Below are 360,369 nucleotides of genomic sequence, written 5' to 3'. Positions count from 1 at the left end.
CGGACCGGCGCCCAGGTGCAGTGAACCCGCAGGGGCCGGGCCGACTCCCCGGCTCGGGGAACCCGCAGGGGCCGGGCCGACGCCCCGGTGCGGTGGACCCGCGCGGGTCGGGCCGGTGCCCCGGTTTCGTGTACCGGGGCCGGTGTCACGCGTAGCGGTAGATCCGTCCGTGGTCCTCCAGTTGCTCCGGTGTCACGTCCCACGGCGGCAGCTTCTGGTTCCGCGCCACGACCCGCCGGTACTGCGCGCTGCTCGGCCCGGGCGGCTTCGCCGGCAGGTAGCGGTGCTCGCGGTGGCGGCGCTGCCAGCGGGACCACACCAGGTCGATGAAGGCGTGGTGCATCCAGAACACCGGGTCGTTGACGGAGGCGCCGCCGACCATGGCGCCGCCGACCCAGCGGTGCACCCGGTTGTGGTTGTGCCAGGAGGCGCTGCCCCGCCCGGTGCCCCAGCCCTCCAGCTTGTTGCGGAAGCCCTTGCGGACCGTCGAGTCCCAGGGCGAGGCGTCGTAGAGCGGGTCCTTCAGGGCCCACTCCAGTTCGCTGCGGGTCGGCAGCTCGATGGGGTCGCGGGCGCGGCCGAGGTCGCGGGTGAGGAACTCCTCGTCGGTGACGCCCTCCTTGAGGGTCCAGTTGCCCTCCGCGTAGGCGAACGGCCCGGTCGTCACCTGGCGGTCGGAGCGCCGTCCGTTTCCGCCGAGGAGGTCCGCGGTCCAGGGCGTGGCCGTGGGCGAACGGTCGCGCGTCCAGTCCCAGTACGGCACCGACACCGAGGAGTCGACCTTGCGCAGGGCCCGTTCCAGGTCCAGCAGGAACCGCCGGTGCCAGGGCAGGAAGGAGGGCGCCATGTGGGCGGTGCGCAGCCCGTCCTCGCCGTCGGCGGTGTAGTACTCGATGTGCGTGCGGACGAACTCGTCGTACTCGCCGCGCCGTTTCACCTCCAGCATCGCCTTCACGAACCGGCGCTTCTCGGTGCGCGTCAGCGTGCTGACGTCCTTACGCGTGTACACCATGAGGGTCCCCCTCCTGGTGCCGGCCGGGGCCGTGGCCGGGCAGGTCGCGCAGGTGCCGCCCGGGGCCGAGTTCGTCGACGGCCGCTCGGGTCGCGGCCAGGGGGGTGGGGTAGGAGCGGTAGTGGTCGACCATGCTGAGCCAGCTGCCGTCGGCGCGGCGCATCAGGTGCAGCGGCCGTCCGTCCACGGTGACGTGCCACTCCATGTCCCCGACGGCCTGCTCCGGCGCGGGCACCGGCACGCCCCGGATGCGGCGGCCCCGGTAGATCTCCTCGAACATGCCGTCCCCGGCGAGCACGTCCGTGTTCTTGCCCCCGAAGTCCCCGGGCTCCCCCAGTGCTCCGGACTCCTCGGAGCGGGAGAGCGCGACGACCGGGACGGCCGCGGCGCCGAGTGCCGCGACCACGAGCCCGCGCATCAGGCCCCGCCGTGTGGGCCGCTTGTCACCCTCGGGCGCCGGCCCCGCCTGCGCGCCCACCGGTACTCCGCCGACTCCTACGACCATGCTGTGCTCCTCGATCCGCTCGGGCTGTCGTAGCGGTAACCGCCCGAAGGCCCCCGCGGTCACCGCCGCGGGGGCCACACGAGAACTCCCGCCGGGACCCGGCGCCCTACAGGCCGGGGCCGACACCCAGGTCCGCGGTCGGGACGGTCTGCACCAGCGGCGTCAGCACGCCCGCCTGCGGCAGCTTCGCCTGGGGCAGGCCGAAGCCGTCCGCGTTGGGCGAGGTGAGCGGGGCGTCGACGGACAGGCCCGGCGCCAGCGTGCGCAGGTCGGAGGCGGGGGCGTCGACGCCGATGTGGTCGAAGCCGGCACCGAGGACGTGCGGCAGGGGCGCCCGCAGGTCGGCGCCGGGCAGTCCGCCGTGCACCGGCAGCTGCGGGATCGCCCGCTCCGGGATGAGCCGGCCCTCGACATAGCGCGGCCCGTCGGGCGAGCCGGGCACGGGGACGGGCAGTTCCCCGGTGGCTTCGGGCAGTTCCACGTTGAGGGCCTTCTCGGCGCCGCCGAGCGGCACGGGGACGGGGACCGTGCCGACCGCGGCGGCGGGGGTCGCGGTGGCGGCGCCGGCCGCGGCCGCCACACACGTGATCACTGCGGCGAGGGTTCCTCGGGTGGTCGACTTCATCAGGGGTACGGTCCCTTTCGCGTGTCGGGGCTCAGCGTGCGTACCGAGTAACGAGCCGGGGAACCGCACCAGCGCACAATTCCCCCGACTGCCGCAGTAATACGACGGACCGGCCCGGCGCGGTGCCCGTCAGCCCCTCAGCCCGTCAGCCCGTCCAGAAGTCCCACCAGCGTGTGAGGACCAGCATGCCGACGACACCGACGTGCAGCACCGGCGGCACCCAGGTGAACTCGTCGAGGAAGCGCCGCAGCGGGGCGGGCGCGGGCAGGAAGGTGTGCCGCACGGCGAACGACGTCACGTACCAGAACAGGGGGATCGTCGCGAGCCACGCCAGGGCGCACCACAGGCACAGCGCGTTGATCCGGTACAGCGACTCGAACTGCAGCCAGGTCACGAACCCGACGCCGAACAGGCATCCGGCATCGAAGGCCAGCCAGTACCAGCGGGGGAAGCGGGCCCCGGCCAGCAGGCTCACGCCGACGCAGACGACGACGCCGTAGGCGACCAGTCCCAGCATCGGGTTGGGGAACCCGAAGGCCTCGGCCTGGTCGCTCTCCATGACGCTGCCGCAGGACACCACCGGGTTCAGGCTGCATCCGGGGGTGAAGTCCGGGTCCTGCAGCAGCTTGACCTTGTCGAGGGTGATGATCCAGGACGCCAGCAGTCCGGCCGCCCCGGTGACGACGAGCAGCAGGGCGAACGCCCGGCCGGCGCCCGCCGTGTGCGCCGCCGCGTGGGCGGGTGGGGTCACGTCCGGGTCACTTCGGCAGGGGGAGTCCGCCCAGCAGGCCGCCGCTGCGGTTCAGCTCGGTCGTCGCCTGCTTGACGGTGCTGAGCACGGAGTCCTCGTTCTCGGTGTCGAGCGCGTTCGACTGGTGCTTGAGCGGCATCGGGTCGATGGGCTCACGGGTGAGGGCGTTGACGGCGCCGTTGAGGCTGGTGGGGGTGACGTGCGCGGGGTCGTAGTCGGCGTGCGCGGGTGCGGCACCTGCGACGACGGCGAGGGAACCGGCAACGACGGCGGCGGCCTTCAGGGACTTCATCGTGGTCCTTTCCTGGGCGACTCGGGTCACCGTGTAGGGGGAATTTCCGACGCCGTGCCTAACGAGGCCCGTACGGAGCGGAAACCCCGTCGCCAGAACCTCATATGAGTCGCTGAAACAGAAAGTCGTGCCGGTCCGGGGGGGACCGGCACGACCTCGGGCGGGCCAGACGTCAGGGGGACTTCGGCAGGGAGGGCAGGCCGGCCAGGTCGGGGGCGGGCAGCTCGCTGCCGACCAGGGTCGCGGCGACGGTGTTGACCAGGCCCGTGACGACCGCGCTGACGGCCGGGGTGACCTGGGCGCTCTCGCCGGAGGTGACGGCCTTGTGCAGGGTGCCGGTGGCCTTCTCCAGGGCGTCCAGCGCCTCGCTCACGAGCCCTTCGGGCACCTCGGCGCGGTCCTCGACCGGCGCGGGCAGGGTGCCGGCCTGCGGCAGGGAGCTGCCGGGGGCGGTGGTGCCGGGCGCGGTCGCGGCCGGGGTGGCGGTCGCCTGGTCGATGGCGTCCTGCACCGAGGTGCTCAGCCTGGCGGCCTCGGAGGGCGGCAGTTGCCCGCCGTCCGCCTTGAGCACGGCGGTCAGCAGGTCGGCGACCGGGGTGAGCACGCCGCCGAGGTCGCCCAGGCCCTCGACCTGGCCGAGCAGTGCGTCCGCGTCGGGGACGGGAGCCCGGGACGCCGCGTGGGCGCGCTCCGGGACGGAGGCGCTGTCGGCGGCCGCGGCCGCGGGCCCGGTGACCCCGAGCAGCAGCGTGGCGCAGAGCGCGGGAGTCGCGAATCGCCGTGCGGGCAGACGCATGGGGGTTCCTTTCGGTGTGCGTCGGATCTTGTGCCCACCGTGCGAGCGGCGGCAACGCTCCGCAACCGAGCGAACGCACCAGGTCAGCCCCGCGTCCGCGGGCCCGCAGCGTCCCCGCTGGTGAGGCGGCGTACGGCGACCGGCCCGCCGGACCGCGCGCCCGCCCCCGTTCGGGGCAACCCGCCGGGTGACGCGAACCGGCCGCCCTCCCGCATGGGTCCCGCGGGAGGGCGGCCGGTCAGGGTTCCGGAACGACGTCAGTCGTTCTCGCACTCGTTGCCGAACGCCGGGTTCAGCAGGCCGATGATGTCGACCGTGTTGCCGCAGACGTTGACCGGGATGTGCAGCGGAACCTGGACGACGTTGCCGGACAGCACGCCCGGGGAGTGGGCGGCCGCGGCCTGCGCGCCGGCGTCGGCGGCGGCGATGCCGGTGCTGCCCGCGACAGCGGCAGCGGCAGCGGAGGTCAGGACCAGGCCCTTCGCGATACGCGACATGGAGAGGTGCTCCTTGGGGTTGACACAAACATCCGGGCGGATGCCCGGCGCTGTGTCAACGCGTGGCGTGCGCGCGAGTTGTGCCGCCAAAGGAGTGATCTCGCCCTGGTGGCCCTCTTCACGATTCCGACACACATGCCCGGTTTCTCCGCAATGGTACGGGTGCCGACTACAGTTGCGGACCACCCAACGCACCCCGACAGCAAGCACATCGCACGGATGACGGCCCTCTGACACGTCTCACGAAAGGCCCCGCCGGCCCCCGCCGGTCCCCCGCGGACCGCAGACATCTCGCTTGTCCTTTCGACCGGCCCCCCGGGGAGACCACGTTCCGCCAACCCCTGCGGTGCGGTGGTGACCAGGTGGCCGTCCGGCTCGTTGCCCAGCGGGACGCGGCGTGCGCCGGCGCGGCTTTCGCCGCTGCCGGCACCCGGCAGCGAGGCGCGTTCCCGCCGTCCCGAGCGCCGTCCGTGAGCGAGGAAAACCGCGCATGCACCTGCCCCCGACCCACCCCGAGCCACGGGTCCTCCACGTCACCCAGCCCGTGGACGGCGGTGTCGCCCGCGTCGTGACGGACCTGGCCCGGGCCCAGCTCGCCGCCGGCCTGCGCGTGACCGTCGCCTGCCCCGACAGCCCCCTCGCGGCCCGGCTCGCGGCGCTCGGCGCGGACGTGCGGCTCTGGGCCGCCACCCGCGCCCCGGGGCCGTCGCTGAGGGGCGAGGCACGGCGGCTCGCCGGGATCGTCGCGGACGTCCGGCCCGACCTGGTGCACGCGCACAGCGCGAAGGCCGGGCTGGCCGGGCGGCTCGCCGTACGGGGGCGGATCCCGACGGTGTTCCAGCCGCACGCCTGGTCGTTCGAGGCGGTCGGCGGGACCACCGCGGCCCTCGCGCGCGGCTGGGAGCGGTGGGCGGCGCGCTGGGCCGAGCGGGTGGTGTGCGTGAGCGAGGCCGAGCGCCGTCTGGGTGAGGCGGCCGGGGTGCGCGGGCGGTGGAGCGTCGTGCCCAACGGCATCGACGTGGAGCGCTTCCGCCCGGCCGACGCCGGCGCCGTCCGGGCGAGGCTGCTGCCGGACGTCGACGCGCGGGTGCCGCTGGTGGTCTGCGTGGGGCGGCTGTGCCGGCAGAAGGGGCAGGACGTCCTGCTGACGGCGTGGGAGCCGGTGCTGCGGCGGGTGCCCGGGGCGCGGCTGGTGCTGATCGGCGACGGCCCGGACCAGGGGAGGCTGCGGGCGCTGGCGCCCCGGTCGGTGCGGTTCGCCGGGGACGTCACCGACGTCGTGCCCTGGTACCAGGCGGCGGACCTGGTCGTGCTGCCCTCGCGCTGGGAGGGCATGGCCCTGGCTCCGCTGGAGGCCATGGCGTGCGGGCGGCCGGTGGTGGTGACGGACGTGGGCGGGGCCCGGGAGAGCCTGCCGCCCGGCCTCGCGCCGCACTGTCTGGTGCCCGCCGTCGCCCCGGCGGCCCTGGCCGCGGCCGTCGCGGCGCTGCTGCCGGACGCGCCGCTGCGCGCGTCACTGGGCGACCGGGCACGCCGGCACGTCCTGACCACGCACGACGTACGCCGCACGGCCCAGGCGGTCGCGGACGTCTACCGGGCGCTGCTGGACGGGCGCGCCGTGTCCACCGAGCACAGGGAGTCAGTCCACTCGTGACCGCGGAAAGCACCGTCCCCCCTCCCGCCGGACAGCCCCGGGACCTCGGACTCACGCCCCTGACGCTGCTGCCGCCGCGCGGCACCGCGGCGGGTTTCCGCCCGGCCGCCGGCCGGCCCGCGGCCCGGCCCGTGTCACCGCTGCCGCTGCTCGCCGCGGACGGCACCGCCGCGGTGCTGGGCGCGCTGGCGCTCACCGGCGCCCAGCGCCACCCGCTGCTGCTGGCCGTGCTGGTGGCCTTCTCGCTGCTGCTGCGTCCCCGCCGGCCCGCGCGCGTGCCGGCGCTGCTCGACGAACTGCCCGCCGTCAGCGCCCGGATCGCCGTGGCCTGGCTGGCGCTCGGGGCGTTCACGGCGGCCTGGTCCCCGCAGCACGTGCTCTCCGCGCGGACGCTGCTCGCCGGTTTCCTGCTGCAGACCGCGGTGAGCTGCGCCGGCCGTGGCGCGGTGCACGCCCACCGGCGCGCGGAGCTGCTGCGCCGGCCGCGGGCCGCGCTCGTCGTCGGGCCCGCCGCGACCGCGCAGCGGGTCGCGGCGGCCGTGCTGCGCCATCCGCGCTACGGCGTACGGCCGGTGGGGGTCGTCGCCGACGCGCCGGACGGCGCCGAGGGGCTGCCCGTGCTGACCACGGGCGAGGAGGTCCAGCGCGCGCTGATCCAGAACGGGGTGCGCGAGGTGCTGGCCGTGCACCCCTCGGTGCGGGTCGGGCAGGGGCCGCTGCTGCGGGCGCTGGCCGCGTCGGGCTGCACGGTGTGGGAGATCGACCCGGACGTGCCGTCGTACCGCTCGGGCGACCGGCTCGCCGGGTTCTCCTGCCGTCGCCTCGACCTCGGGGCGGGGCCGCGCGGCGGCGCCGGCAAGCGGGTGCTGGACGTCGTGGTGTCGGGGGCGCTGCTGCTGCTGGTCAGCCCGCTGCTGCTGGTGTGCGCGGTGGCGCTGCGGGTGAGCGGCGGGCCGGGCGTGGTGTTCCGGCAGGAACGGATCGGCAAGGGCGGGCGGCCCTTCACGCTGCTGAAGTTCCGCACCCACCGCCCGGCCGACGAGCACGAGTCGGCGACCCGCTGGAGCGTCGCGGACGAACGCCGGATGCCGTGGTTCTGCCGCTTTCTGCGCCGCACCTCGCTGGACGAGCTGCTGCAGCTGTGGAACGTGCTGCGCGGCGACATGAGCCTGGTCGGGCCGCGGCCCGAACGCCCCTACTTCGTCGCCCAGTTCGGCCAGACCTACCCGGGCTACGCGGCGCGGCACCGGATGCGCACCGGCATCACGGGCCTGTCGCAGGTGCACGGGCTGCGCGGCGACACCTCGATCGAGGACCGGGCACGGTACGACAACGCGTACATCGACGACTGGTCGCTGTGGCAGGACGTCTGCCTGCTGCTGCGGACGGCGGCCGCGCTCGTGCGTCCGACGGGGAGCTGAGCGGGATGACCCGGGTCGGGGCGCACGCGCCCGTTCTTCCCCTGCTGGCCGTCGTCGTCCTGCTCGCGCTGCCGCTGGGGCCGGGCGGCGACGGCGGTGCGGGGCCGGCCGACCTGGTGTCGGCGCTGGTGGTGCTGTACTGCGCGGTCCGGCTGGTCCGCGACCGGCGGCGGCCGCTGTCCCGGACGGCGGCGGTGGTGCTGGGACTTCCGGTGCTCGGGGTCGCCGTCGCGGCGATGGGGGCGGTGTCGCCGGGCGAGGGGCTCACCGGCCTCGGCCGGTACGTCCAGGTCTTCGTGCTGGTCCCGGCGGCGGTGCTGCTCCTGGTGCGGGACCGGGCCGACTTCCGGCTGCTGGCCTGGTCGTTCGTGGGGCTGGCGGTGTGGCAGGGGGCGGTCGGGGTGCACCAGTACGCGACCGGGACCGGGGCCTCGTACCAGGGGCGGCCGGTGCGGGCGGTCGGCACGTTCGGGGCGCAGGACGTGATGGGGATGGCGACGGTCGTCTCGCTCGGGCTGGTGTGCGCGGTGGGGCTCGCGCTCGGGGCCGGGCCGGTGCGGCAGCGGATCATCGGTCTCGCCTGCGCGCTGGTGCTGCTGCCGCCGCTCGCGCTGTCCTTCAGCCGCGGGGCGTGGATCGCGACGGCGGTGACGGTCACGGCGCAGCTGCTGCTGTCCGGGCTGCGGCGGGCGTTGGCGGCCGGGGCGGTGGTGGCCGCGGTGAGCGTGATCGTGGTGGGCGGTCTCGGGTTCGGCACGGCGATGCTGCAGGAGCGGATCAGCAGCATCACGCAGGTCGCGGACGCGCCCGACCAGTCGGTGACCGACCGGTACACCATGTGGGCGGCGGCGACCGGGATGTGGGGCGAGCATCCGGTGACCGGGGTGGGGCTGAAGGGCTTCCCCGAACACCGGGACTCGCACGCCTCCCTGGCGCTGTCGGCGGGCAGTGACACGGAGGGCGCGGGCGCGGCCTTCCGCAAGCAGCCGCTGCTGTCCCCGCACAACATGTACCTGCTCATCCTGTCCGAGCAGGGCCTGCTGGGGCTGCTGGCCCTGGCGGGCAGCTGGCTGGCGCTGCTGCTGTGCGTGGTGCGTGCCCTGTGGCGCACCCGGCGGTCCGGCGCCCCGGGCCTCGACTGCGGCCTGGTCGCCTGCGGCCTGCTGGTCTGGCAGCTGACGGACTTCGCCTACGCCGACATCGGCGGCCCCTCCACGGTCCTGACGGCGATGTGCTTCGGCCTGGCGGCGTGGTGGGGCCTGACCACCGCGCACACCCGGCCGCGACCCGACGAGGGCGGCGCCGGCTCCGACGCCCGGGCCCTGGCGAAAGGGGCACCGGCACGATGACGCTGACGCCTGAACAGACCGGCCCGGGCGGGGGAACGACGGTTCCCGGAGCCCCGGGCACACGCCGCCCGGTGCCGCCCGGCGACCACGCCGCCCCCGGCGAGACCTCGCCGGTCCGCCGGACGCCCCCGGCACCCCAGCCCCCGGAAACGACCGACGGCCGGACCTCAGCCGCGCCGCAAGCCACGGTTCCCAAGGCGCCCCCGGCACCCCAGCCCCCGGAAACGACCGACGGCCGGACCTCAGCCGTGCCGCAGGCCACAGTTCCCAAGGCGGCCTCGGCACCCCTGCCCCCGGAGACGACCGACGGCCGGACCTCAGCCGTGCCGCAAGCCACAGTTCCCAAGGCGGCCCCGGCACCCCAGCCCCCGGAAACGACCGACGGCCGGACCTCAGCCGTGCCGCAAGCCACAGTTCCCAAGGCGCCCTCCCCACCCCAGCCCCCGGAGACGAGCACGACCCCCACCACCCAACCGCCCCCGGCCGGTGGCCGGACCGCGGCCGGGGCTCGGGGTGTGGCGCCCGCGCGTGCGTCGGCCGGTCCCGTCACCCCCGGCCCCCCTGTCTCCCCGCGTCCCTCCCCCGCCGACGCGCCCGTCACCCGTGGGTTTCTCGCCCGGGCCGCGCTCGTCACCGCGGTGTGCTCCGCCGCCGGGGCCCTGCTGGGGCTGGTGCGGGATCTGTCGCTGGCGCGGATGTTCGGGGCCGGGAGTGAGACGGACGCCTTCCTCGTGGCGTGGACCGTGCCGGAGTTCGCCGCCACGCTGCTGATCGAGGACGGCCTGGCGATCGCGCTGATCCCGGCGTTCAGCATGGCCCTGGCCCGGCGGGCACAGGGCGCCGGCGGGGACCCGGTCCGTTCGCTGGTCGCCGGTACGCTGCCCCGGCTGTCCCTGGCCTTCGCCGCGGTCGCCGCGCTCCTGGCCGTCTGCGCCCCGCAGCTCGTGCGCGTCCTGGCCCCCGGCCTGCCCGACCCGGCGCTCGCCGTGGACTGCACCCGGCTCACCGCGACCTGCGTGCTGACCTTCGGTCTCGCCGGGTACTGCAGCGCGGCCCTGCGCGCGCACCGCCGGTTCCTCGCCCCGGCGGCCATCTACGTCGCCTACAACACCGGCATCATCACGGCCGTGCTCGTGCTGGGCGGGCGGTGGGGCGTGCGCGCGGCGGCGGCCGGGGTGGCCGCGGGCGGCTGTCTGATGGTCCTCGCCCAACTGCCCGTGATGTGGCGCGAGCTGCGGCGCGGCCCGGGGTCCGGGCCGGGGTCCGGGCCGGAGTCGGGACCGCCCGGCGGTGCGGACGGCGGCGGCCGGCCCATGGGGCTCGCCCTGCTCGCCGCGGTCCTGCTGTTCGCGCTGTGCCGCCAGTCCCAGGTGCTGATCGAGCGGTTCCTCGGCTCCGCCCTGCCCGCCGGCGCCATCTCGCACCTCAACTACGCGCAGAAGGTCGCCCAGATCCCCATGACCCTGTCGCTGATGCTGTGCACGGTGACCTTCCCGGTCATCGCCCGCGCCCTGGCCGACGGCGACACCGAGCGGGCCCGCGCCCGCGTGGAGCGGGACCTGGCGCTGGCCGCCTGCCTGGTGCTGGCGGGCGGTGCGATGGTCGTGGCCTGCGCGCCGCAGCTGGTCGAACTGCTCTTCCAGCGCGGTGCCTTCACCGCCGAGGACACGACCGCGACGGTCCGGGTGATGCGCGTGTACGCCCTCGGACTGCTCGCGCAGACCCTGGTCGGCGCCCTGATCCGCTCGTACTTCTCGGCCGGCCGGGTCACCTGGTACCCGCTCGGCGCGATGGCCGCGGGCCTGGTCGTCACCGCCGCCGCCGGCGCCTGGGCGGTGGGCCCCTGGGGCGTCATCGGCATCGCCGCGGCGAACGCCGCCGGCATCACCGTCACGGCCGCGCTGCTGCTCGCCGGGATGGGCCCGCGCGGCATTCCGATCCGCACCCGCCGCGTCCTGGCCGGGCTGGGCCGCCCGCTGGCCGCGGCGGCCGCGGCGACCGCCGCCGGCGCCTGGGTGGCGAGCCGCCTCGCCTCCCCCGCCTCTCCCGATCCCACGGACCTCGCGGGCTCCTCCGGCTCGCCCCTCCTCGCCCTCACCGCCGGCGCCCTCACCGTCGCCGTCGTCTTCCTCACGCTCGGCCGGGCCCTGGGCGACCAGGGCTGCCGCACCGCGCTGACCTCCCTCCGTTCCGTCTCACGAAGGCTCCCTCATGGCCGCTCCCGTTGACTCCCCGGACACCGGCACCCGCACCAGATCCGGCCCGGTCCTGTTCGTCGCGATGTACCACTCCGTCGGTGACCCCACGGACGACCCGTACCGCATCACGGTCTCGCCCGAGCGGCTGGACCAGCAGCTCGGGCGGCTGCGGCGGCGCGGACTGCGCGGGGTGTCCATGGCCGACCTGCTCACCGCCCGGGCCCGCGGCGAGGGGAAGGACCTGTACGGGCTCACCTTCGACGACGGCTACGCCGACTTCGTCACCGAGGCCCTGCCCGTGCTGCGCCGCCACGGCTGCGGCGCCACCCTGTTCGTCCTCCCGGGCCGGCTCGGCGGCGAGAACGCCTGGGACCCGCTGGGCCCGCGCAAGCCGCTGCTGACCGCCGACGGCGTGCGGCAGGCGGCGGCCGAGGGCGTCGAGATCGGCTCGCACGGCCTCACCCACGTCGACCTGACCAAGGCGGACGACGTCACCCTCAGGTCGGAGGTCGAGGGCAGCAGGACCGTGCTCGCGGAACTCACCGGAACGCCCCCGGCCGGCTTCTGCTACCCCTACGGCACCGTCGACGCGCGGGCCGTCGACGCCGTGCGGGACGCGGGCTACACCTACGGCTGCGCGATCGACCCGGGCCCGCTCGGCGGCCCGCACGCGCTGCCCCGGGTGCACATCGGGCAGAACGACACCCCCGTACGGCTGTTCCTGAAGTACCGGCTGCACCGGTTGCGCCGCCGACCCGTCGAGGAGCCGCGGTGAGGGCCCTGCACATCATCACCGGCCTCGGCGTGGGCGGTGCCGAGCAGCAACTGCGGCTGCTGCTGCGGCACCTGCCCGTCGACTGCGACGTGGTGACGCTGACCAACCCGGGCGCGGTGGCCGCCGGCCTGCGCGCCGACGGGGTGCGCGTCCACCACCTCGGCATGGCCGGCAACCGCGACCTGGGCGCACTGCCCCGCCTGGTCCGGCTGATCCGCTCGGGCGGCTACCAGCTGGTGCACACCCACCTCTACCGCGCCTGCCTGTACGGCCGGATCGCCGCGCGGCTGGCCGGGGTCCGGGCGGTGGTCGCCACCGAGCACTCCCTCGGCGACTCGCAGATGGAGGGCCGCCCGCTGAACGCGGGGGTCCGCGCGCTGTACCTGGCGGGCGAGCGCCTGGGCCGCACCACGGTCGCCGTCTCCCCCACCGTCGCCGCGCGGCTGCAGAGCTGGGGCGTGCCCGGGCCGCGCATCGAGGTCGTGCCCAACGGGATCGACCTGGCCCGCTTCCGGTTCGACGCGGCCCGCCGCCGGGAGACCCGCCGCCGGCTCGGCCTGCCGGACGACGCGTATGTGATCGGCGCCGTCGGCCGGCTCGCGCCAGGCAAGCGCTTCGGCGTGCTGATCCGGGCCCTGGCCCAACTGCCGCCGGACCACCGCCTGCTGCTGGTCGGGGGTGGCCCGGAGGAGGATGTGCTGCGCCGCACGGCCCGGGCCGCCGGGGTCACCGACCGTGTGCTGTTCACCGGGGAGCGCCCCTGTGTGCCCGACGGCTCACCCGGCCCCGACCTGCCGTCGCTGGCCTCGGCGATGGACGTCCTCGCCTCGCCGTCCCCGGAGGAGGCCTTCGGCCTGGCGATCGTGGAGGCCCTCGCCTCCGGCCTGCCGGTCCTGTACGCCTCCTGCCCGGCCCTCCAGGACCTGCCCGCGTCGGCGGCGCCCACCGCCCGGCGTGTCACCGGCGGCCCGGAGGCGTTCGCCCGCGCTCTGGCGGACGTACGGCGGCAGGGCCCCGGGCAGCGCACGGTGCCCGAGGCCGCCCGTCACTACTGCATCACCCGCAGCGCCGCCCGGCTGATGGACGTGTACGCCGCCGCGGTCGCCCGTCCCCTGTCCCCCTCGCTCCAGGAAGCCCGCACCTCATGACCGACACTTCCGCACGGCAGCACCGCCCGGTCACCGCCCTCACCAGGTCCCTGCCCCCCTGGTCGCTGCTCGCGGCCGGGGCCGTGGCAGGCGGTCTGCTCGGCGGCACGTACGGCCTGGTCAGGACCCCGCAGTACACGGCGACCAGTTACGTCGTCGCCGTGCCGACCCAGAAGTCCGACACCGCCACCGCGCTCGGTTTCGCCCAGGCCTACGGGCGGGTCGCCCCGCAGCTGGCGGTGCTCGGGGACGCGCAGGTGTGGGCGGGGGTGCCCGTGTCGACGCTGCGCGAGAGCGTGCGCACGGCGACCTCGCCGGACGCGCCGATGGTGTCGGTCACGGCGACCTCCTCGCGTCCGGACCTCGCCGCCGACATGGCCGACGCGGTGGCCCGGGCGCTGACCCGGCACGCCGCGGACACCGAGGATGCCACCCGCGTCGAGCTCCAGCAGTTCGCCCGCGCGGTCGAGCCGGCCGAGCCGTCCTCGGCCTCCGCCCGGGTGACGGGGCTGGTCGGGGCGAGCGCGGGCGGGCTGCTGGGCGGGCTCGCTGTGCTGGTCCGGCCGCGGCGGGCCGCCGAGACCGGCGGGCGGCACGCCTCGGTGCCCGGCCCGGCCGTCGCCGCCGACGCGCACGGACAGCTGTGACGTACACCGCGGAACTGGTCACCGCGGAGCGGGACTTCGCCGCCCTCGCCGCCGACTGGGACCGGCTGCACCGGCGGTACGCCCACGCCACGCCGTTCCAGAGCCACGCCTGGCTGCACTCGTGGTGGCGGTCGTACGGCGGGCGCGGCCGGCTGCGGCTGGTGCTGGTGCGCGACGACCGCACCGGCGACCTGGCCGCCGCGGCCCCGCTGACCCTGGTCCGGCGTCCCCTCCCGGCGCTGGTGCCGCTCGGCGGGGCGATCTCCGACTACGGGGACGTCCTGCTGGACGACGGGCACGGCGAGGGGGCGGTGGACGCGCTCACCGGCGCGCTGTCGGCCGCCGCCCGCACCGCGCTGATCGACCTGCGCGAGGTCCGGCCCGGCGCGGCGGCCGAACGGGTCTACGAGCGCTGGCCCGGGCCGCGCGGCCGGGTGGACGACTCGGTGTGCCTGGAACTGCCGGCCGTCCCCATGGGAGAGCTGATCGCCCGGCTGCCGTCGAAGACCCAGCAGCGGCTGCGCGCCAAGCTGCGCCGGCTGGACGCGCTCGGTGTCCAGCGGCGGGTCGTCACCCCGGGCGAGGTGGAGCCGGCGCTGCTGCGGCTGCTGGAGCTGCACCGGCTGCAGTGGCAGGGGCGGAAGGTGACCTCGGAGCATCTGCGGCCGCGGTTCCGTGAGCACCTGGTGCGCTCGGTCGGGCCGATGGTGCGCGGCGGGGACGCGGTGGTCACCGAGTTCCGGCTGGACGAGGAGGTGGTGGCCGTCGACCTGACGCTGCTCTCGCCGCGGCTCGCGGGCGGCTATCTGTACGGTGCCCACCCGCGGTTGCGCGAGCACAAGGCGGACGTGGCGGCGATGCTGCTGGACTCGACCGCCACCCACACCAAGGACGGCACCCTCGGCACGCTGAGCCTGCTGCGCGGCAACGAGCCCTACAAGCACCACTGGCGCCCGCTGACGGTGGTGAACCAGCGGCTGCTGCTGGCCCGGCGGCGCACGGCACCGCTGCTGGCGGCGGCGCTGTGCGACGCGGGGGCGCGCCGCCGGGGCAAGGAACTGCTGCACCGCGTGCGGGAGCGCGACCGTGGCGGCCGGCCCTGACCGGGTCCGCCGCCGGCCGCGCTCCCGGCCCCGGGCTAGCGGGTACGCGACCACCAGTCCAGGCGCAGGCAGAGCTTGCCGCCCATCCAGTACTCGACCCAGTCGCCGAGGTTCAGCGGCGAGCAGTTCGCCGGGCGCTCGGGCTCGGGCACACTCGGCCGCGGGGTGGGGGTCGGGGCCGGTGGCCGGGCCGGGGTGCTGGGGGCCGGAGTGGTGTCCTCGTCGCGGCCGAAGAGGAAGGTCCGGTAGACCTCGGAGGCCCGGGGATTGTCGTCGCACTGCCACACGCCGTGCGGGCAGTAGTCGGTGAGGGTCTGGTACAGCGGCTTGTGCTCGTCCATCCACGCGAGCATGCGCTTCATGTAGTCGGCGTTGTCACCGTTGCGGAAGAGTCCCCATTCCGGGAAGGAAATGGCCTTGCCGTGGGCCTTCGCGAATTCCACGTGCTGCTGCAGCCCGTAGGGTTCCTTCACCTGTTCGTCGAACGACATTCCGCGCGGCTGGTCGTAGGCGTCCATGCCGATGATGTCGACGGTGTCGTCGCCCGGGTAGCACTGCGTCCAGGGCACGGCGTCCCGGCCGCGGCTCGGGGTGAAGTCGAACCGGAACTTCTGGCCCGGCACCGCGCGCATGGTCGTCACGATCCTGTTCCAGTACTGCTTCCAGGCCTCCGGGTCCGGCCCGCAGCGGTGCGTGTAGGTGATGCCGTTCATCTCCCAGCCGAGCACCAGCACGGTGTCCGGCACGCCGAGTTCCACCAGCCGTTCGGCGAGCGCGCGGAAGTGGTGGTCGTACCGGCCGGCGGCGCCCTCGCGCAGCAGCCGCCGGACCTCGTGGTCGGGCACGCCCTCCTCGTTGCGCTCCAGCATGGGCACGTTGAGGACGAGGAGCCGGTCGGCCTGCTCGCGGCGCCAGTTGGCCCACACGTCGAGGAAGCCGGGGCGGCCCTCGATGTTGCTCCAGCGGTCGCCGGGCAGGTAGGTGTGCCCGACGCGCAGCTTCGCCCCGCCGAGCCAGGCGCTGAGCTGGGCCATGCGGGCCACGCCGCGCGGGCCGTAGTCGAGGTAGGCGCCGAAGGCGGGGGCGGGTGCGGTGGGCGTGGTGCCGGGTGTCGTGCTCGGTGCCGTGCCGGGTGCCGTGGCGCCCGGCGTGGGCGTGGTGCCGGGTGCCGTGCTCGGTGCCGTGCCGGGTGCCGTGGCGCCCGGCGTGGGCGACCCGTCCGGGACGGCGGGCGCCGCGGGCGCCGCCGGGGTGGCCGCCGGTGTGGCCGCTGGTGCGGGTGGTTCGGCCGGGCGGGCCGCTCCCGTTCCCGCGACGACCGTGTGGCCGGACGCCAGTGCCGCCGTCGCTGCGACCGCCGCCGCGACGAATGCCAGCCTCCGGGACCGTGCGCGTCGCTGCCGTGTGGCCATGGCCGCCCCTTTCGTTCATCTCCGCTTACTGACACTCAGTCATATGAAACGGATTCACGCCACGCCGCTGAGGCTTTCGAGTGGCCCCCTCGCCCGCACCGGTGACTCAAGTTCGAAGGAAATGCCCGTGTCGCTGCTCGACATTCGTGTCCCCGCGGTTCTGCTGCGGATCGACCGGAACCCGTTTCACCACGGAACGCTGGGCGCCGTGCGCTCACTCGGCCGGGCGGGCGTGGACGTGCACGTGGTCGCCGACTGCGCGGGAAGTCCCGTACGCCATTCCTGTTTCGTGCGCGGGCTGCACGCACCGCCGCCGCCCGGCGCGTCCCCTGCCGAGATCGCGCGGGTGCTGCGCGGGGTGGCCGCGCGCCTCGCGCGTCCGGCGGTGCTGATCCCGATGGACGACGCGGGCGCCGTCGCGGTGGGCCGGATGCGCGAGGAGCTGGCGCCGGCGTATCTGCTGCCCGAGACGGACGGGGCGCTGCCCGAACGCGTCGCGGACAAGGCGGAACTGGCCGAGGTGTGCACCGCGCTGGACGTCGCGCACCCCGAGACGCTCGTGCCGGACAGCGCGGACCGGGCGGCCTCGGCCGTGGCGCGGCTGGGGCTGCCGGTGGTGGCGAAGTGGAGCAGGCCCTGGCTGGTGCCGGCGGGCAGCGGGCTGCGCAGCACCGTGCTGGTGCGCTCCGCCCGGCAGGCGCGGGAGCTGTTCGCGCGCGCCGCGGAGGCGGGCAGCCGGCTGCTCCTCCAGGCGTTCCTGCCACCGGGCCCGGACCGCGACTGGTTCTTCCACGGATACGCCGACCGTTCCGGGCTGGTGCGGGCCGGCGGCACGGGCCGCAAGCAGCGCGCCCGGCCGCGCGGGGCGGGTCTGACGTCGGTCGGCCGCTGGACGGCCAATCCGGAGGTGCGGATGCTCGCCGAGCGCATCACCGGGGAACTGGGCTACCGCGGCATCCTCGACCTGGACTTCCGCCGCTGCGGCACGACCGGCCGCTACCACCTGCTGGACTTCAACCCGCGCCCCGGAGCCCAGTTCCGCCTCTTCACCGACACGGCCGGGGTGGACGTCGTGCGGGCGCTGCACCTGGACCTGACGCACCGCGCGCTGCCGGAGGGCGCACCGCGGCCGGGGCGGGCGTTCGTGGTGGAGAACTACGCGCCGCTGAGCGCGTTGCGGCCCGCGCCGGCCGGGCGGGAGCTGGCCTGGCACGCCCCGGACGACCGGGCGCCCGGCCGGGCGATGTGGCACCTGTGGGGCCGGCACGCGGCCGGGCGGGTGCTGGAGCGGCTGCGCCCGGAGCCAATGGGGTGGTTCACCCGCCTGGCGCGATAGAAGTACGCGCTTTCCATATAGAAATGTCTAATTTGTTCCTATGACTCACATGAAGCGCACCGCCACGGTGCTTTCCAGCCTCGCTCTGAGTGCCGCGCTCCTCGGCGGCACCGCGACGGCCTCGGAGGCGGACATCCTCCCCCAGGTCGCCCACTCGAAGGACCAGGAGTGCAGGGAGCACGACAGCCTGGGCCTGTTCCTGCTGGGCATCCCGCTGCTCGGGTTCTTCTACCCGGGCGACTGCTGACCGCACGGCTTTTCACGGGTGCCGGGCGCTTGCGTCCGGCACCCGTCGTGTCAGCGGTGGGACGCGGCCCGGCCCCGCCGGTAGAGCACGACGCCGCCCGTGATCAGCGCGGCACTGCCGGCCGCCGCGCCGAACAGGGCCTCGGCACCGGTCTCGGGGAGACTGGGCGGCTGCTCCGGGCCACCGGGGGGCGTGTGGTGGCCTCCGGGGGGCGTGCCGGGAGGCGTCTGCGGGGGTGTGTGCGGAGGCTTGGCCGGCGGGGTGTGCGGAGGCTTCGTCGGGGGTGTGTGCGGGGGCTTGGTGGGCGGGGTGTCGCCGTATCCGTAACCACCGTCGTCGTCACGCCCGTAGCCACCGTCGTCGCCACGCCCGTAACCGGCGCCGTCGTCGTGTCCGTACCCGCCGCCGTCGCCGTCGTGTCCGTAGCCGCCGTCATCGCCGTCGTGTCCGTAGCCGCCGCGGGGCGTGTCGCCGCCGCCGTGCGACCGGTCGCCGCCGTCGCCGGGGGGCAGGTCGCCGTCGTCGCCGGGCCAGTCCCCGCCGTCGTCACCGTCGTCGCCGGGCCAGTCGTCACCGTCGTCGTACGCCGAGCCGCCGGCGGAGTCGTGGTGGCCGCCGTCGCCGTAACCGCCGTGCCGGTGCGAGTCGTTCGCGCAGGAGTTGCCGAACGCCGGGTTGAGCGCGGCGACCACGTCGACGGTGTTGCCGCACACGTTGACCGGTACCTCGACCGGGGCCTGGATGTTGTTGCCCGACGCGGCGCCCGGCGAGCCCTTGGCGGCTCCCTCGGCGGTCGAGTCGGCGAGGGCGGCGCCGCCGCACAGGGACAGGATGCCCGTCGCGGCCGCCGCCGCGACCATTCCCCTGCTCAGGGTCTGTCGCAATCTCGTTGCCTCCTGCTCGTGGAGTGCTCGTAGAAGTGGGAAAGGCCGGCCCCGGAGCGAACGGTGTCCTCCCGGGGCCGGCCAGGTCGCAGCCGGTGCTGCGTGTGTTACCGCGTCAGTCGTTCTCGCACTCGTTGCCGAACGCCGGGTTCAGCAGGGCGATGATGTTCACGGTGTTGCCGCACACGTTGATCGGGATGTGCACGGGAACCTGGATCACGTTGCCGGAGAGGACACCCGGAGAACCGACCGCGGCACCCTGGGCGCCGGCGTCCGCGATGGCTGGGGTGGCCATCCCCAGGGCCATGATCGCGCCCGCGACGACAGCAGCGCTCTTCTTCATGAACTTTCCCTTCTCTGCAGTCATGCCCCTTTGTCGGCCGAAGCCGAGCGAGCACAGCCGGAACGGCTCGCACCATGACCTGCAGCCTGCAAACGAGGAATTGACATCCGAAGAAACTAAGGAACGTACGGGGCGAGGGAATTCACTCGAATGCCCCCGCTGAAATCCCGGGTACGGCCGGGCGGCCCGCCGTGGATCCGGCGAGCCGCCCGGGCTGCGTACGAAACGGGTCAGTCGCCGTTCGCCGAGAGGACCGACAGGTCCTCCAGGATGTGGTTGAGCGCGCCGTCGCGCTTGCTGTTCGTGGAGTTGTCCGCGCACTGCTGCTGGACGTGGTCCGACAGGATCGGGATGTCCTGGACCACCACGCCGATGAGGGCGGCGACGCCGACGTCGAGGTCCTGAACGGCGAGACAGGGCTTGTTGAGCGTGCCGTCCACCAGCGAGAGCTGAGGGCTCATGTCGCCCTTGGTCGCCGAGTTGCCGAACGACGACGAGGCGCCGTTGCCGTTGGCGACGGACGGTCCGGAGTCGTCCCCGACGGCAAGAGCCTGGGGAGCTGCCGCCACCGACATTCCGATGACACTGGCGGCGGCCGCCGCGGCGACCATTGCCTTCTTGAGCACTTCGCGTTCCTTTCCTCGTAGCGACGCATGTCCTACGGCCTCATCAACCCGGCTCCGGATGATTGGTTGCGGGTGTTCACCCGGTTGGCCCGCAGTGCTCCAAATCCCTGATAATCAACGGGGAAGAAGAACACACAAACTGTCCTCGCATGGGCTGACAGAGTGATGAGGAGAAACCATGCACCGCCCAGGCAGTTGACCAGAACGCTCCGGAGGACGGGGTTTCCTCAGAAAGGACTGGTCAGTGATCAAGAAGGTTATTGCCACCGCGGCGATCGCCGCTTCCGTCATGGGAGCCTCCGCTGCCGCGGCACCGCAGGCGCTCGCCGTCGGCGACGACAGCGGACCGTCCGCCGTGAACGGCAACGGGGCGATGCAGAGCTTCGGCAACTCGTCCACGTACGGCAACATGAGCCCGCAGATGGCCCTGATCCAGGGCTCGTTCAACAAGCCGTGCATCGCCGTGAACGACCTGCCGATCGGTGTCGGCGCGCTCATCGGTATCCCGATCCAGGACATCCCGATCCTGTCGGACCACCAGCAGCAGCAGTGTGCGGAGAACTCCACCAACGCCAAGCGCGACGGTGCGCTGGCGCACCTGCTGGAGGACGTGTCGATCCTGTCGGCGAACGGCGACTGACGCGACGCGCGCCACAGGGGCGGGCCGCCGGGCGACTGCTCGGCGGCCCGCCCCCTTTTGCTGTGCCGGCGGCGTCAGGCCCGGCCCGCGTACAGGGCCTCGATCCGCTCCGCGTACGCGGCCGTCGCCGCCTGCCGTTTGACCTTCAGGGACGGGGTGAGCAGTCCGTTCTCCTCGGTGAAGTCCCCTTCGACCAGGGCGAAGGCGCGGATCGACTCGGCGCGTGAGACGGCCTCGTTGGCGTGGTCCACGGCCTTCTGGACGTCGGCGCGCAGGTCTTCGTCGTGGACGAGTTCGGACAACGGGGTGTCGGCGGGCCGTTTGCGCACCGCGAGCCAGTGGGCGAGGGCGTCGGGGTCGAGGGTGATCAGAGCGGCGACGTAGGGGCGGTTGTCGCCGACGACGAGGCACTGGCCGACGGGCGGGCGGCTGCGCAGGCGGTCCTCCAGGACGGCCGGGGAGACGTTCTTGCCGCCGGTGGTGACGAGGATGTCCTTCTTGCGGCCGGTGATGGTGAGGTAGCCGTCCTCGTCGAGGGAGCCGAGGTCGCCGGTGGCGAACCAGCCGTCGTCCAGGACCTCCCCGGTCGCGGCCGGGTTGTTCCAGTACGCGGTGAAGACGATGCCGCCCTTGACGAGGACCTCGCCGTCGTCGGCGATGCGCACGGCGGTGCCGGGGACGGGCAGGCCGACCGTGCCGGGACGGGGGGCCAGGGGCGGGACGATGGTGGCCGCCGCGGTCGTCTCGGTGAGGCCGTAGCCCTCGTAGACGAGGATGCCGGCCGCGTAGAAGAAGAGGTTGAGCTCGCGGTCCAGGGGGCTGCCGCCGCTGATGGCGTAGCGCAGGCGGCCGCCGAGCTCCTTGCGGATGCGGCGGTAGACCAGCAGGTCGTACAGGGCGTGGGCGGCGCGCAGGCCCGGGCCGGGTCCCTTGCCGCGGCCCAGGAACTCGTTCATGTGGGCCTGGCCAAAGCGGACGGCGATGCGGTGGGCGCGGTCGAAGGAGGAGCCGCGGCCGAGCTTCTCGGCGGTGGCGCGGCCGGTGTCGTGGATCTTCTCGAAGAGGTAGGGGACGCCGACCAGGAACGTCGGGCGGAAGGCGCGCAGGGCCGGGCGCAGTTCGTCGGGTTTGATGCTGGGGCAGTGGCCGACCTCGATGCGGCCCATCAGGCAGGCGATCTGCAGGGTGCGGCCCAGGATGTGTGCGAGCGGCAGGAAGAGGAGCGTGGAGGCGGTCTCGCCGGTGACCTCCTTGAACATGGGGTGCAGCAACTCGACGGTGTTGGCGGCCTCGGCGTGCAGGTTGGCGTGGGTCAGGACGCAGCCCTTGGGGCGGCCGGTGGTGCCGGAGGTGTAGCAGAGGGTCGCGGTCGTGCCGGGGGTCAGGGCGGTGCGGCGCTTGGTGACCTCCTCGTCGGCCACGTCCCGGCCGAGGGCGGTGAGGTCGTCGAGCGCGCCGTCGTCGAGTTGCCAGACGCGCGGGGGCTCGGAGTGGGCGGCCGTGCCGGTCAGGACCGTGCCGGCGTTCGCGGCGGTCTCGGTGACGACGTGGCGGGCGCCCGAGTCGCGGACGATCCACTCCACCTGCTCGGCCGAGGAGGTGGCGTAGACGGGCACGGTCTGGCCGCCGGCGGACCAGATCGCGAAGTCCAGGACCGTCCACTCGTAGCGGGTGCGGGACATCACCGCGACGCGCCCGCCCGGTTCGAGGCCGGCCGCGATCAGGCCCTTGGCCACGGCGGTGACCTCCCGGGCGAAGTCCGCCGCCGTGACGGGCTGCCAGCTGCCGTGCCGCTCGCGGCGCAGGACCACGGCGTCGGGGGCCTCGGCCGCGTTGGTGTACGGGATGTCGGCGATGCTGCCGGTCGTCGGGCGCTGCGCGAGGGGTGCCACACGGGCCTCGCGGACAACGCCCCGCTCGTCCCTGACGGTCTCGGCCCTCGTGCGGAGCGCCAGGTCGGTGCGCTGCTTCGCCCGTTTCAGATCCTTGCGTACGCCCATGACGGCTCCCGGTCGCGGATGAGGCTGACGTGCTGCCGTACTTACTTACTCAGGAGTCAACTTACTCATGCGTAAGGATAGGTCAATGGCCGGGGTCAGGTCAGGCGGCGGTCAGGTCAGGCGGCGTGCGGTGTCGATCGCCTCGGCGAGCCGGCGCAGCTCCTCGTCCGCCGTGTCCTCCGCCAGGTCGTCGGCGTGCCCGGCGAGTTCGCCGAGCCGCGGGGCGCCCGGCACCGAGGGCCCGTCGGGGCCGAGGGCGTCGGCGAAGTAGGCCGCCGTGGCGGTCGTCCGCAGGCCCCGGCCCGCGCTCCAGACCGACGCGTCGAGGGCGTCGGCCTCCAGGTCGCCGGTCTCCTCGTGCGGGGCGCGGGTGGCGGGGTCGAGCCAGCGGACGGTGGCGGTGGCGAGGTGGCCCTCGGCGCCGGGCGCGGTGCGTACGGCGTACAGGGCGGTGACGGTGTGGCCGGGGCCGACCTCGCCGCCGTCGACGCGGTCGTCGCGGAAGTCCTCGTCGGCGACCCGGCGGTTGTCGTAGCCGATCAGCCGGAACTCCTCGACCGTCTCCGGGTCGAAGGCGACCTGGGCCTTGGCGTCGCGGGCGGTGAGGTCGACGTGGCGCGGGAGTTGCTCGCAGAAGACCTTGCGGGCCTCGTCCTCGCCGGACACGTAGACGGTGTGGCCGTCGCCCCGGTCGGCGAGGCGTTCCATGAGGGCGTCGCCGTAGTCGCTGCCGACGCCCACGCCGAAGAGGGTGATGCCGTGCTCGCGGCGTTCGCCGGCGATCTTCTCCAGGATCGTGCCGGCGTCGGTGTCGCCGGTGTTGGCGAGGGCGTCGGAGACCAGCACGACCCGGTTGGTGGCTCCCTCGCGCAGGCCCTCGACGGCCGTCTCGTAGCCGGTCTCGACGCCGGCGCCGAGGTTGGTGGAGTCCTGCACCTCCAGGTCGTCGACGGTGTCCTGGATCTCGTCGCGGTTGCCGTCCAGGCGGGTCATGGGCAGGACGGTCTCGGCCTCGTCGCTGAAGGTGACCAGCGCGACCGAGTCGCCGTCGCGCAGCCGGTCCGTCATCACCGACAGGGACTTCTTGGCGAGGTCCAGGCGGCCGGGTTCGGCCATGGAGCCGGAGACGTCGAGGACGAACGTGAGGGCGGCGGGCGGGCGTTCGCCAGAGCGCTCGGCGGTGCGGGTGGCGAGCCCGACGCGGACCAGGGACCAGTCCTCGTCGTCGGTGCGGGCGCCGTCGACGGTGACCGAGAAGCCGTCGCCGTCGGGGCGTGGGTAGTCCTGGCGGAAGCTGTTGACGAACTCCTCGGGGCGGACCGTCGAGGGGTCGGGCAGCCGGCCGTCGGCGAGGGTGCGGCGGGCGTAGTCGTAGGAGGCGGTGTCGACGTCGAGGGCGAAGGTGGAGAGGTGGCCGGGGTCCTCTCGGTGGTCATGGCGTTCGTCGGTGTCCTGGCCCTCGGCGGGGGCGGGCTGGCCGGCGCTGTAGTCGGGACGGTCGGCCGCCTTGCTGCCGTCGCCGGTGTCGGCGCCCCCGCTGCACGCCGTGAGCAGCAGGCCGCTCGCCGCCGTGAGCGCGAGCAGCGCTGTTCGTGTGCGGAACCGCTCCATCGTCCGTACCCCCTGCTATCCGTCGGCGTCGGCTTCTTGTGACTGTGACGGGGCAGAGGGCCGGAACGTGCGGCACGGGGCGTTGCGGAAGCGTCTCGAAGCGGCCACGGAGGCGTCCTGTCGAGACCGGTGGGTGATCCTCCGTTGACCTAGGAGACGACGTCCTTGCGGGCGAAACCGCGGAAGGCCAGGGCGAACAGCACCAGCGCGTACGTCACGGAGATGGAGGCGCCCTGGATCATGTCCGACCACTCCAGCTGGGGCCGGACGGCGTCGAGCCAGGCGTACTGCCAGTGCGCGGGCAGGAAGTCGCGCCAGTCGCCGAGGGCCGTCACCTCGTCCAGGACGCTGCCGATGATGGTGAGGAACACCGCGCCGCCGACCGCGCCGAGCGGGGCGTCCGTGCGGGTGGACAGCCAGAACGCGAGGGCAGCGGTGACCAGTTGGGACACCATGATGTACGCGACGACGATCAGGATGCGCTGGGCCGCCGTGCCGGTGGACAGGCTGCCGCCGGTGGGCATTTCGAGCGGGCCCCAGCCGTAGGCGGCCGTGCCGACGGCGAGGGCGACGACCGGGAGCAGGACCATCGCCGCGAAGCTCAGGGTGAGTCCGACGGCGAGCTTGGACCACAGCAGCCGGGCCCGTGGCACGGGGGCCGCGAGCAGATAGCGCAGGGAGGACCAGCTAGCCTCCGAGGCGACCGTGTCGCCGCAGAACAGGGCGACGGGGATGACGAGCAGGAAGCCGGCGGCGGAGAAGAGGTTGACCGCGGCGAAGTTCGCCCCGGACGCGGTCGCCGTGTCCATGAGGTTGACGCGGTTGTTGCCGCCGCCCGGGTCGCCGCCGACCTGGAAGGCGATGAGCAGGATGACCGGCAGGGCGAACAGGACGCCGCCCATGACCATCGTGCGGCGCCGCTTCAGCTGCCGGACCAGCTCGACGCGGAAGGGCAGGGTGCGGCCCGCGCGGTAGCCGTCGGCGACCTCGGCGGGCGGCTCGGCGAGCGTGCTCATGCTTCGGCTCCGATCAGGGTGAGGAAGGCGTCCTCCAGGCGGCGGTGCGGGCCGACCGACGTGACCGCGACGTCCAGCCGTACGAGGTCGGCGACCAGGCGCTGCGGGGTGCCGTCGGCGTCGAGCCGGACCAGCAGGCCCTCGTCGACGCTCACGGCCGAGGCGACGCCGGGCAGGGCGGCGACCTTCTCCAGGACGGGCTCGTCCACGGGCGTGGCCGTGCCCACCAGGAGCGTGTCGCCCGAGCCGACGATCTCCGCGACCGGGCCCGCCTGGACGAGCTGTCCGTGGTCCATCACGACCAGGTGGGTGCAGGTCTGCTCCACCTCGGCGAGGAGATGGCTGGAGACGATGACCGTGCGGCCGGCGGCGGCGTAGCGGATCATCACCTCGCGCATCTCGCGGATCTGGGGCGGGTCGAGGCCGTTGGTCGGCTCGTCCAGGATGAGCAGGTCGGGCAGGCCGAGCATGGCCTGGGCGATGGCGAGGCGCTGGCGCATGCCCTGCGAGTAGGTGCGCACGGCCCGGGCGAGGGCGTCGCCCAGGCCCGCGATCTCCAGGGCCTCCTCCAGGTGCGCGTCCTCGGCGGGGCGGCCGGTGGCGCGCCAGTACAGCTCCAGGTTCTCGCGGCCGGACAGGTGCGGCAGGAAGCCCGCGCCCTCGACGAAGGCGCCGACCCGGGAGAGCACCGGGGCGCCCGGCGCGATGGCGTGGCCGAAGACGCGGATCTCGCCGCCGTCGGGCCTGATGAGGCCCATGAGCATGCGCAGGGTGGTCGTCTTGCCGGCGCCGTTGGGGCCGAGCAGGCCGAGCACCTGGCCCTTCTCGACGCGGAAGGAGAGGTCCTTGACCGCGTACCGGTCCGACGCCTTGGCGTAGCGCTTGGTCAGGCCGGTGATCTGGAGGGGGACCTCGGCCAGTGCCTGCTCCGGCGGGGCGGGGGCGGCCGTGCGGCGGCGTCCCGTGACGATCAGGGCCAGGGCGATCACGGCACCGGCCAGGGGCAGCCACCACACCCACGCCGGCAGTGCGTCCTGGCTCTCGCGCTGCCCGAGGGCGGAGGGCACCTTCAGGTCGCCCTTGAGAGAGACGGTGTAGGTCGCCGGGGCGGCCGGGGAGGCGTAGCCGAGGTCCGTGGAGGCGAGGACCAGGCGCAGACGGTGGCCGTCGTCGATCTCGTGGTCGATGGCCGGGAGGGTGATGCGGACGTCCTGGCCGGCCTCGGCGTCCTCGACCCGGACGGGCGTGACGAGCTGGGAGGGCAGCACCTGCTGGGCGGCGCCGCCGGGTCCGACGTCGTAGAGCTTGGCGAAGAGCACGGCGTCGTCGCTGGTGGACTTCACGTGGACGGTCGCGGTGGGCGAGCCGGTGATCTGGAGGTCCTCGCGCTGCGGCGCCGACTCGAACGCGGCGAACTGGCCGGGGAAGTCGAGGGAGACGCCGATGCCGAGCGAGGAGAGCTGACTGAGGCCGCCGGCACCGCCGAGGCCGGGCAGGGCGGAGACGCCGGGCGGGCTGGCGCCGGGCGGGTTGGCGAAGCTCTGCTCGCGGCCGGTCAGGGCGACGGAGGTCGGCTTGCTCTCCAGGCCCGGGTAGCGGTCCGCGGTGACGCCGGCCAGGCGGGGTTCGCCGTCGCCGGAGCCCGTGCCGAGGGTGCGGGTGACGCGGAAGGCGGGGCCGGTGTCGACGCCCTTGTCGTCCTTCAGGTAGCGGTCGAACCAGGTCTTCACGCGGTCCTGGACGCGGCCGGTCTCCATGTCGCCGCCGTCATGGCCGCCGGCGATCCAGTCGACGTCGACGGGGGCGCCGTTGGCGCGGATCGCCTTCGCGGCCAGGTCGGCCTGGCCGAGCGGGAAGAGCGAGTCGGACTGGCCCTGCAGCAGCAGCGTCGGCACCTTGATGTCCTTGCCGACGACGGACGGCGAGCGCTGCTGAAGCGTCTCGCGCGCCTCGGCGTCGGGCGTGCCGGACTCGGCGACCCGCTCGTACATCCGGCACAGCGCCGGTTCGAACTTCTCGCAGCCGCCGCCGGAGTTGACGAAGATGCCCGCCCACAGCTTCTTGAACACGCCGTTCGGGAAGAGGGCGTCGGCGAGGTTCCAGTACGTGATGGCCGGGGCTGTCGCGTCCACGCGCTGGTCGTGGCCGGCGGCGAGCAGGGCGATGGCACCGCCGTAGGAGGCGCCGGCCATGCCGACGCGCGGGTCGCCCTTCTTGTCGAGCTCGACCTGGGGCTGTGTCGCGAGCCAGTCGAGGAGCTTCGAGACGTCGGCGACCTCGCCCTCGGGGTCGTTCAGGCCGATCTTCCCGGTCGACCCGCCGAAGCCGCGGGCGGACCAGGTCAGGACCGCGTAGCCGTCCCGGGCGAGGTCCTCGGCCTGCTGCCGGACGTCCTTCTTGCTGCCGCCGAAGCCGTGCCCGAGCAGGACGGCGGGGCGCCGTCCGTCGCCGCCGGAGGTGAAGAAGGAGGTGTCGACGCGCACGCCGTCCACGGTGTCCAGGAGCCGGTCCGTGCGGTGCACCGGGGGCGCTTCGTCGCCGGCGACGGCCGTCCATGTCCCCGCGCCCGCGAGCACGACGACGGCGGCCCCGGCGGCGAGGAGCCGCCGGGGCCTCCGAAGCAGCCCGTTCAGTCCGGGCAGTCGAAGATCCATGCGTCAACGGTACGGGGTGAACCTGTCGATGAGTTGTCGACCGGAGACCGAAGTACGGGGCCTTCCAGGGGTGTACACGGAGTCTTCGGCGTACTGCGGGTGGTGTACGGCTTCGAGCTCGGCGGGGGCTGTGCGTTGCCGGGTGCGGGTGCTCGGGGGCTGTTCGCGCAGTTCCCCGCGCCCCTTGCGGGCGTCCCCTCACTCCTCCGGTACCGACACCAGCCAGCGGGTCTCCGGGTGCGGGCGGAGGTACAGGGCCCAGTACAGGGTGGCCGCCGCCGTGATGCCGCCGGCCCAGAGCAGGTACGCCGGCTCTTGCTGGATGAGGATGTAGACCAGGACCACGATCAGCAGGAGCGGGGCCGCGGGCCACAGGGGCATGCGCCAGGCCGGGGTGTGGCGGTGGGTGCCGCGGCGGGAGAGCAGGGCGGCGACGGCGACCAGCAGGTACATGCCCGTCACGGAGACGCCCGTGACGCCGTACAGGGTGTCCAGGTTCACGAAGCACAGGGCCGCGCCGGGGACGCCGACGGCGAGGGTCGAGACCCAGGGGGAGCCGAAGCGGCCGAGGCGGGAGAAGAGGGAGTTGACCGGGGCGGGCCAGGCCTTGTCGCGGGCCGAGGCGAACAGCACGCGGGAGTTCTGGATGACCATGACGATCCCGGCGTTGATGATCGCCAGGGCCACGCAGAGGCTGACGAACGTGCCGACGGCCGAGTCGGACCAGGCGGTGACCATGGTGGAGATGTCGCCACCGGTCAGGGCGGCCAGGTCGGGGGCGCCGACGGTGATGGCCGCGACCGGGACCAGGATGATCACGGCGGAGATGGCGAGGGTGGCCAGGACGGTACGGGCCACCGAGCGCCGGGGGTTCTCCAGTTCCTCGGAGAGGTAGACCGCCGTGGAGAAGCCCTGCGTGACGAACAGGGCGATCGCGAGGCCGGAGACCACCAGCAGGGCCGTCACCGTGTCGGGGGCGCCGTCCGGGCCCGCCACCTGCATCGAGACCAGGCTGCCGGCGCCGCGCTCGGCGTGCGTGAAGCCCAGGACCGCCACGACCGCGGCCGCGATGACCTCCAGGACCAGGAAGACGCCGGTGATCCAGGCGTTGGCCCGCAGGTCGAGCAGGCCGGCGAGGGTGGCGAGGAGCATCACCGAGGCGCCCGTCCAGGACGGGTCGAGGTGGACCAGCGGGGCCAGGTAGTCGGCCGTGCCCATCGCGATGACCGGCGGGACGATCATCACGACCAGCAGGGACAGCACGAAGACCAGCCAGCCGGCGAGGCGCCCGGCCAGCGTCGAGACCATGGCGTACTCGCCGCCGGCGCTGGGGACGAGGGTGCCCAGCTCCGAGTAGCAGAACGCCACGGCGATACAGAGCAGGGAGCCGACGGCGATCGTCAGGGCCGTGGCGGTGCCGAGCGAGCCGAACAGGTCCGGGACGACCACGAACAGCGTGGAGGCCGGGGTGACGCAGGAGAGGGTCAGGAGGGTGCCGCCGACGACTCCGATGGAGCGCTTCAGCTTCTTGGGGCCGCCCGACGCCTGCGCGACGGCGGCCTCGACAGGGGTGAGGGTGTCGGTCACGTGAGGGATGCAACATCGACGGAAACCATCACGTCAATGGCTGTTTGCCTACGAAATCCGTTGTGAACTGGCGATCTTGCGCGCGTTAACGTTGCGTCAACGCTTCCACGGCACGGATTCGGCGGGTGCGGGAATCGCAGGCCCGGCGCGCAAAAAAGTGGGGCCGTCCGCGATGCGGACGGCCCCTGGCACCCGGTGTCAGTGGTTGCGCGGGAAGCCCAGGTCCACGCCCGCCGGGGCGTCGGCCGGGTCCGGCCAGCGGGTGGTGACGACCTTGCCGCGGGTGTAGAAGTGCGTGCCGTCGTTGCCGTAGATGTGGTGGTCGCCGAAGAGCGAGTCCTTCCAGCCGCCGAAGCTGTGGTAGCCGACGGGGACCGGGATCGGGACGTTCACGCCGACCATGCCGGCCTCGACCTCCAGCTGGAAGCGGCGGGCCGCGCCGCCGTCCCGCGTGAAGATCGCGGTGCCGTTGCCGAACGGCGAGGCGTTGATCAGGTCCAGGGCCTCCTCGTAGGTCTCCGTGCGCAGCACGCACAGGACCGGGCCGAAGATCTCGTCCTGGTAGGCCTTGGCGGACGTGGGGACCTTGTCGAGCAGGGAGATGCCGATCCAGTGGCCGTCCTCGTGGCCGTCGACGGTGTAGCCGGTGCCGTCCAGGACGACCTCGCAGCCCTCGGCCGCCGCGCCCTCGACGTAGGACGCCACCTTGTCGCGGTGGACCTTGGTGATCAGCGGGCCCATCTCCGACGCCGGGTCGTCGCCCGGGCCGATCTTGATCTTCTCGGCGCGCTCGCGGATCTTCTCCACCAGTTCGTCGCCGATGGCGCCGACCGCGACGACCGCGGAGATGGCCATGCAGCGCTCGCCGGCGGAGCCGTAGGCGGCCGAGACGGCAGCGTCGGCCGCCGCGTCCAGGTCGGCGTCCGGCAGGACGAGCATGTGGTTCTTGGCGCCGCCGAGCGCCTGGACGCGCTTGCCGTTGGCCGAGGCGGTGGTGTGGATGTAGCGGGCGATCGGGGTCGAGCCGACGAAGGAGACGGCCTTGACGTCCGGGTGCTCCAGCAGGCGGTCCACGGCCACCTTGTCGCCGTGGACGACGTTGAACACGCCGTCGGGCAGACCGGCCTCCGCCAGCAGCTCGGCGAGGCGGACCGAGGCCGACGGGTCCTTCTCCGACGGCTTCAGCACGAACGTGTTGCCGCAGGCGATGGCGATGGGGAACATCCACATCGGCACCATCGCCGGGAAGTTGAACGGCGTGATGCCCGCGACCACACCGAGCGGCTGGCGGATCGAGGAGACGTCGACGCGGCTGGCGACCTGTGTGGACAGCTCGCCCTTCAGCTGCACGCTGATGCCGCAGGCCAGGTCGACGATCTCCAGGCCGCGGGCGACCTCGCCGAGGGCGTCGGAGTGCACCTTGCCGTGCTCGGCGGTGATCAGCTCCGCGATCTCGTCGCGGTGGGCGTCCAGCAGCGCCCGGAACCTGAAGAGGATGGAGGTCCGCTGGGCCAGCGATGACTGGCCCCAGGTGGCGAAGGCCTCCTTGGCGGCCGCGACCGCCGCGTCCACCTCGTCGACCGAGGCGAACGCGACCTTCGTGGTGACCTCGCCGGTCGCCGGGTTGGTGACCGGCCCGTGCGTGCCCGAGGCGCCTTCGACGGTCTTGCCGCCGATCCAGTGGTTGACGATCTTCGTCATGGCCGGGAACTCCTTCACAGATGGCGGCGTCGGGTGGAGACGTGCCGTTCGTACAGCTCACGTGCCTTGACCGCGGACGGCCGTGTCGCGGTCTCGGCCACGGGTACATCCCACCAGGCCTGCGCGGGGGGCGCGCCCGACACTGTGTCTGCCGTTTGGGTCTCCACGTAGACACATGTGGGAGTGTCGGCGGCCCGGGCCTCGGCGAGGGCCTCGCGCAGGTCCCGCACGGTCTTGGCGCGCAGGACGCGCATGCCCAGGCTGGCGGCGTTGGCGGCGAGGTCCACGGGCAGCGGCGGGCCGGTGTACGAGCCGTCCTGCGACGGGTAGCGGTAGGCCGTGCCGAAGCGCTCGCCGCCGACCGACTCGGACAGGCCGCCGATGGAGGCGTAGCCGTGGTTCTGGATGATCAGCACCTTGATCGCGACGCCCTCCTGCACGGCCGTGACGATCTCCGTCGGCATCATCAGGTACGTGCCGTCGCCGACCAGGGCCCACACCGGCCGGTCCGGGGCGGCCAGCTTCACGCCGATCGCGGCCGGGATCTCGTAGCCCATGCAGGAGTAGCCGTACTCCAGGTGGTACTGGTCGCGGGACCGGGTCCGCCAGAGCTTGTGCAGGTCGCCGGGGAGGGAGCCGGCCGCGTTGATCAGGATGTCCGACGCGTCGACGAGGGCGTCCAGGGCGCCGAGGACCTGGGGCTGGGTGGGGCGGGTGTCCGGTTCGTCCACCTCGTAGCAGGCGTCGACGCGCTGCTCCCAGCGCTCCTTGTCCTCGGTGTACTCGGTGGCGTAGGTGCCCGCGACCCGGTACGCGTGCAGGCGCAGGGCCCCGGTGAGCTCCTGCAGGCCGCTGCGGGCGTCCGCGACGAGGGGCTGCCCGGCGAGCTTGTGGCCGTCGAAGGGCGCGATGTTGAGGTTCAGGAACCGCACGTCCGGGTGGGCGAAGAGGGTGCCGGAGGCCGTGGTGAAGTCGGTGTAGCGGGTGCCGACGCCGATCACCAGGTCGGCGGTGCGGGCCAGTTCGTCCGCCGTGGCCGTGCCGGTGTGGCCGATGCCGCCGACGTCCTGGGGGTGGTCGTGGCGCAGGGAGCCCTTGCCGGCCTGGGTCGAGGCGACCGGGATGCCGGTGGCCTCGGCGAACTCGGCGAGCGCCTCCTCGGCGCGGCTGTGGTGGACGCCGCCGCCCGCGACGACCAACGGGCGCTTCGCCGCGCGGATCGTGTGCACCGCGTCCATCAGCTCCGTCGGGTCGGGGCCGGGCCGCCGGACGGTCCAGGTGCGCTCGGCGAAGAACTCCTCGGGCCAGTCGTACGCCTCGGCCTGGACGTCCTGCGGCAGGGCGAGGGTGACGGCGCCGGTCTCGACGGGGTCGGTGAGCACGCGCATCGCGTTCAGCGCCGAGGGGATCAGGGCCTCGGGGCGGGTGATCCGGTCGAAGTACCTGGAGACCGGGCGCAGACAGTCGTTGACCGACACGTCACCCGCGTACGGCACCTCCAGTTGCTGCAGGACCGGGTCGGCGGGGCGGGTGGCGAAGACGTCGCCGGGCAGGAGCAGCACCGGCAGGTGGTTGATGGTCGCGAGGGCCGCGCCGGTGACCAGGTTGGTGGCGCCCGGGCCGATGGAGGTCGTCACCGCGTGCGTGGACAGGCGGTTGGACTGGCGGGCGTAGCCGACCGCCGCGTGCACCATGGCCTGTTCGTTGCGGCCCTGGTGGAACGGCATCCGCCCGGCGTGCTCCAGCAGCGCCTGGCCGAGGCCGGCGACGTTGCCGTGGCCGAAGATGCCCCAGGTGGCGCCGATGAGCCGCCGGCGGGCGCCGTCGCGCTCGGTGTACTGGGCGGCGAGGAAACGGACCAGCGCTTGTGCGACGGTCAGACGGGTGGTCATCGGTACCCCTCCGTGTGGTCCGGGTGGAAGCAGATCCGCCATTCCCGCGTCTCCCCCGGCCCGGCCATCACGTTCAGGTAGTACATGTCGTGGCCGGGCTGGGCGATCGACGGGCCGTGCCAGCCGTCGGGGACGAGGACGGCGTCGCCGGAACGGACCTCCGTGAGGACGTCGGATCCGCCCTCACGCGAGGGGAATACGCACTGATAGCCGAAACCGTTCGGGCCGTCGATCTCGAAGTAGTAGATCTCCTCCAGTTCCGACTCCTCGCCGGGCCGGTGCTCGTCGTGCTTGTGCGGCGGGTAGGAGGACCAGTTGCCGCCGGGCGTGATCACCTCGACCGCGATGAGTCGGTCGCAGTCGAAGGCGTCCGCGGAGGCGAAGTTGCGGACACGGCGCAGGCAGGTGCCGCTGCCGCGTTCCTCGACGGGGACCTCCGGCGCGGGGCCGTAGCGGGCGGGGAGTTGTCGCTCGCACTTCGCTCCTGCCAAAGCAAAGCGGCCTCCCGCGCCGGAGGCGATCTGGACCCGGGCGTCCCGGGGCGCGTACGCGAAGTCGGTGACCGACGCGAACACGTCCTGGCGGCCCGAGAGGGGGAACTCCTCGTCTTCCACGCGCACCGTGCAACCGCCCTGCAGCGGCAGCACGATCCACTCGCTGTCGCCGGTGGTGAAGGTGTGCGTGCCGTCCGGCGGGAGCTCCACGATCCGCAGGCTGCTGTGCGTCCAGCCGGCCCGCTTGGGGTCGATGTCCAGGACGTAGTTCACACCGGTGGTGGTGCCCTTGGGGACGTACAGCTCACTGGTCATGAAAAGGCCCTCACAGCAGTCCTACGGCGGTGTCCACGGCGGCGGCCACGTCGCCGTCCGCCGGGTACAGCAGCGAGCGGCCCACCACCAGCCCGCACACGGTGGGCAGTTGGAGAGCACCGCGCCATTTCTCGTACGCCCCGTCCTGGTCGTCCCCGACCTCCCCGCCGAGCAGCACGGCGGGCAGCGTGGAGGTCGCCATGACCTCGGCCATGTCGTCGGGGTTGTCGGTGACCGGCACCTTCAGCCAGGTGTAGGCGGAGCTGCCGCCCAGGCCCGAGGCGATGGCGATCGACCGGGTGACGGCCTCGGCGGACAGGTCGTTGCGCAGCCTGCCCGTCTCGTCGCGGCGGCTGATGAACGGCTCGACGAAGACGGGCAGCCGGCGGGCCGCCATGGCGTTAACGGCCCGGGCGGTGGACTCCAGCGTGGTCAGCGAGCCCGGGTCGTCGTAGTCGATGCGCAGCAGCAGCTTGCCCGCGTCGAAGCCGAGGCGCTCGATGTCCTCGGGGCGGTGGCCGGTGAAGCGGTCGTCGAGTTCGAAGCGGGCGCCCTGGAGACCGCCGCGGTTCATCGAGCCCATGACGACCTTGCCGTCGAGCGCGCCGAGCAGGAGCAGGTCGTCGAGGATGTCGGCGGTGGCCAGGACGCCGTCCACGCCCGGGCGGGAGAGGGCCAGGCAGAGGCGTTCGAGGAGGTCGGCGCGGTTGGCCATGGCGAGGCCGCGGCCGCCGACGCCGAGGGCGCCGCGGGCCGGGTGGTCGGCGGCGACGATCATCAGCCGGCCGGTGTCGTCGAGCAGCGGCCGGCGGGTGCGCCGGGCGGCGGCCTCGGCGATCGCCTCCGGGTGGCGGCTGCGCAGGCGGACGAGTGCGGAGACGTCGACGCTCACTGCACGGCCCCCGCGCCGACGGCCGCCTCGATCTCGTCCGGGGTGGGCATCGCGGAGGAGCACTCCAGGCGGGAGGCGACGATGGCGCCCGCGGCGTTGGCGTGCCGCATGGTCTTCTCCAGGTCCCAGCCGGCCAGCAGGCCGTGGACGAGGGAACCGCCGAAGGCGTCTCCGGCGCCGAGGCCGTTGAGCACGTTCACCGGCAGCGGCGGGACCTCGGCGCTCTCCCCGGCCCTGTTCACCGCCAGGACGCCCTTGGGTCCCTGCTTGACGACGGCCAGCTCGACGCCGGCGTCCAGCAGCGCGCGGGCGGCGGCGTGGGGTTCGCGCACGCCGGTGGCGACCTCCACCTCGTCGAGGTTGCCGACCGCGACGGTGGTGTGGCGCAGGGCCTCCTCGTAGAAGGGGCGGGCCTGTGCCGGGTCCGTCCAGAACATGGGGCGCCAGTCGAGGTCGAAGACGGTCGGGCCGGACTTGGCGCGGTGGGCGAGGGCCGCGAGGGTCGCCGTCCGGCTGGGCTCCTCGCTCAGGCCCGTGCCGGTGATCCAGAAGACGCGGGCCTCGCGGAGGGCGTCGAGGTCCAGTTCGTGGGCGTCGATCTCCAGGTCGGGGGCCTTGGGCTGCCGGTAGAAGTACAGCGGGAAGTCGTCCGGCGGGAAGATCTCGCAGAAGGTGACCGGGGTGGGCAGGCCGGGGACGGGGGTGACCCAGCGGTCGTCCACGCCGAAGCCCCGCAGCGCCTCGTGCAGGTAGGCGCCGAAGGGGTCGTCGCCGGTCCGGGTGATCACCGCGGTGCGGCGTCCCAGGCGGGCCGCGGCGACCGCGACGTTGCTCGCCGAACCGCCGAGGAACTTGCCGAAGGACGTGACCTGCGGCAGCGGGACGCCCGTCTGCAGCGGATACAGATCCACTCCGATCCGCCCCATGGTGATCAGGTCGTACGCCATCGGTGTCCCCTCGGTGTTCGGCTCTCCCCGGCTTTGTAGCCCCCTTCCCGAAGCCCTGTCAATGTTTTGTCCGGACATTCGGACCAGATCATGACAGCGCTTTCGGCATTCCCTGGTCCTTCTCCTGCGTAGTCTTCGGCCCCGGACCCCGATCCGCCTCTCCGGGCCGCGTCAAGATGCCCCGCCGACGCTCCGGCGTACGCCTTTGCCCCGGCTGTGTCACAAACACCCTCTTCCTGTCACACATGTCGCGCGTACGCGGGTCTTCCGTCACACCCGCGCACAGACCCTGCCCTGTGTCCGGGAGGGGTCGTTGACCGGACACAGGCTTGTTGATCACCAGCGCAGCGCCCGGCTCCCCCGGACGGCCGCCCCCGGCCGCCGCCGTGGCGCACGCGGGGAGGTACACGTCATGACCGACCGAAGGCTCTGGTCGTACAAGGAGATCGCGGCACACATCCGGGTGCAGCCCGACACCGTGCGGTCCTACCGCAAACACGGTCTGCTGCCCCCGCCCGACCATGTCGAGAGCGGCAAACCGTACTGGTACGCCGACACCGTCCGGGCCTGGGTCGCCTCCCGGCCGGGCAACCGCAACCGGAGAGCCGACTGAGCCGGCCGGCCTACCGAGCCGGCTGAGCGGATTGAATCGGCTGAGCCGTCCCGTGCCCGACCTCGTGCCCCACCGCTGCGTGGGGCACGGTCGTTTGCGGGGGCGTGGGGGCGCGCGGGGCCGCCAGGCCGCAGGGCCGGTGGGGTGCCGGGCCGGCGGGGTGCTCAACCTTCGGGCTGTCGGCGGGGACTCAGTTCCAGGGCTCGATGACCGTTACCCCCGCTCCCCGCGCCGTCCCCATGGCCGCCAGCGCCGACGGGGCCTCGGCGAGGGGGATGGTGGACGTCACCAGCAGGTCCGGGCGCAGCACCGCGCTGCGGACCAGTTCCAGCATCGGCGGGTACGTGTGCGCGGCCATGCCGTGGCTGCCGAGGAGTTCGAGCTCCAGGGCGATCGCCCGGGCCATCGGCACCGGTGTCGTGCCGTCCGGCGAGGGCAGCAGCCCGACCTGGACGTGGCGGCCGCGGCGGCGCAGGCCGTTCACGGAGGCGGCACACGTGGCCGGTGCGCCGAGGGCGTCGAGCGAGAGGTGCGCACCGCCGCCGGTGAGGTCGCGGACCGCCGCGGCGCCGTCCGGCACGGCGCCCGCGTCGACGCAGTGGGCCGCGCCGAACCCCCGCGCCAGTTCCAGGGCTCCGGGTGAGACGTCCACCGCCACGACCCGGGCGCCCGCGGCGGCCGCGATCATCACGGCCGACAGTCCCACCCCGCCGCAGCCGTGCACCGCGACCCACTCCCCCGCGGCGACCCTGCCCTGCTGCACCACCGCCCGGTACGCCGTGGCGAACCGGCAGCCGAGCGAGGCCGCCGTGGCGAAGGACATCTCCTCGGGCAGCGCCACGAGGTTCACGTCGGCGTGGTCCAGCGCCACGTACTGGGCGAAGGAGCCCCAGTGCGTGAAGCCGGGCTGGGTCTGGCGCTCGCACACCTGGTGATCGCCGCCCGCGCAGGACGGGCAGGTGCCGCAGGCGCAGATGAACGGCACGGTGACCCGGTCGCCGGGCCGCCACCGGCCCACCCGGGCGCCCACGGCCTCGACGACGCCGGCCAGTTCGTGCCCGGGGACATGCGGGAGGGTGATGTCCGGGTCGTGGCCCTGCCAGCCGTGCCAGTCGCTGCGGCACAGCCCGGTGGCCTCGACCCGGACGACCACCCCGTGGTCCGCGGGCTCCGGGTCGGCGACCTCCCGGACCTCGGCCTCCTCCCCGTACCGCTCGAACACCACGGCCCGCATGACCCACCCGCCTTCCGTTCGCGTCGTGTCCCGGGGGCGGGGCGTCCGCCTGCTCCCGGGAGTCAGACGCTAACGGCCCGGACTCGACGCGGCGTGAAACCGATACCCCCTAGGGGTACAGTGGGACGAGGTGGGAGCCCCCAGGGCCCCCCACGGCCCCACACGCCTCGACGAGGAGTAACGACATGACCGCCCAGACCGACACCACGGGCCCCGTCACCACCGTCTACAAGGTGAGCGGCATGAGCTGCGGACACTGCGAGGGCGCCGTCTCCGGCGAGCTCTCCCAGCTGTCCGGCGTCAGTTCGGTGACGGCCGTCGCCTCCACCGGCGAGGTCACCGTCGTCTCCGCGGCCCCGCTCGACGAGGAGGCCGTCCGCGCCGCCGTCGACGAGGAGGCCGTCCGCGCCGCCGTCGACGAGGCCGGTTTCGAACTGGCCGGCCGGGCCTGACGGCAAGGACCGGGCGGGCCCGGCTCCGCCCGGTCGCCCCGTCCCGGTGACGGATCAGGTCTGAGACGTGCCGATCCCGGCACTCGTACCCGTGTACGGGCCGTACGGCCGCCGCCCCGGCCCGTGCGGCCCGTTCCGTCTGCCGGGCGCCCCGCATCTCCTGGAGTGAGGACATGACCAGCACCACCGCAACGGCGCCGGCCGGCCGCGAGCCCGCGGTCGCCGAGGTCGAGCTGCTCATCGGCGGGATGACCTGCGCCTCCTGCGCGGCCCGCGTCGAGAAGAAGCTCAACCGCATGGACGGCGTCACCGCCACGGTGAACTACGCGACGGAGAAGGCCCGGGTCACCTACCCCGAGGGCGTCGAGGTCGCCGATCTGATCGCCACCGTGGTGAAGACCGGGTACACCGCCGAGGAGCCCGCGCCCCCGCCCGAGGAGGAGCCCGCGCGGGACGCGGCGGAGCGGGACCCCGAGCTGTCCGCGCTGCGCCGGCGGCTGCTCGGCTCCGTCGCCCTCGCCGTCCCGGTCGTCCTCCTGGCCATGGTCCCGGCCCTGCAGTTCGACAACTGGCAGTGGCTCTCGCTCACCCTCGCCGCGCCGGTCGTCGTCTGGGGCGGGGCGCCGTTCCACCGTGCGGCCTGGACGAACGCCCGGCACGGCGCCGCGACCATGGACACGCTGGTCTCCCTGGGCACGCTGGCCGCGTTCGGCTGGTCCCTGTGGGCGCTGTTCCTCGGCGACGCGGGCATGCCCGGCATGCGGCACCCCTTCGAGCTCACGGTCTCGCGCGGCGACGGCGCCTCCTCGATCTACCTGGAGGTGGCCTCCGGCGTCACGGCGTTCATCCTGCTGGGCCGCTATCTGGAGGCGCGCTCCAAGCGCCGCGCCGGAGCGGCCCTGCGCGCCCTGATGGAGCTGGGCGCCAAGGACGTCGCCGTCCTGCGGGGCGGGCGCGAGGTGCGGATCCCGGCGCAGCGGCTGGCCGTCGGCGACCGGTTCGTCGTACGGCCCGGCGAGAAGATCGCCACCGACGGCACGGTCGTCGAGGGCGCCTCCGCCGTGGACGCCTCCATGCTGACCGGCGAGTCCGTGCCGGTGGACGTGAGCGCCGGGGACACGGTCACCGGCGCGACGGTCAACGCGGGCGGCCGGCTCGTCGTTCAGGCCACCCGGGTCGGCGCCGACACGCAGCTGGCGCGGATGGCGAAGCTGGTGGAGGACGCGCAGAACGGCAAGGCCGAGGTGCAGCGGCTCGCCGACCGGATCTCCGGGATCTTCGTGCCGGTCGTGCTGCTGATCGCCGCCGCCACGGCCGGGACGTGGCTGGGGCTCACCGGTGACGGAGTCGCCGCGTTCACGGCGGCCGTCGCGGTGCTGATCATCGCCTGCCCGTGCGCACTGGGCCTGGCCACGCCCACCGCGCTCATGGTCGGCACCGGCCGGGGCGCCCAGCTCGGCATCCTCATCAAGGGCCCGGAGGTGCTGGAGTCCACGCGCCGGATCGACACGGTCGTCCTGGACAAGACGGGCACGGTCACCACGGGCCGGATGACGCTCCAGGAGGTCCACCTCGCCGAGGGGGCCGACGAGAAGGAGGTGCTGCGGCTCGCGGGAGCCGTCGAGCACGCCTCCGAGCACCCCGTGGCCCGGGCGATCGCCCTGGGCGCCGAGGAGAGGGCCGGACGGCTCCCGGAGGTCGCGGACTTCGAGAACGTCCCGGGGCGGGGCGTACGCGGGCGTGTGGAGGACCGTGCGGTCGCCGTGGGGCGGCTGTTCGACGCCGTGCCGCCGGAGCTGGCCCGCGCGCGCGAGGAGGCCGAGCGGTCCGGGCACACGGCCGTACTGGCCGGCTGGGACGGCACGGCACGGGCCGTGCTGGCCGTGGCGGACGCGGTCAAGGAGACCAGCGCCGAGGCGGTGCGGGACCTGCGCGCGCTGGGGCTCACGCCGGTGCTGCTGACCGGGGACAACCGGACGGTGGCCGAGGCCGTCGCCGAGCGCGTGGGCATCGACCGGGTGGTCGCGGAGGTGCTGCCCGAGGACAAGGTCGCGGCCGTGCGGCGGCTGCAGGCCGAGGGGCGGGTCGTGGCCATGGTCGGCGACGGCGTCAACGACGCCGCGGCACTGGCCACCGCCGATCTGGGCCTGGCCCTGGGCACCGGCGCGGACGCGGCGATCGAGGCGGGCGATCTGACGCTGGTCCGCGGCGACCTGCGGGTGGCCGCGGACGCGATCCGGCTGTCCCGGCGGACGCTCGCCACGATCAAGGGCAACCTCGTCTGGGCCTTCGGCTACAACGTGGCCGCGCTGCCGCTGGCCGCCGCCGGGCTGCTGAACCCCATGATCGCGGGGGCCGCGATGGCCTTCTCGTCCGTCTTCGTCGTGACGAACAGCCTCCGACTGCGGACATTCCGGTGAAGTCGCCCCAAATCTCCCTAAGTTCGCGGCGAACGCGATATGAGCTCCTCTGGAGTCCCGGGCCCGGCTCACATAAGCTCTTCACAAGGCTCGCGCATCATCCTTACGCTTGAGCCCCGAACGGCATAACCGGGCTCTTGCGCATCTAACGGACATACGCAAGAGACGCAGATCACAGTGATGTGAACGTAACCATCGAAGGGGTTCGAAGGTCTAAGTTGACGATGTCAGGGAGCGTCTTGGGGGGCGCCACCTGACATCTGGAGATGTCTTGGGGGACTTCTCCAGAGATGCGTTGCCGGGGCACGTACACCGGGAAGCTTTGAGCGGCCCTCCCGGGCGTGCGCTGTCCCGGCAGATCGCACTCACCAGCAGTACGGCGAGTTCTGCTCGTTTCGCTCAACAGCGGTTCAGGCGCTGTCCTCACAGACGCCCGGCCGGATCCCGTGGGGGGAATCCGAACCGGGACTGGGAAGGCGCCCTGGTCGTCGGCCCGTGGGGGGACCGGCGCTCCGGGGCGCCTTCTTTTTTGCGCTGAGCACAGGGAGCACGCGAGAGCCCCCGCATCCGACAAGCGGATACAGGGGCCCGAGGCACTGCTGCGTGCGGCGGCTCAGCGCTCCTCGACGGGGACGAAGTCGCGCTCGACGACGCCCGTGTAGATCTGGCGCGGACGGCCGATGCGGGAGCCCGGCTCCTTGATCATCTCGTGCCACTGGGCGATCCAGCCCGGCAGCCGGCCGAGGGCGAACAGGACCGTGAACATCTCGGTCGGGAAGCCCATGGCCCGGTAGATCAGGCCGGTGTAGAAGTCGACGTTCGGGTAGAGGCTGCGCGAGACGAAGTAGTCGTCGGAGAGCGCGTGCTCCTCCAGCTTCAGCGCGATGTCCAGCAGCTCGTCGGACTTGCCGAGGGCGGACAGCACGTCGTGCGCGGCGGCCTTGATGATCTTGGCGCGCGGGTCGAAGTTCTTGTAGACCCGGTGGCCGAAGCCCATCAGGCGGACGCCGTCCTCCTTGTTCTTCACCTTGCGGATGAAGGAGTCGACGTCACCGCCGGAGTCGCGGATGCCCTCCAGCATCTCCAGCACGGACTGGTTGGCGCCGCCGTGCAGCGGGCCCCACAGCGCGTTGATGCCGGCGGAGATGGAGGCGAACATGTTCGCCTGCGAGGAGCCGACCAGGCGGACCGTGGAGGTCGAGCAGTTCTGCTCGTGGTCCGCGTGCAGGATCAGCAGCTTGTCGAGCGCGGCGACCACGGTCGGGTCGAGCTCGTACTCCTGCGCGGGGACCGAGAAGGTCATGCGCAGGAAGTTCTCGACGTAGCCGAGGTCGTTGCGCGGGTAGACGAACGGGTGGCCGATCGACTTCTTGTACGCGTACGCCGCGATCGTCGGGAGCTTGGCGAGCAGGCGGATGGTGGAGAGGTTGCGCTGGCGCTCGTCGAACGGGTTGTGGCTGTCCTGGTAGAACGTGGACAGCGCCGAGACGACCGAGGACAGCATGGCCATCGGGTGGGCGTCGCGCGGGAAGCCCTTGTAGAAGTTCTTGACGTCCTCGTGCAGCAGGGTGTGCTGCGTGATGTCGTTCTTGAACGCCGAGAGCTGGTCGACCGTCGGCAGCTCGCCGTTGATCAGCAGGTAGGCGACCTCCAGGAAGGTGGAGCGCTCGGCCAGCTGCTCGATCGGGTAGCCGCGATACCGCAGGATGCCCGCTTCGCCGTCCAGATAGGTGATGGCGGATTTGTACGCGGCGGTGTTGCCGTAACCGCTGTCCAGCGTCACCAGCCCGGTCTGGGCGCGGAGCTTTCCGATGTCGAAGCCCTTGTCACCGACGGTGCTGTCGATCACCGGGTAGGTGTACTCGCCGTCGCCGTACCGCAGTACTACAGAGTTGTCGCTCACGTCTTCCCTCACCGACGTTGTGCCTCATCTTCGAGGTGCCCTGACTGTCTCTACCATCCCCCACTTGGCTCAGGAGAGTGCACTCGGGGTCGACCATCGGGCCTATTGACGGCACTGAGTGCCGTCAACTTGCTCATCCTGCCCCCTGTGATCCCCTTCCGGAAGTGCTCTGTGACCTTCACGACTCGTTTGATCGATCATTTTTCTGCGCGCCGAGCCGGAAGTCGAGTGCCGTGCACCGCCGGCCCGCCGAGACCGTGCGCACCGCCTGGCCGATCGCCTTGCGCGAGCCGACGAGGACGACCAGCCGCTTGGCCCGCGTGACGGCCGTGTAGAGCAGGTTCCGCTGGAGCATCATCCAGGCGCCCGTGGTGACCGGGATGACGACCGCCGGGTACTCGCTGCCCTGCGAGCGGTGGATCGTCACGGCGTAGGCGTGCGCCAGCTCGTCGAGCTCGTCGAAGTCGTAGGGGACCTCCTCGTCCTCGTCCGTCAGCACCGTCAGGCGCTGGTCGACCGGGTCGAGCGCGGTGACCACGCCGACGGTGCCGTTGAAGACACCGTTCTTGCCCTTCTCGTAATTGTTGCGAATCTGGGTGACCTTGTCGCCGACGCGGAAGACCCGGCCGCCGAGCCTCTTCTCGGGCACGTCGGGGCGGCCCGGGGTGATGGCCTGCTGGAGCAGGCCGTTCAGCGTGCCCGCGCCGGCCGGGCCGCGGTGCATGGGGGCGAGCACCTGGACGTCCCGGCGCGGGTCGAGCCCGAACTTGGCCGGAATACGCCGGGCGGCCACGTCCACCGTGAGCCGGCCGGCGGCCTCTGTGTCGTCCTCGACGAAGAGGAAGAAGTCCTTCATGCCGTCCGTGACGGGGTGCTGCCCGGCGTTGATGCGGTGGGCGTTGGTCACCACGCCGGACTGCTGGGCCTGGCGGAAGACCCGGGTGAGGCGGACGGCGGGGATCGGGCTGCCGTCGGCCAGGAGGTCGCGCAGGACCTCGCCCGCGCCGACGCTGGGCAGCTGGTCCACGTCTCCGACGAACAGCAGGTGCGCCCCGGGCGGGACGGCCTTGACCAGCTTGTTGGCGAGGAGCAGGTCGAGCATGGAGGCCTCGTCGACGACCACCAGATCGGCGTCGAGCGGGCGGTCCCGGTCGTAGGCCGCGTCGCCGCCGGGCTTGAGCTCCAGCAGCCGGTGGACCGTGGAGGCCTCGGCGCCGGTGAGTTCGGACAGGCGCTTGGCGGCCCGGCCGGTGGGGGCGGCGAGCACGACCCTGGCCTTCTTGGCGCGGGCCAGCTCGACGATCGAGCGGACGGTGAAGGACTTGCCGCAGCCGGGGCCGCCGGTGAGGACGGCGACCTTCTCGCTGAGCGCCAGCTTGACGGCGGCTTCCTGCTCGGGGGCGAGCTCGGTGCCCGTGCGGCCCTTCAGCCAGTGCAGCGCCTTGTCCCAGGCGACGGTCCGGAAGCCCGGCATCCGGTCCTCGTCGGTGCGCAGCAGACGCAGCAGCTGGGCGGCGAGGGAGAGTTCGGCGCGGTGGAAGGGGACGAGGTAGACGGCGGTGACCGGCTCCGGGCCGCCGTCGGGGCCGGGGACCTGCTCGCGGACGACCCCGGGGTCGCCGCCCTCCTCGGGGACCTCGGCCAGCTCCGCGAGGCACTCGATGACGAGGCCGGTGTCGACCTGGAGCAGCTTCACCGCGTCGGCGATCAGCCGCTCCTCGGGGAGGTAGCAGTTGCCCTGGTCGGTGGCCTGCGACAGGGCGTACTGCAGGCCCGCCTTGACCCGCTCGGGGCTGTCGTGCGGGATGCCGACGGACTGGGCGATCTTGTCGGCGGTGAGGAAGCCGATGCCCCAGACGTCGGCGGCCAGCCGGTAGGGCTGGTTCTTCACCACCGAGATCGAGGCGTCGCCGTACTTCTTGTAGATGCGCACGGCGATGGACGTGGAGACCTCGACCGTCTGGAGGAAGAGCATGACCTCCTTGATGGCCTTCTGCTCCTCCCAGGCGTCGGCGATCTTCTTGGTGCGCTTGGGGCCCAGCCCGGGGACCTCGACGAGCCGCTTCGGCTCCTCCTCGATGATCTTCAGGGTGTCCACGCCGAAGTGCTGGGTGATGCGGTCGGCGAAGACCGGGCCGATGCCCTTGACCAGGCCGGAGCCGAGGTAGCGGCGGATGCCCTGGACCGTGGCCGGCAGGACCGTCGTGTAGTTCTCCACGTGGAACTGCTTGCCGTACTGCGGGTGGGAGCCCCAGCGGCCCTCCATGCGCAGGGACTCGCCGACCTGGGCGCCGAGCAGCGCGCCGACGACCGTGAGCAGATCGCCGCCGCCTCTGCCGGTGTCGACCCGGGCCACCGTGTAGCCGTTCTCCTCGTTGGCGTACGTGATCCGCTCCAGCACGCCTTCGAGCACGGCGAGCCGCCTCGGCTCCTCTGCGGCGATGGAGTTCCCCGTCCGGTTGGGCATGATCCGACCGTACCCGTGGGCTGTGACAGCGGCGTCAGCCCTTGATGCAGCCTTCCTTTATGGCGGTCACGAAGGCACTCCAGCCTCCGGCGGAGAAGTGCAGGGCCGGGCCGTCGGTGCTCTTGCTGTCGCGGACGGGGACGGTGGTGCGGCCGGGGGCGACTTCGAGGCACTCGGCTTGGCTGCCGCCGCTGTAGCTCGACTTGAACCAACCGGTGTGCTCACTGCTGATCATGGGTGTGATCCTCTGCTGCCGACCTGACGAGGGCCAGTGACTCCTGCTGCGACAACGCGTCGCTCAGGGCCAGAGCGTAGGCCGTCTGGCAGGCCCTCACCAGCGCCGGATCGTCCATCAGACGTCCGGTTTGGAACGCGTCGACATAGGCCACCGGGGCGGAGTCCTCGAAGCTCATCAGGGTGAGCAGGCTCTCCATCAGCGGATGCGCACCGACGCGGTGCGGAAGGACGTGCAGCCGGATTCGCCGTGCGTCGGCCAAGTCCGCGATCTTCCGCAGTTGTTCTGCCATGACCTGCGGTCCACCGACGGCACGTCGCAGCACCGCCTCGTCGAGAAGCGTCCAGACGACCGGAGGCGCCGGCCCGTCGAGGATGCGGGCACGCTCTGTTCGAATGACAACTTGCCTGTCAAGTTCCTGGTGTGTCGTGTCGGGGCGGTAGGCCGCGAACACAGCCCGGGCATAGTCAGGTGTCTGCAGCAGTCCGGGAACCAACGCCAGCGCGAACTGCTGGATCAACACCGCCTGTTGTTCGAGTTCGGCGGCGGCAGCGAAGCGGGGGTCGTACTTGTTCTCCAGGTCCTCCAGCCACCGCGCGAAGAACCCGTCCGTCCCCAGCGCCCGATCGATCCGCCGGGCGTCATCGGGTTTCGGCAGCCGCCTCCCGGCCTCGAAGTGGCTGATCAGCGTGGAGGAACACACGACCTGCTCCCCCAGTTCCTCCTGGGTGAGCCGCGCAGCGTTCCGCCTCAGTCGCAGTTCCTCCCCGTACTTCTCCCGCAGTGTTCGAGGCGTACGGCGTGCGTCCATGCGGCAACTCCCCTTCTTGACAAGCGCGATGTCAAGCTCCACCCCCTGGCAGCGTAGCCAGCACCGGCCCCACTCTGTGAGTGATTCGGCACAGAACGCAGTCACCCCAGGTCGGAAGGCAGACAGACACATGACGGACCTCATCGCCCGAGCCCTGGAGCCGCTCCTCGGCCGTCTGCTCCCTCCCCGCGGACGACGGCGGCGCACCCAGGCGCCGCCCCCGTGCCCGTACTGCCGCGACGCCGCCGACGAACCGGCGGTCAGCAGGCCCGAGGTACGGCCGCTGCGCGGCGAGGACAACCGGCTGGTCCGGCCCTACCTGTCGACGGGGGCGACGGCGTGAGCGAGGCGGGGCGGCTTCTGCCGTGGACCAGCCCGGAGGGCAAGCCCTGCTATGTGGTGGGGGACGGGTCGGGGTACGTGTCGCGGCTCGCCGACGAGGTCGAGGACGTACACCTCGGCATGGCGGACGCCCTCCTCGGCCACGCCGGCGAACTTCTCGCGGAACGCCGCACGACGAGCACGGAACTGCGCTATCTGGCCCTGCGGCTCACCGAGTCCCTGCGCGACGTCAAACGGGTCGCGGACAGCAGAGGGGCCCGTCTCCCCCCGGCGGGGCCGTGACGTCACTTCCGCCAGAACAGGTGGTGGACCACCCCGCTCGGGCTCGGTACCACATCGCAGTGGAAGCGGTCGAACAGCTCCTCGGGGGACTCCCAGAGCCGTGAGCCGGAGCCGATGACCACGCCGGGCGAGACCGCCACGTGCAGCGTGTCCACCAGGTCGGCGTCGAGGAACTCCCGGATGGTGGCCGCCCCGCCGCCGAGCCGGACGTCCTTGCCGCCGGCCGCCTCGCGCGCCTGCCGCAGGACCTCGGCCGGGTCGCCGCCGACGAAGTGGAACGTGGTGTCGGAGAGCGTGAACGAGGGGCGCTCGTGGTGGGTCATGACGAACACCGGCGTGTGGAAGGGGGGCTTGTCACCCCACCAGCCCTGCCACGCGTGGTCCTGCCACGGACCGCGGTGGGGGCTGAACTTGTTGCGGCCCATGATCTCGGCGCCGATGTTGTTGTGGAAGTCGCGCGTCAGGTAGTCGTCGAGGCCGCGGCTGCCGCCGGGGTCGGTGCGGTTGGGCCAGCTGGCCGTGGCACCGGCCCAGGCGAACATCGCGCCGGGATCGGCATGACCGAAGGGCCGCTCCAGGCTCTGGTTCTCCCCGGCACCGTAGCCGTCACTCGAGACGTTGAAGTTCTGCACGCGCAGCAGCTGGGACACAGCGTTCCTCCTGTGGTCGACGAGAGGGAGACTCCCCGGGCCGCCGGAACTCATCGGTGCGCGGGGCGGTTTTCCGGCGGACCCGCGGCCACCCGGCCCGGCCGGCCCCCGTCGCCCGGCCCGGCGGGGACACAGGTGCCCGGCTCGGGCCTGCCCGCGGCTCCCGGCTCAGCCGGCCTGCGCCACCACGTGGTCGATCACCCGCTGGAAGTCCTCACTCGGCGAGAACTCGACCAGCTCGCTGTCCTCCAGCGCCACCGGGACGTGCCCGGGCGGCCAGTAGTAGGCCTGCCCCGCCTCGTACTCCTCCTCGCCCGCCGCCGTGTGCATCCGGATCCGGCCCTTGAGCAGATAGCCCCAGTGCGGACACGGGCAGGCGTCGTCCGGCATGCCCTTCAGGGCCGGGCCCATGTCGGTGCCCCGGGGCAGGGTGATGTAGCCGACCGACAGGCCGCCGCCGATCGGCTTGATCCGCAGTTCCACTCCGTCGCCTTCGAGTGCGACGGGCACGTCGTTCCTGGTCGCCGCCGTCATGACTCCTCCGCTCCGGCCCCGCGGGCCCGGAAAAAACGACCTCCCCCTCCCTCCAGCCTGGACCTCCGGGGGCACCCCCGCGACATCACGATCCGGTCAAGAGGTGCCGCCGGGGTCTTGATTTACCCGCGTGTAATCGATTCCATCCACCCGTCGATGTAATCGATTCCACGAACCCGTGACGTGGCGGGTTCCGGTTCCACAAGGAGGTGGAGCGGCGATGGCGAGCATCAAGGACGTCGCTGCCGAGGCGGGCGTCTCCGTCGCCACGGTCTCGCGCGTCCTGAACGACCACCCGTCGGTCAGCGCCGCGGCACGCACCCGCGTGCTGGCCGCCGTCGAGACCCTGGGCTACCGCCCGAACGCCGTCGCCCGCTCCCTGCGCACCGACCAGACCCACACCCTCGGCCTGGTCATCAGCGACGTCCTCAACCCGTACTTCACCGAACTGGCCCGCTCCGTCGAGGAGGAGGCCCGCGCGCTCGGCTACAGCGTGATCATCGGCAACGCCGACGAGCGGCCCGACCTCCAGGACCACCATGTGCGCAACCTGCTGGACCGGCGCATCGACGGTCTGCTGGTCTCCCCCACCGACGGCGGCTCGCCGCTGATGCTGGACGCCGCCCGGGCCGGGACGCCGATGGTCTTCGTCGACCGGTGGATCCCGGGCGTGGACGTGCCGGTCGTCCGGTCCGACGGACGGGCGGCGGTGCGGGACCTGGTGGCGCACCTGTACCGGCTCGGGCACCGGCGGCTCGCGATCATCGCGGGCCCGGCGGCGACCACGACCGGCCGGGAACGCGTGGAGGCCTTCCGGGAGGCGCTCGGCGCGTACGGGCTTCCCCTGCCCGACGCCTACATAGGGCAGGGCGACTTCCAGGCCGAGAGCGGGCGCCGCGTCACCGAGGGCTTCCTGGACCTGGCCGAGCCGCCCGAGGTCGTGTTCGCGGCCGACAACCTGATGGCGCTCGGCGCGCTGGACGCCGTACGGGCGCGTGGTCTGCGCGTGCCGGACGACCTCGCGCTGGCCGCGTTCGACGACATCCGGTGGTTCGTGCACACCGATCCGCCGGTCACCGCGATCGCCCAGCCCACGGGCGAGCTGGGCCGGGCCGCCGTACGGGCCCTGGTCGACCGCATCGAGGGACGGCCCGGCGAGTCCGTGACCCTCCCCGCCCGACTCGTCGTACGCCGCTCCTGCGGCGAGAACCCCGTAACGAACAGGAGCCAGTCGTGAGCAACGCGGACGAGTTGCTGCGCATCGAGGGCCTGCGGAAGACCTTCCCGGGCGTGGTCGCGCTGGACGGCGTCGACTTCGACCTGCGCCGGGGCGAGGTGCACGTGCTGCTCGGTGAGAACGGCGCCGGCAAGAGCACCCTCATCAAGATGCTCTCCGGCGCCTACACACCCGACGCCGGCCGGATCCTGGTCGGCGGCGCGGAGACCCGCATCCAGAGCGCGCAGGACTCCGAACGGCTCGGGATCGCCACCATCTACCAGGAGTTCAACCTGGTTCCCGACCTGACGGTCGCCGAGAACATCTTCCTCGGGCGGCAGCCCCGCCGCTTCGGGATGATCGACCGCAAGCGGATGGAGGCGGACGCCGAGGTCCTGCTCAAGCGGGTCGGGGTGAGCGTGTCGCCGCGGGCGCGGGTGCGCGAACTGGGCATCGCCCGGCTGCAGATGGTCGAGATCGCCAAGGCGCTGAGCCTGGACGCCCGGGTGCTGATCATGGACGAGCCGACGGCCGTGCTCACCTCGGAGGAGGTCGACAAGCTCTTCGCGATCGTGCGCACGCTGCGCGAGGACGGCGTCGGGATCGTCTTCATCACGCACCACCTGGAGGAGATCGCCGCGCTCGGCGACCGCGTGACGGTCATCCGGGACGGCAGGAGCGTGGGCCAGGTGCCGGCCTCCACGCCCGAGGACGAGCTGGTCCGGCTCATGGTCGGGCGCTCGATCGAGCAGCAGTACCCGCGCGAACGGCCCGACCGGGGCGCCCCGTTGCTCACCGTCGAGGGGCTCACCCGGGACGGTGTCTTCCACGACGTCGGCTTCGAGGTGCACGCCGGCGAGGTCGTCGGCATCGCGGGGCTGGTCGGGGCCGGGCGGACCGAGGTCGTCCGGGCGGTCTTCGGGGCCGACCCGTACGACAGGGGCAGTGTGAAGGTCTCCGGCAGCCCGGTCGCCAAGCACGACGTCAACGCGGCGATGACCGCGGGCATCGGGCTCATCCCCGAGGACCGCAAGGGCCAGGGGCTGGTGCTGGACGCGTCGGTGGAGGAGAACCTCGGGCTGGTGACCCTGCGGTCGGCCACGCGCGCGGGGCTCGTCGACCTCCGGGCCCAGCGCGAGGCGGCCGCGCGGATCGCCGGGCAGCTGGGGGTGCGCATGGCGGGCCTCGGGCAGCACGTGCGCACGCTCTCCGGCGGCAACCAGCAGAAGGTCGTCATCGGCAAGTGGCTGCTCGCCGACACCAAGGTGCTGATCCTCGACGAGCCGACGCGCGGCATCGACGTCGGCGCCAAGGTCGAGATCTACCAGCTCGTCAACGAACTCACCGCCGCCGGCGCGGCCGTCCTGATGATCTCCAGCGACCTGCCCGAGGTGCTCGGCATGAGCGACCGGGTGCTGGTGATGGCCCAGGGGCGGATCGCCGGTGAACTCTCCGCCGACGAGGCGACCCAGGACGCCGTGATGGCACTCGCCGTCAGCACTCCCACGACCCCGAACACGACCACAACCACGACCACGACCACGACCGGAACGGAGGCCTCCCGTGGCCACTGACACGCTCAAGAGCACGACGGGCGCGCGGGGCGCCTCCGGGGGCCTGCGCCGTCTCCTGCTCGACAACGGCGCGCTCACCGCGCTCATCGTCCTCGTCGTCGCGATGTCGGCGCTGTCCGGCGACTTCCTGACGACGGACAACCTCCTCAACGTCGGCGTGCAGGCGGCCGTGACCGCCATCCTCGCCTTCGGTGTGACGTTCGTGATCGTCTCGGCGGGCATCGACCTGTCGGTCGGCTCGGTCGCCGCGCTGTCGGCCACGGTGCTCGCCTGGAGCGCCACGTCGGCGGGCGTCCCGGTCTTCCTCGCCGTGCTCCTCGCCATAGCGACGGGCATCGTCTGCGGCCTGGTCAACGGCGTCCTGATCTCCTACGGCAAGCTGCCGCCGTTCATCGCCACGCTCGCCATGCTGTCCGTGGCCCGCGGTCTGTCCCTGGTCGTCTCCGAGGGGTCCCCGATCGCCTTTCCCGACTCGGTCTCCCACCTCGGCGACACCCTCGGCGGCTGGCTGCCCGTGCCGGTGCTGGTCATGGTCGTGATGGGCCTGATCGCCGCGTTCGTGCTCGGCCGGACGTACATCGGCCGCTCCATGTACGCGATCGGCGGCAACGAGGAGGCCGCGCGTCTTTCCGGGCTGCGCGTGAAGAAGCAGAAGCTCGCCATCTACGCCTTCTCCGGTGTGTTCGCCGCCGTTGCGGGTGTCGTGCTGGCCGCCCGTCTCTCCTCCGCGCAGCCGCAGGCCGCCGACGGGTACGAGCTGGACGCGATCGCCGCGGTCGTCATCGGCGGTGCCTCCCTCGCGGGCGGCACCGGCAAGGCGTCCGGCACGCTGATCGGCGCGCTCATCCTGGCGGTGCTGCGCAACGGACTGAACCTGCTGAACGTCTCGGCGTTCTGGCAGCAGGTCGTCATCGGCGTCGTGATCGCGCTGGCGGTGCTGCTGGACACGGCCCGCCGCAAGGCCGGGGTCACCCCGGTCGCGGGCGGCGCGGGCGGCGGCAAGGGCAGGCAGGCGACGACCTACGCGCTGGCGGCCGTGGTCACCGTCGCCATCGTCGGCGCCACGTCGTTCCTGCACAACGGCTCCTCCTCCGCGGCCGCCCCGAAGATGGGCCTGTCGCTGTCCACCCTCAACAACCCCTTCTTCGTGCAGATCCGGGCGGGCGCCGAGGCCGAGGCGAAGAAGCTGGGCGTCGACCTGACCGTCACGGACGCCCAGAACGACGCCTCCCAGCAGGCCAACCAGCTGCAGAACTTCACCAGTTCGAACCTCGGCGCGATCATCGTCAACCCGGTGGACTCGGACGCGGCGAGCAACTCCGTGAAGGCCGCTGACAAGGCGGACATCCCGGTCATCGCCGTGGACCGCACGGTGAACAACGCCCACACCGACACCCTGGTCGCCTCCGACAACGTCGCCGGCGGTGAACTGGCCGCGCAGACCATCGCCGACAAGCTGGGCGGCAAGGGCAAGATCGTGATCCTGCAGGGCCAGGCGGGCACGTCCGCGGCCCGGGAACGCGCCGCGGGCTTCGCCAAGGGCCTCAAGGCCTTCCCGGGCATCCGGGTCGTCGCCCAGCAGCCCGCCGACTTCGACCGCACCAAGGGCCTCGACGTGATGTCGAACCTGCTCCAGGCCCACCCGGACGTCCAGGGCGTCATCGCCGCGAACGACGAGATGGCCCTCGGCGCGATCAAGGCGCTGGGTTCCAAGGCCGGCACGTCGGTCTCGGTCGTGGGCTTCGACGGCACGCCTGACGGACTGAAGGCGGTCGAGGGCGGCACGCTGTACGCGTCGGTGGCGCAGCAGCCGTCGCAGCTCGGGCGGATCGCCGTGGACAACGCCCTCAAGGCGCTGCGGGGCGAGAAGGTCGAGGAGACGGTGAAGGTGCCGGTGAAGGTGGTCACGAAGGAGAACGTGGCCGGCTTCAGCGGCTGACATCGGGGAACGGCGGGCGGTCGCACGGCGCGTGGGACCGCCCGCCCATGTCACTCACGTGGGGAGACGACTCATGTACGACTACGACCTCCTGGTCGTGGGGTCGGCCAACGCCGACCTGGTGATCTCGGTGGAGCGCCGGCCCGGCGCCGGCGAGACCGTGCTCGGCTCCGACCTGGCCGTCCACCCGGGCGGCAAGGGCGCGAACCAGGCGGTCGCCGCCGCCCGGCTCGGCGCCCGTACGGCGCTGCTGGCCCGGGTCGGCGACGACGACCACGGCCGGCTGCTGCTGGACTCGCAGCGGCAGGCCGGCGTCGACACGGTGGGGGTCCTGGTGGGCGGCGCGCCGACCGGGGTCGCGCTGATCACGGTCGACCCGTCCGGGGACAACAGCATCGTGGTCTCGCCGGGCGCGAACGGCCGGCTGACCCCGCAGGACGTGAGCGCCGCCGCGTGCCTCTTCCAGGGCTCCCAGGTGGTGTCGGCGCAGCTGGAGATCCCGCTGGAGACGGTGGTCGAGGTCGTACGGAACCTGGCGCCGGGCAGCCGTTTCGTGCTGAACCCCTCGCCGCCGCGGCCGTTGCCGTCCGAGGTGCTCGCGGCCTGCGACCCGCTGATCGTGAACGAGCACGAGGCGAAGGTGATCCTGGGCGGCTCGGCGGTCGGGGACGCTCCCGAGGACTGGGCGCGGATCCTGCTCGCGAAGGGCCCGCGGTCGGTGGTCGTGACGCTGGGCGCCGAGGGCGCGCTGGTGGCGTCGCCGCAGGGGGTCGAGCGGGTCCCGTCCGTGAAGGTGGAGGCCGTGGACACGACCGGCGCCGGGGACGCGTTCACGGCCGCGCTGGCCTGGCGGCTCGGGGCGGGTGAGTCCCTGGCCGAGGCGGCCGCCTACGCGGCGCGGGTGGGGGCGGTGACGGTGACGAAGGAGGGCGCGCAGGCGTCCTTCCCGACGGCGGCGGAGGTCGCTGAGCTGTGAAGAAGGCCGGGATACTGAACCGCCACCTCGCCGGTGCGCTGGCCGCGCTCGGGCACGGGGACGGGGTGCTGGTGTGCGACGCGGGCATGCCCATCCCGGACGGGCCGCGGGTGGTGGACCTGGCGTTCCGTGCCGGGGTGCCGGCGTTCGCCGAGGTGGTGGACGGGCTGCTGGACGAGCTGGTGATCGAGGGGGCGACGGCGGCCGACGAGGTCCGGCGGGCCAACCCGCAGGCGGCGGAGCTGCTGCAGGGCCGCTTCCCCGCGCTGGAGCTCGTGCCGCACGAGCGGCTCAAGGAGCTGTCGGCGGGAGCCCGGCTGATCGTCCGCACGGGCGAGGCACGGCCGTACGCGAACGTGCTGCTGCGCTGCGGCGTCTTCTTCTGACACCCGGCTCGGCACTCGTGACGCGCGGCCCGGCTCCGGTTCTTCCGGCGCCCGGCTCGGGTCCGTGGTGCCCCGGAGAGGTTTCGAGGGGCCCGATCCGTCGACCGGGCCCCTCGGCTTTTCCCCTCCCGTCAGGTCCCCCGCGATCCCCCCGGATCCCCCTCCAGAAGTCCTGACACCAGATACGACCGGCGAAGGACGGGAAGGGTTGCACGCCGAGGTGAGAAATTTCGCGGGATTCCCGGAGAGCGCTCCGGACGGCGTCCTCAGGGCCTGATCACGCCGACTCGTTCAGCAGTCTGCTCAGGTGCTCGCGGCCGGGGCCGAGCAGGTCGGGCAGTGGGGGCGCCTGTTCGTACCAGCGCTTTTCGTACTCCCAGCACAGCCAGCCGTCCCAGCCGTGGCGGGAGAGGATCTCGACGCATTCGGCCAGCGGGAGGACGCCCTCGCCCAGGGGCAGCGGGGTGGTGTCGTCGGCCGAGGCGATGTCCTTGACCTGGACGTAGCCGAGGTGCGGGGAGAGGGCCGCGTAGGACTCGGAGGGCTGTTCGCCGCCGAGCCAGGTGTGCATGACGTCCCAGAGCGCGCCGACCTGGCGGTGGCCGACGAGGCCGAGGACCCGCATGGCGTCGGCCGCGGTGCGGTGCGAGTCGTGGGTCTCCAGGAGGATGCGCACGCCGAGGTCGTTGGCGTACTCGGCGGCCGTGCCCAGGCGGCGGGCGGCCGTCGCGTCGACCTCGTCGGGGCTCTGGGCGTCGGGATCGCCGCCGGGGAAGACACGGACGTACGGGGCGCCCAGGTCGCGGGCCAGGTCGAGGAGGGCGCGGAGCTCGGCCAGGACGGGCTCATCGTCGCCGGGCGCGGCGACCCGTGTGTAGCCCGCGAGGCCGAGGAGTTCTACGCCCGAACCCTTGAACTCGGCCGCCACCTCGGCCCGCCGGGCCGCGTCGAGGCCGGGGTGGACCGGTTCCTCGGGGTGGGTGCGCAGCTCGACACCGTGGTAGCCGTGGGTGGTCGCGAGCCGCAGCACGTCGGGCAGGGGCAGGCCGGGGACACCGAGGGTGGAGAACGCCAGCTTCATGTGGAGGGACCCTACCCGGCACCCCCGCCGGCGACTCCCCTCCGCCCGCCGGGTGTTGCGTGAAGATCCAGTCGCCAGTCCTGGCCGGTCAGGTCCGCCCCGAAGGACCGGTGCGGTTTCTCGGCGACCAGGGCGAAGCCGTGGCGCAGGTAGAGGCGGCGGGCCGCGCCGAGGACGTCGTTGGTCCACAGCACCACCTCGCGGTAGCCGGCCTCGCGGGCGAAGTCGACGACGGCGCCCACCAGGCGGTCGCCGATGCGCAGACCGCGCGCGTGCGGCTCGACCAGCAGCAGGCGCAGGCGGGCCGCCCCGGGCGTGCCGTCCGCCACGCACATCACGCAGCCGACCGGCCGGCCGTCCAGCTCGGCGATCCAGGTGCGTTCCCGGCGTGGGTCGTGGTGTTCGGCGTAGTCGGCGACGATCCGGGCGACCAGGGCCTCGTACTCGGCGTTCCAGCCGTACTCGGCGGCGTACAGCGCGGCGTTGCGCTGCACGATCCAGCCGAGGTCGCCGGGGGCGGGCTCGCGCAGGACGACGTCCTCGGGGCGCGGGGCCGGGCCGTCGCCGAGGATCCTCCGCACGGTCCGCATGGCCTCGGCCAGGCGCGGCCGGTCCTCCGCCCGCACGGTGTCCAGCAGGGCCCCGACCGACTCCCGGGCCCGTGCGTCGAGCAGCGCGGCGGCCTCCCGGCCGCGTCCGGTGAGGGCGACGCGGCGGCGGCGTCCGTCGGTGTCGGACGGGCTGCGCTCGATCAGCCCGTTCTCCTCGAAGCCGTTGAGGATGCGGGTCAGATACCCCGCGTCCAGGTGCAGCCGGGCCCGCAGGTCGGCGGCGTCCGCGGGCGCGTGGGAGAGCTCGTAGAGGACGCGGGACTCGGTGAGGGTGTAGGGGGCGTAGAGGTGGCGGCCGTAGTCGAGCGCGCCGATGACGTTCGTGTAGAAGCGGTTGAAGGAGCGGACGTCCTGGACGGTCATGACCGCGACCCCGATCTTTGACTCAGTCAGAGGTTCTCTGAGGACGAGCCTAGACCGCCCGGGACACCCGGACCAGCCCTCAAGGTGAGTACCGGGCCGGGCCGTTCCCCTCGGAAGGTGAGTCGACGTCGATCGCCGCGGTAGCCGATCATGAGTGCATGCCCATGACGGAGACACTCGCCAGGGTCGACGCGAACCTGGCCGCCGGCCGATACCCGTGGCGCGTCAGCGCCTGCGCGGCCTCTTCTCGTCCTTCCCGCAGGACCTGGCCCTCCGCCGGCGTCTGGCCGGGGTGTACCGGCTCTACGGCGACGCCGCCGAGGCCGGGCGCTGGATGTATCTGGAAGAGGACCGCGACGCGGACGAGACGGCCGCCTTCGAGGCACGGTACGCCGCACCGGGGTGGCGGATGAAGGCCCTCGCCTGGCGCGGCCCCGAGTCGACGGCCGGCACCTCGTTCGCGCGGAAGCAGCTGGTCGCCGTGCGCACCGCCTGCGCCGAGGACGTGGGGCACGCCGTCGACTGGGACGATCCCGCTTCCTACGAGGAGAGCCTGGAGAAGGACCGTGCTCAGGCACCGCCCGAGCCGTGGACCGTCGGCGGTGCGCTGGCGGGCGCCGGTTGCCTGCTCGCGGCCCTCGCGTTCGTGGCGATCTGGGTGAACGGCCTCGTCGACCTCTTCGACTGAGGGACGTCGCGCAGGGTTCCGTACCGGCCGCCGGCCCCGGGCCTAGGCGCGCAGCACGTACCACTGCCGGGGTGAGGAGCCGTGCAGGTAGAGGTGGCGGCCTCGTCCCACGGGAGGTGCGTACCCCTTGAGCGGTGCGCCGTTGGGGAGGGTCAGGCAGGCTTCCTCGACCGGCAGGGCCTCGGTGTCCGTCAGGCGGCAGAGGTGCAGTCGGTCCGGTTGCCGGTCGCCGCCCAGCATCGTGACGTGGTCACCGTGCACGGCCATGCCCCGGGGGGCGGCCACGGGGGTGCTGCGCAGTCGGACGGTACCGTCGGTGCGGACCTCGATCAGCGGGAAGGTGGGGTAGTAGTTCGCCCACGCGACGCCGTCGTCGACGTTGAGGGCGTAGACCGTGTCGATGTACTCGACGCCCTGCTCGGGCGTGTACCCCCACAGGCGGTTGCCGCCGCTGTCCCAGCGCACCAGGCCGGGGGCGCTGATCGGGTCCGCGTAGACGCCTTCGTCGAAGTAGGCGCTCCACACGTGGTGCCGCCGGTCCGCCATCAGGAACTCGACCGCGCGCCCCATCGCGAAGCTGCCGCGGCGGCGCCCGTCCATCCCGTAGATCCGGGCGTTCCGGTCGTCGGCACCGCCGTAACCCTGCACGACGAGACGGCCGTTGGGCAGCGCGTCGAGGTGAACCACCCGCAGGTCCAGACCCCGCAGCGTCCGTTCGCGGATCGTGCCGCCGTCGTCGGTGACGAGGAGGGCGTCGTACGGAAGGGTCCGGGGGTGGGGGTCGGGTCTGCCGACCGAACGGGGACGGAGTTCGGCGTCGGGGCAGATCAGCCACAGGGCCCGGCCCCAGGCGTCCACGGTCGTCGCGAGAACCCTCCGGTGGTCGTACCGACGAGGCAACAGTGCGTGGGGACGCAGTGCCACCTCCCTCAAGACATCACCTCACGGGCGAAGGAACACGGCTCCCCATGATCACATCCGGCGAAGCAGGCAGTGCCGGCCGGCCGCACACGGAGTCTGCTACGCGTTCCTCAGGGCGAACAGGTGGGCCGCGTTGTCGTGGCACACCGCGCGCAGCCACTCCTCGCCCAGGTCCAGCCGTTCCAGGGCCCGGAGCTGGTGCAGGTAGGGGTAAGGGATGTTGGGGAAGTCCGAGCCGAGCAGGATGCGGTCGCCGAGTGCGGCGCAGCGGGGCAGGGCGTGGCGCGGGAACGGCATGAACCCCTCGGTGAAGTCGGTGAACGCCATGGTCGTGTCCAGCCGCACCTGGCCGTACCGCTCGGCGAGGTCCAGGAACTCCTCGTACTCGGGCATGCCCAGGTGCGCGACGATCAGCCGGAGGCGGGGGTGCCGCGCCAGGACCCGGGCGACGGGCTCCGGGCCGGTGTGCTTGCCGGGGGCGGGTCCCGAGCCGCAGTGGATCACCACCGGGATGCCGGCCTCGGCCAGCAAGCCCCAGGTTGGCTGGAGGAGTTCGTCGGCGGGGTCGTAGTCCCCGACCTGCACATGCGCCTTGAACACCCGCGCGCCCGCTTCGACGGCCTCGCGGACGTACGTCTCGACGCCCGGCTCGGGGAAGAGGGTGGCGGTGTGCAGGCAGTCGGGGGTGCGGCGGGCGAAGTCGGCCGCCCAGCCGTTCAGCCACGCCGCCATGCCGGGTTTGTGCGGGTAGAGCATCGAGGTGAAGGCCCGCACGCCGAACTCCCGCAGCAGGGCCGCCCGTTCCGACTCGGCCTTCCGGTACGTGATCGGCCACTCCAGTCCGCCGGTCAGCGGGCCGTTGGTGTCGAAGTACTCCCAGACCTTGCGCAGCACCCGCTCGGGCATGAAGTGCGTGTGCACGTCGACGAGCCCGGGGATCTTGAGCCGCTCCCAGAAGCGCCGGACCTCGGCGGCTTCGCCGGAGCCGCCGGTTTCCGTACGGCGTCCGTCCTGCCCGCCGTCCGCTGTCCCGGCCATGTCGTATCCCCCCACACACACGAGCCGCAGTACCTCAGGAAGTGCGCGGCACCCCGGAGGAGCCGCGGACCATCAACTCCCCGCGCACCGAGGCGATCCCGCCGGGCGGCGCCTCCTCGCGCCCCATCGCGATCCGCCCGGCCCGGGCCCCGGCCTCCGCGAGCGGCAACCGCACCGTCGTCAGCGAGGGCACCGCGTCGATGCTGAACGGCAGGTCGTCGAAGCCAGCCACCGACACGTCCTCCGGGATCCGCAGCCCCGAGTCGCGCAGGGCCGCGCACGCCCCGAGGGCGACGGAGTCGTTCGCCGCGACGACCGCGGTCAGCGACGGGTCCCGCCGCAGCAGCTCCAGCGTCGCCTCGTAGCCGGAGCGGCGGTCGTAGCGGCCGTGCACCGTCCAGCCCGGGTCCTCCTCGATGCCGTGCGCCGCCAGCGCGGCCCGGTGTCCTTCCAGCCGGTGCCGGGTGGTGGTCCGCTCCTCGGGGCCCGCGATGTAGCCGAGCCGCCGGTGCCCGAGCCCGATGAGGTGCTCGGTGAGTTCCTGCCCGCCGCCGCGGTTGTCGAAGGTCAGCGCGATCGCCCCGGTGTCGGGGGCCGGCGGGCGCCCGCACAGCACGACCCGGGTCCCGGCCTCGGTCAGCTTGCGCACCTTGGCGTCCATGGCCGCCTGGTGCGCCGCGTCCTCGATGGCCCCGCCGGTCAGCACCACGGCCGCGGCCCGCTGCCGCTGCAGCAGCGTGAGGTAGGTCAGCTCCCGCTCCGGGGAGCCGCCCGTGTTGCAGACCACCGCGAGCCGCTCCCCGCCCGCGCGCCCGCCCGGGCCGCCGATCTCGGCCTGGATGGCGCTCGCCATGATCCCGAAGAAGGGGTCGGCGATGTCGTTCACCAGGATCCCGACCAGGTCGGAGGTGGCGGCGGCCAGGGCGCTCGCGGGCCCGTTGAGCACGTAGTCCAGCTCGTCGACGGCCTTCAGCACCCGCTCGCGGGTGGAGGCCGCCACGGGGTAGTTCCCGTTCAGCACGCGCGACACCGTCGCGGGCGAGACCTGCGCGCGGGCCGCCACGTCCGCCAGGGTCACCGTCATCTCGTCGTCCTCCGGTCGCGCATCTCGTCGTCCGCCCTCGTACACAGCCAGACCTGTGGCCATGGTTCCGAGCAGACCTTAAGCCCCCGGCCCCCGGTTGTTCGCCCCCTCGAACAACTCGTCCTGGTCACGGTCTTGTCCGGACCGCCGTCAGAGGCTAGCTTCTTCCTGTATAGAAAGCGCTTGCTGTCACGTTCACCAGTCCACGGGCGGTTCACCGGCTCTCCGGTGACGGGTGGGGCGTACGCGGCGCGACGACCGCGTACGAAGGGAACGACGTGACACGCAAGACGGTGCGTATCGCCATGAACGGCGTGACCGGGCGCATGGGCTACCGCCAGCACCTGGTCCGCTCCATCCTCGCCCTCCGTGAGCAGGGCGGACTCGACCTCGGCGACGGCACCGTGCTGTGGCCCGAGCCGATCCTGGTCGGCCGCCGGGAACACGCGCTGCGGGCCCTGGCCGAGCGGCACGGTCTTGAGCACGTCTCCACCGACCTGGACGCGGTCCTCGCCGACGAGACGGTGGACCTCTACTTCGACGCCCAGGTCACCTCGGCCCGCGAGGAGGCCATCAAGAAGGCCGTCGCGGCCGGCAAGCACATCTACACCGAGAAGCCCACGGCCACCGGCCTGCAGGGCGCCCTCGAACTGGCCCGGCTCGCGAACGAGGCCGGCGTCAAGCACGGCGTCGTCCAGGACAAGCTCTTCCTGCCCGGCCTGCTCAAGCTGAAGCGCCTGATCGACGGCGGCTTCTTCGGCCGGATCCTGTCCGTGCGCGGCGAGTTCGGTTACTGGGTCTTCGAGGGCGACTGGCAGGCGGCGCAGCGCCCGTCATGGAACTACCGCGCGGAGGACGGCGGCGGCATCGTCGTCGACATGTTCCCGCACTGGGAGTACGTGCTGCACGAGCTGTTCGGCCGCGTGACGTCGGTCCAGGCCGTCGCCACCACCCACATCCCGCAGCGCTGGGACGAGAACGGCAAGCCGTACGACGCCACGGCCGACGACGCCGCCTACGGCATCTTCGAGCTGGAGGGCGGCGCGATCGCCCAGATCAACTCCTCCTGGGCCGTGCGCGTCAACCGCGACGAGCTGGTGGAGTTCCAGGTCGACGGCACCGAGGGCTCGGCGGTGGCTGGCCTGCGCAACTGCCGCGTCCAGCACCGCTCGGCGACCCCCAAGCCGGTGTGGAACCCGGACATCCCCGCCACGGAGGTCTTCCGGGACCAGTGGCAGGAGGTGCCGGACAACGCCGAGTTCGACAACGGCTTCAAGGCCCAGTGGGAGCTGTTCCTCAAGCACGTCTACGCCGACGCCCCCTACCACTGGGACCTGCTGGCCGGTGCCCGCGGTGTGCAGCTGGCCGAGCTGGGCCTGAGGTCCTCGGCCGAGGGCCGCCGCCTCGACGTTCCGGAGATCTCGCTGTGACCGTCCGACTCCCGGGCCCGGACGGGACGCTGCGCCCGTACGAGCCGCGCACCGAGCCCCTGGCCGTGACCGCCGGCACGCCCTTCACCTCGCGTACGGTCTTCTCGGCGGCGCACGTCGTGGCCGATCCGTACGCGGACGTCTCCCCCGACTCCCCCGCCGCCGTCGACTGGGACGCCACCCTCGCCTTCCGCCGCCATCTGTGGTCGCACGGGCTGGGCGTCGCCGAGGCCATGGACACCGCCCAGCGCGGGATGGGCCTGGACTGGGCGGGCGCGGCGGAGCTGATCCGCCGCTCGGCGGCCGAGGCGAAGCCGGCCGGCGGCCTGATCGCCTGCGGCGTGGGCACCGACCAGCTGCCGGTCACCGAGTTCGGCCACCCTTGCGGCCTGGCGGAGATCCGGGCCGCCTACGAGGAACAGCTCGCCCTCGTGGAGGAGTCGGGCGCGCAGGCGATCCTGATGGCCTCGCGGGCGCTGGCCGCGGTCGCCAAGGGACCGGAGGACTACCTGGAGGTCTACGGGCACCTGCTCCGCCAGGCGTCCGAGCCGGTGATCCTGCACTGGCTCGGCCCGATGTTCGACCCGGCGCTGGAGGGCTACTGGGGTGCCACGGACCTGGACGCCGCCACCTCCACCTTCCTGGACGTGATCGCCGCCCACCCCGACAAGGTCGACGGCATCAAGGTCTCCCTGCTGGACGCGCAGCGGGAGATCGACATCCGCCGCCGCCTCCCGAAGGGCGTGCGCTGCTACACCGGTGACGACTTCAACTACCCGGAGCTGATCGCGGGCGACGACCGGGGCTACAGCCACGCCCTGCTCGGCATCTTCGACCCGCTGGGCCCGCTCGCCGCCGAGGCGGTCCGGGTCCTGGACACGGGTGACGTACGGGGCTTCCGGGCGCTGCTCGACCCCACGGTCGGGCTCTCCCGCCACCTCTTCCGGGCCCCGACCCGCTTCTACAAGACGGGCGTGGTGTTCCTGGCCTGGCTGGCCGGGCACCAGAGGCACTTCACCATGGTCGGCGGCCTGCAGTCGGCGCGTTCGCTGCCGCACCTCGCCACGGCCTACGAACTGGCCGACGGGCTGGGGCTGTTCCCGGACCCGAAGCTGGCGGAGGAGCGGATGAGGACGTTGCTGAGCGTGTACGGAGTGGACCAGTGAGCGCATCCGGGTCGGACCGTTTCTCCATCAACCAGATGACGGTGAAGCAGCTGTCGCTGCCGGACCTGGTCGCGGCCTGCGGCGACCTGGGCGTCCGCAACGTCGGCCTGTGGCGGGAGCCGGTGCGGGCGCACGGGCTGGAGGCCACGGCGAAGCTGGTCCGGGACGCGGGCCTGACGGTGACGACGTTGTGCCGGGGCGGCTTCCTCACCGCGATCGACCCGCGGGAGCGAACCGAGGCCCTGGCCGACAACCGGCGCGCGATCGACGAGGCGGCCACGCTCGGCACGGACACGCTGGTCCTGGTCTCGGGCGGCCTCCCGGCGGGTTCCAAGGACCTGCACGGGGCGCGTGAGCGCATCGCGGACGCCCTGGGCGAACTGGGCCCGTACGCGGAGCGGCACGGGGTCCGCCTGGCGATCGAGCCGCTGCACCCGATGTTCGCCTCGGACCGCTGCGTGGTGTCCACGCTGGCCCAGGCCCTGGACCTCGCGGAGCGCTTCCCGGCGCACCAGGTGGGCGTCGCGGTCGACACGTACCACATCTGGTGGGACGACACGGCCCCCGCGCAGATCGCCCGCGCGGGCCGGAGCGGCCGCATCCACACCTTCCAGCTCGCCGACTGGACGACCCCCCTCCCGGAGGGCGTCCTCACCGGCCGCGGCCAGATCGGCGACGGCGCGATCGACATGCGCGTGTGGCAGGGGTACGTGGAGGACGCGGGCTACTCCGGGCCGATCGAAGTCGAGCTGTTCAACGACGGGTTGTGGGCCCGGGACGGGCGCGAGGTCCTGGCCGAGACGGCGGCGCGGTTCACCGAGCACACCCGCTGACCCGCCGTCGCACGAGGTCCGCCGCCCCGCCCCGCACCGGTGGGGCGGCGGCCGTCGCTCCGGATGCAGGCGCCCCCGGGGCGTGACACGCTGGTCACAAGGGCTCGGCCGGCCGTACCGCTCTCTCTTCCCCTCACTTCCCGATTCGGAGAGCAGCCATGGCCGATTTCCTCGTGAACACCACGAAAGCCGGCGACCAGTTCCAGCCCGCCGTGGACGGGCTGTTCGGCACGCAGTACCTGGAACTGTGGTCGGACGAGAGCGACTTCGTCATCAAGGGCCAGTTCCTGGACGCCGACGGGGACAAGCTCGGGGACGAGATCGCGGTCACCACGCAGCCGGCCCAGGGCCCGGGCGTGCGCCCGCTGTGGCCGTCGGTGCTGTCCGCCGGGTTCAACGGTCAGTTCGCCGTCTGGCTGGAGACCCCCTTCGGTACGCCGCCTCCCACCCCGTCGGTGAAGCTCCAGCGGTTCGCGGAGGGCCGGCCGGCCGGTCCGCAGACGCTGGTCACCACGGACGCGGATCCGCAGGTGCGGCCGTCCCTGACGTTCATGGTCGACGGCGGGGTGCTGGTCACCTGGGCGAGCCGGCGGGCCGACCAGCGCGTGCGCGCGCGGCGGTACCGCCCGGACGGCAGCCCGGCGACGCCGGAGTTCACGGTCAGCACCACCGAGGGCTTCCACGAGAAGCCGGCCGCCTCGGTCCTCGTGGGCGGCGACGTGGTCGTCGCCTGGTCGACGGATCCCTCGTCGATCGGCGGTGGCCGGCTCACCCTGCGGTTCCTCGACTTCGAGGGCAACGCGCTGACGGACGAGATCCAGCCGAACGTCGGCGGGTTCACCGGTGTCAACGCCCTCACGCTGCTCGACACCGGGCGCTTCGTCGCCGCGCACATCGAACGCGTGCAGGACAGTGACCTGGGCCGGCCGCAGAGCACGGTCGCGGTGAGCGTCTTCGACGCCGACGGCACGGAACTCTTCGACGTCACGGCGGGCACCCCGGTGGGCTTCACCCGGATGTCGCCGGCCGTCTCCCCGCTGCCCGGCGGGCGGTTCCTCATGACGTGGATCGAGCAGAGCGCCGACACGTTCGACTCGGTGCCGAGGGTGATGGCCAAGGTCTGCTCGGACTCGCAAGGGTCGCTCGGCGACAAGGTGCAGGTCAGCATGGCGGCCGCCGGGCGGCGGTTCCACACCTGCGCGGCCACGGCCTTCGGCGACGGCCAGGAGAGCGCGCTGGTCACCTGGGCCGACGACAGCGGCCTCGACGGCGACACGGGCCTCGGCGTACGGGCGCGCACGTATCACGTCAACGGGCCCGGTGTGCTGGTCGACGCGTCGTAGCGGCCGGCGCCGGACGCGGTGCCGGGTCGGGCACGGTGGACGGGGTTGGCGGGGTGAGCGGGGCCGGCGGGGTCGGCCGGGTGAGCGCGGCCGGCGGGATGGGCGCGGTGGGCGCGGGCGTGCGGGGCTGGGCCGGTGGGGTGGGCGGGACGCGGCGCGGCGTGAGGGTCGTCAGCGCCACCCCGCCCACCAGCAGGGCCGCCGCGCACCAGCGCAGCGGGGTGACCGGCTCGCCAAGGAACAGTGCCGCGGACGACATGCCGAAGACCGGGACGAGGAGGGAGAACGGCGCCACCGTGGAGGCGGGGTGGTGGCGCAGCAGGAAGCCCCAGGCGCCGAAGCCGAAGACCGTCGTGATCCAGGCGACGTAGACGACCGTGCCCGCGCCCTGCCAGTCCAGGGAGCGCAGGGCCGCCAGGTCGCGGGAGGGGCCTTCGACGAGGAGGGAGAGGGCCAGCAGGGGCAGGACCGGGACCGTGCTGACCCAGACCATGAAGTTCAGGGAGTCGGCGGGGGCCGCCTTGCGGGTGAGGACGTTCGAGGCGCCCCAGCAGGCCGCGGCCGCCACGACCAGCGCGAAGGCGCCGAGCGGGCCCGAGGCGCCCTCGTCGACGGCCGCCACCGCGATGCCGGCCAGGGCGACCAGCATGCCCAGCAGACGGACGCGGGTGGGGCGTTCGCCGAGGGCCAGGGCGGCGATGACGGCCGTGAAGACCGCCTGGATCTGCAGGACCAGGGAGGACAGGCCCGCCGGCATGCCGGCGTCCATGCCCACGAACAGCAGGCCGAACTTCGCCACGCCCAGGACGAGTCCCACGGCCACGATCCACTTCCAGGCCACCTTGGGCCGGCCCACGAGGAACACGGCCGGGAGCGCCGCCGCGAGGAAGCGCAGTGCGGAGAAGAGGAGCGGCGGGAAGTGGTCCAGGCCGATCTCGATGACCGTGAAGTTGACGCCCCAGACGGCGGCGACCAGGACGGCGAGAGCGAGGTGTGAGGGGCGCATGCCGCGAGCATCGCCGCCCGGACCGTGAAGCACCAGCGATGATTCCTGCATGGTTGGATGAAGCATCGCTAATCGAAGGAGGGCTCATGCTCGATCTCCAGCGGCTGCGGGCGCTGCACGCCGTCTCCGTGCACGGCACGGTCGGCGCCGCCGCCCTCGCGCTCGGGTACACGCCCTCCGCCGTGTCCCAGCAGATCGCCAAGCTGGAGCGGGAGACCCGGACCGTGCTGCTGGAGCGCGAGGGCCGGGGCGTCCGGCTCACCGACGAGGCCCGGCAACTGGCCGCGACGGCACAGGAGTTGCTGGCCATCGTGGAGCGGGCGGAGACCGCGCTGGAGGAGCGGCGGGGGCTGCCGGCCGGGCGGCTGACCGTCGCCGCGTTCGCGTCGGCGGCGCGCGGGCTGATGCCGGCCGTCCTCGCCGAGCTGGGCCGCAGGCATCCCGCGCTGGACGCGCGGCTCACCGAGCTCGACCCGCATCTGTCGGTCGACCTGGTGGCGAAGGGCGCCGTCGACCTCGCCGTCGCGCACGACTGGGACATCGCGCCCCTGCCCGTCCCGCCCGGTGTGGAGCAGGCGTTCATCGGGGACGACCTGTGCGATCTGCTCGTGCCCGAGGGGCATCCCTTCGCCGGGCGGGCCGCCGTGCGGCGGGAGGAGCTGGGCGGCGAGCGGTGGATCTGCCAGCCGCCGGGCCGGGTCTGCCACGACTGGCTGCTGCGCACGCTGCGCGCGGCCGGGCACGAGCCGGACCTCGTGCACCAGGCCGACGAGAACCCCACCCTCGTGGCCCTCGTCGCGGCCGGGCTCGGCGTCGCCCTCATCCCCCGGCTGGGACGCGGGCCGCTGCCCGCGGGGGTGGTGGAGGTGCCCCTCGACCCCATGCCGGTACGACGCCTGTACGCCCTGTGGCGCACGGGAGCGGCCCGCCGCCCGGCCATCGCCGAAACAGTACGCACCATCACCACACACTGGCCGAAGGCCTCGGCCCCGGCGCCCTCCTGACGCCCCGTCCGGACCGGCCCACCCGACGCCCAGGACCCTGGCCCCGACCCGACCGCCGCCCGGGCGCTCCGTAGAGCCCTGCCGGGCCGGGGCCGGCGGCCAGACGGCGGGCTCCGCCCGGGGCCTTCCACCGGGCCGCGCCCGGCCGAGGTCAACAGCCAGGGCGGGGGACCTGGGTTGGCGCCCGGGAGCGCGTGACCGGCCCCCGCCAGTGACAGCGAGCCCGGTCCGGGACAGGGGCCCGGGCGGCCGGGTCCTCCTGGTTCGGGCCCTCCCGCACGGTCGGCGGCCTGGGGGTGGCAGGAGTGGTCGGTCTTGTTCGCGCGGTGGGTTGATCCAGCCCGCGCGTGCCGTTCGGGTGTGGCTCTCGTGTCCCGGGAGTCCCTCGGTTCTCCGCCGTCCCGACTTGGGGGAATCCGGGGCTCGGCGGGAACCCGGAGCGGATGCGGGTCGTCCAATCGCAGGCCGCCGGAGAGTCACCACGGTGCGGTGTCGGCCCTCGCTGCTGGTGCGATCGCTGACCACCCTCTCCGCCGTACCGCGGCCGGCGGCACCGCCGCCATCGGCGCGCCCCCCTCCAACCGCGCCGGTGGCGGCCCCTCGTTGGTTACTGTGCATTCCCTTGACTGGCAGAAACTTCCCGGTTATTGGTGATCTCCTGGAAGTTTCCTTCAGCGGATCCCAGCGGATCACCTCCGGAAGGAGCGCACGTGCACGACACCGGCACGGCAAGCACGGGAAGCACCGCACAGCCCTCCAGACGCACCCTCCTCGCCGCCGGCGCCGGCGTCACCGCCGCCCTCGCGACCGCCGCCCCCGCCTCCGCGGCCGGCGCCCCGGACGACGCCGGGCTCCGCGCCCTCGTCTCCCGGATGACGCTGGAGGAGAAGGTCGGACAGCTCTTCGTGATGCGGGTCTACGGCCACTCCGCCACCGCACCCGACCAGGCCGACATCGACGCGAACCTCAAGGAGATCGGCGTCCGCACGGCCGCCGAGCTGGTCGAGCGGTACCGGGTCGGCGGCATCATCTACTTCGCCTGGGCCCACAACACCCGCGAGCCGCACCAGATCGCCGACCTGTCCAACGGCATCCAGAGGGCCTCCCTCGCCCTGCCGCGCGGCCTGCCCGTGCTCATCTCCACCGACCAGGAGCACGGCATCGTGGCCCGGGTGGGCAAGCCCGCCACGCTGTTCCCGGGCGCCATGGCCCTGGGCGCGGGCGGCTCGCGCGCGGACGCCCGGACGCTGGGCCGGCTCGCCGGTGCCGAGCTGCGGGCCATGGGCATCCGGCAGAACTACTCCCCCGTCGCCGACGTGAACGTCAACCCGGCCAACCCGGTCATCGGCGTACGGTCCTTCGGCGCCGACCCGCGGGCCGTGTCCGCGCTGGTGGCTGCCGAGGTGACCGGGTACCAGCGGGCCGGGGTCGCCGCGACCGCCAAGCACTTCCCCGGGCACGGGGACACCAACGTCGACAGCCACACCGGCTTCCCCACCATCACGCACAGCCGGGAGCTGTGGGAGAAGCTGGACGCCCCGCCGTTCCGGGCCGCCATCGCCGCCGGCATCGACTCGATCATGACCGCGCACCTGATGGTCCCGGCCCTGGACGGCTCCGGCGACCCGGCCACCCTCTCCCGGCCGATCCTCACCGGCATCCTCCGCGAACACCTCGGCTACGACGGTGTCGTGGTCACCGACTCCCTCGGCATGGAAGGCGTGCGCACCAAGTACGGCGACGACCGCGTGCCGGTGCTCGCGCTCAAGGCGGGCGTGGACCAGCTGCTCAACCCGCCGGACCTGGACCTCGCCTGGAACGCCGTGCTGAGCGCCGTACGCGAGGGCGAACTCACCGAGGCCCGCCTCGACGAATCGGTTCTGCGGATCCTGCGGCTGAAGGCGAAGCTGGGGCTGTTCCGCGCGCCGTACGTCAGTCGGGACGCGGTCGACCGGACCGTCGGGACCCGGGGACACCTCGCGGCGGCCGACCGGATCGCCGAGCGGACCACCACGCTGCTCGTCAACGAGGGGCGGCTGCTGCCGCTGTCCCGGCGCCGGCACCCCAGGGTGCTGGTGGTGGGCGCCGATCCGGCCTCGCCCTCGGGGACGACCGGTCCGCCCACGGGTGTGCTCGCGGGCGCGCTGGCGGAGCTGGGCTTCACCGTCACCGCCCTGCCGACCGGCACCGCCCCCTCCGCCACGACGATCGCGAAGGCGGTCGCGGCGGCGCGGGACGTGGACGCGGTGGTGGCCGCCACGTACAACGTCGCCGCGGGCAGCGGCCAGCAGACACTGGTCGAGCAGCTCGTGGCGACGGGCCGGCCGGTCGTGGCGGTCGCGATCCGCAACCCCTACGACGTGGCCCGGCTGCCGTCCGTGCCGGCCTTCCTGGCCGCCTACTCCTGGACCGACGTCGAACTGCGGGCCGCCGCCCGGGTGATCGCGGGACGGGTGAAGCCGAGCGGGCGGCTGCCGGTCCCGGTGCAGCGGACGGACGACCCGGAGCAGGTGCTGTACCCGATCGGGTACGGGCTGACGTACTAGACGTACGTCATGGAACGGGCGCACCACCCCCAAGGTGCGCAAACCGCCCCGTCTGCCTGGCGTGCGCCCGCCCGTGCGGGTCACGCTGGGCGGGGGAACTCGGGGGGTCGGCGATGCGTGTGAGAAGTGCGGCGGGGGTGGTGTGGGGGCTGCTGGTGCTGCTCGGGGCGCTGCTGACCGGGTGCCAGAGCCCGTCGGGAGGTGTGGCGGAGGACGGCCGGCTGGGCGAGCCGGCCTCCGGGACGGGCCGGACCTCCACGGTGTCGCCGGCGCCGACGCGGCCGTCCGGGTACGGGGCGGTGTTCCTCGCGGTCGGCGAGTGCAGCTCGTTCGGGACGACCAGCTTCTCCGAGGTGCCGTGCACGGGGGAACGGGCGGCGGCCCGGGTCGTGACACGGCACGACGGCACGGTGCGCGACGGGCCGCGCTGCCCGGCGACCACGGACTTCGTGCTGCACATCAGCGAGCAGCGGCCCTCCTCCGACGAGGACGGCGACGGGGCGGTGCCTCAGGGCTACGCCTGCATGCGCAACCTCCAGCCGCCGCACCCGGGCGACCCGGGCGGCGGGGGCGGGCCGCGCACCATCGTCGGCGACTGCGTCTACAGCTCCGGCGACGGGCAGGTCCGCGAGACGGCCTGCGACGGCGAGGGCGAGCGGGAACCGGAGTACAAGGTGACGCGGGCGGTGCCGAAGCGATCCGGCTGCCCCGACTCGACCGCCCTGTACGTACGGCTCGGCGGGGACCGGCCCGTGGGATGCGCCCGGTCGCTGTGAACGGCCTGCGTCCTCGCGCGCCTCAGCGCATCAGCCCTCTGCGGGACAGCCGCCGCCGGGCCTCGGCCATCTGGTCACGGACGTGCTCGGGGGGCAGCTCCGCCGCGAGCCGGGCCAGTTCCTCGAAGGTCGACAGATAGGTTCCGCTGCCGCCCTCGCCCCGCAGCTCCCTCTCCCGCTGCACGAACGGCCGGACGGCCGTCCAGACCGAGACGATCCGGGTGCGCAAAACCGTGACCAGCAGGGTCTGGTCGAGCAGCCCGAAGACGGCGAGGTTGGCGAACGACTGGTAGTAGTACACGACGCTGCAGAAGGCCGTCTTGGCCTCGGCCGGCAGCCCGCGCACCCCGTTCGCCGGGTCGTGCTCGGCCGCCAGGCGGGTGCACACGTAGTCGTGCTGCTCGTGGAACTCCGCGGACCGGAACTCCCTGAGCAGGTCGACCAGCACCGATATGTGGTTGGCGTGCTTCGCGGTGCGGGCCTGCCGTGCGCTGAACACGATGGAGGTCACCACGGCGACGACGGCGATGGCCGTGGTCACGACGTTGAAGACGACAGAGCTGTCCATCCCGTCACCGTACGGAGCATTCACCGCTCGCGCAGGGACATGCGAACCGCCCCCCGGCCCGGAGGCCGAGGGGCGGTCGAGACGGGTGGCTTCCGGTCACGGACGCAGCGTCATCTCCCGCTGCACGTCCCGCTTGTCGAGCTTGGCGTCGAACTTCGCCAGCGGCTTCGCCGCCTGCGGGTCGGCCTGCACCGCGCTCGGGGCGACACCGGCCCAGTCGAGGATGCGGGCGGTGGCGAGCGCCTTCTGCTCGGGCACGAGACCCGCGACGTTGGCGCCGTGGTTCATGCCCGGGGCGGTCATCACGTAGGAGTCCTTCGCGCCCTTGCCGAGGCGGAACGGCTCCGCGCCCCACGGGTCGTTCTCGCCGTAGACGAAGAGCATCCGGCGGGCGTTGTGCCGGACCCAGCTGTCGACGTCCCGCATGGCCTGCGGCTCGAAGCGCATCGGGATGTCACGCGGGACGAAGTTGCGCGGCGGCTGGTAGCCGTAGCGGATGTACTGCTTCTCGACGTGCGGGAAGCGGATCGTCGGCGCGCCGAGCTGCGTGCCGGCCTGGTAGTAGTACGGGGTGTACTGGGCGAGCCCCTGGTCCGTGTAGGAGGAGAAGCCGCCGATGGTGTCGACGGACGTCCAGATCTCGTCGTCCGTCGCCTTGGCCGCGTCCGCCGGGATCAGCTCGTCGTTGCCGCAGTTCGCCAGCGAGTTGTACTGCCAGAAGCCCCACACGTAGTCGAGCACGACCGCCTCGTACGCCTTGTCCAGGCTGCCGATCGTGTCGAAGGTGTAGCCCTCGGCGGCCGCGTACGCCGCGTACTTCTTCTCCAGCGGCTCGCGGCGCACCAGCGCCTCGCGCTGCACGGCGTTCAGCCGGTCGCGGCACTCCTCGGTGCCGACGGTGGCGAAGAAGCGGTCGTAGGCCGAGTCCTCCTTGTTCACCACGTCGTTGGGGGCGACGTAGGCGACGACGCCGTCCATGTCCCGCGGGTAGAAGCGCTCGTAGTAGGTGGCGGTCATGCCGCCCTTCGAGCCGCCCGTGGAGAGCCACTTCTTGCCGTAGATGCCCTTCAGGGCCGTGAAGACGCGGTGCTGGTCGCTGGCGGCCTGCCAGATGTCCAGCTTCGACCAGTCGGCCGGCTGGGGCCGGGACGGGGTGAAGAAGCGGTACTCCAGGGAGACCTGGTTGCCGTCCACGATCTGCGTGGGCTCGCTGCGGCGGGGCGTCGTGGAGACGTTGTAGCCGCTGGTGAAGAACACCGTCGGGCGCGCGACGTCCTTGTGCAGCACGGTGATGCGCTGCTGGAACGTGCCCTTGGACGGCTTGCGGTGGTCGATCGGCTGCGTGTAGTTCAGGACGAAGAAGCGGTAACCCACGTACGGCTTCTCCTCGACCAGGCTCATGCCCGGTACGGAGAGCAGTCTCTCCTTGATGTCAGTGGTGCCGGCCTCCGGCTCGGCGGCGGTGGCCGCCCCGGCCGTGCTCAACGTGCCTATGAGCACCGTGAGCGCCAGCAGCCATCTGAGCGCCTTGCGCATGCGCACTCCCCTGTGAGACAGATGTGCGCCGGAAGCTAGCGGACCAACTCGCCCGAGCACCAGGGGACATAGGGAAAACCCTGTGTCAGCACAGGATCCAGCCGGAGCTGTAACGCCCCGCTCCCACCCGGCCCTTGAGCCAGACGCAGCGGCGCCCGGCGTGCACGGTCACCGGGCCCGCGTGGTAGGCGTACCGGCCCTCGTCGACGACCGGGCGGTTGCCGCGCGCCTGCACGCTCACCTTCATCGTGCGCTTCACACCGGGCCGCTTGGCGAGGGTCACGGCGCAGACGTAGCCGCCGCGCTTGTAGACGAGCACGGTGCCGGTGGAGAACGGCAGCGTGCGGACCTTGCGGCCGGGGCAGTGCGCGGAGGAGGCGGCCTGTGCCTCGCCCGGGGCCACGACCGCGAGCAGGCCGGAGGCGGTCAGCACGGCCAGGCCGAGCGCGAGCCGCCGGCGTGTCGCTCCACTGTCCACTGTCGTCCTCCCGTACCGCGTCGTCCGCGACCATCGGCGTACGGCTGTACGGACGCATGACGTATGTCGGATGGTTGCACGGGCGTTACGGAAACGCGGCCGGGCCCCTCAGCGGGACGCGCCGACGGGCTCCTCCGGCTCGGCGCCGATGAAGGTCCGCCACAGCTGCGCGTACCGGCCGCCGCGCGCGAGCAGCTCCTCGTGCGTGCCGTCCTCGGCGACCCGGCCGTGGTCCATGACGACGACCCGGTCGGCGCGGGCGGCGGTGGTGAGGCGGTGGGCGACGACGAGGGTGGTGCGGCGGCCGGCGAGCCGGTCGGTGGCCTGGTTGACCTGGGCCTCGGTGGCCAGGTCCAGGGCGGCCGTGGCCTCGTCGAGCAGCAGCACGTCCGGGTCGACCAGCTCGGCACGGGCCAGGGCGATCAGCTGGCGCTGCCCGGCGGAGAGGTTGCGGCCGCGCTCGGCGACCTCGTGGAGGTAGCCGCCCTCCAGAGTGGCGATCATGTCGTGGGCGCCGACCGCGCGGGCCGCCGCCTCCACCTCGGCGTCGGTGGCGTCGGGCCGGCCGTAGGCGATGGCGTCGCGGACGGTGCCCTGGAAGAGGTACGCCTCCTGCGGGACGACCCCCAGACGGTGCCGGTACGAGGTGAGGTCCAAGGTGCGCAGATCGGCGCCGTCGACGGTGACCCGGCCGGCGGTCGGGTCGTAGAAGCGGGCCACGAGCTTGACGAGGGTGGACTTGCCCGCGCCGGTCTCGCCGACGAACGCGACGGTCTGCCCGGCCGGGATGCGCAGGTCGACGCCGTCGAGCGCCGCGTCACCCTCATCGGCGGCCCCGTATGCGAAGTGCACCTCCTCGAAGGCGATCTCGCCCCGCAGGGACAGCACCTCACGGGGTTCGTCGGCGGACTTCGTCGACGTGGGCTCCCGCAGCAGCTCCTGGATGCGGCCCAGCGAGACGGACGCCTGCTGGTAGCCGTCGAAGACCTGGGAGAGCTGCTGCACGGGTGCGAAGAACAGGTCGATGTAGAGCAGGTACGCCACCAGGGAGCCGATCGCCAGCGTGCCGTCGTCGACCCGGGCCCCGCCCACGATCAGCACGGCCGCCGCCGCCACCGACGACAGGAACTGCACGAACGGGAAGTACACGGAGATCAGCCACTGGCCGCGGATACGGGCCCGGCGGTAGCTGTCGCTGCGCTCGGCGAACCGCCGCCCGCCGTCGCGCTCGCGCCGGAAGGCCTGCACGATCCGCAGCCCGGAGACCGACTCCTGCAGGTCGGCGTTGACCGCCGACACCCGCTCACGGGCCAGCTCGTAGGCCTTCACGCTGGCCCGGCGGAAGAAGAACGTGGCGATGATCAGCGGCGGCAGCGTCGCGAAGACGACCAGGGCGAGCTGCACGTCGATGACCAGCAGGGCGACCATGATGCCGAAGAACGTGACGACCGAGACGAACGCCGTGACCAGGCCCGTCTGCAGGAACGTCGACAGCGCGTCGACGTCGGTGGTCATGCGGGTCATGATCCGGCCGGTCAGCTCGCGCTCGTAGTAGTCGAGACCGAGCCGCTGGAGCTGGGCGAAGATCTTCAGCCGGAGCGAGTACAGCACCCGCTCGCCGGTGCGTCCGGTCATCCGGATCTCGCCGACCTGGGCCGCCCACTGCACGACCACGGTGAGCAGCGCGAGCAGGGACGCCGCCCACACGGCGCCGAGGGCGGCCTGGGTGACGCCCGAGTCGATGCCGTGCCGGATCAGCACCGGCAGCAGCAGGCCCATGCCCGCGTCGGTGGCGACCAGGGCGAGGCTGACCAGCAGCGGCAGCCCGAAGCCGCGCAGCAGCCGGCGCAGGCCGTAGGACTCCTCCGGCTGGACGGCCCGCGCCTCGTCGACGTCCGGCACGTCGGTGGCCGGGGGCAGCGCCTCGACCTGGGCGAGGAGCTCGGGGGTGGCGGGGCTCTCGGCGAGGGCGGTGTCCTTGCGCTCGCGGTCGCCGCTCCACAGCCGCGGCGTGACCCCGCGCTCGGCGTCGAACTCGGCGTCCAGCTCGTCCCGGACGGAGGTGTCCTCCTCGGGACAGGCGGGCGGGGTGTGGCCCGGGGAGACCGCGCCCAGTTCGTCGGGGTCGGTGAGCAGGCGGCGGTAGAGCGCCGAGCGCTGCTGGAGTTCCTCGTGGGTGCCGATGTCGGCGAGCCGGCCGCCGTCCAGGACGGCGATGCGGTCGGCGAGGTTGAGCGTGGAGCGGCGGTGGGCGATCAGCAGGGTCGTCCGGCCCCGCATGACGCCCTTGAGCGCCTCGTGGATCTCGTGCTCGACCCGGGCGTCCACGGCGGAGGTGGCGTCGTCCAGGACGAGCAGGCGCGGGTCGCTGAGGATGGCGCGGGCGAGGGCGACGCGCTGGCGCTGGCCGCCGGAGAGGGTGAGGCCGTGCTCGCCGACGGTGGTGTCGTAGCCGTCGGGCAGTTCGGCGATGAACCGGTCGGCCTGGGCGGCGCGCGCGGCCTTCTCGATCTCCTCCTGGGTCGCGTCCGGACGGCCGTAGGCGATGTTGTTGCGGACGGTGTCGGAGAAGAGGAACGAGTCCTCCGGGACCAGGCCGATCGCGGACCGCAGCGACTCCAGGGACAGCTCGCGCACATCGTGGCCGCCGACCAGGACGGCACCGCGGGTGACGTCGTAGAAGCGCGGCAGGAGCAGGGAGACGGTGGACTTGCCGGAGCCGGAGGAGCCGACGACGGCGAGGGTCTCGCCGGGGCGGATCTCGAAGGAGAGCCCGTCGAGGACGGGACGGCCGTCCTCGTAGCCGAAGGAGACGTCGTCGAACTCGACGGTCGCCGGGGCGTCGGCGGGCAGTTCCCTGGTGCCGTCGGCCAGGGACGGCTCGGTGTCGATCAGCTCCAGGACGCGCTCGGTGCCGGCGCGGGCCTGCTGGCCGACCGTGAGCACCACGGCGAGCATGCGGACCGGGCCGACCAGCTGGGCGAGGTAGGTGGAGAAGGCGACGAACGTGCCGAGGGTGATGTGCCCGCGCACCGCCAGCCAGCCGCCGAGCGCCAGCATCGCGACCTGGCCGAGGGCGGGGACGGCCTGCAGGGCCGGGGTGTAGACGGAGTTCAGGCGGATGGTGCGCAGCCGGCCCGCGAAGAGCCTGCGGCTGACGTCCCGGAGCTTGCCGGTCTCCTGCTCCTCCTGCCCGAAGCCCTTCACCACGCGCACCCCGCTGACGGCGCCGTCGACCACGCCCGCGACGGCGGCGGCCTGGGCCTGGGCGTACCAGGTGGAGGGGTGCAGCCGGGTGCGGCTGCGCTTGGCGATCCACCACAGGGCGGGCGCCACGGCCAGGGCGACCAGGGTGAGCGGCACGGACAGCCAGGCCATGATCACCAGGGAGATCAGGAACAGCATGAAGTTCCCGATGGTCATCGGGAGCATGAAGAGCAGGCCCTGGATCAGCTGGAGGTCGCTGGTGGCGCGGCCGACGACCTGGCCGGTGGACAGCTCGTCCTGGCGGCGGCCGTCGAGCCGGGTGATCGTGCCGAACATCTCCGTGCGCAGGTCGTGCTGCACGTCGAGGGCGAGGCGGCCGCCGTAGTAGCGGCGGACGTAGGTGAGGACGTAGACGACCAGGGCGGCGCCGACGAGCAGGCCGGCCCAGGTGGTCATGTCCCTGGTGTGGTCGGTGACGACGTCGTCGATGATCACCTTGGTGATCAGCGGGACGAGGGCCATCACGGCCATGCCGGCGAGCGAGGAGCCGAGAGCGAGGACGACGTCCTTCGGGTGACGCCATGCGTACGCCCACAGTCGTCGTGCCCATCCCCGTTTCGGTGTCACGCCGGTGCCTTCCACTCGTCCTGCTCTGCCGGAAGGCACCAACGTCAACGGGGGCGGATTTCATCCCGCCGTAACAGTGCGCGTCCGGTCACGGACACGGCGGTGACGTGGCCGGGCTCAGCTCGCGGCCAGGTCGCGGTGGATGACCTTGGCCACCGCCTGGATGGTGGCGATGCCGTAGTCCATCGTGCTGTTGCCGTGCGTGAGGACGGTCATCGTGTAGTCGTGGCCGCCGCCCTTGAAGGCGCCGATGCTGTGCACCCGCCAGCCGTTCGTGGAGCGCTGCAGCCAGCCGTTCTTGACGGCGACGGTGACGCCCGCGGGCACGCCGTACGGGGTGCCCCAGCGCTGGGACGAGACGACCTGGCTCATCAGCTTGAGGATGTAGGCGCGGGAGTTGTCGCTCAGCACCGTGTTCTTGCCGGTGATGAGCTTCAGCAGCTTCTGCTCGTCGGTGACGGTGATCTGGGTCAGGCCCCAGTAGCCGTCCGCGCCGGGCTTGGTCTGGGTCATGCCGGCCGCGGCGAGGAAGCCCTTGATCTTCGTCATCCCGAGCTGCTTCCACAGGGTGGAGGTCGCGGCGTTGTCGGACTTGGTGATCATGGCCTTGGCGAGGGTGTTCTCGCGGTCGGTGAGGTACCGGTTCGTCTTCTTGGCGTCCCACAGCAGCGTGGCGAGGACGGTGACCTTGACGACACTGGCCGAGTCGTAGGCCGAACTCGCGCGCAGGGTGCAGGTGGTGTTGGTGCTGCGGTCGTGGAGGCCGACGGCGACGGTGCCCTTGCGGGTGGCGAGCGCGGCGGTGATGTCCTTCTTCAGCTTCTCGGCCAGGCCGGCCTTGGCCGAGGTACAGGTCACGGCCGGGGTGGCGGCGGCAGCGGGCGCGGCGGCGGCGACGAGCGGCACGAGCACACCCGTACCCACGGCCGCCGCCAGCACTCTGGCGCGGCGGGATATCCCAGGAGTCATGCACGTCTTGACTCACGGACCCGCCGCAAGGGTTGTAGGCGTTGCCCAAGGCTTGTGCGATTCGTTACCGGGCGCACGGCACGGCGGTCGAGGGCCGCGACTACAGCAACAGCGTGGACTCCGGGTGGAGTTCCGGGACGGAGCGGGACTTTCCGGCACAGTCGGACCGGTCGGCCGGGCGTCCCCGATCATGGACACCGGTGTCCGGCGACCGGGTGAAGGGAAGCACAGGGTGGGCTACTGCCTCGAGATGAGCACCGGCGACATGAGAACGGTGGTGCGGCTGCTCACCGCGGTGGAGCGGACCGAGCAGCAGGAGCGCACGCTCGCCCGGATCCGCACGGAGTGCGAGCGCACCGACGCCCGGTTCGAGGAGCAGGGCATCACCCTCGACGTGTCCATCGGCCGGGCCCTGGACGAGCTGGTCGAGGGCGCTCCGAGCACCGACCTGTGCCCCGCGTACAGCTACGCCTTCTACCAGGTGGTCGCGGCCCACTTCTCCGACCCGGCCGACCTCGGTGCCTGGCGGCGCCCGGCGTGGTTCTCCACCCTGGACGACGAGCTGGCCCGGCACGGCGTCCCGTCCGGCCTGCTCCCCGGCACCTTCCTGTTCAGCGGTCCGCCGCTGCGCCTGCCCCACCCCGGTGACGCCGTACCGGCCATCGGCACCCTGCCGGCCCGGCGGGCCGCCGCGCTCGCCCGGACCTACACCTCCGTGCTGGACCGGCTCGCCCCCGAATTCCGGGACGGGGCAGCACGATTGGCCGACGCCATGCGGTTCGAGGCGCGGCAGTGGGAGAAGGCGCGCGGGCCCGGCAGGAACCCGGACACGCTGCTGTTCTGGTTCCACTGACCCCATGTCTGGTGGTGCGGCCGCCGGGTACCCGGACGGGGCAGGGCTCGGACCGAGGGAGATGAGGTCGTGCGGTGGCGGTGAAGGCGATGGGTTGGGCTCATTCGTTCCCCATGTCCGAGGGGGTGCGCGCCGGGCGGGACTGGACACGCGAGCGCCTCGCGACCCTGCCCTGGGCGGCCGCGGAGCCGGACACGGTGGACGCCGTCGTGCTGGCCGTCTCCGAGCTGATCACCAACGCGCACGTCCACGCCCACAGCGACGCCCATCTGGTCCTCACCTGGGACGGCGACTGCCTCCATGTGAGCGTCCACGACGAGGACCCGAACCTGCCCCGCCCGCGCCGGTCCGCGCCGGAGGACGTCGGCGGCCGTGGCGTGGCCATCGTGCAGCAGCTCGCCGACGAGTGGGGGATGCGCTGCCAGCGGCACGGCAAGTCGGTGACCGCGTGCTTCCGCCCCGCGGACGCCACCGCCGAGTGACACCCCCGGCCCCGGCATCGCAGAGTCACGCCCCCTGGAAATGCCAGGGGGCGTGACCGGGCCTGGAGTGGAGACGGACTGAGTCGGTCCGCCTCAGTCGGTCTCCGGGTGCCGGCCGGGCCCCTCGGCACCGGAGGACAGCGGGGTGGGTGACAGGGTCGTGTCCTCCTCACCGGGCTCCAGCAGGGTGTCGGCGGCGCCGACGATGAGCGGGTCGGGCGTGCCGACCGCCTCGGGGTCCTTGCTGGCGTAGTCGATGCGCGACAGCAGGCTGCGCATGGTCTCCAGACGGGCACGCCGCTTGTCGTTGCTCTTGACCACGGTCCAGGGGGCGTGCGCGGTGTCCGTGGCGCGGAACATGTCGACCTTCGCCTCGGTGTAGTCGTCCCACAGCTCCAGTGAGGCCAGGTCGGTCGGGGAGAGCTTCCACTGGCGCACCGGGTCGACCTGCCGTATCGCGAAGCGGGTGCGCTGCTCCGCGCGGGAGACGGAGAACCAGAACTTCACCAGCAGGACGCCGTCGTCGACCAGCATCCGCTCGAACGCCGGACACTGGTCGAGGAACAGCTGGTACTCGTCCTTGGAGCAGAAGCCCATCACCCGCTCCACGCCGGCCCGGTTGTACCAGGAGCGGTCGAAGAAGACGATCTCCCCGGCCGTGGGCAGGTGCGCGATGTACCGCTGGAAGTACCACTGGCCCATCTCGCGCTCGGTGGGCTTGTCCAGGGCGACCACGCGGGCGCCGCGCGGGTTGAGCCGCTCGGTGAGCCGCTGGATCGTGCCGCCCTTGCCCGCCGCGTCACGCCCCTCGCACACGACGACCACGCGGGCGCCGGTGTCCTTGACCCACCGCTGGAGCTTGAGCAGCTCGATCTGCAGGATGCGCTTGGCCCGCTCGTACTCCTTGCGGCCCACCTTGCGGTCGTACGGGTAGTTCTCCTGCCAGGTGCGGATGGGACGTCCCTCGGCGTCCAGGACGATCGGCTGCTCGCGTCTGCTGTCGTCGACGGTGAGCCCGTCGAGCAGCTTGTCGGCGTCTTCGGCGTTCATGTCCCCGCTCCCGCTGTGCCCGCGCGCCGGTCAGAAGGGCAGTCGGCCGCGGGTGCGGCGGCCGGCCGAACCACTGCGGCTCACCGCGCGCGAGCTGGTGTGGAAGGGCTTGCTGAACAGCCGGCCCAGCGGGCCGGGCGCCTTGCCGCCGGCCCGGGCGCCGGCACCGAGCGTGCGCTGGGTGCCGCGTTCGGGATGGCGGGACAGGCGCGGGACGAGAAAGGCCAGGACGGCCAGGACGACACAGACGGCTATGACGGCGGCGATGACCATGATGTGCTCCCCTTCGCTGGTCGGCGGATACACAGGTGCCCCGTCCCGGCCCTCCCATGTGAGGAGCGGGGAACTCCGCCCGGCCGGTCGGGCCGCGGCTCAGTCCAGGTGCGTCGGCGCGAACATCCGCAGCACGGCGGGGAGCAGCACCACCGACGGCCCAGGGGTGCGCAGCGCCTTCGCGAGGTCCTGTTCCAGGTTCTCCGGGGTGGTGCGGATCCCGGGTACGCCGAAGGACTCGGCCAGGGCCACGTAGTCGGGCCGGGTCAGTTCGGTCGCGGTGGCCTCGCCGAACGCGTCGGTCATGTACTCGCGCAGGATGCCGTAGCCGCCGTCGTCGACGATCAGCCAGGTGACGTCGAGGTCGTACTGGCGGGCCGTCGCCAGCTCGGCGATCGAGTACAGGGCGCCGCCGTCGCCGGAGACGGCGAGGACCGGCCGGGTCGGATCGGCCGCGGCGGCGCCGAGCGCGGCCGGGAAGGCGTAGCCGAGGCCGCCGGCGCCCTGGGCGGAGTGCAGGTGGTTGGGCCCCTTGGCGTCGAAGGCCGACCAGGCCCAGTAGGCCAGGATGGTCATGTCCCAGAAGGACGGGGAGTCGGCCGGCAGCGCCCTGCGCACCGAGGCCAGCACGTCCTGCTCCAGGGTCAGGTCCTGGGCGGCGATGCGGTCGGCGACCTTGGCGAGCACGTCCCGGACGCGGTCCGCCGCGGTCGCGTCCTCGCGGGGTGACACCGTCTCCAGCAGCGCCTGCAGGGCCAGCCGGGCGTCCGCGTGGATGCCGAGGGCGGGGTGGTTGGACTCCAGCTTGCCGAGGTCGGCCTCGATCTGGATCATCCGGCCGCGCGGGTGGAACGTGTGGTAGTTCGAGGAGAGTTCGCCGAGCCCCGAGCCGACGACCAGGAGGACGTCGGCGTCCTCCAGGAAGTCGGTGGTGTGCCGGTCCTCGATCCAGGACTGCAGGGACAGCGGGTGGTTCCAGGGGAAGGCGCCCTTGCCGCCGGGGGTCGTGACGACCGGCGCCCGCAGCGTCTCCGCCAGCTGCCTCAGCTTGCCGGACGCGTCCGCGCGGACCACTCCCCCGCCCGCGATGATCGCCGGGCGGGCCGCCTTCGACAGCAGGTCGGCGGCGACGGCGGTGAGCTCGGGGCGGGGCGGCAGCTCCTCGGGGAAGGCGTCGCCGCCCGTGACCACCGGGATCGCCGTCTGCGCGAGCAGCACGTCCTGGGGGATCTCCACCCACACCGGCCCGTGCGGGGCGGTCAGCGCGGACTTCCAGGCCGCCTCGATCGCGGAGGGGATCTGCGACTGGGTGCGGACCGTGTGCACGGACTTCACCACGCCCCGGAACGACGCCGCCTGGTCGGGCAGTTCGTGCAGGTAGCCGTGGCGGCCGCCGCCCAGGCCCGCCGTCGGGACCTGGCTGCTGATCGCCAGCACGGGCGCGGAGGCGGCCGCCGCCTCCTGGAGCGCGGCCAGCGAGGTCAGCGCGCCCGGCCCGGTCGACAGCAGCAGCGGCGCGGCCTCGCCGGTGATGCGGCCGTAGGCGTCGGCCGCGAACCCGGCGTTGTTCTCCACCCGCAGGCCGATGTAGCGCAGGTCGGAGCGGCGCAGCGCGTCGAACATGCCGAGCGCGTGCTGGCCGGGCAGACCGAAGACGGTCGTCGCGCCCAGGGCGGCCAGGGTCTCCACGACCAGGTCTCCGCCGTTGCGGCCGTCGGGAGGGTTGAGGGCGGCCTCCGTCTGGGCGGGCGTCGGGCGGAGCACCAGGTCGTGGTCGTGGGTCACTTGGCTTCCGAGTCCTTCCGGGCCGCGGCGATCTGGCGGGACATGATCGTGGTCAGTTCGTACGCCGTGTGGGAGGCGGCCACCGACGTGATCTCCGCGTGATCGTACGCGGGGGCCACCTCGACGACGTCCGCCGAGACCAGGTTGCAGGACGCCAGCCCGCGCAGGATCTCCAGCAGTTCGCGCGAGGTCATGCCGCCGGCCTCGGGCGTGCCGGTGCCGGGGGCGTGGGCCGGGTCGAGGCAGTCGATGTCGATGGAGATGTACAGCGGCCGGTCGCCGATGCGCTGGCGGAGCTGGTCGGCGACCTCGTCGGCGCCGCGCCGGTAGACGTCGGCCGAGGTGACGATGCCGAAGCCCATCTTCTCGTCGTCGGTGAGGTCCTGCTTGCCGTACAGCGGGCCGCGGGTGCCGACGTGGGAGAGCGCCTCGGTGTCGAGGATGCCCTCCTCGACCGCCCGGCGGAACGGGGTGCCGTGCGTGTACTCGGCGCCGAAGTAGGTGTCCCAGGTGTCCAGGTGGGCGTCGAAGTGCAGCAGGGCGACGGGGCCGTGCTTCTTCGCGACCGAGCGCAGCAGGGGCAGCGCGATGGTGTGGTCGCCGCCGAGGGTCATCAGCCGGGCGCCCGTGCCGAGCAGGTCGTCCGCTGCGGCCTCGACGGTCTCCACGGCCTCGTTGATGTTGAACGGGTTCACGGCGATGTCGCCGCCGTCCGCGACCTGCGCGAGGGCGAACGGGGAGGCGTCCTGCGCCGGGTTGTAGGGGCGCAGGAGCCGGGACGCCTCGCGGATCGCGTTGCCGCCGAAGCGGGCGCCCGGCCGGTACGAGACACCCGAGTCGAACGGCACGCCCACGACGGCGACGTCGGCGCGGCCGACCTCGTCCAGCCGGGGCAGCCGGGCGAAGGTGGCGGGGCCGGCGTACCGCGGGACGCGGGAGGAGTCGACGGGCCCGCGGGGAGTCTCGTTGCTGCTCATGGAGAAATGCCTTCTTTCCTACGCTTCATCGCGTATGTACTGCTTGCCCTATGACTCTACTGGGAAGCCGGGACCGGTTCGGACGCGAGTTCGGCCGGGCGTCCGGCGAGCCGCTCGCGCCAGGCGGCCAGCACGGCGGCGTCGGTGGCCGGGGTGGCCAGGGAGACGACCACGTACGCGGCGAGCGAGGCCAGCAGTCCGTAGTAGACGGGCTCGTTGGCGAGGATGCCGTGGGTCGCCATCAGCACGACGACCGCGACTCCGCCGACCACCACCGAGGCCAGGGCGCCGTACACCGTGCCGCGCTTCCACACCAGGCCGCCGAGGATCGGCACGAGCAGTCCGCCGACGAGGAGGTTGTAGGCGACGGTCAGGGCCTCCACGACGTTGTCGATCGCGATGGCCGTGCCGATCACCGCCAGACCCATGAGCAGGATGAAGGCCCGGTTGCCCTTCACCTCGTCACGGTCGCCGGCGGGCGTGTTCCCGCCGGTCCCGCGCAGCCGGGACCAGATGTCGTTGTTGGCGACGGTGGCGCAGGCGATCAGCGCGCCGGACGAGGTCGACATCACGGCGGCCAGCGCGGCGGCGAGCACCAACCCGCGTACACCCATGGGCAGTTCGTCCTTCACGATGGTCGCGAAGGCGTCGTCCGCGCTGCCGAGCTTCGGGTACAGCACCTTGGCGGCCGTGCCGATGACCGCGCCGGCGAGGGCGTAGGCGAGGCAGTAGGTGCCGGCGATGGTGCCGCCCCACTTGGCGGTGCGGTCGCTGCGGGCGGTGAAGACGCGCTGCCAGATGTCCTGCCCGATGAGCATGCCGAACGTGTAGATCAGCACGTACGTGAAGATCGTCTCGCCGCCGATGCCGAGCGGGTCGAAGTACTCGGTGGGCAGCTGCGCCTTCATCTCGGCGAACCCGCCGGCCTTGACGACGGCGATGGGCAGCAGGAGCAGCAGCACGCCGATGGTCTTGACGACGAACTGCACCATGTCGGTCAGCGTGATCGACCACATGCCGCCGAGGGTGGAGTACGCGACGACGATCGAGCCGCCGAGGACGATCGCCAGGGTGCGGTTGATGTCGAACAGGACGTCGAAGATGGTGGCGTAGGCGATGGTCGAGGTCACCGCGAGCATCAGGGTGTAGGCCCACATGACGAGCCCGGAGATGATCCCGGCCCGGCCGCCGCCGTAGCGCAGGTCGAGCATCTCGGAGACGGTGTAGACCTTCAGCCGGGCGATGCGGGCGGAGAAGAAGACGGACAGGGCGAGCAGGCCCAGGCCGATGGTGAAGACCATCCAGGCGCCGGAAAGGCCGTACTGGTAGCCGAGTCCGACACCGCCGATGGTGGAGGCGCCGCCGAGGACGATCGCCGCCATGGTGCCGGAGTACATGGCCGGGCCGAGGCGGCGGCCGGCCACGAGGAACTCGCTCTTGGACCGGGCGCGGCGCATGCCCCACCAGCCCATGGCCAGCATTCCGGCCAGGTAGACGACGATCACGAGGTAGTCGACGGCCATGGGGCCTCCTTCGCACGCGCTCGCTCGCCCGGGGACGAGGTGGACGAGGTGGACGAGCACTGACCCTAGGTGGCCGGAAAGCGACTGCGAAGTGTACGTTTCATCCATTCGAGGCGACCCCGGATGGAGGGAACGCACACCATGCCGGAGCCCGCCGTCCCACCCACCCCGCCGGTGGAGCTGCCCGCCCTGCTGGCCCGCGAGGAGCTGGCGCTGCGGCAGATCGCGGGACCGCCCGCCGCCGGCACCGTCGTCCACTGGGTGCACACCTCGGAGATGGCCGACCCGTACCCGTATCTGCTGGGCGGGGAGCTGCTGCTCACCGCCGGTGTGCACATCCCGGAGGCGGCGGGGTCCGGGACGTACTTCGACGACTACGTGTCCCGGATCGTCGCGGCGGGCGGCGCGGCCCTGGGCTTCGGGGTGGCGCCGGTGCACGACACGGTGCCGAGGGCGCTGGTCGAGGCCTGCGAGGCGCACGGCCTGCCGCTGCTGGAGGTGCCGCCGCAGACCACCTTCTCGGGTGTGGCCCGCGCGGTGTGGCAGCTGATGTCCCGGGCCCGGCTGTCCGAACTGCGCCGGGTGACCGAGGCCCAGCAGAGCCTCGCCTCGGCCGCGTCCCGCCCCGACCCGGTGCCGTCCGTGCTCCGGCAGCTCGCCCGGCGGCTGGGCGGGTGGGCGGTGCTCCACGGGCCGGAGGGAGCGGTGGTCGCGGACGGCGGACGGGAGCCGGGCGACGCGGCGCGCGAGGCCCTCGCCCGCCTGGCGGAGGTGGTCCGGCCGGCCGGGGACGAGGCCGGACGCCCCGTGCCCACCTCCGCCACGGACACCGTCGCCGGCACGCACCTGGCCTCCTACGCGCTCGGCGCCGGGCCCGGCTTCGTGCTCGGGGTCGCCGCCCCGCGGCGGGCGGCCGGGGACCACACCATCGCCTCCGTCGCCGCCGTGCTGCTGTCCCTCCTCACCGGGGAGCAGCAGAGCGGCACGGGCGCGGCCCGTTCCGCGGCGTTGGTACGGCTGCTGCTGGGCGCCGCCCCCGAGGACGTCGCCGGGCTGCTCGGCGGCGGGCGGTGGCTGGTCGTGCACGCCCGGCCGGAGCCGGACGACGCCCCCGACCCGGTCGCCGCCTCCGCCCTGGGGGCCGCGCTCGGCTCCGCCCTGGTCGACCCGGCGGGCGACGTCGTCCGCGTCCTGGTCCCGGCCGCCCGGGCACCCGCCCCGCTGCCCGGCTGGACCCTCGGCGTCAGCGCCGCCGTGGCCCCGTCCGACTGGCCCCTCGCGGACACCCAGGCCGCGCGCGCCCTGGCCCGGGCCCGCGCGACCCGGGCTCCGCTGGTGCGGCACGGTGCCCGCCCCGCCCTGGCCGACCTGGTGCCCGGCGAGGAGGCGGCTGCCCACGCCCGGGCCCTGCTCGCCCCCGTCGCGGCGCACCCGGCGCTCACCGAGACCCTGCGCGCCTGGCTCTCCCTGCACGGCAGCTGGGACCGCACGGCCGTCGCCCTGTCCGTGCACCGCAACACCGTCCGCCAGCGCATCGCCCGCTGCGCGCGGCTGCTGGAGTCGGACCTCGACGACCCGGACGTCCGCATGGAACTGTGGTTCGCGCTGCGGCACGTCTGAGTACGCGGTCCGAGGACATGATCCGAGTACGTGGTCCGAGGACATGATCTGAGTACGTGAGCGGGGTCCCGCTGAGTACGTGACGCACGTCCCAGCGCTCGATACGCCAGGGACGCCCCCGGACGGCTGCCTCACAATGGATGCCATGCCGATATCCGGGACACCCAGCCGCGCCGAACTCGTCGAGCACCTCGTCAGGACGCGCATCGCGGGCGACGTCGCCACCCCGCGCGAGAACAACCTCTCCCACTACCGCAAGCTGGCCAACGGCGACCGCCACTACTGGCTCGGCCTGGAACTCGGCGACCGCTGGACCGACGAGCAGGACGTCCTCGCGGTGATGGCGGAACGGGTGGGGGTGAACGACGACCCGGAGCACCGGTACGGCCAGGACACCATCGACCCGGAGCTGACCGTGGCCGGTCTGGAGCGGATGGCCGGGCGGCTGCGCAAGGCGGCGGACGGGCAGCAGCGCGTCCTGTTCGCCACCGGCCACCCCGGCGGCCTGCTCGACGTGCACCGCGCGACGGCGGCGGCCCTGCGCGCGGCCGGCTGCGAGATCGTCGTCATCCCGGACGGCCTGACGACGGAGGAGGGCTACGTCATGCAGTTCGCGGACGTGGCGGTCCTGGAGCACGGCGCCACCCTGTGGCACACCCACTCGGGCGAACCGATGAAGGCGATCCTGACGGCCCTGGAGCGCGAAGGCCGCCCCCTGCCCGACCTGGTCGTCGCCGACCACGGCTGGGCCGGCTACGCGGGGCAGCACGGCGTGGACTCGGTGGGCTACGCCGACTGCAACGACCCGGCCCTGTTCCTCGCCGAGGCGGAGGGCACCGTCCAGGTCACGGTGCCCCTGGACGACCACGTGGTCAGCCCCCGCCACTACGACCCGATGACGGCGTACCTGCTCGCGGAGGCGGGGCTCGGCTAGGGCCGGGCCCGGTGGGGACGAAGGCCGGGGCGGCGGGCCCGCCCGGTCGGTCCGGGTCGGTCCGGGTCAGTCCCGGGCGCGCGGGACGCGGACCACGCCCTCCTGGATCACCGTGATGGCCAGCCGCCCGTCCTGCGTGTAGATGCGCGCCTGCCCCAGTCCCCGGCCGCCGTACGCGGACGGGGACTCCTGGTCGTACAGCAGCCACTCGTCGGCGCGGAACGGCCGGTGGAACCACATCGCGTGGTCGAGGGAGGCCCCGACGACGTCCCCGACGGCCCAGCCGCCGCGCCCGTGCGCGAGCAGCACGGAGTCGAGCAGCGTCATGTCGGAGACGTAGGTGGCGAGGACGACGTGCCGCAGCGGGTCGTCGACCTCGCTGTCGAGCTTGCCGTTGGTGCGGAACCACACCTGCGAGTGCGGCTCGCGGGGCTCGCCGAACTTCCCGTAGGGCGGCTCGTCGACGTACCGCAGGTCGACGGCGGCCCGGGCCTCCAGGAAGCGTTCGACCACCTCGGGGTCGAGATGCCCGTAGCCGCGCAGCCGCTCCTCACCGGTGGGGAGCGTCGCGGGATCGGGCGCGGCGGGCATCGGCTCCTGGTGGTCCAGCCCGTCCTCGTGCACCTGGAACGACGCCGACAGGTGGAAGATCGGTTTGCCGTGCTGGACGGCGACGACCCGGCGCGTGGTGAAGGAACGGCCGTCGCGGATCCGGTCCACCGTGTAGACGATGGGCGCGCCGGGGTCCCCGGGGCGCAGGAAGTACGCGTGCAGGGAGTGCGCGGGCCGGTCCGCGGGGACGGTCCGCCCGGCGGCGACGAGCGCCTGGGCCGCGACCTGCCCGCCGAAGACCCGGGGGACGACGGCGGACCGGGACCGGCCGCGGAAGATGTCCTCCTCGATCTGCTCCAGGTCGAGCAGATCGAGGAGGTCCTGTAGTGCCTGGCTCATGAGGTAGTTGTACCGGCCAGTGATCGCGTGCCGGTGTCGGGGGCCTTACAGACCCATGTCCTTGGCGATGATCGTCTTCATGATCTCGCTGGTGCCGCCGTAGATGCGGTTGACGCGGTTGTCCGCGTACAGGCGGGCGATCGGGTACTCGTTCATGTAGCCGTAGCCGCCGTGCAGCTGCAGGCAGCGGTCGATGACGCGGTGGGCGACCTCGGTGCAGAACAGCTTCGCGGAGGCGGCCTCGGCGGGGGTCAGCTCACCGGCGTCCAGGGCCTCGGTGGCGCGGTCGGCGACGGCCTCGGCGGCGTCCACCTCGGCCTGGCAGGCGGCCAGTTCGAACTTGGTGTTCTGGAAGTGCGCGACCGGCTTGCCGAAGACGGTGCGCTCCTGCACGTACTGCTTGGCGAACCGGACGGCGGCCTTGGCCTGCGCGTAGGCGCCGAAGGCGATGCCCCAGCGCTCGGAGGCCAGGTTGTGGCCGAGGTAGTAGAAGCCCTTGTTCTCCTCGCCGAGGAGGTCCTCGACGGGCACCTTGACGTCGACGAACGCGAGCTCGGCGGTGTCGGAGGTCTTCAGGCCGAGCTTGTCGAGCTTGCGGCCGACGGAGTAGCCCTCGGACTTGGTGTCGACGGCGAACAGGGAGATGCCGTGGCGGCGGTCCTCGGCGGTGGGCGCGGAGGTGCGGGCGCAGACGATCACGCGGTCGGCGTGCACGCCGCCGGTGATGAAGGTCTTGGCGCCGTTGAGGACGTAGTGGGTGCCGTCCTCGCTCAGCTTGGCGGTGGACTTCATGCCCGCGAGGTCGGAACCGGTGCCCGGCTCCGTCATCGCGATGGCCCACATCTCCTCGCCGGAGACGAACTTCGGCAGGAACCGCTTCTTCTGCTCGTCCGTCGCCAGCATCTTGATGTAGGGCAGGGCGAGCAGCACGTGCACGCCGGAGCCGCCGAACTGGACACCGGCGCGAGCGGTCTCCTCGTACAGCACGGCCTCGAACTTGTGCGTCTCCAGGCCGGCGCCGCCGAACTCCTCCGGCACGTTGATGCCGAAGATGCCCAGCTCACCGAGCTTGTAGTAGAAGTCGCGGGGCGCCTGGCCCGCCGCGAACCACTCGTCGTACACGGGTACGACCTCGGCCTCGATGAAGGCGCGGATGGTCTCCCGGAACGCCTCGTGATCCTCGTTGAACACCGTACGGCGCACGCCGCCACCTCCACGACATCATGTCTAAGCGCTTGCTCAGCCAAAGATACCGGCGAGTATCAACCACCGTCCAGGGTGGGGGCGGGGTAACGCTCGTCACGGTGGGGGGTGAGGGGTGGGTGCTGCCGGTGGGGGCGCGCAGGAAAAGCGCCTTGGGGTGCAGGGCGAAGCCGGTGAGGGCGCGCAGGAAAAGCGCCTTGGGGTGCAGGGGCGAAGCCCCGCCGGGGTCCGGGGCAGAGCCCCGAGGCGAGGGCGGCTCTCATCCAACCGTGTCGGGTGGGCGGGTGGGCAAACTCCGGGGGTGCAGGGGCGAAGCCCCGCCGGGGTCCGGGGCGGAGCCCCGATGGCGAGACCGGCCTCGATCCCGACCGTGTCGGGCGGGTGGGTGGGCAAAGGCCCCCTCAGACCCCCACCGCCGCGAACGCCCCCCGGGCCATCCGGTGCAGCAACTCCGCCGTCGCCCCCCGCCCCGGCAACGCCCCACCCCTCCCCAGGTGCGGCGTCGAGTTCAGCAGCCCGAACACCGAGTGCACGGCGGACCGCGCCGCCGGCTCCCCCAACCCCGGGTACACCTCCCGCACCACCCCCACCCACAGCTCCACGTACTGCCGCTGCAGCTGCCGCACCATCTTCCGGTCACTGTCCCGGAGGCGGTCCAGCTCCCGGTCGTGCAGGGTGATCAGAGGCCGGTCATCGAGCGCGAAGTCGATATGCCCCTCGATCAGCGAGTCGAGCACCTGCTCCGCCCCACCCCCGTCAGCCTCCGCCAGCCTCCGCTTCGCCCCCGTCAGCAACTGCCCGCTGATCCCCACCAGCAGCTCCGCGAGCATCGCGTCCTTGCCCGCGAAGTGCCGGTACAGCCCGGGCCCGCTGATCCCGACCGCGGCGCCTATCTCGTCGACTCCGACCCCGTGGAAGCCCCGCTCGGCGAACAGCCGCGCGGCCTCCTTGAGGATCTGCTCACGGCGGGTGGGGGCGTCGGTTCTGGTGGCCATGAAATCAATTCTAGACAGGGAGGTTAGCGCTCGTTAACCTGGAGGAAATGCGTTAACGCTCATTAACAAGTGAGGGGACCCGCAGGATGCACGAGGCACCGGAGCTCACGAGCGCGGCGGACCCCGCGTCGGAGGCCTTTCGGGCCAACGACGAGGCGCACCGCACCCTCGTGGAGGAGCTGCGCGCCAAGCTGGCCGCAGCCGCCCGGGGCGGCGGCGAGAAGGCCCGCGCCCGCCACACCGCGCGCGGCAAGCTGCTCCCCCGCGACCGCGTCGACACCCTCCTCGACCCGGGCTCGCCCTTCCTGGAGCTCGCCCCGCTCGCGGCCGACGGGCTGTACGAGGGCCAGGCACCGGCCGCGGGAGTCATCGCCGGCATCGGCCGGGTCAGCGGCCGCGAGACCGTGATCGTCGCCAACGACGCCACGGTCAAGGGCGGCACGTACTACCCGATGACGGTCAAGAAGCACCTCCGCGCCCAGGAGGTCGCCCTCGACAACCGCCTGCCCTGTGTCTACCTGGTGGACTCGGGCGGCGCCTTCCTGCCCATGCAGGACGAGGTCTTCCCGGACCGGGACCACTTCGGCCGGATCTTCTACAACCAGGCCCGCATGTCCGGCGCCGGCATCCCCCAGATCGCCGCCGTCCTCGGCTCGTGCACGGCCGGCGGGGCGTACGTCCCGGCGATGAGCGACGAGGCGGTGATCGTCCGCAACCAGGGCACGATCTTCCTCGGCGGCCCGCCCCTGGTGAAGGCGGCCACGGGCGAGGTCGTCACGGCCGAGGAGCTCGGCGGCGGCGAGGTCCACTCCCGCGTCTCGGGCGTCACGGACCACCTCGCGGAGAACGACGCGCACGCCCTGCGCATCGTCCGCACGATCGTCTCCACGCTCCCCGCCCGTGGCCCCCTCCCCTGGGAGGTCACCGAGCCCGTCGAGCCCAAGGTCGACCCGCACGGCCTGTACGGCGCGGTCCCGGTCGACTCCCGCACCCCCTACGACGTGCGCGAGATCATCGCCCGGGTCGTCGACGGCTCCCGCTTCGCCGAGTTCAAGTCCGAGTTCGGCCAGACCCTGGTCACGGGCTTCGCCCGGATCCACGGCCACCCGGTGGGCATCGTCGCCAACAACGGCATCCTGTTCGCCGAGTCCGCCCAGAAGGGCGCCCACTTCATCGAGCTGTGCGACCAGCGCGGCATCCCGCTGGTCTTCCTGCAGAACATCTCGGGCTTCATGGTCGGCAAGGACTACGAGGCGGGCGGCATCGCCAAGCACGGCGCCAAGATGGTCACGGCCGTGGCCTGCACGCGCGTACCGAAGCTCACGGTCGTGGTCGGCGGCTCGTACGGCGCGGGCAACTACTCGATGTGCGGCCGGGCCTACTCCCCCCGCTTCCTGTGGATGTGGCCGAACGCCAAGATCTCGGTCATGGGCGGCGAGCAGGCCGCCTCGGTGCTCGCGACGGTCAAGCGCGACCAGCTGGAGGCCCGCGGCGAATCCTGGCCGGCGGAGGACGAGGACGCCTTCAAGGCCCCGATCCGCGCCCAGTACGAGCGCCAGGGCAGCGCCTACTACGCGACGGCCCGCCTCTGGGACGACGGTGTGATCGACCCGCTGGACACCCGTCAGGTCCTGGGCCTGGCCCTGACCGCCTGCGCCAACGCGCCCCTGGGTGACCCCCAGTTCGGCGTCTTCCGGATGTGAGGGGACGGACGACGATGTTCGAGACAGTGCTGGTGGCCAACCGGGGCGAGATCGCCGTACGCGTCATCCGGACGCTGCGGTCGATGGGCGTGCGCTCGGTGGCCGTCTTCTCCGACGCGGACGCCGACGCCCGGCACGTCCGCGAGGCGGACACGGCGGTGCGGATCGGCCCGGCCCCGGCGTCCGAGAGCTACCTGTCGGTGGAGCGCCTGCTGGAGGCCGCGGCCCGCACGGGCGCGCAGGCGGTCCACCCGGGCTACGGCTTCCTCGCCGAGAACGCCGGTTTCGCACGGGCCTGCGCCGAGGCCGGCCTGGTCTTCATCGGCCCCCCGGCGGACGCGATCGCGCTGATGGGCGACAAGATCCGCGCCAAGGAGACGGTCCGCGAGGCCGGGGTGCCGGTCGTGCCCGGCGGCCGGGACCCGGAGCTGGCCGAGGCGGCCCGCGAGCTGGGCGCGCCCGTGCTGCTCAAGCCCAGCGCGGGCGGCGGCGGCAAGGGCATGCGCCTGGTGCGGGACCTGACCCGCCTGGAGGAGGAGATCGCCTCGGCCCGCCGCGAGGCCCGGGCCTCCTTCGGCGACGACACGCTCCTCGTCGAGCGCTGGATCGACCGGCCCCGCCACATCGAGATCCAGGTCCTCGCCGACGGCCATGGCAACGTGGTCCATCTGGGCGAGCGCGAGTGCTCCCTGCAGCGCCGTCACCAGAAGATCATCGAGGAGGCACCCAGCGTGCTCCTCGACGAGGAGACGCGCGCGGCCATGGGCGAGGCGGCGGTCCAGGCGGCCCGCTCCTGCGGCTACCGGGGCGCGGGCACGGTGGAGTTCATCGTCCCGGGCACCGACCCGTCGTCGTACTACTTCATGGAGATGAACACCCGCCTCCAGGTCGAGCACCCGGTCACGGAGCTGATCACGGGCCTGGACCTGGTCGAGTGGCAGCTGCGGGTCGCGGCCGGGGAGCCCCTCGGCTTCACGCAGCAGGACGTACGGCTGACCGGCCACGCCGTGGAGGCCCGCATCTGCGCCGAGGACCCGGCCCGCGGCTTCCTCCCCTCCGGCGGCACGGTGCTGAGGCTGCGCGAGCCCCAGGGCGACGGCGTCCGCACCGACTCGGGCCTCACGGAGGGCACCGAGGTCGGCAGCCTCTACGACCCGATGCTCTCCAAGGTCATCGCGTACGGACCCGACCGCGCCACCGCCCTGCGCAAGCTGCGCGCGGCTCTGGCGGAGACGGTCACGCTCGGCGTGCAGACCAACGCCGGTTTCCTGCGCCGCCTGCTCGCCCACCCGGCGGTGGTCTCCGGGGACATGGACACCGGCCTGGTCGAGCGCGCGGTGGAGGACCTGGTCCCCACGGACGTCCCGGAGGAGGTCTACGAGGCGGCGGCGGCCGTACGCCTGGAGGCCCTGCAGCCCGAGCCGGGCGGCTGGACGGACCCCTTCTCGGTGCCGAGCGGCTGGCGCCTGGGCGGCGCCCGCAAGCCACCGGCGTTCCACCTGAAGGTCCAGGAACCGCTGGAGTACACCCCGCGCGGCACGGCCACGGTCTCCGACGACCGGGTCTCCGTCACGCTGGACGGCGTCCGGCACACGTTCCACCGCGCCGCGGACTGGCTCGGCCGCGACGGCGACGCCTGGCACGTCCGCGACCACGACCCGGTCGCCGCGTCGCTGACCCGGGCGGCGCACGCGGGCGCCGACTCCCTCACCGCGCCCATGCCGGGCACGGTGACCGTGGTCAAGGTCGCCGTCGGCGACGAGGTGAGCGCCGGGCAGAGCCTGCTGGTGGTGGAGGCGATGAAGATGGAGCACGTCATCTCCGCGCCGCACGCGGGCAAGGTCACCGAGCTGGACGTGGCGCCCGGCACCACGGTCGCCATGGACCAGGTCCTGGCGGTCATCGCACCCCACGAGGAGGCGGCGGAATGACAGCACCGGGACTCCCGATGACCGTGCCGGCGCGGGACCTGCCCGCCCGGGTGCGCATCCACGAGGTGGGCGCGCGCGACGGCCTGCAGAACGAGAAGGCGACGGTCCCCACGGAGATCAAGGCGGAGTTCATCCGCCGGCTGGCCGACGCGGGCCTGACGACGATCGAGGCGACGAGCTTCGTCCACCCCAAGTGGGTCCCCCAACTGGCGGACGCGGAGCAGCTGTTCCCGATGGTCGCCGGCCTGCCCGTCGCGCTCCCGGTCCTGGTCCCGAACGAGCGGGGCCTGGACCGCGCCCTGGCCCTGGGAGCGGGCAGGGTCGCGGTCTTCGCCAGCGCCACGGAGTCCTTCGCCAAGGCCAACCTCAACCGCACGGTGGACGAGGCCCTGGCGATGTTCGAGCCGGTGGTGAGCCGGGCGAAGGCGGCGTCGGTCCACGTCCGCGGCTACCTCTCCATGTGCTTCGGCGACCCCTGGGAGGGCCCGGTCCCGATCGCCCAGGTGGTGAGGGTCTGCCGGGCCCTGACGGACATGGGCTGCGACGAACTGAGCCTGGGCGACACGATCGGCGTGGCGACGCCGGGCCATGTGGTCGCACTCCTGGCGGCCCTGGACGAAGCGGGCATCCCGCCCGCCACGCTCGCGGTCCACTTCCACGACACCTACGGCCAGGCCCTGGCCAACACCTTGGCGGCACTCCAGCAGGGCGTCACGACGATCGACGCGTCCGCGGGCGGCCTCGGCGGTTGCCCGTACGCGAAGTCGGCGACGGGCAACCTCGCCACCGAAGACCTCGTGTGGATGCTGCGGGGCCTCGGCATCGACACCGGAATCGACCTCGGCCGCCTCGTCGCCACAAGCACGTGGATGGCCGCCCACCTGGGCCGACCCAGCCCGTCCCGCACCGTCCGAGCCCTGTCCCACGAGGACACCGAGGAGCAGTGACCACCATGGACTACCGTCTTCCCGCCGAGCTGGAAGAACTCCGCCGCACGGTCGAGGAGTTCGCACACGAGGTCGTGGCGCCCAAGATCGGCGACTTCTACGAGCGTCACGAGTTCCCGTACGAGATCGTCCGGGAGATGGGCCGCATGGGCCTGTTCGGGCTGCCGTTCCCCGAGGAGTACGGCGGCATGGGCGGCGACTACCTGGCCCTCGGTGTGGCCCTGGAGGAACTGGCGCGGGTCGACTCCTCGGTCGCCATCACGCTCGAAGCCGGCGTCTCCCTCGGCGCGATGCCGATCCACCTCTACGGCACGGAGGCGCAGAAGCGGGAGTGGCTCCCCCGCCTCTGCTCGGGCGAACTGCTGGGCGCGTTCGGCCTGACCGAGCCGGACGGCGGCAGCGACGCGGGCGCGACCCGTACGACGGCCCGCCTGGACGAGTCGACGAACGAGTGGGTCATCAACGGCACGAAGTGCTTCATCACCAACTCGGGCACGGACATCACAGGCCTGGTCACGGTCACGGCGGTCACGGGCCGCAAGCCGGACGGCAAGCCGCTGATCTCCTCGATCATCGTCCCGTCGGGCACCCCCGGCTTCACGGTCGCGGCCCCCTACTCCAAGGTCGGCTGGAACGCCTCGGACACCCGCGAGCTGTCCTTCTCGGACGTCCGTGTCCCGGCGGCGAACCTCCTGGGCGAAGAGGGCCGCGGCTACGCCCAGTTCCTGCGCATCCTCGACGAGGGCCGCATCGCGATCGCCGCCCTGGCGACGGGCCTGGCCCAGGGCTGCGTCGACGAGTCGGTCAAGTACGCCAAGGAGCGCCACGCCTTCGGCAAGCCGATCGCCGCGAACCAGGCGATCCAGTTCAAGATCGCGGACATGGAGATGAAGGCCCACACGGCCCGCCTCGCCTGGCGCGACGCGGCGGCCCGCCTGGTCGCCGGCGCCCCCTTCAAGAAGGAAGCGGCCCTCGCGAAGCTCCACTCCTCCACGGTCGCGGTGGACAACGCCCGCGAGGCGACCCAGATCCACGGCGGCTACGGCTTCATGAACGAATACCCGGTCGCCCGCATGTGGCGAGACTCCAAGATCCTCGAAATCGGCGAGGGCACGAGCGAGGTCCAGCGGATGCTGATCGCGCGGGAGTTGGGGCTGGCGGGCTGAACGACGGAACATGCTCCATCTCGTCCAAAAGCCCCGCCGCAGATCGCAGCGGGGCTTATCCCTGGAGTAGGTGCAAGCTACGAGGCGGCACCGTAGCGGGCTCGAACTCGTTCCATGATGCCAGTGGTCACTTCCGTCTCGGTGAGTACCTCAACAGACCACCACGTGCTGTCACTGGCAGTAAGCACCATGAGACATCCCGAGAAATCGCCAGCCGCCAAACGCTGCGGATCAAGCGAACGACGGTCGGTTGCTGCGACGAGCAGCAAGTCGAAACATTGCTGCACACTGGCCGCAAAGTCCCTCACCTGCGTCCATGACATCACATACCCCTGAGGGGAGGAGTGCACCCGGTCTCGGATTTCCGCATATCCCTGGCCGGGCAACGCAGTCCCGATTCCATCGAAGTCAAGGACACTCCACACCCATTGGTTTTCCCCGACCAGACAGAGAAGGCTGTCAAGCCCAATCGCCGCTCCCTGGCTGTCCTGCATCCGGAACTCCATCTGCCTGCTCACCTAATATCCGTAGTCCAACGGTTCAGCGCCGCCCCGACTGCGGGTGCCGCCGGTGGCATTCTCGTTCCAAGGATGCTGATGCGGATTGTCGTGATTCTGAGGCCTCCCGTGATCGGTGAAGTCAACGTCCTTCACGGGTTTCCCTTCCGCATCAAACTCGCGTGCTTGCGCATAGGGAGGAGTGCGTCCACTTTTGCTCTTCTTCACTCCCAGCTGCGTATGCGGGAACCCAGCGGCCGCCGGATCGGGCTCAGGTTCTCCGGTTCGGGGATTACGCGGGAGTTCCCGGTCCGGGAAACCCCGAGGCGTAGTGCAGTTGTGAACGAGGACGGGAGTTTCCCTGGCCTGCACATAGTACGTGTGCGCACCGCTGACGGTGAGGTTGTGAACAGTGGCCGAGCCGACCGTCCACCTCTCCGTCGAAGTTACCTGGACCCGCGTCCCCGTTTCAGTACGCAGCCAGGCGCCAGCCTTCAGGTCAGTGGCATCGATCCACTCCCCCAGCTCCGGCACCCAGAACGGATGACCATCCGTCGCCGTGACCGACGCCGTCTTCGAGCCCTTCGTGCCGTCGGTGTCCACCGTGATCTTGACAAGGTGCTTGACGCCCTTGCCCTTGATCTCGGCCGTCACCGTCTCGACCTTGGTCTCGCCCGTCTCCGGGTCGGTCGCCAAGACCTTGTCGCCGATGTCGACGTCCTTGATCTTTTTGGTGGAACCGTCGGCCATCAACACCTTGGTGTCCGGCGTGAAGCTGTTCCCCACCTTGCAGCCCACGGCCTCCGTGGCCTCGTCCGCCGCCTTGCTGCTCTTGCGCCAGTCCTGGAAGCTCTCCCACAGCCTGCGGCTCAGGGCTCCGATGCGTTTGATCAAGGCGTAGGCCTTGTCCAACTTGTCCCAGTACTTCGCCGCCAGCCGCGCCAGCGGTCCGCCGGCCACGAGTGACGACACCACGTTGAGTGCCGTGGCCCCGCAGGAGCCCAACGCGCCGGTGGTGAAGCAGTCCAGCGCGTCCGTGATGCCCAGCTCGTCGGCGATGATCTGCCCGAGCTCCTTGGCGACGGCGATAGCCCGCTGCTTGGCTGCGTCAGCCCGTGCCTGCTGCTGGCGCGCCCGGTGCTGCGCCGGTGATTCCTTCGGCTTCTTGACGCCGTAGTACGTGTAGTACGTGTCGGTCGCCTTGACGTCCCACCCGCCGTCACGGTTCAGGCTGCAGGTGATGCCGACGTTCACGCAGTCGTCGGGGGCCAGGCCGCTCGGGTCGGAGAAGGTGACCGGGTTGTTGTTGCTGTACGAGTAGCCGTTGATCTGCTGCGGGTCGGTGTAGTCGATGATCGGGTCGGCCGAGATGAAGCGGCCCGTGTCGGCGTCGTAGTCCCGTGCCCCGAGTGTGGTCAGGCCCGTGGTCTTCTGGACCGTGCCACCGACGAAGCCCTTGTCATTGACCCACGCGGCAGAGGACGCCGACGACGTCGACTCGTCACGCGGGTTGCCGAACGGGTCCGTGCGGCGGCGCGTGGTGTCGCCCGTCTTGGCATTGATCGCCAGTTGGGCCGTTCCCTGATGGTCCGACGCGAGGAAGTGGACACCGGACGCGTCCCGCATGGCGATCTGCATGCCGCTGAACGAGTAGTAGCGCGTCGTCGTCACCTTCGACGTCGCCTTGTCCAGGTGCAGTTCCATGCCCGGCAGGTAGAACGTCTTCTCCTTGGAGGTGTCCCGGAGGATCCGTTCACCCGACGCGTCGTAGGTGTACTGCGTCACCGTGCCGTCGGCGTTGGTGACCTTCGTCAGCTCACCTTGCTTGTCCCAGTCCAGGGACTGCGTGTCACCGTTGAGGACACGGGTCTTGGTGTTGCCCGTGACGTCGTAGGTGTAGGTGTCCTGAGAGGTGACTTCGGGCGTCGTGCTGGTCGCCGCCGTCTTCTCGACGACCGACGACACCGTGTGCGGGCCGGAGTTCGTGCCGTTGGGGCCCGACTTCTCTCCGTAGGTGTACGTCCGCGTCGAGGTCGGGGACCCGTTCAGGCCGTGCCGCGTCTCGCTCTTCCGGTTACCGATCGCGTCGTAGCCGTATTCCGTCCAGTACGGCGACACGCCGCCGACCGTCGAAGGAGACGCCGCCGACGCACAGGCCGCATCGGCACTGCCGGTGCCCCTGGCCCCGTTGGACGCCACCGACGAGGTCCACGCGTCGGTGAGTCTGCGCAGCCCGTCGTACGTGAAGCACTGCACGTCGCTCGCGCCGCCGTTGGGCGTGTCCGCGATCGAGAGGACGTCACCGACGGAGTTGTACGTGAAGTCCGCGTCGTAGGCCGCGCTCGACGCGCCCTCGACCCTGACGCTCGTGTTGGCCAGGCGGTGTGTGCCCGCCTCGAACGTGTTGTTGAGCCAGGTCTTCTTGGCTGTGGACTCGCCCGTGAAGAGTTCCACCTGTTCCAGGTCGGACGTCGGCGAGTACGACACGCCCGTGACGTACTTGAGTCCGCCCAGCGAGGTGTTCAGGCCCGTGGGCCGCTGCAGTTCGTCGTACGTGTAGCCGAGGGCCTCGGCGGGCAGGTCGCCCGCCGCGGGCAGGCCCTGCCCCTGCACGGTGCCGTCGTCGTTGTACTGGGCGGTGAACTCGTACGTCCCGCCCAGCTGCGGCTCGGCCGTCTTCGACAGGAAGTACTTCGTCGAGACCGGCTTGTAGTCGTTGGCCGCGTCGAGGGTCGGATAGGTGACCGACGAGTGGACCGCACCGTCCTTGTAGCTGTAGACGCCGTAGAGCTCGCCCTTGGCCACCGTGTCGTACTTCGTCAGGGACAGCCTGGTGCCGGTGTCCGGCTCTCCCTGCCAAGTGGACTCGGCGCGGCCCAGCACGTCGTACTTGGTGGACGTCTTGTTGCCGTTGACCGTCACGGACGTCTGGCGGTCCAAGGCGTCGTAGGTGAACTCCGCGGTGCCCGTGTCCGGGTCGACCGCCTTCTTCTTGCGGCCCAACTGGTCATAGGTATACGTCCACGCGTTCCCGGCGTCGTCGGTCACCTTCTGCAACTGACCAGCCGGGGTGTAGCCGTAGGACGTGGTGACCGCGTCGCCACCCTGTGGGTACTGGATCTGGATGGTGGTGTGCTCGCGGGCGTCCTTCACGACCGTCGTCTTGGTGCCGCCCGCCGGCGGAGTGATGGTGACCCGGTCCCCACCGTGGACATAGGTCGTACGGTGCTTCTCCTCGCCCTGCACGTTGAAGATCGAGGCGGTGACTCTTCCGGCTCCGTCGTACTTGGTCACCGTCTGGCCGGTGAGGTCCGCGTTGACGGGCTGGAAGAGCTGCGCCGACGGGGCACCCGCGGCGTAGTAGGTGTCATTGACCTCCACCACGCGGTTGGATCCGTCGTAGAGGGTGTCGGCGACCATGCGGCCGCCGCCCGGCCCCTCGGTCTGCTCCTGCCGGGGCCGCAGCAGACCGTCGTACAGCGTCCACTCACTGCCGTACGACTGGCCGCCCTTCTCGATCTTCTGGGTGTGCACGGCCGTCGGGCCGGTGTTCCCGCGCACCAGGTACTCGTACTTGATCGACGCGCTCGCGCCGATGCGGTCCGGGAGCCAGACCGACGTCAGACGGCCCAGCCCGTCGTACGCGAGCTCAGTGCGGCGGTTGTTCTGGTCGATCTTTACGGAGGGCACGCCCCAGTGCGGCTTGTACTCGGTCGTGGCCGTCCAGCCGGCTCTGTTGGTCACCACGGACTTGCTGGCGAGACCGTACGTGTCCGTGTAGGTGGTCGACGAGGCGTACTCCGTCGGGGACGAAGCCGTGTCCGCGTCCTTCACCACCAGCGGGCGGCCGAAGTCGTCGTACGTCGTGACGGCGGTCGTCTGGTAGGTCGCCGTCGTACCGCTGTGCGACTCCAGGCGCTTGGTCGTGGTCACGTCGCCCTTGACGGGAGCCGCGCCCAGTGTGGTGGAGCCGTCGTAGAAGCTCAGGTCGTCCGAGATGACCTGAGTGCTCCGGTCCGGAGTCACCCCGCACTCGACACTGACCTTCTCCACCCGCGACACGTACGCGTACATGTGCCGGCTCTCGCTGTCCGCGTACTCGGTACGGACGCACTGGTTGTCCGCGACACCGACCTCGCCGTAGTCGTCGACCTGGCGGACCCGTCCGGTCTTCGAGTCGTACTGGGTGGTGGCCCTGGTCCGACGCCAGCCGCCGATGGCCAGGGCGACGTAGGTGTCGGTCGCACCGTTCGCGACGTAGCGAGCCCTGCGCGTGCCCCAGTCCTTGACGCTCGTGGCCGTCACCGCGGTCCACGGCACCGCCACCGACTTCTCGGTGACGTCGGCGCCGTCATAGGTGAGCGTTTCGAGTTCCTGGCCGGCCTTCCACTCCGTGTCCTCGTACGAGGTTCCGTTCGAGTCGGTGACCGAGGCGGAGCGCGTGGCGCCGCTCGCGTTCACGTCACCGTGGAGACCGCGGAAGAAGACGTGCTCGGTCTTGGTGTTGGAAGGCGAGTTGGTGCCCTGCGAGGTGACGACGCGCACTCGGCCGTAGCCACGCCAGTCGCCCCAGGTCCGGTACTCCGCCTTCGTGATGCCGTCGGCCTTGCTCTTGCGCCAGCCCGCGTCCCCGACGTACGTGTAGGACGTGATCCGGTCGGGGTTGCCGCCGGTCAGGTCGGTTTCGGTGACGGACTCGACGACGTACTTGTGGAACCAGTCGAGGATCGGGTCCTCCTCACCCGGCGGGTTCCACTTGACCGGGAAGCAGCGCTTGGTCGAGGAGTCCTCGGCGGGCAGGCTCGTCGGCGTGCACTCGGTGGGCGCGTAGCTGACGCTGAGCGCCCCGCCTGTTTCGTTCTCGACTCCCGACAGGCGGAAACGATGGAAGGGCTGGATGTTGTCGCCGGTCTTGTCGACGCGGTTGGGAAGCTGCTTGCCGTAGAGCTTGACGGACGGAAGGGAGACGTCCGTACCGACCTTGCCGGTGTGGTCGATGCCGTCGAGCCACAGCGACTTGGACCCGTCGCCGTTGTCGGTGAAGATCTGGGCGAGGCTCCACTCGTCGACCGGGCTGTACGACGCGTCTCCGGTGCGGATCTGCGTGGTGATCTTCGTCAGCTTCTTGCGGGTCCAGAAGGTCGGGGAGTTCTGGCCCTCGCACTTGGTGCTCGCCTTGCAGTTCTGGTCCCAGGGCACGTCCGGCCACCGGGTCGCCGTGGCGTCCGTCAGGTCTGCGGGCTCGCAGTCGGCCGCCGCGCCGACGCAGCGTTCCGCCGTGGTGAAGACGACCTGCGCCGCGGGCTTGGTGGAGTACACCTTGTCCTTGCGCTGGCCGTAGTCGATCCGCTTGAGGTAGCCGCCGCGGATGTACGGCTTGCCGTTCTCGGCCGTCTTCAGACCCTGCGTGTAGTAGTTCGTCTCCTTGCCGTAGAAGAACGACATGACGTTGCCGTGCGGGTCGATGACGTGGTCGAGGTTCCAGCGCCAGGCCTGGGAGCAGTAGGCGTCGGCGAACGTCGCCTTGTAGCAGGGCTCGCCGGAGTCGTCGCCGTACACGGGGACGGTCCAGGCGGAGCCGGTCTCCTCGTTGCCCGAGGCGAAGCCCGGCAGCCGGTTCTGGCCGAAGAAGTACTGGGTGCCGTCGGTGGTGGTGAGCTTCCAGTACTCGCCGTTGTCGTCGCCGTTGGTGGTGCCGGTAAGGCGCTCGATCTTGGAGTTGTCGTCGTTGGCGAGTCGCCACTGGCCCGTGGCGTCGTCCTTCACGAGTTCGCCGGACGTGCCGCCGGCCAGGGCGAGGGTGGCGTTGTCGTACGCCCAGCACTGGTCACCGAAGGTGTCGTCGTGACCGTCGTCGGCACACGGCTTGTACCGGCGCTCGATGTAACCGGGTTCGTAGGAGAACCCTTGCCCGATCCACGAGCCCTGGTTGTTCGTCGTCGCCGTCTGCCCGTCGATGGACTGGGAGTTGTAGCTCAGACCGACACTCGGCTGCAGCCCGCCGGGCACCGGCGGCGTGGTCAACGGGTACGTCCAGGTGAAGGCACCCGACCTGGTGTCGACACCCCACTCGGACGAGGCGGAGAGGCCGGTCGCCTTGTAGTCGCCCCCGTCGCCACCACTGCTCGCGACGGCCGCCAGCACGGTGCCGGAGGAGGCCGCCGACGGTGCGTCGAGGAGTTGAGGGGAGACACCGGAGGTGTCGCCCGCGGCGATCACGGTAGCCGTCAGCGTCTCCCGCGCCGCGTCGTTGTCACTCTCCAGGTACGTCGGAACTGAGCAGTTCTTCTGCTTCGGCGTCGTCAGGAAGCACGCCGGGTACTGGACGAGGCGGAGACGTGAGCCATAGCCACCGCCGTAGGCTCCTGAGAAGTCCGAGTAATCGAGCGTGACACGAGTCGCGCCCTTGGCTGCTTCACCGTCCGTGCGGGCCACGGTGAAGAGGACGCCGTCGATCCCGGCGGCCTTGGACACCTTGTGGTCGAGCACCTCGACGCGGACAGCCCGCGCGGCCTTCTTCCCCTTCGCCACAGCGGCCTTCAGCGGCAGCCCTTGGGCTTTGACCGTCTTGCCGGACAGCCGTATCTCGGCGCTGCCGGCCTGGGGCCAGCGGACCTCGTCGGGGCGCCTGACCGCCGCCTTCTCGGCCTGGTCGGTCTTCTTGAAGGCCTTCGGCGTGGCGTTCTGCCCCCGCACGGGATCGTCCAGGTCCGTTTGCGCCTTGGGCCTCTTCATGCCCTCGTCGGCCACGGCCTCGGGGGCGTTCTGCGGAAGCAGGCCTATCGACAGCGCCAGGCCGAGCAGCACCGCCGCACCGCGGCGGCCGCTGCGCCAGGCCGGTCTCGCGGACCGGAACCATGGGGGCGAGGACATGACATCTCCAGGGAGTGATCGGGGGATGCGGGAAGCAGAGGCGCAAGGGTGGTGGGGCGGACGGCCGTTGAGCCGCCCGCCCCGGGACAAGACGCGTCAGGCCGAGGATTCCTCGATGCTGGCGCCGGAGGGCAGAACGGAGACCGTCGCCATCAGCGCGGCGTCGAGCGGACCCTGATACATGCGGACTTCGTCGACGGCCCCGGAGAGGTACTCACCGGGTGTGGCTCCGGTCATGGTCCGGCCGACCTGGAGGCTCGTCTTGCTGAAGTCCCAGGTGTTGTCCCAGGCCGCCTTGCCTGCCGCGGTGCCGTTGACGTAGAGGATCACCTCGCCGAAGACCGCGTTGTAGACCAGCGCGAGGTGGTCGCCGGATCCCTGGGAACTCGGCACGCGGTTCGGGTCGAGCACCGTCACCGGAGTGGTGGAGCCGGCGTCGGTCGCCACCAGCTGCCACCGGGCGGCCGCGGCGCTGTACTTGACCCTGATCACGCTGCCGTTGGTGCCGGACAGCGCGAGCACGGTCTGGTCCGTCGCCGGCTTGGCCGAGGCGAGCCGGGCCCGTGTGGTCAGGGTGAAGCTGTCCTGGGCCGTGAGCAGTCCGGCGGGTCGCGTCGCATGGGCGCCGGTGCCGTTCAGCGCCAGGTGGCCGTCGCCCCAGACCGGTGCGGCGGGTGGCACGCACTCCGGGTCGGCCGCGGGGTCGCAGGAATCGTCCGGCACGTAGACAGCGGCGCCTCCACCGAGGGACAGGCCGGTACCGCCCGCAGCCTCCGGAGACAGGGTTCCCGCGGCCTCGTCCAACTGCCAGTAGGCGAGCTGGTGGGGCCGGATACCGCCGAGCTGCTGCCCCTCCGTGGGCGGAACAACTCGGTCGTGCAGCTTGACGTCGGCCACGCTGCCCTTGAGGTGGTTGGTGTATCCCCCGAGGTCGATCTTGCGGCCGATCTGGAGGGCTCCTGCCGCGTTCCAGGCCGTGTGGCGTGCCTGGACGTCGTCGGCCACGAGCACACCGTTGACGTACAGCATCATCTTGCCGAGTTCGGCGTCGTACACCCCGATGAGGTGGGTCCAGCTACCGGCCACGGCGGCCGCACCGGAGACCTTCCACGAGCCGAGCGATTCGATGTCGCTCACCGGTGTGCGGAAGATCCACGACGACGTGTCGACGTCGTACCCGAGCTCGAAGCCGGGCTGCGCGGTGCCGTCCTGGCTGACGACGGTGACGTTCTGCGTGGGCAGCGAGGGCAGCATGACCCAGGCACTCACGGAGAAGGTGTCACTGGTGTCGACGGCGGGTGCGCCGGCATCGAGATGGGCGTTCTCGGTTCCGTCCAGTGAAGCCGCGGTGTCGGTGGAGCCCAGCGGGCCGGCCGATCCGAACGTCACTCCCGATCCGGCGGCGGCATCGGGCGCTCCGCTGCTGCCCGCGGCCTTCGCGGAGTTCTTTGCGTCACCGAGGGTCCAGGCGGCCACCGGTGCCCGGCCGTCGCTCACGAGGAAGACATGGCTGGTCGGTGTCTTCTGCGGGTTGCCCGCGCCATCCACGGCGGTGACATGGAGGGTGTATGAGCCCTCGGCCGGCGGCATCCAGCGAATGGTGACCGGGCCACCGACGGACTGAGGCTCCGCCGTCTTCCGTGCGGTGTTCGCCTGGGGGCCTGTGAAGTAGTACCTGTACTGGGTCACATCGGCGGCCGGCGAGTCCATGGTGAAGTCGCCGTAGTCGCCGACACCGGCGTGCCACTCGTCGTCGCTCGGGTACTGGGGCGACGTGACCGCGGCGGACTGAGGTTTGGTGTCGTCGAAGATGAACTCGCAGCGCGTCTGGTCCCCCTCGCTGGACCAAGGTCCGGACGCCTTCTGGTCGTAGCCACGGACCGCCCAGCCGATGACGGTGTTCTTCGGCAGGGAGAATCCTGGCTGGTCATCGCCCGAGAGGTCCGACCCGACGGTGTATTTGAAGGTCGCCTGGCCGGTCTGCCCGTCCTTGCTCGCGTCGACCGTGCTCTTCTTGCCCGTCTTGGCGTAACGGACGACCTCCGTCCCTGAGCTGTTGGTCCACCACACCTTGAACTCGGCCTGCAGCTCCTCCGAGTTGGAGCCGAGGTCACCGTGGTCGTAGTCCTTGATGACGGCGTACAGGGTCGGCGCCTTGGTCACATAGTGCTCAGTGGCACGCCCGTACTCACAGATGTCGCCGGGCGTCATGTTCAGGTCGTCCTGGTCAGGGCGCAGCGGTGGCCGGTTGTAGGTCACGGAGAGGTGCGCGTTGCCGCAGAAGCGCTTCCAGTACGAGGTGTCGGATTCGCTTCCGGCCTTGAGGCGGAAGGTCGTGGTGTCCCAGCCGCTGTCGGCGGCCTTCTGGACGGTGCCCGTCACTCCGAAGCGCACGTTCTGGTTGGTCGAGGTGCACGATCCCGCCGGGTTCGTCGGCGACTTGGAGGCGATCGTGTCCTTCGAGGAGGGCTGGTTGGACCAGTTCGTCGACGAGTTGATCGCGCTCGCGCCCGTGCTGTTGACCCGGGCCAGCTGCACCTCGCGTCCGGAGTCGCTGTAGGTGTGCACCATGGTTACGGCGAACTCGGCGCTGACGATGTCCTTGCCCTTGAAAGCGCCGGTCGGTATCGCGAAGAACTGACGCTTGACGTCGCTGGTGCTGGAGCAGCGGTACGACACGTCGGAGGGGCATCGCCCCACACCCTCGTCGTCGCCGAACTTCCAGAATTCGGCGGTCGAGTAGTGAGACGACACCATGGTCCAGCCGGTGCGGTTCGCCGTCCTGACCACCGGGTCGATGTAGACCGGATAGACGGTGTCCGCGTCGGCGAGCATGCTCGCGTCCGGTGTGAGGGTCATGGTGCCGGGTTCGAGGTCCACGGCGACATCGGCGACCTGGGCGCCGTCCGGCGGGGTGACCGTTTCTCCCCCCGTCGTTGCGGGAGTTGTGGGCTCCGCAGCTTCGGCCGGTCCCTCGCTGGAGTCCCACATCACGGGCTGTGGAGCCTCGAAGACGTCTCCCCCCGCTGCGCTGTCGGTTGCCGTGAGGGCGCCGTCCGCCGTCTCCGACAGCTCTAGGGAAGACGTGTCGACCGGCAGTTCCAACGTGGCCAGGTCGGGGTGGGCCGCGGCCTCCGCGTTCTTGACGACCAGAACGTGAGAGAAGCCCTCGGCGCTCGCCGTCACCTTGAGGTCGACGCCCGGGAGGACATCGGTGTACGTGGCGGTCGAACCGTCCGTCGTGGGCTTGGGCAGCTCGTCCGGCCAGTTCAGCGCGAGTGTTCGCCCGTCCTTCTCGATCTCGGCGAAGGTGGTGTCACCACCGCCGGAGAAGCTCATCGCGGTCAGCGCGGCCTTCGGCGCGAAGGTGCCGTTCTTCTGCTCGACCAGCGTGGTGTCGATGTCCGTCCACGCGCCGTTCTTCCGCACCCGGACGGGCTGCACGTACTCGGTGCTGGTGAACGTCCCGTCCGGGTTGGCGACGGTGCTGCTGCGCTCATCACGCAGACTGAGGATCTCGACCGGCTTGCCCGACTTCGCAGCCTTCGCCCGGGCGTCGGCCATGCTCAGAGCCGGACCGTCGTCGTCCCTGTCTGTGGCCGCACCGGAGGCGACCGCCTTCCCGGCGGCGGGTACCCCGCTCATGCCGGCCGCCAGCAGGGCGACAAGCGTGGCGGCCACCGTGGCTGTACGGCGTCCAGTGATCATCGTGACGCGCTTCCCTCTTCCCGATCCGCTGCTCATCCGACCGTTCCGAACGCCACGCCTTCGTTGGGCAGCCCGTCCGCGCCGGGAAGGTAGGTCGTGGTGCCGCCCTTGGTCGTGCCGTCGATGTCGGTCCAGGGCAGGACGTAGAGCACTCCCTTGGGTGAGTCGGCGGCTTTGCTGTGCGGGACTCCGAGGTAGAGGTGGGACGAACCCGAGGTGAGAGCGGTGCCGTTGTAGTCACGGGCCGCAGCGGTTCCGGGCAGCCCCGAACCACGCACGAGGGTCTTGTCGGTCGCGCCGACAGCTGCGTCCAGCGGCCGCAGGATGCGCACTGCTCCCGTGTCCTTCGCTGAGGCCGTGTCCCTGCCGGGCACGCCGACAGCGAGCCGGACGGTCGCCGATGTCGTGACAACGGCGGTGTCGGTGTTGGCGATCGTCACGCGCTGCCCCATGAAGTCCCCGGCGGCCGGGGTCTCTCCGAGATCCACGGCGTCGATCGCCGTCACCTCCGTGTACGACCCGGAGGGCTGGACCCGGAACACCGCGGCGCTGCCCGCGTCGCCGGTCTCGCCGATGTCCTCGCCCGGCGTCCCGACCGCGAGGAGCACGTCCGAGTTGTAGGTCTGGTCGCCGGGCCGGTACCCCGTCATGGAGATCGAGGTACCGAACCCGTCACCGGCCTCGGCTACACCGTCGATGCCGGAGCCGTCCTGGTCGAGTCCGACCAGAGGCGTGGGCAGTCCGCCGGACATCGTGTGGCTGAAGACACTCACACCGCCGGCGAACTTGGTGTCGCCGATGGCCTCACCCGGGGCACCGACGGCGAAGAACCGATTCGTCCCGGCCACCGAGTATCCGAAGCGATCGTGCGCCTCGACATTGCCGGGGACGCCCGGATCCTTCTGGCTGACCGACACCCGCGTCGCGCCCTGGACGTAGGCGACGCAGCCCGCGTCGGCATACGTCGTCCCGTCCACGGTGACGTTCTCACCGGGTGTGCCGACGACCAGGTACGGCGTGTTGTTCGCCGTACCGCCGGCCCGCAGCGCGTACCCGAACCAGTCGTACGCCTCGGTGGACGTACCGGAGTCGAGCTCCGACTGGGTGTACCCCTCGATCTTCGAGCCCGCGCCGATGCCGGTCGGGGTGCCATGGATGACGTACACGGCACCCGCGTCTACCAACTGCCCACCGCTCTGGGCGATGTCCTCGTAGGGGGCACCCACGACCAAGTCGGTGCATCCGTCACCGTCCGCGTCGTACGAGCTCCGGGAGAAGCCGAACTGATCACCCGCTTCAGGAGTGGCCCCCATGCCGCTGGTCGCCTGGGAGATCTCCGCGACACCCTTGCCGCCGCCCAGGACGACCCGCACCAGACCCGCCGCCTTGGCTCCGTTCACGGTGGCCTGCGGATCGGCGATAACCGTGTCGGCCACGCCGTCGCCATTGAAGTCACTGGAAGTCCCCGCTGTGCAGGCTGCTGCCGCAGCCTGCGGAGAACTCACCGAAAGACCACCTATAGCCATGGCAAAGGCGCCTGCTGTCGCAGCCCATACCCAGCCCGGACGCATACGCGTACGCACACCCCACCCCTTGGGCTCATCCGGGCAGACCCACCCCCGCCCGCTATGAAAGTTGTAAGCGCAGACTAAATATGGCGCGGCTAAAGCATGTCAACCCTCGGCCTCATCAAACGGGAAGCGACGATCGTGGCAACACGGGCGCAAATCGCCCATCAGGCCACCCGGCCGAAAATCGCCCTGAACTGGCACTTCCTCCAGCGGCCACTTCACGGACACTGCTACTCCATGGTATCTTCACGGTGCATATGGCACCTTCCCCTGCGCACGTACTGACCACACGTGCATTCCGAGCAGGTCCGACGAGGGGGCGTGCCTCGTATTTTCTGGGGGAGCTCCATTGGCCGGCCCTGCCGTTTCCGTGGTTATCGCTGCGTACAATGCGATGCCTTATCTCACGCGCTGCATCACTTCCGTCGCCGAGCAAAGCATCGGCCGAGACGCGTTGGAGATACTCGTCATCAACGACGGCTCCACAGACGGCACGGGCGAGGAACTCGACCGGCTCGCCAAGCAATATCCGACTCTGGTGCGGGTCTTTCACCAGGAGAATTCCGGTGGGCCGTCGGCCCCGCGGAACAAAGGGCTCGACCACGCCCGGGGCACGTTCGTCTTCTTCCTGGACGCCGACGACTACCTGGCCCCCGAGGCGCTGGAGCGCATGGTGGCCATGGCCGAGGCCAACGGCACCGACATCGTGCTCGGCAAGATGGTCGGGGTCGGCGGACGCGGGGCGCCCACCTCGATGTTCCGGCGCAACCAGCCACGCACCGACGTCTTCTCGTCCCGCGTGTACTGGACCCTCAACCCCATGAAGCTGTTCCGCCGAGAGCTGCTGGAGCGGCTGGAGCTGCGGTTCCCGACGGACCTGAAGATCGGCGAGGACCAGCTCTTCGTCGGCCCCGCCTATCTGCACGCGGACGGCATCTCCGTCCTCGCCGACTACGACTGCCTCTACTGGGTCGAGCGTGAGGACAGCGGCAACATCACCCTGCGGACCGGCGGCTCCGAACCCCGCCTGCGCTTCCTGCCCCGCGTCGTGGATCTGCTGCTGGAACAGGTGCCGCCCGGCCCCCGCCGCGACCACTTGGCCCACCGTCATCTGACGGTGGAGGTTCAGCAACTCCTCGACCACCTGGTACACGAGCCGCGGCCCGAACAGGAGAAGGCGCTGGCCCGGCTCGCCGAGATCATCGCGCCGCTCTGGCACGAAGGGCTGAACGACCGGCTGTCGGCGATGGCCCGTCTGCGCCTGCACCTGGTCCGGCACACCATGCTGGACGAACTGCTCGAACTGGTGCGGTTCGAGGGCGAGCTGGCCCGCAGCGGCGTGGCAACCCCCGTCCTCGTCGACGGCGGCCGTGCCTACGCCCGCTACCCCTACCTCCGGGATCCGGCCCGCGGCATCCCCGACGCCTGCTACGACGTGACCCGCCAGCTCGGCGTACGCCACCACATCACCCGCGCCGAACTCCGCGGCACCGTCCTGCACCTGGCCGGGCACGGCTACCTGCATCGGGTGGCCACCGAGGACATGTCCACCGAGCTCGTGCTGCGTGAGCGGGAGAGCGGTACGGAGTACCGGCTTCCGGTCACGCACACCGCGACGCCCGGGCTCGGCGAAGACGAGGACGAGGGCTGCTTCGTCTACGACAAGGCCGGTTTCGAGGTCGCCGTCGACCTCACCACCGCCGGCCACGGCGCACCGCTCGCCGACGGACTGTGGGACCTGTTCCTCACGATCGGGGCTCAGGGCATCTCCCGCGAGGTGCGGATCGGCAGCAAGCGGGACCGCGGGGTCTCCGGATCCCCGGCGACGCACATCCTCGGCAGCGGCGACGCGCTGCGCGCCGTGACGCTGTACGCCACCAAGCCGCACGGCAACCTCACGCTCGACGTCGGTGAGCGCAAGCACGAGGTGCTGCCTCAGCTGAACGTCGCCACGGTGCGGTGGGCCCCCGGCGCGCCCACGGAACTGGAGTTCGCCGGCCGATGCACCCTCGCCGCAGTCCCCGACGGGGCCCTCGCGGTGTGCCTGGAGGACGGCCGCGGCGGCAGCGCCGTGTTCCCGGCTCGCCCGGCCTCGGAGGCCGGCGGTGACTTCGTGGTGCGGGTCCCGGTCACCGAGCTCCCCGCCGGACTGTGGGAGGGGCGCGTTCGTCTCGGACCGTGGACCGTTCCGCTGCCGTCCGTCCCGCTGGACCTCGCCCCCGCCAAGTGGCGCCGCCGTGGCCTCCCTTGGTACGCGAAGCCTGCGCTGGAGAACCGCGAGAACAGCAAGGCCGGCGAGGCGTTCACGCTGCGCGTCGCCCGTACCGACCTGGTCCAGGCCCTGACGCGGCGTCTCAACTCGTAGGCAGGGCTGCCGGGTGGCCCCGGCGCTTCGTGATCCGGATCACTGTCGGCTTCCGCATTCCCGCCCGCTTCCCCGGGCACGGATACGAGGGCCCCCCTGGACAAGATCTGAGGTTAGGCTAACCTAAGCCTGATTCCAGCCAAGCGGCTCTTCGTCGCGCCCTCAGTGGCTCCGTACGTATGAAAGCAGACCCAGCCATGTCGAACGCCAGAACCGCCCGCTTCTCCCGCCGCGGCCTGCTCGCCGCCGGTGGTGCACTCGGACTCGGCGCCCTCGTGACCGCGTGCGGCAGCGAGGACTCCAAGGACGGCGGCTCGGAATCGACGGCCGGTGCCCAGTCCGGCCCGTGGTCCTTCAAGGACGACCGCGGCAAGACCGTCAAGCTCGACAAGGCCCCCGCGACCATCGTGGCGTTCACCGGCGTCGCCGCCGCCCTGTACGACTACGGCGTCACGGTCAAGGGCGTCTTCGGCCCCACCAAGACCCAGGACGGCAAGCCCGACGTCCAGGCCGGCGACATGGACATCAGCAAGGTGACCATCCTCGGCAACACCTGGGACCAGTTCAACGTCGAGAAGTACGCGGCCCTCGCGCCCGACGTGCTGATCTCCACCATGTTCGACGACGCCGGCACCCTCTGGTACGTCCCCGAGGCCTCCAAGGACAAGATCGCCAAGCTCGCCCCGAGCGTCGGCGTCTCCGTCTACGACCGGCAGATCACCGCCCCGCTGCAGCGCATGTGGGAGCTGGCCGAGTCCCTCGGCGGCGACATGAAGTCCGCCAAGGCCGCCGACGCCAAGAAGCGGTTCGAGGAGGCCTCCGAGCGGCTGCGCAAGGCCGCCAAGGCGAACCCCGGCATCAAGGTGATGGCCGGTTCCGCGAGCCAGGAGCTGTTCTACGTCTCCGGCACCAACCTCTCCGTCGACCTGGAGTACTTCAAGGCCCTCGGCGTGAACTTCGTCGAGCCGCCGGAGAAGGCCAAGGCCCAGGGCGGCGGCTGGTTCGAGAGCCTGAGCTGGGAGAACGTCGACAAGTACCAGGCCGACATCATCATGATGGACGACCGCTCCTCCGCCATCCAGCCGGCGGACATCACCGAGGCGACCTGGAAGAAGCTGCCCGCGGTCAAGGCCGGCCAGGTCATCGCGCGTTCGGCCGAGCCGATCCTGTCCTACGACAAGTGCGTGCCGCTGGTGGAGAACCTCGCCAAGGCCATCGAGACCGCGAAGAAGGTCAGCTAGGCGCTCGGCGCCGAGGGGAACGCGCCGGGGCCCGCAACCGCGGGCCCGGCGTGGCCGCACGCGCCGTCCCCCGCGCCCCGCGCCCTCGAAGGGGCGCACCCAGGCGCACCCACACCCCCTGACGACGACTCAGGAGCCCTTCCATGACCACCGCCGTAGCCGCCCCGTTCCGCTTCTTCTCCCTCCAGGTCGCGCGGACGAGGCGGCTCGGGCCGTCTCTGGTCCGTGTCACCTTCACCGGGCCCGATCTGCACGCCTTCCACTCCGACGGCCGTGACCAGTCGCTGTCGCTGTTCCTGCCGCACCCGGGACAGCCCGAGCCGGTCGTGCCGCTGGAGCTCGGGGACGGCTGGTGGCAGGGCTGGCGCGAACTCCCGGACGACGTACGGGCCGTGATGCGGTCGTACACGCTGCGCGCGCTGCGCCGCGACCCGGACGAGATCGACATCGACTTCGCCCTGCACGGCATCGAGCCGGGCGCCTCGGTGCAGGCCGGCCCCGCCTCCCGCTGGGCCGCCCGGGCCGCCGCCGGGGACCGGGTGCTGCTGCTCGGCCCGGCCGTCGCCGACAACCGTGCCATCCGCTTCCGGCCGCCCGGGGACACCGACCTCGTGGTCGTCTGGGGCGACGAGACCGCCGTGCCGGCCGCCTCGGCCATCGTCGAGTCGCTGCCCGCCGGCACCCGGGCCCGTATCTGGCTGGAGGTCCCGCACGCCGGGGACATCCAGGACCTGGTGACCGAGGCCGACGCCGAGATCACCTGGCTCGTGCGGGAGCGGGAGGGTGCCGAGGGGTCCCCCATGGCCCTCGACGCCCTCCGCGCGGCCCGGCTGCCGCACGCGGAGCGCCCGTACGTCTGGATCGCCGGTGAGTCCGGGTGCGTGAAGGAGCTGCGCCGCCACTTCGTGCGCGAGCGCGGGATCGACCGGCGGCGGATCACGTTCGTCGGCTACTGGCGCCGCGGCGTGACCGAGGAGCAGTTGCGCGCCGAGGGTTAGCCGTCGCACCCTTACCGACCGAAGCGTCCTGAGTGGCGTGAGTGACCACTGTCACGGCAGGGCCCGGTTTCGCGTGATCGAAGTTAGGTTAGGCTTACCTAAGTTGAACCCGGAGCAGCCCGCTCCTGTCCCGCACCGGACTGTCCCCACCGGAGGACCCCCACATGCGCTCGCACCTGCTCAACGACACCACCGCGGAGGCCTACCGGCGCTCCGTGACCGAAGGAGTCGAGCGGGTGGCCGCCAAACTCGCCGCCACCGACCGGCCGTTCACCGGCGTCACCGTCGACGCCCTCGCTCCCCGCATCGACGGGATCGACCTCGACCAGCCGCTGCACGACACCACCGCGGTGCTCGACGAACTGGAGGAGGTCTACCTCCGGGACGCGATCTACTTCCACCACCCGCGCTACCTGGCCCACCTCAACTGCCCGGTCGTCATCCCGGCCGTGCTGGGCGAGGCCGTCCTGTCCGCCGTGAACTCCTCGCTGGACACCTGGGACCAGTCGGCCGGCGGCACGCTCATCGAGCGGAAACTGATCGACTGGACGACGGCCCGCATCGGCCTCGGCGAGAACGCCGACGGCGTGTTCACCTCCGGCGGCACCCAGTCCAACCTCCAGGCGCTGCTGCTCGCCCGCGAGGAGGCCAAGACCGAGGACCTGGCGAAACTGCGCATCTTCGCCTCCGAGGTGAGCCACTTCAGCGTGAAGAAGTCCGCGAAGCTGCTCGGCCTCGGCCAGGACGCCGTCGTGTCGATCCCCGTCGACCACGACAAGCGCATGCAGACCGTCGCCCTCGCCCGGGAGCTGGAGCGCTGCGCGCAGGACGGCCTCGTCCCCATGGCCGTCGTCGCCACCGCCGGCACCACCGACTTCGGCTCCATCGACCCGCTGCCCGAGATCGCCGAACTCGTCGCGCAGTACGGCACCTGGATGCACGTCGACGCCGCCTACGGCTGCGGTCTGCTCGCCTCGCTCAAGCACCGCGACCGCATCGCGGGCATCGAGCGCGCCGACTCGGTGACCGTCGACTACCACAAGTCCTTCTTCCAGCCGGTGAGTTCCTCGGCCGTGCTGGTCCGCGACGCCGCCACGCTGCGGCACGCCACCTACCACGCCGAGTACCTGAACCCGCGCCGCATGGTGCAGGAACGTATCCCCAACCAGGTGGACAAGTCCCTGCAGACCACCCGCCGCTTCGACGCCCTCAAGCTGTGGATGACGCTGCGCACCATGGGCGCCGACGGCATCGGGCAGCTCTTCGACGAGGTGTGCGAGCTGGCCCGGGAGGGCTGGAAGCTGCTCGCCGCCGACCCGCGCTTCGACGTCGTGGTCGAGCCGAGCCTGTCCACCCTGGTCTTCCGCTACATACCGGCGGACGTCACCGACCCCGCCGAGATCGACCGCGCCAACCTCTACGCCCGCAAGGCCCTGTTCGCCTCCGGTGACGCCATCGTCGCGGGCACCAAGGTGGGCGGCCGCCACTACCTGAAGTTCACCCTGCTCAACCCCGAGACGCAGGCGTCCGACATCGCCGCCGTCCTCGACCTGATCGCCGGCCACGCCGAGCAGTACCTGGGAGAATCCCTTGACCGCGCGTCCTGACAACCCGACCGCCGTCCACGACTTCGTGGGCATCGGGCTCGGCCCGTTCAACCTCGGCCTGGCCTGCCTGACCGAGCCCATCGCCGAACTCGACGGCGTCTTCCTGGAGTCGAAGCCCGACTTCGAATGGCACGCGGGGATGTTCCTCGACGGCGCCCACCTGCAGACGCCGTTCATGTCGGACCTGGTCACCCTCGCCGACCCGACGTCGCCGTACTCCTTCCTGAACTACCTGAAGGAGAAGGGCCGGCTGTACTCGTTCTACATCCGGGAGAACTTCTACCCGCTGCGCGTCGAGTACGACGACTACTGCCGCTGGGCCGCGAACAAGCTGAGCAGCATCCGCTTCGGCACGACGGTGGCGGAGGTGACCTTCGAGGACGACGTCTACCTCGTGACGACCACGGCCGGCGACACCTACCGCGCCCGTCACCTGGTCCTCGGCACCGGCACCCCGCCCCACGTCCCCGAGGCCTGCCAGGGACTGGGCGGCGACTTCATCCACAACTCCCGCTACCTCCAGCACAAGGCGGAGCTGCAGCAGAAGGACTCCATCACGCTGGTCGGCTCGGGCCAGTCGGCCGCCGAGATCTACTACGACCTGCTCGGCGAGATCGACGTCCACGGCTACCGGCTGAACTGGGTGACCCGCTCCCCGCGCTTCTTCCCGCTGGAGTACACCAAGCTCACGCTGGAGATGACGTCCCCCGAGTACGTCGACTACTTCCGCGAGCTGCCCGAGGCCACCCGCTACCGCCTCACGGCCGAGCAGAAGGGCCTGTTCAAGGGCATCGACGGCGACCTGATCAACGAGATCTTCGACCTGCTCTACCAGAAGAACCTCGGCGGCCCGGTCCCGACGCGGCTGCTCACCAACTCCGCGCTGACCGCGGCCCGCTACGAGAACGGCACCTACACCCTGTCCTTCCGTCAGGAGGAGCAGGAGAAGGACTTCGAGCTGACCTCCGAGGGCCTGATCCTCGCCACGGGCTACCGGTACGCCGAGCCGGAGTTCCTCAAGCCGGTCCGCGACCGCCTGCGCTACGACTCCCACGGCAACTTCGACGTGGCCCGCAACTACGCCATCGACGTCACCGGCCGGGGGATCTTCCTGCAGAACGCCGGCGTCCACACGCACAGCATCACCAGCCCCGACCTGGGCATGGGCCCCTACCGGAACGCGTACATCATCCGCGAGCTGCTCGGCACCGAGTACTACCCGGTGGAGAAGACGATCGCGTTCCAGGAGTTCTCGGTATGACCTTCACGTTCCGCCCCCTCGACCCGCTGCGGGACGCCGAGCTCCTGCACGCCTGGGTCACCCACCCCAAGGCCGCCTTCTGGATGATGCAGGACGCGAAACTGGAGGACGTCGAGCGCGCCTACATGGAGATCGCGGCCGACGAGCACCACCACGCCGAGCTCGGCCTCCAGGACGGTGTTCCCGCCTTCCTCATGGAGAAGTACGACCCGGCCCACCGCGAGCTGGTGGGCCTGTACGAACCGCAGCCGGGCGACATCGGCATGCACTTCCTCACCCCGCCGACCGACACGCCCGTGCGCGGCTTCACCCGGTCCGTCATCACCGCCGTGATGGAGCACCTCTTCGAGGACCCGGCGGTGCGGCGGGTCGTCGTCGAGCCCGACGTGGACAACAAGGCCGTCCACGCCCTGAACGAGGCCGTCGGGTTCGTACCCGAGCGCGAGATCCAGAAGCCGGAGAAACGCGCGCTGCTCAGCTTCTGCACGCGCGAACAGTTCCTGGCCGCCCGAGGAGTAGCCGTATGACCCTGTCCGACGCCGTAGCGCATCTGTCCCCCCACCGCTGGGCGCGGGCCAACCGCCTCCTGATCCGCAAGGCGCTCGCCGAGTTCGCGCACGAGCGCCTCATCACGCCGGAGGCCACCGCCGAGGGCACCTACGTCGTCCGCAGCGACGACGGCCTGACCCGGTACACCTTCGCGGCGACGCTCCGCGCCCTCGACCACTGGCAGGTCGACGCCGAGTCGATCACCCGCCACCGCGACGGCACCGAACTCCCGCTCGCCGCCCTGGACTTCTTCATCGAGCTGCAGAAGTCCCTGGGCCTGAGCGACAGCATCCTGCCGGTCTACCTGGAGGAGATCTCCTCCACCCTCTCCGGCACCTGCTACAAGCTCACCAAGCCGAAGACGACCGCGGCCGAACTGGCCCGCGCCGACTTCCAGACCATCGAGACCTCGATGACCGAGGGCCACCCCTGCTTCGTGGCCAACAACGGGCGGCTCGGCTTCGGCATCCACGAGTACCTGTCGTACGCCCCGGAGACGGCGAGCCCGGTCCGCCTCGTCTGGCTGGCCGCACACCGCTCGCGGGCCGCGTTCACGGCCGGCGTCGGCATCGAGTACGAGTCCTTCCTGCGCGAGGAACTGGGCGCGGAGACCGTCGAGCGGTTCCACGCGGTCCTGCGCGAGCAGGACCTCGACCCCGCCGACTACCTGTTCATCCCGGTCCACCCCTGGCAGTGGTGGAACAAGCTCTCCGTCACCTTCGCGGCCGAGGTCGCCCGCAGGCACCTGGTGTGCCTGGGCGAGGGCGACGACGAGTACCTGGCCCAGCAGTCCATCCGGACCTTCTTCAACCGGACGAGCCCCGAGAAGCACTACGTGAAGACGGCCCTGTCCGTCATCAACATGGGCTTCATGCGCGGTCTGTCGGCCGCCTACATGGAGGCCACGCCGGCGATCAACGACTGGCTGGCCCAGCTCATCGAGGGCGACCCGGTGCTGAAGGCCACGGGCCTGTCGATCATCCGCGAGCGCGCGGCGGTCGGTTACCGGCACCTGGAGTACGAGCAGGCCACCGACCGCTACTCGCCGTATCGCAAGATGCTGGCCGCGCTGTGGCGGGAGAGCCCGGTGCCGTCCCTGCGGGAGGGCGAGCAGCTGGCCACCATGGCCTCGCTGGTCCACGTCGACCACCAGGGAGCCTCCGTCGCGGGCGCCCTGATCGAGCAGTCGGGCCTCGCCCCCACGGAGTGGCTGCGCCGCTACCTCCAGGCGTACTTCACCCCGCTGCTGCACAGCTTCTACGCCTACGACCTGGTCTTCATGCCGCACGGTGAGAACGTCATCCTCGTGCTGAAGGACGGGGTCGTGCAGCGGGCGATCTACAAGGACATCGCCGAGGAGATCGCGGTCATGGACCCGGACGCGGTGCTGCCGCCGACGGTGGAGCGGCTGCGCGTGGAGGTCCCGGAGGACAAGAAACTCCTGTCGATCTTCACGGACGTCTTCGACTGCTTCTTCCGCTTCCTCGCGGCGAACCTCGCCACCGAGGGCGTCCTGGAGGAGGAGGACTTCTGGCGCACGGTCGCGGAGGTCACCCGCGCCTACCAGGAGTCGGCGCCCGAACTGGCCGACAAGTTCCGGCAGTACGACATGTTCGCCCCCGAGTTCGCGCTGTCCTGCCTGAACCGCCTGCAGCTGCGCAACAACGAGCAGATGGTGGACCTGTCGGACCCGTCGGGCGCCCTCCAGCTGGTGGGCAACCTGAAGAACCCGATCGCGGAGTTCTGACCCGGAAGCAGACGGCCCCCCGGTGTACGGTCCACCGGGGGGCCGTCCTTTTTTCAGGGGCAGAGGGGAACTCTCAGGGGCGCGGGGAACTGCGCGACAAGCCCCCACCCACCCGCACCCGCATCACTGCCCGGCGGCCCCCCACGGCACCTGCGGCGACCGATACCACTGAATCCCCAGGGCATCCCACCGCTCGGCCTGCGCAGCCAGCCGCACCTTGTACCGCTCCCAGTCGTGCGTGGACGCCGGCGACCACCCCAGCTCGGCCACGCCCGGCAGCCGTGGGAACGCCATGTACTCGATCTGCCCGGAGTTCTCCAGGGTCTCCGACCACATCGGCGCCTCCACGCCCCGCACGGCACCGGCCGGCACCCCGGGCAGATACGCCCCCGGGTCCCAGTCGTAGGACCGCTGCACCTCGACGTACCCGGCCCAGGACAGCCCGAGCGGGGTGTCCTTGGTGTACTTCATGTCGAGGTAGGCCCGGTCCGCCGGGGACAGGATCAGCCCGGTCCCGCTCTGCGCGGCCTTCACGACCCGCGCCTTCTCCTCGGGGCTCGTCCGGTCCAGGCCCCAGTACTGCGCGAGCGCTCCCCTGGCCGGAGTGGCCCCGGTCAACTGGTGCCAGCCGACGACCGTCTTGCCGTACTTCGCGACGACCGGCTGCACCCGGTCCATGAACTTCACGTAGTCCTCGTGGCTGGTGGAGTGCGCCTCGTCGCCCCCGATGTGCAGGTACCGGCCCGGGGTGAGCGCGGCCAGCTCCCGGACCACGTCGTCGACGAAGTCGTACGTGATCTCCTTGCCGACGCACAGCGAGCTGAAGCCGACCTCGGTCCCGGTGTACAGCGGCGGTGCCACACCGTCGCAGTTCAGCTCGGCGTAGGAGGCGAGGGCGGCGTTGGTGTGGCCGGGCATGTCGATCTCGGGGACCACCTCCAGGTGGCGGGAGGCGGCGTACCGCACGATCTCCTTGTACTGGGCCTTGGTGTAGTAGCCGCCGGGGCCGCCGCCGACCTCGGTGGAGCCGCCGTGGGTGGCCAGCCGCGGCCAGGAGTCGACGGCGATACGCCAGCCCTGGTCGTCGCTGAGGTGCAGATGCAGCTTGTTGATCTTGTAGAGGGCGAGCTGGTCGATGTACCGCTTGACCTGGCCGACGGTGAAGAAGTGCCGGGAGACGTCGAGCATGGCACCGCGCCAGCCGTAGCGCGGGGTGTCCTCGATCGTGCCGCCGGCGACCAGCCAGGGCCCGGGCTGCACGCTCTCCTTCTCTACGGCCGCGGGCAGCAGCTGGCGCAGGGTCTGCACGCCGTGGAAGAGGCCCGCGGGGGTTCTGGCGCTGATCGTGAGGGACCGGGCGTCGCTGTTCAGGCGGTAGCCCTCGGGACCGAAGTCGCCGTGGGAGAGCCGCAGTCGGATGCCGCCCCGCCCGTGCGTGGTGACCGGCAGGCGGTAGCCGGTCGAGGGCCGCAGGAGGTCCGCGAGGTACTCGGCGACGCCCCGCGCCTCCCGCGAGCCGTCGACGCGGATGTGCGTGGAGCGGGTGATGCGGTACGGATCGCCGCCGGGCTCGGCCGAGGCCGGTGCGGGTACGACCCGGTCGAGCGGGGTGGGGACCGCCGCCCGGGCCGGGGCGGCCTGGGTGACGCCGACGCCCACCGCGACGAGCAGCAGGGAGCCGAGAAGGCGAAGTGTTCTGTGGCGCTGTCTGACGAGACCGTCTCTCACAAAACCGTCCCTTCCGTGAGCCGTTGAGCTCCAAGAGGTCTGGACCACTATCCCGGGACTTGGGTGAAACAATCCACCCCATGGCGGAAATCATCCAGAAGGACGGCTCGTGGATCTTCGACGGCGACGCCCTGCGGCTGACCCCGGGGCGGGACAAGAACGTCAGCCTGCTCCGCAGGGAACTGGGTGAACTCGTCGTCCCGCTGGGGGCGTTGGCGGGCATCTCACTGGAGCAGGGCAAGAAGAGCGGCCGGCTGCGGCTGCGCCTGCGCGACGGCGCCGACCCGCTGCTGCACGCGACCGGCGGGCGGCTCACCGAGCCCCACGACCCGTACCAGCTGATCGTCGAGTCCGACCGCTACGGAGTGGCCGAGTACTTCACGGACGAGGTCCGCAACGCGCTGCTGCTGGACCAGGTGCCGGCCGGCCCGGTGACCGAGTACCTGCTGCCCGGGCCGGCCGTGCCGCTGTCGGTCTCCGCCGGGGACGGCACGGCGAGCTTCGACGGAGAGCGCATACGCCTGGAGTGGAACTGGAAGACGGAGGACGCCAAGGCCGCCGCCGGCGCCCGCACGCTCGCGCTCACCGACGTCACGGGCGTGGAGTGGCACCCGGCGGTCGGCCTGGAGAACGGCTGTCTCCGCTTCGCCGTGCGCAACGCGCCGACCAGGACTCCGCCCAAGTACGACCCCAACGCCGTGGAGCTGTGGGGCTTCAAGAAGGACCCGCTGATGGCACTGGTCGCCGCGGCGGTCCAGGCCAGGCTTCCGCACCCGGCCCGGGCCGCCGCCGACGGCGTGGCGGACGCGCCACCGGAGCTGCCCTCTCCCCCGGTCGCCTCCGCGGAGGACGACCACGACGCCCTGCTGCGCCGGCTGCGCGAGCTCGGGGAGCTGCACCGCACGGGCGTGCTCACGGACGACGAGTTCGCGCTGGCCAAGCAGGCGATCCTCAAGCGGATGTGACGCCCGCCGCGCTACGGCGTCACTTCGCCCGGCGGGCCACGGTGAAGTGGTCCACCTGCTCCCCGCTCTCGGCGATGCCGCGCACCGTCAGGGTGGCGAGACGTCCCTTCGGCGCGGGGGTGACGTCCACGCGCAGGAAGGAGTAGTCGAGGTAGCGCACCCGGGACCAGGCGACGGTCTCGGTGCGCTTGCCGCCGTCGACGTTGACGAACGAGGCCACGGAGTCCACCTCGTGCTCGTGGCCCTCGTAGGACAGCGGGGCGCTGAACGCGTAGAGGCTGCGTCCCGCCGCACCGGCCGTGACGTAGACCACGCCCTCGGTCTCCGGGTAGGCCGTGCCGCCCACCGGGAGCTTCTTGACGACCCGGTCGCCCTTGATCACGTCGGTGCGCTCGTACTGGTGGTTGTGACCGTTGACGACCAGGTCGACCGTGTACTTCTCGAACAGCGGCACCCACTCCTCGCGCACCCCGCCCTCGGAGGCGTGCGCGGTGGAGGTGCAGTAGGCGCAGTGGTGGAAGAACACGACCACGAAGTCGATGTCGTGCGCGGCCCGGTACTTCCTGAGCTGCGCCTCCAGCCACCTGGTCTGGGTGCCGCCCGAGAGGCCGAGGTTGGCCGGGATCTCGAAGGAGACGTCGTTGGCGTCGAGCGAGATGACGGCCGTGTTGCCGTAGACGAAGGAGTAGACGCCCGGGAGGTTCCGCGGGTCGGGTCCGTTGCCGGGGAGGGTCCAGCGGGCCTCCTCGCCGCCGTAGCCGTGGGGCGCGTACCAGGCCTCCATGTCGTGGTTGCCGTAGGCGGGCATCCACGGCACGGACTTGGCGACGGACTCGGTCTGGGCGAGGAACTGGTCCCACACGCGCGCGTCGAAGCCGGTGTCGTCGGCCCGGCCCTGCCCGGCCGGGTCGCCGTAGGCGATGTCGCCGGCGTGCAGGTGGAAGGCGGGGTTCTGGCCGAGCAGCAGGCTGTTGTTGGCCAGCGCGTGGTAGCTGACGCCCTCGTCGCCGAAGGCCGTGAAGGTGAAGGGGCGCTTGTGGGCCGGGGCGGTGGTGAAGGTGCCGAGGGTGCCCAGCAGGTGCGGCTCGGCCGGGTCGAAGCCCTGGTGGCCGACGCCGTAGTAGTACGTCCGGCCCGGGCGCAGACGGGTCAGCCGGGCGTGCACGTAGTACTGGGTGTGGTTCCCGCTCGCGCCGACGCCGGCGGGCGTGAAGAGGGTGCGGACCTCGGCGTCGATCCGGTGGGAGAGGTCGGTGGGGTGGGCGCCGACGCGGATGAAGGGCTTCCTGACGGCGACCGGGACCTGCCAGGAGACGGTCATCTCCGTGCGCGGGTCGGAGCCGTAGGCGAGGTGGCGGCCGAAGGGGGCGACGAGCGCGCCGTCGACGGCCTCGGTGGCGGGTGCGGTGCGGGCGGTGGGCACGGCGGCCCGGGCGGTGGCGCCGGGTACGAACGCGCCACCGGTGACGGCGCCGAGCGTCACGGCGCCGCCTCTGATCATCGTGCGCCGGGAGAACCGGGCGCGCAGGTACTCGTGCTGCTCGGCCATGCTCATGCGCTCGGCGAGCCGCTCGGGTACGCCCATACGAGGAGTGTCCATGGCGTCCAAAAGTCGACGCCTCGGGCAACGAGACGCGGGACGTCCGGTGGACGCCCCACGAACAAGCGCTCATGGCCGGTTCAACGTTCCCCCAAAAGATCCCCGCAGGCGCTTGCCCGAATCCGGGCAGATTTCTTGCGAAAGAGCCGCCGGTACCCCAGGATCTAGCGAGTGCACGACGAACTCGTTGATCATCTGACGCGGTCCACCGCCCTCAGCCGGGGCGAGGCGCTGCGCGTGATCCAGGACGTGCTCGCCTACTTCGACGAGACGACCGAGGAGTACGTCCGTCGCCGCCACCGCGAGCTCCAGGCCCAGGGCCTGGTGAACGCGGCGATCTTCGAGCGGATCGAGGCGGACCTCAAATACCGCGCGGTGGCCCCGCCGGAGCTCTCGCTCCGGCAGCTGCGGCGCATCGTCTACGGCTAGGAATACGTATACATGTGCGGAATCGTCGGTTACATCGGGAAGCGTGACGTCGCGCCCCTGCTCCTGGAAGGCCTGCAGCGCCTGGAGTACCGCGGCTACGACTCCGCGGGCATCGTCGTCACGTCCCCGAAGACCTCCGGCCTGAAGATGGTCAAGGCCAAGGGCCGCGTGCGCGACCTGGAGGCCAAGGTCCCGGCCCGCTTCAAGGGCACCACCGGCATCGCCCACACCCGCTGGGCCACCCACGGCGCCCCCTCCGACGTGAACGCCCACCCGCACCTGGACGCCGAGGGCAAGGTCGCCGTCGTCCACAACGGCATCATCGACAACGCCTCCGACCTGCGCCGCAAGCTGGAGGCGGACGGCGTCGAGTTCCTCTCCGAGACCGACACCGAGGTCCTCGTCCACCTCATCGCCCGCTCGCAGGCGACCAAGCTGGAGGACAAGGTCCGCGAGACCCTCCGGCTCATCGAGGGCACCTACGGCATCGCCGTGATGCACGCCGACTTCCCCGACCGCATCGTCGTCGCCCGCAACGGCTCCCCGGTCGTCCTCGGCATCGGCGAGAAGGAGATGTTCGTCGCCTCGGACATCGCCGCCCTGGTCGCCCACACCCGCCAGATCGTCACCCTCGACGACGGCGAGATGGCCACCCTCAAGGCCGACGACTTCCGCACCTACACCACCGAGGGCACCCGCACCACCGCCGAGCCCACCACCGTCGAGTGGGAGGCCGCCTCCTACGACATGGGCGGCCACGACACCTACATGCACAAGGAGATCCACGAGCAGGCCGACGCCGTGGACCGCGTGCTGCGCGGCCGCATCGACGACCGCTTCTCCACCGTGCACCTGGGCGGCCTCAACCTGGACGCCCGCGAGGCCCGGCGGATCCGCCGCGTGAAGATCCTCGGCTGCGGCACCTCGTACCACGCGGGCATGATCGGCGCCCAGATGATCGAGGAGCTGGCCCGCATCCCCGCCGACGCCGAGCCGGCCTCGGAGTTCCGCTACCGCAACGCGGTCGTCGACCCCGACACCCTCTACGTCGCCGTCTCCCAGTCCGGTGAGACCTACGACGTGCTGGCCGCCGTGCAGGAGCTCAAGCGCAAGGGCGCCCGCGTCCTGGGCGTGGTGAACGTGGTCGGCTCAGCCATCGCCCGCGAGGCCGACGGCGGCATCTACGTGCACGCCGGCCCCGAGGTCTGCGTCGTCTCCACCAAGTGCTTCACCAACACCACGGTGGCCTTCGCCCTGCTCGCCCTGCACCTCGGCCGCACCCGCGACCTGTCCGTGCGCGACGGCAAGCGCATCATCGAGGGCCTGCGCAAGCTGCCCGCGCAGATCGCCGAGATCATGGAGCAGGAGGAGGACGTCAAGAAGCTGGCCCAGCAGTTCGCCGACGCCCGCTCGATGCTCTTCATCGGCCGGGTCCGGGGCTACCCGGTGGCCCGCGAGGCGTCCCTGAAGCTCAAGGAGGTCTCGTACATCCACGCCGAGGCCTACCCCGCCTCCGAGCTCAAGCACGGCCCGCTGGCCCTGATCGAGCCGGCCCTCCCCACGGTCGCGATCGTCCCCGACGACGACCTGCTGGAGAAGAACCGCGCCGCCATGGAGGAGATCAAGGCCCGCAGCGGCAAGATCCTCGCGGTGGCCCACCAGCACCAGGAGAAGGCCGACGAGACGATCGTCGTCCCGAAGAACGAGGACGAGCTGGACCCGATCCTCATGGGCATCCCGCTCCAGCTCCTCGCCTACCACACGGCGTTGGCCCTCGGCCGCGACATCGACAAGCCCCGCAACCTCGCCAAGTCGGTGACGGTGGAGTAGAGGCCTGCCGTTCAGGGGCGCGGGGAACTGCGCGACAAGCCCCCACGCACCCGCACAGGCCGCCAAAGAGGACGGACCCCCACGTGCTGCCACCAAGCACGGGGGGTCCGTTTCATCGCCGGGAAGCCGCCCAACTCCCCAGCCGGCGCGGCTAACCGGTGGCCGTCACACCCCGGCCCGCAGCGCGTCGCGGAATCGCCGTCGGCCAGTGCGCCAGCGCGGCCGTCGCGGCGTACCAGGCCACCGCACCCGCGGCGACGGCGAACCAGCCGCCCACCTTCACGAGCCCGTCGTTACCGGCGAAACTCGCGATCGCCATGAGCAACAGGGCGACGAAGAACAGCCCGTACACGCCCTGACCGAGCTGGTCCCCGCCCGCGAGCATCAGCGACAGGGCCACCAGGGCGAACAACAGCAGGAACAGCCCTGCCTCGTTGCCGGAGGCGGTGTCGGTCACGGCCCAGGTGAACCACAGCGCCCCGAGTACCGAGAACGCCGTCCCGCCGGCGGCGTCACCCTCGCGCAGGGCCACCAGTCCGGCGACGAAGAGGGCGACTCCCCCCACGTACTGGGCGATTGACGCGGCGCCAGCCGCCGAGACGCCGTCGATCACGGCGGTGTGCGCGAGTCCGAAGGCCAACAGGGTGACGGCGAGGGCGAGTCGGCCGGCCACGGTCGTGATTCCGCTTCCCGCGGAGACGTCTTTGTCCACGGCGGGCTCCCTTCGTGCAGGTGCGGTGGTGCGATGTCCCGTATATGCCCTTCACAAGAGCACAAACACCTCTACGCGTGAGTAGATTCACGCGCGCACGAAGGAAGTTGACTGCCCCTCAGGACCTGCCGCCAGGGGGCTGCCGTCAGGGAATGACGACGACGGGCCGCTGCGCCCGCTTGGCGAGCCGCCCGGCGACGGACCCGAAGATCCGCCCGACGATGCCGTGGGTCGAGCCGACGACGATCGCGTCGGCCTCGTACTCCCGCCCGACCTCTTCGAGTTCGTGGCAGATGTCGCCGCCGCGCTCGACCAGGATCCAGGGCACCTCGGCGAGGTAGTCCGCACAGGCCAGCTCCAGACCGAGCACCTCCGTGCGGTGGTCCGGCACGTCCACGAACACCGGCGGCTCACAGCCGGCCCACACCGTGGTCGGCAGCCGGTTGGCGACATGGACGATGATCAGGCCCGAACCGGAGCGATGGGCCATGCCGATCGCGTACGCCAGGGCGCGCTCACTGGAGGTGGAGCCGTCGAAGCCGACCACGACCCCGTGCTTGAAGGCGGGATCGCAGGAATGGCGTGGCTCTTCCGCCGCCAGGGGCTCGGCCGCCGTGGGATCGGCGACGGGCCGCTTGCGGTCCGCTGGTTCGAAGAATTCGTGACCGGCCATGGCTGTCTCGGCGTTGTGATCCTTTAATGGGTGGGACAACACTGTGCGGCGGAGCTGTGTCCGGGAATGGTCTTCCCAACCCCATACCCCCAAGGGTACGGCGGCACGCCTCCTTAGCCCAGACCCCGCCTGCCGTGCGTGCGGGTTCCAGGGAGCATGCACGAGGCGACGCCCGTAACGCAATGGTTGCTGCGCTGTACAGGCGGTTTGCACGGGATTCACTTACCCGTGGGGGTGATCCGGCCGCACAGTGACCGACGTCCCGGCCGCGCGTTGAACCCCGTGAGCCACGCCACAGGGAGCACGCCATGTCCGGACACCGTCCCGCCTCCGAGGCGGGCCGCGCGACGCCGCCGCAGCGGGACGGCGCGACCGAGGTGATCCGCTGGGCGGCCTTCAGCTGCGTGCTCGTCCCGGTCGTGCTCCTCGCCTTCGGCACCTCGCTCGCCGGAGCCGCCGGCACCGCTGTCGGGCTCGCCGCCGTCACGGGCGCGTGCCGGGTCCTGCTGCGCCAGTCCGAGCGCGGCGCCGCCCGGCTGGCCGCCGAGGACCGGGCACCGCACCGGGGCCGGCACCAGCGCACCGGAACGGGGTCGCACCGGGGCGGGCGGCACACTGGAGGGGATACACCGGTCGGTTGACCGGTTTCCGTGCACGCGCACGTCGGTTTTCAGCCAACTTCCGGCACCCCCGCATCCCCCTGCCGAAACACCCCCCAACCCCCGTTCGACCTGCACGGAAAGGGCCTCGGGTGGACCGCGCACCCTACGTGGATTGGCCACCGCGACAAGGCGCACTTCCCTGCACGCCCCACGAGTGCAACGCTTCGTGATCGAATGCTTCACGCCAAGTTGCCAAGTCGACAATGTGCCGAGTGCCGAACCGGCCACTCCGGCACGACGGGACACAGTAGATTCGATCTTGACTGTCTACGGCGGGGGACTCGTGCAGGACCGAGGGGAAACGTGCAGGAGCGACACAACCGAGGAGCCGCGACCACCGAGGGGGGCTTAGCAGTATGAGCCACGACTCCACTGCCGCGCCGGAAGCCGCGGCCCGGAAGCTTTCCGGGCGACGTCGCAAGGAGATCGTCGCGGTGCTGCTGTTCAGCGGCGGCCCCATCTTCGAGAGTTCCATACCGCTGTCGGTGTTCGGGATCGACCGCCAGGACGCCGGCGTACCGCGCTACCGACTGCTGGTGTGCGGCGGCGAGGACGGCCCACTGCGGACCACAGGGGGCCTGGAACTCACCGCGCCACATGGCCTGGAAGCGATCTCGCGCGCGGGCACGGTCGTCGTGCCGGCCTGGCGCTCGATCACTTCGCCGCCACCGGACGAGGCGCTCGACGCGCTGCGCCGCGCCCACGAGGAGGGCGCCCGCATCGTCGGGCTGTGCACCGGTGCCTTCGTCCTCGCGGCGGCGGGCCTGCTGGACGGCCGCCCCGCGACGACACACTGGATGTACGCGCCGACACTGGCCAAGCGCTACCCGTCCGTGCACGTCGATCCACGGGAACTCTTCGTGGACGACGGCGACGTGCTCACGTCGGCGGGCACTGCGGCCGGAATCGATCTCTGTCTCCACATCGTGCGGACGGACCACGGCAACGAGGCGGCCGGGGCCCTGGCCCGCCGCCTGGTGGTCCCGCCGCGCCGGTCGGGCGGACAGGAGCGCTACCTCGACAGGTCTTTACCCGAGGAGATCGGCGCCGACCCGCTCGCCGAGGTCGTCGCCTGGGCGCTGGAGCACCTCCACGAACAGTTCGACGTGGAGACGCTGGCGGCACGCGCGTACATGAGCCGGCGTACGTTCGACCGCCGCTTCCGCTCGCTGACCGGGAGCGCGCCGCTGCAGTGGCTGATCACGCAGCGGGTGCTCCAGGCGCAGCGCCTGCTGGAGACGTCGGACTACTCGGTGGACGAGGTGGCGGGCCGCTGCGGCTTCCGCTCGCCGGTGGCCCTGCGCGGCCACTTCCGCCGGCAGCTCGGCTCGTCCCCGGCGGCGTACCGGGCGGCGTACCGCGCCCGGCGCCCGCAGGGCGAGCGGCCCCAGGACACCGAGGCCGCGCCCGGCGGCTCCGGACCGGGGCTGCAGGGCCACCCCGGACATGGCGGACACGGCGGACACGGCGGACACAGCGGGCATTCCGGCCCGTCCGGTCAGCCACCGGCCCCGCTACACCCGGAGCACCCGGTCCCGCTCCAGTCCCGGCGCACGGCGGCCGCGAGCGCGGTGGGAGCGTCCCCGGCGCTGTCGGCCAGCCTCCCGGGGCAGCGCAGCGCGACATGAACGGCCGGCGGGGCCCGCGAAGAGCACGCCTCTTCGCGGGCCCCGCCGCGTTTCCCCGGGGATGTCCTGCCGCGGGCCCGGCCACGCCCCGCCGGCCCCACGGGCCCCGCCGGCCCCACCCGGTATTCCCGCGCACGGTCTGCTCAGCCCGCGCCGGGGCGCCGTAAGGTTAGACACATGAACGATCGCATGGTGTGGATCGACTGCGAGATGACCGGCCTCTCGCTGTCGGACGACGCGCTCATCGAGGTGGCCGCCCTCGTCACCGACTCCGAGCTGAACGTGCTCGGCGACGGCGTGGACATCGTCATCCGGCCGCCGGAGCGGGCGCTGGAGACGATGCCGGAGGTGGTGCGTCAGATGCACACCGCGTCCGGACTGCTCGCCGAGCTGCCGAACGGCACGACGCTCCAGGACGCCGAGGAGCAGGTCCTGGCGTATGTGCGGGAGCACGTCAAGGAGCCGGGGAAGGCCCCGCTGTGCGGCAACTCCGTCGGCACCGACCGCGGCTTCCTGCTGCGCGACATGCCGACGCTGGAGGACTACCTCCACTACCGGATCGTCGACGTGTCGTCGATCAAGGAGCTGGCCCGCCGCTGGTACCCGCGGGCGTATTTCAACAGTCCGCAGAAGAACGGCAACCACCGCGCGCTCGCCGACATCCGCGAGTCCATCGCCGAGCTGCGCTACTACCGCGAGGCCGTCTTCGTCCCGCAGCCCGGGCCGGACTCCGACACCGCGAAGACGATCGCGGCGAAGCACGTCCTGCCTGCTCAGTAGGTGCGCAAGGGGCCCGTCGGGGGCCGCCGGGAAAGCCGGGCGCGAGCACCCCTTCGGACCCTGTACACTTTTTCTCGGCCGGTCGGGGAACACGCTGATCTCCAAGCCGGTCATGGTGGGTGTAGCTCAGCTGGTAGAGCACCTGGTTGTGGTCCAGGATGCCGCGGGTTCGAGTCCCGTCACTCACCCTCGACGACGAAGGGGCTGCCCCGGGAAACCGGGTCGGCCCCTTCGTCGTGTCCGTCTCACCCGCAACGGCGCCCGGCGAAGCCGCCGTTGCGCCGCTCCCCGGCGGCGCCCCGTGTCACGACGACGACCGCGGCACCAGTTCCGTGGCCAGGACCAGCTGCCGGCGCTCCAGTCCCCGCGACGCGAGCGGACGGCGGTCGGCGATCTCCGTCAGCAGCAGGTCGATCATCCGGCGGCCCATCTCCTCGATGGGCTGGCGGACGCTGGTGAGCGGCGGATCCAGGTGGCGCGCTATGGCCGAGTCGTCGTAGCCGACGAGCGCCACGTCGTCCGGGATGCGGCGCCCCGCCTCGCGCAGCGCCTGCCGCGCACCGGCCGCCGTCACGTCCGACGCGGCGAACACCGCGTCCACGTCCGGGCGGCGCTCCAGCAGGGCCGCCATCGCGCGGCGGCCGCCCTCCTCCGTGAAGTCGCCCCCCTCGATCAGCGTCTCGTCCACCTCGTGCCCCGCGCCGCTCAGCGCCGCGCGGTAGCCGTCGACACGCCGCTGGGCACCGTAGACGTCCCGGCGGCCGGTGATGTGGGCTATCCGGCTCCGGCCGCGGGAGAGCAGATGCTCGACGGCCTGGCGGGCACCTCCGTAGTTGTCCGAGTCGACCGACGGCAGGGTCTCCGCCGCCGAGCGCGGACCGCTGATGACCGCGGGGATCTCCAGCTGCGCCAGCAGATCGGGCAGCGGGTCGTCCGCGTGCACCGAGACCAGCAGGACGCCGTCCACCCGGTGGGCCGCCAGGTACTGCGCGAGCCGCTGCCGCTCCCGGTCGCTGCCCGCGAAGATCAGCAGCAGCTGCATCTCCGTCTCCGACAGCTCCGAGCCGACGCCCTTGAGCATGTCGGAGAAGTACGGCTCGGCGAAGAACCGGGTCTCCGGCTCGGGCACGACCAGCGCGATCGCGTCCGTGCGGTTGGCGGCGAGGGCACGCGCGGCGGTGTTCGGCACGTAGCCGAGCTCCGCGACCGCCGCCTCGACGGCGGCACGGGTGGCGTCACTGACCCGGGGCGAGCCGTTGATCACCCGGGAGACCGTGCCGCGGCCGACACCGGCGCGCGCCGCCACCTCTTCGAGGGTGGGCCGGCCACCGCTTCGGCCCCGCGCTCCGTGGCTTGCCATGGGCTCCGCCTTCCCGTACGTACCCGCGCTCTGCGGCTGGCCTGGAATTTAACAGGCTCGTCAGCTCTGGTGACCGGTACCGACGGCATGCCGCCCCCGGCCTTCCGCTTCCGCCCGGCGCACCGGTACCGCCGGGGCCCGCCTGGCTTGATACTGCCGACCGGGCACCCAAGGAGGCCCGGTCCCGGTCCAGTTAACGTCCCGATAACTGAACGCATCTCTCCCTGTCCGGTCCCTTGACACCCCCGCTCCGACCCGCGAACCTTCAACACATCACTGGTGGGAGCGCTCCCACAGTACCTGACACATACACAACCCGCACGTTCCCCGCCCGAGCCGCAGCGAGTGAAAAACGGGTCCAACAATGCAGTTGGCCGGGGGGTCGGCACGTCAGGGCAACAGGAGGACGACATGCGAGCACGCATCCGAACCGCCCGCAAGGCGCTGGCCCTCGCGGCCGTCGCGTCGCTGGGCACCGGGCTGCTGGCCGGCTGTGCCGACGACGGTGGAGACGACAGCTCCGGCTCGTCGTCCGGCGGCAAGGGCAAGACCACGATCACGCTCGGGCTCTTCGGCACCATGGGCTTCAAGGAAGCGGGCCTGTACGCCGAGTACGAGAAGCTCAACCCGAAGATCAAGATCGCTGAGAACGTCGTCGAACGCAACGAGAACTACTACCCGGCGCTGCTGAACCACCTGACCACCAACAGCGGCCTGCAGGACGTCCAGGCCGTCGAGGTCGGCAACATCGCCGAGATCGTCAACACCCAGGCCGCCAAGCTGGAGGACCTCTCCAAGGTCTCGGGCGTGAACAAGGCCGACTGGCTGGACTGGAAGTGGCAGCAGGCCACCACCAAGGACGGCCAGACGATCGGTCTCGGCACCGACATCGGCCCGATGGCCATCTGCTACCGCAAGGACCTGTTCGAGAAGGCCGGCCTGCCCAGCGACCGCGCGGAGGTCGGCAAGCTGTGGGCGGGCGACTGGAACAAGTTCGTCGACGTCGGTGAGCGGTACAAGAAGAACGGCCCCGAGGGCACGACCTTCATGGACTCCCCCGGCGGTCTGATCAACGCGATCCTCAGCAGTGAGAAGGAGAAGTTCTACGACGCCTCCGGCAAGGTCATCTACAAGACCAACCCGGCCGTCAAGAACGCCTTCGACCTGACCGCCGAGGCCGCCGAGAAGGGCCTGGTCGGCGCGCAGACCCAGTTCCAGCCGGCCTGGGACCAGACGATCGCGAACAACAAGTTCGCCGCGATGGCCTGCCCGCCGTGGATGCTCGGCTACATCAAGGGCAAGTCGCAGCCCGACGCCAAGGGCAAGTGGGACGTGGCCGTGGCGCCCAAGTCCGGCAACTGGGGCGGTTCCTTCCTGTCCGTGCCGAAGAACGGCAAGAACGTCGAAGAGGCCAAGAAGCTCGTCGCCTGGCTGACCGCGCCGGAGCAGCAGGCCAAGCTGTTCAAGGTGCAGGGCAGCTTCCCCAGCGCGCAGGCCGCCTTCGACAGCGCCGAGGTCACCGGCGCCAAGAACGACATGACCGGCGACGCGCCGATCGGTGAGATCTTCGCCGAGGCCGCGAAGCAGATCCCGGTCCAGGTGATCGGCCCGAAGGACCAGATCATCCAGCAGGGTCTGACGGACAACGGCGTCATCCTCGTCACGAAGGGCAAGTCCGCGAAGGAGGCCTGGGAGACGGCGACGAAGACCATCGACAACAACCTGGACCAGTGACCCGGATGACCACCCGTCACGACACCGCCGCGCCCCCCGTCAAGGAGGGGGGCGCGGCCCCGGGCCGCCCGCCCGCCGACGCCGTCTCCGAGCAGGAGGTGAAGCGCCGGGCCAAGCTGTCGCGCCGCTGGCAGCGGGACGTGCGCTGGAGCCCGTACGCCTTCGTCTCGCCGTTCTTCCTGCTGTTCGTGGCCTTCGGCCTGTTCCCGCTGATCTACACGGGATGGGCCTCGCTGCACCAGGTGGAGCTGACCGCGCCCACCGACATGAACTGGGTGGGCCTGCGCAACTACACGCGCATCTTCGACGACGAGTTCTTCTGGAACGCGGCGAAGAACACCCTGACCATCGGCATCATCTCCACCGTCCCGCAGCTGCTGATGGCCATGGGCATCGCCCACATCCTCAACTACAAGCTGCGCGCCTCGACCTTCTACCGGGTCGCGATGCTCGCCCCGTACGCCACCTCGATCGCCGCCGCCTCCCTGGTGTTCGTGCTGCTCTTCGGGCGCGACTACGGGATGATCAACTGGGCGCTCGACGTCGTCGGGATCGACCCGGTCGACTGGCAGGGCGACAAGTGGCCCTCGCAGATCGCCGTCTCGACGATCATCATCTGGCGGTGGACCGGCTACAACGCGCTGATCTACCTGGCCGCGATGCAGGCCATCCCGCAGGACCTGTACGAGTCGGCCGCCCTGGACGGCGCGAGCCGCTGGCAGCAGTTCCTGCACGTCACCCTGCCGTCGCTGCGTCCGACGATCCTGTTCACGGCCGTGGTGTCGACCATCGGCGCCAGCCAGGTCTTCGGCGAGCCGCTGCTGTTCGACGCCAACAAGGGCGCCTCCGGCGGCGCGGAGCACCAGTTCCAGACGCTCGGCCTGTACCTGTACGAGCAGGGCTGGGTGAACCAGCACCTGGGCCGTGCCTCGGCGATCGCCTGGACGATGTTCCTGATCCTGATCGTCATCGGCATCGTCAACTACGTCATCTCGCGCCGGCTGCGCGCCAGTAGTTAAGGAGTTGTGGCCGTGACGACGACTGTGACGCCCCCCGAGACCTCGCCCGCCCGGCAGGACAGGCGTTCGCGCCTGCCGAAGTCGGCGCGGGCCGGCGGGACCCTGCACGGCGGTCCGATCGCGTACGCGATCCTGATCCTGTTCACGATCGTGTCGCTGTTCCCGCTGGTGTGGACCGCGATCGCCGCCTCCCGTGACAACCAGCGCCTGGCGCAGACGCCGCCGCCGTTCTGGTTCGGCTCCAACCTGTTCAAGAACCTGGAGATCGCCTGGACGGACGCCAACCTCGGCGAGGCGTTCCTCAACACCACGATCGTGGCGGGCATCTCGGCGCTGACCATCGTCGTGCTGTCGACGATCGCCGGGTTCGCCTTCGCCAAACTGCGCTTCAAGGGCCGCAACGCCCTGATGCTGATCGTCATCGGCACGATGATGGTGCCGCCGCAGCTGAGCGTGATCCCGCTGTACATGATGGTCGCCAAGCTGGACTGGACCGATCAGCTCCAGGCGGTGATCTTCCCGTCGCTGGTGAGCGCGTTCGGTGTGTTCTTCATGCGGCAGTACCTGCTGCAGGCGCTGCCGGACGAGATCATCGAGGCCGCCCGGGTGGACGGCGCGAGCAGCTGGCGGGTGGTGTGGCACGTGGTGTTCCCCGCCGCCCGGCCCGCGATGGCGGTGCTCGGCATGCTGATGTTCGTGCAGACCTGGAACGACTTCCTGTGGCCGTTCCTGGTGCTCACCCAGACCGGCAACCCGACCGTGCAGGTCGCCGTGGCCGGCCTCGGCCGCGGCTACACGCCCGACCAGTCCCTGATCATGGCGGGCGCGCTGCTGGGCACGCTGCCGCTGCTGCTGGTCTTCGCGATCTTCGGCAAGCAGATCGTGGGCGGCATCATGCAGGGCGCCGTCAAGGGCTGAGGCCCTGTCTCCGGAGGGCCGGGCCGACGCCGCCCCGGCCCCTCCCTTCCTTCCTCGTCCTCTTCTTTCCCTCCCCCTCCGCCAACGGTCTCCTCGACCTCATTGGGAGCGCTTCCATGCCTGACTCCGAGAACCCGGCCACTCCGGTGACCTTCCCTCCCGCCTTCCTCTGGGGCGCGGCGACCTCCGCGTACCAGATCGAGGGCGCGGTGCGGGAGGACGGCCGTACGCCGTCGATCTGGGACACCTTCAGCCATACGCCGGGCAAGACGGCCGGCGGCGACCACGGTGACATCGCTGTCGACCACTACCACCGCTACCGCGAGGACGTGGCGCTGATGGCGGAGCTGGGCCTGGGCGCCTACCGCTTCTCCGTCTCCTGGTCGCGGGTGCAGCCGACCGGCCGGGGCCCGGCCGTGCAGAAGGGCCTGGACTTCTACCGCCGCCTGGTGGACGAGCTGCTGTCCAAGGGCATCAAGCCGGCCGTCACCCTCTACCACTGGGACCTGCCGCAGGAGCTGGAGGACGCCGGTGGCTGGCCGGAGCGCGACACGGCGTACCGGTTCGCCGAGTACGCGCAGATCGTCGGCGAGGCGCTGGGCGACCGGGTGGAGCAGTGGATCACGCTCAACGAGCCGTGGTGCAGCGCGTTCCTGGGCTACGCCTCCGGGGTGCACGCGCCGGGCCGGACGGATCCGGCGGCCTCGCTGCGTGCCGCGCACCACCTGAACCTGGCGCACGGGCTGGGCGCGACCGCGCTCCGCTCGGCGATGCCGGCCCGCAACTCGGTGGCAATCAGCCTCAACTCCTCGGTGGTGCGGCCGCTGTCGCAGGACCCGGCGGACCTGGCGGCGGCCCGACGCATCGACGACCTGGCCAACGGCGTCTTCCACGGGCCGATCCTGCACGGCGCCTACCCGGAGACGCTGTACGTGGCGACCGCGAGCCTGACGGACTGGGACTACGTCCTGGACGGCGACCTGGCGCTGATCAACCAGCCGCTGGACGCGCTGGGCCTCAACTACTACACGCCTTCCCTGGTCTCGGCGGCGGACGCGTCGGCGAAGGCGCCGCGGGCCGACGGGCACGGGTCGAGCGACCACTCGCCGTGGCCGGCCGCGGACGACGTCGCCTTCCACCAGACGCCCGGCGACCGCACCGAGATGGGCTGGACGATCGACCCGACCGGCCTGCACGAGCTGATCATGCGCTACACCCGGGAGGCGCCGGGCCTGCCGCTCTACATCACCGAGAACGGCGCGGCCTACGACGACAAGATCGACTCGGACGGCCGGGTGCACGACCCGGAGCGGGTCGCCTACCTCCACGGGCACCTGTCGGCGGTCCGCCGCGCGATCTCCGACGGCGCGGACGTGCGGGGCTACTACCTGTGGTCCCTGATGGACAACTTCGAGTGGGCGTACGGCTACGGCAAGCGCTTCGGCGCGGTGTACGTGGACTACGCGACGCTGGAGCGCACGCCGAAGACGAGTGCCCACTGGTACGCGCGGGCGGCGCGGACGGGGACGCTGCCGGAGGTCGAGGCGGTCTGACGGCGGCCCCGGGGGACGGGGCACGGCCCGCTCAGGGCGGTGCCGCGCCCCGCCGGTTCAGCCGTTGCCGACGCCGGATACGGCCCTTGCCGGGGACGGTTACAGCCCTTGCCGACGCCGGGGGCAGGCCGGTCGCTGACGCCCCGATCCCCGGGCCGCGGCGTGAGCGACTCGTGGGGCCGGCGTCTCAGGAGCGTTTGAAGGCCGCCGTCGGTCTGCCGCGGCGTCGGCGCCGCAGTTGCCGGTGGCCTCCGCCGGACGGGGCGCGTCCGTCCAGCTGGATCCAGATGCGCACCTCGGTTCCGCCGAGCACCGAGGAGCCGATGCGGACGTCCCCGCCGGTGGACTCCGCGAGCCGGCGCACGATGTCCAGGCCGAGCCCGGTCGAGCCGTCGCTGCCGGAGCCGCGGCCGCGCGCCATGGCGGCCTCGGGGTCGGGTATGCCGGGTCCCGCGTCGGAGACGAGGACGATCACCGCGTCCTCGGCGTTGTGCACGTCGACCGCGAAGGCCGTGCCCTCCGGGGTGTGCCGGAAGACGTTGCCGAGCAGTGCGTCCAGCGCGGCGGCCAGGTCGGCCCGGGCCACGGGGATGCGCACCGGCCGGTCGGCCCCGGCCACCCGCCACTTGCGGCCCTCGTCCTCCGCGAGCGCGGACCAGAACGCCATCCGCTCCCGCACCACCTCGGCCGCGTCGCACCCGGCGCCGGGACCCGCGGCGGCCGTCTGCGGCTTGGCCTCCCGGGCCGTACGGATGATCGTGTCGACCTCGCGCTCCAGTTGCTCGACCGCGGTCCGGGTCTGCTCGGCGGCCGGTCCCTCGCCCAGCGAGGCGGTGTTCAGCCGCAGCACGGTCAGGGGCGTGCGCAGCCGGTGGGACAGGTCGGCCGCCAGCTCCCGCTCGTTGGCCAGGAGTTGGACGACCTGGTCGGCCATCGAGTTGAACGCGACGGCCGCGAGCCGCAGTTCGCTCGGGCCCTCCTCCGGGACGCGGGCGCCGAGCTTGCCCTCGCCCAGCTCGTGCGCCCCCTCGACCAGGCGCCGGGCGGGCAGGACCATGCGCACGCCGAGCCGGTCGGCGACCGCGACGGAGCCGACGACCAGCGCGATACCGACCCCGGCGAGCACGGCCCAGGCCGTGCCCACGCCGTTGGTGACCTCGGACTCCGGCACGTACACCTCGACGACCGCGATCTCGCCGGTGCTGAGCGCGACCGGCTGGAGCAGCGTGGAGCCGCCGGGGACGCCGGTGGTGGAGGCGCGGCCCAGTTTCCGCACGGCAGCGATGTCCTGGTCGGCGGCGCGCTGCCGCCCGAGTTCGAGGGCGCGCTGGCCGTCGCCGGCGGGTATGTGCACGGCCATCCCGGCGTCGGAGCCGGCCGAGGCGACGACCCGCTCCAACTGGTCGCGGTCGGTGGTGATGGACAGGGCGGGGGCGACGGCCGCGGCCTCCCGCTCGGCGTTGGAGAAGGCGCGGTCCCGGGCCATCTCGCGGATGACGAGCCCGAGCGGCACGGCGAACGCGAGCACGACCATCGTGGTCACGGCCAGCGACACCTTGACCAGGGCCCACCTCATCGCGGTGCCTCCGCTCCCGGCGGTTCGAGCTTCACGCCGACGCCCCGCAGGGTGTGCAGATAGCGGGGGTTGGCGGCCGTCTCGCCCAGTTTCCGCCGCAGCCAGGAGAGATGGACGTCGATGGTCTGGTCGTCGCCGTAGGACTGCTGCCAGACCTCGGCGAGCAGTTCCTTGCGCGGGACGACGACTCCGGGGCGGCGGGCCAGGAAGGCGAGCAGGTCGAACTCGCGGCGGGTGAGGTCCAGTCGGGCGCCGTCCAACTCCGCCTGGCGGCGCAGCGGGTCGACGGTCAGGCCGCCGACCCGCAGCACGGGCGACGGCTCCGTCTCCCCGGCGGCGGAGCGGGCGCGGCGCAGCACGGCGGCCATGCGGGCCGAGAGGTGTTCGACCGAGAAGGGCTTGGTGAGGTAGTCGTCCGCCCCGGCGTTCAGCAGCCGGACGATCTCCGTCTCGTCGTCCCGGGCGGTGGCGATGATCACCGGTACGTCCGTGATGCCGCGCAGCATCTTCAGGGCCTCGGACCCGTCGAGATCGGGCAGTCCGAGGTCCAGGATGACCACGTCGAAACGGAAATGGGCGACCTCGCGCAGCGCTTCCAGCGCCGTCCCGACACTGCGCACGGTGTGCGAGGCGTCGGTCAGGTGCCGGATGAGCGCCGAGCGTACGAACGGGTCGTCCTCGACCACGAGCACACTTGCCATGCGCCGCACCGTACGCCATCTCCCACACCCGGGTGCGGGCCTGTGGACAACTCCCGTGGTGGGGACAACGAGTGCGCCCACGGGGGCCCGTGTGGGGACGGCGAGTGCGCCCGCGAGGGCCGGCGTGTGGACAACGCGTGGGACCCGTGAGGCAGGATGGCCCGCGATGCGCAGAGGACTCGTTCACGTACTGGCCTGGCTGCTCGCCACGGGCGCGGCGGTCACGCTGTCGTGGTGGGGTGTCCACACGGTGATGGCGGGCACGGCCTACGACCCGCCGCGGGCCCTGCCCATCAAGGCCGCCGAGGTGAAGGCACCGGAGCCCGAGCCGTCGGTCACCCCGCGGGAACGGACACCCGCGCCCCGGCGGACCCCGACCCCCTCGGCCTCTCCGCCCACGACGACCGCGAAGCCGGCTCCCTCCCCCAGCCGGACCCCCGGCCCCTCCCCCTCACCCGCCGCCACCGGCCGGGTCAAGAGCTACGACACCGACGGCGGCCGGGCGGTGTTCGACCTCGGGCCGGCGTCCGCCTCGCTCGTCTCGGCGACTCCCGGCGCGGACTGGTCGATGCAGGTGTGGAAGACGGAGTCGTGGATCCGCGTGGAGTTCTCCCGGGGCGCGGAGCGGGTGTCGGTGTTCTGCACCTGGCACGACGGGCCGCCGCGGGTGGAGATCGGAACCTACTGAGCGGCCTCGGGGCTCAGCGGAACACCGAGGGCGGCGGGGCCGGGGACGCCACCGCCGCGAGGTCCGTCACGGGCACGGCCCCGCCGGTGAAGTCGGTGAGCGTCCTGCCGTGCTCGACCCGTGCGGGGTGCGGGTCGGAGGCGGCGCGGCGGGTCAGCTCGGCGATCGGCAGCGGAGCGTCGGAGGCGACCAGGACGGCGTTGCCGAAGCGTTTGCCGCGCAGCACCGCCGGGTCGGCGATCAGCGCCAGGTGCTCGAAACGGGCGGCGGCGGTGGCGATCTGGCCGCGCAGATGGGTCAGCGGCGGCCCGTCGGCGAGGTTGGCGGCGTGCACCCCGCCCGGCTTGAGGGCCCTGCGGACGTCGTCGAGGAACTCGGTCGAGGTCAGATGGGCCGGGGTCCGGGCGCCGCTGAACACGTCGGTGACGACGAGGTCGGCCCAGCCGTCCGGCACTTTGGCGAGTCCCTCGCGGGCGTCGGTGGAGCGCACCCGTATACGGGCGTTCGGGTCCAGGGGCAGCTCGCGGCGGACCAGCCGGACGAGGGCGCCGTCGCGCTCGACGACCTGCTGGGTGGAGCGGGGGCGGGTGGCGGCGATGTAGCGGGCGAGGGTGAACGCGCCTCCTCCGAGGTGCACGGCCTGCAGCGGGCGGCCCGGCGGGGCGACGAGGTCGATGACGTGCCCGAGGCGGCGCTGGTACTCGAAGGACAGATGGGCCGGGTCGTCCGGGTCGACGTGCGACTGCGGGGCCCCGTCGATCACCAGGGTGCGGGCGCGGGGCCGGTCGCGGTCGGGGATCAGCTCGGCGAGTCCGCCGTCGACGCTCTCGACGACGGACTCCGCATCGGCCTGCCGGCGCCGACCGCTCCTGGACTTTCCCATGGGGTCATTATCGGGTCGCCCCGGTAAGCGGACCGTACGCCTGCCCGGCAGCCGGCCTTCTCAGCGGCAGCTGTCGGCCGCCTCGATCGTGCGGGCGGCCTCGCCCAGGGCTCTGCGCAGCACCGCCGGGTCCGTCGCGAGGTCCGCCTCACCCGGCGGCAGCAGCCAGTCCGAGCCCTCGACCGGGGGTCGGGGCGCGAGGGTCAGGCCGCGTCCGTCGGTCCCGGTGCAGGTGCTCCCCGGCACGTCCCAGGCCGCGGCCGTCCCCGGCGGGACCAGGAAGCCGAGGGTGCCGCCCCCGTCGTCGTGCAGCACGGGCCCCACCGCGTCCCCCGGTCCGCGCCGCAGGATGTCGACCGCCTCCAGGCCCTGCCGCGCCGGCACCGTCACCACATCGCAGCCGACCGCCGGCGTACTCGGCGGCGTACGAGGATCGTTGATCCGGCTGGTCGTCATCCCGGCCTCCACCACGAAAACCCCTGCTTGGACGAGCGGTCGGGAGACGGGGGCCTCCTCCCGGTCCACAGGGTTCAACGCGGCGGTGCGTCAACGGCTACGGCGGAAGTCAGCCGCAAAGGATGGCACTTCATGGCAGATCACGGATGAGATATCCGGTTTGTAGCCAAACTCAGCGTGAGGACTCCGACACAGCAGGTACGTTCTTGCTCGCCGGACACAACGCCGACGATGCGGACGGAACATCCCAAGTCGCCGTGTATCCGGCATGGTTCGACGGTTCGCACGAGAGGACCCGGCCATGGCGTCGTCAGCGGTGACCTCGTCTCAACCCGATCGGCCGGCACGGCCGAATCTCGCCTTCCGGCGGCTGCGCGGACAGCGCTCACCGGCCGAGTTCGCCGCGGTGATCCGACGGGCCGCCCTGGAGATCGGCGAGCAGGTCAGCTGTGACGCGCGTTACATCGGCCGGGTGGAGGCGGGCGAGATCCGCTGCCCCAACTACGCATATGAACGGGTGTTCCTGCACATGTTCCCGGGCCGCACGCTCACCGACCTGGGGTTCGCGCCCCGCTCGTCGGTACGCGGACGCCGGGCGCGCGGCACCGAGGACGCGCCCTGGACGCGGACCACGAACCCGGCGGACGCCACACGTGAGACCAGTGGGGCGTGCGAGCCGTATGAAACGCAGAACCCGTACGACCCGCACCACCCGCACGACACCTACGAGGAGAGCGACGTGCTACGTCGCGCATTCATGACCGGCGGGGGCGCCACCGTGGCCGCCGCCTCCCTGGGGCCCGTCGGCCTCGCCCGCGACGCCTCGGCGGCCCAGCGCCCCGGGCGCCGCGCCGGGACGAGCGAAGCGGGCGCCCTGGAAGAGGCCGTGCGCCGGATCCGGCTGCTCGACGACCGGCACGGCGCCGACGGCCTCTACCGCCGGGCGGCCGCCCCGCTGCGCGCCGCCTACGCCCTGCTCGACGCCGGCGCGACCCGGCAGACGACGGCGGACCGGCTCTACTCGGGCGCCGGGGAACTGGCCATCTCCGTGGGCTGGCTGGCCCACGACTCGGGACGCTTCGACGACGCCCGCTCCCACTACGCCGAGGCCCTGGCGACCGCCCGGATGACCGGCGACCCGGGCCTGGAGGCGCACGCCTTCTGCAACACGGCGTTCCTCGCGCGCGACGCGGGCCGGCCGCGCGAGGCGGTCCGGGCGGCCCAGGCCGCGCAGCGCGTCGCCAGGCCCGTGGGGTCGGCCCGGCTGATGTCCCTGCTCGCGCTGCGCGAGGCGGGCGGCTGGGCCGGACTCGCCGACCGCGTCGCCTGCGAGCAGGCCCTGGCCCGCGCCCAGACCCTCTTCGAACGGGGCCCTTCGGAAGCCGACCCCGAGTGGATGAGCTTCTACGGCGAGGCCGAACTGGAGGGCCTGGAGGCGCAGTGCTGGTCGACGCTGGGCGACTGGCCCCGCGCGGCCCGGCACGCGCGGCGGGCGGCGGAGCTGCAGGACCCGCACTTCACGCGGAACATCGCGCTGTACACGGCGGAGCTGGCGGACGACCTCGCGCGCGGGGGGCGGCCCGACGAGGCCGCGAGGGCGGGGATGCGGGTGCTGGACCTGCTGGAGGAGGTCCAGTCGTCCCGGATCCAGACGATGCTGGCGGCCACGGCGCGGGTGCTGGCACCGCACCGGAGGGCATCGGGGGTGTCGGCGTTCCTGGAGCGCTACGCCTCCTTGCCCCGGACGACCTAGGGCCCCGCCGTGCGGGCCCAGGGCCCTGCCGTCCGGAGCCGGGGCCCCGTCGCTCGGATCCAGCGCCCTGCCGTCCGGATCCGCCCGCCCTAGGCCAGGTGCCCGAGGTCGTTCCAGCTCTCGATCGCGGGCTCTCCGTAGGCCCAGCCCAGCACCGAAAGGGACGTCGGGTTCAGCCGTATCCGGGCCGCGAAGTCGATCGGCAGGCCGAGCCAGCGGGCGCCTATGGAGCGCAGGATGTGCCCGTGGGCGAAGATCAGGACGTCCCGGTCCGCCGAGCGCGCCCAGGCGACCACCTCGTCCGCCCGGGCCGTCATCTCGGCGAGGGTCTCGCCCTCGGGGACGCCGTCGCGCCAGATGAGCCAGCCGGGACGGACGGCCTGGATGTCCGCCGGGGTCATGCCCTCGTACGCGCCGTAGTCCCACTCCAGCAGCGCGTCCCAGGTCCGCGCGCGCTCGCCGAACCCGGCCAGCTCGCACGTCTCACGCGCGCGTGCCAGCGGGCTGGTGCGCACCTCGGCCTCGGGCAGGCCCTCGTACGGGGCCCGGTGCAGGCGCTCCCCGAGCAGCTTGGCCCCGCTCCGGCCCTCCTCCAGAAGGGGCACGTCCGTCCTGCCGGTGTGCTTGCCGGACAGGGACCACTCGGTCTGTCCGTGGCGGGCCAGCAGGATGCGCGGAGCCATGGGGAACCTTTCCGGAGGAAAAACGCAAGCGGAACTCCTCCATCATCGCGCACCCCGTCCGCGGGCAACCCGAGGGGCGATCTCTGCGTCTTTGAGGGCCGGAGGGCGCCCCCAGGGCGAGCCCGTACGCCGTAAAGTGGCACGACCGGACGGCCGGGCGCCGCGTGAGAAGAAGGGGGAGGGCATCGGATGCCGCACACCGAGACACCGGGCACCGAGGCGGACCCCGTCCCCCGGCTGCGCTGGTGGACCGAGCTGCCGCTGATCCTTCTGGTGTACGCGTGCTACTCGGCGGGCCGGCTCCTCGCCCGGGGCGACGTCTCCGGCGCGGTCGACCACGGTCTGGCGCTGCTGCGCTTCGAGAAGGCCCTCTACCTCAACTTCGAGCACCCGCTCAACCGCCTCTTCACGCGCGAACCCTGGATAGGCATACCCGCCGACTTCTGGTACGCGTCGCTGCACTACCTGGTGACCCCGGCCCTGCTGGTGTGGCTCTTCCGCTCCCGGGCCGTGCGCTACCGCGCCGCGCGCACCTGGCTGATGACGTCCACCCTCATCGGCCTGATCGGCTTCACGCTGCTGCCCACCTGCCCGCCCCGGCTCCTCGACGCGAGCCACGGCTTCGTGGACACGATGGCGCAGTACAGCTCCTACGGCTGGTGGGGAGGCGCGGCGAGCGCCCCGCGCGGCATGGGCGGCATGACCAACCAGTACGCGGCGATGCCGAGCCTGCACGTGGGCTGGGCCCTGTGGTGCGGCGTGATCCTGTGGCGCTACGGCGGTACGCGCCTGACGAAGGCGGCCGGTGTCGCCTACCCGCTCATCACCACGATCGTGGTGATGGGCACCGCCAACCACTACTTCCTCGACGCGGTCGCGGGCGCGGCCGTCATGGGCGTCGGGCTGCTGCTGGCGCCGCTGGTGATGCGGACGGCCGACCGGGTCAGGGCACGGTTCGTGCCGCGCGTCGCACCGGTCCCGGCGGACACTTCCGCCGCGGGTTCCTCGATTGTCAGTGCCGGATGCCAGACTTCCGCGGGTGAGCGAATTCCACGGCAGCGCGAGTCCCGGGTCGGAGCGGGAGCCGAGCCGAGTGCCTCCCCCCAGGACGCGGGGGACGGCGCTCCGGCACCGGCTCGCTGAGCTGCGCGGCCCGGACGTCCCCGCGAAGGCGCTGGACGCGCGGGCCCTGGCCGCGCTGGCCGCCAACCCCGGCTGCGCGCGGCGCGCGATCCTCGACGGCGCCGGGGTGAACAAGACGGCCCTGGCGAGCGCGCTGGGCGCGCCGTCGGCCTTCGGGCAGTCGCAGTTCGCGCTCACGCGGGGCAACGCCTTCGAGGCGAAGGTCAAGGCCGACGGCGGTGCGGAGCTGCTGCGGCTGGTGCACGAGAAGCTGGACCGCTCGGCCGAGCCGCCCGACGGCGCGTGGGTGCCCGACCTGACCGCGACCGGCCCTCAGGGGCGTACGGCCCGTACGGCGCTGGAACTGCGGGAGGCCGCCGCCCGTCCCGGCGCGTGGACGCTGCTCGACCACCCGATGCTCGCGCTGGACGTCGCGGGCTCCCCCGCGTTCCTGGAGCCGGACGCGGTGGTGGTGCACCCGGACGGCAGCTGGACGGTCGTGGAGATCAAGTCCTTCCCGATGCTGGACGGTTCGGCGGATCCGGCGAAGGTCGGGGCGGCGGCCCGGCAGGCGGCGGTGTACGTGCTGGCGCTGGAGGAGGTCGCGGCCCGGCTGGAGCCGGCCCCGCGCGTGCGCCACCGGATCCTGCTGGTCTGCCCCCGGGACTTCTCCAACCTGCCGGCCGCGTCCGCCGTGGACGTCCGCAAGCAGCGCGCCGTGACGGCCCGCCAGCTGGCCCGGCTGACCCGCATCGAGGACATCGCCGACGCGTTGCCCGAGGGCACGTGCTTCTCGCCCGAGCTGCCGGCCGAGGAGCTGACGGCGGCCGTGGAGTCGGTGCCGGCGACGTACGCGCCCGAGTGCCTGTCCGCGTGCGAGCTGGCCTTCCACTGCCGGTCGCGCTCCCGCGAGACGGGCGCGGTGACCTCGCTCGGCCGTGCGGTGCGGGCGGAGCTGGGCGGTCTGACGACCGTGGAGGACGTCCTGGCGGCGGCCCGCGGCGAGGCCGGCGATCCCGGCGACCCGGCGGTGGCGGCCCTGCGCCGCGCGGCGGCCCTGCGCGCCGAGGCCCTGGAGGCGGCGTGTCGCTGATCTCCACGCTGGCCCGCCTGGAAGCCGTCAGCACCGGCCGCGCCCAGCCCGCGGCCACCGTCCGGCACCGGCATCTGTCCGACCGTCCGCTGGTGTTCGTGCCGCTCGTCACCGCCGGTGAGGCCGGTGCCCCGCTGGGCGCGCTGATCGGCACCGACCGGGACGCGCCGCGTCTGCTGGCCGTCCCGCAGCCCCGCGACCGCGACCTGAGGTTCGCGTTCCTGGCCGACCTGGCCGACGTGGTCCTGCCATACGTCGACGCGTACGCCGAGGAGGTGGAGGCCGCCGAGCGCACCGAGACCGACCCGGAGACCGGCAAGCGGGTCAAGGTCGAGGTCGACCTGTGCGCGGACGCGCCGCAGCTCCTCGTGCCGAGCCGGGCGGGCATCGACCTGGTGCGGCTGCTCGGGCGGTCCACGCGCTTCCGGCGGACGGCCGAGCAGGACCCGGACGCGCCCTACCCGGCGCCGCCGCGGGTGCCGCTGCTCGGGCGGTGGCTGACGCACTTCGGGGAGCGGGCCCGGGTGCCGGGCTCCTCGCTGCTGCTGGCGATGACCGACGTGCTCGGCCGGCACTGGGCGACCGGGCAGTCCTCCCTGGAGGACCAGCATCTGGGTGCGCTGCTCGCCTGGATCGACCCGCCCGACGGGGTCACCGGCGCCGAGGCGGCGCTCAGGGCCGAGCTGGAGCGGGACGCGCAGGGGCAGCTGACGTGTCCCCCGGCCGGCCCGGCCACCGACCCGGCGTTCGACAACAAGCTCCTCGCCCCGGCCATCGAGCGCTACGACCGGGCCCGCACGGCCCTGGCCGCCGCCGAGGACGGCCTGGAGGCGGACGACCGGCTGGGCGCGCTGGCCGCCGCCGAGCGGGAGATCCGCGACCTGGTGCTCAGCCGCACCCGGCCCACCTGGGACGCGGTCTGGCGGGGCCTGGACCTGCTGCGCGCTCTGCCCCCGGGGGCGCATGTCGAGGAGCGGTGGACGCGCGACCGCTGGTCGTTCACCGGCCACCGCGACCGCGTGCTGGCGGGTGAGCCGCCGCAGCCGCGCCGCGACGACGCCGTCACGGCCGCGAGCAAACTGGCCACGCGCGAGCGCGAACAGGCCCGGCTGGAGGCGCAGGAGGCCCTCGACGACCCGCTGGTGATGGCGGGCCGGCGGCTGTCCGGGGAGGCGTTCGCGGGCGAGGTCACCGACGTCGTGATGGCGTACAGCGACGGCAAGCGCCCCAGCCCCCGCCCCCTGGTCACGGTCCGCACGGACGACCGGCCGCATCTCGGGGAGCGCACGAAGGTGTACCGGTCGCTGGGCGGCAAGCCGCAGTCAGCGGAGTTCGTCGCGGCCGAGGAGGACGGCGCGTCCGTGGTGCTGCGGATCCTCGACAAGATGGGCCGCGGCAAGGAGCCCGAGCCCGGTTCGGTGCCGGAGAAGGGCGACCGGGTCTGCTTCACGCTGTTCGAGCACGAGCAGCGGGGCGGCGCGAAGCTGCCCGACCCGGAGGAGACACCGTGGACGCACGGCGGGCCGCCCGGTGAGGCGACGCTGGAGCCGGCCGACCCGGTAACCGAGGAGGATGTGCTGTGACCACGGTGTTCGATCCCTCGGCCGCGGCGGCCCGGGCGACCGACGCGATCCTGCACGACACGCTGCACGGCACCGCGCGCGGAGTCGTCGTGGACTCCCCGCCCGGCGCGGGCAAGTCGACCCTCGTGGTGCGCGCCGCCCTGGAGCTGGCCGAGGCCGGCCATCCGCTGATGGTGGTCGCGCAGACCAACGCCCAGGTCGACGACCTCGTCCTGCGGCTCGCCGAGAAGAATCCCGAGCTGCCCGTGGGGCGGCTGCACAGCAGTGACGCCGACCCGTACGACAAGGCGCTCGACGGCCTGGACAACGTCCGCACGTCGGCGAAGGCGGCCGACCTCGCCGGGCTGGGGGTGGTGATCTCCACGGCGGCGAAGTGGGCGCACGTGAAGACCGACGAGCCATGGCGGTACGCGATCGTCGACGAGGCCTACCAGATGCGCTCGGACGCCCTGCTCGCGGTGGCCGGGCTGTTCGAGCGGGCGCTGTTCGTGGGCGACCCCGGGCAGCTTGATCCGTTCTCGATCGTGGGCAGCGAGCAGTGGGCGGGCCTCGCCTACGACCCGTCGGCCTCGGCGGTGACGACCCTGCTCGCGCACAACCCGGACCTGCCCCAGCACCGCCTGCCGGTGTCCTGGCGGCTGCCGGCCTCGGCGGCGCCCCTGGTCTCGGACGCCTTCTATCCGTACACGCCGTTCCGCAGCGGCACCGGCCACGGCGACCGCGCCCTGGCCTTCGCGGTGCCGTCGGACGGCTCGGGCCCCGACCGGGTGATCGACGAGGCGGCGGCATCGGGCTGGGGCCTGCTGGAGCTGCCCGCCCGGCACACCCCGCGTACGGATCCGGAGGCGGTGCGGGCGGTGGCGACGGTGGTGCGCCGCCTGCTGGACCGGGGCGGCGCGGCGACCTCGGAACGCTCGCCCGACCCGGCCCCGCTCACGGCCGACCGGATCGCCGTGGGCACGGCACACCGGGACCAGGCGGCCGCGGTCCGCGCGGCCCTCGCCGAGCTCGGCGTCACCGACGTGGTGGTGGACACGGCGAACCGGCTGCAGGGCCGTGAGTACGACGTCACGGTGGTCCTGCACCCCCTGTCCGGCCGTCCCGACGCCACCGCCTTCCACCTGGAGACGGGCCGTCTGTGCGTCCTGGCCTCCCGCCACCGGCACGCCTGCGTCGTGGTGTGCCGGGCGGGGGTGAGCGACCTGCTGGACGACTATCCGTCGACGGAGCCGGTGCAGCTGGGGACGGTGGTGAAGTTTCCCGACGGCTGGGAGGCCAACCACGCGGTGCTGGCGCGGCTGGCCGAACATCGCGTGTCCTGGCAGCCGTAGCGAACGCGGGGTGGTGGGGCGTCCGTATCCACCACCGCGATGCCCACTTGCGCGCCCGCGAGACAATGGACGGTGGCCCGCTCCACCGGGAGGGGCAGCGCGACGTACGAGGAGGAGAAGACATGGCGGAGCCCACGCCGCGTCGGAACGAACCGCGGCTACGCCCCGCGCCCCTGCTCTTCGAGCCCGCGGAGGCGGCCTCGGATCCTGAGCACTTCTTCGACCTCGAGTCGATCGACGACCCCCGGGCACTGCTGTCCCGGGCCACGGAGCTGACCCTGGCCTTCCGGGCCGCGGCGGACCGGGCGGTGGAGTTCCAGGCGATGGCGGCGGCGCAGCTGGCCGATCCGCGCCGGTTCGACCGGCTGACGACGGCGGACATCGCCGAGCGGGCCGAGTGGACCGAGGACTACGCCAAGAAGATGGTCGAGTTCGGACGGGACCTGATGCGGGGCGACGCCGAGGGCCGGGGCCCCGGCGACCCGGCCTAGGACGGGCTCCGCCCGATCACCCGGCATATGCCAGCCGGGCAAGATACCCCCACCCACCCGCTCCTGTCCCGGTTTCCCGCAACCCTCGGGAAGCGCACGCTCACGCCCGGTACATCTGGAGGCATGAGCAGCGCATGGAACGCCTCCCACGTCACCCCGGACGGAGCCGTCTGGCTCGCCTCGGCAGGAACGTATCCGCGAAGCACGCTCGCTCTCTGGGAAGAGCGGCCGCACGCGCCGGTCGTGCTGCCCTGCGGGTCGGTCTTCGACGTGGTCAGCGCGCCCGTGATGTTCGGGCGGCGGATGCTCGACCGGCTGTGGGACGACGGGCCCGGCTCGGGTCCGGTGGCGGAGTACCGGGGCCGGATGCTGCTGTTCGCCGCGCCCGGCACGGCCCAGCGGCTGCCCGCGCTGCTGGAGTGGGAGGAGTGGGGCGTCCACGGCCGGGACGCCCGGAGTGCACACGGCCGGGACGCCCGGGGTGCCCGGCAGGGCTGCCGCACGGACGCCGTGCCCCCGCTGCTGTGCCACGGCACCGGCGACGCGGTGACCGTCCCCGCCCCCGCGGGGAGCGTCTCCCGCTCCCGCTGGCTGGTGGCGCCCGACACCCGTCAGCCCTGGCTGCCCGGCCCCGAGGTGCTGCTCTGGGCGGCGGTGCGGGCGGCCCGGTCCGCCGTGCGGATTTCGATTTTTCCTCCCGCCGACCAGGATGCTAAGGTCTACGACGTCAGCAGGCGCCGCTAGCTCAGTTGGTTAGAGCAGCTGACTCTTAATCAGCGGGTCCGGGGTTCGAGTCCCTGGCGGCGCACGACAGTGAAAGGCCCCTCGCGCGAGCGAGGGGCCTTTCACGTGCCGCGGGACGACGCCGGGGCGGCGCGTCAGTGGCCCACTCCGATCTTCACGATCCACGCCCCCGTGGCGGTGCGGCCCTCCACCTCCACCCTTACGCCCTCCCCCGGCACCGTGAAGCTCTCGCCGAGGGCGATGGGGGCGTCCGCGAGGGGCGGGTAGACGGAGTCCTCCCAGCAGGCCTCCGTGCGCGGATGGGCGTCGATCACCTCGATCGGCCCGCCGCCGGACTGCGCCCCGCCGCGCACCCGGTACACCAGCACCCCCTGGCGGCACGCGGCCGCGTCGTTGCCCACGGGCCCCCGCGCCTCGAAGGCGAGCACGCTGTCCCGTCCCGTGCGCACCACGGCGAGCTTGGTGCCCCGCCCGAGCCCGAAGGCCGGCGACCCGGCGGCGCCCTCCACCGGCACGCCCGGTCCCGCCGCCAGCGGTTCCAGGGTCAGCCGCGCGGGCGCGGCGTCCTGGACGCAGCGCACCTGCCGCGAGTCCAGCCAGCCCAGCTTCCACTTGTGCCAGCCGAACAGATCCGGGGCGAGTCCGAACTGGCTGCCCATCAGGTCCCAGTCGCCGACATGCGTGTCCCAGTCGCCCTTGCCGTCGGCGGGCCGGTGGTACAGATCAGGTAGATCGAACACATGGCCGGTCTCATGGGCGAGCACCAGCCGGTCCGGCGGATGCTGCTCGAACACGGTGACGATCCGGCGCAGCTCGGTGCCGTCGGCCCGCAGCGGGCTCGTCAGGTTCACCACCTTGGTCGCGTCGGAGTCCACGCCGGGCGCGTCCGGGTCGGCGACGAAGTACACGACGTCGTAGCGCGAGAAGTCGACCTGCGGGTCGGCCACGGCGAGCGCGTCGCGCAGGTACGCGGACCGGTGCTCGGGGCTCCAGTCGCGCTGTATGGCGTACGCGGTGGACGGCTGCGGCATGCGGATCCAGTGCCCGAGCGCGTGCGGCCGCAGGGTGAACCGGCCGTAGGAAGCCCGTTCGAAGAAGCGGGTGGTCGCCGGGAAGTGGTCGGCGGTCAGCTCCTGCGGCGTGGTCAGCGGATGGGCGTCCGGGAACGACAGGAAGACCATCACCGCCTCCAGGGCCCGGGCCGGACGCGGATAGGCGGCGTTCCAGGTGTCCAGGCCCTCCGAGTGGTGGGCGTCGGTGCGCGTCAGGGCGCAGGGCGCGGCCGAGTCGGTCTCGGCGGCCGAGGGGCCGGTGCCGAGCGAGGTCGCGGCGAGCGCCGACATGGTGGTGAACACGGCCGCGGTGCTGCGCAGTCGGGCGCGCGGAAACGGACGCGGCACGGGTACCTCCGGGTACGGTTCGCGGGACACCGCACCCAGCCTGTGGTGAATTGTCGTACTGCGCCCTGTTTGCCTGCACCAATTGAGTGAAGGGGCCGAAAGAACCCGGAAGCCGACACCCCCGAAGCACTCACGGAACGTCACAACTGGTCGAGGGCTTGAAGAAGCCGTCCAGGTGCGAGCAGAAACGATCTGGCAGAAGGGCCGATTGGTCGGGGAGACTGGACACCGGCTGGAAGGCCCTGGGGCCAGCCTCTATGATCGGCACACTTTCCTGACCTTTCCTGCACGGACAGAGATCGAATACATGCGGGAGCGAGCGGTGAGCGGAACCTCCGAAGGGCCGGCGCCCGCGGCAGACCTCGACCGGCCGGTCGTCACAGAGAGTGAGATCGATACGTCTCCCCGTACCGAGCCCCTGTCACGGCCGCCCTACCGTGCCGTCTTCGCGGCCGCGCCCCTCGCCATGGCCGTGGTCGACCGTGATGGCCTGGTCGTCGGTGCCAACGACGCGCTCGCCACGCTGCTCGGCAGCGCGGCCGACGAGCTGGCCGGGGCGGTCGCCGCCGATCTGGTCGGCCTCACCTCCGACGCCCGGAGCCTGCACGCCTACCACGAGGTGCTGCGCGGCCGGCAGTCCCGGCTGCGCTGCACGCGCCGGCTCAAGCACCCCGACGGGCACTCGCTGTGGGCGCAGGTGACCGTCACGCCACTGCCCGACGACGACCGGTCCGTGCTGCTGACCGTCGCCGACATCAGCGCCCGCCGTGAACTGCAGGCCCGCCTGAGGCACTTGCAGATGCACGACCCGGTGACCCGGCTGCCCAACCGCACGCTGTTCTTCGAACGGCTGTCCGCCGCGTTGGAGGCGGAGTCGTACGAGCGGAGCGGCACGGGCCGGATCGGGCTGTGCTACCTGGACCTGGACGGCTTCAAGGCCATCAACGACACCCTCGGCCACCGGGTGGGCGACCGGCTGCTGGCCGCCGTCGCCGAGCGGCTCACGCGCTGTGCGGACGAGGCGGGCCGGTCCCGCACCAGCGTTCCGCTGGTGGCCCGGCTCGGCGGGGACGAGTTCGCGCTCCTCGTCGAGGACTCCACCGGCACCGAACAACTGGCCGAGCTGGCCGAGGCGGTGCTGCGGGCCGTCCAGGAGCCGTTCGACCTCTCGGGCCGGCGGCTGTCGGTGTCGGCGTCGATCGGGGTCGTCGAGCGGCACGCGGCCGGCACGACCCCCACCGCCCTGATGCAGGCCGCCGACACGACGCTCTACTGGGCCAAGGCCGACGGCAAGGCCCGCTGGACCCTGTTCGACCCGGAGCGCAACGCCCACCGCATGACCCGCCAGGCGCTCGCCTCCACGCTCCGGCCGGCCATCGACCGGGACGAGTTCCGGCTGGAGTACCAGCCGCTGGTCGGCATGGAGGACGACCGGCTGCACGGGGTGGAGGCGCTGGTCCGCTGGAACCATCCCCAGTTCGGCGTACTGACGCCGAATCGGTTCATCGGGCTCGCGGAGGAGGACGGCTCGATCGTCCCGCTGGGCCGGTGGGTGCTGCGCACGGCCTGCGAACAGGCCCGCCGCTGGCAGCTGGACCACCCGGACGAGCCGCCGATCTTCGTCAGCGTGAATGTGGCGGTGCGGCAGATCTGGGACTCCGACCTGGTGGCGGACGTCGCGCAGACCCTGGCCGAGACGGGGCTCGCGCCGCATCTGCTCCAGCTGGAGCTGACCGAGTCCGCGGTGATGGGCTCGGCGGGCCGTCCGCTGCAGACGCTGAAGGCCCTCAGCGACATGGGCGTGCGCATCGCCATCGACGACTTCGGCACGGGCTACTCGAACCTGGCGTATCTGAGCAGGCTGCCGGTGTCGGCGCTGAAGCTGGACGGGTCCTTCGTCCGCGGCTTCCAGTACGACGACCGGGACGCGGCGGCCCGGGCCAACCCGGCCGACGAGGTCGTGGTCGAGGCGATGATCCAGCTCGCGCACCGGCTCGGGCTGACGGTCACGGCCGAGTGCGTGGAGACCTCGGCGCAGGCGACCCGGCTCCGCAGCATCGGCTGCGACACCGGACAGGGCTGGCTGTACTCCCGCCCGGTGTCGCCGGACCGCATCTCCGAGCTGCTCGGCACGCCGGACGTTCAGGCGGAGGCGGGCGTCGCCAATCCGTAGGCGCCGGCGATGAGTTCGTAGCTGCGCAGGCGGACGTCGCCGCTGTGCGCGTTGGCCGTGATCATCAGCTCGTCGGCGCCGGTGCGCTTGGCGAGGTCGTCCAGGCCGGAGCGGACCTCGTCGGGGGTGCCGTGGACGACGTTGGCGTTCCAGGAGTCGACGAAGTCGCGCTCCATGGGGCTGAACGCGTAGGCCTCGGCCTCCTCCGGCGTGGGCACCAGGCCGGGGCGGCCGGTGCGCAGCCGGACCATGCTGAGGGCCGCGGCCAGCACCTGGCGGCGGGCCTCCTTCTCGTCGTCGGCGGCGAGGGCGGAGACGCCGATGAGGGCGTACGGGCGGTCGAGCACGGCGGACGGCTGGAAGGACTCGCGGTACAGGTCCAGGGCCGGGATGGTGTTCTGCGCCGAGAAGTGGTGGGCGAAGGCGAACGGCAGGCCGAGCGCCCCGGCCAGCCGGGCGCTGAAGCCGGAGGAGCCGAGCAGCCAGACCGGCGGCCGGTGCGGGGACTGCACGCCGCCGGGGGAGGTGGCCTGGACCGGGCCGGGGACGGCGTGGATACGGCGGTAGGGGTGGCCGTCGGGGAAGTCGTCGTCGAGGAAGCGGACCAGCTCGGCGAGCTGCTGCGGGAAGTCGTCGGCGCCCTCGTTGAGGCGGTCGGTGCGGCGCAGGGCGGCCGCGGTGGCGCCGTCGGTGCCGGGGGCCCGGCCGAGGCCGAGGTCGATCCGGCCCGGGGCCATGGCCTCCAGCGTCCCGAACTGCTCGGCGATCACCAGCGGGGCGTGGTTGGGCAGCATCACGCCGCCCGAGCCGAGACGGATGCGGTCGGTGTGCGCGGCGAGGTGGGCGAGGATCACGGCCGGGGACGACGAGGCCACACCGGGCATGGAGTGGTGCTCGGCGACCCAGTAGCGGTGGAAGCCGCGGTGCTCCGCGAGCCGGGCCAGGTCGACGCTGGTGCGCAGCGCGTCGGAGGCGGTGCGGCCGGCCCCCACGGTGACCAGGTCCAGTACGGAGAGGGGGACGGGGGCGCTGCCCTGCGCTGCGCCGCGAATCTCGTCTGCCGCCACGGTGGGGTGCCTCCTGCTGTGGGCCGTGTGCTGTCGTTCCGGCTCTAACAGGGGACTGTCTCCGTTTATTCCCGGCCGTGATGCGTGGGGCTTGCGGTCAGGCGGCCTGCTCCCAGTCGCCGCGCGCGCAGCCGGGCGGGGGCGGGGGGTCGGACTTCTCGCGGGCCCGGAGGACGGCCCAGGCGAGCGCGGTCGCGGCGAAGAGCCACCACGGCAGGGTCCACACGGCGCCCCACCATCCGGTGTGCGGTGGGCCGAAGGCGTCCACGGCGGCGGCGGCCATGGCCGCGGCCAGGCTCCAGCACAGCAGACGGGCGCAGCGCCGGACAGCGCTTGCGGGGGATCTGAACGGGCCCGGTTCGGCCATCGGGGAGTCCTTCACGGCACGACTGGCTGCGGACGTGGCCAGTGTGCACGGGACGGACAGCGGAAGGGGAACGCGCTTTCGGTCAACCCAAGGGCCGCGTGAGGCACCGGAGTTGACCATTCCTCACCTCTCAGCGGGGTAGGCGGGGGCATACCTCCCTCTTTGCCCCGAATAAACGGCAGGACCGATTCCGGCCCGCATGGGCGACCCGTTCGAGGGCACCGCACCGCACACCGGCTGTCGGGAGGCCCCCTTGGACGGGATGACGAGGCGTGCGGCGAGATGCCTCGGGACGACGTTCACCGTCGCCGTGCCCCTGACGCTCGCCCTCGTGGCCTGGGCAGCGCTGTGGGTGCTGCGGTGGCGCCGCGGGAGGTCCCGATGAGCGGGCGGGCCGGCTGGGGCGACCGCCGGCGCGGCGCCTGCGCGACGGGCGCCTTCGGGGCCGTGGTGGCCGGGCCGCAGCAGTTGTCCGACTCCGGCGTCGGCTGGGACGTTCCGCTGGGCATGCTGGTCGGGGCCGCCGCGGGCGGGGCCTTCGGCTTCGTGTTCCCCGCTGTCCTGTCCCGGCGGCGCCGGGAACGGCCCGGTGGCCCGCCGCCCCCGCCGCCCCCGCATCCTCCGGGCCCGCCCCCGCCGCTGCCGCCCCCGCCGCTGCCGCCCGGGTGGCGGCCGTGAGGCCGGCTCACGCCTGGACGATCGGCTCCCGTGTGAACAGCGCGCCCAGCTCCGGCGCGTTCACCCGGCGGTCCGCCAGCCGCAGGGCCTCCCAGACCGTGACCTGGTTGGCGGTGAGGACCGGCTTGCCCAGTTCCTTCTCCAGGGCCGGGATGTGGGCCGCCGTGTGCAGGGCCGTGTCGGGCAGGAGCAGCGCCTCCGCGTCGGGGTGGTCGGAGCCGCGGGCCAGGGCGAGCAGTTCGGACTCGCCCCACGTGCCCACCTCGGCCGCCGTGATGATGCCCGAGCTGCTGACCGACACGACGTCGACGCCGTCGGAGCGCAGGAACTGCGCGAAGAGCTGGGCGACGTCCTCCGGGTACGTGGCGCCGATCGCGACCCGCCGCACCCCGAGCTCGCGCACCGCGTGCACGAACGCGAAGGACGTCGAGGACGCGGGCATCCCGGCCGTCCGGGCGAGCGTGCGGACCTGCTCCTGCGCGCCGTCCCAGCCGTAGACGAAGCTGCCGCTCGTGCAGGCCCACACCACGGCGTCCGCACCGGCGTGCCGCAGTTCCTGCACGCCGGCCGCCAGCCGCCCGGCGGAGCCCATCTCCAGCAGCGCGTCCACCCGGTGCGCGTCCTCACCGATGTCGGTGTGCACCAGGTCCACCCGGATGTCGCTGCCCAGCAACTGCTCGATGCGCGGATAGTCGTCCTCGGCGGAGTGGCCCGGGTAGAGAAATCCCAGTGCTGTCATGTCCAGCCTTCCTGCTGCTGCTCTTCTTCCGGCACTACGGGACCGGGGTCCGCCCCCGGCGCTGCGGGACCGGAACGCGCCGCCGGATTGATCAGCGCCTGATACGGTCCCACCGCACGGGTACCCAGTCGGCGCAGCGCCGCCCACATCGTCACTTGGTTGGCCGAGATCACCGGGATCCGCAGCTCCGCCTCCAGCTGGGGGATCACGTCGTAGGTGGGCAGGTTGGTGCAGCTGATGAACAGCGCGTCGGCGTCGCCGCGGACGGCCCGCCGGGCCATGTCGACGACCTCCCGGTAGGGCACCCTCCAGATGTGCCGGGTCAGGCCCATGAACGCGCAGCCGGAGATCGTCACGCCCGCCTGCGCGACGTAGTCCTCCAGGGACCGTGTGACCGAGACCGTGTACGGCGTCACCAGCGCCACCCGGCGCACGTCCAGCTCCACCAGGGCCTCCAGCAGCGCCCCGGAGGTGGTGATCGCGGGGACGGCCCCGGCCCGGCTCATCGCCTCGCACATCGCGCGCTCGCCCATCATCCCGCCGACGAAGCTGCCCGACGTGCAGGCGTAGGCCACGACCTCGGGGGTGATCGCGGTGAGCGTGCGGACGGCCTCGCTCAGCGTCTCGTGCTCACTGACCAGGCGGGCGAGATCGAGGCTGACCTCGACCGGGACGTACGGCGTGCGGGTCATGTGCAGGGAGACGCCGTCCGGGACCCAGCGCCACAGCTCGCGGTCCAGGGCGAAGTCGAAGGGGGCGACGACGCCGACCCCGCGCTGCGGGCTGGGCCCGCCGAGAAATGAGACGTCCATGGCAGGCACCGGCCTCACGCTGGGCAACGAGTACGCAACGGATCGTGGGAACGCCCGTGTTGACGACGGTAGGTTCGGGTGCGAGCGTGGTCAATCCGCCCGGATCACCCCTTGGTCAACACCGGGTTAACTCGTCGTCACCCGCGGCCCGCGCACGGCCCCGGCCCGCCGAACGGCTGGAGAAACGGCTGCTCATGCCCACCCCCACCCTGCTCGTCCTGGACGCCGAACCCCTCCCCCGCCTCGGCCGCCTCACCGGCCGCGCGCGCATCGAACACACCGACGCGGCGGGGCTCGCGGAGCGCCTCCCGCGTGCGGATGTACTCCTGGTGTGGGACTTCACCTCGCGCGCCGTCCGGGATGCCTGGCCGGGCGAGGGCCCGCGCCCGCGCTGGGTGCACACGGCGAGCGCCGGAGTGGACCATCTGATGAGTCCGGAACTCGCCGCCTCCGACACGGTCGTGACCAACGCCCGCGGCGTCTTCGACCAGCCGATCGCCGAGTACGTCGCCGCGCTCGTCCTGGCCATGGCCAAGGACCTGCCGCTCACGCTGGAGCTCCAGGGGGAGCGGACCTGGCGGCACCGCGAGTCGCGCAAGGTCGCCGGCAGCCGGGCCGTGGTCGTCGGGTCCGGCCCGATCGGCCGGGCGATCACCCGCACGCTGAAGGCGCTGGACGTCACGACCGCGCTGGTCGGCCGGGCCGCGCGCGCCGGCGTGCACGGCCCGGAGGACCTGGACCGGCTGCTGTCGCGCGCCGACTGGGTGATCGCGGCGGCGCCGTTGACGGAACGGACGCGCGGCATGTTCGACGCCCGCCGTTTCGGCGTGATGCAGCCGTCCGCCCGGTTCGTCAACGTCGGCCGCGGCCCGCTCGTCGTCGAGGACGCGCTCGCCGAGGCCCTGGACAAGCGCTGGATCGCGGGCGCCGCCCTGGACGTCTTCGAGACCGAACCCCTGCCCGCCGACAGCCCGTTGTGGCGGGCCCCGGGCCTGATCGTCTCCCCGCACATGAGCGGCGACACCGTCGGCTGGCGCGACGAGCTCGGCGCCCAGTTCGTGGAGCTGTTCGAACTCTGGGCGTCCGGCGCGCCGTTGAGGAACGTGGTCGACAAGCGGCGTGGGTACGTACCCGGACACTGACGTTCCTGGGAGGGTGGATGACCGAGCTCACCGAGCTGACGGCCGTACGACTGCTCGACGGGTACCGCACGGGCGCGTTCAGTCCCGTGGAGGCGACCCGGGCGGCGCTGCGGCGGGCCGAGGCGATCCAGCCGGAGGTGAACGCCTTCGTCCGGCTGACCGCCGAGGACGCGCTGGAGCGGGCCCGGGAGTCGGAGGAGCGCTGGCGGCGCGGTGAGCCACGGGGGCTGCTGGACGGGGTGCCCGTCACGGTGAAGGACATCCTGCTGCTGCGCGGGGCGCCGACCCTGCGCGGCTCGAAGGCGGTGGATCCGGCGGGCCGCTGGGACGAGGACGCCCCGTCCGTGGCCCGGCTGCGGGAGCACGGGGCGGTGTTCCTGGGCAAGACGACGACGCCCGAGTACGGCTGGAAGGGCGTGACGGACTCGCCGCTGAGCGGCGTGACGCGCAACCCTTACGACCCCGCGCGCACGGCGGGCGGTTCGAGCGGCGGGAGCGCGGCGGCCGTGGCGCTCGGCGCGGGACCGCTGTCACTGGGCACGGACGGCGGCGGCAGCGTCCGTATCCCGGCCTCGTTCTGCGGGATCTTCGCGCTGAAGCCCACCTACGGGCGCGTGCCGCTCTACCCGGCGAGCGCCTTCGGCACGCTGGCGCACGTCGGGCCGATGACCCGCGACGCGGCGGACGCGGCCCTGCTGCTGGACGTCATCGGCCACCCGGACTCGCGCGACTGGTCGGCGCTGGCCCCGCCGCCCGGGTCGTACGCCGAGGGCCTGGCGGGCGGGGTGCGCGGGCTGCGGGTGGCGTACTCGCCGTCGCTGGGCGGGCAGGTGGCGGTGCGGCCGGCGGTGGCGGCGGCGGTGCGGCGGGCGGTGGAGCGGCTGGCGGAGCTCGGCGCGTACGTCACGGAGACCGACCCGGACCTCACCGACCCCGTGGAGGCCTTCCACACCCTGTGGTTCAGCGGGGCCGCGCGGGTGACCCAGCACCTCGCCCCGCACCAGCGGGAGATGCTGGACCCCGGCCTGCGGGAGATCCGCGCGCGGGGCGCCCGGTACTCGGCGCTGGAGTATCTGGCCGCCGTGGACGTCCGGATGGACCTGGGCCGCCGCATGGGCCGCTTCCACGACACCTACGACCTGCTCGTCACGCCGACCCTGCCGATCACGGCGTTCGAGGCGGGCGCGGAGGTGCCGAAGGGATCCGGTCACCGGCGCTGGACGGGCTGGACGCCCTTCACGTACCCGTTCAACATGACGCAGCAGCCCGCGGCGAGCGTGCCGGTCGGCTTCGACGGGGACGGGCTGCCGGTCGGCCTGCAGCTCGTGGCCGCCCGGCACCGGGACGATCTGGTGCTGCGGGCGGCCCACGCGCTGTACGGGGCGGGGGTGGCACCGGGCAGTCGGCCTACGCCCGCCTGAAGCTGAGCGTCTCCCCCGCCGCCCCCGACCGCCACAGGTCGTTGCAGGCCTCGGCCATGGCCTCCAGGCCGTCGACGACCTGGCCCCAGACGATGCCGGGCACCCAGCCCACGTCACCGTTGAGCAGCAGGTTGTTGCGCTCGTAGAACAGGGCCAGGTCGACGAGGGTGGTCCCGGCGCGGACCTCGCGGTCGTAGCCGTAGGACGTGGTGCCCAACTCGGCGCCGACGAAGGTGAAATAGCACAGGTCGCCCGGGATGGGGGTGACGGTGGGATTCTCCAGGGGTGGCTCGTTCTCGGCGAAGGGCGGGAAAAGGGCGTAGATCTCGTTGCGTGCGTACTTCGCGTGGTAGACGTCGCCGGCCAGCGGAAGGGCGTCCCAGACGGCCGCGCAGGTGATCGGGGCGCGGTCGTCCAGCAGCCTGGCCGTGCAGGTCACGTCACGCTTGACCAGCGAGACTTCGAGGTAGCGATCAGCCATGCCCTCCATGGGAGTGCCCCCCGTGGCCAGCGGTCAAGGGGGCACGGGGGACGTGGGGGGCTTGAAAAGACCGGCATAACTCGAAGGCGGTCGGGTAGCCGCGCGCCCATGGCTCCACCACAGAGAAGCCCACACACAAGTCCGGAACACATGTCCCGGCCCGGCTCCGGGCCCACGCGCCGGTCGCTGCTCGCGGGGGTCGCGGCGCTCGGCGCACTGGGCGCGGCCGGGTGCAGCCGGGTCGCGACCGCCTCGGACGTCGAGGGCGGCGACCTCCTCGACCGGCTCCGGGCGGCGGGCGTGGTCCGTCTCGGCATCGCCGGTGAGATCCCGTTCGGTTTCATCGACAAGGACGGCGAGCTGACCGGAGAGGCACCGGAACTGGCCAAGGTGATCTTCAAGCGTCTGGGGGTCGACCGGGTGCAGCCCGTGCCGACCGAGTTCGGCTCGCTCATCCCGGGCCTGAACTCCCAGCAGTTCGACGTCGTCGCCGCCGGGATGTACGTCAACCCCGAGCGCTGCGAGCAGGTCCTCTTCTCCGACCCGGACTACCAGATGCTCGACGCGTTCATCGTCCGCAAGGGCAACCCGAAGGGGCTGCGCAGCTACAAGGACGTCGTCGAGAAGAAGGCGAGCTTCGCGACCGGGACGGGATACGCCGAGATCCAGTACGCCGTCGAGGCGGGGTACGAGGAGAGCGACATCCTCATCGTCCCGGACCAGGTGGCGGGGCTGAACGCCGTCGAGGCCGGGCGCGTGGACGTGTTCGCCGGCACCGCGCTCACCGTGCGCGAGGTGGTGAAGAAGTCCGCCAGGACAGAGGCCACCGAGCCGTTCAAGCCGATCGTGGGCGGCAAGCCGCACGTCGACGGGGGCGCCTTCGCGTTCCGGCCGACCGAGACGAAGCTGCGCGACGCCTTCAACGTGGAGCTGCGCAAGCTCAAGAAGAGCGGCGAACTGTTCCGCATCCTCAAGCCCTTCGGTTTCACCGAGGCCGAGATGACGGATCTGACCGCGAAGGAGCTGTGCGGCGGATGACCCCGGGACTGTGGGAACTGGTACTCAAGGGCGTCTGGGTCACGATCCAGCTGCTCGTCTGCAGCGCGCTGCTGGCCGCGGCGGTGTCCTTCGTCGTCGGCGTCGCGCGCACCCACCGGCTGTGGATCGTCCGCTTCCTCGCGGGCTTCTACACCGAGGTGTTCCGCGGGACCTCGGCGCTGGTGATGATCTTCTGGGTGTTCTTCGTGCTGCCCCCGGCCTTCGGCTGGCAACTGGTGCCCCTGTGGGCGGGCACGCTGGCGCTCGGCCTGACCTACGGCGCCTACGGCTCGGAGATCGTGCGCGGTGCGCTGACCGCAGTCGACCCGGCGCAGAAGGAAGGCGGGATCGCGCTCAGCTTCACGCCCTGGCAGCGGATGCGGCTGATCCTGCTGCCGCAGGCGGTGCCGGAGATGATCCCGCCGTTCTCCAACCTGCTGATCGAGCTGCTCAAGGGCACCGCCCTCGTGTCGGTCATGGGCATGGGCGACCTGGCGTTCAGCGGCAATCTGGTGCGCCTGGCGCTCCAGGAGAGCGCGGAGATCTACACGTACATCCTCCTGATCTACTTCGTGATCGCCTTCCTGCTCACCCGGGTGATGCGCGGGCTGGAGAAGAAGCTGAAGGCGGGTGTCGGCAAGGCGCCGGCCGGCAAGACCAAGGCCGCTGAGCCTGTCGTGGTGGAGGCGGTCCGATGAACTGGGACTGGAGCGCGGTCTCCGACTTCATGCCGGACTTCCGGGCGGGCCTGCTGGTCACCCTGCAGATCCTGGTGCTCGGCTCGCTGATCTCCTTCGTGCTGGGCCTGGTGTGGGCGCTGCTGATGCGGGTGCCGACGCGCTGGGTGACCTGGCCGGTCGGGGCGGTGACGGAGTTCGTCCGCAACACCCCGCTGCTGGTGCAGCTGTTCTTCCTCTTCTACGTGCTGCCCGAGTGGGGGCTGACGTTCTCGGCGCTGGCCACCGGCGTCTTCGCGATCGGGCTGCACTACTCGACGTACACCATGCAGGTCTACCGGGCCGGTATCGAGGCCGTGCCGGCCGGCCAGTGGGAGGCGGCGACGGCGCTGAACCTGCCGCTGCGCCGGACGTGGACCGCGGTGATCCTGCCGCAGGCCGTGCGCCGGGTGGTGCCCGCGCTCGGCAACTACGTCATCGCCATGCTCAAGGACACGCCGCTGCTGATGGCGATCACCGTCCTGGAGATGCTCGGTCACGCGCGCCTGTTCTCGCAGGAGAACTTCCGGTTCACCGAACCGCTGACGGTGATCGGAGTGGCCTTCATCGTCATTTCCTACCTGGCCTCCCTTGCCCTGCGAGCCCTGGAGCGACGCCTTGTCCACTGACACCCTCCCCGACCCCGAGAAGAACCCCGCCCGCGGCGGCGGCGAGCTGATCCGGCTGGAGCAGGTCACCAAGCGGTTCGGCGACCACACGGTCCTGGACCACCTCGACTTCTCCGTGGACGCCGGCAAGCACGTCACGCTGATCGGCCCGTCCGGCTCCGGCAAGACCACGATCCTGCGGCTGCTGATGACGCTGACCAAGCCCGACGAGGGCACGATCACGGTGGACGGGGAGCAGCTGTTCCCGGCGCCCGAGAAGCGGGTCCGCGAGGTCCGCAAGAAGATCGGGATGGTCTTCCAGCAGTTCAACCTGTTCCCGAACATGACGGTCCTGCGCAACATCACCGAGGCGCCGGTCACGGTCCTCGGCATGTCGAAGGACGCCGCCGAGGAGCGGGCGCGCGAGCTGCTGGAGCTGGTGGGGCTGACCGACCACCTCGACAAGCACCCGGCGCAGCTGTCCGGCGGCCAGCAGCAGCGGGTGGCGATCGCCCGGGCGCTGGCGATGCGCCCGCAGGTGCTGCTGCTGGACGAGGTGACCTCCGCGCTCGACCCGGAGCTGGTCGCGGGCGTGCTCGACGTACTCAGGGACATCGCGCGCTCCACCGACATCACGATGCTCTGTGTGACCCACGAGATGAATTTCGCCCGGGACATCTCCGACCAGGTGCTGATGTTCGATTCGGGCCGGATCATCGAGTCCGGTCCGCCGGAAAAGATCTTCAGCGAGCCGGAGAAGGACCGCACCCGGGAGTTCCTCAGCGCAGTGCTCTGACTACGGCCCGTGAACAGGCAGAACGCGGGACCACCGGACTGGGGCATGCGCCTGGCATATGCCAGAGTGCCATTGCCCCAGTTCGGATGCCCGGGAATCTTGTCAACCCCCGCTCCACGCACGGGCTTTGCCGGTTAACCTGGACACGGTTCACTGACCGGATTACGGCCCTACAGCAAGCGCAGGGGGAGACCACCGTGGCGCTGAAGCACGAGCCGACCACCCCGTATCACTCGGCCCAGGAAGCCCTGCGTGTCCTGGAGACGGTGGCGCGAAACAGTTCGGGCGTCACCGACACCGAGCTCGCCCGGCGCACCGGCATCGGACCGGAGCGACTGACCACGCTCCTGCGCATGCTGCGCCGCGAGGGCTACGTCGAGCAGATCGCCGACGGCGCGTACGTCACCGGCGAGACGCTGGCCCGCCTCACCTCCGCCCGCCGGCGCGAGCAGGCCCTGCGCGACAAGCTCCAGCAGACCCTGGACCGGCTGCGGGACTCGGTCGGCGCCGCCGTCTACATGAGCCGGTACGTCGACGGCGAGATCAGCGTCACCCAGTACGCCGACAGCCCGGCCACGCCCAAGGTCAACGAGTGGGTCGACTTCCGCTCCTCGGCCCACGCCACCGCCATCGGCAAGAGCCTGCTCACCCAGCTCGACCACGCCGGCCGCCGCGACCACCTGGCCCGGCACAAGATGGCCCGTCTCACCTCGCGCACCATCACCAGCGACCGGCTGCTGCTGTCCCGGCTGGAGGCCCAGCCGCCGACGGTGCCCGTCCTGGACCTCCAGGAGTACGCGGTCGGCACGGTCTGCGCGGCCGTCCCCATCACGGCCGGCTCCTCCGTCGGCTGCCTGGCCCTGTCCCTGCCCGTCGAGCACGCCCACCGCCTGCGCCAGGCCGCCGACACCCTCAACCGCAACGCCGCGCCGGTCCTGCTGTCCATGGCGATCTAGCCCCGCGCGGAGTGGTCCGGAGCACCCCCCGGGACCAGGTAGTATTTTCTCCGTCGCCGCCGCGGAACACGGTTTCAGCGGTCGGCGGGAGTCATGCGCCGCTAGCTCAGTTGGTTAGAGCAGCTGACTCTTAATCAGCGGGTCCGGGGTTCGAGTCCCTGGCGGCGCACGATGACGATGGCGAGGCGTGTTCGCGGACAGCGCGAACCACCTCGCCATCTCTGTCATTGCGCGGCTTCGCCGCGCGGCGTGGGGGCTCCGCCACCCACACCCCCTGTCGAAGGGCCTCTCGTGGGAGCGAGAGGCCCTTCGGCGTGTACAGAGTCAGGAGTCAGGGCGCCACGGACGTCCCCCGGTCGACGCCGGAGACGAGATCGCCGTACGGGCCGGAGGCCTCGCCGAAGGCGGTGAGGAAGCCGGCGCAGCACACGGCGATCACGCCGAGGAACGCGAGCAGCCCGACGGCGGTCATCGCCCGTCGCGCCCGGCTCGGCGCCAGGGCCGTGGCCACGATCCGGCGGCCGGCGGTGTAGTGGACGGTGACGTAGTCGCCCTCGGCGGTCGTCCTGGGGCCGCCGTCCTCCTCGAAGGTGATCACCCGGCCGTCGTGCGTGATGAACTCGTATACATGGCGCAGCGCCGGACGCGTGGACGCGGCGCCGGGCGTCGCGTACACCCCGAGGCACCGGCCCTCCGCCGTCAGCCCGCTGGTCCAGGCGCCCCGGATCCGCAGCCAGCGCCAGGTCGCGCGGCAGGCCAGGCCGACCGCGAGGGCCATGACCAGGCCGGGCACGACGTAGCGGATCACGTCCATCGCGCACCCCCGGAGTCGGTGCGCCGGCCCCGAGCGGCCGGCGTGGGAGGAACCTACCCACGCCGGCCGCTGCGGTGACTCAAGGGAACCTCAGAGGTTCAGAAGGTCACGTCCGAGCAGGCGTAGAACGCGTTGGCCGTGTCGGCGATCGTCCACACCGCGACGATGACGTGCCGGCCGCTGAGCCCGGACGGCAGCCTGCCCGTGTGGGAGAGGGTCTGCGGCGGCCGCTGCCCGTTGTACGGCACCGTGAAGAACGGCGTGAGGTTGAGGTCGGACCGGGCCAGGTTGTGGTTCTGGTTCCAGCCCGGCTTGGTGATGTAGTACTTGAAGTCGGTCGTGGCGTGCATGGCCGTGAACTGCCAGCGGAACGTGTAGTTCTGGCCGCCCGTCACCTGCGTGGCGGGCCACGCGCCGCCGGAGGGCGTGCGGGGCGCGCTGAGCTGGCTGAAGTGGCCGACGCCGCCGTTGCATATCTGCCCGTCGGCCGGTCCCGAGGCCGGGAAGCCCTTCGGCCCCTCGACGCTCTGCGGTTCCCACTGGATGGAACCGCAGTTGGTCACCGTGCCGTTCTGACACAGCTTCTGCCGGCTGATGGGCAGGTCGGTGTAGCCGTGGCCACTGGCGCCGCCGGAGGAGAGTACGAGGGCTCCGGTCGTGGCCAGTCCCACCGCGAGTGCGGACAACTTGGTCCTTGTGCGCATGCTGCCGCTCCTGGAGAACGTGGGGGAGTTTCACTGAGGCGTGCAGGTAGGTCTAGACCAAGTCTGAGAGTATGACCGTTACTTGAACATGTCCATACCAATCACGGACCTGTTTCCCCGCGGCCCGCGCAGAACGCCACCGTCAGGTCCTTCACGAGCGCCTTCCGCTCGTAGTCGTCGAGTTCCACCAGCCCCCGCATGGTCAGCCGGGTCACCGTGTCCTCCACCGAGTCCACGACCGAGGTGAGCATGCTCGCCCGGTGCCGGGCGTCCAGGGCGGCGATCCGGCGGCGGTGCATCGCGGCGGCCACCTCGGGCGCGTACTCCACGCGCAGCGGCTGCACGGAGAACACCTCCAGGCCCACCGGGGCGGCATCCGACGCCACCAGCCGGGTCAGAGCCTCGGCCCCCGCGTCCCCCGGCCCCTTCCCCCCGCAGGGCGTCTCCACGGGCACCCGGGTCAGGGCCGCCTCCACGCACTCGCGCAGGTACGACTCGTGGTCCTCGACGGCCAGCACGGCCCGCGCGGTGTCCCGCACCCGCCACACCACCTGGACGACCACCCGCAGCGCGACCCCGCTCGCGTCGGCGGCCGGCAGCGGCTCGCTGCGCCAGTGCCGCAGCCGTACGTCCACCCGGCGGCGCAGCAGCAGCGGGTTGACCCACAGCAGTCCGGAACGCCGGACGGTCCCCCGGTAGCGGCCGAACAGGTCCAGCACCCAGGCCCGGCCGGACCGGCCCCGGGCCAGTCCCCCGAAGCCGAACAGACCGAGGGCGCCGGCGCCCGCGTACGCCGCCCACTGCGCGGGACCGAGCCCGGCCCCGGTCTGCGCGGGCAGTCGCAGCGCCTCCACGACGAGCGGCGGCAGCAGCCCGGCCCACCAGGAGGTGGCCGCGCACCCCGCCGCCCCGCACGCCCCGGCCAGCACGCCGACCGCCCCGGGCAGCACACGCGCGGGCCGCTCCACCAGGTCGGGGTCGACCTGCGGCACGGGCCGCGGCGCCGCCCCGGCCGCGCGCCGCAGCCGGGGCTGCTCGCCCGTGCCCTGCCTGCGGCTGACCACCGCGGGCCGCAGCGCCACCGTGGCCGGGTCGGGGTCGTCGCGGAACAGCAGGTGGACGGGGATCTCGGTGGTGGCCTCGTTCTGGATGAGCCGGGCGGGCCTGACGGGACCCTCCGCGGGTCCGTCGGGCTCGGACGGGTGGGAAGTGGTCGTACTCATGGGTGCCTCCAGCCTCCGCGCCAGATGCGTCACAACGGTGGTCCCCGGTACCGGGCCGGGCCCGGCGGGGCCTGTGGGAAGAGCCGTCGCCTAGGAGAAGAGCCGTCGCCAGGTCTCCGGCCCCGGGTAGCCGTCGGCCGCGCCGCCCCGCCAGCCCTGGGTGCGCTGGAACGCCTCCACGGCCCGCCGGTCCGCCTCGCTCCAGCGCGGCCCGGGCCCGACCGCGTAGAACCTGCCGAACCCCTTGCGCACCAGCTGCTTTCCGAGCCGGGTGACGTACGCGTTGTCGGCACCGGGGCGGAACATCGCCCGCCCCGGGTAGCCCGGGACGCCGTGGGAGGACGGCGGCGGCCCCACCGCGCCGCCCTCGACGTCCCTGCCCTCGCCGGTGACCAGCAGCTCCCAGGTGCGCGGTCCGGGCAGCCCGTCCGCGTCGGCGCCCGTCCAGCCCTGCGCCAGCTGGAAGGCCCGGGTCGCCCGCCGGTCCGCGTCCGTCCAGCGCGGCCCCGGGCCCGAGGCGTAGGCGCCGCCGGCCCCGCGCGCGACGAGCATGCGGCCGAGCAGCGTGACGTACTTGTTGTGCGCGCCGGGGCCGAAATACGCCGCCCCCGGGAACGGCGTGGCCGCCGGGGCCCCGGGCGTCCCGCCGTCCGGTTCCGGGGCCGGCTCCTCGGGCGTGACGCCCTTGTACCGGTAGGGGACGTACCGGTCGGAGTCGCTCCAGTAGGCGTACGGGGTGGCCTGTCTGCGGGTGTGCGGGCGGGTCTGTTCGTAGGCCAGGTAGGAGCGGTGGGTGTCGTCCGTCCAGCCGCCGAAAATGGTGACGTGCGAGCCTTTCTCGGGGTCGGCCGCATTGTGGAACAGCAGAATGTCGCCCGGCTGGAGTTCCTCCTTGGAAATGGGCTCCGCGTACTGGGCGAGGCTGCCGGTCCATTCGTTCCCGGGCAGCTTCCACGCCATCGAGACATAACCCGAGCAGTCCTGCCGGTAACCGTCGGACCAGTAGGCGGTCATGCTGTACGGCACTTTCGCGGCCACCCAGGTCTTGGCCCGGTCGATGATCTCCGTGCGGGTGATGGCGGAGGGCTTGCCGGCGAGGGCCGGCCGGCCTCCGGGGCCGTGCAGCGGCGCCCGTTCACCCTGGGGGGTGTCGCGCTCCTCACCTGCGGGAACGCCGGGCCGGTGCGGGGCGTGCGGGAGGGCGGCCGCGGCCGGCGCGGCAGGCCCGGCACCGAGCGCGGCGGACGCCACGGCCGCCAGGGCGAGGACCCGGTGGGCGGCCGGATGGGCGGTGGTGCGGCCGGCCGGGGAATGCGGCAGGACGCGGCGCCAGTGGACACAGCCGGGGCAGTCGCAGTCGCTCGCGGGGTCGATTTCCTCGAATACCGGAGACTCCATGCGATTCCCCTCACACTTCCGGCGGAAAATGCGGTGCCCGTGGGCGTCCGGGCGCGCGTCGTCAGTTTCGCAACTGTCTTCCCGGCGCGCATGCTGACGGTCCGAATGATGTACGCGGCCCCCTCCCCGGGGCCCCCGGGAGGGCGGGAGGGTGGTCGGGAGCACCTCCACGCGTCCTGTAGAGTTACGTCGTCAGCAGGCGCCGCTAGCTCAGTTGGTTAGAGCAGCTGACTCTTAATCAGCGGGTCCGGGGTTCGAGTCCCTGGCGGCGCACCGACCGGAAAGGCCCCTCGGCGACGAGGGGCCTTTCCGCATGCCCGGACAGCCGTGCGTCCGGGTGTTTTCCTGGCCGGAACCTTTCTCTGGCCGGAACCGGGGCCACCGCACGTTTGGCCGGATACCCTCTCGCCATGGCAGCGCGAGACCTTCAGGAGCGGATCAAGAAGCTCATCATCGATCGCAGGCTGGCCTCCGGGGCCCCGCTGCCGACCGAGCCCGAGCTGATGGAGTACCTCGGCGCGAGCCGGAACTCGGTCCGCGAGGCGCTGAAGGCGCTCCAGGCGATGGGCATCGTCGAGATCCGGCACGGCTTCGGCACCTATGTCGGCCCGATGTCCCTCGCCCCGATGATCGAGGGCCTCGCCTTCCGCACGGTCGCCGGGCACTACCGGGGCGAGGACTCGCTGCTCCAGCTGCTCGAACTGCGCGAGGCCGTGGAGACCGGCCTGGCCTCCCGGCTCGCGGGGCGGATACCGCCGGAGGACCTCGTTGAACTGGACGCGCTCGTCTCCCGTATGGAAGAGCAGGCCGCGCAGGGAGCCGGCCTCGCGGAGACCGACCGCGCGTTCCACGCCACCCTCTACCGAGGGCTGGACAACGTGCTGCTGAGCGAGGTCCTGGAGGCGTTCTGGGACGCCTTCCACCGGGTCAGGACCGACCTGGGGGGCGTGCCGCAGGACCCGAGGGTGACCTGCCGACAGCACCGGGAGATCCTGGACGCGGTGCGGTCGGGCGACGGGATGCGGGCGGAGGAGGCCATAAGGGAGCACTTCGGCAACATCCGCGCCCGCCTGTCCACAACGGCTCCGCAGGATCCTCACACGCGCCACAATGAACGCGTATGACCGGTAAACACCGCGTTTCGCATCTTGCGATCATGATGAACGCCGTAGAACCCTGGTTTTCTGGTTTTTCAAGATGCTGCGGTTTCGTGGCAGTTGGGGGGATTCAGCACCGGTTGCGGACTGAGCGGGGGTAGGGGCCCCGTTCATGAAGGGATGCCGAGGGGGGCATCATGCAACCGGAAGGTCGCGTTGCCGTGTCTATAGGGTGTGGATGGCGTGGTGACTGCGACCCACCACTGATACGTCTGTGAAGGTCGAGGGGGACCGCAGCAGACGGTAGGAAGCGACGAAACACGCGGCGGTCCGCGTGTGGGGGGATGACTCATGACGTCGAGGCCCACGGGTGCCCGGCAGGAAAACGACCCGTCCCAGACGACCCAGCTGAGGGTGCCGTCTCACCGGATGAGCACCACGGGGACGTTCCGGCGGATCAAGAAGACGCTGCCGAGATACGACTACGAGCACTACAGCCGGCTCGCGGGTCCCCTCACCCAGCCCGATCCGAGCAAGCCGTACAAGGTGCAGTACCGCTCGCTCATCTCGCAGGAGCCGCACCGCATCCGGGTCGCCCTGATGCTGGCCGCGGCCCCGGTGCTGTCGCTGGTGCTGCTGTTCTGGCTGCTCCAGCCCGAGCACTGGACCGAGCGCGACTACCCGGCCTTCGACTGGCTGCCGGCGCTCGACATGGTGATGCTCGTCTCGATCGGCCTGATCGAGTTCTTCCGCTGCATGAACGTGGTGTCCAACGCGCACGCCACGCTCGTCGCCCGCGACCCGATCCCGGTCGTGCCCGAGGTCGGCACCAGAGTGGCCTTCCTCACCTCCTTCGTGCCCGGCAAGGAGCCGCTGGAGATGGTGACGAAGACCCTGGAGGCGGCGGTGAAGATCCGCCACCGGGGTCTGATGCACGTCTGGCTGCTGGACGAGGGCGACGACCCCGAGGTGAAGGCGGTCTGCGAGCGTCTCGGCGTGCACCACTTCTCCCGCAAGGGCGTCGCGAAGTGGAACCAGGCCAAGGGCCCGCACCGCGCCAAGACCAAGCACGGCAACTACAACGCCTGGCTGGAAGCCCACGGCGACGACTACGACTTCTTCGCCTCGGTCGACACCGACCACGTGCCGCTGCCCAACTACCTGGAGCGGATGCTCGGCTTCTTCCGCGACCCGGACGTCGGCTTCGTCATCGGCCCGCAGGTCTACGGCAACTACGACTCGTTCGTCACCAAGGCCGCCGAGTCGCAGCAGTTCCTCTTCCACGCCCTGATCCAGCGCGCGGGCAACCGCTACGGCGCCCCGATGTTCGTCGGCACGTCCAACGCGGTGCGCATCAAGGCGCTCAAGCAGATCGGCGGTCTGTACGACTCGATCACCGAGGACATGGCGACCGGCTTCGAGATCCACCGCCACAAGAACCCGGCGACGGGCAACAAGTGGCGCTCGGTGTACACCCCGGACGTGCTCGCCGTCGGTGAGGGCCCCAGCGCCTGGACGGACTTCTTCACCCAGCAGATGCGCTGGTCGCGAGGGACGTACGAGACGATCCTCAAGCAGTACTGGAAGGGCTGGTACTCGCTGCCGCCGAGCAAGCTCTTCAACTACACGATGATGATCATCTTCTACCCGATGTCCGCCCTGAACTGGATCCTGGCCGCGCTGAGCTGCTGCCTGTTCCTGGGCCTGGGCGCCTCGGGTGTGAACATCGACCCGGCCGTGTGGCTGATGCTCTACGGCAACGCCTCCGCCCTGCAGATCGGGCTGTACGTCTGGAACCGCCGGCACAACGTCTCGCCGCACGAGCCGGAGGGCTCCGGCGGTGTGGCCGGCATGGTGATGTCGGCGCTGTCGGCGCCGCTGTACGCGAAGGCGCTGATCGACTCCGCGCTGCGCCGCAAGAGCAAGTTCGTGGTCACGCCCAAGGGCGACTCCGCGAGCCCCGACCGCTGGTTCGGGACGTTCCGCTACCACTGGTACTTCATCCTGATCTTCGGCGGCTCGATCGCGGCCGGCTTCGCCTTCGGCCACTCGCACCCCGCCATGATCATCTGGGCGACGTTCGCCATGCTCATCACGGCCACGCCGATCTTCGCCTGGCGCTGGCAGATGAAGCAGGACGCCAAGAAGCCCGCCGCTCCCTCCGGGGAGCCGCCGCAGGACTCTGCGGGCCCGCACCGGACGCAGCCGCTGCCCGTCCCGCAGCAGCACGCGCCGCACGCCCCGCAGCACAAGCCCACGTGGGCCGCGACCCCGGGCGCACACGGGGAGGTCGGGGGAACCGACCAGACCATGCAGATCGCCCTTGGTGGACTTGGGGGACGTAAGGAATGAACGACCGTGCAGGCCGCCGCCGGGCCCGTCGACTCGCGATCGGCACGGCGGTGGTACTCGCGCTGGCCGGGATGAACGGGCCGTGGCTCTACCGCTTCGGCACCGAGAAATACCACCAGTACACAATCAACAAGCCGGAGTACAAGGCCGCGAACGGCAAGTGGGAGATCATCGAGTTTCCCGAGGAGTACCGGCAGAACACCATCCACGCGGCGCTGCTGCGCACCGGCAAGGTGCTGCTCGTCGCGGGATCGGGCAACAACCAGGACAACTTCGACGCGAAGAGGTTCGACACCCGGATCTGGGACCCGGTCAAGGGCACCATCAAGAAGGTGCCCACGCCCAGCGACCTGTTCTGCACCGGCCACACGCAGCTCGCCAACGGCAACCTGCTGATCGCGGGCGGCACCAAGCGGTACGAGAAGCTCAAGGGTGACGTCACCAAGGCCGGCGGCCTGATGATCGTCCACAACGAGAACCCGGACAAGCCGATCACCCTGCCCGCCGGCACGAAGTTCACGGGCAAGGAGAACGGCAAGACGTTCGTCTCGAAGGACCCGGTGCTGGTGCCGCGCGCCAAGAAGGTCTTCGACAAGGCGACCGGCAAGTTCCTGCGCAACGACCCCGGCCTGGGCCGGATCTACGTCGAGGCGCAGAAGCGGGGCAAGAAGTTCGAGACGGGCACGCAGGACAACTACCGCGTGCACGGCCTGTCGGGCGCCGACGCCAAGAACACCTACGGCATCGCGCAGAAACTCGCCCTGGACAAGAAGGACTTCCAGGGCATCCGGGACGCCTTCGAGTTCGACCCGGTCGCCGAGAAGTACATCAAGGTCGACCCGATGAAGGAGGCCCGTTGGTACCCGACGCTCACCACCCTGAGCGACGGGAAGATCCTCAGCGTCTCCGGCCTGGACGACATCGGCCAGCTGGTCCCGGGCAAGAACGAGGTCTTCGACCCGAAGACCAAGAAGTGGACCTACACGGGCAAGGTCCGGCAGTTCCCGACCTACCCGGCGCTGTTCCTCATGCAGAACGGCAAGATCTTCTACTCGGGCTCCAACGCGGGCTACGGGCCGGACAACATCGGCCGCGAACCGGGCGTGTGGGACGTGGACACCAACAAGTTCACGAAGATCCCCGGACTGAGCGACCCGAAGCTGATGGAGACGTCCGGGACGGTGCTGCTGCCGCCGGCGCAGGACGAGAAGTACATGGTGATCGGCGGCGGTGGCGTCGGCGAGTCCCAGCAGTCCAGCGAGAAGACCCGGATCGTCGACCTGAAGAAGCCGGACCCGCGCTTCGTGGACGGCCCGTCCCTGGACAAGGGCACCCGCTACCCGAACGCCTCGGTCCTGCCGGACGACAGCGTGCTGATCTCCGGCGGTTCGGAGGACTACCGGGGCCGCGGCGACTCCAACATCTTCGAGGCGCGGCTCTACGACGCGGAGAAGAACGAGCTGAAGCGGGTCGCCGACCCGCTGGTGGGCCGCAACTACCACTCCGGTTCGATCCTGCTGCCCGACGGCCGCGTGATGGTCTTCGGCTCCGACTCGCTCTACGCCGACAAGGCCAACACCAAGCCCGGCAAGTTCGAGCAGCGCATCGAGATCTACACGCCGCCCTACCTCTACGGCGACGCCGACCGGCCCTCGCTGTCGGGCGGGCCGCAGACCATCGAGCGCGGCGGCACGGGGACCTTCACCTCCTCGGACGCGTCGAAGGTGAAGAAGGTGCGGCTGATCCGGCCGAGCGCCGCCACGCACGTCACGGACGTCGACCAACGCTCCATAGCGCTGGACTTCGAGGCGTCCGGTGACAAGCTGACGGTGACCGTCCCGGAGAACCGCAACCTGGTCCAGGCGGGCTGGTACATGCTGTTCGTGACGGACGCCCAGGGCACGCCGAGCAAGGCGCAGTGGGTCAAGGTGCCCTAGCCGAACGGCTGAAGGGGCGCCCTCCAATCGGGAGGGCGCCCCTTTCGCATGCCTGGAGTGGGGTACGTCAGCCGGTGGCCTTCGCCAGCTTCAGGGCGTAGTCCTCCCACCACTGGCCCGCCTTCGGGCCGCCCTTGCACTCGCCGTCCGATTCGCCGGGCCGCTTGACCCACAGGTACGCGTCGACCAGCGGGTCCGCCGTCTTGGTCGTCGGCGTCTCGCCCAGCGCGCGGCCGGGCGGGTTGCACCAGCGCTCGTCCGGATTGCCCTGGGTGTAGGGGCCCTTGCCGTTGCGGCTGGTGTCGATGACGAAGTGCTTGCCGCCCACCTTGGCGGAGAGCTGCTTGCCGTAGGCGATGGAGTCCTGCGTGGAGTAGAAGTTGGAGACGTTGACCGAGAAGCCGTCGGCCTGCTCGATGCCCGCGCGCTGCAGCGGCTCGAAGATCTGGTCCGGGTTCTGCCAGCCGGCGTTGCCCGCGTCCAGGTAGACCTTCGTCTTCTTGAGGGACTTCAGCTTGGCGACGGCGCCCTTGAGGAGGTCGTAGCGCTCCGCGTGGAACTGCTCCGGGGTGCAGCCGTCGACGAGGTGGAGCAGGGCGTCCGGTTCCAGGACGACCGTGGCCGGGCGGTCGCCGATGCCCGCCGCCACGCCGTCGAGCCAGGCCCGGTAGGTGTCGCCGTCGGCGGCGCCGCCCTGGGAGTACTGGCCGCAGTCGCGGTGCGGGATGTTGTAGAGGACGAGCAGTGCCGTACGGCCGGCCTTGTCGGCGGCCTCGGTGAAGCCCCGGGTCTGCTCCTCGGGGTTGTCCGGGCCGATCCACTCGGCGACCGGCTGCTCGGCGATCTTGCGGATCTGCTCGGCGTCCTGCTTCTTGCCGGCCTTCTCCAGCGCCGCGACCTGACGGGCCGCCGTGCCGTCCGGATTGACCCAGAACGGGGCCTTCTCCTTCGGCTGCTGGGTGATGCCGGCGCCCGCGTCGGTGCCCGGGTCCGTGCCCTCGTCGCCCCCGTCGCCGTCCGAACATCCCGTGATCAGCAGTGCCGCCCCCAGCACCACCGCGGACATCCGCCTCCCGGCGCGTGTCCCGACCCCCCTGCCGCCGTACATCCAACTCCCCCTTGGGTGCAGCTTTCCGAGGCTCAATCCTGACATACGTCCCGCAGCGGCCACGAGGCGAACCCGACCTGCGCGGATGACGCAGCGCCACCGCGCCGGGACTTGGCGTCATCCGACCTCTAGGCCCGGGTGGTCCTTTGGTTCTAGAGTCTTTCCTGCCGGGCCCGACCTCCGGCCAGAGATTCACCCACCGTGCCTCCCGTGACCTCCCGCGCAGCTCGCCGGGTTACTCCCGCAGCCCGTGCGCGCGTGGTCGAGGCCGGCCCGGTCGGCGGCTCCAGGGGGAGCGGGTCGCCGGCCGGGTCGGGAGGGCCGTGCGGGTCACAGGCCGGTTCCCGTCAGGTACGCCGAGACGACCACGTTCGCCGTGTAGCTGCGCGTCGTACGGTCGAAGCTGCCGCCGCAGGTGATCAGCCGCAGCTCGGCCCGGCCCGACTCGCGGGGGCCGTAGGCCTGGTGGGCGTCGAAGCGGTCGCGGGTGAGGACCTGCACGGACTCGACGGTGAACTCGGCAACCTTCGCGTCCGCCCGGATCACCCGGATCGTCTGGCCCGGCCGCAGGGCACTGGCCCGGTAGAAGACGGCCGGCCGGGTGTCGGTGTCGACATGGCCGACCAGCAGCGCGGTGCCCGGCGCCCCGGGCGCCACGCCACCGGCGTACCAGCCGACCACACCCGGCTGGTCGTACGGCGGCGGATCGAGCGCCCCGTGCGCGTCCAGGCCGCGGGCCACCACGGGGGCCTGGACGCCGAGCCCGGGGATGTCGACGCGCTGGGGCAGCGCGTCGCGGAGGGGGCGGTGGGCGGGGGGCAGTTTCACGTCGGGGGGCCGGCCGGCCGCCGCCATGTCGCCCGTGGTGGGGGCGGACATGCCGTGCCGCACGTCGGTGACCTCACGGCCCCACAGCCACAGCCCCAGCAGCAGCACCACCCAGGCCACACCGGCCAGCAGCCGGCCCGTGCCCGCGGAGCGCCCGTGTACCCGGTCGGACATGGTCAGTCCGTTCCACGGCTCCGGCGGGCCCCGCCCAGCGCGACCACCACCGCGGCCACACCGGCGAGCACCAGGCCGGTCACACCCTGCGCGGTACCGGGCCCGGTCCCGCGCTCCTCGGCGGCGACGAGATCGGCGGCACCGCCACCGCCGGCCCGGACGGGGGCGACGGGTGAGGCGGGCGCGCCGGGCCGGTGACCGAACGCCCCCTGCTCCTCACCCTCGTGTCCGGGATCAGGAGCCGCCGACCGCCCGTCGCCGCCGGGGACGGGCAGCGGCCCGCCGGTCCCGGGGGTGGGCGGAATCCCACCGGTGCCGGAGGCGGGCGGAAACCTGCCGGTGCCGGAGGCGGGCGGGACCTCGCCCGTCCCGGAGGCGGGCGGAGCCCCGCCGGTGCCCGGGGCGGAGGGCCGGTCGTTCGTCCGGACCGTGAGCGTGCCGGTCCGTTCCGTGTCGCCGCACACGACCCGCACGGGGTACGTGCCCGGGGTGAGCGTGGAGCGGACGCGGCTCTCGCCGGCGAGCTCGCGCACGGCGTCCGCGACGGTGAGCCTGGCGTCCGCGACGAACGCGGGCGAGGCGGCGACGGCCGTGCGCTGAGCGCAGCCGGTCACGCGGAGCGTGATGTCCGTGCCGGGCGCGGCGGTCGCCGGGGTCACCGCGACGCTCGCCGTCTTCCCAGTTCTCCCCGTCGCCCCCTTCTCCCCCGCGTCCCCCGTGTCCGCCGCGTACGCCGCGTACGTCGCGTACGTCGTCGGCGTCAGGGCGGCCGCGGCGAGGACACCCGCACAGACCGTGACTCTCAGGGAACCCATCGTGAACCTCCAGATGCCTGGAGCCTCCCCCGCGCGGCCGGTCACCGCATCCGCAGTGACGCGGTGACTGCTCCGTACGGGTGGCGACGGGTTTGAGGGCGGCGGGCGCGCCGCCCAGGGGGTCAGACCCGTTCGACGAGGTCCGCGATCGAGTCCACGATCTGCGACGGCCGGTACGGGAAGTTCTCGACCTGGTCGGGCCGGGTCAGACCGGTGAGCACCAGGAACGTCTGCATCCCGGCCTCGATGCCGGCCAGCACGTCGGTGTCCATGCGGTCGCCGATCATCGCGCTGGTCTCGGAGTGCGCCCCGATGGCGTTCAGCCCGGTGCGCATCATCAGCGGGTTGGGCTTGCCCGCGAAGTACGGCTTCTTGCCGGTCGCCTGGGTGATCAGCGCGGCCACCGCGCCCGTCGCGGGCAGCGGGCCCTCCGTGGACGGGCCGGTCTCGTCCGGGTTGGTGGCGATGAACCGCGCGCCGCCGAGGATCAGCCGGACCGCCTTCGTCATGGCCTCGAAGGAGTAGGTGCGGGTCTCGCCGAGGACGACGTAGTCCGGCTCGTGGTCGGTGAGGATGTAGCCGATGTCGTGCAGCGCGGTGGTCAGACCGGCCTCGCCGATGACGTACGCCGAGCCGCCCGGCCGCTGGTCGTCCAGGAACTGGGCGGTGGCCAGCGCCGAGGTCCAGATGCTCTCGATCGGCACGTCCAGGCCCATGCGGGTCAGCCGGGCGTGCAGGTCGCGCGGGGTGTAGATCGAGTTGTTGGTGAGCACCAGGAAGGGCTTGCCGGAATCACGCAGCTTCTTGAGGAAGGCGTCGGCGCCGGGGATCGGTACGCCCTCGTGGATGAGCACACCGTCCATGTCGGTGAGCCACGACTCGATGGGCTTGCGGTCTGCCATGTGCGGGATCTCCTGCCGTACGCGGTCCAGCGTGCGACCCAGCCTAAGAGGTGGCGGGATCTTGCGGAACGGTCCGCCGGCCACGTCCCGACAGGCGGGACGCGCGGCCCCGTCCCGGCTGCCGGGGACGGCGTGTCAGGAGCGCCTGCGGACGAGGAGCAGGGCCGCGCCCCCGACGAGCAGCCCGGCCGCGGTGGCGGCGGCGACCTGGACGCCGGTGCCGGTGCGGGCGAGTTCCTCGGCGAAGGGGAAGCGGTCCTTGCGGGGCGGGACGGAGGCGTCGGAGTCGGGACGCGGCTCCCTGCCGGTGTCGGGGCCGGGCCCGTCGCCCTCGATGCGGAAGCGGTAGTCGTTGGACTGCCCCACCCAGTCGCCGTCGTCGTCGTGCCGCTGCACGACCGCGGCGTTGGCGGTGACGTCGTTGGGTGCGGCGTCCGAGGTGACCGCGAGCCGTACCTTCACGCTGAGGGTCTCGCCCGGTCCCACGGTGAACCCGGCGAAGCGGTCCTCCTCGCCGGTGAACGCGCCGACGAGTTCGTCCTCGCCGGTCTTCTCGAACCGCACGGGGTGGGCGCGAGCCCCCTCGAAGAACTCCAGCCGGGGCTGGGACGGCTCCAGGGCACGCCGGTCGTCGACGAGCACGACGACGGGGTGGATGGCGGAGCAGGTCCGGTCGGTGGTGTTGGTCAGGTCGAGGTACCAGGTCCCGAAGCCGCCCCCGGACGTGTAGGCGTCCGGCCCGCCGCGCAGGCGGGTGGTGAGCGGGAAGGTGTGGTCGTCGGGCGCGGCACAGGCGGGCGCCGGGGCCTCGGCGTACGCCGGGGCGGCACCCGCGAACAGGGCGGCGGCTGCCGCCGCCAGGCAGAGACGAGCAGGCGTGCAGAGTCGCATGATGATGTGACATTGCCGCCAGACGCCGAAGGGAAGTCGACAGCGCCGCGAAGCACCCCGAACGGCGGCGCGGATCCGCCCGGTCGGCGGACAGAGGGTGCGGCCGATGGGGGCGCTCGTGGGCTCTTATCCGTCGCCTCGGCCGAAGATCGGGCCCAGGATCAGTTGGGCCGCCCCCACCGCCACCGCCCGGCCGTCCCCCGGTGCCAGCCGTACCGGTACGGCGTCCTGGCCCGTGCGCCGGGCCCGCTCCTCCAGGACCGCCCCGACCCCGCGGACGAACGGCTCCGGCGCCGCGGTCACCGTCCGGCCGCCCAGCAGGACCACGTCGATGTCGAGCAGGCCCACGAGGTTGGCCGCCCCGGCCCCGAGGACCCGCGCCGCCTCCTCGACGTCGCCGCGCGCCACCGCGCCGAGGGACAGGGCCTCCACACAGCCGCGGTCGCCGCAGGTACACGGCGGCCCGTCGAGCTGGATCACCTGGTGGCCGAACTCCCCCGCGCCGGTCCTGGCCCCCCGGTGCACGCTGCCGCCGATCACCAGCCCGGCGCCCAGTCCCGTCCCGAGGTGCAGGTAGGCGAAGGAGCCGCCCTCGCCGCCGACGGCCAGGCCGAGGGCCGCGGCGTTGGTGTCCTTGTCGACCACGACCGGCACACCGAGCCGCCCGGCCAGGGCCTCACGCAGGGGAAACCCGTCCCACGCGGGGAACCCCGTCACCCGGTGCAGCACGCCCCGCCCGTGATCGAGCGGCCCGGGCAACGCGACCCCGACGCCCAGGAGAGCCAGCCCCCTGCCGCCTCGCGCCTCGCCCTGCGACGCCGCGTCCGGTTCACGCGGTGCCATCCCGTCGCCCCCGCCGGCCGGCGCATCGGCCGCCGGCGCGCCGCCCGCCGGCGCCCCGCCGGACGCCCTGGGCGTTCGCCCGCCTGGCAGGACCCCCGTCACCGCCTCCGTCACCGCGTCCAGTACGGCCTCCGCTCCGGCCCCGAGATCCAGCGCGGCCCGCCGCTCCCCCACCACGGCACCGCGCAGGTCCACGAGCACGACCCGCAGTTCGTCCCGGTCCAGATGGACCCCGACCGCGTGGCCGGCCTCCGGCACCAGGCGCAGGACCGTCCGCGGCTTGCCCCCGGTCGAGGCCCGCCGTCCCGCTTCCGTGGCGAGCCCGTCCTCCCGCAGCCGGGCCGTGATCTTGCTGACGGCCTGCGGGGTGAGCCCGGTCCGTTCGGCCAGCTCCAGCCGGCTGATGCCCCCGTCCCCGGCCGTGCGCAGCAGGTCCAGCACGAGCGCCGCGTTGTGGCTGCGCAGGGCGAGCAGATTCACCCCGGCACCGGACCCGGACGCGGTGCCGGACCTGGACCCGGTGCCGGACCTGGACCCGGTGCCCGACCTGGACCCGGTGCCGGGCCTGGTCCCGCGCCTGCCCGCCGCCGCTCCGGTCGTACCGTCGTTCGCGCTGTTCACGCCCTCCATTGTCCTCGGCGCTTGCACTTTGGCAACAGCGTTGCGAAAGTGGACGGCATGACTGGCACACCCCTCGGCACAGCTCCCGGCACACCCCCCGGCTCACCCCTCCGCGTCGGCCTCGTCGGCTACGGCCTCGCCGGCTCCGTCTTCCACGCCCCGCTGATCGCCGCCACCGAGGGCCTCGTCCTCGACACGGTGGTCACCTCGAACCCCGAGCGGCAGCAGCAGGCCCGCGCCGAGTTCCCGGACGTGCGCCTCGCCGCCTCCCCGGACGAGCTGTTCGCACGGGCCGCCGAGCTCGACCTGATCGTCGTCGCGTCCCCGAACAAGACGCACGTGCCGCTCGCCACCACCGCCCTGGAGGCCGGTCTCCCGGTCGTCGTCGACAAGCCCGTCGCCGGCACGGCCGCCGAGGCCCGCGCGCTCGCCGCCCTCGCCGAGGAGCGCGGCCTGCTCCTGTCCGTCTTCCAGAACCGCCGCTGGGACAACGACTTCCTGACCCTGCGCAAGCTGGTGGCCGAGGGCGAGCTGGGCGACGTCTGGCGGTTCGAGTCCCGCTTCGAGCGCTGGCGGCCGAAGCCCAAGGGCGGCTGGCGCGAGTCCGGCGACCCGGCAGAGATCGGAGGTCTGCTCTACGACCTCGGCAGCCATGTCGTCGACCAGGCCCTGGTCCTCTTCGGCCCGGCCACCTCGGTGTACGCGGAGACGGACGTCCGCCGCCCGGGCGCCGAGACGGACGACGACACGTTCATCGCGATCACGCACGCCGGCGGCGTCCGCTCCCACCTCTACGTCTCCGCCACGACCGCCCAGCTCGGCCCCCGCTTCCGCGTCCTGGGCTCGCGGGCGGGTTACGTCAAGTACGGTCTCGACCCCCAGGAGGCGGCCCTCCGGGACGGTCTGCGCCCCGGCCCCGACTGGGGCGTGGAGCCCGAGTCGCTGTGGGGCCGCGTGGGCTCCGGCGAGTCCCCGGTGACCGGCGGCGGCCGCCCCGAACCGACCCTCCCGGGCGACTACCCCGCTTACTATGCCGCCGTGGCGCAGGCCCTGCTGGCGGGCGCCCCGAACCCGGTGACCGCGCTGGAGGCGGCCGCCGCCCTGGACGTACTGGAGGCGGCCCGTCGTTCGGCCCGCGAGAAGACGGTGGTGACGCTGTGACGCCCAAGAGCCCGCACGGTTCCTCGCACAACCAGGAGCTCACCCCGAAGTTCCATCCGGAACTCACCCCGAGCCTGGAGGAGCTGGAGAAGGAGGAACGCCGCCTGGTGTTCCCTCAGTTCACCCATGACGACGCCTGGGCGCTCGGCTCGCTCCTCGTGGAGCTGGCCCGCGAGCGGCAGGCCCCGGTCGCCATCGACATCCACCGCGCCGGCCAGCAGCTCTTCCACGCGGCGCTGCCCGGCTCGACCCCCGACAACGACGCCTGGATCGCCCGCAAGCGCCGGGTCGTCGAGCGCTACGGCTCGGCCTCCTACCTGGTCGGCGCCCGCTTCCGCGCCAAGGGCACCACGTTCGAGGAGTCCTCGCGCCTCGACCCCGACACGTACGCGGCACACGGCGGCTCCTTCCCGATCACCGTGGAGGGCGCGGGCGTGATCGGCGCGGTGACGGTGTCCGGCCTGCCGCAGCTCCAGGACCACCGCCTCGTGATCGAGGCCCTGGAGCGATTCCTCGGCCGTTAGGGCCCTCTTCCGGAATCATCACCGGCCCCCTCCGGTTGGCATCTGCGTACACGTGATCAAGCAGGGCGCCCGCCGGAGGGATCCGAACAGATGAGCACTCCCGTGAAGGAAGCGATCGGCAGGTACGGGATCTGGAGCGTGGGACTGCGCTCGGAGGACCCGGACCGCCGCGGTGAACTAGCCGAGGCGGCCGCCGAGTTGGAGGAACTGGGCTTCGGCGCCGTCTGGCTGGGCGGCAGCAGCTCCGTCGCCCACGCCGTCCCGCTGATCGAGGCGACCTCCACGCTCACCGTCGGCACCAGCATCCAGAGCATCTGGCAGCACGAACCGGACGCCACGGGCGCGGCGTTCGCCGAAGCGGAGTCGGCCCACCCCGGCCGTTTCGTGCTCGGCCTCGGTGTCAGCCACGCCCGGCTCGCGGAGCAGTACCGCCGCCCGTACTCGGCGCTCGTCTCCTACCTGGACGGCCTGGACGCCGCCGGCGTGCCCGCGGACCGCCGGGTCCTGGCCGCGCTCGGCCCCAAGAGCCTGAAGCTGACGCGCGACCGTGCGGCCGGGACGATCCCCTACCTGGTCACCCCCGAGCACACCGCCCACGCCCGCGACGTCCTGGGCGAAGGCCCCCTGCTCGCCCCCGAACTGGCGGTGGTGCCGGAGACGGACCCGGTCCGGGCCCGCGCCCTGGCCCGGGAGTTCCTCGACTTCTATCTCTCGCTGCCCAACTACACGAACAACTTCCTCCGCCACGGTTTCACTGAGGAGGACCTGCAGGACGGCGGCAGCGACCGTCTCGTCGACGCCCTGTTCGCCTGGGGCGACGAGACCGCCGTCCGCGCGAAGATCGACGCGTTCCTGGAGGCGGGCGCGGACCATGTGGCCCTCCAGGTGATCGACGGGGAGCCGCGCGACGCCCTCCCGCGCAAGGTCTGGCGCGACCTCGCGGCGCTGCTCCTCGGCTGACGCCGGCCGGCCCCCTGGCGGCCCCTGGCCCTCTCAGTCCCTCAGCCCCCTCAGCCCCCGGTGATCTGACGGACGTAACTGACCCCGTCCAGCCGCAGGTTCTCGAAGGTGTACCCGTAGCCGGCGTCGAATGCGTCGATCGACCAGTGCTCGTACGCGATCGGGCCGCCCGGCACGTACAGGGTCAGGGAGGTGCCCTCGGCCACCGCTGTCCCCTCCAGCACGGTGCCGGTGTTGAAGATGAGGCTGACACCGCCGTCCGCGGAGAAGCGGATCTTGTCGAAGCGGACGGCCGTGCCGTCCCCGTCCCATTCGCCGACCAGCTCGCTCGGAACGGAGCCGTCCGGTGGGTCGAACACCGGTGACGGCGGCTCCGGTTCGGGTGGCGGTGACGGCTCCTCGGTGTCATCGGCCGTCTCGGTGGGCGATGGCGGCTGCGGGGGCGGCGCTTGGGTGGTCTCGTCCGCCGTGCCGCCGGCCGGGGACGGACTCGCCGACGAGGTGTCCCCGGAACCGCCGCCACATCCCGCGACGATCACCGCCACCAGCATGGCTCCGGCGAGGGTGCGCACGCGTGAGAACGTCATGAGTCGAGCCCTCTCTGCTCGCAGAAGGTGCGGAACGGCTCTACTCGGCGACCACGAAACGGAGCCGGCGCCGGGGCCGCGCAGCCGACTCCCGTCTGCGGCCGAGCAGTTCCTGGACGACGGCCACCAGCACGGTCAGGCCCCAGGCGACCGAGAACACCGCCAGCTGGGCCTCCTCGCCGAAGGCCAGCCAGCTGACCCCCAGCCCGGCCAGCGTGATGCCGGCGGCCGCGAGCAGGGCCGAGTGCCGACGGGGGCGCAGCGTCCGGATCAGGCACAGGAGAGCGAGGACCAGGACCGGCACGGCCAGGGCCGAGATCGGTTCGTGCCCCGTGTAGTCCATGCTGACCATGGTCGAGGCCGGCTCGTACTCCCCGTCGTACCCCTCCTCGAACACGGTGTTGCCGGAAGGGTCCTCGCTCAGTTGGTAGTACTCCTCGTACAGGGTGCCGTAGTAGTACAGAGGGCCGTCGAAGTCGTCCTCGGTCACGTAGACGTAGTCGCTGTCGCCGACCGCCGTCCCGGCGGTGACACCGGCGATGACCAGGGCACCGGCGCCCCACCACAGGAGGGTGGACGTCAGGGGGAGCCAGCGGAAGGCGGCCAGCCCGAGCACGGCGACCAGCGTCAGCGGTACGGCGTAGTCGCCGGCCGGGTCCACGTCCTGGTAGCCGGCGAGGACCAGGGCGGAGACCGCGATGCCCAGCAGCGCCAGGACGCGGTTCCCGGCGGGAAGCCGGCGCCATCTCCGCGCCCGCTTCACCTCGGCGCGGTCGGTCCCGTCGGGGCCGGTGGCGGTCTCGGCGGTGGAGGCGGCCGAGGCCGCCGATGCGGGACCGCCGGGGGCTGCCTCGCCGGGGGCGGGGGTCGCCTGGCCGGGGGCGGGGGTCGGCTCGCCCGGGGCTCCGGGAGGCATCGGGGGCGGCGGAGCCGCCTGCTTCGGCATCGAAGCGGCCTGGGTCTGCTGCTCGGCGAGCATCGTCCGCCCGGGTCCCGCGCCGAGCGGCGGTGCGGGAGCGGGAGTCGCAGCGGGAGCCGAACCCAGAGTCACAGCCGGAATCGGCGGAGCCGCGGCCGCTGTCCCCGCCGCGGCCAGGGCCCGCTGCATCTCGGCCATGCCGGCGAAGCGTTGCTCACGGTCCTTGGCCAGCGCCCGCAGGACCACGGCGTCGACCGCCGGCGGGATCTGCGGGCGCACCTTGGACGGGGCGACCGGCTCCTTGCTGATGTGCTGGTGCATCACGGCGAACGGGGAGTCGCCGCTGAACGGCGGTCTGCCCGTGAGCAGTTCGTACAGCAGGCAGCCCGTGGCGTACTGGTCTGAGCGGCCGTCGACCGCTCCGCCCGTCAGCTGCTCCGGAGACAGATAGGCCGGGGTCCCGACCGTCATACCGGTCGCGGTCAGACGGGTGGTGGTTTCCGCGACCACCTTGGATATCCCGAAGTCCAGGACCTTGATCCCGCCGTCGGAGGTCAGCATGACGTTGGACGGCTTGATGTCCCGGTGCACCAGGCCCTGTCCGTGGCTGTGCGCGAGGGCCTCGGCGATCCCCTGGCCGACGTCCAGGGCCCGCTCGACCGTGAACGGCCCCTCGGCCAGCGCGTCCGACAGCGTGCGGCCGTCGATGAACTCCATGACGAGGAACGGAGTCGTCTCTCCGTCCGTGACGTCCTCACCGACGTCGTGCAGGACGGCGACGTTGCGGTGGCTGAGCGAGGCGACCGTACGGGCCTCCCGCCGGAACCGGGCCCGGAACTCCTCGTGCCGGGTCAGCTCGGGCGGGAGGAGTTTCACGGCGACCACGCGGCCGAGCTCCCGGTCCGCGGCGCGCCAGACCAGGCCCATGCCGCCCCGTCCCGCTTCCTCGATCAGCTCGTACCGCTCCGCCAGCACCCGCACGGCGCTCCCCCCGTTCAGCGGCCAGGGTGCGCCCCCTGCGCAACAGCCGCGTACTTCGGGCGCGCCAGGAATCAGCTCACCCGCACGCCAACCGTACTGGCTGATTTCCACACATCGGGCGCCATCCGTGGCCGAAAAGGAGCGCGGTCGTCGCGCGCGCTCCCATCGCGCGCGACCGCGCCGGGGGCGCATGTCCGACCGCCATTTGCGCGCCGCGCGCCGCCCGGTTCACGCCGCCCTGCCCGGGCTTTCGGGTTCGCGCCGCCCGGTGGGCGTCCGCAGGGGGCGGCCGGCAACCGGCGCCCGGCGACCGGCGACCGGCCACCCGTCAGGCGTCCTTGAACTCCTGTCGCTGCCGCCCCAGCCCCTCGATCTCCAGCTCCACCACGTCCCCGGCCCGCAGGAACGGCTTCGGCTCGGGCGCCCCGAGCGCCACCCCCGCCGGCGTCCCGGTGTTGATCACATCGCCCGGGTACAGCGTCATGAACCGGCTGAGGTACCGCACGACCTCCCCCACGGAGAAGATCTGCTCGGCCGTCGTCCCGTCCTGCTTGAGCTCCCCGTTGACCCACAGCCTCAGGGAGAGGTCCTGCGGGTCGGCCACCTCGTCCGCCGTCACCAGCCACGGCCCGAGCGGGTTGAACGTCTCGCAGTTCTTCCCCTTGTCCCAGGTGCCGCCCCGCTCGATCTGGAACTCCCGCTCGGACACGTCGTGCGCCACGGTGTACCCGGCGACGTGCGCCAGCGCCTCCTGGGCCGACTCCAGGTACCGGGCCGTACGTCCGATGACCACGGCCAGCTCGACCTCCCAGTCGGTCTTGAGGGCCCCGCGCGGCACGAGGACGGTGTCGTTGGGGCCCACGACCGTGTCGGGCGCCTTCATGAAGACGACGGGCTCGGCGGGCGGCTCGGCGCCCGTCTCCCGGGCGTGGTCGTGGTAGTTCAGCCCGATGCAGACGATCTTGCCGATCCGTGCCAGGGGCGGGCCGATCCGCAGCCCCGTGGCGTCCAGCACGGGCAGCTCACCCGCCTCGGCGGCGGCCCGGAGGCGGCCGAGCGCCTCCTCGTCGGCGAGCAGCGCGCCGTCGATGTCCGCGACGACACCGGAGAGGTCCCGCAGGGTTCCCTCGGCGTCGAGCAGTGCGGGGCGCTCCGCCCCCGCCGTACCGACTCGCAGCAGCTTCATGATCAATCTCCCTCGATCGCGGGCGCCCGGCCGATGCGCGGGACCCGGATGCGGCGGGGCAGCCATCGGAGGGCTGGTCGATCCTCCAAGCCCGGCGTTCGCTCCGCAAGACCCCGTTCACGGACTGGACCGCCCTTCACCGCCCGGGTGTCGGCGGATGGGCCCGGCTGCGGTTACAGGGGCCCGTCCCCCGGCACGGGCGCCCATCTCCCGGCACAGGCGCCCGGCTCCCGGCACAGGCGCCCATCTCCCGGCACAGGCGCCCGGCTACCGGCACAGGCGCCCATCTCCCGGCACAGGCGCCCGGCTACCGGTACAGCACGGCGCGCTCGACGACACTCCACGTCGTACTGGTGACCACGTACAGGGCGGCGGCCAGCGGCACCACGGCCACGGTCACGAGCGTGAAGAACGACAGGAACGGCATCGCCCTGGTCACCGCGCCCAGCCCCGGCACCTGTTCGCCCTCGGCGGCCGGGATGACCGGGTTCGCGGCCATCATGCGCTTGCTGAGGCGGTAGCTGAACGCGGCGACGCAGGCGACGACAGCGAACAGCCCGGCGTACACGAGCCCCGCCCCGCCGAGGAGCCCGCCCTGGAGCGCGTCGGTCCACCGTCCGCCCAGCGGCGCGGCGAACAGCTCGTGGCCGAGCAGCTCGTTGGCCCGCCCGCCGATCGTGTCGCTGGAGAACAGGTGGTAGAGCAGGAAGAACGCGGGCGCCTGGAGCAGCCCGGGCAGGAGGCCGGCCAGCGGTGACACCTTCTCCTCGGCGTGCAGCTCCAGCACGGCCCGCTGGAGCTTCTCCGGGTTCTTCCCGTGCCTCCTGCGCAGCTCGGCGATCTTCGGCCGCAGCGCGGTCCGGGCCTTCTGACCGCGCGCGGCGGCCCGGGACAGGGGGTGGACGAGGAGTCGTACGAGCGCGGTGAACAGGACGATCGCGGCGGCGGCAGCGGACGCGCCGAACAGTGGCTGGAGCAGGTCGGCGAGTCGCTCGACCAGGGTGGCGAAGACGGACATGGGTGAGCCCTCCGGGGGTCTCGTCGTGCCGGAAAGACGAATCAGGCGGCATGACGACCCGCGCGGGATCGGCCCCTTGGAAGCCCTGGTGGCCTTGGCGGCCATGGAGGCCGTGAGGGTCAGGTGGCCATGGAGGCCATGAGGGCCGTGAAGGAGCCAGGTGGCCATGGAGGCCCTGAAGGCCTTGAAGGCCGAGGAGATCGGTGAACTCCCGGGGATTCCCTACGCGACGGTCGCCCGGAGGGCGTGACCGGGTGCGCGGGGACGGGTGCGCCCCCGGGCGTCGGGATCGCGCTGGGGCAGGAAGGCCGTACGGCGGTCGCGGTCGCGGATGGCCGTACGGACCCGGGTGCGCGGCACGGCGGGCGCGCAGCGCGAGGCGACGACGGCGCACAGCGCGAGGGCTGCCGAGGCCGTGGCGGTCGCGGCGAGGGCGACGGTGGCGAAGAGGCCGCCTCCGTCGAGCAGCGCCACCTGGACGATCAGAAGGAGCAGCGCGAGAGCGGGACGCAGCGTCGCCCAACCGCGGTTCATCGGCTGCCCCCTCCTCTCGTACGCGTGTCTGCCCTGCTGTCGGTTATACAGGATCACCCTCCCGCCCGGACCGGGCACTTCGGACCGGGCACTTCATAAACGGGTTTGAGAAACCCCCGTCGGAACCCTCGACAACCCACCCGCCGCACCCGATGCTTCTCGATGCCACGACGACTCTCTGGCCCGAATTCCGTTACGGAGGACCGGTGATCCGACGCAGATCCCTGCTGGCCGCAGCAGGAGGTACGTTCCTCGGCAGCGCCCTGGCGACGGGCACCGCGCTCGCGGACGCCACGATCGCCGTCAACCCGGCCACGACGTACGGCACTTGGGAGGGCTGGGGCACTTCCCTCGCCTGGTGGGCCAACGTCTTCGGCGCCCGGGACGATTTCGCGGACCTGTTCTTCACCACCAAGTCGGTGACGTACAACGGCAGATCGCTCCCCGGCCTGGGCCTGAACATCGCCCGCTACAACCTGGGCGCGTGCAGCTGGAACAGCGTCGGCGGCGAAACCATGGTGGAGTCGCCCAACATCCCCGGCTTCAAGCAGATCGAGGGCTTCTGGCAGGACTGGAACAACGAGGACCCCGCCTCCTCGGCCTGGAAGTGGACGGCGGACGCCAACCAGCGCGCGATGCTGGTCAAGGCGGTCCAACGGGGTGCGGTCACCGAGCTGTTCGCCAACTCCCCGATGTGGTGGATGTGCGGCAACCACAACCCCTCGGGCGCGGCCGGCGGCGGCAACAACCTCCAGACCTGGAACCACCGCCAGCACGCCTCCCACCTGGCCGCGACGGCCCGGTACGCACGCGACAACTGGGGCGTGCACTTCGCGACGGTCGACCCCTTCAACGAGCCGGCCTCCACCTGGTGGACCGCGACCGGCACACAGGAGGGCTGCCACATGGACCCGGCGGTGCAGGCGGCCGTCCTCCCCCACCTGCGCGGCGAACTGGACAAGCGCGGCCTGACGAACGTCCGTATCGCCGCCTCGGACGAGACGAACTACGACACGGCCCGCTCGACCTGGGCGTCCTTCGACGCGTCCACCAAGTCCCTGGTCTCCCAGGTCAACGTGCATGGCTACCAGGGCTCCGGCGGCCGCCGCGACCTCCTCTACACGGACGTGGTGACGACGTCCCGCAAGAAGCTGTGGAACTCCGAGACCGGCGACAGCGACGGCACGGGCCTGACCCTGGCGTCCAACCTCTGCTACGACTTCCGCTGGCTGCACCCCACGGCGTGGTGCTACTGGCAGGTCATGGACCCGTCGCCGGGCTGGGCGATGATCGCCTACGACCCGAACACCCTCCAGCCGACCACCGTCCAGACCAAGCACTACGTCCTGGCCCAGTTCAGCCGTCACATCCGCCCCGGCATGACGATCCTGGACACGGGTGTCGGCTACGCCGTGGCGGCGTACGACGCACAGTCCCGCCGCCTGGTCCTGGTAGCGGTCAACACGGCCACCACACCCCAGACCCTGACCTTCGACCTCTCCCGCTTCACGACGGTGGCGGGCGGCACCTCGGGCCTGGTCCCCCGCTGGAACACGGTGACGACCGGCGGCGGCGACCTCTACACCCCGCGCTCGGACATCCGCCTGAACGGAAAGTCGGTCACAGTCCCGTTCGCGGCGAAATCAGTGCAAACGCTCCACATAGACAACGTGACGCCATAGCCGCACCCGGTGACGCCATAGCGGCACCCGGTGACGATTAAGCCGCACCCGGTGCCAACTGCAAAGCGATCCGCGCAGCGGTCGTGAGGATCGTGACGATCGAGCACGCGGAGGCGGTCTGGCCTGCGCATCTCTCACGCTTGTCACCTCCCGGCAGTACGGTGTCCCCCATGCGCCCCGACACGCCTGCCGAAAACGTCGACCACACCGCCGAGGCGGCACGCCTGGAGCGGACCGCCGGCCTGTATCCCGAGGACACCGAGGCCCTGCTGCTGCGGGCGGCGGCCCATCTGGAACTCGCCGGCGACCGCCCCACCGCGACCAAGCTCTACGACCGCCTCCTGTCCTCCCCGGAGGCCCTCGACCACCCCCACCTGGTGCGGGCGCTCAAGGCCTCGAACCTCTGGGAGTACGGCCACGAGGCCGAGGCCAGGGCGATCATCGACGGCGTCCGGACGGCGGCGCCGCGGGACCCGGCCCCCTGGGTGATCGTGGCCGAGGCCTTGGAGTCGCACGACGAGCTGGAAGCAGCGCACGACACCTTCACGGAGGCCGTACGCCTCCTGCTGACGGACGTGCCGCAGCCCCCGCAGCCGACCCACCCCCTGCTCTTCGGCCGCCACCGGGTCCGCCGCATGCTGGGCCGCTCCCACGACGAGTGGGACGCCCTGGCCGACACGGTCCACTCCCTCCCGGTCTCCCTGGACGAACTCCACGACCCCAAGCGCGTCTGGTCCCTGGGCTCGGAGAACCCGGCGGAACTGGAAGCGGAGATCCTCCGCCTCCGCGCGGAACTGGGCGCCTACCGCGAGGCCCTCTCCCGCCCGTTCCCGGTGGCGATCCTGCACTGGCCGGCGACGGAACTGACCGAACTCCTGGAGGCGTATCCGACGCTGGCCGAGGAGTACCCCTCCCACGAGGATCACCTCACGTCGATAGAGCACGCCCTCCGCGAACTGGCCGCCTCCGGCACCCCGAACCTCGGCATCGTCACCGGCACGGTCCCCTCCTACGAGGCCTTCGCGGCATCAGAGGGCTCCTCCCCGGGCGACGCCACGCTCCTCCCCCAGTACGCAACGACCCTGGCGGCCCGAGGACGAGCAACAGCGTGGCCGCCACAGAACGGATCGAACTGCTGGTGCGGCTCGGGCCGCACCTACGCCCAATGCCACGGCGTCCCTGCCTGACTCCGACCGACAGCAGGCCCAGACGCCCCGGGCCGCCCGCTCGCTTCCCTCCCGCGCTGGAGCGGCCCGGGTCCCAGTCCAGCTGACCTTTCGGTTCAGGGCCTGCGGTGTCGGTAGGTGCTGTTAGAACTGATCCATATCGCCACGAGTGATCGTGTGCGTGGGAGTAAGGGATCAGGGGGGAAGGTCATGGCGGAGGCAGCGGGCCAGTCGCAGCCCATCGCGGGTGTCTACGAGAAGCTGATCACCAGCGATCTCCAGGACGAGCTGGAACAGTTCAAGGCCGCCGGTTGGCAGGCGATTGACGCTGAGGTCACACCGGAATCCGCCCCGCACGTCCTGGCCCGCCACATCGGCGAAGCCGTTGCCCAAAGGCTGAGCCAGCTACGCCCTGAAGACCGCGTCGCTGTAGCGAACCGCATCCTCGCCTCCCTTGCTACGAGCGCCTCTGACCCGGACGAGACGGCGGCTCTGAGCACTATCGTCGATGGTCCTCGCCAGCTCCTGACGCTCGCGCAACAGGAAGCTCCGGGCGTCTATGCGCTCCGCCCCCTCACGCCCCTCTCCGAGACGTCTCTGATCACAAACTCTCCCGAAGACCTCAGCCTCGGTGCCGAACTCAGGGCGGAACTGGCCACCGCTGACCGCATCGACCTGCTCTGCGCCTTCGTGAAGTGGTACGGCATTCGTGTTCTTGAGGATTCGCTGCGCGCTGCGAAGGAGCGGGGCGTACCGATCCGGGTCATCACGACCACGTACATCGGCGCGACCGACCGACACGCTCTCGACCGCCTCGTCCGCGACTTCGGCGCCACGGTCAAGGTCAACTACGAGATCCGATCCACCCGGCTTCACGCCAAAGCGTGGTTGTTCAGACGCCACACGGGCTTCGACACGGCGTATGTCGGCAGCTCGAACCTCTCGAAAGCAGCACTCTTGGATGGCTTGGAGTGGAACGTACGCCTTTCCTCTGTGGCCACACCAGCTGTACTCAACAAGTTCGAGGCGACCTTCGACGCTTACTGGAGTGACTCCGCCTTCGAGACGTACGACCCCGACCGCCACGGGGAACGCCTCGACGAAGCCCTCGCCCAAGCGGGAGGGAGCACCTCCACCACTGACTTGAAGATCAACCTCTCGGGGCTGGAGGTCCGCCCCTTCCCCTATCAGCAGGACATGCTGGAGCGTCTTCGGGTGGAGCGCGAACTGCGAGGGCGCGACCGCAATCTGTTGGTCGCGGCCACCGGCACCGGCAAGACCGTGATGGCGGCCCTCGACTACCGCAGCCTCGCCAAGGGCTTCGCTGACCGCCGGCCGAAGTTGCTGTTCGTCGCGCACCGCAAGGAGATCCTCAAGCAGTCCCTCCGCACTTACCGGGAGGTGCTCGACGATGCCTCGTTCGGTGAGTTGCTGTACGGCGGCGAGGACCCCCAAGCGTGGAACCACGTCTTTGCCAGCGTCCAATCGCTCAACATCAAGCGGCTCGAAGAACTGGCACCGGACCACTTCGACATCATCGTCATCGACGAGTTCCATCACGCCACGGCGGCCACCTATCGCCGGGTCATCGACCACTTCAAGCCCAAGGAACTACTCGGCCTCACCGCCACCCCTGAGCGGATGGACGGGCTCAATGTGCAAGACGAGTTCTTCGATGGCCGCATCGCCGCCGAGATGCGCCTCTGGGAGGCCCTGGAGAACGACCTGCTGTGCCCCTTCCACTACTTCGGCATCCCCGATGGCACAGACTTGACGAACCTCACCTGGCAGAGGGGCGCGTACACGGACCAGGAGCTCGGCAACCTCTACACAGGCAATGAGGCACGCGCCCGGATCGTGGTCAAGCAGATCCAAGACAAGGTTTCCCAGCCTGGAGCCATGCGCGCGCTGGGCTTCTGCGTGGACAAGAAGCACGCCCGGTTCATGGCTGACTTCTTCCAGAGAGCTGGCTTTCAAGCAGTTGCGCTCACTAGCGACTCCCCTGCCGCAGTGCGAGCTCAGGCTCTCGCTGACCTGCGCGAAGGGAAGCTGCAGGTCATCTTCTCTGTGGACCTCTTCAACGAGGGTCTCGATATCCCCGATGTCGACACGCTCCTCCTGCTGCGTCCCACGAACAGCGCCACGGTCTTCCTCCAGCAACTCGGACGCGGACTGCGGCGTACTGAATCGAAGCCCGTACTCACTGTCCTGGACTTCATCGGCCAGCACCGCGCAGAGTTCCGCTTCGAGGGGCAGTTCCGAGCGCTGACGAATCTCTCCAGGAATCGTCTCGTCGACCACATCGAGCATGACTTCCCGCTTCTGCCGTCCGGGTGCCAGATCATCCTGGAGGGGAAGGCCAAGAAGCTGGTACTGGACAACATCCGCACGCAGCTCAGTGCGAACGTCAAGACCTTGGCCAACGAGGTCAGGGCCTACGAGACACCGCTGCTAGCGGACTACCTGCGCGAGAGCCGAAGAGAGATCAAGGAGCTGTACAAGAGCGACAACTCCTGGACCTCTGTGCTTCGTCGAGCCGGGCTCATGGAAGGCACTGGGCCCGCGGGGGAATCAGCCCTTCTCAAGCGTGTTCACGCGTTCCTGCACGTCGACGACCCTGATCGAGCCAACGCCTACCTCCGCCTCTTGGCCGACGAGGTGCCGCACTACGACGCTCTGGACCCCGTGGAGCAGACGTACGCCCGGATGCTCTTCTTCAACCTGTGGGACAACGCGGGTGGTTTCACCAGCTACCAACAGGGCTTCGACTCGCTACGGGACCAGCCCGCCGTCCGCGAGGAACTTCGGCAGGTCCTGTCCTACGTCATCGCCCAGGCGGACCACTTCCCCATTCCCCTCTCCGGCAGCCACAGCCAGCTTCCGCTGAAGGTGCACTGCTCCTACAACCGCTCCGAAATCCTGGGCGCCCTGGGAGTGGCCCGCCTCGGCGGGCAGATTCCCAGGTCTTTCGCTCAGGGCGTGCAGTGGGTTGAAGAGTTCCAGACGGACGCACTCCTGATCACGCTGGAGAAGAACGAGAAGGACTTCTCGCCCACGGTCCGGTACAAGGACTACGCGCTCAGCCCCACGCTCTTCCACTGGGAGTCCCAGAACGCAACGGCCGCGAACTCTCCCACCGGCCTGCGCTACCAACACCATGTGGAGCGAGGGAGTCACGTCCTGCTCTTCATGCGCCGATACAAGAACACCGACATCGGCAAGTCACAGCCGTGGATGCTCCTGGGCCCCGCTACCTACGAGCACCACACCGGAAGCAAGCCCATGGCGATCACTTGGAAACTTCAGCACGCACTTCCGCCGGACGTTATGGCCTACTCAGGCATCGTGACTGGGCAAGGGCAGTCGCAAAATTGATGCCCGCCTCATATTACCGACGAGAGCCTCTCAATTGACCAGGCTAAGACAAGCGACTTCCGCTTGGCCAAACATCAAGCGCTATCTGCGACAACATTTCCTGCCGCGCCTCGATTCCCGCTACTTGCCATTCTGACCGCCCACTGTTCCATAGACTCTCGACTCCCGTGCGAGAAGAGACCAGAAGGGCCGACCCTTCATAAAGATGCGCCTTTTCCGGGAAGGCGAGCGCGGAGATCTTCGCATTACGCTTACCAGCAAGCAGCGTCAGGTTACCCAGTCGATTAACATAGCCGTCATGGTCTTCCAGGCGCAGTTCTGGCGACGGCTTCTGCGGGTAAATGTTTTCCACATAAACCTTTCCGTCACCAAGAGCCACCTCCTCATGGACGTCATACTGCGCGCGCAGGTGCTGCTCTATTTTCGCCAGTAGATAGCGGGACTGGGAATGCTTGGGAATGGAGGCTTCTCGGAAATCGTTTTGAAACGTCTCATCGTCGGGAATCCACGCCAGGATGCGCTGGATAATTTCCTCGAGCGTTCCCCCCTTGGCTAGCTCCTTAGCCGCACTGAAAAGGTTCTCTTCCAAGAGAGTGGACTCTCGCCTTCCGACTACTGTCCAGCGCACGTAGTAACTAATCGACGCATCTAGCAATGTCTGCAGATCGGAGTAATCGAAACTCCCCGAGGCTGACAGTAGAAGCGGGTAGAGAGCGTCAGCACTCATCGCCTTTACCTCTCCCAGCGAAGCGTCGAGGCTGGCGTTTCCAGTACCTCCCGTGATCAGCTCGGCATACCGACCCGCAGCATTCTCTAGCTCAGCCGAGAAAGCGCCAACACCGTACTTTTGAGGACGCTCGTCAAAGTGTCTCGTCAAATCCTTGCGAATAGTCGCGTAAAGACTGTGAGACTTTACATCACCATGCTTAGAGACCCAGAAGTGACGAAGGAACTTCTCGATCTCCTCCCGCCGATCAAATCCATCCAGAAGAGAGCGCCAGGCATCGTTTACACGAGACTTCTCGTTGTCGCTACGACTCTTCTCCATCAAGAAGTTGCGAACGAGATCCACAGTGGACAGGTCTTTACCGCGCGAGTTGATGGTCTCGAAGACTTCATTCGCATCACTCGAGGAAGGCGTCTGAATCTCAACGAAGACCAGTCCGTTGATCAAACACTCACGGAGAGAGTCAAGATAGTCCAAACGCTCCTCGTCATCAATGAACGACTGCAGTCTACCGCTTATCTTTGCCCGAAAATTGTGGTATGCATCCAATATCAGCTTATGAGAGGGGCGAGAAGGGCTCTCCACTTTGGGGCACTCGCCCGTGGCTTCATTCCAGTCCTGTATGTTATCGCGAAAGAAATCGCGATCAAAAAGCGACAACACCAGGAAGTACTCCATGGGATCCTTGCGGCCAGACTTCCGCGCTATGTAATCCCTTTGAATATTATTAGCGCTCGACATACCTTCTGGAGACTTCATGCTCCACAAGGTGTCTCTGATAGCGGCGATCAGAATTGTCGAAGTGGTCAGTCGCTGCTGCCCATCGAGTAGCGACCGCCCTTTGATTGACTCTCCCGTGATAGTAACAACCGGCCCGATGAAGTACTCTGAAGCCGACTCTCGGCCGCTTTCACGCGCATCTTTGAATTTCTCAATATCGGCCCAAAAAATGTCTACTTCCTTCTTGGTCCACGCATACTGACGTTGACTGTCATCCGGCACGGTGACCACGGGATTGTTAGCGCCGATCAGCTGCCCAAGGGTTTGACGCTGTGCCTGCTTAATGATGGCCATCGTTGAAACCTCCGCACACGTGTCTGAGACGGAGATCCTACCTCCTGACTAGGACGCTCGGGGGGGTGTAGGAGGATCTGCGTAGAACATCCGAAATTGCACGCTCAGGGCATGAGGAGATCGGGGTCACGCGCTGAGCTCAACTGGTACATTTGGACGCCATGTACTCATGACTGGTGGGGGATATGGAGCTTTCCGTCGAGAACACCGCTGCGCATCACTTGCACACCTTGCTCACTAGCGTCCGGGATTCGGGCAAGCTAAACCTCCGTGAAGCTTGGTGCAAAATACTTGACGCAGAGTGGGGAAGTCTGGAGTTCGCTAAGCGCCACTCGGAAGTTGTCACCCTGCTGCAAATGACGATCAGTCAGCTTAATTCTCTACCCGAAAGAGCCCGATCGCGTTGCGAGCGACATGTCGGCTCGTGGTGGATTCTGGTCATGCAGCCGATTCTAAACTGGTCAGACACCAATCGAAATCCCAGTGTTCTGTTCGACACAGATCAACTTGACCATCTTGAGTCGACCGCCGACCTGATATCAAGAAACCTAGTAGGATCCAGCGCCGCGCCGCGCAACTCGAAATTCGAAGACATCGTCACGCAGTGTCAGGATTGGATTGAGTTCCTTGCCTCAATGGGAAGCGAGGAAATAGAGGAACCCTTGCGCAATCAGCTCATATCGCAGATTCGCCACCTGATCTGGCTCATCGAGAATGCGAACTTGTTCGGTGGGGCGCGAGTGGCTGAGGAGGCAAGTACGGTCATCGGCTCACTCGCCCAAACTGGAGCGTCGCTGGTAAATGTACGGCCCGATAATGCAAGTCGATGGAAGACAGCGATGCTGGCGCTTGTCACCGCTTGCGTGGTCCTCAATCAGGCAACTCCCATCATTCAGGATTCGATCACTGCAGGAGAAACCATCGTGAAAGAGATCGCCAGTGTCGTGGAGGAGTGGAAGTAGGCAGGAATATGCGCAAAGTTAGTTCCTTTTGCCTCCAACCTTCGGATAGCCTTCAATCATGATTCGTGCAGTCATCTTCGACGTCGGTGAGTGCCTCGTGGACGAGACCCGCGAGTACGGGACTTGGGCTGACTGGCTGGGAGTGCCGCGGCACACCTTCCACGCGATGTTCGGGGCAGTGATCGCTCAAGGTCGCGACTACCGGGAGACGTTCCAGGAGTTCCGGCCCGGGTTCGATCTCTACGAGGAGCGGGAGAAGCGGGCAGCTGCCGGGCAGCCGGAGAGCTTTGGGGAAGAGGACCTCTACGCGGATGTGCGGCCGGCTCTGCGGCAGCTCCGAGCCGACGGACTGTGGCTCGGTATCGCCGGTAACCAGACCGTTCGGGCCGGGAGGATCTTGCGGGAGCTTTTCTCCGACGCTGTCGACCTGATCGGTACGTCCGACGACTGGGGTGCCAGCAAGCCTGAGCCCGCCTTTTTCAAGCGGGTGGCCGTAGCCGTGCCCTTCGAGACGCACGAGATTCTGTACGTCGGTGATCGGTGCGACAACGACATCAGGCCGGCTGGGCAGGCGGGCATGCACACCGCGCTCGTGCATCGCGGGCCGTGGGCCAGCATTCAGTGGAACAGCACAGAGGCCAAGGAGTTGCCGACCTTCCGGATCGAGGGCCTGGACGAACTCGCCTCAAGGGTGGACGAGTTCAACGCCGCAGCACACTGAGAGTCGTCGCCCAGTCGTACAGGCGGTCATCGAGTGCGCGAACGCAGCTCTCGTGCTGGTGCGGGGTGAGAGCACGGCGGACTTCGCGTACTCGGTCCATGCCGGTGGCGTACCAGGTGAGTGCCAGCTGATCCAGCGCCTTGCCGACGTACTCGCAGGCGGCTTGGGCCTTCCCGGACGCTGCCTCGACAGCTGCCAAGTCGGCGTAGACGACGGTGCGCTGCTTCTCCTCTCCCGGAGTCATGGCTCCGAGGGACTGGAGCAACGCGGATCGGGCTTGGGGCAGGTGGCCGGCGAGCAGTTGGGTGTTGCCCTTGAAGGCGGCGAGGCGTGCCGGGGAGAACCAGTCCATCCATGGAGGTGAGGCGTGCTCGTTGCCGTTCTCGAGAATGTCCTCGGCATGGGCGATCAGGTGCAGCGCGGTGCGAGTGTCACCACACCTGGTCTCGCACTCGGCCTCCACGGCGTCCAGCCACGCGAGGAACTCGGCGGAAGCGGGCGCCCGGCGAGCGTAGGTGCGTGCGGCGATCATCCGCTCCCGAGCTCCGTCCTGATCTCCGGCCCAACCTGGAACGAAGGCCATGTGCGCGATGATCGCGGAGCCAAGCAGCGGATCATCGGCCTCACCCGCCGCCTGCAGGGCTAGGACAAGGGTGTCGTGCGCGGCGGCCGGCTCGGAGAAGTCGAAGAACTCGATCCTGCCCGCGAGGAGATAGGTCTCCGCCAGCGCGGCAGCAAGTGTGCGCCGCGTGGTATCCGACGTTTCCGGCAGCAGACCGCAGCCCAGTGTCGCGTGCGCCACTACGGCGGGGTGCAACTGGGACGGTGCGACGGACCAATAGAGCCGACGGTGGGCGCGGGTTACCGCGGCGAAGTCCGCCCCCACGCTTGCCGGTTGTGTCATGACTGACGCTCGGGCCCGGCCGATCGCCAGGCCCGGCGTTGCCGTGCCGGTGATCACATTGCGCCGGACGGCAGAGGCGTCTTGCCCTTCCGAGCCCCATGGAGGCGTGAAGCCGAGCGCCTCCATGTTCTGGCCGAGCAGGTGCACCAGTACACGTTGACAATCGGGTTGCGGCCACGGTGGATTGTCCGACTCCCAGCGACGGACCTGACGCACTCCGACGGACAGGCCGCGGATACCCATGCCCTTCGCGTGTTCCGTGAGGGCGTCTGCCAGGTCCTGTTGGGAGTTGAAGCCGGCGGCCACGCGAGCGGCCTTGAGTCGAACGTTGCCCGTGGGCCTTGGCATGAGTCCACCTCCGTAGGCTGACAGCTGCCCCAACTGTGTCACGCAGGTCCGCTACAGGGCATCAAATCCCACTCACGGTGTATGAGAAGTCCTTCTCAAGCCCTTTCAGAGGCCCCTCAAAGTCCTCGAATCATCACGTACGACCCGAGACGCTGTGTGCTGTTCTCATCAACAGACAGCGAAGGAGCACCCCGTGTACACACAGGGCGGCTTGGGCGAAGGGGTCTCGGAGTGGCTGGCTCGGACGCACCCGACGCCGGAACGCGTACGGAGAGACTGGGCCGAGCAGCGCGTCGCTCTGCTTCCGCTGGGCGAGCGATTGGCGGCGGTGCGCATCGCGTCCGAGATCGTGCACGCCGCCGTCCAGTCCGAGGACAGGGCCCAAGTGGCTGACGCTCTGGATGCCTTACTCGGCGGAGCGATCATCTATGACCGTCGGGTGGCCGGTGGCACCTATTACGCACTGGTCGACGGGCGGTCCGGCTCCACCTGGGTCCACGGTGACGCCGTCACCTACCTCGGTCGTGGCACCTACCTCGGAGTACCGCGCATCGACCAACGGCGAGGTCCGGGAACGTACTGGGTGGTTCCACCGCAGTACGAAGGTCACCTGTGTCCACCCAGCACGGTCCTCGAGCTGGTCGCGGTCGGCCGTGCCCGGCTCAGCATGGAAGGTGAGTGTCGCCCTCAGTACACGGGTGAAGTCTCGACACCCATGTCCACGCGAGGCCCTTGGGCCTTGCGGTTGGTGTCCGACCGGCTGCCCGTAAGCCCGCCGTCGTACGCGACCGTGGCCCTGGACGATCCCACCCAAACGGCGCGGTACATGGATGCCGCTGGTCGGGCGGTCGAGATGGGTAAGCACGGCACGTCGAGAACCACTGGTACCGCGTCGGTCTCTGGCGGCGGCGATGGGCAGAACCCCCAGCCGCAGACCCAGGACGACCACACCACCGACTACGAGTCGGACTGAGCGATGCGCTCCACTGTCCTGGTCATCACCGCGTTGGAAGACCTGACTGCTGATCTCGTTGTCAGTGCGCTCAATGAACGCGAGGTGCCTGTCGTACGCGTTGACCCCGCCGATATCGGCTCTGCCCTGACCTTCGGATTCCACCTCGGCCCGGACACCCTCGAATGGGGCGGACGCCTGCGCACGCCGAGCCGCGACCTGGATATGCGGAAGGTGGCGGCGGTCTACTACCGTCGTCCCACCCCATACGCCACCCGGTTCGGCCATCTCCCGCGGCAGCAAGGGGATTTCGCGGCCGCCGAGGCCAGGCATGGGCTCGGCGGTGTCCTGAACGTCCTTCACGGCCGGGTGTACGTCAATCACCCGCACGCAGTGTTCCGTGCGGATTTCAAGCCGGCGCAGTTGCAGCGGTTCGCGGCTCTCGGCCTACGGGTCCCGCCCACACTGATCACCAATGAGGCTGAAGCGGCCAGGACGTTCGCCACCGCCCATGGGCGGATCGTTTACAAGACATTCCGTGGGCTGCCTCGCGACCAAGACGGTCACACCGGCGCGATCTGGACCCAACGCGTGGAGCCCGACAGTTTCGACGAAGCCCTTACGGTGACCGCCCACCTGTTCCAGACCGAAATTCCGAAGAGTGGAGACGCGCGGATCACCGTAGTGGGCCGTCGGGTCTTCGCACAGCGGATCACCACGCCGGACGAGGCTCTGGACTGGCGTCGGGGCGACTGGAGCGAGCTGTCGCACAGTCTCATCGCCGTTCCCTCCCCGATCGAAGCCGCTCTTCACACGTACCTGGACTCTTTCGGCCTGGTCTTCGGCTGCTTCGACTTCGTCCTCACCGGAGACGGGGACGATCCCGGCGACTGGTGGGCCATCGAGTGCAACCCGAACGGGCAGTGGGGGTGGCTTCCGGACGCGACGGACATCGCCGAGGCGTTCGCCGACATTCTGAGCCTCCAAGTACGGAAGGAGAGGGCCGATCATGGTGATGCCGACTGACCCGGAGAACGACGCGGTTCGCCTACGCGCGGCCATGGTGGACGCTCTCGCCCGGGAAGGCGTTCCAGTGGACCCGGCATGGCGGGCGGCGGTGGAGGCTGTACCGCGGCACCGCTTCGTGCCCGGTTTCTACCTGCCTGCCGACGAACGCGATGAGCGAGGACTGACGCTGTGGGAGCCGGTCACCGCAGAGCTCGACTATGGGCGATGGCTCGCGTCCATCTACTCGGACACCACACTCATCACCCAGTTCGACGGCGAGGAGCCCGACTGGAAGACGCCCGTCGCCCGGCGAGGCGGAGCGCCCACATCGTCGTCCACTCTGCCGTCCCTGGTGGTTCGTATGTGGTCCGACGCCGATGTGGCCGAGGGGCACACCGTGCTGGAGATCGGTACTGGGACCGGATACTCGACCGCGCTGGCCTGTGAGCGCCTCGACTCCGGCGACGTCACCAGTATCGAGGTCGACCCACGGCGGCTGGAGGCGGCGGCGGACGCACTATATGGATGCGGCTACACCCCGACGCTCGCCGTGGCGGACGGACTGTACGGGTACTGGCCCGAGGCGCGCTTCGATCGGGTCGTAGCCGCCTGTTCCGTCCGCAGGGTCCCGGCTGCGCTTCTCGACCAGACCCGACCGGGCGGAAAGATACTGCTCACTCTTTCGGGATGGCTCTACGGCTATGCCCGTGTGCTGCTCACGGTCGCCGAGGACGGGACGGCGGAGGGCTCGCTGCTGCCCGGCACGGTCTCCTTCATGGCTGCTCGGACCCATGCCCCACCGTCGTTCGGAAACCCCGCGCACTGGGCCGCTGGGCTACCGGACAAGCCGAGAACGGCCCTGCACGGTCCGGAGCGTCTCATGGCTGCGACCGAGGAAGCGTTCCACTTACGGTTCATGGCTCAATGCGCCGTGCCGGACGCCCAGATGGTCACGGTCGACGAGGTCGTCTGCCTGGTGGACGTCGTGAGTGGTTCCGCGGCGACCTTGTCACCTTCGGACGGCAGATGGCAGGTGCGGGAGGGCGGTCCAGTGCGGTTGTGGGAGCGCGTCGAGCGTGCCGTGTCTCTCTTCGATGCCGCAGGCCGTCCGGGGCCGGAGACGTTCACCCTGCGGGTGTGCGACGAGGACCAACGCCTCGTGCACCCCACCATGCCCGACCTTCTCCTACGTAGGACCCCTCTGTTCTGAACCAGTACGGGAATCATGGGTGAGCTGTCTGTCACTCTCCCGTAGGCCGCGGGACCACCTGTTGGCCAGGATGTACTCACGGCCGCCCGGTTTTTCTCAGGTTGGCGGTTCCGGGGCGGGTGTCAAGAGCGCCCTTCGGGCGTCGGCTTCGCCGATTGCGCTGCGCTTCACTCTTGACGCCCGCCCCTCCACCGCGAAGTGATGCCCGGCCGGGCGGCCCGGGGGTGGGGCGGCGGGCCGGGTGGCTGGGGGCGGTGTCCGTCGCCGGGTGCGGGCCCGCCGTGTGTTTTCTTGCCTCTTTCGGCGGCTCCCGCTAGCCCCCCCTCATATCTCGGTGGTTCAGCCCCGCTCCCCCCGTTCGATGCAGAACTCGTTGCCCTCCGGGTCCGTCATGACGACCCAGCCGCGGCCGTTCGGGAGGGTGCGGTCCGTTTCGATGTGGGCGCCGGGGGAGAGTGCGCGGTCTACCTCCTCGGAGCGGGTGCGGCCCGTGGGTGCGAGGTCGAAGTGGAGGCGGTTCTTGGTTTTCTTGGGGTCGCCGGTCCTGATGAACAGGAGGCCGGGCGTGCCGGCCGGGAGTTCGATCAGGACCTCGTCGTCGCCGGGCTTGTCCGTGTCGGAGATCGGGTGGCCGAGGAAGTCGGACCAGAAGCGGGCCAGTTCGTAGGGCTCGCCCGTGCAGTCGAAGGTGATGTGGCGGAGGGGGGGGTTCAACGGTCGGTTCCGTCCCGTCGGTGGCCAGAGGCGCCGTGCGCTCCGCAGCATCGTCGGCGGGGCCGGGGGCTGTCGAACTATTTGGCGGGCTCGGGCAGGTTCCCGTCGCCGCCGAGGTTGGCCACCATGCGGCGCAGGACGTTGATCGTGGTGATGAAGTCGGCCTGGGAGATGCCCTCGTGGGTCTGGTGGTGGACGCGGAGATTGCGTTCCCTGGCCCGGAGGCGGGCCGCCTCGCCCTCGTCCGTGAGGGTCAGGCCGCCTGTCGTGTCGTCCTCGGTGAGCCAGCCCCGGGCCGTCAGGTCGTCGTAGACCGCGTCGAAGTCGGTGTCCTGGTCGTCGTAGGGGGCCAGGCGGGCGGTGAGGGTGGCGCGGGTCCAGGTGCCCGGGGCGCCGGCGGCGTGGTTGAGGGTCCACCAGTGGGGCTGCGTGAGGTTCTCCACGGCCAGTTGGGCGCGGATGGCCCCCACGACCCTGCGGTAGGCCTGACCGGTCCAAGCGCCGATCGGCTGGGCGGCCAGCTCCTCGTCTGGGTACTCCCTGAGGGCTTCGGCTCGGGTGCTCATGGCTTCGGTTCTCCCGTGTGTGATGTGTTTCCCCCGGGTGGGAGAGACGGGTTGAACCTAGGAGCTCAAGCAAGGTCGAGGTCAAGGACGACGTCGTTCCGGCCGCTGCGTGACGGCCGCCCCGGGCTATTGCCGGGGTGGCCGTCGGGTGGGACTCGGGGTTCGGTGGTCAGGCCGCCGGGCTCAGGTCCGCCCTGCCGAACAGGAGGGCGTAGCCCGGGGGGAGTTGGGTGAGGATGCGGGTGACCAGGTCGTCGCCGATCAGGGGCGGGAGCGCGCCGAGGACGGAGCTGACGTCCCAGCGGGCCGTCGCGGGGGTGGCTCCCGGCGTGCGGGAGGCCACCTCGTCGACGAACCGCGCGGCGGTCAGCCGGTGCGTGGCCGGGATCTGGGAGGCGATCAGGCGGGCCGCCTCTTCGGGGAGGGCGCGGGCGAGGTCGACCCGTTCGTCGCCGATGACGTGGGCGCCGAGGGCCGCCAGGACCGTACGGGTGACCTGCTCGGCCTTGGTCAGGGTGTCGTACTGGCCCGACGCGCGGACTGCCTCGACGAGTCGGGGCCAGCCGTCGTCGTCCTCGTGGTCCCTCGTGGTCACACCGGGCACTGTCGCCGTGCTCGCCGTGCTCATGTGCGGGTTCTTCCTCCGGATGCGTGGGTGCGGTCCTCCCGGGTCGTGCCACCGTGTGCGCGTACCGCGAGCGGTGGCACGACCCGTGGACGGGCGGTGTTCGCGGGGTGGTGCGGTCAGCCGCTGATCCGTGGTGCGGTTTCAGCCGCTGATCCGTCGTGCGGTCAGCCGCTGATCTGCCTGCGGCTGTCGCCGCCCGTGATCTGGATGCGGCGGGGCTTGGCCTGCTCGGCCACCGGGATGCGCAGGGTCAGGACGCCGGCCTCGTACGAGGCGTCGATGCGCTCCGTGTCCAGCGTGTCGCCGAGGAAGAGCTGGCGCGTGAAGGTGCCGGTGGGGCGCTCGGCGACCAGCGGTTCCGCGCCCTCGGGGGCGGGGGACCTGCGCTCGGCTCGCACGTTGAGGACGTTGCGTTCGACGTCCAGCTCGATCGTCTCGGGGTCGATGCCGGGGAGGTCGAAGTGGACGAAGAAGTCGTCCCCGGAGCGGTAGGCGTCCATCGCCATCGCGGACGGGCGGGCGGCGGAGCCCAGGACCTGCTGGGTGAGCCGGTCGAGTTCACGGAAGGGGTCCGTGCGCATGAGCATCACTGGTCACTCCTTTCTTCAGGCGCTGTGTGTGCGATGCCCTACGTTCTGCGTCTTCTTATATAGCCCGGAGGAGGAAACTTGACAACCCCCGACTCAGGTTCGGGGTGGCCTCTGTGTCTGTCCTGCGGAGGGTTAGCCTCGTGATCTCGTAAGCATGGGGCGTGGCAGGAGGCAGCGATGGCGAAGGTTCCCAGCGCGGTGGTGGCGGCGAGCGGGCTCGTCGGCGGGTACGGCGTGGCCCGGTGGACCAGGCAGCGACCGCTCGGCGGGGTCGTCCTCGCCGTCGCCGGTGCGGCGGCCGCGCGGCAGTGGCGGCAGCAGACCGGTGGGGTGAGCGCGGGGGTCTTGTCGGCCGCGTATGTCGCCGCGTTCGCCGGGTCGCATCCGTTGGCCCGGAAGGTGGGGGCCTGGCCTGCCGTGTTCGGTGTGGCGGGGGCCGTGGGGCTGGCGTCGTGGGTGGTGGCGGACCGGCGGCGGGGCGGGGAGTAGGGCCCGGGAAGCCGCGCGGCCAGGGGTCCCTCCCCGTGGTGCGCGGCCAGCGGTCCGGTCCGGTGCCGACCGGCCGGCCCGCGCGGGCACACAGACAGCAAGAAACCCGGCCCTGTCACCAGGGCCGGGTTCTCGTATGGAGCGCCGGGCAGGCCTTGCACCTGCATCTCCCCACAGGAAGTGGGGCGTCTTTCCTTGGACCACCAACGCATCGTCCCTCTGCCGGAGTTCGGCGAGCGGGCGCAGATCAACTATAGCGCAGGTTCCGGTGCCGCCGGTCCGTCAGACGTACGGACCTGGCGTGGGCGAGCGGCCGTCCCACTGCCCGCCCACGCCCGGCCCGTCGGTGCTACGCCGTCGCCGGGCTGGATCCCGGCGAGCCCGGACCCGAGTCCGAACCCGGGCCCTGGGAGTTGCCGCCGCCGCGGATGCCGGACTTGGCCTTGCCCGCCGCCGCCGTCAGCGGCTTGGCGATGTCCTCCAGGGAGCGGCGCTCGGCGTTCACCGCGAGGAGCGCCGCCACCAGGCCCGCCAGGCACATCAGCGTCGCGCCGATCGAGAAGGCGAGGACCGTGTCGCCGACGACGCCGGACTCCGTGAGCTTGGCGAACAGCAGCGGGCCGCTGATGCCGCCGGCCGCGGTGCCGATGGCGTAGAAGAACGCGATCGACATCGCGCGGGTCTCCATCGGGAAGATCTCGGAGACCGTCAGGTAGGCGCTGGAGGCGCCCGCCGAGGCGAAGAAGAGGACCGCGCACCAGCACGCCGTCATCGTGGCCGCGCTCAGGGAGCCCTGGTCGAAGAGCCAGGCGGTGCCGAACAGGAGCAGGCCGGACAGGATGTACGTGCCGGAGATCATCACGCGGCGGCCGACCGTGTCGAACAGCTTGCCCAGCAGCAGCGGGCCGAAGAAGTTGCCGAGCGCGATGACGGCGAAGTAGTAGCCGGTGTTGCCGCTCGGGACGTCGAAGAACGTCGTCAGGATCGCGCCGAAGCCGAAGGTGATCGCGTTGTACAGGAACGCCTGGCCGATGAAGAGGGAGAAGCCGAGGACCGCGCGCTTGCGGTAGTCGGAGAAGACCGTGCGGCCGATCTCCAGGAAGGAGACACTGCGGCGCTGGTGGATGGTGATCTCGCCCTCCGCGGGCGGCAGCGGCTTGTCGCTCTCGCGTTCGATCTCCTGCTCGATGGAGGAGACGATGCGTTCCGCCTCGTCGTCACGGCCGTGGATCAGCAGCCAGCGCGGGCTCTCCGGGACGTGCCGGCGCACCAGCAGGATGACCAGGGCGAGGACGGCGCCGAGGGCGAAGGTGAGGCGCCAGCCGACGTTCGCGGCGAAGATGTCGGTGTCCAGCGCGACGATCGACAGCAGGGAGCCGAAGACCGCGCCCAGCCAGAAGCTGCCGTTGATCATGAGGTCGACGCGGCCGCGGTACTCCTTGGGGATCAGTTCGTCGATCGCGGAGTTGATGGCCGCGTACTCGCCGCCGATGCCGAAGCCGGTGAGGAACCGGAAGAGGAAGAACCACCAGGTGTCGAAGGAGATCGCCGTGAGGGCCGTGGCGCCCAGGTAGACCGCCAGGGTGATCATGAAGAGTTTTTTGCGCCCCCACTTGTCGGTGAGGCGGCCCCAGAACAGGGCTCCCGCGCAGGCCCCCGCCACGTACAGCGCGGCGGCCATGCCGGTGACCTCCCCCGAGGTGATGGGCAGGCCGCTGCCGGGTTCCGACAGGCGGCTCGCGATGTTGCCGACGACGGTCACTTCGAGACCGTCGAGGATCCACACGGTGCCGAGACCGAGGACGATCGTCCAGTGCCATCTCGACCACGGCAGGCGGTCGAGTCTGGCGGGGATGTCGGTGGTCACGGTCCGGCCGGTCTCGGCCTGCGCGGTGGTCATGGGCTCCCTCCTCGTCGAGCAGAACCCCCATCGGGTGCCCGGCCGGGGTCTCCTTACGCCCCGAGCGCGTGCGTCACCGTGTAGATCAGCAGGCCGGCGAGGGAGCCGACCACCGTGCCGTTGATGCGGATGAACTGCAGGTCGCGGCCGATGTTGGCCTCGATCTTCTTCGTGGTGTGCTCGGCGTCCCAGCTCGCGACCGTGTCCGTGATCAGGGAGGTGATCTCCTTGCGGTAGGTGGTGACGACGTAGACGGCCGCGTCCTCCACCCACTTGTCGACCTTGTCCTGCACCTTGCGCTCGCCGGCCATCCGGGAGCCCAGCGACAGCAGCGAGGCCCGGACGCGCAGCCGCAGTTCGCTGCGCTCGTCCTCCGCCGCCGCGACGATCATGGACCGGACGGCGGTCCAGGCGCTGGCGATGAGGTCCTGGACCTCGCCGCGGCCGAGCACCTCGCCCTTGAGCCGTTCGACGCGGGCGCGGGTGTCGGTGTCGGACTGCAGGTCGGAGGCGAAGTCGGTGAGGAAGCGGTCGAGGGCGCCGCGCGCGGGGTGGGCGGGCATGTCGCGCATCTCGGTGGTGAAGCGCAGCAGTTCCCTGTAGACGCGCTCGCCGACCTTGCGGTCGACGAACTTCGGCGTCCAGCCGGGGGCGCCGCCCTGCACGGCGTCCATGACGGAGTCGCCGTGCAGCACGAGCCAGTCGTGGGCGCGGCTGACGACGAGGTCGACGACGCGTTTGTGGCCGCCGTCGGCGACGACCTTCTCCAGCATCTTGCCGATGCCGGGCGCGATCTCCTGGGCGCCCGCGCGGCGGGTGATGGCCTCGCCGACCACGGCCTGGACGTCGGAGTCGCGCAGGACCGTCAGGGCGCCGCGCAGGGCGGTGGACAGCTCGGCGGTGACGCGGTCGGCGTGCTCGGGCACGGCGAGCCAGGCGCCGAGGCGGCTGCCGATGCCGACGGCGCGCAGCCGCTGGCGTACGACGTCCTCGGAGAGGAAGTTCTCCCCGACGAACTCGCCCAGGGAGACGCCCAGCTGGTCCTTCTTGGTGGGGATGATCGCGGTGTGCGGGATGGGGATGCCGAGGGGGTGCCGGAAGAGGGCCGTGACGGCGAACCAGTCGGCGAGCGCGCCGACCATGCCGGCCTCGGAGGCGGCGGCGACATAGCCCGCCCAGGCTCCGGCGCCCGAGTTCTGGGCGATCTTGGCGAGTACGTAGACCAGGGCCACGAACAGCAGCAGTCCGGTGGCCGTGAGCTTCATCCGGCGTACGCCGCGCTGTTTCTCCTCGTCCGCCGGGCTGAAGGTCGTCATCGCACGGTTCACGGTGGCGCCGGGGCGGGCATGCTCCCCGCCGACACCGACCTTTTCTTCCGTTTTCGTCCGTTCCATCCGCTCCACCCGCTCGGTGATCCCGCACACATTGTCCCTTCCTGACCGACTCCTGGAACGGAACAGGAGTTCCCGGCGTCTGTCGGGAGGGGGTATTGCCACGGGGTCCTGTGAGCCTCCCCCGGTCCATGACGCATCATGGGCACATCAGATCGGAGCCTGGGGCTCCCATCGCCCGAGGAGAACTACACAGCATGACCCGAGGACGTGGCTACGCCCTCCTGGCCGTGGTCGTCGCAGCGATCGTGGCCCTTTCCACCGCCATATACGTCGGAGTGGCGCCCGGCGACGGCGACCGTGGCCGGAACGCCCTCGGTGACGGCCGCGCCCCGAACTCCGCCGCTCCCGCCTCCACCGGCACCTGGGTCAGCACCTGGTCCACGTCCCCGGCCGCCGGTGAACCCGGCACCGAGACGACGGGCATGGCGGACCGTTCGGTGCGCAACGTCGTCCACACCAGCGTCGGGGGTACGAGTGCCCGCGTGACGCTGTCCAATCTCTACGGCCGCTCCCCGCTGAGCATCACGGGCGCGTCGATCGCCCTCGCCGCGGGTCCCGGCACGCCCGCCGCGCTCCCGGACACCCTGCGGCAGCTGACCTTCAACGGCGGCCCGGCGGTCGTCATCCCGCCCGGCCGGCAGGTGATGAGCGACGCCGTGCGCATCGCCGTCCCGCACGACTCGGACGTGCTGATCACCACGTACACGCCGACCGGCTCCGGCACGGTGACGTACCACCCGCACGCCCGGCAGATCTCCTACCTCGCGCAGGGCGACCACACGCGGGACACGACGGGCACGCCGTACACGGAGCAGACCAGGAACTGGCGCTATCTGACCGCGCTGGACGTGCTGAGCAACGAGTCGGAGGGGACGGTCGTCGCCCTCGGCGACTCGCTGACGGACGGCATCACCTCCACGATGAACGCCAACAACCGGTGGCCGGACGTGCTGTCCGACCGGCTGCGCGCGGAGATCGCCGCCGGTCGGGACCTGCCGCGGTACAGCGTCGTCAACCAGGGCATCAGCGGCAACCGCGTCCTCACCGACGGACTGGGCCGCCCCGCGGACAACCCCAGCGGACTGAACCGCTTCTCGCGGGACGTGCTGCAGCGCACGAACGTCAAGGTCGTCGTCATCGACCTCGGCGTCAACGACATCCTGCGCAACCCCCGGCTCGCCGACCCCCAGGCCATCCTGGGCGGCCTGCGCACGCTGGTGGACCAGGCCCACGCGCGCGGCCTGAAGGTCGTGGGCGCCACCCTGATGCCGTTCCACGGCCACCGCGGCTACACGGACCAGCGCGAGTCGGTGCGCCAGGCCATCAACGCCGAGATCCGCTCCGGGCGGGTCTTCGACGCGGTGGTCGACTTCGACGCGGCGCTGCGCGACCCGTACGACCCGCGCCGGCTGCGCGCCGACTACGACTCGGGCGACCATCTGCACCCCAGCGACAAGGGCTACACGCGCATGGCCGAGGTGTTCGACCTGGAGTCCCTGAAGGGCTCGGCACCGGCGGAGCTGTAGCTCCGGCGGCGCGATCCGATCCGCCGCCCCCACATCCCCGGGGGCGGCGAGGGGCGGGCGGCTCAGTCGAGTTCGCGGCGGTCCGCCCTGCGCTCCAGCTTCTCCTGGCGCCGGGCCTCGCGGATCCGCTGCTTCTCCGCGCGGGTCAGCTTCCGCTGCACCCCGACGCCGCCCCAGAAGGCGAAGCCGGTGACGATCACGCGCGGGGCGCCCGGTTCGCCCGGCACGCCCTCCTCGCGGTGGTCGAAACCGCCCATGACGCCGATGCCGCGGACCACGACCTCCACGCCGGGCGGGACGATGACGTCCACCCCGCCCATGATCGCGATGGCGTTGATCTCGACCTCCCGCGCGGCGAAGTCCGCCTCGCGCAGGTCGATCTCCCCGCCGCCCCAGAACGCGAAGCAGGTGAACCGCCGGGGCATCGTCCAGCGCCCCTTGCGCTGGAAACCGGACATCACGGCGACGGCCCACGTGGAGGAACCCTCGCCGCCGACGATCCGCCCGGACCAGCCCGGCCCGGCCGCGGGCTCCTTGTTCAGCGACACCACCGGGGCCGTGACACCCGGGGCGGGCAGGTCCCGGGTGATCGGCGCCAGTTCCCCGTACGTCCGTGCCCGGTACGTCGCGTCCAGCCGCTCCTCGAACTCCGTCATGTCGAGCCGGCCCTCGGCGAGGGCGTCCCGCAGGATGTCGGCGACCTTCTCGCGGTCGGCGTCGGAGGCGCGGAGGTCCGGCACTGCGTCGTCGGTCATACACAGCAGCCTACGAGTTGCCCCTGCCGGGCACTATGCGGTCGCACGCTCCGGCGGAGGTTTCGGGGTGTCGTCAGGGGTGTCGTCAGGGGTGTCCCCGGGGTGGTCTCCGGGGTGGTCCCCGCGTGTGCCCTCGCGGCCGTCCCCGCGGTTGTCCCCGCGGTTGTCCCCGCGGTCGTCCCCGCGGTTGTCCTCCATGGCGTGCAGCATCTTCGCGATCACCGCCTCGATGTCCGGCTCCCGCACCGACAGGTCGACCAGCGGGTAGCGCTCCGCGATCCGCGCCACCAGGGGCGCCGCCGACTCCGCCGCCGGGAACGCCAGCCACTGGCGCGGCCCGTCCACCCGGACGACCCGGGCCGGAGCCGGCGCCTCGATGGGCGGCAGTTCCCGCTCCAGGTCCACCACCAGGGTCCGTTCGCTCTCCCCCGCCTCGTGCAGCCCGGTGAGCGGACCGTCGTACATCAGCCGCCCGTGGTCGATGACCATCACCCGCTTGCACAACTGCTCGATGTCCTGCAGGTCGTGCGTGGTCAGCAGCACCGTCGTACCGCGCTCGGCGTTCAACTCCCGCAGGAACTCCCGCACCTTCGCCTTGGAGACCACGTCGAGCCCGATGGTGGGCTCGTCCAGGTACAGCACCTCCGGGTCGTGCAGCAGCGCCGCCGCGATGTCCCCGCGCATCCGCTGCCCGAGCGAGAGCTGCCGCACCGGCACCTCCAGCAGGTCGGCCAGGCCGAGGAGTTCGACCAGCCGGTCGAGGTTCTCGCGGTAACGGGCGTCGGGAATCCGGTACATGCGGTGCATCAGCCGGTAGGAGTCGATCAGCGGCAGATCCCACCACAGCGTGGTGCGCTGCCCGAACACCACGCCGATGCGGTGCGCGAGACGGATGCGGTCCCGGGAGGGGTCGATGCCCGCGACCCGCACCCGGCCGGCGCTGGGCGTCAGGATGCCGGTCAGCATCTTGATCGTGGTGGACTTGCCGGCGCCGTTGGGGCCGATGTACCCCACCATCTCGCCGCTCGCCACCCGGAACGAGATCGAGTCGACGGCCCGCACCTGCCGCCGTTCCCGCTTCATGAAGCCGGTCTTCCTGCGCACCTCGAAGACCTTCTCGACACCGTCGAGTTCGATGAACCCGCTTTCCGAACCGGTCAACTCAACTCCCTGTACTCCGGTACGAGCGCAGCCCCGTCCGCCACGCCAGCCCCGCCAGCGCGCCGCACGCCAGGGCCACCAGCGGCGAGGCGTACGCCGTCCACCCCGGCAGCGCCACCGGATAGGGCCTGCCCAGCACATGGGCCGCGGGCACCCAGTTGACGAAGGCCAGCGGCACCATGAAGGTCACCCCGCGCACCAGGTCCTTGCCGAACACGCTCGGCGGGTACTGCAGCAGCGTCGTCCCGCCGTAGGTGAAGGCGTTCTGCACCTCGGCGGCGTCCTGCGCGAAGATCTGGAAAGCCGCGCCCGCCACGAACACCGCCGAGAAGATCGCCGCACCGCTGATCACCATCACCGGCACCAGCAGCACCTTCGCCGCCGTCCAGTCGACGTCCACCGACACCAGCGCCCAGCCCAGCACCACCGCGCCCTGGGTGATCCGGCCCAGCCGGCGCAGCGCGAAGCGGTCCGCCCCGACCTGGGCGAGGACGGGAGCGGGCCGCACCAGCAGCGTGTCGAAGGAGCCGTCGCGTATCCGGGAGCCCACCGTCTCCATCGAGCCGAGCAGCAGGTCGGCGATCCCGAACGACGTCACCGACAGCCCGTACAGGAAGGCCACCTCCGGCAGCGACCAGCCGCCCAGCGAGTCCACCTGCGAGAACATCAGCAGGATCCCCACGAAGTCCAGGCCGGTCACCGTCAGGTTGCCGAACACCGTCACGGCGAAGGAGGCGCGGTAGGTCATGCTGGAGCGCACCCACATCCCGGCGATCAGCCGGTAGGCCCGCACCCCCTCGGCCAGCGCACCGCGCTCACCCACCCTGCACCACCACCCGGCGGGTCGCGGCCGACTGCACCAGCCGCCCCGCCGCCAGCAGTGCCACCGCCCACGCCGCCTGGAAGGCGAACGCCCGCAGCGGACTCGTCTCCCCCATCAGCACGTCCGCCGGCATCTGGATCTGCGCCGCCCACGGCAGCACCCGCACCACCTCGCCGAAGGTGCCCGGGAACGCGTTCAGCGGCAGCACCATGCCCGAGAAGAAGATCCCCGTGACCATCAGGGCCTGGTTGACGCCCATGCCGTCCATCAGCCAGAACACGCTCAGCGCCGCCAGGTAGCGGATCGCGAAGCTGACCACCGCCGCCAGCAGCAGCGTGACCGTGAAGGCCGCCCAGGGCGTCACCCGCGCCGGCAGCGCCATCGGGAAGAACGCCGCGCCGAACAGGAACGGGATCACCCCCCGCCCCAGCATCTGGAACAGCGCCCGCCCCACGTCACCGGCCAGCCACCACAGCTGCAGATCGGCCGGCCGGTACAGGTCCACGGCGATCTCACCGGTGCGGATGCGCTCCATCAGGTCCTTCTCGGCACCACCGCCCTGGATGGCGAGGGTCGCGTAGAGACACTGCCCCAGCCACACATAGGTCACGGCCTGCGCCTGGTCGTACCCGCCCAGGTGCGGCTTCTCGTCCCACAGCGCGAGATACGTGTGGACGAGGATGACGCCGAAGACCGTGTTGGTGAACACCCCGGCCGCCGTGGCCGCCCGATAGGTCGCGTACCGCCTGAAGCCGCCCGCCGCGACGGCCGCGTACAACCGTCCCGAGCCCACCTCCACCACCCTCCTCGCCGCCCGGCACCGAAGCGCAGGAGCCTAGTGCTCCGACGGGCGGGCCTGCCACGGGATTTCCGGCGCGGGCGCGGGCGCCGCGCGGCGAGCCGGAACCGGCATTGACGGTACGATCCGTTGCGTCCGCGTGGGCCGAGGCGCCCGTGGCCAGGGCGAGCGGCGTGACGGCGGTGCCGGCCGGGCAGAACGTACGAACCGGCGCGCCGGTCGGATCACCCTCCGGGGCATGTCCCTCTTGGGGCGGATCTCGTGCGAGCAGGATCTCGACGCGCACAGGCCTGCGAGGGTGCGGTCCGCCCTCGGCTCGCCTGCGCGTATCGTCCGCGCGCCGCCCGCCTCGCCCCACGGCTCACGACACGGCCCTCGATCAGGGAACTGATCGCCGGATGGGACAGTCTTCATCACAGGGGCGCAAGAGCGAGCAGAGACGTACGGGAACGACGTACGACGCGAAACAGGAGTCCGTGCACGACATGAGTGACGAGCCTCAGCCGCAGCAGCCGAACCCGGGCTGGGCACCGCAAGAGCCGCAACCGGACGGCGACTCCGGCACGCCCGCGGCTGCCGCGAAACCCAAGCGGACGGGCTGGCGCCGGGCCGTCCCGACCTGGCGCATGACGCTGGGCGCGTTCCTCGTCACCGCCCTGCTGCTCGTCGGCGCGTTCTTCCTGGGCTACTCCCTGGTGAAGATCCCGCCGGCCAACGCGCTCGCCACCAAGCAGGCCAACGTGTACCTGTACGCGGACGGCTCCGTGATCGCCCGCGACGGCGAGGTCAACCGGGAGAACGTCACCCTCGCGCAGATCTCCAAGGACGCCCAGCACGCCATCCTGGCCGCCGAGGACCGCGACTTCTACACCGAGTCCGCCGTCGACCCCAAGGCCATGGTCCGCGCCGCCTGGAACACCGCCCTCGGCAAGGGCAAGCAGTCCGGCTCCACGATCACGCAGCAGTACGTGAAGAACTACTACCTGCGCCAGGAGCAGACCGTCACGCGCAAGGCCAAGGAGTTCTTCATCGCGATCAAGCTGGACCGCGAGGTGAGCAAGGACCACATCCTGGAGGGCTACCTCAACACCAGCTTCTTCGGCCGCAACGCCTACGGCATCCAGGCCGCCGCCCAGGCCTACTACGGCATGGACGCCAAGGACCTCGACCCCGCCCGGGCCGCCTACCTCGCCGCGCTCGTCAACGCACCCAGCCAGTACGACGTCGTCGCCCACCCCGAGAACCGCAAGGCCGCCGAGTCCCGCTGGAACTACGTGCTGGACGGCATGGTCAAGAAGGGCTGGCTCGACGAGTCGGAGCGGGCCGGCATGAAGTTCCCGGTGCCGAAGGAGTCGACCCTCTCCACCGGCATGTCCGGGCAGCGCGGCTACATCGTCCGCATCGTCAAGGACTACCTCGTCCAGAACAAGATCGTCGAGGAGTCCGCGCTCGACGCCGGCGGCTACCGCATCACGACCACCCTGCAGAAGCCCAAGCAGGACGCCTTCGTCAAGGCCGTCAACGACAAGCTGATGGACAAGCTCGACAAGAAGGACAACAAGGTCGACCGCTATGTGCGCGCGGGCGGCGCCGCCGTCGACCCGAAGACCGGCAAGGTCGTCGCGATGTACAACGGCATCGACTACGTCAAGCAGTACACCCCGAACGCCACCCGCAGGGACTTCCAGGTCGGCTCCACCTTCAAGCCCTTCGTGTTCACCGCGGCCGTCGAGAACCACAGCGAGACGCAGGACGGCCGCGTCATCACCCCGAACACGATCTACGACGGCACCAACAAGCGCCCCGTCCAGGGCTGGACCGGCGACCCCTACGCCCCCGAGAACGAGGACCAGGTCTCCTACGGCGACATCACCGTCACCGAGGCCACCGACAAGTCCGTGAACTCGGTGTACGCGCAGATGGCCGCCGACGTCGGCCCGCAGAAGGTCAAGCAGACCGCGATCGACCTCGGCATCCCCGAAGCCACCCCCGACCTCGCCGACGGCCCCGCCATCGCGCTCGGCACCGCCACCGCCAGCGTCCTGGACATGGCCGAGGCCTACGCCACGCTCGCCAACCACGGCCGCCACGGCGCCTACACGATGGTCGAGAAGGTCACCAGGGAGGGCACCCCGATCGACCTGCCCGAGAGGCGCACCCGGCAGGCCGTCAGCCGCGAGGCCGCCGACACCACCACCAAGGTCCTGCAGAGCGTCGTCCAGAACGGCACGGCCGCCGCCGCCCAGGCCGCGGGCCGCCCCGTCGCCGGCAAGACCGGCACCGCGGAGAACGACAAGGCCGCCTGGTTCGCCGGCTACACGCCCGACCTCGCCGTCGTCGTCTCCGTCATGGGCCAGGACCCCGTCACCGCCGCCCAGAAGCCGCTGTACGGCGCCCTCGGCCTGCCCCGCATCAACGGCGGCGGACCGCCCGCCGAGATCTGGGCCCAGTTCACCCGTGACGCCCTCAAGGGCAAGCCGGTCAAGGGCTTCGACCTCAGGCTCCAGCCCGGCGCCGACGTCTCCCAGGCCCCCGGCACCGAGGCCCCGGCCGACCCCACCACCGGCACCGCCGACGGCGGCACCACCACCGGCGGCCAGGACGACGAGACCCAGACGCCCAGCCAGACCCCGAGCGCGCCCGAGGGGCAGACCCAGGGCCAGACCGACGGCGGCACCATCGACGGCGGCACGGGCGGGGAGCCCCCCACCGGCGGCGGCACCGCGGACGGCGGCACCACCGACGGCGGAGCCACCGGCGGTGACGGCGGCACGACCGACGGCGGGGCCACCGGCGGTGGCGACCCCGGCGACGGCGGCACCACCGAGGGCCCGACGGGCCCCGGCTGGGGCGTGGTCCCACAGGGCGCGCGCCGCGAATGATGACGCCGACGGCGCGGTGACGCCGCTCAGTGACGTCAGGTCTCGGTGATCAGGTCTCGGTGACGTCGACGGCTCAGTGACCGCTGGTCGCCTTCAGACCCACCACGGCGACCAGCAGCAGGCACACGAAGAAGATCCGGGCGGCGGTCGCCGGCTCCCCCAGCACCGCCATGCCGAACACCGCCGCCCCGGCCGCGCCGATCCCCACCCACACGCCGTAGGCGGTACCGATGGGCAGCGTCTTGGCGGCCTGGGACAGCAGCAGCATGCTGGCGACGATGCCGGCGCCGGTGAGCACACTCGGAAGCGGACGCGTGAAGCCGTCGGTGTACTTCATGCCCACGGACCACCCCACCTCGAGCAGACCGGCGACGACGAGCAGAACCCAGGCCATGACGGGCACCTCCGGGAAACGGGCTGACGGTGTCGGTGCGTCGTCTTTGCCTTGATCCCGGTACGGCGCGTCTCGTCGGGGGTCCCTCCAACGTAGCAAAGCCCCAGGACATGGCGAAGGGGCCGGTGACGAGCGTCACCGGCCCCTTACCACTGCCACGCGGGGACCTACAGGTACAGACCCGTCGAGTCCTCCGACCCCTCGAACCGGTCCGCGGCCACGGCGTGCAGGTCGCGCTCGCGCATGAGTACGTACGCGATGCCCCGCACCTCGACCTCGGCACGGTCCTCCGGGTCGAACAGAACCCGGTCGCCCGGCTCCACGGTCCGCACGTTCTGCCCCACCGCGACGACCTCGGCCCAGGCCAGGCGCCGGCCGACCGCCGCCGTGGCGGGGATCAGGATGCCGCCGCCGGAACGCCGCTCGCCCTCGCTGGTGTCCTGCCGCACGAGTACGCGGTCGTGCAGCATCCGGATGGGCAGCTTGTCGGGATGGGTGCTGTGCTCGTTTCTGTTGGCGCTCACGCCCTGAAACCTACCTGTCTTCCCGGGTCACGTCCGCAGTCGGGTCAGCCCTTGCGCCGCCGCGTGCTGAACGCGAGCAGCCCGACCACGCCCACCACGACGAGCGCGACGGGCACGACCCGCTCCAGCCGGGGTGCGCCGTCCTCGTCCACGAAGCGGGCGCGCACGTCCGTGACGGCCTTGTTGACCTCCACGTAGGCCCGCCCGAGGGTGTGGTCGATGTTCGAGGCGACCTTGGCCTTGGCATCCCCGACGATCGTCTTCGGGTGCACGCGCACCCCGATCTCGTCGAGGGTCTCGGCCAGGGTCGCGCGGCGGCGCCTGATGTCCGCCTCGATCTGCGCCGGGGTCCTGGTGTCCGCCGTGTCCGCCACCGTGTCGCCTCCGAAGTCGGTATGAGCTTCTGTGCCTGTATCTGTGCCTGTGCCTGTACCTGTGCCGAACAGTCTGTCAGCTCCACGGCTCATCGCATCGCGTCGACCCCCGGTTAGGCTGGCCCGATGAGCGAGCGACTGCAGCCGGGGGACGTGGCCCCCGCCTTCACCCTGCCCGACGCCGACGGCACCGAGGTGTCCCTGGCGGACCACAAGGGCCGCAAGGTCATCGTGTACTTCTACCCGGCCGCCCTCACGCCGGGCTGCACGAAGCAGGCCTGTGACTTCACGGACAACCTCCAGCTGCTGGCGGGCGCGGGCTACGACGTCATCGGCATCTCCCCCGACAAGCCGGAGAAGCTGGCGAAGTTCCGCGACAAGGAGTCCCTGCAGGTCACTCTCCTCGCCGACCCGGACAAGAAGGTCCTGGAGTCCTACGGCGCGTTCGGCGAGAAGAAGCTGTACGGCAAGACGGTCGTCGGCGTCATCCGCTCCACGGTGATCGTGGACGAGGAGGGCAAGGTCGAACGGGCCCTGTACAACGTCAAGGCGACGGGCCACGTAGCCAAGATCATCAAGGACCTGGGCATCTGAGCCCACTCCCCTCCAAAGCGGCTCGCACCGGACACCACCCGGCGCGAGCCGCTCCCGTTCCACGGCGTGACCACCCGCTCACCGATTCGTTACTCCGTACGAGACCGCGAACGCGTGGTCGAGAACGAAGCGAGCGGGAGGGGCTCGATGGGGGCGAGTACGTACACGAGGGAACGCCTGACGGAGGCGGCCCGGGGGTCACGAACGCTGTCGGAGGCGTTGGGGAGGCTGGGGGTTGATCCGGGGAGTTCGACGCGGCGGTACGTGTTCGGGCGGATGAAGAAGCTCGGCGTGGACGTGTCGCACTTCGAGCGGGAGGGCGTGAAGTGGACGAGGGAGGTCCTGGAACGAGCGGTCGCCGCGTCGACGAACATGTGCGAGGTGCTGCGCGCGCTGGGGCTCGATGTCGTCGGCGGGAACCACACGCACATCAGCCGCCGGATCAAGGCGTACGGCATCGACACCTCGCACTTCCGGCTACCGACCCGGCGAGGAAAACCGCGGCCCCGGCGAACCCCCGAGGCGCTCCTCGTCGAGCAGCCGCCCGAGTACGCGCGCCGCGTGCCCGCTGACCGCCTCAAGTGGGCGATGAGGGCCCGCGGCGTGGAGGAGCGGTGCGCCTTGTGCGGCACTGAAGCGGTCTGGCGGGGCCGCCCTCTGGCCCTGGAGGTCGACCACATCAACGGCCGTTGGCAGGACAACCGGATCGAGAACCTGCGGCTGCTGTGTCCCAACTGCCACGCGACCACGGACCGGTACCGAGGGCGTGGCGAGAGGCGCGCCGCGTGAGCCGCAGGCGGCCACGCCCCGACCGCGAGGAACTGCGTGCCGCAGTCGCCGAATCCGTCTCCATCGCCGAGGTACTGCGCCGCCTGGGCCGCTCGGGCAGCGGCACCCAGCGTGCACATCTGCGCCGGTGGATCGCCGAGGACCGGCTGAGTACGGAGCACTTCCTCGGCCAGGCACACCAGCGCGGCAAGCCCCGTCCGGCCTTGACGCGGCCACCCGAGGAGATCCTGGTCAGGCACGAAGGCGAACGCCGGACCCGGACGGCCGTGCTGCGCCGGGCGCTGCGGGAGGTGGGCGTGCCCGAGGTATGCGCGGAGTGCGGCGTCGGCCCGCAATGGCTGGGCAAGCCCATGACACTCGAGGTGGACCACATCAACGGGGAGTGGAACGACGACCGGCTGGAGAATCTGCGCCTGCTCTGCCCCAACTGCCACGCGGTCACGCGTACCTGGTGTCGAGGAGGGCAGCGGCGACATAATCTCGCCCAGTAGAGTAGGGATCTGTCGGGCGCCCGTACGCCAACGGCTGAGCGGCGATCTTTAGGTGGTCGTGTCTGTCGGTTCGAATCCGACCGGGCGTACCGAGAAGCAGCCCCGCACCTCTTTCCGGAGGTGCGGGGCTGTTCCCTTCAGCCCAACAGCTCCCGTACCGCCGGTACCAGTGCTCGGAATGCCTTGCCCCGGTGGCTGATCGCGTTTTTCTCCTGGGGGGTCAGTTCCGCGCAGGTGCGGGTTTCGCCGTCCGGCTGGAGGATCGGGTCGTAGCCGAAGCCGCCCGTGCCGGCGGGCTCGTGGCGCAGGACGCCGCGCAGTTGTCCCTCGACCACCCGCTCCGTGCCGTCGGGCAGGGCCAGGGCGGCCGCGCAGGCGAAGTGGGCCTGGCGGTGTTCGTCGGCGATGTCCGAGAGCTGCGCGAGGAGCAGGTCCAGGTTGGCCTTGTCGTCGCCGTGGCGGCCGGACCAGCGGGCGGAGAAGATGCCGGGGGCGCCGTTGAGGACGTCGACGCAGAGGCCGGAGTCGTCGGCGACGGCCGGCAGGCCGGTCGCCTGGGCCAGGGCGTGGGCCTTGAGCAGGGCGTTCTCGGCGAAGGTGACGCCTGTTTCCTTGACGTCGGGGATGTCCGGGTAGGCGTCGGCGCCGACGAGTTCGTGGGGCAGTCCGGCCTCGGCGAGGATCGCGCGAAGTTCGGTGATCTTTCCGGCGTTACGGGTGGCGAGGATCAGGCGACTCATGGGGCCACAGTATTCCGCGCCCCGAAAGGGGCGCGGGGAACTGCGCGAGCGACCACGGCGCACCTGCGGCCGGCCGTCGGTGTTACGGCGTGCAGACCTTCGTCAGTTCGCCCGCCGCGTCCGTGACGGGGCTGATGTCGGGCGTCTCGTCGCCGTTCTTGATCGACGTGCGGACGTTGTCCACGGCCTTGTTGAGGTCGTCCACGGCCTTTTCGACGTCCGCGTTGTCCGTCTTGTCGCCGATCTCGCCGAGGTTCTTGTCGATGGAGTCGAGGGACTCGTCGAGCTGGGTGGGGTCGTTCGCGGCGTTGTCCACGGCCTGCTGGAGTTCCGTGACGCTGTCGGCGATGGCGTCGGCGGTCTGGACGCAGTCCAGCGCCTTGTCGACGGCGGCGCAGCCGGTGGTGAGTCCGGCGGTCAGCGCGACGGCCGCCAGGGTGGCGGCGACGGCTGCGGTGCGGCGTCGGCGGCTCGCGGCCATGGAACGGTCCCTCTCGTCAGGTCGGGCCGGTCGGGCCCGTGTGGCTGGCCGGGCGCACAGGGATGAGCCGTGCGCCCGTACTCCTTCAGACGCGCGGGTGCTCGGCGCGGTTGCCCGTGCCGAGCACCCGTTTTGGTGCGCCCTTTACTTTGCGAGGACCGTATCAAGGGCGGTGCGCTGGTGGGCGGCGAGTTCGGTGCAGCCTGCGACGGCGAGGTCGAGGAGGGCGTCGAGTTCGTCGCGGGCGAAGGGTTCGGCCTCGGCGGTGCCCTGGACCTCGACGAAGCGGCCGTCACCGGTGCAGACGACGTTCATGTCGGTGTCGGCCTTGACGTCTTCCTCGTAGCAGAGGTCGAGGAGGGGGACGCCGCCGACGATGCCGACGGAGACGGCCGAGACGGTGCCGGTCAGGGGCTTGCGGCCGGCCTTGATGAGCTTCTTGCCCTGGGCCCAGGCGACGGCGTCCGCGAGGGCCACGTAGGCGCCGGTGATGGCCGCGGTGCGGGTGCCGCCGTCGGCCTGGAGGACGTCGCAGTCGAGGACGATGGTGTTCTCGCCGAGGGCCTTGTAGTCGATGACGGCGCGCAGGGAGCGGCCGATGAGGCGGCTGATCTCGTGGGTGCGGCCGCCGATGCGGCCCTTGACGGACTCGCGGTCGCCGCGGGTGTTGGTGGAGCGGGGCAGCATGGAGTACTCGGCGGTGACCCAGCCTTCGCCGCTGCCCTTGCGCCAGCGCGGGACGCCTTCGGTGACGGAGGCGGTGCAGAAGACCTTGGTGTCGCCGAAGGAGACGAGGACGGAGCCCTCGGCGTGCTTGCTCCAGCCGCGCTCGATGGTGATGGGGCGGAGCTGCTGGGGGGTGCGGCCGTCGATTCGAGACATGGCGCTGAGCCTATCCGTACGTGCGGAAGGGGCCCCTCCCGCGGTGGGGAGGGGCCCGCGCAGGTGGCGTCAGGGTCCGTCAGGGGTGAAGCCCGGGACGATCCCCGCGCTTCACATCATGTCTTCGATCTCCGCGGCGATGGGGTCGGCGTCGGTGCCGATGACGACCTGGATGGCGCTGCCCATCTTGACGACGCCGTGGGCGCCGGCGGCCTTGAGGGCGGTTTCGTCGACCTTGCCGGGGTCCACGACCTCGGTGCGGAGGCGGGTGATGCAGCCTTCGACTTCTTCGATGTTGTCGATGCCGCCGAGCCCGGCAACGATCTTCTCAGCCTTGGTGGCCATGTTCGTTCTCCCTGATCCGAACCGCTTTGTCGCAGTAACCCACAGTTGGCCCATCTTCGCGAGCGGTCTCGGCGTGTGTGCCGAAGGATGGCGTCACGTCGGTGCGACCGTTCGAACGACTGGTCTACACCACGAGCCCGTCTCACGACAAAAGTCTCGCGGCAGAGGGGGCCGGAATGAGTGCCGACAGTCCCGCCGAGGCCGGTGCCCGTCCCGCGCGTGCCCGCTGGAACCGGCTGTTCCAGGGGTTGCAGAAGATGGGCCGCAGTCTGCAGCTGCCGATCGCGGTGCTGCCGGCGGCGGGGATCCTCAACCGGCTGGGGCAGCCGGATGTGTTCGGGGACGACGGGCTGGGCTGGACGAACGTCTCGAAGGTGATGGTGGGGGCGGGGGGTGCGCTGCTGGACAGTTCGCTGGGGCTGCCGCTGCTGTTCTGTGTGGGTGTCGCGATCGGGATGGCGAAGAAGGCGGACGGGTCGACGGCGCTGGCGGCGGTGGCCGGTTTCCTCGTGTACTGGACGGTGCTGCGGCAGTTCCCGGAGGACTGCCCGGAGGGGTCGGTGGCGGTACCCAACGTCGGGTGCCAGGTGACGGACGGGGACCGGGAGGTGACGTCGTTCGCGTTCCAGAATCCGGGGGTGTTCGGCGGCATCGTGATGGGGCTGCTGGCGGCGTTCTTCTGGGCGCGGTTCCACCGGACGCGGCTGGTGGACTGGCTGGGGTTCTTCAACGGGCGGCGGCTGGTGCCGATCCTGATGGCGTTCGTGGCGATCGCGTTCGCGGCGTTGTGTCTGTGGGTGTGGCCGCCGATCGGTGACGCGCTGGAGAGTTTCAGCGACTGGATGGACGGGCTGGACGCGTGGGGCGCGGGTGTGTTCGGGGTGGCGAACCGGGCGTTGCTGGTGGTGGGGCTGCACCAGTTCCTGAACGTGCCCATCTGGTTCCAGTTCGGTTCGTTCACGAAGCCGGACGGGACGGTGGTGCACGGTGACATCAACATGTTCCTGGCGGGCGACCCGGACGCGGGGCAGTTCACCTCGGGGTTCTTCCCGATCATGATGTTCGCGCTGCCGGCGGCGGCCCTGGCGATCACGCACTGCGCGCGGCCGGGGCGGCGCAAGGAGGTCGGCGGTCTGATGCTGTCGGTGGCGCTGACGTCGTTCGTCACGGGCATCACGGAGCCGATCGAGTACTCGTTCCTGTTCGTGGCGCCGGTGCTGTATGCGGTGCACGCGGTGCTGACGGGGGTGTCGATGGCGGTGACGTGGGGGCTGGGGGTGCACGACGGGTTCAGCTTCTCGGCGGGGCTGATCGACTACGTCATCAACTGGAATCTGGCGACGCGGCCGTGGCTGATCGTCCCGATCGGGCTGGGCTTCGCGCTCCTCTACTACGTGATCTTCCGGTTCGCGATCACGAAGTGGGATCTGCGGACTCCGGGGCGGGAGCCCGAGGAGGACGTGGAGGACAGCGCCAAGGCGTGATCGTCCGGGGTGGTGGAATTGGCGGGTTCCACTCGTTCGGCCTACCGTGCTACAACTGGTCTACACCACTCACCGGTGGAGGTCGCGCGGTGGTTACCGCGTTCCCCTTTCTTTGAGACGCCGCCGTCCCCCGTCGATTTTCTCCTGGGCGGCGCCGTGCCCCATGGAGGAAGTTCATGTCCACAGACACCGCCGCGCCCGCGAGCCCGAGCAGAGGGTCGGCCGTGATGGCCGTCATGCAGCGCATCGGCCGCAGCCTCATGCTGCCCGTCGCCGTGCTGCCCGCCGCCGCCCTGCTGGTCCGGCTCGGCAACACCGACATGCTGGGGCGCGAGTCGTTCCCCGCCTTCATCACCAAGATCGCGGGCTTTATGGCGGCCGGCGGCAACGCCATCCTCGACAACATGGCGCTGCTGTTCGCCGTGGGCATCGCGATCGGCTTCGCCAAGAAGTCGGACGGCTCCACCGCCCTGGCGGCCGTGGTCGGTTACCTGGTCTTCAAGAACGTGCTCGCCACGTTCACCGACGGCAGCCTGCCCAAGAAGGAAGCCATCGTCGACGGCAAGATCGTCATGGTCGAGCAGGCGGTCGACGCCAAGGTGCTCGGCGGTGTGGTGATGGGCCTCGTCGTCGCCCTGCTCTACCAGCGCTTCTACCGCACCAAGCTGCCCGACTGGGCGGGCTTCTTCGGCGGCCGCCGCCTGGTTCCGATCCTGTCCGCCTTCGCGGGTCTGGTCATCGGCATCGTCTTCGGTTACATCTGGCCGGTCCTCGGCACCGCGCTGCACAACTTCGGCGAGTGGCTGGTCGGCTCCGGCGCGGTCGGCGCGGGCATCTTCGGTGTGGCCAACCGTGCGCTGATCCCGATCGGCATGCACCACCTGCTCAACTCCTTCCCCTGGTTCCAGGCCGGCACCTACGAGGGCAAGAGCGGCGACATCGCCCGCTTCCTGGCCGGTGACCCGACCGCCGGGCAGTTCATGACCGGCTTCTTCCCGATCATGATGTTCGCCCTGCCGGCCGCCTGCCTGGCGATCGTGCACTGCGCCCGCCCCGAGCGCCGCAAGGTCGTCGGCGGCATGATGTTCTCCCTCGCGCTGACCTCGTTCGTCACCGGTGTCACCGAGCCGATCGAGTTCACCTTCATGTTCATCGCCCCGGTGCTGTACGCGATCCACGCGGTGCTCACCGGTGTCTCGATGGCGCTGACCTGGGCCCTCGGGATGAAGGACGGCTTCGGCTTCTCGGCCGGCGCGGTGGACTTCTTCCTCAACCTGGGCATCGCGACCAACCCGTGGGGCCTGGCCCTGGTGGGTCTGTGCTTCGCGGCGGTCTACTACGCGGTGTTCCGCTTCGCGATCACCAGGTTCAACCTGCCGACGCCCGGCCGGGAGTCCGACGAGGAACTCGCCGAGCTGCAGAAGGCGGAGGCCAAGTAGGTCCGCGCAAGGCGAAGGCCCCGGAACCGCTCGGTTCCGGGGCCTTCGCGCGTGTGGATCGTTCAGATCTCGTACGTCTGCCGGGGTACGGCGAGGTCCACGGGGCCGTCGTAGACCTCGCGGGCGTCGACGAGGTTGGCCTGCGGGTCCGTCCACGGCGGGATGTGGGTGAGGAGCAGGCGCCGGGCGCCGGCCCGGGCAGCCGTCTCGCCCGCCTCGCGGCCGTTGAGGTGCAGGTCGGGGATGCTCTCCTTGCCGTGCGTGAACGCCGCCTCGCACAGGAACAGGTCGGCGTCCCGGGCGAGTTCGTCCAGGGCGGGGCTCACACCGGTGTCGCCGGAGTACGTCAGGACCTTGCCCTCGTGTTCGACGCGGATGCCGTACGCCTCCACCGGGTGGGCCACCCGCTCGGTGTGCACCGTGAAGGGGCCGATGTCGAAGGTGGACGGCTTGACCGTGTGGAAGTCGAAGACCTCGCTCATGGACGAGGCGGTCGGGGTGTCCGCGTAGGCGGTGGTCAGCCGGTGTTCCGTGCCTTCGGGCCCGAAGACGGGGAGCGGATCGCAGCGGCCGCCGTCGTGGCGGTAGTAGCGCGCGACGAAGTACGCGCACATGTCGATGCAGTGGTCGGCGTGCAGGTGGCTGAGGAAGATCGCGTCGAGGTCGTAGAGACCGCAGTGGCGCTGCAGCTCGCCCAGGGCGCCGTTGCCCATGTCGAGGAGCAGCCGGAAGCCGTCGGCCTCGACGAGGTAGCTCGAGCAGGCCGATTCCGCGGACGGGAACGACCCCGAGCAGCCGACGACGGTGAGCTTCATGAAGCAGAAACCTCCGCTGGCGGGATAAGTCTGGTAGGGGCGTCGGGGGTCGTGCGGTTCGACGAGCGTAAGGCGCAAAACCTCCACTAGCTCCTCCGCCAAGGCCCGTTGTGGGCGAACTCACCTGTGGTGTCACCGGTTCGGCTGGCAGGGCCGGGCGGGATCCGCACGCGGACGGGCGCGTGGGAGGGAGTACGCCGGTACCGTCTCAGTATGGACACGTCCTGGTGGCTTGCGCTCGCCGCGGTGGTACTGCTCGCGCTCGTCGCCACGCTCGTCGACGGGTGGGGGCGCGGGCGGCGCACGCCGGCGCGGCGGGCCCGGACGGCGGTGGCGGGCTCGGCGGTGGCGGGCCGGCCGCAGCCGGCGGAGATCTGGTGGGCGGACGTGCCCTACGAGGACGCGGCGGTCACGAAGGACCGGCCGTGTCTGGTGCTGGCGGTGCGCGGGGAGCGGGCGACGGTCGCGAAGATCACCACGCGGTTCCGGCACGAGCGCACCGGCGTGATCCCCCTGCCGCCCGGCTCGGTCGGCGACGCCCGGGGCCGCGCGAGTTTCCTGGAGACCGACGAGCTGCGGGAGGTCCCGGTGTGGGGCTTCCGGCGCCGGATCGGAGTGGTGGATCCGGCCCTGTGGGACCAGGTGCGCCACCTGGCGGGGTGAACCGGACGCCGGGTGAGCGGGACACCGGGTGGGTCGGCGCCGGGTGGGCCGGGCCGTGCGCGCGGACAGCGAAGGGGCCGGAGTCGCGACCCCAGCCCCTCGGTGTGTCCGTGCCGTCGGCTACGCCCAGAGCTGCCCCTGCAGCGTGTCGATGGCCTCCTCCGTCGTGGCGGCCGTGTAGACGCCGGTCGAGAGGTACTTCCAGCCGCCGTCGGCGACGACGAAGACGATGTCGGCCGGCTCACCCGCCTTGACAGCCTTCCGGCCCACCCCGATCGCGGCGTGCAGGGCGGCGCCCGTGGAGACGCCGGCGAAGATGCCCTCCTGCTGGAGCAGCTCGCGGGTGCGGGTCACCGCGTCCGCCGAGCCGACCGAGAAGCGCGTGGTCAGCACGGACGCGTCGTACAGCTCCGGCACGAACCCCTCGTCGAGGTTGCGCAGGCCGTAGACCAGGTCGTCGTAGCGCGGTTCGGCCGCGACGATCTGCACCCCGGGCTTGTGCTCGCGCAGGTAGCGGCCGACGCCCATGAGCGTGCCGGTGGTGCCGAGGCCGGCCACGAAGTGCGTGACGGACGGCAGGTCGGCGAGGATCTCGGGGCCCGTGGTCGCGTAGTGGGCGCCCGCGTTGTCCGGGTTGCCGTACTGGTAGAGCATCACCCAGTCGGGGTGCTCGGCCGAGAGCTCCTTGGCGACGCGCACGGCGGTGTTGGAGCCGCCCGCGGCCGGGGAGGAGATGATCTCGGCGCCCCACATGGCCAGCAGGTCACGGCGTTCCTGCGAGGTGTTCTCGGGCATCACGCACACGATGCGGTAGCCCTTGAGCTTCGCCGCCATGGCCAGGGAGATGCCGGTGTTGCCCGAGGTCGGCTCCAGGATCGTGCAGCCGGGGGTGAGCCGGCCGTCCTTTTCCGCCTGCTCGATCATGTGCAGGGCGGGGCGGTCCTTGACCGAGCCGGTCGGGTTGCGGTCCTCCAGCTTCGCCCAGATGCGCACGTCGGCGGACGGCGACAGCCGCGGCAGGCGCACCAGGGGGGTGTTGCCGACCGCGGCCAGGGGTGAGTCGTAGCGCATGGGTGATCAGACCATGCCGCCGGCCACGGCCGGCAGGATCGTGACGTTGTCGCCGTCCGACAGCTTGGTGTTGATGCCGTCGAGGAAGCGCACGTCCTCGTCGTTCAGGTACACGTTGACGAAGCGGCGCAGCTGGTCGCCGTCCACGATGCGGGCCTGGATGCCCGCATGCCGGGTCTCGAGGTCGTTGAACAGCTCGGCGAGGGTGTCCCCGGAGCCCTCCACCGCCTTCTGGCCGTCGGTGTAGGTGCGGAGGATGGTCGGGATGCGGACCTCGATGGCCATGGCTCAGGGCTCCTGTCGGAAGGTGTCGTCGGGTGGTGGCGCGCGGCGGCGCGGGGTTGCGTGGTCGTACGCAGGTGGAGCGTTTCGCCGCGGCTCACGGCCGTACGGCGGCAGGGTGCTGCGTCAACAGATGGCGCTGGCGAGCCTGCACAGGTCGACGTGCAGCCGCGCCACGAGCAGATCGCCCGGCGTCTTTTCGCTCACGTCGTGGAAAACCATGGGCTCATCGTATCGATTCCCGGACCGGCTCCCGGAGTGTGATCCCACACTTCGGACGTTATTCATCCGCATGTCGAGATTTCGGTGCTGCGTACGAGCTCAGGACCGGCTCAGTACGCCTCGACGATCCGGACCTCCTCCTCCGTGACCTCGCCCTCGACGATACGGAAGGAGCGGAACTGGAACTCGCCGGCCCCGTCGGTGTCGGCGGTGGAGACCAGGACGTAGTGCGCGCCGGGCTCGTTGGCGTAGGAGATGTCGGTGCGCGAGGGGTAGGCCTCGGTGGCCGTGTGCGAGTGGTAGATGACCACCGGCTCCTCGTCGCGGTCGTCCATCTCGCGGTAGAGCTTGAGCAGGTCGCCGGAGTCGAACTCGTAGAACGTGGGCGACATGGCCGCGTTCAGCATCGGGATGAAGCGCTCGGGGCGGTCCGAGCCGGCCGGTCCGGCGACGACGCCGCACGCCTCGTCGGGGTGGTCCTTGCGCGCGTGGGCGACGATCTGGTCGACGAGGGCCTGGGTGATGGTCAGCATGTTCGTCAGGATAAGCAGAAGGGCCGTTCCGTACCGATGGCTGGTACGGAACGGCCCACATGCCGGACGCCCTGAGCGGCAGCCGCATGGGGTGCCACGAGTACTCCCTGCGGCGGGGCGTCCTGTCCGGGCTGGTCAGCCGACCTTGTCGAGCTCCGGGGCGCGGCGCTCGGCGATCTGCGGGTTGCGGCTCTTGAGGACCGCCCAGCCGACGCCGAGGGCGACGGCCCAGCCGGCCGCGACGTACAGGCAGATCCGCGCGTCCTTGTCGTACGCGATCATGCAGGTCACGCCGACGAGGAAGAGGAGCGCGACCCAGCTGAACAGCGCTCCGCCGGGGGCGGGGAAGGACGAGGCGCGCAGCCGGCCCGCGTCGACCGCGGCGCGGTAGCGGATGTGGCTGACGAGGATCATCATCCAGGTCCAGATGCCGGCCGCGGTGGCGACGGAGGTGACGTAGAGGAACGCCTTCTCCGGGACGACGTAGTTCAGCACCACGCCGATGCCCATGAGGGCCACGGAGACCGTGATGCCGACGGCGGGCGTCTTGCGGGCGTTGAGCTTGCCGAACGCCTGCGGCGCCTCGCTGTTGGAGGCCAGGTCGCGCAGCATGCGGCCGGTGGAGTACATGCCCGAGTTGCAGGACGACAGGGCCGCGGTGAGCACGACGAAGTTGACGATGCCCGCGGCGAGCGGGATGCCGATCTTGCCGAAGGCGTGCACGAAGGGGCTCTCGCCGGCGGAGAACTCGGTCCACTTGACGACGGAGAGGATCACCAGCAGGGCGCCGACGTAGAAGACGATGATGCGCCAGGGCAGGGTGTTGATGGCCTTGGGCAGGGTCTTCTCGGGGTTCTCGGACTCGCCCGCGGTGACGCCGACGAGCTCGACGGCGAGGTAGGCGAACATGACGCCCTGCAGCGTCATCAGGCTGGAGCCGATGCCGTTCGGGAAGAAGCCGTCGTGCGCCCAGAGGTTGGAGACGGCGGCGGTGTCACCGGCGTCGGAGAAGCCGAGGGTGAGCACGCCGAGGCCGATGACGATCATGCCGATGATGGCCGTGACCTTGATCATCGAGAACCAGAACTCGACCTCGCCGAAGATCTTGACGGAGATCAGGTTGACGCCGAAGAGCACCACCAGGAACACCAGGGCGCTGACCCACTGCGGGATCTCCGGGAACCAGAAGTGGATGTAGATGGCGGCGGCCGTGAGCTCGGCCATGCCGGTGACCACCCACATGAGCCAGTACGTCCAGCCCGTGACGAACCCGAAGAACGGGCCGAGGAACTCACGGGCGTACTCGGCGAAGGAGCCGGAGACGGGCCGGTAGAGGAGCAGCTCGCCCAGGGCCCGCATGATGAAGAAGATCACGACGCCCGCGAGGGCGTACATGAGGATGATGCTGGGTCCCGCCTTGGCGATGTTCGCTCCGGCACCCATGAACAGGCCGACGCCGATGGCGCCGCCGATCGCGATCATCTGGACCTGGCGACTGCCGAGTCCCCGCTCGTAGCCCTCCTCGGGCACGTTTTCCGTGTCGACCTGCGCAGAGGTCATGTGTGGTGCGCCTTTCTCCATGCCGACCCGGGCCTCTCGTCGGCCTCGGATCGGGTTTCGATCCCCCCGGAATGATGGAGCTGAGCGGATCTCGGAAAACCCGCTCGTGCCTGGCCGGCGGTTGCCGGCTCGGTGGCGCACCCGGCCGAACATTCGGGTGGTGCTCGCCGGGCGGTCGTGAAGATTTATCACGGCCGCAACACTGATCACAGGGGCGCTGTGTGACACAGCGCACGAAAAGAACCGGACAAAGCGCACCCGACGTGGCCATAGAAGGCGGGTGCGGTGACGGGATCGTTATCCGGATTTGAGTGTCCTCTGAGCGAACACGGAATGGTCATCCGGCGGTCACGAAACCTGCACGGATCAGGGCATAAGTGTTCCGACCAGCGTCTCCTGGAGTCCGCCGAGCCACAGATAGGCCATCACCATCGGCTTGCGCGGGTCGTCGTCCGGGAGGCGGTAGAGGAGGTCGGTGTCCTCGTCCTCGGTGATCTCCAGCCGGGAGCCGATCGCGAGCCGCAGGTCGTTCAGCGCGCCCAGCCACTGCCGGGACTCCTCCACCGACAGCTTCAGCACCGCCCCGCCCTCGCCGGCCGAGGCCGAGGCGAGCGCGTCCAGGGAGCGGACCACCGCCAGGGCGTTGTCCCGCTTGCCGGCCCGCAGGTCGTTCTCCGTGTACCGGCGGAACTCGGCCGAGTACGCCCGCTGCTCCTCAGAGTCCCGCGGCGAGGCCGGCTGCTCGGGGTCGCTGTAGGCGTCCGGGAACAGGCGCCTGAGCACCGGGTCGGCGGGCGGCTCGCTCGGGCCCTCGGCGAACAGCTCGGCGAGCGGGTCGCCGGAGGCGTCCTCGGCGGGGCCGGGGCCGATGAGCTCCAGCAGCTGGACGGCCAGCGACCGGATGATGGAGATCTCGACGTCGTCGAGGGCGACGGCCGCGCCGCCGCCGGGAAGCGGTTCGAAGGTTCCGGGCATGAACGCCTTTTCGCTGCTGGGCGGGGTGCTGGCTACTTGCGGTCCTGCTGGAGGGTGGCCCACAGGCCGTAGCCGTGCATGGCCTGCACGTCGCGTTCCATCTCCTCGCGGGTGCCGCTGGAGACGACCGCCCGGCCCTTGTGGTGGACGTCGAGCATGAGCTTGGTGGCCTTGTCCTTGGAGTAGCCGAAGTACGTCTGGAAGACGTACGTCACGTAGCTCATGAGGTTGACCGGGTCGTTGTGCACGATGGTGACCCAGGGGACGTCCGGCTCGGGTACGGCGAAGACCTCCTCCGCCGACTCGGTGCGTTCGATCTCCAGGGGCGCGGGTGACGTCACATGGCCCATGCTGCCACCCGACGGGGGTAGTCGCACAAACGGGCCTGGCCACAAGGCGATCGCGTCCCGCGGGACTGCAATCGTCAGATTGACGAAATGGGGGTACGCTCCTCCTCATGAACACAGCGGACCTTGGGCTGCCGGTGGATGTTCCCTCGACGGCGCTCTTCACGGACCAGTACGAGCTGACGATGCTGCGGGCCGCCCTGACGGCGGGCACGGCCGAGCGGCGCAGCGTGTTCGAGGTCTTCACCCGCAGGCTGCCGGACGGGCGCCGCTACGGCGTCGTGGCGGGCACCGGACGGGTGCTGGACGCGGTGGAGAACTTCCGCTTCGACCCGGGCGTCCTGGGCTTCCTGCGCGAGCGCGAGATCGTCGACGAGCAGACCCTGGAGTGGCTCGCCGGCTACCGGTTCCGCGGGGACGTCTGGGGCTACCCCGAGGGCGAGGTGTACTTCCCGGGCTCGCCGATCATGCGGGTGGAGGGCACGTTCGCCGAGTGCGTGCTGCTGGAGACGGTGATCCTGTCGATCCTCAACCACGACTCGGCGATCGCCGCGGCCGCCTCTCGGATGTCGGCGGCCGCGGGCGACCGGCCGCTGATCGAGATGGGCGCCCGGCGCACCCACGAACTGGCCGCGGTGGCGGCCTCCCGGGCCGCCTACGTCGGCGGCTTCTCCACCACCTCCGACCTGGCGGCCGGCTTCCGCTACGGCATCCCCACCGTGGGCACCTCCGCGCACGCCTTCACGCTCCTGCACGACAGCGAGCGGGACGCCTTCCGGGCCCAGGTGGAGACGCTGGGCCGGGGCACCACGCTGCTGGTGGACACCTACGACGTCGCCGAGGCGGTCCGCACGGCCGTCGAGGTCGCCGGGACCGGGCTCGGGGCCGTCCGGATCGACTCCGGCGACCTGCTGCTGGTCGCGCACCGGGTGCGCCAGCAGCTGGACGAGCTGGGCGCGACCGAGACGAAGATCGTGGTCACCTCCGACCTGGACGAGTACGCCATCGCCTCGCTGGCGGCGGCCCCCGTGGACGCCTACGGCGTCGGCACGCAGCTGGTGACCGGCTCCGGCCACCCCACGTCCTCGATGGTCTACAAGCTGGTCGCGCGGGCCGAGTCGTCCGATCCGAAGGCGCCGCTGGTGCCGGTGGCGAAGAAGTCCAGCGGCGGCAAGACGTCGGTGGGCGGGCGCAAGTGGGCCGCGCGGCGGCTGGACTCCTACGGGGTGGCCGAGGCCGAGGTGATCGGCACCGGGCGGGTGCCGGCCGCGCTCGCGGACCGGCAGCTGCTGGTGGAGCTGGTCAAGGGCGGCGAGGTGGTGGCGCGCGAACCGCTGGACGCGGCGCGTGACCGGCACATGAAGGCGCGCGCGGGGCTCCCGATGTCCGCCACCCAGCTCTCCCGCGGGGAGCCCGTCATTCCGACGGAGTACCTGCACGAGGGCTCGGGTAGCTAATTGCGGTGTGCCGTGATGCGCCGACCCGCGCCCCCTCCCGACCCCGCTCGCCCGTTCGTAGGCTCGGCAGTGCACCGGCCGGGCTCGCCGACCCCATAGCCGAAGGACATCGACCATGCGCCGCGCCTTGATCGTCGTAGACGTGCAGAACGACTTCTGCGAGGGGGGCAGCCTCGCCGTGGCCGGCGGTGCCGACGTGGCCGCCGCCGTCACCGAACTGATCGGGCAGGCGGCCGGCTCCGGCTACCAGCACGTGGTGGCCACGCGCGACCACCACATCGCGCCCGGCGGCCACTTCTCCACCAACCCCGACTACGTCCGCTCCTGGCCCGCGCACTGCGTCGCCGGCACCGAGGGCGTCGGCTTCCACCCGAACTTCGCGCCGGCCGTCGCCTCCGGGTCGATCGACGCGGTGTTCGACAAGGGGGCGTACGCGGCGGCGTACAGCGGCTTCGAGGGGACCGACGAGAACGGCACCACGCTCGCCGAGTGGCTGCGCTCCCGCGACGTCACCGAGGTGGACGTGGTCGGCATCGCCACGGACCACTGCGTCCGTGCCACGGCCCTGGACGCCGCGAAGGAGGGCTTCCGCACCCACGTCCTGCTCGACCTCACCGCCGGCGTGGCCGCCGAGACCACCGAGCGGGCCCTGGAGGAGCTGCGGGAAGCGGGCGTGGAGCTCACCGGCAAGCCGGTCGTCCAGTAGCCCCGGGCGCCGGCCCGGGCCCGCGGGTCAGGTCTGGGCCGTGGGGCGCCTGAGCAGGGACCTGATCGGCCGCCACAGCTCCTGGACCAGGTCCGGGCTGCCGACGACACCGTTGTCGGGGGCCGTGCGCCATATGAGGCCGTCGGGGTGGTGGAGGACCGCGGTGATCTCGTCGGGGGTCGGCGGGGCGGCGTTGCCGCGCAGGTACACCGACCGCAGTCCCAGGTTGCGGAGCCTGGTCAGGGCCCGCGCCCGGTTCACGGAGTGGACGAGCACACGGACGGCGCCGGGGCCGTCGGCGGCGGGGCTGGGCAGGTTCAGTGCCACCACCACCGTGCCGTTCGGCAGCTTGCAGAAACCTCCTGCGGCCATGCGCTCATCCCCCCGTGTCGGTCGGTGTCAATAAGAGAGCCACAGGACGCACCTAAACACGGATCGGCGGTGACCCGCCAGTGGGTCACCGCCGATCATGTTCTGACCTGCAAGGATGCGGATTACCTACCCGCGGGGCCGACCTCCAGCTCGATCGTCGAGCCGTCCTTGGCCTCCTTGAGGATCTTGATCTTCGTGTTGGTGTCAGTGATCTTGACACCCGCCGTCGGGTTCGACTCGTCGTAGTAGTCGTTCGTCCGGTCGTTGAAGACCGAGACGCCCTTCGAGCCCGGGATGTACTTCGCCACGTCCGCCTTGTGCAGCGTCATGCCGTCGGTGCGGTAGAGGCTGAACGGCGAGTCGTAGGCCTGGATGCGGTTGCGCATCAGCGTGCCGTCGGCCCACTTCAGCGCGGTCGGGTGGGAGTCCACCGGCAGGACCAGACCGGTGCCCTTGTGCTGGCTGGTGTTGTTGTCCGCCTGGGAGGTGTCCCACTTCCAGATCAGCAGGCCGTTCTGGTACGCGTAGTGCTCGACCCAGTCCGGGCGCTCGGTGAAGCCGAAGTTGTACGGGCCGACCTTGAGGGTCTTGTCGTACGACACGTACTGCCGGTTCTCGGCGATGTAGTACTGCGCGTAGTCCTTGGTGAAGGACGCGCCGATGCGGGAGAAGCCGGTGGCCTTCCACGCCTCGTCCGCGGTCTCGGCGTTGTCCGTGAAGACGGGCGCGCCGTCGGCGGTCACCGTGATCGCGTCGGCCGCGAAGCCCTTCTGGGCCACGCCGCCGTCGGTCTGGTAGCGGAAGCGCAGGTCGATCTTCTTGCCGGCGTAGGCGTCCAGCGAGAAGGCGAGCTTCTTGTAGCCGTCGACCGTGCCGGTCAGGGCCGGCTTGTCGCTGCCGTCGCGCGGGATCGGCTGCCCGTCCACCGTGCCGTCGAGGGCGGTCCAGTTGGCGCCGCCGTCGGTGGAGACCTCGGTGTAGAGGTAGTCGTACTCGGCCTCGATGTCGTACCAGCCGTCGAGGGTCAGCTGGGCCTTCGCCTTGCCGGTGAGGTCGACCGAACGCGCCAGCGTGTTCTTGAGGTTGTCACCGCTGCCGCTCCACCACTGGGTCTTGCCCTCGGCGGGGGTGACGATCTCGGTGGTGACCGCCTTCTTGGGGAGGTCGACGACCAGCGCCTGCTTGTGCTTGGTGTTGTACTCCGCCACACCCAGCTTGTGCCAGGAGTCGACGCCGGCCTTGGCCTTGTCGAAGTTCAGCCAGCCCAGCTGCAGCTTGTCCCAGGCGGTCATGTCGCCGGGCAGGTCACCGATCTCGTTCTTGCCGGTGCCCAGCCAGGAACCGGACGACATCAGCGTCCAGAAACCGGTGGAGTTCTCGCCGCCCGCGGTGTCGTAGTGGTCGGGCAGACCGAGGTCGTGGCCGTACTCGTGGGCGTAGACGCCCAGTCCGCCGTTCTCCGGCTGGACGGTGTAGTCGCCGACCCAGATGCCGGTGTCGCCGATCTTCGCGCCGCCGAGCTTGTTGTTCTCGGGGCCGGTGGCGCCGGCGTCGGTGCCGAAGGCGTACCAGCGGTGCGCCCAGATCGCGTCGGTGCCCTGGGCGCCGCCGCCCGCGGACTCGTCCTCGCCGGCGTGCACGATCTGGAAGTGGTCGATGTAGCCGTCGGGCTCGTTGAAGTCGCCGTCGCCGTCGAAGTCGTAACGGTCCCACTCGTCGAACCGCGCGACGTCCGCCTTGATCTGGGCGTCGGTCCTCCCCGCCGCCTTCTGCTGGGAGACCCAGGCGTCCAGGCCGTCGCTGACGACGTTCCACACGCTGGAGCAGTTGGTCTGGCCGCAGGCGTTGTTGCCGTAACGGGCCTCGTTGTAGGGCACCTTGACCCAGTCGGAGACCTCGCCCTCGACCGAGTAGCGGCCCGAGGACTGCTTCTCGTAGTACGTCTTGACCGAGTCGACGTTCTCGCCGGAGCCGAAGTACAGGTCCTGGAAGTAGTCCCGGTCGTAGTCGGCCCGCCAGGCGGTGGAGTTGTCCTTCTTGCGGTCCGGCTTGGGTATCCGGTTGTGCAGCGGACCGGCGGTGCCGCCGTAGCGCGGGTCGGTCTTGTCGCCGAACTCGACCAGGATCGTGAAGATCTTGTCGGTCTTCTCGCGGCCGAGCTCGACGTACTTGCTGTCGCCCTTCTTGCTCTTGAGCTGGACGACCTTCGAGCCCTCGCGGTTCTTGACCTTGGTCTCGCCGGAGATGACCTGCTCCAGGGCCTCCTGGCGCTGGGCCTCCTGGGTCTTGCTCAGAGGGCCTTCGAGGTCGTGCTCGTCGTGGTGACGGTCCGCCGGGTCGTTGCGGTCCACGGTGGTGGACCTGGGGGCGGACGTGTCGTCGGCCACCGCGTAGGTGGAGGCGGTGGCTGTGGCCGCCGCGAGCGCCACACCGATGGCGGCCGCTCTGAACGTCCAGGGTCTACTGGTCACTTGAGTTCCTCCCCCGCGTCCGGGCGCGCGGAAGGAAGGGGTCCCTGGTCAGGTGCGGTCCGCGCGCGCGTGATCAACGCGTGTAGTCAAGTGACGACATTTGACTAGAGGTTCAGAAGAAAAGACAGACCTTGACTTGGACAAGTCAAGTGCACTATGCGGAGTCGGGGTTCGTTTTACGGACAACCAAACGGTTGTCCCAACGGTGGGCAGGCGCGTGCATATGTCCACTCCGTGGACGCCATGAATCCGTGCGCCCCCTGTGCACCGCCCTTGTTGATTAGGTCACGCTTACCGCTCGTTCCCGTCGGGCAGCCTGCCGGTTAGAGTCGCTTGGCGGAACGCCCGGAAGCCGGCGGAATGCCAGGCCGACGCCCCCGTGGACCCCCATTTTCGAGGACATGATGGCCATGCCCCGTCCGACTGCCGCACAGCTCGCCTACGGTTCGTGCACCGTGATCCTCTCGACCCTCGCCATGCTGTTGCTGTCGCAGACGAGTTCGGGCGCGGGGATCGTGCTCATCGCCGTCGCGGCGCTGGCCCTCGGGCTGCTGGTCGCCATGACGGTGCCGCTGCCCGGCAGGCGCTCCGCCGCGGTGGAACAGCCCGCGCCCCCGGAGCCGGTACGGGCCCCGGTCGCCGCGTCGGCCCCGGAACCGGTGCGGGAGCGGGCGGCTTCCTGACCGCCACCCTGTCGCTTTCTTTACGGCAGTTGGCCCCGCCCTGCCTCAATTGGTGCTGACCACGACCGTTTTGGCCGCCTTGTCGTGCAGGCCCTGCTTGTAGGGGCGGTCGAAGAAGCTCCAGCCTCCGGAGATCGCCGTCCAGACGCAGGCGCAGCAGAAGGCGAACGGGAGCCACAGCACGGCAGCGCGCGCCAGCGCGGTCTGCACGGAGGGCGTGGCGCCGTTGTCGAGGTTGGCCACGCGCATGTGCAGCAGTTTCTTGCCGAGGGTCTGGCCGGTCCGCGCGATGAGGACGGTGTCGTAGGCGATGTAGAGGACGGCGGCCACCGCCGACTGCCAGAAGGACTTGCCGACCTCGATGCGGTCGCTGTCGACGTCGTACTCGCTGACGCCGACGCCCCAGGTGAGCAGCCAGACGACGACACCCACCAGGATCATGTCGATGATGCGGGCGAGCGTGCGCTTGCCGCTCTCGGCGAGCGGGGGCATGCCGGCGAGGGGGTCGGAGGGGGCCGATCCTCCTCCGTAGGGGTCACCGCCGTAGGGGCCGCCGCCGGGTGGGCCGCCATACGGGCCACCGCCGTACGGGCCACCGCCGTACGGGCCACCGCCGGGCGGGCCGGCAGGGCCGCCCGGGCCGCCTCCCGGGTACGGCGGGGGATCGTTGCCGTACGGGGAGCCCGCGCCCTCGCCGGGCTGCTCGCCCGGGGGCCGCTTCCGGAACGGGTCGTCTTCCGGGGGCTGCTGACCGGAGCCGGGGGGCGGTTCACTGCTCATGGCCCGAGTCGACCGCGAACCCCCGGCCTCCGCATCCGGCAGACGGCCGTCCGGGGGAGCTCAGCCCGCCACGAAGGTGTGCGCGGCCTTGTCGTGCCAGCACTGGCGCCACGGCTTGTCGAAGAGGCACCAGGCGACGCCGACCACCCCGACGACGAGCAGGCCGGGCACGCTGTAGACCAGCCAGCGGCGCAGCGCCGCACCGAACTCCGGGGTGTCGTGCCCCTCGATGTCCCGCACGTCCAGGCCCATCAGCCGCTTGCCGAGGGTGCGTCCCCACTTGGCGGTGGGCAGCACCTCGCACAGGACACCGGCGAGCAGCAGGACGGCCACGATGATGCCGAGGTAGACCGAGGTCGTGCCGTCGAGCAGCCACACCGTGACGGTCTCGCCGGAGAGCTTGGCCGCGTCGATCTTCTCGTTGACGTGGTCGACGGCCTTGATGCCGAGCGGGACGGCGGCAGCGGCGGTCAGGCCCAGCAGCACGACGGTGTCCACGAGACGGGCCGCCAGCCGCTTGCCGAGCCCCGCGGGGCGGGCCGAGGCCTGACGCCGGGCGGCCGCCTGGAACACGTCCTCGACCGGCGGCTTCCAGGGCGCCACGGGCTGCTCCTCGCCCCCGCCGGATCCGGCGAGCCGGTGCACCTGCTGCGCCCAGGAGGACTGGCCGCCGCCGGGGCCGGGGCTGAGGGGCGTGGCCGCGGAGGCGGCGGAGCCGGACTGCGGGCCCCCGGGCTGCGGGGGGACGGTGGGTGCCGCCTGGGGTCCGGACAGCGCCGTCGGACCGGCCGCGGAAACCTGGGCGCCGACCGGCCCGGCGGTCTGCGCGGCGGCGGCCCGGGCGGCGGCGGCCTTGCCGGCCCCGAAGCCGGGCCGGTTCCCGCCGTCGGCGGAACCGGCCGCACCGCCCTGCGCGGTGAAGGCGGGCCCGGCCGGAGCCTGCGCGACACCGGCCGCACCGGCGGACGCCCCGAAGCCGGAGCCGCCCCCCGAAGCGGCGGAGGCGGCCGAAGCGGCGGAGGCGGCCGGGGGGCCGAAGCCGGGCGCCGCGGAGGCACTGCCCGACGCGGCCGTGCCGCCGAAGGCGGCCTGGGCCGAGTTGCCGCCCACGCCGGAGGAACCGGGGCCCTGCGCCCCGGCGTTGCCGCCCGCGCCCGGCGTGCCGCCCTGCGCGCCCGGGCCGGTTCCGGCCTGCTTACCGCCGCCCTGCGGGCCGCTCCGAGGGCTTCCTTGGGGTCCGCTCTGGAAGCCGCTTCGGGGACCTCCCTGAGGGCCGCCCTGGGGCCCACTCGGGGAGCCTCCCCGGGGCCCGCTCGGCGGGCTTCCCTGGGGGCCGCCCTGGGGGCCGCCCTGGGAGGCGTTGCGGGAGGCGGCCGTGCGTGGTGCCAGCGCGCGGAACGTCATGGTGCCCTCGTCGGGGGTCTCGGCGGCGGCCCCTCCCCCGGGCCCGCCCGACGGGCGGCGGAAGACGAACGTGCTGCCGGAGGCCGCCCCGTCGGCCTCCTGGCCGGCCGGCGCGGTCGGGGCCGTGCCGTCGGCGCGCGGGGAGTCGCCGGCCGGCCCGGGGCCGGCCTGCGCCACCCTCGGGTCGGCACCCTGCCGGTCCCCGGCCCGGGCGGTCCCCGCCTGCTGGGCCGCCGCCTGGGCCCCCTGCGGCGCGCCCCACGACACGCGGCGGTCCTGGTCGCCGCCGAAACCGGACTGGCGGGAGCGGTCCGCGCCCCAGGCGGAGGCCGGTTCGGGACGGCTGCCGTGCTGGGCGTCGGCGGGAGCGGGCTCGTCGACCGGGTCCTCGTCGAAGAAGTGCGGGCCGGTCTCCTCGACCGAGGCGGCGGGCGCCGCACCCGCACCGGGCGGCGGCGCGAGCGACTCGCCGGCCTTGGGCGCCGGACGGCTGGTGCCCGGCACCCAGGAGGCGCCGTTCCAGTACCGGACATATCCAGGAATGGACGGGTCCGGGTAATACCCTTCGCGGGGCCTGTCGTCACCGGGGGCCGGGGTTGGGGCGCTCATGTCCGTCGTCCCGTATCTGCTCGGGGGCCAAATGGGGGCCTCCACATCTATCAGACGAGGGCAAGCCCCACGGCCGCTCCCACCGGACCCGCCCCTTTCGAGCGCCGATGTGCTACGAGCGGCGCCGCCGGCGGTGCGGCTGTGCGAAAAAACTTCCGGCAACGCGCGTAATGCCGCCGCTCCCGTCCGCTCTCTGTCCCTGACCGGCCCTCACGGGCAGCCGTCAGAAGAAGGGAACACCGTCATGCGGACCGTGGTGGAGCGGGATCTGGAGCTGAAACTCGTCCTGTCGCCGGAGCGCCGGATCCCGGTGCCCGCCCGGCTCGGGTACGTCACCGACGACCCGTACGCCGTCCACGTCACCTTCCACGTCGACTGCGCGCAGCCGGTGTACTGGACGTTCGCCCGCGACCTGCTCGTGGAGGGCGTGTTCCGGCCCTGCGGGCAGGGGGACGTGCGGGTGTGGCCGACGAAGACGGAGGGGCGCAGCGTGGTGCTGATGGCGCTGAGTTCGCCCGGCGGGGACGCCCTGCTGGAGGCCCCGGCGGCGCTGGTGTCGGCCTGGCTGGAGCGCACGCTGCGGGTGGTGCCGCCGGGGACGGAGGGCGAACAGCTGGGACTCGACGACGAGCTGGACCAGTTGCTCGCCCAGTGACGGCGGCGGCGTCAGAACAGCTTGCCCGGGTTGAGGATGCCCAGCGGGTCGAAGGCCTGCTTCACGGCCCGCTGCATCTCCATCCCGACGGGGCCGATCTCGCGCGCCAGCCAGTCCTTCTTCAGGACGCCGACGCCGTGTTCGCCGGTGATGGTGCCGCCGAGTTCGAGGCCGAGCGCCATGATCTCGTCGAAGGACTCGCGGGCGCGGCGGGACTCGTCGGGGTCGGCCGGGTCGAAGCAGACCGTCGGGTGGGTGTTGCCGTCGCCCGCGTGGGCGACGACGCCGATGGTGAGCTGGTACTTCTCGGCGATCCGGTCGACGCCGTCGAGCATCTCGGCGAGCCGGGAGCGCGGCACGCACACGTCGTCGATCATCGTGACGCCCTTGACCGCCTCCAGCGCGGTGAGGGACAGCCGGCGTGCCTGAAGGAGCAGTTCGGACTCGGCGGCGTCGTCGGCGGGGACCACCTCGGTGGCGCCGGCGGCCTCGCACAGCGCGCCGACGGCGGCCAGGTCGGTGGCCGGGGCGGTGGTGTCGAAGGCGGCCAGGAGCAGGGCCTCGGTGGTCTCGGGCAGGCCCATCTGCGCCAGGTCGTTGACGGCCTTGACCGTCGTACGGTCCATGAGTTCGAGGAGTGACGGGACGTGGCCGCCCTCCATGATGCGGCACACGGCGTCGCAGGCGGCGGCCGCGGAGGCGAACTCGGCGGCCAGGACGAGCTGCCGGGGCGGCTTGGGCCGCAGCCCGAGCACGGCCCGTACGACGATGCCGAGCGAGCCCTCGGAGCCGACGAACAGCCGGGTCAGGTCGTAGCCGGCGACGCCCTTGGCGGTGCGGCGGCCGGTGGACATGAGCCGCCCGTCGGCGAGCACCACGTCGAGGCCGAGGACGTATTCGGCGGTCACCCCGTACTTCACGCAGCACAGGCCGCCGGAGGCCGTGCCGATGTTGCCGCCGATGGTGCACATCTCCCAGCTGGAGGGGTCCGGCGGGTAGTACAGGCCGTGTTCGCCGACGGCCCGCGACAGGGCGGCGTTGACCACGCCGGGCTCGACGACGGCGATGCGGTCGACCGGGTTGATCTCCAGGATCCGGTCCATCTTCGTCAGGGAGAGCACGATGCAGCCGTCGGAGGCGTTGGCGGCGCCGGACAGGCCGGTGCGGGCGCCCTGCGGGACGACCGGGACGCGCAGGGCGGTGGCCGTGCGCATCACGTGCTGGACCTGTTCGGTGGTCCGGGGCAGCACGACCACGGCCGGGGTGCCGGCCGGGCAGAAGCTCGCCATGTCGTGGGCGTAGGAGGCCGTGATGTCGGGGTCGGTGAGCACGGCGTCGGCGGGCAGGCCGCCGAGCAGCAGGTCGACGAGGTTGCCGGTCCGGTCGTCGCGAGGCGCTTCGATACGGCTCATGATCACAGGTTCGCACCCGGGGCCATCGGTGTGAACCCCGTCGGCGGCGGCCTTCGGCTGTCCGGGGCGTGCGGGTGCCCCGTGACACCCGCACGCCCGGGAAGCGCCGTCGGACTAGAGGTTGCCGCGGCGGGCCTGCTCGCGCTCGATCGCCTCGAACAGGGCCTTGAAGTTGCCCTTGCCGAAGCCCATCGAGCCGTGGCGTTCGATGATCTCGAAGAAGACCGTCGGACGGTCCTGGACCGGCTTGGTGAAGATCTGCAGCAGGTAGCCGTCCTCGTCGCGGTCGGCCAGGATCTTCAGCTCGCGCAGGGTGTCGATCGGCACGCGCGTCTCGCCCACCCACTCGCCGAGGGTGTCGTAGTAGGAGTCGGGCGTGTTGAGGAACTCCACGCCGGCCGCGCGCATCGTGCGGACCGTCTGCACGATGTCGTTGGTGTTGAGCGCGATGTGCTGCACGCCCGCGCCGCCGTAGAACTCCAGGTACTCGTCGATCTGGGACTTCTTCTTGGCGATGGCCGGCTCGTTGATCGGGAACTTGACCTTGAGCGTGCCGTCGGCGACGACCTTGGACATCAGGGCGCTGTACTCGGTGGCGATGTCGTCGCCCACGAACTCCTTCATGTTCGTGAAGCCCATCACCTTGTTGTAGAAGCCGACCCACTCGTTCATCCGGCCGAGCTCGACGTTGCCGACGCAGTGGTCGATCGCCTGGAAGGTGCGCTGGGCGGGCGGCTCGACGATGGGCTGGGCGGCGACGTAGCCCGGCAGGTAGGGGCCGTCGTAGCCGGAGCGCTCGACGAGGGTGTGGCGGGTCTCGCCGTAGGTGGCGATGGCGGCCAGGACGACCGTGCCGTGCTCGTCCTTCATCTCGTACGGCTCGGCGACCGAGCGGGCGCCGTGCTCCAGGGCGTAGGCGTACGCGGCGCGCGCGTCCGGCACCTCGATGGCCAGGTCGACGACGCCGTCGCCGTGCTCGGCCACGTGCCGGGCGAGGAAGTGGCCCCAGTCGGTGGTGGGCTTGACGACCGAGGTGAGGACGAACCGGGCGGAGCCGTTCTCCAGCACGTAGCTCGCGGTCTCGCGGCTGCCGTTCTCCGGTCCGGAGTAGGCGACCAGCTTCATGCCGAAGGCGGTGGAGTAGTAGTGCGCCGCCTGCTTGGCGTTGCCCACGGCGAAGACGACCGCGTCCATTCCCTTGACCGGGAAGGGGTCGGCCTGCCGGGCGGTGTCGGGAGTGTGGTGTGTGGTCTGCGTCATAGCCGCAGGGTCTCCCTGCCCGGCAAGGTGCGCAATAGTTTGCGTTTCTGCTGGGCAATCTGTTCAGCAATACGGCCGAACGACCGGCCTTTCTGTACAGGATGACCACCTCGGGAGGCTGCTGTGGCGATCGATCATCTGGACGGCCGGATCATCCTGCTGCTCGCGCGGGAGCCGCGGATCGGGGTGCTGGAGATGTCCCGCCGGCTGGGGGTGGCCCGGGGCACCGTGCAGGCCCGGCTGGACCGCCTTCAGTCGAACGGAGTCATCCGCGGATTCGGCCCCGAGGTGGATCCGGCGGCGCTCGGCTATCCGGTCACGGCGTTCGCCACGCTGCAGATCCGGCAGGGGCAAGGGGCCGACGTCCGGGCCCACTTGGCGACCGTGCCCGAGGTGCTGGAGCTGCACACGACGACCGGCACCGGGGACATGCTGTGCCGGCTCGTGGCCCGCTCCAACGCCGATCTCCAACGTGTGATCGACCGGGTCGTCGGTTTTGATGGCATCGTCCGGGCCTCCACGGCGATCGTCATGGAGAACCCCGTTCCGCTGCGGATCATCCCGCTCGTGGAGCAGGCCGCGGAGGAGACCTGACGTACAGGGGTGAGCGCGTGTGAACTTCTGGGAGTACCTGGTCAACCGGCACCAGCAGCTGCTCACGGACGCCTACCAGCACGCCAGCGCGGTCTTCCAGTGCATGGTCGTCGCGACCCTGCTCGGGGTCCTGATCGGCGTCGCCACCTACCGCAGCGAGTGGGCTGGGAACCTCGCGACCACGACCACCGCCACCGTCCTGACCGTGCCCGCGCTCGCCCTGATCGGTCTGCTCATCCCGGTGGTCGGCCTCGGCGTGGCGCCCACGGTGATCGCGCTGACGCTGTACGGGCTGCTGCCGGTGGTCCGCAACTGCGTCGTGGGGCTGCGCCAGGTCGACCCGTCGCTGGTGGACGCGGCCACCGGCATCGGCATGTCCCGCCCGGCCCGGCTGCTGCGGATCGAGCTGCCGCTGGCCTGGCCGCCGATCCTGACCGGCATCCGGGTCGCCACGCAGATGCTGATGGGCATCGCCGCCATCGCCGCGTACGCCTCCGGCCCGGGCCTGGGCAACGTCATCTTCCGCGGGCTCGCCTCGCTGGGCAGCGCCAACGCGCTCAACCAGGTCCTCGCGGGCACGCTCGGCATCGTCGTCCTGGCGCTGCTCTTCGACGCCGCGTACGTCCTGATCGGGCGGCTGACCATTCCCAGGGGGATCCGTGCCTGAGACCGGCACCCACGGTGCCTCCATCGAGCTGGAGAACCTGACCAAGCGGTTCCCCGGCAGCGCGCAGCCGGCCGTGGACAACGTCAGCATGGAGATCAAGGCGGGCGAGGTCGTCGTCTTCGTCGGCCCCTCGGGCTGCGGGAAGTCGACCACGCTGAAGATGATCAACCGGCTGATCGAGCCGTCCGGCGGCCGGATCCGCATGGGCGGCGAGGACGTCACCGACATCGACCCGGTCGGGCTGCGCCGCAAGGTCGGCTACGCGATCCAGTCCGCCGGGCTGTTCCCGCACATGACGGTCGCCCAGAACATCGGCCTGGTCCCGAAGATGATCGGCTGGCCCAGGGCCCGGATCAGGGAGCGGACCGAGGAGCTGCTCGACCTGGTCGGCCTGGATCCCGGCGAGTTCCACGGCCGCTATCCGCGCCAGCTCTCCGGCGGCCAGCAGCAGCGGGTGGGCGTGGCCCGGGCGCTGGCGGCCGATCCCCCGGTGCTGCTGATGGACGAGCCGTTCGGCGCGGTGGACCCGATCACCCGGGACCATCTCCAGGACGAGCTGATCCGGCTGCAGCACGAGCTGCGCAAGACGATCGTCTTCGTCACCCACGACTTCGACGAGGCGATCAAGCTCGGCGACCGCATCGCCGTGCTGCGCGAGCGCTCGCACATCGCCCAGTTCGACACTCCCGAGGCGATCCTGACCAACCCGGCGGACGACTTCGTCTCCGGCTTCGTGGGCGCCGGGGCGGCGCTGAAGCGGCTGAACCTGACCCGCGTACGGGACGTGGAGATCACCGACTACCCGACCGTCACGGTCGACGACCCGCTGCAGCAGATCTTCAACCGGCTGCGGGCCGGTGGCACCGGCGAGGTCCTGCTGCTCGACCGGCGGGGCCGCCCCTACAAGTGGCTGCGGCGCGGCGACCTGATGCGGGCCCGGGGGTCACTGGCCCGGGCCGGGACACTGGTGCACGACACGGTCACCCGGGACGCGACCCTGCGCGACGCGCTGGAGGCGGTGCTCACCGACAACGCGGGGCGCGTGGCGGTGACCGGACGGCGCGGCGAGTACACGGGCGTCGTCGACATGGAGACGCTCATCAACTCGGTGCACGAGATGCTGGAGGCCGACCGGCTCGACGCGATGGAGCACCAGCACGAGCTGGAGTCGCTGCGGAGCGCACAGACCCAGGCGGAGCAGGAGGGTGCCGGGGGTGTGACGAGCGTGGGCCGCGGAGGAGAGCGGTGAGGGCCGCGGCGGCCGAGGAGACCCCCGGGCCCGCCGGGCCGGACTCCGGGTCCGCCGGCGAGACCTCCGCGTCCGGTGCGGGACCGCCCCGGCCGGAGCGCCCGCCCGCCCGGATCGGCTGGCGGAAGCTGACGTTCCTGCCCGTCGGCCTGATCGTCGTGTGCCTCGCCACCTGGCTCTGGTTCGCACAGGCCGACCTGGACGCGCTCACCCGGAACGCCCTGTCGGGCGGCCAGGTGTCCAAGGCGCTGTGGCAGCACATCCAGCTGACCGCGATCTCCACGTTCTTCGTGCTGGTCATCGCGATCCCGCTGGGGGTCCTGCTGACCCGCGGGGCGTTCAGCAGGGCCACACCGGTGGCGATGGCCTTCGCCAACACGGGCCAGGCGACCCCGGCGATCGGCCTGCTCGCCCTGCTGGTGATCTGGCTGGGCATCGGCCGCAGGGCCGCCCTGATCGGCATGGTCCTCTACGCCGTCCTGCCGGTGCTCTCCAACACGATCGCGGGCCTGAAGGCGAACGACCCGACCCTGCTGGAGGCCGGCCGCGGCATCGGCATGTCCCCGATGGGCGTGCTGACCCGGGTCGAACTGCCCCTGGCCGTCCCGCTGATCCTGGCGGGCGTGCGCACGGCCCTCGTCCTCAACGTCGGCACGGCGACCCTGGCGGTCTTCGGCGGGGGCGGCGGCCTCGGCGTGCTGATCACGACCGGGATCACCAACCAGCGCATGCCGGTGCTGGTGCTGGGGTCGGTCCTCACGGTCGTCCTGGCGCTGCTGGTCGACTGGCTGGCCTCGCTCGCCGAACTGCTGCTGCGGCCGCGCGGGTTGCGCGCATGAGGGGCCGGCTGGGGTCGGCCCTGCTGCTGGTGGCGGCCGCCGGGTGCGGTCTGACCAGCGGCTCCCCCATGGCCGACGACGTCCGGCCCGGGTCGATCGGGCGGGGCGAGCCGCTGCGGGGCGCGAGCCTGACGGTGACGTCGAAGTCGTTCACCGAGGGTCTGATCCTGGGCGCGATCATGGGCATCTCCCTGGAGGCGGCCGGGGCGGAGGTGCTCGACCGGACCGGGATCCAGGGTTCCGTCGGCAGCCGCGAGGCGGTGCGCAAGGGCGACGCGGACGCCGGCTACGAGTACACGGGCACGGCCTGGATCACCTACCTCGGGCACAGCCGGCCGATCACCGATCCGCGGCGGCAGTGGGAGGCGGTGAAGAAGGAGGACGCGGCGAACGGGCTGGCCTGGCTGCGGCCGTCGTCCCTCGACAACACCTACGCGCTGGCGATGAACCAGGAGAACGCGAAGAAGTACGGCACGAAGACCATGTCGGACGTGGCGAGGCTGGCGAAGTCAGACCCCGACGCCGTGCGGCTGTGCGTGGAGGTCGAGTTCGCGAACCGGGCGGACGGGCTGCCGGGCATGCAGGAGCGGTACGGGATGGACCTGCCGGCGCGCAACGTCACGCAGATGGACACGGGGATCATCTACACGCAGACGGCGAAGGGCAGTTGCCCGTACGGCGAGGTGTTCACGACGGACGGGCGGATCAAGTCGATGAACCTGGTCGTGATGGAGGACGACCGGAAGTTCTTCCCCAACTACAACGCCGCGCCGATGGTCAACGCGAAGACGCTGAAGGAGTGGCCGGCGATCGCGGACGTGCTGGATCCGGTGACGGCACGGCTGAACAACACCGTGGCGCGGGACCTGAACGCGAAGGTGGACGTGGACGGGGAGGATCCACATGAGGTGGCCCTGGACTGGCTGGTGGCGGAGGGGTTCGTCAAGGAGGGCTAGGGAGAGTTGCAGAGGAACCCTTGCAAGGGTTCCTTTGCAACGTTACCTTTGTACGCATGCCCGAGGAACCGACTTCCCGCCTGCTCGACGCCCGGTCCCTGCGAGGTCTGGCTCATCCCCTGCGCATGCAACTGCTGATCGCGCTGCGCCGCGGCGGACCGGCGACCGCCTCCCAACTGGCCGAGAAGCTGGGCGAGTCGAGCGGCGCGACCAGCTACCACTTGCGGCAGCTCGCCACGCACGGGTTCGTCGCGGACGATCCCGGGCGCGGCAAAGGGCGGGAGCGCTGGTGGAAGGCGGTGGACCAGGGCGTCCAGCTCGACGAGACGCTGATCAAGGACCCCGATCCGGCCGTGCGCGGAGCCGTCGCCCTGTTCCGCTACGAACTGGCGAACGTGCACACGCGAGAGGTGGCGACATGGCTCGGCACCGCGCACGACTGGGCGGAGGAATGGGACGGTGCCACCGATCTGAGCGACTTCACCCTGCGGCTCACTCCGGAACTCGCCCGTGAGCTGATCGGCAGGATGCACGAGCTCGTGCAGAGCTACCGCCCTCTCGCAGAGGGCACCCCGGACGCCGAGACGGTACGCGTCCACACGCACGTCTTCCCCACCCGGACGAAGCTGTGAGAGGCCACCACCCATGCACCCCGACATCCACCTCGCCCTGCACCACGCCCGCGCGGCCGACCTCCGTGCCGAGGCCGGTTCGCGCCCGGCGCGCCGCCCGGACCTGCGGACGCGGCTGGGCTGGACCCTCGTCGAGGTCGGGCTGAAGCTCGCCACCCGGCCCCGGCGGGCCGCCGCCGTCTAACAGCTCGGCACGGACCCCTTGCCCGTCTGCAGGGCCCGCAGGGAACCCACCGTGCCCTTCAGCGTCGTGACCGGGATCAGCCGCAGGCCCTTCGGCAGCTCGGCACGCGCGTCCGCGCACTCCGCCTTCGGCACCAGGAACACCGTCGCGCCGTCCCGCTTGGCTGCCTGCGTCTTGAGGGCGACGCCCCCGACCGCACCGACCGTGCCGTCCGCCTCGATCGTGCCGGTGCCCGCGATGACCCGGCCGCCCGTGAGGTCACCGCCCGTGCCGTCGCCGTCGAGCTTGTCGACGATCCCGAGGGAGAAGAGCAGCCCCGCGCTGGGCCCGCCGACGTCGGCGAGCTTCAGGCTGACCTCGACGTCGTCGGCGTCGAGGCCGAGGTAGTCGAGCGCGGCCTCGGTCGCCGCGTCCTGGGACTCCTTCATCTGCTTCTCGTTGTGCCGCTCGATCTCCTTGACCGTGTCCCCGCTCGGGTAGAGGGCGTCGCGCGGCATCACGGCCTCGTCGGTGCGGAACCAGCTGTCGACGACGTCGGGGAGCCGGACGCGGGTGTCCGGCGAGGTCGCGACGATGGTGGTCATGCGCAGCTGCCCACGGGTGTCCCGGGTCGGCGCGCCGGAAATGGTGATCACCGGGTCGCCCTTGTGCTCGCCGAGCACGTTCGCCGTCTCGCCCGGCTGCGCCACCGAGAACGGCAGCGGCGCGAACACGGCCGTGGCGAGCAGGGCCACGACGGGCAGGGCGCAGACGGCGAGCGCCTGGGGGCGCGTGAGGCGAGAGAACACGGGATCAATCTAACGCGGCGACGACAACCCTCCCGAGGGCAGGGCATCACGCCCTTGCGGGCGGGCTTCCGGGGGCAGGAGGTCGTAGGGGTCGTACCCCCGCGGGCGGGCTTCCGAGGGCAGGGCATCACGCCCCCGCACAGGCCCCGCCCGAGGCGTCCGGTTCGGGGCGCTCGGTTCTGTTCAGCGGAGGGCCTCCGCCACCTCTCAGCGGAGGGCCTCCGCGACCTCGCGGGCCGCGTCGACCACGCGCGGTCCGACCCGTTCCGGTACGACGTCGGCCAGCATCACCACGCCCACGCTGCCCTCGACGCCCGTCACGCCCAGCAGCGGGGCCGCGGCCCCGCACGCGCCCGCCTCCAGCTCGCCGTGGGTGAGCGTGTAGCCCGGGTCCGCGCGCGGGTGCTGCCGGGCCGCCAGGATGGCCTTGCCGGCGGCGCCCCGGTCCAGGGGGTGCCGGAACCCGGCCCGGTACGCGACGTGGTAGTCCGTCCAGCTCGGCTCCACCACGGCCACGGCGAGCGCGTCCGCCCCGTCGACCAGGGTCAGGTGCGCCGTGGCGCCGATGTCCTCGGCCAGCGACCGCAGCGCCGGCATCGCGGCCTCCCGGACCAGCGGGTGGACCTGCCGTCCCAGACGCAGCACGCCGAGGCCCACCCGGGCACGTCCGCCCAGGTCACGGCGTATGAGTGCGTGCTGCTCCAGCGTGGCGAGCAACCGGTACACCACGGTCCGGTTCACGCCCAGGCGGAGCGAGAGCTCGGTCACGGTCAGGCCGTGGTCGGTGTCGGCGAGCAGCTTGAGGACCCGCAGTCCCCGGTCGAGCGTCTGGGAGGTCTCCGCGGTCACGACGCCCACTCCTTAGTGGTGAGGTCGGCGGCCCCCTGGTCGGCGGATGCGTCACCGAGTCCCGTCGGCGACGCGCGTCAGAGGCCGCCGATCGGCCGGCGGCCCGGCCTGTCCGGGCCGCGTCGCTTCACGGCTGCGCTCCGCGGCGGCTCTGCCACGGGGCGTGTGCGTAGCGGGACAGTAGCGAAGGGGGTTCGCTGAGCGGAAGGCTCCGTCCAGAATCCGGGCACGGCCCCGGGTGGAGTGCTCTGTTTGGGGCGGTATGCACGCCCCCCAGGTTGTGAGGGCCTGCGGGCACGTCACTTCATGCGGGTGGCCCACTCCTGCACCTTGGCGATGCGCTGCCGCAGCTGCCCGGCCGTCGCCTCGGCCGCCGGCGGCCCCCCGCACACGCGCCGCAGCTCGGTGTGGATCACGCCGTGCGGCTTGCCGCTCTGGTGGACGTACGCGCCGACCATCGTGTTGAGCTGGCGCCGCAGCTCCATCATCTCCTTGTGGGAGACGACCGGCCGCCGCTCGGCGGGCAGTTCGAGCAGGTCGGCCTCCTCGTCCGGCTTCCTGCGGCTGTGCGCGATCTGCCGGGCCTGCCGCTTCTGCAGCAGCAGCTGCACCTGGTCGGGCTCCAGCAGTCCCGGGATGCCGAGGTAGTCCTGCTCCTCCTCGCTCCCCGGGTGGGCCTGCATGCCGAACTCGGCGCCGTTGTACATGACCCGGTCGAAGACGGCGTCGGACTCCAGCGCCTCGAAGGGCAGCATGTCCTGCTCGCCGGTGTCCTCGTCCTGCTCCTTGTTCGCCTCGTCCATCTCCTTCTCGGACTCGGCGTAGGGGTCCTCCTCGCCCTCCTTCTTGGGCTTGTCGAGGACGTGGTCGCGCTCGCGCTCCATCTCGTTGGCGAAGGAGAGCAGGTCGGGCACGGTCGGCAGGAACACGGAGGCGGTCTCGCCGCGCCGCCGGGACCGGACGAACCGGCCGACGGCCTGGGCGAAGAACAGCGGGGTGGAGATGGTCGTGGCGTACACGCCGACCGCGAGGCGCGGCACGTCGACGCCCTCGGACACCATCCGCACCGCGACCATCCACCGGTCGGTGTTGTTGCTGAACTCGTCGATCCGCTCGGAGGCGCCGGAGTCGTCGGACAGCACGAGGGTCGCCTTGCTGCCGGTGATCTCCCGGATGAGCTTGGCGTACGCGCGGGCCGAGTCCTGGTCCGAGGCGATGACGAGCGCACCGGCGTCCGGGATCGCCTTCCTGACCTCGGTCAGCCGCTGGTCGGCGGCGCGCAGCACGGCCGGCATCCACTCGCCGCGCGGGTCGAGCGCGGTGCGCCAGGCCTGGCTGATGGCGTCCTTGGTCATGGGCTCGCCCAGCCGGGCGGCGACCTCGTCACCGGCCTTGGTGCGCCAGCGCATGTTGCCGCTGTAGGAGAGGAAGATGACCGGCCGCACGACGTTGTCGGCGAGGGCGTTGCCGTAGCCGTAGGTGTAGTCGGCGGCGGAGCGCCGGATGCCGTCGTTGCCCTCCTCGTACGTGACGAAGGGGATGGGGTTGGTGTCGGACCGGAAGGGCGTGCCGGTCAGCGCCAGCCGCCGGGTCGCCGGCTCGAACGCCTCCAGGCAGGCCTCGCCCCACGACTTGCTGTCACCGGCGTGGTGGATCTCGTCGAGGATGACGAGGGTCTTGCGCTGCTCGACGCGGTTGCGGTGCAGCATGGGCCGGACGCCGACACCGGCGTAGGTCACGGCGACCCCGTGGTACTCCCGGCCGAGCGGACCGGCGCTGTACTCCGGGTCGAGCTTGATCCCTATCCGCGCGGCGGCCTCGGCCCACTGCTTCTTCAGGTGCTCGGTCGGGGCGACGACGGTCACCTGCTGCACGACGTGGTGGTGCAGCAGCCAGGAGGCCAGCGTCAGGGCGAAGGTCGTCTTGCCGGCGCCGGGGGTGGCGACCGCCAGGAAGTCCCGCGGCTGCTCCTGGATGTACTTCTCCATCGCGCCCTGCTGCCAGGCGCGGAGCTTGCTGGCGGTGCCCCAGGGGGCGCGCCCGGGGAACGCCGGGGAGAGGTGGTGCGAGGCAGAGCTGGTGCCGGCGGTGGTAGTCACGGTCTCCGTTGGGGGTCGGGCGGCTCGTTCGAGGGAGCCTGACGGCTCGGCTACGTATGACAACCGGGCCACCCTACCGGCGCGCCCCACCCCTCACCGCGCGGACCGGCCCGCGTCACCGGCGGGTGGGACCGACGTCACAGCTCCCTCAGCCGCCCCGCGATGCGCCCGACCTCGGCCTCCGCCCCGGACGCCACGTCGACGACCAGCGTGTACGCCACATCCTGGTCCACCCCGGCGAGGTCGACCCCGTTGAGGGCGAGGAAGGTGGCGGTGGCCAGCCAGGCGGTGCGCTTGTTGCCGTCCACCAGGGGGTGGTTGGCGGCGATGGCGTGCAGCAGGGCGGCGGCCTGCTCGTACAGGTCCTCGTAGGCGGCCGTGCCGAACATCCGCGCTCGCGGGCGGTGCACGGCGGAGGCGAGCAGCCCGGGGGCGCGCGCCTCGGGCGGCCGCCCGCCGAAAGCGACCTGGGCGACGGCGGTGACCTCGTCCACGGTCAGGTACCGGGTCTGCCGCGTCATTCGCCGAGCCTCCGCAGCAGATCGGCATGGTCCCGCGCGAGCCCCTCAGCAACGACACGCACCCGCCCGCCCTCCTGACGCAGGTAGCCGCGCAGAGCCTCCAGCACCACTGCTTCCGGCGTACGCCTTTTCCGGCCCATGGCCCCGGCCGTTCAACGGCCGACGACCCGGCTCTACAGCCGGCGTTTCCGGAGGCGGTCCGGCTACGGTCGGTGTTCGCGGAGTCGGGTCGAGACCCAGGCTCCTGCCAGGGCCACCGCCGCCATCGGGAGGAAGACCGCGGCGAAGGCGGCCGGGTGGGAGCCGGAGGCGTGGGTGGCGGTGTGGGAGACCGTGCCGCCGCCCAGGGCCGCGAAGGCGGCGCCGCCCGCGGACAGGAGGACGACGTTGGAGAGGCCGTCGGAGATCTGCAGGGCGGCGGAGTTGCTGCCGGCCTCCTCCGGGGCGGAGAGCTTGAGCAGGAGCACGCTCGTGGAGGAGATGACGAGCCCCATGCCGAAGCAGCCCACGCCCCAGGCGGCGGCCACGGTCCAGACGGGCACGGAGTCGACGAGCACGCTCGGCGCCGTGGCGATGGCCGCGGCGACCAGGAGCATGCCGACGGTCGTCAGCCGCTCCCGGTGCGGTTCGAGCCGCGACCGCGACTGCACCCAGGACCCCAGCGCCCACGTCCCGCCGCCCGCGGCGAGCGAGAACCCGGCCAGGGTCGGGCTGAGCCCGCGCTGGGTGACCAGCATCAGCGGCACGAACGACTCCGCGGCGATGAACGACCCCGCCGCGACACCGCGCAGCAGGACGACGGACGGCAGCCCGCGGGCGGCCCGGTAGGTGCCGCGCGGCAGCAGCCCGAGCACGGCGGGCACGAGCAGGACCACGCCGAGTGCCGCCGGCAGGAGCGAGAGGGGGCGCAGATCCTGCGCGGCGTACTGGAGGAGGCCGGCGCCGAGGGAGATGGCCAGGGCGAGCCGGATCCGGCGACGGTCGAAGGACGCCCTGGGGCTTGTCTCGCCGGGGACACCGGCCGCGCTCGTCACGACCACCGGCCCGGACGCGCGCCGGCGGATCTGCGGCAGGGCGAAGGCGAGCGGGAGCAGGACAAGGACGGGGATCCCCACGAACACCCAGCGCCACCCGAGCTGCTCGGTGACCGTGCCGGCGGCGAGCGGGCCCACGATCGACGGCACGATCCAGGCCGCCGCGAAGGCCGCCATGATCGCCGGCCGCAGCCGTTCCGGATAGGCCCGGCCGACCACCACGTACAGGGCGACGATCACCAGCCCGCCGCCGAGCCCCTGTACGGCGCGCCCGAGGATGAACACCCACATCGCCCCGGCAGTACCGGACAGCAGCAGCCCGGCGCCGAAGGAGGCGATCCCCGACGTCAGCGGTCCGAGGGGCCCGTGCCGGTCCGACCACTGCCCGGCGAGCACCATCCCGAACAGGCTCGTCGTGAAGTACCCGGAGAACGCGAAGGCGTACAGCGAGATGCCGTCCAGTTCCCGTGCGGCGACGGGCATCGCCGTACCGACGGCCGTCGCCTCGAAGGCGATGAGCAGCACGACGGAGACGATCCCGATGCTCAACGCCCGGTGCCCCGGCCCCAGTACACCCTCGTGCTCTTCGGCGGGGACGGACGGAACGGCAGCACCCACGACATCGGCGTCACGCGGCTTGGAGTCAGGCATGCGAGCCAGCGTAAGGTCCACGCACCGCTTTGACCCCTGTCGCGAGATGTCCCCGGGGTCAGACCTTGGTCGTACGTCCCGTATGAACGGCGTGTGGCAGTCACATTGCACGGGCCCGGATGCCCTTGAGCACGGCATCGGCGGCGCCGTACGGTCGATTCACCGAGTTCAAGGCCGTGTGCCCGAGTGGTTCCCACCACGGCACGGAGTTGTCCTCGTCCCGGCCGTGTGCCCGAGTGGTTCAGGGGCTCGCCTGCAAAGCGAGTTACGTGGGTTCGAATCCCGCCACGGCCTCTTCTTACTTTCCAGGTCTGTTCGTCTTCCTAACCCGCCGAGCAGAGGCCCTCGGTGGGGCAGAACATGACCGTCGTGGCGTTGTAGCCCGTGCGGACCGTCAACGGGTTCGGTGTGGGGCCGTCGTTGACGAAGGACCCCGTGTCGGGTGTGGCGGTGAAGGTGATCACCGTGCCGACCTGGAAGGTCGCGGTGCACGTGCCCGTCGGGTTCGGCTGCGGGTCGTTCGACGCGTACGGGTCCCACGCCTCCTGGTGGCAGTTGATCCCCGCCGGCTGGCTGGTGACGGTCCCGCCGCCCCAGCCGTCGCTGACCCACGCCGTCACTTGCGCGGTGGTCTGGGCCTGGGCCGGGGCGACGGAGGCGATCGCGGCGGCCGTGGCGAGTGCGGTGACGACTCCCGTGGCGCGCCAGGCGCCGATTCTGTTCCTACGCATGGGAGGCTCCTCGGATCGAACCATGTCGACCCCTCTGACCAGCCTATTCTCCCTCCCGGACATCTGCTGCGGGAGCTCCGCCGGGGGCCTCAGCCGGCGTGTGGGAGTGGCAGCGGGAGGGGGCCTGGTTCCTCCAGGCGCAGGACCGGGCAGGTGATCCGGTGCGGTACGCGGCACATCGCTCCGGGTGCGGGCTCGTCGGCGCGGCTGTTCCAGGCCGTGCCGTCGGAGTCGACGTACCAGCGGTGCCACGCGGGCACCCTGTGTGCCGGTACCAGCAGGTCCGGTTCGAGCAGGACGTGCCAGCCGTAGTACGTGACGCACCGGTCGCCCACCAGCCCGCAGTTGGGGCAGAGCGGTGGGGCGGGTGGCTCCGGGCCGGTGGCGCCCTCCAGTGCCGCCTGGGCACGGTCGGTCTTCTCCCACGGCTGCGGAGCGTGCGGTGGCCGCTGTCGGTGCCCGTCGGGGCCGTGCAGCGGGATGATGCCCGACTCGCCTGTGTTCCCCATGTGTTCGAGCATGTGCTCGGGCGCTGACGGCCGGGAGGGCGCGTTCAGGGCGCGTCTGGGGCAAGTCGCCGGGGTGTCGGTGGTCGGTGCGGCTCGCGGGGGCGTGCGACCGGCCCGCCGGCGCCGGGAGTCGAGCTGCTCCGTTGCCCCGCGCACAACCCCGAGCCCCTTTCAGGTGTCCAGGACATGACCGGTAGCCGACGCTCCGGTCGTCGTGCCCTTCGGTGCGACCGGCATTCCGACAAGGAGAACCACCGTGCACCTGCGCCCCCCGGCAGCCGTCCTGGCCGCTGCCGTGATCGCCGTCGCCGGACCCGCTGTCGCCGCGCCCCTGGCGTATGCCGAGGAGGGCGGGCCGGACCTGGTCGTGTCGGCCCTCCCGGCCGCGTCCCTCAAGCCGGGCGAGGTGTACGACGAGTCCGTCACGCTCACCAACAGGGGCACGGCGGCCGTGGACGGCGTCACCTTCCGGGTGCGCCTGACGCGCGGGCTCGACTTCCCCGAGCAGGTGAAGGGCTGCACCTACTCGACCGTCCAGGAGCAGGTCAGGCAGGCGCTGTGCGAGCTCGACACGGTCGTCGAACCGGGCGCCTCCGTCACCACGCCCGTCCGGTTCAAGGCGCTCGGCAAGGCCCTGATGGAGGCAGTCGAGTACGGCACGAGTGCCAGCGGCGAGGCGCCCGGCGACGGGTACGACGACAGCCACCGCCGGATGACGCTGACCGCGGACAACACCGCCGACCTCGTCGCGGTCGGTGAGGACACCGAGGCGCTGGCCGGCGAGCGGCAGTCCGTCACGGTGGCCCTGCGCAACGACGGGCCCGGCTGGGTGCGGAACCAGGAGAGCGACGACGTGCCGGGCCTGCTGGTGCAGATACCGCCGGGCACCACCGCCGTCGAGGTGCCCGAGGACTGCGCGCCGTTCGGCGTCGACGGCCCGAGCGCACCGCAGGGCACCCCGGGCAAGCCCACGTACGTCTGCTGGCCCGCCGACGGCACCCTCGATGTCGGCCAGTCCCTCGCCTACACCTTCCTGCTGCAGATCAAGGAGTCCGCGCAGGACCCCGAGGGCAAGGTGACGGCGTCCTCCGTCTACGGCAGCACCCCCGCGTACGACGAGAACCGCGCCAACAACACCGCCCGGATCCGCATCGACCTGCCGAGCGACTACGAGCCCGAGCCGAGCCCGTCGGACGGCACCGGCGGCACCGACGGTGGCGGTGACAGCGGCGGCGACGGCGGCAGCAACAGCGGCAGCGGCAACGAGCCGGAGGGCCAGGCCGCCGGCGGCACCGGCGCCACGGAGTCTCCCTCGGCCACGGCCGGCACCACCGCGTCCGGCGGCACCACCGGTGGCAACCTCGCCGCCACCGGCTCCGACGGCACCGCACTGATCGCCGGTGCCGCGGCGGCCGCCGCGGTGATCGGCGGCGGCCTGGTGTTCGCCGTGCGCCGCCGCGGCGCTTCCCGGTCCGTCTCCCGGTCCGCCTGACGGCGGGCCCGTCAGAGCGCCCCGCCCGCCTCGTCCTGGAACGTCGTCGTCCAGTAGTGCCGGGACGAGGCCGGCGACGTGACGCCCGTGGGGTCGACCGTCGACAGGACCTGGAGCATCGTCATGGCCAGCTGGTCGTAGGCGTCGGTCGTCAGCTCGTGGTCCGACTGGGCGTCGATGGCCCGCTCGCGGTGCAGGAGCCAGAGCGTGAAGGCGAGGGTCGAGACGTCCGTGTTGAGGGGGTGGAGCGTCCCCTCGGTTTCGCTCCAGTCGAGGACCGCTCCCGTGGCGCCGTCGACGACCAGGCTGTTGTCCTCGATCAGATGGCCGAGGCGTATCAGCCGCTCGGCGCCGGCGGGGAGCCGCGCGGGGGTGTCCGCGTCGGCGTGGAACTCGGCCAGGGTCGCCAGCGGGACGTCCGTGTCCAGGGAGAACACATGGGCGTCCTCCGGGAGGCCCACCTCGCGCAGGAAGCGGCGCGTCGGTTCGTGCGTGAGCGTCGCCGGGAAGTCCACGTCCTCGAAGCGCGCCACCTTGCCGGGGCCGAACTCCTGGTCCAGCAGGCGGTGCGGGAGGTCGAGGGAGAGGCCGGAGGCGCCGGAGCGGCCCGCGACCAGGGACAGCGGCCGGATCAGGGCGGCCATCTTCCAGAACGGGGCCGGTTCGCCGTCGGCGCCGTCCCGGAAGACGGACAGCAGGTGCTGGGAGGCCTCCGCCACCGCCTTCGGGCCGTACCGGCCGGCGTAGGAGGCGAACTGGCCGCGCAGTCCCGCCAGTTCGTCCGTCGCCTCCGCGAAGCGGACCAGCGTCCGCAGCGAGGGGGCCAGGGGGCGGCGGTCCATCAGGTCGGGGCGGTCGTGCAGGACGTACGTCGTCGAGATCTCGCCCGTCGCGCCGTCCAGCAGGACCGATTCGGTCTCCAGGCCGGCGGGGCCCAGCAGTCCGCCTATCACCAGCTGTTCGCGCAGCTCCGCCGCGAGCCGGTCGTCGGGGTCGCCCGTGGAGTCCGCCACCGTGCGCAGGCCGTCCCGGCGCAGGTCGTCGAAGCTCAGCACACCGCTGTCGGCCGGCAGGCCCGGTCCGGTCAGCCAGTGCCGCGTCGACGCGTGCGTGACCCACGGGTCCAGCTCGGACTCGGTCAGGGTGATCACCGCGGTACCGGCATCGGTCGTACTCATGGGCTCCCCCGCATGCGCTTGTCCCGTCCCCTGGCGGAGCACGGCGGATCGCCCGGCCAGGCCCGGCAGCCGTCCCCACTGACCGGAACACTACGCCCGACCACTGACATCGCCCCGGAACAGCGACGCGTGCCCGGCGAGCACAGAGGCATCCGTCCCTGAAGACGCTCAGAGGACCCTCGCGCGTTCCCTTCCCGCCAGAATCGCCTCGACCGTCTGCCCCACCGTCAGCTCCGAGGTGTCCAGCCACAGTCCGGTCCGCGGGGTCCGGGTGCGCAGCACCTCGTCCAGCGCCCCGACCGTCCAGCCGGCGCCGTACCCCGTCTTCGTCCGTCCCGCCTCCCGCGCGGCCACCGTCCCGGGACGCGGCGCGAGGACGACCAGGTACAGCGGGCGGGTGCGCACCAGGCCGGTGTAGGTCTCCACGTCCTCGCCGAGCACCACGTCCTGGACGACCGCCGTGAAACCGGCCTCGGCGTACGCGTCCGCCGTCGCGGCCGACAGCCGGTAGCGCAGCAGCAGTTGCTCGCGCGCCGCGCCGTCCGCGCCGGGGACGTACTCCTCGCGGCCCGACACGATCATGCGCCGGAACGCGTCGCCGCGGACGTGCGCGGCCCTCGGCAGCGTCTCGGCCGGCGCCTGCGCGACCGTGGACTTGCCGGCCGCCATCACGCCGGTGATCAGGACGACCCCGCCCCCGAAGGGCATCAGGCCCGCTCCGTGACCACCGCTGCCTGCGGGCGGATCGGCAGCCGGTTCACCGGGCGGCCCGTCGCGGCCCGTACGGCGGAGGCGACGGCGGCGGGAGAGGCCACCACCGGCACCGCGCTGACCGCCTTGGCCCCGAAGGGGGCGACCACGTCCCGCTCCTCGACCAGCCGCACGATGCGGATGTCGGGCGCGTCGAGGGCGGTCGGCAGGGCGTATCCGGTCAGGTCGGGGTGGCGGATCAGACCGCGGGGCGTGCGCAGGTTCTCCGTGAGCGCGATGCCCACGCCCTGCGTGACGCCCGCCTCGATCCGGGCGGCCAGCTGGGCGGGGTTGAGCACCCGGCCCACGTCCTGGGCGACGGCCAGTTCCACGACGCGCACGGAGCCGATCTCGATGTCGACGTCCACCACCGCGCGGATCGCGCAGAAGGCCATGCCGACGAAGGCGTCGCCCTGGCCTGCCTCGTTCAGCGGCTCGGTGGGGTGCGGGCGGCACTGGGCGGTGGCCCACAGCTCCTTGCCGTCCAGCGCCTCGGTGACGGTCGTCGAGAGGACCCCGTCGTACGAGGTGATCTTGCCGTCGGTGATCTGGAGCAGCTCGGTCGACATGCCGAACTTGTGCGCGAGCGGCTGCAGGAGCTGGGTACGGACCATCTTGGCCGCGCGCTCCACGGCGCCGCCCGACACCCAGGTGTGCCGGCCGCGGCAGCCCGCGCCCGCGGGGGGCTGGTCGGTGTCGACGGGCGCCACGTGCACCTCGTCGATGCCGAGGGTCTCCTGCACGATCTGCCGGGCGAGGGTGGTGAAGCCCTGTCCGGTCTCGACGGCCGCGCACAGCACCGTCGCGACGCCGTCGTGGACCTTCACGGTCGCCGTGGAGACCTCGTCGGCGCCCTCCGCGCCGAGCATGTGCACCATGCCCACGCCGTAGCCCACGCCCCGGCGCACCGCGCCCGGTTCGCCCGCGCCCTCGGGGCCGCCGGGGAGCAGCCACTCGTCCTCGGGGGTGTCCTTGGGCAGCGGCGGGAGCGGGAAGTCCCGGACGGCCTGGAGGAGTTCGGCGACCGGCGCCGGGCAGGTCACGGTCTGGCCGGTCGGCAGGACGTCGCCGGTCGCCATGGCGTTGCGCAGGCGCACTTCCGCCGGGTCGAGGCCGAGCTTCTTGGCGATCTTGTCCATCTGCGCCTCATAGGCGGCGCAGACCTGCATGGCGCCCTCGCCGCGCACATGGCCGGACGGGGGGTTGTTGGTGCGCACGGCCCAGCCCTCGATGAAGGCGTTCGGGACGACGTAGGGGCCGCAGGCGAAGGCGACGGCGGCGGCCAGCGCGTCGCCGGAGGTGTCGGCGTAGGCGCCCGCGTCGAGCAGGATCTGCGCCTCGACCTTGACGAGTCTGCCCTCGCCGTCGGCGTGGTGCCGGTAGCGCAGGAGGGTGGGGTGCCGGTGGGCGTGGCCGAGGAAGGACTCCTCGCGCGTGGCGGTGAGCTTCACCGGGCAGCCGGTGCGCAGCGCCAGCAGGCCGAGGGGCAGCTGGAAGCCCTGGTCCTCGCGGTCGGCGGTGGCGCCGGGCACGCCGGTGACGACGACCTTGACGCGCTCGGGTTCCAGACCGAAGGCGGCGGCGGCCGCGTCGCGGTCGGCGTGCGGGTCGGTGGAGGCCAGGTAGAGCTCCACGCCGCCGTCCGGGCGCGGGACGGCGAGGCCCGCCTCGGCGCCGATGGGCGCGGGGTCCTGGCGGCCGATGCGGTACAGCCCCTCGACGACGATCTCGCCGGCCGCTTCCGGGTCGCCGTGGTGCAGCGGGATGTGCCGGATCAGGTTGCCGTCGGGGTGCAGCGGCTCGGCCTCGAAGGCCTGCTCCGGGTCGGTCACCGGGTCGAGCACCTCGTACTCGACGATGACGGCGGCCGCGGCCATGCGCGCGGTGTCGGGGTGGTCGGCGGCGACGGCGGCGATGGGCTCGCCGTGGTGGCGCACGACCTCGGAGGCGAAGACCGGGCGGTCGGCCTTGCCGCGGCCGTGCAGCGGGCTGCCGGGGACGTCGTCGTGGGTGACGACGGCGCGCACGCCGGGCATCTCGCGCGCGTGGGTGGTGTCGATGGAGACGATGCGCGCGTGCGGGTGCGGGGAGCGCAGCACGGCCGCCCACAGCAGGCCCTCGGCCCACAGGTCGGCGGCGTAGGGGAAGGTGCCCTCCGTCTTGGCGCGGGCGTCGGCGGCCGGGAGCGAGGCGCCGAGGCCGTGCGGCAGGGGGTCGGGTGCGGGGGCGGCCTCCGCGGCCTGCGCGGTGGCTGCTTCGTTGCTCACGCCTGGCCTCCGTCCTGGCCGTAGGGCTGGTCGTGCGGTTCCGGAGAGTGCGACTCCGGAGAGTGCGGTTCGGGTGCGTGCGGTTCCGGGGCCACCCCGAAGGCCGACGCGTTCACGCCACCGGCGCCGGGGCCCGCCTGGTGCGGGATCCGGGGCTCGTCGCCGTCGCCCTCACCCGGGGCGGCGTGCGCCTCGCGCTCGGCGACGACCTCCTTGACGGCGTCCACCACGCCCCGGTAGCCGGAGCAGCGGCACAGGTTGCCGCACAGCGCCTGGCGGGTCTCCAGCTCGGTGGGGGCAGGGTTGCCCTCCAGCAGGTCGTGGACGGTCATCGCCATGCCCGGGATGCAGAAACCGCACTGCACGGCGCCGCAGCGCGCGAGCGCCCGCTGCACGTCCGACGGGCGGCCGTCCTCGGCCAGGCCCTCGACGGTACGGACCTCGCTGCCGGCGGCGGTCACGGCCGGGACCAGGCAGGAGGCGACGAGCCGTCCGTCGACCTGGACGTTGCACGCGCCGCACTCGCCCTGCGAGCAGCCGTCCTTGGCGCCGGCGAGCCCCAGTCGCTCGCGCAGCACGTACAGCAGGGACTCGCCGATCCACGCGTCGCCGACGGGCCGCTCGGCGCCGTTCACGCGCAGGACGTAGGAGGCGAGGGGGTGTTCCTCCTGCGGTGCGGTGGAGTCGGCGGCCTGGGCGTCCGGCGTCGCGTCGGCGGCCGGTGCGTCGCCGTCGGCGGCCGGGGCTCCGGTCGCGTCCGGGGCGGCTTCCGCGTCCGCCGGGGCGGGGAGCGGACCGGCGTCGGCGGCGGGCTGCCCGGCGTCGTCCGCGCCTTCTGCGGCCCGTGGCGCGTCGTCGGCGCCCTCGGTGTCGCCGGAGGGCTCACCGTGGCCGGTGGCGTGCTGTGATGCCTCCTGAGCGGCCCCGGCGGCCTCCGCATCCCCTCCGGGTGCGGGCGCGGGGCTCTCGGGGGTCTGCCCGGGTACGTCTGCCTGCTCCGGGCCGTGACCGGGGAAGCCCGGTTGCTCCGGCGCGTGGCCGGGGGCGCCGGACTGCTCCGGGCCGTGGCCCGGGAAGCCCGGTTGTTCCGGTGCGTGACCGGGTACGCCGGACCGCTCCGGCCCGTTGCCGGGTACGCCGGACCGCTCCGGCTCGTGGCCGGGTACGCCGGACCGCTCCGGCTCGTGGCCGGGTACGCCGGTCCGCTCCGGCCCGTGACCGGGTACGCCGGACCGCTCCGGCCCGTTGCCGGGTACGCCGGTCCGCTCCGGCTCGTGGCCGGGTACGCCGGTCCGCTCCGGCTCGTGGCCGGGTACGCCGGTCCGCTCCGGCTCGTGGCCCGGGAAGCCCTGCGACGGCGCCTCGTGGTCGGCGTAGGCCGAGGGGCTCTGCGTGTGGTCGGCGTAGCCCGAGGGGCCATGCGCGTGCCGGGCGAAGCTCGGGGAGGCCGGGGAGTCCGGCGAGTCCGGCGCGTGGTCGGCGAAGCCCGGGCCGTCCGCGGCGGCCGAGCGTTCCTCGGCGTTGTCCGGGAAGCCCCGGGATTCCGGGGAGTCCGCCCCTGGAGCCCCGAAGCCGGACTGCTCCGATGCCTGGCCGGGCGTCGGCGGTTCGGCGGCGTGACCGGGTGCCGCGTGCTCACCCGGGCCCGCGACGTGCGGCGGGTGGGTCGCGTGCCCCGGGTCCGTCTCGTGCGGCAGCGGCCCGGCGCCGCGCATGCCGGGCTCGGCGGCGTATCCGGCGGCGGCCTCGGTGGCCTCGGACCGGCCGTGCCCGTGGACCTGCCCGGGCAGGAACCCGTGCCCCTGCTCGGGCCCTTGGGCATGCCCCTGCTCGGCACCGTGCCCTTGCTCGGGCCCCTGTCCGTGGCCCTGCTCGGCACCGTGCCCATGACCCTGGTCGTGCCCATGACCCTGGTCGTGCCCGTGGCCCTGGTCGTGCCCGTGGCCCTGGTCGTGTTCGTGAGGCACCTCGCCCGGGTGGGCCGGGGTGGGTCCGGGGCCCTGGTCGTAGCCCTGCTGCGGCTCGCCCTCCTGCTGTCCCCACGGCCGGCCGGCCGCCTGGGACGCCCAGGGGGCGGGCGCGCCGCCCGGGAGCGTGGCCGGAGGGGTGCCACCCCACTGCTCGACCAGCGACGACGTGGTGAACTCGCCCGACTCGTCCGGCAGGTCTCCCCCGGCGACGGGGATGGACCACTGCCCGGTCACGTCATGGCCGGGCGCGGACTCCGCAGCAGCGGGCTCCTCGAAGGTCCACTGCCCCGTGACGCCCGGGTCGTACGTGAAGCGGTCGTCGCCGCCGTGCTGCCCCGCCCCGGCGCCGTACGGCGTGCCGTAGGGCACCTCGGAGGTGCCGTAGGGCTGCTCCGCGGCGTCCTGGCCCTGCTGCCCGTGTGCCGCGTGCGGGTCGTGCCACTGGGCGCCGTCCGCGGGCGCGCCGGGCACCGGCCACGCGCCCGTGGCGGCCGGGTCGGTGCCCGCGGTCGTCGCGGGGGCGACCGTTATCTGCGGCGGTACGTAGCCGTGGCCCGGCGCGGCGAGCGGGCTGTCGGCGGCCAGCAGGGCGTCGACGCCTCCCTCGGGCAGTTCGACGAAGGCCGTGGCGCCGTCGTCGTACTCGCCCTGGGGCAGCGGGTCCCAGCGGCTTCCACTGCGGGGCGTGCCCTCTCCGTGCTGGTCGTCGGTCACGACAGCGCCCTCCCCAGTGCTCGTCGGGCCAGCGCGGCGACGGTGCGCCGCAGGTGCAGTACGGCGGGCGGGAGCTGCGGTACGGAGCCGTCCTCGCCCGGGGCCGCGTCGGGGATGCAGGCCGCGGCGACGTACTCGCCGAAGGCGTTCAGGGCCTCGGGGACGAGCGTGCGGCTGTTGTCCCAGTCGATGAGTCCGCCGACCCACTGCTCGGCCTCCAGGGGCCGCAGCGGCATCGGCGCTATGGCGCCGACCGCGCAGCGCACGCCCCGGCGCGCGGGGTCCAGGACCAGTGCCACGGAGGCGACCGCGCGGCCCGGGCCGGTGCGGCCGGTCGCCTTCAGGAAGACCTGGGGGGCGTGCAGCAGCGGCACGCGCACGTAGCCGATGAGTTCACCGGCGCGCAGCATGTCCATCCCGGCGAGCAGGTGCGACACCGGGATCTCCCGGCGGGCTCCGCCCGGTCCCGCGATGATCAGGGTGGCCTCCAGGGCGGCCAGCACCGGCAGCGCGTCCCCGGTGGGGGCGGCCGAGGCGATGTTGCCGCCCAGGGTGCCCGCGTTGCGGATGTGCGGCGGGCCCGCGGCGCGCGCCGCGGCGGCGAGCGCCGGGATCAGGGCCGCGAAGTCGGGGCGGCCCATGCGCGCGTGCGTGAGGCCCGCGCCGAGCAGCGCGTGGCCGTCCTGGTACTGCCAGCCGCGGATCTCGCTGATGCGGCCGAGGCCCACCAGCGCGGCGGGCCTGAGCTGCCCGGAGTTGACGGCGGCCATCAGGTCGGTGCCGCCCGCGACGGGCACGGCGGCGGGCACGGCGGTGAGTGCCGCGACGGCCTCGTCCAGCGTCGTGGGCAGCGTGACGGCCTGCGCCGCCTGCGGTGCGTGCGTGGTCAAACCGGCTGCCCCTTCCCGCTGCCCCACCTGGTCCCACCTGTGCTGCCGTACGGTACGTGCTGACAGGGCGGACGTGGCAACTCTGGCACATCTTGGCGAGAGCCGAAGACACGGGTCCGCTAGGAGGCATTCGCCCACCTCACCGGGGAGATGGTCCGTTTTCGCACAGGTTCACCAGTGCATGCCGATTGGCACTTTCGGTGACCCTTGTGCGCTTATTCCGTGGCCTGTTCGAGCTGTTCGGTCAACGGGCCGGTCCGGGTGGCCGGGCGGGATGGGGCGGGGCGGGGTGGGGTGGCCGGTTCTACCGGTGGGGCGGCGGACCGTCGATCGGGCGGCCCAGCACCCCGGGCCGACGCTGCCAGGGCAGCGGACCGGCGGGGGGCCGGTAGGCGACGCCCAGGGCGTCCAGCCGCCGGTAGTGGGCGGTCATCCGGCGCTCGAAGCCGCCGAAGTCCCGGTCCGCCGGGGCGGGCAGCGCGCTCCAGGCGACCTCGGCGAAGGCGGCGAGGCGCGGGAACGCCTGGTAGTCCACGCGCGTGTGGTCCTCCATCACCTCCGTCCACAGGTTGGCCTGGGTGCCCAGCACGTGCCGGGCCTCCTCGGGCGTCAACTCCGCGGGGACGGGTTCAAACCGGTAGACGTCCTCCAGGGTGCGCACCCACCCGATCGGTACCGGCTCGTCGGGTCCCGGAGCCTGACGGTGGTCCAGATACACCTGCTGCTCGGGGCACATGACGACGTCGTGGCCGGCGCGGGCGGCGGCGATGCCCCCGGCGTAGCCGCGCCACGAGGACACGGCCGCGCCCTCGGCCAGGCCGCCCTCCAGGATCTCGTCCCAGCCGATCAGCCGGCGCCCGCGCGCGGCGAGCCAGGTGTCGAAGTGCCGGACGAACCAGGACTGGAGCTCGTCCTCGTCCGCGAGTCCGAGTTCCCGGATGCGCGCCTGGGCGGTCCCTGAACGCCGCCACTGCTCCTTGGGGCATTCGTCGCCGCCGATGTGCACGAACTCCGAGGGGAACAGCGCCAGCACCTCTTCGAGGACGCCCTCGTAGAAGCGCAGGGTGTTGTCAGTGGGGGCGAGTACGTTCGGGTTGATTCCCCAGGTGTCCCAGACGGAGAGCGCGGAGGTGTCGATGACGTCGGTGTTGCCGAGTTCCGGGTACGCGGCGATGGCGGCCTGCGAGTGTCCGGGTACGTCGATTTCCGGGACGACGGTGATATGCCGCTCGGCGGCGTAGGCCACGATCTCCCGGATGTCGTCCTGGGTGTAGTAGCCCCCGTGCGGCTTCTCCTCCCACAAGGGCGAGGCGCGGTGGCCGGTTTTGGTCCGGGCGCGCCAGGAGCCGATCTCGGTCAGCCGGGGGTGCCGCTCGATCTCGATGCGCCAGCCCTGGTCGTCCGTCAAGTGGAAGTGGAAGACGTTGAGTTTGTGCGCCGCCATCAGATCGAGGTAACGCAGGACGCCGTCCTTGGGCATGAAGTGCCGGGCGACGTCGAGCATCAGGCCGCGCCAGCGGAATCGCGGAGCGTCCTCGACGACGACGGCGGGTACGTGCCACGCCCGTTTCCCGGACACCGGCGCCCGGCGGAAGGCCTCGGGCCCCAGGAGCTGACGGAAGGTCTGGGCGCCCCAGAACAGACCGGTGGCGCTCGCCCCTTCGACGACGGCCCGGCCGGCGCCGACCGTGAGCCGGTACGCCTCGGGCCCGCCCAGGTCCGGCCGGACGCGCAGCTGGAGGCCCTCGTCCTCGCCGCCGGTGTGCGGGTCGAGCGGCAGACCGGTCGCCGCGCCCACGGTCGCCCGCAGCCACCGGGCCGCCTGCTCGGCGCCGGGACCGGCTGCGATGCCGGTGCCCGCGTCGAGCACGAACGCCGGTCCGGCCCCGGCCTCGACGCGCAGGGGCGCCGGAATCAGGCCCGCCGCAGGAGGAGCCACGTCTGCGGCAGCCCTCTCTGGAGGAGCCACGTCCGGAGCAGTCCCGCCCGGGGGAATCACGTCTGGAGAAGTCACGTCAGTCCTTCACCGCTCCGCCCAGTCCGGAGACCAGGCGCCGCTGTACGAGTACGAAGAAGACCAGCACCGGAATCGTCATCACCGTGGACGCGGCCATGACGCCGCCCCAGTCCGGGTCGTCGGGCTTGTAGAAGACGAGCAGGGCCATCGGCAGCGTCGACTGCGCGGTGTCGCTGATGATGAACGACTTGGCGAACAGGAAGTCGTTCCACGCGGAGATGAACGAGAACACGCTGGTGGCCACGAGACCGGGCAGGACGAGGGGGAAAAGGATCTGCCACAGGAATCGCGCCCGGCTCGCGCCGTCGATGTACGCGGCCTCCTCCAGCGCCTCCGGAACGGCTTTCACGAACCCCCGCAGCATCCAGATCGCGAAGGGCAGCGAGAAGGCGATGTGGGGCAGGATCAGCGAGCCCAGCGTGTTCAGCTGGCCGGCGTCCCGCATGAGGAAGAAGAGGGGGATCGTAAGAGCTTCCACGGGCACCATCTGGGCCACCAGAAACATGATCAGCAGGGTGGTCCGCAGGCGGAAGCGGAATCGCGTCACGGCGGTCGCGGCGAGAAACGCGATCAGCGCGGAGGCGATCACGACACTGCCCGCGACCACGAGGCTGTTGAGGAAGTAGCGGCCGAATTCCTGTTGCCCGAAGACGCGTCGGAAGGAATCCAGGGAGGGCGCGAGAGTCCACGGCCTGGGCTCGCTCGACTCGATCTCTCCGGCCGGTTTGAAGGCGCCGAGCACCATCCAGTAGAGGGGGAAGGCGACGACGAGCGCGATCAGCAGGGCGGAGGCCTCCGCGGCCAGCCGGCCCGGGCGGCGGACACGGGCGCGCAGAAGATTCACAGTTCCTCCCCCTGCCGGCGCAGCAGCCGCAGGTACACCAGGGTGACGGCGAGCAGGATCAGCAGCATCACGACGCCGATCGCGGAGCCGAGGCCGTACTGCGAGGACGCGAAGGCCTGCTGGTAGGCGTAGACATTCAGGACCAGGTTCTGGCCGGCGATGCCGCCGCCGTTCGTCATGACGTAGATCTGCGTGAAGACCTTGAAGTCCCAGATGACCGACTGGATCGTGACGACGACCAGGATCGGCCGGAGCATCGGGGCGAGGACGGAGCGCCAGATCCGCCACTGCGAGGCGCCGTCGAGGGAGGCGGCCTCCAGCACTTCGGCGGGTACGGCGCGGATGCCGGCGTACACGGTCACCATCACGAACGGGAAGGAGCACCAGACCACTTCGAGCAGGACGAGGAGGAAGGCGCTGATCCGGCCGTACGTCCAGGAGTGGTCGCCGAGGCCCAGCATCCGGTTGACCGGGCCGAAGTCCGGGTCGAAGAGGAACAGCCACACCGTCGAACCGGTCACGGCCGGGGTGGCCCACGCGCCGAGCGCGGCGAGCATCAGCGCCAGCCGCGGCAGGGCCCGCACGCGGGTGAGCAGCACGGCCAGGGCGCATCCGACCACGAGCGTGGAGACGACGCAGGCCGCGGCGAACAGCACGGTGGCGAGCAGCACCTCCCAGAACTGCGGGTCCCCGAACAGCTCGGCGTAGTTGCCGAACCCCTCGAAGGTGGCCGGCTCCCCGCCGCTCACCTGCGCCTGCGTGTACTCGAAGAAGGAGATCAGCCCGAGCTGGTAGATCGGGTAGACGAGCAGCCCGCCGAGCACGACGAGCGCGGGCGCGAGGTACAGCCAGGGCGTCCAGCCACCGGAGACCCGCCCGGTCCCGCCGGCGCCACTCCGTCGCACACGCGGCCGCCCGGCACGCGGCGCGAGCGCGGGTTCGGCCGCGTCACCTCGCATCCGGTCCGCGCGCACGGCGAGCGCGTCCGGGGCGTCCTTACGCACCCCGAGCGCCCGTCCCGGCACGGGCGTCGGGCCACCCGCGAGCACCGCAGGCGCGGGACCGCCTGCCGGGCCGGACCCGACCGGGTCGGGCGCGGCCGTGGGTTCGGATGCGTCTCGGTCCTTGCGCGCCCCAGGCGGACGTGCCGGCACGGGCGCCGAACCACCCGCGAGCACCGCCGGCGCGGAGCCGCCGGCCGAGGCGGACGCGGCAGGGCCGGACGCGGCCGGGCCGGGGCTGCCGGCCGGACCGGACCCGGTCGGACCGGATGCGGCCGGGGCCGTTTCGGGCCCCGGCACAGCAGCGTCCACCGGGTTCGTACGGTCGTTCATCCCGCTCACCCCGTGGAGCCGAACGCCGTGTTCATCTTCTTCGCGGCGTCCTCGGAGGCCCGGGACACGTCCTTCTTGCCGCTGACGACCTCCTGGAACATGGTCGGCAGGACGAGCTGGGAGTCGATCTGGGCCCAGGCCGGGGACGCCGGGACGAACTTCGTGCCGGCCGAGAGGGTCTGGACGAAGGGCTTCACGAAGGGCTCCTCCCGGGCGGCCTCCCGGCGGACGTCCGTGAAGGTGGGCAGGAAGCCCATCGCGTCGAAGAGCGCGGCCTGGGTCTTCTTCGAGGCGAGCCGCTCCATCAGCTGCACGGCGAGCGTGCGGTGCGAGGTGCTCTTCAGGACGCCGATGTTGTTGCCGCCGGCGAAGGCGGGTGCGATCGAGCCGGGCCGCACCCCGGGCAGCGGGACGACGGCGTACTTGCCCTTGACCTTCCCGGCCTCGACGGCGGTGTGGCTGAAGTCGCCGCCGATGGCCATGCCGGCCTTGCCCGCGGCGAACGCGGAGATCGTGTCGTTGCCGCCCATGCCCGCGCACTTGGCGGCCGGGCAGTTGTCGTCGCCGAAGAGGGAGGTGTACGCCTCGATGCCCTTGCGGGCCTTCGGGCTGTCGATGCCGGAGGCGTAGGAACCGCCCTTGCCGGTCGCGAGTTCACCGCCGTTGGCCCACACGAACGGCATCGCGCCGTAGGTGTAGGCACCGCCGACGACCAGGCCGTACAGCTCGGGCTTCGCCGCGCGGATCTTCCGGGCGGTGGAGGCGAGTTCGGCCATCGACCGCGGGACGGACAGGCCGAGCTCCTCGAACACGTCGGTGCGGTAGTACAGGGCGCGCACGCCCACGTAGAACGGCGCGCCGTAGACCTTGCCGTCCACGGTGACCGACTGCTTCGCGGTCGGGTCGGTGTCCTTCGCCTCGCTCCAGTCGCCGAACTCCTTCGTGACGTCGAGGAGTCCGCCGTCCTTCACGTAGCCGGCCGTGTCGGTGTTGCCGTACTCCATCACGTCCGGGGCGGAGGCGGGGTCGTTGAAGGCGGCCTTGACGCGCTGGGCGCGGGTGTCGATGGGGATGTACTCGACGCTGACCTCGGTGCCCCGGTGGGCCTTCTCGAAGTCGGCGACGACGGAGTCGACGACCTTCTCCTTGGGGGTGTTGCCGACCTCCTGGAAGAGCCACACGCGCAGTGTGCCGGTCTTCTCGTCCTTGTCGGAGGAGGTGTTGCCGGAGGTCTGGGGGGCGCAGGCGGTGGCCAGGAGGGCGGCGAGCGCGCCGAGGCCGGCGAGACGGACGGACAGCTTCATGGAGTGGTCCTCCGAGGGAGCAGCGGGAGTGTTGCAACATGCGCAATGAAGGTTTCGCTGTGCACAACACTTCGGAGGCTAGGGACTTCATGAACACGCCCACAAGAGGTCTCAACCACTCTGTGACCGGCAGACGCACCCCGTGCAACGCCCGGACAGCACAAAAGCCTCCAGGGCGCGCAAAACGCACCCTGGAGGCTTTACGCCGCGCGGACCGGGCCTACTTGTCGCCCTTGCCCTTGTCGTCGCCGCCGGAGCCCATGGACTCGTAGATCTCCTTGCACATGGGACACACGGGGTACTTCTTCGGGTCGCGGCCCGGAACCCAGACCTTGCCGCACAGCGCCACGACGGGGGTGCCGTCGAGGGCGCTCGCCATGATCTTGTCCTTCTGGACGTAATGGGCGAAGCGCTCGTGGTCACCGTCACCGTGAGAGGTCTGCGGCGTCGGCTCTACGAGGGTCCCCGTACCAGTCCCGCGCTCGGGCTCGAGAGTGCTCATAGGCCCAAGGGTACTGAAGCTCACACGCATCAGTTGAGCGAAGGGTCGTCGGGGTACGTCGCCACCATCGCCAGCTCGTTGCGCTGGCGGCGCAGCACCTCGCGCCAGAGCCGCTCCGGCAACGGGCAGGACACGTCGCCGGGCTCGGACTCGACGACGTACCAGGCGCCGTCGACCAGCTCGTCCTCCAGCTGGCCCGGGCCCCAGCCGGCGTATCCGGCGAAGATCCGCAGGGAGCCGAGGGCGGAGGCCAGCAGCTCCGGCGGGGCCTCCAGGTCGACCAGCCCGATCGCGCCGTGCACCCGGCGCCAGCCGAGCGGGGCGCCCTCCCCGGCCGCGCCGCCCGGGACGACGGCGACCCCGAGGGCGGAGTCCAGCGACACCGGGCCGCCCTGGAAGACCACGCCGGGTTCGACGGCGAGATCCCCCCAGCCCTCCAGGATGTCGCCCACGTCCACCGGGGTGGGGCGGTTGAGGACGACACCGAGGGAACCCTCCTCGTCGTGGTCGAGGAGCAGCACCACCGCGCGGTCGAAGTTCGGGTCCGCCAGGGCGGGCGTGGCCACGAGCAACCGCCCTGTGAGCGAGGACACCTCGGTCATGCCAGACATGATCCCGCATCTTCCCTTCCCATGGGGAGCAATGCGGGCGTCCGGAGTGCACGCAGCTCAGGGCGCACCGGTGCGCCGCGAGCGCACGAAGGTGATCGTGACCGCACGTGCCCGGCACGGAACGGTTCGTGTTGTGACAGAGCTATGACGTGGCTGGGTCCGACTCAGGCTTACGGAAGGGGGGTGGAGGGCGATTACCCTTTCCCTCCTGGCCCCTGCCCGACTCCACGGAACGCGAGATTCATGACCGTCAACGACGATGTCCTGCTTGTCCACGGCGGAACCCCGCTGGAGGGCGAGATCCGTGTCCGCGGTGCGAAGAACCTCGTACCGAAGGCCATGGTGGCGGCGCTGCTCGGCAGCGCTCCGAGCCGGCTGCGCAATGTGCCGGACATCCGCGACGTGCGAGTCGTACGGGGTCTGCTGCAGCTGCACGGTGTGACGGTCCGTCCGGGTGACGAGCCCGGCGAACTGGTGATGGACCCGACCCGCGTGGAGAGCGCGAACGTCGCTGACATCGATGCCCACGCCGGTTCCAGCCGTATCCCGATCCTGTTCTGCGGCCCGCTGCTGCACCGCCTCGGCCACGCCTTCATCCCCGGCCTCGGCGGCTGCGACATCGGCGGCCGGCCCATCGACTTCCACTTCGAGGTGCTGCGGCAGTTCGGCGCGAAGATCGAGAAGCGTGCGGACGGCCAGTACCTGGAGGCGCCGCGGCGGCTGCGCGGCACGAAGATCCGGCTGCCCTACCCGTCCGTCGGCGCGACCGAGCAGGTGCTGCTGACGGCCGTCCTCGCCGAGGGCGTCACGGAGTTGTCCAACGCGGCCGTCGAGCCGGAGATCGAGGACCTCATCTGCGTGCTGCAGAAGATGGGCGCGATCATCGCGATGGACACCGACCGGACGATCCGCATCACGGGTGTGGACCAGCTCGGCGGCTACAACCACCGCGCCCTCCCGGACCGGCTGGAGGCCGCGTCCTGGGCGTCGGCGGCACTGGCGACCGAGGGCAACATCTACGTCCGCGGCGCGCAGCAGCGCTCGATGATGACGTTCCTGAACACCTACCGGAAGGTGGGCGGTGCCTTCGAGATCGACGACGAGGGCATCCGCTTCTGGCACCCCGGCGGGCAGCTGAAGTCCATCGCGCTGGAGACGGACGTCCACCCGGGCTTCCAGACCGACTGGCAGCAGCCGCTGGTGGTCGCGCTGACCCAGGCCACGGGCCTGTCCATCATCCACGAGACGGTCTACGAGTCGCGCCTGGGCTTCACGTCCGCGCTGAACCAGATGGGCGCGCACATCCAGCTCTACCGCGAGTGCCTGGGCGGCTCCGACTGCCGCTTCGGCCAGCGCAACTTCCTGCACTCGGCGGTCGTCTCCGGCCCCACCAAGCTGCAGGGCGCCGACCTGGTCATCCCCGACCTGCGCGGCGGCTTCTCGTACCTCATCGCGGCCCTGGCGGCCCAGGGCACGTCCCGGGTCCACGGCATCGGCCTGATCAACCGCGGCTACGAGAACTTCATGGAGAAGCTCGTGGAGCTGGGCGCGAAGGTCGAGCTGCCGGGCAAGGCGCTCGGCTAGTCCCACAAGCCCGTGCATGCCGAGGGGCGGCCACCTGGAATCAGGTGGCCGCCCCTCGGCATGTCATGCGGCTCTCGGCGGGCTCTCGCGCCCCGAAGGGGCGCGGGGAACTGCGCGACCAGCCACAGGCGGCCCGCAGTTGCCCACGGCGCACGCGATGGAACGCTTACTTGCCCTTGGCGGCTTCCTTGAGCTTCGAGCCCGCGGAGACCTTCACGCTGTAGCCGGCCGGGATCTGGATGGGCTCGCCGGTCTGCGGGTTGCGGGCGGTGCGAGCGGCACGGTGGGTGCGCTCGAAGGTCAGGAAGCCGGGGATGGTGACCTTCTCGTCTCCCTTGGAGACGATGTCGCCGACGACGTCGGCGAACGCTGCCAGCACGGCGTCGGCGTCCTTGCGGGTCACCTCGGCGCGGTCGGCCAGCGCGGCCACCAGCTCACTGCGGTTCATGTTGTTACTCCCGTGTTCATCTTGCCGTTGAGGCGTCAGATCGAAGCCGATGCTGCCAGGGTCCTCGATGAGTCCCCGGACCCGGGTCCGTCGTCAGACCCTCGCGCCCAGGGACGCATCCTGCCCCTACCTGCGGCGGGAAAGCCAATCCGGCACCCGCAGGAGTCGTGAGAACACCCTTGGGGAGTCACACGAAAAGAGGGCCTGAGCCTGGCCGCCACGATAGCTCCGCTGCTGACGGGGGTCGTGCGACGCGCCGGTTTCCCGGCCGTCGTGGGCTTGCTCACAGTCCGGGGACAGCCGTCCCCGGGGCCCTGGAACGACCTCGTCCTCAGACCGCGGAGGGGCTGTGCGCGGTCGCGCCGGCCGCCTTGGCGGCCTCCCGCACGGCACCGGCCACGGCGCCCGCGACCTTGTCGTTGAAGACGCTCGGGATGATGTAGTTCGGGTTCAGCTCGTCCTCGGTCACCACGTTCGCCAGGGCGGTCGCGGCGGCCAGCATCATCTCCGTGTTGACGGTGCGGGACTGCGCGTCCAGCAGGCCGCGGAAGACACCCGGGAAGACCAGCACGTTGTTGATCTGGTTGGGGAAGTCCGAGCGGCCCGTGGCCACAACGGCCGCCGTCTGACGGGCGATTGCCGGGTCGACCTCCGGGTCCGGGTTCGCGAGCGCGAACACGATGGCGTCCTCGGCCATGGCGGCCACGTCGTCGCCGTCGAGGACGTTCGGGGCGGAGACGCCGATGAAGACGTCCGCGCCGCGCACGGCCTCCTTCAGGGTGCCGGTGAGGCCCTCGGGGTTGGTGTTGTCGGCGATCCAGCGCAGCGCCGAGTCGGGGGCGGCGTCCACCAGGTCCTCGCGGCCGGCGTGCACCACGCCGTGGATGTCGGCGACGACGGCGTTCTTCACGCCCGCGGCGAGCAGCAGCTTGAGGATGGCCGTACCGGCGGCGCCGGCGCCGGACATCACGACGCGGATGTTCTCGATCGCCTTGCCCGCGACGCGCAGCGCGTTGGTGAGCGCGGCCAGGACGACGATCGCGGTGCCGTGCTGGTCGTCGTGGAAGACGGGGATGTCCAGGGCCTCGCGCAGCCGGGCCTCGATCTCGAAGCAGCGCGGGGCGGAGATGTCCTCCAGGTTGATGCCCGCGAAGCCGGGGGCGATCGCCTTGACGATCTCGACGATCGCGTCGGTGTCCTGGGTGTCGAGGCAGATCGGCCAGGCGTCGATGCCGGCGAACCGCTTGAACAGCGCGGCCTTGCCCTCCATCACCGGCAGCGCGGCCTTGGGGCCGATGTTGCCCAGGCCCAGCACGGCCGAGCCGTCCGTCACGACCGCAACGGAGTTGCGCTTGATGGTCAGGCGGCGGGCGTCCTCGGGGTTCTCGGCGATCGCCATGCAGACGCGGGCGACACCCGGCGTGTAGACCATGGAGAGGTCGTCACGGTTGCGGATGGGGTGCTTCGACGCCATCTCGATCTTGCCGCCGAGGTGCATGAGGAAGGTCCGGTCCGAGACCTTGCCGAGGGTGACGCCCTCGATGCCGCGGAGCTCCTCGACGATCTCGTCGGCGTGGGCGGTCGAGGTCGCCGCGATCGTGACGTCGATGCGGAGCTTCTCGTGACCGGACGCGGTGACGTCGAGGCCGGTCACCGAGCCTCCGGAGGACTCCACGGCGGTGGTGAGCTGCGAGACGGCGGTTCCGCTCGCGGGCACCTCCAGCCGGACCGTCATCGAGTAGGAGACGCTGGGCGCCGTTGCCATGGCCGACTTCCTCTGCTTTCACCTGACGCTGTGTTGTGCCGTCCGATCGTCGCACCTACCGCTGAGTAGCGGGTAGCCGCCCTCGATTGCGAACGTTTTGTTCGCGGAACGCGCCAGCAAAAAGAGACCCACGTCACGCTGACGTGGGTCTCTTCCGGTAAGTCAGTGGCACCGACCCGCCATGCTCGCCTCGCGGCAAGTGGTCGCTCGTAGCGACGAAGGTTGGGCCCGGGGGCTTGGATCGAGCCGGTGCCACACTCAGGCTAACAAACGGATCCCGTAAGGCCATTCCCGTACCGGGAGTTCATTTCGCCGACAAGTGGGTATCGGGCCGGGCTCGCCGCCTTCAGTCCCTGAGCAGGTCGGGGACGCCCGCCGCGTCGGGCTCGTCCCGCTCGGCGGAGACGACCGTGAGCTGCTGGGTGGCCCGGGTCAGTGCGACGTAGAGCACACGCAGTCCGGCCGGTGACTCGTCGGCGATCTCCGCGGGGGAGACCACGACCGTCGCGTCGTACTCCAGGCCCTTGGCCTCCAGGCTGCCGAGGGCCACGACCCGGTCGCCGAGTCCGGCGAGCCAGCGCCGGGCCTCCTCCCGCCGCTGCATGGCGACGACCACGCCGATCGTGCCGTCGACCCGCTCCAGCAGCCGGGCGGCCTCCTCCCGGACGGTGGCGCCCAGGCTCTCCCGGACGACCGTGAAGCGGGGCTCGACGCCGGTGGAGCGGACCGCCTTCGGGGAGAGGGAGCCGGGCATCGCGAGGGCGAGGACCTTCGCGGCGAGCTCGGCGATCTCGGCCGGGTTGCGGTAGTTCACGGTCAGCTCGAAGCGGCGGCGCGGGCGGGTGCCCAGGGCCTCGTCGCGGGCCTCGGCGGCCTCGTCCGGGTCGGACCAGGAGGACTGCGCCGGGTCGCCGACGACCGTCCAGGTGGCGTGCCGGCCGCGGCGGCCGACCATGCGCCACTGCATCGGGGTGAGGTCCTGGGCCTCGTCCACGATGACGTGCGCGTACTCGACGCGCTCCTGGGCGAGCCGCTCGGCGCGCTCCCGCTGGGTCTCCTCACGCACCGGCATCAGCTCCTCCAGGCCGGTGAGCTGGTCCAGCGGGTCCAGTTCGCGCTTCCTGCGGGGGCGCGCGGGGGCACCGAGGATGGCCTGGAGCTCGTCGAGCAGCGCGATGTCGTGCACGGAGCGGCCGTCCCGCTTGAGGGAGCGGGCCACCTTGCGCACCTCGCCGGGGTTGAGGATCCGGCGGGCCCAGCGGCCGAGGCGGCGCTCGTCGGCCATGGCGTCCAGGACGGCGGCCGGGGTCAGCTCCGGCCACCAGGCGTCGAGGAAGGCGAGGAAGTCGTCCTCGGAGGTGATGTCCTCGTCGAAGGAGGAGCGCAGCTCGGCGGCGAGCTCCGGGTCGGTGTGCCGGCCGGCGGCGCCGGAGCGCTCCCACAGGGCGTCGAGCAGGAGCTTGCGAGCGCGCGGGCGCAGCAGGTTGACGGGGGCGGTGCCACCGAGGGCGGCGCGGCGGATGCCGGCGAGTTCCTCGGCCTCCAGCTCCAGGCGGCGGCCGAACGCGACCACCCGCAGCCGGGCCGGTGAATCGTTCAGCTCCAGGGCGCCGCGCGCGGCCTTGCGCAGCACCTTCAGCATGCGCGAGGAGCCCTTGGCGCGGGCCACGGACGGGGAGTCGTAGAGGGTGGCCTCGGCGCCCTCGACCAGGGAGCCGATGGCGCGGATGGCGACCTGGCCCTCCTCGCCGAGGGAGGGCAGCACGCCCTCGGTGTAGGCGACGAGCAGCGGGGTCGGCGAGACGATCAGGATGCCGCCCGCGTAGCGCCGCCGGTCCTGGTAGAGCAGGTAGGCCGCGCGGTGCAGCGCGACGGCGGTCTTGCCGGTGCCCGGGCCGCCCTCGACGTAGGTCACGGAGGCGGCGGGGGCGCGGATGACCAGGTCCTGCTCGGCCTGGATGGAGGCGACGATGTCGCGCATGGTGTGGCTGCGGGCCTGGCCGAGCGCGGCCATCAGGGCACCGTCGCCGATGGCGGGCAGTTCACCGCCGTCGAGGAACGCCGTCAGCTCGGGGCGCATCAGGTCGTCCTCGACGCCGAGGACCTTGCGGCCCTTGGAGCGGATGACCCGGCGGCGCACGACGCGGCCGGGATCCACGGGCGTCGAGCGGTAGAACGGCGCGGCGGCCGGGGCCCGCCAGTCGATGACCAGCGGGGCGTAGTCCTGGTCGAGCACGCCGATGCGGCCGATGTGCAGGGTCTCGGCGATGTCGGCGGTGTTGTCCGCACGCACCGCGCCCTCGGCCGGCTCGACCGCGGTGTACGCGCCGTCCGGCCCCTTCTTGCCGTCCTTGCCGAGCAACAGGTCGATACGGCCGAAGAGGAAGTCCTCGAACTCGTTGTTGAGCCGGTTGAGGTGGATGCCCGCGCGGAAGACCTGGGCGTCCCGCTCGGCGAGTGCGCCGGGCGTGCCGACCTGGCCTCGCTGGGCCGCGTCGTTCATCAGGAACTCCGCCTCGTGGATCTTCTCCTCGAGGCGCCGGTACACCCGGTCCAGGTGTTCCTGTTCGACAGCGATCTCGCGGGCTCTCAGAGAGTCTTCGAGCGCGGTCTCCTGTTGAGCCTGAGCGGCCACCGGGCCCCCTTCTGACGTGCTGGGCAGCCGTCCACCGTACGCGAAGGGGACCCGGTAAGGCTACGCGTCGACCTCGACCAGCCGCTTGCCGTCGAAGGTCACGACCTCGAAGTGGTCGATCTCGTTCGGCTCGAAGGCGGCGCCGCCCTGGACGTAGAGGGGCTGCTTGGCCTTCTCGGTCTTGGCGTCGGGCAGGCCGTAGCCCCACTCCGGGACGGACCAGGAGGACAGGGTCTCCCGCTCGCCGTTCTTGCCGACCGCGACGAGGGCGCACTTCAGCGGGCCCCGGACGTTCTTGAGCTCGGTGACCACGCCCGTCCCCCAGTCCTTCTTCTGGAGGGCGACCGTCGCGGTGACCTTGGTGCTCGGGTCGGTGGCGGAGATCTTGTCGGAGATGCCGTCGAAGGCCTGCTTGGCGGGGCTCGCCGCGAGCGGGCGCTGCTCCGCTCCGCCGCTGTCACCGCCGCCGCCGTTCGTCGCGACCGCGACGAAGGGGCCGCCCACGATCAGCGCGCCGGCCGCGGCCACCATGTAGAGGCTGCGGCGCCGCTTCCGGGCGCGGCGGTCGGCGACCTCGTCGACCAGCTTCTCCACCAGGCGCGGGCGGGGCTTCGCGGACAGCGACTCGCCGATCGCGGGTGTGCTTCCGGAGCCGGGGAGGTCCGCGAGTGCGGCGAGCATGGGCTCCATGCCGGCCAGCTCGTCGAGCTGCTGGGCGCACCATTCGCAGGTGGCGAGGTGGGCCTCGAAGGCGGTCGCTTCGGCGTCGTCGAGGATGCCGAGGGCGTACGCGCCCACGGTCTCGTGCTCGTTCGGCACCGGAGATTCCTGCATGGGGCCAGACATACCCATGCCTCCCGTACCGAACCCTTGGTTACCCCCGTAAACACTCATCACGCCGTCACCCCCCGCTCCTCCAGTGCCAGCTTCATCGAACGCAGGGCGTAGAACACCCTGGAGCGGACCGTTCCGCTGGGTATGCCCAGGGTCTCGGCCGCCTCATTGACGGTACGCCCCTTGAAGTACGTCTCGACGAGCACCTCCCGGTGAGCGGGGGTCAGGTCGTCGAGTGCGTCCGACAGAGTCATCAGCCACAGCGCCTTGTCGATCTCGTCCTCCGCGGGGATGACCTCCAGCGGCGACGGGTCGACCTCCTGCGGCCGGGCCTGCCGGCTGCGGTGGCCGTCGATGACGATGCGCCGGGCGACCGTCACCAGCCAGGGGCGTACCGATCCGGTCGCCCGATTGAGCTGACCGGCGTTCTTCCAGGCACGGATGAGCGTCTCCTGCACGACGTCCTCGGCGCGCTGCCGGTCTCCGGCGACCAGGCGCAGGACGTATGCCAGCAGGGGTCCGGCGTGTTCGCGGTAGAGCGCACGCATCAGCTCCTCGTCGGGTTCCGAGGGCTGGGACATGCGATGTCGGGCCCTCGGTGCTCGTTCATTGGCCACGACGGAATCCTTGCGCACGCCCACCTCCGATGTCCGGGGGTTCCCCCAGTCGGTCGCTCGACAAGCCGTACGGAAGCGAGCCGTTGGGCGTTCAAAGGAAGGCGACAGATTTCTTCGAAGTGACGTGACGAGCGGGACATGGGGTCACATTCCCACCCCGCGTTCTTTACATTTCCGCCACATCGGCAAGATCGAGCCGGGTCTTCCCTACGGGGCCGTAGGGAAACGGCATGTAATCGAAATCACTTCGACGGCGCAGTCACAGAAGTCGCATTCAGGACACGGGAATTGAGTGCACGGACCACTCAATTCCGTTTCAGGCACGGGCGAGTGCGGCCCGCCGGCGGTGCCGGGCGACGCGTTCGCGGTTCCCGCAGACCTCACTGGAGCACCAGCGCCTGCGACGGCCGCGGGAGGTGTCGAGGTACACGATCCGGCAGTTGTCCCCCTCGCACTGGCGCAGGGCCGCGCGTGCGACGGGGTCGGTGAGCAGGTCCACGGCGTCCCGCGCCACGGAGGCGAGCAGGGCGGCGCAGTCGGGCGGGCCGTCCAGTTGCCGGACGAGCCGGCCGTCCTCGCCCCGGACCGCGCGGGGCGCCGGGGGCGCGGTCCGGGCCAGGTCGTTGACGCGCGCGAGCGCGAAGTCGTACGTCGTCACCCCCGCGCCCGGCCAGCCGCGCACCAACCGGTCGATCTGGGTGCGCAGTTCACGGAAGGCGGCAGGCCAGGTGGCGTCGGCGTGGGCCAGGACGGTGTCCGCCGGGACCAGTCCGGAGCCGGTGATCCAGGCGCGCAGCACGGGCACGGAGTCGAGCCGCTCCTGCGGGTGCGTGGTGGAGAGCAGATCCAGGCAGATCCGCCCGGCGTCGAACCGCAGCTCGTAGGGGGCCGTGGCTGTACCCAGTGCCATGTGCCTGTCACCGCCTAGGTCGGTGAGACGCCGGTGGGGGCTCCAGAACCGTTCCCCTCTTACAGTGCCTGCCCCACGACGCGCCGGAAAGACCTCGCGCGGGGGTGGTGGCCGATCCCGGCCCCCGACGAACCCCGACGGCCCCGCACGGCACGGCAGCCCGGCAGTCCGGCAGCTCGGCAGCCCGGCAGCCCGGTCGCTCGGCAGCCCGGTCGCTCGCCGGCCACCGACCACCGGCAACGGGCACGGACCACGGGGCGCGGGCCATGGGGCGGGGACCACGGGGCGCGGACCACCGGGGGGCGGACCACCCGGGGGGGGGCGGAAACACCCACCGAGAACGACCACCTGGCCGAACTCGCACACGCCCGCATCGGCGTGTTCGCGCTCAACCCCCGGCGCGCCTCACGCGTCCGCGTACTTCGTCTCCGTCGGCGGGTCCAGGGCCAGGCGGTAGCCGCGTTTGACGACCGTCTGGATCAGCTTGGGCGCGCCCAGGGCCGTGCGCAGGCGGGCCATGGCCGTCTCGACGGCGTGTTCGTCGCGGCCCGAGCCGGGCAGGGCGCGGAGCAACTCCGCCCGGGCGACGACCCAGCCGGGGCGACGGGACAGGGCACGCAGCAGGGACATGCCGGCCGGCGGCACGGGCTTGAGGTCGCCGTCGACCAGCACGGCGTGCCCGCGGATCTCGACCCGGTGCCCGGCGACCGGCAGCGCACGCGCCCGCAACGGCAGTTCCTGGCAGAGCAGCTGCACGAGCGGCCCGAGCCGGAAACGCTCGGGCTGGACCGTGTCGATGCCGCGCGACTGCAGCGGCAGGGCGGTGACCGGGCCGACGCAGGCCGGCAGCACGTCATGGCTCAGGGCGGCCAGCACCTCGGGCAGCAGCCCGCGTGCCTCCGCCCGGGACAGCAGCGAAGCGGCCGCCGGTGCGCTGGTGAACGTGATCGCGTCCAGGCCCCGGGACACCGTCGCGTCGAGCAGCCGGTCCACCGGCCCGAGATCCTCCGGCGGCATCCACCGGTACACCGGCACGCCGACCACCTCGGCCCCGCCCGCCCGCAGCGCCTCCACGAACCCCGGCAGCGGCTCACCGTGCAGCTGGATCGCGATGCGCTGCCCCTCGACGCCCTCCTCCAGCAGCCGGTCGAGCACCTCCGCCATGGACTCCGAGGACGGTGACCACTCCTCCGTCAGCCCGGCGGCCCGGACCGCGCCCTTCACCTTCGGGCCGCGCGCCAGGATCCGCACGCCGCCCAGCCGGGAGAGCAGGTCCTCGCCCAGGCCCCAGCCGTCGGCGGCCTCGACCCAGCCGCGGAAGCCGATGGCGGTGGTGGCGACCACGATGTCGGGCACCTGCTGCACGATGTCCTTCGTCGCGGCCAGCAGTTCGCTGTCGTCGGCGAGCGGCACGATCCGCAGGGCGGGGGCGTGCAGGACGGCGGCGCCCCGCCGCTGCAGCAGCACCCCCAGCTCGTCGGCCCGGCGCGCGGCCGTCACACCCACGGTGAAACCCGCCAGGGGCCCGTGGTCCGGTCGCTGTTCTTCCTCGTACATGGCTCTCGTCCCGCACTCGAGTCGTCGTACTGCGTGGGCACGGCGTACCTACATGCCGATCGAGCCTGTCAACGGCTCGTGACAGGCCCGGATCGACTGGATGTCGCTGGTGTTACGTCACACCTCGGCGTAGCTGAGCTGCGGCTTCGCCTCCGAGGCCGTCGAGGCCTCGGGTACCCGGGAAGCCGTGCGCCGAAGGTATACGGCCCACGTGACCGCGAAGCACACCACGTAGAAGGCGAGGAAGGCGACGAACGCGCCGGTGCCGGAGCCGTAGGAGAGGAAGGACTGGCGGAAGGCGAGGTTGATGCCGACACCGCCGAGCGCGCCGACCGCGCCGATGAGTCCCATGGAGGCGCCGGAGAGCCGGCGTCCGTAGGCCGCCGCCGCCTCGCCCTGCAGCCCCTTGGCGAGGGCCTTGTTCTGGAAGATGCCCGGGATCATCTTGAACGTGGAGCCGTTGCCGAGCCCGCTGAGCACGAACAGCACCACGAAGGCCGCGGTGAACAGGGCCAGCGACTTCTCCATGGAGGCGCCGATCAGGACCGCGGTCGCGACACCCATCGCCACGTAGTTCCACAGGCTGATCTTCGCGCCGCCGTACCGGTCGGCGAGCCAGCCGCCGAGCGGGCGGATCAGCGAGCCGAGCAGCGGGCCGATGAAGGTGACGTACGCGGCCTCCAGCGGTGTGCGGCCGAACTGGTTCTGCAGGACCTGGCCGAAGGCGAAGCTGTAGCCGATGAAGGAGCCGAAGGTGCCGATGTAGAGGAGGGACATGATCCACGTGTGGGCGTCCCGGGCGGCGTCCTTGGCGGCACCGGTGTCGTTCTTGACGTTCTCCAGGTTGTCCATGAACAGCGCGGCCAGCACGGCGGCCACGACGATCAGCGGGATGTAGACGCCGAGCAGGACGCGCGGCCCGCCGCCGGCACCGATGATCGCGAGCGCGGCCAGCTGGATCACCGGCACGCCGATGTTGCCGCCGCCCGCGTTCAGGCCGAGGGCCCAGCCCTTCTTCCGCAGCGGGAAGAAGGCGTTGATGTTGGTCATGGAGGAGGCGAAGTTGCCGCCGCCGACACCGGCGAGCAGGCCGACCAGCAGGAAGGTGGAGAAGGAGGTGCCCGGCTCCATCACGGTGAACGCGGCGACGGTCGGGATCAGCAGCATGCCGGCCGAGACGATCGTCCAGTTCCGCCCGCCGAAGACGGCGACGGCGAAGGTGTAGGGGACGCGGACGACGGCGCCGACCAGGGTGACCATCGAGGTCAGCATGAACTTGTCGGCCGGGGTCAGGCCGTACTCGGGGCCCATGAACAGCACCAGCACGGACCACAGGGTCCAGACCGAGAAGCCGATGTGCTCGGACAGGACGGAGAAGTAGAGGTTCCGGCGGGCCACCTTCTCGCCGGTCTCCTTCCAGAACGTCTCGTTCTCGGGATCCCAGTGCTGGATCCAGCGGCCGCCCCTGCTCGGGGGTGCGGGTGCCGTGCCGGGGCCTGTCATGACGCCTCCACTGTGCTCCGGGACTCGGTGGTACTTCGAGTGACTGGTCCCGAAGGTAGGGAGGACGCGTTTCCTGCCTGTGCCACCGAGTGACCGCGAGGGAACTTTGCTCTCACCCCCGCCCGGGCGCGGATGAGAGGTCCCACCGGTTTTCCGCGCCGCGGCCCCGGCCTGCGGCGAGAGCGGCCCCGGCTCAGGCGCCGGCCGCCGCTCGCCTCCGTTCCCCTCGCCGCCCCCTGCCCCGCCGCTCACCCGTCGGCCACAACCGTGGCCTCTGCCTGGCCGCCAGGTCCTCCGCCCAGCCGAAGGTCAGGATGCAGGCGCCGATGAGGAGCCAGACCAGGGCCAGGACCGGCCAGGGGCTTTCGAGGAGGCCTGGGACGTTCTGTTCCAGGAGAGGGAAGGCCCACAGGTGGTCCCAGAGGGTCGCCGCGATCAGGATGCAGGTGTTGTGCCAGAGGTAGATCGTGACGGCCCTGGAGTTGAGCAGGGTGATCGTGCCGGCCAGGGGGCGCAGCCGGCGGGGCCACTCGGACCAGGACGGGCTGACGTGGAGCAGCAGCAGGACCGTGCCGAAGGACCACAGGGCCTGGGCCAGGGGCATGCTGTCGAGGTCGTTGCCGGTGCCGAAGTCGTGGCGCACGGCGTACCAGAGGCCGGCCAGGGCGATGACGGGCGCCACGGACGGGACGACGTAGCGCGGCAGCCGCCGCAGGATGCCCTCCTGGTGGGCCATGCCGAGGATCCAGCAGGCACCGAACGTGGAGAAGTCCGTCAGCGCCGAGGGGATCCGCTCGCCGGGCAGCGTGAGCCAGCCCTGCTCGAAGGCGACGGCCAGGACGATGGGCAGGGACAGCGTGACCACCGGCAGGGCGCGCACGGCCTTCAGCAGCAGCGGGGACAGCAGGACGTACCAGAGGTAGGCACGGATGTACCAGAGCGGGCCCGCGAGGTCCGCCGCCCAGTTCTCGCCGATGAGGCCGGGCACACCGGGCAGCCCCTCGCCGTACGGCGGGTCGCTGAACGGGACGATCCAGAAGGTGAGGTGGAGCCACCACCAGCCGGGGTGGCCGTCGTCACCCGGTCCCCAGCCCTGGAGGACCATGCCGGTGACGCCCACGACGCCCAGCAGCCACAGCGGGGGCAGCAGCCGGCGCATGCGGCCGCGGATCACCTGGACCGGCGGGCGCTTGAGCGAGCGGGCCATGAGGTTGCCGGCGAGGGCGAACATCACGCCCATGGAGGGGAACACCAGCGGCAGCCAGGCCCAGCCGGTCAGGTGGTAGAGCACGACCCGGAACAGCGCGAGGGCGCGCAGCAGGTCGAAGTAGCGGTCGCGGCCGGGCTTCGGCGAAGGGGTCTGTTCCTTCGGCAGGTCCGGTACGGCCTGCGCGACGGGAGCCGTGGTCATCCGACCGGCCTCCCGTCCATCTGCTGCTGCGGCGTGGCGGTGCCGCCCCCGGGCAGCCCCACCGCGCCCGTGCGCCGCAGCTTCTGCCAGCGCAGCCGGCCGCCGGTGAGGGCGGTGATCCAGGACTGGAGGAGGACGACGTACATGAGCTGCCGGTAGAGGAGTTGCTGGAGCGGCAGGGAGATGAGGTGGGTCATGCGTTCCTTGTCCAGGTGGAACGCGTACGCCGCGCACACCCCTTGCACGGCGAGGACGCCCAGCCAGGCGCCGATGGTCTTCTCGGTCGGGCCGAACACCAGCCCGTACAGCAGGAACACGTCGATCAGCGGGGCGAGCAGCGGCGCCACGACCATGAACATCGACACCAGCGGCAGGCCGACCCGTCCGAAGCGGCCCGAGGGCCCGCGGTCGACGAGGGCCCGGCGGTGCTTCCAGATCGCCTGCATCGTGCCGTACGACCAGCGGTAGCGCTGGGACCACAGCTGCTGCACGGACTCGGGCGCCTCGGTCCAGGCGATGGCCTTCTCCGCGTAGACGACGTGCCAGCCGTCGCGGTGCAGGGCCATGGTGATGTCGGTGTCCTCGGCGAGCGTGTCGTCGCTCATGCCGCCGACCCGTTCCAGCGCGCTGCGCCGGAACGCGCCGACCGCGCCGGGGATGGTCGGCATGCAGCGCAGGACGTCGTACATGCGGCGGTCGAGGTTGAAGCCCATCACGTACTCGATGTGCTGCCAGGCCCCGATGAGCGAGTCGCGGTTGCCGACCTTGGCGTTGCCGGCGACGGCGCCCACGCGCGGGTCGCCGAAGGGCTGCACGAGTTCGCGGACGGTGGTCGGCTCGAAGACGGTGTCGCCGTCCATCATCACGATGATGTCGTGGCGGGCGTTGGCGATGCCCCGGTTGAGGGCGGCCGGCTTGCCCGCGTTGAGCTGGCGGACGACGCGCACGCCGGGCAGGCCGAGGTTCTCGACGATGCGCGCGGTGCCGTCGCTGGAGCCGTCGTCGATGACCAGCACCTCGATGGGGTGGTCGCTGGCCACCAGGGAACGGACCGTCTGCTCGATGCACTTGGCCTCGTTGTAGGCGGGCACGAGCACGGACACCGGTTCGGTGACGGGCTCTCCCCAGCGGAAGCCCTTGCGCCGGACCCGGCGGGCGTGCGCGATGGAGAGGATCAGCATCAGCCCGAGACGTCCGAAGACCAGTACACCGACGACGGCCAGGCCGGCGACGAGCACCCCGGTCGTCTTCTCCGAGGCCTGCACCAGGAAGACCCAGGCGTCGCCCTTCAGCGCCTCCAGACCGGCGACCGGGCTGTGCGCGCTCGGGGCGTCCAGGGCGCCGGTGAGGGTGTGGAAGCGGTAGCCCTCGTCCTGCAGCCCGGAGATGTACCGGTCGAGCGCGGCCACGGTCTGGGAGCGGTTGCCGCCGGAGTCGTGCATCAGCACGATGGCGCCCTTGCCGCCCTTCGGCGTGGCGTTCTCGATGATCTTCTCGACCCCGGGCCGGCGCCAGTCCTCGCTGTCGGTGTCGTTGACGACGGTGATGTAGCCCTTGCTGCCGATGTACTCGGTGACCGGCCAGGAGTTGTTGTCCAGGTTCCGGGCGTACGACGAGTAGGGCGGGCGGAACAGCGAGGTACGGATGCCGGCCGCCCCGGCCAGCGCGAGCTGGTTCTGGGACAGTTCCCAGTCGACGCGGCTCTTGCTCTGCAGCGACAGGTCGGGGTGGTTGAAGGTGTGCAGGCCGATCTCGTGGCCCTCGTCGACCATGCGCTGCACCAGGTCGGGGTAGCGGGAGGCCATGGTGCCGGTGATGAAGAAGACGGCCCGGGCGTCGTGCTTCTTCAGCACGTCGAGCACCTTGGGCGTCCACTCCGGGTCGGGCCCGTCGTCGAAGGTGAGGACCAGCTCGTGGTCGGGCAGTTGGAGGCTGGTGGGGTCGCCGTCCCGGGTGTCGATGACGGGACCGCCCTTGAGGATGTCCTTCGGGACGCGGTCGTTGGCGGCGGGCGGGCCGACGCGGTGGTCGGCGAGGACCTCGCTGTGCACGTAGCCGCGCAGCATGAGCATCGCCATCAGCGCGACGAGGACGAGCAGGGGCAACAGCAGGCGCATGGGCAGGCGACGGCGCCTGGAGCCCCCACGGGCTCGTGACGCGGGCCCGGAACGGCGGACAGGGGATGCCATGGGTGGTGGTACCTCGGGGTGATGCGGAGCGGGGTGATGCGGGGACGGTGATGCGGCGAACGTGATGCGGGGTCTGGGGTCGAGGTCGGGGTCGGGGCGGTGACACCCCCGGCCGGGGCCGGGGGGCCGGTGTCACCGGACGGTGGCCGGGCGGACGGGGCGGGACGAGGCCGGTACGGGCGCCGCGCGAGCGAGCGGGTGCGGATGCCGCGGGAGCGAGGGGCGGGGTCGCCGCCCGCCGCGAGGGCCGCGCCTGCGGCACGGTCCCGGCACGGTTCCCGTGCCGCACCGCCCGACGCCCGGGGCGTCCGGCCGGAGCCGCCACCGCGGTCGCCGCCCGGCCGTGCCCCGTGTGCGGGAGGCCGCGCGACGGCCGCCGCCGGCGGCCGGCCTACACCGCTGGTGGCTCGGTGACGGGCTGCGGCTCGGCGGGGCCCTCGGCGACGGTGCCGGTGTCGCCGCCGTCGCCGGTGCCCGTGGTCGCGGTCGGCTCCGGCGTGGAACCGCCCGTGGGTGTCGGGTCGGTGGCCGGGGTGCTCGGCGGGTCCGCCGGTTTGCTCGGGGCCGGCTCGCTCGCACCGCCGCCGCCCGGGGCCGGTGCGGTCCGGGTCGCCTTCGGCGTCGGCTCGGCCGACGTATCGGGACGGCCGGAGCCGACGGGGGCCTCCGTGTGGACGGCGCTGGGACCGGACGTGGGCACCGCGCTCCCGCCCGCGGCAGGCGTGCCGCTCGGGACGGTGGCGCCGGGCTCCGAGGCCGGGGCCGACTCCTCCGGCAGCGACGGGCTGTCGACCTGCCCGGCCGGCGGGTTCTCCTTCTGGCCCGGCACGGGCAGCCAGGGCGCGTTGGAGTTGCCCGACATCAGCGTGGCGACGATGACGACGGCGTAGATGCCGCAGGCCAGTGCGACGGCCATGCCGATCCTGCGGAAGCGGCGGCTGCGGCGGCCGGACTCGTCGACGAAGACGGGCCGGTCGGCGGCGGGGGCTGCGCCGGGGCCGTCGTTCACATGCCGGAGGAAACCGTCCCCGAGCTGTACGGCGTCGAGCTGGACCGTGACCTCGTGCGGGTCGTGGGTGTGCTCGGCGGAGTCGGAATCGGAGGCGGGAGCGGAACCCGCAGCCGAGCCGGCAGCGGAACCGGGGCCGTCCGCGACCGCCTCCTCCGGCTCCTGCCAGGGATCGCGGACGGCCGGCCGGGACGCCTGTGCCGTCGCGGCCCCGCGGGAGGCCGGGGACGCCTGAGCCGAGGGGAGCGAGTCGGCCTCGCCCTCTTTCTGCTTCGGAATGCCGCGCAGTATCTCGGTCCCGGCGGGCAGACGCGCACCGGTCACCCGGACGTCTCCCTCGGCAAAGACCTGCGTGGCTCTGCGGTCCCGGGCTCCGCCGTCCGCGGTGAGTTCACCGGTCGCGGACGCGGCCTCGGGCCATTCGGGTTGGGCGTCTTCTCGCCACTTTGTCACGCGCACGCACTTCCCCCCAGGGATGGTTCAGGTGCGCTTTCGACCTGAGCACCCGCCGTCGGACCGGGCCCCCACCCGTCCGAGCGCCCCCTATTACCACACCGTGCTCAGGCGTCGAATGTAGCGCACGCGCAGGTTCCGTGTGGGCGCCGTGTCGAATCGTGTCAATCGTGAGACGCCATGAGGACATGATCGGCGGCCGGAATCCATCCCCCCGAGGGCCGCCGCAGCCACCCCTCCTCCGCCGCCAGCCGGGCCGCCGCTCCGCGCAGCGCGCCGAACGCGGGATGGGCCAGGCCCCTGCGCCACACCAGCGACACCGGCGACAACGGCACGGGATCGACCAGCGGCCGCAGCACGGTCGACGGCAGGGCCGGGAATCCCACGACGGCCAGGATCGGGTGACGCGTCCTGGCCATGATCCGCTGGAACTCCTCCTCCCCGACGGCCAGCGGGGCGGGCGGCGCGAGTTCGATCCCCCGCCCCTCGAAGAGCAGTCGGGCGAGACCCGTCCACTCCGGCGTACGTGTGTTGCCGGCGCCCGCGTAGACCGTCTCGCCGGCCAGCTCGGCGAGCGGCACCTCGGCCGCCCCGGCGAGCCGGTGGTCCTCGGGCAGCACGACCGCCATCGGCTCGTAGCGCACGGGCTGGTGGTCGAGTCCGCTGCGCAGCGCCGGGTCCAGTCCGGCGAACCGTCCGAACGACGCGTCCAGCCGGCCCGCGAGCAGCTCGCCGGCGGCCCAGGTCAGGCCGCTCTCGTAGCGGGCCATCAGCTCGTGCCCGGGGGCCAGTTCGCGGGCCCGGTGCAGCACGCGGCGCGGTGTGACCAGGCCCGGGGAGTTGAGGTCCACGAGCAGGGGCCGGGCCTGCCCGAAGGCGGCGAGCAGATCGTCCTGCGCCCGCAGCACGCGCCGCGCGTAAGGCAGCAGCCGCTCCCCGTCGGGCGTGAGCGTCACCTGCCGGGTGGTCCGCACGAACAGCTCGGCGCCCAGTTCCCGTTCGAGCCGCCGCACGTCCCGGCTGAGCGCCTGCTGGGCCAGGTGGAGGCGGAGCGCGGCTCGGGTGAAGTGCAGTTCCTCGGCGACGGTGACGAAGGCACGCAGGAGGCGCGGGTCGAGGTGGGCGGGCATGCCGAGAACCTACAGCGGGCGCCGGCCCGGGGCGTCAGGGGTCGGTGCGCTGCCCCGGGGCCAGGGGTCGGTGCGCTGCCCCCCCGAGGTCAGGGGTCGGTGCGCTGCCCCCGGGCCTCGTTCCCGCCCTTCGGCGCGTCCCCTCCGGCCGCCGCCGGGGACTGGCCCACCCGGTGCCGGGGCGCCGACCGCACGGGCGGACGCGTCAGGGTGATCTGCCTGACGACCTGCTGGAAACAGGCCAGCGCCGCGACACCGGGCAGGGCCGCCGCCGCGGTGCCGAGCACGGTCCGGGGCGCCTGGACGACACAGAGCAGCACGGCCACGCAGGAGAAGACCAGGACGACGCACCAGGAGTGCGCGGCGCGGCGCTGGTGCAGCGCGGCGCGCAGGACGGACAGCGACGCCACCAGCCAGGGGCCGTAGACCAGCAGGGGCCACCAGGTGCGCAGGCCGCGCTCGGCGGGGGACGCGGCGACCAGGCGCAGGGGGTCGTAGGCGACGATGCCGCTCAGCAGGCTCACGGCCGTGGCGATCACGGCCACCAGGGCGGCGACCAGGAAGCTGGTGGTGCGCAGCAGGCGCGGCGCCTTCCGGGTGCGGACCTTGCGGTGGCGCCGGGGGACGTCCCGGACGGGCGGGAGTTCCTCGGTGATGTCCTGCAGCCGTCTCATCCGCTCGCCGCCGGGGGCGGGGACGGGTTCCGCGGCCGCGGGCGGTGGCTCGTCGCGGGGTGCGGGGATCCGCGTCGCCTCCTGCTGGAGGGCTTCTTCGAGGATGAAGGCCAGTTCCTCGGCCGGGTCCCAGGTGGGGTCCGGCGGGGTCAGCGGGGTGGCGAAATCCCGGGTCGGGGCCCGGTGCCGTCCGGTTCCCTCGATTCCGTTGTCGTACATGACGCGGCCCGCTATTCCGCGAGCGCGAAAGCGGGCCATTCCGTCGCACTGATCCACCGGCGGGCGAGATCCTTTTCCAGGTCGCTCATGGCGTCGATGAAATCGCGCAGCACCGGTTCGGTCACCTGCAGCGCGACCGGGCAACCGCCTCTGGTGAGCGTGCCGTTGACGGTGGCGGACGAGTGCGCCGGTGCCGGAATGTAGGTGTACGGGCCGAGCGTTACCGCCCAGCCGTCTTTCCTGGTCGCCTCGGTCATGTACCGACTAACCGTCGGCCCACATCGGCGGATGCGCGGCAAACGAGTGAAGGATTTTCCCGAATGAGCATCTTTTCCATGCGCGATGAGGACCATTAGGAATCTCCATATCGCTGTATGAAGAACAAAGAGCGAATGTTTTCCGCCACGGCCTTTTCGGCCGGTCCAAACGGGCGCCCATGATCACGGCGCCGACTCACAACACAGGTGCGTGAGTCCGCGCGGAACAGGTGTTGGACGGTGTGATCACCGCCGGGCGACGGTGGGCGCATGCCGCCTCTCGCCCCCTACCGCCGCCTGTTCCGCCTGCCCGGCGCCCGCGCCTTCACCGCCGGGAACCTGATCGCCCGGCTGCCGATGGGCATGTTCAGCGTCAGCGCGGTCGTCATGATCGCCGGGACGCGGGGCTCGTACGCCCTGGCCGGTGCCGTCACGGCGACGGGGCTCGCGGCGACCGCGGTGGTCGCCCCGTGGACCGCGCGGCTCGTGGACCGGCACGGCCAGGCCCGGGTGGCCCTGCCCGCCACGGCGATCGCCGTCCTCGGCTCCCTCGCCCTGCTGCTCTGCGTCCGCCACGACGCCCCGGACTGGACCCTGTTCGCCTCCTACGCCGCCACGGCCACGACCCCCAACATCGGCGGCATGTCCCGGGCCCGCTGGGCGCATCTGCTGCCCGGTGACGCGGAGGCCCTGCACACCGCCAACTCCTTCGAGCAGGCCGCGGACGAACTGTGCTTCATGCTGGGCCCGGTGCTCGCGGCCCTCCTGTGCGGGGCGCTGTTCCCGGAGGCCGGCACGCTCACCGGCGCGGTGCTGCTGCTGACCGGCATGGTGCTGTTCACCAGCCGGCGTGCCACGGAGCCGCCGGTCCGGCGGCACATACCCGGCAAGCCGCCGCTGCGCGCGCCCGGCATGCCCCCGCTGCTCGCGGTCTGCCTGGCGATGGGCGGGATCTTCGGCGCGACGGAGGTCGTCACGCTCGCCTTCGCGGACGCCGCGGGGCACCGGACCGCGGCCGGTGCCGTCCTGGCCCTCCAGGCGGCGGGTTCCTGCGCGGCGGGCCTGCTCTACGGCGCCGCGAGACCGGCCGGGCCGGCTGCCGGCCGGCTCGCCTGGTGCGTGGCGGCGATGACCGCGCTGCTGACCCTGCCGCTGCTCGCCGCCGCGCTCACCGGCTCGCTCCCGCTGCTGGCGGCGGCCCTGCTGGTGGCCGGGATGGCCACGGCCCCGACGATGGTCACGACCATGACGCTGGTCCAGCAGCGCACCCCCGAGGGCCGGCTCAACGAGGGCATGACCCTCGCGGTGACCGGCCTGCTCGGCGGCATCGCCTGCGGCAGCGCGCTCGGCGGCTGGACGGTGGAGCACGCCTCGGCGACGGCGGGCTACGCGGTCCCGGTCGCGGCCGCCGCCCTGGCTCTGGCGCTCGCGATGACCGGTGTGTCGAACCGCTTCGCCGATCACCGCACGCCCCATTGACGCTCCCCCGCACCCCGCTTACGTTCATCCGTCGAAGCGCTTCAACGTCGGCACCGGGACAGTGAGGGACCCCCATGGAGTTCACCGGCGGCTACCGGGTGCCGGAGCCGGCCTGATGGTCAGGATCACGGACGTCGCGCGCCGGGCCGGAGTGTCCCCGAGCACCGTGTCGTACGCGCTGAGCGGCAAGCGCCCCATCTCGGCGGCCACCCGGCGGCGCGTGGAGGAGGCCGCCCGGGAACTGGGCTACCGCCCGCAGTCCGGCGCGCCGGGCCTCGGCTCCTCGAAGGTCCTGGCCGTGGCGGCTCCGCTGCGCGGCGGTGTCCACCTCCCGGCGATGATGCGGCTGACGCAGTCGGTGGTGACGGCGGCCCGCGCGCACGACCACGACGTGCTGCTCCTCACGCACGAGGACGGTCTGAACCGCCTCGGCGGGCCGGCCCCGGTGGACGCGCTGCTGGTCGTGGACGTCGGCCTGCGCGACCCGCGGCTGTCCCGGCTGCGCTCCCTGCGCCGCCCCGCCGTCCTGATCGGCCTGCCCGCCCACCCGCCCGGTGTGCCCTGCGTCGACCTGGACTACCGCGCGGCGGGCGAGGCGTGCGTGCGCCATCTGGCCCGCCTCGGCCACCGTGCCGTGGCGCTGGCCGGCCCGCCGCCGGAGGTCTATCTGCGCGAGACCGCCTCGGCCCGCCGTCTGGTCGAGGGCTTCACGGCCACGGCCGACGGGCACCGGCTGGCGTCGTCGGTGCACCCGGCCGAGCCGTCCGCGGCCCACGCCCTCGCGGACCGGCTGCTGCGCGCCCGTCCCGCCCCGACGGCCGTGGTCGTCCAGAACGACGCCCTGCTGGTCCCCCTGCTCACGGCCCTGCGGCAGCGCGGCCTGCGCGTCCCGCAGGACCTGTCGGTCCTGGCCGTGGGCACCGACGTCCCCGACACGGTCTCGGCCGTCACGGTGCCCTCGGCGGAGCTGGGCGCCCTCGGGGTGGAGCTGCTGCTGTGCGAACGGACCGGACCGCCGGGGCCGGAGACGACCCTGCTGCCGCCGCAGCTGTCGGAACGGGGCAGTACGGGCCCCGCATGACGAAGGCCCCGCCGCTAGGAAGCGACGGGGCCTGCGCCCACATGGGATGAGTGGAGATGGCGGGAATCGAACCCGCGTCCAACGGTGCAGAACCAGGGCTTCTCCGTGTGCAGTTCGCTGCGATTTTCTCGGCCCCGGCGATCACGCGAACAAGTCGCCGACGGGCCCAGTCACTGTTTGATTTCCCATCGAACCCCGTGACCGGGCTCGATGGTTTAGTTCCCTAGCTCATGCCAGGATCCGGGTCGGGAACACTCCCGGGCTGACACCCATTTAGGGTCCTTCAGTCACTGCTTATCAGGCAGCGAGGGCGAAGGACTGGGAATCGCGCTTGGTGTTGGCGATTATTTTTTGCGACATATGGTTTACGAGATCATTGCCGCTTCCTCGACACGCTTCCCCTGCTTCGACAGCCGCTGTCGAAACCGATCATCCCCATGTTGTGTTGACAATCCCCTCCGGAGAGGGGTGCGTACCCGCTGTGGGGTGCGAGCACCATCGTACGTGACCAACGCAGGTCGGTGCCAGCGTATTCCCTACGCCCCGCGCTGCCTCCGCTTCACCGCCGCGATCGCGCGGTCGGTCTCCCGGCGGTCCTGCTTCTCCCGCAGCGCCTGCCGCTTGTCGTACTCCTTCTTGCCCTTCGCCAGCGCGATCTCGACCTTGGCCCGGCCGTCCTTGAAGTACAGCGCGAGCGGCACGATGGTGTGGCCCGTCTCGCCCGTCTTCGACTCCAGCTTGTCGATCTCGGCGCGGTGCAGCAGCAGCTTGCGCTTGCGGCGGGCGCTGTGGTTGGTCCAGGTGCCCTGGGTGTACTCCGGCACGTGCACGTTGTACAGCCACGCCTCGTTCCCGTCGAGCTGCACGAAGCCGTCGACCAGCGACGCCCGCCCCTGGCGCAGGGACTTCACCTCGGTGCCGGTGAGGACCAGGCCGGCCTCGTAGGTGTCGATGATGAGGTAGTCGTGCCGCGCCTTCTTGTTCTGCGCGATCAGCTTGCGCCCTTTTTCCTTAGCCATAGTGCCGCCCATTTTCGCACTACGGAGGGGGGTCGCGGGAAGTCGATTACGACGGGGTCGCCAGGCCCCGCAGGACGCTCTCGGCGCGCTGCAGGGCTCCCTCGTCGGCCTCCAGGTCGGGTGTGATGCCCCGGCCGTCGACCCCGCGGCCGGAGGGGGTGCGGTAGTGCCCGACGGTCAGCTCCGCGACGGAGCCGTCGGGCAGCCGGCTCGGCATCTGGACGGAGCCCTTGCCGAAGGTGCGGGAGCCCACGACCAGCGCGCGTCCGCGGTCCTGCAGGGCGCCGGTGAGCAGTTCGGCCGCGCTCATGGTGCCGCCGTCGACGAGGGCGACCAGCGGTCTCGTGGTGTCGCCGCCCGGCTCGGCGTGCAGGGCGCGCTGGGCGCCCTCGACGTCGTAGGTGGCGACCAGGCCGCCGTCGAGGAAGGCGGAGGCGGCGGTGACGGCCTCGGCGACCAGTCCGCCGGAGTTGCCGCGCAGGTCGAGGACGATGCCGCCGGGCGGGGCCTGCCGGACGGCGGCGCGGACCTGCGCGCCGGAGTCCTTGGTGAAGGTGGCGACCTTGATGACGGTGACCGGTCCCGTGGTCCGGCGGACGGTGACCGAGTCCGTGGAGAGCTGGGCCCGGCGCAGCGTCTCGGTCCACGCGCGCGTGCCGCGCTCCAGGCCGAGGCGGACGGTGGTGCCGGCGGGGGCGTCGGTGGCGTCCCCGCGCAGTAACGAGACCACCTCGGTGACCGGCCGTCCGTCGGTCTTGCGGCCGTCGACGCTGCGCAGCACGTCGCCGGGGCGGATCCCGGCGGTGGCGGCGGGCGAACCGGCGCGCACCTTCGTCACCTCGATCCGGCCGTCGCGCTCGCTGCGCGCCCACAGCCCGACGCCGGTGTACTCGCCGTCGAGGGCGTCCTCGAACTCCTCGTACTCGCCCTCGGAGTAGACCGCGCCCCAGCGGTCGCCGCTGCGGCTGACGGCGCGCTGCGCGGCCTCCACGGGGGACTTGCCGTCGGCCATCGCTTCCTCGGCCGCCCTGGTGACCTCCGCGTGGTGTCCGGCCGGGCGGGCCGAACGGGCCTCGTCCGGCGCGGACTTCCGGTCGCCCTGCGGCAGCGCGCCGGTGGCCGCACCGGCGGCGAGCACGCTCGCGAAGACCAAGGTCAGGGCGGCCCCACGGCGGATGCGACGGGGCTGACAGAACGGGTCACGACCTGACATGCCGGTGAGTCTAGGACAAGGGGAAGGGCCGTACGGTCCGTTGACCGTACGGCCCCTCTTGGCATGCGTCACACCTTCAAGTACTTGCGCAGCGCGAAGAACGCGGCCAACGCCGGCATCAGCAGGCTTGTCGCGAGGATGAGCGGCAGCTTGGTCAGGACGGCGTCCCAGCCGATGAAGTTGATCAGTGTGAGCTGATCGGCCAGGGCCAGTCCGTGGTCGATGATGAAGTACCGCGCCACGAGCAGGAAGGCGCACGCGAGGGTGCCGCCGATGAGTCCGGCGACCGCGGCCTCCATGATGAACGGCGCCTGGATGTAGAAGCCGGAGGCGCCCACCAGGCGCATGATGCCGGTCTCGCGCCGCCGGCTGAACGCCGAGACGCGCACGGTGTTGACGATCAGCATCAGCGCGACGACCAGCATCAGCGCCATCACCGCGCGCGCGGCCCAGTTCATGCCCTCCAGCAGCTTGAAGAGGTTGTCCAGGGTCTCCTTCTGGTCCTGCACGGACTGCACGCCGTCCCGGCCGTTGAAGGCGGTGGCGACCACCTGGTACTTCTCCGGGTCCTTCAGCTTGATGCGGTACGACTCCTGCATCTGGTCCGGCGTGAGGGAGGCGGCCAGCGGGGAGTCGCCGAACTGCTCCTTGTAGTGCTTGTACGCCTGGTCCTGCGACTCGTACGTGACCTGCTGGACGACGTCCATCTTGTCGAGGTCGCTCTTGATCTGCTTCTTCTGGTCCTCGGTCACCGCGCCCTTGGCGCAGTTGGGGTCGGACTCGGCGTCGCTCTTGTTGCAGAGGAAGATCGAGACGTTGACCTTGTCGTACCAGTAGCCCTTCATGGTGTTGACCTGGTCGCTCATCAGGAGCGACCCGCCGAACAGGGCCAGCGACAGGGCGACGGAGACGATGACGGCGAAGGTCATCGTCAGATTGCGGCGGAGACCGACGCCGATCTCCGACAGGACGAACTGGGCGCGCATGGCGGCTGGTTATGCCTTTCCGTGGATCTCGGGAAGCGGTCTCAGTGCTGGTAGCCGTAGACGCCGCGGGCCTGGTCGCGCACGAGGCGGCCCTTCTCCAGCTCGATGACGCGCTTGCGCATCTGGTCCACGATGTTCTGGTCGTGCGTGGCCATCACCACGGTCGTGCCCGTCCGGTTGATGCGGTCGAGCAGCTTCATGATGCCGACGGAGGTCTGCGGGTCGAGGTTGCCGGTGGGCTCGTCGGCGATGAGCAGCTTGGGCCGGTTGACGAAGGCCCGCGCGATGGCGACGCGCTGCTGCTCACCACCGGACAGCTCGCCGGGCATCCGGTCCTCCTTGCCGCCGAGCCCGACGAGGTCGAGCACCTGCGGCACGGACTTGCGGATCTCGCCGCGCGACTTGCCGATGACCTCCTGCGCGAAGGCGACGTTCTCGCCGACCGTCTTGTTCGGCAGCAGCCGGAAGTCCTGGAAGACCGTCCCCAGCTGGCGCCGCATCTGCGGCACCTTCCAGTTGGAGAGGCGGGCGAGGTCCTTGCCCAGGACGTGCACCTGGCCGTGGCTGCACCGCTCCTCGCGGAGGATCAGCCGCAGGAAGGTGGACTTTCCGGAGCCGGAGGACCCCACGAGGAACACGAACTCGCCCTTCTCGACCTCCAGGGAGACATCCCTGAGGGCGGGGCGGGTCTGCTTGGGGTAGACCTTGGAGACATTGTCGAATCGGATCACGGATGCACCACGGGTCGCCGGGGGTAGATGAGCGTGACCATACGCGACCCGGGCACGGCACCGCAGTCACCGGTCGCGGTTGCGCATCGGATGTGCCGTTTTGTACGTCCCTCCGGCGGGGCGGGGAACTGTGCGAGCGGCGCGCACCCTCCGGAGGAACCTGGCAGAGTGGAGGGGGAACATTCCCACCCCCACGAACGTTGGGACACGTGGAACCGTCGCAAGGAGGGCAAGCGCATGACGTACGACCGGCTGGTGTGCGCGAACTGTGCGGCCCCCGTGAGCGAGGGCCGCTGCCCGGTGTGCCGTGCGAACCGCGAGCGCCTGCAGCAGGAGAACTTCCTCGCGGGCCTGAGCCCGATGGCGCTGATCGCCCTGCTGACGGTCCTGATCGCGGCCGTGGCCCTGCTGGCGCACCAGACCGCGTGACGGCGTAGCCCCCTGAGGCGGCTCTCCGCAGCTGCCCGTCCGTACCGCATGGCGAAGGGCCCGGAGCAGCACGCTCCGGGCCCTTCGCGCTGCGCACGGTCCGTGCGGGCGCGGCTACCGTCAGGCGGCAGCGCCGCCCCGGCCGCCCATCAGGCGCGGCAGGACGCGGAAGCCGACACCGCCGGCGATCATCGTGGCGGCGCCGAGCACCAGGAAGGTGGTCTGCGCGGCACCCGTCTCGGCGAGCTCCGGGCCGCCGGCCTGGGCCTGCGGGGCCGGGGTGTTGTCCGAGCCGGTGTCGGTGAGGGCCGAGGAGCCCTGCTCCTGGGTGGAGGCGCCACCGTCGGGGTCGGCGTTGTTGCCGCCGCCGTTGCCGCCGCCGTTCCCGCCACCGTTGCCGTTGCCGTTCCCGTTGCCCGGGTTGCTCGGCTCGTCCGTCGGGTCCTCGGTCGGCTCGGTGGGCTCGTCCGTGGGCTCGGCCGGGGGCTCCTCGGTCGACGGCGGGTCGGTCGGGAGGTTCGTGGGAATGCCGGTCGGCTCCTCCGTCGGCGTGGGCGTCGGCGTCGGGACCGGCGACTCCTCGGCGCACAGGATGCCGAGCAGGCACTCCTCGCTCTCCGCGGCGGAAGCGGCACCGGCGGCGGTCAGCGAGGCACCGGCGGCGATCACGGCACCGGCCGCTATCCGCGCGACACGGATCCGCGTCTTCTTCGTCATGTGGTTGCTACCCCCAGTAGCTCATCGTCATTAGGCAGCGTCGGGGCTGTGCTCGACGGGGACAGCTGCGGTGAAAAGCCCCCCGGTTCACATGCGCCCCAGAGACACGCATGCCGCGCTTTACCCTTCCCACTTTTCAAAGACACGTCAAGGCCGTTTGCGGACGCCATGTCCAACTACGGGGGCTATGCCGGGAGTCTGAGCTCGTGAGTGTGATGTAAAACCCAGACATGCGGGTACAGAAAAGGCAACTGCCGCCCTTGAGGCGGCAGTTGCCTTGTCGACAAACTTACTTCTCCTGCTGCTTGCGCCAGCGAATTCCGGCCTCCAGGAAGCCGTCGATCTCGCCGTTGAACACGGCCTCCGGGTTGCCGACCTCGAACTCCGTGCGCAGGTCCTTCACCATCTGGTACGGGTGCAGAACGTAGGAACGCATCTGATTGCCCCAGGAGTTGCCGCCGTCGCCCTTGAGGGCGTCCATCTTGGCCTGCTCCTCCTGGCGGCGCCGCTCCAGCAGCTTGGCCTGGAGGACGTTCATCGCCGTGGCCTTGTTCTGGATCTGCGAGCGCTCGTTCTGGCAGGAGACGACGATGCCGGTGGGGAGGTGGGTGATGCGCACCGCGGAGTCCGTGGTGTTCACGCCCTGGCCGCCGGGGCCCGAGGAGCGGTACACGTCGATCCGCAGCTCGCTCTCGTCGATGTCCACGTGGTCGGACTGCTCGACCACGGGCAGGACCTCGACACCCGCGAAGGACGTCTGCCGGCGGCCCTGGTTGTCGAAGGGCGAGATGCGCACCAGCCGGTGCGTGCCCTGCTCGACGGAGAGGGTTCCGTAGGCGTAGGGCGCCTGGACGGCGAAGGTGGTCGACTTGATGCCGGCCTCCTCCGCGTACGACGTCTCGATGAGTTCGGTCTTGTAGCCGCGCTGCTCGGCCCAGCGCAGGTACATGCGCTGGAGCTTCTCGGCGAAGTCGGCGGCGTCGACGCCGCCGGCCTCGGCGCGGATGTTCACCAGGGCCTCACGGGAGTCGTACTCGCCGGACAGGAGGGTGCGGACCTCCATCTCGTCCAGCGCCTTCTTCACGGCGGCCAGCTCGGACTCGGCCTCGGCGCGGGTGTCCGGGTCGTCCTCCTCCTCGGCCATCTCGAAGAGGACACCGAGGTCGTCGATGCGACCGCGCAGGGCCTCGGCCTTGCGCACCTCCGCCTGGAGGTGCGACAGCTTGCTGGTGATCTTCTGCGCCTCATCGGGGTTGTCCCACAGGGACGGCGCGGCCGCCTGCTCCTCGAGCACGGCGATGTCTGCCCTCATCTTGTCGAGGTCCAGAACGGCCTCGATCGACTCCATGGTCGAGGAGAGGGACTTGAGCTCTTCGGATACGTCGACGACTGCCACGCCCTCCAGCGTAACGGCTCCGCCCGCCGACCATGCCCGGGCGGCCACCCGGGCCCCGGGGCCGGGGCACCCCGGCCGATCAGGAAGACGCGGAGTGAGAGTCCCCCGGCAGCCCCTGCCCCGGCGGCCCGCCGACCGGACGGCACCGGCGCGGGAGCGGTGGGAGCCGGTGCCCGGCCCGGGGTCAGGGGGAGACTGCGCCGCCCCGAGGTCAGGGGGGGCTGGGGTGCCTCCGGGGTCAGGGGGACTGGGGTGCCGAGTTTTTCGTGTCCTGGGGCGGGGTGTCCGTGTCGTCGCCCGAGGAGGAGAGCCACGCTCCGACCCCGACCGCCGCCGCCAGGGCGACCGCGCCCGCACCCAGGGCCACCCTGCGGCGGCGGGCGACGGCGCGGTTGCGGGCCGAGCCCGGGCGGGGGGCGCCGGGGGCGCGAGGGGCCCGGGCCGTGCCGTGGGCGCCGCCGGCCAGCTCGTCGGGGGCCGGGACGCGCATCGAGGTGTGGGTGTCGCGGTTGGAGTCGGCCGGTTTCGCGCCCGGCACCAGGGGGACCGCGCCCCGGCGCCGGACCCGCTCCCCGGCCGGTGCCGGTCCGGCGGGCTGTTCCTCGCGGTCGGAGTCCTCCGCGGAGTCCGTGTCCGGCTCGTCCACCTCCAGCGGGGGCATGCCCGCCAGCATCGGCAGCAGCTCCCGCAGCCGCGTCCCGAGCTCGGAGGCGCGCAGCCGGGAGGCCGGGGCCTTGGCCAGGCACTGCACGAGCAGCTGCCACAGCTCGTCGGGGATGCCGGGCAGTGGCACGACCGTCTCCGTGACGTGCCGGCGCAGCACCGCGCCCGGGTGGCCGCCGCCGAACGGGGTGAAGCCCGCGAGCAGCTCGTACAGGACGGTGGCGAGCGCGTAGATGTCGACGGAGGCGCGCGGGGGCAGGCCCTCGACGATCTCCGGGGCGAGGTAGTCCGGCGTGCCGATGATCTTCGTGGCCTTGGTGCGGCGCGGGGTGTCGATGAGCTTCGCGACCCCGAAGTCGGTCAGCAGCGCGCGGTGGGAGCCGCCGGGGCCGAGCGGGCCCTGCATGTCCAGCAGGACGTTCTCCGGCTTGACGTCCCGGTGCACGACCCCGGCCGCGTGGGCGGCGGCGAGGCCGTCGGCGACGTCGGCGGCGATCGCGACGGCCGCCTCGGGGGCGAGGCGCCGGTCGCGGTCCAGGCGGGTGCGCAGGTCCGTGCCGCGGACCAGGTCCATGACGAGGGCCAGGTCGTTGCCGTCGACGACCAGGTCGCGCACCGACACCACGTGCGGGTGCTCCAGGCCCAGCAGGGCCGTGCGCTCCTGCACGAAGCGCCCGACGAGTTCCTGGTCGGACGCGAGGTCCTCGCGCAGCAGCTTGATGGCGACGGGGCCTTCCGGTCCCTCACCCAGCCACACCGTGCCGGCGCTGCCCCGCCCGAGGATCTGGTGGGCGGTGTACCGGCTGCCGATCTTCCGTGCCAAGGCTGCTCCTACCGACGCGTGTTGTCGCTAAAACTACGCGTCCGAGGAGCCAACCTTCACCGCGGAGGCGGAAATCACCCGCCAGGTGTCGACAAATCACCAACCCCGCAGGGCGGTTCGGGTCAGTTCGTGCCCGAACCGCTCCCGCCGAGCTTCTCGAACCAGCCGGTCACGGTGGTGAACCAGTCGGTGAGCTGGTCCCAGTAACCCTTGGTGGTGCCGATCCACTCCTGCAGCGGGCTCAGTTCCCAGATCAGCCAGCCGGCGACGAACAGGATGACGATCGTGAACAGGCAGCCCTTCAGGCAGCCCAGGCCCGGGATGCGCATGGGATTGGCGCTGCGCTGCCGCGGCTGCCGGGGCTCGCGCTGGGGCCGCTGCGGCTGCTGGGGCTGGGCCGGGGGCGCGGGCGGGGCGTAGCGCTGCGGCGGCTGCGGCCGCTGCGGCTGCGGGGCGTACTGCTGCGGCTGCTGCTGTTGCGGATGGCCGTAGCCCGGTCCCGGCGGGGGTGCCTGGCGGCGCTGGGGCTGCTGCGGCCGGGCCACCTGGCGCTGGGGGCGGCGGCGCAGCGGGTCCTCGTTCGGGTCGAGGTACTGGACCTGCGTCTGCTCGTTGCGGTCGCGGGCCGCGCGCAGCTGGTTCTGCCAGGGGTGCGGGTCCTCGGGGCCGCCCTGCTGGTTCTGCTGTCCGGGGTGACCGGGCGAGCCCGGCGGGACCGGCGGCATGACGGCGGTCGGGTCGGCCGCGCCCCGGTGGGGCAGGACGGCCGTGGGGTCGGCGGCACCGGCCGGGCCGCCGGTGTGGGGCAGGACGCTGGTCGCGGCGTTCGGGTCGTAGGCGCCCGCGCCGTGCGGCAGGACCTGGGTCGGGTCGGCCGCGCCGGGCGTGTCCGGCACCGGCGCGGGGGCCGGGTCGGGCGCCAGGAGCGCGCCGACGCCCTCGGCGGCGGCGATCTGCGCGGAGTTCGCGTGCACGCCGATGCCCTCGGCGACGACGCGCAGGCCGCGGGCAAGGTTCACGGCGCTGGGCCGCTCGTCCGGGTTCTTGCGCAGGCAGCGCTCGATGACCGTCCACAGCGGGTCCGGGACCGTGGAGGGGCGGCGGGGCTCGGCGCTCAGGTGCTGGTGCAGCACTTCGAGGGCGGAACCGCCGGAGAACGGCGGACGGCCGGTGACCAGCTCGTACAGCAGGATGCCGGCGCCGTAGATGTCGACGGCGGAGGTCTGCGGGCGGCCCTCGGCGGACTCGGGCGCCACGTACGCCGGCGTGCCGACGAACTCCTGGGTGCGGGTCAGGCCCGGCGAGTCGGCGAGGCGTGCGATGCCGAAGTCGGTCAGCAGCGGGTGCATCCGGCCGTCGTACTGCTTCAGCAGCACGTTGGCCGGCTTGAGGTCGCGGTGGACCACGCCGTCGGCGTGGCTGGCGGCGAGCGCGTCGGCGATCTGGGCGGTGAGCAGCGCCGCCGCGACGGGTGTGAAGGGCCCGTTCTCACGCAGGTAGCGGTGCAGGTCGGGGCCCTCGACGAGGTCCATCACCAGCGCCAGCAGCTCACCCTCGACGACCAGGTCGCGGACCCGGACGATGTTCGGGTGGGTCAGCCGGAGCAGCACGGAGCGCTCCCGGAGGAACCGCATGACGATGTCCGGGTCGCCGGCCAGCTCCTCCTTGAGGACCTTGATCGCGACGGTCTCGCCGGGCTGTCCGGGCACGGCCGCCTCGGCGCCCGCCGTCTCGCGCTGGCGGGCTCGCCAGACGGTGCCCGTGGCGCCGCGTCCGAGCGGCTCCTCGAGCAGGTACTTGCTGCCTACCGGCCGCACGTCATGCGCTCCCTGGTGCTTGCCTTGCCTGCTGGCCTGTCCGACCCACTGTAGTGCCGGGTCGCCGAGGACCGGAGTGTCGTCTTTCTGTGCGTCTTACGTATCCGCTCTCACACTCGTTCGAAGGAAAGACGCTCACCTCGGTCTCGTGGTTGCCGGGAATGAGCGTGACCGATCTCAAGACGACGCCTGTGGGTCATCTCTCAGGCACTTTTGCGGGCAGAGCCGACCAATCAAGATCACCTTTTCCCGAGCGAGGGGCGCGGTGTCAGTGGCAGGTGCGAGGATGCCTGCAGTACTGGCCGACGTGCCGGGGCGGGGCGGGGGGCTCCGCGCCCGGGCAGAAGGGACCGCTGACGGCGATGCAGATCCGGCTGACCGTCGTAGATCCGCTGGGCGCATCGGCTCCGGGGCGGGAGAGCGCCCCACGCAGCGACGTCCTGGTCACGGCACCGGCCGGTACGGCGCTCGCGGCGGTGGCCTCGGCGCTCGCCCAGGTGGTCTCCGGCGGCGACGGTTCGGGCACGCCGGTGCTGTACGCCGGGGAGCAGCGGCTGGACGCCCAGCGCAGCACGCTCGGCGAGCCCCCGCTGACCGACGGTGCCGTGCTGTCCGTGGGCGCGCCCGGGGAGCCGGAGCCACATCCCGAGTGGGACGACGCCCCGGCCCAGCTGCAGGTGGTCGCGGGCCCCGACGCCGGCGGTGTCCATCTCCTGCACGGCGGCGAGATCCGCATCGGCCGCTCCGCCGACGCGGACGTGCCCCTCGACGACCCGGACGTCTCCCGGCTGCACTGCGCGGTGACGGTGGCCGCGGACGGCCGCGTCTCGGTCGCCGACCTGGACTCCACGAACGGCACGACGCTGGACGGGGCGCGAGTGGGCTCCCGGGCGGTCCGTTTCGCGCCGGGTGCGCTGCTGCGGATCGGCGAGTCGGCGCTGCGGCTGGCTCCCGCCGGGGGGCCGGGGGGCCGGGTGGAGACGACGCCGGACGGAGAAGGGCACGTGCGCGTGCCCGGGCCCGCCGGGGACGACGCGGCCTCGCCCGCGGCGGCTGGGCGGGCGGCGGCGCCTTCCGGCCCTACGCAGCACACGTACGGCACGGCGGCCTGGGGCACGCCGGGTGCCTCCGGACCGGGTTCCGCCGCGGCCGTGGTGCCGGGGCAGGGCGGTGCGCCGGGGATCGAGGGCGAGGGCCGGACGCCTGGTGAGGGAGCGCGGCCGGGCAGCGCCGGGGCCGCGCACGCCTCCCCCGCGCTCCTCCCGCCGGAAGGCAGCCTCCGGGCTCCCCGGCAGCGGGGTGCGGCGACGCCGGTGAGCGGCGACACGGACACGCACGCGGGACGCTCCGGCATCGGGGCGTTCGACGGACCGACCCCGCACGGCACCGCCGGAGCGGCGCCCGCGCCCGGGCACCCTCGTCCTGCCACCACGGACGCCTCGGCGGCCCATCGGTCCGGGCAGCCCGGTGCCGATGCCGGAGCTGTCGGCGGGGCCGGGCATCCCGGTGCTGCCGCCTACGAGCACGAGCAGTACGCCGGCGGAGCTGCCGGCGGGGCGGGGCGTCCGCGCGCCGGGGCCTTCGACGACACCGGGCGGGCTCGTACCGGGAACCAGGGCGGCACCGGGCGGGATCGTGCCGGAGGCGCGGACGGGTCCGGTCACGGCTTGGCCCGGCCCGCCGGCACCGGCGGACCGGCCGCCCCCCACCCGGCGGCCGAAAGTGGCGGTGCCGGCACCCGGAACCATCCCGGCGGGGCCGCCACCCCGCAGGGTCCCTACGGATCCGCCGCCCCCGCCGACGCCCCGCTCCCCGGCGCCCCCGCCGACCCCTCGCTCCCCGCCGACGAGCGTCTCGGGCGGGGGCGCAAGGGGACGCCGCTGCGGGGTACCGACGTTCCGCCCGGTGCGCGGCGGCGGGGTGGGCTCGGGGCATGGGCTCGGCGGTGGGCCGGAGGGCGTGCGGAGCAGCCCGCGCAGCCGCCGCGCGGGGCGTACGACGCGGACGAGCCGGCCGCCACGCCCCCGGTTGAGCACCCGGCGGCGGGCCCGGCCGTGCCCGAGACCTGGCCGGATCCGGCCGCGCTGCTGCTGACGGCCCTGGGGCCCGGGCCCCGGCTGTGGGAGCGCACCCCGGGCCACCCGGAGGCCCTCGCCATACGGCTCGGCACGGCGGACCGGGCGGCCCCCGACGGCTCGGGCCTGCTGCCCGCCGTGCCGGTGACGGCCGGGCTGCGCGAGGTCGGCGCACTGGGTCTGGCCGGGCCGCGGGCGCGGCTGTCCGGGCTGGCCCGCGCCGTGCTGGCCCAGCTCGCCGCGCTGCATTCCCCCGACACGCTGGAGATCGTCCTCATCACGGCGGACCGCTCGCGCCCCCTGGAGGAGCGCACCGCCGAGTGGTCCTGGCTGGGCTGGCTGCCCCATGTCCGGCCTGGACACGGACAGGACTGCCGACTCCTCCTGGCCCACGACCGCGAACAGGCCGCGGCCCGCACGGAGGAGTTGCTGCGCCGCCTGGAGGACCAGCTGACAGAGGAGGGGGCGAGTACGGGCACCGCGGCGAACGGGCTGATCCCCGGTGCCCGGAGCGCCGGCGCCGGCGACCGTGCCGCGGGCGCGCGCGTCCCGCAGCCCGTACCTCGGCCCGGCGTGGCTGAGCGGCCCGAGCGGCCCGGGCCGGTGGCTTCCGGAGCCCTCGGCACCCCGCCCCCGGCAGGCACCGGCCCCGCCGGCCCCGCCGCCGTCACCGGCAGTGACCCGGCGCAGGCCCGGCCGGCCACCCGGCGCCCCTCCTGGGCGCGGGACGAGGCGACCGGACCCGCCGCGAGCGGCTTCCCGGGGCCGTACACCGTGCTCGTCGTGGACGGCGACCCCGGCGGCGCCGATCTGCGGGAAGCCGTGGCGCGGCTGGCCGTGGAGGGACCCCGGGCGGGGATCCACGTGATCTGCCTGGCCGAGACCGCCGCCGCCTCCCCCGCCTCCCCCGTGAGCGAGACCTACGAGGCGGCCTGCGCCGCGGCGCCGACCTTCCGGCAGTGCGGCGCGGTCGCGCTGCTCAGCGGGGACGTGGCAACCGCGCTGCGGCTGCTGCGCGTGGCCCGGACCGGCACGGACGGCGGCGCGGTGGGCCCTGTCGGGCACGGCACCGTCGGCACCGTCGACGCCGTCTCCCCGGCCTGGGCCGAGCGGTTCGCCCGGGCGCTGGCGCCGCTGCGCACGGACGGCCCGGCGGGTGACGGCCGGCCGCGCGTCTCGGCACCGCTGCCGCAGGCGGCCCGGCTCCTGGACGAACTGGGTCTGGCCCGGGCCACCCCGGCCTCGCTGATGGCCCGCTGGGCGGACGCGGCCGACGACACCGAAGCGCTGGGCGGCCGGGTGCGCGCGGTGCTGGGCGCCGGTCCGCGCGGCCCGGTCAGCGCCGACCTCGCGGCGCAGGGACCGCACCTGCTGATCGAGGGCCCGCCGGGCAGCGGCCGTACGGAGCTGCTGCGGGCGGTCGTCGCGTCCCTGGCCGCCGCCGAGCGGCCGGACCGGCTGGGCATCGTGCTGGTCGACGGCCGGGGCGGTCCGGGCGCGGGCGGCGGTGCGGGCGAGGGGCTGCGGGTGTGCACGGACGTGCCGCATGTGAGCACGTATCTCACGGCACACGACCCGGTGCGGATGCGGGAGTTCGCGCAGTCGCTGAGCGCCGAGCTGAAGCGCCGGGCCGAGCTGCTGGGGCGCAGCGACTTCACCGAGTGGCACACGGGACGCGAGCTGTCGGGCCGTATGGTCGCCCAGCGCACGGCGACGGCCCGCGGCACCCAGCCGGGCGAGACCGCCACCGGGGATCTCGACAGCCCGTCCAGTTCCACGCTGCGGCTGCGGCCCGGCAAGGCCCGGCGGCAGACGGAGGCCGCGGCGCCTCCCCTGCCCCGGCTCGTCGTGGTCGTGGACGACCTGGACGCCCTGGTCTCCCCCGCCCTGGGCTCGACGGGACGCCCCGCGGCCGGGTCGGTGATGCGGGCCCTGGAGGCCGTGGCCCGGGAGGGTGAGCGGCTCGGCGTGCACCTGGTGGCGGCCACCGGCCCGTGCCCCCGTACGGCGGAGACGGAGCCGGCCCGCCGGGCCACCCTCCGTGTGACGCTCGACGCCCCGGCGCAGGGTCCCGACGAGCCCGCGCCCGGCCGGGGGAGCCTGACCGGCGCGGACGGGCGCGTCACGCCGTTCCAGGGCGGGCGGGTCACCGGCCGGATCCCCCGGACGGCGACGCTGCGCCCCACGGTCGTGGCGCTGGAATGGCACCGCATGGGTGACCCTCCGGCCCGGCGTCCGGTGCGGGAGCTCGGAAACGGCCCGACCGACCTGGCACTGTTGGCCAGCGCGCTGGAAAGGGCGGCGCGGGAGGTCGCGGCGGCGCGGGTGCCGTCCCTTCTGTGACGCGGGACGGCCGTGGGCCCCGCCCGGCGTGACGGGCCCCGTCCCTGGTCACGAGGGAGTCACGATCTCCCGCTTGACAGCTGACGCCATCTTGCCGCCCCCGCACACCCGGGCGTAGACCAGATCGCACGGGAGCGCGCTCGACGTTCGACGAGGAACGAAGAACGGGGCAGTCATGCGCATGACGAGCAGCACCATCCGGAAACGCTGGTCGCCCGAACGGGACAAGGCGACCCCCCGAAGCCGCCGAGCCACCAGGGCCGCGGCAGCCGTCGCCGCGGGAGCGCTCGCGCTCTCGCTCACCGCCTGCGGAGGCGACGACGGAAACGACAGCAGTGGGAACACCGGCGACTCCGAGGAGACCGCCAACAGCGTCACCCTTCCGAAGCTCGACGGGACGAGCCTGGAGATCGCCGCCGTCTGGACCGGTACCGAACAGGCCAACTTCAAGAAGGTCCTGGCGGAGTTCGAGAAGCGCACGGGCGCCAAGGTCACGTTCGTGCCCGCACAGGACCCGATCATCAACTTCATCGGCTCGAAGGTGGCCGGCGGGCAGCCGCCGGACATCGCGATGCTGCCGCAGCCGGGTGCCATCAAGCAGGCCGTGGACCGCGGCTGGGCCAAGCCGCTCGGCGCCGACGCCCTCAAGGAGCTCGGCGAGAACTACTCGCAGGGCTGGCAGGACATCGGCAAGGTCGGCGGCAAGCAGTACGGCGTCTACTACAAGGCCGCCAACAAGTCCCTGATCTGGTACAACAACCAGGTCTTCGAGAACGCCGGGGCGAGCGAGCCCGAGACCTGGCCCGACCTGCTGAACACGGCCCAGACGGTCTTCGACTCCGGCGTCACCCCGTTCTCCGTCGGCGGCGCCGAGGGCTGGACGCTGACCGACTGGTTCGAGAACGTGTACCTCTCCCAGGCCGGCCCGGAGAAGTACGACCAGCTGGCCAAGCACGAGATCAAGTGGACGGACCCGTCCGTGAAGGACGCGCTGACCACCCTCGCGCAGGTCTGGGGCAAGCCGGACTACATCGCGGGCGGGGCGAACGGGGCACTGCAGACCGACTTCCCGGCCTCCGTCACGCAGGTCTTCACCGGCGGGGACCAGCCCAAGGCGGCCATGGTCGCGGCGGGCGACTTCGCGCAGGTCAACATCCCCTCCTCCATGAAGATCGGCACGGACGCGAAGGTGTTCCCGTTCCCGGCGGTCGGGGACAACGGACCGGTGGTCTCGGGCGGCGACGCGGCCGTGATCCTGGAGGACTCGAAGGGGGCGCAGGCCCTGGCCACCTGGCTCGCCTCGCCGGACGCGGCGACGATCCAGGCCAAGCTGGGCGGCTACCTCTCGCCGAACAAGAACGTGGAGAACTCCGCGTATCCGAACCCGGTGCAGCAGAAGATCGCCAAGGCGCTCATCGACGCCGGTGACGACTTCCGCTTCGACATGTCCGACCAGGCCCCCCAGGCCTTCGGCGGCACGCCCGGCAAGGGTGAGTGGAAGATCCTCCAGGACTTCCTGAAGAACCCGAAGGACGTGGCGGGCACGCAGGCGAAGCTGGAGGCCGAAGCTGCCGCGGCGTACGGGAACTGACGTCATGACGTCGGCCACGGCGGCAGGAGGCGTCAAGCCCCCTGCCGCTCGCAAGTCGCGCAAGAGTGTGACCGGCACGCGCAGGATGGTCGCGGCGCTGTTCCTGCTGCCCGCGCTCGTCCTGCTCGGCGCGCTCGTGGTGTACCCGATCGGGTACTCGGTGGTCCGCAGCTTCTACGACCAGTCCGGCGACGGCTTCGCCGGCATCGACAACTACAAGGCCCTCTTCACCGACGAGGGCATCCGCACCGCGCTGAAGAACAACATCATCTGGGTGGTGTTCGCCCCGACGGTCGCCACGGCCCTCGGCCTGATCTTCGCGGTGCTGACCGAACGGGTGCGCTGGGGCACTGCGTTCAAGCTGGTCGTCTTCATGCCGATGGCGATCTCGATGCTGGCCGCGGGCATCATCTTCCGTCTGGTGTACGACCAGGACCCGGACAAAGGCGTGGCGAACGCGGTGTGGGTGGGCGTGCACGACACGTTCGCCCCGTCCTCGGCGTTCCCCAAGGCCCACCCGGGACGGGACTCGCCGCTGGAGCCGGCCGGCGGCGGCGCGTTCATCACCAAGTCGCCCGTCCGCGCGGGCGAGGCCGTCTCGCTGCCCCTGGTGGGTGTGGCGCCCCGGCTGATGCCCGACGACGCGAAGGCAGCGGTGGCGCCGGAGCCCCAGCCGGACAAGGTCACCGGTACGGCCTGGCAGGACTTCACCCGGGGCAGGGGTGTGGGCACGCTCAACGAGGTCGACCGGGCCGAGCTGGGCTACGCCGGCATGAAGGTCGAGGCGGTGAAGGACGGCAAGGTGGTGGCGTCGGCGACGGCGGCCGACGACGGCACCTTCACGCTGCCCGCCTCGGCCGACGGGGCCCAGCTCCGGCTCCCGGCGAGCAACTTCAAGGAGCCGTACAACGGCCTGGACTGGCTCGGCCCGTCCCTGGTCACCCCGTCCATCATCGGCTCGTACATCTGGATGTGGGCGGGCTTCGCGATGGTGCTGATCGCGGCCGGGCTCGCGAGCGTGCCCCGGGAGCTGCTGGAGGCCGCCCGGGTCGACGGCGCGAGTGAGTGGCAGGTGTTCAGACGGGTCACGGTGCCGCTGCTGGCGCCGGTCCTCGCGGTCGTCACCGTCACCCTGATGATCAACGTGCTGAAGATCTTCGACCTGGTCTTCATCATCGCCCCCGGCTCCTCCCAGGACGACGCGAACGTCCTGGCGCTGGAGCTGTACCGCAAGGGCTTCTCCGAGGACCAGCCGGGCATCGCGAGCGCCATCTCGGTGTTCCTGCTGCTGCTCGTGATCCCGGTGATGTGGTTCAACGTACGCAGACTGCGGCGGGAGGTGCGGCGATGAAGGCCAAGGAGCCGCTGGGATCGCGGCTCGCCGAGGCGGTCGGCGGCGGGGTGCTGCGGGTCTTCCTCATCATCGTCGGCCTGTTCTGGCTGGTGCCGACGATCGGACTGCTGCTGTCGAGTCTCCGCTCGCCGGAGGACATCGCGGCCAGCGGCTGGTGGAACGTGTTCACCGAGCCGTCTCAGATCACCTTCGACAGCTACGCCAAGCTGCTGGAGAACGACGACATCACCAGCAGCCTGCTGAACACGGTGTGGATCACCGTCCCGGCGACCCTGCTGGTGGTGATCATCGGCTCCCTGGCCGGCTACGCGTTCGCGTGGATGGAGTTCCCGGGGCGCGACTGGTGGTTCCTGGGCGTGGTCGGCCTGTTGGTCGTGCCCGTGCAGGTCGCGCTCATCCCGATCGCCGAACTCTTCGGCACCATCGGCATCTTCGGCTCGGTGCTCGGCGTGGTGCTCTTCCACGTCGGCTTCGGTCTGCCGTTCGCCGTGTTCCTGCTGCGGAACTTCTTCGCGGAGATCCCGCGGGAGCTGCTGGAGGCCGCCCGCCTGGACGGGGCGGGTGAACTGCGGCTGTTCTTCCGCGTGGTGCTGCCGCTCGGCGGCCCGGCGATCGCCGCCCTCGGCATCTTCCAGTTCCTGTGGGTGTGGAACGACATGCTGGTCGCGCTGATCTTCTCGGACTCCGGGAGCCAGCCGATCACGGTCGCACTCCAGACGCAGGTACGGCAGTTCGGCAACAACATCGACGTGCTGGCCCCCGGCGCGTTCATCTCGATGGTGGTCCCGCTGGCCGTCTTCTTCGCGTTCCAGCGGCAGTTCGTGTCCGGCGTGATGGCGGGCGCGGTCAAATAGCGTGCCTCATCAGGCAGTTGGGGGGGCGGGCCGGGTGCGGTCCGCCCCTCCGCCGTTCCCCCGGATGCCGTAGCCACCGTAACCAACCGGCCCCACCGGCCGTTCCCGGGCCGAACGCCCGCGCCGACCGATGGATGGCCTCTTGCCCAGGTTCAGTGTCATTGTCCCCGCGTACCAGGTTCAGGCGTACCTGCACGAGTGCCTCGAATCGGTGCTCTCCCAGTCCTGTCCCGATCTGGAACTGATCGTCGTCGACGACTGCTCGCCGGACGCGTGCGGAGCGATCATCGACGAGTTCGCCGCCCGCGACGCGCGCGTGCTCCCCGTCCACCTGCCGGAGAACGTCGGCCTGGGCCGCGCGCGCAACGCCGGCGTGGCCCGCGCGAGCGGCGACTACCTGCTGTTCCTCGACAGCGACGACACCCTCACGCCCGACGCGCTGCGCTCCGTCGCGGACCGGCTGAAGGAGACGGGCGATCCGGACGTCCTGGTCTTCGACTACGCGCGCACCTACTGGACGGGCGAGGCGGTCCGCAACCAGGCGGCCCTGCAGCTGACCGAGCAGGGCCCGGCCCCGTTCCGGCTGGAGGACCGGCCGGGCCTGCTGCGGCTGCTGATGGTCGCCTGGAACAAGGCCTACCGGCGGGAGTTCGTCGAGAAGCAGGGCTTCGCCTTCCCGCCCGGCCTGTACGAGGACACGCCGTGGACGTATCCGGTGCTGATGACCGCGGAGTCCATCGCGACCCTGGACCGGGTCTGCGTGCACTACCGGCAGCGGCGCCTGGGCAGCATCCTGCGCACCACCAGCGAACGGCACTTCGACGTCTTCGAGCAGTACGACCGGGTGTTCGCCTTCCTGGAGGAGCACCCCGAACTTGCCCAGTGGCGGCCGGTGTTGTTCCGGCGCATGGTCCACCACCTGGCGATCGTGTACTCCCGGCGGGACCGGCTGCCGAAGGGCTCGCGGGCGGACTTCCTGCGCCGGGCCCGCGCCCACTACCGCCGCTACCGCACCCCCGGCGTCCCCGTCCCGCTGCGCGCCCGGGTGCAGCACGTCCTGATCCGCTTCGGCCTGCACCGCACCTACCGCTCCCTGCAGCTGGCGTCGGCCCTGCACCGCCGCCTCTCCAGGCGGACGGGCCGGCTGCTGCGGGGCCTGCGGACGGCCGCCCTGCGGGTCCACTACCGGGCGCAGCGCTGTCTGCCCCTGCGCGAGTCGGCCGCCTTCGCCGCCGACGACGGCCGTGGCCACGGCTGCGACCCGGGCGCGCTGGAGACGGCGTTCCGCGAGCTCGCGCCGCACATCCGCACCGCGTGGATCGCCCGCCCCGAGCACCACCACACGATCCCGCCGGGGCCGCGCCGCCTCGTCCCCGGCTCGGTCGCCTACTGGACGGCGCTCGCCCGCTCCCGGTACCTGGTCAGCAACACCGGCTTCGACCCCGGGCTCGCCAAGCGCCGGGGCCAGGTCCTGGTCCAGACGGGGCAGGGCACCCCGCTGGGCCACATCGGCCTGGACCTGCAGGAGCGCCCGGCGGCCGCCCGGGGCCGGGACTTCGCCCGGCTGCTCCGGGACGTCGACCGGTGGGACTACGTGCTGTCCGCCAACCGCCACACCACCCTGACCCACGAGCGGGTCCACCCCGGCCGCTACACCACGCTGGAGTACGGCCACCCCCGCAACGACGTGTTCCTGACCGCCGGCGCGGCGGACGTGACCCGGCTGCGCGCCTCGCTCGGCATCCCGGAGGGTACGGTGGCGATCCTCTACGCGCCGGCCCACCGCGACTACCGCCGCTCCCCGTACCGCAGCCTGGACCTGCAGCGGATCGCGCGCCGCCTGGGCCCGCGCTTCGTCGTCCTGGCCCGCGGCCACCACGCCTACGACACCCCGCTGACCACGAGCTGCGGCCGGGTCGTCGACGTCAGCGACCACCCGAACGTCCAGTCGCTCTGTCTGGCCTCCGACGCCCTGGTCACCGACTACTCGCCACTGATGTTCGACTACGCCAACCTGGACCGGCCCATCGTGATCCACACCGACGACTGGGAGGCGTACGAGGCGGCCCGCGGCACCTACTTCGACCTGCGCGCCTTCCCGCCCGGGGCGATCGCGCGCGGTGAGGACGAGCTGATCGACATCTTCGCCACCGGCCACTGGCGCGGCTCCCGGTCGGCGCAGCTGCGCGCGGCGTTCCGCGAGCGGTTCTGCACCCACGACGACGGCCGGGCCGCCGAGCGGGTGGTGCGCCGGGTCGTCCTCGGGGAGACGGAGCTGCCGCCGGTGGTGCCGCTGGGCGAGCGCCGTCCGGTGCCGTCGGCGGCGTCCGCGCTGACGCGTGAGCCGCTCGCCACGGTGCCGCACCCGGCCGGCGCGCACGTGGCCGCCCTCACCGACCGCCTCTGACCACGGATCCCACTCCGGGGAGAAGTCCCATGCCCTCCAGCCCGTCGCGGCCGACGCCCAGCCGGCCGCCCTCCTGGCGCCCGTCCGGCCGCCCGGGCCGCCCACGCGCGACCTGAGGCGGCCGGTCCCGGCCGGCAGCAGTCCCGACCGGCACCAGTCCCAACCAGCAGCAGGCCCGATCAGCACCAGTCTCGACAGAAAGAGCAGAATGCCCCGCTTCAGCATCGTCGTCCCGTCCCATGGCGTCGCGGGCCGGCTGTCCCTGGCGCTGGACTCGATCCTCGCCCAGTCGTTCGGCGACTTCGAGCTGATCCCGGTGTGCGACGCACCCGACGCGCCGGCGGCGGACGTCGTCGCCGGGTACGCCGAGCGGGACTCCCGGGTGACGCCGGTGCACTCGCCGCCGTCGGCCGGTCTGGCCGGGGCGCGCAACACCGGGCTGCGGGCGGCGGTCGGCGGCCATGTGCTGTTCCTCGACGGCGACGACGTCCTGGTCCCGGGGGCACTGGCGGCGCTGGACGCCCGGCTGGGCGAGACCGGCGACGTGGACGTGCTGTACTTCGGGCACGAGCGCGCCCCCTGGTGGGAGGGCGAGCCGGCCGAACCGGCCGCCGCCCTGCTGGCCGGGACGCCCAGGGGCGCCTTCTCCCCGGGCGAGGCCCCGCGGCTGACGGGTGTGGCGCTCCCGGCGTGGAGCGCGGTCTACCGCCGGGCCTTCCTCACCGAGCGGGACCTGGCCTTCCCCGGTGACCACTTCACCGACATCGGCTTCGGCGGGCTTGCCGCCCTGCGCGCGGAGCGGGTGGCGACCCTGCGCACGGTCGTCGTCCGGCACCTGGTGCGGCGGCAGGGCAGCCGGCTGAACCTGCCCGGCGCCCACCACACCGAGCTGCTCGACCAGACCGAGCTGGTGCTGAACGAGGCGGTGGAGCGGGGGCTGCCCGCGGAGCGGCTGGGGCCGTTGTTCGAGCAGCTGTTCGCCGCCGTGCTGAGGACGGCCGCGCACCCGCGGCGGCTGCCCGCCGGGCGGCGTGCCTTCTTCCGGCGGGCGAGCGCCCTCTACCGGCGGCACCGCCCGGCCGGTTACCGGGCGCCCGGCGGCAGCCTCGGCGTGCAGCACCGGCTGCTGGCGTCCGGTTCGTACACGGCGTTCCGCGTGCTGCGCGCCGCGAACCGGAGGGCCGTGGGGGCCGCGGCGCTGCTCCCCCGCCCGCGCGGGCTGCGCACCCGCCTGCGCTACGCGGCCCGGCGGCGCCTGCCTCTCGACCCGAACCTGGTCGTCTACTGCGCGTACTGGGGCCGCGGCTACGCCTGCAACCCGGCCGCGATCCACGCCAAGGCCCGCGAACTGGCCCCGCACCTGCGGGCCGTGTTCCTGGTGGAGCCGGACGCGGTGGGGAGCATGCCGCCGGACGTGGAGTACGCGGTGATCGGCAGCCGGGCGTACTGGGACGTGCTGGCCCGCGCGAAGTACCTGGTCAACAACGCCAACTTCGCGGACGCGGTGGTCAAGCGGCCGGGCAGCGTGCATCTGCAGACGCAGCACGGCACGCCGCTGAAGAAGATGGGCGCCGACCAGTCGACGTACCCGGTGGTGGCGGCGGCGACCGGGAGCTTCGCCAGGCTGCTGGCCCGGGTGGACCGCTGGGACTACAACCTCACCTCCAACCGCCACTCCACCGAGATGTGGGAGAGCGCCTTCCCGGGCTCGCACGAGACGCTGGAGTACGGCTATCCGCGCAACGACGTCTACTGCACGGCCTCCGGTGAGGACGTCGCCCGCGTCCGCAAGGAACTGGGCGTCCCGGACGGCAAGAAGGCCCTGCTGTACGCCCCCACCCACCGCGACTACGCCACCGGCTTCTCGTCGGGCCTGGACCTGGCGGAGTTCTGCGAGGCGATCGGCGACGAGTACGTGGTGCTGCTGCGCGCCCACTACTTCTACGACGGGGGCGCGTCCCGGGGCGGCGGCCGGATCATCGACGTCACCGGGCACCGCTCCTCGGAGGACGTGTGCCTGGCGGCCGACGCGCTGATCACCGACTACTCGTCGATCATGTTCGACTACGCCAACCTGGACCGGCCGATCGTCGTGTACGCCGACGACTGGGACGTCTACCGGGAGACCCGGGGCGTCTACTTCGACCTGATGGAGTCCCCGCCCGGCCGGGTCGCCCGGACCCCCGAGGAGCTGGCGGCCGTCTTCCGCGACGGCGGCTGGGCCGACGCGACGGCCACGGCGCTGCGGGCCGCGTTCCGTGAGCGGTTCTGCCAGTTCGACGACGGCCGGGCCGCCGAGCGGGTCGTGCGCCGGGTGCTGCTGGGCGAGCCGCCCGAGTCGATCCCGCCCGTGCTGCCGCTCGCCGAGCGCGTCCCGGCCCCCGCCGCCACCCTCACAAGGAGCTGACCGAAGAAGTGCCCCGCTTCAGCATCATCGTCCCCGTCTACAACGTGCAGGGCTTCCTGCGCGAGTGTCTCGACTCGGTGCTCGGCCAGTCCCACGGCGACTTCGAGGTGATCGCCGTGGACGACCGCTCGCCGGACGGCAGCGGTGCGATCCTCGACGAGTACGCCGCCCGCGACGACCGGGTGCGGGTGCTGCACCTGGCCGAGAACGTCGGTCTGGGCCGGGCCCGCAACGCCGGTCTCGCCGAGGCGGCCGGCGACTACGTGCTGTTCCTCGACAGCGACGACCGCTACACGCCGGGGCTGCTGGCTGCCGTCGCCGCGCGCCTGGAGGCGACCGAGGACCCCGACCTGCTGGTCTTCGACCACGTGCGCACCCACTGGTGGGGCCGGGGCGGGCGCAGCGAGGCGGCGGACCTGCTGGCCGCGGCGGGCCTGGACACCTTCTCGGTCCGGGAGAGCCCGCAGTACCTGAACCTGTTCCTGGTGGCCTGGAACAAGGCCTGCCGGCGCGCGTTCCTCCAGGGGCACGGTCTGGAGTTCGCGCCGGGCCTGTACGAGGACGCGCCGGTCACCTACCGGGCGATGGTGCTGGCGGAGCGCGTCGCCTGCCTGGACCGCATCGGCGTGGAGTACCGGCAGCGCCGCCAGGGCGCGATCACCAAGACGCCGGGCCGCCGGCACTTCGAGATCTTCCCGCAGTACGAGGGCCTGTTCGCGTTCCTGGAGCAGCGGCCCGACCTGGACTGGGCGCGGCCGCTGCTGCTGGAGCGGGCCCTGGACCACATGCTGTTCGTGCTGGCCCGCGAGGACCGGGTGCGGCCCGCGGACCGGGGCGACTTCTACCGCGAGATCCGCTCCTTCCACCGCCGGCACCTGCCGGAGGGCGGCTTCCCCGAGCCGGAGGGCTGGCGCGGGGTGGAGATGCGGCTGCTGGCCTCGGCGCCGTACCCGGCCTACGCGGCGGCGCGCGGTCTGCGGGACCTGCGCGCGGCCGCCCTGGGCGGGCGGCGCCGGGTGGCCCGGAAGGCCTCGGAGACCGCCCTGCGCGGCTGGTACGGGGTGCAGTCGAAGCGCCCGCTCGACCCGCACCTCGCCGTCTACGCGGCCTCGCACCACCGCGGAGTGTCCGGCGACCCGGCCGCGATCTACGAGAAGGCGCGCGAGATCGCCCCGCACATCCGGGGCGTCTGGGTGGTGCGGGAGGACGCGGTGGACACGCTGCCGCCCGGCGTCGACCACGTGACGCTGGGCTCGCGCCGCTACCACGAGATCATGGCGCGGGCCACGTACTGGGTGAACAACGTCAACTGGCCCGGCACCCTCGCCAAGCGGCCCGGCAGCGTCCACATCCAGACCCACCAGGGCACCCCGCTGAAGTACATGGGCGCCGACCTGCTGACCAAGCCGGGCGCCCGGCACGGCTTCGACGTGCCGCAGATGCTGCGCCGGGCCGACCGCTGGGACTACAGCCTGGTCGCCGGGCGGCACGCGGAGCGGGCCTGGGAGCGGGCGTACCCGTGCCACTTCACCTCGCTGCGCACCGGCAGCCCGCGCAACGACGTGCTGGTCGGGGCGGATCCGGAGCGGGGCCGGGCGGTGCGCGAGCGGCTCGGCATCCCCGCGGACCACACGGTCGTGCTGTACGCGCCGACCCGGCGCGACTACCGCAAGGGCGGCCATGTCGACCGGTTCGACCCGGCGCGGTTCGCGGCGGACCTGGGGCCCGGGCACACCCTGGTGGTGCGGCTGCACCCGTCGCTGGCCACGGGTGTGGCGCGCGGACTCGGCCTGTCCGACCTGCACCGGCGGGGCGTGCTGGTGGACGCGACGGACGAGCCGCACGTCGAGGAGGTGCTGCTGGCCTCGGACGTCCTGGTCACCGACTACTCCGCCCTGATGTTCGACTACGTGCTGCTGGACCGGCCGGTCGTGGTGCACGCCGACGACTGGGGCGCGTTCGCGGCCAGCCGGGGGGCGTACTTCGACATCACCGCCGACGCGCCCGGCCATGTGTCGCGCTCGTACCGCGAGCTGGCCTGGCTGTTCGCGTCCGGCACCTGGCAGGACGAGGAGGCGGCGCGGCTGCGCTCCGGTTTCCGGGAGCGGTACTGCGAGTTCGAGGACGGGCGGGCCGCCGAGCGGGTGGTGCGTCTGCTGATGCTGGGCGAGCGGGGCGGCGCGCTGCTGCCCGCGGCCCGCCGGACCGAGGGCGTTGCCGCCCGTGCCGAGGCGCTGATCGACAGATGACGACACCCACGACCCCCGAGGCCGTCCCCTCCCTGCCCGGCCAGCGGGCCGCCTCCCCCCGGCCGCCGGCCACCGCCGAGCGGCTGGGGCCGCTGGTGCACTGGTGGCACGCCGTCCTGGTCGCCGTGCCCACCGCGGCCCTGTTCGTGCTGGGCTACCGGCGCCGCTGGATCTGCGACGACGGGCTGATCTACCTGCGCCCGGTCCGGCAGATCCTGGCGGGCAACGGGCCGGTGTTCAACGTCGGGGAGCGGGCGGAGAGTTCGACCGGCACCCTGTGGCAGTGGCTGCTCGCGCTGGCCTCCTGGGTCAGCGGCGAGGACCCGGCGTTCCTCGCGGTGGGCCTCGGTCTGCTGCTGAGCACGGCCGGGTTCGCGCTGGCCCTGTACGCGACCTGCCGGCTGCACCGGGGCGCCGGAGCGCTGGTCCCGGCCGGGGTGTTCGTGCTGCTGGCCGTGCCGCCGTTCTGGTCGTACATGACCTCGGGTCTGGAGAGCGGGCTCGGCGCGTGCTGGACCGGCCTGTCGTGGTGGCTGCTCACGCGGGTCCGGCGGGGCCAGGAGGCCCGGGAGACGTACCTCGCCGCGTTCGTGTTCGGGCTGGGGCCGCTGGTCCGGCCCGATCTGGCGGTGGTGACGGCGTGCTTCCTGGGGGCGCAGTGGTGGGTGCTGCGGCCGTCCCGGCGAAGCCTCGCGGCGCTGCCGGCCGCCGCGGGTGCGGTGCCGCTGGCGTACGAGGTGTTCCGGGCGGGGTACTACGGGATCCTGGTGCCGCTGCCCGCCATCGCCAAGGAGGCGAGCGCCAGCGACTGGAGCCGGGGTGCCGGGTACGTGCAGGAGACGCTCGGGCCGTACTGGCTGTGGCCGGTCGTCCCGGTGCTGGGCGCGCTGGCCGTGCTGCTGGTGCGCCGCGCCCGGCGGCAGCGGCGGGACCGGGCACCGGGCCGCGTCCCGCTCGCGGTGCTGCTGGCGCCGTTCGCGGCCGGTCTGCTGCTGGCCGGGTACGTCGTCCGCGTGGGCGGCGACTACATGCACGCCCGCATGATCCTGCCCGCGCTCCTGCTGCTGCTCCTGCCGGTCCTGGTGGTGCCCGCGAACCGGGTCACGGGGGCGGCGAGCGCCCTGCTGGTGGTGTGGCTGTGCGCGGCGGTCAGTCCGCTGCGGGCCCCGTTCGACGTGCGCAGCACGCCTGGCTCGTTCAATGTGCGCAGCTCCGACGTGGAGGGCCTCGGCGACCACAACCCGGTGCGCACGGGCACCTGGGTGCGCAACTGGCCCGCCCTGCCGGAGGGGCGGCGGATGCTGGCGGAGGCCGCCCGTTCGCCCCGGCCGACACTGCTGTACTTCGACGCCGGGCGGCGGCTGCACGCCACGCCGATGCGCGCGGACGCCCCGTACCACGTGGTGATCGTGGGGCGGCATCTCGGTGTCACGGGGGCGGCGGCACCGCTGGACGCCTACGTCAACGACGCCTGGGGGCTGGCCAGCCCCATCGGCGCGCACCTCGCGCTGGAGCGGTGGAGCTGGCCCGGGCACGAGAAGTTCCTGCGCAACCACTGGGTCTTCGCCGAGTGGGCGGTACGGAATCCGCCGCACCGCGACCTGCTGCGGGCCGGTGCCACGCGGGAGGCGGTCGAGGCGGCCCGGGCCGCGCTGGGCTGCGGGCGGCTCGCCGAGCTGCGGGAGTCGGTGCGCGCGCCGCTCACCGCCGAGCGGTTCTGGGACAACCTCACCGGGGCGTTCGAGCGGACGCAGTTCCGGTTCGCGCGCTGGCCGGCCGCGGCGCGGCAGGCGCTGTGCGAGTGAGCTGACGGCAGGTGGGCGTAGCCGTCTCACCCGATGAAGTGATCCGGGGTCAGGGCGTGCGTAGGGCCGGGAACATTCGGCGCATGCCCCAGACCCTTCCCTCTCTCCTGTGAGCGCCCCGGTCCTCGTCCGGCGGGCGGTGCGCGGCGCGACGGCGCTGCGCGGCGGCCGGCCGGCACGGCCCACCCCGTACCAGTTCTACGGCGCCCTGTTCTGGCTGGTGATGACGCTGGCGTACTGGCGCGTGCCGCTGTGCTGCGACGCCGGGCAGCACGCGGCGGTGATCGAGCGCCTCAGGGACGACCTGCTGCACCCGGCCCACACCATGGCGGACCTGCCGGGCGAGGGCAGTCCCTACTACGGCCCGTACGCCGTCGCGCAGGGCGTGCTGGCGCGGCTGACGGGCCTGTCCGGCTGGGCGGTGGTGAAGCTCGCCGGGCCGGTCCATCTGCTGGTGCTGCTGGCGGGGCTCGGCCGGTTCGTGCGGAGCCTGACCGCCCGGCCCTGGGCGCCGGTGCTGGCCCTGCTGTTCATGACGCTGCTGTGGGGCACCACGCGGATCCTGTGGAGCGGCTACCTCGGGCTGATGTCGATGACGACGAACCTGGGCTATCCGTCCGCGCTGGCCATCGGCCTGACGTTCTGGGCGTGGGCCTGGACGGGCACCCGCGCCCGGGAGGACGCCGCCGTGCGGTTCGTCGGCCCGAGCGGGCTCGGCGGCTGGTGGGGGTACGCGGGGGTCGGCGCCCTGTACGGGCTGATCCTGCTCACGCATCCCGTCACGGCCGCCTCGGCGCTCACCGGGGCGGTGGCGATCGTGGCGTCCCGGCAGCGCGGCTGGCGCCGGCCGGTCGCGGCGCGCTGGGCGCTGACCGCCGCGGCCTGCGCCACCGTCGCCCTGGCGTGGCCCTACTACGACGTGCTGGAGCTGGTGGGCGACACCGGGATGGACGCGATGCACCGGCAGTTGTACGAGCGGATGCTCGCCAACTCCTGGCTGGCTCTGCTGGGCCTGCCCGCGCTGTGGCTGCGGGCCCGCCGCCCGGGGCGTGATCCGCTGGTGTGGATGTTCGCGCTGGAGTGCCTGCTGGTGGCGTACGGCTGGGTGAGCGGCCATTACACCTACGCCCGGGCGCTGTGGGCCGCGCTGGTGTCGCTGCAGTTCGCGCTGGCGGTGGAGCTGGCCGCGCCGCGGCCCTGGCGCACGGCCCGCAGGGTGCTGTGCGGGGCGGCGGCGGCCGGGGTGTGCGCCGCCTTCGTCACCGTGCACGCCGGGGCGGTCGTACCGCGCTCGGTCGACCCGGTGGGGTTCGCGCAGCCGACGCGCTGGCCGTCGTACGACTGGGCGGCGCGGCACATCGGCCGGGGCGAGGTGGTGCTCACCGACGGGTACTTCGCGAGCCACTCCCTCGCCGGGTACGGGCCGAACCTCGCCGCGCCGATCTGGCCCGACCCGGCCCTGGACGAGGCGGCGCGCAAGCGCCGGGCGGCCGATGTGCGCGCCTACCTCGCCCCGGACTCGACCCGCGCCGAGCGGGCCGCCGTCGTCCGCCGCTACCACGTGCGCTGGCTGCTGCTGACGCGCTGGCACCCGGTGCCCGAGGAGGCCGTGGTGGTGGCGTGGAGCGGACGGACGGGGGAGGTCCTGGCGCGGGTCGGGGAGCGACGCGCCGCGGTGCCTACTCGATGACGAGGTCGACGTCGATGTTGCCGCGGGTGGCGTTGGAGTAGGGGCAGACCTGGTGGGCCTGCTCGACCAGCTTGCGGCCGGTCGCCTCGTCCACGCTGTCGGGGAGCTCCACCCGGAGGGTGACGGCGAGGCCGAAGCCCTCGCCCTGCTTGCCTATCGAGACCTCGGCGGTCACGGCGGCGTCGCTGACGTCGACCTTGGCCTGGCGGCCGACGAGGCCGAGGGCGCTGCCGAAGCAGGCCGCGTAGCCGGCGGCGAAGAGCTGCTCGGGGTTGGTGCCCTGGCCGTTGCCGCCCATCGCCTGGGGCACGCCCAGGGCGAGGTCCAGCACGCCGTCGGAGCTGACGGCCCGGCCGTCGCGGCCGTGGGTGGCGGTGGCGACAGCGGTGTAGAGCGCGTCCATGGAAAACCTTCCCTCTCGGTCGTTCGACGGCCCGCTTCCGGGCCGCCTGACATCCAGAATTAGAGCACACAATTAAGTTGTGCGCAATTGAATGGTGGGCGCGAGCTACCCTGGAGGCATGAACACGCAGGACGACGACTGGCTCCGCCTGGACCAGCAGATCTGTTTCTCCCTGCACGCGGCCTCCCGCGCCTTCAACGGCGTCTACCGCGGGATCCTCGGGGACCTGGGCATCACCTACCCGCAGTACCTGGTGATGCTGGTGCTGTGGGAGCACGGCGAGCTGCCCGTGAAGAAGCTCGGGGAGCACCTGCGGCTGGACTCCGGCACGCTGTCGCCGCTGCTCAAGCGACTGGAGGCGGCCGGTCTGGTGCGCCGGGAGCGCAGCGCGCGCGACGAGCGGTCGGTTCAGGTGCGGCTCACCGAGGAGGGCACCGCGCTGCGGCGGCGGGCCCTGGAGGTGCCGCGCCGGATCGCCGCCTCGACGGGTTTCCAGGCCGCCGAGATCCGCGCCCTGCGCGACCGTCTCGACGAGCTCACCACGGCACTGGACGCGGCCGCGCTGGCGCAGTCGCCGGGCGGCTCGCCGGCAGCCGGGCCGTCGTAGCGGCGCCGGGCGGCACCTCGGCGGACCGCCGCCGCACGTGCAGGCGCAGGACCACGTCGTCCCGGACGTGCTCCTCGCGGACGGTGAACTCCCGCGCCAGCACGGCCAGCTTGGTGCGCTCCACGGGGTCGGCCGGCGACCAGCCCGGCTCCAGCGCGTACCGCTCGGCGACCAGCCAGACGCGGTCCACCGAGGCGAGGCGCTGCCGCAGCTGGCGGGGCGTCGCCTCGCGCCCCCACAGCGTCCCGGACCGGGGCGCCGACTCGCTCAGCGCGATGTCCCGCACCCGCGCGAACCCCTTCGGATAGGCCAGCGCGGCGAGCCTGCCGACCGACGGCACGAACAGCACCGGGTCGCCGGGCCGCATCTGGCGGACGGCGAGCGCGGAGACCACGGCGAGGTTGTCCGGGCGGTGCGCCGCCGAGCGGTCCTGGCGGTGCACCGGCAACTGCTGCACGAAGGTGGCGGTCAGCGCGAGGGCGCCGGCGCATCCCGCCAGGACGTGCACGTGCCGGCCGCGGATCCGCAGCCGCCGCCCGTCGAACCGCACGCGTCCGAGCGCCGCCGCCAGCCGCCCGGCCCCGGCCGCGACCAGCAGGGACGCGCCCGCCAGCGCGTAGAGCACGTACCGGTCGTGGTAGAGCGGCCGGACCTGGGAGGCGGTCAGCAGGATGGCCGGCGGCACCAGCAGCAGCGGCAGCGCGACCGCCGCCGTCCGCCGCGCCCGCAGCCCCACGGCCATCAGCAGCAGCGCCCCCCAGAGGGCGGCTCCCTCCGGGCCGGGCGCGAAGTTCCGGGCCAGCCTCTCGACCCGGTCCCAGCCGGGCGTCACCAGCCACGCCACCTGTCCGGCCTGCCCGTGCGAGACCCACACCAGCGGCAGCAGGAGCGCCACGGCGGCGCCCGCCGCGCGGCCCCAGCCCGACCACACCGCGCGGGGGACCCGCCACAGGGCCAGGGTCAGGGCGTGCGCGCAGAGCACCAGCACGGCGAACTCGTGCAGCAGGCAGCTGACGGCGAGGACCGCCCCGTACGGCCACCAGGCCCGGGCGCTCCCTTCGTCCACGGCCCGCACCAGCAGCAGGGTCGCGGCCGTCACGCCCGCCGCGACGAGCGCGTACGAGCGCCCCTCCTGGGCGTAGTGGCCGGCCATCGGCGTGATCGCGTACAGGAGGCCGGCCCACAGGCCGACCCGCGGCCCGGCCAGCCGGACGCCCAGGGCCGCGACCAGGCCGGCGGTCGCCGTCGCCGCGGCCACGGACGGCAGGCGCAGCACGACCTCGTCCGCACCGACGGCGAGGACGGCGTGCATGACCAGGTAGTACAGGCCGTGCACCGCGTCCACGTCGTGCAGCAGCCGCCAGATCTGCCCGGGCGTGCGCTGCGCGACCTGGAAGGTGACGCTCTCGTCGCCCCACATGCCGCCGCGGTCCAGGCCCCACAGCCCGATCGTGAGCATCACCGCCATGGGGACGGCCACGGGCGGCACGCGCGCGGCGAACCGGCCGCTCCCCCTCGCCTGTCCGTTCGTCACGGCCCGATTCTGTGATCTAAGCGGCGCATTGAGGGCGTTTGATGGTGTGTTATCACTTTCATGTCATTCGCCCGGCTTACGATCCGCGGTGATGGATGCCCTGAGGAATGACGGGAAGGGTGTCGCCGTCGTGGTCATCGGCTACGACGACGCCGCCCATGTGACGGACGCCGTGCGCTCGGCGCTCGGCCAGGGACCGGCCGTGCGGGAGGTCGTCGCCGTCGACGACTGCTCGACGGACGGCAGCGCGGAGCTGCTCGACCGGCTGGCCGCGGCGGAGCCCCGGCTGCGGGTGATCCGCCGGCGGGCCAACAGCGGCGGCTGCGGCACCCCGCGCAACACCGGGCTCGACGCGGTGACCTCGCCCTATGTGATGTTCCTGGACAGCGACGACGTCCTGCCGCCCGGCGCGGTCGACGCGCTGCTCGGGGCGGCGACGGGGGCCCGCGCCGAGGTGGTGGGCGGCCTGTGCGTGCGCAGGGAACTGCCCTCCGGCCGCGAGGTCCCCTGGCAGGCCGGCCTCTACGCCCACCACGCGGTGGTGCCGCGGCCCGCGCGGCGGCCCCGCCTGGTCCACGACACGCTCTGCGTCAGCAAGCTCTACCGGACCGGTTTCCTGCGCGAGCACCGCATCCGCTTCCCCGAGGGCCGCTTCCCCTACGAGGACGTCGTCTTCACGGCCCGCGTGCTGGCCGCCGCCCCGCGCATCGCCCTGGTGCCGGACCGGGTGTACGTGTGGCACGTGCGGCGGTCCGCCGAGCGGCTGTCGATCTCGCTGGACCGGGCCGGCGTCGACAACTGGCGGGCCCGCACCCAGGCGTGCCGGCAGGCGTACGAGATTCTGCTGGGCGCCGGGCAGAAGGAACTCGCGCGGGCCGCGCGCGCCAAGTTCCTCGACCACGACCTGCGGATGTACCTGCGCGAACTGGGGTTGCGGGACGCCGCCTACCGGCGGGCGTGGTGGGAGCTCACACGCGAGCACCTCGCGGAGTACGACGCCGACGACTGGGCGCGCAACCCGGGTGCTCCCGGCCGGCTGGCCGGGCGGGTGGTCCTGGCCGCCCCTGAGCCGCGCGACCTGCCCCGGCTGCGGGAGCTGGCGGCCCGCCCGGCCCGGCTGTACCCGCCGTACGCCCGGGCGTCCGACGGCACGCCCGTCTGGTCCGGCGACCTGCCCCAGGTCTCCCTCGAACCCCTGCTGAGCGCTCCGGTGCGGGCGCTCCCGCTCGCGGTCGACGCCGCGCTGCGGCCCCGCGCCCGGGACACCCGGCTGCGGCTGCGGCTGCACGAGCTGTACGGGCGGGTGGCGCAGGCGGGACCGGAGGCGGTGGAGGTGGAGTGGTGCCACCGCGACGACGGGGATGTGGTGGTCCGGGCCGGGACCGTGCCGCTCGTGCCGGGTGGCGAGGCCCACCCGGCCGGCACCTCCGCCGTCTGGTCGGCCGAGACCGGCGTCGATCTGTCCGCCCTGGTCGCGTTCGGCGCGGGCACCTGGGATCTGCGCCTGCGGGTCCGCTTCCGCGACGGCGCGAGCCGCGAGGTCACGGCGCACGCCCTCACGGGCGCCGGTCTGCTGCGCCGCCGCGCCGTCCCGAGCGCCCGGCGCGGCGTGGTACTCGTACAGCCGTACCCCACCCACTCCGGCGCGCTGGCGCTGCGGGTGGCACCGGGCGTACGCGGTGTGCTGTCCGTCGTACGCCGGAGGCTGCGCCGCCTGCTTCACTGAGAGCACGACGACGCACCACGACGCACCACGACCACGACCACGGCGGATCAGCGCCACGCACACCACCACGGGCCAACTGACGAGGGGACGGCCGCACATGACCTGGTTGATCACCGGCGGCGCCGGCTACATCGGCGCGCACGTCGTACGGGCGCTGGCCGCGGCGGGGGAACAGGCGGTGGTGTACGACGACCTGTCCACCGGTATCGCCGAGCGCGTGCCCGACGGGGTGCCGCTGGTCGTGGGCTCCACCCTGGACGCCGAGCGGGTCGCGCGCGCCCTCGCGGACCACGAGGTCACCGGTGTCGTCCACCTCGCGGCGAAGAAGCAGGTGGGCGAGTCGGTCGAGCAGCCGCTGCGCTACTACCGGGAGAACGTCGAGGGCCTGCGGATCCTGCTGGACGCGGTGACGGCGGCCGGGGTGCCGTCGTTCGTCTTCTCCTCCTCGGCGGCGGTCTACGGCATGCCGGACGTGGACCTGGTGACCGAGGAGACGCCGTGCGTGCCGATGTCGCCGTACGGCGAGACCAAGCTGGCCGGCGAGTGGCTGGTGCGCGCGACGGGCCGGGCGACCGGGCTGGCGACGGCCTGCCTGCGCTACTTCAACGTGGCCGGCGCGGCGAGCCCGGAGCTGGCGGACACGGGGGTCTTCAACCTCGTGCCGATGGTCTTCGAGAGGCTTACGCAGCACGCGCCGCCGCGGGTCTTCGGCGACGACTACCCGACCCCGGACGGCACCTGCGTACGGGACTACATCCACGTCGTCGACCTCGCCGAGGCCCATGTCGCCGCGGCCCGGGTGCTGCGCTCCTCCCCCGGCCGGGACCTCACGGTCAACATCGGCCGGGGCGAGGGCGTCTCCGTGCGCGAGATGATCGACCGCATCGGCGCGGTGACCGGCTACGACCTGCCGCCCGAGGTCACGCCCCGCCGCCCGGGCGACCCGCCCCGGGTCGTCGCCTCCGCCGACCGCGCCGCCACCGAGCTGGGCTGGAAGGCCCGGCACGACGTCCAGGACATGATCGCCTCGGCGTGGCAGGGCTGGGTGCGGCTGCACCCGGAGGCGGCCGGGCGCTGACCCGCTTCCGCCGGTATCGACCCCCGGCGGGGACGGGCCGTCACAGTGCCCGAAGCGCCCCCGCCGTCGCCGTCGCCAGCGACCCCAGGTAGCCCTTGGGCAGCCTGGGGTTGCGGATCACCACCGAGCGCCAGTACAGCGGGCCCGAGATCAGGTCGAGCGCCAGGTCGTGGTCGAGGCCCTCGCGCAGTTCCCCACGCCGCTGCGCCGCCGTGACGATGCCGGTGGCGACCCCGTCCTGCCCCTCCCGCAGCGCCTTCTGCAGGGCCTCCGCGATCTCGGCGTTGCGGGCCGCCTCGGCCTGGAGGTCGGGGATGATCTGCGAGGCGACGGGGTGGCGCAGGGCGCGGGACGTGACCTCGTACAGCAGCCGCAGGTCGCCCTCCAGGGAGCCGGTGTCCGGTGCGGGCAGGCCCTGCACGGCGAGGGCCGAGACGATGTCCAGGACCAGGTGCAGCTTGGAGCGCCAGCGGCGGTAGACCGCCGTCTTCCCGACCCCGGCCCGGCGCGCGATCCCCTCGATGGACATCCGCGCGTAGCCGACGGCGGCGAGCTCCTCGAACACGGCCGCCCGGATGGCTTCCGTCACGTCCTCCCGCAGTACGGCCGCGCCCGCGGGGGCCCGGCGGCGCGGGGACGGCTGGGGCTCGTCGGGCTTCGTCGTCATGCCGGACAGCATAGGCCGCGACGACGAAACGGTTGCGTTCCGACGCCCGGACGGCTTACGCTCACGTTGCGACGATACGGTCCCGTCCCGACGTAAAGAGTCGCCCAGGTCCAGGTAAAGACAGGTCCGGACGAACCCACCCCTCCGGCCCTGCGCCACCTCGGGTCCCCACCCCCCTCCCCCCGAGCGAAAGCAACGGATGTGAGTCAGGTCCTCCACGCACCGCCCCAGGCTCCGGTCCCCGCCGACGTCGACCTCGCGGCCCTCGCCGCCCGCCACGGCCTGTCGGTCAGCGGCGCCCGCCCGTCCCTGCCCGCCTACGTCCGGCAGCTGTGGGCCCGCCGCCACTTCATCACCGCGTTCGCCACCGCCAAGCTCACCGCCCAGTACAGCCAGGCGAAGCTCGGCCAGCTCTGGCAGGTGATGACCCCGCTGCTGAACGCGGCGGTCTACTACTTCATCTTCGGCGTCCTGCTCGGCACCAAGCACGGCGTGCCGGACTACGTCCCGTTCCTGGTCACGGGCGTGTTCGTCTGGACGTTCACGCAGAGCTCGATCATGGCGGGCACCCGCGCCATCTCCGGCAACCTCGGCCTGGTCCGGGCCCTGCACTTCCCGCGCGCCGCGCTGCCCCTGTCGTTCTGCCTCCAGCAGCTGCAGCAGCTGCTGTTCTCGATGGCCGCGCTGGTGGTCATCCTGCTCTGCTTCGGCGTGCCGGTCGGAGTGTCCTGGCTGCTGGCGGTGCCGGCGCTGGTCCTGCAGTTCACGTTCAACGCGGGCGTCTCCATGGTCATGGCCCGCATGGGCGCCAAGACCCCCGACATCGCCCAGCTGATGCCGTTCGTGCTGCGCACGTGGATGTACGTCTCGGGTGTCATGTGGAGCATCGACCAGCTGGCGGACAAGGACAGCCTGCCGCGGGTGGTGACGGTCCTGCTGGAGACCAACCCGGCCGCGATCTACATCGACCTGATGCGCTTCGCCCTGATCGACAGCTTCCACGCGGGCCGGCTTCCCGCCCACGTATGGGCGATCGCCACCGGCTGGGCGCTGCTCGCCGGGGTCGGCGGGTTCATCTACTTCTGGAAGGCTGAGGAGACGTACGGCCGTGGCTGAGCACCCGAGCGAGAAGATCCCCACCGTCGTCGCCGACGGCGTCGACATCGTCTACCGCGTCAACGGCACCGGCGCCGGGCGCGGCTCCGCGACCGCCGCCCTCAACCGCATCGTGCGCCGCAAGCAGACCGAGAAGGCGGCCGGGGTGCGCCGGGTGCACGCCGTGAAGAACGTGTCCTTCGTGGCGTACCGGGGCGAGGCGATCGGCCTGATCGGCACCAACGGCTCCGGCAAGTCCACCCTGCTCAAGGCCGTCGCCGGGCTCCTCCCCGTGGAGAACGGGCACATCTACACCGACGGCCAGCCCTCCCTGCTCGGCGTCAACGCGGCCCTGATGAACGACCTGACCGGCGAGCGCAACGTGCACCTCGGCGGCCTGGCCATGGGCATGTCCCGCGAGCAGATCCGGGAGCGCTACCAGGAGATCGTCGACTTCTCGGGCATCAACGAGAAGGGCGACTTCATCACGCTGCCGATGCGCACGTACTCCTCCGGCATGGCCGCGCGGCTGCGGTTCTCCATCGCCGCCGCCAAGGACCACGACGTGCTGCTCATCGACGAGGCCCTGGCCACCGGCGACCGCTCCTTCCAGAAGCGCTCGGAGGCCCGCATCCGCGAGCTGCGCCGACACGCGGGCACGGTGTTCCTGGTCAGCCACAACAACAAGTCCATCCGCGACACCTGCGAGCGCGTGCTGTGGCTGGAGCGCGGGGAGCTGCGCATGGACGGGCCGACGGAGGACGTCCTCAAGGAGTACGAGGCGTTCACCGGGGAGAAGACGCCGAAGCCCAAGGCGAAGACCTCCGCGTGAGGCGCGGCCGGTGGCCGGTGGCCTCGGGAGGTTCGCGGGGCGCGGCCGGTTGCTTCGCGAGCGGTGGCCGGTTGCATCGCGGGGCGCGGCCGGTCGCTTGGCAGGTTCCCCCGGGAGGCGCTCTCGATCAGCCCTTTTGTCTCATTGATGGCAGCATGACCGCGTAGGTGCAGCCGTGAGAAGGGGTCCCGTGATGGCCGAGCTCAGCGTCGTCGTCCACGGGCCGAACGTGCAGGGCCATCTGACGGAACTCCTGGACTCCCTCGCCGCCCATCCGCTCCCGGACGCCGAGGTGATCGTGGCCGCGGTCGGCGACTGGGCCCGGGAGACGGCCGAGCGGCATGCCCCGGACGTCCAGGTGCTGCCGCTGCCGGACGGCACGGGCGACGCGGCGGCCCGGGCGGCGGGCGCGGCCCGGGCCTGCGGACGCTGGCTGCACTTCGTCCACGCCAAGGACGGCCTGCCCGCCGGCGCCCCGCGCCTGGTCGCCGAGCGGGTGGCCGAGCTGCCGCCCGAGGTGGACGTGCTCCTGCTGGACCACGTCCGCAGCACCTGGCGCAGCACCGGCATGCCCTCCCCCGACGGCTCCCTGCTCGCCCGCGCGGGCCGTGCCGACGTCGCCCTCGACGACTGCTCGCCGCTGCTGCGGCTGACCCCGCTGCTGGGCACCCGGGTCCTGCGCGCGGACTTCTGGAAGGCGCACGAGCAGCGCCTCGCCACCGACGACGAGCCGTACGCCGCCCTGGCCGCCCTGCTGCTCGCCGACCGCGTCGCGTGCCTGCCGCACGCCGCCTACGAGGACCGCCGGCTGCGCCCCGCGAGCCTCCCGCCGGTCACGCCGGAGCAGCGCTACGGCCTCGTCGCGCGCTACGAGGCCCTCCTCGACCTCACGCGCGGGCGCCGGGCCGCCCACACCGTGCTCTACGACGTCATGGTCCGCGACTGCCTGCGCACCTTCGCCCGCGGCGGCATGCCGGAGGAGGTCGCGCGGGAGTTCTTCCGCCGGGCGTCCCTGGCCGCCGTGCGCCGCCGCCCCGAGGGCTACCGTCCCCCGGCCGGCCTCGAAGGCGTCCGCCGCTCGCTGCTGCTGGAGGGCGCGTACGGCAAGTACCGGGCGTTCCAGGCCGTCAACCGCACCCGGCGCACCGCCAGATCGGCCGTCCGCGCCCGCAAGCGCCAGGTGGGGGCCAGGCTCCGCGACCACCAGTACCGCAGGGCGCTCGGCCGGCCGGTCAACCCGCACCTGGCGGTGTTCTCGGCGTACTGGAACCGCGGGGTCGCCTGCAACCCGGCCGCGATCGCTGCCAAGCTCGCCGAACTCGCCCCGCAGATCCACCCGGTGTGGGTGGTGACCGCCGAGAACGCAGCCCTGCTGCCGCCCGGCACCGACCACGTCCTGCCCGGCACCCGCCGCTACTGGGAGGTGCTGGCCACCGCCCGGTACCTGGTCAACAACGTCAACTTCCCGAACGCGGTGGTCAAACGCCCCGACGCGATCCACGTCCAGACCCACCACGGCACGCCCCTGAAGCGCATGGGCCTCGACCAGATGGCGTACCCGGCCGCCGCACAGGGCCTGGACTTCCAGGCGCTGCTGGAGCGCATCGACAAATGGGACTTCAGCGTCTCCGCCAACAGCCACACCACCCGCATGTGGGAGCGCGCCTACCCCTCGCGCTACATCTCCCTGGACCACGGCTATCCGCGCAACGACGTCTACTACAGCGCCGGCGCCGCCGAGATCCGCGCGATCCGCGACCGCCTCGGCATCGCCCCCGGCCGGCGGGCCGTCCTCTACGCGCCCACCCACCGCGACTACGAGGCCGGCTGGACGCCCCGCCTGGATCTCGCCGCCCTCGCCGACCGCTTGGGCGAGGAAACGGTCCTGCTGGTGCGCGGCCACTACTTCTACGGCGGCGCCGCCTCCCCCCTGACCAACCTGCGCCGCACGGGCCGGATCATCGACGTCTCCTCCTACGACCCGGTCGAGGAGCTGTGCCTGGCGGCGGACGCCCTGGTCACGGACTACTCCTCGATCATGTTCGACTACGCCAACCTCGACCGGCCGATCGTGGTCTACGCCGACGACTGGGAGACCTACCGCACGACCAGGGGCGTCTACTTCGACCTGATGGCGGAGGCCCCGGGCCCGGTGGCGCGCACCCAGCAGGAACTGACGGAGATCCTCACCACCGAAGCCTGGCGCGACGAGGGCGCGGCCAAGATGCGGGCCTCCTTCCGCCGCCGGTTCTGCGAGTACGACGACGGACGCGCCGCCGAACGCGTCGTGCGCCGGGTCTTCCTCGGCCAGGACGAGCAGGACCTGCCGCCCGTGCTGCCGCTCGAGGAGCGCACGCCGGCCCCCACCCCGCAGGAGGCGACCGCATGAGCACCCAGGACGTCATGCACACCCCCGACGTCACCGTGACGGTCATCGTCTACAACGACGCCGCACGCCTGTCCCGCGCGGTCGCCTCGGTCCGCCGCCAGACCCACGCGAACATCGAGATCATCATCAGCGACGACCACTCCACGGACGCGACCCCGGCGGTGGCCCAGCGGCTGGCGGCGGAGGACCCCCGCATCCGCCACCTCCGGCTGGAGCGCAACAGCGGCGGCTGCAGCGCCCCGCGCAACCGCGCCCTGGAGATCGCGCGGGCACCACTGCTGATGTTCCTCGACAGCGACGACGAGCTCCCCGACGACGCCGTCGCCCTGCTGCTCGCCGCGCACCGCGAACGCGAGCTCGACTTCGCCATGGGGGCGGTGCAGCGGATCCGCGTGGACAACGGCCGCCGCTCGACCTGGATGCCGCACCTGGTCGCCGAGCGCCGCACCCTCGACGGCATCGAGTCCGACCCGCGCCTGCTCTTCGAGCACCTGTCGACGAGCAAGATGTACGCCCGCGCCTTCCTCGACCGGCACGGCCTGCGCTTCCCGGAGGGCATCCACTACGAGGACCAGCTGTTCTCGGCGCAGGCGTACTGCCTGGCCAAGACCTTCACGATCATCCCGGAGCCGGTGTACCGCTGGTACGTGGCCCCGTACGCGTCGTCCGACGCGGCCTCGATATCCAACCAGCGGCACAAGCTCGCCAACGTCCGCGACCGCGTCCACGTCCAGCGGCTCATAGACGCGTTCCTCGCCGAGAGCGGCCACGAGTCGCTGCGCGAGGACAAGGACCACAAGTTCCTCAAGCACGACTTCCGCATGTACGCCGGTGACCTGCCCTACCGGGACGACGCCTGGCTGACCTCCTTCGCGGACCTCGTCACGCCCTACCTCGACACCCTCACCCCGGGCGCGTTCGCCCGCCTGCCGCGGGCCGAGCGCGTGGTCGTCCAGCTGATCCGGGACCGCCGTCTCGCGGACGCCCGCCTGGCGTCCAGGGGCCTGGGCCACGGCGTCGCCCCCCGCCGGGTCGCGACCGACGGCGACGGCCGCACGTACTGGGGCGACCAGGTCCCCGCGTCCGCCTGGGCCCGCCGGGAACTGGACATCTCCGACCTGGAGCTGGAGACCCGCCCGTTCCCGAGCGCCCAGTTCCGCCACGAGATCACCGACATCACCCGGGGCCCGGGCGCCTCCGTCGACCTCGCCATCCGCACCTACGACCCGGCCCGGCGCCTCCCGGTCGGCCCCCAGCGCGCCACGCTGCTCATCGCCCCCGGAGGCCGCCGCCTCCACGTCCACTTCCGCCTCTCCCCCGTGCGCCCGGGCCTCTTCGAGGGCCACGCCCATCTGGACCTGGCGGCGGCCTCCCTGCCCCCGCAGGGCTTCGCGGGGGTGCGCCACCCGCTGCTCCGGCTGACGCACCAGGGTCTGTCCCACACGGGTCTGCTGCTGGCGCCCCTGACCTTTCCGACGCTGACCACCCGCGTCCCGTCCCACCGGCTGACGGTGGAACCGGAGGGGCACGGCCCGGGCCGCCTCCAGGTCCGCTGGGAACCGGTGGGCGTGACGGCACGGGTGATCCGCCCGGTCGTGCGGCGGGTGGCCCGGCCGAAGGTGAAGCGGGCGGCCCGTCTGGTGGCGAGCGCCCTGCGCTGAGCGTCACCCGCTTCTGCGCCCCGCCCACGGGAAACGCCCCGGGCCGTGAGCGGCCCGGGGCGTCCTCGCCGGCGTACGCGTTACGAATGCGTCCGCAGCAGTGTCCTCATCGTGCGCATCGCCACCGACAGGTTCGCGAGGTCGAACGCGTCCGAGCCCTGGATCTCCTCCAGCGTGGTGCGGGCCCGGCCCAGGATCGCCGCGTTCTTCTCCTCCCAGGCCTTGTAGCGCTGCTCGGGCGTCGAGCTGCCGTTGCCCACGGCCAGGACGTCCGCGGTCAGCGCCGCGTGCGCCGCGTACAGGTCCTCGCGGATGGCCGCGCGGGCCATGGACTGCCAGCGGTCGGCGCGGGGCAGCTCGATGATGCGGTCCATGAGCTGGGTGATGCGCAGCCGGTCGGCCAGGTCGTAGTAGACCTCGGCGACGTCCAGCGGCTCCCGGCCCATGCGGTCCGCGACCGAGACGATGTCCAGCGTCGGGAAGGCGGAGGAGAAGCCCGCCACACGCGTGGCCAGCTCCTCCGGCACGCCCGCGCCGGTCAGCTCGTCGTAGATCTTCTGGTACCACTCCAGGTCGGCGCCGCGCAGCAGCTTCGGCAGCTGCCCCCAGACCTGCTCGACGCGGTCGGCGAAGAAGTCGACCGTGTCGGCGAGCTGGAGCGGCTGCGGGCGGTTGTTGAGCAGCCAGCGCGTGCCGCGCTCCACCAGGCGGCGGGAGTGCAGGCGGATACGGGTCTGGACTTCGGCCTCGACCTTGTTGTCGAGGGACTCGACCGCGTCCCACACCGGGTACTGGCGGAAGATCGCGCGGGCCGCGGTCTGCGCCCGCACGATCTCCTCCAGCGACGCTCCCGTCTCCTCGCGCAGCCGGTGCAGATAGGTCGTACCGCCCGTGTTGACCGTGTCGTTCACCAGGACCGTCGTGGTGATCTCGCGGCGCAGCGGGTGGCTGACCAGGTGCTCGGGGAACTGCTCGCGCAGCTTCGTCGGGAAGTAGGCGTGCAGCAGCGTGCTGAGGTACGGGTCGTCCGGCAGCGAGGTGTGCAGCAGTTCCTCGGCGACCGTGATCTTCGTGTACGCCATCAGCACGGCCGTCTCCGGGCCCGTCAGGCCCTGGCCCTGGGCGAGCCGCTCGCGGATCTGCCGGTCGGTGGGCAGGAACTCCAGCGCCCGGTCGAGGTGCCCCTCGCGGACCAGGTGCTTCATGAAGCGCTGCTGGGCGTGGAGCATGGCCCCGGACTGGGCGAGGGCGTTGGCGATCGCCGTGTTCTGGGCGTAGTTGTTGCGCAGCACCAGCCGGCCGACCTCGTCGGTCATGTCGGCGAGCAGCTTGTTGCGCTGCTTGACGGTCATGTCGCCGTCGGCGACCAGGCCGTTGAGCAGGATCTTGATGTTCACCTCGTGGTCGGAGGTGTCCACGCCGGCGCTGTTGTCGATGGCGTCGGTGTTGATCCGGCCGCCGTGCAGCGCGAACTCGATCCGGCCCAGCTGGGTCAGGCCCAGGTTGCCGCCCTCGCCGACGACCTTGACGCGCAGGTCCTTGCCGTCGACGCGGATGGCGTCGTTGGCCTTGTCGCCGACGTCGGCGTTCGACTCGGCCGAGGACTTCACGTACGTGCCGATGCCGCCGTTCCACAGCAGGTCCACCGGCGCCTGAAGGATGGCCTTCATCAGGTCGGCCGGGGTCAGCTTGGTGACCTTGGCCTCGATGCCGAGGGCCTCGCGGATCTGCGCGTTGACCGGGATCGCCTTGGCCGTGCGCGGGAAGACGCCGCCGCCCGGCGACAGCAGCTCCTCGTCGTAGTCCTCCCAGCTGGAGCGCGGCAGCTCGAACAGGCGGCGGCGCTCGGCGTAGGAGGTGGCGGCGTCCGGGTTGGGGTCGATGAAGATGTGCCGGTGGTCGAAGGCGGCGACCAGGCGGATGTGCTCGGAGAGCAGCATGCCGTTGCCGAACACGTCACCGGACATGTCGCCGATGCCGACGACCGTGAAGTCCTCGGTCTGCGTGTCGACGCCCATGTCGCGGAAGTGCCGCTTGACGGACTCCCAGGCGCCGCGGGCGGTGATGCCCATGCCCTTGTGGTCGTAGCCGGCGGAGCCGCCGGAGGCGAAGGCGTCCCCGAGCCAGAAGTTGTACTTCTGCGCGACCTCGTTGGCGATGTCGGAGAAGGTCGCGGTGCCCTTGTCGGCGGCGACGACGAGGTAGGTGTCGTCCTCGTCGTGCCGGACGACGTCGGCCGGGGGCACGACCTCGCCCCCGACCATGTTGTCGGTGATGTCGAGCAGCGCCGAGATGAACGTCTTGTAGCTGGCGATGCCCTCGGCCATCCACGCGTCGCGGTCCACGCTCGGGTCGGGCAGCTGCTTGGCGACGAAGCCGCCCTTGGCGCCGACCGGCACGATGACGGTGTTCTTCACCATCTGCGCCTTGACCAGACCGAGGATCTCGGTGCGGAAGTCCTCCCGCCGGTCCGACCAGCGCAGACCACCTCGGGCGACCTTGCCGAAGCGCAGGTGCACACCCTCGACCCGGGGCGAGTACACCCAGATCTCGAAGGCCGGGCGCGGCGCCGGCAGGTCGGGGATGGCCTGCGGGTCGAACTTCATGGAGACGTACTCGTGCGGCCTGCCGCCCGCCGCCTCCTGGAAGAAGTTGGTCCGCAGGGTCGCCTTGATGACGGTGAGGAAGGACCTGAGGATCCGGTCCTCGTCGAGGCTGGCGACCTGGTCGAGGGCCGCGTCGACCTCCTCCAGCAGCGCGTCCACGATCTCGTGCCCCGCGCGCTGCCGGTCCGGCGACATCCGCGCCTCGAACAGGGAGACGAGCAGCCGGGTGGTGTGGACGTTGTTGCGGAGGGTGTCCTCCATGTAGTCCTGGCTGAACGTGGAGGCCGCCTGGCGCAGGTACTTCGCGTACGCCCGCAGCACCATCGCCTGCCGCCAGGTCAGCCCGGCGCTGAGCACGAGGGCGTTGAAGCCGTCGTTCTCCGCCTCGCCGGTCCAGGTGGCGGCGAAGGCGTCCTGGAACCGCTCGCGGGCGTCGTCGCCGAAGTAGTCCGCGCTGCCGCCCTGCGGGCGGGGGATGCGCAGGCCGAAGTCGTAGATCCAGGCCACGCTCCGGTCCGAGCAGCGCAGCTCGTACGGCCGCTCGTCGACGACCTCGACGCCGAGCCGGTTGAGGACCGGCAGCACCGCCGAGAGGGAGATCGCGTCGCCCGTGCGGTAGATCTTGAAGCGGCGCTCCTCGGGGGCGGCGCCCACCGGCTCGTAGAGGCTGAGCGCGAAGTCCCTGCCCTCCTCGGCCTTCAGCTGCTCCAGGTGGACGAGGTCGGCGACCGCGGCGCGCGGGTTGTGGTCGGCCTTGTAGCCCTCGGGGAAGGCGTGCGCGTAGCGGCGCATCAGCTCGGCCGCCTGCTCCTCGCCGAGCTCGGCGTTGAGCGCCTCGGCGAAGGCGTCCTCCCAGGAGCGGGCGGCCTCGACCAGGCGGGCCTCGATGCGCTCCTTGTCGGCGTCGGACAGGTGCTCCAGCTCGGTGCCCGGCGGGACCCGGACCACGAAGTGCAGCCGGGACAGGATCGACTCGGTGTTCCACGCCGTGAAGTCGACGCTGATGCCGCCGAGCTCCTCCTTGAGGATCTCGATGATCCGCAGGCGCACGGCGGTGGTGTACCGGTCGCGCGGCAGGTAGACGAGGGCCGAGTAGTAGCGCCCGTACTCGTCCTGGCGCAGGTACAGGCGCAGCCGCCGCCGCTCCTGGAGGTAGAGGACGGAGGTGACGATGGCGCGCAGTTCGTCGACCGGGGTCTGGAACAGCTCGTCGCGCGGGTACGTCTCCAGGATCTGCAGCAGGTCGCGCCCGTCGTGGCTGTTGGGCGAGAACCCGGCCTGCTCCAGGACCTCCTCGACCTTGCGCCGGATCACCGGGACGCGGCGCACGGACTCGGTGTAGGCGGCGGAGGAGAACAGGCCGAGGAAGCGCCGCTCGCCGATGACGTTGCCGTCGGCGTCGAACTTCTTGACACCGATGTAGTCCAGGTACGACGGCCGGTGCACGGTCGCCCGGCTGTTGGCCTTGGTCAGGACGAGCAGCTTGTGCTCGCGGGCCTTGGCCCGGGCGTCGGCGGGCAGCCGCTCGAAGGACGGGCTGACCGGGTGGCTCTCCTGGTCGGAGTGGTGCGGGTCGGCGCGCAGGATGCCGAGACCGGTGCCGGGCACGGCGGCCAGGGAGTCGTCGTCGCGCAGCTGGTACTCGCGGTAGCCGAGGAACGTGAAGTGGTCGTCGGCCAGCCAGCGCAGCAGCTCGCGGGCCTCCTCGACCTGGGGTCCGGGCAGGTCGCCGGGGATCGGCTCGTCCGGCAGCCCCTCCGCCAGCCGGGTCGCCGCGTCCCGCATCTTGCCCCAGTCCTCGACGGCCTCGCGGGCGTCGGAGAGCACACGCAGCAGGTCGGCGGTGATCTGCTTCAGATCGGCCCGGTCGGTCTCGCGGTCGATCTCGACGTGGATCCAGGACTCGACGTGCGCGTCGTGCGGCAGGCTCCCGGCGCCGGTCGGGGGCGTGGGCAGCACCTCGATCAGCTTGCCGGTGACGTCGCGCCGCACGACGAACTGGGGGTGGATGACGACGTGGATGCCGCGCCCCTGCCGCGTCAGCTCGTTGGTGACGGAGTCGACGAGGAAGGGCATGTCGTCGGTGACGACCTCGACGACCGAGTGGCTGCAGGTCCAGCCGTTCTCCTCGACCGTGGGCGTGTGAACCCGCACGTTGGCCGTGCCCTGGGGGCGGTTCTCGGCCAGCCGGTAGTGCGACACGGCGGCTCCGAAGACGTCGACCGGGTCGCGGTCGGCGAGGTCCTCCGGGGCCGTGTGCAGGTAGTAACGCTGGAGGAACGTGAGCAGGGACTCGCGGTCCGGGGCTCCCTGGGCGTCTGGGGTCTCCTCGCCCGTCGACCCGGTCGGTAGGTGCCCCCCGACCGGGCTGTTCTCAGCTACCCGGGCGGCCCTCTCGAGCAACTCGGCCTTGGCTTCGTCCAGCTTGGTCTGCATTGTCCTCTGGCTCCTGTCGCGCGCCGTTGCGTGACGTAGAAGGAAGTACGGCCTCTGCGCTTACGACGTCACGTCGTGACACGGGGTATCCGGTCGGAACCGACGCTATGCCGCAAGGTGAGATGAGCGGGGGTGTCTGAGCCAATCTTGAGCTGCTCCACCGGTGTGACGCTGCTCTCCGCGACGCCTGGATCCTGGTGGTGCTCGGCGTCCCGGGAGCCCTCGATGCCCCGTCCCGCCCGCGAGGACCAGCGACTGCCGCCCGGACACGGATGTCGTCCGTGCTCTCCGGGCGCAGGGCGAGGACGTCGGCGTCCCCGCGAACTATCGCGCTGATCACGCCACCAAGGCTATCGCTCCTCACAGGGCCCCCGTCATGAGCCGTATGTGTACAAAAGCAGCCCTGGAAGTTTGACGTTCTGCACAGTGCGCGCACCACCCCGCTTCGGCGTACCGCGGAAGGAGCCCCGCCGATCAGGCCGCCAGGCGCTGTGCCTCGTCGACCGCTTCCTCCAGCGTGTCCACGACCGGCACCCCGACCGCCTCGAGGCTCGCCCGGCTGTGCGATCCCCCGGTGTACAGCACGGCCCGGGCGCCCACGTGCAGCGCGGCCACGGCGTCGTCCGCGGCGTCCCCGATCACCACCGTGCGCTCGGGAGCCACCCCGCTCAGGGACCCCAGGTGCCGCACCATGTGCTCGGCCTTGCTGCCGCCCGACGGCCCGGTGCGCCCGTCCACGCGTATGAAGTGCGGCTCGATCCCGAAGCCGCGCACCAGGGGCACGAGCTCCTCGTGCACGTACATGCTGAGGATCGACTGGCTGCGCCCCGTCGACCGCCATGCGGCCAGCAGCTCCTCGGCGCCGGCCGTCAGACCGCACCTGACCCGGTGCTCCGCGTAGTACCGGTGGAAGATGCCGTCCATCAGCTCCCACTCGGCCTCGGTGGGCAGCCGCCCCATCAGCCGCTCGTAGAACTTCGGCACCGGTACGCAGTACAGCTCCCGGTACTTCTCCAGCGTCAGCGGCTCCAGGCCCAGCTCGGCGAAGGCCGCGTTCGTCGCCCCGATGATCGCGTCGATGTCGTGGAACAGCGTGCCGTTCCAGTCCCAGACAATGTGCGCGCCCGTCTTCGTCCCCATGCCACAAAACGTACCCGGCTCCACTGACAATCAAGAGAACGGCGCCTCAACGCGCCCCCGGGCGGGAGGTTCGCTCAGTTCCCGCGGCCCACCAGGTTGGGGATCTCCTGCGTCGCGAACCACAGCAGCTCGTGGTCCTCCGCCCCGTCCACGACGAACTGCGCGTCGTCGTCCCCGCCGTCCGCCGCCGGCAGCGCCTCGGCAGCCGCCGTCACATCGGCCTCCGCGTCGGCCGCGTCGACGTGCACCGACGCGGCCTTGGCCAGGGCCACGGGACCCGCGACCCGCACCTCGCCCAGCGCCGCCGGGTCCAGGCCCCGGTCGGGATCCGCGCTCGCGCCCCGGTCGGGCACGTCCACGGCCACGACGACCCGGCGCCGGGGTGCGTCCGCCTGGGCGGCCAGCAGCCGCAGCGAGGCCAGCGCGGCCCGGCTGAGCGCCGCGTACTCCAGCTCCTCGATGTCGTCGGAGAGGTACCACTCGCGCAGCGCGGGCGTCACGGCGTAGGCGACGAACGGTCCGGCCCCCAGCTCACCCGTCTCGTACGCCTCGGCGAGACCGGGGAGGGTCATGGGCACGTAGACACGCATGCTGGCCGCTTTCGTGGTCGGTTCGGTGGCTCCGGCAGGGCCTTCCGGCCGCAGAGGACCTTCAGAATACGTGCGCCGCGTCCCCTTTCGAGTCCCGCCCCGGGGAGCCGGACCCGTCCACTCGGAGCCGGGAATTCACCCGCCCCACCCGGGATCGGACGGGCTTCACACCCAGCGAATCACCCGGATAGGTGAACCCTCCCGGGTCCGCCGACGCGCACTCCGCCGCCTTGCTCCGGCGCCGTTCGCCCCCGTACAAGATCACCACCCGAAGTTACTCACCGGTATCCACCGGCTCACGAAACGGGGACCCCCATGCACAAGGTCATGACCAGCACCAACCGCCGCCCCCTCAGCGGCGGCATCGGCGGCACCGGCAGCAAGGAATGCGGCCTCGCAGCCCCGGCCGCCGCAGTCACCGCCGCCCCGGGCACCGCCGCCCCGGGCGCCCCGGCGGCCCCGGGCATCCCAGCTAGCCTGACGGCCCCGGTCGCCCCCGCCGCCCCTGCCGCCTCTGCCACCCCTGCTAATGCGAGGTCTCGCACCGGGGCCCGCGAGGGAACCAGCGAGGGAACCACCGCCCTCGCCACCGGCTCCGACACCCCGCCGCCCCTCGCCCCCACAGGCCCGCCTCACACTCCTGGCCGCGGCCCCGCCCGCGCACCCGGAGCCGACGGCCGCCCCCCGGCCTCTCCCCGCGCCCAGCGCCCGTACACCCGCCCCGCCGACACCCGCCCGCCCACATCCCCGGGCAGCAGCCGACCGGCCTCGGCAGGCCCTCGCCCGTCCACATCCCCGGGCAGCCGCCGGTCGGCCTCGGCAGGCTCCCGCCCGCCCACGTCCCCGGGCGCCCGCCGGTCGGCCTCCCCAGCGCCTCGCACGGCCCTCCGCCGGAGCCCGAACGGCACCCCGCCGCCCGCCATCCCCTCCGGCCCGGCGACCCCGCGGACGACCGCGCCGACCACGCCCCGCGTCCCCGCCCAGACCCCCCGCCGGCCGCTGCACCGCCCCCTGCCCACCGACCTCTTCGCCGACCTCCTGGTCGCCGTCCTGAGCGGCCACCGCCCCGTCCACGCGATGCTCCGCCACACCCGCGGCCGCGCCTACGACGAACTGGCCTGGCTGGCCGAACGCGGCCCCCTGCGCACCCGAGGCGCCCGCCCCGTCGTCCGGGACATCGGCTACTTCGAACCCCGCCCGGGCGCCATCGAGGCCTTCGCCCGGATCGGCGCCGGCGACCGGCTGCGCGCCATGGCCTTCCGTCTGGAACTGGGCCAGGACCTGCGCTGGCGCTGCACGGCGGTGGAACTCGGCGGCCCCCGGCCACCCCGCCCCGACACGGACTGACCCGCCCGACAGGGATGCACCCGCCCCGAACCGACTGACCCACCCCGACACGGATGGACCCGCCCCGACACGGACTGACCCGCCCCGACACGGACTCATCCGTCTGCCAGACCCGCCCCCGACTCGGGATCATCCGTTCCGGAACCCGGCCCGGCCGGCTTCCGTCCGGGTACGGCGAAGGGCCGGACACCCAGGAGGTGTCCGGCCCTTCAGGCCGTCACGGCGCTGCCGCGTCCGTCACGTCACTTCTTGCGGCGGCCCCGGCTCTTCGCCTGCTTGCGGCGCTCCGCGCGCGTGAGGCCGTCGGCCTCGGACCGCACCGGCTCGCCGTCCTCCGTGAAGTCGCCCTCGATCGTGCCGCCCTCGCCATCGACCGTCGGCGCCGAGAAGTGGAGGTTGCGCCGCTGCGGGACGTCCAGCCCCTTGGCGCGGATCTCCGGCCGGGAACCCGCCTGCGCCGGCACCGAGTCCTGCTTCTCCAGGTCGGCCACGGGCTTGGCGTCCTCGACGGGGACCTCCTCGACCTGCTGCTCGACCTGGACCTCCAGGTTGAACAGGTAGCCGACGGACTCCTCCTTGATGCCCTCCATCATGGCGGTGAACATGTCGAAGCCCTCGCGCTGGTACTCGACCAGCGGGTCCTTCTGCGCCATCGCGCGCAGGCCGATGCCCTCCTGGAGGTAGTCCATCTCGTAGAGGTGCTCGCGCCACTTGCGGTCCAGGACCGACAGCACGACCCGGCGCTCCAGCTCACGCATGATCTCGGAGCCGAGCTGCGCCTCACGCGCCTGGTACTGCTCGTGGATGTCGTCCTTGATGGAGTCGCCGATGAACTCGGCGGTGAGACCGGCCCGGTCGCCGGCCGCCTCCTCCAGCTCCTCGACCGTGACCTTGCACGGGTAGAGCTGCTTGAAGGCGCCCCACAGCCGGTCGAGGTCCCAGTCCTCCGGGAAGCCCTCGGCGGTCTCGGCCTGGACGTACGCGTCGATGGTGTCGTCCATGAAGTGCTGGATCTGCTCGTGCAGGTCCTCGCCCTCCAGGACGCGGCGCCGCTCGCCGTAGATGACCTCGCGCTGGCGGTTGAGGACCTCGTCGTACTTCAGGACGTTCTTACGGGTCTCGAAGTTCTGCTGCTCGACCTGCGACTGCGCGGAGGCGATCGCGCGGGTGACCATCTTGTTCTCGATCGGCACGTCGTCCGGCACGTTCGCCATGGACATCACGCGCTCGACCATCTGGGCCTTGAACAGCCGCATCAGGTCGTCGCCGAGGGAGAGGTAGAAGCGGGACTCGCCCGGGTCGCCCTGACGGCCGGAACGACCGCGCAGCTGGTTGTCGATACGCCGCGACTCGTGCCGCTCGGTGCCCAGCACGTAGAGCCCGCCGAGCTTCTCGACCTCTTCCTTCTCCGCCTTGACGGCCTTCTCGGCCCGCTCCAGCGCCTCGGGCAGGGCGTGCGCCCACTCCTCGATGTGCTCCTCGGGGTCGAGACCGCGCTGGCGCAGCTCGGCCTCGGCGAGGTCCTCGGGGTTGCCGCCGAGCTTGATGTCCGTACCCCGGCCGGCCATGTTCGTGGCGACCGTGACCGCGCCCTTGCGGCCGGCCTGGGCGACGATCGTCGCCTCCCGGTCGTGCTGCTTGGCGTTGAGCACCTCGTGCTGGATGCCGCGCTTGCTCAGCTGCTGCGAGAGGTACTCGGACTTCTCGACGGAGGTGGTGCCGACGAGGATCGGCTGCCCCTTGCGGTGCTTCTCCTCGATGTCGTCGACGACGGCCTCGAACTTGGCGACCTCGGTCCGGTAGATCAGGTCGGACTGGTCCTTACGGACCATCGGCCGGTTGGTCGGGATCGGCACCACGCCGAGCTTGTAGATCTGGTGGAACTCGGCGGCCTCGGTCATGGCCGTACCGGTCATGCCGCACAGACCGGGCTGTTCCTTGCCGTTGTGGTCGTGGCGCTTGTAGAGGCGGAAGAAGTTCTGGAGGGTGATCGTGGCGAGCGTCTGGTTCTCGTCCTTGATCGGCACCCCTTCCTTCGCCTCGATCGCCTGGTGCATGCCCTCGTTGTAGCGGCGGCCGGCGAGGATACGTCCGGTGTGCTCATCGACGATCATGACCTCGTCGTCGATGATGACGTAGTCCTTGTCCTTCTTGAACAGTTCCTTCGCCTTGATGGCGTTGTTCAGGTAGCCCACCAGCGGGGTGTTCACCGACTCGTACAGGTTGTCGATGCCCAGCCAGTCCTCGACCTTGGCGACGCCGGACTCGTGGATGGCGACCGTGCGCTTCTTCTCGTCGACGTCGTAGTCGCCGGTCTCCTCGATGCCCTTGAGGGGCTGGCCGGCCTCGCCGCGCTTGAGGCGCTTGACCAGCTTGGCGAAGTCGCCGTACCACTTGGTCGCCTGGTCGGCCGGGCCGGAGATGATCAGCGGCGTACGGGCCTCGTCGATGAGGATGGAGTCGACCTCGTCGACGATGGCGAAGTTGTGGCCGCGCTGGACGAGCTCGTCCTTGGACCACGCCATGTTGTCGCGGAGGTAGTCGAAGCCGAACTCGTTGTTCGTGCCGTAGGTGATGTCGCAGGCGTACTGCTCGCGGCGCTGAGCCGGCGTCATGTTGGCGAGGATGCAGCCGACGCTCAGGCCCAGGAAGCGGTGGACGCGGCCCATCATCTCGGAGTCGCGCTCGGCCAGGTAGTCGTTGACCGTGATGATGTGGACGCCCTCGCCGGACAGCGCGTTCAGGTACGCCGGCAGCGTGCCGACGAGGGTCTTGCCCTCACCGGTCTTCATCTCGGCCACGTACCCCATGTGCAGGGCGGCGCCGCCCATCATCTGCACGTCGTAGTGACGCTGGCCCAGGACGCGCTTGGCGGCCTCACGGACGGTCGCGAAGGCCTCGGGCAGCAGGTCGTCCAGGCTCTCACCGTCGGCGTACCGCTGCTTGTACTCATCGGTGAGGGCCCGCAGCTCGGCGTCGGAGAGGTCGACGAAGTCCTCTTCGATGGAGTTGACCTGGTCCGCGATGCGGTGCAGCTTGCGCAGGATCTTGCCTTCGCCTGCACGCATGATCTTCGAGAGGACGGACACGGGGGTTGGTCTCCTTGCCGGTCGGGCCTGGGACGGTCGGTTACCACTTGACTTACTGAGCAACGGCCATCGTATGCGAGGACCCCACCGCGCCGGGAGGGCCTGCCGTGACGGCGACCGTCCGTTGCTTCCATTCTGATTCACGTCTGCTTCAAAGGGGACAACGTCCGGGGCCCGCGGATGGTGCCGCACCCCGCCGCCGAATTGCACGAGGCGTGATCACTCCCTCACCGACGGCAAAGGGATGGCACCCCGGCGCCCTCCCGAGCAGAATCGGCCGATGGACCCCGTCACCCTCACCACGGACCGCCTCCTGCTGCGCACGGTCGGCCCCCGGGACGCCGACGCGGTGTACGAGGCCTGCCAGGACCCGGACATCCGGCGCTGGACCACGATCCCCTCGCCCTACCTGCGCGAGCACGCCGAGAGCTTCACGGAACAGCTGGCTCCGGACGGCTGGGCGAACGGCTCCATGTTCACCTTCGGCGTCTTCCTGCACTCCGGAGACCTCGCCGGCATGCTCGGCCTCACGATGCGCGCCCTGGGCATGGCGGAGATCGGCTTCTGGGCCGCGAAGCCGCACCGCTCCCACGGCTACATCACGGAAGCGGCCCTCGCCGCCTGCCGCTGGGCCTTCGTCCACGGCGCGATCGACCGCGTCGAATGGCGCGCCGAGGTCGGCAACCGGGCCTCGCGCGCGGTGGCGGAACGCGCGGGCTTCACGATCGAGGGCACACTGCGCGCCGCGACGAACAACAAGGGAGTGCTGCGGGACACCTGGATCGGCTCCCTGCTCCCCTCGGACCTCGGCCTGCCGTCGACGGCGCCGTACCTGCCGGCTGCCCGCTAGCCGCGAACCCGCAGGCCGGCCCGCGATGTCAGTCCCACCGCCTATCGTGCGACCCATGACCACCCCGCGCCCCGCAGCAGAGCTCTCCGCAGACGAGGCCCGCAGAATCGCCCTGCGCGCCCAAGGCTTCCTCGGCGCCCCCGACCGCCGCTCCGGCGTCCGCGGCGTTCTCCGCCACCTCGGTGCGATACAGCTCGACACGATCTCGGTCCTGGCCCGCTCCCACGAGCTCGTGCCCTACGCCCGCCTGGGCGCGGTGGGCCGGAAGACCGTGGAGAGCGCGTACTGGACCCCGGATCCCTCCGGCGCGCCCCACGCCTTCGAGTACTGGTCCCACGCCGCCTGCATCCTCCCCATCGAGGAGTGGCCCCACTTCGCCTTCCGCCGCCGCGCCTACCGCAACCGCCCGCACTGGAACCACGACCTGCCCGACGGTGTCTACGACCAGGTCATCAAGCAGCTCCGCTCGGAAGGCCCGCTGACGGCCACGGAATTGGGCGGCGCGAAGAAGACGAACGACTGGTGGGACTGGTCCGGCGCCAAAGTCGCCGTCGAACGCGCCCTGATGTACGGCGAGGTGGTGTGCGTGGAGCGCCGCGGCTGGAAGCGGATCTACGACCTCGCCGAGCGCGCCGTCCCCGACGCCCTGCTGCACGACGAGCTGGACGACACCGAGTGCCTGCGCCGCCTGGTCCGGCTGGCGGGCCAGTCCCTCGGCGTCGGCACCCGCGCGGACATCGCCGACTACCACCGTCTCAAGGGGGAACAGGTCGACGCGGTGATCGCCGACTCGGGGCTCGTCCCGGTCACGGTCGAGGGCTGGGGCAAACCGGCCTGGGCCGACCCGGCGGCGCTGCGGACGCCCCCGCGCGGCCGCCACCGCACCACGCTCCTGTCGCCGTTCGACTCCTTGATCTGGGAGCGGGCGCGCACGGAGCGGATCTTCGGCTTCACGCACCGCCTGGAGGCCTACGTCCCCAAACCGAAGCGGGTGTACGGCTACTTCGCGATGCCGGTCCTGGCCGGCGGCCGGCTGGTCGGCCGCGTGGACCCGGCGCGCGCGGGCAGCACGCTGGTGGCCAAGCAGGTCACGCTCGACGGCCCGAAGGCGGTCCCGGCCGTCGCCCAGGCCCTGGTCGAGGCCGCGTCCTGGGTGGACTGCACGGACGTGCGCGTGGAACGGGTCGACGCACCCGAACTGCGTGAGCCGCTCGCCCGGGAGCTGGCCCGCCTGACGGCCTGACGTCTGCCCTGCGCCGTGACAGCCGGACGGCTCGGCCCGCCCGGCGTCAGCGGATCTCGAGGATCTTCTCCCGCATCGCGTAGACCACGGCCTCCATCCTGGAGTGCAGCTGCAGCTTCTCCAGGATGTTGCGCACGTGGTTCTTCACGGTGTTCTCGGAGATGAACAACTCCTTGGCGATGTCACGGTTGTTCATTCCCGTGGCGACGAGCTTGAGGACTTCCAGCTCGCGGTCCGTCAGGCGCGGCGCGGGCACCAGGCGGCGCTCGTCCGTGCGCTGGATCATCGACTTGAACTCCGTGAGCAGCTTGGACGCCATGGAGGGGCTGATCTGCGACTGTCCGTCGGCGACCGCGCGAATGGCCGTGGCCACCTCGTCCGTGGAGATCTCCTTGAGGAGATAACCGGTCGCGCCCGCCTTGATGGCGTCGTAGAGATCGGCTTCCTCGTCGCTGATCGTCAGCATGATGATCTTCGCGCTGGGTGCCACCTCCTTGATGGAGGTGCAGGCCTCGATGCCACCCCGCTTGGGCATGCGCACGTCCATCAGGACGATGTCGGGCAGCAGGTCGGCGGCCTTCTCGACGGCCTCGGCACCGTCACCCGCCTCTCCGACGACCTGGATGTCCTCCTCGGCCGCGAGCACGATCTCCAGACCACGGCGGAACAGGGCGTGGTCGTCCACCACGAGGACTCTGATCGGTTCCTTGCGTGGGGTCTCCGAGTCCGGGCCCATGCCGACGACGCCGTCGTGGGCATCCCCGTCACGCATCGGTCCGAAGCTGTCCGCCATCGTTCCTCCCCCTGAAGGCTGTGGCCTGTGGTCCTGAGCCATCGCCAACCCAGAGCAACGACCCACCGGTTGGGCCGTGGCCACCATGATTTCATGCCCGGACGGCGCCGGGGTGACGGAGCGGGGCGCGAAGTGGTCGCACAGGGGTGCCCCTGGGGGCGCACACGCGCTCCAGGGGCACCCACTTCGCTGTCACCCTGCTCGGTCAGCCGCCGAGCGCACCGCCCGCGTCCGGGGAGTGCGCCTGCGTGACCATGGTGTCCGTCCGGAGGTGGATCACGCCGTAGTCGTAGGCGTGCCGTCGGTAGACGACACTCGGTTCCTTGGTCTCGGAGTCGACGAACAGATAGAAGTCGTGCCCGACCAGCTCCATCTCGTAGAGAGCCTGGTCGAGGGTCATGGGGGCTGCGACGTGGGTCTTCTCGCGGACGACGATGGGGCCGTCACCCTGTACTTCCAGCGAGCCGATCTTCTTCGTGGGGACCGCTTCCGGCTCGTCCTCGGGGGCCGGCGCGAGGCCGTTTCCGTTCAGCGTCGCCACACCGGGGACGTGGTCGGCGACCTCGGCGGCCGGGATCCGGCGCGCGCCACGGCGTGAGTACCGCTTGTCGTGTTGCCTGCGCAGCCGGGCTTCCAGCTTTTCCGCCGCCAGGTCGAGCGCCGCGTACGGGTCGCTCGCCGCTGCCTCCGCCCGGATCACCGGACCGCGGGAGCGGAGCGTGATCTCCACTCGGTCACAGCGGTCGGCCTGCCTGGGGTTGGGCTCCTTGGACACCTCGACGTCGAGGCTGATCACCTTGCCATCGAGCTTCTGGATCTTCTCCAGCTTCAGCTTCTCGGCCACGTGCTTCCGGAACCGCTCGGGCACCTCGGTCTTGCGGCCCTTGACGACGATGTCCACGCAGAACTCCGTTCCCGGATCACTCCGCTTCGGTGCGGAGCATCTCCCTTTTGCACCAGGTTCCGGTGAGCACCGGAACCTCGGACTCGGTGACTTCCACCTCCTCCCCCGTGGGCGAGATCTCCACTCCACCGTCGCGAGTGATGAAGAAAAACCCGCGTCACGGCATTCGGATTCGAGAGGCGTGGCCTGCGGCTTTCCCTCTCAACCGAACATATCTCGCCCGGGCGGATGTCGTCACCCTCTACCGCGGCGTACCTCCGTTCAGGTGAATAGGCCCTCTCATTACCTGCAACGACGCAAGATCTCAGTCAGTTCCGGTTTATTTGGAAAGAGTCCGGTGTTGCCGCGACCACTGCCGCGCACACCACGTCGACGACTCCGCCGGCGCCGTCCGCGCCCGCCATTCGCTGCCGGCCGGGCCGCCGGCCCGTCCTCTCTCGCCTTGATCCGACGTACTGTTCCTCTCTGCTTTCCCAGCTCTCTCCCCCGTACACGGGCTCAGTCCACGCGGCGTTCGAAATCGGCCCCGCCACCGCCCCGTGCCGCGCCGTCGCCCTTTGTCGCGCCCCCGGCCCGTCCCCGACCGCCCGCAGGGCCCGTGCGGCCTCCGACAGGGAAGCGCCCGTGGTCATCACGTCGTCGACCAGGACGACCGGTCCCGCACACAGCAGCCGGGCACCTGCGGGCGCGACCGTCAGCGCGCCGGCGAGATTGTCCCGCCGCTGCCGGGAATTGAGCCCCGACTGGTCGGCCACGGTCCGCCGGTGCCGCAGCACCCCGAGCACCCGGGCCGGCATCCCGGCGCGCCGCAGGTCCGCAGCCGCCGCGAGCGCGATCCGGCGTGCCGGGTCATGCCCACGGGCCCGCACGGCTCGCCGCCCGGACGGCACGGGCACCAGCAGCACGGGAGCCCCGCCGCCCCGCACCGCCGCCCCGGCGCCCGACCGGGACGAACCCTCGCGGAGGCCGGCGCGCACGGCTTGTGCCAGGGCCGCTCCCAGCGGGCCCGCGAGCGCCAGGGCACCGCGTTCCTTGTGGGCCAGCAGCGTCGCCCGCACCTCGTCCGCGTACGCGGCCGCCGCGTGCACCACCGGCAGCCCGGGCGGCTCCGGCACCGGCCGCACCCGCCGTACGGCAGCCCCGCCGAGCACCGCACGGCACCGTGCGCAGAGCACCGTGCGCGGCGCGCCGCAGCCTCCGCACTCGCCCGGCAGCACCAGGTCGGTGAGGTCCTGCCACCACCCCCGCATGCCCACCACTCTGCCGCCCCGGCCGGGGCTCTGCCACCCCTGTGGACAACCGCCTGTGGACAACGCGAGTGGCGCGTCCCAACGGAGACGGCCGTCACCACGAAACGACCGAAGACGTACCGAGGGCAGGCCGCCGACGTGCCCGAAGACGCGCCGAACCCGCCCGCCTCACCCCGGATAAACCGGCGCCGTCCCCTCCGTGACCTTCTGCCACTGCGCGCCCGTCGGCAGCCGGACGATGCCGTCCACCGAGTTCGCCACCAGCGGCAGCCCGTCGTCCTCGGCGGCGGTGACCTCCTTGACGCCGGTCAGGGCCGCGGGCGCCGGTGCGTCCGGCGAGGAGCCGTCGACCTGGACGTACCGCATCTGCTCCACGCCCCCGTGCTCGCGCCCGACCACCACGAGCCGGCTGTCACCGGCCCAGGACATGGCCGTGACCTCCTCCAACTCCGGTGTCGCGGAGCGCAGTTCGACCACGCGGACAGCCGGCCGCTCGCCCGGCTTCTCCTCCCGCTCGATCAGCCCGATGAGCAGCGTCTTCTTGCCGTCCTTCTCCACCACGAGCGCGATCCGCACCCCGTCGGCGGCCACCCGCACGGACTGGATCCGCCCGTCCAGGTGCGGCGTGCGCACCTGGAGCGGCTCGCCCTTGCCGTCCTCCAGGAGCAGCAGCCGCGGGTCGCGCGGGTTGCGGTCGGCCACCCACAGGCCGTCGTCCGCGTCCCAGCTGGGGGTCGTCAGCCGGTCCGACTCGCTCCGGCCCTGGCTGCGCAGCACCGGCTCGCCGAGCGAACCGCCCGAGACCAGCGAGCCCACGTACAGCGACTTGCCGTCGAGGCTGACGCCCGCGGCGGTGTGCTCGTCCCGCGAGACGGCCACCGACCGCAGGGCCGTGTCGCCCTCTCCCAGCGCGCCCGGCGCCGGGTCCGGCTTCGCCTCGCTGCTGCCCGCCGGGATCCGGACCAGCCGGTCCTTGCCGTCCACGAAGTACAGGTAGTCGGGGTGGCGCGCCGCGCTCCGGGAGGCAGCGGCCTCCGCCGCCTCCTGGGTGAGCGAACACAGCTCGGTCCCGCCGGCGCGCAGCTCCACCTCGTCGACCGCGGGGCTGAGGCTCCGCAGCGTGAACAGCAGCTGGGCCGCCATCTCCTCGCACCGGTTGGTGCCGATGCCCGCGGCCTTGTCGTTGAGCGGGACCGTCAGCAGGTTGCGGTCGTCGGGCGTGAGCGCCCCGGCGCCCTTCGCCAGCGTCGTACCGGTGGGGAAGCTCGACCTGACGACGGGGTCGAGCCACCGTGTGGGCCCGCTCAGCACCGAGCGCACCATCTGCGTCATGGGATCCACGCGCCGGCGCACCCAGACCGGGTCCGCGACCGCGGTGGGCTGCGACTTCGCCCCGGCGGCCACGGTGTTCGAGGCGAAGTAGTACTTGCTGACCGACATGTAGTTGCGCTGGAAGTCCGACTGGCCCATGACGATGCCCTGCGGCAGGGCGTCGATCCGCCACTGCCCGCTCTTCTTGTCCTGCGTCAGATGCACGGTCCTGCCGTACGAGCCGGTGGCGGGCGCGTACGACTGCTGCGCGTCCACGGTGGCCACCTTGGTGCCGGTCAGCATGTACGAGATCTCGCCGGTGTCCTCGCGGCCGGTCGGCCCCTCGGGCTTGGCTCCCGGCCCGTCCGTGAGCACCGTCGTGAACAGCTCCGGCCGCCAGGTCTTCGCGGCGTCGCCGGTGAGGTACTGGCGGGCCGTCTTGTAGTGCGGATCGTCGCTGGTCAGCGCCTCCAGGAAGCCCTGCACGATCTCCGAGGGCGGCGCGTCCTCCCCCGGCGGCACCGCGAACACCCGCACCTGGGTGTCCTGGCGCGGGGTGGACTCCACGCTCCGCAGGTCCCCGCTGTCCGGCATCGACGCGCATCCCGCCAGCACCAGGACGCCCCCGGCGGCGTACGCCATCACGCGCGCGGGCCTGCGCCGGCCGCGCCCTTCGCGGTCAGCGCCCACGAGATGCCTCCCCTTGCCTGTTCGCCTCTCCCAGCCCGGTCTCCCCACTCGGGACGGCCGCGCCCTCGCCCGGGGCGGCCGCGTCCTCGCCGGGGACGGCCGTGCCCTCGTCCGGGCCTGCTTCCCTCGCCCCGGGACCGGACGGGTCCCGGCCGGTCCGGCCGGAACCGCTCACCGTGCCGTTCTCGGCGCTCTCCGCGGGACCCCCCACACGCCCACTGCGCGCGGTCCCCGAGGAACCACGCGTGTCGCCGTTCTCCGCGCTCCCGGCCCGGCCACTGTCCTCGTCGGCCCGCCGGGTGCCCGAGGCCGGCCGCGGCACCACGCGCGCGCCGTTGCCCGGCAGCGCCGTCGGGTCGGCCGTGGCGCTGGCCGCCCGCGGCGGTATCGGGTCGCGCTTCGCCGCCGCTGCCGCGGATGCGCTCGCCGGCTGCGCCGGTACGGTCGCCCGCTTCTCGCCGCTCGCGCCGCCGCACGGCAGGCCGGCGTCGTCCAGGCCGCGGTTGCGCCGCGAGTCCTTGGGCTCCAGCGGTATCGGTGAGCCCCGCAGCGGCTCGTCCGCGGTCCTGGGCAGCGTCAGCCGGAACTGGGAGCCCCCGCCCGGCTCGCCCCACGCCTGCAGCCAGCCGCCGTGCAGCCGCGCGTCCTCCAGGGCGATCGACAGCCCCAGGCCCGTACCGCCCGTGGTACGCGCGCGTGCCGGGTCGGCCCGCCAGAAGCGGCTGAACACGCGGGTCGCCTCGCCGGGCTTGAGCCCGACCCCGTAGTCGCGCACCGCGACGGCGACCGCGCCGCCGGCCGCGGCGAGCCTGACGACGACGTCCTTGCCCTCGCCGTGCTCCACGGCGTTGACGACGAGGTTGCGCAGCACCCGCTCCACGCGCCGGGCGTCGGCCTCGGCGACGACGGGCTGCTGGTCGCCCAGGACGCGGATCCGCGTGCCCTTGCGCTCCGCGAGCGGCTCGGCCCCGCTGACCACGCGCCGCACGACGTTCCTGAGGTCTATCGGCTCCGCCTCCAGCGCCGCGGCACCCGCGTCGAACCGGCTGATCTCCAGCAGGTCCGCGAGCAGCGACTCGAACCGGTCCAGCTGGTCGGCGAGCAGCTCCGCCGACCGCGCGGTCACCGGGTCGAAGTCCGCACGCGCCTCGTGGATGACGTCCGCGGCCATCCGCACGGTCGTCAGCGGCGTCCGCAGCTCGTGCGACACGTCCGACACGAACCGGCGCTGCATCCGCGACAGGTCCTCCAGCTGGCTGATCTTGAGCTGGAGGTTCTGCGCCATCTTGTTGAAGGCCTCACCGAGCCGCGCGATGTCGTCCTCGCCGGTGACCTTCATCCGTTCCTGGAGCCGCCCGGCCGACAGCCGCTCGGCGATCCCCGCCGCCATCCGCACCGGCGTGACGACCTGCCGCACCACGAGCCAGGCGATGGCCCCGAGCAGCACGACGACGAACAGCCCCGCCGTCGCCAGCGTGCCCTTGACCAGGCTCAGCGACTTCTCCTCCTGGGTGAGCGGGAAGAGGTAGTACAGCTGGTACGGGTCGCCGTTCGGGTCGTTGACCTGCTTGCCGATGACCAGGCCCGGCTGGGAGTCCTTGATCTCGTTGTTGTACGTGATGCGCGTGTAGCTCTGCGCGGCCGTCGTACTGCTGCCGATCCGTTCCCGCAGGTCCGCGGGCACGCTCTTGTTCCAGTCCACCTCACCGGAGGCGCGCTGTCCGCGTCCGCCGGCACCGTCCGCGTCGGAGGCCGGCAGCGTGACCACGTCGAAGGCGCCCTGGCCACCGCTGGACAGCGAGGACACCAGGTCGCTCAGCCACTGGGTGACGTTCTGCGCGGGACGGCCGTCCGCCGTGGCGACGTCGTCGCCGGTCCCGCTGGCCGCCTCGTCGGCGCGCTGCTTGGCCACCGCGAAACCGCCCGTGGCCTGGCTCTGGGACGCCTTCACCTTCGCGTCCAGCAGGCCGTTGCGCACCTGCCCGATGACGACGAAACCCAGCAGCAGCACCACGCCGAGCGACATCAGCAGCGTCGTGACGACGACCTTGAGCTGGATGTTGCGCCGCCACAGCCGCATGACCGGCAGCAGCGGCCGGCGCACCCAGCGCATGAACAGGCGGATGACCGGGCTGCCCTGGACGCCGCCCTGGAGCAACCCGCTCTCCAGGAACCGTCCCCAGCGGGACCCGGGCTTCTTCCGCCCGACAGGCCGCCCCGGGCGGGCCCCGGACCGGCCGGGCGCCGAAGCGGCACTGTCGCCGGACATGTCAGCTCGGCCCTGCCTTGTACCCGACACCACGGACGGTCACCACGATCTCCGGCTTCTCCGGGTCCTTCTCGACCTTGGAGCGCAGCCGCTGCACGTGCACGTTGACCAGCCGTGTGTCCGCCGCGTGCCGGTAGCCCCACACCTGCTCCAGCAGCACCTCGCGCGTGAACACCTGCCACGGCTTGCGCGCCAGCGCGACCAGCAGGTCGAACTCCAGCGGCGTCAGCGCGATCGACTGCCCGTCCCGCTTCACGGAGTGCCCCGCCACGTCGATGACCAGGTCACCGATGGCGAGCTGCTCCGGAGCGGGCTCCTCCGACCTCCGCAGCCTGGCCCGGATCCGGGCCACCAGCTCCTTCGGCTTGAACGGCTTCACGATGTAGTCGTCGGCACCCGACTCCAGGCCCACCACGACGTCGACCGTGTCGCTCTTGGCCGTGAGCATCACGATCGGCACGCCGGACTCCGCCCTGATCAGGCGGCACACCTCGATGCCGTCCCGGCCGGGCAGCATCAGATCGAGCAGCACCAGGTCCGGCTTGGCCTCCCGGAACGCGGCCAGCGCCTTGTCCCCGTCGGCCACGAACGACGGCTCGAAACCCTCACCACGCAGCACGATGCCGAGCATCTCGGCCAGTGCGGTGTCGTCGTCGACGACAAGGACTCGTCCCTTCATAAACGACATCATCCCATTCTCATAACGGTGGCGAAGGCAGTGGTGAGGTAGGTCACCGGCCAGTGACCATAGTCGCAGCAAGCGCTACTGTCTGCCCTCGCCCGCCCGCCGACGATCTCCCGGACGATCTCCAGACGAGCTCTCCGTGCCCCCGGCGGCCTGCGCGGTGACCACCGGAGACCCAGGACTTGAGAACTGGCGCCCTCCAGCCGAGCGGACCTCAGCCCGCCGCCACCCGGCGCGACCGCCCGCACACCTCGGCGAGCGCCTCGGCCGTCACCGGCGAGACCACGCCCTCCTCCGTCACGATCGCCGTCACCAGCTCCGGCGGCGTCACGTCGAAGGCCGGGTTGTACGCCTGCGTCCCCAGCGGCGCCACCGGAATGCCGCCGCCGGCCTCCGCGCCGGCCACCGGCACCTGCGGCGCCACCAGCTCGGTCACCTCGTGCCCGGCCCGCTGCTCCACCTCGATGGACGCCCCGTCCGGCGTGTCCAGGTCCACCGTCGTCACCGGCGCCACCACGATGAACGGCACATGGTGGTACCGCGCCAGCACCGCCAGCGGATAGCTCCCCACCTTGTTCGCCACCGAGCCGTCCGCCGTGATCCGGTCCGCCCCGATCAGCACCGCGTCGACCTCACCGGCGGCGAACAGCGACCCCGCCGCATTGTCCGTGAGCAGCGTGTACGCCATCCCGCTGCGGGCCGCCTCGTACGCCGTCAGACGCGCTCCCTGCAGCAGCGGACGCGTCTCGTCCACCCACAGCCGCCGCAGCCGGCCCACCCGGTGCGCCGCGAGCGCCACCGCGAACGCCGTGCCCTCCCCGCCCGACACCAGCGAGCCGGTGTTGCAGTGGGTCAGGATCCGGTGCCCGCCTCCGGGCAGCAGCTCGTCCAGCAGCGCCAGCCCGTGCTCGGCCATCCGCCCGCTGGCCTCGGCGTCCTCCCGGTGCAGCTGCCGCGCCGCGGCCAGCGCCGCCGCGGCCGCCTGCCGGATGTCGCCGCCCTTGGCCAGCGCCGCCTCGTGCGCCGCCTGCGCGCGCCGCACCCCGACGGCCAGGTTCACGGCGGTCGGCCGGGCCGTCGCCAGCGCGGACGCGGCCTCGTCCACGTCGAAGCCCCGCACGGCGGCGAGCGCGACGCCGTACGCCCCCGCGATGCCGAGCAGTGGCGCCCCGCGCACGGCCAGCGAGCGAATCGCCTCGACCAGCGCGGACGCGTCCGTACAGACCAGTTCGACCTCCTCTGCCGGCAGCCTCGTCTGGTCGAGCAGGACCAGAACGGGCCCTTCCGGTGGCTCTTCCCAGCGGATCGCCGGGATCTCGGTCGGCCGCTTGTCGTCGCCGCTGTACGCGTACTGATCAGCCATGCGATCAGTCTGCCCCCAATCGAGCGGACAATTGAAGGTACGCAGCCCAGACCGCGGCCGGTCACACCAAGACCACCCCATGGCACGATGGCTGCCAACCTGCCGCCGCGACCGCGGACGGGCACCGTGAAGGAGCGACGATGAACGACACTCCGGGCTGGGCCTCGCCCGGATCCGCCCCGTCCGACGGGCAGAAGCCTGACGCGTCCGGCCCTGCCGAGCCCGCTGACCGCCCCGGTCCCGCACAACCCGCCGACCAGCCGGGACAGCCGGGCCACGCCCCGCAGGGCACCGGCCCGCAGTGGTCCAAGGAGCAGCCGCCACCGGCCCAGTGGTCCGCCCCCAGCGCCCCGACCGGCCCCGGTCAGGCACCCCCGCCCCCGCCGCCCGGCCCGGGCTGGGGCACCCAGCCCCCCGGCGGCCACGGCCCCGGAGGCCCGGGCGGCTACGGACCCGGCGGCCCTGGAGGCCCCGGCGGATACGGCGGGTACGGCCCCGGCCCGGGCCACCCCGGTGGCCACGGCGGCTGGGGCAGCGGCTGGGGCGGCCCCCCGCCGGCCGCCAAGCCCGGCGTGATCCCGCTGCGCCCGCTCGGCGTCGGCGAGATCCTCGACGGCGCGGTCTCCACCATGCGCACCTACTGGCGCACCGTCCTGGGCATCTCCCTCACCGTCGCCGTCCTCACCGAGATCATCGTCGTGCTGTTCCAGGGCCTCGTCCTGGACGACTCCAGCACCGACGCCCTCAACGACCCGAGCGCCACCCTCAGCGAGCTGAGCCGCGCCATGGGCGACGCACTGCTCAACTCCACCGTCATCTTCGTGATCTCCCTGGTCGGCACCGTCATCGCCACCGCCCTCCTGACGACCGTCACCAGCCGGGCCGTGCTCGGCAAGTCGGTCACCATCGGAGAGGCCTGGCGTGACGCCCGCCCGCAGATCCTCAAGCTGTTCGGCCTCATCTGCCTGCTGCTGCTCATCACCGCCGGCGTCGTCACCGCCGGCACCCTGCCCGGCATCCTCGTCTCCCTGGCCGGCAGCACCGGAGCGGGCGTCGCCCTGACCGTGCTCGGCATCATCGGCGCCGGCATCGTCGCCCTGTGGCTGATGATCCGCTTCTCGCTCGCCTCGCCCGCCCTCATGCTGGAGAAGCAGGGCATCAAGAAGGCGATGAGCCGCTCCACGAAGCTGGTCCGGGGCACCTGGTGGCGAATCTTCGGCATCCAGCTGCTCGCCACGATCATCGCCAACGTCGTCGCCTCGATCATCGTCATCCCGTTCACCTTCCTGGCCGGGGCCCTCAGCGGCGACGGCATCACCGGCTGGCTCAACTCGGGTGTCGGCAGCCTCGGCTGGACGTTCCTGATCGTCAGCGGCATCGGCTCGGTGATCGGCTCCATGATCACGTTCCCGATCACGGCCGGCGTCACCGTGCTCCTCTACATCGACCAGCGCATCCGCCGCGAGGCCCTCGACCTCGAACTGGCCCGCGCCGCCGGTGTCCAGGGCTACGGCCCGACCGCCCCCGGCGCCACCCCGGGGAGCTGATGCGGTGAGCTCGGCGGGGGACCTTCTCACCACTGCGCTGCCACGCGCCGCCCTCCGGACGCTGTTGCGGGCCGGCGACACCTCCGCGCTGTCGCCGGCCGACTCCACCGACGAACCGCCCCTCACCGTCCCGCGGGACCCCGCGCGGGAGGCGGCCCGCCGCGAGCTGTCCAAGCGGATGTACCACGAGGACGACCCCAGCCTGTTCCAACGTGCCCTCGACGCCTTCTGGGACTGGCTCGGCAAACTGCTCAACGCCGCCTCGACCGCCACGCCCGGCGGCACACTCGGCCTGGTCGTCATCGTCCTGGCCGTCGTCGCCGTCCTGGCCGCCCTCTGGTGGCGCCTGGGCACCCCGCGCCGCCAACCCACCTCGTCCGCCACCCTGTTCGACGACCGCCCCCGCAGTGCCGCCGACCACCGCGCCGCCGCCGAGGCACACGCCGCCCAGGGCCACTGGAACCAGGCCGTCCAGGAACGCATGCGTGCCCTCGTCCGCGCCCTCGAAGAGCGCGCACTCCTCGACGCCCGCCCCGGCCGCACCGCCGACGAGGCCGCAGCCGAAGCCGGCCGCGCCCTGCCCGCCCACACGGACCGACTGCGCACAGCCGCCCGCGACTTCGACGACGTCACATACGGCGGCCGCTCGGCGACCGAGCAGTCGTACCACCGCATGGCGGAACTCGACCGCGAACTGGAGCGCACCAAGCCCCACCTCGCGGCGAGCAGCGCGAGCACGGCCCCCACCACCCGCCAGGGAGCCGCCGAATGACCACCGAGGCCACGCTCCCCTCCACCTCGGCCTCGCCCACCGCCCGCCAGATGTGGACCCGCACGCGCGGTATTGCACTCGCCCTGCTGGTGCTCATCGCCGGAGCCGTCGCCATCGCCGTGATCCGCTCCGACGCCCGCCACGGCGAACTCGACCCGCGCTCCACCGACCCGGGCGGCAGCCGCGCCGTCGCCGAACTCCTCGCCGACCGCGGCGTCGACACGCGCGTCGTCACCACCCTGGACGAGGCAGCCGCCGCGAACGGCCCGGACACCACCCTCCTGGTCGCCGTCCCCGACCTGCTGACCCGCGGTCAGCAGTCCCGGCTGCACACCGCGTTCGCCGAGTCCGGAGGCCGCACCGTCCTGGTCGCCCCCGGCAGCGCCTCCGTCGAACGACTCGCCCCCGGCGTCACCGCGGACCCCGCCACCAGCCTCGACACGACGCTCTCCCCGGACTGCGCCCTGCCCGCCGCCCGCCGCGCCGGCACCGCCGAAACGGGCGGCGTCCGCTACACCACCACCCACCTCGACGCCGACGAGTGCTACCCGAGCGAACGCCTGGCCACCCTCCTGCGCATCCCGGCCGACCGCGGAGACGGCGACACCGTCGTCCTCGGCGCGCCCGACATCCTCCTCAACGACCGCCTCGACGAGCAGGGCAACGCCTCGCTCGCCCTCCAACTCCTCGGCTCCCGCCCCCATCTGGTCTGGTACCTCCCCTCGCTCTCCGACACCTCGGCCACCGGCACCGACGACGAACGCGGCTTCTTCGACCTGCTCCCCTCCGGCTGGCTCTGGGGCACCCTGCAGCTGTTCATCGCCGCAGCCCTGGCCGCCCTGTGGCGGGCACGCCGGCTCGGCCCCCTCGTGCCCGAAAAACTCCCCGTCGCGATCCGCGCCTCGGAAACCGCCGAGGGCCGCGCCCGCCTCTACCGCAAGGCCGACGCCCGCGACCGCGCGGCCGACGCTCTCCGCTCCACCACACGCACCCGCCTCGCCCCCCTCGTCGGCGTCCCCGTCACCCAGGCGCACACGCCCGAGGCCCTGCTCCCGGCCCTGTCCACCCGCCTCCACGGCGACGGACACGACCCGCACACCCTGCTCTTCGGACCGCCACCCGGCGACGACGCAGCACTGATCGCACTCGCCGACCGACTCGACGCCCTCGAAAGAGAGGTACGCCGTCCATGATGGACCCGACCACTGACAACGCCGGGCAGACCGGGGACCCGGGCGCCGCCCGCGCCTCCCTGGAGGCCCTGCGCGCCGAGATCGCCAAGGCCGTGGTCGGCCAGGACCCCGCCGTGACCGGCCTCGTCGTCGCCCTGCTCTGCCGCGGCCACGTCCTCCTCGAAGGCGTCCCCGGCGTCGCCAAGACCCTCCTGGTCCGCGCCCTCGCCTCCGCCCTCGAACTCGACACCAAGCGCGTCCAGTTCACCCCCGACCTCATGCCGAGTGACGTCACCGGCTCCCTGGTCTACGACACCCGCAGCGCCGAGTTCTCCTTCCAGCCCGGCCCGGTCTTCACCAACCTCCTCCTCGCCGACGAGATCAACCGCACGCCCCCCAAGACCCAGTCGTCCCTCCTGGAAGCCATGGAAGAACGCCAGGTCACCGTCGACGGCACCCCCCGCCCCCTGCCCGACCCGTTCCTGGTCGCGGCGACCCAGAACCCGGTCGAGTACGAGGGCACCTACCCCCTCCCGGAAGCCCAGCTGGACCGCTTCCTCCTCAAGCTCACCATCCCCCTCCCCTCCCGCCAGGACGAGATCGACGTCCTCACCCGCCACGCCGAGGGCTTCAACCCCCGCGACCTCAAGGCCGCCGGCGTACGCCCCGTAGCCGGCCCGGCCGACCTGGAGGCCGCCCGCGCCGCCGTCGCCAAGACGACCATCTCCCCCGAGATCACCGCCTACGTCGTCGACATCTGCCGCGCCACCCGCGAGTCACCGTCCCTCACCCTCGGCGTCTCCCCCCGCGGCGCCACGGCCCTCCTGGCCACCGCCCGCGCCTGGGCCTGGCTGACCGGCCGCGACTACGTCATCCCCGACGACGTGAAGGCCCTCGCGCTCCCCACACTCCGCCACCGCGTCCAGCTCCGCCCGGAGGCCGAAATGGAAGGCGTGACCGCCGACTCGGTCATCAACGCGATCCTCGCCCACGTCCCCGTCCCCCGCTGATGGCACTCACCGGACGCGCCGCCCTCCTCGCGGCCCTGGGCTCCCTCCCCGTCGGCATCTGGGAGCCCAGCTGGACGGGCATCCTGGCAGTCAACGCACCCCTCGCCCTGGCCTGCGCCTGCGACTTCGCCCTGGCCGCCCCCGTGCGACGCCTGGGCCTGACCCGCTCCGGCGACACCTCCGTACGCCTGGGCGACACCGCGGACGTCACCCTCACGATCACCAACCCGACCCGCCGCCCCCTGCGCGCCCGCCTCCGCGACGCATGGCCCCCGAGCAGCTGGCAGCCGGGCACGGAAACCACCGCGTCCCGCCACCGCCTCACCGTCCCCCCGGGCGAGCGCCGCCGCATCACGACCCGCCTGCGCCCCACCCGCCGAGGCGACCGCGAAGCAGACCGCATCACCATCCGCTCCTACGGCCCCCTCGGCCTCTTCGCCCGCCAGGGCACGCACCAGGCCCCCTGGACGGTACGGGTCCTGCCCCCGTTCACCAGCCGCAAGCACCTGCCCTCCAAGCTGGCCCGCCTGCGCGAACTGGACGGCCGCACCAGCGTGCTCACCCGCGGCGAGGGCACCGAGTTCGACAGCCTCCGCGAGTACGTCCCCGGCGACGACACCCGCTCGATCGACTGGCGTGCCACGGCCCGGCAGACGGCCGTCGCCGTCCGCACCTGGCGCCCCGAGCGCGACCGCCACATCCTCCTGGTCCTCGACACGGGCCGCACCTCCGCCGGCCGCGTGGGCGACGCACCCCGCCTCGACGCCTCCATGGACGCAGCCCTGCTCCTCGCCGCGCTCGCGTCCCGGGCGGGCGACCGCGTCGACCTCCTCGCCTACGACCGCAGAGTCCGCGCCCTCGTCCAGGGCCGCACGGCAGGCGACGTCCTCCCGTCCCTGGTCAACGCGATGGCCACGCTGGAACCGGAACTCGTGGAAACGGACGCCCGAGGCCTCACGGCCACGGCCCTGCGCACGTCCCCGCGCCGTTCCCTCATCGTCCTGCTCACCACGCTGGACGCGGCCCCCATCGAAGAGGGCCTGCTCCCCGTACTCGCTCAGCTCACCCAGCGCCACACGGTCCTGCTGGCCTCCGTGGCGGACCCGCACATCGCGGACATGGCCACGGCACGCGGGAACGTCGACGCCGTCTACGAGGCCGCGGCAGCCGCCCACGCCCAGTCCGAACGCCACCGCACAGCGGAACAACTCCGCCGCCACGGCGTCACGGTCGTAGACGCCACACCGGACGACCTGGCGCCGGCTCTTGCGGACGCGTACCTGGCTCTGAAAGCGGCAGGTCGCCTCTAACCACCCATTCGACAGGTCCCCGAAAGGGACCCAAGAGTGCCTGAAACGCAGAAAACCCCCGTATCTATTGATACGGGGGTTTTCCCAATGATTGTTCGGCGGCGTCCTACTCTCCCACAGGGTCCCCCCTGCAGTACCATCGGCGCTGTAAGGCTTAGCTTCCGGGTTCGGAATG

Annotated in this window: 302 protein-coding genes, 6 tRNA genes, 1 rRNA gene, 1 other RNA gene, 1 pseudogene and 1 riboswitch; of the genes and pseudogenes, 140 read left to right on the top strand and 171 right to left on the bottom strand. The window is 71.9% G+C overall.

From position 1 onward, the window contains the following. Positions 1–145: 145 nt before the first annotated feature. From CHR28_RS06115 to chpG, 7 genes are all read right to left on the bottom strand, one after another. Positions 146–1,012 (bottom strand): tyrosinase family protein, encoded by an 867-nt coding sequence (locus tag CHR28_RS06115; protein ID WP_094052424.1) that lies wholly within the window; start codon positions 1,010–1,012, stop codon positions 146–148. Next, the gene (locus CHR28_RS06110) at positions 996–1,517 is read right to left on the bottom strand and encodes a tyrosinase family oxidase copper chaperone (RefSeq protein WP_094052423.1); all 522 of its coding nucleotides are present in this window, start codon (positions 1,515–1,517) and stop codon (positions 996–998) included. Before CHR28_RS06110 ends, CHR28_RS06115 begins: the two co-directional genes overlap by 17 nt. A gap of 106 nt (positions 1,518–1,623) precedes the next feature. After that, positions 1,624–2,142 (bottom strand): hypothetical protein, encoded by a 519-nt coding sequence (locus CHR28_RS06105; protein ID WP_094052422.1) that lies wholly within the window; start codon positions 2,140–2,142, stop codon positions 1,624–1,626. A 145-nt stretch (positions 2,143–2,287) separates the two neighbouring features. Further along, on the bottom strand, positions 2,288–2,893 hold the full coding sequence (locus tag CHR28_RS06100) for a vitamin K epoxide reductase family protein (protein WP_094052421.1): 606 nt from the start codon (positions 2,891–2,893) through the stop codon (positions 2,288–2,290). Positions 2,894–2,900: 7 nt separating this feature from the next. Further along, a complete protein-coding gene (locus CHR28_RS06095; protein WP_094052420.1) occupies positions 2,901–3,185 on the bottom strand; it encodes a hypothetical protein in 285 nt (94 codons plus the stop codon). A 172-nt stretch (positions 3,186–3,357) separates the two neighbouring features. After that, positions 3,358–3,981, bottom strand: coding sequence for a hypothetical protein (locus CHR28_RS06090; RefSeq protein WP_094052419.1), 624 nt, complete (start codon positions 3,979–3,981; stop codon positions 3,358–3,360). Positions 3,982–4,238: 257 nt separating this feature from the next. Beyond that, positions 4,239–4,478: a chaplin ChpG gene (chpG, locus tag CHR28_RS06085; protein WP_062926927.1), complete on the bottom strand. Its 240-nt coding sequence runs from the start codon at positions 4,476–4,478 to the stop codon at positions 4,239–4,241. Positions 4,479–4,968: 490 nt separating this feature from the next. Here chpG and CHR28_RS06080 point away from each other — a divergent pair, with 490 nt between their 5' ends. From CHR28_RS06080 to CHR28_RS06045, 8 genes are all read left to right on the top strand, one after another. After that, complete coding sequence (locus tag CHR28_RS06080) at positions 4,969–6,132, top strand: glycosyltransferase family 4 protein (protein ID WP_094052418.1); 1,164 nt, start codon at positions 4,969–4,971, stop codon at positions 6,130–6,132. Beyond that, positions 6,129–7,553: an exopolysaccharide biosynthesis polyprenyl glycosylphosphotransferase gene (locus CHR28_RS06075; protein WP_094052417.1), complete on the top strand. Its 1,425-nt coding sequence runs from the start codon at positions 6,129–6,131 to the stop codon at positions 7,551–7,553. Before CHR28_RS06080 ends, CHR28_RS06075 begins: the two co-directional genes overlap by 4 nt. 5 nt (positions 7,554–7,558) lie before the next feature. Beyond that, positions 7,559–8,902: an O-antigen ligase family protein gene (locus CHR28_RS06070; protein ID WP_094052416.1), complete on the top strand. Its 1,344-nt coding sequence runs from the start codon at positions 7,559–7,561 to the stop codon at positions 8,900–8,902. A 515-nt stretch (positions 8,903–9,417) separates the two neighbouring features. Next, entirely contained in the window at positions 9,418–11,130 is a 1,713-nt protein-coding gene (gene murJ / locus CHR28_RS06065) for a murein biosynthesis integral membrane protein MurJ (protein WP_256984143.1), read from the top strand. Continuing rightward, a complete protein-coding gene (locus CHR28_RS06060; RefSeq protein ID WP_094052414.1) occupies positions 11,114–11,875 on the top strand; it encodes a polysaccharide deacetylase family protein in 762 nt (253 codons plus the stop codon). Before murJ ends, CHR28_RS06060 begins: the two co-directional genes overlap by 17 nt. After that, complete coding sequence (locus CHR28_RS06055; RefSeq protein ID WP_094052413.1) at positions 11,872–13,023, top strand: glycosyltransferase; 1,152 nt, start codon at positions 11,872–11,874, stop codon at positions 13,021–13,023. Before CHR28_RS06060 ends, CHR28_RS06055 begins: the two co-directional genes overlap by 4 nt. After that, complete coding sequence (locus CHR28_RS06050; RefSeq protein WP_094052412.1) at positions 13,020–13,670, top strand: lipopolysaccharide biosynthesis protein; 651 nt, start codon at positions 13,020–13,022, stop codon at positions 13,668–13,670. Before CHR28_RS06055 ends, CHR28_RS06050 begins: the two co-directional genes overlap by 4 nt. Further along, the gene (locus CHR28_RS06045; RefSeq protein WP_094052411.1) at positions 13,667–14,773 is read left to right on the top strand and encodes a GNAT family N-acetyltransferase; all 1,107 of its coding nucleotides are present in this window, start codon (positions 13,667–13,669) and stop codon (positions 14,771–14,773) included. Before CHR28_RS06050 ends, CHR28_RS06045 begins: the two co-directional genes overlap by 4 nt. A 35-nt stretch (positions 14,774–14,808) precedes the next feature. Here the strand turns inward: CHR28_RS06045 and CHR28_RS06040 are convergent, their stop codons facing one another. Beyond that, a complete protein-coding gene (locus tag CHR28_RS06040) occupies positions 14,809–16,185 on the bottom strand; it encodes a glycoside hydrolase family 26 protein (RefSeq protein ID WP_179272320.1) in 1,377 nt (458 codons plus the stop codon). Between the two features lie 121 nt (positions 16,186–16,306). Here CHR28_RS06040 and CHR28_RS06035 point away from each other — a divergent pair, with 121 nt between their 5' ends. Together CHR28_RS06035 and CHR28_RS06030 are read left to right on the top strand one after the other, a co-directional pair. Then, positions 16,307–17,521 carry a carboxylate--amine ligase gene (locus CHR28_RS06035; protein WP_256984142.1) on the top strand — a complete coding sequence of 405 codons (1,215 nt, stop codon included), beginning with the start codon at positions 16,307–16,309 and terminating at the stop codon, positions 17,519–17,521. Positions 17,522–17,561: 40 nt separating this feature from the next. Then, positions 17,562–17,768: a hypothetical protein gene (locus tag CHR28_RS06030; RefSeq protein WP_094052410.1), complete on the top strand. Its 207-nt coding sequence runs from the start codon at positions 17,562–17,564 to the stop codon at positions 17,766–17,768. A gap of 50 nt (positions 17,769–17,818) precedes the next feature. Here the strand turns inward: CHR28_RS06030 and CHR28_RS38750 are convergent, their stop codons facing one another. From CHR28_RS38750 to CHR28_RS06015, 3 genes are all read right to left on the bottom strand, one after another. Next, entirely contained in the window at positions 17,819–18,652 is an 834-nt protein-coding gene (locus CHR28_RS38750; RefSeq protein WP_094052409.1) for a chaplin, read from the bottom strand. Between the two features lie 115 nt (positions 18,653–18,767). Beyond that, positions 18,768–18,995, bottom strand: coding sequence for a chaplin ChpD (chpD, locus tag CHR28_RS06020; RefSeq protein ID WP_094052408.1), 228 nt, complete (start codon positions 18,993–18,995; stop codon positions 18,768–18,770). Positions 18,996–19,225: 230 nt separating this feature from the next. Further along, a complete protein-coding gene (locus CHR28_RS06015; RefSeq protein ID WP_094052407.1) occupies positions 19,226–19,621 on the bottom strand; it encodes a rodlin in 396 nt (131 codons plus the stop codon). A gap of 244 nt (positions 19,622–19,865) precedes the next feature. Between CHR28_RS06015 and CHR28_RS06010 the strand changes: the two genes are divergently transcribed. Continuing rightward, positions 19,866–20,261 (top strand): rodlin, encoded by a 396-nt coding sequence (locus tag CHR28_RS06010; protein WP_094052406.1) that lies wholly within the window; start codon positions 19,866–19,868, stop codon positions 20,259–20,261. A gap of 74 nt (positions 20,262–20,335) precedes the next feature. On the opposite strand, the gene CHR28_RS06005 is transcribed toward CHR28_RS06010, so the two are convergent. From CHR28_RS06005 to iolC, 10 genes are all read right to left on the bottom strand, one after another. Next, on the bottom strand, positions 20,336–22,261 hold the full coding sequence (locus tag CHR28_RS06005; protein ID WP_094052405.1) for an AMP-dependent synthetase/ligase: 1,926 nt from the start codon (positions 22,259–22,261) through the stop codon (positions 20,336–20,338). 111 nt (positions 22,262–22,372) lie between these two features. Then, a complete protein-coding gene (locus tag CHR28_RS06000; protein WP_094052404.1) occupies positions 22,373–23,872 on the bottom strand; it encodes a vWA domain-containing protein in 1,500 nt (499 codons plus the stop codon). Between the two features lie 149 nt (positions 23,873–24,021). Then, entirely contained in the window at positions 24,022–24,888 is an 867-nt protein-coding gene (locus CHR28_RS05995; protein ID WP_094052403.1) for an ABC transporter permease, read from the bottom strand. Continuing rightward, complete coding sequence (locus CHR28_RS05990) at positions 24,885–27,542, bottom strand: CocE/NonD family hydrolase (RefSeq protein ID WP_094052402.1); 2,658 nt, start codon at positions 27,540–27,542, stop codon at positions 24,885–24,887. Before CHR28_RS05990 ends, CHR28_RS05995 begins: the two co-directional genes overlap by 4 nt. A 198-nt stretch (positions 27,543–27,740) precedes the next feature. Next, complete coding sequence (locus CHR28_RS05985) at positions 27,741–29,129, bottom strand: APC family permease (protein ID WP_094052401.1); 1,389 nt, start codon at positions 29,127–29,129, stop codon at positions 27,741–27,743. A 198-nt stretch (positions 29,130–29,327) separates the two neighbouring features. Beyond that, positions 29,328–30,830, bottom strand: a complete 1,503-nt coding sequence (gene mmsA / locus CHR28_RS05980) for a CoA-acylating methylmalonate-semialdehyde dehydrogenase (RefSeq protein ID WP_094052400.1) — start codon at positions 30,828–30,830, stop codon at positions 29,328–29,330. Positions 30,831–30,844: 14 nt separating this feature from the next. Further along, positions 30,845–32,722, bottom strand: a complete 1,878-nt coding sequence (iolD, locus tag CHR28_RS05975) for a 3D-(3,5/4)-trihydroxycyclohexane-1,2-dione acylhydrolase (decyclizing) (RefSeq protein WP_094052399.1) — start codon at positions 32,720–32,722, stop codon at positions 30,845–30,847. Continuing rightward, positions 32,719–33,531 carry a 5-deoxy-glucuronate isomerase gene (iolB, locus tag CHR28_RS05970; RefSeq protein ID WP_094052398.1) on the bottom strand — a complete coding sequence of 271 codons (813 nt, stop codon included), beginning with the start codon at positions 33,529–33,531 and terminating at the stop codon, positions 32,719–32,721. Before iolB ends, iolD begins: the two co-directional genes overlap by 4 nt. Positions 33,532–33,541: 10 nt before the next feature. Continuing rightward, complete coding sequence (locus CHR28_RS05965) at positions 33,542–34,423, bottom strand: Cgl0159 family (beta/alpha)8-fold protein (RefSeq protein WP_094052397.1); 882 nt, start codon at positions 34,421–34,423, stop codon at positions 33,542–33,544. Further along, on the bottom strand, positions 34,420–35,370 hold the full coding sequence (iolC, locus tag CHR28_RS05960) for a 5-dehydro-2-deoxygluconokinase (protein WP_094052396.1): 951 nt from the start codon (positions 35,368–35,370) through the stop codon (positions 34,420–34,422). Before iolC ends, CHR28_RS05965 begins: the two co-directional genes overlap by 4 nt. A 412-nt stretch (positions 35,371–35,782) precedes the next feature. On the opposite strand from iolC, the gene CHR28_RS05955 reads away from it, so the two are divergent. Next, positions 35,783–35,983: a helix-turn-helix transcriptional regulator gene (locus tag CHR28_RS05955; protein WP_094052395.1), complete on the top strand. Its 201-nt coding sequence runs from the start codon at positions 35,783–35,785 to the stop codon at positions 35,981–35,983. A 190-nt stretch (positions 35,984–36,173) separates the two neighbouring features. Here the strand turns inward: CHR28_RS05955 and CHR28_RS05950 are convergent, their stop codons facing one another. Further along, positions 36,174–37,217 carry a zinc-dependent alcohol dehydrogenase family protein gene (locus CHR28_RS05950; RefSeq protein ID WP_094052394.1) on the bottom strand — a complete coding sequence of 348 codons (1,044 nt, stop codon included), beginning with the start codon at positions 37,215–37,217 and terminating at the stop codon, positions 36,174–36,176. 185 nt (positions 37,218–37,402) lie between these two features. Between CHR28_RS05950 and CHR28_RS05945 the strand changes: the two genes are divergently transcribed. Both CHR28_RS05945 and CHR28_RS05940 read left to right on the top strand, forming a co-directional pair. Further along, entirely contained in the window at positions 37,403–37,669 is a 267-nt protein-coding gene (locus CHR28_RS05945; protein WP_094052393.1) for a heavy-metal-associated domain-containing protein, read from the top strand. Between the two features lie 173 nt (positions 37,670–37,842). After that, entirely contained in the window at positions 37,843–40,089 is a 2,247-nt protein-coding gene (locus CHR28_RS05940; RefSeq protein WP_094052392.1) for a heavy metal translocating P-type ATPase, read from the top strand. A 613-nt stretch (positions 40,090–40,702) separates the two neighbouring features. Here CHR28_RS05940 and CHR28_RS05935 read toward each other — a convergent pair. The 4 genes from CHR28_RS05935 to CHR28_RS05920 form a co-directional block, all read right to left on the bottom strand. Continuing rightward, on the bottom strand, positions 40,703–41,992 hold the full coding sequence (locus CHR28_RS05935) for a citrate synthase (protein ID WP_094052391.1): 1,290 nt from the start codon (positions 41,990–41,992) through the stop codon (positions 40,703–40,705). Positions 41,993–42,170: 178 nt separating this feature from the next. Further along, positions 42,171–44,459 (bottom strand): SF1B family DNA helicase RecD2, encoded by a 2,289-nt coding sequence (gene recD2 / locus CHR28_RS05930; RefSeq protein WP_094052390.1) that lies wholly within the window; start codon positions 44,457–44,459, stop codon positions 42,171–42,173. A gap of 34 nt (positions 44,460–44,493) precedes the next feature. Continuing rightward, positions 44,494–44,694 (bottom strand): DUF397 domain-containing protein, encoded by a 201-nt coding sequence (locus CHR28_RS05925; protein ID WP_094052389.1) that lies wholly within the window; start codon positions 44,692–44,694, stop codon positions 44,494–44,496. Continuing rightward, positions 44,681–45,505: a helix-turn-helix domain-containing protein gene (locus tag CHR28_RS05920; RefSeq protein WP_094052442.1), complete on the bottom strand. Its 825-nt coding sequence runs from the start codon at positions 45,503–45,505 to the stop codon at positions 44,681–44,683. Before CHR28_RS05920 ends, CHR28_RS05925 begins: the two co-directional genes overlap by 14 nt. A 130-nt stretch (positions 45,506–45,635) precedes the next feature. On the opposite strand from CHR28_RS05920, the gene CHR28_RS05915 reads away from it, so the two are divergent. Together CHR28_RS05915 and CHR28_RS05910 are read left to right on the top strand one after the other, a co-directional pair. Next, positions 45,636–45,848, top strand: coding sequence for a hypothetical protein (locus CHR28_RS05915; protein WP_094052388.1), 213 nt, complete (start codon positions 45,636–45,638; stop codon positions 45,846–45,848). Then, positions 45,845–46,129, top strand: a complete 285-nt coding sequence (locus CHR28_RS05910; protein WP_094052387.1) for a hypothetical protein — start codon at positions 45,845–45,847, stop codon at positions 46,127–46,129. Before CHR28_RS05915 ends, CHR28_RS05910 begins: the two co-directional genes overlap by 4 nt. Positions 46,130–46,131: 2 nt before the next feature. On the opposite strand, the gene CHR28_RS05905 is transcribed toward CHR28_RS05910, so the two are convergent. After that, entirely contained in the window at positions 46,132–46,779 is a 648-nt protein-coding gene (locus tag CHR28_RS05905; RefSeq protein ID WP_094052386.1) for a dihydrofolate reductase family protein, read from the bottom strand. A gap of 168 nt (positions 46,780–46,947) precedes the next feature. Continuing rightward, positions 46,948–47,313, bottom strand: coding sequence for a hypothetical protein (locus CHR28_RS05900; protein ID WP_094052385.1), 366 nt, complete (start codon positions 47,311–47,313; stop codon positions 46,948–46,950). Between the two features lie 220 nt (positions 47,314–47,533). Here CHR28_RS05900 and CHR28_RS05895 point away from each other — a divergent pair, with 220 nt between their 5' ends. From CHR28_RS05895 to rbsD, 5 genes are all read left to right on the top strand, one after another. Further along, on the top strand, positions 47,534–48,550 hold the full coding sequence (locus CHR28_RS05895; RefSeq protein ID WP_094052384.1) for a LacI family DNA-binding transcriptional regulator: 1,017 nt from the start codon (positions 47,534–47,536) through the stop codon (positions 48,548–48,550). Next, a complete protein-coding gene (locus tag CHR28_RS05890) occupies positions 48,547–50,103 on the top strand; it encodes a sugar ABC transporter ATP-binding protein (protein ID WP_094052383.1) in 1,557 nt (518 codons plus the stop codon). The genes CHR28_RS05895 and CHR28_RS05890 overlap by 4 nt, the downstream gene beginning before the upstream one ends. After that, a complete protein-coding gene (locus CHR28_RS05885; protein ID WP_094052382.1) occupies positions 50,093–52,042 on the top strand; it encodes an ABC transporter permease/substrate-binding protein in 1,950 nt (649 codons plus the stop codon). Before CHR28_RS05890 ends, CHR28_RS05885 begins: the two co-directional genes overlap by 11 nt. Before the next feature lie 73 nt (positions 52,043–52,115). Beyond that, positions 52,116–53,018 carry a ribokinase gene (locus CHR28_RS05880; protein WP_094052381.1) on the top strand — a complete coding sequence of 301 codons (903 nt, stop codon included), beginning with the start codon at positions 52,116–52,118 and terminating at the stop codon, positions 53,016–53,018. Continuing rightward, positions 53,015–53,404, top strand: a complete 390-nt coding sequence (rbsD, locus tag CHR28_RS05875; RefSeq protein WP_094052380.1) for a D-ribose pyranase — start codon at positions 53,015–53,017, stop codon at positions 53,402–53,404. Before CHR28_RS05880 ends, rbsD begins: the two co-directional genes overlap by 4 nt. A gap of 277 nt (positions 53,405–53,681) precedes the next feature. Here rbsD and CHR28_RS05870 read toward each other — a convergent pair whose 3' ends face one another. Together CHR28_RS05870 and CHR28_RS05865 are read right to left on the bottom strand one after the other, a co-directional pair. After that, complete coding sequence (locus tag CHR28_RS05870; protein ID WP_094052379.1) at positions 53,682–54,485, bottom strand: sugar phosphate isomerase/epimerase family protein; 804 nt, start codon at positions 54,483–54,485, stop codon at positions 53,682–53,684. A gap of 11 nt (positions 54,486–54,496) precedes the next feature. Beyond that, on the bottom strand, positions 54,497–55,459 hold the full coding sequence (locus CHR28_RS05865; protein WP_094052378.1) for a bifunctional helix-turn-helix transcriptional regulator/GNAT family N-acetyltransferase: 963 nt from the start codon (positions 55,457–55,459) through the stop codon (positions 54,497–54,499). A gap of 158 nt (positions 55,460–55,617) precedes the next feature. Here CHR28_RS05865 and CHR28_RS05860 point away from each other — a divergent pair. Further along, positions 55,618–56,147 (top strand): annotated as a pseudogene (locus tag CHR28_RS05860) (DUF6584 family protein). A gap of 42 nt (positions 56,148–56,189) precedes the next feature. Here CHR28_RS05860 and CHR28_RS05855 read toward each other — a convergent pair. The 3 genes from CHR28_RS05855 to CHR28_RS05845 all read right to left on the bottom strand — a co-directional run bounded on the left by CHR28_RS05855 (position 56,190) and on the right by CHR28_RS05845 (position 59,190). Then, positions 56,190–57,005, bottom strand: a complete 816-nt coding sequence (locus CHR28_RS05855) for a hypothetical protein (RefSeq protein WP_256984141.1) — start codon at positions 57,003–57,005, stop codon at positions 56,190–56,192. Positions 57,006–57,167: 162 nt separating this feature from the next. Then, positions 57,168–58,106: an amidohydrolase family protein gene (locus tag CHR28_RS05850; RefSeq protein ID WP_094052376.1), complete on the bottom strand. Its 939-nt coding sequence runs from the start codon at positions 58,104–58,106 to the stop codon at positions 57,168–57,170. A gap of 34 nt (positions 58,107–58,140) precedes the next feature. After that, a complete protein-coding gene (locus CHR28_RS05845) occupies positions 58,141–59,190 on the bottom strand; it encodes a LacI family DNA-binding transcriptional regulator (protein ID WP_094052375.1) in 1,050 nt (349 codons plus the stop codon). A gap of 278 nt (positions 59,191–59,468) precedes the next feature. Between CHR28_RS05845 and CHR28_RS05840 the strand changes: the two genes are divergently transcribed. From CHR28_RS05840 to CHR28_RS05825, 4 genes are all read left to right on the top strand, one after another. After that, on the top strand, positions 59,469–60,620 hold the full coding sequence (locus CHR28_RS05840) for a Gfo/Idh/MocA family protein (protein WP_094052374.1): 1,152 nt from the start codon (positions 59,469–59,471) through the stop codon (positions 60,618–60,620). Next, positions 60,617–61,786, top strand: coding sequence for a dihydrodipicolinate synthase family protein (locus CHR28_RS05835; protein ID WP_094052373.1), 1,170 nt, complete (start codon positions 60,617–60,619; stop codon positions 61,784–61,786). The genes CHR28_RS05840 and CHR28_RS05835 overlap by 4 nt, the downstream gene beginning before the upstream one ends. 35 nt (positions 61,787–61,821) lie before the next feature. Then, on the top strand, positions 61,822–62,619 hold the full coding sequence (locus CHR28_RS05830; RefSeq protein ID WP_179272322.1) for a sugar phosphate isomerase/epimerase family protein: 798 nt from the start codon (positions 61,822–61,824) through the stop codon (positions 62,617–62,619). A 158-nt stretch (positions 62,620–62,777) separates the two neighbouring features. Next, positions 62,778–63,962, top strand: coding sequence for a hypothetical protein (locus tag CHR28_RS05825; RefSeq protein WP_094052371.1), 1,185 nt, complete (start codon positions 62,778–62,780; stop codon positions 63,960–63,962). Here CHR28_RS05825 and CHR28_RS05820 read toward each other — a convergent pair. Next, positions 63,928–64,968, bottom strand: a complete 1,041-nt coding sequence (locus tag CHR28_RS05820) for an EamA family transporter (RefSeq protein ID WP_094052370.1) — start codon at positions 64,966–64,968, stop codon at positions 63,928–63,930. The genes CHR28_RS05825 and CHR28_RS05820 overlap by 35 nt on opposite strands. A gap of 86 nt (positions 64,969–65,054) precedes the next feature. On the opposite strand from CHR28_RS05820, the gene CHR28_RS05815 reads away from it, so the two are divergent. The 3 genes from CHR28_RS05815 (at position 65,055) to CHR28_RS05805 (ending at position 69,294) form a co-directional block, all read left to right on the top strand. Then, entirely contained in the window at positions 65,055–65,972 is a 918-nt protein-coding gene (locus CHR28_RS05815) for a LysR family transcriptional regulator (RefSeq protein WP_094052369.1), read from the top strand. A gap of 710 nt (positions 65,973–66,682) precedes the next feature. Further along, positions 66,683–68,518 carry a glycoside hydrolase family 3 protein gene (locus CHR28_RS05810; protein ID WP_094052368.1) on the top strand — a complete coding sequence of 612 codons (1,836 nt, stop codon included), beginning with the start codon at positions 66,683–66,685 and terminating at the stop codon, positions 68,516–68,518. 113 nt (positions 68,519–68,631) lie between these two features. Then, positions 68,632–69,294: a hypothetical protein gene (locus tag CHR28_RS05805; RefSeq protein WP_094052367.1), complete on the top strand. Its 663-nt coding sequence runs from the start codon at positions 68,632–68,634 to the stop codon at positions 69,292–69,294. Between the two features lie 22 nt (positions 69,295–69,316). Here the strand turns inward: CHR28_RS05805 and CHR28_RS05800 are convergent, their stop codons facing one another. The 5 genes from CHR28_RS05800 to CHR28_RS05780 all read right to left on the bottom strand — a co-directional run bounded on the left by CHR28_RS05800 (position 69,317) and on the right by CHR28_RS05780 (position 76,679). Further along, entirely contained in the window at positions 69,317–69,862 is a 546-nt protein-coding gene (locus tag CHR28_RS05800) for a DUF4760 domain-containing protein (RefSeq protein ID WP_094052366.1), read from the bottom strand. Between the two features lie 96 nt (positions 69,863–69,958). After that, positions 69,959–71,398, bottom strand: coding sequence for a S28 family serine protease (locus CHR28_RS05795; protein ID WP_094052365.1), 1,440 nt, complete (start codon positions 71,396–71,398; stop codon positions 69,959–69,961). Positions 71,399–71,483: 85 nt separating this feature from the next. Then, on the bottom strand, positions 71,484–71,876 hold the full coding sequence (locus CHR28_RS05790; protein ID WP_094052364.1) for a hypothetical protein: 393 nt from the start codon (positions 71,874–71,876) through the stop codon (positions 71,484–71,486). 108 nt (positions 71,877–71,984) lie between these two features. After that, positions 71,985–75,710 (bottom strand): ABC transporter ATP-binding protein, encoded by a 3,726-nt coding sequence (locus CHR28_RS05785; RefSeq protein ID WP_094052441.1) that lies wholly within the window; start codon positions 75,708–75,710, stop codon positions 71,985–71,987. A gap of 117 nt (positions 75,711–75,827) precedes the next feature. Then, positions 75,828–76,679: a serine hydrolase gene (locus tag CHR28_RS05780; RefSeq protein WP_094052363.1), complete on the bottom strand. Its 852-nt coding sequence runs from the start codon at positions 76,677–76,679 to the stop codon at positions 75,828–75,830. 190 nt (positions 76,680–76,869) lie between these two features. Here CHR28_RS05780 and CHR28_RS05775 point away from each other — a divergent pair, with 190 nt between their 5' ends. Beyond that, positions 76,870–77,532 carry a DUF7691 family protein gene (locus tag CHR28_RS05775; RefSeq protein WP_094052440.1) on the top strand — a complete coding sequence of 221 codons (663 nt, stop codon included), beginning with the start codon at positions 76,870–76,872 and terminating at the stop codon, positions 77,530–77,532. 74 nt (positions 77,533–77,606) lie between these two features. Further along, positions 77,607–78,014, top strand: a complete 408-nt coding sequence (locus CHR28_RS05770) for an ATP-binding protein (RefSeq protein ID WP_094052362.1) — start codon at positions 77,607–77,609, stop codon at positions 78,012–78,014. A 93-nt stretch (positions 78,015–78,107) separates the two neighbouring features. Here CHR28_RS05770 and ppk2 read toward each other — a convergent pair whose 3' ends face one another. The 5 genes from ppk2 to CHR28_RS05745 all read right to left on the bottom strand — a co-directional run bounded on the left by ppk2 (position 78,108) and on the right by CHR28_RS05745 (position 83,622). Next, on the bottom strand, positions 78,108–79,064 hold the full coding sequence (ppk2, locus tag CHR28_RS05765) for a polyphosphate kinase 2 (RefSeq protein WP_094052361.1): 957 nt from the start codon (positions 79,062–79,064) through the stop codon (positions 78,108–78,110). A gap of 30 nt (positions 79,065–79,094) precedes the next feature. Further along, positions 79,095–79,337 (bottom strand): DUF6411 family protein, encoded by a 243-nt coding sequence (locus CHR28_RS05760; RefSeq protein ID WP_094052360.1) that lies wholly within the window; start codon positions 79,335–79,337, stop codon positions 79,095–79,097. A 99-nt stretch (positions 79,338–79,436) separates the two neighbouring features. Beyond that, on the bottom strand, positions 79,437–81,122 hold the full coding sequence (locus tag CHR28_RS05755; protein ID WP_094052359.1) for a thiamine pyrophosphate-binding protein: 1,686 nt from the start codon (positions 81,120–81,122) through the stop codon (positions 79,437–79,439). Beyond that, entirely contained in the window at positions 81,119–82,099 is a 981-nt protein-coding gene (gene speB / locus CHR28_RS05750) for an agmatinase (protein WP_053674033.1), read from the bottom strand. Before speB ends, CHR28_RS05755 begins: the two co-directional genes overlap by 4 nt. 56 nt (positions 82,100–82,155) lie before the next feature. Beyond that, complete coding sequence (locus CHR28_RS05745; protein ID WP_094052358.1) at positions 82,156–83,622, bottom strand: sodium:solute symporter; 1,467 nt, start codon at positions 83,620–83,622, stop codon at positions 82,156–82,158. Positions 83,623–83,763: 141 nt separating this feature from the next. Here CHR28_RS05745 and CHR28_RS05740 point away from each other — a divergent pair, with 141 nt between their 5' ends. Then, positions 83,764–85,242, top strand: a complete 1,479-nt coding sequence (locus CHR28_RS05740) for a PucR family transcriptional regulator (protein WP_179272319.1) — start codon at positions 83,764–83,766, stop codon at positions 85,240–85,242. Positions 85,243–85,387: 145 nt separating this feature from the next. Continuing rightward, a complete protein-coding gene (locus tag CHR28_RS05735; protein WP_094052356.1) occupies positions 85,388–86,176 on the top strand; it encodes a phosphatase in 789 nt (262 codons plus the stop codon). Between the two features lie 66 nt (positions 86,177–86,242). Here the strand turns inward: CHR28_RS05735 and CHR28_RS05730 are convergent, their stop codons facing one another. The 3 genes from CHR28_RS05730 to CHR28_RS05720 all read right to left on the bottom strand — a co-directional run bounded on the left by CHR28_RS05730 (position 86,243) and on the right by CHR28_RS05720 (position 89,325). Continuing rightward, positions 86,243–87,127: an acyl-CoA thioesterase gene (locus CHR28_RS05730; protein ID WP_094052355.1), complete on the bottom strand. Its 885-nt coding sequence runs from the start codon at positions 87,125–87,127 to the stop codon at positions 86,243–86,245. A 45-nt stretch (positions 87,128–87,172) separates the two neighbouring features. Then, positions 87,173–88,330, bottom strand: coding sequence for an acyl-CoA dehydrogenase family protein (locus tag CHR28_RS05725; protein WP_094052354.1), 1,158 nt, complete (start codon positions 88,328–88,330; stop codon positions 87,173–87,175). Between the two features lie 401 nt (positions 88,331–88,731). After that, the gene (locus tag CHR28_RS05720) at positions 88,732–89,325 is read right to left on the bottom strand and encodes an SACE_7040 family transcriptional regulator (RefSeq protein WP_094052353.1); all 594 of its coding nucleotides are present in this window, start codon (positions 89,323–89,325) and stop codon (positions 88,732–88,734) included. Between the two features lie 86 nt (positions 89,326–89,411). Between CHR28_RS05720 and CHR28_RS05715 the strand changes: the two genes are divergently transcribed. Genes CHR28_RS05715 through CHR28_RS05700 form a run of 4 tightly spaced genes read left to right on the top strand, consistent with a single transcriptional unit; the run spans position 89,412 to position 95,072 of the window. Next, positions 89,412–91,028: a carboxyl transferase domain-containing protein gene (locus CHR28_RS05715; protein ID WP_094052352.1), complete on the top strand. Its 1,617-nt coding sequence runs from the start codon at positions 89,412–89,414 to the stop codon at positions 91,026–91,028. A 14-nt stretch (positions 91,029–91,042) separates the two neighbouring features. After that, on the top strand, positions 91,043–92,959 hold the full coding sequence (locus CHR28_RS05710; protein WP_094052351.1) for an acetyl-CoA carboxylase biotin carboxylase subunit: 1,917 nt from the start codon (positions 91,043–91,045) through the stop codon (positions 92,957–92,959). Beyond that, positions 92,956–93,906, top strand: a complete 951-nt coding sequence (locus CHR28_RS05705; protein ID WP_094052350.1) for a hydroxymethylglutaryl-CoA lyase — start codon at positions 92,956–92,958, stop codon at positions 93,904–93,906. Before CHR28_RS05710 ends, CHR28_RS05705 begins: the two co-directional genes overlap by 4 nt. Before the next feature lie 5 nt (positions 93,907–93,911). Then, positions 93,912–95,072, top strand: a complete 1,161-nt coding sequence (locus CHR28_RS05700; protein ID WP_094052439.1) for an acyl-CoA dehydrogenase family protein — start codon at positions 93,912–93,914, stop codon at positions 95,070–95,072. Between the two features lie 77 nt (positions 95,073–95,149). Here the strand turns inward: CHR28_RS05700 and CHR28_RS05695 are convergent, their stop codons facing one another. From CHR28_RS05695 to CHR28_RS05680, 4 genes are all read right to left on the bottom strand, one after another. Next, positions 95,150–95,566 (bottom strand): hypothetical protein, encoded by a 417-nt coding sequence (locus CHR28_RS05695; protein WP_179272318.1) that lies wholly within the window; start codon positions 95,564–95,566, stop codon positions 95,150–95,152. A 24-nt stretch (positions 95,567–95,590) separates the two neighbouring features. Further along, the gene (locus CHR28_RS05690; protein WP_094052348.1) at positions 95,591–102,442 is read right to left on the bottom strand and encodes a polymorphic toxin-type HINT domain-containing protein; all 6,852 of its coding nucleotides are present in this window, start codon (positions 102,440–102,442) and stop codon (positions 95,591–95,593) included. A 96-nt stretch (positions 102,443–102,538) separates the two neighbouring features. Continuing rightward, positions 102,539–106,150, bottom strand: coding sequence for a LamG-like jellyroll fold domain-containing protein (locus CHR28_RS05685; protein WP_094052347.1), 3,612 nt, complete (start codon positions 106,148–106,150; stop codon positions 102,539–102,541). A gap of 32 nt (positions 106,151–106,182) precedes the next feature. Next, a complete protein-coding gene (locus CHR28_RS05680) occupies positions 106,183–107,586 on the bottom strand; it encodes an integrin alpha (RefSeq protein WP_256984139.1) in 1,404 nt (467 codons plus the stop codon). Between the two features lie 505 nt (positions 107,587–108,091). On the opposite strand from CHR28_RS05680, the gene CHR28_RS05675 reads away from it, so the two are divergent. The 7 genes from CHR28_RS05675 to CHR28_RS05645 all read left to right on the top strand — a co-directional run bounded on the left by CHR28_RS05675 (position 108,092) and on the right by CHR28_RS05645 (position 117,489). Beyond that, positions 108,092–110,086, top strand: coding sequence for a glycosyltransferase family 2 protein (locus CHR28_RS05675; RefSeq protein ID WP_256984138.1), 1,995 nt, complete (start codon positions 108,092–108,094; stop codon positions 110,084–110,086). A gap of 197 nt (positions 110,087–110,283) precedes the next feature. After that, entirely contained in the window at positions 110,284–111,327 is a 1,044-nt protein-coding gene (locus CHR28_RS05670) for an ABC transporter substrate-binding protein (RefSeq protein ID WP_094052344.1), read from the top strand. Between the two features lie 143 nt (positions 111,328–111,470). Next, on the top strand, positions 111,471–112,325 hold the full coding sequence (locus CHR28_RS05665; RefSeq protein ID WP_094052343.1) for a siderophore-interacting protein: 855 nt from the start codon (positions 111,471–111,473) through the stop codon (positions 112,323–112,325). Between the two features lie 164 nt (positions 112,326–112,489). Next, complete coding sequence (desA, locus tag CHR28_RS05660) at positions 112,490–113,932, top strand: lysine decarboxylase DesA (protein ID WP_094052342.1); 1,443 nt, start codon at positions 112,490–112,492, stop codon at positions 113,930–113,932. Beyond that, the gene (locus tag CHR28_RS05655) at positions 113,916–115,193 is read left to right on the top strand and encodes a lysine N(6)-hydroxylase/L-ornithine N(5)-oxygenase family protein (RefSeq protein WP_094052341.1); all 1,278 of its coding nucleotides are present in this window, start codon (positions 113,916–113,918) and stop codon (positions 115,191–115,193) included. The genes desA and CHR28_RS05655 overlap by 17 nt, the downstream gene beginning before the upstream one ends. Then, on the top strand, positions 115,190–115,720 hold the full coding sequence (locus CHR28_RS05650; protein ID WP_094052340.1) for a GNAT family N-acetyltransferase: 531 nt from the start codon (positions 115,190–115,192) through the stop codon (positions 115,718–115,720). The genes CHR28_RS05655 and CHR28_RS05650 overlap by 4 nt, the downstream gene beginning before the upstream one ends. Beyond that, a complete protein-coding gene (locus CHR28_RS05645) occupies positions 115,717–117,489 on the top strand; it encodes an IucA/IucC family protein (RefSeq protein ID WP_094052339.1) in 1,773 nt (590 codons plus the stop codon). Before CHR28_RS05650 ends, CHR28_RS05645 begins: the two co-directional genes overlap by 4 nt. 123 nt (positions 117,490–117,612) lie before the next feature. On the opposite strand, the gene CHR28_RS05640 is transcribed toward CHR28_RS05645, so the two are convergent. Beyond that, complete coding sequence (locus CHR28_RS05640) at positions 117,613–119,217, bottom strand: beta-N-acetylhexosaminidase (protein WP_094052338.1); 1,605 nt, start codon at positions 119,215–119,217, stop codon at positions 117,613–117,615. Positions 119,218–119,297: 80 nt separating this feature from the next. On the opposite strand from CHR28_RS05640, the gene CHR28_RS05635 reads away from it, so the two are divergent. Then, on the top strand, positions 119,298–120,182 hold the full coding sequence (locus tag CHR28_RS05635) for a DUF4429 domain-containing protein (RefSeq protein WP_094052337.1): 885 nt from the start codon (positions 119,298–119,300) through the stop codon (positions 120,180–120,182). Between the two features lie 19 nt (positions 120,183–120,201). Here the strand turns inward: CHR28_RS05635 and CHR28_RS05630 are convergent, their stop codons facing one another. Beyond that, complete coding sequence (locus tag CHR28_RS05630) at positions 120,202–121,767, bottom strand: purple acid phosphatase family protein (protein ID WP_179272317.1); 1,566 nt, start codon at positions 121,765–121,767, stop codon at positions 120,202–120,204. Positions 121,768–121,953: 186 nt separating this feature from the next. Here CHR28_RS05630 and CHR28_RS05625 point away from each other — a divergent pair, with 186 nt between their 5' ends. Then, positions 121,954–122,211, top strand: coding sequence for a hypothetical protein (locus CHR28_RS05625; RefSeq protein ID WP_031130491.1), 258 nt, complete (start codon positions 121,954–121,956; stop codon positions 122,209–122,211). A 12-nt stretch (positions 122,212–122,223) separates the two neighbouring features. Then, positions 122,224–124,041, top strand: a complete 1,818-nt coding sequence (gene glmS, locus CHR28_RS05620; protein ID WP_094052335.1) for a glutamine--fructose-6-phosphate transaminase (isomerizing) — start codon at positions 122,224–122,226, stop codon at positions 124,039–124,041. Positions 124,042–124,192: 151 nt separating this feature from the next. Here glmS and CHR28_RS05615 read toward each other — a convergent pair whose 3' ends face one another. After that, a complete protein-coding gene (locus CHR28_RS05615) occupies positions 124,193–124,753 on the bottom strand; it encodes a GPR1/FUN34/YaaH family transporter (protein WP_094052334.1) in 561 nt (186 codons plus the stop codon). 145 nt (positions 124,754–124,898) lie between these two features. Continuing rightward, positions 124,899–125,426 (bottom strand): universal stress protein, encoded by a 528-nt coding sequence (locus CHR28_RS05610; RefSeq protein WP_031114250.1) that lies wholly within the window; start codon positions 125,424–125,426, stop codon positions 124,899–124,901. A gap of 308 nt (positions 125,427–125,734) precedes the next feature. Between CHR28_RS05610 and CHR28_RS05605 the strand changes: the two genes are divergently transcribed. The 4 genes from CHR28_RS05605 to CHR28_RS05590 all read left to right on the top strand — a co-directional run bounded on the left by CHR28_RS05605 (position 125,735) and on the right by CHR28_RS05590 (position 128,684). After that, positions 125,735–126,067 carry a hypothetical protein gene (locus tag CHR28_RS05605; protein ID WP_179272316.1) on the top strand — a complete coding sequence of 111 codons (333 nt, stop codon included), beginning with the start codon at positions 125,735–125,737 and terminating at the stop codon, positions 126,065–126,067. Between the two features lie 377 nt (positions 126,068–126,444). Further along, a complete protein-coding gene (locus CHR28_RS05600; RefSeq protein ID WP_094052333.1) occupies positions 126,445–127,716 on the top strand; it encodes a helix-turn-helix domain-containing protein in 1,272 nt (423 codons plus the stop codon). 177 nt (positions 127,717–127,893) lie between these two features. After that, a complete protein-coding gene (gene orn, locus CHR28_RS05595; protein WP_094052332.1) occupies positions 127,894–128,496 on the top strand; it encodes an oligoribonuclease in 603 nt (200 codons plus the stop codon). A gap of 115 nt (positions 128,497–128,611) precedes the next feature. Further along, positions 128,612–128,684, top strand: a tRNA-His gene (locus CHR28_RS05590). Positions 128,685–128,800: 116 nt separating this feature from the next. Here CHR28_RS05590 and CHR28_RS05585 read toward each other — a convergent pair. Further along, entirely contained in the window at positions 128,801–129,856 is a 1,056-nt protein-coding gene (locus tag CHR28_RS05585; protein WP_094052331.1) for a LacI family DNA-binding transcriptional regulator, read from the bottom strand. A 411-nt stretch (positions 129,857–130,267) separates the two neighbouring features. Between CHR28_RS05585 and CHR28_RS05580 the strand changes: the two genes are divergently transcribed. The 4 genes from CHR28_RS05580 to CHR28_RS05565 all read left to right on the top strand — a co-directional run bounded on the left by CHR28_RS05580 (position 130,268) and on the right by CHR28_RS05565 (position 135,080). Then, complete coding sequence (locus CHR28_RS05580; RefSeq protein ID WP_094052330.1) at positions 130,268–131,590, top strand: ABC transporter substrate-binding protein; 1,323 nt, start codon at positions 130,268–130,270, stop codon at positions 131,588–131,590. Between the two features lie 5 nt (positions 131,591–131,595). Next, complete coding sequence (locus CHR28_RS05575) at positions 131,596–132,609, top strand: carbohydrate ABC transporter permease (protein ID WP_094052329.1); 1,014 nt, start codon at positions 131,596–131,598, stop codon at positions 132,607–132,609. Positions 132,610–132,621: 12 nt separating this feature from the next. Then, positions 132,622–133,527 carry a carbohydrate ABC transporter permease gene (locus CHR28_RS05570; RefSeq protein ID WP_094052437.1) on the top strand — a complete coding sequence of 302 codons (906 nt, stop codon included), beginning with the start codon at positions 132,622–132,624 and terminating at the stop codon, positions 133,525–133,527. A gap of 116 nt (positions 133,528–133,643) precedes the next feature. Beyond that, positions 133,644–135,080 carry a GH1 family beta-glucosidase gene (locus tag CHR28_RS05565; protein WP_094052328.1) on the top strand — a complete coding sequence of 479 codons (1,437 nt, stop codon included), beginning with the start codon at positions 133,644–133,646 and terminating at the stop codon, positions 135,078–135,080. Positions 135,081–135,267: 187 nt separating this feature from the next. On the opposite strand, the gene CHR28_RS05560 is transcribed toward CHR28_RS05565, so the two are convergent. Continuing rightward, the gene (locus tag CHR28_RS05560; protein WP_094052327.1) at positions 135,268–136,656 is read right to left on the bottom strand and encodes a HAMP domain-containing sensor histidine kinase; all 1,389 of its coding nucleotides are present in this window, start codon (positions 136,654–136,656) and stop codon (positions 135,268–135,270) included. Beyond that, positions 136,653–137,357, bottom strand: a complete 705-nt coding sequence (locus CHR28_RS05555; RefSeq protein WP_094052326.1) for a response regulator transcription factor — start codon at positions 137,355–137,357, stop codon at positions 136,653–136,655. The genes CHR28_RS05560 and CHR28_RS05555 overlap by 4 nt, the downstream gene beginning before the upstream one ends. A 166-nt stretch (positions 137,358–137,523) precedes the next feature. Between CHR28_RS05555 and CHR28_RS05550 the strand changes: the two genes are divergently transcribed. After that, positions 137,524–138,045 (top strand): hypothetical protein, encoded by a 522-nt coding sequence (locus tag CHR28_RS05550; RefSeq protein ID WP_094052325.1) that lies wholly within the window; start codon positions 137,524–137,526, stop codon positions 138,043–138,045. A gap of 13 nt (positions 138,046–138,058) precedes the next feature. Here CHR28_RS05550 and CHR28_RS05545 read toward each other — a convergent pair whose 3' ends face one another. Together CHR28_RS05545 and CHR28_RS05540 are read right to left on the bottom strand one after the other, a co-directional pair. Beyond that, positions 138,059–138,928, bottom strand: coding sequence for a spermidine synthase (locus CHR28_RS05545; RefSeq protein WP_094052324.1), 870 nt, complete (start codon positions 138,926–138,928; stop codon positions 138,059–138,061). 60 nt (positions 138,929–138,988) lie between these two features. Further along, positions 138,989–139,384, bottom strand: coding sequence for a hypothetical protein (locus tag CHR28_RS05540; protein ID WP_094052323.1), 396 nt, complete (start codon positions 139,382–139,384; stop codon positions 138,989–138,991). A gap of 301 nt (positions 139,385–139,685) precedes the next feature. On the opposite strand from CHR28_RS05540, the gene CHR28_RS05535 reads away from it, so the two are divergent. Beyond that, complete coding sequence (locus CHR28_RS05535) at positions 139,686–141,137, top strand: hypothetical protein (protein ID WP_094052322.1); 1,452 nt, start codon at positions 139,686–139,688, stop codon at positions 141,135–141,137. A gap of 89 nt (positions 141,138–141,226) precedes the next feature. On the opposite strand, the gene CHR28_RS05530 is transcribed toward CHR28_RS05535, so the two are convergent. Beyond that, positions 141,227–141,820 carry a histidine phosphatase family protein gene (locus CHR28_RS05530; RefSeq protein ID WP_094052321.1) on the bottom strand — a complete coding sequence of 198 codons (594 nt, stop codon included), beginning with the start codon at positions 141,818–141,820 and terminating at the stop codon, positions 141,227–141,229. 189 nt (positions 141,821–142,009) lie between these two features. On the opposite strand from CHR28_RS05530, the gene CHR28_RS05525 reads away from it, so the two are divergent. The 7 genes from CHR28_RS05525 (at position 142,010) to CHR28_RS05495 (ending at position 148,248) form a co-directional block, all read left to right on the top strand. Next, the gene (locus tag CHR28_RS05525; protein ID WP_094052320.1) at positions 142,010–142,963 is read left to right on the top strand and encodes a phosphatase PAP2 family protein; all 954 of its coding nucleotides are present in this window, start codon (positions 142,010–142,012) and stop codon (positions 142,961–142,963) included. Continuing rightward, complete coding sequence (locus CHR28_RS05520) at positions 142,914–144,035, top strand: hypothetical protein (protein WP_094052319.1); 1,122 nt, start codon at positions 142,914–142,916, stop codon at positions 144,033–144,035. The genes CHR28_RS05525 and CHR28_RS05520 overlap by 50 nt, the downstream gene beginning before the upstream one ends. Further along, entirely contained in the window at positions 144,026–145,618 is a 1,593-nt protein-coding gene (locus CHR28_RS05515) for a hypothetical protein (protein WP_094052318.1), read from the top strand. Before CHR28_RS05520 ends, CHR28_RS05515 begins: the two co-directional genes overlap by 10 nt. Next, entirely contained in the window at positions 145,615–146,949 is a 1,335-nt protein-coding gene (locus CHR28_RS05510; RefSeq protein ID WP_094052317.1) for an AAA family ATPase, read from the top strand. Before CHR28_RS05515 ends, CHR28_RS05510 begins: the two co-directional genes overlap by 4 nt. Positions 146,950–147,071: 122 nt before the next feature. Beyond that, positions 147,072–147,440, top strand: coding sequence for a hypothetical protein (locus CHR28_RS05505; RefSeq protein WP_094052316.1), 369 nt, complete (start codon positions 147,072–147,074; stop codon positions 147,438–147,440). A gap of 123 nt (positions 147,441–147,563) precedes the next feature. Then, positions 147,564–148,184 carry a bifunctional DNA primase/polymerase gene (locus tag CHR28_RS05500; protein WP_094052315.1) on the top strand — a complete coding sequence of 207 codons (621 nt, stop codon included), beginning with the start codon at positions 147,564–147,566 and terminating at the stop codon, positions 148,182–148,184. Then, a tRNA-Lys gene (locus CHR28_RS05495) sits at positions 148,175–148,248 on the top strand. The genes CHR28_RS05500 and CHR28_RS05495 overlap by 10 nt, the downstream gene beginning before the upstream one ends. Positions 148,249–148,318: 70 nt before the next feature. On the opposite strand, the gene CHR28_RS05490 is transcribed toward CHR28_RS05495, so the two are convergent. Further along, on the bottom strand, positions 148,319–149,584 hold the full coding sequence (locus CHR28_RS05490; RefSeq protein ID WP_094052314.1) for a M6 family metalloprotease domain-containing protein: 1,266 nt from the start codon (positions 149,582–149,584) through the stop codon (positions 148,319–148,321). Positions 149,585–149,891: 307 nt separating this feature from the next. On the opposite strand from CHR28_RS05490, the gene CHR28_RS05485 reads away from it, so the two are divergent. After that, positions 149,892–151,757: a putative bifunctional diguanylate cyclase/phosphodiesterase gene (locus CHR28_RS05485; RefSeq protein ID WP_094052313.1), complete on the top strand. Its 1,866-nt coding sequence runs from the start codon at positions 149,892–149,894 to the stop codon at positions 151,755–151,757. On the opposite strand, the gene CHR28_RS05480 is transcribed toward CHR28_RS05485, so the two are convergent. Both CHR28_RS05480 and CHR28_RS05475 read right to left on the bottom strand, forming a co-directional pair. Then, entirely contained in the window at positions 151,727–152,824 is a 1,098-nt protein-coding gene (locus CHR28_RS05480) for an LLM class flavin-dependent oxidoreductase (protein ID WP_094052312.1), read from the bottom strand. The genes CHR28_RS05485 and CHR28_RS05480 overlap by 31 nt on opposite strands. Before the next feature lie 97 nt (positions 152,825–152,921). Next, positions 152,922–153,191 carry a hypothetical protein gene (locus CHR28_RS05475; RefSeq protein ID WP_094052311.1) on the bottom strand — a complete coding sequence of 90 codons (270 nt, stop codon included), beginning with the start codon at positions 153,189–153,191 and terminating at the stop codon, positions 152,922–152,924. A gap of 381 nt (positions 153,192–153,572) precedes the next feature. Between CHR28_RS05475 and CHR28_RS05465 the strand changes: the two genes are divergently transcribed. Further along, a complete protein-coding gene (locus CHR28_RS05465) occupies positions 153,573–153,869 on the top strand; it encodes a hypothetical protein (protein WP_094052309.1) in 297 nt (98 codons plus the stop codon). Positions 153,870–153,876: 7 nt separating this feature from the next. Here the strand turns inward: CHR28_RS05465 and CHR28_RS05460 are convergent, their stop codons facing one another. Together CHR28_RS05460 and CHR28_RS05455 are read right to left on the bottom strand one after the other, a co-directional pair. Beyond that, complete coding sequence (locus CHR28_RS05460; protein ID WP_094052308.1) at positions 153,877–154,608, bottom strand: maleate cis-trans isomerase family protein; 732 nt, start codon at positions 154,606–154,608, stop codon at positions 153,877–153,879. Further along, entirely contained in the window at positions 154,605–155,420 is an 816-nt protein-coding gene (locus CHR28_RS05455) for a maleate cis-trans isomerase family protein (RefSeq protein WP_094052307.1), read from the bottom strand. The genes CHR28_RS05460 and CHR28_RS05455 overlap by 4 nt, the downstream gene beginning before the upstream one ends. A 194-nt stretch (positions 155,421–155,614) precedes the next feature. Between CHR28_RS05455 and CHR28_RS05450 the strand changes: the two genes are divergently transcribed. Continuing rightward, entirely contained in the window at positions 155,615–156,562 is a 948-nt protein-coding gene (locus tag CHR28_RS05450) for a D-2-hydroxyacid dehydrogenase (protein ID WP_094052306.1), read from the top strand. Between the two features lie 17 nt (positions 156,563–156,579). Then, positions 156,580–157,983, top strand: a complete 1,404-nt coding sequence (locus CHR28_RS05445) for an amidase (RefSeq protein ID WP_094052305.1) — start codon at positions 156,580–156,582, stop codon at positions 157,981–157,983. On the opposite strand, the gene CHR28_RS05440 is transcribed toward CHR28_RS05445, so the two are convergent. Continuing rightward, on the bottom strand, positions 157,970–158,464 hold the full coding sequence (locus CHR28_RS05440) for a DUF3830 family protein (RefSeq protein WP_179272315.1): 495 nt from the start codon (positions 158,462–158,464) through the stop codon (positions 157,970–157,972). The genes CHR28_RS05445 and CHR28_RS05440 overlap by 14 nt on opposite strands. A gap of 150 nt (positions 158,465–158,614) precedes the next feature. Here CHR28_RS05440 and ehuB point away from each other — a divergent pair, with 150 nt between their 5' ends. The 6 genes from ehuB (at position 158,615) to CHR28_RS05410 (ending at position 162,747) form a co-directional block, all read left to right on the top strand. Next, positions 158,615–159,502, top strand: coding sequence for an ectoine/hydroxyectoine ABC transporter substrate-binding protein EhuB (ehuB, locus tag CHR28_RS05435; RefSeq protein ID WP_094052303.1), 888 nt, complete (start codon positions 158,615–158,617; stop codon positions 159,500–159,502). Beyond that, positions 159,499–160,200, top strand: a complete 702-nt coding sequence (gene ehuC, locus CHR28_RS05430; RefSeq protein ID WP_094052302.1) for an ectoine/hydroxyectoine ABC transporter permease subunit EhuC — start codon at positions 159,499–159,501, stop codon at positions 160,198–160,200. The genes ehuB and ehuC overlap by 4 nt, the downstream gene beginning before the upstream one ends. Further along, positions 160,197–160,847, top strand: a complete 651-nt coding sequence (gene ehuD / locus CHR28_RS05425; protein ID WP_094052301.1) for an ectoine/hydroxyectoine ABC transporter permease subunit EhuD — start codon at positions 160,197–160,199, stop codon at positions 160,845–160,847. The genes ehuC and ehuD overlap by 4 nt, the downstream gene beginning before the upstream one ends. Further along, positions 160,837–161,622 carry an ectoine/hydroxyectoine ABC transporter ATP-binding protein EhuA gene (gene ehuA, locus CHR28_RS05420; protein ID WP_094052300.1) on the top strand — a complete coding sequence of 262 codons (786 nt, stop codon included), beginning with the start codon at positions 160,837–160,839 and terminating at the stop codon, positions 161,620–161,622. The genes ehuD and ehuA overlap by 11 nt, the downstream gene beginning before the upstream one ends. A gap of 197 nt (positions 161,623–161,819) precedes the next feature. Then, positions 161,820–162,578 carry an IclR family transcriptional regulator gene (locus CHR28_RS05415; protein WP_094052299.1) on the top strand — a complete coding sequence of 253 codons (759 nt, stop codon included), beginning with the start codon at positions 161,820–161,822 and terminating at the stop codon, positions 162,576–162,578. 95 nt (positions 162,579–162,673) lie between these two features. Beyond that, a tRNA-Lys gene (locus tag CHR28_RS05410) sits at positions 162,674–162,747 on the top strand. A gap of 162 nt (positions 162,748–162,909) precedes the next feature. Here the strand turns inward: CHR28_RS05410 and CHR28_RS05405 are convergent. From CHR28_RS05405 to CHR28_RS05390, 4 genes are all read right to left on the bottom strand, one after another. Next, entirely contained in the window at positions 162,910–163,392 is a 483-nt protein-coding gene (locus tag CHR28_RS05405; protein ID WP_094052298.1) for a hypothetical protein, read from the bottom strand. A gap of 98 nt (positions 163,393–163,490) precedes the next feature. Further along, on the bottom strand, positions 163,491–164,096 hold the full coding sequence (locus tag CHR28_RS05400; protein WP_094052297.1) for a lytic polysaccharide monooxygenase auxiliary activity family 9 protein: 606 nt from the start codon (positions 164,094–164,096) through the stop codon (positions 163,491–163,493). Between the two features lie 101 nt (positions 164,097–164,197). After that, positions 164,198–165,319, bottom strand: coding sequence for an SPFH domain-containing protein (locus CHR28_RS05395; RefSeq protein WP_094052296.1), 1,122 nt, complete (start codon positions 165,317–165,319; stop codon positions 164,198–164,200). Positions 165,320–165,409: 90 nt separating this feature from the next. After that, a complete protein-coding gene (locus tag CHR28_RS05390) occupies positions 165,410–166,717 on the bottom strand; it encodes a peptidoglycan-binding protein (RefSeq protein WP_094052295.1) in 1,308 nt (435 codons plus the stop codon). Positions 166,718–166,916: 199 nt separating this feature from the next. On the opposite strand from CHR28_RS05390, the gene CHR28_RS05385 reads away from it, so the two are divergent. From CHR28_RS05385 to CHR28_RS05370, 4 genes are all read left to right on the top strand, one after another. Then, a tRNA-Lys gene (locus CHR28_RS05385) sits at positions 166,917–166,990 on the top strand. 137 nt (positions 166,991–167,127) lie between these two features. Then, positions 167,128–167,841 carry a FadR/GntR family transcriptional regulator gene (locus CHR28_RS05380; protein WP_094052294.1) on the top strand — a complete coding sequence of 238 codons (714 nt, stop codon included), beginning with the start codon at positions 167,128–167,130 and terminating at the stop codon, positions 167,839–167,841. A 324-nt stretch (positions 167,842–168,165) separates the two neighbouring features. After that, positions 168,166–170,166 (top strand): glycosyltransferase family 2 protein, encoded by a 2,001-nt coding sequence (locus tag CHR28_RS05375; RefSeq protein WP_094052293.1) that lies wholly within the window; start codon positions 168,166–168,168, stop codon positions 170,164–170,166. Next, a complete protein-coding gene (locus CHR28_RS05370; protein ID WP_094052292.1) occupies positions 170,163–172,103 on the top strand; it encodes a kelch motif-containing protein in 1,941 nt (646 codons plus the stop codon). Before CHR28_RS05375 ends, CHR28_RS05370 begins: the two co-directional genes overlap by 4 nt. Before the next feature lie 67 nt (positions 172,104–172,170). Here CHR28_RS05370 and CHR28_RS05365 read toward each other — a convergent pair whose 3' ends face one another. From CHR28_RS05365 to CHR28_RS05340, 6 genes are all read right to left on the bottom strand, one after another. Then, on the bottom strand, positions 172,171–173,211 hold the full coding sequence (locus CHR28_RS05365; protein ID WP_094052291.1) for a glycoside hydrolase family 6 protein: 1,041 nt from the start codon (positions 173,209–173,211) through the stop codon (positions 172,171–172,173). A gap of 330 nt (positions 173,212–173,541) precedes the next feature. Then, positions 173,542–174,213: a class F sortase gene (locus CHR28_RS05360; protein ID WP_094052290.1), complete on the bottom strand. Its 672-nt coding sequence runs from the start codon at positions 174,211–174,213 to the stop codon at positions 173,542–173,544. Between the two features lie 2 nt (positions 174,214–174,215). Next, complete coding sequence (locus CHR28_RS05355) at positions 174,216–175,028, bottom strand: hypothetical protein (RefSeq protein ID WP_094052289.1); 813 nt, start codon at positions 175,026–175,028, stop codon at positions 174,216–174,218. Positions 175,029–175,150: 122 nt separating this feature from the next. Next, positions 175,151–175,930, bottom strand: coding sequence for an HAD-IIA family hydrolase (locus tag CHR28_RS05350; RefSeq protein WP_094052288.1), 780 nt, complete (start codon positions 175,928–175,930; stop codon positions 175,151–175,153). A gap of 135 nt (positions 175,931–176,065) precedes the next feature. Then, positions 176,066–176,821 carry an LPXTG cell wall anchor domain-containing protein gene (locus CHR28_RS05345; protein ID WP_094052287.1) on the bottom strand — a complete coding sequence of 252 codons (756 nt, stop codon included), beginning with the start codon at positions 176,819–176,821 and terminating at the stop codon, positions 176,066–176,068. 126 nt (positions 176,822–176,947) lie between these two features. Then, a complete protein-coding gene (locus CHR28_RS05340; protein ID WP_256984137.1) occupies positions 176,948–178,294 on the bottom strand; it encodes an ROK family transcriptional regulator in 1,347 nt (448 codons plus the stop codon). 48 nt (positions 178,295–178,342) lie between these two features. Here CHR28_RS05340 and CHR28_RS05335 point away from each other — a divergent pair, with 48 nt between their 5' ends. From CHR28_RS05335 to CHR28_RS05325, 3 genes are all read left to right on the top strand, one after another. Next, positions 178,343–179,446 carry a Gfo/Idh/MocA family protein gene (locus CHR28_RS05335; protein ID WP_094052286.1) on the top strand — a complete coding sequence of 368 codons (1,104 nt, stop codon included), beginning with the start codon at positions 178,343–178,345 and terminating at the stop codon, positions 179,444–179,446. Beyond that, positions 179,443–179,970 (top strand): heme-degrading domain-containing protein, encoded by a 528-nt coding sequence (locus CHR28_RS05330; protein ID WP_094052285.1) that lies wholly within the window; start codon positions 179,443–179,445, stop codon positions 179,968–179,970. The genes CHR28_RS05335 and CHR28_RS05330 overlap by 4 nt, the downstream gene beginning before the upstream one ends. A gap of 90 nt (positions 179,971–180,060) precedes the next feature. Then, positions 180,061–180,930 carry an LLM class F420-dependent oxidoreductase gene (locus CHR28_RS05325; protein ID WP_094052284.1) on the top strand — a complete coding sequence of 290 codons (870 nt, stop codon included), beginning with the start codon at positions 180,061–180,063 and terminating at the stop codon, positions 180,928–180,930. 50 nt (positions 180,931–180,980) lie between these two features. Here the strand turns inward: CHR28_RS05325 and CHR28_RS05320 are convergent, their stop codons facing one another. From CHR28_RS05320 to CHR28_RS05300, 5 genes are all read right to left on the bottom strand, one after another. Then, positions 180,981–181,517 carry a hypothetical protein gene (locus CHR28_RS05320; RefSeq protein WP_094052283.1) on the bottom strand — a complete coding sequence of 179 codons (537 nt, stop codon included), beginning with the start codon at positions 181,515–181,517 and terminating at the stop codon, positions 180,981–180,983. 40 nt (positions 181,518–181,557) lie between these two features. Then, positions 181,558–183,417 carry a serine/threonine-protein kinase gene (locus tag CHR28_RS05315; RefSeq protein WP_179272314.1) on the bottom strand — a complete coding sequence of 620 codons (1,860 nt, stop codon included), beginning with the start codon at positions 183,415–183,417 and terminating at the stop codon, positions 181,558–181,560. Between the two features lie 328 nt (positions 183,418–183,745). After that, positions 183,746–184,603: a fumarylacetoacetate hydrolase family protein gene (locus CHR28_RS05310; protein WP_094052281.1), complete on the bottom strand. Its 858-nt coding sequence runs from the start codon at positions 184,601–184,603 to the stop codon at positions 183,746–183,748. Between the two features lie 307 nt (positions 184,604–184,910). Beyond that, positions 184,911–185,621 (bottom strand): YidC/Oxa1 family membrane protein insertase, encoded by a 711-nt coding sequence (locus CHR28_RS05305; RefSeq protein WP_094052280.1) that lies wholly within the window; start codon positions 185,619–185,621, stop codon positions 184,911–184,913. Between the two features lie 222 nt (positions 185,622–185,843). Continuing rightward, entirely contained in the window at positions 185,844–186,155 is a 312-nt protein-coding gene (locus CHR28_RS05300; RefSeq protein WP_094052279.1) for a DUF6412 domain-containing protein, read from the bottom strand. 206 nt (positions 186,156–186,361) lie between these two features. Between CHR28_RS05300 and CHR28_RS05295 the strand changes: the two genes are divergently transcribed. From CHR28_RS05295 to CHR28_RS05285, 3 genes are all read left to right on the top strand, one after another. Then, positions 186,362–187,837, top strand: a complete 1,476-nt coding sequence (locus CHR28_RS05295) for a beta-1,6-galactanase (RefSeq protein ID WP_094052278.1) — start codon at positions 186,362–186,364, stop codon at positions 187,835–187,837. 170 nt (positions 187,838–188,007) lie between these two features. Further along, on the top strand, positions 188,008–189,024 hold the full coding sequence (locus CHR28_RS05290; protein ID WP_094052277.1) for an SEC-C domain-containing protein: 1,017 nt from the start codon (positions 188,008–188,010) through the stop codon (positions 189,022–189,024). Positions 189,025–189,213: 189 nt separating this feature from the next. Further along, positions 189,214–192,378 carry a DUF3427 domain-containing protein gene (locus tag CHR28_RS05285; protein ID WP_179272313.1) on the top strand — a complete coding sequence of 1,055 codons (3,165 nt, stop codon included), beginning with the start codon at positions 189,214–189,216 and terminating at the stop codon, positions 192,376–192,378. A 43-nt stretch (positions 192,379–192,421) separates the two neighbouring features. On the opposite strand, the gene CHR28_RS05280 is transcribed toward CHR28_RS05285, so the two are convergent. Next, on the bottom strand, positions 192,422–194,179 hold the full coding sequence (locus CHR28_RS05280) for a DUF262 domain-containing protein (RefSeq protein WP_094052276.1): 1,758 nt from the start codon (positions 194,177–194,179) through the stop codon (positions 192,422–192,424). A gap of 185 nt (positions 194,180–194,364) precedes the next feature. On the opposite strand from CHR28_RS05280, the gene CHR28_RS37435 reads away from it, so the two are divergent. Next, positions 194,365–195,141: a hypothetical protein gene (locus tag CHR28_RS37435; protein ID WP_143655784.1), complete on the top strand. Its 777-nt coding sequence runs from the start codon at positions 194,365–194,367 to the stop codon at positions 195,139–195,141. A gap of 58 nt (positions 195,142–195,199) precedes the next feature. Beyond that, on the top strand, positions 195,200–195,862 hold the full coding sequence (locus tag CHR28_RS05275) for an HAD family hydrolase (RefSeq protein WP_094052275.1): 663 nt from the start codon (positions 195,200–195,202) through the stop codon (positions 195,860–195,862). On the opposite strand, the gene CHR28_RS05270 is transcribed toward CHR28_RS05275, so the two are convergent. Beyond that, a complete protein-coding gene (locus tag CHR28_RS05270) occupies positions 195,843–197,114 on the bottom strand; it encodes a transcriptional regulator (RefSeq protein ID WP_094052274.1) in 1,272 nt (423 codons plus the stop codon). The genes CHR28_RS05275 and CHR28_RS05270 overlap by 20 nt on opposite strands. 193 nt (positions 197,115–197,307) lie before the next feature. Between CHR28_RS05270 and CHR28_RS38175 the strand changes: the two genes are divergently transcribed. The 3 genes from CHR28_RS38175 to tgmC are packed head-to-tail and all read left to right on the top strand — an operon-like array spanning position 197,308 to position 200,284. Beyond that, positions 197,308–198,087 (top strand): putative ATP-grasp-modified RiPP, encoded by a 780-nt coding sequence (locus CHR28_RS38175; RefSeq protein ID WP_256984136.1) that lies wholly within the window; start codon positions 197,308–197,310, stop codon positions 198,085–198,087. A gap of 3 nt (positions 198,088–198,090) precedes the next feature. Further along, the gene (tgmB, locus tag CHR28_RS05260; RefSeq protein ID WP_094052273.1) at positions 198,091–199,092 is read left to right on the top strand and encodes an ATP-grasp ribosomal peptide maturase; all 1,002 of its coding nucleotides are present in this window, start codon (positions 198,091–198,093) and stop codon (positions 199,090–199,092) included. Beyond that, positions 199,076–200,284 (top strand): ATP-grasp peptide maturase system methyltransferase, encoded by a 1,209-nt coding sequence (gene tgmC, locus CHR28_RS05255; protein WP_094052272.1) that lies wholly within the window; start codon positions 199,076–199,078, stop codon positions 200,282–200,284. Before tgmB ends, tgmC begins: the two co-directional genes overlap by 17 nt. Positions 200,285–200,623: 339 nt before the next feature. Here tgmC and CHR28_RS05250 read toward each other — a convergent pair whose 3' ends face one another. From CHR28_RS05250 to CHR28_RS05235, 4 genes are all read right to left on the bottom strand, one after another. Beyond that, the gene (locus CHR28_RS05250; RefSeq protein WP_256984135.1) at positions 200,624–200,998 is read right to left on the bottom strand and encodes a VOC family protein; all 375 of its coding nucleotides are present in this window, start codon (positions 200,996–200,998) and stop codon (positions 200,624–200,626) included. 77 nt (positions 200,999–201,075) lie between these two features. Further along, a complete protein-coding gene (locus CHR28_RS05245; protein ID WP_094052270.1) occupies positions 201,076–201,564 on the bottom strand; it encodes a MarR family winged helix-turn-helix transcriptional regulator in 489 nt (162 codons plus the stop codon). A gap of 169 nt (positions 201,565–201,733) precedes the next feature. Further along, positions 201,734–202,192, bottom strand: coding sequence for a DUF2267 domain-containing protein (locus CHR28_RS05240; protein ID WP_094052269.1), 459 nt, complete (start codon positions 202,190–202,192; stop codon positions 201,734–201,736). A gap of 164 nt (positions 202,193–202,356) precedes the next feature. Continuing rightward, positions 202,357–202,779 carry an Hsp20/alpha crystallin family protein gene (locus CHR28_RS05235; RefSeq protein ID WP_179272312.1) on the bottom strand — a complete coding sequence of 141 codons (423 nt, stop codon included), beginning with the start codon at positions 202,777–202,779 and terminating at the stop codon, positions 202,357–202,359. 180 nt (positions 202,780–202,959) lie between these two features. Here CHR28_RS05235 and CHR28_RS05230 point away from each other — a divergent pair, with 180 nt between their 5' ends. Next, on the top strand, positions 202,960–203,271 hold the full coding sequence (locus tag CHR28_RS05230; RefSeq protein WP_094052267.1) for a hypothetical protein: 312 nt from the start codon (positions 202,960–202,962) through the stop codon (positions 203,269–203,271). A 349-nt stretch (positions 203,272–203,620) separates the two neighbouring features. On the opposite strand, the gene CHR28_RS05220 is transcribed toward CHR28_RS05230, so the two are convergent. Beyond that, on the bottom strand, positions 203,621–205,171 hold the full coding sequence (locus CHR28_RS05220; protein WP_094052266.1) for an MFS transporter: 1,551 nt from the start codon (positions 205,169–205,171) through the stop codon (positions 203,621–203,623). Between the two features lie 53 nt (positions 205,172–205,224). Next, positions 205,225–206,595, bottom strand: coding sequence for a DUF445 domain-containing protein (locus CHR28_RS05215; protein WP_094052265.1), 1,371 nt, complete (start codon positions 206,593–206,595; stop codon positions 205,225–205,227). 164 nt (positions 206,596–206,759) lie between these two features. Here CHR28_RS05215 and CHR28_RS05210 point away from each other — a divergent pair, with 164 nt between their 5' ends. Next, positions 206,760–208,091, top strand: coding sequence for an SGNH/GDSL hydrolase family protein (locus tag CHR28_RS05210; protein WP_094052264.1), 1,332 nt, complete (start codon positions 206,760–206,762; stop codon positions 208,089–208,091). A 62-nt stretch (positions 208,092–208,153) separates the two neighbouring features. Here CHR28_RS05210 and CHR28_RS05205 read toward each other — a convergent pair whose 3' ends face one another. Genes CHR28_RS05205 through CHR28_RS05190 form a run of 4 tightly spaced genes read right to left on the bottom strand, consistent with a single transcriptional unit; the run spans position 208,154 to position 211,623 of the window. Then, the gene (locus CHR28_RS05205) at positions 208,154–208,846 is read right to left on the bottom strand and encodes a DUF1707 SHOCT-like domain-containing protein (RefSeq protein WP_094052263.1); all 693 of its coding nucleotides are present in this window, start codon (positions 208,844–208,846) and stop codon (positions 208,154–208,156) included. A gap of 33 nt (positions 208,847–208,879) precedes the next feature. Further along, a complete protein-coding gene (locus tag CHR28_RS05200) occupies positions 208,880–210,007 on the bottom strand; it encodes an ABC transporter ATP-binding protein (protein WP_256984133.1) in 1,128 nt (375 codons plus the stop codon). Position 210,008: 1 nt separating this feature from the next. Continuing rightward, the gene (locus tag CHR28_RS05195) at positions 210,009–210,830 is read right to left on the bottom strand and encodes an ABC transporter permease (RefSeq protein ID WP_094052262.1); all 822 of its coding nucleotides are present in this window, start codon (positions 210,828–210,830) and stop codon (positions 210,009–210,011) included. After that, positions 210,823–211,623 (bottom strand): ABC transporter permease, encoded by an 801-nt coding sequence (locus CHR28_RS05190; protein WP_094052433.1) that lies wholly within the window; start codon positions 211,621–211,623, stop codon positions 210,823–210,825. The genes CHR28_RS05195 and CHR28_RS05190 overlap by 8 nt, the downstream gene beginning before the upstream one ends. 491 nt (positions 211,624–212,114) lie before the next feature. Here CHR28_RS05190 and CHR28_RS05185 point away from each other — a divergent pair, with 491 nt between their 5' ends. Next, complete coding sequence (locus CHR28_RS05185) at positions 212,115–214,511, top strand: transglycosylase domain-containing protein (protein ID WP_094052432.1); 2,397 nt, start codon at positions 212,115–212,117, stop codon at positions 214,509–214,511. A gap of 73 nt (positions 214,512–214,584) precedes the next feature. Here the strand turns inward: CHR28_RS05185 and CHR28_RS05180 are convergent, their stop codons facing one another. From CHR28_RS05180 to CHR28_RS05170, 3 genes are all read right to left on the bottom strand, one after another. Continuing rightward, complete coding sequence (locus CHR28_RS05180) at positions 214,585–214,905, bottom strand: DMT family transporter (RefSeq protein WP_031140108.1); 321 nt, start codon at positions 214,903–214,905, stop codon at positions 214,585–214,587. 34 nt (positions 214,906–214,939) lie between these two features. Continuing rightward, positions 214,940–215,007, bottom strand: a riboswitch (guanidine-III (ykkC-III) riboswitch). 65 nt (positions 215,008–215,072) lie between these two features. Beyond that, on the bottom strand, positions 215,073–215,429 hold the full coding sequence (locus CHR28_RS05175) for a GroES family chaperonin (RefSeq protein ID WP_094052261.1): 357 nt from the start codon (positions 215,427–215,429) through the stop codon (positions 215,073–215,075). A gap of 44 nt (positions 215,430–215,473) precedes the next feature. Continuing rightward, on the bottom strand, positions 215,474–215,803 hold the full coding sequence (locus tag CHR28_RS05170; RefSeq protein ID WP_094052260.1) for a DUF3618 domain-containing protein: 330 nt from the start codon (positions 215,801–215,803) through the stop codon (positions 215,474–215,476). Between the two features lie 126 nt (positions 215,804–215,929). On the opposite strand from CHR28_RS05170, the gene bcp reads away from it, so the two are divergent. The 4 genes from bcp to CHR28_RS05150 all read left to right on the top strand — a co-directional run bounded on the left by bcp (position 215,930) and on the right by CHR28_RS05150 (position 217,766). Continuing rightward, positions 215,930–216,397 (top strand): thioredoxin-dependent thiol peroxidase, encoded by a 468-nt coding sequence (gene bcp, locus CHR28_RS05165; protein WP_094052259.1) that lies wholly within the window; start codon positions 215,930–215,932, stop codon positions 216,395–216,397. Between the two features lie 147 nt (positions 216,398–216,544). Beyond that, positions 216,545–217,186, top strand: a complete 642-nt coding sequence (locus CHR28_RS05160) for an HNH endonuclease signature motif containing protein (protein ID WP_094052258.1) — start codon at positions 216,545–216,547, stop codon at positions 217,184–217,186. Beyond that, positions 217,183–217,677, top strand: a complete 495-nt coding sequence (locus tag CHR28_RS05155; RefSeq protein ID WP_094052257.1) for an HNH endonuclease signature motif containing protein — start codon at positions 217,183–217,185, stop codon at positions 217,675–217,677. The genes CHR28_RS05160 and CHR28_RS05155 overlap by 4 nt, the downstream gene beginning before the upstream one ends. A gap of 16 nt (positions 217,678–217,693) precedes the next feature. Beyond that, positions 217,694–217,766, top strand: a tRNA-Leu gene (locus CHR28_RS05150). 48 nt (positions 217,767–217,814) lie between these two features. Here the strand turns inward: CHR28_RS05150 and rdgB are convergent. From rdgB to CHR28_RS05130, 4 genes are all read right to left on the bottom strand, one after another. After that, a complete protein-coding gene (gene rdgB, locus CHR28_RS05145; protein ID WP_094052256.1) occupies positions 217,815–218,417 on the bottom strand; it encodes an RdgB/HAM1 family non-canonical purine NTP pyrophosphatase in 603 nt (200 codons plus the stop codon). A gap of 82 nt (positions 218,418–218,499) precedes the next feature. Continuing rightward, positions 218,500–218,898, bottom strand: a complete 399-nt coding sequence (locus tag CHR28_RS05140) for a hypothetical protein (protein ID WP_094052255.1) — start codon at positions 218,896–218,898, stop codon at positions 218,500–218,502. 144 nt (positions 218,899–219,042) lie between these two features. Beyond that, a complete protein-coding gene (gene rph, locus CHR28_RS05135; RefSeq protein WP_094052254.1) occupies positions 219,043–219,780 on the bottom strand; it encodes a ribonuclease PH in 738 nt (245 codons plus the stop codon). 111 nt (positions 219,781–219,891) lie between these two features. Continuing rightward, positions 219,892–220,125 carry a glucose PTS transporter subunit EIIB gene (locus CHR28_RS05130; protein ID WP_094052253.1) on the bottom strand — a complete coding sequence of 78 codons (234 nt, stop codon included), beginning with the start codon at positions 220,123–220,125 and terminating at the stop codon, positions 219,892–219,894. Between the two features lie 176 nt (positions 220,126–220,301). Between CHR28_RS05130 and CHR28_RS05125 the strand changes: the two genes are divergently transcribed. Together CHR28_RS05125 and CHR28_RS05120 are read left to right on the top strand one after the other, a co-directional pair. Then, a complete protein-coding gene (locus CHR28_RS05125; RefSeq protein ID WP_094052252.1) occupies positions 220,302–221,609 on the top strand; it encodes a PTS transporter subunit EIIC in 1,308 nt (435 codons plus the stop codon). A gap of 176 nt (positions 221,610–221,785) precedes the next feature. Further along, complete coding sequence (locus tag CHR28_RS05120) at positions 221,786–223,048, top strand: PTS transporter subunit EIIC (protein WP_094052251.1); 1,263 nt, start codon at positions 221,786–221,788, stop codon at positions 223,046–223,048. A gap of 62 nt (positions 223,049–223,110) precedes the next feature. Here CHR28_RS05120 and CHR28_RS05115 read toward each other — a convergent pair whose 3' ends face one another. Further along, complete coding sequence (locus tag CHR28_RS05115) at positions 223,111–223,863, bottom strand: MBL fold metallo-hydrolase (protein ID WP_094052250.1); 753 nt, start codon at positions 223,861–223,863, stop codon at positions 223,111–223,113. 213 nt (positions 223,864–224,076) lie between these two features. Here CHR28_RS05115 and CHR28_RS05110 point away from each other — a divergent pair, with 213 nt between their 5' ends. Beyond that, entirely contained in the window at positions 224,077–224,526 is a 450-nt protein-coding gene (locus tag CHR28_RS05110; protein WP_094052249.1) for a type II toxin-antitoxin system PemK/MazF family toxin, read from the top strand. A gap of 120 nt (positions 224,527–224,646) precedes the next feature. On the opposite strand, the gene CHR28_RS05105 is transcribed toward CHR28_RS05110, so the two are convergent. The 7 genes from CHR28_RS05105 to clpS form a co-directional block, all read right to left on the bottom strand. Beyond that, positions 224,647–225,597 (bottom strand): PLP-dependent cysteine synthase family protein, encoded by a 951-nt coding sequence (locus CHR28_RS05105; RefSeq protein WP_094052248.1) that lies wholly within the window; start codon positions 225,595–225,597, stop codon positions 224,647–224,649. Positions 225,598–225,603: 6 nt separating this feature from the next. After that, positions 225,604–225,882 (bottom strand): MoaD/ThiS family protein, encoded by a 279-nt coding sequence (locus tag CHR28_RS05100; RefSeq protein ID WP_094052247.1) that lies wholly within the window; start codon positions 225,880–225,882, stop codon positions 225,604–225,606. A 123-nt stretch (positions 225,883–226,005) separates the two neighbouring features. After that, a complete protein-coding gene (locus CHR28_RS38905) occupies positions 226,006–226,101 on the bottom strand; it encodes a putative leader peptide (protein WP_311688247.1) in 96 nt (31 codons plus the stop codon). A gap of 110 nt (positions 226,102–226,211) precedes the next feature. Further along, complete coding sequence (locus CHR28_RS05090; protein WP_094052245.1) at positions 226,212–226,634, bottom strand: Mov34/MPN/PAD-1 family protein; 423 nt, start codon at positions 226,632–226,634, stop codon at positions 226,212–226,214. A 135-nt stretch (positions 226,635–226,769) separates the two neighbouring features. Continuing rightward, positions 226,770–228,194, bottom strand: coding sequence for an amino acid permease (locus CHR28_RS05085; protein ID WP_094052244.1), 1,425 nt, complete (start codon positions 228,192–228,194; stop codon positions 226,770–226,772). Between the two features lie 366 nt (positions 228,195–228,560). After that, a complete protein-coding gene (locus CHR28_RS05075) occupies positions 228,561–229,169 on the bottom strand; it encodes a DUF2017 domain-containing protein (protein WP_094052243.1) in 609 nt (202 codons plus the stop codon). A 32-nt stretch (positions 229,170–229,201) separates the two neighbouring features. After that, entirely contained in the window at positions 229,202–229,519 is a 318-nt protein-coding gene (clpS, locus tag CHR28_RS05070; RefSeq protein WP_094052242.1) for an ATP-dependent Clp protease adapter ClpS, read from the bottom strand. Between the two features lie 107 nt (positions 229,520–229,626). On the opposite strand from clpS, the gene CHR28_RS05065 reads away from it, so the two are divergent. Both CHR28_RS05065 and CHR28_RS05060 read left to right on the top strand, forming a co-directional pair. Beyond that, complete coding sequence (locus CHR28_RS05065) at positions 229,627–230,973, top strand: nicotinate phosphoribosyltransferase (RefSeq protein ID WP_094052241.1); 1,347 nt, start codon at positions 229,627–229,629, stop codon at positions 230,971–230,973. 115 nt (positions 230,974–231,088) lie between these two features. Beyond that, positions 231,089–231,679 (top strand): isochorismatase family protein, encoded by a 591-nt coding sequence (locus CHR28_RS05060; protein ID WP_094052240.1) that lies wholly within the window; start codon positions 231,089–231,091, stop codon positions 231,677–231,679. A 27-nt stretch (positions 231,680–231,706) separates the two neighbouring features. Here CHR28_RS05060 and CHR28_RS05055 read toward each other — a convergent pair whose 3' ends face one another. Both CHR28_RS05055 and CHR28_RS05050 read right to left on the bottom strand, forming a co-directional pair. Then, a complete protein-coding gene (locus CHR28_RS05055; RefSeq protein WP_094052239.1) occupies positions 231,707–232,051 on the bottom strand; it encodes a hypothetical protein in 345 nt (114 codons plus the stop codon). A gap of 122 nt (positions 232,052–232,173) precedes the next feature. After that, complete coding sequence (locus CHR28_RS05050) at positions 232,174–234,522, bottom strand: immune inhibitor A domain-containing protein (protein ID WP_094052238.1); 2,349 nt, start codon at positions 234,520–234,522, stop codon at positions 232,174–232,176. Positions 234,523–234,926: 404 nt separating this feature from the next. Between CHR28_RS05050 and CHR28_RS05045 the strand changes: the two genes are divergently transcribed. After that, on the top strand, positions 234,927–235,205 hold the full coding sequence (locus tag CHR28_RS05045) for a hypothetical protein (RefSeq protein ID WP_094052237.1): 279 nt from the start codon (positions 234,927–234,929) through the stop codon (positions 235,203–235,205). Between the two features lie 45 nt (positions 235,206–235,250). Here CHR28_RS05045 and CHR28_RS05040 read toward each other — a convergent pair whose 3' ends face one another. Together CHR28_RS05040 and CHR28_RS05035 are read right to left on the bottom strand one after the other, a co-directional pair. Then, a complete protein-coding gene (locus tag CHR28_RS05040) occupies positions 235,251–235,985 on the bottom strand; it encodes an RDD family protein (RefSeq protein WP_094052236.1) in 735 nt (244 codons plus the stop codon). A gap of 60 nt (positions 235,986–236,045) precedes the next feature. Next, entirely contained in the window at positions 236,046–237,998 is a 1,953-nt protein-coding gene (locus CHR28_RS05035; RefSeq protein ID WP_094052235.1) for an RDD family protein, read from the bottom strand. Between the two features lie 244 nt (positions 237,999–238,242). Between CHR28_RS05035 and CHR28_RS05030 the strand changes: the two genes are divergently transcribed. After that, positions 238,243–238,653 carry an SsgA family sporulation/cell division regulator gene (locus CHR28_RS05030; protein ID WP_094052234.1) on the top strand — a complete coding sequence of 137 codons (411 nt, stop codon included), beginning with the start codon at positions 238,243–238,245 and terminating at the stop codon, positions 238,651–238,653. An 11-nt stretch (positions 238,654–238,664) separates the two neighbouring features. Here the strand turns inward: CHR28_RS05030 and CHR28_RS05025 are convergent, their stop codons facing one another. Both CHR28_RS05025 and hppD read right to left on the bottom strand, forming a co-directional pair. Continuing rightward, entirely contained in the window at positions 238,665–240,071 is a 1,407-nt protein-coding gene (locus CHR28_RS05025; protein WP_094052233.1) for an FAD-binding oxidoreductase, read from the bottom strand. A gap of 108 nt (positions 240,072–240,179) precedes the next feature. After that, complete coding sequence (hppD, locus tag CHR28_RS05020) at positions 240,180–241,325, bottom strand: 4-hydroxyphenylpyruvate dioxygenase (RefSeq protein WP_094052232.1); 1,146 nt, start codon at positions 241,323–241,325, stop codon at positions 240,180–240,182. Between the two features lie 123 nt (positions 241,326–241,448). On the opposite strand from hppD, the gene CHR28_RS05015 reads away from it, so the two are divergent. The 7 genes from CHR28_RS05015 to CHR28_RS37660 are packed head-to-tail and all read left to right on the top strand — an operon-like array spanning position 241,449 to position 246,446. Continuing rightward, complete coding sequence (locus CHR28_RS05015; RefSeq protein ID WP_094052231.1) at positions 241,449–241,919, top strand: Lrp/AsnC family transcriptional regulator; 471 nt, start codon at positions 241,449–241,451, stop codon at positions 241,917–241,919. 19 nt (positions 241,920–241,938) lie between these two features. After that, the gene (locus CHR28_RS05010; RefSeq protein ID WP_094052230.1) at positions 241,939–242,586 is read left to right on the top strand and encodes an ABC transporter permease; all 648 of its coding nucleotides are present in this window, start codon (positions 241,939–241,941) and stop codon (positions 242,584–242,586) included. Continuing rightward, on the top strand, positions 242,579–243,835 hold the full coding sequence (locus CHR28_RS05005) for a betaine/proline/choline family ABC transporter ATP-binding protein (protein WP_094052229.1): 1,257 nt from the start codon (positions 242,579–242,581) through the stop codon (positions 243,833–243,835). Before CHR28_RS05010 ends, CHR28_RS05005 begins: the two co-directional genes overlap by 8 nt. Beyond that, positions 243,832–244,674 (top strand): ABC transporter permease, encoded by an 843-nt coding sequence (locus tag CHR28_RS05000; protein ID WP_256984131.1) that lies wholly within the window; start codon positions 243,832–243,834, stop codon positions 244,672–244,674. Before CHR28_RS05005 ends, CHR28_RS05000 begins: the two co-directional genes overlap by 4 nt. Beyond that, positions 244,671–245,630, top strand: coding sequence for a glycine betaine ABC transporter substrate-binding protein (locus CHR28_RS04995; protein ID WP_094052228.1), 960 nt, complete (start codon positions 244,671–244,673; stop codon positions 245,628–245,630). The genes CHR28_RS05000 and CHR28_RS04995 overlap by 4 nt, the downstream gene beginning before the upstream one ends. A gap of 56 nt (positions 245,631–245,686) precedes the next feature. Further along, on the top strand, positions 245,687–246,262 hold the full coding sequence (locus CHR28_RS04990; RefSeq protein WP_094052227.1) for an ArsR/SmtB family transcription factor: 576 nt from the start codon (positions 245,687–245,689) through the stop codon (positions 246,260–246,262). Positions 246,263–246,275: 13 nt separating this feature from the next. Beyond that, on the top strand, positions 246,276–246,446 hold the full coding sequence (locus tag CHR28_RS37660) for a hypothetical protein (protein ID WP_179272311.1): 171 nt from the start codon (positions 246,276–246,278) through the stop codon (positions 246,444–246,446). Here CHR28_RS37660 and CHR28_RS04985 read toward each other — a convergent pair. From CHR28_RS04985 to CHR28_RS04965, 5 genes are all read right to left on the bottom strand, one after another. Then, positions 246,443–247,234 carry a S16 family serine protease gene (locus tag CHR28_RS04985; protein ID WP_094052226.1) on the bottom strand — a complete coding sequence of 264 codons (792 nt, stop codon included), beginning with the start codon at positions 247,232–247,234 and terminating at the stop codon, positions 246,443–246,445. The two genes, CHR28_RS37660 and CHR28_RS04985, sit on opposite strands and share 4 nt — an antisense overlap. 207 nt (positions 247,235–247,441) lie before the next feature. Beyond that, positions 247,442–248,083 (bottom strand): IclR family transcriptional regulator, encoded by a 642-nt coding sequence (locus tag CHR28_RS04980; RefSeq protein ID WP_094052225.1) that lies wholly within the window; start codon positions 248,081–248,083, stop codon positions 247,442–247,444. A gap of 299 nt (positions 248,084–248,382) precedes the next feature. Then, positions 248,383–250,182, bottom strand: a complete 1,800-nt coding sequence (locus tag CHR28_RS04975; RefSeq protein ID WP_094052224.1) for a DEAD/DEAH box helicase — start codon at positions 250,180–250,182, stop codon at positions 248,383–248,385. Positions 250,183–250,319: 137 nt separating this feature from the next. Then, on the bottom strand, positions 250,320–250,703 hold the full coding sequence (locus tag CHR28_RS04970; protein WP_094052223.1) for a type II toxin-antitoxin system death-on-curing family toxin: 384 nt from the start codon (positions 250,701–250,703) through the stop codon (positions 250,320–250,322). Between the two features lie 203 nt (positions 250,704–250,906). Further along, positions 250,907–252,388, bottom strand: a complete 1,482-nt coding sequence (locus CHR28_RS04965) for an MFS transporter (protein WP_094052222.1) — start codon at positions 252,386–252,388, stop codon at positions 250,907–250,909. 222 nt (positions 252,389–252,610) lie between these two features. On the opposite strand from CHR28_RS04965, the gene CHR28_RS04960 reads away from it, so the two are divergent. Continuing rightward, positions 252,611–252,682, top strand: a tRNA-Cys gene (locus tag CHR28_RS04960). 29 nt (positions 252,683–252,711) lie between these two features. Here the strand turns inward: CHR28_RS04960 and CHR28_RS04955 are convergent. Further along, positions 252,712–253,119 carry a hypothetical protein gene (locus tag CHR28_RS04955; protein ID WP_094052221.1) on the bottom strand — a complete coding sequence of 136 codons (408 nt, stop codon included), beginning with the start codon at positions 253,117–253,119 and terminating at the stop codon, positions 252,712–252,714. An 89-nt stretch (positions 253,120–253,208) separates the two neighbouring features. Further along, a complete protein-coding gene (locus tag CHR28_RS04950) occupies positions 253,209–253,628 on the bottom strand; it encodes a DUF6083 domain-containing protein (RefSeq protein WP_143655782.1) in 420 nt (139 codons plus the stop codon). 256 nt (positions 253,629–253,884) lie between these two features. On the opposite strand from CHR28_RS04950, the gene CHR28_RS04945 reads away from it, so the two are divergent. Then, a complete protein-coding gene (locus CHR28_RS04945) occupies positions 253,885–255,120 on the top strand; it encodes a hypothetical protein (RefSeq protein ID WP_256984130.1) in 1,236 nt (411 codons plus the stop codon). 11 nt (positions 255,121–255,131) lie between these two features. Here CHR28_RS04945 and CHR28_RS04940 read toward each other — a convergent pair whose 3' ends face one another. The 11 genes from CHR28_RS04940 to CHR28_RS04890 all read right to left on the bottom strand — a co-directional run bounded on the left by CHR28_RS04940 (position 255,132) and on the right by CHR28_RS04890 (position 269,492). After that, positions 255,132–256,298 carry an SUKH-4 family immunity protein gene (locus CHR28_RS04940; RefSeq protein ID WP_094052219.1) on the bottom strand — a complete coding sequence of 389 codons (1,167 nt, stop codon included), beginning with the start codon at positions 256,296–256,298 and terminating at the stop codon, positions 255,132–255,134. 168 nt (positions 256,299–256,466) lie between these two features. Then, positions 256,467–257,006 (bottom strand): AAA family ATPase, encoded by a 540-nt coding sequence (locus tag CHR28_RS04935; RefSeq protein WP_094052218.1) that lies wholly within the window; start codon positions 257,004–257,006, stop codon positions 256,467–256,469. Next, positions 257,006–259,315 carry a xanthine dehydrogenase family protein molybdopterin-binding subunit gene (locus CHR28_RS04930; protein WP_094052217.1) on the bottom strand — a complete coding sequence of 770 codons (2,310 nt, stop codon included), beginning with the start codon at positions 259,313–259,315 and terminating at the stop codon, positions 257,006–257,008. The genes CHR28_RS04935 and CHR28_RS04930 overlap by 1 nt, the downstream gene beginning before the upstream one ends. After that, positions 259,312–261,999, bottom strand: a complete 2,688-nt coding sequence (locus tag CHR28_RS38745) for a (2Fe-2S)-binding protein (protein WP_094052216.1) — start codon at positions 261,997–261,999, stop codon at positions 259,312–259,314. Before CHR28_RS38745 ends, CHR28_RS04930 begins: the two co-directional genes overlap by 4 nt. After that, the gene (locus CHR28_RS04920; protein ID WP_094052215.1) at positions 261,996–262,889 is read right to left on the bottom strand and encodes an FAD binding domain-containing protein; all 894 of its coding nucleotides are present in this window, start codon (positions 262,887–262,889) and stop codon (positions 261,996–261,998) included. Before CHR28_RS04920 ends, CHR28_RS38745 begins: the two co-directional genes overlap by 4 nt. Before the next feature lie 304 nt (positions 262,890–263,193). After that, positions 263,194–264,828, bottom strand: coding sequence for a beta-N-acetylhexosaminidase (locus CHR28_RS04915; protein WP_179272310.1), 1,635 nt, complete (start codon positions 264,826–264,828; stop codon positions 263,194–263,196). Between the two features lie 76 nt (positions 264,829–264,904). After that, complete coding sequence (locus tag CHR28_RS04910) at positions 264,905–265,750, bottom strand: carbohydrate ABC transporter permease (protein WP_094052214.1); 846 nt, start codon at positions 265,748–265,750, stop codon at positions 264,905–264,907. Further along, positions 265,747–266,709, bottom strand: coding sequence for a carbohydrate ABC transporter permease (locus tag CHR28_RS04905; RefSeq protein WP_373453325.1), 963 nt, complete (start codon positions 266,707–266,709; stop codon positions 265,747–265,749). Before CHR28_RS04905 ends, CHR28_RS04910 begins: the two co-directional genes overlap by 4 nt. A gap of 380 nt (positions 266,710–267,089) precedes the next feature. Beyond that, complete coding sequence (locus CHR28_RS04900; RefSeq protein WP_094052213.1) at positions 267,090–268,388, bottom strand: extracellular solute-binding protein; 1,299 nt, start codon at positions 268,386–268,388, stop codon at positions 267,090–267,092. Between the two features lie 220 nt (positions 268,389–268,608). Beyond that, a complete protein-coding gene (locus CHR28_RS04895) occupies positions 268,609–268,890 on the bottom strand; it encodes a DUF3039 domain-containing protein (RefSeq protein WP_031113140.1) in 282 nt (93 codons plus the stop codon). 29 nt (positions 268,891–268,919) lie between these two features. Continuing rightward, positions 268,920–269,492 carry a YqgE/AlgH family protein gene (locus CHR28_RS04890; RefSeq protein ID WP_179272309.1) on the bottom strand — a complete coding sequence of 191 codons (573 nt, stop codon included), beginning with the start codon at positions 269,490–269,492 and terminating at the stop codon, positions 268,920–268,922. A gap of 252 nt (positions 269,493–269,744) precedes the next feature. Here CHR28_RS04890 and murA point away from each other — a divergent pair, with 252 nt between their 5' ends. After that, on the top strand, positions 269,745–271,085 hold the full coding sequence (gene murA / locus CHR28_RS04885; protein ID WP_094052211.1) for a UDP-N-acetylglucosamine 1-carboxyvinyltransferase: 1,341 nt from the start codon (positions 269,745–269,747) through the stop codon (positions 271,083–271,085). A gap of 166 nt (positions 271,086–271,251) precedes the next feature. Here the strand turns inward: murA and CHR28_RS04880 are convergent, their stop codons facing one another. The 14 genes from CHR28_RS04880 to CHR28_RS04815 form a co-directional block, all read right to left on the bottom strand. After that, positions 271,252–271,533: an HU family DNA-binding protein gene (locus CHR28_RS04880; RefSeq protein WP_003990598.1), complete on the bottom strand. Its 282-nt coding sequence runs from the start codon at positions 271,531–271,533 to the stop codon at positions 271,252–271,254. A gap of 331 nt (positions 271,534–271,864) precedes the next feature. Further along, on the bottom strand, positions 271,865–273,298 hold the full coding sequence (locus CHR28_RS04875; RefSeq protein WP_094052210.1) for an NAD-dependent malic enzyme: 1,434 nt from the start codon (positions 273,296–273,298) through the stop codon (positions 271,865–271,867). Positions 273,299–273,644: 346 nt separating this feature from the next. Further along, positions 273,645–275,933 carry a HelD family protein gene (locus CHR28_RS04870; protein ID WP_094052209.1) on the bottom strand — a complete coding sequence of 763 codons (2,289 nt, stop codon included), beginning with the start codon at positions 275,931–275,933 and terminating at the stop codon, positions 273,645–273,647. Positions 275,934–275,993: 60 nt separating this feature from the next. Further along, positions 275,994–276,827 (bottom strand): anti-sigma factor family protein, encoded by an 834-nt coding sequence (locus CHR28_RS04865; RefSeq protein WP_094052208.1) that lies wholly within the window; start codon positions 276,825–276,827, stop codon positions 275,994–275,996. After that, positions 276,827–277,348, bottom strand: coding sequence for a sigma-70 family RNA polymerase sigma factor (locus tag CHR28_RS04860; RefSeq protein ID WP_010039908.1), 522 nt, complete (start codon positions 277,346–277,348; stop codon positions 276,827–276,829). Before CHR28_RS04860 ends, CHR28_RS04865 begins: the two co-directional genes overlap by 1 nt. Positions 277,349–277,700: 352 nt before the next feature. Continuing rightward, the gene (locus CHR28_RS04855) at positions 277,701–278,294 is read right to left on the bottom strand and encodes a CGNR zinc finger domain-containing protein (RefSeq protein WP_094052207.1); all 594 of its coding nucleotides are present in this window, start codon (positions 278,292–278,294) and stop codon (positions 277,701–277,703) included. A 405-nt stretch (positions 278,295–278,699) separates the two neighbouring features. After that, positions 278,700–279,851: a uroporphyrinogen-III synthase gene (locus CHR28_RS04850; RefSeq protein ID WP_094052206.1), complete on the bottom strand. Its 1,152-nt coding sequence runs from the start codon at positions 279,849–279,851 to the stop codon at positions 278,700–278,702. Positions 279,852–279,968: 117 nt separating this feature from the next. Further along, the gene (locus tag CHR28_RS04845; RefSeq protein ID WP_094052205.1) at positions 279,969–281,354 is read right to left on the bottom strand and encodes a nitrate/nitrite transporter; all 1,386 of its coding nucleotides are present in this window, start codon (positions 281,352–281,354) and stop codon (positions 279,969–279,971) included. Between the two features lie 193 nt (positions 281,355–281,547). Then, positions 281,548–282,765 carry an acyltransferase family protein gene (locus CHR28_RS04840; RefSeq protein ID WP_094052204.1) on the bottom strand — a complete coding sequence of 406 codons (1,218 nt, stop codon included), beginning with the start codon at positions 282,763–282,765 and terminating at the stop codon, positions 281,548–281,550. Beyond that, positions 282,762–284,954, bottom strand: a complete 2,193-nt coding sequence (locus tag CHR28_RS04835) for a bifunctional polysaccharide deacetylase/glycosyltransferase family 2 protein (protein ID WP_094052203.1) — start codon at positions 284,952–284,954, stop codon at positions 282,762–282,764. Before CHR28_RS04835 ends, CHR28_RS04840 begins: the two co-directional genes overlap by 4 nt. Positions 284,955–285,345: 391 nt before the next feature. Next, positions 285,346–286,287, bottom strand: a complete 942-nt coding sequence (locus CHR28_RS04830; RefSeq protein ID WP_256984127.1) for a hypothetical protein — start codon at positions 286,285–286,287, stop codon at positions 285,346–285,348. Positions 286,288–286,580: 293 nt separating this feature from the next. Then, positions 286,581–287,546: a LysR family transcriptional regulator gene (locus tag CHR28_RS04825; protein WP_094052202.1), complete on the bottom strand. Its 966-nt coding sequence runs from the start codon at positions 287,544–287,546 to the stop codon at positions 286,581–286,583. Between the two features lie 89 nt (positions 287,547–287,635). Beyond that, on the bottom strand, positions 287,636–288,439 hold the full coding sequence (locus tag CHR28_RS04820; protein WP_256984126.1) for a hypothetical protein: 804 nt from the start codon (positions 288,437–288,439) through the stop codon (positions 287,636–287,638). 11 nt (positions 288,440–288,450) lie between these two features. Beyond that, complete coding sequence (locus CHR28_RS04815; RefSeq protein ID WP_094052201.1) at positions 288,451–288,696, bottom strand: hypothetical protein; 246 nt, start codon at positions 288,694–288,696, stop codon at positions 288,451–288,453. Positions 288,697–288,966: 270 nt separating this feature from the next. Between CHR28_RS04815 and CHR28_RS04810 the strand changes: the two genes are divergently transcribed. After that, complete coding sequence (locus CHR28_RS04810; RefSeq protein ID WP_094052200.1) at positions 288,967–290,175, top strand: MFS transporter; 1,209 nt, start codon at positions 288,967–288,969, stop codon at positions 290,173–290,175. Positions 290,176–290,290: 115 nt separating this feature from the next. Then, a complete protein-coding gene (locus CHR28_RS04805) occupies positions 290,291–291,256 on the top strand; it encodes a LacI family DNA-binding transcriptional regulator (RefSeq protein WP_094052199.1) in 966 nt (321 codons plus the stop codon). A gap of 48 nt (positions 291,257–291,304) precedes the next feature. On the opposite strand, the gene ssrA is transcribed toward CHR28_RS04805, so the two are convergent. From ssrA to ftsE, 5 genes are all read right to left on the bottom strand, one after another. Beyond that, positions 291,305–291,693, bottom strand: a transfer-messenger RNA (tmRNA) gene (gene ssrA, locus CHR28_RS04800). 99 nt (positions 291,694–291,792) lie between these two features. Next, entirely contained in the window at positions 291,793–292,275 is a 483-nt protein-coding gene (gene smpB / locus CHR28_RS04795) for an SsrA-binding protein SmpB (protein ID WP_094052198.1), read from the bottom strand. A gap of 46 nt (positions 292,276–292,321) precedes the next feature. Next, the gene (locus CHR28_RS04790; RefSeq protein ID WP_179272307.1) at positions 292,322–293,488 is read right to left on the bottom strand and encodes a S41 family peptidase; all 1,167 of its coding nucleotides are present in this window, start codon (positions 293,486–293,488) and stop codon (positions 292,322–292,324) included. A 68-nt stretch (positions 293,489–293,556) separates the two neighbouring features. After that, complete coding sequence (gene ftsX, locus CHR28_RS04785; protein WP_094052196.1) at positions 293,557–294,474, bottom strand: permease-like cell division protein FtsX; 918 nt, start codon at positions 294,472–294,474, stop codon at positions 293,557–293,559. Between the two features lie 41 nt (positions 294,475–294,515). After that, entirely contained in the window at positions 294,516–295,205 is a 690-nt protein-coding gene (gene ftsE / locus CHR28_RS04780) for a cell division ATP-binding protein FtsE (RefSeq protein WP_003990615.1), read from the bottom strand. Positions 295,206–295,442: 237 nt separating this feature from the next. Here ftsE and CHR28_RS04775 point away from each other — a divergent pair, with 237 nt between their 5' ends. Then, positions 295,443–295,634 (top strand): hypothetical protein, encoded by a 192-nt coding sequence (locus CHR28_RS04775; RefSeq protein WP_094052195.1) that lies wholly within the window; start codon positions 295,443–295,445, stop codon positions 295,632–295,634. Between the two features lie 120 nt (positions 295,635–295,754). Here CHR28_RS04775 and CHR28_RS04770 read toward each other — a convergent pair whose 3' ends face one another. The 4 genes from CHR28_RS04770 to CHR28_RS04755 form a co-directional block, all read right to left on the bottom strand. After that, positions 295,755–296,351 carry a hypothetical protein gene (locus CHR28_RS04770; protein ID WP_094052194.1) on the bottom strand — a complete coding sequence of 199 codons (597 nt, stop codon included), beginning with the start codon at positions 296,349–296,351 and terminating at the stop codon, positions 295,755–295,757. A gap of 289 nt (positions 296,352–296,640) precedes the next feature. Further along, positions 296,641–297,747 (bottom strand): peptide chain release factor 2, encoded by a 1,107-nt coding sequence (gene prfB / locus CHR28_RS04765; protein ID WP_094052193.1) that lies wholly within the window; start codon positions 297,745–297,747, stop codon positions 296,641–296,643. Between the two features lie 238 nt (positions 297,748–297,985). Then, positions 297,986–299,233 carry a serine/threonine-protein kinase gene (locus CHR28_RS04760; RefSeq protein WP_094052192.1) on the bottom strand — a complete coding sequence of 416 codons (1,248 nt, stop codon included), beginning with the start codon at positions 299,231–299,233 and terminating at the stop codon, positions 297,986–297,988. A gap of 122 nt (positions 299,234–299,355) precedes the next feature. Continuing rightward, the gene (locus CHR28_RS04755) at positions 299,356–301,050 is read right to left on the bottom strand and encodes a serine/threonine-protein kinase (RefSeq protein WP_094052191.1); all 1,695 of its coding nucleotides are present in this window, start codon (positions 301,048–301,050) and stop codon (positions 299,356–299,358) included. Between the two features lie 362 nt (positions 301,051–301,412). Between CHR28_RS04755 and CHR28_RS04750 the strand changes: the two genes are divergently transcribed. The 9 genes from CHR28_RS04750 (at position 301,413) to CHR28_RS04710 (ending at position 319,825) form a co-directional block, all read left to right on the top strand. Further along, positions 301,413–305,468, top strand: coding sequence for an FHA domain-containing protein (locus tag CHR28_RS04750; RefSeq protein WP_094052190.1), 4,056 nt, complete (start codon positions 301,413–301,415; stop codon positions 305,466–305,468). Positions 305,469–305,643: 175 nt separating this feature from the next. Continuing rightward, a complete protein-coding gene (locus tag CHR28_RS04745) occupies positions 305,644–307,059 on the top strand; it encodes an ABC transporter substrate-binding protein (RefSeq protein ID WP_094052189.1) in 1,416 nt (471 codons plus the stop codon). Between the two features lie 4 nt (positions 307,060–307,063). Beyond that, positions 307,064–308,410, top strand: a complete 1,347-nt coding sequence (locus tag CHR28_RS04740; protein WP_256984125.1) for a carbohydrate ABC transporter permease — start codon at positions 307,064–307,066, stop codon at positions 308,408–308,410. After that, the gene (locus CHR28_RS04735) at positions 308,407–309,267 is read left to right on the top strand and encodes a carbohydrate ABC transporter permease (RefSeq protein WP_094052187.1); all 861 of its coding nucleotides are present in this window, start codon (positions 308,407–308,409) and stop codon (positions 309,265–309,267) included. The genes CHR28_RS04740 and CHR28_RS04735 overlap by 4 nt, the downstream gene beginning before the upstream one ends. Positions 309,268–309,409: 142 nt before the next feature. Next, a complete protein-coding gene (locus CHR28_RS04730) occupies positions 309,410–311,674 on the top strand; it encodes a bifunctional glycosyltransferase/CDP-glycerol:glycerophosphate glycerophosphotransferase (protein ID WP_094052186.1) in 2,265 nt (754 codons plus the stop codon). Positions 311,675–311,882: 208 nt separating this feature from the next. Beyond that, complete coding sequence (locus CHR28_RS04725; RefSeq protein ID WP_094052185.1) at positions 311,883–314,081, top strand: bifunctional glycosyltransferase/CDP-glycerol:glycerophosphate glycerophosphotransferase; 2,199 nt, start codon at positions 311,883–311,885, stop codon at positions 314,079–314,081. Between the two features lie 8 nt (positions 314,082–314,089). Next, on the top strand, positions 314,090–316,330 hold the full coding sequence (locus tag CHR28_RS04720; protein ID WP_094052184.1) for a bifunctional glycosyltransferase/CDP-glycerol:glycerophosphate glycerophosphotransferase: 2,241 nt from the start codon (positions 314,090–314,092) through the stop codon (positions 316,328–316,330). Continuing rightward, positions 316,327–318,135 (top strand): hypothetical protein, encoded by a 1,809-nt coding sequence (locus CHR28_RS04715; protein WP_094052183.1) that lies wholly within the window; start codon positions 316,327–316,329, stop codon positions 318,133–318,135. Before CHR28_RS04720 ends, CHR28_RS04715 begins: the two co-directional genes overlap by 4 nt. Before the next feature lie 109 nt (positions 318,136–318,244). Continuing rightward, complete coding sequence (locus CHR28_RS04710; protein WP_094052182.1) at positions 318,245–319,825, top strand: hypothetical protein; 1,581 nt, start codon at positions 318,245–318,247, stop codon at positions 319,823–319,825. Here the strand turns inward: CHR28_RS04710 and CHR28_RS04705 are convergent. Then, positions 319,815–320,228: an organic hydroperoxide resistance protein gene (locus CHR28_RS04705; RefSeq protein WP_094052181.1), complete on the bottom strand. Its 414-nt coding sequence runs from the start codon at positions 320,226–320,228 to the stop codon at positions 319,815–319,817. The two genes, CHR28_RS04710 and CHR28_RS04705, sit on opposite strands and share 11 nt — an antisense overlap. A gap of 91 nt (positions 320,229–320,319) precedes the next feature. On the opposite strand from CHR28_RS04705, the gene CHR28_RS04700 reads away from it, so the two are divergent. Next, on the top strand, positions 320,320–320,835 hold the full coding sequence (locus CHR28_RS04700) for a MarR family winged helix-turn-helix transcriptional regulator (protein WP_179272306.1): 516 nt from the start codon (positions 320,320–320,322) through the stop codon (positions 320,833–320,835). Here the strand turns inward: CHR28_RS04700 and CHR28_RS04695 are convergent. Beyond that, positions 320,765–322,303: a glycosyltransferase family 39 protein gene (locus CHR28_RS04695; RefSeq protein WP_179272321.1), complete on the bottom strand. Its 1,539-nt coding sequence runs from the start codon at positions 322,301–322,303 to the stop codon at positions 320,765–320,767. The genes CHR28_RS04700 and CHR28_RS04695 overlap by 71 nt on opposite strands. 157 nt (positions 322,304–322,460) lie before the next feature. Here CHR28_RS04695 and CHR28_RS04690 point away from each other — a divergent pair, with 157 nt between their 5' ends. Further along, positions 322,461–324,095 carry a glycosyltransferase family 2 protein gene (locus CHR28_RS04690; protein ID WP_094052178.1) on the top strand — a complete coding sequence of 545 codons (1,635 nt, stop codon included), beginning with the start codon at positions 322,461–322,463 and terminating at the stop codon, positions 324,093–324,095. A 97-nt stretch (positions 324,096–324,192) separates the two neighbouring features. After that, positions 324,193–325,173, top strand: a complete 981-nt coding sequence (gene galE / locus CHR28_RS04685) for a UDP-glucose 4-epimerase GalE (RefSeq protein ID WP_094052177.1) — start codon at positions 324,193–324,195, stop codon at positions 325,171–325,173. A 40-nt stretch (positions 325,174–325,213) separates the two neighbouring features. Here the strand turns inward: galE and CHR28_RS04680 are convergent, their stop codons facing one another. Continuing rightward, positions 325,214–325,840 carry a TetR/AcrR family transcriptional regulator gene (locus CHR28_RS04680; protein ID WP_094052427.1) on the bottom strand — a complete coding sequence of 209 codons (627 nt, stop codon included), beginning with the start codon at positions 325,838–325,840 and terminating at the stop codon, positions 325,214–325,216. 201 nt (positions 325,841–326,041) lie between these two features. Between CHR28_RS04680 and CHR28_RS04675 the strand changes: the two genes are divergently transcribed. From CHR28_RS04675 to CHR28_RS04660, 4 genes are all read left to right on the top strand, one after another. Then, entirely contained in the window at positions 326,042–326,956 is a 915-nt protein-coding gene (locus CHR28_RS04675; RefSeq protein ID WP_094052176.1) for an ABC transporter permease, read from the top strand. Then, positions 326,949–327,767 carry an ABC transporter ATP-binding protein gene (locus CHR28_RS04670; protein ID WP_094052175.1) on the top strand — a complete coding sequence of 273 codons (819 nt, stop codon included), beginning with the start codon at positions 326,949–326,951 and terminating at the stop codon, positions 327,765–327,767. Before CHR28_RS04675 ends, CHR28_RS04670 begins: the two co-directional genes overlap by 8 nt. Before the next feature lie 193 nt (positions 327,768–327,960). Then, on the top strand, positions 327,961–330,156 hold the full coding sequence (locus tag CHR28_RS04665) for a CDP-glycerol glycerophosphotransferase family protein (protein WP_094052174.1): 2,196 nt from the start codon (positions 327,961–327,963) through the stop codon (positions 330,154–330,156). Between the two features lie 14 nt (positions 330,157–330,170). Next, positions 330,171–331,817 (top strand): glycosyltransferase family 2 protein, encoded by a 1,647-nt coding sequence (locus CHR28_RS04660; RefSeq protein ID WP_094052426.1) that lies wholly within the window; start codon positions 330,171–330,173, stop codon positions 331,815–331,817. A gap of 80 nt (positions 331,818–331,897) precedes the next feature. Here CHR28_RS04660 and CHR28_RS04655 read toward each other — a convergent pair whose 3' ends face one another. The 3 genes from CHR28_RS04655 to CHR28_RS04645 all read right to left on the bottom strand — a co-directional run bounded on the left by CHR28_RS04655 (position 331,898) and on the right by CHR28_RS04645 (position 338,589). After that, positions 331,898–336,859 carry an NAD-glutamate dehydrogenase gene (locus tag CHR28_RS04655; RefSeq protein WP_094052173.1) on the bottom strand — a complete coding sequence of 1,654 codons (4,962 nt, stop codon included), beginning with the start codon at positions 336,857–336,859 and terminating at the stop codon, positions 331,898–331,900. Between the two features lie 474 nt (positions 336,860–337,333). After that, positions 337,334–337,999 carry an HAD family hydrolase gene (locus tag CHR28_RS04650; RefSeq protein WP_094052172.1) on the bottom strand — a complete coding sequence of 222 codons (666 nt, stop codon included), beginning with the start codon at positions 337,997–337,999 and terminating at the stop codon, positions 337,334–337,336. A 74-nt stretch (positions 338,000–338,073) separates the two neighbouring features. Then, entirely contained in the window at positions 338,074–338,589 is a 516-nt protein-coding gene (locus tag CHR28_RS04645) for a DUF6912 family protein (protein ID WP_094052171.1), read from the bottom strand. Between the two features lie 1,077 nt (positions 338,590–339,666). Here CHR28_RS04645 and CHR28_RS04640 point away from each other — a divergent pair. Then, positions 339,667–339,936 (top strand): Rv3235 family protein, encoded by a 270-nt coding sequence (locus CHR28_RS04640; RefSeq protein ID WP_373453324.1) that lies wholly within the window; start codon positions 339,667–339,669, stop codon positions 339,934–339,936. Positions 339,937–340,178: 242 nt separating this feature from the next. On the opposite strand, the gene secA is transcribed toward CHR28_RS04640, so the two are convergent. Further along, the gene (gene secA / locus CHR28_RS04635; RefSeq protein WP_094052170.1) at positions 340,179–343,025 is read right to left on the bottom strand and encodes a preprotein translocase subunit SecA; all 2,847 of its coding nucleotides are present in this window, start codon (positions 343,023–343,025) and stop codon (positions 340,179–340,181) included. Positions 343,026–343,305: 280 nt separating this feature from the next. Here secA and CHR28_RS04630 point away from each other — a divergent pair, with 280 nt between their 5' ends. Next, positions 343,306–343,875: a GNAT family N-acetyltransferase gene (locus CHR28_RS04630; protein WP_094052169.1), complete on the top strand. Its 570-nt coding sequence runs from the start codon at positions 343,306–343,308 to the stop codon at positions 343,873–343,875. A gap of 55 nt (positions 343,876–343,930) precedes the next feature. Further along, entirely contained in the window at positions 343,931–345,118 is a 1,188-nt protein-coding gene (locus tag CHR28_RS04625; RefSeq protein WP_094052168.1) for a winged helix-turn-helix domain-containing protein, read from the top strand. A gap of 46 nt (positions 345,119–345,164) precedes the next feature. On the opposite strand, the gene CHR28_RS04620 is transcribed toward CHR28_RS04625, so the two are convergent. The 7 genes from CHR28_RS04620 to mtnA all read right to left on the bottom strand — a co-directional run bounded on the left by CHR28_RS04620 (position 345,165) and on the right by mtnA (position 354,383). Then, entirely contained in the window at positions 345,165–345,911 is a 747-nt protein-coding gene (locus tag CHR28_RS04620; protein WP_094052167.1) for a response regulator, read from the bottom strand. 205 nt (positions 345,912–346,116) lie between these two features. Next, the gene (gene hpf / locus CHR28_RS04615) at positions 346,117–346,812 is read right to left on the bottom strand and encodes a ribosome hibernation-promoting factor, HPF/YfiA family (protein WP_094052166.1); all 696 of its coding nucleotides are present in this window, start codon (positions 346,810–346,812) and stop codon (positions 346,117–346,119) included. Positions 346,813–347,123: 311 nt separating this feature from the next. Next, positions 347,124–348,065 carry a ComF family protein gene (locus CHR28_RS04610; RefSeq protein WP_094052165.1) on the bottom strand — a complete coding sequence of 314 codons (942 nt, stop codon included), beginning with the start codon at positions 348,063–348,065 and terminating at the stop codon, positions 347,124–347,126. 168 nt (positions 348,066–348,233) lie between these two features. Then, a complete protein-coding gene (locus tag CHR28_RS04605; protein ID WP_094052164.1) occupies positions 348,234–350,066 on the bottom strand; it encodes an LpqB family beta-propeller domain-containing protein in 1,833 nt (610 codons plus the stop codon). After that, complete coding sequence (gene mtrB / locus CHR28_RS04600; protein ID WP_256984123.1) at positions 350,056–352,335, bottom strand: MtrAB system histidine kinase MtrB; 2,280 nt, start codon at positions 352,333–352,335, stop codon at positions 350,056–350,058. Before mtrB ends, CHR28_RS04605 begins: the two co-directional genes overlap by 11 nt. Before the next feature lies 1 nt (position 352,336). Then, positions 352,337–353,026, bottom strand: coding sequence for a two-component system response regulator MtrA (mtrA, locus tag CHR28_RS04595; RefSeq protein ID WP_009188938.1), 690 nt, complete (start codon positions 353,024–353,026; stop codon positions 352,337–352,339). Positions 353,027–353,234: 208 nt separating this feature from the next. Beyond that, positions 353,235–354,383: an S-methyl-5-thioribose-1-phosphate isomerase gene (gene mtnA, locus CHR28_RS04590; protein WP_094052163.1), complete on the bottom strand. Its 1,149-nt coding sequence runs from the start codon at positions 354,381–354,383 to the stop codon at positions 353,235–353,237. 140 nt (positions 354,384–354,523) lie between these two features. Between mtnA and CHR28_RS04585 the strand changes: the two genes are divergently transcribed. From CHR28_RS04585 to CHR28_RS04565, 5 genes are read left to right on the top strand one after another with little or no spacing between them, the layout of a single operon-like run. Next, positions 354,524–355,930 carry a glycerophosphoryl diester phosphodiesterase membrane domain-containing protein gene (locus CHR28_RS04585; RefSeq protein ID WP_094052162.1) on the top strand — a complete coding sequence of 469 codons (1,407 nt, stop codon included), beginning with the start codon at positions 354,524–354,526 and terminating at the stop codon, positions 355,928–355,930. A 4-nt stretch (positions 355,931–355,934) separates the two neighbouring features. Next, complete coding sequence (locus CHR28_RS04580) at positions 355,935–356,702, top strand: DUF4129 domain-containing protein (RefSeq protein WP_094052161.1); 768 nt, start codon at positions 355,935–355,937, stop codon at positions 356,700–356,702. Then, on the top strand, positions 356,699–357,895 hold the full coding sequence (locus CHR28_RS04575; protein ID WP_094052160.1) for a DUF4350 domain-containing protein: 1,197 nt from the start codon (positions 356,699–356,701) through the stop codon (positions 357,893–357,895). The genes CHR28_RS04580 and CHR28_RS04575 overlap by 4 nt, the downstream gene beginning before the upstream one ends. Beyond that, positions 357,895–358,884 (top strand): AAA family ATPase, encoded by a 990-nt coding sequence (locus CHR28_RS04570; RefSeq protein ID WP_094052159.1) that lies wholly within the window; start codon positions 357,895–357,897, stop codon positions 358,882–358,884. The genes CHR28_RS04575 and CHR28_RS04570 overlap by 1 nt, the downstream gene beginning before the upstream one ends. After that, complete coding sequence (locus CHR28_RS04565; protein WP_094052158.1) at positions 358,884–360,194, top strand: DUF58 domain-containing protein; 1,311 nt, start codon at positions 358,884–358,886, stop codon at positions 360,192–360,194. Before CHR28_RS04570 ends, CHR28_RS04565 begins: the two co-directional genes overlap by 1 nt. 93 nt (positions 360,195–360,287) lie before the next feature. Here the strand turns inward: CHR28_RS04565 and rrf are convergent. Further along, positions 360,288–360,369, bottom strand: a 5S ribosomal RNA gene (gene rrf / locus CHR28_RS04560); the annotation flags it as partial.

It is taken from the genome of Streptomyces sp. XY006 (genome assembly GCF_002237655.1).
Taxonomy (GTDB): domain Bacteria; phylum Actinomycetota; class Actinomycetes; order Streptomycetales; family Streptomycetaceae; genus Streptomyces; species Streptomyces levis.
The sequence above is the reverse complement of the archived record's forward strand: the minus strand, read 5'-3'. Positions and strand labels throughout refer to the sequence as shown.

Excerpts from the sequence above, each read along its gene's own strand:
- CHR28_RS06115 (WP_094052424.1), bottom strand. The coding sequence starts at position 1,012 with ATGGTGTACACGCGTAAGGACGTCAGCACGCTGACGCGCACCGAGAAG.
- CHR28_RS06110 (WP_094052423.1), bottom strand. The coding sequence starts at position 1,517 with ATGGTCGTAGGAGTCGGCGGAGTACCGGTGGGCGCGCAGGCGGGGCCG.
- CHR28_RS06105 (WP_094052422.1), bottom strand. The coding sequence starts at position 2,142 with ATGAAGTCGACCACCCGAGGAACCCTCGCCGCAGTGATCACGTGTGTG.
- CHR28_RS06095 (WP_094052420.1), bottom strand. The coding sequence starts at position 3,185 with ATGAAGTCCCTGAAGGCCGCCGCCGTCGTTGCCGGTTCCCTCGCCGTC.
- CHR28_RS06090 (WP_094052419.1), bottom strand. The coding sequence starts at position 3,981 with ATGCGTCTGCCCGCACGGCGATTCGCGACTCCCGCGCTCTGCGCCACG.
- chpG (WP_062926927.1), bottom strand. The coding sequence starts at position 4,478 with ATGTCGCGTATCGCGAAGGGCCTGGTCCTGACCTCCGCTGCCGCTGCC.
- CHR28_RS06080 (WP_094052418.1), top strand. The coding sequence starts at position 4,969 with ATGCACCTGCCCCCGACCCACCCCGAGCCACGGGTCCTCCACGTCACC.
- CHR28_RS06070 (WP_094052416.1), top strand. The coding sequence starts at position 7,559 with ATGACCCGGGTCGGGGCGCACGCGCCCGTTCTTCCCCTGCTGGCCGTC.
- CHR28_RS06060 (WP_094052414.1), top strand. The coding sequence starts at position 11,114 with ATGGCCGCTCCCGTTGACTCCCCGGACACCGGCACCCGCACCAGATCC.
- CHR28_RS06050 (WP_094052412.1), top strand. The coding sequence starts at position 13,020 with ATGACCGACACTTCCGCACGGCAGCACCGCCCGGTCACCGCCCTCACC.
- CHR28_RS06040 (WP_179272320.1), bottom strand. The coding sequence starts at position 16,185 with ATGGCCACACGGCAGCGACGCGCACGGTCCCGGAGGCTGGCATTCGTC.
- CHR28_RS06035 (WP_256984142.1), top strand. The coding sequence starts at position 16,307 with ATGCCCGTGTCGCTGCTCGACATTCGTGTCCCCGCGGTTCTGCTGCGG.
- CHR28_RS06030 (WP_094052410.1), top strand. The coding sequence starts at position 17,562 with ATGACTCACATGAAGCGCACCGCCACGGTGCTTTCCAGCCTCGCTCTG.
- chpD (WP_094052408.1), bottom strand. The coding sequence starts at position 18,995 with ATGAAGAAGAGCGCTGCTGTCGTCGCGGGCGCGATCATGGCCCTGGGG.
- CHR28_RS06005 (WP_094052405.1), bottom strand. The coding sequence starts at position 22,261 with ATGGGCGTACGCAAGGATCTGAAACGGGCGAAGCAGCGCACCGACCTG.
- CHR28_RS06000 (WP_094052404.1), bottom strand. The coding sequence starts at position 23,872 with ATGGAGCGGTTCCGCACACGAACAGCGCTGCTCGCGCTCACGGCGGCG.
- CHR28_RS05995 (WP_094052403.1), bottom strand. The coding sequence starts at position 24,888 with ATGAGCACGCTCGCCGAGCCGCCCGCCGAGGTCGCCGACGGCTACCGC.
- CHR28_RS05990 (WP_094052402.1), bottom strand. The coding sequence starts at position 27,542 with ATGGATCTTCGACTGCCCGGACTGAACGGGCTGCTTCGGAGGCCCCGG.
- mmsA (WP_094052400.1), bottom strand. The coding sequence starts at position 30,830 with ATGACGAAGATCGTCAACCACTGGATCGGCGGCAAGACCGTCGAAGGC.
- iolD (WP_094052399.1), bottom strand. The coding sequence starts at position 32,722 with ATGACCACCCGTCTGACCGTCGCACAAGCGCTGGTCCGTTTCCTCGCC.
- iolB (WP_094052398.1), bottom strand. The coding sequence starts at position 33,531 with ATGACCAGTGAGCTGTACGTCCCCAAGGGCACCACCACCGGTGTGAAC.
- iolC (WP_094052396.1), bottom strand. The coding sequence starts at position 35,370 with ATGGCGTACGACCTGATCACCATGGGGCGGATCGGAGTGGATCTGTAT.
- CHR28_RS05955 (WP_094052395.1), top strand. The coding sequence starts at position 35,783 with ATGACCGACCGAAGGCTCTGGTCGTACAAGGAGATCGCGGCACACATC.
- CHR28_RS05950 (WP_094052394.1), bottom strand. The coding sequence starts at position 37,217 with ATGCGGGCCGTGGTGTTCGAGCGGTACGGGGAGGAGGCCGAGGTCCGG.
- CHR28_RS05945 (WP_094052393.1), top strand. The coding sequence starts at position 37,403 with ATGACCGCCCAGACCGACACCACGGGCCCCGTCACCACCGTCTACAAG.
- CHR28_RS05940 (WP_094052392.1), top strand. The coding sequence starts at position 37,843 with ATGACCAGCACCACCGCAACGGCGCCGGCCGGCCGCGAGCCCGCGGTC.
- recD2 (WP_094052390.1), bottom strand. The coding sequence starts at position 44,459 with ATGCCCAACCGGACGGGGAACTCCATCGCCGCAGAGGAGCCGAGGCGG.
- CHR28_RS05925 (WP_094052389.1), bottom strand. The coding sequence starts at position 44,694 with ATGATCAGCAGTGAGCACACCGGTTGGTTCAAGTCGAGCTACAGCGGC.
- CHR28_RS05920 (WP_094052442.1), bottom strand. The coding sequence starts at position 45,505 with ATGGACGCACGCCGTACGCCTCGAACACTGCGGGAGAAGTACGGGGAG.
- CHR28_RS05915 (WP_094052388.1), top strand. The coding sequence starts at position 45,636 with ATGACGGACCTCATCGCCCGAGCCCTGGAGCCGCTCCTCGGCCGTCTG.
- CHR28_RS05900 (WP_094052385.1), bottom strand. The coding sequence starts at position 47,313 with ATGACGGCGGCGACCAGGAACGACGTGCCCGTCGCACTCGAAGGCGAC.
- CHR28_RS05895 (WP_094052384.1), top strand. The coding sequence starts at position 47,534 with ATGGCGAGCATCAAGGACGTCGCTGCCGAGGCGGGCGTCTCCGTCGCC.
- CHR28_RS05880 (WP_094052381.1), top strand. The coding sequence starts at position 52,116 with ATGTACGACTACGACCTCCTGGTCGTGGGGTCGGCCAACGCCGACCTG.
- CHR28_RS05870 (WP_094052379.1), bottom strand. The coding sequence starts at position 54,485 with ATGAAGCTGGCGTTCTCCACCCTCGGTGTCCCCGGCCTGCCCCTGCCC.
- CHR28_RS05865 (WP_094052378.1), bottom strand. The coding sequence starts at position 55,459 with ATGACCGTCCAGGACGTCCGCTCCTTCAACCGCTTCTACACGAACGTC.
- CHR28_RS05850 (WP_094052376.1), bottom strand. The coding sequence starts at position 58,106 with ATGGCCGGGACAGCGGACGGCGGGCAGGACGGACGCCGTACGGAAACC.
- CHR28_RS05845 (WP_094052375.1), bottom strand. The coding sequence starts at position 59,190 with ATGACGGTGACCCTGGCGGACGTGGCGGCCCGCGCGCAGGTCTCGCCC.
- CHR28_RS05830 (WP_179272322.1), top strand. The coding sequence starts at position 61,822 with ATGACGGTGAAGCAGCTGTCGCTGCCGGACCTGGTCGCGGCCTGCGGC.
- CHR28_RS05825 (WP_094052371.1), top strand. The coding sequence starts at position 62,778 with ATGGCCGATTTCCTCGTGAACACCACGAAAGCCGGCGACCAGTTCCAG.
- CHR28_RS05820 (WP_094052370.1), bottom strand. The coding sequence starts at position 64,968 with ATGCGCCCCTCACACCTCGCTCTCGCCGTCCTGGTCGCCGCCGTCTGG.
- CHR28_RS05815 (WP_094052369.1), top strand. The coding sequence starts at position 65,055 with ATGCTCGATCTCCAGCGGCTGCGGGCGCTGCACGCCGTCTCCGTGCAC.
- CHR28_RS05805 (WP_094052367.1), top strand. The coding sequence starts at position 68,632 with ATGCGTGTGAGAAGTGCGGCGGGGGTGGTGTGGGGGCTGCTGGTGCTG.
- CHR28_RS05800 (WP_094052366.1), bottom strand. The coding sequence starts at position 69,862 with ATGGACAGCTCTGTCGTCTTCAACGTCGTGACCACGGCCATCGCCGTC.
- CHR28_RS05795 (WP_094052365.1), bottom strand. The coding sequence starts at position 71,398 with ATGCGCAAGGCGCTCAGATGGCTGCTGGCGCTCACGGTGCTCATAGGC.
- CHR28_RS05780 (WP_094052363.1), bottom strand. The coding sequence starts at position 76,679 with ATGACTCCTGGGATATCCCGCCGCGCCAGAGTGCTGGCGGCGGCCGTG.
- CHR28_RS05775 (WP_094052440.1), top strand. The coding sequence starts at position 76,870 with ATGGACACCGGTGTCCGGCGACCGGGTGAAGGGAAGCACAGGGTGGGC.
- ppk2 (WP_094052361.1), bottom strand. The coding sequence starts at position 79,064 with ATGAACGCCGAAGACGCCGACAAGCTGCTCGACGGGCTCACCGTCGAC.
- CHR28_RS05760 (WP_094052360.1), bottom strand. The coding sequence starts at position 79,337 with ATGGTCATCGCCGCCGTCATAGCCGTCTGTGTCGTCCTGGCCGTCCTG.
- speB (WP_053674033.1), bottom strand. The coding sequence starts at position 82,099 with ATGAGCAGCAACGAGACTCCCCGCGGGCCCGTCGACTCCTCCCGCGTC.
- CHR28_RS05745 (WP_094052358.1), bottom strand. The coding sequence starts at position 83,622 with ATGGCCGTCGACTACCTCGTGATCGTCGTCTACCTGGCCGGAATGCTG.
- CHR28_RS05740 (WP_179272319.1), top strand. The coding sequence starts at position 83,764 with ATGCCGGAGCCCGCCGTCCCACCCACCCCGCCGGTGGAGCTGCCCGCC.
- CHR28_RS05735 (WP_094052356.1), top strand. The coding sequence starts at position 85,388 with ATGCCGATATCCGGGACACCCAGCCGCGCCGAACTCGTCGAGCACCTC.
- CHR28_RS05730 (WP_094052355.1), bottom strand. The coding sequence starts at position 87,127 with ATGAGCCAGGCACTACAGGACCTCCTCGATCTGCTCGACCTGGAGCAG.
- CHR28_RS05720 (WP_094052353.1), bottom strand. The coding sequence starts at position 89,325 with ATGGCCACCAGAACCGACGCCCCCACCCGCCGTGAGCAGATCCTCAAG.
- CHR28_RS05715 (WP_094052352.1), top strand. The coding sequence starts at position 89,412 with ATGCACGAGGCACCGGAGCTCACGAGCGCGGCGGACCCCGCGTCGGAG.
- CHR28_RS05710 (WP_094052351.1), top strand. The coding sequence starts at position 91,043 with ATGTTCGAGACAGTGCTGGTGGCCAACCGGGGCGAGATCGCCGTACGC.
- CHR28_RS05705 (WP_094052350.1), top strand. The coding sequence starts at position 92,956 with ATGACAGCACCGGGACTCCCGATGACCGTGCCGGCGCGGGACCTGCCC.
- CHR28_RS05700 (WP_094052439.1), top strand. The coding sequence starts at position 93,912 with ATGGACTACCGTCTTCCCGCCGAGCTGGAAGAACTCCGCCGCACGGTC.
- CHR28_RS05695 (WP_179272318.1), bottom strand. The coding sequence starts at position 95,566 with ATGCAGGACAGCCAGGGAGCGGCGATTGGGCTTGACAGCCTTCTCTGT.
- CHR28_RS05690 (WP_094052348.1), bottom strand. The coding sequence starts at position 102,442 with ATGTCCTCGCCCCCATGGTTCCGGTCCGCGAGACCGGCCTGGCGCAGC.
- CHR28_RS05685 (WP_094052347.1), bottom strand. The coding sequence starts at position 106,150 with ATGATCACTGGACGCCGTACAGCCACGGTGGCCGCCACGCTTGTCGCC.
- CHR28_RS05670 (WP_094052344.1), top strand. The coding sequence starts at position 110,284 with ATGTCGAACGCCAGAACCGCCCGCTTCTCCCGCCGCGGCCTGCTCGCC.
- CHR28_RS05665 (WP_094052343.1), top strand. The coding sequence starts at position 111,471 with ATGACCACCGCCGTAGCCGCCCCGTTCCGCTTCTTCTCCCTCCAGGTC.
- desA (WP_094052342.1), top strand. The coding sequence starts at position 112,490 with ATGCGCTCGCACCTGCTCAACGACACCACCGCGGAGGCCTACCGGCGC.
- CHR28_RS05650 (WP_094052340.1), top strand. The coding sequence starts at position 115,190 with ATGACCTTCACGTTCCGCCCCCTCGACCCGCTGCGGGACGCCGAGCTC.
- CHR28_RS05645 (WP_094052339.1), top strand. The coding sequence starts at position 115,717 with ATGACCCTGTCCGACGCCGTAGCGCATCTGTCCCCCCACCGCTGGGCG.
- CHR28_RS05635 (WP_094052337.1), top strand. The coding sequence starts at position 119,298 with ATGGCGGAAATCATCCAGAAGGACGGCTCGTGGATCTTCGACGGCGAC.
- CHR28_RS05630 (WP_179272317.1), bottom strand. The coding sequence starts at position 121,767 with ATGGGCGTACCCGAGCGGCTCGCCGAGCGCATGAGCATGGCCGAGCAG.
- glmS (WP_094052335.1), top strand. The coding sequence starts at position 122,224 with ATGTGCGGAATCGTCGGTTACATCGGGAAGCGTGACGTCGCGCCCCTG.
- CHR28_RS05610 (WP_031114250.1), bottom strand. The coding sequence starts at position 125,426 with ATGGCCGGTCACGAATTCTTCGAACCAGCGGACCGCAAGCGGCCCGTC.
- CHR28_RS05605 (WP_179272316.1), top strand. The coding sequence starts at position 125,735 with ATGTCCGGACACCGTCCCGCCTCCGAGGCGGGCCGCGCGACGCCGCCG.
- CHR28_RS05600 (WP_094052333.1), top strand. The coding sequence starts at position 126,445 with ATGAGCCACGACTCCACTGCCGCGCCGGAAGCCGCGGCCCGGAAGCTT.
- orn (WP_094052332.1), top strand. The coding sequence starts at position 127,894 with ATGAACGATCGCATGGTGTGGATCGACTGCGAGATGACCGGCCTCTCG.
- CHR28_RS05585 (WP_094052331.1), bottom strand. The coding sequence starts at position 129,856 with ATGGCAAGCCACGGAGCGCGGGGCCGAAGCGGTGGCCGGCCCACCCTC.
- CHR28_RS05580 (WP_094052330.1), top strand. The coding sequence starts at position 130,268 with ATGCGAGCACGCATCCGAACCGCCCGCAAGGCGCTGGCCCTCGCGGCC.
- CHR28_RS05575 (WP_094052329.1), top strand. The coding sequence starts at position 131,596 with ATGACCACCCGTCACGACACCGCCGCGCCCCCCGTCAAGGAGGGGGGC.
- CHR28_RS05565 (WP_094052328.1), top strand. The coding sequence starts at position 133,644 with ATGCCTGACTCCGAGAACCCGGCCACTCCGGTGACCTTCCCTCCCGCC.
- CHR28_RS05560 (WP_094052327.1), bottom strand. The coding sequence starts at position 136,656 with ATGAGGTGGGCCCTGGTCAAGGTGTCGCTGGCCGTGACCACGATGGTC.
- CHR28_RS05555 (WP_094052326.1), bottom strand. The coding sequence starts at position 137,357 with ATGGCAAGTGTGCTCGTGGTCGAGGACGACCCGTTCGTACGCTCGGCG.
- CHR28_RS05550 (WP_094052325.1), top strand. The coding sequence starts at position 137,524 with ATGCGCAGAGGACTCGTTCACGTACTGGCCTGGCTGCTCGCCACGGGC.
- CHR28_RS05545 (WP_094052324.1), bottom strand. The coding sequence starts at position 138,928 with ATGGGAAAGTCCAGGAGCGGTCGGCGCCGGCAGGCCGATGCGGAGTCC.
- CHR28_RS05540 (WP_094052323.1), bottom strand. The coding sequence starts at position 139,384 with ATGACGACCAGCCGGATCAACGATCCTCGTACGCCGCCGAGTACGCCG.
- CHR28_RS05535 (WP_094052322.1), top strand. The coding sequence starts at position 139,686 with ATGGCGTCGTCAGCGGTGACCTCGTCTCAACCCGATCGGCCGGCACGG.
- CHR28_RS05530 (WP_094052321.1), bottom strand. The coding sequence starts at position 141,820 with ATGGCTCCGCGCATCCTGCTGGCCCGCCACGGACAGACCGAGTGGTCC.
- CHR28_RS05525 (WP_094052320.1), top strand. The coding sequence starts at position 142,010 with ATGCCGCACACCGAGACACCGGGCACCGAGGCGGACCCCGTCCCCCGG.
- CHR28_RS05505 (WP_094052316.1), top strand. The coding sequence starts at position 147,072 with ATGGCGGAGCCCACGCCGCGTCGGAACGAACCGCGGCTACGCCCCGCG.
- CHR28_RS05500 (WP_094052315.1), top strand. The coding sequence starts at position 147,564 with ATGAGCAGCGCATGGAACGCCTCCCACGTCACCCCGGACGGAGCCGTC.
- CHR28_RS05485 (WP_094052313.1), top strand. The coding sequence starts at position 149,892 with ATGCGGGAGCGAGCGGTGAGCGGAACCTCCGAAGGGCCGGCGCCCGCG.
- CHR28_RS05475 (WP_094052311.1), bottom strand. The coding sequence starts at position 153,191 with ATGGCCGAACCGGGCCCGTTCAGATCCCCCGCAAGCGCTGTCCGGCGC.
- CHR28_RS05465 (WP_094052309.1), top strand. The coding sequence starts at position 153,573 with ATGAGCGGGCGGGCCGGCTGGGGCGACCGCCGGCGCGGCGCCTGCGCG.
- CHR28_RS05460 (WP_094052308.1), bottom strand. The coding sequence starts at position 154,608 with ATGACAGCACTGGGATTTCTCTACCCGGGCCACTCCGCCGAGGACGAC.
- CHR28_RS05455 (WP_094052307.1), bottom strand. The coding sequence starts at position 155,420 with ATGGACGTCTCATTTCTCGGCGGGCCCAGCCCGCAGCGCGGGGTCGGC.
- CHR28_RS05450 (WP_094052306.1), top strand. The coding sequence starts at position 155,615 with ATGCCCACCCCCACCCTGCTCGTCCTGGACGCCGAACCCCTCCCCCGC.
- CHR28_RS05445 (WP_094052305.1), top strand. The coding sequence starts at position 156,580 with ATGACCGAGCTCACCGAGCTGACGGCCGTACGACTGCTCGACGGGTAC.
- CHR28_RS05440 (WP_179272315.1), bottom strand. The coding sequence starts at position 158,464 with ATGGCTGATCGCTACCTCGAAGTCTCGCTGGTCAAGCGTGACGTGACC.
- ehuB (WP_094052303.1), top strand. The coding sequence starts at position 158,615 with ATGTCCCGGCCCGGCTCCGGGCCCACGCGCCGGTCGCTGCTCGCGGGG.
- ehuC (WP_094052302.1), top strand. The coding sequence starts at position 159,499 with ATGACCCCGGGACTGTGGGAACTGGTACTCAAGGGCGTCTGGGTCACG.
- ehuD (WP_094052301.1), top strand. The coding sequence starts at position 160,197 with ATGAACTGGGACTGGAGCGCGGTCTCCGACTTCATGCCGGACTTCCGG.
- CHR28_RS05405 (WP_094052298.1), bottom strand. The coding sequence starts at position 163,392 with ATGGACGTGATCCGCTACGTCGTGCCCGGCCTGGTCATGGCCCTCGCG.
- CHR28_RS05400 (WP_094052297.1), bottom strand. The coding sequence starts at position 164,096 with ATGCGCACAAGGACCAAGTTGTCCGCACTCGCGGTGGGACTGGCCACG.
- CHR28_RS05395 (WP_094052296.1), bottom strand. The coding sequence starts at position 165,319 with ATGAGTACGACCACTTCCCACCCGTCCGAGCCCGACGGACCCGCGGAG.
- CHR28_RS05390 (WP_094052295.1), bottom strand. The coding sequence starts at position 166,717 with ATGGAGTCTCCGGTATTCGAGGAAATCGACCCCGCGAGCGACTGCGAC.
- CHR28_RS05380 (WP_094052294.1), top strand. The coding sequence starts at position 167,128 with ATGGCAGCGCGAGACCTTCAGGAGCGGATCAAGAAGCTCATCATCGAT.
- CHR28_RS05375 (WP_094052293.1), top strand. The coding sequence starts at position 168,166 with ATGACGTCGAGGCCCACGGGTGCCCGGCAGGAAAACGACCCGTCCCAG.
- CHR28_RS05370 (WP_094052292.1), top strand. The coding sequence starts at position 170,163 with ATGAACGACCGTGCAGGCCGCCGCCGGGCCCGTCGACTCGCGATCGGC.
- CHR28_RS05365 (WP_094052291.1), bottom strand. The coding sequence starts at position 173,211 with ATGTACGGCGGCAGGGGGGTCGGGACACGCGCCGGGAGGCGGATGTCC.
- CHR28_RS05360 (WP_094052290.1), bottom strand. The coding sequence starts at position 174,213 with ATGTCCGACCGGGTACACGGGCGCTCCGCGGGCACGGGCCGGCTGCTG.
- CHR28_RS05355 (WP_094052289.1), bottom strand. The coding sequence starts at position 175,028 with ATGGGTTCCCTGAGAGTCACGGTCTGTGCGGGTGTCCTCGCCGCGGCC.
- CHR28_RS05350 (WP_094052288.1), bottom strand. The coding sequence starts at position 175,930 with ATGGCAGACCGCAAGCCCATCGAGTCGTGGCTCACCGACATGGACGGT.
- CHR28_RS05345 (WP_094052287.1), bottom strand. The coding sequence starts at position 176,821 with ATGCGACTCTGCACGCCTGCTCGTCTCTGCCTGGCGGCGGCAGCCGCC.
- CHR28_RS05340 (WP_256984137.1), bottom strand. The coding sequence starts at position 178,294 with ATGGAGGGCGTGAACAGCGCGAACGACGGTACGACCGGAGCGGCGGCG.
- CHR28_RS05335 (WP_094052286.1), top strand. The coding sequence starts at position 178,343 with ATGACTGGCACACCCCTCGGCACAGCTCCCGGCACACCCCCCGGCTCA.
- CHR28_RS05325 (WP_094052284.1), top strand. The coding sequence starts at position 180,061 with ATGAGCACTCCCGTGAAGGAAGCGATCGGCAGGTACGGGATCTGGAGC.
- CHR28_RS05320 (WP_094052283.1), bottom strand. The coding sequence starts at position 181,517 with ATGACGTTCTCACGCGTGCGCACCCTCGCCGGAGCCATGCTGGTGGCG.
- CHR28_RS05310 (WP_094052281.1), bottom strand. The coding sequence starts at position 184,603 with ATGAAGCTGCTGCGAGTCGGTACGGCGGGGGCGGAGCGCCCCGCACTG.
- CHR28_RS05305 (WP_094052280.1), bottom strand. The coding sequence starts at position 185,621 with ATGTCCGTCTTCGCCACCCTGGTCGAGCGACTCGCCGACCTGCTCCAG.
- CHR28_RS05300 (WP_094052279.1), bottom strand. The coding sequence starts at position 186,155 with ATGAACCGCGGTTGGGCGACGCTGCGTCCCGCTCTCGCGCTGCTCCTT.
- CHR28_RS05290 (WP_094052277.1), top strand. The coding sequence starts at position 188,008 with ATGCGCCCCGACACGCCTGCCGAAAACGTCGACCACACCGCCGAGGCG.
- CHR28_RS05285 (WP_179272313.1), top strand. The coding sequence starts at position 189,214 with ATGGCGGAGGCAGCGGGCCAGTCGCAGCCCATCGCGGGTGTCTACGAG.
- CHR28_RS05280 (WP_094052276.1), bottom strand. The coding sequence starts at position 194,179 with ATGGCCATCATTAAGCAGGCACAGCGTCAAACCCTTGGGCAGCTGATC.
- CHR28_RS37435 (WP_143655784.1), top strand. The coding sequence starts at position 194,365 with ATGGAGCTTTCCGTCGAGAACACCGCTGCGCATCACTTGCACACCTTG.
- CHR28_RS05275 (WP_094052275.1), top strand. The coding sequence starts at position 195,200 with ATGATTCGTGCAGTCATCTTCGACGTCGGTGAGTGCCTCGTGGACGAG.
- CHR28_RS05270 (WP_094052274.1), bottom strand. The coding sequence starts at position 197,114 with ATGCCAAGGCCCACGGGCAACGTTCGACTCAAGGCCGCTCGCGTGGCC.
- tgmB (WP_094052273.1), top strand. The coding sequence starts at position 198,091 with ATGCGCTCCACTGTCCTGGTCATCACCGCGTTGGAAGACCTGACTGCT.
- tgmC (WP_094052272.1), top strand. The coding sequence starts at position 199,076 with ATGGTGATGCCGACTGACCCGGAGAACGACGCGGTTCGCCTACGCGCG.
- CHR28_RS05245 (WP_094052270.1), bottom strand. The coding sequence starts at position 201,564 with ATGAGCACCCGAGCCGAAGCCCTCAGGGAGTACCCAGACGAGGAGCTG.
- CHR28_RS05240 (WP_094052269.1), bottom strand. The coding sequence starts at position 202,192 with ATGAGCACGGCGAGCACGGCGACAGTGCCCGGTGTGACCACGAGGGAC.
- CHR28_RS05235 (WP_179272312.1), bottom strand. The coding sequence starts at position 202,779 with ATGCTCATGCGCACGGACCCCTTCCGTGAACTCGACCGGCTCACCCAG.
- CHR28_RS05230 (WP_094052267.1), top strand. The coding sequence starts at position 202,960 with ATGGCGAAGGTTCCCAGCGCGGTGGTGGCGGCGAGCGGGCTCGTCGGC.
- CHR28_RS05220 (WP_094052266.1), bottom strand. The coding sequence starts at position 205,171 with ATGACCACCGCGCAGGCCGAGACCGGCCGGACCGTGACCACCGACATC.
- CHR28_RS05210 (WP_094052264.1), top strand. The coding sequence starts at position 206,760 with ATGACCCGAGGACGTGGCTACGCCCTCCTGGCCGTGGTCGTCGCAGCG.
- CHR28_RS05205 (WP_094052263.1), bottom strand. The coding sequence starts at position 208,846 with ATGACCGACGACGCAGTGCCGGACCTCCGCGCCTCCGACGCCGACCGC.
- CHR28_RS05185 (WP_094052432.1), top strand. The coding sequence starts at position 212,115 with ATGAGTGACGAGCCTCAGCCGCAGCAGCCGAACCCGGGCTGGGCACCG.
- CHR28_RS05180 (WP_031140108.1), bottom strand. The coding sequence starts at position 214,905 with ATGGCCTGGGTTCTGCTCGTCGTCGCCGGTCTGCTCGAGGTGGGGTGG.
- bcp (WP_094052259.1), top strand. The coding sequence starts at position 215,930 with ATGAGCGAGCGACTGCAGCCGGGGGACGTGGCCCCCGCCTTCACCCTG.
- CHR28_RS05160 (WP_094052258.1), top strand. The coding sequence starts at position 216,545 with ATGGGGGCGAGTACGTACACGAGGGAACGCCTGACGGAGGCGGCCCGG.
- rdgB (WP_094052256.1), bottom strand. The coding sequence starts at position 218,417 with ATGAGTCGCCTGATCCTCGCCACCCGTAACGCCGGAAAGATCACCGAA.
- CHR28_RS05140 (WP_094052255.1), bottom strand. The coding sequence starts at position 218,898 with ATGGCCGCGAGCCGCCGACGCCGCACCGCAGCCGTCGCCGCCACCCTG.
- rph (WP_094052254.1), bottom strand. The coding sequence starts at position 219,780 with ATGTCTCGAATCGACGGCCGCACCCCCCAGCAGCTCCGCCCCATCACC.
- CHR28_RS05130 (WP_094052253.1), bottom strand. The coding sequence starts at position 220,125 with ATGGCCACCAAGGCTGAGAAGATCGTTGCCGGGCTCGGCGGCATCGAC.
- CHR28_RS05125 (WP_094052252.1), top strand. The coding sequence starts at position 220,302 with ATGAGTGCCGACAGTCCCGCCGAGGCCGGTGCCCGTCCCGCGCGTGCC.
- CHR28_RS05120 (WP_094052251.1), top strand. The coding sequence starts at position 221,786 with ATGTCCACAGACACCGCCGCGCCCGCGAGCCCGAGCAGAGGGTCGGCC.
- CHR28_RS05115 (WP_094052250.1), bottom strand. The coding sequence starts at position 223,863 with ATGAAGCTCACCGTCGTCGGCTGCTCGGGGTCGTTCCCGTCCGCGGAA.
- CHR28_RS05110 (WP_094052249.1), top strand. The coding sequence starts at position 224,077 with ATGGACACGTCCTGGTGGCTTGCGCTCGCCGCGGTGGTACTGCTCGCG.
- CHR28_RS05105 (WP_094052248.1), bottom strand. The coding sequence starts at position 225,597 with ATGCGCTACGACTCACCCCTGGCCGCGGTCGGCAACACCCCCCTGGTG.
- CHR28_RS05100 (WP_094052247.1), bottom strand. The coding sequence starts at position 225,882 with ATGGCCATCGAGGTCCGCATCCCGACCATCCTCCGCACCTACACCGAC.
- CHR28_RS38905 (WP_311688247.1), bottom strand. The coding sequence starts at position 226,101 with ATGGTTTTCCACGACGTGAGCGAAAAGACGCCGGGCGATCTGCTCGTG.
- CHR28_RS05090 (WP_094052245.1), bottom strand. The coding sequence starts at position 226,634 with ATGCTGACCATCACCCAGGCCCTCGTCGACCAGATCGTCGCCCACGCG.
- CHR28_RS05085 (WP_094052244.1), bottom strand. The coding sequence starts at position 228,194 with ATGACCTCTGCGCAGGTCGACACGGAAAACGTGCCCGAGGAGGGCTAC.
- CHR28_RS05075 (WP_094052243.1), bottom strand. The coding sequence starts at position 229,169 with ATGCCCGGAACCTTCGAACCGCTTCCCGGCGGCGGCGCGGCCGTCGCC.
- clpS (WP_094052242.1), bottom strand. The coding sequence starts at position 229,519 with ATGGGCCATGTGACGTCACCCGCGCCCCTGGAGATCGAACGCACCGAG.
- CHR28_RS05065 (WP_094052241.1), top strand. The coding sequence starts at position 229,627 with ATGAACACAGCGGACCTTGGGCTGCCGGTGGATGTTCCCTCGACGGCG.
- CHR28_RS05060 (WP_094052240.1), top strand. The coding sequence starts at position 231,089 with ATGCGCCGCGCCTTGATCGTCGTAGACGTGCAGAACGACTTCTGCGAG.
- CHR28_RS05055 (WP_094052239.1), bottom strand. The coding sequence starts at position 232,051 with ATGGCCGCAGGAGGTTTCTGCAAGCTGCCGAACGGCACGGTGGTGGTG.
- CHR28_RS05045 (WP_094052237.1), top strand. The coding sequence starts at position 234,927 with ATGGCCATGCCCCGTCCGACTGCCGCACAGCTCGCCTACGGTTCGTGC.
- CHR28_RS05040 (WP_094052236.1), bottom strand. The coding sequence starts at position 235,985 with ATGAGCAGTGAACCGCCCCCCGGCTCCGGTCAGCAGCCCCCGGAAGAC.
- CHR28_RS05035 (WP_094052235.1), bottom strand. The coding sequence starts at position 237,998 with ATGAGCGCCCCAACCCCGGCCCCCGGTGACGACAGGCCCCGCGAAGGG.
- CHR28_RS05030 (WP_094052234.1), top strand. The coding sequence starts at position 238,243 with ATGCGGACCGTGGTGGAGCGGGATCTGGAGCTGAAACTCGTCCTGTCG.
- hppD (WP_094052232.1), bottom strand. The coding sequence starts at position 241,325 with ATGACGCAGACCACACACCACACTCCCGACACCGCCCGGCAGGCCGAC.
- CHR28_RS04995 (WP_094052228.1), top strand. The coding sequence starts at position 244,671 with ATGAGGGGCCGGCTGGGGTCGGCCCTGCTGCTGGTGGCGGCCGCCGGG.
- CHR28_RS04990 (WP_094052227.1), top strand. The coding sequence starts at position 245,687 with ATGCCCGAGGAACCGACTTCCCGCCTGCTCGACGCCCGGTCCCTGCGA.
- CHR28_RS37660 (WP_179272311.1), top strand. The coding sequence starts at position 246,276 with ATGCACCCCGACATCCACCTCGCCCTGCACCACGCCCGCGCGGCCGAC.
- CHR28_RS04970 (WP_094052223.1), bottom strand. The coding sequence starts at position 250,703 with ATGACGCGGCAGACCCGGTACCTGACCGTGGACGAGGTCACCGCCGTC.
- CHR28_RS04965 (WP_094052222.1), bottom strand. The coding sequence starts at position 252,388 with ATGCCTGACTCCAAGCCGCGTGACGCCGATGTCGTGGGTGCTGCCGTT.
- CHR28_RS04955 (WP_094052221.1), bottom strand. The coding sequence starts at position 253,119 with ATGCGTAGGAACAGAATCGGCGCCTGGCGCGCCACGGGAGTCGTCACC.
- CHR28_RS04950 (WP_143655782.1), bottom strand. The coding sequence starts at position 253,628 with ATGGGGAACACAGGCGAGTCGGGCATCATCCCGCTGCACGGCCCCGAC.
- CHR28_RS04940 (WP_094052219.1), bottom strand. The coding sequence starts at position 256,298 with ATGAGTACGACCGATGCCGGTACCGCGGTGATCACCCTGACCGAGTCC.
- CHR28_RS04935 (WP_094052218.1), bottom strand. The coding sequence starts at position 257,006 with ATGCCCTTCGGGGGCGGGGTCGTCCTGATCACCGGCGTGATGGCGGCC.
- CHR28_RS04905 (WP_373453325.1), bottom strand. The coding sequence starts at position 266,709 with ATGCGAGGTGACGCGGCCGAACCCGCGCTCGCGCCGCGTGCCGGGCGG.
- CHR28_RS04900 (WP_094052213.1), bottom strand. The coding sequence starts at position 268,388 with ATGAAGCTGTCCGTCCGTCTCGCCGGCCTCGGCGCGCTCGCCGCCCTC.
- CHR28_RS04895 (WP_031113140.1), bottom strand. The coding sequence starts at position 268,890 with ATGAGCACTCTCGAGCCCGAGCGCGGGACTGGTACGGGGACCCTCGTA.
- CHR28_RS04890 (WP_179272309.1), bottom strand. The coding sequence starts at position 269,492 with ATGACCGAGGTGTCCTCGCTCACAGGGCGGTTGCTCGTGGCCACGCCC.
- murA (WP_094052211.1), top strand. The coding sequence starts at position 269,745 with ATGACCGTCAACGACGATGTCCTGCTTGTCCACGGCGGAACCCCGCTG.
- CHR28_RS04880 (WP_003990598.1), bottom strand. The coding sequence starts at position 271,533 with ATGAACCGCAGTGAGCTGGTGGCCGCGCTGGCCGACCGCGCCGAGGTG.
- CHR28_RS04875 (WP_094052210.1), bottom strand. The coding sequence starts at position 273,298 with ATGGCAACGGCGCCCAGCGTCTCCTACTCGATGACGGTCCGGCTGGAG.
- CHR28_RS04865 (WP_094052208.1), bottom strand. The coding sequence starts at position 276,827 with ATGAGTGTTTACGGGGGTAACCAAGGGTTCGGTACGGGAGGCATGGGT.
- CHR28_RS04860 (WP_010039908.1), bottom strand. The coding sequence starts at position 277,348 with ATGTCCCAGCCCTCGGAACCCGACGAGGAGCTGATGCGTGCGCTCTAC.
- CHR28_RS04855 (WP_094052207.1), bottom strand. The coding sequence starts at position 278,294 with ATGGCACTGGGTACAGCCACGGCCCCCTACGAGCTGCGGTTCGACGCC.
- CHR28_RS04850 (WP_094052206.1), bottom strand. The coding sequence starts at position 279,851 with ATGTACGAGGAAGAACAGCGACCGGACCACGGGCCCCTGGCGGGTTTC.
- CHR28_RS04845 (WP_094052205.1), bottom strand. The coding sequence starts at position 281,354 with ATGACAGGCCCCGGCACGGCACCCGCACCCCCGAGCAGGGGCGGCCGC.
- CHR28_RS04840 (WP_094052204.1), bottom strand. The coding sequence starts at position 282,765 with ATGACCACGGCTCCCGTCGCGCAGGCCGTACCGGACCTGCCGAAGGAA.
- CHR28_RS04835 (WP_094052203.1), bottom strand. The coding sequence starts at position 284,954 with ATGGCATCCCCTGTCCGCCGTTCCGGGCCCGCGTCACGAGCCCGTGGG.
- CHR28_RS04825 (WP_094052202.1), bottom strand. The coding sequence starts at position 287,546 with ATGCCCGCCCACCTCGACCCGCGCCTCCTGCGTGCCTTCGTCACCGTC.
- CHR28_RS04820 (WP_256984126.1), bottom strand. The coding sequence starts at position 288,439 with ATGTACGACAACGGAATCGAGGGAACCGGACGGCACCGGGCCCCGACC.
- CHR28_RS04815 (WP_094052201.1), bottom strand. The coding sequence starts at position 288,696 with ATGACCGAGGCGACCAGGAAAGACGGCTGGGCGGTAACGCTCGGCCCG.
- CHR28_RS04810 (WP_094052200.1), top strand. The coding sequence starts at position 288,967 with ATGCCGCCTCTCGCCCCCTACCGCCGCCTGTTCCGCCTGCCCGGCGCC.
- CHR28_RS04805 (WP_094052199.1), top strand. The coding sequence starts at position 290,291 with ATGGTCAGGATCACGGACGTCGCGCGCCGGGCCGGAGTGTCCCCGAGC.
- smpB (WP_094052198.1), bottom strand. The coding sequence starts at position 292,275 with ATGGCTAAGGAAAAAGGGCGCAAGCTGATCGCGCAGAACAAGAAGGCG.
- CHR28_RS04790 (WP_179272307.1), bottom strand. The coding sequence starts at position 293,488 with ATGTCAGGTCGTGACCCGTTCTGTCAGCCCCGTCGCATCCGCCGTGGG.
- ftsX (WP_094052196.1), bottom strand. The coding sequence starts at position 294,474 with ATGCGCGCCCAGTTCGTCCTGTCGGAGATCGGCGTCGGTCTCCGCCGC.
- CHR28_RS04775 (WP_094052195.1), top strand. The coding sequence starts at position 295,443 with ATGACGTACGACCGGCTGGTGTGCGCGAACTGTGCGGCCCCCGTGAGC.
- CHR28_RS04770 (WP_094052194.1), bottom strand. The coding sequence starts at position 296,351 with ATGACGAAGAAGACGCGGATCCGTGTCGCGCGGATAGCGGCCGGTGCC.
- CHR28_RS04750 (WP_094052190.1), top strand. The coding sequence starts at position 301,413 with ATGCAGATCCGGCTGACCGTCGTAGATCCGCTGGGCGCATCGGCTCCG.
- CHR28_RS04745 (WP_094052189.1), top strand. The coding sequence starts at position 305,644 with ATGCGCATGACGAGCAGCACCATCCGGAAACGCTGGTCGCCCGAACGG.
- CHR28_RS04740 (WP_256984125.1), top strand. The coding sequence starts at position 307,064 with ATGACGTCGGCCACGGCGGCAGGAGGCGTCAAGCCCCCTGCCGCTCGC.
- CHR28_RS04735 (WP_094052187.1), top strand. The coding sequence starts at position 308,407 with ATGAAGGCCAAGGAGCCGCTGGGATCGCGGCTCGCCGAGGCGGTCGGC.
- CHR28_RS04725 (WP_094052185.1), top strand. The coding sequence starts at position 311,883 with ATGCCCCGCTTCAGCATCGTCGTCCCGTCCCATGGCGTCGCGGGCCGG.
- CHR28_RS04715 (WP_094052183.1), top strand. The coding sequence starts at position 316,327 with ATGACGACACCCACGACCCCCGAGGCCGTCCCCTCCCTGCCCGGCCAG.
- CHR28_RS04705 (WP_094052181.1), bottom strand. The coding sequence starts at position 320,228 with ATGGACGCGCTCTACACCGCTGTCGCCACCGCCACCCACGGCCGCGAC.
- CHR28_RS04700 (WP_179272306.1), top strand. The coding sequence starts at position 320,320 with ATGGTGGGCGCGAGCTACCCTGGAGGCATGAACACGCAGGACGACGAC.
- CHR28_RS04695 (WP_179272321.1), bottom strand. The coding sequence starts at position 322,303 with ATGGCGGTGATGCTCACGATCGGGCTGTGGGGCCTGGACCGCGGCGGC.
- CHR28_RS04690 (WP_094052178.1), top strand. The coding sequence starts at position 322,461 with ATGGATGCCCTGAGGAATGACGGGAAGGGTGTCGCCGTCGTGGTCATC.
- galE (WP_094052177.1), top strand. The coding sequence starts at position 324,193 with ATGACCTGGTTGATCACCGGCGGCGCCGGCTACATCGGCGCGCACGTC.
- CHR28_RS04680 (WP_094052427.1), bottom strand. The coding sequence starts at position 325,840 with ATGACGACGAAGCCCGACGAGCCCCAGCCGTCCCCGCGCCGCCGGGCC.
- CHR28_RS04665 (WP_094052174.1), top strand. The coding sequence starts at position 327,961 with ATGGCCGAGCTCAGCGTCGTCGTCCACGGGCCGAACGTGCAGGGCCAT.
- CHR28_RS04660 (WP_094052426.1), top strand. The coding sequence starts at position 330,171 with ATGCACACCCCCGACGTCACCGTGACGGTCATCGTCTACAACGACGCC.
- CHR28_RS04655 (WP_094052173.1), bottom strand. The coding sequence starts at position 336,859 with ATGCAGACCAAGCTGGACGAAGCCAAGGCCGAGTTGCTCGAGAGGGCC.
- CHR28_RS04650 (WP_094052172.1), bottom strand. The coding sequence starts at position 337,999 with ATGGGGACGAAGACGGGCGCGCACATTGTCTGGGACTGGAACGGCACG.
- CHR28_RS04645 (WP_094052171.1), bottom strand. The coding sequence starts at position 338,589 with ATGCGTGTCTACGTGCCCATGACCCTCCCCGGTCTCGCCGAGGCGTAC.
- CHR28_RS04640 (WP_373453324.1), top strand. The coding sequence starts at position 339,667 with ATGCTCCGCCACACCCGCGGCCGCGCCTACGACGAACTGGCCTGGCTG.
- CHR28_RS04630 (WP_094052169.1), top strand. The coding sequence starts at position 343,306 with ATGGACCCCGTCACCCTCACCACGGACCGCCTCCTGCTGCGCACGGTC.
- CHR28_RS04625 (WP_094052168.1), top strand. The coding sequence starts at position 343,931 with ATGACCACCCCGCGCCCCGCAGCAGAGCTCTCCGCAGACGAGGCCCGC.
- CHR28_RS04620 (WP_094052167.1), bottom strand. The coding sequence starts at position 345,911 with ATGGCGGACAGCTTCGGACCGATGCGTGACGGGGATGCCCACGACGGC.
- CHR28_RS04610 (WP_094052165.1), bottom strand. The coding sequence starts at position 348,065 with ATGCGGGGGTGGTGGCAGGACCTCACCGACCTGGTGCTGCCGGGCGAG.
- mtrB (WP_256984123.1), bottom strand. The coding sequence starts at position 352,335 with ATGTCCGGCGACAGTGCCGCTTCGGCGCCCGGCCGGTCCGGGGCCCGC.
- mtrA (WP_009188938.1), bottom strand. The coding sequence starts at position 353,026 with ATGATGTCGTTTATGAAGGGACGAGTCCTTGTCGTCGACGACGACACC.
- mtnA (WP_094052163.1), bottom strand. The coding sequence starts at position 354,383 with ATGGCTGATCAGTACGCGTACAGCGGCGACGACAAGCGGCCGACCGAG.
- CHR28_RS04585 (WP_094052162.1), top strand. The coding sequence starts at position 354,524 with ATGAACGACACTCCGGGCTGGGCCTCGCCCGGATCCGCCCCGTCCGAC.
- CHR28_RS04575 (WP_094052160.1), top strand. The coding sequence starts at position 356,699 with ATGACCACCGAGGCCACGCTCCCCTCCACCTCGGCCTCGCCCACCGCC.
- CHR28_RS04570 (WP_094052159.1), top strand. The coding sequence starts at position 357,895 with ATGGACCCGACCACTGACAACGCCGGGCAGACCGGGGACCCGGGCGCC.
- CHR28_RS04565 (WP_094052158.1), top strand. The coding sequence starts at position 358,884 with ATGGCACTCACCGGACGCGCCGCCCTCCTCGCGGCCCTGGGCTCCCTC.